Origin of the sequence: Sorangium sp. So ce204 (assembly GCF_051526795.1) — a bacterium.
Lineage (GTDB): Bacteria > Myxococcota_A > Polyangia > Polyangiales > Polyangiaceae > Sorangium > Sorangium cellulosum_B.
Genome location: NZ_CP150317.1, coordinates 3892843 through 4354215, shown reverse-complemented (window position 1 = coordinate 4354215; position 461373 = coordinate 3892843). Strand labels below are relative to the sequence as shown.

The window sequence follows — 461373 nt, the reverse complement described above, 5'->3', positions numbered from 1 at the left end:
GCCTTCCAGAACCAGAAGAGCCTCACGCCCGATAACTTCGAGAAGTGGGCCGTCGACGCCGGCGTCGACAGGGCGAAGTTCAAGGCGGCGTTCGATCGGCAGGAGTACATGGCCAAGATCGACGCCGACATGGCGGTCGGCAAGACGTCGGGCGTCACCGGCACGCCCGCCTCGATCATCAACGGCGTGTTCCTGAGCGGCGCTCAGCCGATCGACAAGTTCACCGCCGTCATCGACGAGCAGCTCAAGGCCGCGCAGGCGGCGGTCGCCGCCGGGACCAAGCCCGACAAGGTGTACGCGAAGCTCGCCGCGGAGAACAAGGCGAAGGCGCCGCCCCAGAAGGACCGCGAGCGCCCGCAGGAGGACGACAAGACCGTCTGGAAGGTGCCCGTCGGCGACGCGCCGGCGAAGGGCCCGGCCACCGCGCTGGTCACCATCGTCGAGTGGTCCGACTTCCAGTGCCCGTTCTGCAGCAAGGTCGTCCCGACCATCGACGAGCTCCTCACGACCTACGGCGACAAGGTCCGGTTCGTCTGGAAGAACAACCCGCTCCCGTTCCACCAGCGCGCCGAGCCGGCGGCTGAGCTCGCCATGGAGGCCCGCGCGCAGAAGGGCGAGAAGGGCTTCTGGGACGCGTACTACCTGCTCTGGAAGAACCAGCAGAAGCTCAACGACGACGACCTGCTCGGCTACGCCAAGGAGCTGGGGCTCGACGTCGAGAAGGTGAAGGCCGCGATCGCCACCAAGAAGTTCGGCGCGTCCATCGCCGCCGATCAGGAGCTCGCGGACGACCTGCAGGCGTCCGGGACCCCGCACTTCTTCATCAACGGCCGCCGGCTCGTCGGCGCGCAGCCGATCGACAAGTTCAAGACGATCATCGACGAGGAGATCAAGAAGTCGGAGGCGCTGCTCGCCAAGGGCGTCGCCGCCAAGGACCTCTACGCCGAGATCATCAAGAACGGCAAGGAGCCGCCGCCGCCCGAGCGCAAGGAGGTCTCCGCGCCGGCGCCGAACAGCCCGTGGAAGGGCGGCGAGCGGGCCAAGGTCGTGATGCAGGTCTTCTCGGACTTCGAGTGCCCGTTCTGCAAGCGCGTCGAGGACACGGTCTCCCAGATCTCGAAGACCTACGGCGACAAGCTGAAGATCGTGTGGCGCCACCGGCCGCTGCCGATGCACAAGAACGCGCCGCTCGCGTCCGAGGCCTCGCAGGAGGCCTACACGCAGAAGGGCAACGCCGGGTTCTGGGCGTACCACGAGGTGCTCTTCAAGAATCAGGGGCAGCCGGACGCCTTCTCGCGCGCCTCGCTCGAGAAGTACGCCGAGGAGCAGGGCCTCGATATGACGAAGTTCAAGAAGGCGCTCGACGCGAACACCCACAAGGCGTTCGTGGACTCCGAGAACTCCGTCGCGGACAAGGCGGGCATCAGCGGGACGCCGGCGTTCGTCGTGAACGGCTACTTCATCAGCGGCGCGCAGCCGTTCTCGAAGTTCAAGAAGCTCATCGACAAGGCCATGAAGGAGGCCGGCGAGACCGCGCCCGCCGGGCTGCCCGCCAAGAGGCCGGCGCCCGCCACGCAGCCGGCCGCCGCCCCCGCCGCGCCGAAGTGAACCGCCGCTGCGCGGTTCGCTCTCTCCCCTTCCCCTGACCCTCCCTCAAGCCCACCCGACGGGCGGCTCCCGCTGAGCGGCCGAGCCGCCCACCTCCCCGCGCGACGCGGGCTCAAGCTCCTTCTGCGCGCGTCGCCCGTGAGGCGTCGGCGCGCCGCTCCCACGGGAGGCGGCGCCGCGAGCCGCCCCCCGCTCCATGGTTGCGGCGTCAGCCGGTGGTGCGGAACCGCGAGCGCCCCTCGGAGATCCACCACGCGCGGTAGCGCTCCTGGGCTGCCTCCCGCTCCTGCCGCGGCAGGTCCTCGTAGTACCCGAAGTACTCCTTGGTGACGCCCTTCAGCTCGTCGATCGCCGCGCGGCGGATGGCAGGCTTCTCGTGCGTGAGCGCGTCGATGATCCACTCGATGCGATGGCGCTCGCCGTTCCTCGACCACCACGACAGCCACCTGCGCGCGTCCCGGCCGAGATCGTCCCGCGTGACGACGACAAGCGCCCGCGCCGCCGCCTCGGCGATCGCCTCGTGAGGATCGGTGAGCGCGCTGATGAGCGCCGGCACGCTGGCTCCCGAGCGGATCTCGGTCATCGTCTCGATGGCCGCGAGCCGCCGCGCGGACGCCTCCTCGCGGTCGCGCGCGATGTGGTCGAGCCCCTGCAGGATCGGGGCGCCCGCAGGCGGCGCCGCGATCAGCGAGGCGGCCGACTGGATCGCGATCCGCCGCACGGCGATGCTGTCGTCGAAGAGCCGTGGGAGCAGCGCGTTGGCGGCCTCCGGGTACGTCAGCTCGCCGAGCACGTGCGTGGCCCACAGGCGCACCTCGGGATCGGGCGAGGCGCTCCGCACGGTCATGAAGGGCAGCGCCGGGCGCCGGATCGCGACGATCAGCTCGAGCAGCGGCCCGCACTGGGAGGCGGGGGGCGCGGTGGCGACGATCGCGGCGCCCTCCGGGCCGGCGAGCTGCTCGCGGAAGCGCTGACGATCGACCCGGAGCGGACCGGGAAACCGTGCGGCGACGACCGAGATCGCCGTGTCGCCGTTGCGCACGAGCTCGGCGAACGCCCTCGCGCCGGCCTCGCCGCCCGCGAGGACGTGCTGAAGCAGCGAGGTGTATTCCGCGCGCAAGTCGCCGGCCGGCGACGGCGAGACCGCGGCGCGCCGCTCGGACGGGGGCCTCGCGTAGGCCGTGGCGGTCTCGACGGCAACAGGCGTACGGCGGCGCCACGAGGGCCGCCCCGCGGCCGGCGCCGGTCCGAGCTCCCGGTGCTCTTCTGCGCCCGGCGTGATCGAGCTGTCGAGCATCCACGGAGGCCGTGAGTACCGCTTCGTCCGCGCCTCTTCCGGCTCGCCGAGATCGAGGTCCTCCGACGCCGAGGGGACCGGCGCCGCGGGGATCTCGAGGTCGGGGATCTCGTCGATGATCGCCGGCGCCGACGACGCCGCGGCGCGCGGCGCAGGCAGCGGCGTGATCGCCGGCATCATCGGCGCTGTGACCGCCGGCATCATCGGCGGCGTGACCGCCGGCATCATCGGCGCCGTGACGGCCGTGCCGGACACGACGTCCGCGTCCACCTCGAGGCCCGATCGGAGCTGCGGCTCGGAGCCCATGCGCTGCGCGTGCGGCGTCGGGGCCGGCGGGATCGTCGAGCTGAAGGCCATCGCGTGCGCGACACCTTCGTCCGGCCGCACGGCCTCGGTCTCCACGCCGGTGCCGCGAAGGCCGAAGGCCCGCGCGACGGCGTCGATCCCGGAAGCGCCGTCCTCCGTGGTCCAGCTGCCCTGCCGCCGCACGGCCTGCGGCGCGACGTCGGAGGCGTCGGCGGGCAGGGGCTCTCCCGCGTCGCGGTCTGCATCCGCCGCAGGCAGCTGCGCGCCCGCGGCGGCGACGTGCGCGCCGTGCGCGTCCGCGCGGACCATGCTGCTCAGCTCCATGAGCGCGGCGCGGGTGCGCAGGGAGAGCGGTCCCTCGGTTGCCTGCTCGTCCATCGGCGCAGCGGCGTCCTCCGAACGCGCGGCGGCGTCCTCCGGAGGCACGGGCGCCTTCTGCTGAGGCGCGGGCGCCTTCTGCTGAGGCGCGGGCGCCTTCTGCTGAGGCGCGGGCGCCTTCTGCTGAGGCGTGGCGGCCTCGTGGGGCGCCGGGCCGTCGCTTGGCTGGGCTCCGCCGCTGCGGTTCTGCTTCTTCCGCAGGATGAGCCGCTCCAGCACCGTCGCCGCGATGCCGGCGAGCGCGATGAGGTCTCCGATGCTCGAGAGCTCGACCGAGGTGGCGCCGTCGTCGCCGTAGACGAGCGCGACGACGCGGCCGCGCACGACGATCGGGACGACCGCCACGGCGGCCGCATGGACCTTCCTGCCGAGCTCGCGCTGGAGCTCGGCGTCAGGCGCGCTGCCGGCGACGGCGGTGACGACCGGCGCGCGGAGCGCGCGCGCCCTGGCGAGGGCGCTCGGACGTTCGAAGGGCACGGCGATCTTCGTGATGCGCTCGCGCTCGGCGCCTGGACCCGAAGCGTTGCGGCCCTCGGCGCGCTCGCCGTGCACCGTGAACAGGACCGTGTACTCGAAGTACTGTTGAGCGAAGTCGAAGAGGACCCCGAGCACCTCTTCGCTCGATCCGACGGCGGCGAGCGCCTGTTCGGCCATGGCCAGCGTGAAGGGGCCCTTCCGCCTCTGCGCAGCGGACGCAGACCGTCCCGCCTCGCGCATGGAGACCTTCGCCGCCGGTGCGCTCGAGGAGAGCTCGCGCCGCTCCGCCGGAGTCGCCGCAGGTGCCGGCACCGCAGGCGCTGACGGCACGGGGACCGGCGCCTCAGGTGTCGAACCTGCGGGTACCGATGCCGCCGTTGTCGACGCCGTGGATGCGGATCCGTGGGCCTGCTGCTGGAGCGCCGCAGCGGCTGGCGGCAGCGGCTCCTGCTGAGGCCGGTGTGCAGCAGAGGCCCGCTTCAGCCAGCCCGTCAGGAGCTGAGTGCCTGGCGCTGGCGAGCGCACGCCGGACAGCGCCGACGCCGGCGAGGCCGCTGCTTTCGGCGCCGGCTCCGTGATCTCGACGGGCGGCCCCGGGGCTTCCGCGGGCGGCGACGTGCGCACGGCCTCCGATGGCGCCAGCGGCGAAAGGTGCGGCGCGAGCTGCTCGGAGCGCGGCGTCGGCACGGCCGGCTCGATCGCCGGCTCTGCCTGCAGCGCGGCCGCCTGGCCGGTATGCGCGGCCGCCTCACCAGGAGCTGGCGTGACGCGCGGTGAAGCGACCGCCTCGACCCGAGGAATGTGCGCCTCGGGATAGCGGAGCAAGGAGAGATCGAGCGGATACGCAGCGACGACCGTCGGCTCGTCATCCATCTCGTGGAGCGGCGGCTTCCTCGGCGTGGGCACCGCCTCGTTGAGCGCCACGTCCGCGACGACCGTGTCCTCGTCGTAGATCGAGGTCAGCGATTCGACCGTCGGAGCATCCTCGATGCTGGGTCGCCTTTGCTGGGTCTCGGCGGCGTCCTCGGGCTCATCGACGCTGGCCAGCGAAGCCGCCTCGACTCCTGGAGGCGACGTGGGGCGGACGCCTGCCGGTGAATCCGCATCGGCGCCACGGGGCGAGGCCGCAGCGAGCTCAGCTGATGGATCCGCGACGACCTCGGCAGGCGAACCCGTGTCGATCTGCGCGGACGAGCTGGCGTCGACGGCCGCGTGGGGAGCCGCGTCGATGCCCGCAGGTGAGGCGGGCGCCGGCGCCGGCGGGACCGCAGCGGCGACCGGAGGGCCAGGCTCGTGCGCCAGGTTCGGCTCGTTCGGGCTCGGCTCGGCGCGCGCGTCGAGCTGCTTCACCAGCCGCGACAACCGCCGCTCCAGGGCCACGCCGTAGTGCTCGGCGAGCGCCTGGCGGATGCGCACCAGCGGCGCGGCGAGCTGCCGCAGGCTGACCCCCAGCGCGAAGCTCAGCTCTTCCGCCACGGGCAACGCGAGGGGCTCTGCCGTGGCGATGACGAGCGTCGCCTCGCGCTGCAGGGCTCCTGTCGCCGCCACGTCGAGGCCCGCGCGTACGTCGAGGGGGAACACGCGGTGCTGGACCGCAAGATCGACGGGGATCGTCCGCAGCACCTCGGGCGACGCGGGTCGCAGCCGGCCCACGGCGGGCGGGAGCCCGAGGCTCTCCGCGAGCAGCGCCGTGAGCTCTCGCTCACGCACCGCACCCAGCTCCAGCACATTCGTGGCGAGATCGCCGCCGTGGAGCACTTGGCGGGCGATCGCCTCCTCGACCACCCGCATCGAGGTAACCCCATGCTGCACGAGGAGAGAGCTCAGCGTCGGCATCGAGGCGCATTCATCGGTGGGCGGTGGAAGTTGGAGCACGCTCGCGACGTGCGACCCCGTCCATCCTAGACGAAGTCTTCATCGGACACGATCCGCGCGTTGCGAGCCCAGGGCGGGATCTCATCCGTCATCGCCGCTCGCGCTCGCCGCACGGCCGCGATCCGTCGTTTCGGGCGAGCCGGAGGGAGAGCCCCGCCGAACGCCGCCGAGAGAGCACGTGAATCGCAGCCCCGTCGTGGAGAGCCCCGAGGCCGGCTCCGTCGAGCCGCCTTCCGCGCGACCGGACGACGGCTCCACGGTCAGCCCGCCCCCGTGCGCACCGAGGATGCCACGCGCGATCGCGAGCCCGAGGCCCAGCCGCTCTCGACGGCGCGGCGCGACAGGGTCGGCGGGGATCGCCGCCCGCTCGCCGAACGGATCGAGCAGCCGGGCGAGCGGCTCGGGCGCGACGGGGCCGGCCTCGTCGATGACGGTCACCACCGCCTCTCCGCCGGAGATCGAGACACACATCTGCACGGGGCGATCGCGCGAGCGCAGGATGGCGAAGCCGAGCACGTACTCGATCGCCACCCGGAGCAGCTCCGGATCCCCCTCCACGGGGGCGCCCCCGTCGGGCTCGGCAACGAACGAGATGCGCACGCCACGCGCGGTGGCCGCTTCTTCGAGATGCCCCGCCGCGCGGCGGGCGAGCTCGCCTGCATCGTACGAGGCGATCGCCATGGGACGGCTCGGGTCCGCGCGGAGCCAGATGGAGTTGTCGAACTCGTCGAGCAGCCGCTTCAGCCGCTCGCCCGCGCCGCGCACGCGCTCCAGCATGTCCCGCGGCGCCGCCCCGAGGTCCTTCTGGTAACGCAGGAGATAGTGGACCCCCGCCAGCATGGTCGCCAGCTCGCCCCGAAGATCGTGGCCCACACGCGCGAAGAACTCGTCATCCATCCACATAAACGCCTGCTCCGAATATGCAGCAGCGCGGACCGCGAGCATCAGACGAGCAAGCCAACTGTCGTCGGGGCTGCCCCGAAACAGCGGTCGCCGGAGGCTGGGGGTGAACCGCGCAGAGACCCCCCATCTGCGCTGGACAGTTGATGGTTGCGGATAAGCGACCTGGGCACAAGGTGTACCTGGGGTTCAGGTTCCGCCTCCACCAGCGCGGGGGGGCCTTTCCAGAAACGCCGGCGGGAGGCCGTTGCTCTTCGTTGCTCTCCTTCCATGTTCCATGGGCCATGTTCCATGGGTCGATGGTCATGCTTCCGCGCATCAGCGCATCGAAGCCCGAGCACCTGGGGAGCGCTGTCAGCCGAGCCGCGAGCGGGGGAGCATGTCCGAGGCAGAGCGCAGAGAGTTCACCGAGCATCACGACGAGCAGGGAGACGAGGATACCCTGGTGATCGAGCGGCGGCGCCGGGTCCTCATCGTCGATGATGATCCCGATTTCCTCGTTATGGCGGAGGCGGCGCTCGCTGCGCACGGCTTCCTGGTAGAGCGAGCAGCCGGCGGGCTGCGTGGCGTGTTCCTCGCGACGCAGGACGTCCCGGATGTGATCCTGTGTGACCTGAGGATGCCCGGCATCGACGGCTTCGTCGTCGCCGAGGCGCTGCGCGCCGATCCGGCGACCCAGCACGTCGCCATCTTCGCGTGCACTGGCCGGCGCGATCTCGAGGCCCGCGCCGCGCTCAACGCCTCGGCGTTCGACGGTGTCCTCGTGAAGCCGGTCGACTGGGACAGCGCCGCTCGTTTGCTCCACGAGATCGTCGGCGTCCGCCGCCCCTACGGACCTACCTAGGCCACGTCAGGAGCAACCTGAAACCCCTTCAGGGCAAATGCAGGATAACCCCTGCGCGGGAGGGGAAATGCCCGGCATCGTGCCCGCAATCAGGTATACAAACATGACGTGACCCGAGCGGATCGCCCCCCTACATGACCCTGCGTGAGAGGCCGGCCGAGCGATGCCGGAGCCCCTTGCGATCGGGCGGCGCGGTGCGCCGAGGAATGGAAAGGTTCACTGGGATGGAAGTGAAGTCTGATGACAACGCGGTCTCGCCGCTCGTCCTGGTCGTGGACGACTTCCAGGACAACCGGGAGATGTTCGCGGAGTACCTGTCTTTCTCCGGGTTCCGCGTGGCCGAGGCGGCGACGGGGCGCGAGGCGCTCGACCGCGCGTTCGAGCTGATCCCGGACCTCATCCTGATGGACCTCTCGCTCCCCGAGATCGACGGCTGGGAGGCGACGCGCCACCTCAAGAGCGATCCTCGCACCATGAGGATCCCCATCGTCGCCCTCACGGGTCACACGCTCGCGGGGCACTCGCGCGAGGCGAAGGACGCGGGGTGCGACGCCTTCCTGACGAAGCCGTGCCTGCCGGACACGCTCGTGCTCGAGATTCGCCGCCTCCTGTCGCGCGGCAGCGCGTCATCGCAGCCGGAAAGCGCGCCCTGACGCGCCGCGAATCCCCCGCCACAAGACCAGCGAAACCTACACAGCACGCTCGAGCTCGCGAGATCCGCGAGGCGCGTGCCCTCCGCGGGACCGCAGCGAGGCCGCAGCGACACCGCAGCGGGACCGCAGCGGGACCGCAGCGGGACCGCAGCGGGACCGCAGCGGGACCGCAAATAGCGCACCTGCGCTCCCGCGCTGCCAGGACTTGACTGCGGCACCACCTGACTATTCTCGGTGCGGTCTTTCTGGCTAACTGAGGGCTTGAGAGGCACGAGGGGACAAGAATGGCGGGGGTGACGAGAAAAAAAGCCGGGAAGAACGCGGCGGACGGCGCGGACGCAGCGCACGGCCGCACGCTCCGCGGGCGCACGACGGCGGCGCCCCTGCGCGCTCCGAAGCGGGGCTCGACGTCGGCCGCGGCGAGCGGGCCTCGATCCGCGGGACCGGCGACCCTGCGCGCCAGGGCGCCCCGGCGATCGAAGGCGGACGCGGAGCGGCTCGCCCCGCGGGGCGACGCGGCCAAGCGCGAGCGGATCATCGAGGAGCAGCGCCAGCTCCTCGAGCGCCGCGCGGAGGCGGCAGAGCGCATCCTGCGCGAGACCGTCTCCACCATCTCTCACGACCTCAGGAACTCGCTGAGCGTGATCGTCGTGAGCGCCCGCATGCTGATGCGATCCGTCCCTCAGGAGGGCCCGGGTAGGCGGCAGCTCGAGGCGATCACCCGCGCAGCGGACGAGATCAACCAGCTCGCGCAGGATCTTGTCGACGCCATGAGCATCGAGAACGGCTCGCTGAAGGTCGGCAAAGGCGCGCACGAGGTCGAGCCGATCCTCGACAAGGCGATCGAGCTCGTGGCGCCCACGGTCGCGCTGAAGCCGCTCGAGATCGCGAAGGAGCTGCCGCACGAGCTGCCGCCCATCGCGTGCGATCGGGAGCGCATCGTCCAGGTCATCGCCACCCTGCTCGGCAACGCCATGCGCTTCACGCCGAAGGGCGGACGCATCACGGTGCGCGCCGAGCCGTCGGGCACCGACGCGCGATTCTCGATCTCCGATACAGGACCTGGCATCTCCCCGGAGCAACAACTGCTGCTCTTCGCTCGCCACGCGCCCCCTCGAAGGCCCATGGGACAGGGGATGGGGCTCGCGGCGTTCGTCACCAAGGGCATCGTGGAGGCCCACGGCGGCACGATCTGGGTCGAGAGCTCGCCCGGCCAGGGCAGCACGTTCTTCTTCACCATCCCCGCCGCCGGGCTCTCGGTGCGCACGGCCACCTGAAGCGCACGAGGGTCACCGGGGCGCGCCCGAACGCTGCGCGCGATCAGGCGGGCTTCCCCCTGACACGGAGCGCGCGCAGCGGGTGCGCGCGCGGCGTCAGGCCGGTCCGAGCGCCGAGAGCCAGCGGCGGAGGATCGTGCGACCCTCGGACAGCTTTCGAAGCGACGACCACTCGTTGCGCTGGTGCGCCTGGGCGTTCTCGCCGGGGCCGAAGTTGACCGCGGGCACCCCGAGCTCCGCGAAGCGGGCCACGTCGGTCCACGCCTGCTTCGGCTCGACCGCGGCGACGCCCGCCTCGCGCAGCGCGACGACGAGCGGGTGCGACGCGTGCGGCGGCGCCGAAGGGCTGAGGTCGCGCCAGGCGATCTCGGCGCGCCCGTCCACGAGCGCCTCGATGGTCCGCTGCGCCTCCTGGATCGACGTCCCGGGCGGGAAGCGGTGGTTCAGGTTCATCGTGAACTCGTCCGGAACGACGTTCCTCCCGCGCCCGCCCTGCGCCATCGTCGCCGTCGTCACGGCGCGGTAGACGAAGCCGTCGATCTCGACCTCGCGCGGCGCGAGCGCGGCGAGCTCGCACAGGAGCGGGCCCGCCTTGTAGATGGCGTTCTCCCCTTGCCACGGCCGCGCGCTGTGCGCCGTCCGCCCGCGGAACGTCAGCCCCGCGTGGAGCGACCCGCTCGCGCCGAGGCTCAGCCGGTTGTCGCTCGGCTCGAGGCACACCGCGAGATCGAGCGCGCGGAGGTCGGGCTCGCGCTCGATGACCAGCGCGAGCTCGTTCTCCAGGTACGGGCCCTCCTCCCGCGCGTAGAACACGAGCGTCAGATCGACGCCCGCGATCGCCTCCCGCTCGCCCTCGACGAGGTCGAGCATCAGCGCGAGCCCCGACTTCATGTCGCTCGCGCCGGGGCCGTAGAGGCGATCCCCCTCGATCCGCGGCGGCCCGTCGTGCGAGGTGCGCACCACGTCGAGGTGCCCGGCCAGCGCGATCTTCGGGCCGCCCGTGCCCTGCGTCACCTGCACGACGAGCGAGTCGCCGTGGCGGCGCACCGGCGCGGCGAGCCGAGCCCGACCGAGCCGCTCCGCCACCGCGCAGCACAGCTCCTGCTCCTCGCCCGTGGGCGACGGGACGGAGCAGAGCCAGAGCAGCGTGCCCGCGAGATCGGCCGCGGCCGCCGCGTCCGCGTCGGAGCGCGCGCTCACACCGGCACCGCGAAATCTCGCAGCGCCGCGTTCAGCGACACCTTGCGATCCGTCGCCTCGCTCCGCTTGCCGATGATGAGCGCGCAGGGGATCGAGAACTCCCCTGCGGGGAAGCGCTTCGGCCGCGTCCCCGGGATCACCACGCTGCGCGCGGGCACCCGGCCGCGGTGCTCGACGACCTCCGGCCCCGTGACGTCCAGGATCGCCGTCGACGCGGTGAGCACCACGCCGGCGCCGAGCACCGCCTCCTCCTCGACCACGACGCCCTCCACCACGATCACGCGGGAGCCCACGAAGACGCCGTCCTCGATGATCACCGGCCGCGCCCCCGGCGGCTCGAGCACCCCGCCGATGCCGACGCCCCCGGCGAGGTGCACCCCTCGCCCGATCTGCGCGCAGCTGCCGACCGTCGCCCAGGTGTCGACCATCGACCCCGAGCCGACCCACGCGCCGATGTTCACGTAGCCGGGCATCACGATCGCGCCCTGCTCGAGGAACGCGCCGTAGCGCACCGTCCCCGGCGGGACGACGCGCACGCCCGCCTTGTCGAGGCCGCGCTTGAGCGGGATCTTGTCGTGGAACTCGAAGGGGCCGACCTCCATCACGCTCATGCCGCGGAGCGAGAAGTAGAGAAGGATCGCCTCCTTGATCCACGCGTGCGTCACCCACCTGTGCGGAGCGCCCTCGCCGGTGGACGCCGCGCCTTCGCCGCCCGCCTGCGCGGTCTTGTCGGGCTCGGCGACGCGGAGCAGGCCTTGATCGAGGCATTCGATCGTGCGGAGGACCGCGGCCTCGTGCGCGGGCGAGCGGAGGAGCTCGCGGTCGCGGAACGCCGCCTCAACGAGGGACTTCATGGATTCTTCGGTGGCCATGGCGCCGCCTTTAGCACGGCCGAGCCAGCACCGGCACCGGGGTCAGAACGTCATGGTGACGACGCGCCCGTCCGTCCCCTCGACGAGCTCGATGCGCGCGCGGCGCGCGACGACGCGGGCCACGGCGGCCGCCCGCTCGCCGCCGTCGCGCAGCACCACGTCGAGGGCGACCGCCGGCGCGCCCTCGCGCGGGCCGCGCTCGGCGATGCGCACCATCGAGCGCCCGTCCGAGAGGCGGGACACCGTGAGGTGCGGGCTCGCCACGCCCGCCGCGCTGACCATGCCGACCGCGAGCTCCATGAGCCCGCTCACGGCGCGCACGTCGCCCTCCACCTCGTTGGCGCGGCCATCGGAGGAGGCGACCGAGATGCCGAGCACGGGCCGCCCCTCGGCCGGGGCGGCGCTCCAGTTGCGGAGCACGTCGATGAGATCGAGCGGCGTCGGGCGCAGCTCGAGGGTCGCGATCACGAGCTCGGACAGGCGGAGCGCGCCGCTCAGCTCCCGGGCCGTCCTGCGCACCGACGCCTCGAGCCCGAGGCGCTGCCGCGCGTCGATGCCGCGCTCGGAGCCGCCGCGATCCGCGCGGCCGCGGCCAGCGCCGCGCGCCGGCGAGGCGCCCGCCGCCGCGCGGGACAGCTCGTCCGTGAGGCGCGCGACCTCGACGCCCGCGTGGCCCAGGACCGCGCAGGCGGCGTCGGCCGCCGCGGCGTCGGCCGCCGCGGCGGAGCCTGTCTCGACGAAGCCGTCGCGGACCGCCGCGGACAGGCTGTCGAGGGCGACGACGAGCGCCGCGCACCCCTCGCACACCTCCGGCAGCGCGAGCGCGACCCCGCGCGGCCCGACGCGGCGCGAGCCGAGCAGGTGCGCGAAGCTCTCGATGCCAGCCGCGCCGTCCCGCGCCGCGCCGAGCGCAGCCGCGAGCCGCTCGCCGAGCATCAGGCCGTCGCGCTCGGGGCGACCTCGTAACCCGCGAAGAAGTAGCTGATCTCCCGCGCGGCGGTCGCCGGCTTGTCGGACCCGTGGACCGCGTTCTCGCCCACGTTCGCCCCGTAGAGCTTGCGGATCGTCCCGTCCGCCGCCTTGGCCGGGTCCGTCGCGCCGATGACCTCGCGGTACTTGGCCACCGCGTCCTCGCGCTCGAGCGCCATCACCAGGATGGGGCTGCGCGACATGAACGTCACGAGCTCGTCGAAGAAGCCGCGCCCCCGGTGCTCCGCGTAGAAGCCCTCGGCCTCCGCGCGGGTAAGGTGGATGCGCTTCATCGCTTTGACCGTGAAGCCCTCCTTCTCGAGGCGGGCGACGATCGCGCCGGCCGTGTTCTTTTCCATCGCATCAGGCTTGATGATTGAGAGAGTTCGCTCGAGGGCCATGGGCGGCCCAGTTAGGCGAAAACGCCGAGCGTTGCAAGCGCCACGCATTCCGTCCTGGGAGTCCGCCGCCCGCCTCGCTGCACGATCCGCCGCCCGGCCGCGCTTCCGTCATCGCTGTCCATCCCGCCGCACCGCTCCAGGCTGCTCTCCCGGCCGCGCCCCCGGTCGCGGCCGCGTCCGATCACCCGGCGTCTGTCTCGCCTCTCCGCGCTCTCCTCGCGCTCGCGCTCGCGCTCCACCTCGTCCTTGTCGCAATTCCGTCTCGCGAGGGCGACGCGCGACACGCGGGATCGCCATCAAGCTGTCACAATGCGCTGCTACATACATCCGCCATGCCGAGCCATGTGCTCATCGTGGAGGACGAGCGCGACCTGCAGCGCGTTCTCACCTACAACTTCCGTCAGGCCGGGTTCGATGTGGTGTCCGCCGGGAGCGGAGAGACAGCGCTCCGGGCGGTCAAGGAGGAGCGGTTCGATCTCGTCCTGCTCGACCTGATGCTCCCGGACATGTCGGGCACGGAGATCTGCCGCCGCCTCAAGCAGAACCCGCAGACCTCGGCGGTGCCCGTCATCATGGTCACGGCCAAGGGCGAGGAGATCGACCGGATCGTCGGCTTCGAGCTCGGGGCCGACGACTACGTCGTCAAGCCGTTCAGCGTGCGCGAGCTCATCCTGCGCGCCCGGGCGATCCTCAAGCGCTCGGAGAGCCCGGCGTCGGCGCCGGAGAAGTTCGACTTCGGCATCCTGCGGGTCGACCGCGCCGCGCACCGGGCCTGGGTGCAGGAGGCCGAGATCGCGCTGACCGCGCTCGAGTTCCGCCTGCTCATGATGCTCCACGATCGCCGCGGGCGCGTGCTGTCGCGCGATCTCCTGCTCGACGAGGTGTGGGGCTCGCACGTCGACGTCACCGCGCGCAACGTCGACACCCACGTGAAGCGCGTCCGCGAGAAGCTCGGGGCGGCGGGCGATTACATCGAGACCGTGCGCGGCGTCGGCTACCGGTTCCGCGCCGAGCCCGAGGTCGCCTAGAGGGCCCATGCGCTTGCCGAGGGGGCTGGGCATCGGTGCGAAGCTCGCGGCGGGGACGGTGCTCGCCCTCCTCGTCGCTGGCGTCCCGATCGAGCGCCTCGCCGCGCGCGACATGGAAGCGGCGCTGGTCGCGGAGCACAGCCCGCGCGCCGCCGCCGACGCCGCCCTCTTTCGCTCGCGGCGCACCCTGCTGCTCGGCATGGGCACCGTGATCGTCGCCGCCGTCTCGGTCGGCGCCGCCACGGCCTTCTTCGTCGCGCGCCCCGTCCGGAGGCTGACCCGCTTCGCGCAGGCGATGTCCGAGGGCGACCTGTCGACGCGCGCCCCGCTGCGCGGCTCGGGCGAGCTCCGCCAGCTCGCGCGCGCGCTGAACCACCTCACGAGCGAGCTCTCCCGCTCGACCGCCGAGGTCCGGACGGAGCGCGCCCTGCTCGCGGGCATCCTCGACGGGATGAGCGAGGGCGTCCTCGTGCTCGATCGCGACGGGAGGATCCTCCGCGCCAACCGGGCGCTCCGCGCGATGGCCTCCCTCGGCGAGGACGCGCTCGGTCGATCGGTCATCGACTCGATTCGCAACGCGCGGCTCACCGAGGCGATCCAGCTCGCCGGCATGCGGGACGAGCCGGTCGACGTCGAGGTCGAGCTCGGGCGGACGCTGCCGAGGCGGCTGCTCGTGCGCGTGTCGCGCCGGAAGGGCCCGGAGCGGGTCGGGCACGATGAGCGCGAGGCCCTCGCCGCGTGGGGCGCGGATCACGACGGCGCGTCCGCCGAGCCGGGGCTCATCGCGGTGTTCCACGACGTCACCGACCTCCGCCGGCTGGAGACGATCCGGACCGACTTCGTCGCCAACGTGTCCCACGAGCTGCGCACCCCGGTCACCGCGATCAGCACCGCCGCCGAGACGCTGCAGCTCGGCGCGCTGAAGGACCCTCACGAGGCCGCCGAGTTCGTCGACGTGATCGATCGGCACGCGAAGCGCCTCCGCCACCTCGTCGACGACCTGCTCGACCTCTCGAAGATCGAGGCGAAGAGCTTCCGCCTCGCGCTGTCGGAGCTCGACATCGCCCCCGCCATCGAGCACGTCACGCAGCTGCTCGCCGAGGCGGCGCGCCGGCGCAGGGTCACGCTGACGGTCGACGCCTCCGCGCTCCCGCCCGTCCGGTGCGATCGCCGCGCGCTCGAGCAGGTGCTCATGAACCTGCTCGACAACGCCATCAAGTACGCGGGCGAGGGAGCTCACGTCACGGTGAAGGCGCGCTCGGCCGATCAGCAGGTGACGCTCGCCGTCGCCGACGACGGCCCCGGTATCCCGCCTCACCACCTGGGCCGCATCTTCGAGCGGTTCTACCGGGTCGACGCCGGCCGCTCACGCGATCTGGGCGGCACCGGTCTCGGCCTCGCCATCGTGAAGCACCTGGTCGAGCTGATGAACGGCTCGATCGAGGTCGAGAGCGCCATCGGCCGCGGCACCCAGTTCACCGTCCGCCTGGCGCGCGCCGGGTGATCCACGCGAACCACGCAAAGCCAGGAAAGCGAGGTACTCGCTGTTCCACCTTGCCGTCACGGAGCTGTCACAAACCTCGATTACGCCTTGCTGCGCATGGCTCGAACTCTGCTCACCCTGGCGATGTTCCTCCTGACCGCGGCGTGCGGTCGCTCCGATGCCCCCCAGGAAACCGGCTCGCTCCCCGGCGCGAAGAAGGACGCCGCGCCGCAGCCGACCGCGGGCGGGGACCTCGCCTTGACGGGCGCGGGAGCGACGTTCCCTTACCCTCTCTACACGAAGTGGATCGCTGAGTTTCAGAAGGCCAACTCCAAGGTCAAGATCAACTACCAGTCCATCGGCTCCGGGGGTGGGATCCGGCAGATCACCGAGCGGACCGTCGACTTCGGCGCCTCCGATGCGCCGATGAACGAGGAGCAGCTCGCGAAGGCCGCGGGCATCCTTCACCTGCCGACGTGCCTGGGCGCGGTCGTGCTGACGTACAACCTCGAGGGCGTCCCGTCTGGCCTGAAGCTCACGCCGGAGGCGGCCGCGCACATCTTCCTGGGCAAGATCAAGAAGTGGAACGACCCGGCCCTCCAGCAGGAGAACCCGGACGTGAAGCTCCCCGACAAGGAGATCGCGACGGTCCACCGCTCGGACGGCAGCGGGACGACCAAGATCTTCGTCGACTACCTGAGCGCGGTCAGCCCGGAGTGGAAGAGCGGACCGGGGACCGGGACGAGCGTCAACTGGCCTGGCGGCCTCGGCGCCAAGGGCAACGACGGCGTCTCCGCCCTCATCACGAGCACGCCCGCCTCGATCGGCTACATCGAGCTCGCGTACGCGATGCAGAACAAGCTCACGTTCGCCTCGCTCAAGAACAGGAGCGGGAAGTTCATCACCCCGTCGCTCGAGAGCACGACCGCCGCGGGCGCGGGCGCCGCCGCCAGGATGCCGGACGACCTCCGGATCTCGCTCGTGGATGCCGAGGGCGAGGACGCATACCCCATCGCCGGCTTCACGTATCTCCTCGTGTACCAGGAGCAGAAGGACCTCGCGAAGGGCAAGGCGCTCTCCAGCTTCATCAAGTGGGCGATGCAAGACGGCCAGAGGTTCACGAACGACCTCCATTACGCCCCGCTGCCCGCGGCTGTCGTCGAGAAGGTCAACAAGAAGCTCGCCGCGCTGATCGGCCCTGACGGCAAGCCCCTTCTCGCCCCATGACCCCAGGAATGCGCGTCAGCCGCGCGACCGGCGCCCCGCCGCGCGCGGCTGGCGTGCGCGCTGGAGCGCAGGATAGGTCCATGAGCACCGTAGAAGTCCCGATGCAACGAGCCGCCTCGCCCGCGCCGCACAGCGACGCGCCACAGGGCACGCGCGGAGCCGATCGAGCGTTCCGCGCCATCCTGACGATGTTCGGCCTCACGGTGCTCGCGGTGCCAGCGCTGATGGTGCTGGAGCTCCTCCGATCGTCGCGCCTCGCGATCGACAAGTTCGGGCTGGGGTTCCTCGGCGGGAGCGTGTGGGACCCTGCGCGCGAGGAGTTCGGCGCGCTCCCGTTCGTCTACGGCACGGTCGTCACGTCGCTGATCGCCATCGCGATCGCCGTCCCCGTCTCGCTCGGTCTCGCGATCTTCCTGTCGGATCTGGCCCCCCACCGGATCCGCAAGCCGCTCGGGTTCATGGTCGAGCTCCTCGCGGCGATCCCGAGCGTCGTCTACGGCTTCTGGGGCATCGCCGTGCTCCGCCCCTGGCTCCGGGACACCGTCGAGCCGGTCATCATCAAGTACTTCGGCTACATCCCCCTCTTCGAGGGCCCGCCGCTCGGCTTCGGCATGTTCGCCGCGGGCGTCATCCTCGCCATCATGATCGTCCCGACGATCACGTCGGTGTCGCGGGAGGTGATGCAGGCGGTGCCCCAGCTGCACCGCGAGGCAGCGGTCGGCCTCGGCGCGTGCGCGTGGGACACGATCCGCTACGCGGTCCTCCCGTCGGCGCGCTCGGGCATCATCGGGGCCGTCATCCTCGGGCTGAACCGGGCGCTCGGCGAGACGATGGCCGTCACGATGATGATCGGCAACGTCCCGAAGGTGAGCGCGTCGATCTTCCACCCCGGCTATTCGATGGCGAGCGTCATCGCCAACGAGTTCGTCGAGGCGACGAGCGACATGTACGTGTCGGCGCTGTCCAAGATCGCGCTGCTCCTCTTCGGGGTCGCCCTCCTCCTCAACCTCTTCGCCCGGTGGCTCGTGAGCTCGACCAAGAGCAAGCTGGAGAAGCGCGCATGAACAGCGACACCCCTGTCCCCGTGGCGAGCCCCGCGAGCGCCCCCCGGCGCACGCTGCTCGAGCCCGCGCCCGGCGAGACGCTGCGCCGCGTACGCAGCTACTTCTTCGAGGGGCTCTGCGTGTCGAGCGCCGTCGTCGTCCTGGTCCCGCTGCTTCTGATCCTCATCTACGTCGTCAGCAAAGGCCTCAGCGGGCTGTCCCTCGACTTCTTCACCCAGCTGCCGAAGCCCGTCGGCGACGAGCGGAGCGGCATGGGCAACGCGGTCGTCGGCACGCTCATCCTCGTCGCCATCGGCTGCGGCATCGGGTTGCCGACGGGCATCCTCGCCGGCATCTACCTGGCCGAGATCGGGCGCGGCAAGCTCGCCGCCGCCATCCGGTTCATCGCCGACGTGCTCGGCGGCGTCCCCTCGATCACCATCGGCGTGTTCGTCTACGCCCTCGTCGTGGTCACGATGAAGCGCTTCTCCGCGCTCGCGGGCGGCATCGCGCTCGCGATCGTGATGCTCCCGACGGTGACCCGCACGACGGAGGAGCTGCTCAAGCTGGTGCCCGCCCACCTCCGCGAGGCGTCGCTCGCCCTCGGCGTGCCGGAGTGGCGCACCAGCCTCCTCGTCGTGCTCCGGACGGCCTCGCCCGGGATCGGCACCGGCGTGATGCTCGCCGTGGCCCGCATCGCCGGCGAGACAGCGCCGGTGCTCCTCACCGCGCTCGGCTCATCGTACTGGAGCTTCGCCATCGACCGCCCCATCGCCTCGCTGCCGGTGCAAATCTGGCGGAACGCGACTTCGCCCTACCCGAAGTGGCAGCAGGAGGCGTGGACAGGCGCCCTCGTGCTGATCGTCATCGTCTTCCTCCTCAACCTGCTCGCGCGCATCGCCACGTCGCGGAGCGTCAAGGCGCGCTAAGGGCACTCGATGAGCTCGTTCGACTCACTGCACCACAAAGTACGGTCCGGGGAACGCCGCAGCGGGCTCGACGCCGATGGCATCGACAGCCGCTCCATGGAGCCAGAGGACGAGGCGCCGCCAGCCAAGATCAGCGTCACCCGGCTCAACGCCTATTTTCACAAGTTCCACGCCATCCACGACATCACGCTGAACATCCCCGACGGCCAGGTCACAGCGGTCATCGGCCCGTCCGGGTGCGGGAAGTCGACGTTCCTGCGCTGTCTCAACCGGATGCACGAGCAGGTGCCCGGGGCCTCGGCGAAGGGCTCCGTCATGATCGACGGCGTGAACATCTATGACAGAGCCGTCGACCCGGTGCGGCTGCGGCGCCGCGTCGGCATGGTGTTCCAGAAACCCAACCCGTTTCCAACGATGTCCATCCGCGAGAACGTCCTCGCCGGGCACAAGCTGAACGGCATCTCCGTCAAGGATCCCACAGGCCTCGTCGAGAAGTGCCTGCGCCAGGTGGCGCTCTGGGACGAGGTGAAGGACAAGCTCGATCAGTCCGGGCTCTCCCTCTCGGGCGGGCAGCAGCAGCGGCTCTGCATCGCCCGCGTCCTCGCGGTGGAGCCCGAGGTGATCCTGCTCGACGAGCCGTGCTCTGCGCTCGATCCCATCGCGACCGCGCGCGTCGAGGAGCTCATCGACGAGCTGAAAGAGCGATATACTTGCGTGCTCGTAACACACAACATGCAGCAGGCCGCCCGGTGCTCTGACTATACCGCTTTCTTCTACATGGGAGACTTGGTGGAGTTCGACAGGACCCAGACGATCTTCACCAACCCCAAGGAGAGCAAGACGGAAGACTACGTCACCGGGAAGTTCGGCTGATGGAAGCGGGGGAGAGAGTCATGCCGACGTCGCACACGAGCAAGGTCTACGAGCACGAGCTGCGCACGCTTCGCGAGAAGCTGCTGCTCATGGGCAGCCTCGTCGAGGAGATGATCCAGAAAGGCTCGACCGCGCTCATGACGCGCGACACGGGCCTCGCCAAGGCGACGATCCGGCTCGATCGCCGGATCAACCGCCTCGAGTGCGAGGTAGATGAGCTCTGCATGAGGATCCTCGCGACGCGCCAGCCCGTCGCGTCCGACCTGCGCTTCGTCACCACGGCGCTCAAGATCGTCACCGATCTGGAGCGGGTCGGCGACCTCGTGGTGAACGTCTGCGAGCGCGTGCAGGAGCTCAACGAGGAGCCGCCGCTCGCGCCGGTCGCGGAGCTGCAAGGCCTCGCGGACGAGGCCATCGAGGTGGTGCACGAGGCGCTGGACGCGCTGGTCGCCCGCGACTGCGAGCGAGCGAACCAGCTGCTCACGCGCGATGACGTCATCGACGAGCACTACGCCCGCATCTTCCAGGAGGTGCTCCTCGTCATGAGCCGCGACCCGAGCACGGTGTACAGGGCCACGCGCATCCAGTCGATCGCCAAGTACCTGGAGCGCATCGCCGATCACGCGATGAACATCGCCGAGTCGGTCGTCTTCCTCGTCAAGGGGACGGACATCCGGCACCACAACCGCCTGAAGGAGAACGACCCGCTCTCCTCGCCTCCGCCGGCCGGGCTTCGCCTGCGCTAGGCGCCGGCGCCGCCCGGAGGCGCCGTCCCACCGTGGCCGTGGGGCTCCTCGTCGCCGTGCGTGTGCGCGTGCCCGTGACGCGCCTCGTGCCCGTGCTCGCCGGCGCAGCGGGCGTCCTCCCATCCGACCCAGTAGGGGCCGTCGGGCCCATGCTCGCGCTTCCAGATCGGCAGGCGCTCCTTGATGCGATCGATGAGCAGGCGGCACCCGCGGAACGCCTCTCCCCGGTGCGGCGCGCTCGCGGCGCAGGCGACGGCCACATCGCCGACGTGGAGCGCGCCCACCCGGTGCGTCGCGGCGACGCGCACGCCAGGGATCTCCGCGGCGAGCTCCGAGAGGATCCGCTCTAGCTCGGCCTCGGCCATCGTCCCGTAGGCCTCGTACTCCAGCAGCGTGACCGAACGGCCCTCGTTGACGTCGCGCACCACGCCCAGGAACGTGGCGATGCCGCCCGCGCCAGGGTGAGACACAGCGGCGATGAGCTCGTCGAGGCCGAGCGGCTCGGCGCGGATCCGGCTCACGGCGCGCTCCGCTGGAAATGGCCGGAGCGGCCGCCGCTCTTCTCGAGGAGCTTGATGTCCGAGATCACCATCTCGCGATCGATCCCCTTCAGCATGTCGTAGATCGTCAAGCACGCGGCGCTCACCGCGACCATGGCCTCCATCTCGACCCCCGTGCGATCCACCGCCTCCGCGGCGGCGGTCACCCGGATCGTCGCGGAGGGCTCGTCCACGTCGAGCGAGACCGAGACGTGCGTGAGCGCGATGCCGTGGCAGAGCGGGATGAGCTCCGGCGTGCGCTTCGCCGCCATGATCCCGGCGATCCGCGCCGCGGCCAGCACGTCGCCCTTCGGGGCGTCGTCGCGCGCGACCCGGGCGATCGTCTCGGGGCGCATCATGACGGCGCCGGACGCGACAGCGCGGCGGTGCGTGACGGGCTTGCCTTCGACAGGCACCATGCGGGCCTCGCCGCTCGGAGAGAGGTGAGTCGAGAGCGCTTCGCCCTCGCCAGGTCGATCAGGGGTTCGCGGCATCGCCCCGGAATCTGACACGGCAGCCGTGAGGACCGGAAGCCGAACGTGATCCGGCCCCGCGCGGATCCGCCCGCTCCGTCAGCCGCCGATCGCGCGGATCGACACAGCGGAGGCCGTCTCTTCGGTGCAGCCCTTCCATACCTTGCCGTCCGGCTTGAGACGCCACGCCTCGTCCAGGCGCAGGCGGATCGCCGCCCGATCGCCGATCTTCGCCTCGCGCGAGGCGTCGACGCCGTCGTCGGTGGCGAGGCACGGCCGGAGCACGCCCGTCGAGGAGACGCGCAGGCGATCACAGCTCTCGCAGAACGTGTCGCTGGTGCCCGTGATGAAGCCCACGCGGAGCGACGGGTCGCGGCGAGCGCGGACGTACCTGGCCGGGCCGAGGCCGGGCTCGGCGGCCGCCTCCTCCGGGAGGAGGTGCTCGGCGAGGCGCGCCCTCATCTCGGCCGCGGTGACGAGGTGCTTGCCGACGAGCCGAGCGCCCTCGGCGATCGGCATCACCTCGAGGAAGCGCGGCACCATCCGGCGCTCCCACGCCCACAGCGCGAGCCGCTCGATCTCGTCGTCGTTCACGCCGCGGAGGACCACCGTGTTCAGCTTGATCGGCGAGAAGCCCGCCGCGATCGCGGCGTCGATGCCGTCGAGCACCCGGGCGAGCTCGCCGCCCCGGGTCATCTCGCCGAAGCGCGCGGGATCGAGGGTGTCGATCGAGACGTTCAGCCGGTGCAGCCCGGCGGCGCGCAGCGCCCCGGCGAGCCGCGCGAGCTGCGACGCGTTCGTCGTGAGGGCCAGATCCTCGAAGCCGAGCGCGGCGAGGCACCCGACGATCGACACGATCTCGGGGTGGAGCAGCGGCTCGCCGCCGGTCAGGCGCACCCGCCGGACGCCGGCGTCGCGCAGCGCCTCGAACATGGTGCGCCAGGCGGCCGTCATGAGCTTGCCGTCGGCATAACCGTCATGCCGCGACGGGCGGCAGTAGGTGCACGCGAAGTCGCACCGATCCGTGACCGAGATGCGCGCGCTCCGCGGCGCGGGCCCCGCGTGCTCGCCGGCTGCCTCGCGGGCGCCGTCGCGGTACGGGATCACGGCGGCGCGCCGGCCAGCGTCTCCGCCGCCGACGAGCGGCAGCGACCGCCGCCGCTGCGCCGACGCGTCGCCCGCATCGCGCGCAGGATCGAGGCCGCCGATAGAAAAAGGCATGGGCGCGTCCCTCTCGGGTCCTCTCGCTAGCCGCCCGCCACCGGCGGGATCAGCGCGACCTCGTCACCGAAACCTACAGGATCGCTCGGCGTCGCATAGACGCCGTTCACCGCCACCCGGATGGATCCCTTGTAGGGGCCGAGCCCCGGATAACGAGCACAGACGTGCTCCAGGAGCTCCGCTGCGGTGCAGGGGCCAGCCAGCGGCAGCGCCACTTCTCCGGCACCCAGCACATCCCTCGCGCCAGCGAATGCAAGCACGCGTACCGCTGCATCCATCACCGCAACCTAGCATCGCTCCGCGGACCCGACACGACGAACTGCCGGCAAGCGACCTCGGGCCGCCCTGGCGACCTGGCGAGATTCGAGTCTACCGGGCCCGGCCGGCACGGCTATCATCGGGCGGCTCACCGTCATGTCGGAAGAAGGCTTTTTACCGGGCACGATCCTGGCCGGTCGCTATCAGGTCCGCCGAGAGCTGGGCCGCGGCGGCATGGGGGTCGTCTATCTCTGCCGCGATCTGGTGATCGACGAGCGCGTGGCCGTGAAGCTGCTCGACCGGCCAGGCGCGGCGGCCCGCCCCGAGGACGCCTGGTGGTTCCAGGAGGAAGCCCGGGCGCTCGCCGGTCTCTCCCATCCGGCGCTCGTCAAGGCCCGCGACTTCGGGGCGCTCAGCAACGGGACGCCGTACCTCGTGATGGACGCCGTCCCGGGTCGATCGCTCCACGAGTGGCTCTACCTCGCGCGGCTCGAGGACCCGCTGCCCTGGCCGATCATCTGGAGCGTCATCGACCAGGTGCTCGGCGCGCTGGCGCACGCGCACGCGCGCGGCGTCATCCACGGGGACCTGAAGCCGTCCAACGTCCTCGTCGATCTGCAGCACGGGGGCGAGCCGCCGCTCGTGCACGTGCTCGACCTCGGGCTGGCCTGGCTCATCCAGGACCGGGTCGATCACCGGCTCGACGGCTCCAGGGAGAGCGAACCCACGGTGCGCTGGGGCGCGGGCACCCCGGGCTGGATGGCGCCCGAGCAGATCCGCTTCGCGGCGCCCCACGTCGGACCGCCGACGGACCTCTACGCGCTCGGCTGCATCCTCTACGCCCTGCTCGCCGGCGGCGAGGTCTACGACGGCAACAACGACGAGCTCCTCCAGCAGCACCGGAGCGCGCCGATCCCCGACCTGCCGCTCCCCCCGCCGGTGCCGGGCGACGTCGCGAAGTTCGCGAAGCGCCTGCTCGCGAAGCGGCCCTGGCACCGCTTCGACTTCGCGGGCGACGCGCGGCGGGTGTGGAAGCGGTTCGAGCCGCGCAACAACGCGAACGTGACAGCGACGCCGCTGCCGATCGCCCTCTTGACGAGCGGCCGCCTGCCCCCGAGCCGCAAGGAGCTGCTCACGCCCGAGCTCATCGAGCCTCCAGACGACGACCCGCCGCCGTCCGTGACGACCACCGGGCTGCTCGCGCTCCGGCCGAGCCCGTTCGTCGCGCGGACCGGGGAGCGGGCGCGGCTCATGGAGGTCGTGGCCGAGATGGTCGACGCGCCGAAGGCGATGCACCGGTTCGTCCTGCTCGCGGGCGAGGCCGGCGTCGGCAAGAGCCGGCTGGCCGAGTGGCTCTGCGAGGAGGTCCACGAGCGGGCGCTCATGGTGCCGCTCCGCGCGCGCTACCGGCGCATCGCGGCGCCGCTCGACGGCGTGCTCGGCGCGGTGACCCAGCACTACCGGCTGGAGCGGGCCGAGCGCGAGATCGTCGAGAAGGTGCTGATGAACCTCTGGGAGGTCCCGCCCGAGGACGAGGTCGGCAAGACGTGGGTCGCGGCGACCGCCGAGTGGATCAAGCCGTCGCCCCCGGGCAGCGAGGCGGTCGGCCCGACGGGGAAGCGCTTCCGCCTGGATCGCCCCGAGCTCCGCTGGCTGATCATCCGCAAGACGCTGGAGAGGATCGGCCGGGACAGGCCGGTGCTGCTCTGGCTCGACGACCTGCACTACGCCTCGTCGACGACGTTCGAGGGGCTCCTCACGCTCCACCGCGACGCGCCGAACCTGGGCCTGCTCGTCGTGGCGACCGTCAGGAGCGAGGCGGTCGAGTGCGATCCGGTGGCGGCGCGGCGGATCGAGGGGGCGCTCGCGGCCTACGTCGGGGAGCGGCTCGACGTCGCCCCGCTGAACCCCACGCAGACGCACGCGCTGCTCCGGGAGACGCTTCCACTCGACGACGCGGCGGCCGAGGCGGCGACGGCCCGCAGCAAGGGGAACCCGCTCTTCGCGCTGCAGCTGCTGCACGCGTGGGCGGGCGGCGGGCACCTCCAGCTCCGCGCGGGCAAGTACTTCGTGCCGAGGGCGTCGATGGCGGTGCAGGCGGCGACGACCGCCGACCTCTGGGAAGAGCGCCTCGCGGCGCTGCCCGAGGAGCTCCGCACCGGCGCGCGCGCCGCCGCCGCGCTCGGCGGCGACATCCGGCGCGAGATCCTGCGCGCGCTGCTCACCTCGCTCGATATCTCCGCGGACCGGGCGCTCGCGTCCATGCAGCGCGCCCAGATCCTCCTCGCCGTGGGCGATCGCCTGCGCTGGCCGCACGCGCTGCTCCAGGAGCACCTCCTCTCGCAGCTCTTCCTCGAGCCGGACGCGGCCCGCGTGTTCCGCGCCGCCGCCGACGCGCTCGGGGCGCACCCGGCCGCGTCGAGCCGCCGCATCCTCCGGCACCGGGTCGTCAGCCTCCTGCGCGCCGGCGACACCGACGAGGCCGCGGCGCTCATGCACGCGCACGTGGCGGCGCACTGGCAGAGCTCGCGCGACATCGCCGCGACGCTCCGCGATCTCGCCGTGCTCGACGGCAAGCTGCCCGGGGGGAGCGACTCGCGCCCGGGCCTCCGGGGCGGGGTGGACGCGCGGCCCGTGCTGACGGGGACGCGCCTCGGGACGCAGCTGCGCTTCCGCGCCGAGGCGCTGCGGCTGGCGGGGAGGCTCGACGAGGCGCGGCGCGACGCGGACGACGCGCGGCGCATCTTCGAGCAGGCCGGCGACCGCGAGAACCAGGCGCATTGCCTGCGCCTGCTCGGGCACATCGCGTCGGACCTCGGCGCGGAGGCGCAGGGCCGGCGGCTCGTGGCGCGGGCGCACGCGATCTTCGACGAGATCGGCCACGGCCACGGGCAGGCGCAGTGCGAGGTGCTGCTCGGCGAGATCGACTACCTGCTCGGCGAGCACGCGCGGGCGCGGGCGGTGCTCGCGTCGGGGGCGTCGCGGTTCATGGAGGTCGGCGATCGGCTCGGCCGGGCGCAGTGCCTGCTGCTGCAGAGCATGGTCGAGCAGGCCGGGGCGACCTCGGACGCGGCGCGCGCGCTGCTCACGACCGCGCACGCCGATTTCGACGCCATCGGCTACCGGCTCGGGCTCGCGCAGTGCGATCTCGCGCTGTCGCACTCGGACCACCGCGCCGGCAACTTCGAGGCGGCGCGCTCGGGCGCGCTCGCGGCGCGGCAGAGCTTCCGCGACGTCGCGAACCCGCGCGGCGAGGCCGGGTGCGAGCGCCTGCTCTCGATGGTGGCCCTCGACGCGGGCGCGCCGGAGCTCGCCGAGGAGCACGCGCTCGCCGCCGGCAGGCTCTTCGAGCGGCTCGGGGATCCGTGGGGCCTTGTGGAGGCGCGGCTGCTCTTCGCGCAGATCGCGCTCCACCGCGGGGAGGCGGAGCTCGCTCGCGAGCACCTGATGGCGTGCGAGGCGGTGGCGCTCGCGGAGGCGGAGCCCCGGCAGCACCGGCACCTGACGCTGGCCTGGCTCGCGTACCACGAGGGGCGCTTCCACGAGGCGGCGCGCGAGCTCGACGCGGCGCGCGCGGCCTTCAAGGACAGCCGCACCGGGGACCACACGCCGCAGCTCCTCGAGCGCTTCGCGCGGATGGGCTGGCCCAAGCCGGCGGGGACGCGGATCAGCGGCTGGATGCGCACCCTGGAGAACACCTGAGCCGGAGTCCGGACACGGGGGCGCCCGCGCCCGGCAACTCCCCTCCACGAGCGCTCTCCAGGGGATCAGCGGCCGTCGATAGCTGACGTTCTCACGATCTGCGTCGCCGAGCGGGGCTCACCCGCACAGGAGACGGGTCCAGATCGGCGTTTTCGGCGCGCAGGCGCACTCCCGTGCGCTGAGCACCGAAAACGCCGAGATGGGCCCGTATCCGAAGCGGGTGAGCCCCGCTCCGGGTGAGCCCCGCTCAAAGAGGGAGCCAGAAGTCCGGCCCGAAGAGGCGGCGCGCGTCCTCGATGGTGCGGAGGGCACGCGGCAGATCGAGCCTCGCCTGGTGCTCGGCCAGCTGCACGACGTAGGGGATCCAGAGCGGCCTGCAGACGACGAGCGCGGCGAGGTGGAACTCCGCCTCCTCGGTCTGGCCGAGATCCATCGCCACACGCGCCAGGAGGCTGTGCACCGGGACGGGCGACCCGAGCGGCGCGATGGCCGTGGCGCAGCGCCGCACGCTCTCCGCGGCCTCCTCGCTGGGGTGCCGCCGGAACTCCTGGAACGTCTCCTCGAGCTCGTGCTCGTCGCTCACCTGCTCCGGCAAGTGCTGCGCGACGAGCGCCTTCCAGTGTTCGACGAACGGCAGACCGGCGAGGGCGCTCGAGCTGTCGGCGTGGGCAAGGAGCATATCGGCCTCCTTCCAGTCGCCAGCCTCCCGGGCGAACTCGAGCCCCGAGACGACCCGAGCCTCCTCGTGGAGCCCAGGCTCCTTCGTCAGGAGCCAGCGCTGCCAGTAGAGCGCGCCCCGGAAGGCCACGCGCGCGAGCGGCTCTCTGTCGTCCGCACGCATCTGCAGCGCCATGTCCAGGAGCGCCCCCTTGTGCCGCTGCACGTCGTCGACGACGAGGCTCGCTGGCCAAGCACAGAGCCCGCACGCCTCCGAGATCATCACACCCCCCTCGCACCGCGCGAGAGCTGCCTGCCGACAGGCAGCGCAGAAGAACCCCCCCGCGATACAGACCAACGCTACCACGGCGCCCGCAGCACGCGAGAGGTCGTCGCCAGCGGATGGGTGGAAGACAACATCGACGAAGGCAACAGCGCTCGAATGCCACCGCGCGAGCGGCCTGCACCGGGACGGATCCCGGACCAGGGCGCGCGGGCTCATGGACCTCGATCTCCACCAAGGCTTCCTGCACAATGCGCCGCTGGCGGCGGCGGCAGAGAGGGGGTGTCCGCGGCCGCTCGAGGTGCTGATTGGCGATCGAGATCGAGAGGACAACGCGGCGGCACGGCGCTCCTGACCCCCTGCGGCGCCCACGATGAGCCAGCCTGATCTCCACCGCGCCGCATTCGAGGCGGCCGAAGACGCGATCCTCCTCCTGGAGAACGGCCGCGTGATCGACGCCAACCCGAGCGCGATCCGGCTGCTCGCCGGATCCGCCGACGGCCTCGTCGGACGGGAGCTCGCGGACCTCGCGCCGCTCCTGCAGCCCGACGGACAGGCCTCCGCCGAACGCCTCGCGCGGCGGCTCGACGCGGCGGGCCGGGGCGAGCCGCAGCGGTTTCGGTGGCTCTACCGGCGCCCGGGCGGGGACTTCGTCCAGGCCGACACGCAGATCGCGCGCCTCGCCCTCCCCGACCGCGCAGGGCCGATCCTGCGCGCGGTCGTGCGCGAAGAGGACAAGGAGCAGCGGCGGCTCTACGCGCTCGCCGTCGACATGCTCGGCGCCGCGACGCTCGACGGGCGGTTCAAGGAGCTCAGCCCCTCGTGGGAGCGCACGCTCGGCTTCAGCCGCCAGGAGCTGATGGCGCGGCCCTACCTCGAGTTCATCCACCCCGAGGACAAGGCGCGCACCCTCTCGGAGACAGACACGTTCTCGACGGGCGCGCAGACGATCACCTACGAGAACCGCTTCCTCTGCAAGGACGGCTCGTACCGGTGGCTCGAGTGGAACGCGATGCTCGCGCTCGACGAGGGGCTCGTCTACTTCGTCGCGCGCGACGTCACGCGGCGCAAGACCGCCGAGATCTCGCTCCGTGAGTCCGAGGAGAAGCTGCGGGCGCTGTACGACGGCATCCCGCACTACCTGGTCGTCGTCGACAAAGACGCGCGCATCGTCTCGGTGAACCGGCCGTATCCCGGGATCCGGGAGGAGAGCGTCGTCGGCCGGAGCCTCTACGATTTCACGTCGCCGGAGTACCACGACACGGTGAGGGAGGCGCTCCAGAGGGTGCTCCGGGAGGGAGGCCGCGCGAGCTACGAGGTGGTCGGCCTCGGGGTGAACGGCGGGCGGGCGTGGTACGCGAACCACGTCAGCGCGATCCGGGGGGCGGACGAGGTCACGAACGCGCTCATCGTGGGGGAGAACATCACCGAGCGCCGGCGCGCCGAGGAGCAGCGCCGGGAGAGCGAGGCGCGCTTCCACGCGGCCGTCGAGGCCAGCATGGACGCGTTCCTCACGCTTGCCTCCCGCCGCGACGACAGCGAGGAGATCGCCGACTTCGTGATCACGGGGCTCAACGCCCGCGCCGCGACCATGCTGTCGTCGATGCCGCGCGAGCAGCTCCTCGGTCAGCGCCTCTCGGAGCTCGTCCACTCGGTCGAGGCCGGCGTCCTCCTCGAGAGGTGCCTGCGCGGCCTCCGGAAGGGGGCGCCGATCGAGGAGGAGATCCGCCTGCCCGCGCCGGACGCCCGCGCGTCGCGCCCGAGCGTCTGGGTGCACCACCAGATCGTGCCGATCCAGGGCGGCGTCGCCGTGACGATGCGGGACACCACCGACCGCAAGCGGCTCGAAGATCAGCTGCGCCAGTCGATCGAGCGCCTCGAGGTGTACGCCGAGGAGCTGGAAGGCAAGAACCGGATGCTCGCCGCGGAGAACGCCGAACGCGAGCGGACCGCGAGCGTCCTGCGCCAGCAGCAGGAGGCGATCCGCGCGCTGTCGACGCCGATCATCCAGGCATGGGAGGGCGTCCTCGTGCTGCCGATCATCGGCGCGCTCGACCGCGCCCGGGCCACGGACGTCATGGAGAAGCTGCTCGGGGAGATCGTCCGCACGCAGGCCCACTTCGCCGTGCTCGATCTGACCGGCGTGGAGGGCGTGGACACGCCGACGGTCGACCACCTGTTCCAGGTGGCCCGGGCCGCGAGCCTGCTCGGCAGCCGCTGCCTCGTCTCCGGCATCTCCCCCGGGGTCGCGCAGGCCATCGTGACGCTCGGCAGCGACGCGCGGACGCTCGAGACCTTCGGCGCGCTGGAGGACGCCCTGCGCCACGCGCTCGTCGTGTCGGGCGCCCGGCTGCCGAGCGCGCGCGGCAAGGCGCGGTAGCGGCGGCCCCCTACGCGTCGTCGGCCGCGAGCTCGTCGTGGAGCTCCCGGGCGCGCGCCGCGTGGCGCAGCGCCGCGGCGCCCTCGCCCATCGCGGCGGCGTGCGTCGCGGCGCGGTCGTACGCCGCCGCGGCCGCCCGCAGATCGCCGCCCCGCTCGTAGTGGTGGGCGAGGAGGGCGGCCCCCTCGTCGCGCGCCTCCACGTTCGGCGCGCGGTGCTCGATCCAGTCGGCGACGAGCAGGTGGATCCGCCGGCGGATCTTGAGGCTCAGCATCTCGTAGGCGACCTCGCACGTCGCCTGCTCCACAAACACGTACTCGCGCTCGCCGGGGAACGACGCGGGGGAGCGGAGCCGGATCAGCTGGCGCTCGCAGAGGCGCGCGAGCAGCTCGGCGGTGGACGCGCCCCCCCCGTGGCGCACCGAGAACGGCGGATCGAGATCCTGGAGCTCCGCGAGGATGCGCTCGCTCGACATCGGCGAGCGCGCCTGCGGGGCGTCGTTCCGGAGCCGCTCGACCGCGCCCTCCCAGAAGGTCCGGCCGACGACCGCCGCCTGCGCGAGGAGGCCGCGCGCGCCCTCGTCCAGGCGGTCGAGGCGCGCCTGGACCACGCCGTGCACCGCCGGCGGCAGGCTCAGCGCGCCGAGCGCGTCGTCGCGGACGTGCCACGCGCCGTCCTGGGCCTCGATGGCGCCGGCGTCCACGAGGAGGTGGAGGGTCTCCTCCACGGTTCGCGGGTTGCCCTCGGAGCGCTCGGCGATCGCGCGCACGAGCTCGTGGTCGAGCGCGGAGGCGCCGCGGAGCCGATCCCGGATCATCTCCTCCGCGTGCCGCCGCGCGAGCGGCGACGCGTCGACGCGGACGTACGCTTCCTTCCCGACGCCCCAGTCCGGGCGGCGCTCGTAGAGCTCGGGGCGCGCGGTGCACACCATGCAGAGCGGCAGCCCCTCCGCGTTCGCCACGAGCTCCTCGACGAGGTCGAGCGTCGCGTCGTCGGCCCACTGCAGGTCGTCGCACACGATCACCATCGGCGTCCGCTCGAGCGCGAAGGCGACGAGCAGCGCGAGCGCGGAGGCGATCCGGCGCCTCGCCAGCACGCTGCCGCGCGCCGCGGCCTCGAGGAGCCCGGCGGGCGCAGGCCGCGCGCCCAGGATCGCCGCCAGCCGGGCGAGGATCTCCTCGAGGTCGCTCCCCCCGCTCGGCCTCGACAGCGATGGGGACGGATCGAGCTCGTCGTCGTCCTCGTACCGCGCCGCCCCGGCTCCCCTGCGCCCGCTGACGGTCGAGCTGATCGGCCCTCGGAGCGGGACGGACGACGCGCGGGTCACGATGGGCGACGCGCCCCCGAGCGCGGCGGCCCTGGCCCCCGCGCCGGCGGCCTCCCGCTCGGCGCGGACGCGGGCGCGCGCGGCGCGCAGCCGGATCCAGCGCAGACCGCGGCGCAGCTTGCGCAGGATGACCTGGGCCGGATCGGCCTCGTGGATCCCGAACCAGCGGCGGAGCAGCGCGCCGGCGAGGCCATAGCTCGAATCCTGCGCGAGCGCCGAGCACTGCGCCGACAGGACGAGCAGCCCCCCGGGCGGCGCGAGCGCGTACCCGCGCTCCGAGGAGGGCGCGCCGCCCCCGGCGCCGCCGTCGCGGAGGCCCGCGAAGAGCTCCGAGAGCATCCGCGTCCGTCCCACGCCGGGCGCGCCGACCAGCGTGACGAGGCGCGGCCGCCGCTCGTGGAAGGCGGTCTCGACGAGATCACACAGGCGCTGCATCTCCGCGCCGCGCCCGACGAGGCGCGTCGAGAGCCCGTGGAAATCGGGCGGCACGAGCGCGTGGTGCGGCGGCGCCTCGCCGAGCACGCGGTAGATCGGCGGCGCCGCGCCGTGCGCGGTGGACGCCGGCGGCGCCGCCGGCGCCCGGACCGCGCCGGCGCTCGCGCCCGCGTCGAGCGCCTCGACGTGGAAGCGCCCGAGGACGAGGCGGCGGGTGTCGCGGCCGATCACGATCGCGCCGCGCGGCGCGAGCTGCTGCAGGTGCCCCGCGCCGTCGACCGCGTCGCCGATGACGGCGAGATCTTGCCGCGCCGAGCCCCCGGCGCCGACGAAGGCCCGCCCCGTCGCGATCCCGAACCGCACCGAGAGGCGGACCGATCGCGCGGCGCGCGGCAGCGTGAGGCGCGGGATCGCGGCCTGCGCCCCGAGCGCCGCGACGATCGCTCGCTCGGCGTCGCTGTCGGTCGAGCGAGGGACGCCGAAGACCGCCATGACGCGCCCGCCGATCGGCCGCTCGACGATCCCGTGCATCTGCTCGACGTGCTCCGCGAGCACCTGATAACAGCGGTCGACGACGTCCTTGACGTCCTCGGGATCGAGCCGCGACGAGAGCGCGGTCGCCTCGGACAGATCGGCGAACAGGACGGTGCAGATCCGGTGCTCACCGCCCTCGAACGGCAGCGCGGCCCGGGTCCGCGGCGAGCCGCGATCGGAGCTCACGCTCCCCCTCATCCCGCTGCTGTCCGGCGCCCGCCACGGCGTCGACGACGGCGGCAGCGACGGCGGCGGGACGGACATCGCCGGCGGCGGCGGCAGCGGCGGCAGGTGGACGGCGGCGAGGTCGAGCAGCCCGTCATCCGCGTCGTCGTTCGCGTCGCCCGGGCCGAAGGCGGGCGCGCGCAGGGTGTCGCGCGCCACGACGACGACGCTGGAGCGGTGGGCGGCCTCCAGGGCGGCCCACATCTCGCCGAGGTTGTGGAACCGCTGCGAGGGGTTGATCGCGAGCGCGCGGCCGAGGACCGCCTCGACGTCGGCGTTCGCGTTCACCCCGCGGGCGCGGAAGCTCGGACGGATCGCCTCGTCGCTCGAAGCGACGAAGAGCTGGATGACGTCGCTGCCCGAGAGGGCGGGCTGACCGCTCGCGACCTCGACGAGGATGAGGGCCATCGCATAGACGTCGGTCCAGGGCCCCGTCGCGCCGAACCGCGGGCTGAACTGCTCCGGCGCGCCGTACTGCGGCGTGAAGGCGCGGAACGTTCGTCCCGTCTGGACGAGCGCCTCTGCGAACGTCGGCGTCTCGGAGAAGACCTTGGCGAGCCCGAAGTCGAGCACCTTCATGCGATCGCCGAGCAGGAACAGGTTGGCCGGCTTGACGTCGCGGTGAGACACGTTCTCGTCGTGGGCGACGGCGAGGGCGGAGGCGACGGGCGCGAGGAGCCGGATCGCCTCGCCGAGGCTCCTCGGCGGGAGCTTCTCGGCGCTGCGGCGCTTGAGATCCTGCTCGAGCGTCTCGCCCTCCAGCCACTCCATGACGATGTACGGCGTCCACGGCCCCTTCGGAGCGGCGGCGGCGCCGATGTCGAGCGCCTGGACGATGCCCATCGTCCGGCGTGAGAGCTGGTGGAGCAGGCGCGCCTCCTCGCGGAACTTGGCGAGGAAGCCGTCCTGCTGGTCAGGGCTTAGACCCGCGGGGATCTTGAGACATTTGACGGCGACCGGCGAATCGAAGCCGAGGTGCCGGGCCCGGTAGACGACGCCGAACGCTCCCTCGCCCGCCAGCGCCTCGACGGCGAACTGGCCGTCGATGATCGACCCCACCCAGCCGAACGGGTCGCTGGCCTGCATCGTTGCCTAGGCTACCTGTTGCGCCGAACGCCGAGCAAGAGATGCAACGGCCACGGGCGAGGGGATGTGCGAGGCGGGGCGCGCGTGGGGCCCCGCCGAACTCGCGGCTCCAAGGAGGAAAAGGGGCCATGACGGCCGCAGCGGGCGACTGGCATGGAGCCATCTCCGCTGGCCGGGTATCGGAGGCAGGAGATGCGAGCTCGACAGCGCCGCTCCCCCTACATGCTTCGCCGTCGACCGCCGCGGACGGCGGCGCCATCCTGAACACATGAACTTCCTGCTTCATCGCCACCTCGCCGCGCGCGACCTCGGCTCGGCCGCCGCGGGCGCGGCGGCGATGCTCCCGGACCTCTGGCGCATGGCCGACCGGCGCGTCAGGCCCTCCCGCGCGCCCGATCGCCCCGCCGCCCCGCCGCCCCGCCTCGCCGAGGTGCTGGCCGGCATCGACCACCACGTCGCCGCCGACCGCTGGTTCCACGCCGCCCCCGTCTTTGTGGAGGGCGAACGCCGCCTCGCCGCCGCCTTGCGCGCCGCCTCGCTCGGCGCGCCGCGGCTCGCGCTCTTCGCCCACGTGCTCTGGGAGATGTGCCTCGACGGCGCGCTCGTCCGCAGGACCGGCCTCGCGCCCCTCCTCGACGACCTCCGCGCCGGCCTCGAGGCCATCGACGGCGCCCCGACCGAAACCGCCGCCTCGATCCACCACTTCCAGCAGCGCGCCCCCTCCCCCGCCGGCGCTCTCGCCGATCGCGCGGCCTTCGAGTCGCGGCTCCGCCGCATCTGCGACGAGCTCACCCGCGGCCCCTGGATCGCCGGCTACCAGGACGGCGCCGGCCTCGTTCTTCGCCTCTCAGGCGTGCGCGCGCGCTTCGGCATGCCCCCCTTCACCCCGGACCAGCACGTCCGCCTGGCCGCGCTCCTCGACGCCCTCGCCGCCTCCGCAGACGACGCGCTGACCGACCTCATCCGCACCGCGCCGAAGCACTGACGCGCCCGCCGCTCGCCTTCATCCAGACGGCGATCGCCTCCCCTATTTATTCATGCACGATGATCGTCGTGCCCTCGCCCAGCTCCTCGCCTGTGTTGATCGCGTGCCATCCGGGCGGCACCGGGGGATCGGTCCACAGGAATACCCGGTGGGCGTCGATGGGCGCCAGGTTGATGCAGCCGTGGCTGCGCGGCGTGCCGAAGACGTCGTGCCAGTACGCTGCGTGGAGCGCGTAGCCGCTCGCGAAGTACTGGATGTACGGCACGTCCTTGAGGGCGTAGGTCCCCTCGCCTCGGCGCCGCGTCACGCCGTACTCCCCGTCGCCCTTCCGGGGGACCGCCTTCTCGCCTGCCGCGGGCTTCGCCGCCGCGCTCGCGCCGGGCTTCTTCGAGGCGCGCTCCTTCGACGAGCCGCCCTTGTCCGGCTTCGCGCCGCGCGAGGCCGACGGCGCGTCGGCGGTCGTCTCTGCGCGGCCGCCGACGCTCGACGACTCGTTCGAGTCCATCGTCGCCGTGATGTGCTTGTTGCGGATGCGGAAGACGCCGCGCACCGTCGCGGTCGTGGTCTTGGGATCGGCCACCCCTGCCTGGCCGGTCGAGACGAGCGTGGCGTAGACCGGGCGCTTGCCCTCCCAGAGGACCAGCGTCTGGTGCGTGATCGACACCTCGATCCACTTCTCGCCCTTCTCGGCGACCTCCGGCCACGCGGACGGCGCGACAGCGAGCCCGACGTCCAGCTGGCTCACGTACCGCTGGTCCCGGGTGCGGTAGTACTTCACGCCCTCGATCCGGCGCATCCTGCCGGTCAGCGGGACGATGTCCCGGAACGGCAGCTCCTTGCCCGGCGTCGCCTTGTCGCCCTGGATCTGGACGTCGCGAGCGCTCCGCGCGCGGACGAAGGCGAGCGGCAGCGTGAGCGCGTCGGTCAGCTCGACGCCGTGCCAGGGAGAGCCGGTGTCGGGCTTGATCTTCGTCGCAGGCGCGAGCCGCAGATCGGTCGTGATCGCGAACCGCCGGCTCAGCGACTCCGGTCCGGTCGGGAACGATCCGATCAGCGACAGCCCGGTGAAGCGCCGCGCGCGATCGGCGAAGACCGCGTAGTCCGGGACCTTGAAGTCGCTGATGTTGCGGATGAGGCGCTTGCCGCCCTCGAGCCAGAACGGGATCGGGTCGCCGTCCCCTTCCCCGCCGAGCAGCGCGCCCTCGCCGAGCTCGAGCGAGTTCTTCCCCAGGCCGAGCTCGCCGATCTGCTTGCCCGGGAGCGGCACGCCGCGCGCGTCGATCGCCACGTCGTTCGCGCCGAGGATGACCCGCTGCACGGTCGCCTTGTTCTCCTCGAACCACGACAGGTGCTCGTCGAGCTTGAACTCCGATTTGCGCTGCTCCTCGGCGGTGGGCACGCGCAGGTAGAGCGGCAGCACCGCGCGGACGAAGGCGTACCGGTACGGGAGCGCTGTCCTCAGGTTCGGCCCGGGGCCGGCGGCCTTGAGGATGGGGTCGTCCAGGTCGAGCGTCGCGTCCTCGCCCACGCAGAGGTAGCCGCGGGGCTCGATCGCGTACCAGCCGCCCGGGCAGCCCGCGGTGCCGGCGGGCTCGGCGGAGCGGGGCACCCTGGAGCCGACGCGCAGGTACCCGAGCTTCTTCGACGTGTCGCGCGGCTCGTTGTAGACGGTCGCCACGAAGGCCGTCACGCCGAGCAGCGGCTTGTCGCTCGGCGGCCACGCGGGCGCCGCGAGCTCCGCGGGCGCGGCCTGCCCCTCGGTCGCCGTGAGCGCCGCGGAGGCCGCGTCGGCGCCGACAGCGCCCGCGGCCCCCGCGTCCGCCGGGACGTCCGCGGGCTTGCGACAGCCGCACGCCGCCGCCGTGAGCGCCGCGAGGTGCGCGAGACAGAGAGCGAGGCGCGCCGCGCGCCGCGCGCCGTGAGGCTTCCCGGAGGACAGCAGGGCGCCCATGCGGGCGTACTTGCCAAAATCGGCGCGCGACGAAAAGCCCAAAACACGCGGCGCGCGCGGCTAGGCCAGGAGGCCCGGCAACACCCCCGTGCAGTAGGCGGGGTTGCCGAACGTCGACACGTCCACGCCCATCGCGTTGCACAGCGCGACGAGCAGGTTGTTGTGGGGATCGCCGGCATAGCGCAAAAATCTTCCAGTCCTGAGCGCCCCGCCGGCGCCCCCCGCGATCACGTACGGCATGTCGCGCCGCGAGTGGCTCTGCCCCTCCGAGATGTCCGTGCACCAGAGGACGAGCGTGTTGTCGAGGAGCGTGCCCGTGCCCTCCTGGACGGCGTCGAGCCTCTCGAGCAGGTACGCGAGCTGCTCTGCCTGCCAGCGCCCGATGTCGACGAGCTGCTGCTGCTTCTCCGCGTCGCCGATGTTCGAGTGCGAGAGCGCGTGGTGCGTCTCCGACTGGCCGAGCCACGTGAACACCTTGCCCGCCTGGGTCGCGCTCCACTGGATGGACGCGACCCGCGTGAGATCGCAGGCGAGCGCCATCGCGAGCAGGTCGGTCTGCAGCCTCCCGATCGCGGGGAAGTTGTCGTTCGCGTACACGTCGAGCGGCTCGCCCAGCGCCGGCAGGGCGCACGCGCCGCCGAGGAGCGCCGGCACGTCGAGCCGCTGCTCGATGTCGTTCAGCGCGTCGAGGTGCTGCTCCAGCTTTCGCCGGTCCTCGCCCCCCAGCTCGCGCGCGAGGGCGCCGTAGTCCTCCATGACGCCGCCGAGCACCCGGCGGCGCAGCACGCGCCGCCGCGCGAGCTCCGCCGGATCGGCGCTGAGGTCCAGGAACAGCCGGTCGAACGCCGCGCGCGGATCGTCCTCGGGCGGGACCGGCTGGCCCGGGCCGAGGTAGGAGAGGCGCGACGAGACGTTCGCGTACTGGACCTGGACGCCGAGCTCGAGCGACGAGAGCTTCGTGCGATCCCCGAGCCTCGCGGCGAGGAACTGGTCGACCGAGATGCCCCCGCCCCAGCCGACCCGCGCGGCCGGGTTGCAGGCGTACGGGAAGAGGGTCCCCTCCTGCAGCTCCGTGCCCGTGAGCGCCTGGCCGATGCCCTGCTGGTGAGAGTCGCCCGGCCCGTGGTGGGCGGACTCCATGTCGATGCCCTCGACGACGAGCAGCTTGTCCCGGTAGGGAGCGAGCGGCGCGAGGATCTCTCCGAGCTCGAACGACGTCTCGGTCCCGGTCGGCTGCCAGGCCTCCTTCACCGTGCCGAGGCCGGTGAAGAAGACGACGAAGCGCTTCGGGAAATCGACGGCGCTCGCCGATCCCGCCATGGCGTCGAGGAAGGGCAGCGCGAGGGCGAGCCCGCCGGCCCCGCGCAGGAAGGCGCGGCGATCGAGGCGCCCCCTCGACGCCCGGCGCTGTGCGGCGCGGCTCACGGCGCGCCCCCTGCGTCCGGCGCCGCGCGGCGGTAGCGGAACGCGTCCGTCTGGGTCAGCGCCACGAGCAGCGCCTTGATGTTGTACCCGCTCTCGGCGAAAGCCGCCTGGATCTGGCGCATGCTGCACTCGTCCTCCGCCTGCTCGGCGCGGCCGTAGCCGAAGCGGAACCACTGCGTCGCGACGCACTGGCGCACCTCGTCGCTCTCCGCGAGGCGGTGCGCGAGCTCCACCGCCCCGTCGAAGGGCCCATCGACATCCCGGCTCGCCACGATCTCGCCGCTCGCGTCGACCGGGACGCCCTGATCGACCTCGCGGTAGAGGCCGATCCCGTCGTAGCGCTCGAACCCGAAGCCGATCGGATCCATGAGCCGGTGGCAGCCGGCGCAGCCCGGGTCCTCCGCGTGCCGCTCGAACTGCCGGCGGGTCGGGATCCCTTCCCGCACCGGCGGCGGCTGGATGTCCACGTCGGGCGGCGGCGGCGGCAGGATCTGGCAGAGCAGCCGCTCCCGGACGAACTTGCCGCGGTGGACGGGCGAGGGCTGATCCGGCTTCGCGAGCACCGCGAGCACGCTGGCGTGGGTGAGGAAGCCGGCGCGCTGCGCTGGGTCGAGCGGCACGACCGAGAGCTCGCCGGGCGCCCCCGCGCCGCCCGCCGCTCCCAGCCCGTAGAACGCGCGGAGCTCGTCGTTCATCAGCGAGTAGGGCGCCGTCAGCAGCGTCGCCACGTCGCCGGCGCCGTCCTCGAACACGACGTGATCGAGGAACGCCTCGGTCTCCGCCCGGAGGAGCGCCGGGAGCCCGGCGTGGAAGCCGGGGTAGACCGCCGGATCCTTGGTGAGGGTGTCGATGTTCGACAGCTGCAGCCATTGCGCGTGGAAGTTCGCGACGGCGGCGCGGGCGCGCGGATCCTCGAGCATGCGGCGGGCCTGCGCGGCGATCTGCTCCGCGGAGCGGAGCTCCCCCGCGTCGGCCGCCGCGAACAGCGCGTCGTCGGGCATCGAGCTCCAGAGCAGGTACGAGAGCCGCGAGGCGATCTCGTGGTCCGAGAGCGCCACCACGCCCTCGCCGGCCGGATCCGGCATGCCGTGCTCGACGCGGTAAAGGAAGTGCGGCGACTGGAGCATCGCCTGGATCACGAGCTCGACGCCGGTCGAGAAGCCGTGCTCGTCGTTCCCGAAGGCGAAGAGCCGCGCGAGCCGCTCGCTCTCCGCGGGCGCGAGGGGCCGGCGGAACGCGCGCTTGCCGAGGCGCTCGATGAGCTCGGCGGCGCACGCGTCGGGCCCCTGCACCGCCGGGTCGCACCCCGGAAGGAGCTTCCCGAGATCCTTCGCGGCCCGCGCCGCGATCGCCTCGGAGGCCTTCATCAGCTGCTCGGCGAGGAGCTGCGTGACCCCGAGCGCCGCCGCCTGGTTGTTGAACCCGAGCGCCTCTTCCTCGACCACGAAGGCGTCGGCCGGCGCGCTGTCGTCGCCGAGGAGATCGCGGATCGTGTTGTTGTACTCGAAGCGCGTCATCCGCCGGAGCGGCGACGCGCCCGGCCGGATCTCCGCGCAGCGCGGCGCCTCGCCTTCCGCTCCCCCCGCGGCCCCGCCGCCGCGCCCGCTGTGCCCGCCGGAGCAGGCGGCGGCCGCCGCCACGACGATCGCCAGCCCGAGAGAGCCCCCGGGGCCGCGCGCCGCGCGGCGGTGCCGTCCTCTTGACCGATCCATCTGCCCTCTCCCCTGGGGGACGCGCTGGCCTGCGATGCGGTGCGTTGCGGCGCTGCGCATCGAGCTAACGACATGTCTCACGTCGCGGGGGCCCGTCAAGACGCCAGGGAAGACGAGGGCCGGTGAGCCCCGCGAGTCCGGTTGTAGCGGAGTCTCCTAGCTACACTGCGCGTCATCGGAAATGTCGCGGAGCCCCCTCGAAAGACGCTGGATCCAGCCGCGACATCACCTGTAGGCTCGCGCGCGTGCAAGCTTCGTTTGACGCCGCTGCCGGCAAAAGGCCCGCGCGGAAGCCGACCAGGTTCACAACGCTGTCCCTCTCTTTGAGCCTCTGCGGGAGGATCCTCCTCGGGCTCTCCGCCGCGACGGTCACGACGTTCGCGCTCTCGCCCATCGCGCTCGCCGCCCCCAACGAGTCGAAGTCGATCGCGATCCACATCGAGGGGCCGAACGCGGACGCCATCCGCGAAGACATCGTGTCCCTCGTCCCGGAGACGCTGAAGGTCGTGGACGAGGACGCCTTCTCGAAGTCGCTGCGCAGCGCCGGCCAGACCAAGCCGGTGGGCGACGCGCTGGTGATGAAGGCCCAGCGGAAGAAGGCCCTCGACCGCATCCGCAAGGCGGGCAAGGCCGCGAAGGCCGAGGGGGTGATCTACGGCGTCTCGCGGACGAACAAGAAGAAGAAGAAAGAGGTCTACCTCGTCTTCGTCGACGAGAACGCCGGCGACCTCGCGGTGGACAGCGCGGTGCCGCTGAGCGGCTCGCGGGACGCCCGCAAGAAGGCGCTGGAAGACCTGCTCGGCCCGACGCTCTCGCAGATCGCGCCGGCGGCCGCGGCCGACGAGGACCAGCCGAAGGACGGCGGCGACGAGGGCGACGGCGACGAGAAGAGCAGCGACGGCGACGAGAAGAGCAGCGACGGCGACGGCGACGGCGACGAGAAGAGCAGCGACGGCGGCGACAAGGGCGGGAAGCGCAAGCCCCACGACCCCCGCTCGGCGCTCTTCTCGATCGAGGCCGGCGTCGAGTTCACTGGCCGCTGGTTCGAGTACTCCGATCCGGTCACGCAGAACCTCCGGCCCTACGACGTCTTCGGTCAGCCCGCGCTGTCGGTCTCGGGCGAGGTGTACCCGCTCGCGTCGACGGACATCCCGGTGCTCAAGGGCCTCGGCATCACCGCGGGGTACATGATGGCGATCGGCCTCAACTCGGCGGTTGGCGACGGCGACCCGATCAGCACGACCTACCAGCGCATCAACCTGGGCCTGCGAGAGCGGCTGTCGATCGGCGAGTCGTCCGTGCTCGGCATCTCCGCCGGGCTCCGGCTCCTGACCTTCGAGGTCGACGCGGCGGAGGCCCTGGCCAGCACGGTGCCGAACGTCTCCTACACGCTGATCCGGGCCGGGCTCGACGCGCGCGTGCCGGTCGGCCCGGTCGCGCTGGCGCTCGGCGCCGACTACCTCTTCCCGCTCTCGTCAGGCCCGGTTTACGATCGGTTCGCCGGGGCGAGCGTGCAGGGCATCGGCGCGATGGCCGGGGTGCTCGTGCCCGTCACGACCGGCGTCGAGGCGAGGCTCCTCGTCGAGTACGCGCGGTTCTTCTCGTCGTTCGACCCCGCGATCGGCGACCGGTACGTCGCCGGCGGGGCGATCGACCAATACCTTGGGGTGCGGCTCGCCGGAGCCTACGTTTACTGAGCGAGAGAGAGAGGTAGCACGTGACGTACATCGCTTTCCTTGGCGGGCGCACCGCGCTCGCCGCCGCCGTGATGAGCGGCGCCGCGTTCATCATCAGCTGCGCGGGGACCCTCGAGGACAAGGAGCAGTACCTCGCCGGCGGCGACGGGCCTGGCGGCGGAAACGGCCAGGGCAACGGCGCGGCGACCGGCGGCGGCGGCGACCCCACGACCACAAGCAGCGGCGACCCCACGACCACAAGCAGCGGCGATCCTACGACCACAAGCAGCGGCGACCCCACGACCACCAGCGCGGGCAGCGGCGCCGGGGCCGGATGCGCTGAAGCGCAGGCGCTGGTGATGGCGAGGTGCGCCACCTCGGGCTGCCACGACGCGGAGTCGAAGCAGGCGGGCCTCTCGCTCGCAGCGGGGTGGGAAACCACGGTAGCGGCCCAGAATGCCTCGGCGCCGTGCGGCTCGGGCCCGCTGCTCGTGCCGGGTGACCCGGACGCCAGCTTGATGTACGTGAAGGTCACGGACGACCCGACGTGCAACAACCGGATGCCGCTCGGCCCGTTGCTCAGCGACGACGAGATGAAGTGTCTCTACGACTACATCGCGGCGCTCCCGCAGTGAGGTAGCAAGGGAGCCTCTGGCCGCGGCAGCGGCGCGGGCGGCGCGGTCGTCCCCTTGATGAGACCGCCTCGTTGGCGCCCCCGTGGCCAGACGCTACGCTCGCCGCGATGCTGCGCCGGCGCTCGTTCTGGATCGCCGCGGCCGCCGTCGCCTACACCGCCTTCGCCGCGCTCCGGGCGTCCGGCGGCCACGGGCCCGCGTGGCTCGCCCTGCTCGGGCTGCCGGTGCTGCTCGCGCTTGGCCTCCGCTGGGTAGAGCGGCCGCCGCGGGGAGAGGACCGGATCGAGCCGGCGGCCCGCCGCGCGGCCGCCGTCTGCCTCACCGGCGCCGCGATGCTCGCCGCCTCGCGGAGCGGCCCCGCCGGGCTCGCGCTGATCGCGCTCGGCAACCTCGGCGCGGCGGCCGCGGCGATGGCCGCCCTGGTCGGGCTCGCGCGCATCGCGGGCCTCGGCGGTCTCCTCGAGCCTCCGCCGAGCACGCGGCGCCTCGACGCGGCGGCGTTCGCCTCGCTCTTCTGGACCGTGGCGGTCGCCCTGCCCGCCGTCTCCGCGGTGGCGCCCGAGCGCGCGGCGGATCTCGATCCGCTGCTCGTCCACTACGCCACGTCCGCCGCGTCGCTCGGCTCGCTCACGGTGACGCTCGTGGCGATCGCGCGCGTCCGCATCGCGCGGCGGCTCGAGCTCGGCGTGGCCGACCGGGTCGAGGCCGCGCTGCTGCTCACGGCGACCGCGCTTTCGGTCGGCCTCGCGGCGGCCTTCGTCGGCGTCGCGCCCCCCGAGTCGATCCTGCCGGTCACGAGCGCCGTCGCGGCGGTCTGCGTCGCGCTCTGCACCGTGGCCGCGGACGCGGCGCAGGTCTCGCGCGCGCTCCGCGGCACGCTCGCCGTCGCGACGCTCGCGACCCCGCCGGCGCTGCTCGCGGTCTACGCCGTGCACCAGGCGCCGCGCGGCGATCTCGGGCTCCGCGGCGCGCCGCAGTCCTCCGTCGGCGTCGCCGTGTTCGGCGCGTGCGCGCTCTGCGCGCTCGCGGGGCTCGCGGCGCCGGTGCTCGCGCGCCGGTTCGCGCCGGAGGGGGCGCGCTGGCTCGGGGCCTTCGACGCCGCGACGCGCGCGGCGATGAACCCGGAGCCGGAGGCGGCGCTCGAGGCGGCGCTCTCCGCGCTGCGCGAGGCGTCGGACGCCGGCCTCGCCGGGCAGGCCCCGCCGGCGCTCTACCTGCTCTCGCCGCCGGAGCAGGTGACCGTCGATCGCGCCGGTTACAAGCACACCGAGCCGGCGGAGGTGCCGGCGCGCCTCATCGAGCTCGCCCAGCTCGAGCCGGAGCGCGTCCTGCGCGTCGAGGCCGCCGAGGCCGTCGAGGTCCGGCGGCCGGAGGTGCGCCCGCTGCTCGCCTGGCTCGCGGAGCGCGACGTCGGCGTGGTCGCCCTCGTGAACGACGCGGAGGGCCCGATCGGGGCCCTCGCCATCCCCCGGGCCCGGCGCGCGTCGCCGATGACGCTGGAGGAGGTGAGCGGCCTGCGCGCGGTCGCCGACCGGCTCGGGGCGGTGATCGCGGTGTCGGCGATGCTGTCGGGGTCGCGCGGCCGCGAGGTCGCCGCCCGCCGCGAGGCCGAGGAGCGCGCGCGCGAGGTGAGCCGGCTCGAGCGCGCGGTGGCGCAGGGCGCGGGGCGGTTCCGCGCGATCGCGGCGCTGCTCGCGCGGCCGGCGCGGGCCGCCGCCTACAGCCCCGCCGCCCGCGCGGCGCTCGAGCAGCTGGAGCGGCTCGGCGTGGCCGGCGGCCCGGTCACGCTGCTGACGGCGCCCGGGATCGACGCGGTGGCGTGGGGCGCGGTCGTCCACCTGACCTCACCGCGCGCGGGCGGCCCGCTGGCGATCGTCGACGGCGCGGCGCCCGTCCCCGAGGGGTTCGCGCAGGCGTTCGCGCAGGCGCGGGCCGCCGCGCCGGCGCGCGACGAGGCGGCCGCGATCGAGGGCTCCGCGGGGGCGCCGAGCGCGCTCGCGCTGTGGCGTGATCCGGACAGCTCGCCCATCGAGGCGGCGCGGGGGGGCACGCTGCTCGTGCTCGACGCCCAGGCCTTGCCGTCCGAGGTGCAGAGCTACCTCGGCGCGGCGCTGCCGGACGACGTCGGGCTCGTCGTGGCGGTGCCTCAGACCGTGGACGCGCTCGCGGCGACCGGCCAGCTGAGCGAGCGGCTCGCGGACCGGCTCGGCGACCGGGCCGTCGCGCTCCCCTCGCTGTCGTCGCGCGCCGAGGATCTCCGCGCGCTCGCGCTGGATCACCTCGCGCGCATCGGCGTCCGCCTGCGGGGCCGGCCGTTCGGCCTGGATCTGCGCGCGCTGCAGGCGGTGCTCGACCACCCGTGGCCCGGCAACGACGCCGAGATGGGCGCGGTCCTGCTCCGCGCGGCGCTCGTGGCCAAGGGCGACGTCATCGGCGAGAAGGATCTCGCGGCGATCGGCTTCGCCCCGCCGCCCGAGCCCGCCAGCGGGGCGGACAGCGCCCGCGGCGAGCCGCGCCGCGCCCGGCGGCGGCGCGCGGACCCGAGGGGGTAGGCTACGCCTCGCGCGGGGCCCGCCGCGCTGCCCTGGGGGGCACGCCGGGGCGGAGCTGCGCGGGCTGCAGCATGCCCTTCCGGAGGAAGTGATCGACCATGTGCTGGCAGCTGGGACAGGGGTCCACGGGATCGCCGGCGTCGAAGTACCTGGACGCCGCTGCCTGGATCGCGATGCCGGCGTCCGGGATCTCGCGCAGCGCCCGTCGCGTTCCTGCTTCGTCCAGGGTGCCGGGGCGGAGCGCGTGCTGCCGCTCCCATGAAGCGAGGTAATCGCTGAGCGCCGCGGGCGCCGAGCAGCGACCTGGCTCCACGGGGATCCGCGCCGGCTCTCCCCTGGAGAGCGCGTCGATCCATCCGCGGTACCACGCGGTGAAGCTGTCGTGGGTCGGGACGACGCCGAGGCCTGCCGCGCGCAGATCCGCCCAGACGCTGCCGGCGCGCGGGCCGCGGATCACGAGCACGGAGAAGTAGCCGCAGCCCATGTGCGCGAGCGCGACGGTCCCGCGGACGACTTCGTCGGACTGGAGCGCGGCGCGCTGGGTGGCGGTCAGCGTCCGTGGGTCGGGCCGGTACGCCCTCGTGTGGGGGAACTCGCCGGTGAGGCTCTCGATCTGTCCAGGGCCGTCGAGCGGCAGGAGCCCGTGGTACGGGCCGGCGCCGGAGCTGCCGACGCGGGTCAGGAAGGCGGCGTAGTCGGCGGGGATGCGGGCGCCGCACGACGCCTCGATGCGCTCGATGTCTCGCCGGGTGAGCGGCGGATGGAGCCGGTATCCATGCTCGCGGGCGCCGAAGCGGTTCAGCCACGGATCGTGATCGCGGTGGAGGTGGTCGAGCGCCTCGGCGGCGCCCGCGACGAAGCCCTCGACGACCGCGACGGGCGCGGGATGGTGGAGCCCCTCGGCGCGCAGGCGCTCGAGCGACCACGCGGCGGCGGCGCTCTCCGGGTGCGCCCTGGCGTAGGCCGCGAGCCTGTCGTACGCGGAGGCGTCGCCGTCGCGCGCGGCGCGGTGGTAGGCGTGGATCGGGAAGGCGGTCGGGTGCGCCGGCTGCGTCTCGAGGACGGCCTCGAGGTGGCGCAGGCCCTCGTCGGTGCGGCCGGCCTCGCAGAGCATGGCGCCGAGGTCGCAGCGGGCCGATACGTCTGCGGCATCGAGGCGAGCGGCGGCCTCGAACGCGTCGCGGGCGGCGTCGATCTCGCCGCGCTCGCGGAGGGCGTAGGCCAGGCTCACGGCGGTCGCGAACGTCGGATCGAGCTCGAACGCCCGGCGGGCGAGCTGCACGGCGTCGTCGAGGCGGCCGAGCTTGCGGAGGATCATCCCGGAGGCCCAGGCGACCTGCGGGTGGTCCGGGTGGCTCGCGCGGAGCGCGTCGAGGACGGGCAGCGTCTTTTCCAGAGCGCCGCGGGCCTTCGTGTCGAGGCGTTCGTCCGGGTAGCGGGCGAGGAGCTTCACGAGGCGGTAGACCGCGGCGTCGACCTCCATGCGCGACACGTTCTTCGGCGTGAGCTCCGGGGCGCCCTGTCGCGGCGTGGGTTTCTGCTTGCGCCGCCCGGTCCTGGACATGGCGGGACGGTAGCCTGCCCCCGCGGGGGCACCAAGGAGCGGCGGAGGCCTGGCCGACGCCGCGTGGGGGGACGCCCGCCGGCGTGCTCCGCCGCGTGGGGGGACGCCCGCCGGCGTGCTCCGCCGCGTGGGGGGACGCCCGCCGGCGTGCTCCGCCGCGTGGGGGGACGCCCGCCGGCGTGGACGTACGACTGGAGCGGCGGCGGGCGGCTCATGGCACGCGAACCCCGGAAGGAAGTACGAGCTCGTTGCTGCGCCGAACCGCAAGCCCTCTCCGACCACATCAGGGACTGGGAACGCCGGACCGGCCGCTCATGCGCCCCTGGAGATCGCAACTGGCAAAGGAATCTCAAGAGCGCGCTCGGCGAGGTCGACACCATCCGCTCGGAAACGGGATCGAACGACGCTGTGCCGGCGTGCCCGAACTGCTCTCAGCTCATTCCGCGACTCTGGACGATGGCTGGACGACCACCGCCGAGCGGACGCGTGATCGGTGGAGGCACAAACGCGAGCCAGGGCTATGCATCCCATCCGACCAGCCACCTCAGCCGGCCAAACGCGCACGGTGCCATGAATCTGGGAACCTGGAACGTAGACAACGGCCAGTTTTCGAGGCGACGATGACCTCCCGCAAGGCGTTCCTCCGTGGCTTCGACACCATCGAGCTGCCGGCGAGCCTCGCGCTGCGGCTCGACCGCCGCGACGAACACACCGAGCTGCGCATCGACGGCGTCCGCGTCACAGAGCGCCCGGTCGGGCGGGGTAGCCGGGTGTCGTTCGATCGGAGCTTCACCAGGGCGCACATCGCAGAAATCGTATTCGAGCACCGCCTCGCCAAGCTCCGCGCCGAGGGGTTCGCCGCTGGCGGTCAAGCCGCCACGAGCGCGCCCCCCGACGAAGATATGCTCGCCGCAGCTCACCAGATCGGCGCACAGCTCGAGCGACGCGGCGATCCGATAGGAACGCTGATCGCATTCCAGGTCGAGCAGTTGCGTCACGATGGAGACGACGCACGCGCCCTGGTGCACGAGCTCCTCGACTCGACAAAGGAGATGACCTTCGGCCCGATCCCTGAGTTCGGCGAGCCATGTGCGTGCGTCGACGACGGCCAAGGTGGCCTCATCGGCTGGGTCCATGACGAGGACGCCGCCACCATCGATGAGGAGCTCCGACCGGAGCTCGAGCTCATCAGCCGCGACGCACTCGGCTTCTCACCGGATGCCCCCGACGTCTCGCTCGGCGTTGTCGGCCTGCACCGCTTGCGTCGACTTCTGGCAAGCCCTGCCGGGCGCTCACTCCGGTCTCTTCGCCTCATGACCTTCGGCGCGCTCGGCCCCTTCCTCGATCTGCTCAACGCGCACGGGCGCGCGTCGCTGGTCGCGTCGCTCGTCGCTCGCGGGTCCGGTCCAGCCATCGGCGCCGCGCTGCCCGGCCTCCTGGGGCTGGGCGCGCCGGAGCGGACCCTCGCGACGTTGCTCTCTCAGCCCGCGCCGACGCTGCGCTACCTGACGGTATTTCGCGGAGACGACGACGTGCGAGGAGCCCTCGCGCCGCTCGGCCCCGGGAAGCTCCCGGCGCTCCAACACCTCGGGCTCTGGTATCGCCCCACGCGCCCCGAAGGGCTCCGTGTGCTCGCAGCACACCCCCTCGTCCAACGACTTCAGTCGCTCGAGATCTGGTCGACGGATGACGCCAGGAAGCTTCCGCTCGAGGAGCTCCTCGCACTGCGCCCGGCCCTCTCTCACCTCGCACGGCTCCTCCTCGGAGGACACCTCGTCCCTTCTCAAATCCGGGAACGGTTCGCCAGTTGGCCCGCCGTCGAATTTGTGAGTCACGACCGCCGTGAGGTGATCGCGCTCGACATCGCCACCCTGGGCTGGGCGCGGGCGCTCCGGTGATTCCATGCCGGGCTCTTCAGAGGTGAAAGCGCACGCGCCTCACGCCGGCCCCGCACGGTGCCCTCACCCGGGCGCCCGGCGAGATCAGGATGGGTCGCGGATCCGCTCAGTAGAAGCGGTAACCGAGGCTCGCCGGCGCCGCGAACACCCAGCCGTCGAGGCCCTTCATGACCGTCGGCGAGACGCTCAGCAGGAGCGCGCCCGACGTCCAGCCCGCGCTCGGAAGGTCCGCGAGCACCAGGGACACGTCGACGCTCCCGCCGAACGCGAGCGTCTCCACGAGCGCGCTCTCGGGCAGGCTGCCCTCGCGCGCATTCACGGCGACCTCGCTCCGACCGTAGTTGAGGTGGACCACCTCGGAGGGGATCTCCCCCTTGATCCCGGTGACCTTCGCCTGCTGCCCCACCGGGCCCACGAGCCCCGAAAGGCCGAGCCAGAGACGCCCGAGGCGCATCGAGACGGAGGGGCCGCCGACAGCGAGATAGCCGCCGCCGAACCGGTAGCCGCCCAGCACACGCGCGCCAAGGTGCAGATCCTCGGAGAGCGCAACCCCGATGAACGCCTCCCCGCCGGCAAACGGCCCGATCGCCGGATCGAAGCTCGCATGGCAGACCTCATCGTCGCAGGGCGCGATGAGCTCCCCCTCCGGGATGTTGTAGCTGTACGAGTACGCGCTCAGATCGCCGAAGCTGCCGGCGTCCATCAGGCCGATCAACGCGCCGCCGGCCACCCCGGCCTGGATCACGAAGCTGCCTGTGTGCCTCGGCGAGGATCCAGCGCTCGGCTCCGGCTCCTCGGCTGCAGGAGGTGCCGCAGGCGGCGCATCGGTCTCCGGCCCCGCAGCAGCCTTCCCCGGCCCCGCAGCGCCCTTCCCTGGCCCAGCAGCGCCCTTCTCAGGCGCCGCGGCACCCCTCCCGGCCCCCGCGGCGCCCTTCCCCGGCCCCGCGGCGCCCTTCCCCGGCCCCGCAGCGCCCTTCCCCGGCTCCGCGGCGCCGTCCCCGGCGGACCCCGCGCTCCCCTTCTCCGGCGCCGCCGCCGCCGGCGCGGGCGCTTCCGCCGCGGGCGCAGGCTGCGCAGCGGCCGAGGCGTCCTTGGCGAGCGCCGGCACCGCCACCGTCTTCCGCTCGCCCCGCTTGATCGTGACCGACTTCTCCCAGGGCTTTCTGCCAGGGGCGCTCGCGCTCACCTTGTGCTGGCCAGGATCGATCGGCCTCGCCTGGCCCCAGAGCGCGCCGTCGACCGGCGCCCCATCCAGCGTCACCTCGAGCCCCTCGACCGCGGCCGCCCGCGGCACGCTCAGCGTCAGCCGCGGGAGCGACAGCTCCAGCTTCGCTCCCCTCGCCTTCGCGTCGGCCTCCAGGCGCTTGTTGCCCTCCTTGCGGGCCGCCGCGCCGAGATCGATGTACTCGGACCACGCCGTCGCGATCTTGCCCTGCTTCTCGTGGCACATCGCCAGCGCGAGGAGCGTCGCCGACCTCGGGCTCAGCCGGTAACTCTCCTCGATCTTCGGGCAGGCCTCCGCGACCTTGCCCTTCTTCATCAGGCTCTTGCCCTCGTCGAGCAGCGCCTCCGCCTGCGCGAACGCGACGCCCGGGCTCACCGCGAGCGCGAGCGCAAACGCGACGCCGGCGAGGCGCGCGCGGGAGCGCCGGGCGCGCGGCAACGCCTCGAGGCAGGAGCCGCGGCGCCGCGCGCGGAAGGGGGAAGCAAGCAACTTGTCGGAAGTCTCAGCGTCTTGCCGGTTCAAACGGTTCGTCGCTCCCAGGGCCATGCCCGTGAGGTGATGTCGAAGGCGCGGGCGCGAGGACGGCGCGCCTCTCCAAGGAGGACGGAGCGTACCACGCCCCGTTTGAACCGAGCAAAGCCGCGCGCGGCGCGGCGCGCCGCGACGACAGGAGGGGCGCGTGGCGAGGCGCGGGTCAGCCGGCCGCAGAGCGCTCGTCGAGCAGCTTGATGCCGGCAGCGACCTCGCTGGCGAACGACTCGGCGAGCGCCCGGGCCTGGCCGAACCGCGGCGGGACCTCCCGGGCGGCGCGGGCGAGCGCCGCGACGGCGAGGTCGTGGGGCTGGCGCACGAGGACGCGGTACGCGAGGCTCCGGCCAGGAGGCGTGGCGACGACAGCGAGCGTCGAGGCCGACCACGCGAACGGCGGGTCCTTCCGCGCGGCGGTCGCGAGATCCGTGAGCGGCGTGCGCGTCATCCAGAGGGAGAGCGCCTCGGCGAAGTCCGGCGGGGCGAGCCCCGGGACGCCGTGGCCCATGTCCGCGAGGCCGACGCGCCGGGTCTCGACCTGGACGCCGCGCAGCTGCCGCCACCGGAGCAGCCGCGGGGGCGGGCGCTGGCCGCGGAAGCTCGCGCGGCCCGTCCACCAGGCGACGAGCGCGTCCGTGCGGAAGCAGTCGAGCACCCGCGCGAACGTCGCGTGCCGCGAGAGCGCGGACCCGACGTCCGCCGGCGCGGGCACGAGCTCGCAGAGGTCGCGCACGCTCGCGAGCAGGCGGGGATAGCGGCTGCGCGTGAGCACGCCGGCGAGCTCGTGGTTCGTGAGCTGGAGCAGGTCGTTCAGCGCGGCCAGGAGCGCCCACTCGGCCGCGCCGAGCTCCGGGAGCACGTCGATCGGGGCGATGAGGCGGGCGACGCGGACGCGGACCAGATCGATGCGCGAGCCGAGGTCGCGATCGATCGCCGGCGCGCCGTCGCCGAGGAGGAGCGCGAGCCGGACGCCGAAGGGGCGCACCAGGCGCAGCGGACCGCCGAGGACGAGCGGGGCGAGCACGTTCGCCTGAAGCTCGGAGAGCCGCTCGGCGATCGCTTCAGGCTGGGTCATTGGGGCGTCCGGCCAGGGCCCGGCGGCAGCGCCCTCGGCTCGGCCAGCGCCTCGGACGGCGCGAGGTCGCGCAGCGGCCGGATGCCGACGCCGCCGAGCACGACCTCGGGCAGCTCGGTGGCCAGCGCCGCCGTGAGGCCCGCGGACGACACGGCCACCGCCGACCATTGCTGGGCCTCGAGCAGCGCCGTCTCGAGGGGGACGAACGCCTCCTCCGGCACGCCGATCGCCCCCCCGTCGCGCCCGATGAACAGCGCCTGCCCGGCGGGGGCGCCCAGCGCGCGGAACAGCACGCCGGGCGCGACCGCAGGGACCGCGTCGTACCCGGCAGGGATGTAGAGGCCCGGATGGACCTCCCGGAAGAACTCGCCGACCGGGATCCCCTCGATACCCGTGGGGTGCCGGAGGAACGCGCCTGCCGCGGTGAAGGCGATGCGGGCGCGGCGCAGGGTCTCGGGGCCGAGCGCGTAGGCGACGTGCCGCAGGAGCGGCATCTCCTGCGGCCGGATCCACGACGCCGTGACCGACCGCCACGGCTCGGAGCTCGGGACAAGGCGGAGCGAGAGCACGACCGACGCGGGGCGCTGCGCGTCGCCCTCCGCCGCCACCTTCGCCGCGACGGGCTCGCGGCCGAGCTCCACCCGGGCGAACGCCGCGACGTCGCCCATCGCCGGGAGCTTCGCGATCTCCAGCGCCTCGCGGCCCCCGCCCCGGAAGAGCACGAGGCCCGCCTCGCCGAACACCGGGCAGGCGCGGAGGTTGACCGGGTGCCGGAACCCCACCTCCACCGCCGCGCCCGGCGCGACCGGGACGAAATACCCGAGCCCCGGCGTGCTCGTGAGCAGCGGGACCATCCGGGCAGGGATGGCCGGCACGCGGAAGAGGTACCGGAGCACCGGGGCGTCATCGAAGCTCGACTCCGGCGGCCACTCGCACAGGCCGACCTCGGCCTCGACGCTGCTCCGGGAGAAGTAGCGGATCAGCGCCGGGCCGAGCCCCGACTCCGCGAGCAGCCAGCGCGGGCCCGGGTCCTGCCCGGCGGACGGATCGAGGTGCGGCTCGAGCCGGAGCAGCAGCGTGCGCACGTCGACGCGCCGCTCGACCTCGTACGTCTGCGAGAAGGCGTTGTGATAGAGCGAGAGCGCCGCGTCGCTGGGCAGGATCTGCGGGACGTCGTACCCGAACGGCGCGGCCGCGTCGCGGTACTGGACGAAGTGCCGGCTCGTGCCGGTGAAGCTGTAGCCGCCCGCGAGCCGCGCGATCTCGGCGACACGGTCGAGCCGATCGCTGCTCTCGGCCGCGAACAGGAGGGTGACCTCCCGCGCCCCCAGCTTCGAGCGCACGATCTCGACGACGAGCGAGCGGAGGATGTCCGCGAGCGAGCCCTGCCGCGTGTAGAGCGCCAGGAAGGCGACGAGCCGATCGATCGACGGCAGGAGGACGAGCCCCTTGGCGCCGAGCGCGACCCCCTTGGCGTCGAGCCCGAGGCCGGGCGTGCGCAGCCGGGTCTGGTGAACGGCGACGCGATCGAGCATCGAAATGGCTCCCGCCGCTCGAACGTCACGTAACGGTGAACGTAACGTAATGTTACGCTGAATGTTACGCTGAAGGAGCAGCGGAGCCGACGACCGTAGGAGGAGCCGCCGGATCCGTCAAGAGAGGCCCGCCGCGCGCGCTGCGCGCCGCGCACTCCACGGCGCCTCCGGCCCGATCGCCGCGTCCGCGGCGCTGCCGGGTTCCCGTGACCGCGACACTGGAACTGCCATGAGCGACGGCGTAGTCTCTTTCGCGAATGCGCCCTGTCGGAACACCGCAGGCCCACGCGGCCCGGCGCCATGAGATCGCCTCTCCGCTGCGCCGGAGCCGCCCGGCGCCCATCCCACGGACCACGTCGGCCAGCGCATGAGCTCCGCGCGCATCGAGTCCGCACGGCCGCTCGTCGCGGGCCGCTTCCACATCGAGCACGAGGTCGGCCGCGGCGGGATCGGCACCGTGCACCGCGCCTTCGACGTGCAGACGGAGCGGTACGTCGCGCTGAAGATCATCACGGCGGTCGGCGTCGACGCCGAGGGCCAGGCCCGGCTCTCCCGCGAGGGTCAGGTCCTCTCCGAGCTCGATCACCCGGGGATCGTGAGGGTCGTTGCGTTCGGGACGCTCGAAACGAGCGCTGTCGACGCGGAGGGGCGGCGGATCGAGGAGGGCGCGACCTTCATCGCGATGGAGTGGCTCGACGGCGAGGACCTGGCGGCGCGCCAGAAGCGCTCCCCGCTCTCGCTGCGCGAGGGGATCGAGGTCGGGCGGCAGGTCGCGAGCGCGCTCGCGGCCGCGCACGCCGCGGGCGTCGTCCACCGCGACATCAAGCCGTCCAACATCCTCCTCCTGCGCGGCTCGCCGGACGCCCCGCTCCGCACCAAGCTCGTGGACTTCGGCGTCGCGGCGTCGAAGGAGCTCGTGCTCACGACGGACGCGGGCGGCCTCGTCGGCACGCCGGCGTACATCTCGCCGGAGCAGGCGCGCGGCGACGCGACGGTGGACGCGCGCAGCGACCTCTACTCGCTCGGCGCGACGCTGTTCGAGCTGGTCGCCGGCCGGCCCCCGCACATGGGGCCGACCTCGATCGCGACCCTCGTCCGCCTGGCGACGACGCCCGCGCCGCGCCTCTCGGAGTTCCTGCTCGACGTGCCGCCGGCGCTCGACGACCTGATCCACGCGCTCCTGCTCGCCGACAGGGAGCTCCGGCCGAGCTCGGCGCGCGAGGTGGCGGACAGGCTCGCGGCGCTCGCCGACGAGCCGTACCTGCCCACCCCGTCGCCGCTGCGCGTGAGCGACAACCCGCCGGGCGCGATGGGGACGCGCCTCGTGACCACGATCGTGGCGCTGCACGTGGCCACCGGCGAGGAGCGCCAGCGGGAGCTCGAGGCGCTGCGCCGCCGCGGGGCCGACGCGCTGCCGCTCGGCACGGACTCGATCGCCGCCCACCTCGGCGTGCGGCAGGCCCACGGCGACGAGGCGTCCCGCGCCCTGGAGCTCGGGCTCGCGCTCGGCGGCCGCGGCGGCCGCGTCGGCGTCGCCTCCGGCCGCATGCGCGTCGACAGGACGCGCGCGGCCGGCGAGGTCGTCGACCGCGCTGTCGCGCTCGCGCGCGAGGCGGGCCTCGGCAGGGTCCTCGCCGACGCCACCACGGTGGAGCTGTCCCGCGGGCGCTTCATGGGCGAGCCCCTGGAGAGCGGCGCCGTGCGGGTGCTCGCGCGCGCGCCGAAGCGGCCCGACGCGCAGACGCCGTTCGTGGGGCGGGACGCCGAGCTCATCACGACCGTCGCGGCGTTCGAGCGCTGCGTGGAGGACGGGACGCCGGTCGTGATGAGCATCTCGGGGCCGCCGGGGATCGGCAAGAGCCGGCTCGCGCGCGAGTTCGTCGCCCGCATCGTGGATCGACCGGATCCGCCGCGGCTCATCCAGCTGCGCTGCGAGTCGTTCGGCCGCGCGCAGGCGCTCGGCGTCGCCACGGACGCGCTGCGGGTCCTCATGGGCCTTCCGAAGGGCGCGTCGCTGGAGCAGGCCGAGGACGCGGTGCGCGCGCGGCGGCCGCTCCACGGCGACGGCGGGCTCCTCGCGCGCCTGCTGGCGAACCAGCCGTTCCCCGACGGCGTCGACCTGCGCGGCGCGCGCGACGCGCTCTACCTCTCGATGACCGACATCGCCGTCGACGCGGCGTCGAGCGAGCCGTGCGCGCTGCTCGTCGAGGACGCGCAGTGGGCCGACCCGGAGAGCGTCGCGTGGCTCGACCACCTCCTCGGGCGGTCGACAGGGAGGGCGCTGTTCATCCTGCTCATGGTGCGCCCGGCGTTCTGGCGCGACCAGGGCCAGCGCTTCGCCGGCCGCGACCACGTGCGCGTGGAGCTGCGCCCCATCGCGCGCCGGGCCACGCGCGAGATCGCGCGGGCGGTCTTCAGCGCGGCCGCTTCCACGCGGCCGTTCGAGGAGGCCACGCTCGACCGCGTCGCGCAGCAGGCGGCCGGCTCGCCGCTCTTCGCCGAGGAGCTCGCGCGGGTCATCGCCTCGGGCAAGGACGCCGCCACGGCGCCCACCATCGAGGCGGCCATCCAGGTGAGCCTCGACGCGCTCGACGAGCCCACCCGGGAGGCGGTGGTGCGCATGAGCGTCTTCGGCCTGTCGGTCTGGGACGTGGGCCTCGCCGAGGTCGGGGTGGCCGAGCCCGCGACGGCGCTGAAGAAGCTCATCGCCGCGGAGCTCCTCGTCGCGCAGCCCGCGTCGCGCTTCCCGGCCGCGCGCGAGTTCCTGTTCAAGCACGCGCTCGTCCGCGACGTCGCGTACGCCTCCGTCGGCGACGAGCTCCGCCAGAGGCTGCACGCCGCGGCGGCGCGCTGGCTCGATCGGCTCGGCGAGGACAGCGCGACGGTGGCGCAGCACTTCGACCTCGGCGGCGAGCACGAGGAGGCCGCGATCCGCTGGGAGGCCGCCGCGCGGCGCGCCCTGGCGACGAACTCGCTCCGCGACGCGGTCACCATGGCCGATCGCGCGCTCGTGTTCTCCCCCGACAAGCCGACGGCGTTCGCGCGCGCGGTCCTCCTCGAGGAGGCGTACTCGCGGCTCGACGCGCGCTCGCCCGAGCGCGACTCGGCGATCCGGGCGATGTGGGAGAACGTCTTCGACGAGGCGAGCGAGCTGCGCACGCTGACGGCCCGCGCGCGCTACGACCACGCGTGCGGCTCGGGGATCGACCTGGAGGGTCGGCTGACGGCGCTGCGCGACCGCGCCCGGTCGATCGATCTCGTCGAGGAGGAGGCGCAGTGCTCGGCGACGCTGGCGCAGGTCCACGCGTTCGCCGGGCAGCTGGCGATGGCCGAGCAGGAGGCCGCGCACCTGCTCGACCTCGCGGCGCGGCGGAACCTCGTCTGGGCGGCGGTCGACGCCTGGCAGACGCGCGCGGTCGCCCACCAGACCCGCGGCGAGCCGGCCGCCGCGCTGGGGGCGCGCCGGAACGCGGCGCGGGCCGCGCGCCGCGCCGGGCTGCAGGAGCGCGAGGCGATGCTGACGATGAACGTCGGCTTCGCGCTGACGACCATCGGCGCCCGGGAAGAGGCGCTCCAGGAGATCGAGGGGGGCATCGCCCGGGCGCAGGCGATCGGCAGCTCCGGGGCGGCGCGGCACGGGCAGATGATCCTGCTCTGCTGGGCGGCGACGTTCGGCCCCGAGCCCCGGCTCGACGCCGTGCTCGCGGAGCCGCGCGCGAGCGCGGACGAGGCCGCGGGGAGCATGTGGGTCGTGCGCGACCGCGTGACGCTCGGCATCCTGTTCTACCGGGGCTGCGAGCTCCTGCGCCTCGAGTCGTCGGGCCTTTCGCGGGCGCGCTCGCTGCTGAAGAAGGCCACCGACGCGTACCGCGTCACGGACAACCGCGACGTCCTGCCCGTGGCGCTCGGGTTCTGCGCCGAGGCGGAGCGCCGCTTCGGCAACGCCGAGCAGGCCCGCGAGATCGCGCGGGAGGCGGCGGCCCTGGTCGAGGCGGGCGCGCCGAGCCTGCTCAACGAGGCGCCGATCTACCTCGCGCTCCACGACGCCTGCGTGGACATGGGCGATCTGGAGGGCGCGCGGGCCGCGATGGAGCGCGCGATGCCCCCGCTCCTGCGCCGGCTGAAGGGCCTCGAGGGGACGCCCTACGCCAGCTCGTTCCTGCTCAACCTGCCGCAGAACTCGGCGCTGCTCGCGGCCGCCGAGGCCTACGGCTGCGTGCCGCCGGAGCTCGAGGTGATGCTGAGCGGCCGGCCGTAACGCCCCGCGCGGCGCTCCGGCGCCCCCGCGCGCGGCCTCTTGGCGGTCAAGCCGAGCCCGCGGCCCTGCCGGTCACTTCCGAGGCGCGGTGCCGCCGCCCGCCTTGGGCGACGTCGTCGGCACCTGGCGGAGGTTGATGGTCAGCACCTCGTCGCGCGTGAACACCACGAAGCGCGCCTCCGGGGTGTACCCGTCGGCCGTGACCCGGATGCGGTGCCCGGTGCCATCCCGGCTGAACCTCGCGAAGAACGGGTTGCTGGGGAGCTCCACGTCGTCGAGGTAGATCTTCGCGTCCAGCGGCGTGGCGATGATCCGGAGCTCGACGAGGTTGGCGACCGGGGGCGCGTAGGTCGGAGGAGAAGGGGTCGCGGCCTCGCCCCCCCTGGTCTCCGCAGGGACATCGCCCTCCGCCGTGGTCGTCGTGGGTCGGAGCGCGAGGACCGCCCACGCGCCGCCGATCAGCAGCACCGAGAGCACGGCGATCCCGGCGCTCCAGAGCGCCTTCCGCCGGGTCGACTTGGTGTTGGCGACCATGATCGTGGGGATCGTCTGGCGGTTCGAGATGCTGTCCTCGCGCGACGGGTCGTCGCCCAGCATCTGGTCTCCCCCCGGCGCGGCGAACTGCTGCGACATCTGCGAGAGCGGCATGCGCTGAGACCACGGCACGGCGCCGCGCTCCTCGAGCACCGGCAGGATCTCGAACTCCTCCCCGCCCTCGGCCGCGCTGGCGTGGAGCCGCCCCAGCTGGTCGCTGATCGCGGACCTCACCTCGGCGCGGCGGTGCGCGAAGGTCTCACCGATGAGGCGGCCGATCTCGGCCGAGGAGGGGCGGCGGCCCATCGTCGCCAGGTACGCCTCGACGTCGTCACGCATCTGGGCCGCCGTCGCGTACCGCTCCTCGGGCGCCATCGCGAGCGCGCGCGAGCAGATCCGCTCGAGGGCGTCAGGCGCCGCGGGCCACCGCTCGCGCAGCTTCGGGATCTCGCCGAACGTGAGCCGCTGGAGGATCTGCACGTCGGAGAGATCCCCCCAGAAGCGCTCGCCCACGACGAGCTCCCAGAAGATGAGGCCCATCGAGAAGATGTCCGCGCGGCGGTCGACCATCGTCGCGAGGGCCTGCTCCGGCGCCATGTACCGGATCTTCCCCTTCACGACGCCGGTGCTGGTGTCCGCGTCGCGCGTCGCCCACTTCGCGATCCCGAAGTCGACGACCTTCGCCTGCCCGTCGTAGGTGACGAAGATGTTGTGCGGGCTGATGTCGCGGTGGACCACCTGGAGCGGCTGGCCGTTGAAGTCCATGAGGTCGTGCGCGTAGTGGAGCCCGGCGAGCGCATCGGCGAGGATCGCCAGGTAGACCGCGCGGTGACGCGACGGGTCGATCTTCCTGCAGATCCGATCGAGGGAGTGCCCTTCCAGGTACTCCATCACGATGTAGTACTGGTCGTCGATCTGGCCGCACTCGTACGTCTGCACGACGTTCGGGTGGTTCAGCCGCGCGGCGAGCCTCGCCTCGTCGAGGAACATCGCGTTGACCTCGGGCTCGGTCGCGATCCCCGGCTTGAGCCGCTTGATCACGACCAGCTTCTCGAACCCGAGCGGGCCGCGATGCGCAGCGAGGAAGACCTCGGCCATCCCTCCCTGCCCAAGCTTTGCGATCAGCCTGTATCTCCCGAAGCCTCTCGCGGACTGCACGGGGAGCCGGACGATCATCGATGACGAGGTCACAGCACCTGATCGTTCGTAAGGATTGCTGACTCGTCAAGCAGACTCATGGAGATGTGCATCCCTCCGGCAAAGCGGAGCCCCGGGGCGAGGAGCGCACGCGCGCTCCCCCGAGTGCCCCGGGTGCTCCGGTTAATGAGGTGAATTCCGCTACTTAGGCCCTGCTGCCGCGCGGGATCACCCCTCGCCGATGGCGATCCCGAGCGCCTGACGCAGCGCGAAATACTGATCGCTTGTCGAGAAGACGATCAGCTCCTTGAGCCTGTCCTGGGGCGGGAGATCCCCGGGCTGCTGCGGCTCGGCGGCGATGATCTTCTTCGCGATCTCGAGATCGCCCGAGAGGAGCAGGCCGGTGCGCGCCGCGGTGATGTCGACGCACTGGACCCACCGCTTGATGTTGGCCTTCGCGCCCTCCGCAAGGAACTTCTTGACCACCATGCGGAGCCCCTCGAGCTGCATCGGCTGCATGAACCCGCGGAGCGTCTGCGCGGTCGCCGTGATCTGCTTCTCGATGTCCGGCGGGACCGACGTGTCGGGCGCGACCAGCTTGATCCCGGCGAAGAGGAGCACCGTCAGCTCGGTGACCGTCGGGAACAGCGTCTTGATGTAGTGCTCGCCGCGGTACATCGCGAGGTGCTTGCCGACGATGAACGTGAGCTCCTGCGGCGAGAACCCGGTCAGCACGGTCTGACCCGCGACGGACGCCGGCTGCTCGTTCGCCACCGCGACGAGCGCGCCGGGCACGTCGCTCCGCACGTAGAGCCGCGGCGCCGGCAGGCCGAGGACGTTGGCCGCCCACCCGAAGGTCCGGGCGAACGTCACCGTCGAGGTCGCCGGATCCTGCAGGAAGCGCTGATCGAGGACCGGCAGCTCACGGCGCTGCTTGAGCGTCTCGATCTTCGCCCTGAGCGCGGCCCCCGCGATCATCTCGAAGATCTTTCCGACGTAGAGGTTCTCCTCCTCGTGGAACAGGTTCCTGATCCACTGTTCGTTGTCGAGCCGGCTCTTCGCCTGGATGAGCCCCTGCGGGCGGTAGTCCTCGAAGTACTGCTGCTCGTCGGGATCGGCCTTGCGGAGGAACGACAGCGCCGCCGCGACGCACCAGGCCTGGTCGTAGCGCTTGCTGTCCACGTACAGGCGGTAGAGCCGCTTGTACGGGTCGATCTTCATCGGATCGATCTTGACCATCGCCTGGAACTCGCCGGTCGCCAGATCGAACTGCTCCGACTGCTCGTAGAGCTCCGCGAGGATCAGGTGCTCCGTCGCGTCCTCGGGCTTGAGCCGCGAGGCCATGCGGAACGTCTCGAGGGCGGCCGTCCTGTCGCCGAGCCGATCGCGGTAGATGAGCCCGAGCGCGTGCCAGAGGCTGTACTCGAGGTCCGTGTTCCCCTTGCCGGCGACCCGGTGCAGCATCTTGCGGTACGCCCGCTCGAGCTGCTTCCACTCCTTCTGCGCCGTGAGGATCTTGTTGATGCGCTCGAAGGCCTCGAGGGAGTGCGGGTTCAGGTCCAGCGTGTCGTTGAACAGCTCCACCGCGCGCGCCGGGTCGTCCAGCTTGTCGCGGTAGATCTGCGCCATCGTGTAGAGGTAACGGCTCTTCCGATCCGGCTGCGGCTCCAGCTCCGCGATGCGCTGGAGGCAGTCCACCATCCGCTCCCACTGCCCCGTGCGCTGGTAGAGCTGGAGCAGCTTGTGGAGCAGCACGTGGTTCTGCGGCTCCAGGTCGAGCGCCTCCTCCAGGGCCTCCACGCCCTTCGGGATGTTGTTCTCCTTGTCGACCCAGATGTCGCCGATGTCGTTCAACATCTTGAACCGCTCGGCGCCGTCCATGATGTTGTCGAGGATCAGCCGCTTGTAGTGGCAGACCTGCTTCCAGTCCTTGAGCGCGTCGTAGACGGCGACCATCGCCTCGAGCGTCGGCCGGTGCGCGGGCTCGGCCCCGAGCGCCTTCTCGAAGTTGTTGACCGCCTGCTTCGACTGCCCCTGCGCCTGCTTGATGCAGCCGAGCTTGTAGTAGACGGTCGCGCGCTCCTCGGTCTCGGCCTCGTCGAGGCTGGTGAGCACCTTCTGGTAGTTCGTCAGCGCGCTCGCCCAGTCGCCGAGCTTGAAGCTGACGTCCGCCAGGCCCCGGATCGTCTCCTGGTCGGTCAGATCGAGGTTGTGCGCGGCCGTGTACGCCTTGAGCGAGGCGTCGTCCTTGCCGAGTCGATCGAGGACCCGCCCGAAGGTCCGCTGCAGCCGGTGCTGCTCTGACCTGTCGCGCTTGCCGCTCTTCCTGACGAGCATCTCCGCGAGCGGCTCGGCCTGGGCCCACCGCTCCGTGGAGACGTACTCGCCGAGGAGCGGCATCGCGGCGTCCTCGTTGTCGGGATCGCTCTGGAGCGCCATCTCGTACGCCTGCACCGCGAGCGCGTGCTCGCCGAGCATGTCGTCCCGGAGCTTGCCGAGCTCGACGAGCAGCCGCGCCTTGGCGCGGGGCGCGTCGGTGTTCATCTGCTCCTGATCGAGGTAACGCGCCGCCCGGTCCCAGTCGGCCGCGTCGATCGCGATCACCCGCAGCGCCCCCAGCGTCGGCACGTGCGACGGATCGAGATCGAGCGCCATCTCGAAGCGCTCCTGGGCCTGGACCCGCTCGCCGAGCTTCTCGTCGAGCTGCCGGCCGATGCGGAAGTACATCTCGACGCGCTGCTTGCCGTCGGCCGTCAGGTCGGCGACGCGCGTCATGTACTCGATGGCCTTCGCCGAGTTGTCCTGCTTCTCGTAGAGCTTCGCCAGCGCCTCCAGGGCCGGGATGTGCGTGTCCTGGATGTCGACGATGTTCAGGTACGCGTCGATCGCGCGGTCGAGGTCCTCGATCTCCTCCGCGTAGACCTTGGCCGTGTGGGACCAGAGCTCGATCTTCTTCTGCCGGTCCTCCGCCGCGTTGATGTGGCGATCGTAGGTGTTGATGAGATCGTGCCACTGGCGGAGCCGGCGATAGCAGCGCTCCAGGGCCTCGAGCGCGGGCTCGTGGCTCGGGTCGATCTCGACCACCTGCTCGAGGCGCGCGGCCGACAGATCGGGCTTCAGGAACTGCTCCTCCTGGAGGGTCGCGATCTTCATCAGCACGTCGATGCGCTCGCGCTCCGTGGTGACCACGTCGAGCTGCATCTCGAGGACGCGCACGAGATCGGGCCACTGGTGCGTCGCCGTGTAGACGCGCTCGAGCCCCCGCATCGCGAGGAGGTTCGAGGCGTCGATGTCCAGCACCTCGCGGTAGACCGCGCCGGCCTTCTCGATCAGGCCGAGCTTGGACTCGTAGAGGCCGGCGGTGCGCAGCTTCACGGCCGCGACGACGTCGGGCTCGTTCACGGCCCGCGCCTTGCGGAGCAGGACGTCGACGAGATCGTTCGACTGATCGCGATCCGTGTAGATCCGCTCCAGCGCCTCGAGGGCCGGCAGGTGCAGCGGATCCACGTCGAGGGCGCGCCGGTAGAAGCTGAGCCCCTGCTCGACCTCGCCCATGTGCCGCTCGAGGACCTCGCCGAGCTCGGTCAGGACCTCCTTCCGATCGACGTCGGTCACCGCGACGTTGAGGGCGCTCGTCAGCATCTGCCCCTGCTGCTGCCACTGGCCGGTCTTCTTGAAGAAGTTCGCCATCTGGCGCAGCACGGCGACGTTGTTCGGGTCGTGCGCGAGGATCTGCTGGTAGTACGGCTGGGCGTACTCGGGGTGGCCGAGGTCCTCCGCGTACCACTTGGCGAGGCGCAGGCAGAGCGTGATCTTCTGGAGCGGGGCCGTCTGCTGCTGCAGCCACCCGTTCACCGTCTGCACGAGCTCCGGCCAGCGGTTCGTCGCCTGCGCCATGCGCTCGAGGTAGCGGACCGTGTCCATGTCGGAGAAGTCCATCTCGAACGCCGTGAGCAGCGCGTCGAAGGCCTGCGGCTTGTCCTCGAGCTGCTCCTCGAAGACCCGGGCCACCTTGCGGAGGATGTCGGTCTTGTCGGAGACCTCCTCGCGCGACTCGAGCCGCGCGAGGTAGAGCTCGATGAGCGGCTCGCTCCGCCGGGCCGCGTCGTGGAGCTGCTCGAGCGCCGCGAAGGCCTGGTCGTGCGTCGGCTCGAGCTCCAGGACCTTCTCGTACGCGAGCGTGCCCCGGTCCTTCTCCTCGACCTGGTGCTCCCAGATCTGCGCCACCTCGAGGTACTCGCGCACCTTGTCCGCCGGCGACTCGTAGGCCGCCGCCCGGCCCATCTTCACGTCGATGACCTCGACCCAGCGCCCCTCGGCCCGGAGCAGGTTCTCCAGGGCGGCCATCGCCTCGAAGTCCTTCGGGTCGACCTCGAGCAGCTTCCTCCAGGCGTCGATGGCGTCGTACGCCTGCCCGAGGACGTGCTGGTAGGTCGTCCCGAGCTCGCGGTACAGCGCGATCACGTTCTCGGCCGGCAGCACGTCCCGCGCCCGATCCACCGTCTGGTGGAGCGAGCCCACGATCTGCTCAGGCTCGTTGCGCAGCCGCCAGATCGCCGCGATGGCGTAGAGCGCCTCGAGGTTCGCGTAGTCGATGTCGAGGACGCGCTGGTAGTCGTCGAGCGACGAGTCGTCGCGGCCGAGCTGCTCGTGGAACAGCTTGGCGCGGCGGAGCAGCACCGCGACGCGCGACTCGTCGTCGATCGCGATGTCGTAGTGCCGCTCGAGGACGTCGCAGAGCTCGGACCACTGCCCCACGCGCTCATAGAGGTTGGACAGCGCCCCGAGCGCCTCCGGGTCCTCGCCCCGGAGGTCGAGGACGCGCTTCCAGGTCTCGACCGCGCCCTGGACGTCGTTCAGCCGATCGGCGAGCAGGTGCGCCATCTTGGCGCGGATGTCGGCCTCCTGGCTGTCGCCCATCGCGTTCTCGAGCTCCCGCTCCAGCACGACCTTGAGCTGGGTCCAGGCCCCCTTGGCCGTGTAGATGCGCTCGAGGGCGCTGATCGCCTGCTCGTTCGTCGTCTCGAGCTCGTCGAAGATGCGCCGGAACGCGCGGATGGCGTCGTCGAGCTGACCGAGCCGCTCCTCGTACGTCTGACCGAGCCGCAGATACAGGTCGACGAGCTCCGGGCGATCCTCGGTCGCGCGCACCCGCTGCTCGAGCACGCTCGCGAGCTCCGGGTACTGCTCGAGCTGCGTGTAGATCCGATCGAGGTTCGAGAGCGCCTCGGCCTCGAGCGGCTCGATGCCGAGCACGTACCGGTACGTCTCCTCGGCCTTGGCGACGTCGCTGAGGTCGGTCTCGAAGACCCGCGCGAGCCGCTTGCCGATGCCGGTCTGGACGTCCTTGTCGCTGTGGATGCCCAGCACGTCGGCGTACGCGTTGGCGAGCATCTCCCAGCCGCCGTCGACCGAGCCGGCGAGCCGCTCGACCTCCTCGAGCGTCTTCTCGTCGCCCGGGTACTCCTTCAACGCCCGCATGAAGACGGCGAGGGCCCCGTCCGGCGAGATGAGGCGCTCCTCCTGGAGCTCCCCCAGCCGGTAGTACATCGCCTGCCGCTCCTGCGCCTCGGTGAGGTGGGTGAGCTCCGCCTCGAGCACCCCGCCGAGCTTCTCCCACTCCGCCGCCGCCTGGTAGAGCGGCTCCAGGATGGCGCCGATCTCGATCTGCTTGATCCCGGCCGCGAAGAGCCCCTCGAGGGCCTCGAGCGTTGGCGAGTGCTCGGGGGCCGCCGTGAGCACCTCGCGGTACGCCCCGATGGCCGCGGGCAGGTCGTTGAGCCGCGTTTGATAGATCACGCCGAGCCGGTACTTGAACTCCAGGATCTCGTCCGGCGACTGCGCGATCTCCGACTCGCGCGACAGGATGGTGACGAGATCGCCCCACCGCTCGGTCGCGGTGAACAGGCGATCGAGCGACGCGATCGCGGTCTGGTTCTCCGGCTCGACCTCGAGCACGCGCCGGTAGCGCGCGACGGCGCTGTCGATGTCGTCGAGCTGCGTCTCGAAGATCTGCGCGAGCCGGAGCCCGAGCTCCACGAAGCGCCCCGGCTCCTCGCCGAGCCGGCCGAGCTCCGTGTCGTACAGCGCGGCGACCTGCGGCCAGCGGTTCACCATCATCGCGAGCCGCTCCAGGTTCGAGAGCGACTCCTCGTTGCCGATGTCGCACGTCACCGCCCGCGCGTACGTCTCGAACGCGGTGACGTGGTCGCTCAGCATCTCCTCCGAGAGGCGCGCGACGCGGTGGAGCAGATCCACCTTCTCGTACGGGTCCTCGGCCACCTTGACCCGGACCTCGAGCACGCTGATCAGCTTCTGCCACTCGCCGGACGCGTCGTAGATCGGCTCGAGCACCAGCGCGGCGCCGAGCGGCTCGCGGCTGCCGTCCTTGATCTGCTCGAGCGCCCGCAGCGTCGGCTCGTGATCGGGCATCTGCTGCAGGAGATCGCGGTAGAGCTCGATCGCGCGGGACACGTCGTCGAGGTGCTTCTCGTAGAGCTCCGCGATCCGGTACTGATAGCTGATGCCCTCCGCCGGGTCCGCGGTGATCTCCGCCTCGTGCTGGAGCACGCTGAGCAGCTCGAGCCAGTTCTGCGACGTCTGGTAGAGCACGTCGAGCCGCCCGAGCGCCTGGAGATCGTCCGGATCGATCTCGAGCACGCGCTGGTACGTGTCGATCGCGCTCGCGACGTTGCCGAGCTCGCGCTCGTACACCGCGCCGATCTGGTAGTAGATGCGCTTCTTCTCGTTCGAATCGAGGACGAGATCGGCCTTCTTTGCGTAGACCGAGAGGAGCTCCTGCCAGCGTGAGAGGCTGAGGTAGAGCTTCGTCAGCGCGTCGATCGCCCGCAGATCCTCGGCGTCGAGCTCGAGCACCTTGCCGTAGACGGCGATGGCCTGATCGTGCCGCTCGAGCACCTCCTCCTCGAGGCTCGCGGCCTGGAAGAGGGCGAGCTTCTTCTCGCTCAGGTCGTCGAGGATGTCCGCCTTCTGCTGGAGGATCTGCGACAGCTCGTTGTAGCGCTCCGAGGTCCTGAACAGCCGCTCGAGCGACTCGGCCGCGTGCAGGTTGCGCGGATCGATCTCGAGCACGCGCCGGTAGTGCCCGACGGCGCTGTCCATGTCGCCGAGGTCTCCCTCGTAGATCCGCGCGCTCATCGTGTAGAGCGAGCTCGCGAGCTCCGCGTCGGTCTGCTCCGCCGCCAGCGTCTCGAACACGCGCGCCAGGTCGGCGAAGCGACCGGTCGCGCGCGCGAGCCGGTCGAGCCCCTCCTGGGTCGACTCCGAGGCCGGATCCTGGCTCAGCGCCCGCGCGTAGGTGTCGAAGGCCGAGCTGAGGTCGCCGCCCGCGTCCTCGTAGAGCACGGCGATCTGGTGGAGCAGCTCGACGCGACGGGTCACGTCGTCGCTGCGCCGCACCTGCACCTCGTGCACCCCGATGAGCTTCTGGAAGTCGCCCGACTGGCGGTACAGCGGCTCGAGGATCTCCGCGATCGCGAGCTCGTGCTCGGCGACCTTCCCGAGGCGCTCGAGCGCCCCGAGCGCCTCGACGTTGGTCGGCTCGCGCTCGAGCACCTGCCGGTAGATGTCGATCGCCGAGTCGACGAGCCGCATCCGCGACTCCCGCAGCGCGGCGAGCCGGAGCATCAGCCGGATCTGCGCCTCCTCCTCGACCGCGATGCCGAGCTGCGCCTCGAGGTTGTCCGCCAGCTCTTCCCACATGCCCTGGCGGCTGAAGAGCCCGTCGAGCGCCGTCAGCGCCACCAGGCTCGTGTTGTCGATGGAGAGGACCTCGCGGTACGCGGCGATCGCCTCCTCCGGCTGCCCGAGCCGCTGCTCGTAGACCTCGGCCATCTGCGCGTAGAGGCCCTCGCGCTCGGTCGGCTCGTGCACGAGCTCGATGCGGCGCCGGTAGACGCCGATGAGGTCGCCCCAGCGCTCGGTGCGCCGGTAGAGCTCGTCCATCGCCTCCAGCGCCTCCGAGTCGGCGGGATCGATCGAGAGCACGCGGAGGTAGCCGTTCGCCGCCTCCTCGACCTTGCCGAGCCGCTCGTGGATGCTCCCGAGGCGCATCCAGTATTCGCGGCTCAGCCGCGCGTCGCTCAGCGAGTCGGCGATCTCGCTGAAGATGACGTCGAGCCTGTCCCAGGCGCCCGCCTGCGCGGCGAGCGACTCGAGCTCCGCCCGCGTCTCGGCGTGCGACGGGTCGTCCTTGAGCGCCCGCGACTGCGCGTCGAACGCGCGGCCCAGGTCGCTCAGGCTCTCGGCCGCCGTCCGCGCCACCTTCCGGAGCAGCGCGACGCGGGTCGCCGTGTCGCCCTCGGCCGCGGCGAGGATCTCGAGCGCCTGGATCAGCTTCTCCCAGTCGCCGCGCCCCTCGTAGATCTCCTGCAGGATGGCCGCCGCCTCGGCCCGCAGGGACTCGTTCGAGAGCAGCGCCTCGAGCGCGAGGCGCGCCGCGTCGTTGCCCGGATCGAGGATCAGGATTTCCTTGTAGTTCTCGAGCGCTCCGGCCGCATCGTTCAGGTGCTTCTCGAGGGTGCTCCCGAGCCGGAACTTGAGGTCGATGAGCGCCTGCTCGTCGAGCGGAGAGTCGATCCGCTTGCGGAGCACGTCGACGTAGGACTCCCAGTCCTGCTGCTCGCGGTAGAGCTTGTCGAGCGCCGCGAGCGCCTGCGGGTCCGTCGGCTCGTCGTCGAGCACCTGGCGGTACGTCCCGATCGCCTGCGCCGCGTCGCGCAGCTCCCCTTCGTAGAGCTCCGCGATCGCGTAGAGGATCTGCTTGCGCTCCTCCGGCTCGGTGACGATGCCGAGCTTCTTCTCGTAGATGCCGAGCAGCTCGCCGAACCGGCCCGTCTCGCGGTAGAGCCGCTCCAGCGCGCCGATCGCGGCCTGGTTCTCGCCGTCCGCCTCGTACACGGCGCGGAACTGCGAGAGCGCCTCGTCGATGCGCTTCACCTCGTCGAGCAACACCCGCCCGAGCCGGAGCCGGAGATCGACCCCGAGCGCGATGTCCCCCTCGCCCTCCGCGCGCGAGATCGCCGACGAGTAGGCCTGGATCAGGGCGTCCCACCCCTCCGTCGAGCGCGCGGCGCGCTCGACGTCATCGATGCACTGCTCGTCCTGCGGGGCGATCTGGAAGGCCGAGAGGTAACGCTCGAACGCCCGCTGCGGCTCCTTGAGGCGCGTCTCGTAGAGCGCCGCGACCTGCCGGTAGAGGTCGAGCCGAGAGACGTCGTCCTGGTCGTGCGAGAGCTTCACCTCGATGGCGCCGGCGAGCCCCTTCGGGTTGTTCGCCTGCGTGTAGATCGGGATGAGCGCCTCGGCCGCGGCGAGGTGCGAGCCGTCGATCGAGAGCACCTTCTCGTAGGCGCGCGCGGCGCGATCCGCCTTCTGCTTCTGGACCATCCAGAGCTCGGCGATCTTGACCAGCAGGCTGATCTTGGCCGCGTCGTCGGTCTCCTTGGCCTCCTGCGACTCGAGGACCCGGATGAACTCGTCCCACTTGCCGCTCTCGGCGTAGAACACCTCGAGGTCGTCCCAGCGCTGCAGCTGGAGGTACGCCTTCTTGAGCGCCTCCTGGGCCTTGCGGTCCTGGGGGTTCAGCGCGATCACCTCTTGCCAGGCCTTGACGGCCGCCTCGTCGTCCTTGAGGCGCTCGCCGTAGAGCTGCGCGAGCTTGCTGAGGAGCGCGAGCTTCTGGGTGCTGTCGAAGGTCGTGTCGACCTGCTTCTGCAGCACCCTCGCGAACGCCTGGTAGTCCTTGTTCTTCTCGTAGAGCCCGGCCAGCGCGTTCAGCGCCTCGGGGTTCTCCGGGTCGTTCGCGAGGACCTCGTCCCAGAGCTCGATGCAGAAGTCGACCTTCTTCACCCGCTCCGACGCGAGCTTCGCGATCTCGAGGTACTTCGCGGCGCGATCGCCGCCCTCCGGGAGCGCCGCGGCCTCGCGGCGGAGCAGCCCGATGAGCTTCTCCCAGTCGCGCCGCTTCTCGTAGCTCTGGCGGAGGAAGTCGATCGCCTGCGCGTGCTCGCCGTCGATCGCGAGGATCGACTCGTAGCACTTCACCGCCTCGGCAGCGTTCGAGAACTTGCCCGAGTAGAGCTCCGCCGCCTTCGCGTAGTTGTCGATCTTCTCGGCAGGATCCGAGACCGCCTCGGCGATCTCGATCAGCGTCTTGACGTACTCGTTGTACCGCTTGGCCTGCTCCTGCTTCTGGGCCTTGGCCTTGAGCTCCTCGACGCGGCCCGCGGCCTCCGCGGCCGGAGGCGGCGGCGCTGTCGGCCGCCGACCGACCTCCGAATCCGCAGGCCTGCTCTCGGCAGGAGCCCGCGCGGGAGGCGGCGGCTCGATGTCGGCCACCGAGGACCTCGCGTCGCGCTCGTCCACCGACGAGGCGCCCACAGGAGCGCTCGCGGGCGCGCTCGCCCTGCCGCTCACCGGGGCCGACGCGCTCACCGGGGCCGGCGTGCTGAGCGGGGCCGGCGCGCTGACGGGCGCAGGCGCGCTCGTGGGAAGCGGCGTGGCGTCCGCAGGCGCGACGGCCACGGGCGCAGACGCGGCCGGCGCGACGACGACGGGCGCGGGCGCGACGACGACGGGCGCGGGCGCGGCAGCGGCCGGCGGAGGCGCGGACGGCGCGACTGGCGCGGCCGCGAGGCGCTCGCCGATCTGCGCTTCGAACGCGCTCACGCTCGGGTGCGTCGGGGCGACCGCCGAGAGCCTCTCGAACCAGCTCCTGGCCCGGATCAGGTTGCCGAGCTGGCGCCAGGCGATGCCGCCCGCTTGCGCGATCATGTACGGGGAGCTGCCGTTCTGGTTGGCAGCGCTCTCCGCCAGCGACGCGACGCGCTCCCAGTTGCCCTCTTTCGTCCCCCAGAGCTCGCGCAGGTAGGCGAACGCAGCCTCGTTCGAGGGATCGAACCGGAGCGATTCCTCGAGGAGCTTCGATCCGATCTCGACGTTCTGGTGCCGCGTGGCCCAGCGGACGCCGAACTTGAACGCCGCCTCTCCGCGCGCCGCGCCGGCGCGCGCGTCGAGGATGCGCCGCTGCGTCTCCACGATCGCCTGCGGCCGCTCCGCCTCGACGAGGAGCCCCTCGAACATCGCCGCGGCCTGCTTGTCGGAAGGCGCCGTCTCGTACGCCCTCCGGAGCAGGTCCTCGAGCTGACCGCGATCGAAGCGCTTCGCGAGGCGCGCCGCGCGGAGCAGCAGCCGCTTGCGCTCGTCGGCGCTCGCGGCCGCGTCGGCCGCGTCCACCAGCTCCGCCATGCGCGACGACCAGGACGACTGATCGACCTGCATGTCGAAGAGGCAGGCCCGCGCCTCCTCGCTCGTCCCGCCGGACGCGGCGAGGCCCTTCGCGTACATCTCCGTCGCGCGCTCGAAATCGCCCGCGTCGCAGAGCACGTCGCCGAGCTCCACGCGGAGCTCGGCGGCCGCGGTGCCCTCGGGGGCGTTCCTCAGCTCGAGCTCCAGGAGCTTCTGGACCATGTTGGTCTTGCCGAGGTCCCAGTAGATGGAACGAGCCGACTCCAGCGCCTCGAGCAGCGCTGGATTCAGCTTGTAGGCGTCCTGGAAGTGCTTCAGCGCCTTGACGGCCTGAAGGAACTTCTCCTCGAGCAGCCGCCCGAGCTTCAGGTGATATGCCGCCTTCCGGGTCGCGTCCCCTTCGGCCGCAATCCCCTTCTCGAGCTCCTCGACGAGCCCTTGCCAGTCATGAACCGACTCGAGATGATTGAGACGCTGCGCAAGATCCATTGATTATCGACCCTCGGCCCCGACCTTCGAACGAATTGAAACGCTTAGGTGCCCCGTGCCGCGCGCGGCATCACGGCTATTGACCGCCGAGCCGCGCGACGAGCGTGTTCGCCGTCTCGCACTCGGTCTTGAAGCTCGCCGCCTTCGATCCCTTGCAGGCGCGCGTGGTGAACCCCTTGAGCATCTGGATTGCCTCCTGCTTGCGCGGCGGATCCAGGGTCGCGTAGGTGCTCCCGAGACTCCAGAGAATCTGCACCGACTCGGGACCATCCGAGGGCGCCACCGCCTTGGCGGCCTCGAGCTCGGACACCATCTCCGCCGTGGACCCCCGGTCCTGGTAGACCGACGCGAGCAGGCTGTGGACGCCGAAGAGGTACTTGTCCCCCGGCTTCGCGAACGACTTCGCCTCCTTGAGCACCTGCTCGGCCTCCTTCGTGTACCCGAGACGGGTGTACAGGTCGGCGAGCGCCGCGTAGTAGCGGATCTCGCTCGGATTGTGCTCGATCGCCTTGGTGAGGTTCTCGAGCGCCTTCTGCTCGTCGTCCGTCCAGAGGTAGACGTTCCCGAGCTGGGAGTAGCAATCCGCGAAGTTGGGGTCGTTCTCGATACACTTCTGGTACGGCTCTTTGGCCTCTTCGTACGAGATCGTCTTCTTCTTCGCCTGCTGCTCGAGCGCCCACCCCCGTTCGAACCAGTAGTTGGCGAACTTCGGGGCGATCTGCGTGGCGCGAGCCAGCGTCGATGCGACCTTGTCCCACGACTCCGACTTCTTGTGTGCCATCGCCAGCTTGAAGAAGATGCGGTGGTTGTTCGGGTCGAGCTTGGTCGCCTGCTCGTACTTGTTGGCCGCACCGTCGGGGTTGACGGCGACCTCCTTGTCGGCCTGATTCGCCAGGATGACGGCCTCCTGGCGATGGCGGCTGCAGCCCAGGCCTGCCGCGCTCGCCGCGACCAGGCCAACCATCAAGAATGCCCCAAGCTTCATCTCGCTCACCTTTCGAATGGCCCCGGCATCGCCGGCCTCTGAGTGACCTGGGCGTCGCGTCGCCCCTCTTCAACGTCCCGGAGTCGGCTGCGCCGCTCCTTCACAGCGTCCCGGAGTCGGCTGCGCCGCTCCGTCCCCAATCCCGGAGACGGCTGCGCCGCTCCGTCCCCAATCCCGGAGACGGCTGCGCCGCTCCGTCAGCAATCTAGGAGACAGGCTGCCCCGCTCCGTGTGGCACCGTCACAAGCGTCCCGAGGTGGCGCGCGTCGAACCTCGCGCGGCGACGCGAGAATAGGCGGAGGCAACCGCGGAAGTCCAGGGCTTCAGACCCCGCGCATGCGCCTCGCTGCAGCGCCTCCACGCGGAGCCCCCGCCCTCCCCCGCGCGGCGGACGCCGAGCTGCCCACCCCACGGCGCTCGCCGCAGACCCCTGGCCGCGCCTGGCGCCGGCCGCATCCAGCGCTGAAACGGAAAACGCCCCGCACTTCGCGTGCGGGGCGTTCGCTCGAACCGAGCGGCGAGGCGGGCTCAGCCGCCGGGGCTGAGCATGATCGGGTAGACGACGGTGACGATACCGCCCTCGGGCTGCGGGAACGACAGGCCGTAGAACGCCCGAACGACGCAGGAAACCACGCCGTTATCGGGCAGATCCGAACCGCCGTTACCCACGTTGGAGACCGCGCCGTCGCGCCCGATGACGAAGCGCACCGCGACACGGCCCTGCAGATTCGGGTTGTTCCTGAGCCCGTTCTCGTAGCAGAGCCGGAATCGACCGAAGTTCTGGCGGACGATACGCTGGATGACCTCGGGGGGCAGACGGCCGCTCACGCTGGTCGCACCCATACGCACCTGCGGCGGCTTGGTGCGATGCGACCCGCCGAGGCGGCCATGGCCGGAGCCGAAGCCCTGGCCGGTGCCGGTGCCGGCGCCGTGCCCGATGGTGCCGATCGAGCCGAGGCCGATGCCCTCGCCGCGCCCGCCACCGCCCTCGCCGATGCCGGAGAGGCCGAGGCCGCCAGCGCCGAACGAGTCGCCGATCTGATCGCCCCACATGTTGCCGCGAGCGCTCAGCGGATCGTTCCCGAGCGAATCGTCGCGTCCCCACGGCGCGGTCGGCGCGTTCGGATCGCCGCCGGCGCCGGCGTTCAGCAGCCCGATCATGCCGAACTCCGCGGCGTCGCGGAGCGCAGCCTGGCGGGCGATGTGCGGATCCGGGTTGTCGGCGGGCCCCTGGACGCCGTAGCGGTTGCCGGTGGCCTTGGTGTTCGGGTTACCCATCGAACCCTCTTCACCCTTGGCGCGGGTACCGGTGCCACCCTCCTTGTTGTCCGCCGCGTTCTCGGCGACCTGCTCGGTCTCCTTCTCCTCCATTTCCTTCTCGGCGGCCGCCGCGAGGTACTGCTGGATGAGGAACTGCTGGTCAGCGGAGATCCCGTCCTCGCCGGTATCACCGAGGGGCGGCATGAAGAAGGCCATCGCCGCGAGCAGCCCGAGGTGAACCGCCATCGAGAGGCCCGTGTACAGCAGGCTCTGCGTGTCCAGCTGGAGGTGGCCGGCCACGACCTTGCCCGCGTTCACGGCGGAGACCTGGAAGACGATGCCGTCGAGCTCGACCTTCGCCTTCCCGCCCGACGGAAGCGCCATCTGATAGGCGCCAGAGAGCTCGGAGCACGGCTGCGTGAGGCCCTGATCGATCGCCTGCTGCACCGTCATCTTCGGCCTACCCGGGATCTCGATGGTGCCGGTCGCGCGGGGCAGGAGCACCACGGAGACCGAGCCGGAGCGATCCGCGAGGATGATGGGCGCCCGCGTCGTACCGAGCTTCTCCGAGGGGATGAAGTAGTCGCACTTGAAGTTCTTCCCCGCCTCCTCCCCCACGTAGAAGGAGCGCGGCGGCGTGAGGTGCGCGACGTGGAGCACGGCGGCATCCCACAGAATCATGATCTCGACGGAGGCCGCCGGGACCTCGGTCTCGTCGCTCGGCACGTCCGGCCCGTTCTTCACGAGCGTGTACGTGTAGGAGCCCTCGGGCGCGTCCGGGGGCACCTCGTCGACGGCCGGCGCCGACTGCGCGAACGGGTTGTTGTAGGAGAACGGGTCCGCCCCGCCCGCGGCGGCCGCGGCGAACGGGTTCCCTGGCGGAGCGGCCGCGAACGGATTCCCGGGCGCCGCAGCGCCGAACGGGTTCCCACCAGGCGCCGCCGCAAACGGGTTGGCGGGAACCGGCTTCGCAGGGCCCGCGGCCGCGGCGACCGCCACCGGCTCCGCGCGCTCCAGCATGATCTTCGTGCCGCCGATCTGGAGCTGATCGCCTGGGCTGATCTTGCACTTGTTGACACGCGCCCCGTTCACCATCGTGCCCGGCTCGTTGCCGAGATCGATGAGCGTGATGTCCTGCGGGGAGGCGACCTCGATGACCGCGTGCATGCGCGAGGCAAGCTCGTCATCGACACGCAGATGGCTCTTCGCGTCCTTGCCTACCTTGACGATATCCTGGGTGATCGTCTCCCTGCGGACGAGCGCCTCGTTCTGGTAGAGCGCAAATGTGAGAGCGACCCTTTGCTTGCCTTCCATCTCCGCCAGCCTTCCCTATGCGCCGCGCGGCGCACGCCCCCAGCACCGGGGGGTAAATCGATAGGGCAGGTGCCAAACCTGCCCGTCACATCAGAGGTTCTCGACCGACTTGAGCATCTCCGGAACGAACGAGGTGCGGGGCCTGATCAGCGTCGTCCGGACAGGGCCGGGCCGCACACGGATGGTGGCGTCGTTGGGGCCGAACCCGCCGGCGTTCAGCGGATCGTCCGAGAACTCGTACCCGTACCCCTCGTCCTTCTTCCCACCGCCAGGAGCCGCTCCCTGCGCGAACGCCGATGAGGCGACCACGCTCGTAAGAACGGCAGCCACGACTCCCGCACCCAATCGGGTCAACCCTCTCATTCCAGCCTCCTCACAATGTTTCGACTCGGTTACAGTGCCATTGTACCGCCTTCCGCGGCGGCCGGTCAACCAGCTTCGCATGCTATCGAGGCAACGGAGAGCACGACCCACACACGCCTCGACAACCGATTCCACCCAAGGTTCCCAGAGAGCTGCGACGAAGACGAAAAAGAGCGAACCCCCTTCTCCTTGATGCAGCTTCGTGCAGCGAGAGAAGGGGGCTCCAGGTGCCGTTGTCTGTCGCACCGCCACGCGGTCCGCCCCGCCCGTCGAGCTCGCCCGGAATACTACCGTATCCCTCGCTCACCCTCCTTGCGACCCGGACCGATCGAGACGTCCGCAGTGGCGGGGCGCATCTTCGTGCGCGACGGGCTCATCCGCAGAGTGAAGCTCGCTGCGGCGTACCTTTGTACGCCTCACTCGCCTGCCCAGCGGCTGAGCCCGCGCCACACGAACCTGCACCCCGCCATCGACAGCGCGCAGGACGAGGCTCCGCTACTGGGCAGGAGCCGGGGCCGGGGTCGTCGCTTCGCCCCCTTCGCCCTCGCTCCCGGCAGCTGCCTCCTGCTCGGCTTCCTTCGTCTTCATGTCGGCCTCGGCCGCCTTCCGCTCGGCCTCGGTCTGCTTGTTGAAGGCGATGATCTGGTCGATCTCGCTCATCCGCTCCTTCGACCGCTTCACCGCGTCGGCGAACTCGGCGCTGGCGCCCGCCTTCTGGATGAATTGACCGAACAGCCCCTTCGCCGACATGAGGGCGCCCTCGGCCCCCTTGCCGCCCGACTTCGCCTTGTACTCCTGGGTCAGGATCGCCTCGTTGTAGTAGGTCTCGGCGCGCTCGGGGGCGACCTTCTTGGCGGCTTCGAGCTCAGCGCTGGCGGCGGCCACCATGCTGTCGAAGTTCGCGTCGTCGATCTGACCGCGCAGGGCGAGCGCGAGGCCCAGATGAGCGTCGTAGTCGTTCGGACGCATCTTCAGGGCCGCGCGGTACGCCTCGTCCGCCTGCTGGAACCCGCGGAACTGGAGGTTCACCGCCGCGTAGTTCATCTGCGCCTCGTAGAAGCTCGGATCGAGCCTCCTCGCGAGGTTGAACTCCTGCACGGCGCCGTTCAGGTTCGCGAGCTCGACCTGGATCATCCCCGCGGTGTTGTGGATCGGCGCGTAGTTGGGGTTCTTGCGGATGGCCTGGGAGCAGACGAGCGCCGCGAGCTCCAGCGCCTGGGTGTCGACCTTCTTCTGCTTGCTGACGTTGGTCGCGACCGCCTTGCCCGTCTTCCTGCCCGCCTTCTGCTTCGCCGTCTCCAGGTAGTAGATCGCGAGCTGGTTGAACGCGGGCATGAAGGCGTCATCGACGGCCAGCGCGCTCTGGATGTACCGCTTCGCGCGCTGGAAGTCGTTGGGCCCATCGTTGTCCGCGACCTGGTTGCCGCGCTTCATGTACAGGAGCGCGAGGTGCACGAGCGCCTCGACGTTCTTGTACTGAGCATCGACGACGGCGGCCTGGCGCATCTCGCTGATCGCCGCGTCGAGGTTCCTCTCGCCCGACTCCGCGAGATTGTAGAGCGCCACCTGGACCCGCGCGGGGTGGAACTTCGGGTTCTTCTGAAGCGCTTGCGTGAAGTGCTTCTTCGCCTCCGAGTCCTTCTTGCAACGCTGGTACGCGAGCCCCGCGTTGTAGATGGCCTCGGCGAACGTCGTGTCCCCTTGCTCGTCCGCCGCGTCCAGGAACAGCTGGGCCGTCGAGCTGCAAGTCGCCTCGGACCAGTCCCCAGCCTTGTCGTGCTGGACCATCGTGTCCATGGCGGTCTTGAACTTGTTGGCCGCCGCGACCGACACGGCCTGACCCTTGCTGTCCGTGATCGTCTTGCCCGTCGTCGGGTCCTTCGCCCCCTGGGCCGAACCGCCGGTGCTGCCGCCGCCACAACCCGTCGCGGCCAGAAGGAGCACCGCAACCGCTGCCAATGAGGTGATGCTTCTCATGTTTCGCTCCATCACTTCCTGGGTCGGGTCGTGGCCCGATCGAGCGCCGAGCCTTCCTTGGACGCGCCACCCGCCGGCGCCGCCTTCTTGTCCTCGCCCGCCTTCTTGTCCTCGCCCTCTTCCTTGTCCTTGCTCGCAGCCGGCTTGTCGATTGCGGTCAGCGCTTCACGGAAGGGGGTCCCGTCGAGGTTCAGCGGCGCAGGGCGTTCGCTCATGCCGGAGTTGACCCGCGACGGCGAGCCACGGAATTCGTCGATGAGGTGGTACTCGGCGCCGTAGTTCTTCGACAGCCACACCTCGCAGGTACGCGAGTAGTCGTCGAAGTACTGGTACTTCACGGACAGGTCGAGGCAGGTCTTGAACGCGCCCTTCGCCATCTGCTTCTGCGGCTCGCTCGCCTCGTCGAGGCGCGAGTAGTACTCACCCCGGATCTCGTCGTACGAGACGTCGGTGCCCGGGACCATGCCGTGCCCCTTCCATTCCTTCGGGATGGGCGCGGCCCGGAACTCGGCGACGAACTTGCCCCACATCTGACCGACGCGCGCACCGGCCGCGATGACCCACTTCGGCGGAGGCGTCGGCTCCAGCTTGAGGATCTTCTGGTACTCGACGTCGGCCGCCTCGATCGCCGGGCGCTTCTTCTTCACCCAGTCGGCGACCTTGGTGTTGATGTGCTTGAGGACGTCCTCGCGGTTCCCGGAGCCCTTGTACTCGGGGAACTTGATCTTATCGACGTCCTTCCGCTTCTGCTCGGCGAAGTGGAAGTAGGCCTCGCCGACCGCGGTCAGCACCTTGCCGAGCCGGCGCAGCTTCTCCGGCTCCTCGCCGCCGATCGCGTCGAGCTTCTTGAGCGCGGCCGCGGGGTCCTTCCAGTAGCCGCGGACCTTGTTGTACTCGCCGTTCGCCGGGGTCACGCTCTTCGTCTGCAGCAGGACGCGCGCGTACATCGCGTGCGCCTGCACCTGGACGTCGAACGTCGCGTTGCGATCGATCTGCGGCATCGCCGTCGACAGCCGCCGGCGCGCCTGATCCCAGTCCTCGCGATCGATGTAGTGCGCGCCGATCGCGAACGCGATCTGCGCGGTCTGCGCCGGCTTCGCCTTGCCGTAGTTCTTGTTGAAGAGGTCGGCGTCCTTGATCGCCTGGTCCTCCTGACCGAGGCCGAGCCGAAGCACGACCGCGTCCTGGAGCGCCTCGGCGGCCTTCTCCCCCTTCGGGTTCTCGCGGGCGTAGCGCTCGTACCAGTTCGCCGCCTCGTCGTAGACCGCGATCGCCTGGTAGTTGCCGCCGATCTCGTAGATCGACGTCTTCGCCAGCTCGGTGTTGTGGAGGTTGTAGCGCGGGTCGAGCAGGATCTTGCGGGCCGAGATCGACTTGGCGATGAGGCGGGCGGCCTGGAACGCCTTGGCCGCGTTGTAGAGGATCTCCTCGCTCTTCTCGCACGCGGACTGCTTCGCCTCGCAGGCGGCCTCGCCGTACTTCTTCCACATGTCCATGTAGGCGACGGCGGCCTTCTCGTAATTCTTGAGGGCCTCGACGCCGCCGGCCGCGTCAGCAGCCTCGACGAGCTTCTGCGCGCGCAGGCGCTCGATGTCGCGCTGGATGCGGATCAGGATGCCGCACTGCTCGGCGTTCTCCTTCTCCTTGCCGCCCTTGCAGTAGAGATCGATGAACTTGGGCACATCCGCGGCCATGTCGTCGTAACAAGACGGACGCGGCGGGTCCATGTTCGCGCCGAGGACGTTGAGCGACTCGAGGTAAAGCTGAGACGCGTAGATGCCGACTTCCTTGTCGGCGTGGTTCAGCGCCACGTCGCGGAACGCGAGCGCGGCCTCCTCCCAGTGCTGCGCCTCGAAGTACGTGCGGCCGCGCGCGTACTTCACCTCGACGTACTGCTCCTGGGCCTCCTTGTCGTTGGCCGCGGGCTTGATGTAGCAGACGTACCGGTTGAAGGCGGTGATCATGCCCTTCTGGCTGTCACTGAAGTCCTTCGGCTGGAACTTCGCCTTCTCCGCCTTCTTGTCGCCCTTCTTGCCCGTCCCCCCGTCGGGGAGGTTGCCGGACCCCTTCAAGTGGGAGCCGTCCTTGTGGGTCTCGGTGTAGATGTTCTGGTAGCAGAGCACCGAGGCGTACGCGGCCTCAGCCGCCTGCGGCCCGTTCGGGTCCTCGGCCACGACCGAGTCGAACGCGGGACCGCACTTGGCCCAGTCCTTCTGGAAGTACAGAAGGTCGGCCATCGCGTACTTGATCTTGAAGATGTTCGGCCAGTCCTCCTTCAGGATGCGGGGGAACTCGAACTTGGCGAACTGCTCCTGCTTGAAGTTGTTGACGACCTTGTCGTAGAGCTGCGCGGCGAGCTGCATCGTCTTCTTGTCGCCGGTGCCGCGCACGCCGCCCGAGCCCACCGCCTCGAGGTGCCAGGCCATCGCCGTCTCGGTCAGCAGACCGGCGGTGATGTTCGAGCACTTCAGCTTGGCGTCCGCCGGGTGCCCCTCGCCCTGGAACTTGTTGTGGACGTCGAGCTGGCGCCCGAGCTCGCCGATGATCTGGTCCTTGTTGCCAGACTTCATGGCGAGCGTCGCCTCCGCGATGTGCCCCTGGTAGACGCAGTACCTCGGGCCCCGATCGCGGGTCATCAGGTCGGTGTAGAGCTCGATGCCCTCCTTGTAGTGACCGGTGTCGAGGTAGTTCTGCCCGAGGTCGTCCATCATCTTGAACGTCTTCTCGGAGCTGCCGCTCGCGTCGCCGCTGAGCGGACGCAGGAAGTCGTGGGACTTCCGCGGGTCGCCCGCGAGCGCGTAGACGGGGATGATGTCGCGCCGCGCCGAGACCGCGAGCTGCGCCGCGTTCGGCATCTGCTGGAACTGCTGCCCGTACTCGATCGTCTTCTTGAACTCGCTGATGGCGCGGGCGAAGTCGCCCTTGTTCCAGTAGACGTACCCGAGCTTGTAGTGGGCGTAGCCCCAGACCTTGTTCTCGGGCGGCGGGTACTGGGTGACCTTGACGTACGACTGCTCCGCCAGGTCCCACTTGGACGGGTCGCCCTGCGCCTCGTTGAAGAAGAGCTCACCGAAGGCGAGGTACGCGTTCGGGATGTACTTCGAGTTCGGCCAGTTCTTGATGAGCTCGAAGTAGACCTTGCGAGCGTTCTCGAGCTGCTGGGCCTGCTCGTACTCGTAGGCGAGGTAGTAGAGGACCTCGTCCGTGCAGCCCGTGCTCTTCGCGGGGTCGGCCGCGTTGGTGCTCTGGCAGTACTTCGGATACTGCGTCTTCAGGTCCGTGTAGTACTTGATCGCCTGCTTCCGCGCGAGGACGAGGATCTTGTCGGCCTTGGCGATCTCGGCCCGGAGCCCGGCGACCGCCTTCGGCTTCTTCCGCTTGGCCTCGTCCGCCTTGATCTGCCCCTCGGTCTTGTCGCGGAACGCCGCCGACTCGAGCTCGACGTAGCCCTCGGCGAGGCGCCGCATCAGCTTCGGCCGGTCCGGCGCGTTCTTCGGCGTCGAGGAGTACAGCCCCTCGAGCCCCTGGATCTCCGTAACGAGCAGGCTCCTCACCTTCGGGGCGAGGCGATTTCGCCGCTCGTCGCGCTGCGCCGAGGCCTGTGAAGCCGTCGGATTGGTCGGCTTCGTCAAGTCCTCGCGCTTCTTCAGCTGGATCCCCTGCGGGGCAGACTTGAAGCTGACCTGCGGCTTCTTGCCCGCCGACACCTGGAGCTTGCCGCCCGGACAGGCGGCGATCGCATCCTTCGCCGGCTGCGTGATGCACGCGTCGGCCGCCGACGCGGGGCTCGTTGTGACCGCGCACGCCGCCACGGCCAACGTACCCGCCGCCGCGCGGAGCGCATGCAGTACACCGAACTTCGACTGCTTCATCTCCATCTCCGTCCCTCCGCCACGGACCCCCGTGAGGAAGCGCTGCCTGCCCCGCGACCTCGGGCCGCGGGGCCAACCATGATGAAATCGCTCACTTGCTGCACTTCGACGTCACGACCTGCCGGTAGAAGCCGAGCTCGTCGCGCCAGTACTCGCCGTCGAACGGCCAGAGCACGTGCTCGTCGTCGGGCTTGACGACGCCGTACGTGAGCGCGTCCTCCTTCGACAGCTGGCCGCTGACGACCTGCTGATCGAGCTTGTTCCTCTCGGCCGCGGTGATGTCGATGAGGATCTTCGACGAGTCGCGGAGGTGCTCGTTGAGCTCGTCGAGGTTGCGCTGGTAGCGCTCCCGGCCGAGCGTGCCGGCGTTCCGGATCGCGAGGCTCCTCGCGAACTCGAGCGCGTCGGTCACGTCGCTGCCGACCGGAGAGTTGCGGAAGTTGGCGGGCGCCTTCTTGAACCGATCCGCCTCCTCATCGAGGATGCGCACGTACTCCATGTTGCGGCGGAGCTGGCGGTCGGAGAGCGCGTTCTCGACGATCGGCCGGACCCTCGGCGGGATGTCGCCCTTGCCGGCGCCCACGTCCTTCAGGAACTGGAAGAAGCGCTCCTCGTTCCCCTCCCCCTGGTACCGCACCAGGATCGACTCGAGGTCCTTCTTGATCGGCTCGTACTTCTTCTTCATCTTCGCGACGATCGTGGTCGCGTCGCCGTACTGGCAGATCGTGAACGAGACGACGGCCTTCAGGATGTCGGCCTCGGGATAGAACGAGTTCGGGAAGTAGGGCGACTCGATCGTGTGGATGTTGCCGAGCGCCTGCGGGTACAGCCCGGCCATGAAGTACGCCCAGGACTGCTCGAAGAGGCTGTCCAGCCAGTACTCGCTCGCGACGTCGACGCGGTTCCAGTACTTGACGGCGGCCGAGAGCTTCGCGGCGTCGATCGTCGGAACGTTGTTGTCGTCGAGGCGGACGGAGGCCGAGTAGTAGGTGCGCGCCATCGAGAGGAACGCGAGGTCGCGCATGCGCGCCTCGTCCTCGAGGCCCTCGACGCCCTCGTCGATCGCCTGGACGATGCGCTGGAACGACTTGACAGCCGGCACCGACTTGCGCAGCTGCACGTACGAGATGCCGCTGAAGAACTGGGCCTGGACGTAGTACTTGCTGTTCGGATCGACCTTGGCGAAGAGGCTGATGGCCTCCTCGTAGTTCCGGTTCCGGTACTTGTAGCGGCCGAGCAGGTAGTTGAGCTGCCAGTAGAGGTCGCGCTGCTGGGGGTTGTTGAACCGCGCGATCTGCTCGGTCTTGTACTTGCCGACGCGCTCGATGATGTCCGCCGGCTCCGGGAGCTGCGTCGCGAGCTTGGACAGCCAGAGCAGCGTCTCGTTGAACTTGAGGTGGTTCGGCTTGTCGGCGATCTGCGAGAAGATCGCGTAGCTCGCCTGGTAGAACTGGAGGCGGTAGAGCGCGATCGCGAGGTGGTACTGGGCGATCTGCTTGTTGCCGTCGTCATCGCCGGTGTCGCCGTCGACGACGCGCTTCAGCTGCCGCGCGGCGTCGCTCCACCGCTCGCTGTCGAAGAGCCGCTTGCCCTGCGCCGCCTCCTCCGTCATCTGGCCCGCGGTCACGGGGCCCGCATCCTCGTCGGCGCTGACCTCTTTGCTGGGCATCTTGTCGCCCTTGGCGTCCGCCTTTTCAGCCGCGACGGGCTTACCTTTGCCGGGCTGCGCATGCCCCACGGCGGGGGATAGCAACAGGGCAGAAGCTACAAGGCAGATACTCGCCACCCGGTTCCGCATCGTCGTTCCTCGCTTTCGGCGACGTAAAGATCGTGGCCCCTTCGCCCCGTTCGCGGCTCCACACACGGAGAACGCGCGCCGTAGACCCCCGAGGCAGCTCGGTCAGGAACCAAAAAGTTCAATGAGAATCAACGGATACTTGCGTGTGGCCGGGGATGGTAGGATTGTGGCGCGCAGCTTGTCAAGCGATGCCGGGCGAGGGGCCCCCTCTTGCATTCCCGTCCTGAGACACCGGGCGCCGGGTCGACCTTGGGGTTGCGCACTGCGTAGGAGTCGACGGTGGAATTATCGAACGGAGGCGCGCTCGCTTCCTTAAACGAGATCGTCGCGCCGTGGCCGCACTGTTGCCGCCCAGGCGGCAGCCTGACCGTCCGCTGCCAAGGGACCAGCGCGCTCAGGGTCGAACGCCTCGCACCGGCGGCGCCCGCCCACCTCGGCGACGTGGACGGGCGCGGCCCATCCGGCTGTTGACGCTCGAGGCGCGCTTCGTCTAGGGTCCAACCGCTGACGTTGTGCCTTTGAGCACCTCGACTTGAGCGTTTTCTTGCCTCCCGTCCGCGCGCCTCTGCAGAAGCGGTGGCGCGCACCGCCGCCGAAGGAGCACGTTCTGATGACCCGTTCCATTCTGTCCGGCCTGCTCGGCCTGCTCAGCGTCGTCGCAATGGCGAGCCTGCCCTCCGCGTGCGAGAGCGGCGGCGTCGGCGACCCGTGTCTGCCCGAAGACGAGTACGATCCGCAGTTCGCTGGCTTCAAGGTGACGGAAGAGAACATCGAATCGCGATCCTTCCAGTGCCAGACGCGGATCTGCCTGGTGAACCACTTCCAGGGGCGCGTGAGCTGCCCGCTCGGCCAGGAGGCGCCCGCGACGTGTACGCCCGGGCAGGGCGGGTGCACCAACTGCGTGCTGTCGGAGTCGTACTACGCGCCCGACTGCGATCCGACGAAGCCGGATGGCGGCAACAGCCAGTGCCTCAGCGGCATGTGCGACAGCGCGGGCGCGTTCTGCCGCTGCGATGGCAACGAGGACTGCCCCAGCGGTGGGTGGACCTGCAACACGGACAAGGGGGTCTGCGAGCTGTACATCTGCCGCGACAACCTCGGCACTGACTGCCAGGACCCGACCAAGTCGGCTGCGGAGAACGAAGGCAAGCCTTGCTGCGTGCCGGGGACCAAGGATCCGGTCGCGGCGCCTGTCTGCGGCCAGTGCGCCGGCACCTCGAACCGGAACGCGCAGCAGGCGGTGTACTGCTCGTGCCGGTGCGGCGTGGCCGATGGCGAGCCGGACGACCCGAACTTCAACTTCTGCGAGTGCCCGCAGGGCTTCACCTGCTCGGAGATCCGGCCGAACGTCGGCCTCGGGGACCCGAACATCACCGGCAAGTACTGCATCAAGCAGAACACCCAGTTCGAGAACGAGGGGGCCTGCGGCGACGTGCAGGGCCGCGCCAACTCGGACCAGTGCGAAGGCTTCTAGGCGTCGGGTGACCGGCCGTCGCGGCTCGCGAAGCCCTCGCCCGACGACGGCCGATCTGGCCGGCACCTTCCTCTCCCTCCCTCCCAGCGACGATCCAGGCTCACGCGACGGGCGCGCCGCCACGCGCAGCGCGCCGGCGGCTTCGGCGACGAGCCGGACCGCTATCGGGCCCGCCGGCGCTCCGGCGGCCGACGCGCGGCGAGCGCTCGGCGCGCGCGCGGAGGACGCGGTGGTCGCTCACCTCGCCGCGCAGGGCGTGGAGATCGTCGCGCGCAACGCGCGGGTCGGGCGGCTGGAGATCGACGTGGTCGCGCGCGACGGCCCCGTCATCGTGATCATCGAGGTGCGGACGCGCGGCGCCGGCTCGTACGTCCGCGCCCTCGACAGCATCGACGCGCGCAAGCGCGCCCGCGTGCGGCGAGCGGGTGAGCGGCTCTGGCGCGCCACGTTCTCGCGCGTGCGCGGCGTGGAGCGGATGCGCTTCGACGCCGCGTCCGTGACGTTCCTCCCGAGCGGCGAAGCGACGGTCGAGATCGTCAAGGCCGCCTTCTAGCGCGGTGCTCGCGCGCTGCGGATACGGGCCCATCTCGACGTTTTCGGTACTCGGCGTACTGAAGTACGCCTCCGTGCCGACAACGCCGATCTGGACCCGTCTCCTGTGCGCGCGAGCACCGCGCGGCGACGGTACGGCCGGAGGGATCCGGGCGAGGCCGTGCGGGAGCGCGCGGCCTGAATTCTCTTATTTTTGGCTTGATTTTAGGCTGGATTCGGGCAGCGCGATCGTCGACCGACCGCGCGCGGGCTCGATCACGCGTCGAGCTGCTCCTGCATCTCGCTGCGGAGGCGCTTCAGCTGGGAGAGGCCCTCGGGGTCGATCTCCATCGTCCCCTTCTGGGCGCGCGCCCCCGCCTCGAGCTTCTCGAGGATCGCATCCATCTTGGCGATCTTGCCCTGCTGGCGCGCCCTCAGGTCCTCGACCATCTTCTCGAACGCCTCGAAGAAGTGCTGGAGCTCGTCGCCCTTCCGGAGCTTCTCGCGCACGATCAGCTTGCCCTCGCCGACCTGACGGAGCAGCCGCTTCATCTTGAAGATCGGCCCGGCAATCTTGTGCGTGAAGACGATGCCCGCGACACCGACGCCGAGGACGAGCAACGACAGGAGCGCGACGATGAGGCGGAGCAGCATCTGCTGGTTGTTCGCCACGTCGGCGGCCTGCCGCTCGAGCGCCTCCGCCCGCTGCTGCAGCGTGGCCGCGTCGCGCTCGAGCCGCGCCTGCTCGTCCTTGAGCTTGCTCTCGTCGCGCTGCGCCGCCTCGCCGAACGTCTTCGCGAGCTCGGGGTCGTCCTTGTACTCCTTCGCGATGTTCATCGCGACGACCTCGCTGACCCGACGGCTCTGGACGAGCACCTCCTGGCCGCGCTTGACGGTCTCCTGCCCCTGACGGACGGTCTCCTGTCCCTGCTGCACGGCGCTGCGGCTCTGCTCGATGATCTTCGAGCTCGCGTTCCAGAGGAGGATCCCGAGCGCCACGGAGAGCGCAAGGCTGATCCCCACGAGGAACCCCGTGTATTTCAGCTGGAAGTTCTGGTCGAGCAGGTAGTTCCGCGCGCTCCGCTGGTAGCGCGCTCTGACCTCCGGCGCGGAGGTCTGCGGGGCCGTGCTGGAAGCGTCGCTCATGGGATCCTCGAAGCTGGCTGGAGATGACAAGGGTCGTGAGGCACTGGAAAAGCCAATATCGAGCAGCGAAGGTGCGTCACAGCGAGGCGACGACCTTGTGGAAGGTGTCGACCGCGTTCTCGACGCACATCTTCATCAGGGTGTTCTCGCTCTGGACGTCTTTCTTCGGGGTGCCGCTCTGCGTGAGCTTCGGCGCGAACTCACCCTGGAGCGACTTGGCCGGATAGGTCCACATGCTGACGCGGACCACCTGGGTGAGGTTGCCGCCCTGGTACACGGCGGGCTCGACCGTGGCGAGGAGATAGAAGCCCTTCAGCTTCTTGCCGTTCAGAATCTTCTTGCCTTGCGCCACCGTCTCGCCCTTGGGGGCGACCGCGTAGCCGGCCTTCGCGAGGAGCTTCGACTGTATCGCGGCGCGCACGAGCGGCTCGATCTCGGACTCGGGGCGGCCGCTCTTGTTCGTGATCTCGATGGCGACGTAGTACTTCGTGTCCGCGCCCGGAGGCGGCGGCGCCGCGGAGCCGCCCCCGCCGCCGGCGGACAGCGCCGCGATCGACTTCTGCATCTGCGACTTGACGGCCGGCGTCTGCTCGCGGCCCTCGGCGCGCTCCAGGCACGCGAGCCCCGCGGGCTTGCCGAGCTTGCCGAGCGCCGCGGCCGCCGCGACCTTGACGGACGCGTTGCTGTCCGTGAGCGCGTCGCAGAGCGGCCTCGTGGCGGCGTCGTCTCCCGACGCGCCGAGCGCGAGCGCCGCCTGCGTGCGGACGCGATAGTCCTCGTTGGTCCTGAGCTGGTCGGCGAGGTAGCTCGTGCGCTGATCCGCGTAGAGCCTCGTGGGTATCAGCGAGAGTACAAGCGTCACAACCAGCAACACGAGCACTGAAAAGGGCCGACGCATTCCACGTCCGACGATACACGAGCGCATCGCCGCCGTGGCGATCGGATCAGCGGGTCTACACCCGAAAATTGGCGCGCACACGCTCGCACTTTTGCCTTGCATTCGCTCGCTCCTCGCTGCGACCAGACTGGACGGTTTGACGCGGCCTGCCCGCGGCGCTTCAACGCGTGAACCATGCTGGGCTCACGGCGAACACGGCTTCACCATCCGCTTATCTACCCACCGCTGCCGCCATCGACCCGACGCGCTGCCGCGAGCTCGCGTGCACGTCCGCTCACGTCCGCTTACGTCCACACGCCGCTTGCTCGCTCGCTCGCTCGCTCGCGCCGCGGGCGCCGGTCGCCGGGCGAGCGCGAGCTCGGCGCGGCTTCGGATCGGCTTCCCCTTGCCCGTGCCGCGTCGGCGTGACGGATAATGCGCGACCATGACGAGGAGCTCGCCGGAGGCCTTCGGGAGATGCGCGGACTGAGACGATGCCTGCCATGGGCGCTCCTCGCGGCCACGGCGCTCGCGGCGGCGCCCGCGGCGCACGCGCAGACGCAAGGTGCGCCGCTCCGCATCCATGTGCGCGGAAGCGCGCAGATCGAGGCGGTCGCATGGACCGAGCCCGACGGGTTCGTCGTGCGCGGAAGCGTGGTCGACGACGCGCGGAGCGCGATCGCGGAGGCGCCGCTCTCCATCGACGCCCTCACGAGCGCCGGCGCCCCCGCGGTCCTGCCGGCGGCCTTCGGGTGCGCGGCCGACGGCGCGGCGCGCGCCCGCGAGCCCCGCCCCTCGCAAGGCGGCTACGTGATCGCGACAGACGAGCGCGGCGGGTTCTGCCTCCGCGGGCGCGCGCCGCTCGCGGACGCGACGCTGCGCATCCGGTTCGCAGGGGGAAAGCTCTACGACGCGGTCGAGGCGAAGATCCCGATCGAGGCGCACGCGGCCCCGCTCGCGCCGGTGATCCTCCGGTTCGACCCGCCGGTCGACGCGGTCGATCTCGATCGCCCGACGGTGAACGTCACCGTGGCGCTCCGGCTCGATCGCAGCGGCGCGCGCGGCGTCGGGAGCGGCGCGCCGTTCGAGCGCGAGCGCCTCCCGATCGCGCTCGAGGACGAGCGCGGCGCGCGGCTCGCCGAGGCCCCGACCGGCGGCGACGGCCGCGCGCGCTTCGAGCTCCCGACCGAGCGCCTCGACGGCGCCGGCCAGGGCGTGCTGCGCGCGCGCTTCGATGGAACCACCACGCTCGCGAAGGCGAGCGTCAGCCAGAGCGTCGTGCGGTACGCGCAGGTCACGCTCGATCTGTCGCATCCCGTCGAGCCGGCACGCGCGGAGGACGGCGTGCCGATCGACGTCGAGGTGCGCTCGTCCCGCGGCCCTGTCGAGGGCGGCGTGGTCGAGGCGCTGCGCGCGGGCGAGCCCGTCGGGGCGGCCACCGTGACCGGCGGCAAGGCGCGGGTGATCGCCGCGTTCACCGCCGAGCGAGCGGGGACGGTCCCGATCTCGCTCCGCTATGTGCCCGCCGCTCCGTGGTGGATCCCCGGCGCGGAGCTCGCGATCGACGTGCCCGTCGCGGGCCCAGGGGCGTGGCGGCAGATCGCGCTCGGCGCCGCCGTCCTCGCCATCGCGGGCTGGGTGCTCGGCGGCTGGCGGCGGGCGCCGAAGCGCGCCGCGACGACGCGCGCGGGCGACGAGCGGCCCGTCGCGCCGCCCGGCCGCGCCGGCGTGCGCGTCGTGGGACCGCTCGAGGGCGCGACCGGCTGGCGCGGCGCCGTCGCCGACGCGCATGACGGAACGCCCATCGCGCGCGCCGAGCTCGTGATCGTCGTCCCCGCCTTCGACGGCAGCGGCGTCATCGCCCGCGCGCTGACCGACGACGTCGGCGAGTTCTCGATCGAGGCGCCGTACCGGAGCGACGCGAGGCTCGTGGTCCGCGCGCCGATGCACAGCAGCCATGAGCAGGCGCTCCCGTCGCCGAGCAAGCTGGGCATCGCGCTGGTCACGCGGCGCCGCGCCGTCCTCGATCGCCTCGTGCGCTGGGCGCGGCGCCAGGGAGCGCCCTTCGAGGGGCCGCCGGAGCCGACGCCCGGGCACGTGCGCCGGGCGGCGAGCAGGGTTCAGCAGCGCGAGGTCGAGCTCTGGGCGAGCCGGATCGAGCACGCCGCCTTCGGTCCCGATCCCGTGGACGAGCGGATCGAGCAGGACCTCGGGGCCTCGGAGCCCAAGCCGGGCGCCTCGCCGCTAGCCCCGTGAGCCAGGCGACGGGGCCCGCGGAGCGCCGGCCCCGTCGCCGCGCCGATCTGCCGTTTCGCTGGTCGGATCGCGCCCCCGCGCGACCGCACGTTGACGTATGGGGTGCGTCCCATATAGTCGGCTCCCTCGCCGGAGAACGCCAACGTGGAAATCGCCCTAATTATCGTCGGCCTCGTCGTGGTGGCGGCGATCGTCTACTTCGTCACGAAGAAGGCGCCGCCACCGGAGATCGCAGCGCCCCCCGAACCGAAGAAGCTCCAGGAGAAGGCGAAGCAGCCCTCCGAGAAGCCGGCGGACAAGCCGACCGAGAAGCCGCGCGCCCAGAAGAAGCCTCCGGCGGAGGAAGCTCCTCCGGCGAAGGCGAAGGAGCCCGCGCCGCAGGAGGAGCCGCCCGCGGCGGCGCCCGCCCCCGTCGCGCCCCCGACCGCCGTCGCGCCGGCGGCGCCCGAGGCCGCGGTCGCGGAGGCGCCCATCGCGCCCGCGATCGAGGCGCCGGCCGTCAAGCCGGCCGCCAGGCCAGCGCGGGAGACCGCGCCTCCGGCCGCGCGCAAGCGAGACATCGAGGGGCTCCGCAAAGGCCTCACGAAGGTGCGGGAGAGCGAGGGGTTCTTCGGCCGGCTGAAGGCGCTGTTCGCCGGCAAGAAGGAGATCGATCCCAACGTCGTCGAGCAGATCGAAGAGGTGCTGCTCACCTCGGACGTCGGCGTGAAGACGACAGAGCTCCTCCTCGACGAGATCCGATCGGCGCTCAGCAGGAACGAGCTCGCCGACACCGACAAGGTCTGGGACGCGCTGCGCGAGCACGCGAAGCGGATCCTGCGCGTCGGCGCCGGCGGCGGGCTGCCGCTGAAGGCGCAGCCCACCGTCGTGATGGTGGTCGGCGTGAACGGCGTGGGAAAGACGACCACGATCGGCAAGCTCGCGACGCAGCTCAAGGCCGAGGGCCGGACGGTGGTGCTCGCGGCGGGCGACACGTTCCGCGCGGCGGCGGTGCAGCAGCTCAACGTCTGGGGCAAGCGCGTCGGCTGCGAGGTCGTGCGCGGCAAGGACGGCGCGAACCCCGGCGCGGTGATCTTCGACGCGATCCAGAAGGCCAAGGACACCGGCGCCGACGTGGTGCTCGCCGACACCGCCGGCAGGCTGCACACGAAGACGAACCTCATGGAGGAGCTGTCCCGGGTCGCGCGCACCATGAACAAGGCGCTCGAGGGCGCGCCTCACGAGACGCTGCTCGTGCTCGACGCGACGAACGGCCAGAACGCCATGCAGCAGGCCGCGCTCTTCAAGGAGGCGCTGCCGATCACCGGCATCGTGCTGACGAAGCTCGACGGCACCGCCAAGGGCGGCGTCATCCTCGGCATCTGCGCCGAGCATGGGCTGCCCGTCCGGTACGTCGGCATCGGCGAGCGCGCGGAAGACCTCCGCGAGTTCGAGCCCGACGAGTTCGTCGAGGCGATGCTCGGCCGCGCCAGCGGCTCCGAAGACGCGGCCGCCTGAAGCGCGGTCGCGGCGTGAGCGCCGGCGGCGCTCGATCTCTCCTCACCACCCAATCGCGCGGCTCGACAGCGGTCCAACCAACGGGCGATGGCTCCGATGTCTCAGCACGCCGCGCCTCTGCCGCTGAACCCGTCAGGCGCCACCATCGTCGCGCCCTCGGCGCAAGCACACCGGCGATCCGAGCCCGCGGTGATTGTGCAGCGAGTCTGCCGCTCGCCGCGTGTCCACCCGGCGGGTCCCCTCTGCGACGCCGCCGGTCGTCCGTGGCAAAAGGATTTGGTTGTTGATCCTTTTATTTTCGACGTGATATAGTCCGTCGGGCTTGGCGGTTGACCGAATTATTTAATGAATTCGAGTAGTTAGGAAGCTGTACTACCTGGGCGATCGATCGCTCGCATCGCACGGACTTCGGAAGGGATGGCGATGAACCAGGCTCGCGTGGGGCTTCTCGTTGCGGCTGCGCTGGTCGCGATGCCGCTTACGGCATCAGCTCAGCCAAAAGGGCAACCCAAGGAAATCAACCTCGACGAGCCAGAGACTCCTGCCGAAGGCACGGAGCCGGTGGAGGCGCCCGCGGCCCCTGCCGAGGGCGGCGAGACGACGGGGCTTGGGGACATCTGTGCGATCGACCCGACGGCGTGTCCCACGATCAATTTGGAGAAGGAGGCCGCGAAGGATCTCAAGAACGAGACCTACGCGGTGCAGCAGATCTACGCGCTGCGCTACCACCGCTTCGAGGTGAACCCGTACTTCGGGCTGACGATGAACGATCAGTTCGTCGGCCACAACGGGCCGGGGCTCGCGGTCAACTGGTACCTCACCAACGTCCTCGCGATCGGGGTCAACGGCAACTGGTACGGTGGCCTCAACACGCCGTCGGACTTCAACTTCCAGACGAGCAGGGCGGCGCGTGTCGGCGAGCCGATCACCGAGTATCAGTGGAACGCGAATGCGAACTTCACGTACGTCCCCGCGTACGGCAAGTTCGCCGGGTTCAGCGACTTCATCTTCCACTACGACTTCTTCGTGCTGGGCGGTGTCGGCGCGATCTCGACGAGGCCCATGGCCGTCGTCGATCCCGACAACCGCACCTTCGACTGGAAGCCGAAGCTCTCGTTCCACGTCGGCGGTGGCCTCCGCATCTTCTTCAACCGCTGGTTCGCGGCGATGTTCGAGGTCAGCGACTACATCTTCTTCGACGAGCTCGAGAACCCCAGCGTCGACCCGAACAACCCTCAGGACAAGAGCACCTGGCTCGCCGAGGGGAAGAGCTTCACCAACAACGTACAGGCGCAGGTCGGGCTGTCGGTCTTCCTGCCGTTCTCCTGGGAATACCGGCTGCCGAAGTGAGGACTTTGGACGCGGGGACGCGCAGACGCTGAGCGCGAGACATAGGATGATTCAGCCAAAGACGGGGACAGGCATGATGCGTCGATTCGTCCAGAGCCTCTGCACCGTGGTGGCAGGGCTTACCGGCTGTGCACTTCTGATGACGGCTGCGCCCGCGGAGGCGCAGGAGATCCAGCTCACGGGCCCTCTGGCCGGCGCGCCGGCCGTGCGGAAGCTCCGGCTCCACCGTGACGGGCGGTTCGAGGTGGCTCCAGGCGCATCGTTCACGCTGCTGGACGAGTACCGGCGGACGATCATGCCGGGCCTGCGGCTCACCTACCACTTCACGGACTGGCTCGGCTTCGGCGCCTGGGGCGGGTACGGGTTTCAGTACAACACCGGGTTGACGGACGAGCTCCAGCGCGTCGCGATCGACGGGCGTAACTGCGACACCCAGCCCTTCACGAAGGCGTGCCAGCTGACCAGGGTCAACCTGACCAAGGGCGACCTGACGAAGGATCAGCTCGGACAGATCCAGTGGGTCGCAGCGCCCCAGGTCACGGTCGTTCCCTTCCGCGGAAAGCTGGCGCTGTTCGCCGAGCTCTTCGTCGACACCGACGTGAGCTTCTTCGCGGGAGCCGCGGCGATCGGCGTGAAGGAGCGCAAGGAGTGCGGCACGAACAACCAGAACTCCTGCTCGGACACCTTCGGGCTCGAGAGCCGCATGGCCTTCGCGCCGACGTTCGGCCTCGGCTGGAACTTCTACCCGTCGGAGTTCATCGGCTTCGGCGCGGAGTGGCGTGCCCTGCCGTTCGCATGGAATACGTCGGGCTTCGACAACCACGGGCTCGGAACGGACGAGGCGTTCCCTGACCGCAAGGTGGACGACAAGGACCGCGAATTCCACTTCACGAGCATGGTCACGGTGAGCCTGAGCATTCAGTTCCCCACCGGCATCAAGACGACGGAGTAGACGGCTGCGCCGGCTCGCGGTAACGGAGCCGGTTCGCCCGGGGTAGCTCGGGCGGGAAGCCCCCTCTGCAGGGAGTCACTCTAGCGGGGTGCAGGTTCGTGTGATACGGGCTCAGCCGCTAGGCAGGCGCGTGAGGCGTACGAGAGTACGCCGCAGCGAGCCGAACGACGCGGATGAGCCCGTAGCGCATGAAGATGCGCCCCGCTATAGATCTGACGACGGTCGCCGGGTAGCTCGGACCGGGCGTCGGAGACAGCCACCAGAGGTCAGCGTTGGGTATTTTCGATTTTCTCCGCAAAAGCAATCCCCCTGCCGGGGGCGCCCCCTCCGACAAGAAGGTGGCTGGGCCTGCGAAGGTCGTCGCGGACAAGCGCGCTCAGACGTACGACCGCCTCGACGCCATCCAGTCGCTCGCCGCGATGAAGAGCGCGGATGCGGCGGCGGCGCTCCTCAGGCGCTTCACGTTCTCGATCGACCCCTCCATCACCGATCAAGAGGAGAAGGATCTGGCGTTCCGGGGGATCGTCGATGCGGGCAAGGACGCGGTGCCGGCCGTTGTCGAGTTCTGCATCAAGGCCGAGGCGCTCACCTGGCCGCTCAAGATCCTGCGGGCGCTGCTCGACGACACCGGGTACCGGACCGAGCTCGTCCAGCTGCTCGACCGCTTCGACACGGAGTATGCGCGCAACGTCGAGCCGAAGCAGCAGCTCATCATGGCGCTGGGCGACATCAGGGGCGACGACGTGCGGGTGGCGGTCGAGCGGTTCCTCGACGACGTCAACGAGACGGTCCGTTTCCACGCCGTGCAGACCATCTTTTCCCAGGGTGATGAGGCGAGCGTGCCAGCGCTGGTGAAGATGCTCGCGGCCGAGGAGTCGGTCCGGGTGAAGAACAAGGTCGCCGAGGGGCTGATGACCCGGGGCTGGACGGTGCCGGCCGAGCTGCGGAGCAGCGCGAGCCAGGCGCTCCAGGACTCGAACGGCTTCAGCGTGGGCTCGGACGGCAAGCTCCGGAAGGGCGCTGGATACAGCTGACCCGGCGCGCATCGTGACAAGTCCGTTCGCCCTGCGATCGGGTTGACAGCATCACCGCGCGTGGACGAAACTCCACGCCATGCTTGTTCAGCCCTCGGCGGTAGCTGAGAGCGAAGCCGCGCAGAACGGCCCGCACAAGACGAAAGCGAGCGCAGTCCGTGATTGAGCACCGCTCATCGATGGCGGAGCTTCCGTCACGACCTCGTCCCCGGCGCTCCAGCGACGCGCGCCCAGGCACGCTCGTGGGGAGCGCCCGTCGCGTCCCCCTCCGTCGCCTCCCCCTGTCACGCGCGCTGGCCGTGGCGTGCCTGCTGCCTTGCGCGCTCGCCGCGCGCAGCGCGGCCGCAGCCGACTTCGAGGTCGAGTCGACGACCGGCGTCCAGGCCTACGAGGTCGCGGGCCCCTGGGGCGACACGAACATCGAGCGGCGTCGGCTCCTTCAGACGCTGGGGCTCGCCGTCTACAACCTCCAGGGTGACTCCGCCCCAGGCGAGGCCGACTACTCGGCGACCGTGCGGCTCCGGCTCGACGCGGACTTCGGGATGAATGGCCACCTCGACGGCGCGCAGCGGGGCGGCGAGACCGACTACAGCATCGATGGCGGCTCGCGCTACATCCCGGGGCTGCGCGAGGCGCCCCTCGATCTGATGTACGCGTACGTCGAAGGGCGGAACGTCGCCAGCGGGTGGCTCGGCTTCCGGGTCGGCCGCCAGTACGTGAGCGACGTGCTCGGGTGGTGGTCGTTCGACGGCGCGCTCGTCCGGCTGACGACGCCCTACTACGTTCAACTCGAGGCGTACGGCGGGCTCGAGCAGCGCGGCGGCCTGCCGCTCTCCACATCGCGCTTCGAGCGGCAGGGGATCTGGCGCGGCAGCCACCGGGGATTCGGCGACGACCGGACGCAGCCTGGGAGCGCAGCCGATTTCCCGTCGTATCAGGAGGCCGATCTGGCGCCGGCGTTCGGCGTCGCGCTCGAGAGCGCCGGCCCGAACTACATCCACGGTCGCCTGACCTACCGCCGCGTTTACAACCTGGGGACCTCTGTCACCCAGCAGTTCCCGGATCCGGACGGAGGCGTCCGGACGTCCGATGGGTCGCGCATCTCGCAGGATCGCCTCGGGTACGCCGCCAACCTCAACAAGCCGGATCTCGGCGGCATCAAGGGCGGAGTGACCTACGACTTCTACAACCAGCTCGTCGGCTCGTTCTACGGCGGCCTGGAGGTGTACGCCGGGAGCCGCGTCACGCTGGGAGCGGACGTCGACTACTTCGTTCCCACGTTCGACGCTGACTCGATCTGGAACTGGTTCACCCACGATCCCATCACCACGATCACCGGACGGGCGGCGGTGGACATCACCCGCGAGCTCGACGTCGCGGCCTGGGGCGGCACGCGGATGTGGATCGCCGAAGGCAACCCGGAGGAGTTCGGCGCTGGCCAGTGCGAGGCGGTGAGGCGACCGGGCTGCGTCGGCGCGACGTCGCTCGATCCGAATGACGGCGATCTCCGCGACTACGCGCGCGACGAGAAGAACCGCGCCGCGACGATCTCGACCGACGTGCTCGCGAACCTCGCGGGCCGCTACCGCACCCGCACGACGTCGGTCGAGCTCCGCGGGATGCTGCAGACAGGGGAGCGCGGGCGGCGGACGGGGGCCGATCTCTCGGGAGAGAAGCGGCTGAGCGGGCAGCGCTACGCGCTCGGAGCGCGGATGTCGCTGTACGACTGGGAGGATCCGCTCAGGCCGGACCGGGGCGCGACGTCGTTCGGATACGTCCTCGGGGCCGGGTACCGGCCGGGCGAGGCCGCGGATTTCAAGATCGAGTGGGAGCACGACATGAACCGGCTTGTGGGCCAGCGCTTCCGCGTCGTCGGCCTCGTGAACCTGCGGGTGGCGCCGTGAGCGAGGATCGCATGGACGCAAGACAGGACGAACGCCGCCGCGCTCGGCGAGACGAGGCGAGGTTCGTCCCTGGGTGGGTCGCGATCGTCGCGTGCCTGGGCGCGCTGGCGCTCGCGATCGTGGGCCCCGAGGCGGCTGCCCAGCCGAAGCCGCCGGCGGCAGCGGGAGACGACGGCGCCGAGGCGGCGGAGGATGACGCGGAGGAAGGCGACGCCGAGGGAGAGGCGCCCGCCAAGGCGCCGCGCGGCGGGTACACGTCGGGCCTCCACCCGATGCCCGCCGACGCGGAGGTGCCGCTGGCGTGGATGCCGCCCGGGACGAGCGCGACCCCGGTCCCGAGCGACGAGATCTACCCCCCGCAGACGCTGACGATCCGCTTCAACCACAAGAAGCACGTCAAGGGGCTCAAGCAGACGTGCAAATCGTGCCACGGCGCGGCCTACACGAGCGGCGCGGTGACGGACCGGCTGCTGCCGAAGCCGAGCGAGACGTGCGACAACTGTCATGATGTCGATCACTCCGACCTCACCCAGGTGAAGGCGGGGACGAACGAGAACGGACAGTGTGTGTACTGCCATATCGGGGAGAACGCTGGCAGCGACGGAAAGGTGGCGCCGCTCGTGCTGCCGCACGCGAACCTCCGCTTCCCTCACGCGAAGCACGTGAGCCGGAACATCAAGTGCAGCCAGTGCCACGGCCGCGTCGACCAGATCGAGCTCGCTACCCGAGATCAGCTGCCGCGCATGGCCGGCTGCTTCACGTGCCACAACATGAGCGGCGCGGCCCAGGGTGAGGCGAAGAGCGACTGCGACGTCTGCCACCTGACGCGCCCCGACGGGCGGCTCGTGACCGCGTTCGCCACGGGCGATCTGCTGCCGCCCGCGTGGCTGCACGGCGCGGGGCACACGCCCGACTGGCTCGAGCGGCACAAGCAGATCGCGGCGAACGACAGCGCCTTCTGCGGGTCATGCCACAGCGCGAACTACTGCACCGACTGCCACGACGGGAAGATCCGTCCGCGCAACGTCCACCCGAACGACTTCCTCTCAATGCACCCGCAAGCGGCCCGGCAGGACAATCCTCGCTGCGTGAGCTGCCATCAGGAGCAGACGTTCTGTGCGGACTGTCACCGGCGGACGGGCGTGGCGCGCGAGGCGCCGAGCGCAGCGCGGCCCGCGGGGCGCCGCTTCCATCCCCCGCCGGCGGAGTGGACCACGGCGCCGCGGAGCGCGAAGCACCACGCCTGGGAAGCAGAGCGAAACCTGAATGCGTGCGTTTCCTGCCACACCGAGCGGGACTGCGCGACCTGCCACGCGACGCGCGGGGCGTCAGGCGGGCAAGGGCTGAACCCGCACCCGCTCGGGTTCGAGAGCAAGTGCAAGACGGCGTTCTCCAGGAACCCGCGTCCGTGCCTGGTGTGCCATCAGTCGAGCGACAGGTTCGTGCAGCGGTGCCAATGAAAAGTCAAAATCCGTCAGTATATTCCTTGCCCTGGCCTTCCGGCGACGGGTATAGCGAAGTGCGCGCGGCTTCCCTAACGATCGCCGCGAACGCCAAGGAGAACGGGCGTGAAGGAGCTGATCAAGTACCTGATCGACAACCTCTATCTCGATTTCCAGGGGGAAATCACGCTGGAGACAGTGCGGGGCTTCCTCCGCGAGGACGACGGACGGGAGGCACGCCAACTTTTGTCGAAGCTCATCGAGGAGAAAGGGGTAGACGACATGCTGATCACGCTGGCCGACTGTCTCAAGGAGCACATCCAGTCCGGGGTGAACGAGAAGGTCGTCCGCGAGCAGCTCTCGCTCTACTCCGAGAGCTGAGCACGCTGGCTCGCGCGACGCGCCTTGCCCCCCTCCCCCTCTGCCTGCAGGCGGCCCTCGCGACGGCCGGCTGCGACGTGGGGGAGGCCACGCTCCAGCCGATCGACGCCCCTCCTGTCCAGCTGATCGAGGCGCGCGCCACGACCAGCCTCGACCAGAACTACCAGCCCGTCCGCACCGCGCTCGATCCCGCCGGCACGACCGAGGTCCTGTCGACCGCGAGCTTCGTGCTGAAGTTCGATCGCTACCTGCTGCCGAGCTCGGTGAGCGCCACGGTCGGCGCCGAATCCGTGTGCGTCTCGGGCGATCTGGCCACGGTCCAGTCCTACGCGGACTGCGTCAATCCGATCGCCCTGGCGCCCACGTACAACCCCGTCCAGCGGGAGGTCATCTTCCGCCAGATCGAGGGCATGCCGGGCCTGGTTCCCGGGACCCGGTATGCGCTGACGGTCTTCAAGCCGGCGGACGAGGCTGCGCCGTCCGGCATCCGCGCGTTCGACGGCGCGCCCCTCGGCGGCAACACGCGCATCGAGTTCTCCGTCGCGGCGACGAACCCGCCTCAGGCGATGCCGGAGCGCCCGCCGAGCGGCGACTTCTTCTGCCAGCGAGATCTCGAGTGCGTCGCGGACACGGCAGCTTGCCAGGGCGACGCGCCCACGGATCCGACGTGCGTCGCCTGCGTGAGGGGCGCCGCGTACTACCTCTTCTACGGCTGCTTCGGGTGCCACAACGGCGCGAGCGCCGCCGCAGGGCTGGACCTGAACCTGGGCACGGCGTTCAACCAGCTCGATCCGCTGTTCGAGACCGCGATCGGGCGCACCGCGCACCAGACCCAGATGGGCGAGAAGGCGCACGTGGGGGAGGCTTCCCCGGAGCGCTTCGGCAGGGCCATGCCGCTCATCGACCCGGGAAACCCGGGGAACAGCTACCTGCTCTACAAGCTCCTCATCGGGCAGAGCGCGGTCGACCCCTCCTTGCCCGCCGATGCGGCGGAGAAGCTCCGCCAGGAGAACGAGCGGCTGCAGGCGTCGTTCGTGGTGGGGATGCCGATGCCGCCCCCGCCTGCAAACCCCATCTTCTGGTTCCACCCCCAGGAGCCGGAGGATCAGTACACAACGCCCTACGTGGACGGCATGGACATCCTGTCCGCGTGGATCCTCGACGGCGCCGCGCCGCGAGACTGCTCCGCCCCGGCTGCCTCGCCCTGACGGCGCTCGCGCAGCGTCACATCACGCGATTCCGCCCGGCCTTCTTCGCATGATAGAGCCGCTCGTCGGCGCGGCGGTAGAGCTCCATCGGCGAGACCGGCGCGTCCGGCGTGACGCCGGAGACCCCGAAGCTCGCGGTGACGGCGACCTCGCCGTCCTCGAAGCGGAACGGCGTGCGCTCCACGAGCGCGCGCAGCTTCTCGGCCACCAGGCGGGCGCCGTCGACGGCGATCTCCGGCACGAGCAGGGCGAACTCCTCCCCGCCGACGCGCGCGAGGATGTCGTCGCGGCGGACGTTCGCGGCGGCGAGCGCGGCCATCTGGCGGAGCACGGCGTCGCCCGTGAGGTGCCCGCGGGTGTCGTTGATGTTCTTGAAGTGATCGATGTCGAACATGATGAGCGCGAGGTGGCGATGGTAGCGACAGGCCCGTGACACCTCGCGCTCCAGCGCGACCTCGAAGGAGCGCTTGTTGTGGACCTGCGTCAGACCGTCGAAGGTCATCAGCCGGTAGATCTCCTCGTGATACGACAGCTCGACGTTCCCACCCTGGATGAACTTGAAGATCGTCCGGCCGATCTTCACCTGGTCACCGTCCTTGAGGGCGCGCTCGTCGACGGAGACGTCGTTCACGTAGGTGCCATTGGTCGAGCCGAGATCGCGGACAACGTAGCTCATCCCCGTCCAGGAGATGCGCGCATGACGCCGGCTCACCGCGTCGTCGTCGAGCGGGATATCGGTCTGTATCGCGCGCCCACACTCGATCGCCCCGGTCCCTAGCGCGATGCGGCGCCCGAGCTCGGTGCCGTAGATCACCACCAGGCACGCGGTGCCCGGCGCCACCGGCGGCACCGGCGGGGCGATCGCGGTGCAGGTGACGAGCGTCTGCCGATGATCGTTCTCTTGCTTCGCCACGCTAGGGGACCCAAGTACACCAGAGCCGACGTGCCAGGGCAACGCGCGTCGCGCGTCGGACATGGTAGGCTTCGGCCATGAAACACTGCGGTTTCGCGCAGATGTGTGTCGCTGCCACGATGGTCGCAGGGCTCGCCGTTTCTCTGAGCGGGTGTGGCACGAGCTCGCCCCCGATCGACGAGGGCGACGCCGCGCCCGCGCCGCACCAACCCGAGACCGTCACGACCTTTCCGGACGCGCCGCCGCTCCCGGGCGAGACCGAATGCAAGGTCGTCGTCAAGACGGGGATCCCCGTTACGTCGGCGCAACACGTGGCCACGTGCGCGCCTGTCCAGTACGCGACCAACCCGCCGAGCGGCGGAGATCACTGGGGCCTGTGGGCCGCGTACAAGCGCTTCGAGTCCGAGGTCCCGCGCGAGATGTACGTCCACAACCTCGAGCACGGCGCGATCGTCCTCGCGTACCGGTGCGCCGCGTCCGGCTGCGCAGAGGTGAAGGCGGTGCTCGACGAGGTGCGGGCCGAGGCCGCCTCCGATCCGAAGTGCCTCATGGTGCCGGGAGGACCGGAGGCGCGGCTCGTGATGACGCCCGACAGCGCGCTGGACACCCCGGTCGCGGCCGCGGCCTGGGGCGCGACGTACACCGCGACGTGCCTCGACAAGGCGTCGCTCGCGCGCTTCGTGGCGGACCACTACGGCAAGGGCCCGGAAGACACGTGCAGCGACGCGGGGGCCGTCGATATCGATCTGCCAGACGGCGGCGCGCCGATCTGCGGCGAGGGAGCTGGCGGCGGAGGAGGAGGCGGCGGCGGCGGCGGAAGCGGCGGCGGCGGCGCGGGCGCGGCGGGGGGCGCTTCACCGGACCCGTAACCGGGTTGACAGGTGGCTCCTCGCCCGGGAGCATTCCGGGGATGAGCGAGCCGTCGACCGTGACACCTCGGTTGGCAGAGCGCTTCCGGCTGCTGGACGTCGCGGGGTCCGGCGGGTCGGCCGAGGTCTGGAGGGCCGTCGATCAGGAGCGCGGCGGCCTGGTGGCGCTCAAGATCGAGCCGCGCGAGCGCGGAGCGTCCGCGGCGCAGCGCGCCTCCGTGCGGCGGGTGCTCGGCCGCGAGGCGCTGCACGCGGCGCTGGCGCTCTCGCCGCGGCTGCCGGAGCTCGTCGACGTCGGCTGGCTCGCGGCGTCGTCTGACATCACGCGCGTCGCGCGCGTCGCGCACGTCGCGCGCGCCCCCGGCGAGGACGGGCGCGCGTTCGTCGCGATGCGCTGGATCGAAGGGAGGGCCGTCGCCGACGCCCTGCGCGGGCTGCCCCCTGGCGAGCGCGCGGCGCTCGCGCTCGCCGCCGCGCGCGACGCGGGCGAGGCGCTCGCCGACCTGCACGGCATCGGCCTGGCGCACGGAGATCTCAAGCCGGAGAACCTGATCCTGACGCCGGAGGGGCGGATCGCGGTGATCGACCTGGGGCTCGCCTGCTCGATCCACGAAACGTCCGTGGACGGGGCGACGCTGCGGTACATCGCGCGCGGGGACGCCGAGCTCGGAGACGCGCGGGCGAGGGATCTGCTCGCGCTGGGGACGCTGCTCGCCGAGATCGCCTTCCCCGGCGTGGCGGACGCGGACGATCCCATCGGAGCGGCGCGGGCCGCGGCGGCCGCGGAGAGCGCGGCCGGGCCGCCGCTCGACGCGATCTGCCGGGCGCTCCTCTCACCCTCCCCCGCGGCGCGCCCGTCGTCCGCGTGGGTCACCGAGTCGGCCCGCGCCGCGATCGCCGGCGCGCGGCGCGCGCGGCCCCCGTTCGCCGCGCCCCCCGCGGGGCGCGCCGGCCGCGATGCGGGGGCGCCCGGCGCAGAGCGCGATCGACAGGACCGCGACGCGCGCCGCGTGCGCGCCGCCTACCTGCGCCTGCGGCGACACGAGCTCGAGGCGGCGCTCGGGGTGCGCGACGATGTCGCCCCCTGGCTCGTGGACGCGTTCGCGGTGGTCGAGCGGGTGCGCGCGCTCTCCGGCGCGTCGCTCCGCGCGGGCGACGGCGCGGCGCGCGTGGGTCCGCCGCAGAGCGACGCGGCGTGGCTGGGGCGGCTCGGGCCGGACCGCGTCGCGCGGTGGCTCACCGCGCTCGCGGGGACGAGCGCGACGGCGTGGCCGATGGGGCCGATCGCGTCTGCGCCGGAGAGGGCGCTCGCGGACGCGCTCGTCGCGCTCGCGCGGCAGATCCCGCCGCGCGCCTGGACGTTCGCGGACGTCGAGGCGGCCGTGCTGGGAACCCCGGGGAGCGGCGCGCGGCAGCGGGCGAGCGCGGCGCCGAGGGACCGCGGATCGGCCGAGGGCGTCGCCGAAGCGCAGGCCATCGGCGCGGCGGAGGCGGCGGCGCTGGCGCTCGCGATCGCGCGTGTGCCGCCGGATCCGCTCGCGCTCGAGGCGATCGAGCAGCGCGACGACGCGCCGGCCAGCCTGGTCGTCGCGGCGGCCAACGCGCTCCGGCTGCACGGCGACGCCGGGCGCGCGCGGAGCCTGGTGCTGCGCTCGTGCGTTCGAGGCGCGACGGAGGCCGCGGCGCTCGCGGCCGAGGTGCTGCGGCGCGCCGGCGATCGCGCCCTCGCGGAGGAGCGCGCGCGCGCCGCGATCGACGCCGGCGCGGACCCGGAGGGGCGCGCGCGCGCGGTGCTCGCGCGCGTCGCGATCGACGCGGGGGCGCTGGAGGCGGCCGACGCGCTCGCCGGGGATGCGGTCACGGCGCCGCTCTGCGAGGTGCGCGCGCTGCTCGCCGTGCTGCGCGGCGACACCGCGCGGGCGCTGTCGGAGGTGGCGCGCGGCGAGGCGCTCGCGAGCTCCGTGGAGGAGCTGGCGCGGATGGCCGCCGTGCGCGGCTACGCGTGGCACGCGAGCGATCCGGAGCGCGCGCACGCGTCGTTCAGCGCCGCGGTCGACTACGCCGTCCGCGCCGGCGCGGTGGTCGAGGAGGCGACCTACCGGACCGGTGAGGCGGCGGCGGCGGTGGATCTCGGCGATCTCGACGGCGCGATCGCGACCTCGACCCGCGCGGCGCTGCTCTGGGAGCACCTCGGCCGGCCGGCGCAGGGCGCCCGGGCGCTGCTCGCCTGCGCCGCCGCCTACGCCACCGCGGGCCTTTTGCACGAGACCTGCCGGACCGCCGAGGACGCCATCGCGCGGGCCCGCGACGCGGGCGACGCGAAGGCGGAGGCCTACGCGCTCTGGGCCATCGCCGACGTGGTCGCCGCGCGGGGCGACGGCGTCGTCAGCGCGGACGTCGGATCACACGTCGACCCGCGCGCGGCGGCGGCGCGCGCGGCGGCGCTCCTCGCCGGAGGCTCCGCGGACGACACGCTCCGGGCGGCAGCGCGGCTCCTCCGCCACGGCGCGGGCGAGCTCGATGGAGCCCGCGTCGAGGAGCTCGACGAGCTCGCGAACGGCCCGGAGCCCGCGGCGGCCTCGCGGCTCGACTGGTGGGGAGCGCGCGCCGCGATCGCGCTCGCCGCGGACGACGTCGGCGCCGCGGACGACGTCGGCGCCACGATCGCCGCGGACGACGCGCCGCGCGGCCCGGCCGGCGCGTCGGCGTGGCGCGGCCGCAGCGACCGCGTCCTCGCCGCGATCGCCGCGCTCGCGGGCGCCCGCGCCCCGATCGCGGCGCGCGGCCCGGCGCTGGCCGCGGCGCACGCGCTGGCCGTCAGGGCCGGGCAGACGGACGTCGCGCACCGGGTGCTCGCGGCGCTCGCCGACGCCGCGCGCGAGCTCTGCGGGCGCACCGCGGGCGCAGGCTCGGCGGGCGCCTCCGCTGCCTCGCCAGGGGCGTCGGCGCTCTCCGGCGCGGTCCGGTCGCTCCCGTGGGTCGTCCGCGCGCGGGCGATGCCGGAGAGCGGGCTTCGACCCGAGCAGGCGCGCGATCTGGAGGTCCTCGTGGGCGCGCTCGGCGAGCGCGAGCGGCTCGCGCCGCTGCTCGACCGGGTCGTCGACGCGCTCGTGCTCTGGACGGGGGTCGAGCGGGGGCTCCTGCTCCTGCGCGCCCCGAACGGGCGCCTCGTCCCGCGGGCCGCGCGCAACCTGGCGCGCTCGCGCCTCGGCGCGGAGCAGCTCGCGCTGTCGGAGACGCTCGCGCGCCGCGCCCTGGAGGCGCGCGAGCCGGTGGTCGCGGTCGACGCGGCGGGGGAGCTGCCGAGCGTGCACCACAGCGTGCACGCGCTGAAGCTGCGGAGCGTGCTGGCCGTCCCGCTCGTGGCGCGCGGCGAGGCGCTCGGCGTCGTCTACCTCGACGACCGCGTGCGCCGCGGCGCGTTCGGCGCGCAGGAGCTGCGGTGGGCGCGCGCCATCGCGTCGGTCGCGGCGCTGGCGATCTCCGACGCGCGCGCGCAGGTCGAGCTGCGCCGCGCCGCGCGCCGCGCGGAGCGCGCCTCGTCGCGCCTCGCCGAGGAGCTCGCGCGGCGCGAGGCGGAGCTCGACGCCGCGGCGCTCGAGCTCGCCAGGGCGCGCGGCGGCCGCGACACGCGCTACCGGTACGACGCCATCATCGGCGAGAGCGAGCCGCTGCGCGCGATGCTGCGCCTCGTCGATCGGGTGACCGCCTCCGAGGTGCCGGTGCTCGTGTGCGGCGAGTCCGGCAGCGGCAAGGAGCTCGTGGCGCGGGCCATCCACCACAACGGCCCGCGCGCCGCGCACGCGTTCGTGAGCGAGAACTGCGGCGCGATCCCCGAAGGGCTCCTCGAGTCGGCGCTCTTCGGGCACGTGCGCGGCGCGTTCACGGGCGCGGATCGCCCGCGCGCCGGGCTCTTCGAGGTGGCCGATCGGGGCACGCTGTTCCTCGACGAGATCGGCGAGATGAGCCTCGCGATGCAGACGAAGCTGCTGCGGGTCATCGAGGACGGCCTCGTGAGGCCGATCGGCTCGGAGCGGGCGCGCAAGGTCGACGTGCGGGTCATCGCCGCGACCCACCGGGATCTGGAGGCGCTCGTCCGGGCCCGCGCATTCCGGGAGGATCTGCTCTACAGGCTGAACATCATCACGATCCGGGTGCCGCCGCTGCGCGAGCGCGCGACGGACGTGCCGCTCATCGTCCAGCACCTCGTCGAGAAGCATAGCCGCGGCCCGGTCCGGGTCACGCGCGGGGCGATGGAGCGGCTCTCGGCCTTCGCGTGGCCGGGCAACGTGCGTCAGCTGGAGAACGAGATCCGGCGGGCGATCGTGCTCTGCGACGGGACCATCGATCGGGAGCACCTCTCACCGGAGATCGCGCACGGCGGCAACGCGGCGCCCCGCGAGCTCGGCCTCAACGTCCGAGCGAGGATCGACGCGCTGGAGACGGAGCTCGTGCGCGACGCGCTCGAGCGCACGCGCGGGAACCAGACGCAGGCCGCCAAGCTGCTGGGCCTGTCCAGGTTCGGCCTTCAGAAGATGATCAAGCGGCTCTCCATCGAGGCGTGAGGAGGGCCCGAGCGGGTCACCTCGACTTCACGAGGGCGCCCGCGTCGCGCAGGATCGCGTCGAGCCCGTCGTCGTTCGCCTCGTAGTAGCCGCGGATCACGCCCTGCTGGTCGACCAGCACGAGGCGCTCGCCATGGAAGATGCTGAAGAGGCCAGGGCTCGACTCCTTCTTGCCCATGGCGATCTTGAAGCCGTCGAGGACCGTCGACTCTATCTGATCGAGGGGGCCTGTCAGGAACGTCCAGCGCTCGAGCGGGAGCCGCTGCGACGCGGCGTAGGCCGCGAGCACCGCCGGGGTGTCGTTCTCGGGATCGACGGTGAATGTCACGAGGTGGAGCGCGTCACCGAGATCGCGGCCTCGGCGCTCGATCTCGCTCATGCGCTGCGTGAGCTTGGGACAGACGGTCGGGCAGGTCGTGAAGATGAAGTTTGCGATCCACACCCGGCCCCGGAGCTGCTCCAGCCCGAACCGCGCGCCCCGCTGATCCGTGAGCTCGAAGGCGGGCAGAGGGATGCGGATCGCGGGCGTCTCCGCGGCCCGGCCGTGGAGCGCGCGCCCCGCGACCCCGATGGTGACGAGCGCCACGAGCCCGATCAGCGCGAGGAGCGCGGCCCAGAACACCGGCGTGCCCACGAGCCCGCCGCGCCGGGGCCTCCCCGTGTCACCGCGGTCGGACGGAAAGGATTGGCCGGTCGGCTCCGCAGGCGGCAGAGCGCCGCTCGCGTGGCGCGTGGGCTCCGTTGAGACCATCCGGTGACGCTTAAGGGCCTGTCGCCGGTGAGTCAAGGCGACGAGGCGCCGCTCAGGCGCCGATCATCAGCGCAGCGAAGAGGAGCACCAGGTAAACCATGGAGGCGAAGAAGACCTGACGCGCCCAGCGAGCGCCGGTGCCCGCGCGGAGACCGTAGACGCCGAGCCCGAAGAACGCGCCGCCGAGGAGGACCGCGGCGCCGAGGTAGACAGGGCCCGCCACGCCGAACGGGACGAACAGCACCGAGGACAGCACGAGCAGCGCGAGGTAGCCGACGATGTGGCGCCGTGTCGTGAGATCGCCCTTCTCGAGCGGCAGCACCTTGAGCCCCGCGCGCTGGTACTCGTCCTGACGGAAGAGCGATATCGCGAGGAAATGCGGGATCTGCCAGAGGAACATGACAGCGAAGAGCAGGAAGCCGGGCGCATCGATCTGCCCTGTGACGCTCGTCCACCCGAGCAGCGGCGGGATGGCGCCGGGGATCGCGCCGATCGGCAGCGACAGCGTCGTCCTGCGCTTGAGCGGGGTATAGACGAGGACGTAGCTGAGCAGCGCCGCCGCGGCGAGCACGCCCGTGGTCGCGTTCACCCCGACGAACAGCACCGGAATCGAGGCGGCCGAGAGCGCGATCCCGAACCAGAGCGCCAGCTCCGGCGAGAGCCGCCGCGCCGGCAAGGGGCGGCTCCGCGTCCGCTCCATCAGCAGATCGGTGTCGCGCTCGATGTACATGTTGAGCGCGTTGGCGCCGGACACGACGAGCACCGTCCCCAGCAGCGCCAGCGCGAGCTGCGCCGGCGGCACCGCCGCGCGCTCGATCGCGGCCTCTCCCGCGAGGCCGGCGCGGAGATAGCGGCTCGCGACCCACATGCCGCCGAGCATCGTCGCGACCACCATCCTCGTGATGCGCGGCTTGGTGAGGCTCACGAGATCGGCCGCTCCCTTGAGCAGCGGGCGCGTGCTCGTGGGGACCGCACAGCCGCCGCCCTCGGACGGCTCGGCCTGGCGAACGTAAGGGACCGGGGCGCGCTCGGCGGCCTGCTCGACGCTCATGGTCACGCGCGCACCTCGCTGCTGTGCCCGGCGCCCGCGCCGCGCGCTCGCGCGACATCCCCGAAGATCCCTGGTCTCGGGACAGCCACACTGAAAATCGACGTCGTCACCGGAGCGCGGGAGGCGGGAGAAAACAGCATCGGGGCCGGGAGACTAGCGCGCACAACACGTCTCGGGGAGTCGAGTTCGTCAGTTGTCGCCCGCCTTCCTTTAGGGCACGAGTCGCCTTGGGGCAACCGTCGTGGCGTGCTCATCCGTTCTTTGCGCGTCGAGCGAGCCTGGAGAGGTCGCTCCACCACGCCGCTCGCCGCCAGCCGGGCGGCCCGGGGTGGGGCGACGCCTGCTGCAAGCGCTGCCATGGAGCTCACCAAAGGCCCTTGAGCTCGTCCTTGTTTTCCGCCGGCTCAGGCTCGGTGCCGGCGTACGTGAACGTGACCTGGGCGGGCTTGTCGTCCGCGACCGTGACGTCGGCCGTCTTCAGGCCGTAGTGGGGGTGCCACGCCTCGAGCTTGTACTTGCCGGCAGGGACCTTCTCGATCGTGAACGAGCCGTCATCACCGCTCACGGCGAAGAACGGGTGATCCGTCACCACGACAAAGCCGCGCATCCACGGGTGGACGTCGCAGGTGAGCTTGATGATGCCGTCCTTCCATGCCTTCGTGAGCGGCGCGGCGCCCCCCGGCTGCGCCTGGTTGAACAGCGTCTCAGAGCCCTTGTAGGTGTGCACGTTGTGCAGCGTCCGGTCGCTGTTCTTGATGTCGACCTGCTGCTCGGAGACCACGCCCTGGATGCGCGGCACATACATGCAGTCCTGCTGGTCGACCACCGCGTGCGCGTCGGGCGCCTTCCAGCTGCCCGGCACGCCTCCGACCGCGATGCGGACGAAGGTGTCCTTGAGCTTGCCATCGTTGACGACAACAGCGTTGTACAGGACGTCTTTGTCCTGGCAGACCGGGGCGTCCTTGCGCGCGGTGGGGATCTTCATCTCGACCGGCTTGCCGGTGAGCTTGACGACCCCCTTGATGATCCCCTTGCCCGCGGGGGCAGCCGGGGCGGCCTCCTGCGCCGCGGCCTTCGGCGCTTCGGCCCCCTGCGGGGCCGCGGCGGGCTTCTCGACCGAGGCCGCCGGGGGCGCCGCCGTTGTGGCGGTCGCGGCCGTGCCGCCGCTGGGCCTCGAGGGCTCCTCGGGGCACCCTGCGAGCGCCAGCGCGGTGAGCGCGAGAGCAGAGAGCGAGGCGAGATCGCGACGATGCATGAGGACTCTCCCGCGCCCGCGGCGCGCCACGCGAGCCTGATTCGCGCCCCTCCGAGCCTGACCTGGCCTTTTCTAAGGAGGGACCGTCTGGACCGGGCGGCGGCTCCCCCCGCGTCCTTCTGGCGAGCAGCGGGTGGAATGCCGCGCGCTGTCCTTCCGCACAGCGAGGGCGTGCTTAACGAGTGTCGTCGCTCGCGTCAACCTGACGCGCCGCCGGTGGTGTCCGGTTTCCCGGCGCCCGGGAGCGAGCTCGAGGTGCGCTCGCGCTCGTTCGCGAGCATGGCCGCCCAGAAGCCGCGCTCGTCGCGGGCAGCGAGTGCGATGCAGAGCGCGGCGATCACCAGCGACAGCGCGCCGAGCGGCACCTCCGGGGCGCTGCCCGCGACGAGCAGCAACGCGAGCGCGCCGCCCAGCGCCGGCAGCCGCGGCGGGGCGACGAGCGCGAGCGCGACGACCACCACCGAGAGGGCGGCGACGAAGAGCTGAATCGAGAGCGGCACGACCGGAGCGGGGCGGGTGAGCAGCCGGTCGAGCGCGCGGCGGAAGAGCGCCTCGACCATGGATGCGTCGTCGGCGGCGCCCGCGAGCGCCGCCCGCGTGGCGAACAGCGCCGACGCGAGCGCCACGAGCGAGAGCGGGCTCACGAGGCGCGGCCGCGGCGGCTCGGCGTCGCGCGGCCGCGCCTCGCGGCCCGCGCCGAGCGCGACCGTCGCCGCGAGGACGGCCAGCGCATCGAGCGCGAACGCCGCGGTCGCGACGGAGCTCGTCGCGCCGGCGAGCGCCTTCGAGCCGCGGTCGTTCGCCCAGACGGCCAGGAGCACGCCGGCGAGCCGCACGAGCGCGGAGGCGCCGATGAGCCCGAGCGCGGCCGCGACAGGCCGCACGAACGGCACGCGGAGCGCCTCCCACGCGCTGCCGAGCGCGAGGATCGCGGCGCTCACGCCGATGAGCGCGGCGGACAGATCGGGCACGCGCTGCACGGTCGCGTGCAGCACGACCAGGATGACGAAGCTGCCCGCGACGATCGCGCCGATCCGCAGCGCGTACGGGACGCGGCTCCGCACGACAGCGCTGATCAGCGCCATCGCGACGACGATGGCGCCGATCGCGAAGAGCTGCGAGGCGCCGGCGCCGGCGAGCTCGATCGTGTGGACGGCGCGCTCGATGCCCACCGCCAGGCCGACCATCGCCGGCGCGACCATGCGGCCGAGGATCATCGCGAGCAGGGCGAGGACGGCGAGCGGCCGGATGAGCGCGAGCACGGGCAGGCCGGCGAGCGGAGGCCGCCCGGCGGCGGAGGACCGGCGCTCGGCGGGCGGAGGCTCGCCGCCCTCCTCGCGACGGGGCGAGGCAGCCGTGTCCGGCGCGGCGGAGGGAGGAGGGCCTTCGGGTGGGAGATCGATGGTGAGGAGCATTGAAGAACAGCGCCCGTCGCTCAGCCCTTGTCCCAGGCGCGGGGGGCTTCGAGATCCGTGAAGACCGCGGCGGTCGCCGAGGCGTCGATCAGGTCCTGCATCCGCTGGCCGCCGGCCTCCTCGACGATGCGATCGTCGTACTCGTCCGCGAGCACCGACAGATCCCGGAGGGCGACGAGGATCTCGTCGGCGTCGAGCGTCTCGCCGCCGAGGAGCGTGTGGACGATGACCACACACGAGCCCTGCGCGACGTAACCGAAGGCGCCGAAGCGGATGCGCGCGTTCAGGCGGAGCAGCTTCATCGCGAGGTCCGGCGTCATCTCGACGCCGCGGGCGAGCTGCGCGACGAGCCGCACGAGCGCGCGATCGGGCGCCCAGGGAAGGACATGAAGGTAGACGTACGCTGTCCCCTGGCGAACGACGTAAAACTGCGGCTCGACTCGGGTGAACGCCGGGGAATCCGCGAGCGCCGCCTCGATGCGCGCGTTGGTCACTCGAACGGCCTCGTCGGAATCCTTCGGCATGACGCGGAGGATACATCGCCGCGGTCCCGGTGCAGAGCCGGGACCTAACGCCTGAGCGGAAGCAGCGGACCTGGCGGCGCCGGCGCCCCCTCGTCGCCCGGGACGGGCCGCGGCCCCTTGCGCACAGGCGCCGGCTCGATCGGGGCGGCGCCGGAGGGCGCCTTCAGCAGGAACGGGCGGGCGTTGCGGGTCGAGCACGCATCGTACGGATCCCGGTGGAACTCCCAGTGAAGGTACACATTGCCGTCCGGCGAGACGATCGCGTCCGGCGCCTTGCCGAACGGCGACGCGCGGTGCACCGAGTTCAGCGCGACGATGTCGAAGGCCGTCATCCCGCTCGGCCTCGTGACCCCGAGGCGCACGACGCTGCCGCTGTCCTTGTTCAGGACGATCTCCACGTGCGTGACCCGGTTCTGGTTGAACGCGTGTCCGGAGGGCAAGCTCTCGAGCGACGCCAGGAACTCCTCCGCGAAGATCGGGTGGAGCCGGTTGTGGATCATGTTGATGTACGTCGCGAACGGCACCCGCGCGGCGTTGAGCGAGGTCTGGTTGCCGGGCTTGACCGAGGGGTCGTAGTTCTCGATCGCGGCACGCCATTTCTTCCACTTGTCCGTCGTCTCCCACGAACCCCGGTGCGCGCTCCTGCGGGAGGCGCCGTCCGAGGCCCGCTCCGCCCTGAGCTTCTCGTTGCCGACGGCCGCCTGCACGCCGGTCATGTCCAGGTTGAGGTTGGGTCCGCCGGGGAGCCCCGGCGCGCCGAGGCCGATCGAGCCGACACGGACCGGGCTCTGGTAGGGCTGCGGCGTCGCCTTCTTGCCGGCCACGCGGCTCTTGCCGTCGCCGCCGGGGTTCGCCGGATTGAGGGTATAGCCACCGCGCGCGCCGTCGATCACCTCGGGAGACGCCGGGCCGGAGCCGCCCGCGGCGCCCTTCTCCGGCGGCGGAAGCGCCGGAGAGACCTGCGCGACGCGAGCGCCGCCGCTCGCGCCCGGCACGCTCGGGGGGGACGCCGCCCGGGAGGCCTGCGCTGCCTGCGCCGGCGACGCCGGGCTGTGGTGCTCCGCGCTCTCGCTCTCGGGGTTCCCCTCGCCGGGCGCGTGCTTCTCGTTGCCGGCGCGCTCCTCGCTGTGGCCGCTGTGATCGTGGTCGCTGTCGCCGACCGTGTCCGTGGGCGCCTTCGGCCCCGACGGCGTCCCGGGCGTCGGCTCGGGATCGTCCTGATCCTTCGAGCGGATCTGCGCCATGGTCTCCTCGTCGACCTTGTTGGCGTCGTCCGCGATCCGGTTCGCCTCGGGGTTGTCCTGCTGGTCCTTCTGGACGTGCTGGCGGACGGCGATCCGTCGATCCGCCGGCGGTAGCGGCGGCGGCGGCGCCGGCTGGACCGGTACGATCTTGGTTTCCTTGGGCGGCTCGGGCTTTGCCGGCGCGGGCGGAGGCGCTTTCGCCTGGCGCGGCGGCTCTGCCTTCGGCGGCTTCGGCGGCGGGATCGTCGCCGCCTTGGTCGGCTCGGGCTCCGGCTGCTGCGGATCGGGCGTCGCGTCCTCGTCCGGCTCGCTGTCCGACGGTCGCTCGGGCGGCGCGAGCGGGGCGAGGGGCGGCGTGAGCGCCGCGCCGTCGGTCAGGATCTCGAACGTCGTGTCGCCCGGCCGGAGGCCATCCCTCACCGCGTGGACCATCTGGCGGAGCTGGGCGCGATCCTCGATGACCTGCGCCACCTCGACGGCGCCGCCGCCGCCCGCCATGTGCGCCACGATCGCCGCGCAGATCCACAGGGCGAGCGGGATGTGGGCGTCACGCGACACGGCGCTCAACGCCTCCGCGCTGCAGAGGCCGCACCGCGCGACATGGCGCAGGCGTAACAGCAGCGAAAGACGGTCACCGGTGGCACCTCCAGACTCCGCGTGAACGACCTGCTCGAACAGTGCGCCGATGCGCCAAACGTACCCCGGAAGCGGTTCGAACCTAGCATCCAGGGATCAGCGCAGCAACGGTCGGCTCGCGCTCCCGCGCTCCCCGCGCCCCGGCGCCCCCGCGCCCGCCCTCGGCGAGGCGCCCTGCGCCGTCGCCAGGATCAGAGCTTGATGATCGCGTCCCAGTGATCCGCGATCTCCTGCGCCGTCCAGACGCCGCCCTCGTCCTTGAACTTCCCGGGGCTCTGGACGACCTTGTAAATGTACATCTGTGCACCGGCGACGGCGAGGACGTTGCCGGTCTTGTCGGCGCACAGGTCGGACGCGAGGAACAGCGCCGCAGGCGCCACGTGCGCCGGCGTGAGCGTGTCGCCCGCCGATTGGAACATGGGCAGATCCTCCGTCATGCGGGTCTTGGCGATGGGCGCGATCGCGTTGACGGTGATCCGTTGCTTCTGCAGCTCGATCGCGGCGGTGCGGGTCAGGCCGTAGATGCCGGCCTTGGCCGCCGCGTAGTTGGCCTGCCCGAAGTTGCCGAGCATCCCGGAGACGCTCGTGGTGTTGACGATCCGCCCTCCCCCGCCCTGCGCGACCATCTGCTTCGCGGCGGCCTGCGTGCAAAGGAACGTCCCCTTCAGGTGAACGGCGATGACGGCGTCCCACATGCCCTCATCCATCTTGAGGAGCGTCTTGTCGCGGACGATTCCCGCGTTGTTCACCAGGATGTCGACCCGGCCGAACGCATCGACGGCGGTCTTCACGATCTTCGCCGCGCCCTCGGGGGTCGCCACGCTGTCGAAGCTCGGCGCGGCCTGCCCGCCCGCGGCCTTGATCTCCTCCGCGACCTGCGCCGCCATCGCGTCGCTCGAGCCCGACCCGTCGCGCGTCCCGCCGAGGTCGTTGACGACGACCTTCGCGCCCTCCCGGGCGAACAGCAGCGCTTCCTCGCGGCCGATCCCGCCGCCGGCTCCCGTGATGATCGCGACCTTCCCGTCGAGCAAGCCCATCGCAGATTCCTCCTGATCCGCGCGCCGGCGCGGTGCGCCGTGCCGTTTTCGCGCGGAGCTTCGCACGGCGGGCCCCGGCCCGGGCACACATTCGTGCGCGCAGGCGCGCGCAACGCAATCGAGCGAGGACCGAGCGAGGGCCGAGCGAGGGACGAGCGAGCGCCGAGCGACGGTGCGCGCGAGCGGGCCCGTCCGGCCAGAGCGACAGCCGCGCGCCCGGGCGCCCGCGCCGCTTCTTTGGCCGATCGAGCGCGGCAGTGATAACGCCGCCTTCGATGCAACTGCCCAGCCGCCTTTCCACGTCGACCCTGGGAGACCTGCTCGGCGCGCTGCACCGCGAGAAGACCACCGGGCTCCTGGAGCTCTGCGAGCTCCGGACGCCGAGCGGCTCGACGGTGCCGGGCCGCCAGCACCGGATCCAGCTCTTCTCCGGCCTCGTCACGGCCGTCGAGACGCCGCTCCGGGTGCCCCGCCTCGGCGAGATCCTCGCGAAGGAGGGCTCCGCGCCCGAGCCGTCGATCCAGCGGCTCGCCGCGCTCGTCGCCGCGCACCGGGGGCGCCGGACGGGCGAGGTGCTCGTGGCGGCGGGGCTCATCCCGGCGAGCGCGGTCGACCGCGCGCTCCGGATCCAGCTCCGCGCGCGCCTCGAGGCGCTCTTCAGCATCGAGGAGGCGACCATCTGCTTCCACACGGCGAGGCCCCTCGCCGGGTCGCTGCGGCAGACCGGCCCGCTCCCGCCGAGCGATTTCCTCCACGGCCGCCCGCGCGCGCGGGATCGGCAGCGGCGCGCCGGCTCGTCGGCGCGCGCCGCGCACGGCGGGCCGGCGGGCGCGCCGCCGCGCGCCGCTCGGGCGGACGAGCCGCGCCGCCGGGCGCTCGACGTGCTGGGTCTGCGCGAGGGCGCGACCGAGGCCGAGATCCGCCGCGCATTCCGCCGCCTGGCCGCGTCCCTGCACCCCGACCGCGCCGCCGCGCACGCCGGCGACGGCGCCCAGCGCACCGCGCGGTTCGCCGAGCTCTCGGCCGCCTACCACCTGCTCGTCGCCTGACCGCCTACGCCCGGCCCACGAGGCGCTCGATCAGGAACGACGCCACGGTGATCGGCTTGGTGCCCGGGCCGAAGCCAGCGTCGAAGCCGAGCTCGACGGCCAGGTTGTGATCGATGCGCGGGCCGCCGAGCAGCAGGATCACCTTGTCCCGGAAGCCCTGGCGCGTCGCCAGGTCGACGAGCGCCGCCGCGTTCTCCTTGTGGCAGTTCCGCTGCGTGATCACCTGCGAGACCAGGATCGCGTCCGCGCCGAGCGCCTTGGCCTTCTCGCAGAGCTCGGCGTTCTCGACCTGCGCGCCGAGGTTGTGGGCGTCGAAGCACTTGAAGCTCTCGAGCCCCTTCTCGCCAGCGAACCCCTTGTAGTTCAGGATCGCGTCGATGCCGACCGTGTGCGCGTCGCTGCCGGTGCACGCCCCCACGACCACGATCTTCCGGCCGAGCTTCTTCGCCTGCGCCTCGATGTCGTCCCGGGTGAGCGGCTGGGCGGCGAGCTCCTGGACCTCGATGTCCGAGAGGTCGACCCCGTGCTGGGAGTGCCCGTAAACGACGAAATACGTGTGCTCCCGGCTGGCCTGCTCCATCGCCGTGACCAGCGGCTCGCGCAGGCCGTGCGACTCGGCAAAGCGCTTCGCCGCCTCGCGCGCGCGGTCACCCGGCAGGACGCGGAGCGTGAACGACATCTGGACCATCCCGTCCCCCTCTCGGTCGCCATACGCACGCAGGATGTTTCGCTGTGTCATGCTCACCTCCGTCTACAGGCTACAGGGGGCGGACTGCGCCGATCCCTCGTTGACAGTAGCGCCAGGCGGCCTCGCGCGGCTAGGGCGTTCGCGCCGCAGAGAGCGAGCGAAAACGACACGAAAGCTCAGAGAGCATGCGGTTTGAAGACTCCAGTGACGTCGCTTCCCGGAGCGGTTCGAGCCCGACTCTGGCGCTGTGCTGGGACGAGAAGGGAGTGAGACGCCAGGATGTAAGGAATAGAGATCCAGGGGTTCCTGGCGTCCATGGCGCCTCGGCGGTCCCTTTTCCGATCGTCTCGTCCCGTTCCCCTCGATCGGCGCGTCAGCGCTGGAAGGAGAGGGGCTCGTTGCAGCGCGGGCATCGACCCGACCAGTACCGCTCGTGGCGGGCCGGCTCGCTGGGGTCCGGGCGTCGGATCCGCCGCGCGCAGCGGGCGCAGCGGACCCGATCGACGAGCTCCTCGATGAAGCCGTGCGACGGGTGGGCGTCGACCAGCTTGCGCAGCTCGGCGAACACGTCGGACGAGGGAATGCGACCCGCGCGGCGCAGGAGATCCTCGGCCGCGCGGCGGACGCCGTCCCCCTTCGGCGGCTTCGCCTTCGCAGGGGGCGCGGGCGCCGGGAGGTGAGCGAGCTGAGCGCGCATCCGCTCGATCTCCTCCCTGAGCTCGTCGATCGCGCGCTGCTGTCGGTCGAGCGCCTGCCGCTGCTCCGCGACCCGATCCTCGAGGATCTCGAGCCGCACCGCGTCGGTCGCGTCGCTCCGGTAAGGCGAACCGCCGCGCCGTGTCCCCTCGGGCATCCTTCCGCTCATGCGCCCATGCTCGCAGATTCCGGTCGTCTTATGGCCGCTCGAGCACGTCGAGGATCGGGTTCAGGTACTCCGGGTGGCGCGCGACGACCCCCGAGTACCCCTTCCCCCCGGTGCGCGTGCGCCTGACGTCGCCGAACGCGCCGCGCCCGATGGCGTCCCAGACGGTCTCCCACTCGACCTCCTGCAGCAGCTCGTGCGCCTTGTCGAGGACCTCGCGGGCGCGCCGCTCGACGATGCCGCCCGGCTTCCACTGGATTTCGTCGCCGAGGTGCCGCGCCGCCGTGAAGATGTAGCGAGCGCTCTTCAGCGAGAGATACCGGTCCATGAGGAGCGGTGTGTGGACCGCCTCGCTGAACATCCCGAGCAGCTCGATCGACTGGCCGGTCGTGATCCCGACCAGGTTGAACATCGCGTCGTGGACGTGGCTGTGGAAGATGTCGCCTGTCTTGAACTTGGTGGGCGGCATCCACTTGATCGGGTGCCTGTCGAAGATCTGCCGGACGAGCTGCGCCTGGGCGAGCTCGAAGAGGAGGCTGTCCTCGAGCCAGGGGTCGATCTCGAAGGCGTGGCCGAGGCCCATCTGCTCCTCGCGGAGGCCCGCGCGCCGCGCGAACGCCTCGTTGATGAACTGCGACGCGAGCACCGTATGGGCCTTCTCGACCGCGTCGGCGGTCGTGAGGTAGTTGTCCTCTCCCGTGTTGATGACGATGCCGCTCCTCGCGATGATCCTGCGGGAGAAATACTGATCGATGAACGTCCGCTGCATGTTGATGTCGCGGAACAGGATCCCGTACATCGCGTCGTTGAGCAGCATGTCGAGGCGCTCCACCGCCGCCATCCAGGCGATCTCGCTCATGCAGAGGCCGGACGAGTAGTTCGTCTGCGCGAGGTAGGTGCCTGTGTCGCGGGTCGCCTCGTCGGTGGCGCGGCGGATGATCCTGAAGTTCTCCTGGGTCGCGTACGTGCCGCCGTATCCCTCGGTGGTCGGCCCCTCCGGGACGTAGTCGAGGAGCGACTGGGCGGTCGCGCGGATCACGGCGACGACGTCGGCGCCGGCGAACCCGGCGGCCTTGGCCTGCACGGCGTCGTCGTAAATGTTGCCCGTCGCGACGATGACGTACTTGAGCGGCGCGACGCCGACCCGGTGCGCCGCCTTGGTGGCCTCGCGCTCATCGCGGGCCCTGTCGATCCGGGCGATCGCCTCCCGCGTCGCGGCCTCGAGCGCGCCGCGCGCCTCGGCCGCGGAGGGCCCCGCGCCGAGGTCGGCCGCCTCGCTGAACGCCAGCATCTCCGCGGCCTCCTGCACCGAGCCGGCGCCCTCGCAGAGCGCCCGGCCGAGGTGGTACGCGACACCGCGGCCGGCTTGCCCCGCCCTGTGGATGCGATCGACGAGCGCGTTCACGAGCGGCGTCCCCTCGGCGTCGGCGCCGACCACGCCGTAGGCGCGGGCGACCGTGCGCTCGACGCCGACCGTTGTGTGGCGGTCGATGAAGCGCTGCACCTCGTCGGCGATGTCGGCGGCAAACGCGCGGCACGCCTCCACCTTTTCCTGCTCCACGGGGACAGTCGTCATGGATTTCTCCGGGGCAAGCGCTCTTAGCGCACTCTCCCCGCGGCCGGTACTCCGGCGCAGAATCCATGGCGGAGCATGGAACAGCCGGCCTCGCGGGACTCAGCGGCGGCCGATGACGGCGCGCGGCGCGTGATGACGGCGCACGGCGCCCGGCAGCGACGCCGGCGGCGGGCGGCCTCACGCGTGCGCGGCGCGGCGAGCGGCGCTAGACGACGGGGGTCATGGGCAAGCTCATCCTGCTCTTCACGGCGCTCCCGTTCCTGGAGCTCTGGCTCCTCCTGTCGATCGGCGACGTCATCGGCTTCTGGCCTACCGTGGCGATCGCGCTCGGGACGGCGGTCCTCGGCGCGGCGCTCGCGAAGCGCGAGGGGCTCAAGGTGCTCGCCTCGTGGCGCGGCGCGATGGCCGCGGGGCGCGTCCCGGACGAGGGGCTCACGGGAGGGCTCCTTGTGCTCCTCGGGGCGGCCCTGCTCGTCACGCCGGGGGTGCTGACCGACGTGGCAGGGCTCCTGCTCCTGCTCCCGCCGGTGCGCCGTCGCATCGCGGCGGTGGTGCGGGAGCGGTTCGAGCGGCGGGTGGCCGCGGCGAGCGCCGCCGGCATCGGCGTCGGCGGCCCGGGCAACGGCGCGTTCTTCAGCATGAAGGTCATCGACCTGAGCGGCGGGCCGTTCGGCGAGCGCGCCGGCGCGTCCCGCGGGCAACCGGCGTCATGGCAGGTCATCGACGTCGATGCGGAGGTGACCGAGAGCGCCGAGGAGGATGAAGCCGGCGGGCCAGCGCGGACGACGCGACGACTGCCCGGCTGACACCCAGGTGTCATCGATGCCCCGGCGAACGCAGGCGCGCTCGCGCTGCCCGGAGCACCAGCGACTCTCACGCACGACCCCCGAACACCGGCGTCAGGAGCTCGGCGGTACACGCGAGCAACGACGCAGGACAACGATTCACGTCCGAGCTGCACGACTGAAACGACAAAGAAACAGAGCGCATTGTACGCTCCTCAACGTCGTCGGCGCAGCCCGACATCCCAGGAGAAACGACATGAAGATCTGAACCTGCGCAACATCATGCAACAACGCACAACGACACCAACGCAGCAACCTCTATGAAAGATCCAACTCGAACCTCTATCCCATCGACCCGGCCGCGCCGCCCCGGCAGCAGCGCGAAGAACGACCCTGGCACGACGTCCAGGCCTGAGCAGCGCCGGCGCGCTCGCCTGAACGCCCGGCGGGCGGTGCTCCAGCGGCCCCGCCGCGCGCCCTCGCGGAGGATGCCGAGATGAGGCTCATCAAGTCGATGGCCGGCTGGCTCCTCGGGTACGTCGATCCACGGGAGCCGCTCGGCAGCTCGCTCATCAACGCTCTTTCCCGGCTCCCCATCCACCTCGCCGCGGACGCCGTATGCCTCCGGAGGAACGCGGACTCCGGCGCCATCGAGGTGCTCCTGACACAGCGCGGAGCGTCGGCGGCAGGCCCTGGAGAGTGGTGCTGCCCCGGCAGCGTCCTCTCGCCGGGCGAGCAGCCCGAGCACGTCCTCCACCGGGTCGGGATGACGATCTCCGACTTCACGTTCGTCGGCGACTACTTCTCGGCCGCCGCGCGCGGCTGGATGCTCTCCCGGGTCCATCAGGCGAAGCTCGCCGAGGTCCCGGCGACGGGCGCCTGGTGGCCAGTCGAGCAGCTGCCGAACAACCTGGTACCCAAGCACCGGGAGCTGGTCATCCCGATGGCGGTCAAGGCCTTCCACGCCCAGCGCGCGAAGCGCTCGCAGAAGGTCGCCAGCGCGCCGCTCACCTGAGGACAGCGGTCGTCCGTCTATGCTGCTCCGGGCGAGCGCGGCGCGTGGCTGGCGCGTGACTGACCAAGACTGAGCATGTAGCGCCCGGACACACCAGGAAAGGAAGCGTGGGGAGGCCGCGCCGTCGGTCCGCTCGCGCCGCGCGCGGCCGGCCGCTATGGTTCGCGCGCCGCTTGCGTTACGCTGCGTGGTACGGCTGTGGATCCCCGCGGCGGCGCTCTCCGCGGGTGATTCCGCACGGACATGGAAGACATGACGGTCGACAAGACAGCTCTCATCGTGGGAGGAACGGGCCTCGTCGGCGGCCACTGCCTGCGCCTCCTCGTGCAACAGCCAGCGTACACGAAGGTCGTCGCCCTGCTCCGCCGCCCGGCCCCGATCGAGGACGCGCGGCTCTCGCAGCGCATCGTCGACTTCGACCGGCTCGAAGGCGCGGACTTCGCCGGCGTGAGCGACGTGTTCTGTGCGCTCGGGACGACGATCGCCAAGGCCGGCTCCGAAGAGGCCTTCTACGAGATCGATTATCGCTACCCCATCACCGTCGCCAGGCTCGCCGAGAAGGCCGGGGTGAAGCAGTTCGTCCTGGTCTCCTCCGTGGGCGCCGATCCGCGCTCGACCAGCTTCTACCTGCGCGTGAAGGGCGAGCTCGAGCAGGAGCTCTCGGCGGCGAGCTTCGCGGCGGTCCACGTCCTCAGGCCGAGCCTGCTCCTCGGCGAGCGGGGCGAGGTCAGGAAGGGCGAGGCCATCGGCGTCGCGGCGGCGCAGACGCTCCGGTTCACGATGAAGGGCGGCCTGCGCAGGTACCGGCCCATCGACGCGAGGACCGTCGCCGGCGCGATGGTCGCCGCCGCGCTCGACGGGCGCAGCGGTCGCCACGTCTATCACTTCGACGACATGGAAGCGCTCGCCAAGGGCATCGGCGTCGTCCAGGCCTGATCACCGCCATGGCGCCGCCACCCACCTGGCGACGCAAGCGCGCGAAAATGCTAGGGCTCTCGGCAGGCACGGCGCTCGCTCGATGACGCCGCCATGGTCCTCGCTGAACGCCCCTCGCCGATCGTGACCGAGCGCCTCGCCCCCTCCCCGCTGCGCCCGCCGGAGAGCCCGCCGCCGTCGCTCGACGCCGTGCTCGCGGAGCGGTTCGGCATCGCCGCGTTCCGGCCGTGGCAGCGCGAGGCGATCGAGGCCCTGCTCGGGGGCGCGGGGCGCGTCCTCGTGGTCGCCCCGACCGGCGGCGGCAAATCGCTCTGCTACCAGCTCCCGGCCGTCGCCCTGCCCGGCACGGCGCTCGTCCTGAGCCCGCTCATCTCCCTGATGGAAGATCAGGTCCGCGCCCTCGAGGCGCGCGGCATCCCGGCGACGTTCATCGCGTCCAGCCTCGCGCGCGAGGAGAACGGCCGCCGCCTCGCCGCCCTCCGCCGCGGCGAGTACAAGCTCGTCTACGCCGCGCCCGAGCGCCTCGCCCTCGACGGGTTCCTCGAGGCGCTCGCCGCGTGCCGCCTCTCGCTCGTCGCCGTCGACGAGGCGCACTGCATCGTCCAGTGGGGGCACGACTTCCGGCCCGACTACCTGCGCATCGGCGCCGCGCTCGCGCGGCTCCGGCCGCCCCGGGTCCTCGCCTGCACCGCGACGGCGACCCCCGACGCGCGCGACGAGATCATCCGCCGGCTCGGCTGGCCGCTGCCCGCGCTCGACGGCGCGGGCGACGGCGGCGGCGATGCGGTGAGCGGGCGCGGCCCCGAGGAGCCGCCGCCCAAGGTGATCCTGCGCGGCTTCGCCCGGCCCAACCTCCACCTGCAGGTCTCCGCCGTCGACGGCCCGCGCGAGGCCGGGCGCCGCACGGCGCGCGCGCTGATGGAGGCCCTCGGCGATCCCGGGCGGCCCCGCGGGGCGGGCATCGTCTACGCGGCCACCCGCAAGGGAGCCGAGCGCCTCGCCGAGGCGCTCCGCGACGCCGGCTGGAACGCGGAAGCGTATCACGCCGGGCTCGCCCCCGAGTCCCGCGCGCGCATCTCGGCGGGCTTCGCCGATCGCAGCCTCTCCGTGGTCGTGGCCACGAACGCCTTCGGCATGGGGATCGATCGCCCCGACGTCCGCCTCGTCGTGCACGCCCAGCCGCCGTCGTCGATCGAGGCGTATTACCAGGAGGTCGGCCGCGCCGGGCGGGACGGCGCCCCGGCCCGCGGCCTCCTCTTGTTCGCGCCCGCGGACATCGCGCTGCGCCGCCGGCTCTGCCAGCTCGGCGAGGGGGGCGTCGAGGCGAGCGCCGACGACGCCGCGCGCGCCTGGGGGCTGTTCCGCGAGCTGCTCCGCTACGTCGACGCCGCGACGTGCCGGCACGACTTCATCCTCCGCTACTTCGGCGACGAGGCCGAGTCGCTCGGCGGCTGCGGCCACTGCGACGTCTGCCTCGAGGTCGACGCCCTCGAGGCGAGCGACCCGGCCGCGCTCGCCCGCGACAACGACCTCGTGCGCCGCGCGCTCGCCGGCGTCGCGCGGGTGAAGGGCGGCGCCGGGATGCAGGCGGTCGCGTCGATGCTGATCGGCGAGTCGAACGAGCGCGTCCGCCGCATGGGGCTCGACCGGCTCTCGACGTTCGGCGTCCTCGAGAAAAAGAGCCACGACGAGGCGATGTCGATCCTCCGCGCGCTGCTCGCCAACGCCTGGATCGATCTCACGACCGGCGAGTTCCCCGTCCCCCTCATCACGCCGGCGGGCTGGCGCGTGATGCGCGGAGACGTGCCCGCGCGGGTGCGGCTCCCGGTCCCCGCCGCGCGGCGCCGGGCCCATCGCCCGCTCCGCGCGGCGCCGGGCCCATCGCCCGCTCCGCGCTCGCCGGCGGCCGCGCCCCCCCCGCGGGCGCGCGCGCAGCCGGCCCCGCAGGCGTTCACGTCCGCAGCGACCACCGACGACGCGGCGCGCCCCGCGCCGGGCGCCCCCCTCCCCGCCTCGCGCGCGCAAGCGGAGCCCGGCGTCGAGCTCGAGGAGCGCGACGTGCCGCTGTTCGAGGCGCTCCGGGCCCACAGGGCCGCGCTCGCGAAGGAGAAGTCGCTGCCCGCCTACGTCATCGCGCACGACCGGACGCTCCGGGAGATCGCGCGGATCCGGCCCGCGTCGCTCGACGACCTCGCGCTCGCGCGCGGCATGGGGCAGGCGAAGATCTCGAGCTACGGGGAGGGCATCCTCCGCGTCGTCCGGGAGTTCTCGGGCCCCTGATCGGCCCGGGACCTCAGGCGAGACCCGCGACGCGGAGCTCCGCGATGAGCTGGCCATCCAGGCTGACGAACGTCGTCAGGCGCCCCTCGACGTTGATGAACACGTCGAGCATCAGGCCCGCACCGAGCTCCAGGACATGGAGGTCCCCCTTGAGGACCACCGTCGGGGGCTCGCCTCCCCTCGGCAGCCGCCTGGGTTCCCTCTCCATGGCCTTCTTCGAGTTCATGCCCACCTCCGCCCACCGGCCCATCCGCGCCCAGGGCCGCCGCCGCACGCCGCGCGGTCGACCCGGATGCGACCGCACGCGCGAGGCAGCCCGCCCGCCGGCCACCACCTCAAGCGCGTTCCATGCCGTGCTCGCACGGCTGGAGTGATCCTTCCCTTCACGCAGCCCCCTTTCTCGCCCGCTCCTCACCCGCTCCTTACCCGACCGGCGCTGCCTTCATTTCATGGGATCGGCTTCACAGGAAGGCACGAAGTTCAGCCAGGATCGGACTTTTCTTCCCGGCTTCCCATCCTCCCGATGGATCCGGGCAACGCCGGTCGAGCGGGGCAACCACGGTCCATCACCTCTCCCTGGCCCAGGACGAGAGCGACGCTGCTGCGCCCACCGAGACCCGGCCCGAGGCGAGCACCGGCCCCAGCGCTGGCTGCTCCACGAGCAGCGCCTCGACCCGCAGCAGCGCCGGCAGATAGACGACCTCCCGCGCGAGGCCGCCGCCCCGGTGGACACGCGCCGCGATGCGCAGGGCGTCCCCCGTGGAGCGCGCGCCGCGCGCCTCGAGAAGCCGCGCGGTCTCGACGAAGCCCGCGCCGCGCTCGACGCTCCGCGCGGCGAGGTGGCGCAGCCCGAGCTCGATCCGGCGGGCGCCGACCAGGTACCCCGCGGCGCGCTCGCGCGCGAGCGCCCAGCCCTCCTGATCGTCGCCCCCGTTCGCGGTCCCGATCGCGAAGATCCCGAGCGGGAGCGCCGCGGCGCGCACGCTGGGCGCCGCGTGCCCCTCGATCTCGTGGAGCACCGTGCGCTCGACGTCGTCGCGCGTGAGCATGCGCCCCCGCGCGACCTGGATCACCCCGTCGCCCGTCGCGGCGAGCGGCGCGATGTCGGCGATCACGACCCGGAGGGGGAGGCGCCGCGCCCCGATCTCGCGGCGCATCCGCGACACGAGCGACCGGGGCGAGCGCGCGTCATCGCTCCGCACCCGCACCTCGTCGCCGGGCGCGGCGCCCGCCTCCTGCTCGACCCAGGCCGCGGCGAGCGCGTCCGCCTGCTCGTCGAACGCGTCGCGCGCGGCGTAGCGGCGGCGCGCGGCGGCCCAGCACCCGGCCCCGCCCGCGGCCTCGCAGATGGCGGCCTCCGCGGCGAGCTCGCTCGCGCGGCCGGCGTAGACCGCGCCGAGCTCCCCTTGCCCCGCGAGCCGCTCGGCCGCCGCCTCCATCGCCTTCCGGAGATCGCCGTGGTCCTGCGCGGGCGCGTAGGTGAACCGCGGCAGCTCCCCGCCGCTCCGAGCCCAGGAGGCGGCGAGCCGCGCGAGCTCCTCGACGAGGTTCACCGGCGTGCTCGACCCGACGACGCGGATCCGCCGCGCCGCGGCGCCGAGGAGCCGATCCGCGTCCGGCACCCACGCCGGAGGCGCCGGCCGCTCGGCCGACCTAGCTCGATGACGCCGCGCCACGGCCCGCCGCTCCTTCCAAGTACGCCCCCGCCCCGTGTGCCCCTGCCCCGTGAGAGCGCCGCGCGCCCGGTGCCGCCCGCCTCAGAGCAGGTTCGCCGCGAGCTCCGCGAGCTCGCTGCGCTCGCCCTTGGCGAGCACCACGTGACCCGCGATGCGCTCGTGCCTGAACCGCTCCGCCACCACGAGCAGGCCGTTCGACGCGTGGTCCACGTACGGGTTGTCGATCTGCTGAGGGTCGCCGGTCAGCACGATCTTGGTCCCCTCGCCGCACCGCGTGATGATCGTCTTCACCTCGTGCGGGGTGAGGTTCTGGGCCTCGTCCACGATGAGGTACTGGTGCGGCAGGCTGCGCCCCCGGATGTAGGTCAGCGGCTCGACCTGGATCTGCCCGCTCTCCAGGAGCTCCACGAAGCCGCGCGCGTCGCGCCCCGGCCTCGTGCCGCCGTTCGAGAAAAGGAACTCGAGGTTGTCGAAGATCGGCTGCATCCACGGGTTCAGCTTCTCGTCCACGTCGCCCGGAAGGAAGCCCAGATCGCGCCCGAGCGGCATGATCGGCCGGCTCACGAGCAGCCGGCTGTAGGCGTTGTCCTCGGTCGTCCGCTTGAGCGCCGCCGCGAGCGCGAGGAGCGTCTTGCCCGTCCCGGCCTTGCCGATCAGCGTGATCAGCCGGACCGAATCGTCGAGCAGGAGGTCCAGCGCGAACGCCTGCTCCTTGTTGCGCGGCCGGACCCCCATCACCCCCTCCCGCCCGACGCGGAGCGCGACGATCTGCCCGCGCGCGGCGTCGAACCGGCCGAGCGCCGTGTGGCTCGGCGCCCCCGCGTCGCGCAGCAAGACCGCAGAATTCGGCAACAGATCCGCGAGGTTGGCGCCGGAGAGAGAGCCGTTCTGGAAGAACGCGTCGACCTCGGCGCCGGGCACCTCGAGCTCCACCACCGACTGCTCGATGGCCGGGTCGTGCACCCGCTGGTTCTCGTACGTCTCCGCCGGGATCCCGAGCGCGTCGGCGCGGATCCGGAGGTTCGTGTCCATCGTCACGAAGATGGTCGGCCGATCCTTGTGCCGATCGCGGATGTCGATCGCCGTCTGCAGGATGGCGTTGTCCTGCGATCCGGACTCCAGCCCCACGAGCAGCTCCGGCCGCCGCTCCGGGATCGCGATCCGCAGCGTCCCGCCGCTCTCGAGCAGCACCCCGGTCGCGAGCGTCCCGGCGCCGCGGACCTCGTCGAGCAGCCGGGCGATCGTCCTCGCGTTGCGCCCGCGCTCGGAGCCCTCCCGCTTGAACTGATCGATCTCCTCGATCGCGTAGATCGGGATGATGACGTCGTTGTCCTCGAACCTGAAGATCGCGTGCGGATCGTGGAGGAGGACGTTCGCGTCGAGAACGTAATTCTTCTTCATGGGGGAGCGGGACGACGTAGCCGCCTGAAGCGACGGGCGCAAGAGAGCTCTTGTGCCGCCCGCGCTCGGTTGTGGTCCCAGCCGGCCCGTCGTCGTCAGAGATCGATCCGGTAGTCCTTGATCTTGTAGAGCAGCGCCCGGTGGCTGATCTCCAGCACCTCGGCCGCCTTGGTCCGGTTGCCCTTCGTCTTCTGGAGCGCGCGCCGGATGAGGATCTCCTCGATGACGCGGGACGTCTTCTTGATCGACAGCTCGCCGCTCGTCAGCTGCATCTGGATCGGATCGCGCGCCTCGCGGATCCGCTCGGGCAGGTCGGCCTCGCCGATGCGCTCGCCTTCGCAGAGCACCATGGCGCGCTCGACGGTGTTCTCCAGCTCCCGCACGTTGCCCGGCCAGCGGTACTCCAGGAGCAGCCGCCTCGCCTCGGGCTCGAAGCCGCGGATGTTGATGCCGAACCGCGCGTTGTTCCTCGCGAGGAAGTGATCCATGAGGATCGGGATGTCCTCCCGCCGCTCGCGGAGCGGAGGGATCGCGATCGGGAGCACGTTGATCCGGTAGAAGAGGTCCTCGCGGAACCGGCCGGCCTGGGTCTCGGCCAAGAGGTCGCGGTGGGTCGCCGCGAGGATGCGGACGTCGACCTTGATGTCCTTGCTGTCCCCCAGCCGGCGGAGCGTCTCCTCCTGGAGCACCCGGAGCAGCTTCACCTGCAGCGGGAGCGGCAGCTCGCCGATCTCGTCGAGCAGCAGCGTGCCGTGGTTCGCCTGCTCGAACAGCCCCGCCCTGTCGTTCACCGCGTCGGTGAACGCGCCCCGCTTGTACCCGAAGAGCTCGCTCTCCAGCAGGTTCTCCGGGATGGCCCCGCAGTTGACCGCGACGAACGGCCCGCCGCGGCGGCTCGACCGCCGGTGGATCGCCCGGGCCACGAGCTCCTTGCCGACGCCGCTCTCGCCCGTGATGAGCGCCGTGGTCTTGTAGTCGGCGACCTTCGCGATCGTCTTGAAGATCACCTGCATCGGCGGGCTCTTCGCGAGGATCTCCTCGAAGAGGTTCTCCCGCCGGATCTCCTGGCGCAGGACGCGGTTCTCGCGGCGGAGCGCCTCCCGCTCCTCGGCCTTGCGGAGCGTGAGCAGCACCTCCTCGGCCTTGAACGGCTTCTGGAGGTAATCGTAAGCGCCCGCCTTCATCGCCTCGATCGCCAGGTCGACGTTGCCGTAGGCGCTCATCACGATGACCGTGGCCTCGTTGCCCTTGGCCTTCAGCGTCGCCAGCAGATCGAGCCCGCCCATCCTGGGCATCCGGACGTCGGTCAGGATGACGTCGGGCCCGAACGTCTCGACCATCGCGAGCGCCTCCTCGCCGCTCGAGACCGCCTCGACCTCGTAGCCGTCCCGCTTGAGGAACGTGCGCACCACGAGGCGCAGGTTTTCTTCGTCGTCAACGACTAGGACACGGCGCATACACCCTGAAAACTTTTCCTACACCGGCGCGCACCACTCCGCAACGAGTTGCGTCTTTGCCCCTGCCGCAGCCTGTCCTCCGCGGTGTTTGGGAGTCGGGCGCGGCGCGCGCGGGCCCACAGCGGGCGAGCTCTGCGAACGTCGCCGCGCACCACGCGAACGCCCCTGCGCGACGCGGAATGCGCGTGCGCGGCGACGGCGCTTCGCGGCGCGCGCGGCGCGCCGGGACGACGCGGTGGTGGCAGTTGACGCGGCCCGCGCAGGCTGCTTTAGCGGCGACACGCGCAGGGAACCAGCAGGGGCTCGAGAGGCCTCGATCCTGCACGCCGGAGCGGCTTTCGCGGACAGGACCGCGCCCCTTAATTCGATCGCGTGAGGAGCCAGGGCATGAGGATGAAGGATCGTCTGGTCGACCAAGCAAAGAAGCTCACCTCGTCGGGCGTGGTCGTCCGTGTCGTCAGCAACGATCGCGTGATGCGGCTCGCCACGGGGGTCATGGACGCGAAGAACCGCCTGCGCGCCGCCCGGGAGCGGGCCGCGGAGGCCTGGGACATCCTGCTCAACGGGCACGCGCTCCCGAACATCGATCCCGCGCTCGACGACGAGGCCGGCGTCCACGTGGCGACGCCGTCCCGCTCGGCGGCCCGCCAGCCCGCCGCGGGCGGCGCGGGGCTGTCGGTCGTGGAGGAGACGGCGAGCGGCGACGCGCCGCGCGAGCGCGCCGCCCGCACGCACGTGAACGGCGTCGGCGCGAACGGCGCGGGCGCGAACGGCGCCGGCACCTACGTGGCCGCGGCGGCCGAGCAGCAGCTCGCGACCCAGATGGCGGCGCGGACGTCGCTGTCGCGGATCGGCGGGCGCGACGTGTTCGAGAAGGCGTACAAGTTCATGACCGCGGACAACGCCCGCGCCATGGGCGTCTACCCCTTCTTCCGCCCGCTCGACTTCAACAACGGCCCCGAGGCGCAGCTCGAGGGCCGGACCGTGATCATGCTCGGCTCGAACAACTACCTCGGGCTGACGACCCACCCGAAGGTGCGGGAAGCCGCGCGGAACGCCATCGACAAATACGGCACCAGCATGACCGGCTCCCGGCTCGTGAACGGGTCGATGCGCCTCCACAACGAGCTCGAGCAGAAGCTCGCCGCCTACCACGGCAAGGAGGCGGGGCTCGTGTTCACGACGGGCTATCAGGTGAACATCGCGACCATCTCGGCGCTGCTCAGCAACAAGCGGAGCGTCGCGATGATCGACAAGGACGATCACGCATCCATCTACGACGGCGTGCGGCTCGCGCAGGCGGCCGGCGCCCGGATGGTGCGCTACAAGCACAGCGATCCCGCCGCGCTCGACAGCGCGCTCTCCGAGATCGCCGACACCGAGGGCGCCCTCGTGATCACCGACGGCGTCTTCAGCGCCCAGGGCGAGATCGCGAGTCTGCCCGGGATCGTCGAGGTGGTGAAGAAGCACAAGGCGCGGCTCCTCGTCGACGACGCGCACGCGCTCGGCGTCATCGGCCCCGGGGGCCGCGGCACCGCCGCGCACTTCGGCCTCGAGAAGGAGGTCGACCTCATCGGCGGCACCTTCTCGAAGTCGCTCGCCTCGATCGGCGGCTGGCTCGTCGGTGAGCGAAAGGTGCTCGATTATATTCAGCATTTCGCCTACAGCTTCCTCTTCGCGGCGAGCGCCGCGCCGCCCTGCGTGGCCGCCGCCATGGCCTCGCTCGAGGTCATGCAGGAGGAGCCCTGGCGCCAGGAGAAGCTCCGCGAGAACTTCACGTACATGCGCACGGAGCTGCAGCGGCTCGGCTTCGAGCTCGGCAAGACCGAGACGGCCGTCATCCCCATCTACATCCGCGACGATCTCAAGACCGTGATGATGTGGAAGTCGCTCCTCGACGACTACTCGCTCTACGTGAATCCGTTCATCACACCCGGCGTCCCGCCCAAGCAACAGGTCCTGCGCACGAGCTACATGGCGACCCATGAGCGCAAGCACCTCGATCACGCGCTCGAGGCGTTCGAGAAGGTCGGCAAGAAGTTCGGCGTCATCTGAGCCGGTGAGCCGGTGAGCCGGTGAACCAGGAGGAGCGCCGAGGGGCGCCCTCCGGGCCCGCTCCCCGCGCTCGACGTGATCGACGTGATCGACGGGATCGACGGGATCGACGGGATCGACGCGCGCCCGTCAGGTTCGGCATTTTCGCCGCGTGGCGGGCGTGGTCAGCTGAGCGGTCATGGATCTTCGACCGTTCGTGCAAGGCGTCGCCGGGGCGCTGGGACCTGCGCTCCGCTCTTTCTTCCTGACCGCCGCGGCCATGTCGTTCCTGGCCCTCGTCCTCGCGGCCTCGTCGTATGCCATCGCGGCCGACGGCTCGGCGCTGCGCGGGGGGCTGGCGGCCGTCGCGGCGCTCGCGCTCTCCGCCGTGATCGGCTTCACGCTGTCGTGGAAGCGGGCGCTCGGCACGGGCATCCTTCAGATCGTGCGGGCGAAGCGCCTCGGCGGGATGCTCGTGACCGCCGTGTTCGAGCGGCTGCTCGGCGTCTCCGAGCAGGCCGAGGCGGGCGCCCGCGGCGGGCGGATGGCGCAGGCGGTGGAGCGGGTCCCGCTCAACGAGGCGGTGAAGCGCCTGCGCCTCGCCGTGATCCACAGGGTGCAGGCCGCGCCGACAGGGGGCGGCGTGCGGGGGTTCCTGCGGCGCAGGATCGAGGCGCAGCTGCTCGGGACCATCGAGAAGCTGACGCTGGCGCGCTTCCGCAACGAGGCCAACCAGGGAGGCGGCATCGACCTGCTGAAGGTGCGGGACGAGCTCGCCCAGGGCGTCGACGGCCTCGTCACCGACCAGATCGAGGGGACGCTGCTGAAGATGACGCTGCTCCTCGTCGGGGCCGCCGCGCTGGCGTCGCTCGGGGCGGCCGCGGGCATCCAGCACATCCCCGTGTGATCCTCCTCTCAGACCACGCGCAGGCCCTCTCCCCCCTGCGCGCCCCCGGCGAACGGCGCCGCGCCCGCGATCGAGCGCCGCCAACGGCTCAAGCCGCTCCCCTGCCCGATCGACGCCTGTCGCTAGCGAGCTGCGCCAGCGCAGGCAGGCCACGCCGCCGCGCGCCGCTCGGAGGCTCTCCGTGCACATGGGCTTTGCCTAATTGCTCTCCATTACGTTAGTGTCAGCCGACTGCCGTTACGTTTCATGTTGCTCTCATGTTTCATGTTGCTCTCATGTTTCATGTTGCTTTCACCTCATGCTGCGCAGAGGAGGCAATTCGATGATGGAGAACGATATGGGGAGATGTTGCTCGGCGCTCGCTTGCGTCGTGGGATTGCTCGCGTCGCCGGCCGCCTGGGCTCAGGATCCCGCGCCGCCCCCGGCTGATCCGGGCGCAGCGGCCGCGGCGGCGCCGACGCCCGCGGCGGAGCCCGCCGCGCCGGCGCCGATCCCGAGCTGGTTCCGCTTCGACGCAGACAGCCTCGGTCTCCAGCTCTGGGCCGGCGCCTCGCACCAGGTCGGCCCCATCAGCCTCTCGAGCGACATCTACCTCACCACGCTGGGAACCGCGGAGTTCGACATCGGCCCCGCCTTCACGATGGGCCCTGTCACCATCAACCCGATGGTGGGCTTCTCGTTCAACTTCATGACGATGGAGCCGGCGGCGCTGGTCGCCCCGCAGCTGTTCACCTTCGTCGACGCGAAGCCCGTTTACTTCGAGTCGTGGATCCTGGGGTCGTTCTCCAGCATGTTCAACGAGAGCGTCCAGAACTACGTCTACACGCGGGACTTCCTGCTCTATTACCCCATCGACGACTTCGGCATCGGCCCGCACCTCGAGGCCACGATCGACCTCAACGAGGTCGCGCTCGAGGACGACCCGTTGACCGCCGGTGCGGACGTCGACGAGAGCGGCCTCGCCAGCCTGCAGGTCGGCGGCGTGATCGGGCTGAACTACGGCACGGGAAACAAGCTGCTCCTTTACCTCGGCTACGAGACGCAGGAGGAGAGCCAGATCGGCGGGAACAAGCTCGCTGGCCGGTTCACGTTCGTCCACAACTTCTGACGGCGCGCGCCGCGCGGCGACGCCCGCCGGCGCGGTAGGAGCTCGCGCCCTCGCCGCGTTCCGTCTTCCGGTCGAGCTTCCCGCCGGCCGGGCGCGCTGGTACCGCAGCGCCATGGCCAGACCGATCTCGTTCTTCACGACCGCGCTGTGCACGTTGCTGGGGCTCGGGTGTCAGGCCCGGGATAACGTCCCGCCGGCCGCGCCGGCCCCGAGCGCGTCCGCGTGCCAGCCCGCCGACTGCGGCCCCCTCGCGATGATCGCCCGCGTCTGCGACGACGGCTCCACCGGCACCCCGCAGTGCGCGCGCGCCGAGGGCGGGGCGTGCCGGTGGGAGCACGTCTGTCCCGGCGCGAAGCCGGCCTCCGAGGCGGCGGCCCCTGGGCCGAGCGAGCCCGCCTCGCCGGACGCAACGCCGCCGGCCCCGCCGCCGGCCACGGCGCTCGCCGACGCGAACGCGGCGTTCGCGCAGCGCCTCTACGGCAAGCTCGCCGCCACGAAAGACAAGCTCTTCTTCTCGCCGGCGAGCATCTCGACCGCGCTGGCCATGACCTACGCCGGCGCCCGCGGCGAGACCGCGGCCCAGATGGCGAAGACGCTCGAGTTCACCCTCCCGCCCGAGGCGCTCCACCCCGCGTTCGCCGGGCTCCTCAAGGAGCTGGCGCTGGCGACCGGGCCCAAGGGGCCCGAGCTCCGGATCGCCAACCGGCTGTGGGGCCAGGCCGGGCTGCCGATCGAGCCCGCGTTCCAGAGCACCACCCAGCAGCACTACGGGGCCGGGATCGAGCTCGTCGACTTCAAGGGCGGGAGCGAGCCGGCGCGGGGGCGCATCAATCAATGGGTCGAGCAACAGACGAACGGGAAGATCAAGGACCTGATGCCCGCCGGCAGCATCACCGGTCTCACCCGGCTCGTGCTCACGAACGCCGTGTACTTCAAGGGGAAGTGGGCGACGCCGTTCGACAAGCGGGCCACCAAGAACGAGCCGTTCACGGTCAAGCCCGGGACGGCGCCGGCCGTGCCGATGATGCGCAAGACGCTGCTGGCGGGCTTCGGAAAGGCCGCTGACGCGTCGGTGCTGGAGCTCGCGTACGAGGCGCAGAGCCCCGAGCGCCGGCTGGCCATGGTCGTCGTCCTGCCCGAGCAGGTGGACGGGCTGGCGAAGGTGGAGCAGCGCCTTTCGGCGGGGGAGCTCAAGGCGTACGTGGAGGCGCTCCATCCGGCGCGGGTCGACGTGGCGCTCCCGCGCTTCAAGATGACCGCCGAGCTCGAGCTGTCGGCGACCCTGAGCGCGCTGGGCATGCCGCTCGCGTTCGACGACAAGAAGGCCGACTTCACCGGGATCACGAGGGCGGAGCCGCTCTTCATCTCCCAGGTCCGCCACAAGGCGTTCGTCGAGGTCAACGAGGAAGGGACCGAGGCCGCCGCGGCCACGGGCGTGGTCATGACGACACGGTCGGCCCCGGCGCAGCCCCAGGTGTTCCGCGCGGATCACCCGTTCGTTTTCCTGATCCGCGACGTCGCGACAGGCGCCGTGCTGTTCATGGGCCGCGTGACCGACCCGCGATGACGTTCCTCCCGGCGGAGGGGTACCGAAAGTCCGCGCGGAGCGCCAGAACCGCCGTACGATGAGCCGTTTTGCCGGGCCTTCACGGGCTCTGCCACCCCCCCGATTTCAAGGAGCGAGCGATGAAGAACGAAGACGCCGCGAAGGTGCTGCATGCCGTCCGTGACCTGACCCCCGCGATCGCGTCACGGAGCGCCGAGATCGAGGAGGCGCGGCGCCTCCCCGCGGATCTCCTCGGCCAGCTCAAGGCGGCGGGTTGCTTCCGGATGTTCGTGCCGAGGAGCCACGGCGGCCACGAGGTCGATCTGCGCACGGGGATGGACGTCCTCGAGGCGCTCGCCCGGGCGGACGGGGCCACCGGCTGGACCGTGATGATCGGCTCGGAGAGCCCGAACCTCTTCGCGCTCCTGCCGCGCGAGCGCTTCGACGCCATCTACGCCGGCGGGCCGGACGTGATCATCGGCGGCGGCTTCAACGCGCAGGGGGAAGCCCACGCGACGGACGGCGGCTACCGGGTCACCGGGCGCTGGAGCTTCGCGAGCGGCTGCGAGCACGCCAGCTGGCTGTTCGGAAACTGCGTGATCATGGACGGCGGCCGCCCGCGGATGGGCCCGGCGGGCGAGGCGGGCGAGGTGCGCGAGACGCCAGAGATGCGGGGCATGCTGTTCCCGGCGGGCGAGGCGCGCATCATCGACACCTGGTCCGTGCTCGGCCTGCGCGGCACGGGGAGCCACGATATCGCGCTGGAAGGGGCCTTCTGCCCCGAGGTGAACACCTTCGATATCTTCGGGGGCCAGCCGTCGGTGGCCGGGCCGGGCTTCGTCGCGCCGGTCCTGCACTTCGTGCTCCACATGGGGGCCGTGGCCGTGGGGATCGCCCAGGGGGCGCTCGACGACGTCGTGACGCTCGCGAGCTCGGGCAAGAAGCGGCTGTATGCGCGCGCCCAGCTGGCGGACTCCCCGCTGTTCCAGGTGAACCTCGGCCGCGCCGAGACGAGCGTCCGCGCGGCGCGCGCCCTGCTGCGCGACATGGGGGACGAGCTCTGGGACGCGTGCGTGAACAACCCTGGCGCCGCCCTCGCGATGGCGCCGAGGATCTCGGGCGCCCTGGCCTGGGTGACGGAGGTGACCGCCCGGGCCGTGGACGCCTGCTATCAGGCGGGCGGAGGCGGAGTCGCCCGGAATGCCTCGCCGGTGCAACGGCGGTTCCGGGACATTCACACCTTCTCGCAGCACGCCGCCGCCGCAGAGGGCTGGTTCGGCCAGGCCGGCGCCGCGCTCCTGGGGCAGCCGACCGGCTTCTGGACCTGAACGCTGGCGACCACGACCACGTTCACGGCCACGACCAACGCGGTATACGTGGACATGGTGCGCCCCGCCCCGCTCGCCCCGCTGGTCCTCGCCGCCGTCTCGTTCGTCGCCTGCGCCGGTGCCCCGCGTCAGGCTGACGCTCCCGCGCCGCCGCGGCCCCGGGCGGGCGCCTGCCCGGCCCGTCCGGCGTGCGACGCGCCGCCCCCGGCCGCCCTGCCGCGCGGGTTCAGGCACACGCGCTCGCGCCTGGTCGCGGCCGGGTGGCCGCGCCACCGCGGGCGCGACCTCTTCGCCCGCGCCGACGGGCCGCAGTGGGCCATCGCGAAGCTCGCTTACGGGCCGCAGGACGACGATCTCGAGGACGAGGACGTCGAGGCCTACCTGCTCCGCGGCTGCAGCGGCGCCTGGGAGCGGCTCGGCACCTTCCGGACGAGCGACGACGACCACCCGCACCCGACCACGGAGGGGATCCCGGACACCGGCGGGCGTGTCTACATCGACCTCGCCGCGGGCCGGCGCCTCGAGGTCGGCCGCCACCGCGTCCACCTCGCCGTCGCCGGCGACGCCACGAGCGCGGATCTGTTCATCGAGGTCCTCCCGCCCGGCGCGCAGGTGGCCGTGACCGACGTCGACGGGACGCTCACGTCGAGCGAGGTGGCGGTCGTCAGCGAGCTCGTCGGCGGCGGCCCGCCGGCCGCCCACCCCGGCGCGGCGGAGGCGATGCGCGCCCTCGCCGAGAGCGGGATCTACCTTTTCTATGTGACAGCGCGCCCCGAGTGGCTCGTGGGCAGCACGAGGGTCTGGCTGCGAGAGCAGGGCTTCCCGCCGGGCATCCTCCACACCACCATCGGCGTCACCGGCGCGTTCGGCGGCGCGGCGGCCAGGTACAAGACCATCGAGCTCGGATGGCTCAAGGCGCGCACGGGCATCGTGCCCTCCTTCGGCTTCGGCAACATGCCGAGCGACGTGGCGACGTACACGGCCGCCGGGATCCCCGCCTCGCGGTGCTTTTATTACAAGCTCGGCGGCGATCTCCGCGGCGGCGTGCCCCACGAGGACTACCGGGGCCTCGCCCCGGCGCTCTTCAGCCCACAGGCCGCCTGCGCGCCCTGAGGGAAGCGCTCGCGACGCGCACCCACGCGCCATGCGAGCGGCGGGCGCGCCCGGATCAGGGAGCGCGCCCGCCGCCGATCACTGCGGGATGTCGATCACGTCCTCGCAGGTGAAGTCGACGCCCAGGGACGCCTGGGGATCGGACTGTATCGCGCCGCACACGCTCTCGCAGAGCTCGATCTGCGTCGGGTTCGATGGATTGTCGTAGCGCCAGGCGTCGGCGCTCGCGCACTCCTGATCGTACGCGACGGCCTTCGGCTGGCCCCCTCCGCTCGTGTACGTCACGCGCACCCGCTGCTTGTCGAACGTCCGCCCGTCGGGAGCGGCCGGGATCGCGACCGTGCACGACACCGCGGCGCCGCGGATCTCGTCGATCGCCGCCCTGAACGCGGTCGCGGTCGCGTCGGGGTTGCCGGTCTCGATGATGAACGCCTTCCCCGTGCCGCCCGCCACCGCGATGTCGCGCAGGTTGTCGACGTTCCCCGGCTCGTCCTCCGGCGGGTTGGCCACCCCGATCACGTAGGTCGGGACGTTGTCCTGGCGCGCCCCCTCGACGCGCTCGACGACGGCCTCGATGCTGTCCGCGTCTCGGCTGCAGCGCTGCGGGTAGCCGTCGGTCACGAGCACGAGCGCGTACTTCCCGGGGTTCTCCTGGCGCTGCGCCTTGATGAAGGTGACCGTCCCGTCGACAACGAACGCCGTCGGCGTGCTCATGCCCCAGTCGTCGTCGTTCGCGGGCGTGACATCGTCGATCGCCTCGCCGAACGCCTCGGAGGGCAGCGGCGTCATCTCGACGTCCGGCGTGCGGTAGGTGCTGGCGTCGCACATCCGCCGCTCGCCGGGGAAGAACGTGAGCGAGGCGGTGAGCCCCGCGGACGCCGGATCCTTGAAGAACTGCTTGGTCGCGGCGACGACGGGATCCCACTTGAGCTCCTTGCTGTGCGAGGGCCTGTCGTTCATCCCCATGCTGCCCGACACGTCGAACGCGACAGCCAGGTACACGGGCTGGAGCCCGGCCTGGGCCGATTGCGTGGCGCACGCCTCGCCGGCCCCGGTCGAAGGGCCTGCGCCGCTGCTGGGGTTGCCCGAGCCGGCGCCGCTGCCCGAGGTCACCCCCCCTGAACCGAAGCCGCCGTCGTCTCCTCCGGTCCCATTGCCCGAGCTGTTCCCGGCGCCCGAGCCGCTCGGATTGACATTCTGGTCGTCACCACCGCCGCCGCACGCCGCGCTGGCCACGACGACCGTGAACAAGGCAATGCTCATCGCAGGCAATCTCATGGCCTGACTCCTTTTTAAGCAAGTACCGGCGCCGCGCGCCGGTAGATAAAGCAGACCACCACACGAGACCTCAGGAGCCGGCGCACCGCCGGACCACGCTCCTGAGAACTCGCCACCCATACCCAGTATAAGCCATCGCGCAGCGCATTGCGAGATGCGCTTTCTCAAAGTTCGTAGTTCGTATCCGTTTCGTGTTCGTGACATCGGGCTGGCTCGCGCTGGCTCGCGCGCCCTCAGCGCAACTCACCCGTGTGGCCGCACGCCTGTGCGCCTGTGTGACCTGTGTGCGCACACAGGCGCGCGCCGGTGCTACGGTTCGCGCCTGATGGTCCGCGCAGTGTGCTTCGATCTGATGGACACCGTCCTCTACGACCCGTACCGGGAGGCGCTCGCCGCGGCGATCCGGTCCGCCGCGCCCGGCGCGCCCGCCGCGCCTTCCGAGATGGCAAAGCACCGCGACCCCACGTGCTGGCCTGCGTTCGAGATCGGCGAGATCGATGAGGCCGAGTTCGCTCGCCGGTTCTTTCGTGAAGGCGCCGCGGGGTTCTCGTTCGACCTCGACGCGTTCAACCGGGTGCGCCGCGCGGGATACCGCTTCTTGCCCGGCGTGCGCGAGATCGTCGCGTCGCTCGAGGGCCGCGCGCTCAGGTTCGTGGCGAGCAATTACCCCGTGTGGGTCGAGGAGGTGCGCGAGGCGTTCGCGCTCGACGTCCTGTTCGAGGGGGTCTATTCGAGCCATCACCTGGGCGTGCGCAAGCCGGCGCGCGAGTTCTTCGATCGGCTCATGACGCGCATCGGGGTCGGCGCCGGCGAGTGCCTGTTCGTCGACGATCGCGCCGAGAACTGCGAGGCGGCGGCCGCGATCGGGATGCGCGCGCACCTGTTCGACGGGGCCGCGGGGCTGCGCGCGCGGCTGGTCGGCGAGGGGCTGCTCGGCGAGGGGTTGCTCGGCGCGTGACGGGCTCGCCCCGCGCCGCCCCGCGCGTCAGAGCGCCGCGCAGAGCGGGCACGACGCGCCCGCGTGCGGCGCGTCGCCGCGATGGAGATCGAGGATGGCGCGGGAGATCTGCGCGAGCTCGCGCCGCACCTCGCGGCGCATCCCCTTCACGCGCGGGATGGCCATCGCGTCGTAGGCCGTGGTCTGGTGCCGCATCCAGGCGATCACGGCCGACTCCGCGCGCTGCGCGACCGGGATCCGCTCGGTGCGGGCGACGGTGCCGCTGCCGACCGGCGTGGCGTGCAGCGTCACCTTGGTCGCGACCGCCCGCGCGAGCGCCGCGTAGCGCGGCGAGAACCGGAGGAACGCGGCCACCGCCGCCTCGAACTCGCGCACGTACTCCTCCTGGTCGCGCTCCCTCCGCCGGGCGTCCGCCTCCCGCTTCTTTGCGTACGCGGGCGTGCTGCGCTCGGCCTCGAGCGCCGCGCGGGCGGCCTCGATGGTGGCGGCCGGCGCCCAGAGGCCCCGGGAGAACGTCTTCCTCCCGCGCTTCTCGACGACCATCCAGGAAGGGCCCGCGAGCTTCACCCGGCGGGTGAGCCCGGCGTCGCCCGGGGGCAGGCACACCCAGCCTTCGGGCGGCGAGAGCAGCGCGCCGTCGGGCGCGCGGAAGCGGCGGGGATCCGGGGTCGGGGCCAGGGTCAGGCACTCGGGCATGGCGAACCGCCGGCGTGCTAGGCCAGGTCATGCCGCGCGTCCAGAAGACGCCGGCCGGCGCCGTCGCTCCGCGCCGGAGCGGCCCGCTGGAGGGCCGTCGCTCTGCGCCGGAGCGGCCCGCTGGGATGGTACGCTCCGCGCCGGCGAGGGGCGCTCGCCGGTGTTCGCCCCGGTGCGGCCAGCAGGACAGGAGGACAGCGTGTCGGACGACGATCGCACGAGGTGGGATGCCCGCTACCGCGAGGGCGGCGGCGATCCGGGGGAGCCGTCCGCCGTGCTCACGGCGCTCGATCCGCTCCTGCCCCGGCGCGGGCGCGCGCTCGACCTGGCGGGCGGCGCGGGTCGTCACGCCCTGTGGCTCGCGCGGCGCGGGCTCGACGTGACGCTCGCCGACATCTCCGAGGTCGGGCTCGGCGTCGCGCGGACCGCCGCGGCGAGAGAGGGGCTCGCGCTGCGCACGGTGGCGCTCGACGTGGAGCGCGACCCGCTCCCCGCCGGGCCGTGGGACCTCCTCCTGATCTTCTACTTCCTCGAGCGCAGGCTCGCAGCCTGCGCGGCGGAGCTCGCCCCGGGCGGCCACCTCGTCGTCGTGCACCCGACGCGGTCGAACCTGCTGCGGCACGCGCACCCGAGCGCGCGCTGGCTGCTCGATGACGGCGAGCTGCCGGGGCTCCTCGGCGAGGCGCTCGAGGTGGTCCGTTACGAGGAAGGGTGGCTCGAGGAAGGGCATCACGAGGCTCGCCTCGTCGCGCGACGTCGGGGTGTCGCGGCGCCTCCTCGGTGACGGCGGCCCGCCGCCGACGTCGCGCGACGACCATGACGCACGAGCTCCGCGCTGGCGGGCGCCCGGCGCTCGCACGTCGCGGCGCGCGGGTCTCCGAGGCTTGCCGCGACGCGAAGATCGCGCTTTGCTCGCGCCATGCGCTTCGCTCGCCTCGCGCCTCCCGATCAGGATCGCCCAGCCTTCTTCGCCCGCCTCGACGGCGCAGCCGCGCTCGTCCTGGACGCCCCGCCCTGGCTCGGCGGCAAGACAACGGGGGAGGCCGTGGCGTGGACCGACATCGATCTCGCCTGCCCCGTGGCCCCCACGAAGATCGTGTGTGTGGGGCGCAATTACGCCGCGCACGCGCAGGAGCTGGGCAACGACGTCCCGGTCGAGCCGCTCCTCTTCCTCAAGCCGCCCTCGGCGCTCATCGGTCCTGGCCAGTCCATCGTGCTCCCTCCGGAGAGCCAGCGGGTCGAGCACGAGGCGGAGCTCGGCGTGATCATCGGCCGCCGCGCCCGGGCCGTGCGGCCGGAGGAGGCGCTGGATCACGTGCTCGGGTACACCTGCCTGGGCGACATCACCGCGCGGGATCTGCAGCGGAAGGACGTGCAATTCACGCGGGGCAAGGGGTTCGACACGTTCTGCCCCGTGGGGCCGTGGATCGAGACGGCGCTCGACCCCGCGGCGCTCCGCGTGCGGGCGGTCGTGAACTCCCAGGTGCGGCAGGACGGGATGACGTCGCAGATGATCTGGGGAGTGGCCGAGCTGGTCGCGTACATCAGCCGGGTGATGACCCTGGAGCCTGGCGACGTCATCGCGACCGGGACGCCCCAGGGCGTGGGGCCGCTCGTGTCCGGCGACGAGCTCGTCATCGACATCGCCGGCGCCACGGCCGAGGCGCGCGGGATCGGCGCGCTGCGGCTGTCCGTGGCCGCGCGGGGAGACGGCGCGAGCGGGCGCTAGCTCGGCGAGCGGCCCGGGGGCGGGCCGGAGCGACGCTCCGACCCCGGCGCTCATCTCATGGAGAAGCTCACCTCAGCCCTTCCGCTGCTCTGATATCCTTCCACGAACATCGAGACCTCGCTCAAGGTCCCCATGTTCATCCCCAGACTCTGCCATGCGTCGAAGTGGTTGGCGACGGTGATGGTTCCGCTCGTGCGCTTCTGCGTGCGAACGCTCCAGAACTGGGGAGGGGCATTGACGCCATCGATCCCAATCACATCGGATCGATCGACTCTGTAGATGTCATAGACGCCTCCGTCGCTCGTGACGGTGCCCATGGTTCTTGTTCCGCCAGGGGGGCGCCAGGTGCCCCAGCCATCGACGATATAGTATTCGACGTCCGGCTTCTTCGTCCATCCATAGACACCCAGGTAGGAATTGCCCCCTGGCTGAAAGTCGGCCTCGTAGGTCACGATCTGGTTCGCCGACCCGGGCCTCAGGCCTTTGCAGCCCAGCAAACTGTTGATATCGCTCCATTCCACGCTGAAGCCATCCGCGGTGCTGGTCAGGCAGCCGGTCCCCCGGTCCTTCCAGAGTTGATAGGTGAAGCCGCAGTGGTCGCCGGTTTGATTGCTGCAGACCGACGGTTCGGAGGTCGTGCGCGCGTCGGGCGCGCCGCCGGCCCCGCCGGCCCCGCCCTCCCCGCCGCCGCCCGTCCCCGAGCTGCTCGTCGACGACGAGGCCCCACCGGCGCCGGCCCCGCCGCCGCCCGGCCCCGAGCTGCTGCTCGACGAGGAGGCCCCGCCGGCCCCATCGCCGCCCGTCCCCGAGCTGCTGCTCGACGAGGAGCCCCCGCCAGTCCCGCCGGCCCCGCCGCCGCCCGTCCCCGAGCTGCTGCTCGTCGACGAGATCGAGCCGCTGCTCGACGAGGGGTCCAGGACTTCGAGGTCCTCGCCCACGATGCGCTCGGCGTTGCACGCCAGCAGGCCGCATGCCATCGAAGCGGATAAGTAGCCGAGCAAGGGAGCGATGCGCATTGAAGGGTTCTCCATGATGGACCGGCGAAGCCGCAGGCTTCTGCTCGAGATGAATTACTGAACCATCGAGACGCCTGCGTACCCTCGAACCATTGGTTTAAATTCAAGATTTCCGGCCAGCGCGCTCAGGATCCCGGCGATCATGAATGCACCTGCGAGCCTGCGCCGACCACATGCCTCGCGTTCACGACGTTCATCAAACAGACGCTCACGCACGAATACGCCGTACGATTGTGCCGGGCATCCGACGGAGAAAGCAAGAACAAGGGGGTTTGAAATACTCTTACAACCATGAGGCGAAAGTCAAGGGTCCTTTCTTCGATGGGGTCTGCTCCGCCTCGAAGTGTTCGTGGATCCGATGGGTTAGCCCGAGGCGAGTCGCCTTCCGGCGCCTCCAGTGTGGAGTCACGGGGTGAGCGCTGGTTGACACGACGTCTGACTCGCCTGTTAGCCTGCGCAGCATGGACGCTCGTAGTTTGCTTTTCACGGCGAGCGTGCTCGCGCTCGGAGTCGCGCTGGTCGGGTGCGGCGGCGACGACGGGCCGACGCTCGGCATCGGCGGGGCCGCGTACCATCGGGCTCGAGCCGCACGTCACTCATTCGAAGCGTGATGGTCCGCCGCGGACTACCGTCCGTTGGGGCAAATGGAGTGGTCAACTCAAACATTGGACCTCACCTGCATTCAGCCTCGCCGTCGCGAAGACACTTGAATACTCGGCATTTCACCTCTCGCGACACGTTCCGTGGGGTCGCGTCTTGTGCAGTCCTCATGGCAGCCGTCCTGAATCTTGTCACACTTGACAGTCATTTTCGCATGCCTCCGCCACATCGACGCAATGCTGCCGACAAGAGCTGCTAAACGAGCCGTGAGCCGCCGCTGCATGGGTCCTCGTCGTAGCCGGTGTGGTTTTGCGGCTGTAGCGGGACATACCCGAAGCCTCCGACGCCGCCGATAGACCCCGACGCCTGCCCCTGGAGCGACGGATTGTTCCTGGTGGGATCTGGGCGTCAAATAGAAAATCGGCGAGTGTTCCGAAGAGACAGGAGTCGACCCGTCCTGGGCGTACGCTGGTGTGCTGATGGTGATGTGATTGGCAGTCTTCGTCAGCCGAGTGGTCGGCGAACAGCACGCGTCCGGAGATCCACGGCGCCGCGGCGATCTCGTTGGACGCTGGCGGCAGCACCGTGCTCGCCGCGCGGTCGAAGCGGGCGAGAGGGGTCGCGCCCACGCTGGCGCACGTGCCCCTCGTCGCGGGCGCCGCGCTCGATCACGGAAGAGGTCAGCAAGCTCGATGCAGACGGGACGCGAATCCTGGGAGTGGATCGCGTCGATGAGATCTCTCCGCGAGCGGCGCTCGTCGGTTGGGTCGGCTCGGGGCCATTCCCGGTAGGGATTCGTGACGGGCGAGATCAGGGCGACTCTTGGTCGTCCCCGTCCTCACCCGGCTCGTCGTCTTCCGGCTCGCCCTCCTCGGACGCGCGGTCCTCCGGCTCGGCCTCCTCCGAGGCGCCGTCTTCCTCGCCCTCCTCGTCTCCTCCGGCGGAGGCGCCGCGGACGACGGGGAAGGGCGCATCGTCCTTCAGCTTCTCAGTGCCCACGTACCAGTACTCCGCCGCGGGGCGCCTTTTGAAGGGCCTCCGCGTGCTCGCAGCAGAGATCGATCGACCGAAACGCTGACGAGAAGAGACTGCGCACGAGACGGCCAGAGTCGCGCAGGAGAGCCGCCGGCGCTGCGCAGGAGGCCGCCGTGGCTGCGAAGGAGAGCCGCCGGCGCTGCGCAGGAGGCCGCCGTGGCTGCGCAGGAGAGCCGCCGGCGCTGCGCAGGAGGCCGCCGTGGCCGCGAAGGAGAGCCGCCGGCGCTGCGCAGGAGGCCGCCGTGGCTGCGAAGGAGAGCCGCCGGCGCTGCGCAGGAGGCCGCCGTGGCTGCGCAAGAGAGCCGCCGGCGCTGCGCAGGAGGCCGCCGTGGCTGCGCAAGAGAGCCGCCGGCGCTGCGCAGGAGGCCGCCGTGGCTGCGCAAGAGAGCCGCCGGCGCTGCGCAGGAGGCCGGCTGAGCTGCGCAGGAGGCGGCATTCAGTGATAAAGGACACAAAATCGACGTACAGGAGGCCGGCTGAGCTGCGCAGGAGCCGTGCCCGAGCGCGTTCAGGGCATCAAGCCCGCCCCCCGGCAGTCCCCAACGTGGACGTGGACGTGGACGTCTGAGGATCCCGCACATTTCTTGATCCGTTTCGGACCCGCCAAGCGTCTGAAATATCATGGGAAATCCCGATGTGCCGGAAGCGATGCCGTCGATCGTGCGCGAGTTCGAGACGGTGCAGCTGGGCGATGCGCGCCTGCATCAGCGGGTCCGGGCTGTGGTGGCACGGCTGAGCGTCGCGCCGGGCGAGAGCTTCCCGGACTCGCTGAAGACCGAGGCCGAGCTGGAGGGCTTCTACCGGCTCCTTGGCAACAAGCGCGTGTCGTATGGTGCGCTGGTGCAAGCCCACAGCCAGCAGACCCTCGAGCGGATGGCCGGTCACGGCACGGTTCGCGCGGTGCATGACACCACCGCGGTCGCCTTCGACGGCGACGGAGCACGCAAGGGGCTCGGTCCGCTCAACGGCAAGGACACGCAGGGCTTTTTGGCGCACGCAACGCTCGCCGTGGCCACCGACGCGATCAACCAGCCGCTCGGAGTGCTGGGCCTTGCCTGCTGGGCCCGCAAAGCCTCCACCCTCTCCAAGAGCTCACGCAAGAAGAACAGGACCGGCAGCGACTATGCGCGCGTGACCGACAAGGAGTCGACGCGCTGGCTGCGGCAGGTAGAAGCGGCCGAGCAGGCCGTGGGCGACCGCACGTCGCTGCTGCACATCATGGACCGCGAGGCCGACGCCTACCCGCTTCTGTGCGCCATGGTCGAGCAGGGCCACCGCTTCGTCGTGCGCATAGCGCGCGATCGAAACGTGTCGGAGCTGGCCGAGGACGAGGAAGAAACGCTCGACGACAGCGCACGGCTACGGCTGAGCGAGGCGCTGGTCGAGCTGCCGATCCAGCTCAGTCGCGAGGTCGTGCTCACCCAACGCCGCGCCGGCCCTGTCCCGGCGAGCAAGCGCGCGCACCCCGAGCGCTCGGAGCGGAGCGCCACGCTGGGCGTCGGCGCCCGGCGCCTGGCGCTGCGCCGTCCGTACTACCTGCCCGAGCTGGCCGAAGAGCTCGCGGTCAACGTCGTGCTGGTACAGGAGATCGACACGCCAGCGGGCGAGGAGCCGGTCGCATGGGTGCTGGCGACCAACGAGCCCATCGACACGCCCGACCAGATCGCAGCGATCGTCGACCATTACCGGGCACGGTGGCTCATCGAGGAGTTCTTCAAGGCCCTGAAGACCGGCTGCGCCCTCGAGACGCGCCAGCTCGAGAGCTTCCGGAGCCTGACCAACGCGCTGGCGCTGTTCGCCCCGATCGCGTGGCAGATGCTGCTGCTGCGCTCTCTGTCACGCCTTGAGCCCAACGCGCCCGCGGAACGAGCCCTGAACCCGACGCAGCTGAAGCTGCTGCACCAGCACCAGCCCAAGAAGTTGCCGGCTCAGGGGGCGACCGTAGTCGATGCGCTCTACGCCGTTGCCGGTCTTGGTGGACACCTCAAGCGCAACGGCGCCCCCGGCTGGCTGACGCTTGCGCGCGGAATGCAGACCTTGCTCATGCTGGAGACGGGCTGGAACGCCGCCGTTGCCAACACCGCGAAAACTAAGGGGGAAATGTGATCAATCCTCAGACGTCCACGTCCACGTTGGGGACTGCCGGGGGCGATGACGCGGCGCGACCTGCCGAGAGGGCGCTCCCTCAGACCCCTGCGCCCTCCCGGAGCACGATCGTCACGTGCGACAGCCCTGTCCCTCCGAGGAGCATCGCCTTCACGAGGAACTCGACCATCGTGTCGAGACACTCGGCGGGCGAGAAGCCGGCCCTCCCCGCCCCGAGCAGCGGCAGCGCCATGCTCCGGAGCTTCATCGTGTCCGCTTGATAAAAGCACCCCTCCAGGAGCCGCAGGATGAGGTCGCGCGTCGGCCTGTAGGTCGCCACGTGATCCCAGTCGAGCGTGATCGCGTGGAACACGAACCGCGCGTTCAACCTGCCAGCGGAGCTGACCACCACCCCGCCGTGCCGCACGGGAATGTACTTGCGCGTCTCCATGTGGCACACGCCGCCGCTCGCGTGGTTCAGGGCGAGCGCCACGCCGCCCGCCATGGTGAGCTGCCCGTCGTCCGCGCTCACGAGCGCGTCGGCCGACACGCCCGCGATGTTCGCGCGCACGATCGAGAGCGTCCTGTCCCCGTGGAACTGGAAGGCCGTCACCGGCCCCGCAGGGCCGCCCGCCAGGAGCGCGGGCCGGAAGCGCTTGTACTGCTCCATGTACACACGGAGCGTCAGATCGTGCGGATCCCCCCAGCGGGTGCTCTGGGCGCCCACGAGGGCGGTGTCGATCTCGTCGAAGGACTGGAAGCGGTCCTTCGGGTCCTTGGCCAGGCAGCGCTCCAGGACGGTCTGCACGTCCTCGTCGAGCTCGGGACGGAGCGCCCGCGGCCGGGCCGGGATGTCCTGCCGGTGCGCGAGCAGGAGCGGCAGGAGCTCCTGCTCCTCGAACGGCCGCTGGCCCGTGGCCGCGTGGTAGAACGACGCGCCATAGCTGTAGATGTCCGCGCGCGTGTCGCTCTCCTGCGGGCTCCACGCCTGCTCGGGCGCCATGTAGAACGGCGTCCCCAGCACGGTGCCCATCGCGGTGAGGGGCTGCTCCCGGAGCGCCGAGGGCCCCGTCGTGGCGGTCAGGCGCGCGAGGCCGAAGTCGGCGACCTTCAGCTCCCCCGACGGCGCGATCAGCATGTTCGACGGCTTCAGGTCGCGGTGCATCACCCCGAGCTCGGTCGCGGCGGCCATCCCCCGCGCCGCATGGAGCATGTAGCGCCGCAGATCGTCGAGCGGCAGCGGCCCGTCCTGGAGCCGCGCGGCCAGCGACGGGCCGCCCACGTACTCCATCACCATGAACGGCGAGCGGCTCGAGAGGAAGCCGAAGTCGTAGCAGCCCACCACGTGCGGCGACTTGATGAGCGCCGAGATGCGCGCCTCGCGCAGCATCCGCTCCCCGGCGTTCGGATCCGTGTGCCCGGTGAGCACCTTGATCGCCACGACCCGCGCGAGCGCGAGGTGGCGCGCGCGGAAGACGGCGCCCATCGAGCCCACGCCGAGCAGCCCCTCCACGCTGTACCGGCCCGCGAGCTCCTTGCCCAGCGTCGACGCGTCGATCATGAACGGACCATCGCTTGCACCAGCGATGATGTTCGGAACCCCGGGCGCCGCGGTCAAGGGGCACGGCGCGCGACGCGCATCAGACGGCGTACGCCGCGGGAGCGCCGGCCTGCGCGCGCTGGCGCGGCGCCTCGCGCAGCCTCGCGATCTCGGCCTCGACGCGGGCCCTGAGGCGCGGATCGTCGGCGAGGCGCCTGACCCAGAGGCGCTTCATGCGCACCCACACGGTGCGCCGGATCGCACGGTCGCCGAGCGCCGCGGCGCCCCCGCTGCGCTCGGTCGCGACGATCAGCCGGGCATAGTCGGCCGCATGCAGCGGGCCACAGACGGCTTCCCACGCGCCGACGTAGGCCGCGTCGAACCTGTCGCGGAGCGCCCGCTCGCGGCGCCTGGCCTCCTCCGCCATCGCGTCCCGCCACCGCCGCTCGGCCTCTGCCCAGCGCGCCTCCGACAGGCCGTGCGCCCTGAGCACGTCGGCGCGGGGGACCGGCTTCTCGGCGAGCTCCGCCGTGACGATCGCGCACCGCTCGAGGCTCACCTCGTCGCCGTCGCCGAGCGGCGGGAGCGACGCGGAGGGCGGCTCGTCCTCGCGCCGGAGGACGTGAAAGAAGCGGGACGCCGCCGGTCGCTCGGGCTCGCGCGCGAGGACGCCCGAGGTCGGCGCGGCGTGGGGCGAAGACTCGACGGGCGGCGGCAACACCTCGGCGGGCGGCGGCGGAGCCTCCTCCAGCGCGAGGGTCGCGAGCCCCATGGACGGGCCCGGCGCCGCTGAAGCGAGCGCGCCAGACCAGGGCGCGCCGGGGATCGGCGCCCTGGGCTCGACGCGCGGCGCCGGCCTCGGGTCGAAGAAGAACGGGATCGCGGGCCGCTCGCCGACGCGCACCCCCTCCTCGCTCGACAGCACGAGCGTCGCGCTCGCGACGGCATCGCTCTGCGGTCGCGCTGGCTCGGGCCGACCCCGCCGCGCCGATCCCGGAGGGGGCGCGAACGGAAGCGCCGGCGCGCGCTCCGCCGCCTCGCCCTGCTCGTCGGAGAGCGCGACCGTCTGCAGCGGCGACGGGCGCTGGATCAGGTCGATGAGCTCGATCTCGTCGCCCGAGAGGTGGATCGTGCGCCCCGGATCCCCGTCCCGCTGGCGCGCCTGGCCGGGCGCGTCCTCGATGTGCACGGTCCCTCGCGGGCCGATCGCGAGCGCATCCGGCGCCGCTCCCGCGGCGCCCGAGGCCCGCCCGGGGCGCAGGTCGGGCCACGCGAGCTCCTCGCCGTCGACCGCGACGCCAGCCGCGATCCGCACGGCCGCGAGGGCGAGGTCGTCGGGGACGGGGACGATCTGACGCCACACGACCGTGCAGCGCTGCTCGGCGCCGTCGATCCGGAGCGTGTCCGCGTTGAGCTCGATGACGTCGCCCCCCGTCGCGGGAGGCGCGGCGAGCCCCTGGATCCGCGCAACGCCGCGCGCTCGGGGCAGGCGCATCTCCAGCCGGCGCGCGGCCGGGTGCAGGTTCTCGAGCACGATCCACTCGTCGCCGCGCAGGTACTCGGTCCGCTGGTCCGGAGGCGCCGCCTGGAAGTACGACCAGTCGAAGCCAGCGGGGATCTCCGCGTTCGGACCCTCGAGCGTCTCGCGCCGGGTCTTGCCGAGCAGCCGCTTGCGCACGGGCCAGGCGCGCGCGATCGGGCCGAGCCCCGCGGGCCGCCCGGGGTCCAGGGGATCGAGGACTTTGGCCTCGCCGTCGCCCGCGTCGATGCCGAAGGGGTTCTCCCACCCGTTCGGGCCGCGCGCTGCCTTCTCGTACACGAGGGGCATCCGCTGGAACGGCTTTTGGTCGCGGACGAGGAGGCGTTTGTCGAGCGCGCAGCCGCCCGCGCCGAAGACGGCGAGCCGCACCGGCAAACGCTCGACATGCGCCCCGTCAGGCGCGTGCGCGTCGCCCGTGAAGAGCACGTCCGCGCGGCCCAGGTAGGGCGCGAGATCGCCGGTGAACCGCACGCTCCGCGCGGGGTTCTTGCCGTGATGGACCTCGGCGCGGAGGATCTCCTGCGGCTCCGTCCGCCACATGGCCGCGCCGGGCGTGAACGCGAAGCTCGCCTTGACGATGATCGTGATGTAGCGCTGGCCCTGCGTGCGCCACGAGACGGCGGCGGCCTCGGCGCCCGGGAGCGACGCCACGGCGTCGGGCGGCAGCGCGCTCACGCCCGCGTCCTCCTGCAGAAGCACCTCGCCACGGCTCGCATCGCGTCACGCATCGCTCAGCGGCCATTGAACCCGCTCGACGTGAACATCGCGTTGCAATCGCGTGATCTGCGTGTGGCGCCGGCGCGGCGGCGAGGGCGTGAGCGGGCGTGGACCGGAGCCGCCGCTCACGCGCCGCACGGGTTCGCCCGGCATGCCCGGACGAAGGCGATCTCGCTCTGCCCCGCCTCGATCCGCTCGATCCACCAGGCGAGCCCCGGGTAGGTGGCCCGGATGAACGCCGCCGCCTCCGCGAAGCGCGCCGTGTCTCCCCGCGCGGCGTAGATCTCGGCGCGGAGCGCGTGGGCCTCCGGCTCGTAGACGCCGCGGAGCACGTCGAGCAGGGCCGGATCCACGTCGCCGAGCGGCTGCGGCCCGTACATCAGATAACGCAGGATGCGGTCGAAGCGGAGCGGGTCGCCCGGCTCCACGCGGCTCGTGACCGCCGCGCCGCTGTCCGGAGGGAGGCTCGTCCAGCGGCCCCAGGAGCCCGCGCGGGCGGCCTCGGGCGCGAGGCGCCCGAGCTCGCGCTGCTCCTCGGGGCTCGGCGCCGCGAGCTCGATCGGCGCCGGCGCGCTCTCCGCGCGGTCCGGCGGCCCGACGTAGACGATCGCCAGCGTGTACTGCCCGGGATCGAGCCCCGCCGGCAGGTACGACGAGACGTCGATGAGCATGCGCCTGCACTCGCCCGGGCACAGGCGGAACACCGGCGTGCCGTGCTCGGGGAGCACGACCGGCTCGGGCTCGGTCCTCACGACCTCCTCGCCGGTGCCCGCCCGCGCGAGGCGGACGCCGATCGCGCCGGCGTTGCCCGCCCAGCTCGGGCGCGGGAGCCGCAGGATGCAGGCCCGAGGGCGGTCGGCGCACAGCGTGATGGCCACGTGCAGGGGAAAGCCGAGCACATAGCGGCGATCGTGATCGAGCGAACGGAGCACCAGCCCAGGCGGGCCGACCGGGTCCCCGGCGCTCCGCGCGTGTTCATCGGACATGACAGCCCCTCATCTCCATCGAAGTCCCCTGTTGTCCTCGAGGCGCACGCGCCGGGTCTCCTTCACGTGGCGCCCGCACAGGTCGTTGCCGACCCGCCCCTCGGTTCCAGGGATGAGCTCCTGGTCGGCGTCCACCATCCAGTGGGACCGATAGTTCATGCAACACGTCGTCTGGCGCGGCGTCCGGTAATCGAAGTAGCCGCACTTGTGCGGCATTCCGAACGCGTGCGTGAGCTCGTGGACGATGGTGTGGAGCGTGGCTTGCTCATAGCCGCGCCGGGGCCGCGCCCCCTCGGGGTCCCACCACGCCCTGTGATGGGTGAACAGGATGGTCCTGCCGGCGAAGTACCTCGCCGACCCGATGTCGATCGTGGGGCTCATGCCGGCGGTGTAGGAGGCCCCTGGACCCCTCACGTCGGCCTCGACGCGCGCGGGGATGCCGTAGCCCGGGGGCTCCCACGCCCCGTCCCTGCGGCGGGCCCGAGGGAAGAAGAAGAGGCGCCGCTCGTACGCGTGCGCCAGGGACCCGTCGCCCGCGGTGAACTGGCTCTGGATGTCGTGCGGCGCGAGCCAGAGGCGGGTCCGCGGCGGGTCGTCGAGGACTGCCGCGCTCGCGACCGAGAAGCTCATCCGCCAGCCATCCCAGCGGAACGTGACGTGGCTCGCGTCCGGGTGGGCGCCAGGGATCTCCACGTACTCGCCGCGCCGCTCGCCCTCGCCGCCGTCCAGGATCGTGACGCTGCCGGAGAACAGCGGCTCGCCCCGGACCTCGGGCACGGGGTGCGGCTCGAGCGCGGCGATCAGGCAGAACCAGCCAGGTTCCCCGGCGTGCTCGAACTGCTCGCTCACGAAGCGCGAGGCCATCTCGCCGAGCGTGCCCGCGTCGAGCGCCATGTGCTGCAGGTCCTGGATCACGCGCGCCTCGGTGAAGTCGAGCTGGGTGAAGACCGGCTCGAAGTGCTCCGGCGCCTGCTCCACGGGCACCCGGGGCGCGCTCTCCATCCGGATGTACTCGACGTCGATCCGGCGCCAGAGCGTCATGATCCCGGTCTCGTCGCCGGCCGCCTCGGCGACGCCATCGGCGTCGAGCTCGGCGCTCACGATCAGGTTGTCTCCGGCGATATCGGTCATGTGGCGCCGGATCGTGCTCCGCCCCCCCACGATCGCCGTGCTCGCGCTGGTCTCCGTCGCGTCGGACAGCGCATAGCCCTCCACCTCTTCCCAGCCAGGCGCCCTGTCCTGCGATCCCTCGTTGTCGTCTTCGGCCGGGGCCGCATAGCCCCCCGCGGCGTCGTAATCGTTCTCGTCGAGGGTGGCAGCCCAGTCCGGGTGCACCTCCGGCCGCTCATTCGATGGATCGTCTGGATCGCGCGCGCTCCAGCGAATCCGGGCTCCTTCTGGCAGCTCGCCCTCGGAGCCCGTCACCTCGACGGTGATCTCGACGAGCTGCGTATTCTTTGCCCACTGCCCGTCGAGATCTCGGTTGATGTAGACGCGTCCCCGGTTATCGAGGCTCTTGTAACCGGGCTTATATCCGGCCGCCCGCGTCGTCCCCGGCGGCGCCGTGCTGTCGGGAAAGCCCGGCAGATACAGGCCCTTGATGTCGACAATCCGGACCGCGATCATCGCGGCAGAGCATTGCAAATGCCGCGCTCAGCCCGGCCGCCTCCGGGCGTCTCATCTCCCCGCGCGTCCCCGCGCGCGCGCCTTCCGGTTGTCGCTTTCTCCCGGCGCGCGTTCGTGCGTAGACTCCGCGCCCTCATGAGCTTCGAGCCAGTTGCAGGGTTTCGCTTCGGCGCCGTCAGCGCCGGGATCCGGAAAGACGGGCGCATCGACGTCGCGCTCGCGGTGGCCGATCAGCCGGCGATCGTGGCCGGCATGTTCACGCGGAACGTGGTGCGCGCGGCGCCCGTGGACATCGCGATGCAGCGCGTCCGGTCGGGGCGCGCTCGCGCCGTCGTCGCCAACAGCGGGTGCGCGAACGCGTGCACGGGCGAGGCAGGCTGGAAGGCGACGCTCGACACGACGCGCGCCGTCGCCGAGTCCATCGGCGCCTCGGAGGACGAGGTGCTCCCCGCCTCGACCGGCGTGATCGGCGCCGTCCTGCCCGCGCACCGGATCATCGAGCGTGTCCCGGAGCTGTCGGCGCGCCTGTCGCCGAAGGGCTACCTCGATTTCGCCCAGGCGATCTGCACGACCGACCGCTGGCCGAAGCTCGCGCAGCGCAAGCTCGGCGCCGGCGCGACGCTGCTCGGCATCGGCAAGGGCGCCGGGATGATCCACCCCGACGTGGGCCCGCCCCACGCGACGATGCTCGTCTTCCTGTTCACCGACGCCGTGATCGACGCCGGCGAGGCGAGCGACGCGCTGGCGGCCTCGTGCGACGTGACGTTCAACGCGTGCAGCGTCGATGGGGACACCAGCACCAACGACACGGTGCTCCTCCTGTCCTCCGGCGCGTCGCAGCGCCGCGTCTCGCGCGACGAGCTCTCGGCGGGCCTCACCGAGGTGTGCGGCGAGCTCGCGCGCTCGATGGTGGCCGACGGCGAGGGCAGCACGCACGTCGCCGAGATCCGCGTCCGCGGGCTCGCGACCCGCGACGGTGCGCGCGCCGTCGCGCGCACGGTGGCCACGTCGATGCTCGTGAAGACCGCGCTGTTCGGCAAGGACGCGAACTGGGGGCGGCTGCTCGCCGCCGCGGGCCGCGCAGGGGTCCCCTTCGACCCGCGCGAGGCCCAGGTCCTCGTCGGCGGGATCCCGATCGTGCGGAACGGCGCGCCGGTCGGGGCGGAAGCCGAGCTCAAGGCGAACGAGGTGCTCGCGCGCGACACCTATGTCATCGAGATCGTGCTCGGCGGCGGCCCCGGCGACTTCGCGTACCTCACGAGCGATCTCGGGCACGGCTACGTCGACGTGAACGCGGGGTACCGCTCCTGATCCTCACGGGGTGACCGGCCGGGCTGCTCGCAGGGAGCGCCCCCGCGCCTTCGCCCTGACCGGAAGCGCCGGCGCTCCGAGCGCCGGCCGTCCCCCGCCTCACGCCGCGCGACCCCCACGGATCAGTGAACCTCGCGCGACGAGCGCAGGTGAACGCAGGTTCACAAGCGGGTTCACAAAATGAGCGCCTCGTCGGGCTTCCCGGCGCTCCTCTCCTGCCGCCCCGTGGCACGCTGCGTGTTAGCGCGCGTCATGGTAGTCGTGCGGGAAGGCCGCGCTGGTGCCGGCCGCCGCTGGAGGACTTCGATGCTTCTTCATTCCCCCCTTGCGAAGATCCTGGGTCGAGGCGCGCTGTTCCTGATGATCGCCGCGACCGCGACGGGCTGCGGCGGCTGCGGCGATGCGTCGCTCCAGTGCGACCCCGATGGCGAGAACTGTTTCCTCTGCGACGGCTACGGGTGTCGCCCCGTGGAGCCGGACATCGACACCACCAGCAGCGGGGGCTGGGGCGGCGCGGGTCCGGTAGACCCGGGTCAGGGCGGCGCGGGTCAGGGCGGCGCGGGCCAGGGCGGCGCGGGGGGCGCGGAGGTCGAGTGCGACGCGGAGCTCACCACGTGTCCCTGCGACGGTGACAGCGCGTGCGAGGACGGCACGCGGTGCGTCGACGGGCTCTGCATCGCGGCGTGCGAGTTCAGCTACGAGTGCGGCGACGGCAGGGTGTGCGTGAACGGCGAGTGCGCTGATGGCTGCTCCAGCGCCGCGCCCTGCGCGGAGCCCGGCACGCGCTGCGACCGCGGGGTCTGCGTCCCCGACCCCGCGAACCCCGAGTGCGGCGACGCGGCCCCGTGCGAGGGCGGCGCGATCTGCGTCGACGGCGCCTGCTCCACCGGCTGCGCGTCGCACGCGGACTGCGCGCCCGGCGAGGTGTGCAACGCGGCCACCGGCGCGTGCATGGACGACCCCTCGCCTCAGCCCGGCTGCGGTGCCAAGGCCTGCGCGGCGCAGGGCCAGGAGTGCATGGAGGACGGCTACTGCCACTACCCGTGCGAGAACACCCGGGCCTGCCAGCTCATCGACAGCCGCTTCGTCGGCTGCGAGGACGGGTTCTGCAAGACGCGGGAGGAGGTCGCCCCGGAGTGCTCGCTCGACGAGCCTTGCCCCGACGGCGAGAGCTGCATCTCGGGCAAGTGCCTCTGATCCCCCGCACACCTTGACCGTCCGTCACGCGGCGGGTAATCGCCTCCAATGGTCTCCCGCTCTCCCGTCCATCGGCCCGCGCCGCTCTTCGCTCGGATCGCCTGCGCCGCCGCCGTCTCGCTCGCCCTCGCCGTGCCGAGCGTCGCCGCCGCCGAGACCCGGATCGCCGTCGTCGACGTGCAGCACGCCGTCATGCAGACGGAGGACGGCATCCGAGCGCAGGCCACGCTGAAGAAGCTCTTCGACCGGCGGCAGCAGGAGCTCGACGCGAAGCAGACCGAGCTCCAGCGGGCGCGCGAGGACATCGAGAAGCAGTCGCGCGTGCTCTCGCGCGAGTCGCTCCAGAAGCGGATGGAGGACTGGCAGCGCCAGATGGTCGAGCTCCAGACCGTGTTCGTCGACTACAACAAGGAGCTCCAGAAGAAGCAGGGCGAGCTCACCGGGCCCATCCTCAAGAAGATGATGCTCATCGTCGGCAGGATCGCGAAGAAGTCGGGCTACGAGATCATCTTCGACAAGCAAGCGGCCCCGTACGTCCGCGCCGATCTCGATCTGACGGAGCAGATCATCCAGCTCTACAACACCGGCGGCGGCGAGGACGACGCGGGCGGCGACAAGGCAGAGAAGAAGGACGACGCGAAGTAGCGCGCCGCCCGCGCGCTCCACGCTCCACACCGCGGAAAGGAGCCGGCCTTGCCCGAGCGAACCCAAGCGCCCGTCACGCTCGACATCCACCAGATCCTGTCGATCCTGCCGCACCGTTACCCCCTCGTGATGGTCGACCGGGTGACGGAGATCACCGCCAACAAGTGCATCCGCGGCTACAAGTGCGTCGCTTACAACGAGCCCTGGTTCCAGGGGCACTTCCCCCAGCGGCCGATCATGCCCGGGGTGCTGATCCTGGAGTCGCTCACGCAGCTCGGCGGCATCCTCGCCTATGCGTCGGATCCGTTCGACGCCACGTCGAACCTCATGTTCTTCCTCGGCATCGACAAGGCGAAGTTCCGCCACACCGTGACGCCCGGCGACCGGCTCGATCTCTACGCCGAGGTGCTGCACCACCGCTCGAACGTCTGGAAGCTGCGCGGCGAGGCGAGCGTCGACGGGACGCTCTGCGCCGAGGGAGAGATGCTCGCTTCCATCGTCGATCGCGAGCCCTGATCGGGGAGGGAGATCTCGTCATGAGGCCCAGTCCATCGCCGTCGTTCGCCCGAGTCCTCGCGGCCCTCTGCGCCTCGCTCGCGCTCTCGCTCGCAGGCGGCTGCGGCGGCGCCGCGCCCGTCGCTCCGCCGGCGCCCGAGGCGGGCGGCGGCCTGATCGGCTCCGCGGCGCCCGAGCTCGCGGCGGAGGTCGTGAGCGGCGAGGGGCCCGCCACGCTCAACGACGCGCGCGGCAAGGTGGTGATCGTCGATTTCTGGGCGACCTACTGCCGCCCCTGCAGAAGATCGTTCCCCAGGTACCAGGAGCTCGTCGACCGCTTCGGCGGCAATCTCGCCGTGCTCGCCGTCTCCCTCGACGCCCCCGAGGACGTCTCGACGGAGCAGATCGCGGGGTTCGCGGACGAGGCGGGGGTCAGGTTCAAGATCCTCTGGGACAAGGACCAGAGCGCGGAGAAGGCGTACAAGCCGCGGCGGATGCCGACCGCGTTCGTCGTCGATCGGGACGGCGTCGTGCGCCATGTCCACGCGGGCTACGAGGACGGCGAGACGGACAAGATCTCCCGGGAGATCGAGGCGCTGCTCGGCCCGGCGGCGGCTCCGCCGCCTGCCGGCGGCGGCCGCCGATCCCCTTGACGCTGCCGAGGAGGCGACGCTCGTCTTGACGACCCCCACCCTGATCCGACGCGTCTCGGTCGAGGCGCTCGACATCCCCCTGCACGAGCCGTTCGGCATCGCCGGCGGCGCGCAGGAGCGCGCGGCGAACCTCCTCGTCACCGTGGAGCTCGCCGACGGGACGCTCGGCTTCGGCGAGGCGGCGCCGCTGCCCGCGTTCAACGGCGAGACGCAGGACGGGTCGCGCGCCGCCGCCGTCTCCCTGCGCGAGGCGGTGGTAGGCTCGGACGCGCGCGCGTGGCGCGCCGTCGCGCGCGCGCTCCGCGAGGCGTCCGGGGGCGGCGCGGGCGCGGCGCGCTGCGCGATCGAGACAGCGATCCTCGACGCGCTCACGAAGCGCGCGGGCATGCCGCTCTGGGCCTTCTTCGGCGGCTCCGGGACGGCGCTCACGACCGACATCACCATCACCACCGGCTCGCCGGAGCGCGCGGAGGAGGCCGCGCGGCGCGCATCGGCCATGGGCTTCCGCGCGCTCAAGGTGAAGGTCGGCGGCCGCCTCGCCGCGTCGGACCCGGCGCGCATCGAGGCGATTTACGCGGCCGCGCCCGGGGCGTCGCTGATCCTCGACGGCAACGGCGGGCTCACGGCGGGCGAGGCGCTCGCGCTCGTCGCGCACGCGCGCCGGCTCGGCGCGGACGTCGCGCTGCTGGAGCAGCCGGTGCCGCGGGACGACTGGGACGGCATGAAGGAGGTCACGCGGCGCGCCGGCGTCGACGTGGCCGCCGACGAGAGCGCCGCCTCCGCGGAGGACGTCCTGCGCGTCGCGGCGGAGCGCGCGGCGACCGTGGTGAACATCAAGCTGATGAAGGGCGGCATCGCCGAGGCGCTCGACATCGCGGCGGTCGCCCGCGCCGCGGGGCTCGGGCTCATGATCGGCGGGATGGTCGAGTCGGTGCTCGCGATGACGGCGTCGGCGTGCCTGGCCGCCGGCCTCGGCGGGTTCTCGTTCGTCGATCTCGACACGCCCCTGTTCCTCGCCGAGAACCCGTTCGACGGCGGCTTCGTCCAGCGAGGCCCGGCGCTCTCCCTCGAGGAGATCCGCGCCGGCCACGGCGTCACCCCGGAGCGCCGCTCTCCAGGGGCGGGCTAGCGGCCGTGTCGTCGACGGCGCCGATCCACGCCGGCACGCCCAGCTGATCGAACGGGCCCCGCAGGTCGTCGGGTAGCGGGGCGGCGAGGCGCAGCGGCGCGCCCGTCTCGGGGTGGGCGACGGCGAGCTCGGCCGCGTGGAGCGCGAGGCGGTGCAGCGCGTACCGCTCGCGGAACAGGCGGTTGTGCTCGCCCTTGCCGTAGTTCACGTCGCCGATGATCGGGTGGCTGATGTGCTTGAGGTGCCTCCGCACCTGGTGCAGGCGGCCCGTGCGCGGGCGCGCCTCGACGACGGCGTAGCGCTCGAGCGCGTGGAGGCGCTCGAAGTCGGTGACGGCCGGCACGCGCGGGCCCCTCTCGCGCCGCGGGATCGGGTGATCGACGCACCCGCGCTCGGGGGGCACGCCGCGCACGAGCGCCAGGTAGCGCTTCCGCGCGAGGCCCTGCTCGAACTGCGCGCAGAGCAGCGCCGCGGCGGCGGAGTCGAGCGCGACGAGCAGGACGCCGCTCGTCGCCCGGTCCAGGCGGTGGACCGGGTAGACCTTCCGGCCCAGCGCGCGCTCGGCGAGGTCGACGAACACGACCGGCGCGTCACCCCAGCCGCGGTGCACGAGCAGCCCGGACGGCTTCGCGAAGGCCGCGACGCGATCGTCCAGGTGGAGCAGGGAGAGCTGCGTCGCGGCCGCGCTCATCCGGTCCCGAGCGCGAGGTACCGCGCGAGCCGCTGGTACAGGGCGGCCGCGAGCTCCGCGTCGTGCTCGCAGACCTCGGCGAAATCGTCCTTGCGGATCCGGATGAGCCGCGTGCGCGCCGCGGCGACGGGCAGATCGCCCTTGCGCCGCGCGCCCACGAGCGACTCCGGGAAGAGCAGCCCGGAGGACCCGACGCGCCGCCCGTCCGGCAGGTTCACGGCGCCGTCGAGCACCAGGTAAGCGACCAGATCGCTGGCGACGTCGCGCGGGATCCGATCCCCCGCGCCGAGCTCCACCTCGACGCCGGCCGCGAGCGCCCCGAGCACCGCCGCGGGGCTCATGCCGGCGAGGAGCGGGCACGCGGAGAGCACCGACAGATCGCGCGAGGACGGGCCGGCGTCGTCCGCGCGCTTGACGAAGCGCTCCTTGATGTCGATGACGATCGCGCTCGCGTTGTCGTGGCCCCCGCGCTCGCGCGCGTGGCCGAGGAGGCCGGCGGCGACCTCCTCGGGCCCGCCCTTCGAGCAGAAGCGGGAGAGCGACGCCTCGCTGTCGATCGCGTTGTGCACCCCGTCGGTGCAGAGGACGATGCGGTCGCCGCGCGAGAGATCGACGAACACGGTGTCGACCGCGACGGTGCCCGCGAGCCCGATCGCGTTCACGAGCGGGTTCCGTTGCGGCTTCCTGGCCGGGGTCGGGTTGCCGGCCGCGCGGAGCGTATCGTAGAGAGCATGGTCCTGGGTGAGCTGGACGGTGGTCGTCGGGCGAACCAGGTACGCGCGGCTGTCGCCCGCGTGGGCGAAGAACGCCCGGCTGTGCGCGAGCACGACGAAATCGAGCGTCGTGCCCATCCCCTGGTAGCTCGGCTCCGCGCGGCGCGCCTCCAGGATGGCCGCGTGCGCGGCCTCGCCCACGCGCCGGAGCAGCGCGAACACCTCGCGCCGCGCCTCGATGTTCGGGTCGGCCACGTACGCGTCGAGGATGGCGGCGGCGGGCGGGCGGAGCACCTCGACGCGCACCGTGTCGACGGCGATCTGAGCCGCGACCTCGCCCGCGGCGTGGCCGCCCATGCCGTCGGCGATGCCGAAGAGGGCGAGCTCGGGGCAACAGAGGATCCGGTCCTCATTGCTCGGGCGGACGAGGCCTACATCGGTCGATGCGGCGAACTCGATGCGATAGTCGAAGCGTGGGAGGATCCGGGACACCGCGACCAGGATAGACACCGTGCGGGCGGCGTCAAAATGGCGCGTCCGTCGACGACCGCGCGGCGGCTCCACGCCCGCTCGCCTGCGCCGGCCGGCGGTCGGCAACGTGACGCGCGCTCGCCCCTGTCCCCGCCGCGAGCGCGCGCCACGGTGCCGCCCCGCTGCCCCCCTCGCGGCGGCGCGCGGCGGGCCTCGCCCTGGCCCCCGCTGACGCGGGCCGGCGCGCCCTGCGCACCGGCCGAGGCGAGGCCGTGCCTCCGGCGGACACACCAGCGTGCAACGCGCACGGATCCACGGTTGGCCCGACTCTCGCGTCTTCGGGGAGCATGCAACTCATCGAGGTGGACGTCGGGCGCTTTCGGCTCGAATTCGGCGGAGGGCTCGGGCTGGAGGTCATCGTCCTGTTCAGCCGCTCGGTGGCCTTCTGGCGCTGGGGCGGCGAGCTCGTTGCGGAGGTCAGCGTCGGCGTGAGCTGAACCGGACAGCCGTCGTCTCGACCCGAGCCCCGCCGGCCACAGCAGATTCGGGGCGCGCAGCGAAAGAGCCCCAGACAAAAAATTCCGGTAGGATTCGGCTCGACCGCATGAGGCCTCGCCGCTGTCTGACATCCACCACGCTCGCTCCTGCCGCGGCTCTGCCGGAGGCCTGCGCAGCGACTCCGCCGTTCACGCTCGAGCTCGGCGGTCCGACGCGGACTGCGGGGCGCGCGATCTCGCGCCGCTCGTGGAGCGCGCGATGACGGTAGAACCGCGGATCGACGTCGCCACGATGCGGCGCGCGCTGTCCACCGCCGAGGCGGTGATGGCGCTGAACCCACCCGAGTCGCCGATGACCGAGGGGTACCGGCTGTTCCGGGTGTCGGGCGGTGACGTCGCGTGGCTGGACCTGCCCGCGAACAGCGGCGCCTATGCCGTCTTCGGCTCGCACCCGCGCTGCGACATGAAGTTCGCGTCGGGCGACGATGTCTGCGTGCGCCACCTGGTCGCGACCTGCTGCAACCTCCCCGACGGCGGCTTCGGGCTGCGGCTCATGGATCTGCAGACCTCGATCCCGTTCTTCGTGGACGACGACGTGCCGCGGCGGTCGATCGTCGTCAGCGGCCCGCTGCTCGTGCGCATCGGCAAGCACGTGGTCGGCGGGCTCCCGGTCGGGCCGCGCGCCTCGTCGAGGGTGCTCGAGGTGAGCTCGTGCGGGATGAGCGAGCCGCCGCGCGGCCTCGAGAGCGTCGCGAGCAAGGCCGTCAGCGAGGGCGCCGCGCCGCCCGCGGCGACCGAGGGCATCACGACCAGCCACCGCTTCGCCCGCGGAGAGATCTCGCACATCACGTCGGTGCGCCCCGTCGCGCACATCGAGGAGATGGTGGCGCCGCGCGCGAAGAGCGGGTACGTGCGGCTCACGCTGCAATCGAGCGAGCGCAGCGCCGCGGTCGAGCTGCCCCAGCAAGCGCTCGACGACGGCGTGCTGCTCGGGCGCGCCGACAACTGCCTGGACCGCGGCCTGCGCGCCGTCCTGAGCACGCACATCTCGCGGACCCACCTGCTGCTCCTGCGGGACGGCGCGGAGATCATGGCCCTCGATCTCTGCTCGACGAACGGGACGAGGTTCGCAGGCCAGAAGGTCCGCCGCGTGATGGTGCCCGCCGAGGGCCTCGCGCTCACGCTCGGCCCCGAGCTCACGCTGATCTGGCACCCGCAGACCTGACGCGGGTCGCCCTCGCGGCGCGGCGGCGCGGCGGCGCGGCGGCGCGCTACGCGAGGAGCTGGCGCGCGATGACGAGGCGCTGGATCTGGCTCGTGCCTTCGTAGATCTGGAGGACCTTCGCGTCGCGCATCATCTTCTCGACGGGGTACTCCTTCACGTAGCCGTTGCCGCCGAACACCTGCACGGCGTCCACGGCGGTCTGCATGGCGCTGTCGGCGCCGTAGGCCTTCGCGAAGCTCGAGACGATCGGGTCGCGCACCCCGTGATCGAGGTTCCACGCGGCCTTCTGGTAGAGCAGGCGCGTCCCCTCGACGCGGATCGCCATCTCCGCGAGCATCCACTGGATGAGCTGGTGGTTGCCGATCGGCTGGCCGAAGGTCTTGCGCTCCTTGGCGTAGGCCACGCACTCGTCGACGCAGCGCCGCATGAGGCCCGTCGCGGCCGCGCCGATGTCGGGGCGGGTCTGGTTGAAGGTCTCCATGGCGAGCTTGAAGCCCTGCCCCTCGGGCGCGAGCAGGTTCTCCTTCGGCACCTTCACGTCGTCGAGGAACACCTGGGCGGTGTCGCTCGCCCGCTGGCCGAGCTTGTCCTCCTTCTTGCCGACGCGGAGGCCGGGCGTGTCGCGGTCGACGATGAACGCCGCGATCCCCTTGTGCCGCAGCTCCGGGTTCGACGTCGCGAAGATCACGTAGTAGCGCGCGTAGCTCGCGTTCGTGATCCAGCACTTCTGCCCGTTCAGCACGTAGTCGTCCCCGTGCTTCGTGAAGCGCGTCTTGAGGCCCGCGACGTCGCTGCCCGCGTCCGGCTCGCTCGTGCAGTAGCTCGCCATGATCGGCTCGGCGGTGAGCATGCCGAGGTACTTCTTCTTCTGATCCTCGCTGCCGGCGAGCTTGATGGGGGTGAGCGCGAGGCCGTTCGCGAGGAAGCTCGTCTGGATCCCGGTGCACCCGTACGAGAGCTCCTCGGCGAGGAGGGCGTTCTCGAGCTCGCCCATCCCCGGGCCGCCGTACTCGGCCGGGCAGGTCGGGTTGACGAGGCCGATGTTCCAGCCCTCCACGAAGACATCCATCGGGAAGTACGATTTCTGATCGCACTCGGCCGCGATCGGGAGGATGCGCTCCTTCGTGAAGCGACGCGCCGTATCGATGAGAGCCTTGTGCTCTTCGCTCACAGAGAAATCGACCACCTTGTGACCTCCGGCTAGTGGGGGCGGGGACGGCGCTCACCGGGCCCGCCAGCTCCGCGGGACGAGGGCTTGCGCCCCCGTCACTCCTTCATTCTGCGCCTGCGTCGCTCGAGCTCGGCGCGCACGGCGCGGCTGCCCAGAATGTAGCCGACGATCAGCCCAAGCATCAGCACCACGGGGATGTAGAGCGCGTGCTGCGGGGTCATCTCCCCCAGGTTCGGCATCAGCTCGCCCCCTGGCCCGCTCCAGCCCGCGCCTTCTGCACGGCGGCCTCGAGCGCGTCGATGCGCCGGTCGATCTGCTTCTGCCGGCGCCAGGAGACGAAGACCAGCGCGAAGAGGATGAGCCAGATCGCGGCGTACGCCTCGACCAGCAGCTTCTCTCCGCTCTGCATGTCGTTGCCCCCCTGGACGGGGCGGAACGCCTGCGCTCGGTCGTCCGTCGTGGTGCTCGTCGGCTGCTGCAACGCCGCATGGGAGAACAGGGAATGATTGGTTTTCATGTTGTCAGTCCTCTCCGATGCCGGCTTCGAGGGCCTCTTGCTCGAGCTCCGCGAGCCGCGCGGACGCGAGATCGACGCGGTAACGCGCCCAGACGAGCGCGAGGGTGAGCAGGGTGAACGAGAGGAAGCCGAAGCCGAGCGCCATCTTCATGTCGGGGTGCCCGAGGCCGCCGCCTTTGCCCGTGATGACCGTGGGGTGGTTACCGCCCCACATCTTCACCGAATAATGGATGATCGGCAGGTTGGCCGCGCCGAGGACGCCGAGGGCCGCCGCGAACTTGCGCTCGGCGTCGCTGTCGCCGGTGAAGGCGCGGAGCACGACGTAAGCGATGTAGATAAGCACGCTGAGCAGCGACGTCGTGAGGCGCGGATCCCACGTCCAGTACACGCCCCACGCCTTGGCGGCCCACAGCGGACCGGTGACGAGGACGATCAGCCCCATCGCCACGGCGACCTCGGCGCCGGCCTTCGCCAGCGAGTCCCAGCGCTGGGTGCCGCGCGCGAGGTAGCCGGCGGAGCCGATGAAGCAGACGGTCGCGCCGATGTACATCGCGTACCCGGCGGGGGCGTGGAAGTAGAAGATCTTCTGCACGATCCCCATCGAGGCCTCGGTCGGCACGACGTACGCCACGAAGTGGAGAGTGCCGATGACGGCGAGGGCCGACGCCGCGAGCAGGACGTAAAACGCGATGCTGGCGCCCGCGGATGCGCCGCTCGTCGCGCGCCGCGCCGCATCACCGTTCGCTGCCAAAGCCACCTTGTGCGGCGCCCGCTCGACGTTGACGTTGGCTCCCATGCTGTCGCGCACCGTACTGCCAAGGACGGTCGCGTTCAAGCCGGGGTGACGCGGAGTCGAGCGGCGCCCGAGCGGCGCCCGAGCGGCGCCCGAGCGGCGCAGCGCGTGCCTCAGCGCGGCCGCCCCCTCGCTCAGGTGCCGTCCGGCGCGATGGCGTCCCAGCCGGTCGCCTTCGCGAGCCGTGACATCGCCATGTCGAGATCCATCGTCGCGTTCAGCTGGTTAAATCGGTTCGTGGCATATGCCTTGGCTGGATCGATGAGATCCTTGTCCGCCATCGTCCCGACGTCGATTCCTTGCTGCACCATCACGAGCCAGCGCTTCCCGTACTTGGCCGCCTTGGTGTACGCGTCGAGCCGCTTCTGGGCCTCCACGACCTCGGCATAGGCGGTCTCGACCTCGGTCGCGACCCCGCCCATGGCGAAGCGCTGCGTCGCGGCCATCTCCTCGAGCTGCGCCTCGGCGGCGCGGATGCGCGCCGATTGCGGCAAGACGTCGAGCTTCCACTGCAGCGCGAGCGCCGCGCTGTAGTGGAAGAAGTTGCCGGGGTCGCTGGTGAACGGGTTCAGCTGATCCGCGACCTCCGGGGCGGCGCTCACCCCGACCTGCAGGGCGATGCCGATGTCGGGGAACAGCTGCGCGCGCGCGAGCCGCACCTGCGCGGACCGCGCGTCGAAGCCGGCGCGCGCCTGCGCGAGCTCCGGCCGGTAAAGGCGCGCGGCGGTCAGGTAACGGGTGACGTGGCCGAGCCGGTGGTTCGGCGGGCGGATCGGGACGTCGGGGATGTCGAGATCCGCGACGCCCGTGTAGAAGCGCAGCCCCGCCAGCGCGACCGAGATGTACTTGTCGACCTCGGCCCCGCGCGCCTCGAGCTCGGCCCCGAAGGTCTGCAGCTTGAGCAGCTCGATGGGATCCCCCTCCTCGCGCTCGACCTGCTCCTCGAGGCGCCGGAGGGCCCTGTCCATCTCGGCCCTCACGTCGACGAGCAGGCTCCGCGAGTCGCGCGCGAGCTGGAGGCCGAAATAGGCCTTGCGGACGTCGAGCCGGACCGCGTCGCGCTCCTTCTCGACGCTCGCCTGGTTCACCCGGACGTTCGCCTCGGCGGCGTCCCAGAGGTTCGTGATCTTCCCGAACGTCCAGAGCGGGACGACGCCGTCGATGGTCACGCGCCAGCCGACCCCGAGGCTCGAGGTGAGCGAGACGTCGGTGTTCGGGCTGAAGACGTTGTTCCCGCGGACGGTCGGCGCGAGCGCGACGCCGCCCGTCAGCTTGAACTGCGAGAACGGGGCGTACCGGGCCTCGTCGAGCTGCGCGCGGACCTGGTCGAGCTTCGCGCGCGCGGCGGCGACGTTCGGGTGATTGCGGTCGGCGAGCGCGAGCACGCCGGGGAGATCGTGGACCACCGCCGCTCGCCGCGCGGGCGCCCCGCCGGTGTCGGCGGCGGCAGCGGGGAGCGGCGCGAGCCGGATCGCGAGGGAAACGGCGGCGGCAGCAAGGGCAGCTCGTGCAGCGCGTCGGGCCATTTTCGGCGCAACGTAGCACGAGCCGGCCGCGCGCCTCTGCGACGTGCGCGCGCGACGCGCCCGCGCGTCAGCCCGCGCCGCCCTTGCTCGGCCCCGCCCCGTCGCTCTCCCCCTGCGCCGGCTCGTCTCCGCGCGACGCGACCTTTTTCTTCAGCCTCCGGAAGTTCGAGCGATCCATCCCCGCCTGCCGCGCCGCCTCGCTGAGGTTGTTGCCCGTGCGCTCCAGCAGGCGCCCGACGTAGATCTGATCGAACGCGTCGACGGCGCGCTCCTTGGCCTCCGCGTAGGGGAGCTCGCAGAGCTCGGCCGGCAAGACCAGCGCGTCCCTCGGAGGGCGAAGGGGCGGCCCGGGGCGCCCCGACACCGAGGGCGGCAGATCCGCGGGCAAGATCGCCTCGCCGCGCGCGGAGATCACGGCGTGCTCGATGGCGCTCTCGAGCTCGCGCGCGTTGCCCGGCCACGCGTGCTCGCGGAGCAGGCGCGCCGCCTCGGGGCCGATCCGCTTGACGTCGCGCCCGTGCCTGCGCGCGCACCGGTTCAGGAAATGGCTCGCGAGCAGCGCGACGTCCTCCTTGCGCCGCCGGAGCGGCGGCAGCTCGACGACGATGACGCCGAGCCGGTACGCGAGATCCTCCCGGAGCTGGCCGGCGGAGGCGAGCTCGCGGAGGCCTTCGCACGTCGACGCGATCACGCGCACGTCGACGCGGCGCGGCTCACCCCCCGCCCTCGCGATCTCGCCGTGCGTGAGGACCCGGAGCAGCCTGGCCTGGGCCGCGGGCGGCAGCGCCGAGACCTCGTCGAGGAAGAGCGTTCCCTTGTCCGCCGCCTCGATCAGGCCCCCGCGGGCGCGCGCGTCCGGCGAGGCGTCGCCGCCTTCGCCGAAGAGCTCGTCCTCGGCCCGCGACCCCGGCAGCGCGCTGCAGTCGACGGCGACGAACGGCCGCGCGGCGCGCGGGCCGCGCCGGTGGACGGCGCGCGCGACGAGCTCCTTGCCCGTCCCGCGCTCGCCGATCAACAGGAGGGGCGCGGCGACGGCCGCCACGCCGAGCGCCTTCCTGTAGGCGTCCTGCATCGCGGCCGAGCTCGTGATCACCTCGCCGAGCTGCTCGTGCTCGTCGACCCGCTCCTCGAGGGCCCGCGCGCGGCCCTCGAGCCGCCGGCGCTCGATCGCGCGCTCGATCGCGATCGAGACCGCGGCCTCCGCGTCGACGGGCTTCGTCACGAACCCGTACGCGCCGGCGCGCACGGCCGCGATCGCGGCGTCGAGGTCGGCGTGGCCGGCCATCACCACGACCTCGACGTCGGGGTACGTGGCCCTGATCCGATCGAGCACCTCGGCGCCGCTCATGCGCGGCATGGCGAGGTCGAGCAGCACCGCCTCGACGCGGGTCGTCGCGAGCAGCCCGAGCGCCGCGGGGCCGTCCTCCGCGGTGAGGACGTCGAAGTCGCGCACGAGCGCGCGCGCCAGGCCGCGGCGCAGGGCCGGCTCGTCGTCGACGAGGAGGATACGGGCGCGATCTGCAGCGTTCACGAGGCGGAGCGGCGGGGCGGGGCTACAGCGGCTTGCGTGAGGCGAAGGGCGGGAGGTCGGTGCCCCGGCGCGTCTGCGGCTCCCTCGGCTCGTCCGTAGCCGTGTGCGCCGCGTGCGTCGCGGCGAAGGCGGGATCGCTGGAGCGGCGGAGCTTGCCCGGCGGCGGCGAGGACTGCGGCTCGCCGCTCGCCGCCGGCGTGTAGATGTGGCCGTGCTGCTGGAAGACGCAGATCCGGTTGCCGCCCTCGCGCTTCGCCTGGTTGAGCGCGCTCTCGGCGGCGCGGATCAGCCCGTCCTTGGAGCGGACGTCGCGCGAGGGGTAGAGCGCGACGCCGATCGATACGCTGCACGGCCTCGCCTCTCCGCCGAACTCGACCGGGTTGCCGGCGGCCTCGCGCCAGATCCGCTCGGCCACCGTCAGCGACCCGGCGAAGTGGGTGCTCGGCAGGACGATGAGGAACTCCTCGCCGCCGTAGCGCGCGACCACGTCCACCTCCCGGACGGAGCGGCGGATCCCGTCGGCCACGCGCCGGATCACGGCGTCGCCGAGCGTGCGCCCCCCGGTCTCGTTCATCACCTTCAGCCGATCGATGTCGACGAGCACGCAGGCGAACGGCTCGTGGTAGCGCTCCGCGCGCTTGAACTCCTCGTTGAGCCGCGTGAAGAGGTAACGGTAGTTGTAGAGCCCCGTCATCTCGTCGTGGATGGAGAGCTGCTCCAGGTAGGCGCGCTGCGCCGCGACCTGGTCGTGCAGCCGCTTGATCCGGAGCATCGCGCCGACCCGCGCGAGGAGCTCCTCCTCCTCGAACGGCTTGCAGACGTAGTCGTCGGCGCCGATCTTGAGCCCCTCGACCCGGTTCGCCGTGTCGCTCTTCACGGTGACCAGCACGACGGGGAGGAACGACTCGGAGGTCATGCTCTTGAGCAGCCTGCACGCCTCGAGGCCGGTGAGCCGGGGCATCACGATGTCGAGGAGCACGAGATCGACCCCTCCCCGCCCGATCAGCTCGATCGCCTCCTGACCGTCGTCGACCGCCTCGACCTGGAAGCCCGCCTTCTGGAGGATGCTCACCAGCATCTGGCGCGCGAGGCGGTCGTCGTCCGCGACGACGATCCTGGCCGGTCGACCGCTCGGGAGCTCGATCGGCGCGGAGAGCGGAGCGCTTCGGAGTTCGTCGCTGTTCGGCACCGGCACATCCTCCCTTCAGCCGGGGCCGGGCGCAACGAGATCGCGCTGCGGCGGACGCCGCCTCGCCGGAGGTCGCGCGCGGTCGCGCGCAATCACGAAGGCAATCGCGGGAGTTGCCCGGGCAAGTCGCCCCCGCCTCGCCGATCTCGCGCGGGCTGCCGTCGCGCTGGTTTCGCGGTAAGGACCCGGCATGACTCAGGCGCGGTTCTGGAAGCTCGCGGCGCTCGCGCTGGCCTTCACGCTCGGCGTGATCCTGTGGGGCGCGTTCGTGCGCGCGACCGGCTCGGGGGCCGGCTGCGGCAGCCACTGGCCGACGTGCAACGGCGACGTCATCCCACGCTCTCCGAGCGCGGCGACCTTCATCGAGTTCACGCACCGCGCCACCTCGGGCGTCGCGTTCCTGCTCGTCGCGCTGCAGCTCGTCTGGGCCTTCGTCGCGTATCCGTCGGGCCACCCCGTGCGCGGCGGCGCGGCCGCGTCGATGCTGTTCATGATCACCGAGGCGGCGGTCGGCGCCGGGATCGTCCTGCTCGAGTACGTCGCGCACGACGCGTCGGCGGCCCGCGCGCTCTGGATGGCCGTGCACCTCATCAACACGTTCCTGCTGGTGGGCGCCATGACCTGCACCCTCTACTGGGCGCGCGGGGGCCGGCGCGTGCGCTTGCGCGGCCAGGGGGTGACGGGCGCGCTGCTCGGCGCCGGGCTCGCTGGGGTCCTGGCGGTGGGCGTGACCGGGGCCATCGCCGCGCTCGGCGACACGCTCTTCGCCGCGGCGTCGCTCCGCGAGGGCCTGGCGCAGGATTTCTCGCCCGCGGCGCACTTCCTGCTGCAGCTGCGCGTGCTGCACCCGACCGTGGCGGCGGCCGTGAGCGTCTACCTCCTCTTCGCCCGCGGCGCCGTCGCTGCCCGGCGCCCCTCGCCCGAGGTCGCGCGGCTCTCGGCGGCGATCGGAGCGCTCGTGCTGCTGCAGATCGGCGCGGGGTTCCTCAACCTCTTCTTGCTCGCGCCGGTGTGGATGCAGCTCGTCCACCTCCTGCTCGCCGATCTCCTGTGGATGGTCCTCGTCACGTTCGCCGCGGCGGCGATGTGCGAGTCGACCTCGGCGGTGGACGCGGGCCCGCCCGGGGAGAAGGCCCGGCGGGAGGCGGTCGCCATCTAGTCGCCCTCCTCGTCGCTCCCGGGGTCCTGCGAGATCGTGCGGCGCTCCGAGCGCTTGCGCGCTCCCTCGGCCGGCGCCGCGGAGCGCTGCTCGGGGACGGACGGGGGGAAGTCGACCTGGAGCACCATCCCTTGATCGGTCTCGATCACGCGGTAGGTCGCGTCGGCCTGGGTGCGCAGGTCGATCACCATGTCGAGATCGTTGCCCTGGCCGACGAGCTGCACCTGGGTCACGGGGGTCGCGAAGAACGACGTCACGAGCGGGAAGCGGTTCGTCTGGATCGCCCCCGCGCCCTTCAGCTGGTAGACGAGGCGCCCGGCGGCCTTCGACTCGGCGACGTCGACCTTGCCGCCGTGGATCTGCACGAACACGCGCGAGCCGCCGGTCGGGAGCATGCGGAAGCCGGGGAAGGTGGCGACCGGCCGCCCGGCGAGGCTCGCCTGCGCGTCCTTCTTGGGCTTGCGCGCGCGCCCGGGGCGCTGCGGCGCGCCGGCGCTGCCGCCGCGCGGCTTGTTGACCGCCGGCTGCTGCGGGGCCGCGGCCTTCTCCGGCGCCGCGGGGGCCTTCGGGGCCGGCTGGGCGGTGGCGCCCTGCGCGAGGGCCAGCGACGAGGCGAGGCCGAGGGCCAGCAAGAGGCTCAGCGAGAGGTGCCTGGAAGGTCGCATCCTAGCAGTACAGCACGACCGCCTGGCCCGGCAAAGGCGGCAGCACGGTAAGCTCTGCGTGTGCCGGCCCGCGCTCCACGCTTCTCGCACGTCATCGGCGTCGACGACGCGCCGTTCGCCCGCGACCACCGCGGCGACGTGCAGGTCGTCGGGACCGTTTTTTCGGGGTTGCGCCTCGAGGGCGTCCTCTCCACCCGCGCGAGGCGCGACGGGCGGAACGCCACGCCCGCGATCGCCGCGATGATCCGCGGCTCGCGCTTCTACGCCCAGGCGCAGGTGGTCATGCTCCAGGGCATCGCGGTGGCGGGCTTCAACGTCGTCGATCTCGCGGCGCTGCACGACACCCTCGCCCTGCCGGTCGTGGTGGTGGCGCGGCGCCGCCCGGACCTCGACGCGATCCGCGACGCGCTGCTTTCGCGCGTCCGGGGAGGGCGCCGCAAGTGGGCGCTCATCCAGCGCGCCGGCCCGATGGAGCCGGTCGCGGGCGTGTACGTGCAGCGCGCCGGCATCTCGCTGAACGACGCGAGCGCGCTCATCGCGCGGCTCTCGGTGAACGGCCACCTCCCCGAGCCCCTGCGCGCCGCGCACCTCATCGCCGGCGGGCTGACCACCGGCGAGAGCCGCGGGCGCGCGTAATTTGACGCTGACGAGACGCTGACGAGCCGCTGACGAGCCGCTGACGAGCCGCCGGTGGGCCGCGACGGCTCGCGCGCGTCAGAGCGCCTGTCGGCGCGGAGCGCTGGCCGCGCCCGCCTTCTCGGGCTTCTCCCCGCGGCCGGTCACCTTCGAGTAGATGACGTCGAGGTTGGCGGTGATGTCGAGATAGAACTGAGCGTCAGGACTGTGGAAGAAATTCCTGCGCTGGCCGTCGAGGCCGAGCTGCATGTTGCTGTTGTTGTACCCGAGCGTGAGGCCAACGACCTCGTAGACCGGGTAGCTCACGCTGACATCGAAGGCCGTCTGGACGGCGTAGGTGGGGCCCTGGGAGCCCTCGTACGGGGCGCAGCCGGTCCCGATGTTGGCGCATCCCCCTTCGAACTCGTGCTTGAACTGGCTGATGAGCCTGAAGCTCGTCGCCAGGGAGAGGTCCTTGTAGAGCGGCAGGTCGACCTCGAGGCTCGTGGTCAGGCTATCCGTGGTCTGAGACACCCCGCTCAGCTGGTCGTCGAACGTCGGGTCACCGCTTACGGCCGTCCGGGGCCGCCGGAGGCCAGCTTTCACCGGCGTGTACGAGTCCGCGAACAGATGGGCGTAGGTCACGCCGAGCGTCGCCGTCACGTCGTTCAGCCCGTCTGCCTTCGAACCGAGCAGCTTGATCTTCTGGGTGATCTGCGGGCCAACCGACAGGAGGAAGTACTTGCCGGAGTTCCAGCTGTTCGGCGAGGTCGGCAGGAGCACCCGCAGCCGCATGGCCCCGTCCGTCTTGTACTCGCCTTCGTTCGCGCCACCGCTCTCCCAGAGCTCGCGGCTGTACCGGGCGCTGAGCCCGGTGTCCTTGAACTGCGGCTCACGGTAATCCGTCGTGGTGTCGCTGTTCGTGAGCTCGGTGACCCAGCCGATCTCGGCGGCCACCGACACCTTGTCCTTGGGCAGGTCGAGCACATAGAAGTTGGGCCGGAACGTGAAGTCCCAGCCGTAGACCTGGATGGCGGGGATATACTCCCCGCCAACACCGAACAGGGTCGTGCTACCGCCCTGGTTCCAGGTGAACGTCGTCCCTCGCCAGGGCAGGGTCGTCTCTTCGTCCTCCTCCTGGACGGTGTCGGCCGCAGTGGCCTGAGTCCACTGCACCGTCGGGGAGGCCGCTGCGTCGGGCCGCGGTGACACAGGGGCGGGCGGCGGCGCTGCTGGGGGCTCCGGCTGCGCGGGCGGCGCTGGCACCGCGGGCGGAGCAGCAGCGGGCGCAGCAGCCATGCCCGGCGCAGCGGCAGGAGCGCCGGGAGCCGCGGCAGGAGCGCCGGGAGCAGCGGGAGCGGCACCACCCGGCGCCGCCGGCGCCGGGGCGGCCGGTTGCTCGGTCGGCTGGAGCGGCGTGGGGTCGACCGGCGGAGCTGTCGGCGGCGCGGGCGGCGTCTGCGCGGACGCTACCGAGATGCTGCCCAGGACACCGGCAGCCACAAGCAACGATCGGAACGTCATCTCCACTCCCTCTCCTGGTCGCCTCGGACCCTCACGCTCCACGCGCGCTCGGACCAGACGTCGGCCACGCGCCGCGCGCCCCCGGCGATCAGCACGCCGGGACACCTGCTCGGTCCGCCCCCTCTGCAGAAAACGTACCCTGCCGCAAATCGAGCCCAAGCATCTGAAATCATTCAACATACACGGCCACCGCAGCGCGCCCGTTACGCGACTGACGCGCACCCCCGTTGCGAATGTGACGATGCCTGAAGTAAGCCAGCGGGCGATGGAGCCGATGTCCTTTCCGGGCGACAGGGATTCGCCCCTCTCGCCGCGATCCCCAGGAAGCCCCCGCGGCGACGACGGCGGGGGCCACCGGCCCACCGAGATCAACGCCCTCCTGGGCCGCGGTACGCACTTCGAAGGCAAGCTCTTCTTCGAGGGCCGCGTGCGCATCGACGGCAGCTTCCGCGGCGAGATCCGCGGCGAGGACGTGCTCGTGATCGGCGAAGGGGCGCTCGTGATCGGGGAGATCCACGTCGTGACGTGCATCGTCACGGGCGGCGAGGTCCAGGCGAGCATCCGCGCCCGCGACGCCATCGAGCTCTACGCTCCATCCAAGGTGACCGGCGCCCTGCACGCGCCCGCCATCATGATCGACCGCGGCGTGCAGTTCGACGGCTCCTGCAAGATGGCCCCGCTCGACGAGGAGCCAGGCGAGCGGCCCCTGCGGCCGCCTGCGGCGTCGTCCGAGCCCGACGCCGACGCTGCCGGACAGGCCGCGAGCGCCGCGCCGACGCCCACGACGCCTACGACCGACGACAGCGGCGGCAGCGCGCAACGCGCGCGGTGAGCGTTGAGCGCGCCGACGCCGACCGCTGAATTCCGACCTCGTCCGAAGAAAGCATGTTTTCTGTAGTGCGCAGGCGTGCAGCCGCGTGCTGACGGGGCTACATCTAGCGAGGGGCTGCGGTCTCGCCGCCCGAGGCGCATGTCCGCGATGTGGGGGGGAACCCGCGCTGACGGACGTCGCTCGAACAGGAGAGTCCATGAAGAAACTGTGGTCCCTGTCCTTGATCGCCTTCTCGCTCGCCGTCCTCGCCCTCTCCCTCTCGCCGCGCGCGGCCCGCGCCGCCGACGCCGAGTCGGAGAAGCTCGCGTCGCTCGGGAAGGCGCTCCGGTACACGCTGAAGACCACCGGGCCCGTCGCCGCGATCGACACCGGGGGCGCGGCGATCCTCGTGAAAGCGCCCCTGCCGACGGTCCGGAAGATCGTCACCTCCTACGGCAACTACAAGACGTTCATCGGCCCCTTCGACCAGAGCCGCGTGCTCACGAAGCGCAAGGGCACGAGCGAGGTCTACCTTCAGGTGCCGATCTTGAACGGCGCCGCGCACATCTGGACGGTCGCCGACATGTCGCCGCCCACGAAGGACGGCGCCGATGAGGTGATCTCCGGCCGCCACAAGCGCGGCAACGTCGCGGACTTCCGCGCTCGCTGGCGGCTCCGCGCCGTCGACGAGCACCACACGATCCTGAAGCTCGAGCTCTTCGTCGCCCCGAAGCTCCCTTTCCCGCCCTCGGTCGTGACGACACAGCTCGTCAAGGCGGCCGACAAGGCGGTGACCGCCGTGCGGAATCGCGCACAGTCCGAGGCGCCCCCCGGCGCCGGGGCGACAACCGCCGCCGCCACCGACGTTCCGCCGGGCGCCGCAGCGAGCACGCCCGCCGCCGCGTCCGCTGGCGCCGCTCCCGCCGCGCGAGGCGACGATCAGCGCAGCGTGACGGCGGCGCCCGCCGTGCTGCCAGCGAGCGTGGCCGATCTGCCGCCGGCCGACGACACGAGCGTCCGCCGCGACAAGGACGTGGCGCGCCGCTAGCTCTCCCCGCGACCGACGCAACCGACCCGACCGACAGGGCGCCTCGCGACAGAGCGCCCAGACCCCCTCCTCCCCTTCTCTCCTTCCGTCCGCCCTTCCCCGCTCGGTCGACCGAGGCGGCTCACGCCCCCGTCGTGACGCCCGGTCGCCTCCGGCCGCCGCCGCCCACCGCTGAGCCTGTTGAAAACTCCGGAGCGCCCCGGGCGTGCTCCGGCGCGCGCTCGCCGGGTGCAATTCCGCAGATCTACGGAGGCTACGGCCCGGACCGTCCAGGGTTCCCAACAGGTTTTTCAACACGCATTCCGATTTCCCCACAAGAATTCCCACATTCCGCGGGACTTTTTCAACAAGGCGCGCCCCCGGCGGAGGTTGCGAGGGGACGGATGCATGAAGTAAAGCGTCTGCCGTGAGGTACCCCTTGCTGGACGTGCATTCAGATGCGCCGGCGCCCTCTCAGCCTCCCGCCGCGGCGGGCGCCTGCGCTTCCCGGGAGCGGTGCTCGGCCGTCTCGCGGTGGTGAGCAGAACATCGCTCCTCCTTGTCCCGACCGAGCGGCACGTTGAACGCGAGCTCGCCTCTCTCGATCTGCGCGACCCGCGCACCGCGGACCAGGAAATCCGCTCACGGTGGAGCTTCGTCTCCGAGGCGCTCGCCCTGCTGGCGCCGGACGACGCCATAGCGAGCCCCCACACAACCCGCCTCGCCACCCGGCTCGCCCTCGACGCCCTGCCGCCGGATCGGCTGCGGCAGCCGGGCGAGCCCGCCGCGCGCGTCGCGCTCGCGCACGCCCTCGACCGCGCCCTCGGGGCGTTCCGGCGCGCCGGGACCTCCCCGGCGGAGCTGCGGGCGCTCGGGACCCCGTACGCGATCGCCATCGCCGAGGTCCTCGATCGGGCGGACGCCGCCCTGCGGGCAGCGCGCCTCGTCGACCCGCGCTGCGCGGGGTTCCTGCTCGCGCGGGCGCTCCGCTCGGCCGGCGCGTCCGCCGCGCTCCCGCTCCCGCGCAAGGTCACGATCCGCGGCGCCGTGGCCTGGGAGCCCGACGATCTCGCCTGGGTCGAGGCGCTCCACGCCGCGGTCCGCGCCCGCGGCGGCGCGGGCGTCACCGTCGAGCTGCCCGCGCTGCCGGACGACGGCGCTGCGCCGGTCGCCGACGCCCTGGAGCGGCGCTGGGCCTCGCTCGAGGACGCGCCGGAGATCGCGTGGGTGCCCGACGGCGGAGCGGAGCCGCTCGCCGCCATCGCGGCGAGGACCCCGGAAGGCGAGGCGCGCGCCGCGGCCGCCGAGGTGGCCGCCGCGCTCGGCCGCGGGATCCCGCCCGAGCGGATCGCCGTCATCGTGCCGGCGCTCGACGACGCCGCGCTCGAGCCCCTCCGCGCCGCCCTCGCCGACGCGGGCGTCCGCTCGTCGGAGCCGCGCGGCCGCGCCGCCGCGAGCTGCCCCGACGGGCGCGTCGCGCTCGCCCTCCTGCGCCTCGCCGTCGGGCCGGTGCGCCGCGAGCAGGCGATCGAGATCCTCCGCGCCCCCGGGGTCCACGCCGGCGCCTGGATGGACCGCACGTCCGCCGCCGAGGCGGAGCGGCGCTCGACCGACCTCGCCCACCGGCTGCGCGACGTGCCGGTCGAGGTGGATCGCACGGGCCGGCTGCTGATCGACGGCCTCATCTCGGTCGTGGCGGCCCGCCGCGCGGACCGCCGCGCAGGGACGGCGCGGACGCCGCCGGCGACCGCGGAGGAGGCGCTGAGCGACGCGGAGCTCGCCCTGGGCTTCTCGGTGCTGGGCGGCGCGCACGGCGACGAGGACGGCGACGACGAGGCGTGGATGCCGCACGCGCTGGAGCGGCTGCTCGCCAGCGCCCGCTGGATCGGCGAGGCGACGACGCGGCCCGAGATCGTGCGGCGCTTCCTTTCGCTGCTCGACAAGCTGGGCTTCGGCGAGCCCGGGATCGAGGAGCTCCGCGCCGCGCTGCGCGGCGAGCGGCGGAGCGGCGGCGCGCTCGCGCCCGAGGCGATGGGTGCGATGGGTGCGATGGGCCAAGGAGCGCGGGCCGCGCGCGCGATCCGCGAGCAGGCCGAGGCGCTCGCGCGGGCCGCGTACGACCTCGGCTGCGAGGAGCGCCCCGCCACCGCGGCCGAGATCTACGCGGAGCTCGAGCGGGCCGCGGCCGAGCAGGGCGCCGGGCCGCGCGGCGACGCCGGCCGCGCCGGCGCGGTGCGCATCGACGTCGCCGCGGGGTTCACGGCGCTCGAGCACGACGTGGTGGTGGTGACCGGGCTCGACGCGCGCGCCTACGGCGGCAGCCCGGGCGCGGACGAGACGCTGCTCGGCGAGGCGCTCCGCGGGAGGCTGCCGGCGCCGAGCCGCCCCGCGACGGGGCGCGAGCGCCAGGCGGCCCAGCGCGCGGAGCTCGGCTGGGCGCTCGCCGGCGCCCGGCGCGTCGCCCTCTGCTTCACGCGCGGGGACGACAGCGAGCCGAACGAGCCGCACCCGCTCTTCACCGCGGCCGCGGCGGCCGGCGCGCACCAGCGGACGGAGCCCGCCTCGCGCGTCGCCCCGGACGCGGCGCCCCTCGGCCCGCGCGACGCGGAGCTCATCGCCCTCGCGGGCGGCGGGCGGCCGGCGGCGGACCTCGCGGAGCAGATCCGGATCGAGCGCGCCCGCGCGGACTTCTTCCTCGATCCACGCGCGCCGATCGACCTCCACACGGGCCGCGTCCTCGTCGACCGCGACCCCGCGCTCGCCGCGCAGCTCAGGGCCGCGATCGGCGGGGCGCACCCCGGCAGGCCGATCGCCGTCACCCACATCGAGCGCGCCGTGGGCTGCGCCTTCGCGGCGTTCGCCCGGCGCGTCCTGCACGTGCGCCGCGCCGAGGATCTCGCCGAGTCCGCCGACGCGCGCGAGCGCGGCACGCTGATCCACCGCGCGCTGCAGGCCTCGTTCGAGGCGCTGCGCGAGCTCGGCCCGGAGCGCGATCCGGCCGAGCAGCTCGCCGCGGCGCGCGCCGCGGCCGAGGCGGCGCTCGGCGCCTCGACGCCCATGGCCCCGCTCCGCCGCGAGGCGGTCGAGAAGGCGATCGCGGACGTGATGGAGGTCGTGGCCCGCACGCTCGACGGAGACGGGGAGGACGCGTCGCCGGAGCTCCGCTTCTTCCTGGCCGAGCGGCGCTTCGGCGCCGGAGAGCCGCCCCCCTGGCAGCCGCTCGAGCTCCCCCCGCTGTCCGACGAGGAGGGCGGCCCGAGCCTGTGGGTCGACGGCCAGATCGACAGGCTCGATCGATCGACCGACCAGCGCGTCGTGCGGGTCGTCGACTACAAGACAGGCAAGCTCCCCGACGCCAAGGAGCGGCGGAGGGCGCTCCAGCTGCCGCTGTACAGCGCCATCGCGGCGCGCGCGCTGGGCGCGGAGGAGGTGCGGGCCGTCTACATCGGCGTGCGCCAGCGCGGGCTCATCGAGCTGTGGCCGCGCACGGCCGAGGACCAGCGCGCGCTCGCCGAGGGCTGGGCCGAGGCCGCGCGCACGGCGCGGGCCGCGGTCGTCGCGCTCTGGGAGGGCAAGGCCGCGCCGCGGCCGGCGCTCTCGACGATGTGCGCGCGGTGCGACGCGCGCGACGTGTGCCGCCGCCCCGCCGTCGTGCCGAGCGACGAGGCCGCGGAGGAGGTCGCGTGAGCTCCGCGCCGCGCGGCGCGGAGCTCGCCGAGGGCGACGCGCTCATCTACGCCTTCCGCCGCAACGTCGTGGTCGCCGCGAGCGCCGGCACCGGCAAGACCCACCGCCTCACGGCGCTCTACGTGCTGCTCACGCTCGGCCTCACCTCCCTCGGCCTGCCCGACGCCGCGTCCGCCGCGCCGCCCGTGCCGCCGGACCGCATCGTCGCGACGACGTTCTCGCGCGCCGCGGCGCGGGAGATCGCCCACCGCGTCGAGCGATCGCTCCGCGAGATCGCCCGCTGGAACGGCGAGGCGGACATCCCCTTCGCCGACATCCTCCGGGCGCGGCGGGCGGCCGTCGCCGGCCTCGCCGGCGCGGGCGGCGGCGCGTCGCTGCCCGTCGCCGAGCTGCGCAAGCGCGCGGAGGAGGCGCTCGCCCGCCTCCCCGCCGCGCGCATCGACACGCTCCACGGCGTCGCCAAGCAGATCGTGGACCGCCACGCGATCGCGATGGGGCTCTCGCCCTCGGCCCGGATCCTCGACGAGGAGGAGGCGCAGGCGCTCAGCGACCTCGCGGTCGACGAGGCGCTGAGCCGCGCGCTCGCCGAGGGGGGCGAGCGCGCCGAGGCCGCGCGCGCGCTCATCGCCGCGACGGGCGGCGTCGAGGCCGCGCGGAGCGAGGTCACGCGGCTGCTCGACCGGCTCGACGAGGACGGCCTCGCGCCGCGCCGGCTCGCCGTGTCCGACCACGCCGCCGAGGCCGGCGCGCTCGCGCGGGAGCTCCGCCGCCTCGCCGCCGAGAGCGCCGCGCTCGGCAGCGCCGCCTTCCGCGCGCCGGCGGCGGCGCTCGTGGCGGCGCTCGGCCGCGAGGACGGCGGCGCGCCCTTCGCCGCGAGCGCGGCGAGCGCCCCGCTCATCGAGCTTCTCACGCAGCGCAAGCCGCACAAGAGCAAGTCCACGCCGGCCGACGAGGCGCTCATCGCCTTCCGCGAGGCGCTGCCGGGCGAGACCCACCGCGACAAGGCGCAGCAGCTGCTCGGCTTCCTCCGCGAGGCCCCGGCGCTGTCGCGCCGCGAGGCGCGGATCGTCGAGCTGCTGGAGGAGATCCGCGAGCGGCTCTCGGCGATCCGCCGCACCGAGGGCGGCCTCGGGTTCGGGGATCTCCTGCGCGCCGCCCGCGACGGCCTGCGGGACGATCCGGCGATCGGCGCGGCGGTCCGCGGCTCGGTCGACGTGCTGCTCGTCGACGAGTTCCAGGACACGAGCGCGGTGCAGCGCGATCTCGTGTACCTCCTGCGCGAGCGGGGCGACGCCGCCCTCTCGCGCCCGGCCGGCGCGGCCCCGACGGCGGCCGGCCTGTCCGGTCACGGCCTGTTCCTCGTCGGCGATCGCAAGCAATCCATCTACGGGTTCCGCGGGGCCGACGTCTCCATCTTCTGCCGCGTCTGCGCGGAGCTCGCCGGCGCCGCCGCGGGCCGCGCGCTCGAGCTCGCGCCCGCGCTCTGGTCGCCGGACCCGAGCGCCGATTTCGTGGCGCTCCGCGAGAGCCGCCGGTCGACGCCCGAGCTGCTCGCGTTCATCAACGCCTTCTCCGCGCGCGATTTCGCCCAGGATCGCGGCGCGGGCGACGGCGACGCGGGCGCGCCGCGCGAGTTCGAGATCGCCTACAGCGCGGCCGAGCACCTCGTCGCGGCGCCGGGCAGGGCCGCGGAGGGCCCGACGGACGTCGTGCTCGTCAGCGACGGCGGCGGCGCTCCCGACGGGGTCGACGCCCTCGTCCGGGACGCGCGCGGACAGCTGCGCGAGGCGCTGATCGCGGCCGCGTACATCGCGCGGCGCGTCCGCGGCGCGGGCGGCGACGGCGCCGCGACCGGCGATCTGCGCTTCCGCGACGTCGCCGTGCTCACCCGCCGGAGGAGCACGATCCCGCTCGTCGAGCTCGCGCTCGCGCGCCTCGAGATCCCGTACGTGGTGGCCGGCCGCGCGCTCTTCGACGCGGCCGAGGTCCGCGATCTGGCCGCGATCCTCCGCCTCCTGCTCGATCCGCGCGATCGCCTGGCCCTGGCGACCGTCCTCCGCGGCCCGGTGGTGGCGCTCTCCGACACGTCGCTCGCGCTCCTCGCGCCTCCTGGCCGCGGCCTCGCGGTCCCGTTGCTCGGCCGCTGGCCCGCCGCCGCGCAGGCGCAGGGGGCCTGGTCGCCCTCCCCGGACGACGCCGAGCTCGACGACGGGCGCCCGCTCCCCGTCCTCGCGCGCCTGCCCGCGGGCGATCGCGAGCGCCTCGAGGCGTTCCGCGCCCGCTACGCCGGCCTGCGCCGCGCGGCGCTCCGCTCGACGCCGGGCGAGGCGATCCGCGCCGCGGTCACCGCCTTCGATCTCGACCGCGTCATCGCGGCGCTCCCTCGCGCCCAGGCCCGCCTCGGCAACGTCGACCGCCTCGTCTCCATCGCCCGCCGCCGGGGCGGCTCGCTCGCGAGCTTCGTCCGCTGGCTCGACCGCCGCATCCGCGACGAGGCGGACGAGCCCGAGGCCGCTGTCTTCTCGCCCGAGGACGACGCCGTGCGGCTCACGACGATCCACGCCAGCAAGGGGCTCGATTTCCCGGCCGTCGTGCTGCTGGATCTCAACGCGGAGCCCCGCGCGGCCCAGCCTGGCCTGAGCTACGTCCCCGCCGCGGGGGACCGGCCTGCCGCCCTGCTCGTGCGCCACTACGCGCGGGTCGTCGACGGGCGGTCGCGGACCGGCTCGCTCCATGACGCCGAGGCGGCGGCGCGCGGGCCGTCGTTGCCCGTCAGCACGCCCGCGCTCCAGGCGGCGCGCGCCGAGGTGCGGGCGCGGGAGCGCGCCGAGCGGCAGCGGCTCACGTACGTCGCGATCACGCGCGCCCGCCGCGAGCTCGTGCTCGTCGGCGCCGAGGCGAAGCCGCGGAGCGGCTCGGCGTGGCTCACGCTGAAGGCGGCGGTCGACGCCGAGCCCCGGGCCGCGGCCGCGGCCGACGCCGAGCCCCGCAGCGCCGCGGCGGATCTCGGCGTCGAGGCCCCCACGCTCGCCGGCACCCTCCGCGCGACGCTCGACGCCAGCGCGCTGCTCGCCGGGGCGAAGGCGCCCGCGCCCGGCACCGACGCGTACGCGCGCGCCGCGCCGGCCCCCCGGGCGCCGCCGGCGACGGGGCCTGCCCGCGCGCAGACCGTGCTTGTCGCGGCGGCGTCCCTCGCGGCGTTCCAGGCGTGCCCGCGCCGCTTCCGGCTGCGCCACCTCCTCGGGATCGGCGAGCCTGCCGGCGAGGGCCAGCTCGGCCTGTTCGACGTCGAGGGCCCGCCCGAGCTCCCGGGCGAGGAGCGCGTCGAGCTCGAGGACGGCGCGGACCCTCGCCCTCCCGGCCGCGCCGTGCACCGGGTGCTCCAGCGCTGGCCGCGCGCGCGCTGGGGTGAGCCGACCGAGCCCCAGGACGTCGCCGCCCGCCTCACCTTCGAGGGGTTCCCGCCGCACGGCCCGGACGTGCTGCGCACCGCGGAGCGCGTCGCGCGCTTCCTGGACGGCCCCTACGCGCGGCAGGTGCGCGGCGAGGAGGCGTCGCTCCTCCGGGAGGAGGCGCTCGTGCTCGACGTCGAGCCCCAGCGCGCCGGACGACGGCGCGGCGCGAGGCTCGCGCTCTCGCTCGCCATCGATCTCGCCGTCCTGCACCCGGGCGGCCTCATCGACGTCGTCGAGTACAAGCGCGCGCGCCCCCGGGCGGATCTCTCGCCGTACGAGCTCCGCCTGCGCGCGTGTGCGCTCGCGCTCAGGAGGCGCCACCCCGACCGCCCCGTCCGCGCAGGCGTGCTCTTCGTCGGCGCCGAGGTCGAGCCCGTGTGGCTCGCGGCCTCGGGCCCCATGGGGACCTTCACCGACGACGAGCACGCGCGGTTCGAGCGCGAGCTCGCCCGGCTCGCCGAGCGCTTCGCCGAGGCGAGGGCCGAGGATCGCTTCGACGGCGTCCCCGCCGAGGCGTGCCGCAAGCTGCGCTGCGGCTTCGTGCGCGCCTGCCACGGCTAGCGTCGCCGCGGCCCCCCGGAACGCGCTCGAGATCGAGCGAAGGCGGTACGGCGCTCGTGGAGCGCCCCCCCGCTACACCCCCGCCTGCTCCTCGAGCTCCTCCGGCGACGCGCTCTGCGCCGGAGCGCGCCGCGGCGGCTCCAGCACGAGCGGCAGGATCTCCTCCATCGACGACACCATCGTGATCTTGATCTGATCCTTGACGTCCTGCGGCACGTCCTCGAGGTCGCGCCGGTTCTTCGCCGGGATGAGCACGTGCCGGATCCCGGCGCGGTGGGCCGCGAGCAGCTTCTCCTTGACGCCGCCGACCGGCATCACCCGCCCGCGCAGCGAGATCTCCCCCGTCATCGCGACGTCGCTGCGCACCGACGCCCCGAGCAGCAGCGACGCCACCGCGGCGAACATCGTCACGCCCGCGCTCGGCCCGTCCTTCGGCGTCCCGTGCTGCGGGATGTGCACGTGCAGATCGATCTCCTTGAGCCACTCCGGATCGAGGTGCAGCCGATCGGCCTTGCTGCGCACGAAGCTCACCGCCGTGCTCGCCGACTCCTGCATCACGTTCCGCATGTTGCCGGTGAGCACCACGTTGCCCTTGCCCGGCATCTTCGTCGCCTCGATGAAGAGGATCTCGCCGCCCGCCGGCGTCCACGCGAGGCCGGTCGCGACCCCGGGCTGGAGCGTCCGCTCGGCGATCTCGGGGCGGTGCTTGTGCGGGCCGAGCACCTGCTCCACGTGCTCGGGCGTCGCCACCTCGCGCACGTCGTGGCCCTCGGCGACCTTCACCGCCGTCGCGCGGCACACCGCCGCGATCTGCCGCTCCAGGCCGCGCACGCCCGCCTCGCGCGTGTAGTGGTCGACGACCGCCTCGATGCCCGGCTCCGTGAACTCCAGGCGCTCGTCCGTGAGCCCGTGCGCCGACAGCTGCTTCGGCACAAGGAACTCCCGCGCGATCCCCAGCTTGTCCGTCCGCGTGTAGCCGGGCACCTCGATGACCTCCATGCGGTCGACGAGCGGCCCCGGGATCCCGTCCCAGTTGTTCGCGGTCGCGAGGAACATCACCTGCGACAGATCGAACGGCAGGTCGAGGTAGTGGTCCTGGAACGTCGAGTTCTGCTCCGGATCGAGCACCTCGAGGAGCGCCGCCGCCGGATCGCCCCGCAGGTCGACGCCCATCTTGTCGACCTCGTCGAGCACGAGCACCGGGTTCTTGGTCCCCGCCTTCTTCAGCGCCTGCAGGATGCGCCCGGGCAGCGCGCCCACGTAGGTGCGCCGGTGCCCGCGGATCTCCGCCTCGTCGCGCACGCCGCCGAGCGCGATCCGCTCGTAGCGGCGCCCCATGCTGCGCGCGATCGACTTGCCGAGCGACGTCTTGCCGACGCCGGGCGGCCCGATGAAGAGCAGGATCGGCCCCTTCTTGTCCGTGCGGAGCTGCCGGATCGCCGAGTACTCGACGATCCGCTTCTTCACCTTCTCCAGCCCGAGGTGATCCTCGTCGAGGCAGCGCCGAACGCTCTCGACGCTCAGCTTGTCCACCGTCGTCTTGGACCACGGCAGATCCGCGATCCACTCGAGGTACGTCTTGGTCACGTTGAACTCGGCCGACTGCTGCGCCATCGAGCGCAGCCGGCTGAGCTGCTTGCGGACCACCTTGTCGACCTCCGCCGGCACCTTGGCGCGCCGGATGCGCTCGCGGAGCTCCTCGATCTCGTCGTCGTCGCCGCCCTCGCCGAGCTCCTCCTTGATCGACTTCATCTGCTGCCGGAGGATGTACTCGCGCTGCGACTTGCCCATCTCCTCCTGCACCATGGAGGAGATCTCCTTCTTGACCCGCAGCACCTCGAGCTGGCGGCCGACCATCGCGAGCACGAGGCGGACGCGCGCCTTCACGTCGAACGCCTCGAGGATCTCCTGCTTGTCGCCGACCGAGGCCTGCGCCTGCGGGAAGTTCGAGGCGATCAGATCGGCGAGCGCGCCCGGCTCGCGCACGTTGTCGAGGATGCCCGCCGTGTCGCGCGGCAGGTTCGGCATCAGGCCGAGCACCTCGCGCGTCGCCTCGCGCAGGCCCGCGCCGAGCGCCTCGAGCTCCACGTCGCGCACGAGCGACTCCGGGATGCGCTCGATCCGCGCGCGCATGTACGGCTCCAGCGAGAACGCCGACTTCACCCGGAAGCGGCCGAGCCCGTTCAGCACGACCGAGTAGTTGTTCGGGCCGAGCCGGATGACCTTCACCACGCGCGCGACCGTCCCGACGGAGTAGAGCTCCTTGAACGTCGGCTCGTCCACGTCGGGCGACCTCTGGCTGATCACGCCGACCAGCGCGCGCTCGCGGCCGAGGAGATCCTCGACGAGGCGCACGCTCCGCGGCCGGCCGACGTTGATCGGCACGACCGACATCGGGAACAGCACCGAGTTGCGCAGCGGGAGGATCGGGACGCTATCCGCGTCGGGCGAGGGAGGCGTTCGCGAAGAAGGATCGCCGGTCGGCATGCAGACAACCCTAGTACAGCGCTCTTCTCGAAGCCATGACGCGGGCGCGCCGCTAGAAGTCCTTGATCTTCCAGACCCCGTGCTCGCGCGTGAAAGCGACCGTGCCGCCGGCGCCATAGGCCATCGACGCGCTGTCCCCGGTCTCCTCGATGGTCGCGGTCGGCAGCGCCGCCTTGATCGCCTGGACGACCCGGTTGATCTGCTCCTTCTGCGGCCCCTCCCAGGCGCTCTTCAGCTTCTCGGGCGTGAGCTGCCCCGCGTCGGCCGCGGCCTTGACCGTCCCGGGCCGACCGCCCGGCTTCTGCGCCGCGTCAGCTCCCGCGCCGGGCGGCGCGGCTCCAGGTCCGGCTCCCGCGCCGGGCGGCGCGGCGCCAGGTCCGGCGGGCTGCGCCGGGCCCTCGCCGGCGCGCGCGGAGCCCGCCTCGCCGGGGGGGCCTGCCTCCTCGGGCGCGGCGCCCGCGGGCTCGACGAGGCCTTCCCTCTCGGCGTCGGGAACGTAGCGCATGATCACGTCATAGCGCCGCCGCTCGAAGGCCCGCAGGAACCCCACCAGCGCCTGCCGGGGCGTCGCCTGACCGTAGAGATCGACCGCCGCCGCGTCGAGCCGCCAGCGGCCGCCCTCGAAGACGAGCAGGAGCTCCTCGCCGTTCGGCATGGTGACCGTCGCGGTCACCACCGGATCGGCCGCGGGCCGCGCGATGGCGCGGGCGATCTCGAGCGCGTCGTCCGGGTTGTCCCGCACCGCGCGCCGGAAGGCCTCGAGCGACATCGACCGCTTGGCCTCGTCCGAGAGCAGCCGGTAGGCCGCGTCGACGCGCCCCTCCTGGAGCGCCTGCGCGTAGGCCCGGAGCGTGTCGCTCGGGCCCTGCTGAGCGTAGCTCGAGCCGCACGCCGGGAGCGCGAGGACGAGCAGGAGAAGCGCCGTGCGTTTCACGGATCGGCCCATAGCACACGCGGCGGCGAGCGCGCAGACGGCGCGGCGCCTGGGTGCGACTTGCCGGCGATCGCCAGGAGGCGCTACCCCTTGAGTAGATGGATAGCCGCCGCCTTGAACGCCGCCCAGAAGCCAGAGCGCTCAGCGTCGAGCGTCTGCTGTTGGACATCCGGGACGGCAAGCTTCGGATCCCCGAGTTTCAGCGCCCGCTCCGCTGGCGCTCCGCGCATGTCCTCGACTTCTTCGACAGCGTGTACCGCGGGTTCCCCGTCGGTGTGCTCATCCTGTCCAAGCTGTCAGCTGAGCCGCGGCTCTTGCACTTCGGCCCGCTCCGCGTGGACGCCCCCGCCATGCCCGACGCGATCTTCGTCGTCGATGGCCAGCAACGCATCAACGCGCTCGCCGGCGCCCTGCTGCACCCCGACAAGCGGCCCCGCGGCGACATCCACGCGGTGTGGTTCGATCTCGAGGAGGAGCGCTTCGTCCGCCTGCGCTCGGCAGAGCCTCCGCCGCACTGGATCCCGCTGAACGTCGTCTCGGATTCAGTTCTGCTGCTCGACTGGCTGCACGAGTGGCCGTTCGGAAAGCAGCGGCGCGATCTGGTCGAGCGCGCCATCGCGCTCAGCAAGGCAATCCGAGAGTACCAGATCCCGGCGTACGTCGTGGAAGAGGCCTCGAACGAGTTTCTCCGGCTGATCTTCAAGCGGGCGAACACGTCCGGCGTTCCGATGAAAGAGAGCGAGGTGTTCGATGCGCTCTTCAACGGCACAGCGCTGCGCCCGCTCGAGAGCGCCTGCGCACGTCTCCAGGAACAGACCGGGTTCGGGGTCATGGCCCCAGATGTGTTCCTGCGCTGCCTCAAGGCCGTCGAAGGGCGGGATCCGCGGCACACCTACACGGAACGCGAGGGCGATGCGGCGGACGTGAGGGCGGCCGCCGTCGAGGACACGGAGACCGCATTACGGCGCGCGCTCGCGTTCCTCGCCGACGACGCCGGGATCATTCACCTACAGCTCCTGCCCTACCAGCTCCCGCTCATCCTCCTCGCCCGGTTCTTCCACCTGCACCCGAGCCCACACTCGCGCACGCGGACGCTCCTGGTCCGCTGGATCTGGCGCGGTGCGCTCGCTGGCATCCACGCGGACAGCGGCCACCCGACCGTCAACCAACTTCAGTCCAAGATCGACCGCGACGAGTTCGCCTCCGTGGAACGCCTGCTCCTCACGGCCCCGAAGCAGGCGGCATCACCGACCGCCTCCACGGTCTGGTCGGGACACAGCGCGGCCACGCGGCTCTGCGCGGTCGCCATGCTCCACATGGATCCCCGGAACGTCGATACGGGCGAGGTCTACACGCTGCAGGAGATTCAGAGGCTGCTCGACAGGCGGGATCTGGCCAAGATCTTTCGCGACGTGGACAGTCACGCGCCGTCGACGGTCGCACGGCGCATCCTGCTCCCAGGCAGCCGGCAGCTCGCCCGGCTCCCACCCGCGCCGGATGAGGTGTTGCGAAGCCATGGGCTGGACCGAGACGCAGCAAATGCGCTTCAGCGCGGGGACATCGCCGGGTTCGTTGAGCGCCGACAGCGAGAGCTGGATCGATGGTTTCAGCGCTTCTTCTCGGAGCGAAGCGCTCCGGGCGAAACCGACCGGCTCCCCATCGCTGAGCTGGTCCGGCGCGTCGAGGCGCAGGCTGCCACGACATGAGCGCCCTCGAGGTCCGTCTCGGCTCGGTGCGGGTCGGCATCCTGGAGTGCTTCAACGACTGGGACTACCGCTTCTCGTTCGACGATTCCTGGCTCCGCACGACCGATGCCCCGGTGCTCGGTCAGCTCTTCGAGGACCGCAAGCCGGGTGACATCGAGAGCACCGGCAACCTGATTTGCTGGTTCGATCACCTCCTCCCTCAGGGACCGCTTCGCCGCGCCGTCGCCAAGCAAGCCCGCTGCGATGAGGACGACGAGTTCGACTTGCTGCAAATCCTCGGCGAGGATCTTCCGGGCGCTGTGGTCCTGGTTCCCTGCCTGCCACGGCTCTCGCGCGATTCCAGTGTGAGCCGCGTCCAGGCTCCGCCCACGGCGGAGGGGCTGCTCCATTCGTCGCTGGCGGGAGCGCAGTACAAGCTGTCGGTTCGCGAGGGCGAGCGTGGCCTGACCCTCCCGGTGCAAGGGCAGACGGGATCCTACATCGCGAAGTTTCATGATCCGCTCCACAAGGAGCTACCTCGGGTCGAGCTCGCCACGATGCTCTGGGCACGAGCGTCGGGCATCTCGGTGCCGCCGTGCCGACAGGCGCGCATCGAAGAGTTCATCGAGCTTCCGGACGGCACGCCGATCGGCGACGGAACGGTCTTCCTCATCGAGCGCTTCGATCGCCTGCCCGGCGGCGAGCGCGTCCACATCGAGGATCTGGGCCAGGTGCTCGACCGCCCGCCTGGCGACCCACAGTACACAGGGCGCTACGAGCACATCGCGGCCGTCCTCGCGCAGCTCGCCCCGGATGATCTGCGACCCTACTGCGAGCGCCTCGTGTTCTGCGTGCTCTGCGGGAACACGGACGCCCACCTCAAGAACTGGTCCTTGATCTAACCGGACAAGCGTCACCCCCGCCTACGATCTGGTAGCGTCCATCCTCTACGTACCGCCGCTCGCCGACAGGCTCGCGCTCGACCTCGGCGGTTCGCGGCGGTTCGAGGACGTGCGGGTCGAATCGTTCCGCCTGCTGGCAGAGGTCACCGATCGCCCGTTCGACGAGGTAGCGGGCTGGGTCCGGCAGGCGGCGGAGCGCGTGCGCGAGGCATGGCAGCAGCATGCGGCGGAGCTGCCTTACCTTGCAAAGGAGCGCACGCGCATCGACGAGCACATGTCGCGCGTCCCGCTGGCGACCGCCACGCCGTCCAGCTGACGGATTACCGCCCGTCACTTCGCGCGCTTCAGCACCGCCCCGTCCTTCACCGGCGCGCCGTCGCTGCCGTCCGGCGATCCCTCGTTGATCCAGTAGACGGTCGTCTCGTCCACCGCGATGTCGCCCGGCCGCGCCTGCCCCGAGGCCAGCACCTCCTGCTCCCCGCCGCCCTTCGGCATGCGCACGACCGTCCCCGCGTCGCGCCGCGTCCAGTACACGTGCCCCTCGTCCACCGCGAGGCCGTTCAGCTGGCCCTGATCCGACGCGATCTCCTCGGGCGCGCCGACCTCCGCCCCGCTCAGATCCGCCCGGAAGACGCTGCCGCCCTCGAAGCTCGCCCAGTAGACCGCCGCCGCGTTCCCTTCCCCGTCCACGTCGAGCGCGATCTCCCGCGGGGTGAGCTGCTCCGCGGCGACCGTCACCGAGGCCTCTCCCACGCGGCACGCCACCGCCCCGTCGGTCCTGCCCAGCGTGCCCTGGTACGTCCAGCACACGGTGTCCCCCGCGCTGGCCACGCGGTAGGGCGACGAGAACGCCGCGCCGGTCGGCGTCAGCTCCTCCGGCGCGCCGAGCTCGACCTCCGCGCCGCTGCCGTTCAGCTGCGCCCGGAACACGCCGCCCCCCCAGAGCTCGGTCCACGCGAGCGCGCCACCCGAGAGCGCGAGCCCCTCGGGCTGCTCCAGATCCGCGAGCAGCACGCGCGGCTCGCCGCCCGCGAGCGGGACCACCCTCAGCGTGCCGTCCTCCGCGTTCGTCCAGAAGGCCACCTGCCGCGCCTCGTCGATCGCGAGATCCCGCGGCGAGGCCTGCGTCGCGCCGAGGATCAGCGGATCGCCGCCGCCGACGGGCGCCGTCTTCAGCTCCCCGTCCTGCTGGGCCATCCCCTCCCCGTCGAACGTGGCGCCCGCGATCCACGTCACGCCGCCCGCCGCCACCCGCAGCGACACCGGGTGGACCTGCGCCACCGCCACGGGGACGGGCGCCGACGCGTCGGGCACCGTGGACTCGCCGCCCATCAGCGCCGACCAAGGGCCGCACGTCGGCAGATCCGTGCCCTTCCTGCGGCACTGCCCCTCGCCCGCCGCCGCGATCGCGAGCCCCGCGAGCTTGCCGCTCTGCGCCCGCCGGCACACCTCGACAGGCAGCCGGAGCACGTTGCCCTCCTCCACCCGGAAGCCCGCGTCGCTCTCCGCGTCGAGCGGCACGAAACACGCGCTCTCGCCGCAGATGCCGCCGCCCTGCGTGAGCAGCGCGACGTTCACGTCGCCGCTCGGCGCGGCGGCCCGGCAGACGGTGCCGTCCGCCGCGAACGCCTCGAGATCGACCGGCGCCGACGCGGCGCCGGCGAAGCACTTCAGCGTGTCGAAGCAGATCCCGTCGCCGTCGCCTGCCCCGCCGCCGAACACGGCCACGGCCTCGTAATCGGGCAGCGCGCGCGAGTCGACCTCGCGCGGCACGCACGAGCCCGCGACGCAGCTCTGGCCCTCGGGGCAGCTGTTCTTGACGAGCACGTTGCCCTCCGCGTCGCGCAGCGCGTTGCCCTGCTCGTCGCGCTCGACTTCGGCCGAGCCGTCGCACAGGAACTGGATGGGCATGTGCAGCGTCGCCGTGCGCCCCTCGGGCACGGTCGTCAGCACCTCGCGGAGCAGGCGCACCCCGTCCTTCCCGCCGCGGCTCGCGATGACGCGCACCCGGAGCGACTGCGAGGGGTCGTCGGGCGTGAGGAAGCCCAGCGTCGCCGGCAGGCGGATCGACCCGTCGGTCCCGAGCCGCTCGAACGTCTCGTCGTAGACGACGGACCCGTCGAGCGTCGCCTCGATCCGGACCGTATCGATGTCCTTCGGCAGCGACATGTCCGTCTGGAAGACGACCATGAGCTGCCCCTTCTCCCCGCCGCAGGCCGACCCCGCCGCCGCCGCCGCCGCGAGCGCGAGCAACGCCGCCGCCGGCACCGACCTGGTCCGCTTCGCCCGCTTCGTCCGATTCATCCGCATCAACGTCTCCCTCCGAAGCCGAGCGGGACCGTGCCCAGGCTGCCCTGCTCCGCCGGCGTCCCCGGCTCGAAGAGCAGCGAGCCCGCGACGAGCGCGCCCGCGAAGATCGCCGCGCCGCCGCCGATCCAGAGCCACTTGCTCGCGCCGCCCCGCGGCGCGGCGCGCTCCAGCGACACGTCGATCCGGCGGCGCTCGTCGTCGCGGACCAGGATCTGCGCCTCGTGCGGCGTCATCCCCGGCGCCGTCACCCGCAGCGCGTGGGTCCCGCTCTGCACCGAGCCCTCCCAGCGGCCCTTGCCCACCACCTTGCCGTCGATCGCGATGAGATCGTCCTGCCCCGCCGCGATGGCGAGCCGCCCCCGGTGCACCGCCCGGTCGAGCCGCGCCACGAGCGCGACGCTGTCGCCGCCCACGACCTTCACCTGCCGTACGAAATCGACGAAGCCCGGCTTCGAGACGCGGATGCGGCGCTCGCCGATGTCGATCGGCACCGGCGCGGCGAGCGGCGTCGTCCCGACCGGCTCGTCGTCCACGAGCACCGCGGCCCCCGGCTCGCTCGCCGTGACATCGAGGAGGGACACGAAGCTCCCGGCGGCCTTGATGAGATCGGCGACGTCCTGCCTGTCGCGCGCCGACAGAGCGGCGCCCGCCTCGGCCTCCATCCGGCGCAGCGTCGCGATCATCGTCGCGTAGCGCCGCAGGTTCTTCTGGCAGAGCGCGACCTTCCAGAGCAGCCGGTGATCGCGCGACAGCTCGTAGGCGCGCTCGTACCGCGCGAGCGCGCCCGCGTAGTCGCCGTCGTCGAACAGCGCCGCGCCCGCCCCGTGCTCTGCCCTGGCCATCCCGGTCAGCGACTCCGCGAGCGGCGTCTCCGCGGGCGGCGTCGCGGCGGGCGGCGTCGCGGCGGGCGGCGTCGCGGCGGGCGGTGTCGCGGCGGGCGGTGTCGCGGCGGGCGCGGAGCGCGCCGGCTGGGCCGCGGCGACGCCCGCCGCGAGCCCCACGCCGAGCGCGGCCGCGGTGGCGCGCCCCCAATGGCCCAGGTGCTTCCCTCGCATCGATGCTCCTTGCTGGCGGAGGCGCGCCGCGATGGCCGCGCTCCGGCTCTCCGACGCTCCACCTCGGATTACCGCGATGGTACCCGATGCACGCGCCGCACGAGCAACTGTTGGAAACGTCTCGGACAAATCGTCTTTGCTCCGCTTGCGCTCGCGGGGATACCATCCGGCGCCCATGAGAGGCTTCATCACGGTGGGCGCGGCGCTCGCGGGCGCGCTGATCGGCATCGCCCTCGGCCCGTCCTCCGCGCGCGCGGAGGGGCCTGGCGCCGTCGCGCTCAGCCGGTTCGAGCCGACACCCGCGGGTGATCCGCTCTTCGGTGTGCCGTCGCCGTTCATCGGAGGGCACCTGGTCCCGCGCGGGCTCGCCCTGTTCGACCACGCCGAGGATCCGCTCACGCTCGGAGGCGGCGCCTCGCCCGAGCGGGCGATCGTCGGCAGCCAGTCGCTCCTCCACGTCGGCGGCTCCCTCTCGCTGTGGGATCGGCTGCTCGTCTCGGCCTCGCTGCCGCTCGCGCTCGCCCAGAGCGGCGACGGCGCCGCGGCGGCGGCCGGCGCGGGCGCGCCCGAGGCGCCCTCGTCCCCGGCGCTCGGCGATCTGCGCCTCGGCGTGCGCGTGCGGCTGCTCGGCGACGACGGCGACCCCTTCCAGCTCGGCACGAGCGCGTCGCTGCACCTGCCCACGGGCAGCTCGGACGCGTACGTCGGCGATGGGGCGGTCCGCGTCACGCCGCAGCTCCTGCTCGGCGGGCGCATCGCGCGCGTCGTGTGGAGCGTCGCGGCCGGCGCGGTGATGCGGAGCTCCGAGAGCCCCTCGACGCTCGCTTATGGCGGCGGCGCGGGCGTGCTCCTCTGGGACGAGCGGCTGCAGCTCGGCCCGGAGGTGCTGGCCGAGACGATGCTCCAGGGCGGCTCCCTGTCGCTCACCGCGCGCGAGCGGGTCGAGGTGGAGAGGACGACGAGCGCCGAGCTCCTGCTCGGCGCTCGGTTCCGCCCGTTCCGCCCGTCCCGCCCCCTCGCTGGCCTCGTCGTCGGGGCGGCCGCCGGTCCGGGCATCGGCGACGCGATCGGCACGCCGTCGTTCCGCGCGATGGGGACGGTGGCGTGGGCTCCCCCGGCGCCGCCCGCCGGCGCGGCGGCGGACGCCGGCGCGAGCGCGGATCCGGACATGGACGGCATCCCCGGCGCGCGGGACGCGTGCCCGTACGCGCACGGCCCGGCCAGCGCCGACGCGAAGAGGAACGGCTGCCCCGTCGAGGACGAGGACGAGGACGGCGTCGCCGATCAGGACGACCTCTGCCCCCATGCGGCCGCGGGCTCCGGGGGCGGCGACCCGTCGCGGCGCGGCTGCCCGGAGCCGGCGCAAGGCGAGCAGGGGCCGGCCGCGGGCGGCGCGGGGCGATGACGGTGACGAGCGCGATCGGGCCATGGGACGCGGCCCCGCGTGGCGAGAGAGGGTGAAGAGGATGAAGCGAACCGCCATGATCACCGCGCTCGGCGCCACGCTGGCGCTCGCCGCGGCGCCGCGGAGCGCGGCCGCGCAGTGCTCCGCCGCGGCCCCGTTGCAGGACCTCATCGATGGCCTCGCCTTCCGGTGGGACATCGGGATGGACGGGGTGATCGGCGACGGGACGAACGACGCCTTCGACACCGGCATGGCGCTGCGGGTGGACGGGATCAGCTTCCCCTCCTCGCCCCGGGCCGAGGAGATGGACGGGCGGCAGCTCGTCCATGGGCCGGCGCTGATGGGCGAGCTCGAGGTCACCCGGAAGATCTACGTGCCGACGGACGAGGGCTGGGCGCGCTTCCTGGAGATCCTCCGCAACCCCACCGCCGGCGAGCGGACGGCGGTCGTGCGGATCGAGACCAACGTCGGATCCGACAACAGCACCACCATCACGCAGTCGTACACGGGCGATCTGGAGTTCACGCCGGCGGATCGATGGCTCGCCACGGACGACGCCGACGACATGGCGGGGGATCCGAGCCTCCATTTCAATTTCTTCGGGCCTTCCGCGGCGCTCGTGCCGGGGAGCGTCGGGATGACCACCTTCGACTGCGCGGCGACGCAGGGGCCCGTCGTCGAGTTCACCCTGAAGCTGCCGCCCGGGGCGACGCGGATCGTCATGCACTTCGGCGGACAGCGCGCGAGCCGGGCCGATTCCCACGCGGGAGCGGCCCACCTCGACGCGCTCCCGGCGCCGGCGCTCGCCGGGATGTCGGTGCGCGAGCGGTCCTACGTCGTCAACTGGGACGCGGACGGCGACGGGGACGACGACGACGACGGCGTGAAGGACCTCGACGACAACTGCCCGTCCGCGCCGAACCCGGCTCAGGCCGACGCCGACAGCGACGGCGCGGGCGACGCCTGCGATCCCGACGACGACGGCGACGGCGTCCTTGACGGCGACGACAACTGCCCGCTCACGCCGAACGCCGATCAGTCGGACCTCGAGGGCGACGGCGCGGGCGACGCCTGCGATCCCGACGACGACGGCGACGGCGTGCCCGACGGCGTCGACAGCTGCCCGTCGGCGCCCAACCCGGGGCAGGAGAACAACAAGGACGAGTCGCCGCCGGACGAGCGCGGCGACGCGTGCGACGACGACGACGACAACGACGGCCTGGGCGACGAGGTCGACAACTGTCCGGTCGTCCCCAACCCCGATCAGGCCGACGCCGACACGGACGGCCGGGGCGACGCGTGCGACCTGAACGCGCTGGACAGGGACGACGACGGCGTGGAGGACGGCGTGGACAACTGCCTCTCCATCCCGAACCCCGACCAGTCCGATCTGGACCGCGACGGCGAGGGCGACGCGTGCGACGGCGACGGCGACGGCGACGGCGCGCCCGACGACGGCGACAACTGCCCGCTCACGGCGAACCCGAGCCAGCGCGACGTCGACGGCGACGGCTACGGCGACCGGTGCGACGACGACGACGACGGCGACGGCGTACCCGACGCCGGCGACAACTGCCCGTTCCTCTCGAACGAAGGGCAGGAGGACGCGAACGGCGACAACGCCGGCGACGCGTGCGACTGCAGCGCGCCGGCGAAGCCCGACGGCACGCCCTGCGACGACGGCGACCCCTGCACCCGGACCGACGCCTGCGACGGCGGCGTCTGCAAGGGCGCCGATCCGGTCGTGTGCGCGCCCTCCGGGGACGTCTGCACCTCCGCGCGGTGCCACCCGAGGCACGGCGAGTGCGCGCTCTTCCCCAACGAGGGCGCCCGCTGCCCCGGCGGCACCTGCGTGGCCGGCGGCTGCGTGCCCGATCACGCCGGCAGCGGCGGCGGCGGCGCGGGCGGCGAGGACGGCGCGGGCGGCGGCGACGCCGGGGCGGGCGGCGGCGGCGGCGACGCCGGGGCGGGCGGCGGCGACGCGGGCCCGGGCGGCGGCGACCCCGGGGCGGGCGGCGGCGGAGGCGACGGCGGCGAAGACGGCTCGGGCGGCGAGGGCGCCACCCCCAGGCCGCTGCGCGGCGATCCCCGGGCGCACGGCAACGGCTGCGGGCTCGCGGCGGGCGCCGACGGGGCGGCGGGCTCGGCAGCGGCGTGGCTCGCCGCCGCGTCGCTCCTCGCGCGGTGGCGGCGGCGGCGCGGGTGACGCGCGCCGCCGGCCGCGTCACTCCACAGGCGGGCTGACCCCGGGCGCGCCTCCGGCGGCGGCGCCCCCCTCCCCCGCTGCCGCCGGCTGGCGAGGCCCTTCGGCGCCGGCGCTCCCGGCCTTGCCGCCGGCGTAGCGCCTGCCGGCTCGCTCGGACGCCTTCAGGACGGGGCCGCGGATCGTCTCGATGGCTTCCGCCGGAGCGCTGGAGATCTCCAGGTTGGAGAGCACCGCGGAGACGACGCGGAGCCATTGATTGCGCGCCGCCAGGATCGTCGCGTTCACGACCGGCGCGGTCTTCTCCTTGGCGGCGAGCGCGTCCCGCCGGTGCTCGATCGTCGAGAGCTCCTTGCCCGACGCGATCCACCGCTGCACGGTGTGGAGCAGCGTCGTCTTGCCCGGCGCCGGGATCACCTTGAGGAACGCGGCGGTCGAGGGCTCCTCGTCGAGGAGCCGGGCGATCCGCGCCGTGTTGCCCGACTCCGCGGTGGGCGACGCCTTGATGATGGCGAGCCCGGTCGGGAACAGGCTGGCCTGGGCCCGATCACATGCCTCCGCCCCCCCGACGTCCGGCGGCTCCTCCGCCAGACAGTGCTCGCGGTGCGCGTCGATGCCGTACGAGACCGCCTTGGCCAGGTGATCGTGGCGCTCGTCGACCTTCGAGAGCTCGTCGTTCAAGGCCGTCATCCCGGCCGACGCGCCCGTCCTGCTCGGGCGAACCGCCAGCACGGCGCCGTGGACCTCGGCCACCTTGTCGTGCAGCCCGGCGATCTCCGGGATCGACAGGAACAGCCGCTTCCGCTGGGCATCCTCGATCCACGGAGCGACGAGGGCGACCATCTCTTCAATCATCAGGTGTTTCAACATGGGACAGACCTCCACGTGGGGGACAGCGCGTCGAGCCCAGGGAAGCGCCTGTCTCGTGTCCTGTCGATGACACCCGATTACAGGAGCAACCGCGGAGCGCGCAGGGCGGCCCCGAGGCGCGCCTCGGGGTGACCGACGCGACGTGACGGCCCTCACCGGCGCCCGTCATGGGCCGAGGCTCACAAGAGCCGGAGGGAGGCGGCCCCGATCTGGCGCGGAGCGTAATTTTGAAGGGAAGCCCAGGTGTGGACCTGGGCTCCGCGGTCCCGGCAAGGTCCTGGGGAGATCGCGATCTTGGCGACGCGTCGAAATCCGGCGCTCGGCCTGATCGCAATCTGGGCGAGCGCCTGACGACAGGCGTCAGCTCAGGTCACGTTCTCGACGGGACACCCGAGTTCGAGCGTCCTCCCGGATCGCGACCTGCCGGAACACCGGACAACGAGCGTCAGCCCAGGTCACGTCCTTGACGGCAGGTCGCTATCGACCGCTTTCCCGGATCGCGACCTTCCGGAACGCCGGACGACGAGCGTCACGTCAGGTCACGCTCTCGACGGCACGTCGATATCGAGCCCTAGCCCAGATCGCGACCTTCCGGAACGCCGGACGGCGCGCGCGCGAGTGGGTGGAGGGGGACTTTGGCCAAGGGTAGGGCTTTTGAAGCGTCGAGTCGCCCAAAGACGCCAAAAGACGCCAAGAACCGCCAGAAGACGCCAGAATTTTTATGTTTTTCTTGGCGTCTCTTGGCGTTTCCTGGCGTCTTTTGGCGTCCTCTGGCGGTTCCGTCATCACGGCTTCGCGGAGCCCGACGCCGACCACGGCCCGCACGTCGGCAGGCCCATGGTCTTCTGGACGCACGTGGCCGTCACCGGCGACGTCACGACGGCCGCGATCTTGCCGGCGGCCACCTGATCACAGACGGCGGTCGGCAGCTGGATCCGCCCGTCGTCCGCCACCCGGAAGCCATCGGCGCTGCCCGCGTCGAGCGCCACCAGGCAACGCTCGTCATCATCGCAGATCCCATCGCCCGCGGCGGTCTCCAGCGCCACGTTCAGCGGGACGCCGGCCTCGCCCGCGATCGAGCACGCCGCGTCGACCTTCGCAGGCGTCGTGCCCTGGAAGCAGGCCGTCACGTCGAAGCAATCGCCGTCGCCGTCACCGTCGCCGCCGCCATAGACGTCCGCCGGCGCGTAGTCGGGGAGCGCGCCCGCGTCGACCTCGCTCGACGCACACGTCCCCGCGACGCAGGTCTGCCCTTCCGAGCAGTGCTTGTTCACAACGCCGCCGCTCCCGTCGCTCTCGCCCGAGTCGTCGCAGAGGAAGTTGAGCGGCAGCGTCAGCAGCGCGACGCGGTCCTTCGGGATCCTCGTGACCGCCTCGCGCAGGACGCGCGGCGCGCCGAGCTCGTCCCCGAGGAGGGCGCTGACCTTGATCCGGATCGAGTCGCCGCCGCCGCTCGAGGAGTAGAAGCCGATCGTCGCCGGCATGCGCGCGGCGGCGTCGGACTTGCCGAGCCGCTCATAGGTCGCCGAGAACTTGGGGGTGCCGCCCTCGAACACCTGCACCTGGAGGGCGCCGAAGTCCTTGGGCATCTCGAGATCCGTCGAGACGGCGAGCATGATCTCGTCCGGCGGAGAGCACCCTCCGGCCGCGACAGCGACGAGCGCGGCGAGCGCCGCCCGGTCGACGGCGCTCATCGGCCACCCCCGAAGGGGATCGTGAACGTGGCGCCGCCCTTCCGGGACAGGGAGACCGAGCCGGGCGACGTGCGGCCGTCGACCGGCGGCTCCGGGCCGAAGACCCCCGTGGCGACCAGGACCGCGCCCGCGAGCACCAGCGCTCCGCCGCCGATCCAGAGCCAGGTCTCGACGTTCCCCTGCTTGGGCTGCGCCACCAGCGTGACCTGCACGCGGCGCGTCTGGTTGTCCTGGATCATCACCTCGGACTGGTGCGTCACCATGCCGGACGCCGTGACGCGGAGCGCGTGACCGCCGCTCGGCACAGGACCGTCGTAGCCGCCGCGGCCGACCACGCGACCGTCGATGGAGATGACGGCGTCCGGCGCCGCCGTGACGATGAGCCGCCCTTGATGAACCTCTTTCTCCAGCGTGGCCGTGAGCGTGACCTCGCCGCCGCCCGTCACCTGCTGGGAGACCTCGACGTCCTTGAAGCCCTTCTTGGTCACCCGGATCTTCCGGGTGCCGACGTCGAGCAGCACGGGCTCGCTCAGCGGCGTCCGGCCGACCTCCTCGCCGTCGACGAAGACCGTGGCCCCCGCCTCGCTGGCCTTCAGATCGAGCCGGCTCACGTAGGCCTTCGTCGCCTCGATGAGCGCAGCAGCGTCCTTGCGATCCTGCTCCCCGAGCTGCGGGCCGGCGTCCCTGAGGAGCTTCTCGACCGTCCCGAGCAGGCGCGCATAGCGCTTCAGGTTCTTCTGGCAGAGGGCGATGTTCCAGAGCAGCCGCGGGTCGCCGGAGAGCTCGAAGGAACGCTCGAACTTGATGATGGCGTTGCGGTAGTCGCCGTCGTTGAAGAGGATCCGCGCGGCCTCGTACTCGGCCTTGGCCTCGCCGGTGAGCGTCGCGGACAGCGGCCCCTGTGCGGCAGGCGCGCCCGCGGCGGGCGCTGGCTGCGCCCCCGCGGGCGCTGGCTGCGCTGCCGCGGGCGCCGGCTGCGCCCCCGCGGGCGCCGGCTGCGCTGCCGCGGGCGCCGGCTGCGCTGCCGCGGGCGCCGGCTGCGCCCCCGCAGGCGCCGGCTGCGCTGCCGCGGGCGCGAGGGCCGCCAGCACGGCGCCGCCGAGCGCGACCGCGGCGCTGGCGCGCAGGCTCCTGCTGCTCCACAGCGGGAGCCGTTCGCTTCCTGGCCAACTCATCTGGGCTTACCTTTGTCGTTCAGCACATCGAAGATGCTCCCCGGCTGCGCGGCGGTCGCGGTCGCGGTCGGCGCGGCGGTCGCGGCCGGTGGGGCCGAGGGCGCGGCGGCGGGCTTCGGCCGGGGCGCCGTGGCGACCGGCGTCGCGCTCGCCGGCGCCTTCGGCCCGGCGGTCGACAGCGGCGCCGCGGTGACCACCGGCGCGGCGGTCGCCACCGGGGACACGGTCGCCGACGGCGCCGCGGTCGCCGGCGGCTGCGGCTCCGCGGTCACCTCCAGAGGTGCGACCGGCGGGGGTGGGGCCGGCGTCGCGGGCGCCGAGGGCTCGGCGGAGGCGGTCGCCGAAACGGCCGACGGGTCGGCGGAAGGAGCGTCCGCGCCGCCATGGAACGTGACGAAGCGCAGGATCCCGCCGATCACCACGGCGGCGCCCACCACGGCCAGCGCGAGCACGACGCCGCTCCGCGAGCGCGCCCCGGGCGCGGCGCCCGCCGGGCCGGCGGTGTGGCCGACCGCGCCGCCCGCGCCGCCCGCGCCGCCCGCGCCGCCCGCCGTCGCGGCGGCAGGCGGCGCCGCGCTGTGCCGCGCTGTCGCCGCGGGGACGCCGCTCACGCGCTCCTGCGACGTCTGCCAGGCGGGCGGCGTGCTCATGCGCTCGCGCACGGAGCTCGCCCGGTCCCGGAAGGAGACCGCGGGGACGAGCCCCAGCGTCCGCTCGATCCGCTCCAGCGAGGCCAGCGCGAGCGGAGGCCCGAAATCGACGATGGCGCCCGCGAGCTCGGCGACCGACTTGAAGCGCTTCGCGACGTCCCTCTCGAGGCAGCGCAGGATCGCCGCCTCGAGGCCCGGCGGCAGGTCGCGCCGGAACGTGGTCGGGGGCGGCGGCGGCTCGGTGTTGATCATCAGGATGAGCTCGGACAGCGAGCTCGCGTCGAAGGGGACACGCGCGGTGAGCAGCTGGTAGAGGATGGCGCCGAGCGACCAGATGTCCGCGCGCGCGTCGACCGAGCGCGCCGAGCGCATCTGCTCGGGCGCCATGTAGAGCGGCGAGCCGAGCACCATCGCCGTCTTCGTCAGCCCGAGCTCCGGCTCGGCCCCGGCCGTCGACGGGTCCGCGAGCGCCTTCGAGATGCCGAAGTCGAGCACCTTCACCATGCCGCTGCCGTCCGCCGCGCGCGTGAGGAAGAGGTTCGCCGGCTTGAGATCGCGGTGGATGATGCCTGCCGCGTGCGCCTCGGCGATCGCCTCGCAGGCCTCGAGCACGTAGCCCACGGCCTCCTCCAGCTCGAGCGGGCCGCGCCGCCGCAGCGTCTCCTGGAGGTCGCTGCCCTCCAGGTACTCCATCACCATGAACGGCGCGCCCGTCTCGAGCGTGCCGACGTCGAGCACGCGCGCGACGTGCTCGCTCTTCAGGCGCACCGCCGCGCGCGCCTCGCGCACGAAGCGCTCCACCATCTCGTCGTTGGCGCCGGGATGGAGCAGCTTGATGGCGACCCGCTGGTGGAGCTGCTCGTGCACCGCGGCGACGACGACGCCCATGCCGCCTTGCCCGAGGATGCGCTCGACCCGGTATTTCCCCGATAGAATTTGACCTTCGGTGACCGGTGCGCTCACGGACGCTCCCGCGCTGGGGCTGCCTGGAGGGCGCCACCACCGCCACGTTATCCAGGGGGCCACCTTATGCGATCCGGCGCTCGCGTCCAAGGCCATTGCCGGGTCACCCCGTCACGTCATCGGGATCACGCCGCTTCCCTTGCGGCGAAGGGCGACTACCCTACGCGCCATGCCCCGCATCGCCAGAGTCGAGCGCAAGACGCGCGAGACCGACATCCGCATCGAGATCGATCTCGACGGCCAGGGCCGCTCGGAGATCAAGACGCCGCTCCCCTTCCTCACGCACATGCTCGATCAGATCGCCCGCCACGGCCTGTTCGATCTCGCCATCCACGCCGAGGGCGACGTCGAGATCGACGGCCACCACACGACCGAGGACTGCGGCATCACCCTGGGCACGGCCGTGCAGAAGGCGCTCGGCGACAAGGCGGGCATCGCCCGCTACGGCGAGGCGACGCTCCCCATGGATGAGGCGCTCGCGCAGTGCGCGCTGGACCTCTCCGGCAGGCCGTACTTCGTCTGGCGCGTGCCGCTGCCCAAGGCGAAGCTCGGCACCTGGGACGTCGAGCTCGCCCCCGTGTTCTTCGAGGGCTTCGCGCGCGGCGTCGGCGCGAACCTCCACGTCCGCCTCATCGAGGGGGACAACCTGCACCACATCGTCGAGATCTGCTTCAAGTCGTTCGCCAAGGCGCTGATGAAGGCGACCCGGATCGAGCCGCGCGTCGCCGGCATCCCGTCCACCAAGGGGAGCCTCTGAGCCATGCAAGCCATCGCGCTCGTCGATTTCGGGATGGGCAACCTGCGCTCCGTGGAGCGGGCGCTCCAGAAGGCCGCCGAGGACGCCGGCGCGCCGTGCGCTGTGACGCGCACGGGCGACCCGGAGATCATCGGCCGGGCCGACAAGGTGGTGGTGCCCGGCCAGGGCGCCTTCCGCGACTGCGCCGCCGCGCTTCAGAGCGGCATCGGCGAGGCGCTGCGCGCGCAGATCCGGAAGGGGACGCCCTACCTCGGCATCTGCCTCGGCATGCAGGCGCTCTTCGACGGGAGCGAGGAGGCCGAGGGCGCGCGCGGGCTCGGCGTGTTCCCCGGCACCGTCAAGCGCCTCACCCCACAGCCGAGCGCGGCCGAGGCGGACGCGGCTCCCGGCGAGCCCTGGGTCGGGATCAAGATCCCCCACATGGGCTGGAACCGCATCGCGTTCGCGCGCGAGGTGGAGGGCCCGCTCGCTGTGTTCGCCGGCGAGCGCCCCTTCGTCTACTTCGTCCACAGCTACCACGCCGTCCCGCTCGACCCCGCGCTCGTCGCGGCGACGACGGAGCACGGCCCGCACCGCGTCACCGCCGCGATCGAGCGGGACAACGTCACCGCGACGCAGTTCCACCCCGAGAAGAGCCAGGCCGCCGGCCTGCGCCTGCTCGCCCGCTTCCTGACCGGCTGACCCGCCCGCGCGCGCGTCAGTGCGCGCGCAGCAGGCGCTGGTGCACCTGCTTGACCTGCGCGAGCTTGAGGTGCGCGCCCAGGGGAAGCTCGGTCGGGCGCGCCCCGCCCGCGCCGCGCCCGCGCCGGGCGTGAGGGGGGACCAGCGAGGAGCGCCGCGCCGCCCTCACCCGCTGCGGCCGCCGCGGGGCGAGCGGGAGATCGACGATGAACGCCGCGCCGCAGCCGAGCTCGCTCTCGACGCGGATCGCGCCGCCGTGCGCGCGCGCCGCGACGTGCGCGATGTACAGGCCGAGCCCCAGGCCGCCGAAGCGCTCCACCGGGACGGCCCGCTCGAAGCGCGCGAAGATGCGCTCCTGGTCCTCCCGCGCGATCCCCATGCCGCGGTCGCGCACGATGAGCCGCGCCCGCGCGCGCGTCGCGCGCACCTCGATCGAGATCGGCTTGCCCTCGCCGAAGGTGAGCGCGTTCTTGATCAGGTGGAACGCCATGCGCTCGAGGTGAGACCGGTCCCACCAGCCGATCACCGGGCCCTCGGCCGCGACCGAGATGGCGCCGCACACGGCCGGCCGGTGCGCGACCGCCGTCGCGACCACCTCGCGGATGAGCGCGACGAGCTCCACAGGCTCACGGGTCGGGGCGCCGTGGGCCAGGCTGCCGTGCCTCGCCTGGAACATGTCGTCGCAGAGCCGGGCGAGGCGGCCGAGCTGGCGGTCGAAGACGGCCAGCATCGCCGCCGCCCACGCCGGGGTCTTCTCCGGCTCCTGCTGGCTCATCCGCTTGGTCAGCTGGAGCTGCAGGAGGAGCGAGGTCACGGGCGTCCTGATCTCGTGCGCGGCGAGCACGAGGAAATCCTCCCGGATCCGGGCGGTGTCGTCCCGGATCGGGACAGCGGGGATACGAGGGTCGACGTCGTCCGAAAACGCGGTCATGGCAGAGCCTGCTGGGCGGAGTTGTGGTGTGCCCCCGCGGCCGCGAACGCATGGAGTGTGCCACCCAGGAGGGTTCTCAGATTGGCACTTCTGGCGGCAGGAGAGCGCCCCATCTGCCGAGCGGACGCGCGTCGAGGCGTCGCATCGCGCCGTCCACTGCGCAAAAAACCAGCGAAGGTGAGCCGAGCTGCCTGGGCCGTTCTGCGGCGCGCGGCGCCTCGGGTCACGCCGGAGCGCCGCCAGGCTGCTGCGGTACACGGGTCAGGGCGCGCCCCTGCTTGCGGGCCAGGGTCCGCGGAGCAGCTTTGTCCGCATGCAACACCAGAGTGGAGAGCAACACCGGAGTATGGAGCCGGGGGCCAGGGCTCAGGTCCGCGGATCCATGAGCGAGCTGCACGCGCTCCTCAGGGAGTTCGACACCGCCATGCTCGTCACGATGACCCCCGAGGGGCTGATGCGGGGGCGGCCGATGGAGATCCAGGAGCCGGCCGAGCTGATGGACTGCGATCTCTGGTTCGTGACGGAGGACGAGGCGGCGAAGACAGGCGAGATCGCCCGCGAGCACCAGGTGGCGGTCTGCTGCTACAGGCCGCGGGACCGGGCGTACATCTCGATCTCGGCGCGCGCGACGATCGAGAGGAACGAGGAGAAGATCCGGAGCCTCTGGAAGCCCTCGTGGAAGGTGTGGCTGCCGGCCGGCCCCAGCCACCCTCACGCCGCCCTCCTGAAGCTCTATGTCGAGCGCGCCGAGTACTGGGAGCCCGAGGGCGGGCGGCTGCGGGTCCTCTACGAGAAGGCCAAGGCGCTCGTCCAGCGGAGGTCGGCGGAGGACAAGCTGAACCCGCCGAAGCACATCTGAGCCGCGCCGCGCCTGCGGCGGCGATCGAGCAGGCGTGACCCGAAGCGAGACGGTCCTCGGGCTGGATGAGCCTCGGATGGATCAGCCAGGGGTCGGCGTGGCGCCGGCCGCGCGCCGCGCGCGCTCCGCGTCAGGGGTGCCGCTGCCCTCGAGCGCCGCGCAGATCTCGGCAAAGCCGTCGAAGGGTGTGCACGGTATCCCGTCGCGGGAGCAGAGCACGTCGAGGGCGCTGTCCCGCACGGCGAACACGCGATCGCAGCGCCGCGCCGCGGGGTAGTCCAGCCGGCCGTCGCCGATGTAGACCGTGGAGGTCTCGCCGGTGGCCGCCTTCAGCTGGTCGAGCACGCGGATCTTGAAGTCCTCGCCGGGACCGAGCGGCACCGTCCCCGGCACGGTCACGCGCCAGCGCCCATCGAAGACGGCATCGAAGCAAGAGAACGCGGTGCCCGGCGGCAGGAACTCGCGGATGTAGAACGGCAGGCCGTGGCTGATCACGTGGAACACCCACGACCGGCGGGCGCACAGGGCCAGGAGATCCTCGAAGCCCGACCGCAGCCCGGCGTGCGGGCGCAGCTCGGCCAGCAGCTCGGCGGCCGGGCGATCCACGTCGGCGTAGCCGCGGCGGAGGAGCTCGAACGGCGTGAGCTCGCCGGAGGCGGCAGGCGCGAGCAGCGCCTGCCGCCAGTCATAGCGAAGGTGGGCGTCCCAGATCCGGTTCGTCAGGTCGTCGCAGGTGATGGTCCCGTCGAAGTCGCAAAGAATGAGCACGACCGCTGATTTGCACGCCGCCACGCCGGACGCCACCGCCGTGCCACGCGGACCGGCCCTCGCCACGGGATCGCCTTCCACGGCGAGGGCGCGGTGCGCGCCCCGGAGCCGGGCCTCCGCGCAGGATCAGCCGACGGTCGCGGCCAGGCCGCGACCGTCAGAGCGCGACAGGGAACGGATTGCGCTCGCTGAACCCGGTCTGGTGAAAGTAGGGATAGGGCAGCTTCGTCTTGCTCGCGGCATCCAGCTTCGCGATGTGCTCCGGCGCGAGGTTCCAGCCGACGGCCCCGAGGTTCTGTCGAAGCTGCTCCTCGGTACGAGCGCCGATGATCACGTTCGCGACGCTCGGCCGCTGCAGCAGCCAGTTGAGCGCGATCTGCGGGACGGTCTTGCCCGTCTCCTTCGCCACCGCGTCGAGCGCGTCGACCACACCATAGAGGTACTCGTCGTCGATCTGCGGCCCCCCCTCGACAGACAGCTTGTTCCGGAGCCGGCTGACCTCCGGCAACGGCTGCCCGCGCCGGATCTTCCCCGTGAGCCGCCCCCAGCCCAGCGGGCTCCAGACGACCGCGCCGACCTTCTGATCGAGCGCCAGCGGCATCAGCTCCCACTCGTAGTCGCGCGCCACCAGCGAATAATAGGCCTGGTGCGCCACGTACCGAGAGAGACCGTATTTCTCCGACACCGCGAGCGACTTCATCAGGTGCCAGCCGGAGAAATTCGAACATCCGAGGTAGCGGATCTTCCCCGCGCGCACGAGATCGTCCAGCGTGCCGAGCGTCTCCTCGACCGGCGTGGCCGCGTCGAAGCCGTGCAGCTGAAAGAGATCGATATAATCCGTCTGCAGCCGGCGCAGGCTCCCCTCGATCGACCGGATCAGGTGGTACCGCGACGAGCCGACGTCGTTGGGGCCCTTGCCGCTCCGGAAGGTCGCCTTGGTGGAAATGATGACCTTGTCGCGCCTGCCCTTGATCGCGTGGCCGAGGATCTCCTCGGCGAGCCCGTCGGAGTAGATGTCGGCCGAATCGAACATGTTCATCCCGGCCTCGAGCGAGACGTCGACCAGCCGGGTCGCCTCGGCCACGTCGCTCGATCCCCACCCCCGGAAGAACTCGTTGGAGCCACCGAACGTCCCCGTCCCGAGGCTCAGCACCGGTACCTTGAACCCTGACCCGCCGAGCTGTCTGAACTCCATGAATCGCCTCCGCGCCAAATGGGGACAACCTCTGAGCGCAGGGGGGAGCGCCGGACATCAGGCTCTCGCCCCCTTGCCGCGGTCGTGGACGGTTAGGAACTCCAAAGCGATCCGGAAGTCAAGCGCCACCGTGGCCAGCCGAGCGCAGCGCGAGCGCCGCGCTCCGCGATCACAGGCCGAGATCGAACCGGAACGCCCGCAGCGCCTCCGCGCTCGCGGAGCACCGGAGGCGCTCGTCACGCGGCATCTGCCCGAGCGTGCGCGTGTGCCCGGCCGGGATGAACATCGGCTCCCAGTGGATGCCCTCGTCTCCCCGCCGCTCGACGGCGATCTCGCCGGCGACGCTGCCCGTGTAGACACGCAGCGTCCGGCCGTCGCAATAACACACCTTCTGGACCACGTGCGCCGCGCGCGACTGCCCCGGAGGGATGAGGGAGCAAATCCGGTCCTGCAGCCGCTCCCAGAACGGCATCACGAGCGGTCCCGGGAAGCCGTTCAGGTGCTCGATGAAGAGGCCGCCGTGCTCGACGAAGAGCGGCACGAGGGAGAGCCGGTAGGCGGCGAGGGCCTCCTCGCGTACGACGGTATCGAGATCCGAGGAGAGGATCTGGGGCACGTCGAGCCGGAGGACGCGGAGCGGCGTCGGGGCGTCCTTCCATACATGGGTCATGTCCGCGAGCTTGCGGTGGTTCGAGGAGACGAAATAGACCATGACCATCGCCCTCCCCCGTCCCCTCACCCGTCCAGCGCGTCGAGCAGGTCCACGACGCTCTTCGTCTTGTCGTTCGGGTCGAGCTCGATCACGTCGATGTGCCAGTCCTCGAGCAGCGCCGGCTGGACGAGCCCGGCGCCGAAGGTCGCCCAGTAACCGCGGCGGTTCGAGGCGCGCCTCGCGAGCTCGGGGCTGCCCTCGATGCGCATCTGCTCCATGCGGTACCAGATGTACCGGATGTCGACGTCGCCGAAGCTGTAGCCGAGGAAGAGGAAGCTGTTGCTGAGCAGATCGGCCCGCAGGCGCTGATCGGGCGCCGCCTCGAGCCGGAGGCGGCCGAAGTACTGCGACTCGGTGAGCACCACCGTCTCGGGCCAGTCGAGATCTCCATGAAACTTGATGACGTGGCACGCCCCCTGCGCCGGGCACCACGCGAAGTCGTCGAACCTGGCGAGCGCCACGGCCTCTTTTCCCGCGTCCCGCAGCGCCTCCTCGATGTGGTGCTCGAAGTTGGTCGTGTAGATGGTCGAGAAGTCGCGGCGCGCCAGGGCCTTGTGCTGGCACGAGCTCCTGCGCCGCTCGTCGACCTCGCGCGCGTGGAAGCGCGCGCGCATCTCGGCGATGAAGCTGTCGAGGCCGCCCGCGCACTCGCGGGCGAAGAAGCCCGCGAGCTGCGGGGGCAGGCCGTGCAGCTCGAAGAGCGCCGGCTCGAAGCCGAGCGCGGCGCCCATCCACCCCATCAGCTCCTTCCACATCGGCAGCCGGAGCGGGGCGGAGAAGCCCGCGCCCAGAAAGGGAATGAGGCGACCTTCCCGGTACGCCTGCCGGAGCGGGATCGCCGCTTGCTCGAGCGTGAGTACAGCCATCTTCAGCGAGCGATGGTATCTGCCCGACGACCTCGCGCAACCAGCGCCCGCCGGGCCGGAACGCCTCGCCCCGAGCGGATGTCGGCGCCGATGTCGGCCGGCGCGCAAGGACAGAAGCCGCGGCGCATCAGGACACACGCGGCAGAGCCCGGCGCCGCGGAGGAGGGCGCCGGTCGCGCCTCCCTCTCCACGGCGGCAGAGCGGCGTCGAGCGCGCCCGCTCGCGAGCCGAAGGAGGCGCCCCTGTGTGACGATGGGCGCTGCACCGTCCCTCGGAGCTGCGCCAAGATGGACGCGATCTGCGGGCCGCGCGGAGACGAGCGCTGCTGCGGGAGCCTGGTGGTGCCCGGAGGCACGTTCGATCGGGGCAGCGCCGAGCCGCGCCTGGCGACGGTGAGCGACTTCCGGCTGGATCGATTCGAGGTGACGGTGGGGCGGTTCCGGGCGTTCCTGTCGGAGTACCCGGCGAGCTGGCCAGCGGCGGGGGCAGGAGCGCACCCGAAGATCCCGGACAGCGGGCGGCGCGCCGCGTGGGACGCCAACTTGCCCGTGGACCGGGCGGCGCTGTCGGCGTCGCTGCACTGCGAGAAGCCCTATTTTTCGTGGACCGACGAGGTGGCGGACCTCCAGCCGGGTGGGTCGAGGTCGCCGCGGGGAGACGGGCGGTGGGGACACGCGGATCTGGGGGGAAACGTGTGGGAGTGGGTGCTGGATTCGTTCGCGGCGGACGACCCGATCGCGTGTGATGACTGCGCCGTCCTCACCCCCGACACGAACCACATGATCTGGGGCGGGGGCTGGCGCAGCGGGAAGGAGACATTGCTCACCTCCGCCTTCCAGGAGCGCTCGCCGAAGGGCCACTTCGCCGGCGCGGGGCTGCGGTGCGCGCGGGCGCGGTGATGCGCGCAGCTGGGCATCGCGGCGTCGCGGCGTCGCGGCGTCGCGGGGTCTCGGCGTCGCTGCCGCCGCTCCGCAGAGCGCGCGCCGCCCTTCGGGGTCCCTGGAACCTTGACGCGACAGCCGCCGCGCGCGACCCTCCCGCCGTGTCGGGCACGCTCGCGGACGGAACGGTCTTCGCGCACCGCTATCGCGTGGCGCGCCTCCTCGCCGTGGGCGCGATGGGGTCCGTCTACGAGGTGGTGCACATCGAGACGAACCGCCGCCGGGCGCTGAAGGTGATGCACGCGTACCTCTTCCAGAGCGAGGAGATGCGCAGCCGCTTCAAGCGCGAAGCGCAGATCACGGCGGACATCGAGAGCGAGTACATCGTCGACGTCTTCGACGCGGGCATCGACGAGGCGACGGGCATGCCGTTCCTCGTGATGGAGCTGCTCCGCGGCGAGGAGCTCGGCCTGCGCCTCAAGCGCCTCGGCAGGCTGCCTCCCGGCGAGGTCGCGACGTACCTCCAGCAGACAGCGTCGGCCCTCGACCGGACCCACGCGGCGTCCATCATCCACCGGGATCTCAAGCCGGAGAACCTGTTCGTCACCCAGCGGGACGACGGGACGCCCCGCATGAAGATCCTCGACTTCGGCGTGGCGAAGCTGCTCGCCGAGGGCGGGACGGCGGCCGGCATCACGCGGAGCCTCGGGACGCCCATCTACATGGCGCCCGAGCAGTTCCGCACCGACACGAAGCTCACCAGCGCCGTGGACATCTACGCGCTCGGGATGATCGCGTACACGCTGCTCGTGGGGACGCCGTACTGGAGCCCGGAGGCGCTCAGCGCGAACGACGTGATCGCGTTCGCGCTCGTGGCCGTCCACGGGCCGCAGGAGCCGCCGGTCCACCGGGCGATGTCGCAGCGGGTGGTGCTGCCGCAGGGCTTCGACGGCTGGTTCGCTCGGGCCACGGCCGTCGATCCAGCGGCGCGGTTCCGCCTCGCGAGCGAGGCGGCGCAGGCGCTCTCCGAGCTGCTCGGCCTCGCCCCGGCCAGCAGCGGGCGTTCGCCCCGCCCGACCACGCCGCCCTGGGCCCAGGCGAGCCCCTCGGCGCACGCGCTCGCCACGCCGCCGCCCGCGATCACCGCGCCCGCGATCACCGCGATCACGGCGCCCTCGATGATGCCGCCGGTGGCGACGAGCGTCGGCCCGATGGGGCCGGAGCACCCGTCTCGCTCCCCTGTCGCGCCCCTCGCGGCGACCATGGAGACGTCGGTGACGTCCGTCCCTTCGGGGAACATCCCGCCGATCGCGCCAAACCGAGCCCCGCTCGTCGCCGCCGCCGTCGTCCTCGGGCTCGGGGTGCTCGGCGCAGGGACCTGGCTCCTGATCCGCGCCGGGACCGAGGCCGATCCGGCGGTGGCCGCGCCGCCTCCGGCCGCTGCGCCGGACGCCGGCTCGGCGAGCGCCGCCGCCACCGCTGCGCCGAGCGCCGCCGCCACCGCTGCGCCGAGCGCCGCCGCCACCGCTGCGCCGAGCGCCGCCGCCACCGCTGCGCCGAGCGCCGCCGCCACCGCTGCGCCGAGCGCGACGCCGTCGGCGCCGGCGCCCAGCGCCTCCGCGACGGCGCTCGGCGCGGAGCCCGCCCAGCCCGCGACGAGCGCGAGCGCCAGCGCGAGGCCGGCCGCGCGCGGGGCGGCGGGCGCTCCCCCGAAGGCGACGCCGAGGCCCGCTTCGACCGGGCGGACAGGCGCCGCCGCTCGCCCCAAAGTCCCTTTGCTCGGACGAGATTGAGACCGATGTCCGCCGCGCTGCCGGTCCGACCCTCGCCGGAAGCGGTTGACACCTTCGCCCGTGGATGCCCCAGAACATGACACGTCGCCTGCGCCGGATGGCTCCTCTCGCTCTCGTCCTCTGGCCGCTCGCCGCCGCGACGCCCGCCGCGGCGCAGGACAGCGCGGCCGCGGAGGCCCTCTTCGACCGGGGCCTCGCCGACATGGAGGCGGGCCGGTACGAGGCGGGCTGCGGCGCGATCGCCGAGAGCCATCGGATCGAGCCCAAGCCGGGGGCGCTCTTCACGCTGGCCATCTGCGAGTCGAGGTGGGGCCGCGTCGCGAGCGCGTTCGCGCACTTCGGGGAGTACCTCGCGCTCCACGAGCAGCTGACGCCGGAGCAGAAGCGCCGGCAAGGAGAGCGGCCCAAGGTCGCCCGGGAGGAGCGCGAGAAGCTCGCCCCGCTCGTGCCGGAGCTCGCGCTCTCCCTCCCGCCCGGGGCCCCCGCGGGGACGGTGGTGAAGCGCGACGGCCGCGCGGTGGACAGCGCCGCGCTGGGCGCGAGCGTGCCGGTGGATCCGGGAGAGCACGTCGTGTCGACGCAGGCGCCGGGAGGGCCTGCCCACGAGACGCGGATCCACCTCGCTCACGGCGAGAAGAAGCGCGTCGAGCTTGTGGTGAGCGGCGCCCCGCCGCCGCCCGCCGACGGCCTCTCAGGCCGGCGGGCGGCCGTGTACACGGCCGGCGGCGTCGGCGTCGCGGGGCTCGTGATCGGCGGGGTGACGGGCGCGCTCACGCTCGGCAAGAAGAGCGTCGTCCGCGAGCACTGCGGCAGCAGGATCGGCCTGAGCGACCCGACGGCCTGCGACAAGACGGGCCTGGACGCGGCGGAGAGCGCGAGCACCACCGGGCTCGTGAGCACGATCGGCTTCGGCGTGGGGCTCGCCGGGCTCGGGGCGGCGGCGATCCTCTACCTGACCGAGCCGCAGCAGAGCGACATGACCGCCGGCGCGCCGTCAAGGCGGATCCGCGCAGGGGTGCTCGCGGCAGGCCCGGAGGGGGTCGTGCTCGGGGCGAGCGGGTCGTGGTGACGCGGCGGGGCCGTTCACCTTCGCGACCTTCGCCGCCTCCGCCGCCTCTACCCGCCGGCGCGGAGGCGCGCTAGACCCGCCGCGTGCAGCTCATCCCCGCCATCGATCTCCTCGGAGGCCAGGCCGTGCGCCTCCATCAAGGGCGCTACGATCAGGTCACCGTCTACGACAAGGACCCGGCGGCGCTCGCCGCTCGCCTCCGCCGTGCCTGCGATCGGCTGCACGTGGTCGACCTGGAGGGGGCCCGCGCCGGCCTGCCCGTCCAGGCCGACGCCGTCCGCGCCGTCATCGCGGCCTTCGGCGTGGAGGGCGGCAGCGTGCAGGTGGGCGGCGGCATCCGCTCCGCCGCCGCGGCCGAGAGCTACCTCGCCCTGGGCGCCGATCGCATCGTGCTGGGGACCGCCGCGGTGAACGATCCCGCGCTCGTGCGCGACCTCGCCGGCCGCTTCCCGGGGCGCGTCGTGGTCGCCGTGGACGCCAAGGACGGGCGCGTGGCCGTGCAGGGCTGGGAGCAGGTCTCCTCCGTCACCGCCCTCGACGTCGCCCGCGCGCTCGCCGGCGCCCCCGTCGCGGCGCTCCTCTACACCGACGTCTCCCGCGACGGCACGCAGGTCGGCCCCAACCTGGAAGCCACCCGCGAGCTCGCCGCCTCGTGCGGCTTCCCCGTCCTGGCCTCCGGCGGAGTCGGATCGCTCGCTCACCTGCGCGCGCTCGCGCAGATCCCCGGCGTCAGCGGCGTCATCGTGGGCCGCGCGCTCTACGAGGGGGCCTTCACGCTCGCCGAGGCGATCGAGGCGGCGAGCGCCTGACGGCGTGTGTGCGTTTTCGTGTACGATCCCCCCGACAATGCACGAGCGCGACGACCCACGGCCCTCCACACGCGAAGTCGCGGCGGAGGAGTTCCTGTTCCACCTGCACCGGGGCAGCGAGCTCCTGCAGGACAACCGGGTCCACGCCGCGAAGGCGGAGCTCGAGCGCGCGCTGTCGCTCCAGCCGAGCGATCCCAAGGGGCAAGACCTGCTCGGGATCGTCTACTTCCGGCTGGGGCTCTACCCGCGGGCGATCGCGATCTATGAGCGGCTGATCCAGGCCCACCCGGAGGCGGTCGAGCCGCGCATCAACCTCGCGCTCTCGTACCTCAAGACCGGGCAGCCGGCGCAGGCGCGGTCCGAGCTCGAGAAGGCGCTCGAGCAGAACCCGAAGCACCAGCGCGCGTGGGGCTACCTGGGGCTCGCGTTCCAGCGCATGGGCGACTACGAGCGCGCGAGCCACGCGTTCGCGGCGGGCGGCCACGACGCGATGGCGCGCCGCCTGCTCGACATGACGGGCGGCGGCGCCACGGGCCGCTACCCGATGGAGCCGCCCGACACCGAGGATCAGCCGCCGGTCGAGGCCAAGGCCGAGGTGCAGCGCGCCGCAGGCGAGGCGGTGCAGGCGCTCGATCGCGCCGGCGCGGGCTTCCGGCACGACTCGGATCTGCCGCGCATCCCGTCAGGGACATGGTCGGCCATCGAGCCTGGCCGCGAGATGATGCCGACCATCCCGGCGCCGCCGTCGTTCAAGAGCCTCGGGGCGGACGGCCGCGCGGGGGGCGCGTCGAACCCGCCCGGCCCGGGCAAGGCTCCCGGCCCGAGGGTCGGCGCGGCGCCGACGGTGCCGTCGATGCCGGCCGTGCAGGCGCCGCCGGGAGGGAGCGTGGCCCCGACCGTGCGCCGCAGCACGGTGGCGCCCGAGGAGCCCTCCGCGACGGGCCGCTTCGCGATCGCCGTCGCGGCCGGCGGCGGCGCGCCGGACGCGGCGGCGGCGAGCAAGAAGGCGGCGGGGCGGCCGTCGTCGTCCTCGCTGCCGCCTCCCACGGCGGCGCCCGCCGCGCCGCCGCCGGCCGCGGCGCCGCCGCTGGAGACGCTCTCGGCGCTCGCGCGCGAGCGGCTGCTGGTCTTCCCGCGCGAGGCCGCGGTCACGCGGCACCCGACCGGCGTCGTGCTCGTGCAGTCGACGAAGGGCTTCGTCGCCCGGCTCGACGCGCTGCGCACCATGAGCGTGCACTCCGGGACGGCCACGCACGTGCTGAAGCGGCAGGCGCGCGGGCGCATCTTCGACGAGCCGCTCGGCGGGCCGAGCACGCCCTTCATCGAGATCGGCGGGCGCTGCGAGCTCGTGCTCGGCGCGCCCGAGGGGCGGCGGCTCCACCCGGTGACGCTCGGGGAAGAGTCCATCTACCTGCGCGAGGACGTCCTCGTCGGCTTCGATCTGCCGATCGGCTACGAGAACGGCCGCCTGCCGGCCGGCGAGGGCGAGGCGGTCGCGATGGTGCAGCTCCGCGGCCGCGGCCACATGGTCCTGTCGGTGCCCGAGCGCGCCGCCGCGCTGGAGATCACCCCGTCGCGGCCGACGTCGACGCGCGCGACCGCGGTGCTCGGGTGGATGGGCCGGCTCCTGCCGCGCACGCTGCCCGCCTCCGAGGCGCCTGGAGGGATGCAGGGCTTCGTGACGTTCGGCGGAGAGGGGATGGTCCTCGTCGATGGTCGCTAGCGCGGGCACGTCCCTGCGGGGCATCAAGGCGCAGCGGCGGCGCACGCTCTGGGAAGACGCGCGGAACCTCCCGAACCTGCTCACGTTCGCCCGGATCCTCATGATCCCGGCCGTCCTCTTGCTCCTGTCGAGGGGCGCGCCGCGGGACTGCTTCTGGGCCGCGGGCGTCTACTCGCTCGCGGCGATCACCGACATGCTCGACGGCTACCTGGCGCGGCGGCAGGGCCTCGTGAGCGTGCTCGGCAAGTTCCTCGATCCGCTCGCCGACAAGCTCATCGTCGCCGCCACGCTCGTGTGGCTCGTGCCGATGGGCCGGATCCCGGCGTGGGCGGTGGTGCTGCTCATCTCGCGCGAGATCACGATCACGGCGCTCCGCTCCATCGCCTCGACCGAGGGGCTCGTCATCGCGGCCGGCGACGGCGGGAAGATCAAGACAGCGCTGCAGATGATCGGGATCGTCTGCCTGATCCTCGGCTACCCGTACCACATCCACCTCGGCGTCGACTTCGGAGAGGTCGACGTGGTGCACGTCGGACGGCTGCTCATCTATCTATCGCTCGTCTTCTCGATCACGAGCGCCGCGCAGTACATGGGCCTGTTCATCGACGCCATCGACGCCAAGAACCGGCCTACCCCTCCGCAGTAGATGGGCAATAGGCAAGCCCGGCTGGTTCTGCTAGACCAGCGCGCGTGAAAGCCCCGAAGACATCGCGCAACGCGTTGCGCCCCGCGCTCCTCCTGGCCGCGCTCGCCGCGGCGATCGTCGCCTCCGCCGCGAGCTGCAGCCAGCAGCGAGAGGGCGAGCCCTGCGAGATCACGAACGGCAACGATGACTGCGCCGATGGCCTCGTGTGCATGGGCATCGGTCAGCAGCAGCAACAACATCGTTGCTGCAGACCGAATGTGATCACGCAGGTCTGCGATCCCAACCAGAATCCGACGACGAGCAGCGCGAGCGGCACGGGCGGCGGCGGTGGGACTGGCGGCAACGGGACTGCCGGGGGCGGCGGTACAGGCGAGGGCGGAAGCGGCGGTGGTACGGGCGGCGCCGGTGGTACGGGCGGCGCCGGTGGTACGGGCGGCGCCGGTGGTACGGGCGGCGCCGGCGGCGCCGGTGGCGGCACCGGCGGCGCGGGCGGCACCGGCGGCGCAGGCGGGCGCTAGAACAGCGATCATGTTGAAACCCGGAGAATTTTCACAGGGAGGCGAGGAGGCGGGGAGGAAGAAAAAAAATGAATTTCTCCCTCTTGCCGTCTCTCGCTCCCCGCCTCCCCGCCTCCCTGTGAAATTTCTGCTTTTTCTCGGGGTTTCAACCCGTTTGTCGTTCTAGCGCAGCGAAGGCAGCCCTCGCGCATCACCCCCAGAGAAGCGACAGGCGCGAGCGCTCCAGGCCTCGCGCTTGCGTGGAGGGCAGGCGCCACGGCGGCGCGCGCCGATGCGCCGCCCGCCGCGTGACGCCAGCGGCCTCAGGCCGTCACTTCAGCCCAGCGCGCGACGCGCCCGCGCACGCCGCCTGAGCACGGCAGCTCCGGCGAGCGCGACCCCGGCGAGCGCCGTCCACGGCGCGACGGGCGCGCTCGGCTCGCCGGCGCGGCAAGCGCACCCCACGACCGTCTCCGGTTCGGGATCCTCGACCGGATCCGTCGGATCCGGCGTCGCGCCGCCCGCGGAGCCGGCGGGCTCCGGCTCGACGGGCTCCGTCGGATCGACCGGCGGCTCCACCCCGAGATCTTCGCTCTCCACCGTCACGGACGAGGACGGGCAGTTCTTGTGACCGATCACCAGGTAGTACGTCTGCGCGGGATCGAACGGCGGATCGGAGGTCTCGTCGATGACGATCTCACCGCTCGTCTCCGTGATCCCATCGACGCTGTAATCGTATTTCGTGGCCTCCGGCAGGAGCTCGCCCAGCGTGAAGCCGACGTGCCGGCCGGCCCTCACGTAGATGCTCCACTCGACGTCGTTGCCGCGGTCGGGATCGAGATCCACGGTGAAGCGGACGCCCTTCGCGGCCCCATCCGGCTTGCTCTTGAAGTGGAAGAGGCTCTGCAGGCTGAGCTGCGAGCGATAATCCGCGCACGACGCCCCCGAGCCGAAGACCAGCGAGTCGATCCCGAACATGTTCGTCGTCTGCGACTTGCCCCCGCTCAGATCGAGCACCTCCTCGCAGTCGTCGAGGCCCCGGCTCTCGATCAGCGCGTCGACGGCGCCGGCGTCCGCCTCCGTGAGCTCGCCGGCGGTCACCAGCTTGCCGGTCGCCCGCTTCAGCGCCTTGGCGAAATCGCCGAACGAGGCGTTGGGGGTCAGCAGCGTCACCGTGCCCCAGACGAGCTTGTCGCCCACCTTGGCCCCGAATTTCTCGCGCAAGGACCACGCGAGGCTGCCGATCAGCTCGCCATCCTCGTGCACCTCGCCCACCAGATCGCCGGGGCACGTCTTGGTGTCCTTCGCGAGGTCGCGCGCCATGCCGAAGGGCGCCAGCGTCGCCTCGCCGAGCGTGGAGTCGCCGTTCACGGTGCAGGCGAAATAGTCCGCGATGCCCTCATCGATGCTGCCGGCCCAGGGGGAGAGCCCATATTCGTTGATCGCGAACTGCCCCCCATTGTAGCCGACCGCGTTGGCGGAGACATAATGGGTGAACTCGTGGAGGAACACGTCGGAGTCGTCCGAGAAGTCGAAGAACGACCCCTGGCCGATGGCGATGAGGTTCGGCGCGCGGAACGGCTCGCCCACGCCCTCTCCCGAGAAGAAGGCGTTGTCCATCGGCCGGCCCGCCTCCAGCATGTTGGCGACCGCGACGAGCTTCCAGCCAGGCGCCCCCATGTCGATCTGGTGGGTCGACACGAAGTAATCGCGCATCCGGGTGAGGTGGTAATAGATGCCGACCTGCGCGAACTGGTCGTGCGCATCGTCCGCGCTCGTGGGCGGATCGTAGAGGAAGTCCTCCCCTGCGTTCGGCTCGACGCTCTGCTCCACGGTGAGCGGGACGCCGGCGGCGAGGTCGCCATCCACGTAATTCACCACCTTGAAGTTGCCGTTCCAGCCGCTCAAGGTCTGGGGATCCGCCGCGTCGAGGCCGCTGAGCTCGAGATCCTGGACCTCGGGCGTGACCGCCGAGCTGATGGGGTAAACGCGCCCTCGCGCGTGCACGGCCAGCGAGCGCCTGTGGACGAGCTTGCCTGTGTGCGCGTCGACGAGGTAGCGCTCCCCGCCGCGATCCGACCGGACATCGACGACCCAGACGAGCTTGCCGCCCGTCTCCGCCTCGGGAAACACCGCGAGCGCCGCGTTCGGCCGCTCCGCGAGCGTCATCCCGTAGGCCGCCTCGACCGCGCGCCGCGCGGCCTCCTCCCCGTGAGTCGGCGTCGTCGCGACCGACAGGTCCCGCGCCACGTCGAGCACCACGACCTCCGCGCGGTTCTCCCGGGTGAGATCGATCGCCACCGCGGCGCCGAGCACCGGCAGTCCGGCGTGGACCTGCCCGAACCGGACGGTGCGGTGATCGCCATCCACGAGCTCGCTCTGGTAACGCAGCGAGACACCCTCGAGGCGGAGGTCTGAAGCGGCGTGCTTCAGCGCCGCCTCCGCCGCGCCCCGCGCGCCATCCGTGCCGCGGAAGGACAGCGCCGCTCCTGGCGAGCCCTGCCGAAGCGTGTGCCACTCCGACGCGGCGGCGGGCCCCGCAGCGGCCAAGGCTGCGAGTGCGGTCAACGGAAGAAAGAGCGGCAGTCGTCTCATGGGTTCATCTCTCCGGCTGGATTTCTGCTGGCTTTCTGCAAGCAGCGCTCGCGTGAGGCGCGGCAGGGCCGGACCGACGAGCGCGACCAACGTAACGAGTTGCGTTGGCTCATCAAGGAGAAGCGACGCGACGTCCTCGCGGAAAATCAAGGAGTTGTGGCCGTGATTGCCTCGTTACGTGACCTCCCTGGTCAACCTGCGTGGTATGTCTCCGGCACCTTCAACGCAGGCTCCCGTGGCTCTCTCTGAAACAAACACCTCCATTGGATTCCCGGCGACGTTCGCCCCGAGCGACATCGTCTCCGCCTGTCCCCCGTGCCCCGCCGGTCCCTCCGGTGCGCCGCTGCCCGGCAGGGTTCGCGTCGGCGGCCGCGTGCTCGAGGTCGCGGAGGGCGCGGTCGTCCTCGGCGACGCGTTCGGCGCGCTGCGCGTCGCGCTCGAGGGCGCGCTCGCGCCGCCGCTCGAGGTCGGTGATCTCGCGATCGTCGAGGGCGCGCCGGCGCCGACCGACTGCGCGCTCGCGTCCGCGCGGCTCGTCGAGCGGATCGCGCCCCGGAGGCCGCCGCGGGCGCGCGCGGGCGCCGCGGCGCCGCCGTCGAGCGAGACGGAGCGCGCGATCCATCGCGGGCGCGGCGCGGCGCTCGCCCGGCGCGCGGCGGCGCTCGGCGCGGTGCGGGCGCTGTTCGCCGAGCGCGGCTTCCTCGAGGTGGAGACGCCGAGCATGGTCCCCTCCCCCGGGCTCGACCTGCACCTCGACGCGTTCGCGGTGCAGGCGGCGCGCCCGACGTTCCTGATCACGAGCCCGGAGTACCAGATGAAGCGGCTGCTCTCGGGGGGCGTCCCGCGCTGCTTCCAGCTCGCGCGCTGCTTCCGGCGCGGGGAGCTCGGGGACAGGCACAACCCGGAGTTCACGATGCTCGAATGGTACCGCGCCTTCGCCGGCGTGGACGAGGTGATGGCCGACACCGAGGCGATCGTGCAGCGCGTCGCGGGCGCGCTCGGCGCGGAGGGCACGATCTCGACGTCCGGCAAGCAGGTACGTTTGGAGCGGCCGTTCCCGCGGATCTCGATCGGCGAGGCGTTCGCGCGCTGGGCGGGCGTGCCCGCGGACGACGCGATCGCGCTCGCGTCGAGCGACGAGGAGCGGTTCTTCCGCCTGCTCGTGGACGCGGTGGAGCCGGCGATCGCCGCGCTGCCCCACCCGGTGTTCCTCGTCGATTTCCCCGCGCCGTTCGCGTCGCTCGCGCGGCTCAAGCCGGGCGATCCGCGGATCTGCGAGCGGTTCGAGCTGTATGTCGCGGGCGTCGAGCTCTGCAACGGCTTCGGCGAGCTCACCGACCCGGTCGAGCAGCGCGCGCGGCTCCTCGCCGATCAGGCGGCGCGGGCCGCCCAGGGCAAGCCGGTCTATCCGATCGACGAGCGCTTCCTCGACGCGCTCGAGGAGGGGATGCCGCCCGCGGCGGGCAACGCGCTCGGGGTCGATCGCCTCGTCGCGCTGTGCCTCGGCGCCCCGTCGATCGGCGACGTCCTCGCGTTCCCTCACGGCTGGCTGTGACCGGCGCGGGGGTCCCCGACGGCGACGCGCGCCTCTCCCCGGAGGTCCTGTCGCAGCTCGCCCGCAAGTACCTCACCCTCGCGGAGCTCCGGCGCGCGCGGGCGGCCGGGGAGCCGATCCCGGGCAAGGAGGTGTTCCGCGCGCTCGCGGGGGAGTTTCCCGGCGCGCTGAACGAGCTCGACAACCTGCCCCTCGACGAGATCGAGCGGCGCCGCGACGCGCTCTCACGGGCCCTCGCCGGGGGCCCGGAGGAGCGCTGGATGGCGTGGATGCACGGCTATCACACGCTGATGCGGGCGGCGCTCTACGTGAAGATCCGCGTCGCGCGTCGTGAGGAGCTGTCCGACGTCGCCGCGGCGGCGCTCGCGGAGCGGGCGGCGAGGCACGCCGGCACCGCCGTCGACGTCGCGTTCGTGATCGCCGTCAGGGCGCCGCCGGACGGCCGGCTGAACCGCCTCGTCCTCGGCCGGCTCGCGACGACGTTCGGCGCGTCGATGGCGGAGATCCGGGGGACGATCTTCCCGCGGCGGCGGGCGGCGGGTGGCTGAAGCGCCGCGCGCTCGGGTGGGCGCGCGGCGCTGGCCGGCCGAGTGCGCGGTGGGTGGCCCGCTGGACGGTCAAGAGGCCGTGGCTGTGAGCCACATCGAAAGATCGGCTGCGGAGAGGTCGAGCACCACGTCGCCCACCTTCTCCGGGCCTTCTGCGTGCAGGCGCTCGTGGAGCCGGCTTCGCTCCGCTGCGGAGAGCGGGCGCCCCAGTCGCCGCTCGACCTGGTGCGCGAGCAGCGCGAGGCCCTTCTCCAGCCCCTTTTCTAGGCCCTTCTCCAGCCCTTCCTTGAGCCCGGCCGCCTTGCCTTCCCTGTAAATCGAGTTCTGCATCACGACCTCCCGCGGCAGCAGCGACTTTACCACGTCGGCGAGACCCCGCTCACGCGTGTCTGCTTCGGCCAGGGCCACCATCGCTGCTCCGAGCTCCCCGAACTGACGCTCGCCGGAGCAGGCCCGGAGCTCCTCGATTACCTGGTTCAGCTTGCTGCGATCCGCATCCGCTGCCAGCGGCGTAAAGATCAGCCAGAACGGGCTTCCCCGCGCCGCCAGCTCGGCCACCGTCCGCTGATAGACTGCCTCGATACGGAGCTGCACGCCGGAGAACGGCTCGTCCGGTGACGATGTCCGATACGCGCCGTGCGTCGGCCACGGCGCTTCCCGGCCAGAAAGGACCACCACCACGCTGTCGATCGGCGTGGGTTGCCGAGCCGGGGCGCCCTCGCTCGCCCGCGCCTCGTCCGCCACCGCCAGCGCCGTCAGGCAATGGTACTCGAACACGCGGAACGGAATTTCCTCGCTCATCGCCAGCGTCCACTCGGCGTGGAGCAGCCGCCGCTCGCCGCCCACCTTCACGGCGAGCGCCCGATCGAGCCGCCGCTGGCGGCCGGTGACCTGCGTGTCGACCCAGCCCAGCGGCTCGATGGGCCCGGCCGCGCCGAGCAGAGCGCGCGCGACGTCGTGCGGGAATTGCCGCGATACGTGGCGGAGGATCAGATCGACGTCGTCCTGCTCGTCGTCCTGTCTCGTGTTCTCCTTTCGACGCCTGCGGCCTCGCTTGCCCATGTCGACGGACCGTCCTCCTGCACCTCGAACATCGGCGCGAGCCCGCCGCAGTTGCGCGGGCGCCTAGCGCCCCCGTGACGGGCTCCGGCCATCGGCTAAGCTCCGCGCCCGATGGAACGTCTCTTCTTCCTGCTCTCGGGCGTTTACGGGTTCCTCGCGGTGGCGCTCGGCGCCTTCGGCGCCCACGGGCTCAAGGCGACGCTCGACGCGGACGCGGACGGCGCGCTGCGCCTCTCCTGGTGGCAAACGGGCGCCCAGTACCACCTCGCCCACGCGCTCGCGCTGGCGCTCGCCGCCCACCTCGCCGCGCGCACCGGCGGCGTCGCGGCGACCGTCGCCGGCTTCTGCTTCGCGGGCGGCGTGCTCCTCTTCTCCGGCAGCCTCTACGTGATGACCGTGACCGGCGTCCGCGTCCTCGGCATGGTCACGCCGCTCGGCGGGCTGCTCCTGCTCGCGGGCTGGGGCGCGGTGGCCGTGGCCGCGCTCGGGATGGCGAAGGGCTGAGGCGCCCGGCGGCGGGCGCCGCCGCGCCTACGTCGTCCTGCGCGCGAAGAGCCGGCCGAACCGCGCCGACGCGCGCTCGCGGAGGGATGCCACGCGGGACCGGACCCGCCCCCAGCGCTCGCTGCGCGCGAGATCGTCGAGCAGCGAGTACGAGACCGGCGTGACGATCAGGGTGAGCAGCAGGCTCAGGGACTGGCCGCCGATGACCACGACGGCGATCGTCTGGCGCTCCTCGGCCCCGGGCCCCGTGCCCAGCCAGAGCGGGAGCATGCCCGCGACCAGGGCCAGCGTGGTCATCAGGATGGGCCGCAGCCGATCGCGGTTCGCCTGGAGGATCGCCTCCTCGCGCGGCACGCCCTCGCTCCGCAGCTTGTTCATGTGGTCGACCTGGAGGATCGAGTTCTTCTTCACCACGCCGAACAGCACGAGGAAGCCGAGCGCAGAGTACAGGTTCAGCGTGTTCCCGGTCGCCCACAGGCTGAGCAGCGCGAACGGCACCGACAGCGGCAGCGAGAGCAGGATCGTCACCGGGTGCACGAGGCTCTCGAACTGCGACGCCAGGATCATGTACATGAGCACGATCGAGAGGAGGAACGCCCAGATGAACTCGCCGAACGTGCGCTCGAGCTCCGCGCCGCGGCCGCGCACGCTCGTCGTGTACGCCGCGGGCATGTCCATCTCCCGGGCGGCGCCGCGCAGCGCCTCCAGCCGGTCGGCCAGCGCGTAGCCGGGGGCGACGCCGGCGCGCAGGCTCGACACCCGCTGGCGATCGAGCCGGTCGATGCGCGACGGGCTCCTCGCCTCCTCGATGCGCACCAGGTTGTCGAGGCGCACAAGGTCGCCCCGGAGCAACGGCGTCCCGGCCGAGGGCGCCGCCGCGCCGCCGGCGCCGCCGGCGCCGCCCGGCTGCGGCGCGGCCTGCGCGCGCGCCGTCCGGGGCACGTACAGGCGGCGGACGGCCGCCACCCGATCGCGATCCTCCTCCATGAGGCGCAGCTGCACGTCGTAGTTCTCGTTCTCGGCCTCGTCCCGGAAGCGCGAGACCGCCTGATCTCCGCCCACCATCAGGCGCAGCGCGGTCGCGATGTCCTGCGTCCGGACCCCGAGCTGCGCCGCGCGATCGCGCTCGATGAGCACCCGGAGCTCCGGCCGGTCGATCTTCAGCGTCACGTCGGCGTCCACGATGCCGCCGAGCTGCGCGGAGCGCTCGCGGAGCTCGTTCGCATAACGCTCGAGCTGCTCGATGTCGGGGCCCTGGATCGCGAAGTCGATCTCGAAGTTCCCGCCGCCGATGTTGAACGACGGCACGTTGCGCACCGAGATCCGGAGATCGGAGTACTTGCGCAGCTTGCGCCGCACCTCCTGCATCACGTCCTTCTGCGAGTAGTTGTCCTTGAAGGCGCGCCACGGATGGCCGGAGAACGTCTCCCGGAGCAGCCGTGTCAGGGAGAACGTGCGCTCGTCGTGCGGGGCGATCCGCACGAAGGCCTCGCCCGCGCTGACGCCGCCCACGAAGCCGCCGCCCGCGGTGGCGAGCACGCTCCGCACCCCGCGCACCCCGCGGACGTCGTCGCTGATCTGCCGCATCACGTCGTCCATCGCGCCGATGCTCGCGCTGAGCGGGGCCGTGACGCGGATCTCGAACTGCGCGTCGTCCGCGCCCGAGGGGATGTACTCCTGCTTCACGAGGCCGTAGAGCGGCACGGCCGACGCCATCACCAGCGCGCCCGAGACGGCGACGAGCGCCCGGTGCCGCATCGCGAACGCGAGGGCGCGCGTGTACCTGGCCTCGAGCCTCCCGTAGAAGCCCTCCCGCGTCACCGCCCCGCCCCCGCCGCCGTGCGCTCCCGCCTCCCCCGCCCCGTGCGCGCGGGCGCCCTCCTCGCGGAGCAGGCGCGCGCTCATCATCGGGGTCAGCGTGAAGCTGACGAGCAGGCTCACGAGGATCGCGACCGTGGCCGTGATCCCGAACTGGAACAGGAACCGCCCCGAGATCGACGACATGAACGAGACGGGGACGAAGATGACGACGAGCGACAGCGTCGTCGCGAGCACGGCGAGCCCGATCTCCTGCGTCGCGGCCCTGGCCGCCTCGAAGGAGTCCATCTTCTTCTCCTCGACGAAGCGGAAGATGTTCTCGAGGACGACGATGGCGTCGTCGATGACGATGCCCACCATCAGCACGAGCGCCAGCATCGTCACGCTGTTCAGCGTGAAGTCGAGCAGCCACATCATGCCGAACGTCGCGACGACCGACGTCGGGATCGCGACGCCCGCGATGATCGTGGACCGCCACGACCGCATGAAGAGCAGGACCACCGCGCACGCCAGGATGCTGCCGAGGACGAGGTGCACGTTGATCTCGTGCAGCGCCGTGTAGATGTAGCCCGACTGATCGCGGATCACCTCTAGTCGCACGTCCTCGGGCATCTGCTCGGACAGCTTCGCCAGGTTCGCCTTCACGGCCTCGATCACCGCGACGGTGTTGGCGCCCGACTGCCGCACGACGTCGAGGACGACGGTGGGCTTGCCGTCGAGGCGGGCCAGCGACCGCTGCTCGTAGGTGCCGTCCTCGGCGCGGCCGATGTCGCGCACCCGGACGGGCCGCCCGTCGACGGTGGCGACGACCAGGTCGTTGAACGCGCCCGCGTCCTCGATGCGGCCCATCGTGCGCAGCGTCCGCTCCTCCTCCTTCCCCGTGACGTTGCCCGCGGGGATGTTCGCGTTCTGCTGCACGATCGCGTCGCGGACGGCGGTGATCGGCAGGCCGTACGCGGCGAGGCGATCGGCGTTCAGCCAGATCTTGATGGCGCGCTGCTGCCCGCCCACGACGCGCACCTCGCCGACGCCCGACGACCGCTCGAGCTGCACCCGCACGAGCTTGTCGGCCACCTCGGTGAGCTCCCGGATCGAGCGATCGGCCGAGAGGGCGATCGACATGACAGGGGTCGAGTCGTTGTCCTGCTTCGCGATGACGGGCGGATCGGTGCCCACCGGGAGGCGGCGCAGCGCCGCCTGCACGCGATCGCGGACGTCCTGCGCCGCCGAGTCGATGTCCCGGTCGAGGTTGAAGGTGGCGACGACGACGGAGGTGCCGCCCGTCGAGATCGAGCGGAGCTCGGCGATCCCCTCGACGGTGTTGACCGCCGCCTCGATCTCCTCGGAGATCTCCGACTCGACGTCCTCGGGCGCGCCGCCGGGGAGCGTGGTGCGGACCGAGACCGTCGGCAGGTCCACGGCGGGGAAGCGATCCACGCCCAGCTTGAAGTAGGCCACGGCGCCGACCACCACGAGGGCGAGCGTCAGCATGGCGGCGAAGACGGGCCGCTGGATGCAGATCCTGGCGAGCGCTTGCACCCTAGCCCCCCTCCACCACGCGCACCGGCTGCCCCTGCTGGAGCGACCCGGGCTTTGCGACGACGGACTCCCCCACCGCGACGCCGGACACGATCTCGACCCGATCCCCCGACGTCTTTCCGGTGGTGACCTGCTTCTCCTTCGCCTTGCCTTCCTCGACCGTGATGACCTTCGCGAGGCCGGCGAACCGGACGACGGCGGTCGCCGGCACGGTCGGCACCGGCCTCGAGCTCACGACGATCTGCGCGCTGACGAGGCTCCCCGGCCGCAGGTGGCCGGGGTTCTTGATGTCGCTCTCCACGAGCAGGGTGCGGCTCTGCGGGTCGAGCGCGGGCGCGAGGCGCGCGACCGTCCCCGGATAGGCGGCGCTGTCTCCCGGGAGGGTCACGCGCACGGGCTGGCCCGCGCGCACGCCGGCCGCCTCGAGCTCGGGGATGGCCACGCGCAGCCGCAGCGGGTCGATCCGGACGACGTCCACGATCGGCGCCCCCGCGGCGAGGTACTGGCCGACGTTCGCTCTCCGCACCTGGACGACGCCATCGAGCGGCGACCGCACCAGGGTGTCGGCGAGCTGCTGCCGCGCCATGCGCAGCTCGGAGCGCCGCTGGCGGACGGCGGCCTCGCGGATGCGCACCTCCTCCCGCGCCGACTGCACGGCGGTCTCCGCGCGGACCGCCGCCGCCTCGGCCGCGTCGAGGTCCATGCCCGACATCAGCCCTTCCCTGGCGAGCCCCCGCGCCCGGACCTGGTTGGCCTGCGCTTCCTTGAGCGTCGCGAGGGCCTGCCTCACGACCGCCGTGCCCTCGATGTCGAGCTCGCTGTCGGGCCCGTCCGGGGGCAAGCCGAGCTGGGCGCGGCTCTGCGCCAGCGCGGCCGTGGCCTGCTCGATGCGCAGCTCGTAGTCCCGCGCCTCCAGCTGAGCGATGACCTGATCCCGCTGGACCGGGCTCGCCAGGTCGACCGAGATCGAGGCGAGGCGCCCGGCCACCTTGGCCCCGAGCGTCACCTGCTCGTCGGCGTCGAGGGTCCCCGAGATGTCGACGGCCTGCTCCATGACGAGCTCCGTCACGGGGGCGAGCGTCACCTCCTTGACGCTGGCCGCAGGCTTCTCCGCCTTCGCGCCGCCGGGCTGGGACGCTCCCTGATTGCACGCGAGGCACTGCAGAGCGGCCGCGAACGCGACCGCCGATGTCCAGAGCACCCTTGGCGGGCCGGAGGCGCGGTGACGGGAGTTTTCGGGCTGGCGAAGCTCGGAAAGGACAGTCCACATGGCGGCGGCCTCAGATGACCAGGAACGCCCCCCCGAGCGCGTGTTCGCCGCAGGATATTGACGGCATCAGGGTTGGAGCGCAACGTGCGCGTGGGCACGCTGCAGCGGTGTCCGCTTCGCATGAGCGACTACGGGGTGGTCGATCGGCGCCGCAGGAGTCCGGCCAGAGATCCGGAGAGAGAATTCAACGCCAAGACGCCAAGGCGCAAAGGCGCAAACGAAAGAACGATCGTCGTGCATTCTTGCGCCTCGGCGTCTTGGCGCCTTGGCGTTGAATTCTCTCCGCTGGCGAGGCGAGAAGGCTGGGTCGTCGCCCTCACATCGCTGCTCCCGCGGCAGCGGACATCGCCTGTCCCGGCGCGGCCGCGGCCACGGGCAGGAGCGGCACGCCGTCGCGGTAGATGACCACGTTCCCGAGCGTGGCCGGCACCCGCGGCCCCGGCGTGACGATGCCGACCAGGTTCAGCGGGTCGCACGCCGAGAGCTGTACGATCTCGCCGGACAGGGGCTCTCGCCGGACGGCGCGGAGCGCGTCGAGCGCCTCGGGCAGCGCGAAATGCTCGCCCGCGAAGCCGGCGACGAGGTGCCCTCCCCGGAGCTGACCCGCCATCTCGAGCCGCCGGTAGACCCGGAGGAGGTCGCGCCACGCGGGCGGCCGCGGCTCGCGCGCGAGCAGCTCGCGACAGACCACGCCGTAGCGGCGGAGGTACTGGTGCGCGAGCGCCTCGACAGCATCAGGGCCCTCGCCGGCGTCGTCGGCAGCGGGCGCGAACGCGTCCGGGCGCGATCGCAGGAGCGACCACCTGCCCGACGCGACGGGGCCACCCCGCCGCGCCCCGCCGCGCAGGCGGCCCGCGCCCAGCGCGACGGCCGCGCCGCCGCCGAGCAGCGAGCGCAGCGCCGCGAAGCCGTCGCCGGTCACGAGCCCCGCGGCGACGAGCTCCCAGAGCGCCTCCTCGACCTCGTCCCGGGAGCGGCCCGCGCCTGCAGCGAGGTCGTCGAAGAACGACGCGCCAGCGCGCGTCAGGAACGACAGCACGCCCTGCGCCGCCTCGGAGAGCGACGCCGGCGGCGGCGCGCCCTCGGCCTCCCGAGGCGCGAGGAGCCACGGGAGATCGCGGCGCAGCGCCAGCGTGATCGGCGCCGCGCGCGTGGGCGCCGCCGCGTCGCGCGGGACCACGCGGCCCCACGCCACCTCGCCGGACAGGCAGAGCGCGTCGAGCAGCCCCTCGCCGTAGCCAGCCACGCGCGCGGGCAGCACCGCCTGCTCCCACGCGCCGGCGGCGAGCTCGAAGCCCTGCAGCTGCTCGATCACCCGCCCGAGGCCCCCCGGCCCGCGCGCCTGGGTGCCCGGCCGCACGCCCTGCCACGCCAGGAGGAACCGGAGGAGCTCCGCCGCGGTCGCGGGCTCGATCGCCTTGCGCAGGCCGGAGACGGTGCGGCGGTGGATGCGGGCGAGGAGATGGCGATCGCACCACTCGATCGACAGATGGCCGCCACCCGCGGCGGCCTGCGACAGATCGCCGCCGCCTGCGGCGGCCTGCGACGGCCGCGGCGGCGCGCCCGGCAGGAAGCGCCCGCGCAGCGCGCCGCCGGCGAGCTCGATCCGCGCGAGCGCGGACTGCGCCTCGTAGGCGGGCACGTCGAGCCGCGACGCGAGATCCTCGGTCGAGATCGGCCCCGCGGCGCTCAGGAAGCCGCGGACGAGCGCCGTGATCGCGGCGCCCCGATCGACCGCCCCGGCGGCCCCGCGCACGGCGGGCGGCACCGCGACGTCGGGCGCGAACACCGCCCCCGGCCAGATCACCTCGACAAGCGGCCGCCGCTCGGTCGCCACCCAGCGCGGCGCGCGCGGCACGGCCGCGCCGGGAGCAGCGCCCACCTCGGCCGCGCGCCCCGCGGCGCAGAGCGCCTCGAAGTGCCTCGCGAGGCCGCTCCGGACCCCCTCCTCCGCGGGGAGCGCGACCCGGTCGAGCAGGAGCTCGTGCAGCTCGTCCGCGTCGCGCACGTCCGGCCGCGCCTCGGCGACCACCTCGGCGACGACCGCCGGATCGAGCCCGCCCAGCCGCTCGGCGACCTCCGCCGGGAGCCCGCGCCGCACCCGGACCGCCCTCGCGCGGCGCTCCTCCAGCGGGGCGTCGTCGAGGAACGCATACGGGTTCGCGTTCAGGATCTCGTGCGAGAAGACGCTCGGCTCCGGCGTGTCGAGCGCGACGACGCGGATCGCGCCGCTGCGCAGGCCGACGAGCAGCGCGCGCAGCCCCTCGACATCCATCAGCTCGGTCAGGCAGTCGCGCAGCGCCTCGCGGACGAGCGGGTGATCCGGCGGATCGACGTGCGCGAAGAGCCCGTGGTTGTCCTGGCAGCCCTGCTGCTCGGGGAAGATCGAGAGCAGGAGGTCGTCGGCGCGCATGCGCTGGAGCGCCGGCGGCACCCGCCGGCCCCCGCGGAACCGGAGCAGCGCGAGCGCGCGGGACGCGGCCCAGCGGAAGCGCGTGCGGAACATCGGGCCCTGGAGAGCTGCCTGGACGAGCACCTCCTCGAGGCCCTCGGGGCGGACCAGATCGAGCACCTCGTCGATCGGGATCCCGTGCTCCGCCGAAAGCGAGAGCAGCACGCCGTCGTCGGTCGCCGCCGCCTGGAGCTCGAAGTCGAACGAGCGGCAGAAGCGCTTGCGCAGCGCGAGCCCGAGCGCGCGGTTCACGCGGCCGCCGAGCGGCGTATGGACGACGATCTGCTGCCCCCCGGCCTCGTCGAAGAAGCGCTCGACCACGACGGTCGCGCCGCCCGGGACCGCGCCGAGCGCCGCGCGCCCCGCCTCGATGTAGTCGCGCACGAGCAGCGCCCCGCGCGCGTCGAGCGCGCACGCCTCCATGAGCCAGCGCGCCGCCCGGGACCACGCCGCCCGCGCCTCCTCGCCGCCCTGACCCCGCTCGGCCGCCGGCCGCGCCCCATCGGCCCGCTCCTCGTCGAGGCGCGCGGCGACCTCGGCGCGGAGCGCGGCGACCTCGGCCGAGAGCTCCGGCGTGCGCGCCGGCGCCTCCCCGAGCCAGAACGGCACCGTCGGCGCGGCGCCGTGGGCGTCCTCGACCCACATCTGGCCGCCCTCCAGCCGGAGCACCCGCCAGGAGGTGTTGCCCAGCAGGAAGACGTCGCCCCCGGACGACTCGATCGCGAAATCCTCGTCGAGCGTGCCGACCTTGGTGCCATCGGGCTGCACCACCACGTCGACGGCCGCGATGTCGGGGATCGCCCCGCCCGAGGTGAGCGCCGCGAGCCGCGCGCCGCGCCGCCCGCGCAGCCGGCCGCCGATCGCGTCGCGGTAGACGAGCGACCCGGCCCGCTGCCGCGCGCCGCGGGCCGCGGACGCGCCGTCGTCCGCCGCGGCGGCGCCGCCGGAGACCATGGCGACCACCGCGTCGAAGTCGCGGCGCGAGAGGCCTTCGTAAGGCGCGGCCCTTCGGACGAGCGCGTAGAGCCCCTCCTGGTCCCGTTCCTCGCACGCGCACGCGGCGATGATCTGCTGCGCGAGCACGTCGAGCGGCCCCTCGCGCGACGTCATCCGATCGAGCTCGCCGCGGCGCGCCGCGCGCACGATCGCCGCGCACTCGACGAGCTGGTCGCGCGTCAGCGGGAAGAGCCGCCCGCGCGGCGTCGCGGCGAGCGCGTGGCCCGAGCGGCCGATGCGCTGGAGGGCGACGTTGATCGACCGCGGCGAGCCGACGAGGCAGGCGAGGTCGACCGCGCCGACGTCGATGCCGAGCTCGAGCGACGCTGTCGCGACGACGACCCGGAGCTCCCCGGCCTTGAGGCGCCGCTCCGCCGAGAGCCGCCGGGCCCGCGAGAGGCTCCCGTGGTGGGCCGCCACGACGTCCTCGCCGAGCCGCGCGCCGAGCGCGTGCGCGACCCGCTCGACGAGGCGGCGCGTGTTCACGAACACCAGGGTCGACCGCGCTCCCTCGGCGAGCGCCGCGATGCGGTCGTAGATCTCGGTCCACTGCTCGTGCGTACAGACCGCGCCGAGCTCGTCGCGGGGCACCTCGATGGCGAGATCGAGATCCCGCCGCTGCCCTACATCGACGATCTGGGGCAGCGCGCGCGCACCAGAGACGAGCCGGGCGGCGATCTCGATGGGGCGGACCGTGGCGCTGAGCCCCACGCGCTGCGGCCGGGCGCCGCCCTGGCCGACCACGAGGTCCTCGAGCCGCTCGAGCGAGAGCGCGAGGTGGGCGCCGCGCTTGTCGCCGGCGATCGCGTGGACCTCGTCGAGGATCACGGTGCGCACCCCGGAGAGCGCCCGCCGCCCCGACGCGCTGGTCAGCAGGATGAACGCGGACTCCGGCGTCGTGACGAGCACGTGCGGCGGCCGGGCCGCCATGGCGCGCCGCTCCTGCGCGGGGCTGTCGCCGGTCCGCACGAGGGCCCGGATGCCCGGCGCGGGCAGGCCCGCCGCCTCCATGGCCGCCGAGATCTCGGCGATCGGCTGCTCGAGGTTGCGGTGGACGTCGTGGGAGAGCGCCTTCAGCGGCGAGATGTAAAGGACGTCGGTGCGGTCCTCGAGCGCGCCACGCGCCGCGTCGCGGACGAGCCGGTCGAGGCAGAAGAGGAAGGCCGCGAGCGTCTTGCCGGCGCCGGTCGGCGCGCTGATCAGCGCGTCGCGGCCGGCCGCGATGACCGGCCAGGCGCGCTCCTGGGCGGGGGCGGGGGCGCCGAAGCGGTCACGAAACCACCGGTCGACGACGGGGTGAAACATCCCGTCGAGGGTAGCCGGCCGGGGGGTGAGGCGGAAGCGAGAGGGGCGGCGGTCGGCGTGGGGGAGCGGCGCTGGGCGAAGGCCCGCCGCGACCTGGGCGAGCGCTCGACGAAAGAAATCGACAGATGCCTGTCGGGTTCTCCGGGTGGCGCGCTTCGCCTCCAGCATCCCTGCGCAGCTCCGCGCCCCTCCAATGCAGCCCCGCCGCCTCTCCTATGCAGCCCCGCCGCCCCTCCTGCGCAGCTCCGCACCCCTCCAATGCAGCCCCGCCGCCTCCCCTATGCAACCCCGCCGCCCCTCCTGCGCAGCTCCGCGCCCCTCCAATGCAGCCCCGCCGCCCCTCCTGCACACGCATTTCAGTGTCCCGCATCAGGATTGTGCGGCTCCAGCGCAGCCCCGCCGCCCTCCTGCGCCCCCATGCTTGTGTCCTGCGCAACCATGAATCAGCGCCTGCGCCGTCCCGACACCCTCCTGCGCGCCTCTCAGCGCCCGCCGCGGCCTCTCCGGGCCGCGCGATCCGCCCCTTCCTCGCCGAGATCCTCCGACTCGGCCTCGTCCGCGTCGAGCGGCTCGATCCGCCGCCTCCGCGGCGCCTCTTCGACCGGCGCCGGCGCCGGCGGCGGAGCGCTCCCGCGGATCTCCTGCGCGATCCGCGAGAGCACCGTCGCGACGCCCTCCTCGACGGCGTGCCCGAAGTCCTCCGCGCTCTGCTCGAGGCGCTGCTTGCGCTCGAGGCGCTCGACCCGGCGCTGCTCCTTCAGCCGCCGGTGCTGCTCTTTCCGCGCCTGCGCGGCGCTGCGCTCGACCTCCCGGCGGATCTGCCGCGGGGACACGTCGCTGGAGAGCGCGCCGAGCGCGTGGAAGGCGAGCCCCAGGCCGCACCCGAGCAGCGGCCAGAAGAACCACCACGGCCCGTCCGTGAGCGCGTTCACCGCGAAGAGGAACGCGTTCACGAGGAGGAACGAGAACAGGTGCGCGCGGAACCCCTTGCGCCGGCGCGCGAGGAGGGCCTCGCGCGCCGCCTCCTCGCCCCGGACATGCTCGATGTCGCGCGACGCGGCCTCGATCGCGCCCCGGGAGATGCCGATCTCCTCGGCCGCCGCGACCAGCTCGTCGTGGCTCACGTCGCGCGCCTGCGCGCCCCGGAGGGCGCGCTCCAAAATGGCCCGCACCTCGGCCTCGGTGTACCGCCGCCCGCTCTGCTTGCCCGGTTTCACCATCGCTCTCCTCGCGACCGCGCGGAGCATACGCTTGACCGCGTGCGGCCGCGCCGCTTCCATGAAGGCAAGGACCCCATGAGCAGCGAAACCGCCTCACAACGCGTGGGGACCACGATCCGCAACAAGTGGACGCTGGAGCGGCTGCTCGGCGCGGGCGGCATGGCCGCCGTCTACGTCGGCGTCCACCGGATCGGCCGCCGGGACGCGCTCAAGATCCTGCACCCGCAGGCCGCGAAATCGAAGGAGATCTGCGACCGGTTCGAGCGCGAGGCCCAGGCCGCGAACCGCTTCCGCCACCCGGGCGCCGTCGAGATCCGCGACATCGACGTCGCCGAGGACGGGGCGCCGTTCCTGGTGATGGAGCTCCTCGAGGGCGAGTCGCTCGCCGAGCGCGAGCGCCGCCTCGGCGGCCTCCCGCTGGCCGAGGTGCTCCGCTTCACCGCGCAGGTGCTCGACACGCTCGCCGCGGCGCACGCGCAGGGGATCATCCACCGCGACATCAAGCCGCCCAACCTGTACGTCGTCGGCGACGGCCCAGCGGACTCGCCCGCGCACGGCGGCGGCCCGCGCATCAAGGTCCTCGATTTCGGGCTCGCGCGGATCCGCCAGGACTCCAGCCTCCAGGGCGAGCTCACGCGGATGGGCCTGGTGCTCGGCACGACGCCCTACATGCCGCCGGAGCAGGCGAAGGGCCGCGACATCGACACCCGCGCCGACCTCTTCGCGGTCGGCGCCACCATGTTCCGGCTGATCGCCGGCCGCCACGTCCACGAGGCGAGCACCGACTTCGACCTCCTGCTGAAGATGGGCAGGGAGCCGGCGCCGCCGCTCGCGCAGCGCGCGCCGCACGCGCCGCGCGACGTGTGCCTCGTCGTCGATCGCGCGCTCGCCTTCGACCGCGATCAGCGCTACCCCGACGCGCGCCAGATGCTCGAGGACGTGCGCGCCCTCCTGCGCAGCGAGACGCCGCCGCGCGCGTCGCGGTTCGCGCACGCGCTCGCTCCGGACGCGATCACGCTGCGGGAGCAGCCGTCGCCGCGGGGCGCCGCGGACGACGGGGGGCCCGCCACGATCGCGATGCACCCCGCGAGCGTCTCGACCTCCATCGCCGTCGACTGGAGCGACGAGCCTCCGGTGAGCGGCGGATCCATCACCAAGGAGTGGGTGCGCCCCGAGGCCGCGAAGGAGGACTCGATCGCCGTCGACTGGAGCGACGAGCCGCTCGACGCGGCCTCACCCGCCTCGCGCCCGGCGCGGCGCTGACCGCGCGGCGGGCCGGTCCATCGACCGGGTCGAAAGCGCCGCCGCCGCCCGAGCAAGACGGGAGCCGCTCGGCTAGGATGCGCCGGCCATGCTCGGCGAAGCGAAGCGGATCTACCTGGCCACGCGGAAGAAGCACGATCAGCTCTTCAACACCTACCTGATGCGCCCGCTCGCCGGCGGCGTGGTCGCGCTCCTCGCGCGGACCGCGATCACGCCGAACCAGGTGACGCTGCTCAACCTCGCCGTGTTCGTCGTCGCGGCGGCGCTGCTCGTCGCGCTGCCCACGGCGGCGGGGGGCCTCGTGGCCGTCGCCGTGCTCGAGCTGAGCTACCTGCTCGACTGCGCCGACGGGATGCTGGCGCGCCACAAGCAGCTCGCGTCGAAGGAGGGCCACCTCTTCGACTTCTTCACGGACGAGCTCAAGGCGGTGCTCCTCTCGGGCGCCCTCTCGATGCGCCTCTTCAGCGCCGGCGGCCTCGGGCTGGACGGCGGCCGCTGGCCCGGCGGAGACCCGCGCTTCCTGCTCGCCGGCGTCGTCGGGGTCGCGGTGATCGCCTCGGCGATCTCGCTCACCAACTTCGTCCGCCGCCCGGAGATCAGCGGCAAGGAGACCTCGGTCTCCGCCTATTACGAGACCGCCACGGAGGAGCGGCCCCGGTCGCCCGCCGCCCGGGCGGCGGCGCTCGTGATGACGTTCCTGCGCTTCCTGAACCACTACCCGAGCCACATCTGGGCGTTCGCGCTCGCGGACCGGCTCGACGTGTTCTTCTGGATGTATGTGCTGATCAACCTCCTCTACCTGGCGAAGGGCTGGCTCGGGCTCCTGCTCAGGTTCGGACGGTCGTAGCGCCACATCGCCCCCGCCATGGGGCCATGTCCCAGGACGAGCGCGTCGAGACGACCCACCCTGCGTTCATGTGTGCGATGAAAGAGCAGCGTGATCCGCCTCGACGGACTGGTGGAGATCCTGAGCCCGGATGAGGTATGAACGCGCGATGGAGATCCAAGATCTTTCCGACTTCATGCGCGCCGACCCTCGCTTCGCCACCCGCCGCAAATGGCTGATCCTGAGCGAGACCGTGTACACACCCACGGGTGAGAAGGTGGAAGAAGGGTTCCGCTACTTCACCTGCCCGATCGGAGCGCTCACTGCCGCCCTGGAGAGGCGGGACTTCGCCGCCATCGCGAAGCTCCCCTTCGCCCTGGATGGGGAGGGCGAGCCGGACACCTCCGCGGTGCGCCTGGATCTCGCCTATACCGCGTCCGGTGCGCTCGCCGCCTTCCAGCCCGTGGAGTATCGCGACCACGCGCCCACGTGCGTGTCGGCGCCCCTGGTCCTCGAGCGCGCCGAGGCCCAGGCGCTCCGCGACATCCTGCGAGAGCTCGACCAGTCCGCCTAGCACGACTGCCGCGGTGAGAGGGCAGCACCCTTGCCACACACGTAGCCGGGTGCTGCTCCGCTGCGCGCGCCGCGCGGCCATGCCGGCGGCCGCTCCTTGCGAGCTCCCCGGAGGCTCGGTTAAAGCGCCTCGATGCGGAGATCCCTTCCCTGGCTGGCTTGCTTCACCCTCGGCCTCGGGTCCGTCGGCTGCGGCACAGAGGGCGATGACATGACCCCGGCCACGCCGTCGGAGTACAAGCACCCTTTGCCGGAAGGCGAGAGCATCTGTGGGCGAGCCGACTTCGAGGAGATGTTCCCTTTCTCCCTTCGATCCTCGACCCTTCCCGTGCTCGTGCACCATTACAAGGCGGAAGAGCGCGACGTTGCGCGCCAGGTCCTCGCGTTCGTCGAGGAGGGCTGGGATTATCATGTGCGCCAGATCGGCATGCGCCCGCCCCTCGGCGATGGTGGAGAGTGCGGGCCGGACGACGCGCTCGACGTGTTCGTGTGGAGAGGCCACCGCAGCTGCCTCGTCGACGTCCTCGGAGGCGAGCGGTCGACCTCATGGGACGACCGGCACCCGTACATGATCGTCGATCCGTGGGGGCCTTACGGCGGCTCCGCGCTCGAGGAGACCGTGGTGCACGAGATGGCGCACGCCTCGCAGGCCGCGGACGACTGGAGCGAGAGCCCCGTCGTCTTCGAGATGTCGGCGACGTTCCTCGACCAGGTCCGCGCGGATCGCTACGCGGGCGAGGGCCTGGCCGATTTTCAGAGGCACCCGGAATGGGCGATCGACCACAACGACCATTACGAGACATGGTTCATGTACGGCGCCTCCATGGTGCTGCTCTACCTCAAAGATAGGTTCTTCGACGGCGATCCGCGGTTCGTCTCGCGCATGTGGCTCGGATCGCGCGACGCCCCCGCCGCAGGCGACGGCGCGCGGCCCAACGAGCCTGACTTCGTCGATGCGCTCGATGCGATGCTCCGAGAGGCGGCGGGCGTCAGCTATGTCGAGGCCGTCCCCGAGCTCGCGCGCTGGCGCTGGTACACCGGCGATCACATCGACGACCGCCATTTCCGGCACTTCGCGGGCGGCCTTCAGAACCTCGCGGCGGCCAGGATCTCGCTGGCGGCCCAGGTCGAGGCCAGGCCGGGCAGGATCGACGTCCGCGAGCGCGCGCCGATGTTGCTCGGCACCAGCTATATCGAGCTCTCGGCAGGAGCGGACACGCCACGAGCGCTCCGGGTGTCGCTCGAGGCGCCCGACGACGCGAGGCGCCGCTTCGTCGTCCAGGCCGTCCCCGGTCTGACGCCCGACTCGGACGGCGAGTTCCTGGACCTGTCGTCCGGCTCCGCGGCGCTGGAGCTCGCGGCGGACGGGAAACGAACGCTCGTGGTGACCGCGCTGCCCACCGCGGCCTACGATCCCGACGCGAGAGGGGAAGAGCGGTATCCGTTCACCCTGATCGTGCGCGACGGCGCTGCGCCGCGCCCCGCGTGGAGGCGCGGCGCAGCACCTCGGCCAAGGGAGCCGGGGAAGGACGGTGGTCAGCGCTTCGCGACCGGGGCGAACAGAGGCACGAGGCGCTCTTCGATCTCCGTGAGGTAGTCCATGAGCCCGGTCGCGGCGCCTCGCTGCTTCAGGGTGGTCAAGGGAGGGTCTTTCATGCATGCTTCCTCCCGCTCTGGATCCCCTCCCGTGAGCGCATGGAGCACCCGCTTCGCATCGCGCTTCGCGCCTTCCTCGCTCGCCGTGAGCCGCTCGGCGCCCAAGCGGGGGTCGAAACCGAGATCCTTGCGCTCGCGCTCGAGGAGCGCTCTCTCGGCGTCGTCGCGAGGCTCGTAGCCAGCGAGGATCCAGCACTCGCGCTTGGTATTGGCGACGCCGATGACGACCGCGAAGGGCCACGGCTGTGAATCCCGCGCCTGCTCGAAGCCCTCGCGACGTCGGCTCAGCTTGTCCGCGTCACGCGTGAGGATCACAACGTCTGGAGGAGAGCCGAGCGTGGCGAGGAGCTTCAGGGCCTGCTCGGCCATCGCTGCGTCTGGTTCGCGCGGTCTTCCGCCGGAGAACCCGTGCGCGACGACATGTCGCGCTCTCGCCATCCCCTTCATGCTCGTCCACTTCAGGTGGGAATCCTGACGGAAGATACCATGATAACGGCGAAAGAACTCGATCGTCTCCGAGCCAATCCAGTCGACGTTTTCGCAGAGCGCTCGATCGGACAGCACGCAGGCCGTGCGCCGGTCGGCGTCCGCTTCACATACGATCGCTATCGAGCAGGCCACCTGCTCAGGCATGGGGCTGCGGGCCTCGATCGCGGACCCATTCCTCGCCGACCATGCTCCAGATCTCCCCTGGGCGCATGAACTCTTTCCAGCGCTCAAACTGCGGATGATCGTTCAACCGGGCCCACCTCACGGCGCCGGTCTCGTCGGCGCTCATCAGTCGAACCTCCTCAGGCTCGAGATGATCGATGAGGTAGGGGGAGTGGCTCGTCGCGACGATCTGCAGGTCAGGAAGCGCGTCGAGCAGCTTGCGGATCTGCGCGACCAGATCGGCGATGGCCCTCGGGTGGATCGCACGCTCAAGGTCGTCGATGAGGAGCAAGTGCGCGCTCCTACGACCGATGATCGCCGTCAAGATACCCAGCACGATGAGCGTCCCCTCGCTCGCGGCATGGGCTGGTAAATTGGCCGCACCGCGCATGTCCAGCACGACACGATGGCCAACGTACTCGCGCTCTACGGTGCTCGTCGTCGTCTGGCCGTTGATGGTCACCCGCTGGATCTCGGGCCGCCTCACCGCTGACCGCTCCAGGCGGATCCTCTCCACAGACGGAATGACTGCGCGCAGCGCCTCCTCCACGCGTCGGAAGTCGTCCGCGCGCGAGATGAGCATCTCGGCGAGCACGGCGGCCAGGCCATCGCCGTCCGGCTCGATTCGCGGCACGAGCGAGGCGCTGTAGGACGGCTGGGCAAGCTTGGCCGCGTCGAGCCTGAGCAAGTCCGCCGGAGTGCGAACAGCAGCTACCGCATCTCGAGCTTCATCTGACCAATGAGAGGGATCCTCCCGATCCGTGATCACGTGATCACCATGGTGAACAGTCACGGACCTTCCCCAGTGCGTGACGTCGTATTCTTCTGCAAGAAGCTCGATCGAGCCCGCCTTGCCACTCCAGGTGCCCGTGCATCGAATCTCGATCGGCTCGCTGGTGCCATGAGAGCGGACCACGGACGGATGTCGCTCACCTTCCAGGGTTGACCACGGGTCTTCCGCGTGGAGAGCTGCCAGCCCTTGAAGCACGCTCGTCTTCCCGGAGGCGTTCGGCCCTACCAGCACCGTCAACCGCTCGAGCGGGAAACGGATGTCCCGCAGCGCTTTGAAATTCTTGAAGCTGACGGTCTCGATCATGGGCGTGCACCGAAGCCTTCCGCGGGCCCCGGGAGCCTAGACGACCCCGTCCATCCCGGCTACCTCGCCCGCCTGACCTGCTCGCCCTCCGGCTTCCTCCAGCAACGAGATCGCCCGGCTTCTCGCTGCGCGGAGGAGCGAGATCGAGCTCGCTCCCGCCGCGGCGTGTCGCCCTGAAACGCAGCTCTCTTCCGCTGCGCGGCGCTGGCTCGTCGCGCGGCGCCCTGCTCGGCGTCAGTCCGTCATCGTGCACACGTGCCGCGCGTCTCAGCGCCACGGTCCGCGGTGTGGCGCCGCCATTCCTCCAGGACCGGGAGAGAGGCGCGCGCCAACCGCCCACAGAACACGCGCCGCCAAAAACTGGTCCTCCTCCCCCTCCCGTGCATTACCGTCGCCGCGCCATGGACACGCCGCCCCGACCGCGCGCCGCAGCTTCACCCGCGGCGCGCCGCCCTGCGTTCGCGTTCCTCGCCCTCGGTGCGCTCCTCTCGGGCTGCGGCCAGCCCCGGTCCGGGAGCACCCCCGACTCGCCACTCGAGGCCCCCAGCAGCGCGAGCGCCAAGGAAGCCGCCGCGCAGGGCCCTGCCTCCGCCTCCTCTCCCGCCTCCCCCGCCCCGGCCGAGGACGAGCCGCCGCCCGGCCTGCCCGAGGGCCCGCCCATCGTCTCGCTCGGCGGCGTCGCCACCCTGCCAGCGCCGATCCCCGAGGGCCGCCCGCGGCTCGCCAGCACCTCGATGCTCACCCGGGTCTACGCGCGGCCCAGCGCCGACGCGAAGCCCGTCGGCTTCCTGCGCGCCGGCGCGGTCGTGGAGATGGATCCCGAGCCCGCCGGCACGTCCGGCTGCCCCGGAGGCTTCCGCAAGATCAAGCCGTTCGGCTACGTGTGCGTCGGCCCCGACGCGACGCTCGACCTCGACGACGAGATCGTCCGCGCCACGGCCCGCCGCCCCGACGTCACCCACAAGCTCCCGTACATGTACGGGACCGTCACGCGCGGCGGCCCGGCCTACGCGCGCATCCCGACCGCGGACGATGTCGCGCGCTTCGAGCCGAGCCTCAAGAAGCACCTCGATCGCTGGGCCAAGGACGAGGAGAGCGGCGCCACCTACGGCCTCGACGTCTGGCTCAAATGGAGCACCGAGCCCGCCCCGCCCGCGCTCGACGCGCTCGCGCAGCGCATCACCGATCGCGAGATCCCCTGGTACCTGCGCGACGGCCGGCGCGCCCCCAACCTCTCCGGCCTCATCAAGACGAGCGACGCCGTGAAGATCGACGAGGTCTCGCGGCGCAACGGGATGGCCTTCCTCGAGTCGTTCCTCCACGAGGGCCGGCGCTACAACGTCACCACCGATCTGCGCGTCGTCCCGGCCGACAGGTTCCGCCCCATCCGCGGCTCCGAGTTCCACGGCGTCGAGATCGGCAAGGACATCGACTTCCCGTTCGCGCTCGTGCGCCGCGCCGGGGGCAAGCGATGGCGCGTCGCGGGCAAGAAGCTCGTCGACGGCGGAGAGCTCGAGTGGCGCTCCGCCGTGCCCCTCACCGGCAAACAGCAGTTCTTCGGCGGCAAGCTGCACTACGAGACGAAGGACGGCGACTGGGTCGACGACCGCCACGCCGGCCGCATCGACCCCGCCAAGAAGATGCCTGCCTGGGGCAAGAACGGCGAGAAGTGGCTCGACGTCAACATCACGAAGCAGGTGCTCGTCGCCTACGAGGGCACGAAGCCCGTCTACGCGACGCTGATCTCGAGCGGCGAGGCGGGGCTCGATGACCACGAGTCCAGCACCGCGACCAAGCGCGGGATCTTCCGTATCCACACGAAGTTCGTCACGAGCACCATGGACTCGGACGCCGTCGGTGAGGAGTTCGAGCTGCGCGACGTGCCTTACGTGCAGTACTTCGAGGAGGGGTATGCGCTGCACGGCGCGTACTGGCACGACAAGTTCGGCCGGCCCAAGAGCCACGGCTGCATCAACCTGTCTCCAGAGGACGCCCGCCGCCTGTTCTTCTGGACCGAGCCGTCCGTCCCGCCGGGATGGCACGGCGCAGCGCGCTCGCTGACCGGCACCGTGGTGTTCGTCCACCCCTGAGCCGCGCGGCGCCACGGCGCCACGACCACCACGCGCCCGGCAGCCCCTCGGCGCAGCGAGGGCAAGGACAGCACGAACGCTCGGCGCGCGCCCGCGCGCGAGATGAGCGGGACAGATCGATCGGAGGTCACACTCCATGCGACTGCCGGCTCGAACCGCGCCGGGGTCGTGGTAGCGTCCCGCCCATGCAGCTTGCCGTCGTGGGAACAGGGTATGTCGGCCTCGTCGCCGGCGCGGGGTTCGCGGATTTCGGGAATGACGTGGCGTGCGTCGACGTGTCCGCTGCCAAGATCGAGATGCTGAAGCGCGGAGAGGTGCCGATCTACGAGCCCGGCCTCGACGTGCTGATCGCGAAGAACACCCGCGACGGCAGGCTCCGGTTCTCCACCGACGTCGCCGGCGCCATCCGCGACGCCGAGATCGTCTTCATCGCCGTCGGTACGCCCCAGGCGGACGACGGCTCCGCCGACCTCTCCGCCGTCGAGGCCGTCGGCGAGACGATCGGCAAGAATCTGAACAATTTCAAGGTGATCGCCACGAAGAGCACCGTCCCCGTCGGCACGGCGGACCGGCTCCGGCAGATCATCGGCGCGAACGCCACCCAGCCGTTCGCTGTCGCGTCGAACCCGGAGTTTCTCAAGGAGGGTGACGCGGTCAACGACTTCATGAAGCCCGACCGCGTGATCATCGGCTCGGACGACCCGAAGGCGCGCGAGATCCTGCGCCACCTCTACAACCCGTTCGTGCGGGCGAGCGACCGCATCCAGCTCATGGATGCGCGCTCGGCCGAGCTCACCAAGTACGCCGCCAACGCGCTGCTCGCGTCGCGCATCTCGTTCATGAACGACCTGGCCGTGCTCGCGGAGAAGCTGGGCGCGGACATCGAGCTCGTGCGCAAGGGGGTCGGGGCCGACCCGCGCATCGGCACGAAGTTCCTGTTCGCCGGCCCGGGGTTCGGCGGGTCGTGCTTCCCCAAGGACCTCTCGGCCATCCTCTACACCGCGGGCTCTGTCGGGCACGATCTGGAGATCGTCCGGGCGACCGAGCGGATCAACGCGCGGCAGAAGCAGCTGCTCGCCAGCAAGGTGAGCGCCCACTTCGACGGCGCGCTGAAGGGGAAGACGATCGCGGTCTGGGGGCTCGCGTTCAAGCCGCAGACGGACGACATCCGCGAGGCGCCGGCGCTCACGCTCATCGACGCGCTGCTCGAGGCGGGCGCGACGGTCCAGGCGCACGACCCGCAGGCGATGCCGAACGTGCGCGCCATCTACGGGAGCCGCATCCTCCTGAGCGACGGCATGTACGGCGCGGCCGAGGGCGCGGACGCGCTGGTCGTCGTCACCGAGTGGCACGAGTACCGGCGCCCGGACTTCCACCGGCTGAAGCGCATCCTGAGCTCCCCGACGCTCTTCGACGGGCGCAACATCTGGGAGCCGGACGAGCTCCGCGGCATGGGGTTCGCTTACACGGGCATCGGCAGGAAGTAGCGCGCCACCGGCGTGGCGTGGCGCGGCACGCCGCCGACGTGGCGCGCCGCGCCCTCAGGCGTCGTCGTGGCCCGGCGGCGGCGCCTGGCGGCGGGTGCTGGGCGCTTCCTCGCCGACATACCGCGGCAAGCTCACGGGCGTGTGGTTGCGGTTGCCCGGCAGCTCCTCGCCGAGGTGCCGCGTCCCGTTCGCGGGCGTGTGCCGCCGGCTGCTCGGCGGCTCCTCGCCGAGGTGGCGCGCGGCCATCGGCGTCGGCATCGACATCCGCCGGCTGCTCGGCGGCTCCTCGCCTGTATGCCGGTCCCAGCGCCGCTCGAGCATCTTCCGATCGACGCCGATGAGCCGCGCCGCGGCCGCCTTGTTGCCGCCGCAGCTCTCGATCGCGTGGTGCAGGACGGCGCGCTCGATCACGCGGAGCTTCGATCCAAGCCGCTCGGGCAGCGCGAGCAGGGCGCGCGCCAGCCGGTCGATCTCCGCGGTGGCGTCCACGACCGGCCGCTCGCGCGCGAGCTCCTCGAGCGTGGGGACGTCGATGAGATCGTCGTCCGCGAGCAGCCCCAGCCGCTCGACGACGTTCCGGAGCTCGCGCACGTTGCCGGGCCAGGGCCGCCGGACCAGCCACGCGATCGCGTCGTCGGTGTAACGCAGCTTGCGCGGGAGCTCCGCGCTGAACGCGAGCAGGAGCTCGATGAGATCGGCGTCGCGCTCGGCCAGCGACGGGACGTGCACCGTGACGACGTTGAGCCTGTAGAAGAGGTCCTCCCGGAAGCGCCCCTCGCTGATGCGCTTCTCCAGGTCGACGTGGGTCGCGGCGAGGAGGCGGGCGCGCAGCGGGATCTCCGACTCGGCGCCGAGGGGGCGGAAGCGGCGATCCTCGACGACGCGGAGGAGCTTCGCCTGGAGCTCGCCGGGCATCTCGGCGATCTCGTCGAGCAGGATGGTGCCCGCGCCCGCGAGCTCGAGCTGGCCGCGCATGCGCTTCTCGGCGCCGGTGAAGGCGCCGCGCTCGTGCCCGAAGATGAGCGACTCGATGAGCGTCCCCGGCAACGCCGAGCAGTTGACCGCGATGAACGGCTCGCCGCGGCGCGAGCTCATCTCGTGCAGCGCGCGGGCGACCATCTCCTTGCCGCTGCCGGTCTCGCCGCGGATGAGCACCGTCTTGCTCGACTCGGCGACCCGCTCGATGATGCGGCGGACGCGCTCCATCCCCGCGGACGAGCCGAGGAGCGCCTTCGTGCCGAACGTGCGGTCGACCCGCTCGCGGAGCCGCACCACCTCGCCCTTCAGGAGCAGCCGCTCGCGCTGCCCCTCGATGATCGGCAGGAGCATCTCCGGGCAGAGCTCGTCCTTCAGCACGTAGTCCTGCGCGCCGAGCCGCATGGCCTCCCGGATCTCGGAGAGCTCGCTGACCGACGTGACCATCAGCGCCGGCGTGCTCCGCCCCGAGGCCCGCACGCGCCGCAGGATCTCCAGGCCGCCGCGGTCGCGCGGATCGTCCGACAGGCGCACGTCGAGGAGCAGGAGGTCCGGCGCGCTCCGCTCCACGACCGCCATCGCGTCGTCCAGGCCGACCGCCTCCAGCACCTCGACCTCGTCGAGCGCGGCCAGGATCTGCCGCAGCGTGCGGCGGCCGCTCCGCTGATCATCGACGATCAGGATCTTCACGCGACCTCGTCCTCCGCGGTCATGGAGACGTCGGCGGCGGGGATCGAGATAACGAACCGCGTCGTGCCGTCGCGCCGCTCCGGCTCGATCAACCACCCGTGGGCCCGGACGATGCGGTGCGTGATGGCGAGCCCGAGCCCGGTCCCGCGGGGCTTCGTCGTGTACCAGGGCGCGAAGAGGCGCGACGCGTCCCCGGAGATGCCGGGCCCCGTGTCCCACACGACGAGCTCGGCGCCGCTCTCGGTGGTCTCCCAGACGACCCCGATCGTCCCCTTGTCGCCGGCCGCGTCGAGGCCGTTCGAGAGGAGGTTGACGAGCACCTGCGTGGCCTGATCGGGATCGCAGCGGAGCCTCGATCCAGCGCTCACGCGCGCCTCGATCCGCCGCTTGCCGAGCTGATCGCGCAGGAGCATCTCCGCCCGGCTGACGAGCTCCTCGACCGCGAGGCGGCGGCGCTCGAGCTTCCTGTGCGTCACCCGGCGCAGCCCCATCACGAGGCGCTCGAGGCGCTCGACCTCCTCGCAGCCGATGTCGACCTCCTCGGCGTCCAGGCTCTGGTTCTTCGATCCGCGCTTGAACACGGAGCGGAAGAAGTTGATCGGGTAGCGCACCTCGTGGGTGATCTCGGCCGCGAGCGTCTCGATGAGCGCCGCGCGCTCGTCGCGCCACGCGGCGGCCTGCTCCCGCCGCCGCCGCTCCAGCTCCGCGTAGCTGTGGGCGTGCGCCATGGCGAGCGCGGCCTGGTTGCCGATCGTGCGGAGCAGGTCGAGATCCTCGCTGGTGAACAGGGCGCCGCCGCGCTTCTTGCCCACCTCGAGGACGCCGAGCAGCCGGCCGCGGAACATGACGGTCAGCGAGAGCTCGCTTGCGCTCGCGCTCGCGCTCGCGCTCGCCTGGGAGGGCTCGACCTCGATGATCCGCTCGCCGCTCGACTCGTCCGCCCCCGGCGCCGGCTCGCCGGGCGCGGCGCCGGCGCTGCCCGCGCCCGCGCCGTCGGCCGCGTCGACCGCGATGCGGCGGAAGGTGACCCGCTCGCAGGAGAGCCAGCGCGCCACCGTGCGCTCGACCGCGAAGGCGACCTCGTCGGGATCGGCGACGAGCGTCAGCTCCTCGCTGAGCTGCTCGACGGTGGGCTTGTACTCCGCGCGCGCCGGGAAGAGCTTCCGATCGCCGGCGCCGAGCGCGAACACGACGAGCGCCGCGCTGACGACGGCGGCCGGCGCCGCGACCTTGATCGCGCCGAGCAGCGGGAGGCCCGCGTACCCCGCGCACGCGGAGCAGAGGATCACCGTGAGCGCGACCATCATGCAGGCGATGATGAGGCGCGTGAGCGGGCGCGACAGGAGCGCGCGGCTCCCCCAGAGGTCGTAGCGGATGAACGCGACGACGCTCGAGACGGGCGTGAGGGCGAGCGCGGGGATCGCGAACCACGCGAGCGTCGACGCCGGGGCGCCGAGCATGGCGAGCATGAAGCCGAGGGCGATCACCACGTGCGGCGGCGCCATCGCGACGAGCAGCGCGCGCAGCGTGCGGCGGCGATCGCCCTCCGCCGCGGCGAAGCGGAGGATCAGCGTGGTCGCGAAGAAGAAGAACGACGCCACGAACAGGATCGCGCAGACGCTCCGGAGCGCGACGGTGGTCCAGCCCATGGCGTGCGAGGCGAGCAGGGCGGCGGCGAGCAGGCCGCCGAGCCCGTGCGCGATCCGCGCGAAGACGGGGTAGCGCGCGATGAGCGGGGCGTCGTCCGGCAGCCGCAGCGCCAGCGTGAAGAAGCTCATCGGGACGAGCGCGTAGGCGACGTGGAAGAACGGGACGAGGTGGCGCGAGCTGTGGTAGTCGAACAGCGCGAACTGGAAGAGCGCGGCGAACAGCGCGGCGCCCGCGAAGGCGCGGGCGAGCTTGCCGTGGGGGCTCGCGCTGAGGGCGATGAGCGCGGCGCCCACGTAGAGCGAGGCGACGACCATCAGCCCGCCGGCGTAGAACCACCAGGCGAGCGCGTCGAAGGGGACGAGGGAGAGCTCGACGTCGCGCAGCCCCTCCGCCGTCTCGACGCGGGCGTGCACCGAGCGGCGCCCCTCGCGCGCCGCCCGCTCGACCGCGGCGTCCCAGGCGCCGGCGCGGTAGCGCCCCTCGGTGCTCTCGAGGCGCCAGCCGTCGACCTCGACGACGCGATCCGGGTACCGGAGGCCCTTCTGGAAGCCCTCCCAGGACGGCAGGCCCACGCTCGAGACAACGCCGTCCGGATCGACGAGCACGCCGGGGAACGGGCGCTCGTACCAGCCCAGAGCGCTCCTCATCCCCGAGCCGCCCAGCACGAGCGCCGCGAGGACGACCACCGCGAGGAGCCAACGGCGATTCTCGATAGCTGGCATCGGGAGAGCCGACGGCGCGCAAATTGCGCCGCCAGCCACCCACGATACGCTGGAACTCCGGGTGAACCAACGGGGCTCGCGCGCCGGACGGGGCGCAACAGGCCCGTCACCCGCGATCCCGGCGCCCCGGCGGCGCTACTACGCAATTATCATTACGTTTTCCCTTGGAGATGAGAGCGGGATCACCCCGCGGCCGGACGGCAGCGCGCTCAGGCGGCGCCCTCGTGCGCGTCGCCGTCCGAGGCGTCCGCGAACACGACGTCCGCCAGCGCTCCGAAGCGCGACTCGACGTCGGCGACGGCGGCGGCGTCGGTCGCCGATCGCTCGAGCCGGTCGAGCAGGGCGGTGAGCTCGTCCCGCACGCGCGGCGAGGGCGGCGGCGCCGCGCGGCTCGCGGCGAGGGCGCGGACGAGGAGCGAGAGCTGCCGCAGCACGGCGCCAGCGCCGTGGGCGCGCAGGCGCCGCGGGTCGCCCGCGGTGAGGCGGGCGTGGCGCACGAGCGCGCAGACGCCGTGGCAGAGGCTCGGGTCGGCGAGCAGCGCCCGGACCGCCCAGCGCGCGAGGCGGCGCGAGTACAGGCGGCGGGCGAGCGGGCCCTTGGCGCGGGCGTCGTGCCAGATGCGCGCGGCGCCGTCCTCGCCGACGGACACCAGCGCGAGCGCGATGGGATCTCCGGCGGCGAGGCAGGCTCGACCGGCGTCGATGCGGCCGTAGCCGTGCTTGGCGTTGTGGCCGTCGCGATCGCGCCCGTCGGGGAGCACGTCCCACGCGTCGGCGATCGGCTCGGCCGACGCGGGCGCCGCGGGGGGCACCGGGGCGAGCGTGCGCATCACGAGGGCGTCGAGCTCGGGCAGGCGGAGCGACGGGTTCTGCGACAGGACGAGGAGCAGCGAGCCCGCGGCGATGGCCGAGGCCCCGCTCGACTCGGCGTGGCAGAGCCGCTCGAGCGCGGGGGTCGCGCCGGACGCGGACGGCAGCGGGCAGGTGATGTCGTCGCCCGGCGCGAGCCACCGCACCGCCGGGCCGCGGTTGGCGAAGGGGCGGCTGCGCCCCCGCCGGTCCCGCCAGAGGAACCACCCGTCGCCGCGGGCGGCCGGGCCGACGCAGAACACGCGCGGGTCGCTCGCGGGCTCGCCGAACCCGAGCGAGAAGCTCGCGTGCAGCGACTCGGGAGGGCTCGAGGCCTCGCGGCCCGTGGGGAACACGACAGGGCAGCCCCGGCCGCGGCGCCCGAGGCGGGCGGCGAACTCGAGCGCGTCGTCCAGCATGGGCGTCGTCGAGCCCTCGACGTACGCGGCGCACACCACGACGTCGGCGCCGTCGCTGACCGCCCGGACGATCGCGACCGGCAGGGCGAGGACGCACGATCCAGGCTTCGGGATCAGGTAGAGCCGGGGCGACGCGTCCGGCGCGACGCCGCGGAACCCGCCGGGGCGACGGCCCCCCACGGCCCACGCGACCATGAACGCGCCGTGCGCCTGGCTGCGCGGCGGCTGCTCCATCATGACGAGCACCTCGCGCTCGAGGCCGAGCTCGTCGGCCGTCCACGCGTCGTCGTCGATGACCCCGAGGCGCGTCCCGGCGCCGCCCCCGCAGCGGCGGCGATCGACCCTGATCCCGCCGCCCTCGTCGCGCAGGAACCAGCGGCCGGGGGTGACGGGCTCATCCTCGACCGACGCGCGGCGCGCGGTCCACCCTTCCGGGCGCGCCGCGGCGCCGGCGGCGGCGTCGAAGCGCGGGGCGACGGCGGCGCTCGGGCGACGGGCCGACGCGACGTAGCGCACCGGCAGCGCCGCGGCCGAGAGCGCCGCGGCGACGTCGGCGCGCCGCCCGGGGTCGGGGGACCGGACGCGGAGCCAGAAGATGGGCGTCCGTTCGATGACGCGCTCGACCACGACGCCGGACCAGCGCGCCCCGAGCGCGGCGGCGACCGCGTCGGGCGCGACGGGGCACCGCGAGGCGACGACGACGTCGAGGGGACCATCGTCGTCGTCGCCGGCGGCGGTGGGGACCGGGGCGTAGCCGAAGTCCCACGGCGGGCGCCGCGGGCGCGCCCTGGGCGTCGCGGACGACGCGGGGGGCGGCGCGCTCTTGCGACCGGGCGCCGGACGCGCGCGCGCGGACCCCTCCTCCGGAGGGCCCGCCCCCCCTCGCGCGGCCGCGCCGCGGCCGCGGCTCATGCCAGCACGGCCTTGGCCCAGGCGTTGAGCGCGTGGGCGCGGTTGGCGAAGCCGGGGCTCTCGGCCTCGCACCGCGCGAGCTCCTGCGCTTGCCCCTCCCTCCCCTCCGCCCAGGCCGCGACGCGGCGAGCGCCGAGCACCGCGGCGCGCCGCCGCGCGGCGCGGAAGCACCGGCGCTCGCCGTCGAGCATCGCCGCGAGGACGCCGGACTCGAGGACCATCCGGCGGACGGGGAGCAAGGACGAGGGCGCGTCCGGGATCGGCGGCTCGCCCTGCGCCTTCGGCGTCACCGCGATCCCCCAGGGCGGCGTGCCGAGCGGTCCGTACGCGACCGCGCCGCGGTGGCGCGGCTCCGAGGCGCGCTCCCGATCGCGCTCCTCGGCCCGGGGCTCTCCGTGCGCGCGCGATCGCAGCTCCGAGGCCAGGACGACGGCCCAGGCGCCGCCTCGCTGGTAGTCGTCCTGCCAGTCCATGACGTCGTCGTGGAGCTGCAGCCCGAGCCACACCGACGACAGCAGCCGCGCGAGCACCTCGCGCCGCTCGGCCGTCCAGCCGGCGGCGTGCGCGAGGGCGATCGACGCCGGGAAGCCGACGCTCTGCTTGCCGAGGGAGAGCGCGTAATAGCGGCTGAAGCCGGCGGGCCCGCCGCTCGCGAGGAGGCTGCGCTCGGTCTCGATGGCGAACAGCGTCGCGTCGTCCGCGCGCGCGAAGTCGATGGCCGGGTCGTCGACCCCTGGCGCGACGCGGCGGAGCGCCTCGTCGCGCGCCCGCCGAGCGTGCGCCAGGATGGCCTCGAGCTGCCAGGTCGGGCGGACCTGCTTGTCCTTGATGCGATCGGTGCCGAACGCCTCGATGACGGCGAGCAGGTGCGCGAGGAGCGCGTCCTGCACCGTGGCCCCGCGCACGCCCGGCATGGCCTCCGCGAGCAGCGCGGGCGCGGCCAGCGTGATCTCGTTGCTGAACACGGCGCTCCAGGGCACGTCGCGCGACGGCGACAGGCCGAGCGTGTAGGCCAGCCCCTGCGCGTCGGCGTGCAGCATCCCGGGGAGCGTCCGCCAGAACGCCTTGTAGAGCTCGTCCACCCACAGGGCGTCATCCATGCGCGGGCACCTCCCTCGCCCGGCGCGGCGCGCCGGGCTCGGCGCTCGCGGTGCGCGGCGCGCTCCGGGCGCCGGTAGATGGCAACGGGGCAGAGCCGCGCCGGTGAGACGTACGCCGATGGCGGGATAGCCCCGCCTGTCGCCTGCGCCGCAGCATCAATAGACGTTCGACTCCTTCCAGGGCGACAGGCACACGTTGAAGCGCTCCTCGACCACGATCGCGCGCCACTGGAGCACCTGGGAGGCGCTCAGCCCATCGAAGAAGCCGCCGATCCAGGAGCGGATGCGGCCGTTGAGCTGCGCGCGGATCCTGGCCGCGTCCACCGGCTCCTCATCTGCCTCGGGCGCGACGACGTAGAGGGCGAGCAGCTGCTTGAACTCGTCGAAGTGCTCCTGGTTTCGGAGCAGGGAGATGTAGAGCGCGCGCAGCTGTGCGTGCGGGTCGATCGAATTCACCGTTTGCATGGGCCTCCGCCGCCGGTCCACCGCCGGCGTCGGACGGCCCATTGCACGTCACGGGCCGCTGTGAGCCAGCGTGTAAGCCATTGAAATTACTCGATCGCCAGCGGCGGCCGGAGCGGGTCGATACCCGAAACCGACCATCATCTGCCCGAATCCGACCGCTCCGCTCGACGCGATGTCGCCTTTCCACGGAGGTGGACATAGACGTGTCCAGCGCTGCACGTGCCCGACTCGACACAAGCCGGGATCGCAAAAGACGCACCGGCACAGGCCGTTCATTTCATGCGTAGCCGAATCGAGCCGTGAAGCTGGATCATTTCCCGCCGCCGAAGCTCGGGCTGCCGCCCCCGCTCGGAATGAAAATGATGCCGCCGCCGCCGCCCCCACCGCAGTCGCTGAGCGCGATGAGGATGAGGAGGACGACGATCAGGACGACGACGATGACGACGACCCTGCCGGCTCCGGCGCCCGTCCCATCGCCGAACGAGGGGCTCGGCGGGGGTGGCAGGTGGAAGGCGGCGGCGAGCTCCTTCCCTGGCAGCGGTGAGCAGAACGACACGCTCACCTCGGTCGGGGCCTGCTCGATGCTGACCTTGCCGCCCTCGCCCTGGTACTCCGTGGCCTGCACGGCCTCGCCGATCTCGACCTTCCAGTAGAACTCGCCGATGACGTATTCCACCTCGGCGTGGACGCTCTGCTTGAGCGCATACGTCCGCCCTTGATAGCTCGCCGTCGAGCCCATCGGCTGGACCTCGCCGGGCGAGAGAGGCGTCACGAGCTGCCACGCGCCGTCCTCTTCCATGAGCCACAGGTAGCCAACGCTCGGTCCGCCGTAGAGCAGGTACTCGCGCCAGCGGTAACGCTCGCCCTCCACGGTGCAGCCCCGGATGACGAAGCCGATGCAGAGCACGCGCATGCCGCGGAGCTGGCCCTCGGCGCCGAGCGGGACGTACGGCTCCATGGGCGGCCTGGGGACCTGGCCGAGCGCGACGAGCGCGCCCTTCGTGAGGTCGCTCGCAGTACCGCAGTACCGGCAGACGATGCGCTCCGTGGTGCCGGGCGCGGCGAGCGGCAGGTTGCCGCCGCAGTTCGGGCACACGACGGCCGACACCTGCGCCGTGGGCTGGTCCACAGGGGCCCCGGTGTCGAGCTTCAGGATGGCCGGGTCGATCTGCCGGCCCAGGTAGAGCTTGGGCGGGATCGTCCGCCCGTCGCCGTAGTCGAGCGTCCCGAACTCGCCCCTCGGCCCCGCGATGTCGACGAAGCCCGTCACCACGCCGGGCGCGGCGACGTAGGGCATCTCTCCTTCGGCCGAGATCACGCGCCGGCGGCCGACCTCGACGACGGTGAACATGCCGTGCCCATCGAGGTGGACACGGCCGCCCGGCTGGAGGGAGCTCCACGGCGGCAGCCCGTTCAGCGGGAGCGGCGCCTCGGTGGTGGCGTACCAGCGCCCCTGGGCGAACGCGACCCACGTCCAGCGGCCGCTGGCCGGGAACGCGATGAAGATCTCCTGCCAGGGCGCGCCCGGCGCGCTGGCCCGATCGAGCTGGACGCGGCCGTCGACCACGAACGGCTCGTTGCCCCAGCGCCCGGTGACGCCGAGCTGGAGGGGCGTGGGAATCTCGACCAGGTCGGCGACGCGCCCGACGGCGCGGAGGTCCCGATCGGTGCGCGCGACGACGAATTTGCAGTGCTTGCACACCTGCGCCATCGCGCCCGCGAAGCGAAACGTGATCGGCGCGCCGCAGGAGGGGCACGCGGCTGCTCGGTCGAAGGGCGTGCTCACGCGAGCACCATACTAGAAGCCCCGACGACGAAAGAGGAAGCGTTTCAGGTGCGCCGGCGAGCCCGAACAGGCTGTGGTCCAGCGCGAGCGGTGCTAGGACCGCGCCGATGCCGGCCACCGAGGAGAGCCCTGCGGGAGCTCGGGGCGCCCCTCCCGGGGACGCCCTGGCGCCCTTCGCCGCGGCGCAGCCGCTGCCCCGGCTCGTGCACCCGGCGCTCCTCGCGAGCGTGTTCGTCATCGCCACGTCGGGGCTGGTCTACGAGCTCATCACCGGCACGCTCGCGAGCTACGTCCTCGGCGACTCGGTGACGCAGTTCAGCTTCGTCATCGGTCTTTACCTGTTCGCGATGGGGATCGGCTCGTACCTCTCCCAGTACATCGAGAGCCGGCTCCTCGAGCGCTTCGTCGAGATCGAGCTCGGCCTGGCGCTCGTCGGGGGGCTCTCCGCGCCGATGCTCTTCCGGGTCTACACCGCGCTCGGGTCGTTCCGCGCGCTGCTCTACTCGCTCGTGCTGCTCATCGGGATGCTCGTGGGGCTCGAGATCCCGCTGCTCATCCGGCTGCTCAACTTCTCGCTGGATCTCAAGCGGCTCGTCGCGCGCGTGCTCACGCTCGACTACATCGGCGCGCTGGCCGCGAGCCTGCTCTTCCCCTCGCTCCTGCTGCCGCGCCTCGGGATCCACCAGACGAGCCTGTTCTTCGGCGTGCTCAACGCGGCCGTCGCGCTCACGAGCACGTTCCTGTTCCCGCTCGATCGCGCCGTCGTCGTCCGGCTGCGGGCGCTCTGCCTGATCGTGATCGCCGCGCTCGGGGTCGCCTTCGCGCTCGTCTCGCGGTTCGTCGAGCGCTCGGAGGCGCTCTATTTCGGGGCGCCCATCGTCTACGCGGCGCAGTCGCCGTACCAGCGCCTCGTCATCACGAGGAGCCCGCGCACGACGCGCCTCTTCCTCAACGGCAACCTCCAGTTCTCGTCGGACGACGAGCACCGGTACCACGAGGTGCTCGTGCACCCGGCCGTCGCCGCGCTGGGGCGGGAGCCGCGGCGCGCGCTGATCCTCGGCGGCGGCGACGGGCTCGCCGCGCGCGAGCTGCTCCGTTACCCGTCGGTCGAGCAGATCCTGCTCGTCGACCTCGACGGCGCGGTCACCGGCGCCTTCCGCGATCTGCCGCTCGCCGCGGACCTGAACCAGGGCTCGCTGCGCGACCCGCGCGTGGCCGTCCGCAACGAGGACGCGTTCAAGTACCTCGAGGAGTCGACCGAGTCGTTCGATCTCGCGATCGTCGACTTCCCCGATCCCGGCAACTACGCCGTCGGCAAGCTGTACACGGACGCCTTCTATCACCTGCTCCGGCAGCGGCTCTCCGTGCGCGGGCTCGCCGTCGTCCAGGCGACGTCGCCCCACTACGCGCGCGAGTCGTTCTGGAGCGTCGTGACGACGCTCGAGGCGGCCGGCTTCAAGACCGCGCCGCTCCACGTCTACGTGCCGAGCTTCGGCGAGTGGGGCTTCATCCTGGCGGGCGGCGAGGGGCTCGCCGCGCCGGGCGCCCTCCGGATCGATCCGTCGAGGCTCCGCTACCTCGACTCGAGCGGCCTGCCGGAGCTCTTCCGGTTCCCCCGCGATCTCGGCCGCGTCGAGGCGCCGATCAACCGGCTGAACGACCAGAAGCTCGTCTCCGTGTACACGCGCGAGTGGGCCGAGTGGACCCGGTGATCCGGTGAACCGCCGCGGCTTCCTGAGCTCCGTGGCCGCGGGCTGGGTCGTGCACGCGGCCTCGCCGGGGCGCGCGCCGCTCGCCGGCGAGATCGTCGGCGCGGCCCACGGCGCGGGCCACCTGCTCCGCGGCGGCCCGCGGCGAGCGGCGAGCGGCCCCGCCGAGCGCGCGGACGTCGTGATCGTCGGCGGCGGGGTGAGCGGGCTCTCGGCCGCGTGGCGGCTCGCCGGCGCCGGGCTCGATCTGCGCGTCCTCGAGCTCGAGCCGAGGCCGGGCGGCACGAGCGCGTGGGGCGACGACGGCGTCGTGCCGTACCCGTGGGGCGCGCACTACCTCGCCGCGCCGAACGTCGAGGCGCGCGCGACGCTGCGGCTGCTCGAGCAGATGGGCGTCGTCACCGGGTGGGACGCGGCGGGGCGCCCCGCGTTCGATCCGCGGCGGCTGTGCCACGCGCCGGGCGAGCGGCTGTTCTACGAGGGCGCTTGGCACACCGGCCTCGCGCCGGTCGACGCGCTCTCGAGCGAGGCGCTGGACGAGCTCGAGAGGTTCCACGCGCTCGAGGAGGAGCTCACGGAGCTCACCGGCAGCGACGGGCGCCCGGCGTTCCAGATCCCGCTCGATCGCTCCTCGCGCGACCCCGGGCTCCTCCGGCTCGACCGGATGAGCATGGCGGCGTGGCTCGATCGCGAGGGGTACCGCACGCCGTTCGTGCGCTGGTACGTGCGCTACGCGATGCTCGACGACTTCGGCGGCGAGCCCGAGGAGATCTCGGCCTGGGCGGGGCTTCACTACTTCGCGGGGCGCAAGGCGCGCGCGCCCGAGCTCGCGGGCAGCCGCTACCTCGTCTGGCCCGAGGGCAACGGCCGGCTCGTGAAGGCGCTGATCGAGCGCGCGGCGCCGCGCGTGTCGCTCGGCGCGCTCGTCACGTCGGTGCGCCCGCAGCCGAGCGGCCGCGTCGAGGTCGACTACATCGACGTGCAGCGCGGCGAGGCGCGCCGCGTCGAGGCCCGCGCGGCGATCCTCGCGGCGCCGGCGTTCGTCGTGCGCCGGATCTTCGCGGGGAGCGCGGCGGGCGAGCTGCCGGAGCGGGTCGCGTCGGCGTGGCTCGTGGCGAACCTCCACGTCGAGCGGCCCGTCGATCCCAACCACGCGTGGGATTCCGTCCTCTACGGCGCGGAGGGGCTCGGCTACGTCGACGCGCGCCACCAGCTCACCGATCTCGCGGTGGCGACGACGCAGCGGTCGCGCCTCGCGACGCCGCTGCAGCGCACCGTGCTGACGTACTACCGCGCCTTCGGCGGGCCGGACGTCGCCGCCGCGCGCGCGGCGCTGCTCCGCGCGCCGTGGGCGTCGCTCGCCGACGGCGTGCTGCGCGATCTCGCGCCGGCGCACCCGCACCTGCGCGACGACGTCGAGCGGATGGACGTCATGATCTGGGGGCACGCGATGCCGCGCCCGCGCCCCGGCTTCCTCGGCCCGCGGCCGTTCGAGCCGCGCTGCGCGCTGTCCGAGCGCGTCGCCTGGGCCCACGTCGATCAGCCGGGGATGGCGCTCTTCGAGGAGGCGCACGCGTGCGGCGTGCGCGCCGCCGAGGCGATCGCGGCCTCGGCGGGGATCGCGATCGGCGAGAGCTGGCTCTGAGCTCGAGCGCCCGTCGCCTCGCCGCGCGCCGCGCGGCGGGGAGCCCCACGTCCTCCCCCATCTTTCAAGAGCAAAGTGCTTCCGGCGAGCGAGCACCTCCGGAAGGGTCCTCTACCCCTGCCGCCGGCCGCTTCCAGCGGCCATGGAGCGGCCGCTGTGGGAGATCCAGCCCAGGATTTCAGCTTTGCCCTCGCCTTGAACTTGCGCTGCCCCCCTGCTCCGCGTCTACTCTCTGCCCATGTTGCGGACCCGGTTTGCCGGGATGACGGATACCGGGCTCCTCCGGGACCACAATGAGGACAACCTCCTCGTCAGCGAGGAGTACCGTGTCGTGGCCGTGGCGGATGGAATGGGCGGACACCGCTCGGGCGACGTTGCGAGCCAGCTTGCCGTGAGCACCCTCTCGGACTTCTTGTCCGTGACGGTCGGGAGGGACGCCACCTGGCCCTTCCCAGCCGATCCGAACCTGACCGAGGAGGAGAACTACGTCGTCACCGGCCTCAGGCTGGCGAACCGGCGCATCTTCGATCGCTCGCTGAAGACGCTCGCCGACTTCGGCATGGGCACGACGATCGTGGCGGCGATGTTCTCCAAGGACGCCGAGCACGTGACGGTGGGTCACGTCGGGGACAGCCGCTGCTATCGCCTGCGCGACAGCCAGATCACGCAGCTCACCCGTGACCACTCGCTCGTCAGCGACGCGGCGCACATGGCGCCGTGGATGACCGAGGAGGAGGTCCGGCAGCTGCCGGCCAACGTCATCACGCGCGCGCTCGGCATCCGCGAGGACGTCCTCGTCGATCTCGTGACGGACGAGACGCGGCACGGTGACGTGTACCTCCTCTGCTCGGACGGCCTGTCCGGGCTGGTGAGCGACGATCAGATCCTCGAGCTCGTGATGTCCAGCGGCTCGCTGGACGCCGCGTGCAAGGCGCTCATCGATCGGGCGAACTACTTCGGCGGCACCGACAACATCACGGTCGTCCTCGCCCGCGTCGAAGAGGTGCCCGACGGCAAGCGCCCCTTCAACGACGAGCCCACCCAGGAAAGCCGCTAGCCCGCGCGACGCGCCGCTCGGTCGCGTCGCGCGCGAGCTCCCGACGCCGCCGCCGCGCAGGCCTCCCCTCCTGCGCCGTTCGCTCTCGCCCGGGGCAGCGAGCGCTCCCCCTCGGGCCGGGCAGCTCGGCGCCACGATCCCGTCGAGCGCAGCGCCACCATCACCCGCGCACGCACGACGCCCCGGGCGCCCCGCGCCGATGCGTCGGCGATGCGTCGGCGATGCGGCGGCTACAGGACGAAGTGATCCATGAGCTGAAGGACCTCCAGGTTCAGCCCCTTCAGCGCGGCGCACTCCCGCTCCACCTCGGCCTGGAAGACCGGCTTGATGTGGTAGAGCATCGTCGGCAGATCCCTCGGCGCGCGGAACTTCTGGAGCTCGAGGGCGAGCGTCTGCGGCGTGTGGTGGCCGCTCACCGTCGCGAGGCGCTGCTCCCGGTTGGGGAAGCTGACCTCCATCAGCAGGGCGCGGAGGTCCTGCTGCTGGTTCAGCACCTCCCACAGCCGCTCCGTGGGCCCGGTGTCGCCGCTGTACGCGATCGCGCCGCCGTCGCCTTCGATCACGAACGCCGACGCGTCGATCGTGTGCGTGACGTGGACCGCGCGCACGAGCCTCCCGGCGACCGGCGTGGGGCGCTCCGGCTTGAGCTCGAGGTACTGGATGGTCGGCTGCCCGGCGCTCGGGATCACCGCGAAATCGGGCCAGAGCACGTTGTTGAAGAAGTGCTTCTTGAGCGTGCGCAGCGTCTCGCGCGTGCCCGCGATCACGAGCGGCGGGCACCCGAGCTGACAACGGTTGTCCGCGATCGTGGCCAGGTCGCGGATGTGATCGAGGTGCGCGTGGCTCACCAGGCACGCCTCGAGCCGCGCCTGGTCCTTCACCTCGAGCCCGCTGGTCAGCGAGCCGGCGTCGATCGCGAGGATGTCGTCCACGACGAACGCGCACGTGCGATGCCTGGGGGTCTCCCCGCCGTGGCAGCCGATGACACGCAGCTCCACTGGTTCAGCTCTCTCCGCCGAACTTCTGCGGCATGTCCAGGAACTCGATGAACTCCCGGAACCTGCGCATGTCGGTCACCATGATCGCCGCGGGTGCAGGCGGCCCGTACGAGAGGAGCTTCAGCCGGCGGAGCCGCTTCATCACCTCGTCCACCGTCTCTTGCTCGACGTCGACCTCACGCGCGATGTCCTCGGGGGACGAGCGGACGCGTATGCCTTCGGGCGTCTCCTCCCCGAAGGCCTCGGCGTGGCGCGCGAGCGCCAGCATCACGCGCGCCTTCGGGTCACGGTGCATGAGGATCTCGACGAGCGAGTTCGCCGCGTCGAGCCGCTTCGCCAGCTTCTTGAGGAGGCGGAGCGCTATCTCGACGTCGCGCTGCAGCATGACCCCGAGCTTCCGCGCGTCGATCACGAGGCAGCGGGACGGCTCGCTCACGGTGGCCGTCGCGTTCCGGGGCTTGCCGTTCAAGATCGCCATCTCGCCGACGAACTCGCCGGGCCCGAGCACCGCGAGCACCTTGTCCTCGCCGGCGACCGACTTCGTGATCCGCACGGCGCCCGACTGGATGACGAACATGACGTCGCCGGAGTCCCCCTCACGAAAGAGCACGTCGCCCGGCACGTACTCGCGGCCATAGCGGGCGAACGACGACTCCGACATTGCCCTGGAGTCTAGCGCCCCACGTGACCGCGGGTCAAAAACCCGGGCAAGAGCGCTGGCGCTCACAAAACGCGAAGGGCCCCCCAAGCCAGCATGCTTTGGAGGACCCCTCGGCCCGCTTCGTCGGGGCAGCGCGCTCGGCGGGCCGGCGCCGCGCGGAGGCGGCGGCAGCCCGAGAGCGGCGCGGACAGGCGATCAACCCATGTCGAAGTCGCCCATGCCGCCCATGCCGCCCATGCCGCCCATGCCGCCCATACCCCCCATGCCGCCCATGCCGCCGGGAGCCCCGCCGGCCGCCGCCTTCTCCTTCTTGGGCTTCTCGGCGACGAGGGCCTCGGTCGTGAGCATCAGCGCGGCGACGCTGGCCGCGTTGGAGATCGCGTGCCGCACGACCTTGGCCGGATCGATGACGCCGCCGGCGAGCAGGTCCTCGTACGAGTCGGTCGCGGCGTTGTAGCCGAAGGTCGGCGCGCCCGACCGGACCTTCTCCGCGACCACCGTCCCGTCGACCCCCGCGTTCTGGGCGATCTGGCGGAGCGGCGCCTCCACGGCGCGGCGCACGAGCCGCACGCCGACGTCGCGCTCGTCGTTGAACTTGAGCGACTCCAGCGAGGCGGCCGCCCGGAAGAGGGCCACGCCGCCGCCGACCACGATGCCTTCCTCGACGGCCGCGCGGGTCGCGTGCAGGGCGTCCTCGACGCGCGCCTTCTTCTCCTTCATCTCGACCTCGGTCGCCGCGCCGACCTTCACCACCGCGACGCCGCCGGCGAGCTTCGCGAGCCGCTCCTGGAGCTTCTCGCGATCGTAGTCGCTCGTCGTGTCCGCGATCTGCTTGCGGATCGCCTCGATGCGGCCCTTGATGGCGGTCTTGTCGCCCTGGCCGTCGACGATGACCGTGTTGTCCTTGTCGATCTCGACCCGCTTGGCCGTCCCGAGGTCGCGCAGCGTGGCGCTCTCGAGCTTCTGGCCGAGATCCTCCATGAACGGCGTCGCGCCCGTGAGGATGGCGATGTCCTTCAGCATGTCCTTGCGGCGATCGCCGAAGCCGGGCGCCTTCACGGCGGCGACCTTGATCGTGCCGCGCAGCTTGTTCACGACGAGCGTGGCGAGCGCCTCACCCTCGACGTCCTCGGAGAGGATGAGCAGCTCGCGCCCCTGCTTCACCACCTGCTCGAGCAGCGGCAGGAGGTCGGCCATGGCCGAGATCTTCTTCTCGTGCACGAGGATGAGCGGGTTCGTGAGCACCGCGGTCATCTTCTCGGGGTCGGTCACGAAGTAGGGCGAGAGGTAGCCGCGGTCGAACTGCATGCCGTCGACGGTCTCGAGCTCCGTCGTCATGCGCTTGTTCTCCTCGACCGTGATCACGCCCTCCTTGCCGACCTTCTCCATGGCGTCGGCGAGGATCTGGCCGATCTCCTTGTCGCCGTTGGCGCTGACCGTGGCGACCTGGGCGATCTGGTCCTTGTCCTTGGTCGGCTTGGCGGCCTTCTGCACGGCCTCGATGACCTTCGCGACCGCCGCGTCGATGCCGCGCTTCAGATCCATCGGGTTGTGGCCGGCCTCGACGAGCTTGAGGCCCTCGCCGAAGATCGCCTGCGCCAGCACCGTCGCCGTCGTCGTGCCGTCGCCGGCCTTGTCGCTGGTCTTCGAGGCGACCTCGCGCACCATCTGGGCGCCCATGTTCTCGAGCTTGCCGGCGAGCTCGACCTCCTTGGCGACCGTGACGCCGTCCTTCGTCACGACCGGGGAGCCCCAGCTCTTCTCGATGACGACGTTCCGCCCCTTCGGCCCGAGGGTCACCTTGACCGCATCGGCGAGCGTGTTCACGCCCTTCAGGATCGCGGCGCGGGCGCCGCGGCTAAAAACGATCTGCTTCGCAGCCATCTCTCAATCCCCTCGCGGCCGCGCGGCCGCGTGTACTAACGCTTGCGTTCGGTTGCCTCGGACCTGGTTCAGGAGGCGGACTCGGTCACGGCGAGCACGTCGTCCTCGCGGATGAGCACGTGCTCCTCGCCGTCGAGCTTCACCTCGGTGCCGCTGTACTTGCCGAACAGCACCTTGTCCCCGACCTTCACATCGAGCGGGCGAACCTTGCCGTCCTTCAGGACCTTGCCGTTGCCCACCGCGACGACGCGCCCCTCGATCGGCTTCTCCTTCGCGGCGTCGGGGATGATGATGCCCCCCTTGGTCTTCGTCTCGCTCTCGACGCGCTTGACGACAATCCGATCCTGCAGCGGCCTGATTTTCATGCTGGCTCCCTCGTCCTCGGCTTGTTGACTGACCATCGGCTCGCCGGAGGTCCCGTTCGCCCCCCGCTGGGGCGTTCCGCCCGCGCGACACGAGCTAAGTGCCCGAGATCGCAGTCTCTTGGCACTCTCCTAGGCCGGTGGCTAAACCGCGGCCGAAAGTAAATCAGTCACCCGGCGCGTCAAGGGCACGCAGCAGGGAGCGGCGACTTTTCCGGGGCTCAGGGGCCAAAAGTCCCGAACGGCAAAGCTGAGATGTCTGGAAAAACGACGGCGAGCGTCGCGACATCGTGGAGGCTCCTCAGGGATGAGCCCCCTCTGACAGCGCGGAGACAACCTGGACGGATCATGGAGAGAGCGCGAACGACAGCAGCGCGACGAGCGACGAGCGACGAGCGACGAGAACGGACGGCATGCAACGAGGGCGGAGCGGGTTGAGCGAGGAGTTGGGCAGGGCGAGGCGCCTCGCTCCCCCGCGGAGCGCTCGAAACACGCGAAAGTTGGGCGATTTTTGGCGGCGAGCATTTTTGTTCGGCGGGCCCGATTTTGATCGCTTGACAATCCAGGTAGCCCGAGTAGATTCCGCGGCCCGTGGCGCTGATGAACACGGCGCTGACCCCTTGGGGGATCGTCTAACGGCAGGACGCAAGATTCTGGCTCTTGCTATCAAGGTTCGAATCCTTGTCCCCCAGCCAGGCCGCTCAGCTCTGCTGTCGGTCTTTTCCACAGAACAAGGTCCCATCGTCTAGCGGTTAGGACATCGGCCTCTCACGCCGGTAACGCGGGTTCGATTCCCGCTGGGATCGCCACTTCACCCCAGTCGCCTCGTTTCCTGCTGCTTCCGTCCCATGTCGTGCGTCGAGCACGACGCGAAGCGCAGCGTCATCGACGAGCGCGAGCGCGCAGATTCCGCCGGCGCCTCGCGGGCGAGGCGTCGCCCTGTGTCCTGTGGCTCCTCGGCCAGGACGGCGGCGCTTTCTCCTCGCGCCCGTGCTGTCAGCCTGAGCCGCGGCGGCCGTCCGCCGGCCGCCGGGGCTTCTCGGGGGGCACCGCCGACGCGACGAGGAACCCTTCGGCGCGGTGCGGGGCGAGCCCGCAACGCGCGTTCATGCGCTTGGCGATCTCGTCGCCGGCCCTGACGAGCGCGTAGAACCACCGGATCCCGAAGCGATCGTGCCCTTCCCGGAGCGCCGCCGCCTGCAGGGGGGCCCCGAGCCCCCGCCCGCGGTGGTCCTCGCGCAGCGAGGTGCAGATCGGCATGGCCGTCCACGAGGGCGCCTCGCCCACGTCGGAGATCCAGAGCGGCGGGGCGCCCAGCAGCCCGAGCTGCGCGAGCGCCTCGCGCCCGCCGATCTCGGCAGGCTGCGGCCGCGTCATGACACACAGGGTGGCGCAGCCGATCAGCGCCCCCGCGCCGTCGCGCAGCGCGAGCGTCAAGGAGCGCCCCTCGCCGCCGCGCAGGGTCCACCCCGGGAGCGGCGCGTGGCCGCTCTCGGCCTGAAGCTCCTGGATCGCGCGGATCGACGCCTCGTCGTCGTCCGGCGACACCCTGGACAGGCGCAGGCCCGGGGGGAATGTGCGAAACCGGCTGAGCCCCTGCACGGCGGCGCGCACCTCGCCGGCCGGGGCGCCCATCACCGAGAGGTCCTCGTCCACGGAGAGCCCCGCCTGGCGCAGCGACGCGGAGAGCGCAGCGAGCTCCGGCCGGGGGGCGTGCAGGATCACGCGCTCGAAGCAGCGCACGAGCGCCTCGCGCCGCTCCGGCGGCGTCCGCTGGGCGTGCAGCAGGATCAGCGAGCGACCGTCGGTGGTGATGCCGTCCTGCTCGCCGATCCAGTCGCGGGCGGCGTACAGGATCCGCTGAGCACGGTAGTCCGCGGCTTCACCGAAACAACCCGGTCCGTCCGCAGGACCGGGGCCGCGCTGCTGCGGGGCGTCGTCGCGATCGAGGTCGAAGGCAAGCATCATGGCGGCATCCCTCCTGTCGAGAAGCAACGGCGGCTTCCACGCATGGCGGCCCCTCGAGGAGCCACCACCCGGCGCGGGACGCCCGCGCCCAGCGCACGAGCGAGCCCCTGCCGCGCCGCGCAGGTCCACCGGCGAGATGGCCTGACGCGACGGTGCGCGAATGCGGGAGGACTCCGCTCCACCAGCGGCTGTCCAGCCCGCGTGTCGAGACTTCAACTTATCCCTGCTCGGCGATCGCGCAAGCGGCGACATGCCATGATCCGGGCAGCGCCAGAGCCGGGACACGCACGCTCATGCATGCTTACAAGCAACCGGAATCACTGATGAATCAGGCCAACATCCACCGTCGACCTCAAGGCACATCGCCGCCCGACGGGGCCGCGACATGGACATAGAACGACCTAGCCTGGAGAGACCCATCGCCCCGGGCACCCGGGCGTCGGGGGCGGACCGGCGAGACGCGTCGGACGCGTCGGACGCGTCGGACGAGCGCGCTCGCTCGCGGCGGCCTTCGGCGGTTGAGGACGATCGCGCGCCCTGGTAGGTTGGCGTCCAGTATTGCGCGATGACCACCGCCCTTGTCACCGACCCCGACGACGACGCGCCCGTGACGCCCCGCCCGTTCCTCAAATGGGCGGGCGGCAAGGGGCAGCTTCTCCGACAGTTCCAGCCGCTCCTCCCCGCGTCCTACGGGCGCTACTTCGAGCCCTTCATGGGAGGGGCCGCGCTCTTCTTCTGCCTGCAGCCGAAGCGCGCGACGCTGACGGACGTCAACGCCGAGCTCATCGACTGCTACCGGGCGGTGCGCGATCGGGTCGACGAGGTGATCGCCGCGCTGGGCAGCCACACCTACGAGGAGGCGCACTACTACAAGGTTCGTGACGTCGATCCCGCCTCGCTCACGCTGCCCGAGCGCGCCGCGCGGACCATCTTCCTGAACAAGACGGGGTTCAACGGGCTCTACCGGGTCAACAGCGCCGGCCGCTTCAACGTGCCTTTCGGCCGCTACGTCAAGCCGGCCATCTGCAACCCGCCCCAGCTGCGGGCCTGCTCGGCGGCGCTGCAGGGCGTCGAGATCGAGGTCCGCGACTTCGAGCGCGTGCTCGACCACGCCCAGGAAGGCGACTTCGTGTACCTGGACCCGCCGTACTCGCCGGTCTCGTCGACCGCGAACTTCACGTCCTACAGCGCGCGCGGCTTCGGCTTCCACGACCAGGAGCGCCTCGCCGCCCTCTTCGCGGAGCTCGACGGGCGAGGCGTCCAGGTGATGCTCTCGAACTCCGATGTTCCGGAGATCCCGCCGCTCTACAAGCGGTTCAAGATCGACCGCGTCGCGGCGCTCCGGAGCATCAACGCGAAGAGCGACGCCAGAGGCCGCGTGGGGGAGATCGTGATCCGGAACTACGGGGCCAGGCGGAGCCGCAAGGCGGCGCCCGCAGACAAGGCGGGCTGAGCCCGGCGCCGCCGCGCGGCGCGCGGCTCAATCGACGGTCTTCCCCTCGCGCTTCCCCGGATCGGGGGCCGCGCGCTCCTCGGCGTACGCCATCGCCACCTCGATCTCCTCGTGGATCTCGCGCGAGGTGACCTTGTTCCCCGAGGGATCGACGGCCTCCCACACGAAGCCGCGGACCTCACCCGGGCGCTCGGGTATCCAGCGGACCCGCAAGGTCCAGCCGTGCAACTCGGCCGTATAACCACCTTCCTCGTGATCCCGCTGCCATGCAGAGACGGTCGGGTGCTTCACCATCGCGATGTCTCCGCCGCAGAAGGCCGAGAGGACAGAAGAACTGTTCCCGAATGGCCGCGCTCCCCCCCCGAGCAACGCCGCCGTCCGGGAACACGGGGAAGATAGCAGGCGCCCGGCGCGCGGCGATCAGGCAGGCGTGTGTTCCTCATGCGGGTGCACCTTACCCGAATCCCAGCGCGCGCCGAAAGGTCCTCCCCTTCCGATGGGGCCGTCGGCGCGAGCAGCGTGAACAGCACAGGCATCGTCGCGCGGACGGGCGGCGCCTGCGACGCGCACCCCATGCTACGAAGCATGTATGGGGGCAGGCATCGTCGTTTTCTTCGGGCTCGCGCTCGTCGCCTATCTCCTGGTTGCCCCGCTCGTCGCCTTCGTGTTCGCCGTCCGGGCCAACCGGCGCAACGAGGACCTGCTGCTTCGGATCCACGCGCTGGAGCACCGGGTGGCCGAGCTCTCCGGGCAGCGCGGCCGCGCAGCGCTCACCGCAGCGGCGGAGAGCCCACGAAGCACACACGGCCTGGAGCAAGAGCGGATTGCCCTGGGCGCGATCCCGCCCCCAGCGGCGGCGCAACCCGCGCTCGACGCCGAGGGCGCAGGTGCGCCGCCCGCGCTCGACATCGCGACCGCCGGCGCGCCGCCCGCGCTCGACATCGCGACCGCCGGCGCGCCGCCCGAGATCGCGCATCCGACAGCCACCGCGCCCCCGGCGGTCGCGTCCATGGCGGCCGCCGACGCGGCGGCCGCGGCGCCCCCCGCGGTCGGGTTCCCGGATCCCGCTGCTTTTCCGGTGCCTCGCGCGCCTCGCCCCGCGGCGACGCTCGACGCGAGCGCCTTCGGCGCCGGCTCGCCCGCGCGCCGCGAGGCCCCGGAGCGACCCTCCATCGAGGAGCGGCTCGGCCTCACCTGGCTCACCCGCGCAGGCGCGACCACCTTCCTGCTCGGCGCGCTCTTCTTCTTCAAATATGCCTCGGACAACGCCTGGATCGGGCCGCTCGGGCGCGTCGCGATCGGCGCCGCGACCGGCGCCGCGCTCCTCGCCATCGCCGAGGTGCTCCGCGGGCGCGCGCAGCGTCGCTTCGTCCACACGCTCATCGGCCTCGGCCTCTCGGTCCTGATCGCGTCGGTGTGGGCGAGCGCCGCGCTGTACGAGCTCGTCCCGATCCCCGCGGCATTCGCGGCGGACACGGCGCTCCTCCTGCTCGGCGCCGGCCTCGCGCTCCGTCACCGCGGCGAGGCCATCCTGATCCTCAGCCTCGTCGCCGGCTTCCTCAACCCCGTCGTGCTGTCGACGGGGCAGGACCGGCCGCTCGTCCTGTTCGGCTACCTCCTGCTCATGACGAGCGTCACCCACGCCGTCGCAGCGAGGCTCGGCTTCCGCGTCGCGCCGTGGCTCGCGATCGCAGGCCACGCGGCGCTGTTCTGGGGCTGGTACGCCGCGCACTTCGACGCCAGCGCCGCCCCGGCCGGCGGAGACCCGGACGCGGCGCCCTGGCTCGACTCGCCCGCGCAGGCGCTCCCGGGGCCCTACTTCCCGCTCGCCGCGCGCGCGGCGCCCCTCGCGTTCGTCGCGCTCGCCGCGGCGCAGGGCGTCCTGCGCGCGCTGTGGCTGCGCCGCGCGCCCGCCTCGATCCCCGATCGAAGCGCCGCACCGACCGGCGCGGCAGCGACCGGCGCGGCAGCGACCGGCGCGGCAGCGACCGGCGTCCTCCGCGTCGCGGCGCGCGCGGACGCCACGGCGACCAGCATCGCCGCGCTCGTGCTCGCCCACGCGGGCGCGGCCGCGCTGCTCTTCGACGCGCCGCGCGCGCTCACGGCCACCGCCATCGCGCTCGCGCTCGCGGCGCTGGTCGCCCTGCGCGCGCCGGAGGAGAGCGCCTGGCTGCTGGCGCCGATGGGCGCCGCCTTCCTCGCCTTCGCCGCGACGTTCGCGGACGCGCCCGCCGCGCACCGGACGACGCTCGTCGCGCTGGTCGCGGCCTGGACGCTCGTCTACCTCGCGGGGTGGCTCCGCGGCGCCGGGCTCGCGCGCCAGCTCGATCGGAAGACCGCCGTCGCGTGCTCCGCCGGCGCGGCGCTCTTCGCCTGCACCGCGGGCATGCTGCTGGTCGAGGCCGACGCGGCGCTCTTCGCGCTCGCGCTCGCGGGCGCGGCCGCCCTCGCGGCGTGGACGGCCGCGCGCGCCGCGCTCCCCGCCCTGCTCCTCGCCGCGGCGATCGTCTCGGCAGGCGCGCTCGCGGCGGCCGCGCATTTCGCGAGCGCGCCTGCGGACGCGGGCGCCTCGGCGGCCGCCGATGCCGTCGACGCCGTGAGCGCCGTCAACGCCGTCAACGCCGTCAACGCAGGGTTCCTCGGCGCATCAGCGCTCGTCATGCTGGTGTTCCTCGGCGCCGCGGGCGCCTCGGCGCGGCGCGCGCGCGAGCCCGGCGCGCCGGCGCTCTCGTGGTCCGACGCGCTCGCCGCGTGCGTGGCCACGCTCGGGTTCGTCGCGGCCGCGCTCGGCGCCACGCCGGAGGACACGCCGACGCTCCGCGCGCTGCTCACCGCGGGCGCCGGCGCCCTGGACCTTTCGCTCGGCGCCGCGCTCCTCCGCGCCGGCGTGACCCGCCCCGGCGCCGCGCCCCCCGCCGATCGCGTCGCCCTGCTCCTCGGACAGGCGCTCGCCCTGTTCGCCGCGGCCGTCGCGTTCGGGCTCGGCGGCGCGACGGTCACCGTGGTCTGGAGCATCCTCGCGGCCGTGGCGGCCGCGATCGCGGCGCGCACCGGCGAGCGCGCCTGGCTCGCCGTCACCCTGCTGCTCTTCGCCGCCACCCTCGGGCGGGCGCTCGTCGTCGATCGGGCCGAGGCCGAGGCGCTCGTGACGACCTGGTTCGCCACGCACGGCCGCGACGGGACCATGGCGGTCCCCGTCCTGCTCAACGCGAGGACCTATGCGTTCGCGGGCGTGAGCGCCGCCCTGCTCGCCGCGGGGCGGCTGCTGTCGCGCGCGGCGTTCGCCCGCCCCCCGGACGCCGCGCGCGCCGAGCTGCGCGGCGCCGCGGCGGCGGCGCTGGCCGCAGGGTATGCGCTGCTCATCACGACCGTCGTCCTCGAGGTGCGGAGCGCGATCACCGCGCTCCCCGCCGCCCCTCCTGCCCCGCTCGACGCGGCCGAGTTCGCCGAGCTCACCGTGCAGCACCGCGCCGCCCTCGAGGGCCAGCAAGGCGGCCTCGCGATGGCGACGACGCTCGTGCTCGCCCTCGCGGCGATCGCGCTGCTCACCGCGGGGTTCGCGGCGCGCGACGCCTTCCATCGCTACGCCGGGCTCTCCCTGTTCGCCGTCACCATCGCGAAGCTCGTGACCTGGGACGTCTGGCACGTCGAGCGCATCTACCAGATCGCCCTCTTCACGGGCGTCGGGGCGCTGCTCGTCGGCGGAGGGTTCCTCTACGCGCGGTTCGGCCGGCGCCTCGTGACGCTCCTGCGCGCCGGATCGCGGGGCGCGGCCGGGCCGCTCGCGCTGCTCGCGGCGATGGGCCTCGCGCGGCCCGCCGAGGCGCAGACCGGCGCGGCGCTCCCGACCGAGAGGCATGCGCTCGTCCGTCCCATCGAGGGCGTGGACGCCGCCGGCGACCGCCGCGTCGACGTCGATCTCGACCTCTACCGCGAGAGCCGCGCGGAAGAGCTGCTCGCCGACGTCCGCATCGCAGGCCCCGACGGCGCCGAGGTGCCCTACGTGATCCGCGAGCCGGGCGCCGCGCACGCGTCCGGGCGGATCGCGGCCACGATGCTCGATCCTGGGGTCGACGCCGCCGGCGTGGCGCACGCGACCTGGGCGCTCGACGCGCCCGGCACGCGCCACTGCCGCGTCGAGCTCAGCGTCACCGGCGGCAGCTTCCTCCGCGAGGCGCGGGTCGAGACCGGCGCGGATCCGAGGGCGCTCAGCGAGGTCGCGCGCGGCGCCCACGTGTACCGCATCCCCCAGGGCTCGGAGACGGTCGAGCACCTGTCGGTCCGCTATCCCCTCTCGCGCGCCGCCCTGGTCCGGATCCGCCTTGTCCCCGAGGGCGCCCCGGCGCGCGACGCGGCCGCGGACGTCCGGATCACGGGCGGCGCCGTCTCGTGCGAGCCGCAGGCCCCCGCCGAGTCCCCCGCGCTGCTGCCGCTCGCGATCGTCGAGACGCAGCGGGACAGCGAGGCGAAGACGACGCTCGTCACGCTCGACGCCGGCGCCGACGGCGCGCCGCTGGAGGCCGTCCTCCTCGACGTCGCCACGCCGGAGTTCAGCCGCCGCGTCGACGTCGCCTCGACCACGTACCGCGCCGTCTGGCCGGCCGTGGGGAGCGGCATGATCCACCGCATCCGGCCGCACGGCGGGTCAGGGCCCTCGCTCGCGTCGACGCGGATCCCCCTGAGCCCCACCCGGAAGCGCTTCCTCCGGCTCACGATCCACGACGGTGACTCCGCGCCGCTCTCCCTCTCGGGCGCGCAAGGCGAGGTGCGGGCGCGCGAGATCGTGCTCCGCGCCGCGCGGCCGGGCCCGCACTGGCTCTACGTCGGCGACGCGCTCGGCAAGCGCCCGAGCTACGATCTGGCCGACCTGCTCGACCCCACCGTGCGCGAGCGTCCCCCCGCCGCGAGGCTCGGCGCCGCGGCGGCGAACCCGGAGCTCGGCGCCGCCCCGGTCGCGCGCGACCTTCCGTTCACCGAGCGGCACCGCGCGCCGATCGGGGGCGCGCTGGCCGTCGGGCTGCTCGCGCTCTCGCTGTGGGCCGCGCGGCTCCTCAGGCGAGGGGAACGGGAGCAGGAGCGGCAGGAGCGAGGCGCGCCGCCCGACGACCCCGCGCCGCCGCCGCAGCAGCGAACAGAAGACAGCGAGCCCAGGCCGTGATGTGCTCGCATGTTGCCGTGGGTCGCCGGGGACGCGGCGCTCCGGCGGTCCGGACCAACCATCGAGGTGGATGCACCATGAGCGGCGGGCGCTTCGTCTACTTGGGTCTCTGCGCGAGCGTCGGGGCGGCGCTCTGGGCCTCGGGCGCGTGCTCCGCGACGCCGCGCGACAAGCAGGCGCCTGGCGAGGGCGGCGGCGGGGGCGCGACAAGCGCCACGACGGCGGAGACGGGCGCCGGCGGACGGGTGGAGTCGACGGGCTCCTGGGCTGATTTCGGCGGCGGCACGCCGGCGGAGGAGGGCCCGTCGCCCGACGAGGACGGCGACGGGTTCACCATCGAGGACGGCGACTGCAATGACGGCGACACGAACGTCAACCCAGGCGCCGTCGAGGTCGTGATCACGGAGCCCGACCCGAGCGGCGCGGTGCCGGAGCCGGCCGACGAGGATTGCGATGGCGTGATCGACAACGCGCCGCCGGCCTGCGACAGGAACATCGCTCCTGCCGATTTCGACGCCATCCACGGCGCCCACGCGATCGACCTCTGCGCCAAGGCGTCGCCCGGCGACAGGAAGTGGGGCGTGCTGAGCGCGCAGTACGTACGCGGCGACGGCTCGCCCGCGGAGCCCTCGCCCGCGGTGGGCGTGCTCGATTCCTTCGGCCCCAACGTGCGCCCTCAGGGCGGGACCCGCCTGCTCGTCCTGTCCTCGGGTCGCGCCCGGATCGCCGGGTGGCCGGGCGCGTGCAACGCGGATAGCTGCACGAACTACGGGCTGGGCGTGGCGCCGCCCGGCTTCCCGCAAAGCGCCCCCGGGTGCCCTCCCTCGGTAAACATCCACGACGACATCGCCCTCGAGCTCGTCATCCGCGCGCCGACGAACGCGACAGGCTACGAGTTCGCGTTCAAGTTCTACACCTTCGAATACCCCGAGTTCACCGTCGAAAATTGCTTCAACGACCAGTTCGTCGCACTGGCGACGCCCGCCCCGCCAGGGTCGCTCAACGGCAATCTCTCGTTCGATAGCCTTGGCAACCCCGTCAGCGTCAAACTCAGCTTCTTCGAGGTCTGCGAGGAGTGCCCGCTCGGGACGGACGAGCTCGAGGGCACCGGCTTCGGGCTCTGGGACGACGCCGGCGCGACTGGCTGGCTGCGCACGCGGGCCCCGGTGACCGGCGGCGAGGAGCTCAAGCTGCGGTTCATGATCTTCGACACCGGCGACGAAATCCGCGACTCGACCGCGCTCGTCGACGGCTTCAAGTGGGTCGCGAACGGCGGCACCGTCCCGCTCGAGACCGCGCCCGTCGAGGATCCCCGGTAGCGCCCCGGGGCCCGGACGACCCGAGCCCTCCGGATCACGCGCGCCGGCCGCGGCGCGGCGCGGCGCGGCGCGGCGCGAGGTGAACCGCGCGCCGTGGCCGGCGCGATCCCGTATTTTGCGGCCGGGATTGTTGCGCAGAACGATACGATGCCGCGATGCTGCTCCCTTCCTTGGAGAACCTCGCCTGCTTCGAGGCCGCGGCGCGGACGCTGAACTTCCGGACCGCGGCGCGCGCCGTCGCGCTCAGCCCCGCCGCGTTCGGCCAGCGCATCCGGCAGATCGAGGAGCAGGTCGGCGCTCCGCTGTTCGAGCGCACCACGCGCCGGGTGCAGCTGACGCCGCGCGGGCTCGCCTTGCTGCCGCGCGCCCGCCAGTGCCTGGCGCTCGCCGAGGACTGCCTCCGCAGCGCGATGGGCCCCGCGCCCGCGCCGGTCGAGCTGACGCTCGGCACGCGGTTCGAGCTCGGGATGTCGTGGATCGTCCCCCAGCTCGGCGCGCTGACGCGGCGGCGCCCCGAGCTGACGCTCCACCTCTATTTCGGCGCCTCCGACGACCTGCTGAGGCGCCTCTACGACCGCAGCGTCGATTGCGTCGTCACCAGCGCGCGCTGGAGCGCCACGACCCTGGCGGCGGAGACGCTGCACGAGGAGCGCTACGCGTTCGTCGCCTCCCCCAAGCTGCTCCGGCGCGAGGCGTTCGCCCGCCCGGAGCACGCGTCTCGGCATTGCCTGCTCGACATCGACCCGACCATGCCGCTGTTCCGGTACCTCGCGGATCAGGCGGGCGGCGCCGGCTGCTTCGCGTTCGCGCGGCACCGCTGGGTGGGGCTCGGCGCCGCCATCAAGGCGCTTGTGCTCGCCGGCGAGGGCGTCGCCGTGCTGCCGCGCCACATGGTCGCCGCCGAGCTCCGCGGCGGCAAGCTGAAGCGGCTCCTGCCGTCCGCGCCCCTCGCGCGCGATCATTTCCGGCTCATCTACCGGCGCGACGACCCGCGGAGCTCGCTCTACGCGAAGCTCGCCGAGTCGCTGCGCGCGGTGCCGATCCAGTGAGGCGCGCGCTCGCCGGCGCGGCGCGGAGCGGGCTGAACGGCGTAGACTCGCGCCCGAGGACCATGAGCGAGCTCCCCGGCGCCAGCGCGCGCCTCCACGCGACGCCGATCACGGCGCAGGACATCAACGGCGGACCGGACCCGGAGCGCCGCGTCCCCTTCGTCATCACGGCGCCCGGCGTGTACACCCTCGTGGAAGACGTCGACTGGGTGGCGCAGGACGCGAACGCCCGGGCCATCACGATCGCGAGCGACGACGTCACGCTCGACCTGCGCGGCAGGACGCTGCGGCAGATCGACCCCCCGGCGCCCGTCGTCGCCCCCGACCCGGGCGCGAGGCCTTGCCGGGGCGAGGTCGTCTCCGGGAACGTGGGCGTGTTCGCCGAGGGGAGGACGCGGCTCGTCATCAGGAACGGCAGCGTGCTCGGGATCCAGGGGGTGGGGATCGCCGCCAGGGCGTGCAGCCAGCTGGATCTGCTCGATCTGTCCGTCCGGCGGTGCGGCGGCGACGGCGCGCTCGACACGGGCTTCCTGCGCCGCAACGGCGGGATCTTCGTGATGGGCGCCCGGGACGCGGCCGGCGGCGTCGCCTTCGCCGGAGGGATCCGGATGATCAACTGCGTGTGCTCGGAGAACACGAGCCGGCTCGACTTCGTCGTGACGCTGGGCGCGCTCGTCCTGTTCTGCGACGACGTGCAGGTCAAGCGGTGCGTGTTCCACCGCACGGCGAACACGAGCGCCCAGCCGAGCGGCGTGCAGTTCAACGTCGTCGGCGCCGACTTCGTCATCTGCCGCAACGTGCTCGTGGAGGACTGCGAGGCGCACGACAACACGTCGGGCGGAGAGCCGGCCGGCTTCTTCGGGTGGGGAGAGAACTACAAATTCCTGCGCTGCAGGGCGAACCGGAACTTCACGCTCACCGGGAACCGCGCGTGCGGGTTCAACATCTCGACGACGAGCAACCTGGAGATGGTCGAGTGCGAGGCCGACGGGAACTACAACGCGAACCCGGCCGCCTCCGCCGATGCGGTCAAGGACTTCTCCGCGCTCGGCTTTCGCATCGGCAGGGCGGTGTACCGCGGGCTTCTCGAGGGGTGCCGCGCGATCGGCAACCACGGCGCGAGCGCGAGCGCGCCCGCTGGCGGCTTCGCGCTGCACGCGACCCGCCACGTGGTGCTGAGGCGCTGCGTGGCGGTGGGGAACAGGAACGCGAGCGGGACCGCCGAGGACGACGGGCTCGCGGCCGGGTTCATCGCCTCGACGCCGCTCGCGGATCCGCAGGGCGGCCTCGTGGGCGGCGAGGGCAACGCGTTCATCGACTGCATCGCCGACGGCAACACGGTGCACCGCGCGCCCCTGTTCGTGCAGCCGCCGGCCCCCCCGGTCGACGCCGGTCCGTCGCGCGGCGACCCGCAGAAGGGCGCGGGGTTCCTGCTCGAGAGGCAGAGCGACGCGAGGATCATCGGCTGCCAGTCCGCGAACAACGACGGCAAAGGGATCTGGCTGAGGGCCTGCGCGCGCGCGCTGGTCGAGGGAAACACGCTGTCGAGGAACACGCTTTACGGCATCCAGAACGAGGATCCCGCGGGGCTCAGCGCCTTCACGGGCAACCGGGCGCACCTCAACGGGTCTCGCCACCGCCACAACTACGTAGGGCTGCCGCCGGGCACGCCGGTCCGCAAATGGACGCTCGGCTCCCCTCCCCTCGACGGCCCTTCGGACGGGATAGACAACCTCAGCATCCGGCTGCCCTGAGCGCCGCGAGCGCCTCGCGCCGCCGGGCGGCGATCACCGGGCACGGGCGAGCGCGCCCGGGGTGATCCCGAACCGCCGCTTGAAGAGCCGTGTCAGGTGGCTCTGGTCGGCGAAGCCGAGCGCGCGCGCGAGCTCCCCGATCGGGCGGTCGCCGGCGAGCAGCGCCTCGCGCGCGCGATCGAGCCGCCGCCGCGTCACGTAGGCGAGCGGCGGCTCCCCCAGCGCTCGCTTGAACTCCCGCGCCATGTGCGCGGGGCTCAGCCCGGCCACGCCGGAGAGCGCATCCAGCCCGAAATCGTCGCCGAGGTGCGCCTCGATGTAGTCGAGCAAGCGCCGCAGCGTCGCAGGGGAGAGCCCGCCCCGGGCCGGCCGCTCCGCCCGGACCGCATGGCGGGCGCCGAGGCGCGCCGCGAGCCCGGAGAGCATCGCGTCTGCGAAGAGCGCGCCCGTGGCGCCGCCGCGCGAGACCTCGACCAGGAGCGCGCGGAGCACATGCTCGATCTGGGCGTCCACGAGCCCCACGCAGGGCTCGATCAGCAGCTCCCTCACCCCTGCGAGCCGCGCGAGCCGCGCGGGGTCGAGCACGAGCGCGCCATAGATCGTGGGCTCGCTCACGCGATGGGAGAAAGGCACCTCCGCGGGCTGGAGCCAGAGGCTGCCGGGCGGCATCTCCACGCGCTCGAAGCCGCGCTGGCCCTTTCGCTCGAAGCGCAGCGGCGCGTCCGCGAGGTTGATGGCGATGTAATGGCCGGCGACGGCGAGGTGGTCTGTCTCCCAGGACGGGTTCACGCCGAGCTCGGCCACCATGCCGGTCCAGCGCAGCGAGCGGCTCGACGCGCGGATCTCGGCCTGCCGGAGCGCCTCGATGGGCTCGCGGGTGCCGGCGCGGACGAACGGGATGGCGCTGCGGGAGACGCGGGAGATCATCGGAGAGCCGGCCTCAGCATGCGCCCGCGGCGCGGGGCCGGTCAACGCAGCAGCCCGGTTCCAGGGAGCGCAGCGGCGTTCTATAGCGCCCTTCCCGCCCGCCCTAGGCTGCCGGTCGCCGGGCGACGACTGCGCCCGAGGAGGACGACCATGGACATGCGTTACAAGCTGCTCGGCGGCAGCGGGCTCAAGGTCTCGGAGATCTGCCTTGGCACCATGACCTTCGGCGAGGACTGGGGCTTCGGCGCCTCGGCCGAGGCGTGCCGCGGCATCCTCGAGGCGTACCGCGCCCGCGGCGGCAACTTCATCGACACCGCCAACAAGTACACGAACGGCAGCGCCGAGCGGATCGTCGGTGAGCTCGTCCGCGGAGACCGCGGCGCGTGGGTCATCGCGACCAAGTACTCGCTCTCCATGAACGACGCCGATCCGAGCGCGAGCGGCAACGGCAGGAAGAACCTTGTCCAGTCCGTCGAGGCGAGCCTCAAGCGCCTGGGGACGGACTACATCGATCTGCTCTGGGTCCATGCGTGGGACTGGACGACGCCGGAGGCCGAGCTCATGCGCGCGCTCGACGACGTGGTGCGCGCGGGCAAGGTGCTCTATGTCGGCATGTCCGACGCGCCTGCGTGGGTCGTCTCCCGGGCGAACGCGATCGCCGAGCTCCGGGGCTGGTCGCAGTTCGTCGGCATCGAGATCGAGTACAGCCTGATCGAGCGCACGGTGGAGCGGGAGCTCGTCCCGATGGCGTCCCGGCTCGGCCTGGGCGTGCTCGCGTGGGCGCCCATGGCCGGCGGCGTGCTGACGGGCAAGTACACGCGGGGTGGCGGCAACGACGCCGCGCGCGCGGCGATGAACCAGGGGCGCCTGGACGAGCGGGGCCTGCGCGTCGCGCGCGCGGTCGACGCGGTGGCCGAGGAGCTCGGCTGCTCCTCGGCGCAGGTGGCCCTCGCGTGGCTCAGGTCGCGCCCGGCGCAGGTGATCCCCATCCTCGGCGCCCGGAAGCCCGAGCAGATGCAGGACTGCCTGGGCTGCCTCGACGTCGTCTTGCCCGCCCCGGCGCTCGAGAGGCTCGACGCGGCGAGCCGCGTGCCGCTCGGCTTTCCCTACGAGTTCCTGGGCGATCCCGGCACCGAGCGGGTCGTCTACGGCGCTACGGCGGCGCGGCTCGACGTGCCCAACCCCGTCCGGAGGCTCGCCTCGGGCAGGTGACGCCGGCCGCTCCGCCTCGCTCCGACGCGCGTCAGCGGTTCCCGTCCTGCGCCTGCTCGACGCGCGCCCGGATGGCCGCGACGGCGCGCGCCGAGCCGTCCAGGTTCTCCGCGTTGAGGAGGCTCTTCGGGAGCGGGAGCTTCGGCCGGAGGAACACCTCGAGGGACAGGCGCGTCGACTGGGCGTCGATCTTCTCGAGCCGCCAGGTGGCCTGGAGATCTTGCACATTGCCGGAGATGAAGCGGGACGAGTACGTCTCGACGCCATCCTCGACGACCGGCTTCTGGATCTCGATGCGCGCCCACATCGTGACCGCGCCCGAGAGGGCCGAGACCTCCATGTAGAGATCCCACCCGCCCGCGGGCGTGCGCCCGAGCAGGCGGCACTTCTTGTAGTGCGGCATGAACTCCGGATAACGCTCGAACGAGAGCACCGCGGCGCGCACGCGCTCCAGCGAGCCCTTCACGACCACCGTCGACCGTCCACGCGCAAATCCGGTGCTTCCGATCGGGACTGCCATGCTCGTGATCCCGGTCGTATCGGGCGCCGGCTGCGCGCGCTCGGCCTGCTCGCCGTCGCTCGCCGGCAGGACATCGCCTCTGTCGCGGTGTGCCGGCAGGCGCGGTACATCCAGGTTGATCCCCCGTTCCCCCGTGCTGCAGGCGGTGGCCGCGAGGGCGAGTCCCCCGGCGAGCGCGCGCGGGATCGGTGCGCGATGGCCGGTCGTTGTCGAGCGAGTTCTCCGCATGACGGCCCAGCTTGCCAGCGACGTGCCGGCCGCCCCCATCGCCCCGATGGTACCGCGCAACACATCCGCTCGGGCCGCCCCCACCCCGGCCACCAAGAACGGATCACCCGCCCATCGAGCGCTCCCGATTCTCCACGAGAGCGCGGATCCCCCATCTGGTCCTTCCCGTCCTCCCGCCTCTCGCCTCCTTCCCCCCGACCCAAACGCCGGCGGGGCTCACCCGCACAGGAGACGGGCCCAGATCGGCGTTTTCGGCGCGGAAGCGTACTCTTGTACGCTGAGCACCGAAAACGTCGAGGTGGGCCCGTATCCGAAGCGGGTGAGCTCCTAGGACTCGCCAGAGAGATAAGCTGTCAGACTCGGAATGGGGATGCCTGTCGGGCGGCCGAACTGCCAGTCCGCCGACTCGACCCCGACGCCGCCGATGTCGAGGTGGATGAACGGCAGCGCCCCCCCCTTCAGCCCCGAGGCGATGTCGAGGAACGCGAAGGGGAACTGGTGCCCGCGCGGCGTGTGCACCGAGGCGAGGCGGTTCGAGGAGACAACGTCCTCGGCGCTCGACCGGGGCGCGACGAACGCGTAGTCCTCGCGCCGCGGCCGGGCGCGCTCCATCGGCTCGCCCCAGCGCTCCGCGAGGACGTCGAGCCTGTCGAGCTCCGGCCGCGCGGCGGAGTTGCCGATCGCGCCGGTATAAGGCCCGTGGGCGCGGTAGACGTGCCCGGTCAGCGTCGCGACGGAGAACACGATAGGATCCGGCGCGCCGCTCATGGCGAGCTCCCGCCCGAGCGCGAGCAGATCCGCCAGGATGAGGCGCCCCTCGGCGTCGGTGTTGCCGATCCGGACGCGGACGCCGGCGCGGCTGCGGATGATCTCGTCGCTCACATAGGACTCCTCGCCGATGCTGTTGCGCACGAGCCCGAGGAGCCCGACGATGCGCACGCCCTCCAGGCCGAGCGCCGCGGCCGCGCGCACGAGGCCGGCGACCGCGCCGGCGCCGCCCTTGTCCCGGGACATCCCGGCCATGAGCCCGTCGGTCTTCAGATCGACGCCGCCCGTGTCGTAGGTGACGCCCTTGCCCGCGAGCAGCACCGTTCGCCGGATCTCCCCGCGAGGCCTGTAGTCGAGCCGAACGACGCACGGCCGGTGCCGCTCGACGACCCGCGACGCCCGCGAGACCGCGCTGATGAGCGGATAGTCATCGACGTTGCGCTCGATCTTGACGAGCACCCCCGTCCTGGCGAACGCCGCCTCGCACATCTCGGCGACGCGGCGGGGCGCCATCCGCTCCGGCTCGGTGCCCGTGATGTCGCGGCAGAGCGCCCGGCCGACCTCGATGGCCGCGATCTCGCGGGCGCGCGCCTCCGACAGCCCGAGCACCGCGACCGACTCGGCCGAGCGCGGGGCCATCTCCGCCTCCCGCGCCTCGAGCGGCGTCCACTGGCTCCCGAGCGCGGCGAGCGCGCCCACCTCGACGGCCCGCGCGAACCGCGGCGCGGCGCCCACCGGAGCGCGCACGACGAGCAGCGGCCGGCTCGCCCCCGCGTCCACCGCCCGCGCGAAGCCGGCCGCCGCGGCCTCCGCGACGGAGCGGACGTCATCGACGTCCTCCGAGAGCGGCCCCATCGGCGCGAGCACCAGTCGCCCGCCAGGCACCCCCGGCGCCGGCAGGACGAGCGGAGCACTCTTGCCCTCGAGCGCGGAGTCGACGCGCGCCGCAGCCTCGACCACCGCGCCCACGGCGGCCCCGAGCCCCCCCGCGTACTTCGCGATGGGCGATGGCGCGACGAGGACGACAGCATCGCAAGCCGCGATCGCCGCGTTCGACTCCGCGAGGGCGTTGGCGGGCAGCCCCGCAAGGGAGGTGACATGGACCATGGCGGCGAATGATGTCACATGGGTCAGCATTTTTGCAGCACCCGTCGCCGCCGATAGGGCACCGACACGGCACCGACATGCGCCCCGAAGAGCAGGCTGTCGCGCAGGCATGGCGCGCAGGCATGCCGCACGCGCCGCACGCGCCGCGCTCGGCGCGCGCCATGCCCGCGCGCGCGGAGCGGCCTGGCGCGCTCGTCCGCCCCTGCGGTCACGCGCGAGGCGGCCGGCGTCGAGCGCCGCGCCGCTTCAGGAGAAGAGCACGACGCTGCGGATCGACTCGCCTTCGTGCATGAGGTCGAAGGAGTGATTGATGTCGTCGAGCGGCATCGTGTGGGTGATCAGCTCGTCGATCTTGATCTTGCCCTCCATGTACCAGTCGACGATCTTGGGAACGTCGGTGCGCCCCCTGGCGCCGCCGAACGCTGTGCCCTTCCAGACGCGCCCGGTGACGAGCTGGAAGGGGCGCGTGGCGATCTCCTCGCCGGCCCCCGCGACGCCGATGATGATGCTCGTCCCCCAGCCCTTGTGGCAGCACTCGAGCGCCTGGCGCATCACCTTGACGTTGCCGATGCACTCGAAGCTGAAATCAGCGCCGCCCCGGGTCAGATCGACGAGGTAGGGCACGAGATCCCCCGCCACCTCGCTCGGGTTGACGAAGTGGGTCATGCCGAACCTCTCGGCCAGCTCGCGGCGCTTCGGGTTGATGTCGACGCCGACGATGATGTCGGCGCCGGCCATCCGGGCGCCCTGGATCACGTTCAGCCCGATGCCGCCGAGGCCGAAGACCACGACGTTGTCGCCGGGCCTCACCTGCGCGGTGTTGATGACGGCGCCGATACCCGTCGTCACGCCGCAGCCGATATAACAGACCTTGTCGAACGGCGCGTCCTCGCGGATCCTGGCGACGGCGATCTCGGGCAGGACGGTGAAGCTCGAGAAGGTCGACGTGCCCATGTAATGGTGAATCCGCTCCTTGCCGATCGAGAATCGGCTCGTTCCGTCCGGCATGAGCCCGCGCCCCTGCGTGGCGCGGATGGCCTGGCAGAGGTTGGTTTTTCCGCTCGTGCAATAAGAGCACTGCCGGCACTCGGGCGTGTAGAGGGGAATCACGTGATCGCCTTTCTTGAGGCTCTTCACGGACGGCCCGACGTCGACGACGACGCCCGCGCCCTCATGGCCGAGGATCGCGGGGAAGAGCCCCTCCGGATCCTTGCCTGAGAGCGTGTAAGCGTCGGTGTGACAGACGCCCGTCGCCTTGATCTCGATGAGGACCTCGCCCTCGCGAGGGCCCTCCACCTGGACGTCCTCGACCGTCAGCTTCTCGCCGGCCTTGTGGGCCACGGCTGCGCGCGCTTTCATGATCGGTGGTTCTCCTCCCGCAAGCGGGGCGTTCGGGGCCCGAGCGGCGCCCGAGCCCCTCCCATAGCCGGGCGGGGAAGCAGGTTTCAAGGGGAACCCCGCCGGCGCCGCGCCGCCTCGCCCGCCGTCCAGCCTGCCCGCATTGCGCCGCCCTGCCTGGCCGCATCGCGCAGCCCGCTCGCTGCCCGCGCCGCCACCCGAGGATGGCGTTCGCGTGACAGCACGCGTACGATCACCCCGCTGTCCTCATGAACACACTCCGTTGCCCACCGGGTCTCCGCGCGCTCATCGCAACAGCCGCGCTGGTCCTCGTCGCCTGCACCGGCAAGAGCCCGCCAGCTGGCGGGGCGGCCGGCAAGGGCGCTGGCGGCGACGGCGGCGGCGGCAGCGAGAGCGCTTCCTCCGAGGGGGGCCACGGTGGACAGGGAGGCGCGCCGATCGACACCATGGAGTGTGTCGACGAGTGCCCCGCCGAGAGCGCCGGTATCACGATCGGCTGCAAGAAGCGCTTCATGTTCGGAATGAACTACGCGTGGCACAACTTCGCCGGCGACTTCGGCGGCATCGCCGCGTGGGACAAGCGCGGCGTCGCGGCCGAGGCGGAGACGCACGCGAAGAACCTCGCCGACATCCGTGCTCACGGGGCGAGCGTCGTGCGGTGGTGGATGCTGCCGGAGATCCGGGGCGAGAGCGTCGTCTTCGACACGAGCGAGAACCCGACCGGCCTCGGCGGGACGACGCGGCGCGACGTCCAGAAGGCGCTCGAGCTCGCCGAGCAGGCGGACGTCAACCTGGTGTTCTGCCTGTTCTCCTTCGACAACTTCCACCCGACGCGGCTCGACGCCGACGTGAAGACCGTCGGTATCACCCCCATCGTGAAGGACGCAAAGCGGCGCGCGAAGCTGATCGACAAGGTCGTCCGGCCGATCGCCAGGGCCGTGGCGCAGAGCCCCCACCGGCACCGGATGGTCGCGTGGGACGTGATCAACGAGCCCGAGCTGGCCATGACCGGATCGAGCCCGGACGACGGCCCTCGCTACGAGCCCGACGCCCAGGTGGATCCGATCGAGCACGCGCAGATGGCGGCGTTCCTCGACGAGGCCATCCGAGCGCTGCGCGCGGAGAGCACGGCGCTCGTCACGATCGGCTCGGCGTCGATGAAGTGGGCGCGGTCCTGGCGCAACACCGACGTCGATTTCTACACCTTTCATATCAACGACCGGGTCAACCTGTACTGGCCCTACAACCAGTCGCCCGAGGACTACGGCATCACCGACAAGCCCGTCATCATGGGGGATTTCCCGATCGCCGGCCTGGCGACGGCCGCTTTGCCGACGCTCCTGGAGAGCTGGTACAGCCGGGGATACGCGGGCGCGATCAGCTGGGCCTACAGCGACGCGACAACGGCCGAGCTCCAGACGATCAAGGCCTTCGCCGACGCGAAGGGCTGCGGCGTGACGTACTGAGAGCCCCTCTCACGACAGCCAGTAGTCGACGAGGGACGCGCCCGTCACGTCGTGGGCGACCCCGGCCGCGATCGCCCACTGGGCCAGCGCGCGGCCGAGCGCCGCCATGGTCGTGAAGCGCCCGTCAGGGTCCTTGGCCAGGCCGCGCTCGATGATCTCCCAGAGCCGCGGGTGCAGCTCGAGGGCCTCCGGGCGCGGCGGGGCGACGCGCAGCACGTCGTGCACGATGGAGATGCTGCTCGGGCCGCCGAACGGGCGGCGGCTGCTCACGAGCTCGTAGAGCACGACGCACGCGCTCCACACGTCGGCGCGCGCGTCCGACTCCTGCCCGCCGCGGACCTGCTCGGGCGCCATGTAGGCCGGGCTCCCGACCAGCGTTTGCCTCCGCTCGTCGCCCGCCGCGGTGAACGCGATCCCGAAGTCGATCAGCTTGGGGACCGTGCGGCGGCCCTCGCGCACGAGGACGATGTTCGCCGGCTTCACGTCCCGGTGCACGACCCCCGCGCCGTGCGCCGCGCCGAGCGCGCCGATCACGGGAAGGAGCAGCTGGACCGCGGAGATGGGCGACATCGCGCCCGACTCGGCGAGCGCCTGGGCGAGCGACCGGCCCTGGAGGAGCTCCATCACCGCGAACGGCTCTCCCTCCTCCGTGAAGCAGAGATCGAAGATCCGCACCGCGGCGCGATGCGACACCCGCGCCGTCGCCTGCGCCTCCCGGATCAGCCGCGAGGCGGCCTCGGGGACGGCGCAGTCGCGACGGATGAGCTTCAGCGCGACATCGAGGCTCAGGGAGAGATTCCGCGCCTTCCACACGGCGCCCATGCTGCCCTCTCCGAGGAGCTCTGTGAGGCGATAGCGCCCCCCGAGGACGTCGCCTGGGGCGTAGCGCCGCAGCGCGGCGGAGCACGGGTCGTTCGCGGGAACCGCCAGGGCGGCGGCGGGGGGCGCTCCGGCAAGCCCGGTCCGCAGCGTGGCGGGCGGTACGCTGGCCGGGGTGGCCGGAGCGTCGCTCGGCGTCTCCAGCGGCGCGACGTCCCCGCCGTGACGGAAGGTCGAGCCGGACGGCCGCGACAGGCGGCCCGACGTCCGGAGGTCGACGGGCTCGAACGGAGGGCGGTGAGACGAGGGCCAGCGCGGAGACCGCGGCGAGCGGTACGCACGCTGAGAGGCTCGGCCCCCGCTCGGGGGGCGGGATCGATTCGACGCGGGATCCATCGAGCCGCCATGTGGCGTCGTGGAGCTGTCAGTTCGGTGGCTGTCCATGTCCTTGCCCACGTGTGCTGCAAGGAGCAGGCCGATGCAAATCGCCGCAGATCCGCCTCTTTCCCGCCCGCCGCGGCGCCGGGATTGCGGTGTGGAGACATCAGATCCGGGGCCCGCGGCCATCGGCTCGCCCCGGGGCCGCGCGCCGTCCGCCGCGACCGGCGCGCGCGTCTTCCGCGGCCGCGGCGCGTCGTCCGCCGGCGCGGTCCCGGGACGAGCGCGCGACCGATCCGTCGGCGCAACGGTCGTCGCACGACGCATTCCCTGCGCGCCACACAGGCGCTCGACGGGTACATCGACAGCGGATGTCGGTCAGGATCACCCGATAGGCAGCGAGGCCCCCACGGGGCCGCGCGCCGGGATCGCCGCGGCCCGGTTCGCCCCTCGCGCCGCTCAGCGGGCGGAGCCGGGCACGACGCGCCCCTTGAACGCGATAGGCACCTCGAGGGCCCTGGCCGCCTCGACGAGCAGCGCGTGCTCGCTCTCGTGGATCACGCCGTCGGCGGCCACGAGGCGGACGGCCAGCTCGATCGCGGCCTCGCGCATCCGCACGTCGGGCAGGCGGACGCGCAGCGCCGCGAAGCGGCCGCTCCTGCCCTCGTCGCGCACCGAGCGCTCGATGATGGAGATGAGCGACTCGACGACGTCGGCCCCGACACGACCGTCGCTCATGGCCGCCACGTGCCGCGCGAGCTCGGCGCGCTCGGCGTCGTTGATGGATCCGTCAGCGTATGCTGCGAGGAACATGATCTCGACCATCGCCTCGAGCCTGCTGATCTCGAGGTGACGAAACGAAAGCTGCGTTTCTTCCATCATGAGGTCCTCAGGATAGCGTACCACGGCCGCGCTTGACACAACGCCCCTGAGCCCGCTCAGTAAAGGCGCTCGCCGCGCGTAACGGCGCTCGCCGCGCGTAACGGCGCTCGCCGCGCGGGCGAGGACTTCCAGGAGCGCGCGGCGAAAGTTCTCGTCGAGCGCGACGCCGGTCGGTGCTCAACTCTCCCCACCATGAGCACCACCACCCCGACCGACCTCTTCCTGTCGCTGACGCCGCACAAGGTGATCGAGGCCGTCGAGGCCGCGGGCGTCCACTGCAACCGCGTCTGCTACCCGCTGAACTCGTTCGAGAACCGCGTCTACGAGGTCGAGCGCGAGGATCGCACCCGCGTCATCGCCAAGTTCTACCGGCCGGGGCGCTGGACGCGGGAGCAGATCCTCGAGGAGCACCGGTTCCTCGCGGAGCTCGCGGACGCCGAGATCCCCGTCTGCCCGACGCGCCCGTTCCCCGACGGCGAGACGCTCAAGCAGATCGACCACATCCCGTACTGCCTCTTCGAGCGCATGGGCGGCCGCGCCCCCGACGAGCTCGGCGACGAGCTGTTCGTGCGCCTCGGCAGGCTCGCCGCCCGCATCCACAACGTGGGCGCGGCCAGCGCCGCCGAGCACCGCGTCCGGCTCTCCGCCGACACCTACGCGCGCGAGGACCTCGGCTGGCTCGTCGAGCGCAAGCTCATCCCCGCGGCCGTCGAGCGGCGGTACCTCGCGGCCGCGCGCGCCGTCGCGGACGCGGCCGAGGAGCGCCTGCGCGGCGTCGACGTGCACCGCATCCACGGCGATCTGCACCCGGGCAACCTGCTCCTGCGCGACGGCGCGCTCCGCGTGCTCGACTTCGACGACATGGTCGTCGGCCCCGCCGTGCAGGACCTGTGGCTCCTCCTCCCCGGCCGCGACGAGGCCGCCCGGCAGCAGCGCGAGCTCTTCATCGAGGGCTACGAGGAGCTCCGCCGCTTCGACCGCTCGACCCTCGGGCTGATCGAGCCGCTCCGAGGGCTCCGCATGATCCACTACGCGGCGTGGATCGCGCGGCGATGGCACGACCCCATCTTCCCGAGGACCTTTCCGCACTTCGGCACGGAGGCGTACTGGCGCGAGGAGGCGAGCTCGCTCGAGGAGGTGCTCCAGCTGACGCGCGCCGGAGACACGGGCGGCCCCGGCGGCGGCGCGGACGAGCCGCCGCCGAGCGGGGGCAAGTACTTCTGGGACATGAATTGAACCCGCTGTAGGCGCCCGCCGCGGGCGCGCGCGCGGCGTCGATCGATCAGCGGCGCTTCAGCACCAGGATCAGCCGCCACGCCGCGGCGTGCTCGAACGGCACGTCGACGTTGAAGTCGCCGAGCGTCGCCACCAGCGAGAGCTCCGGCACCCGCTCCGCGACGCGCCGCCACCCGGCGAGGTCCGGGACGTACCACGTCGCCTCCTGCCGGATCGACGAGAGCTCCCTCGGCGCGCCGCCGTTGCGCCGGGCCGAGCGCACCACCTCGAGGGTCACGGGCACGACGCGATCGGGCGTCGACCGCTCGATGTGGATGCGGAACCGCGCGTCGATCGACTGCTCGCCGCGCAGCTCGGTCCACTCCGTCCTGTTCACGCCGGACGGCGTGAGATCGGCGGGGTGGGTCGCCTCGATGACGTGGACGCCGCCCGGCAGGAGCAGCGAGGCGGCGAGCCGGAGGTGGCGCTCGAGCGCCGCCGGCGTGGCCAGCTGGTGGATCGCCGAGAGCGGCACGAACGAGAGATCGACCGGCGCGACGTCCGGGCGCTCGTCGAGCTCCGCGCACGAGAAGCGGATGCACGCCCCGGCGCCGCGGGCGCCCGCGGCGCGCTCCGCAAAGGCGATCATCGCCGCCGAGCCGTCCGCGCCGGAGCAGCCGACGCCGAGCTCCGCGAAGGCCTCCAGGTGCCGCGCGGGCCCGCAGGCCCACGAGAGGACGCGCTGCACCGGGCGGCCGCCGAAGCGGCGCGCGCACGCGAGCAGGAAGTCGCGCTCGGCGGCGTAGTCGCGGTAGCCGAACGCCGCGTCGTAGAGCGCAAGCTCGGCCGGCGGCGTATGGCCGCGCGCGGGCGCGTCGCCGCGCGCGGGCCCCTCGCCGCGCGCCGGCGCCTCGCCGGCCGAGGGCGCCGCCGAGGCGCGCGCCGGGGCGACCCGCTTCGTGTAGATCATGAGATCGTCGCCCGGCGCGTAGAAGTCGGCGAGGACCGCCGCCCGCGTGAACTGCACCGCGTCGTAGAAGCGCACCGCCGCGCCGTGCCCCTCCCGGCTGCCCGTCTCCACGCGCACGAGGCCGCCGCCCTCGCGCGCGATCTCGCTCTCCATCGTGGCCACGAGCCCCCGCGCCACCCCCGACCGGGCGAAATCGGGCGAGGTCGCGATCCAGTACAGGTCGTACGTGGACTGCGTCATCGGCGTGCGGCCGTAGCAGAGGTACCCGAGGAGCCGCGGCGCCCCGTCCCCGCCCGGGGCGCCCTGGAAGCTCAGCACGAACCGGTAGCCATTACCGTCCGTCGAAGGCTGGCCGAGCGTCACGTCGACGAGCTCCAGCGCCACCGCGCGCTCGTCGTCGGTGAACGCCGGGACCGACTCGAGCAGCGCGGCGATGAGCGGCCGGTCTTCCGCGCGGAGGCCGCGCTGGGTGATCACGGCGCCTCGGGCGCGGCGGCGAGGGCGCCGCGGGCAGCGGAGCGCGCCGCGGCGCGGCCGCGCGCCGGCGCGCGGCCCCGCGCGCGGAGCAGATCGTCGTGGCGCGCGCCGCGGGCGAGCGCCGCGCGGAGGATCTCCCAGACGACGTCGGCGTACGTCAGGCCGGCGCGCGCCGCCGCCCGCGCGAAGCCGGCGTCCGGCGAGAGATCGCAGTTCGGGTTGACGTCGATGACGTGCGGCGTGCCGCGCTCGTCGAGCCGCACGTCCACGCGGCCGTAGTCGCGCAGGCCGAGCACCTCGAACGCGCGGCGGCCCACGGCGACGACCCGGCGCAGATCGAGCGGCCGCAGCACCGCCGCCGAGGAGGGCGTCCCGGCCGACGCGGCGGTCTCCGGGCGCCACTTCGACTCGTACGTGACCACGTGCGGGTGCCCCTCTGGCAGGCCCTGAAACGTGACCTCGCCGGGCGGCAGCACGCGCGGCGTCGGCCACCCGAGCAGCGAGACCGAGATCTCCCGCCCGTGCACGTAACGCTGCACCACCACCGGCTGGCGGCACTGCGCGACGACCGCGGCGACCTGGTCGCGGAGCGCCCGGCGATCGTGGACGACCGAGCCACGATCGATGCCCATCGAGCCGTCCTCGCGCTCCGGCTTGACGATGACCGGGAACGCGACCTCCGGGATGCGATCCGGGCCTTCGACCCGCACCGTCGCCGGCACGCGCACGCCGGCGCGCGCGAGGATCCGGTTCGCCTCGGCCTTGTGCAGGCAGCTCCGGAGCGCGACGTGATCGCTGCCCGTGAAGCGGAGATCGAGCCCCGCGAGCAGCCACGCGCACATGACCTCGTGGCGGCTGTCGCCGTCGAGCGCCTCGCACAGGTTGAAGATCACGTCCGGGCGATGGTCACCGATGGCCGCGAGCACCTCGCTCGGCCGGAGCACGGGCCGGTGCGCCACGCGCACGCCCGGGGCCGCGGCGAGGGCCGCGAGCACGCTCTCCGCGACCACCGCGCTGCCGTCCTCGCGACCGAGCCGGAGCCGCCCGCTCCCCACCCGCTGCGCAAGTGGCGGCTCGTCGACGGCTTCCTCCGGATCTCTGTTGGACAGGATCAGTATCCGAGGCTCAGGCACCGCACGCCTCCGAGCCTGCGCGGAGCAGGGGAGCCCGCGACGGCCGCGCCGGGCTCAGGGAGCGGCCGGAGAGAGGCCTGGCCATCGGCGAACGCGGAGACGTTACCCTGTCGAGAGACACGCGAACGAAACGGAATCCATGCATGCAAGTGGCCACACTTCACCAGCTTGCCCGGCAATCGCAAGGGGAGATTTGCCTGTCTGGACGGAAAGGAAGGCGCGACGCAGCGCGGCTCAAAGCCCCGCGCCGGATCGGATCCGGCGCGCGCGGCCGGGAAGCGAGCTTTCCGAGCACAACGTATCTCGGACAACAGGCTCTTCACACGCCAGCCACACGCGCGGGAGCGTCGGAGACGAGAGGAGACGGCTGGGCTGCAGGGGGAAGGGTCGAGTCCGGCGGCGAGAGGGGAGAGCGCCGGACGCGCTCGCGGCGAGCGGGCGGCCTGCCGCCGAGGACGCCTGAAAAGGACTTCCCTTTCCGGCGCCCTCGAGCCTCTGTCGGTCAGGCGGCCTGGCCTTCGGGGCGCGGCCTGCGATCGGCCGGGAAACAGGCCTGGATCTCGTCCATGCCGAGCGTCTCCTTCTCGAGGAGCGCCCTGACGAGCGCCTCGATCTCGCCGCGCCGGGACCTCACGATCTCGATGGCGCGCGAGAGCTGCGCTTCCGTGAGCGCCCGCGCCGTCTCGTCGACCCGGTCGAGCAGGGCCGGGCTCCGCGAGGGGTGCCCGTCGCCGACGCAGATGGGGCCGAGGTGGCTCATGCCGAGCTCCGCGACCATCTTCCACGCGATCGTCGAGGCGCGCTGGATGTCGTCCGAGGCGCCCGCCGTCATCGTCCCGAGGACGACCATCTCGGCGGCGCGGCCGCCCATCAGCATGCAGATCTGATCCTCGAGGTACTCTTTCCGGTACATCAGCCGATCCTTCTCGGGCAGCGCCTGGGTCACGCCGAGCGCGCGGCCCCGCGGCAGGATCGACACCTTGTGCACCGGATCGCAGCTCGGCGCGAGGAGCCCGACAGCGACGTGCCCGGCCTCGTGGACGGCGGTCGCATAACGCTCGTCCTCGTCGACGAGCACCCCCTTGCGCTCGAGCCCCATGAGCACCCGGTCGCGCGCGCGGTCGATGTGCGTCGGGTCCACCGCGTCGGCGCCCTCGCGGGCCGCGAGGATGGCCGCCTCGTTCAGGAGGTTGGCCAGGTCGGCGCCCGAGAAGCCCGGCGTGCCGCGGGCGATGTAGCCGAGATCGACCTCCCCCTGGAGCGGGATCGGCCCGGCGTGGACGTTGAGGATCTCCTCGCGGCCGCGCACGTCGGGGAGCGGCACGGTGACCTTGCGGTCGAAGCGCCCCGGCCGGAGCAGCGCCGGATCGAGCATGTCGGCGCGGTTGGTCGACGCGATGACCACGATGCCGGTCTCGTGGTCGAACCCATCCATCTCGACGAGCAGCTGGTTCAGCGTCTGGTCGTGCTCCGCGGAGGCGGAGTCGCCGTGCCCCTTCGCGCGAGCCCGCCCCACGGCGTCGATCTCGTCGATGAAGACGATGCACGGCGCGGACTTGCGCGCCTCGGCGAAGAGCGCGCGGACGCGGGAGGCGCCCACGCCGACGAACATCTCCTGGAAGCTCGACCCCGACGCCGAGAGGAACCGCACGCCCGCCTCGCACGCGACGGCGCGCGCGAGCAGCGTCTTGCCGGTCCCGGGCTCGCCCGTCAGCAGCACGCCGCGCGGCGGGCGGCCGCCCAGGCGCGCGAAGCGATCGGGGCTCTTCAGGAACTCGACCGTCTCGGCGAGCTCCTGCTTGACCTCGTGCATCCCCGCGACGTCGGCGAAGCGCACCGCCGCCCGCGCCGCCCCGGCCTTCACGTCGGAGAAGACCTTCGGGCTGCGCCGCCGGCTCACCGTGAAGAGCGCGAAGCCGACCGCGGCCAGCACGACCACCGGGAGCACCGCGGACGCGGCGTGCGACGGATCCTCCCGGGAGGCGAAGTCGACCGAGGCGCCGGCGCCCGCGAACCGGGAGACCAGCTCCTGCCGGAGCGTCGGCTCGTCGACGACGGCCGTCACCACGGCGCCGCCCGCCTGACGCACGAGGAAGCGATCCCCGCTCACCTCGACCGCGGTCGCCTGCCCCGCCTGCGCGATCTGGAGGAGCTCGGTGTAGGTCGCCGTACGCTGCGTGGACGACTCGCGCGCCGCGCGAAGCGCGAGCCCGAGCGTGACCGCAAGCACCACCCCCATGAACCCAAGCAACCAAAGCCGGCGCCCCGCGGGCCCCAGCCGCTTACTCACCTGCAAGAACCAGGAATTCACTGCTGCGCCACCTCACTGCTCCGGCGTCGGGCCGGAGCGGATCTCAGGTGTAGCAAGGATACGAACCTCAGGAAGTTCCTTCTGCCATCATTCTGACGATCTGAGCCGTAGAAACCTGCGAAAGGATGGCAGCACCGCAAAACGGAATACGGAGAACGGACAGCGGCAGGACAATCATCTCTGCGATCTTGGGAGGACTGGGAAGACCGATTGACGAGCTCGCCGACCGCGGATTGACGAGCTCGCCTGAGAGCCCCCCCTTCTCGGGATGGGGTCGCCGGCGGAGCAGGAAGCAGGAGAGAGGGGCAGAGAGGGGCTGCCTGCGCGCGCTACGCCCCGGCGGCTCGCGCGGTGTCGGGCGCGAACGGCAGCGAGAAGCGGAATGTCGTCGCGCCGCGAGGGGTGCTCTCGACGGAGATGGTGCCCCCGTGGGCCTCCACGAGGCCCTTCGTGATGTAGAGGCCGAGACCGACGCCGCGGACGCTGCGCAAGGCGGCGTCGGGCGCGCGCGAGAAGCGCTTGAACAGGTACGGGAGCGACGCCTCCGGGATCCCATCGCCCCAGTTGATCACCGCGATGTGCGCGCAGGCCCGCTCGGCGCTGACCGTGACCGCGATGTCGCCCTCCGGTCGACCGTACTTGGCCGCGTTGGAGAGCAGGTTGGTGACGATCTGCTCCAGCCGCCCGGGGTCTGCCAGGACGGCGGGCACATCGCCCTGCACCTCCAGGCGCAGCGCGTGGCCCGCGGTCACCTCGGCCGACTTCTCGAGGATCTCGCCGAGCTGCGCGCGCAGATCGACCGGCGAACGATCCAGCGTGAGCTGCCGCGCCTCGATCCGCGAGGCGTCGAGGAGGTCGTCGATCATGCGGCGCAGCCGCTCGATGGACGAGGTGATCCTGCCGAGCTGTTTTCGGCCGTCGGCGACGGCCTGCTCGCCGGCCGCGCGACCGAGGAGATGGCTCGCGGTCGCGATGACCTGGATGGGCTGGCGGAGATCGTGAGCGATGACGCCGATCCACTCCTGGCGCTGCCGCTCCATCTCCTTGAGCGCCGAGATGTCCTGAAAGACGGCGACGGCGCCCTGGAGCTCCCCGTCGTCCGAGCGCACCGGCGCGGCGTTGACCAGCACCGGGACGAGGCCCCGGTCGGCGCGCCGCAAGAGCCCTTCGGCGCCCGCCACGACCTCCCCGCGCTCAAGGGCCCGGATCAGCGGGCGCTCGTCCCAGACGAGGGGCTCTCCCGCCGGCGTCCTGTGCTCGAAACATAGCCGGTTGCCCCAGGGATCGGGATCGTCCTCGACGCGCAACGCGTACTGGACGAAGAGGCGCTCCGCCGCGGGGTTCCAGCTCAGGACGGTCCCGTCGAGGGAGGTGCCTATCACGGCGTCGTCCGAGGACTGCGTGACGGTCGCGAGGAAGGCGCGCGCCTCCTCGGCGCGCTCCCGCGCCTCATCGAGGAGGTTCATGCGCGCCGCGCTGATCCAGAGCATGACCCCGAGCAGGATCGTCGTGATGGCGGAGGCGAACGAGAACGAGGCCGCGATGGGGTAAGCCCCGCGATCCGCGCCGACCAGGAAGAGACGACCGATCACGAGCGGGAGGATGACGATGTAGGGCAGGAGGCGCTGCAGCAGCATGCCTCCCGGCCGGCTGGCCGTCAGCGTGGCGAGCGCCTTGCACTCGGGCCGCGCCATGAGGAGTCCAGCGCAGAGGGCGAGAGAGGCGATCGCTGTGTGGAGCGCCATGCCCGTGAACGGGAACAGCAGCGGAAGCCCGTAGAAGTAGCCGACGCCGAACACGTAGCCGGTCAGCGCGGTGAGCGCGAGCGCCGCGGCCAGGAGCGCGCTCCATTCCGAGAGCAGGCACGCTCGCCGCGTCGTCGAGGGCAGCGAGAGGAGCCCCAGGCCGATCAGGAGGAAGCAGAGCGCGGTGTTCGGCGAGGGCCTGCCGGGGAACTTGCCCGGGAAATCCACGCGCTCCGCGAGCAGCAGGCGATCGATGCCGAGATCGCACGCGAAGGCGTACTGCACGAGGATCGCCACGCCGAGCGCGACAACGACGGCGGCGCACGCCTGTCCCAGCCGGCGGACCGGCGCCGGACGCTCGCGCGCGCCCAGCACCCAGAGCGACACGCTCGACAGGACGAGCGCCACGGCGGTGTTGGGCACCATGCGCGGCAGGCCGTCTGCGATGGCGACGAGGGCGGTCGACCCGATCCACCATCCTATCAGGGTCAGGCACCCGATGGCGAACGAGCAAGCTGCCGCGATCGCGATACCACGCCGCGCACCGCGCGAAGGCGCCATGGCCCCGGCGTGTCTCATCGGGTCCTCCCGGCCGAACCATAGTGCCGAGCCAACGGGACGGCGGGCGCCACACGCGCAATTTCAATGTGCGAACCGGCCCGTGCGCTCGCTGTCCGACCCAGATGGAGCCGGGCGCTCCAGCCTGCGCCGACCTCATCCGCCCGGCCGGACGCAGCAGGGCAGCGCGGCTCGGATCGGCCGCGCGAGCCCGAACGGCGGCGCCCTCGCGCGGACCGCGCGAGGGCGCGCGCGAGCGCTCAGCGCTTCGTCCCGAAGACCGCCGCGTCGACGGAGAGCCTCCCCGGCCCGACGAGGAGCAGCGCGAGGGAGATGCCGAGGTAGACCGCCGCCGCCTCCCAGGAGGGTCCGCCCATCGCAACGAACGGATCGCCGCTCGAGACGTGAAACGCGACAGCGACGGCCATGGTGACGGCGAGGCCCAGCGACGCGAGCGGCGTCAGGAGGCCGAGGATCCAGGCAAGGCCGCCCCCGAACTCCGAGAGCGCCGCCAGCGCCTGCAGGAACCCCGGAATGGGCGCGCCGGCGGGCATCCAGCTGAAGGGGGCCTGGATCTTCCCCCAGCCATGAAACATGAACGCGGCGCCGATAACGACGCGCAGCGCGAGCAACCCGACCGAGGCCGAGAACGGCACGTCGGTCACCCGCAGGAATCTCTTGAGCATCGGGATCACTCCTCTCGGCTCGGTAGTAAGGAGGAACGCCCGGGACATCAAGCGCGTACGCGAGGGCCGGCGCCGCCGGCCCCGAGGCGCCGCGCCCCCGCGGCCCGGGCACGGCGCGCCGGCCCGCGCCTCACGCGCTGGTCCGGACCTCCAGGTCGTGGCGGTGCGCGGCGGCCGCGCGCTCGTCGCGGAGCGCCTCGAGGCACCGCCGCTTGATCGCCGCGAACTCGCCCGAGCCCACGATCGCCGCGGTCCTCGGCCTCCCGAACGGCACCGCGATCTCCGCGCCGACGCGGCAGGGGCGGCGGGTCATCAGGGCGATGCGGTCGGACAGGAAGATGGCCTCGTCGATGTCGTGCGTGACGAACAGCACCGTCGTGCTGACCTGGCGGAAGACGTCGAGCAAGAGCTCCTGCATCGAGAGCCTGGTCTGGGCGTCCAGCGCGCTGAACGGCTCGTCCATCAGCACCACGCGCGGCTCGGTGATCAGCACGCGCGCGATCTCCACGCGCTGCTGCATGCCGCCGGAGAGCTGCGCCGGATAGGCGTCCTCGAACCCCGACAGCCCGACCAGCGACAGCAGGCGCCGGGACGCCTCCCGGCGCTCGCGCTCGGGGACGCCGCGCATCTTGAGGCCGAAGCCGACGTTGTTCAGCACCGTCTTCCAGGGGAGCAGGGAGCTCTGCTGGAAGACCATGCCGCGCGACGGCCCCGGCCCCTCGACCCGCTCGCCGCCGACGACGATGCTGCCGCGCTCCGGCGCCACGTACCCGGCGACGGCGTTCAGGATCGTCGACTTCCCGCACCCGGACGGGCCGAGCAGGCTCACGAGCTCGCCGCCCTCGACGCTGCCAGAGCTTCGGCGAGGCGAAGAGCTCCCGCGCCGCGGCGAGGACGTCGGTCGGCGCGGGCACGTTGAGGAACGTGACGACGCCGAGATCCGCGCGGGTCATCGACGCCCACTGCCAGAGGCCGACGCACGCCGCCACGGACAGGGCGCGCAGGAAGGCGCGGCGGAGGTCGCGCCGCGGGCGCCCCTCGCGGGGCGCGCGGCCCGGCGCGGGGGACGGCGCGCTCCGCCGGGCCGCGCTCGCCGGGGCGGGCGCGAAGGCCGCGCCCCCGGCGAGCTCCGCCCCGGCCGGCGCGCTGCGCTCGGAGATCATCGTCATGGCGCCGCCGCCGTGAGCTTCGCGCGCTCGGCCCGCAGGGTCGCGAAGTCGACGACCACAGCGCCGTTCTCCGCGGCCCACCGCTCCGCGTCCTCCTTCGCCAGGAACGCCGACAGGCCGCCGTCCGGGCGCCTCGCGTACCACGCGCGATCGGCGAGGAGCTTCACCCCGCTCGCGCGATCGTGCACGAACACAGCGCGGATCTCCTTGCCCTCGATCGTCAGCTGCCCGAGCGCGGCGAGCGCCGTGCCCGGGCTTTCGTACGCGCGCACCTTCGGCTCGCCCGCGACCCAGATCTGCGCGACGAGCGTCGGCTCGGCGATCGGCTCGCCGGACAGCGCGTCCTTCCCGGACAGCGGGAGCTTCGCGTAGCTCGCGAGCCGCGCCTCGTAGTCGAGCCCGAGCTCCGCCGCCGCGCGCCGGATGTACCGGTCGTCCACGAACGCGCCGACATCGAGGGTCGTGTCCGTGCGCTTCAGCAGCGTGAGCGTGTCGACCGCCACCTGGAGGGCGCGTCGGACCTCGGGCTTGATCGTGAAGTCCCGCGTCTGGATGCCGAGCGGGCCGTGGAACATGTAGGCGACCTCGGCGTCCACCCCGGTCACCTTCTCGATGAGCTCGCTGTACTTCTCGGGCTCCTCCGCGAACAGGCGGTCGGCCTCGAGCGCCGCCTTGAGGAAGGCCACGACGATCTCCGGGTATTTCTCCGCGTACGCCTCGCGCACCAGGACGCCGTGCGCCGTCGGCACCTTCACGCTGGAGCCGTCGTAGATCTTCCTGGCGAAGCCGCGGAAGGGGAACAGCTCGGCGAACGGGACGAAATCGGCGTGCGCGTCGATCTTGTTCGCCTTGAGCGACGAGCCGCCCACCTCCGGCGACTGCGAGACGAGCGTCACGTCCTTGTCCGGGTCCCAGCCGAGATCGCGGATCGCCCGGAGCAGCATGCCGTGGGCCGACGACCCGAACGGCACCGAGATCTGCTTGCCCCTGAGGTCCTTCAGGCCCTGGGCCGGGGAGCCGCTCGGCACGACGATCCCGTTGCCGCTCCCCAGCGCGCTGCCGGAGAGCGTGGCGATGAAGCGGCTGCGGCTCCCCTGCTTCTGGAACGCCACGCCGTTCAGCACGCCGGGGAAGTCGGCCATCGCGCCGATATCGAGCTTCTCGGCCACCATCTCGGTCGTCAGCGGCGGCCCCGAGGTGAAGTCCTTCCACTCGATCTCGTAGGTGACGTCCTTGTACTTGCCGTCCCTCGGCAGGTGCTTCTCGAGCAGCTCGAGCTCCCGGATGAGCAGCCCGCCGGTGGCGCAATTGATGGTCGTGTCCTGCGTCCCGATCGCGATCCGGATCGTCTGCTTCGCCTCGGGCTTGCACGACAGCCCGGCGACGACCGCAGCGAGCAACGTGAGGACGACGAGCGCGCGAAGTGCCCTGGTCATCGGATCAATCCCTCGCAAAGGTCTCATGTCGTCCTGTCCCCGCCCGGATGGCCTCGAGCGCGCGGCCGGCCGCCTTCCGCACCTCGACGTCGGCGTCGCCGAGCAGCCGGCGGAGCGGCGCCTCCGCGGCCGCCGCCTCGATCTCGCCGAGCGCCTGCGCGGCCGCCTTGCGCAGATCCGCGAGGTCGCTCCCGAGCAGCCCGACGAGGTCCTCCGTGGCCGAGGCGGCCCGGAGCCGCCCGAGCGCGAGCGCCGCCTCCTTCCGGACCTGCCAGGCGCCGTCGTCGAGCGCGCTCCGGAGGTACGGCGCCGCGAGGCCGTGCGCCGAGCGGCCGAGCACGATGGCGGCCTCGACCCGCACCCGCCAGTCCGGATCGGAGAGCAGCCGCACGAGGTCCTGGACGAGCGCGGGTTCGCCCGGCGCGCCGAGCGACTCGAGCGCGCCGATCGCCACCTGCCGCACCCGCGCGTCGGGATCGCGCAGGCTCGGGCGGAGCGCCGGCGCGGACTCGGGCCGTCGCAGGTAGGCCAGGGAGAGGACCGCCTCGCGCCGCACCTCGGGATCCGGGTCGCCGAGCGCGCCTTCGAGGGGCGCGAGCGCCCGCGGGTCGCGGATCTCGCGGAGCGCCACGATCACCGAGGTGCGGACGAACGGGCTCGCGTGCCCCAGCGCGTCGATGAGGTGCGTGGCGGCGTCTGCCCCGCGGATCTCGCGGAGCGCCGTGGCGGCCGCCTCCCGCACGTTGGCGTCCTCGTCGTCGAGCGCCCCGACGACGGCGGGCACCGCGCGGGCGTCGCCGAGATCCTCGAGGTGCCCGAGCGCGAGCGCCCGCACCGTCGGATCCTCGTCGCGGACGGCCGCGATCAGGGGGTGGATGATCTCCGGATCCGAGAGATCCTCTATCTGCGTCAGCGCCAGCTGGCGCGCGCCGGGGTCGGGATCCCCGAGGATGCCCTCGAGTTCCTGCGCGAGCGAAGGCTGTGTCATGTCGTCTCTGCCGTGGGGTCGTTATCGGATGAGAAAGGGGATCTTCACGGTGATGGCCTCTTTGGGGCAATCGATCTCGCACGCGAGGCAATACCAGCACTCGTCGTAGGCCATGCGGGCCTTCTTCGTCTCGGGATCGATGGCGAGGCAATCGACCGGGCACGAGTCGATGCAGATGCGGCAGCCCTTGATGCACGACGCCTCGTCGATGACGACGGGCAGATCGAGCCGCAGGGCGGCCTCGGCGTGGCCCACGGACCTGGCGCTCTGCGCCTTGACGGGTTCGCGGTTGAGCAGGTGACCCATCGCTTGATTGACCTCGTATTCTCGCGTTCTCGCGCGCTCGTCAGGCCGACGCGCGCTGCTCCTCGGCCGGGATGCGCAGCCGGTGGTAGGCATTGCGCTCGCCGTCGTCGATCGGGAAGAGATAAGGCTCCACCGGCCTCTTGAAGGCGACCATCTCGCCGCGCTCGTCCTTCTTCAGCTGCACGTGCGTGAACCAGCTGCGGTCGTCCATCTCGGGGTAATCGAGCCGGTAGTGGTAGAGGCCCCAGCGGCTCTCGGTCCGGTACAGCGACGCGCGCGCCGCCATCTCCGCGCAGTCGCGGATGAAATGGCACTCCATCACCCGCATGAGCTCGTGGGGGCTCTCCGCGGTGACCTCCTCGAGCTCCTCCTTCGCGCGCAGGAAGTACTCGAGCCCGAGCGTCATCTTGTTCCCCGTCTTGGGCGGCTGGAGATAATCGTTCACCAGGCGCCGCACCTTGTATTCGTACTGGTGCGGCGCCACCCCGCTCCGCCGCGAGAGGGGCGCGAGGATGCGCTCCCGCTCGGCGTCGACCGCGGCGGCGAGCGGCTCGACCGCGGGCGCGCGCTCGAGGTAGTCGAGCGCGCTCTTCGCGCAGATCTTCCCGTGGGTGAGCGCGCCGAGCAGGTAGTTGTGCGGCACGCACGCCATGTCGCCGGCGGCGTAGAGCCCGGGCACCGTGGTCTCGCCCTTCTCGTTGACCCAGACCCCCGACGCGCTGTGCCCGCTGCACAGGCCGATCTCGGAGATGTGCATCTCGACGAGATCGTTCGCGTAGCTGTGCCCCCTCCCCTCGTGGAAGCGCCCGCGGCTCGGGCGCTCCGTCTGGTGAAGGACCCGCTCGACCTCGGTGATCGTCTCCGGGGCGAGGTGGGTGAGCTGCAGGTACACGGGGCCGTTCGCGGAGTGGAGCTCCCGGTAGAACTCGAGCATCATCTGCCCGCTCCAGTAATCGCTCTCGATGAAGCGGTTCCCCCGCGCGTTGACCGTGTGCCCGCCGAGCGGGCCTGTCACGTACGCGCACGCCGGACCGTTGTAGTCCTTGATGAGCGGGTTCACCTGGAAGCACTCGATGCCCGAGAGCTCGGCGCCCGCGTGGTACGCCATCGAGTAGCCGTCTCCCGCGTTCGACGGGTTCTCGTACGTCCCGTGGAGGTAGCCCGACGCCGGCAGCCCGAGCCGCCCCGAGGCGCCGCAGCACAGGATGACCGCCCTCGCCTTGATGATCTCGAGTTGTCCTTCCCGGGTGTCGAAGCCGATCACCCCGGCGACGTGGCCGTCGGTGACGAGGATCCGCGTCGCCATCACGCGGTTGACGACCTTCACGCCGGCGCGCTTGACCATGCGCGTCAGGATCTTCTTGAGATCGTAGCCCTCGGGCATCGGGAGCACGTAGCTCCCGTTGTGGTGGACCTTCTTGACGTCGAAATCGCCCGATCGCGTCTTCTGGAACTTCACGCCCCAGGAGTCGAGCTCCCGGATCATCGCGAAGCTGTTGCGCGCATATTCATAGACGGCGCGCTGGTTCACGATGCCGTCGTTGGCCACCGTGATCTCCTTCACGTACTGCTCCGGCGTCGCGTGCCCTGGGATGATGGCGTTGTTCAGCCCATCCATGCCTATCGCGATGGCGCCGCTCCGCTTGATATGCGCCTTCTCGAGGAGGACGACCCTCCCCCGGGGCAACCGCTGTTGCGCCTCCACCGCTGCAGTGGAGCCTGCGCTGCCGCCGCCCACGACGACGACGTCCGCCTCTGTCACGCGAATGTCCATGACAAGCCCTCAAGGTTTCGGGCGCGCGCACACGACGACCCCACCGCCTCTCGGCCCAATGGCCAAGGGCCAGCGGCCGGGGTCGGACGCCCGGCGTCTCTCATCACAGACGCGGCATCCGTTTTAACAGACGACCTGTGCTTCGGCAACGGCTTTGTTGTTGCTGGCGCAGCAACGGCCGGATGTCGGGCGCCGTGGGAGGGCGCCTTGCAAGCGAAGCGTCAGGGCCGGGGTCTGGCGGCGCCGCCATCGCGGATGTGCGGCGCGCGGGCAGGCTCACCCCCGGCGGGGATCCCCGAGCCACCCAGAAAGATTCGCCTTTCCACCCTGGTTGTCTCCCCGGAGACGCGGGCGGGACGCTACCATGCGGGTCAACCCGTAGTCCTCCCATGGATCGGGGGAACCGAGCGCGGACCTCGTTCATCACCGGTCACCCGATTCACCGCGCTCGGCGCCTCCCAGCCAGGGCGCCCGCGCGCCGCTTCGCTGCATGGCCAAGCACCCGTCCCAGCTCGCCGACCTAGAGATCCAGCGCCGCCTCGGCGCTGGCGGCATGGCGGAGGTCTTCCTCGCCAAGAAGCGGGGCGCCGAGGGGACGTACAAGCTCCTCGTCGTCAAGCGCATCCTCCCCGCGCACGGGGCCTCGCGGCGCTTCCGCGCGATGTTCGTGGAGGAGGCCCACCTCGCCACGCGCCTGAACCACCCGAACATCGTCCAGGTCTACGAGTTCTCCGACCACGGCGAGGACGGGCTGCTGCTCTCGATGGAGTACGTCGAGGGCTTCGACCTCGGCAAGCTGATGCGGGCCGCCCAGCAGAAGGAGTCGCGGATCCCGCCGCTCGTGTCGGCGTTCATCGTCTCCGAGGCGGCGAAGGGGCTGCACTACGCCCACGAGCGCAAGGACGAGGGCGGCATGCCGCTCGCCATCGTCCACCGCGACGTCTCGCCGCAGAACATCCTGCTCTCGCTCGAGGGCGTCGTGAAGATCGCCGACTTCGGCATCGCCAGCGCCAACCTGTTCCGCGAGGAGCCCGGCGTGCTGAAGGGCAAGTTCGGGTACATGTCGCCCGAGCAGGCGCGCGGCGAGCGCGTCGACCGGCGCAGCGACATCTACGCCCTCGGCGTCGTGCTCTACGAGCTGCTCGCCATGCGCTCGCCGTACGGCAAGCTCGACGACGAGGCGCTGCTCCAGGCCGTGAAGGAGGGCCGGTTCGACCCGCCGTCGTCGCACGCGCGCGACATCCCCGCGGAGCTCGAGGCGATCGTGATGCGCGCCATGGAGCGCGAGCCCGAGGCCCGCTTCCAGACCGCGCGCGACCTGGCCGGGGCGGTCGCGCGCGCGCTGCTCGCGCGGCAGGAGCTCGTCGACAACGCCTCGGTCGAGCAGACCGTGGCCCACCTGCTCGGCCGCGACCGCGCGGAGGAGGCGCGCGAGGGCGCCGCGCGGCGCATGGAGGGCGCGGACGGCGCGGAGGAGCAGCCCGCGGACGACGGCTCGGTGGCGCAGCCGCAGACGCTCGCGGCGGTGCCGGCCGCGCGCACGGGCGGCGACGCCGAGGGCACGGGCGCGCCGCGCGCCGTGCGCGAGGTGCGCCACGTCGCCGTGGTCACGCTGCGCATCGAGGGCGTCGACGCGCTGCTCGGGGCGCAGGGCCGGCTCGCCGGCAAGCGCAGCGGGCGCTCGATCCGCACGACCCTCGACGCCATCGCCTTCAAGCACGGGGCGATCTGGTCGTGGGAGTCGCACGCGAGCGCGCGCGCGGTGGTCGGGCTGCTCGCGAACCCCTCGCGCGCCGCGGCCGACGCGGCCTCGCTGGCGGTCGACGTGCACGAGGCGCTCGCGGGCGCGTCGGAGGACCTGCCCGTCGAGCTCCGCGCCGCGATCGGCATCGTCCGCGGCATCGCGTACGGCGAGCGCGACGAGCAGGGGCACCTCATCAACCACGCGCTCAAGGAGCCCGCGAACTTCCTCGCCGAGCGCATCGGCAGCCGCACCCCGTTCGGCAAGACGTGGGTCGCGGGCGGCGTCTACCGCCTCGTCCGCCGCGACTTCCGCTGGGGCGACGCGCCCTCGCTCGACCTCGACGACGCCCGCGGCTACCCGGTCCCGCACCAGATGCGGCTCTACGCGCTGCAGCGCCCGCTCACCCGCGAGGAGCGCATGGCGGAGATCGCGCTCTCCCCGAACGACCTCGTGGGGCGCGACGCGGAGCGGGCCGACCTGCACGCGGCCTACCACCGGGCGATCTCGCCGCCCGTGAAGGGCAACGTCGAGCCGCCCGCGCGCTTCGGCGAGAGCGAGCCGCCGGGGAGCCGGAAGAGCAGGCCCCCGAGCATCTCGAGCAGGCCCTCGAGCCCGCCGGTCGGCGCGCTCCGCGGCCAGTCCGTGGCGCGCGTCATCGTCGGCGAGATGGGCATCGGCAAGAGCGCGCTCATCTCCACGTTCCTCTCGGAGCTCCCCGGCGACGCGCGCGTGCTCCACGTCGAGTGCTCGCCCGTGAAGAGCGAGCTGCCGCTCGCCACGGTCTGCGACGTGCTCCGCGACGTCACCGGGATGGGGCTCGACCACGCGATCGACGACGCCTCCCACGTGATCCGCGCCCTGCTCGGGCCCATCGCGCGCTCGCCGCTCGGCGCGCGCATCGTCACGCGGCTCGCCGAGCTCGTCACCGGCAAGCAGCTCGAGCACCCCGAGGAGGAGGCGGCCGCCTACGGCCGCGACGTGGTGGTGCGGGGCGTGAAGTACTTGCTCGGCTCGCTGGCGCGCCACCAGCCGCTCGTCGTCGTCATCGACGGCCTCCAGTGGGCCGACCGGCCGAGCCTGGAGCTGCTCTCGGAGCTCCTGAAGCAGCGCGCGGAGCGGCTCCCGGTGCTCGTGCTGCTCCTCACGCGCCCCGAGGAGCGCGTGACCCCGTTCATCGAGGGGCTCGTGCGGATCGAGCTCCGCGGGCTCGGCGCCGAGGAGCAGATGCGCCTCGTCGAGGCCCGCCTCGGCGTGCGCGACGGGGTGGCGGCCGTCTGCGGCGAGCTCGTGCCGCGCGTCGCCGGCAACCCGTTCTTCCTGCTCGAGATGATCGACGCGCTCCTCGAGCGGGGCACGCTGGAGATCGTCGAGCACCCGGGCGGGCGGCACGAGCTCGTGCGCCACGACCGGACGGGGGATCGCGGCGAGCCGCTGCCCTCGACGCTGGAGCAGCTCATCGGCGACCGCCTGCGCGAGCTGCCGCCGGCGGAGCACGACGTCGTGAACTGGCTGGCGGTCGCGGGGGGGCCGCTGCTCAAGGACGACATCCTGAACCTGACGCGGCTCGCCGACGACGAGGCGGTGACGCGCCTCTGCGCCCGCGGCCTGTGCGATCGCCGCGCCGGGGCGGTGGACTTCCGGCACCCGCTCGTGCGCGACGTGGCCTACCTCGCGCTCGACGGCGCGAGCCGCGTGCGCATGCACCGGCGGCTCGGCGAGCACCTCTCGACGACGCCGCTCTCGCAGGGGCTCTCGGCGGCGATCGTGGCGCAGCACCTCGCGCGGGGCGAGGCGCCCGGGCCGGCGGCGGAGCTCTACCTCGACGCCGCGCGGGCCGCGCGCGCGGGGCACCAGGCGCAGCTGTCGCGGCGGTACTACGAGCGCGCGCTGTCGCTCCTGCCGAACGGCGACACGCGGCGGATGATCGCGCACGAGGCGCTGGAGGCGATCTTCCGCCACCTCGGCCGCCGCCGCGACCGGCGGCGGCACCTCGCGGCGCTGCGCCAGCTCGCGAAGGAGAGCGGCCACGCCCGCTGGGCGGCGCTCGCCCTCGTGCGCACCGCGCGGTTCGACCTCGACGACGGCTACCTCGCCCGCGGCCTGCCGGTGGCGCAGCGCGCGGCCGAGATCGCGCGCATCGCGCGCCGTCCCGCGCTCGAGGTCGAGGCGCTCACGATCCTGTCGGAGGTGCTGCGCGAGCTCGGCGACGTCCAGGGCGCGATCAGCGCGTCGGATCGCGCGCTCCGGGTGACGCAGGCGGGCGGGCTGACGCCGCGGGCGCGCGCGGAGGTGCTGCGCACGAAGGGGGTGCTCCTGCGCCGGGTCGGCCGCGTGCAGGAGGCGGTGGAGGCCTACGCCGAGGCGATCGCGGTGTTCCGCGCGGTGGGGGCGCGCCGCAGCGAGGCGCGCGCGAAGAACTCGCTCGCGGTGGCGATGTTCGTGCTCGAGCGCTTCGAGGACGCGATCGCGGTCGGGCTCTCGTCGATCTCCATCGATCTCGCGATCGGCGGCCGGTTCCAGATCGCCAAAACGTTGAGCAACATCGGCCACGCCTACGCGAAGCTCGGGGACGTACCGCGGAGCCTGGCGTACATGAAGCGGGCGCGCGAGGCCCACGAGCGCTATGACGATCAGGATGCGCGGGCCGACACGCTCCTCTGCTCGGCAGGGATCCTCCTCGAGGCGGGCGATGTCGACGCCGCGCGCACGCTCTGCGCCGATGCGGGCGCGCTCATCGCGGTGACCGGCAGCGTCTACGACATGATCCACGAGCGCAACGTCCGCGGCCTTTTGGCCAGGGCGCGAGGCGATATCCAGGGCGCGATCGCGAACGCCTCCGAGGCGCGGCAGCTCGCCGAGTCGCAGGGGCTGATGAGCTACCACGCCCACGCGACGGCGATCGAGGCGGCGTCGCGGGTGGACGCGGGGGAGGTCCACTCCGGGGTGCTGCTCGCGCGGACGGCGCTCGGCGCTGTCGAGGCGGGCAGCTCGGAGTACGGCATCGAGGTGCGCGATCTCTGCTGCGAGGCGCTGCAGAAGGGCGCGCCGGCGAGCTCGACGGACGCGTACCACCGCGCGGCGGCGCACGTGCGGAGGGTGGCGGGCTACATCCGCGACGCGCGGCTCAGGGCGCTGTTCCTGGAGCGCACCGTGGTGCGGCGGGTCCTCGCCGCGGAGGCGGACGGACCGGCGGCGGCGCACGACCCGCTCCGCCGCGGGGAGATGGCATGACGGGAACGGGCGCGAGGACCGGGGCGAAGCCGCGGCGCAAGGTGGCGGTGATCCTCTCGGGCGGAGGCGCGCGGGGCGCGTACGAGGTCGGCGTGCTGTCGTACGTCCTCGACGCGTTCGCCCGCCTCCGCGGGGCGCCGCCGCGCATCGACATCCTGTGCGGGACGTCGGTGGGCGCGGTGAACGCGTGTTACCTCGCCGCGCACCTCGACGATCCGACGCTGGGGGTGCGGCGGCTCGTCAACCTGTGGACGCAGCTGAAGCTGGAGACGGTGCTCGGCTTCGGGGTCCGGCAGGCGATCTCGATGCCGAAGCTGCTGTTCGGGGGCGGGTCGGAGGGGGTGGGCCTGTTCGACGTGTCGCCGATGCAGCGGCTCGTCGAGCGGGAGATCCCGTGGCGCGCGATCGCGCGGACGCTGCGCCACGGCTACCTCTCGGCGGTGAGCGTGTCGGCGACGGAGATCGGGACGGGCCGCACGGTGATCTTCATGCAGACGGGCCCGGACGGGGCGCTGCCGACGACGGCGCCGCCGCGGACGATCATCCGGGGGGCGCTGATCGGCCCGCAGCACGCGCTCGCGTCCGCGGCGATCCCGATCCTGTTCCCGCCGGTGCGGATCGGCCGCGACCTGTTCATGGACGGGGGCGTGCGGCAGAACACGCCGATCGCGCCGGCGCTGCGGCTGGGGGCGACGCACGTCCTGGCGATCGGGCTGTCGCGCGAGGTGAGGAGCATCGACGCGGGGGACAGCGGCAAGCCGCCGGGGATGGCGCTCGTGCTCGGCAAGGTGCTGAACGCGTTCCTGCTCGACCACATCCAGACCGATTTCGAGGTGCTGACGCGGGTGAACCACATGATCGAGGACGGGGAGCAGGCGTTCGGCCCGGATTTCCTGCAATCGATCAACGGGGCCGCGGCGCTGCGCGGGGCGCTGCCGTACCGGCGGGTGGAGACGCTGGTGGTGCGGCCGAGCGTGGATCTCGGGCGCCTGGCGGCGGAGCACGTGAGGGCGGGCAAGCTGCAGGGCGGGCCGGCGATGATGCGGAGGCTGCTCTCGCTGGTGGACGTCGGCGCGGAGAACGACGCGGATCTCGCGAGCTATCTCCTGTTCGACGGCTCGTTCACGCGGAAGCTCATCGAGCTCGGGCGCGCGGACGCGGAGGCGAGGCGGCACGACGTCGTGGACTTCTTCGGGAGCGCGGCGGAGGAGGCGGAGCCCCGGTTGTCGGACAGCGCGGAGTGGTCGATCCCGCCGCCTGTGGGGCCGGGGAGATCGGTGTAGGGCCGCGGCAGCGGAGGTCGTTCGGTCGCGCTCAGGGCCCCAAGCGCGACCCCCCCCAGCGTTCACCAACGTGAACGTGAACGTGAACGTGAACGTGAACGTGAACGTGAACGTGGTCGTGGTCGTGGTCGTGGTCGTGGTCGTGGTCGTGGTCGTGGTCGTCGACGACATGATCGTAGACGTGAACATTCCGCCGGTACCTTGGTCGACGATTGACGGGACGAGACGTTCACGTTCACGCCTGAGCCGTTAACGACCACGTTCACGACCACGACCACGACCACGACCACGTTCACGACCACGACCACGACCACGACCACGTTCACGACCACGACCACGACCACGTTCACGACCACGACCACGACCACGTTCACGACCACGACCACGACCACGTTCACGACGGCAGTGGTCGCTGCTGGGGGCTGGCTTGGGGCCCTGAACGCGCATGGTTAACACCTATGCCACGGGGGCCTACCGCGGCTGCCGTGGATGGGGAATCAAGCAGGACCTTCGGCGACGTGGGCCCAGGGCGCGGACAGTCAGCGCGCGTCGCGGCCCCGGCGGCCCCCTCAACGGCCCAGACCCATTGCGACCCCCTGGCGACGCCCCTCCCAACGGACTCGATCCGTTGCGCCCCCCCTGGCGACGGTAGTGGTCAGTTTTGCCCGCGAGTGGTCAAAATAGCCTGATTCGCGTGGCGAACAGCGATCTCGGTCCGTAGCGTTCGGCGCAAGGAAGTGCAGCCCGCGACGACGGCAATCGTCCGGGCTGCGTGGCCGAACCCCGACAGAACCGAGGTCCGACATGCTGACCGTAGTCCGTTCGCCTTCGGGCGAGCAAGAAGGCGAACGTGCGCCCAAGCGCCGCCGTCGCCAAACCGCCCCCAGCGTCTCCCTTACCCCGACCCAGCGCATGCGGCTTCGTGCCGCGCTGCGCCACCTTCGCAAGGCGTACGGTTCGTGGCCGTGCCTCGCCGCGGTGATGGGCGTGTCCGTCAACTGCATCGAGGGCATCGCCAACGGGCGCGACAACGGGTCGCTCGCGACCGCGCAGTGCGCCGCCAGGGCGGCCGGCGTCTCCGTCGCGCAGCTCCTCGGCGGGCTGAGCGCTGCGACCGACCGCTGCCCGTACTGCGGCCGGGGTGCCCCATGAGCCCGTGGGGCCCGAACGCTGGCCCCGCTCGCGTCCTGACCATCACCGAGATCGCCGCGCAGGAACCGCTGATCCGCAGCGCTCTGCGTGGTCTCGGTGTGCGCGCCGTCGATCTCGACGACGTGTGCCAGGACGTCGTGCTCGGGGCTTGGATGAGCTCCCAGGCCGGGCGCTACAGACCCGACCGAACGCGCGAACCGCAGGACGCGCTGAAGCGCTGGCTCTTCGGCGTGTGCCGGTTCCACTGCACGCACTACCACGAGCGCGCCTTCCGACGTCGCGAGGTGCCCGTCTTCGACCCATGGGCGACCACGGGCGAGGAGCGCGTAGACCCCGGGCACGTCGGCGAGCGCATCGACGCCGGCACCGCCCTCATGGCGATCGCTGCGATGCCGCTCTGGGCCCGCGAGGTGCTCGTCCTCGCAGCACTCGGCCACGGCGGCACCGAGATCGCCAGCATCCTCCGCATCCCGCTCGGCACGGCGGGAAGCCGCCTGCGGCTCGCGCGGGCGCGCCTCGCTCGGAAGCTCCGGAGGCGCCGATGAGCGGCCCCGACTACAGGAAGCGCGTCCTGAGCGCCGACGACCTCTCCCTCATCGCCAGCGAGGTCCCGGCGCTCTGCGACTTCCCGGGCGTGCGCCCGTGGAACCGCGACAAGCTCTGGGCCGATGTCCTCGACGCCCTCATCGAGGCTCGAACCAAGGACCAGCGCGCAGCGGCGCAGCAAGCGATCGGCGCGATCCAGGCGCTCGACGCCATCGACCAGCTCTTCGTGCGGCACGACAGGTAGGCGCGCGCCGGGCGAGGTCCTGCGCGAGAACGCCGTGATGGCGCAGATGGCCGACGGCGGGCGGGGTGGTTCAAGGCGCGCCGGCCTAGCTCCCGGTAGGGCTGGCGCGCAGGATCCTGCGCGCCAGCCCTACCGTCCGAGACTGTTCATCAGCGCCTTGATTTGGCCAGCTAGTCAAGCGAAAATTCGGTCGGCGTCACCCACGACCGCGCACGACCTCATGGATACAGGAACGTTTGCAAAACGGCTCGCGCCTGCGGCGCTCCTCTTCCGATCGCCGTTCTTGGAACGCGCGGTGGCTGGGAAGCACCTGGGGACGCTGCGGGAGGCTACGGCCAACGCCGGGCTCTCACCGGACGCGCTCAAGCGTCCGCTATGCTCTGTGCTTGACGACATCCACGCACTGATGGCCGAGCACTACAGGTGCGAATACGTATTTAAGAACGCGATCGCGAACGAGATCCACCTAAAACTGCACTCGCCAGAAACGTCGGCAATGGTCGGCGAGTTCAGAAGCGGAGACTGCCGCGCAGATGTCGTCATCGCAAACGGCACCTCATCGGCATACGAGATCAAAACGGACCTGGACTCGTTAGCGAAACTGCCAGAGCAGATCAGCGCATACAAAAGGATCTTTGACAAGATCTACATAGTCGCATCCGTCGATGTATGCGAGCGTCTCATGGCGACCATCGACGCTGACATCGGCCTGCTTTGCGTCGCCGAGCAGTTGACGCTCAGGACAGTCAGGAAGAGCGCGTCACATAAGAATGAAACGTCCCCTGCGAGCATCTTCGACTGTCTGCGCCGTCAGGAGTACGTAGACGCAATAAAGTCCCACTTTGGGCGCGTCCCGGATGTTCCGAATACTAGAATATACACAGAGTGCAAGGAGCTATTCTGCAAGCTATCGCCATCGATTGCGCACTCCGTTCTGCTATCGGCGCTGAGACGCCGGACCGACTATTATGCCGGGTGGCATCTTCTCGGGAAGGTGCCCCGTTCGCTGAACTACCTGTGTATGACCATTTCCGGATCGTCGAGGTATATTTCGCGAGTCGAATCGACCCTGTTGAGTCCTTGTGTAACATAAGGGGGCGTTATGTATTTTCCGCTTTTGAGGGGAAAGCTCAATGAGTTGCTCGCGCTTCGTGAACTTGCGCCACAGCTGGCGCGCCACAGGCGCATACTCCCGATTATAGAGCCAGTCAACGCCAATGCCACCGCTCGCCTAAGCCTAGATAGATTCGCTCAGGAGAGCATGCGGTTCATGCTGCTCCTAAATCCACGACGTGGTGAATTGGCCAATGACACTAGTGCCGTGCAGAATGGCTTAATCAGGCAGTCGCTGTCCGAGTACGACAACTACATCCCGGCGATGTACGTGGATGCATCGTTTGCCGCCAAGCAGCTAGACTGGCTGAACGCCGCGTTCGGCGACGTTGGGTTCGCGTTGGTGTATGACGGACAGCCAGCGGATCCGCAACTGCTTGAGCGCCTTGCTAAGCACCGGTCCGCCGTGTACCACGTGTTTCTGGACGGGAATCTGCCGTTGGACGTCTGCCGTAGATTCCCCGCGGAGAAACGTGTTCTGGTTAAGGATCGATTCAAGCGAGCCGAGAAGAACGCCAAGTACCCTGCTGACGACTTCTTTACTGACATGCACCTGCTGTACCCAGACGATACGTACGCCGGCTTTGGCGACTACTCGATCGTCGGCGCGGAGTATTTGGAAGATGGGGGGCCGGCGCACGCCGTCGCCCTGCATCACGTGTACCGCAACGACAACAATGGCGGGAACCTGCACGTTAGACACTTTGTGTCTGATCGTACTGACTCGCCAGCTGACATCGAGGGCAAGTTCTTGGAAGCACTGACGAAGTTGGTCGGCGCGCTCCCGTTACTTGGTGAGTTCAATCACACGCCAACTTGTGATGAGTATCTAGGAATCCATTCATCGCAACAGTTCAAGAGCCTCGGATACGCGAAGAGGATGGCCATCAAGCATCACCTTGAAGTGATGCTGAAAGTCATGTGACCATAGCCTTCATAGGCGAGGGTGGTGGCGGTCTGCGGTCATTGCGCGACGTATCGCGTTGGTCGATGCGTGCGGAAGTGTCGCCTACTCACCGTTGAACAAGCTCAACTGCACCATCCTGCGCGGCTCCGGAGCGGGCGGTGGCCCTGACGGCGGAGGCTCCGGAGCGGGCGTCGGTGCCACAGGCGTAGCCGGTGCCGACCCAACCAGCCGCAGGAACCCGCGCCCGTTCGGCAAGGCCCGTGCGGGCGCCGTAGGCGCTCCCGGGGGCGGCTCCGGCAGTTTGAGCGCCTTGGGCTGCGGCGGCTCCCCCGGCGCTTCGGCAAGCGCCACCGCGACGAGTTCCTCCACGCTCCAGACGTGATCGGTCAGCCCGGCCTCCATGGCGGGCGTCACGCGGTGCGCCTCGTGCGGGCGGCAGAAGTTGTAGAACGCCATGTGCAGCGCGACGGCCGCCTTGTGGTGCGGGAGGCGCTTACTGAACCCGTTGCAGAGCCGCGTGAACCTCCGGATGTGCATGCGGATCGTGAGGTTCTGGCGCTCCACGTGCGACGTGCTGGCGCGCTTCATGTCGGGCACGCCGAAGACGGGCGTCTTCGTGATGAAGGGGTCGCGCGGTGGCTCGTACCTGTGATCGTCGTCCTTGCGGCCCTTGCGGCGGTAGTTCTTCACCACCTGGGCGTAGTCGGCCGAGCCGGCGAACGACGAGCCGACCGCGGCGACGTAGGGCGCCCACCCGTCGCTGTAGAGCTGCGGGACGCTCACCAGCCGCGCGCGGAGATCCTTGATGAAGGCGGCGGTGTTCACCTCGTCGCGCTTCCCCACGCGGTAGCTGATGACGAGCTTCGACGCGCTCGCCATGCCGACGAACACGTACGCCTCGCCGACCTCGGCAGAGTCGCCCGGCTGCACGCGCGCCTGCTTCTTCTGCACGTAGCTCCAGATCTCGTCGACCTGGACCGTCACGCAGTCGACGCCGCGCACGAGCCGGTTGTGCAGCCGCTCGCAGCCTTCGCCGACGCGCAGCAGCAGCGACAGGACCGCCGGCTTGCTCACGTCCGTGAGCCGCGTCGTGGGGCGGATGCCAGCCCCTTCGACGAGATGTGACACGACCTCGACGCGCTTCGCCATGGGCAGCACGTGTGCCATGCAGGGCCTTGCCTCTCTCCGAGCGGGGGCCCATGCTGCACGTGCGAGGTGCGCTGGACGGGCCACCGTCCGGTGTTCGCAGCCCTGCTTCCGGGGACCAGCCGGGGGCAGGGCGCTTTGCTAAGTACCCTGCAAGATAGCAACGAAACGCCTTGTTTCCCGCGGTTTTCGCGCACCTAGGACACGGGTTGTCCTAGCTATCATGCGCGTTTACAGCCTGTTTGTCGGCGTTTTCGCGTCGTCGGTCGCGAGCGCCAACGAGCAGCGCGGCGCGCGTGGTAGGGTCGCCGCATGCGAGCGAGGCTCATCCTGGAGAACGGCGGGCACGCCATCACGAAGCGCGTGGAGGTCGACGAGGCGCCCGCGGTCGGCTCGATCGTCCTTGCGGACCGCGAGCGGTGCGTGGCGAGGGTCGAGCATGTCGCCGAACGCGGCGAGGCGGACGTCTACCTACGCGAGGACGTGCTTGACCTGAAGATGCAGACGCTCCCGGAGGCGCACCTCGCCTACATCGACCTGATGAAGCGGGACGGGTGGGAGGTGGAGGACGAGGTCGCGCTGACGACCTTGCTGCGGCATCAGGTCGACCGGCAGGGCGAGGACGAGCCGGTCGAGCTGAACTGAGGGGTCACGCCGTCAAGCGGCGTAAGGTGTCGCCTGTCATAAACAGGATGCCACCGGCAATTGACGCACTACGGACGGTAGAGGTGCCAGACTCGAACCACGCCTTCCTCGCGGTTGACCGTCATCACCGCATGGTAGGTCTCGGTTGCGAGCCGGATTTTGATGCCGGCATCTTCGTCGTAACTGTACAGGTTGCCTTCGCCGGTCGCGGCGAAGCGGTGTACGGCCGCGCCTACGTCAGACGCAACGAGATAGTGAATCCGCAGAAGCGTGGCGCCGGCCTGCGGAGACCAATCAACACGCAACCTCATCGAGGGCAGCGCGCTTCGATCTCCGCCATGAGCTCTTCGTGCGGGATCCAGGGGCCATTGGCGGCGGTCGCGAACACCTCGCGCTCCTCATCTGAGGCGCGACCCGGGACCACCGGCGCGCGGCGGAAAGCCTGGAGGACCGGGTGGTCATCCGGGATGCCGCGCTGAACGCTCGGCACGCTGTCTCGACGCTGGTTTGTATCCGCGGACCCAGTTGTGCCGTCCATGATCCACCTCTTGCCTGGTGTCTACGACTGCATATACGCCATGGCGTATCAGAAATCCATTTGCCTTGACTGTCTTCCCACAGACGGGCTCCCGGGCTCGGCCTTCGGGGGCGAGTGTACGACGCGTCGTACACTCTCACTGTACAGACCGCCCGCGAGGCAGTCGGACGAACCGCTCCGGTCGTACGACGCCATGCGTTGACTGGTAGGACAGTCACGCCATGGATCATGGTTTGACCACCCCGTCCCCGAACCGGGAGTCAAGGTCGCGCTGGGCCGGTTGGTCAATTTTGACCATTACCCTGGCGACGCCCCTCCCCGCGGACTCGATCCGTTGCGACCTCCCTGGCGACGCCCCTCCCAACGGACTCGATCCGCTGCGCCCCCCCTGGCGACGCCCCCTTCCAACGGATCCGGTCCGCCACAACCCCCTGGCGACGCCCCCCTCCAACGGATCCGGTCCGCCGCAACCCCCTGGCGACGCCCCCTTCCAACGGATCCGGTCCGCCGCAACCCCCTGGCGACGCCCCCTTCCAACGGATCCGGTCCGCCACAACCCCCTGGCGGCGCCCCCTCCCAACGGATCCAATCCGTTGCGCCCCCCCGGCGGCGCCCTCAGCGCCGAAGGCAAAGTATCTCGGAGACAACGATCTCAACGAGATCGTCGACGATATCGCCCTTATGATTGACATGCTTGTCGAGGAACATGGCCTCGACGTGCAAGCGCTGGCCGACAGCCCGCATCGTCACGGCGTCGAGGCCGGCCTCATCGGCGAAGCGAAGCACCACCCGCAACACCCGATCCCGCGACAGAGGCATGCGCGGGTCGGCCCCACCGCGACGCTCCTGCGCATCCATCGACCGAGCCTTGCGCGGCGTCCGTGGCGAGCGCTCCCGGGAGTTCGACCCAAGCCTGCTGGGTATGCCGCCATGACGCCATGACCCCTCCCTGCTTCGCCGTTGACAAGATTACGCAACAAACACATTGTCTATCGCCTCGTCACTCGAAGGCTCACACAACGCCAGCGTGCCTGTCCTTCACCAAGGCTGACGCCGCACCGATCGCCGGCATGACGGCGTTCAGAGGCCGCGCGACGTCGGGAAGAGCCGCGCTGGCAAACGCGTACTCGTCGGCGTGCGCGACAACATCGTCGTCACCGGCTGACAGCTCGGATTGGAGCGAGAACCATGACCATCAACTCGAAGATCCTGATCACGGCGCTGGGGGTGGGAATACTGGGTTGGGCTTCCGTGGCGCGCGCCGAGGCTCCCTCCGCAGCACCCGAGGCGGATGCCGCTCCGAACGAGTTCGCCCCGGCCCTGCGCCGCGGGGAATGGCTCTCGTCTCTGGGGCTGCACGCTTCGCTCGGCCTCGCCTTCGGCGGCGATGAGCTCGCCGAGCTCACGTACTCGGACGGCTCCACGACCGCCGTCCACGCCGGAGAAGGGGTCTCCCTCTCCGGTGGACTGACCTGGACGCCTCTCTGGCTCGGAGATCGCGTGGGACTCGGTCTCGGGCTGGACGCCGGGTGGAAGTACAAGAGCACCCTCGTCGACGCCGATGGCTCGATCAAGCTGGAGCGCATCCCATTGATGGCCTCCGTCCGAAGCCTGGTGGCAATCGACAGCTCGTGGCACGGCGTCGTGGCCGCGGGCGGGATCCTGGAGCTCAACCCGCACCTCTATGGCGACGGCGTCCTCGGCGGCGCCGATGCTCGGTTCGACGACGCCTTGGGCGGCATGCTGGAGCTGGGCGTTCTGTGGGGTCGTCCGAAGGGCTTCGGGTTCGAGATGACCGGGCGCTGGACGATCCTGAGCTACGAGTACATGGGCGAGAGCAGCAACGCCAGCAGCGGGTCCGTCAACCTGACGGTCCACTACTTCCTCTGAGGAGAGGAAGGAGCCGAGCCGTGATTCGACGCCAGGCGGGCGGCGCTCCGCGCGGATCGGCGATCGTCGAGCGATTCGGTACCAGCGGCGGACCCGGTTCGTTGCGAGCCGCCGGCCCTGCTCGGCCGACCGCCCCTCAGCGCTCCTTGTCCTTCTTGGCGCTCCCCTTCTCGCTCTTCTTCTTGGCGTCGCCGCCCTTCTTCTTCTCGGGCTTCTCGCTCTTCTCGGGCTTCGTTTTCGACGCCACCTTCTTCGACTCGCCGCGGCCGAGCGAGATCTCCAGGCGATCGCCGCGCGCCTTCGCCTTGTAGGCGGGCACGCCGTCCTTGAACTGCAGGGTGACCTCCGCGCCGTGCGCGGTGTTGACCACGCGCACCGACGCGATGCGCTTGTCTTTGCGGGCGAGGCCGCTGCCCGACGACAGCGCCCGCCGATCGGGCAGCGATACCGTGAAGCCCATCGCGCCAGCCGCGCCGTTCAGCTCCTCGATCGGACCGTCCATCTTGAGCTTCAGGACGATGGGGTTCCTCACCGACCCCTGCCCCCACTCCCGCGGCCCCTCCCGGTCGCCGTCGTCCGCCGCTTCCACCTCGTCGTCCTCGCCCGGCCCGCCCGGGACCGCCGCGCCCGGCGCGAGCGCGCCGCCGGCCAGCGCGCTCGGATCCGCCGGCGGCGTCGGCGGCACAGGCTCCGTCGTCGACAGCGGCGTCGCACCGAACAGCGGGACGTTCGCCGTGAGCGCGCCGCCCGGCCCCGCGGCCGCCGCGAGGGCAGGCGCGCCGGAGGACGCCGACGCTGGCAGCGCCGGCGCGCCCGCGGCCGACTCGGCCCCGGCCGCGGGCGCGTCGCCGCCCCGCAGGCCCAAGAGGCGCGCCGCCCCGAACACGACGAGCACCGCCGCCAGCCCAAGGAAGCTGCCGACCGCGGCCGCCTTCTTGTTGAAGCGCGGCGGCTCCCCGTCCTCGCCCGCCGCCTCCTCGGGCTCCTCGCGCACCAGCCGGCGCCCGCCGGACTTCAGCGCGCCAGCCGGCGGCGGCGCCGTCTTGCGGCGCGGGCCGCCGTCCTTGCCCGACCCGTCGCCGTCGCCGTCGCCTGCCCGCGCGGCGCGCCGCGCCTTGATCCTCGCCACGAGGCCCGCCATCGCCGTGGCCGCGCGCGCCCCGGCGCCGGCGAGCGCCGGCGCGAGCTTGCCCGCCACCGCCTTGCCCGCCATCGCGGCCTTCTCGCCGACCTCGCGCAGCCGGCCCGGCTGCGCGTCGGCAGCCGCCTCGGCGCCCGCGTCCTCGGCCGCGCTCCCCGTGGAGGACGGCGCTCCGTCGTCCGCGGAGGACGGGGCCGCCTCGGCGCCCGCGCGCGCTTCCCGGGCCGAGAGCGCCGGCGACACGTCGCTGTCGTGGTCGTCGTCCGCGTGGGCCGCCGCGCCGCCGCTCGCGCCGCCGCTCACGCCCGATGAGGCGCGCTCGCCCCGAGGCTCGGCCGCCGGCGCCGAGGAAGGCCGCGCCGTCGCGCGCTCGCCCTGAGGATCGCGCGCCGGAACCGTCGGCGCCGAGGAAGGCCGCGCAGCCGCGCGCTCGCTCTGATGATCGCGCGCCGGGACGGTCGGCGCCGACGACGGTCGCGAAGCGGCGCGCTCGCCCTGCGGCGGCGGCGACGACTGCGCCCGCGCCGGCGCGCCGGCGTCATGGGAAGATCGCGCCGGGGCCGGGGGGAGCGCCTCGGGCGACGAGGGCCGCGGCCGCGGCGCCCTGGCCGCGCGGGGCGCCTCGTAGGCCAGCGTGACCACGAGCTGCGGCACGCTCGTCGCCGGGTCGACCTCGACCTTCACGTGATCGATGTACGCCTCGCGGCGCGTGCCCTGATCGACCTCCTCCAGCTCGAGGGAGCGGCCCACCTTGAGGAACTCCAGGTTGGAGCCGACCTCGAGGTCGTCGAGCCCGCCGCCGCGCACGCGCGCCTTCATCGGCGAGCCCAGACCCTCGATGTGGAGCCGCACGCGGGAGCCCCGCTGCGCGGCCCCGGGCGACGCGGCCGCGGCCTGGACGGCGAGCGCCGGCGCAGGGCCCGCGGCGCCCGCGTCGATCGACGAGCACATCGCGCGCACCGCCTCCTCCGACCCGGCGTCGAGGCCGGTGAAGCGCAGGCCGAACTCGCCGCCGCGCGCCTGCTCGGCGCGCCAGCAGACCTCGCCCTCGACGACCAGCTCCTTGCCGAGCCCGTCGAACCGACAGATCAGGGCGTCGCCGACCCGCGGCAGGTACGCCGTGCGCAGGCGCATCCCCTCGGGTGACATGTCGATCGACTCGGCCTCGAAGCCGCCGCCCGACGTCTCGCCGACCGCGACGAGCGCCTCGACGCGGACCCGCTGCCCGGCGCCAGCGCGCCGCTCGCCGCCGCCCTCGCGCTCCCTGTCCAAGGATTCCGGCGCCTTGCGAACGCCCTCTCCCTCTGCGCCTCGACCGTTCATACGCCCATACCTCCGCCGCGAAGCCGCGTCCGCCGTCGCGGGCCCTCCGCGGTGCAGAGCGCCCATTGGCCGGCAGTACGGCGTAAGCCCCGCGCTGGCCAAGTTTTGGAGGCCCTGGCCATGCGCCACGTGCCACGTGAACACGCGCCGCCGTGATGCGCAGCGTTGTGGCGCGGGGAGCAACGGAGCCACCGAGCAACGGGGGCGGAGGCGGTGAGCGATGGGCGGCAGGCGGTGACTGGCGGTGACAGCTGGTGATCGCGCGCTCGCTTCACCTGGCGCTCCGGGGGGCAAACGTGGGAAACTCTCGCGATGGGCAAGGACGAGCCCCCGCAGAACCAGGACACGCCCGCGCCCGCCGCGAATCAGGATGTCGTCTTCATCCATGGCCCCGTCGAGCAGGGGGAAGGCTTCCGGGTGATCCGGAGCCGGGAGGACCGGCTCGAGATCGGCGAGCTGCGGCCCACCGAGCACGGGCGCCCGCTGAACGGGGAGCTCGTGAAGCTGACGCAGCGGTCCGAGCACGCGCGGCTCTTCGACGTGGAGGTGCTCCTCCCGGCGGCGCGCGAGTCGCCCCGGTCAGGCCCCGCTCAGGTCGCGACCGACGCCTACCGCTCGAACTGGGAGGCGATCTTCGGCCCGCGAGAGGCGAGCAAGCTCGCCAACTGAGCGCCCGCGACCGCGGGCCGTCAGCGAGGGGCCATGGCGGCGAGCTGCCGCGCCTGGCCGGTCTTCCGGAGCGCGTACGCGATCCCGCGCTGGAGCGTCCCCTGGACGACGGTCTCGCTGAGATCGATCCCGAGGCTGACCAGCGTCTGCGACACGTGGCCTCGGATCCCGGTGATCACCGCCTCGGCGCCGAGCAGCCGCAGCGCGGTCGCGGCCCGGACGAGCGTCGCGGCGACGCTGCTGTCCACGCCCTTCACGCCCGTGATGTCCAGGATGACGACCTGCGCCGACGTGTCCGCCACGCCGTGCAGCGCCGTCTCGAGCGCCTCGTCCGCCCGCTCCGCGTCCAGGGTCCCGATGAGCGGCATGACCATGATCTGGTCGGTGATCGGGATGAGCGGCGTCGACAGCTCGGCGAGCCGCTCGCGCTGCACGCGGATGAGGTCCTCCTGGAGGGCGGCGCGCGCCCGCTCGGCGCTCTCCCGCTCGACGAGCTCCGCCTCCAGCTGCGCCTTCGCCGCGGAGAGCTCCGCTGTGCGGGCGGCGACGGCCGCCTCGAGCGCGTCGTTGGCCCTGCGGAGCTCGTCGCTCGCCGCCTGGAGGCGCGCGTAGAGCAGCGCGTTCTTCACGGCGATGGCGGCCTGCGCGGCGACCAGCTCGAGCACGTCGAGGCGGGCGGGCGAGAACACCTCGGGCGCGGCGTTGTTCTCCAGATACAGGACGCCCGAGATCTCCCCCTGGCTCACCATGGGCAGCGCGAGCACCGATCGCGGCTTGCGCGCCGCGACGTAGGGGTCGCCGTCGAACCGCCCGTCCTGCGCGGCGTCGGCCACGACGACGGCGCTCCCGGTGCGCATCGCGAGCTCGATCACCCGCGCTGCGGCGGCGCCGCTCTCGCGCACGGGCGTCGACGGGCCGACGCGCACCTCGCCCTCGTCCTCGGCGACGGCCTCCACGCGCGGCCCGCCCTCGTGGTCCAGGATCAGCGCGCCCCGCTGGGCGCCGACGCTCTCGACGGCGAGCCGGAGCAGCCGCGTCATCACGCGGCCGAGGTCGATCTCGCGCGCCACCGCCTGCGCGGCGCGGATGAGCGCCGCCGCGTCGAGCAGCGCCACGCGCCGCGCCACCGTGTCGGTCGTCGACGAGCCGACCGAGGTCAGGCTCGACAGGACGCTCGCGGACGCGGGCTGGCCCGCCGCCGCGCGGGGGAGCAGCTCGACGTACGCCTCCTCCATCTGCCGCAGCTTGGCCGTGGCGCCCCAGCGCGCGTAGGCCTGGTACGCCTCGACGAGGCACGAGCGCGCGAGCCACGGCACGCGCCTCGCCGCGAGGAACCTGCCGAAGAGCTCGCTGACGAGCGCGCGGTAGCGCACGTACCCCGCCTTCTCCGCCGCGTCGCTCGCCTGCTGGTAGAGCTCGAGGATCGGCTCCAGCGCCTCCCCGGCGACGCGCGCGCGCTCCGCCCGGACGAGCAGCTCCAGGTGCCGGAGCTCGGGGCAGTCCCGCGCGAGGACGGCGAGCTTGTCGTGGTTCGACGCGAGCATCTCGGCCAGCGCGCCGCCCTCTTCCCCGCTCGCCCGAGGGCCGAGCGCCAGGAGGGTGAGGCAGGTGTAGAGCGGCAGATCGACGATGCCGATGTACTGGCCCGTCACGGCGCGGGCCCGCTCGTGCGCGCGGCGCGCCATCCGCAGCGCGCCCTCGTAATCGCCGTAGAGGTACGCGAGCGCGAGCTTGTTCGTGTAGTAGAAGCCAGCGACGATCGCGAAGGCCATCACGTCGAGCTTCGGCACGAAGGCGTCCTCGTCGAAGCCGGCGTCGCTCAGCGTGCCGCGGTCCAGCGTGCGCCCCTCGAGGTTCTGGATCACCTGCAGCGCGACGGTCTGGACCGCCGTCGACAGCGGGTCCTTCGTGCGGGAGGTGAAGCGCAGGAACCCGCCGACGTCCTCGCGCACGCGCCGGAGCTCGCCTTCCAGGCTGAGCTTCATCTGGGCGACGAGGTTGGAGGCCGCCGACGCGAACATGAAGTCGCCGGTCTCCATCCCGGCGACCCGCGCCCGCTGGAGGACCTCGAGCGCCTCTCGCTGCGGCCTCGAGTGGCTCATGACGACCCCGAGGTTGAAGTCGACCTTCGCCCTGATGGCGTCGACCCGGTACCTCTCGTTCAGGGCGACGCCCATCCGCACGATCCTGTAGCCCTCGTGCGGCTGGCCCCAGAACGCGGCCAGGTAGAAGCCGTGGAGCGCGTACGCCACGCTGGCCATCGGCGAGATCCCGTGCCGGAGCGACAGGTTCGTCATCCTGACGGCGAGGAGCTGGGCCAGCGGCAGGTTGACGATGTACGCCGAGGGCGAGCCGTAGCCGAGCATCTCCACCACGATCCTGACGCGCGGATCGGCGAGCTCCGGGCCCGCGACGATGTCCTCGCTCCGCCGGGCGGCGAAGCCGCGCTCGGCCTCGGCGAGCTCCGCGCGGAGCGCGGCGGCGAGCGCCTCGCCCTCGGTGGGCACCTCCACGCCGAAGAGGCGCAGGCCCTTGAGCGCCACACCGAGCGAGTCCCCCCAGCGGTGCTGCGCGTTGTAGAGGACCATCCGCAGGCAGTAAACGCGCGCGCGCTGGACATCCGACGTGGCGCGCTCGAGGAGGGCGTCGAAGAGCGCCTCCGCCTCGTCGCAGCGGCCGCTCAGGTACGCGCACTCGGCCTTCGCGGCATAAATGTCGAAGATGTCGAAGACGTCGAAGGCGAGGCCCGCCTCGCCGGCCCACGGATCCGGGCCGAGCGCGGACGCCGCGGCGCTCAGGTAGCCGAACGCGGCGTCGTACGCGGTCGCCGCCTGCGCGCGCCGCCCCGCGGCCAGGTTGAGCCGCACGAGCTCGCCGCGCTCCGCCGGATCGTCGATCGGGGCCGGGGCCAGGTTCAGGTGGCCGACGACGACGAACAGATCCTCGTCGCTCGGGTCCTCGCCGAGGGTCGCCGCGAGCAGCCGGCCGATGCGGCGGTGCAGCCGCTTCCGCTCCGGCTCGTCGATGAGCGCGTGCGCCGCCTGCTGGACGCGATCGTGCAGGAACCGGTACGAGACGCGGAACGAGGGGTCCTCGAGCAGCCTGCCCGCGACCGCCGCGTCGCCGGCGTGGACGAGGCGGTACTCGGGATCGAGGGGCACGACGAGGCCCGCCCGCAGGGCCTCCCAGAGCGCCGCGGCCACCTCGCCCGGGGGCTGCTCGGCGGCGAGCGCGAGCGTCCGGAGGTCGAAGCGGTGGCCCACGCAGGCGGCGAGCCGGAGGGCGCGCTGCGCGCCGGGCGCGAGCCGCCGGATCTTCGCGGCCATCAGCTCGACGACGCCCTCGGCGCCCTCCGCGCTCCGGGCGCGCTCGAGGCTCCACGCCCACGCCCCCGCGGCCGGATCGAAGCGCACGATCCCCTCGCCGGCGAGGGCGTGCAGGAGCTGGTGGATGAAGAACGGGTTGCCCGCGGTCCGCTCCAGGATGAGCGCCGCGAAGGCGTCCGTGTCCTCGAGGCGGCAGCGCAGGGCGTCGGCGAGGAGCCGGCGGATGTCCTCGATCTCGAGCGGCCCGAGCCACACCTCGGAGGCGGACGCGCCCGCCGCCCGCAGGCCGCCGACGAGCCTCGCCAGCGGGTGGGCGTCGTCGACTTCCTGGTCGCGGTAGGCGCCGATCACGAGCATCCCGCGGACGTCGGGATCGGTCATCAGGAGCTCGAGGAGCTTCAGCGAGGCCGGGTCGGCCCACTGGAGGTCGTCGATGAAGAGCACGAGGAGGTGCTCCTCCGTGACGGCGCGGACGAAGGTCTGAAACGCCAGGCTGAAGCGGTTCTTCGACTCGCTCGGCCCGAGCGGCTGCACGGCGGGCTGGGGTCCGACGACGCGCTCGAGCTCGGGGATCACGTCGACGACGACCTGCCCGATCGAGCCGAGCGCGGCGCTCAGCCGGGCCTTCCAGCGCGCCACGGACTCCTCGCCCTCCGACAGGATGCGCTCGCACAGCTCGCCGAACGCCCGCGCGATGGCCGCGTAGGGGGTGCGCTGCCTGAGCTGGCCGAACTTCCCCGAGACGAAGTACCCGGGCCGCCGCGCGAGCACCTTGTAGACCTCGCGGACGAGGGCGGACTTGCCGACACCGGCGTGGCCGGAGATGAGGAACAGCTCGACGGCGCCGGCGCCGGCCGAAGCGCGCTCGCACGCGGCCACGATCGCCTGCGCCTCGGCCTCGCGCCCGTAGAGCTTCTCCGGCAGCCAGAGCCGGCCGCCCGCGTCGCGCTCGCCGAGCGGGAAAGGATCGACGCGGCCGTCGGCCTCGTACCTCCGGAGGCACTCCTCGAGATCGGCGCGCAGCGCCTCGGCGCACGGGTACCGATCGTCGGCGGCCTTGGAGAGGAGCTTCATGACGAGATCGGAGACGACGCGCGGGATCTCGGGCGACGCGGCGTGCGGCGGCGCCGGCGTCCTGGCCAGGTGGCAATGCACGAGCTCCATGGCGCTCGGCGCCGTGAACGGAGGCGCGCCCGTGAGCAGCTCGTAGAGGGTGACGCCCAGGGAGTAGAGGTCCGTCCGGCAGTCGAGGCTGCGGTTCATCCAGCCCGTCTGCTCGGGTGACATGTACGGAAGGGTCCCCTCCGCGGCGCCCGGGTTCTCGGCCCTCGGCGCCTCCTGCGACAGGCGCGTTGCGATCCCGAAGTCGGAGAGCTTGACCACCAGCGGATCGAGGCGGACGAGGATGTTGTGCGGCTTGACGTCCTTGTGGATGATGCCCGCGTGGTGGAGCGCCGCGAGGGCGTCCGCGACGTGAATGCCGATCCGAAGGGTCGTGCCCAGGCCGAGCCGCTCGCTCCGCGAGACGATATCGAGCGACGCGCCGCCGAAGTCCTCCAGGACGAGCACGGGCCCCCCGTCGCTCTCCTCGACGTCCAGGACGCGAAGGACGCCCGGGTGCGCGATCTCGCGCGTGATCACCAGCTCGTGGCGGAGCCTCGCGATCGCGCGCGGCGACGCCCGCCCGGCGCTCGGCCCCTTCAGCACGACCGGCTGCCCGTCCGACGCGCGGCGCGCGCGGCACACGGTGATCATCGTCCCCTCGTGGAGGGTGGCCTCCGCGGCGTAGCCCTGCGGTGAGCTCGCCGATCCGATGACATGAACCGCCCCGGGTGTCGTCATGCGTACAGGTTACAACCGATACGGAACGTGCCGTGAGAACGTTCACACAACGTCGGGAGCCGCCGCGGCCGCAATCAGTAGCCCAGCGCACATGGTATCGATATTCCTCAATCGTTACCTTGTCTCGATCTCCTCCGGTGCGCGGGCGTGCCGAATCTTGAGCCGCGGTGGACCTCTGGAGAACACTGCTGGGCGTGTTCCCGACGCGCCGGTCGACCGTCCCGCCCTTGACAGCGGTCGCGCCCTTCACGCAAAGGCGAGGCGTGCAGGCGCTACCGCTGACGGCGACCGACGACGAGGCGCTCGCGCGCGCCGCCGCGCAGGGGCACCCGGGCGCCGCGCCGATCCTCTGGCAGCGGTTCGCGCCGCTCGTGCGCCGGATCCTGACGCGCACCCTCGGGCCGGGCGACGAGGTCGACGATCATGTGCAGGACACGTTCCTGCGCTTCTTCCGCGTGGCGAAGGACCTCAGGGACCCTTCGCTGCTCTCGAGCTTCATCGTCGGCATCGCGGTGCGCGTCGCGCGCGCCGAGCTGCGGCGCAGGCGCGTGCGGCGCTGGCTCCAGCTGTCGCCCTCGGGCGAGCTCCCGGACATGGGGGGCGCGCAGCAGGATCCGCAGGGGCGCGCGGCGCTCACGCGGCTCTACCGCATCCTCGACCAGGTCGACGACAGGTCCCGGACGCTCTTCGTGCTGCGGTTCATCGAGGGGCTCGAGCTCACCGAGATCGCCGCCGCGCTCGGCTGCTCGCTGGCCACGACGAAGCGCCACCTCGCGCGCGCGTCCCACCGGATCCTCACCGCCGCGGAGCGCGATCCAGCGCTCTCGGCCTACCTCACCAAGGCCCCGCAGGACCTCGATCGGCCCGGGGCCCTCCCCGCCGACGGAGGAGATCGCGATGAATGAAGCGGAGAAGCTGAGCCGGCTCGCGGACCTCGTGCGGAGCGGCGTCCCCGCGGACGCCGGCGCGGCGCACGACGCCGCCGAGCGCGCCCGCTTCGTGGAGGCGGTGAGCCGCGGCGCGGGCCGCGCGGGAGCCCTGGGCCGCGTGGGCTCGTGGCTGCGCGCCTCGCCGCTGTGGAGCGCGCTCTCGGGGCGGCCGCGGTGGAGCTTCGCGCTCGCCGGCGCGGCGGCGTTCGCGCTCGCGCTCGTCGCGCTCTGGCCGACGCGGCCGCTCGACTACGCCGTCGAGGGCGCGCCTTCCGCCGCGGGCCGGTACATCGCCGCGACGGCCGGCGGAGAGGCGCGGCTCCGCTTCACGGACGGCACCTCCGTCGCGCTCTCGCCGGGCAGCGCGATGCGCGTTGTCGACGTCGACGCGGCCGGGGCGCGCATGCTGCTCGAGGACGGCCGCGCGTCGCTGCGCGTCACGCGGCGGCCGGAGGCGCGCTGGTCCGTCGAGGCGGGGCCGTTCGCGGTGCTGGTCACCGGCACGGAGTTCGACGTGTCCTGGAGCCGCGGCGACGGCACGCTGCGCGTCGATCTGCGCGAGGGGAGCGTGACCGTACGCGGGCCGCTCGCGCCCGACGGGCTGCCGCTCCGCGCCGGGCAGCGGCTCGTGGCGCGGATGCGCGAGGGCGACGTGCAGATCTCGAGCGGCGACGCCGCGAGCGCGGCGGACCCGGCGCCGAAGGCGCTGCCGCCCGCGGGCACGGCGGCGCAGCCCCGGGAGGAGAAGACGACCATCGGACCTGGCGACGCTGGGGGCGGCGACGCCGGGGCCGTACGGCCGGAGGGCTCGCGGGCAGAGGGGGCGCCCGCGAGCTCTCCGACGGACGGTGCGGGGCCGGCGGCGCCGGCCGGCGCGGCGGCGGCGCCGAGCTGGGCCCAGCGCGTGGCGGCGGGGGATTTCCGGGCGGTCCTGGCCGAGGCGGAGCAGCGCGGCCTCGGGGGGGTGCTCGAGCGGGGCTCGCTGGACGACCTTGTCGCCCTCGGGGACGCGGCGCGGTACGCGCGGCGCGGCGACGTGGCGCAGCGCGCGCTCTCGGCGACGCGCAAGCGGTTCCCGGGGACGAGCCAGGGCAAGGCGGCGGCCTTCCTGCTCGGCCGCCTGATCCACGACGGCGGCTCGCCCGGGGCGGCCGTCGCCTGGTACGACACGTACCTTGCCGAGTCGCCTGGCGGCCCGTTCGCGGCCGAGGCGCTCGGCCGCAAGATGGTGGCGGTCGAGCGCACGGCCGGCCGGGCGGCGGCGCGCCCCGTCGCGGAGCTCTACCTGAAGCGCCACCCTCGCGGCGCGCACGAGCCCGTGGCGCGCGATCTCCTCACGCCGTGACGCCCGGCGGGTGATTCACCCGTTCTGGCATCCATCGTTTGAGCCGATCGGGAGCTGGGAAGGCGGAGGCCCGAGGGAGGCAATCCGGCACGCCCTCTCGCGCGCCGCGCTGCCCACCTCGGACCGGTGAGCTCGGAAGTGAAGGTGCTAGTTCGAGCGGGTCAGCGGGTACTTGTAGAAGTTCTGCGCCCACTCGATGGTCCAGATCGTCGGCTCCACGTACACGTTCTTGTCCGCGCCGAGGATCATGCCCCGCTTCATCTTCGCCATCGCCGTCAGGAAGACCTTGCGATCGTCCTCCATGCGCGGCCGCATCACGGTCGACGGGGGATACAGCTCCTTGACCTGAGCCACCGTCGCCGCGTCGTTGATCCACCCGTCGACCCCGTGCTCGCCCTTCGGGAGGCGCGAGCCGCCGGCGTCCAGCCAGTCGCGCAGGTCGTTGTTGCCTCGGTTCATGCCGTCGGCATGGCAACCGATGCAGGAGCTGCCGGTGTTCAGGCGGCGATCCTGGGTGGCGAAGCCCAGCGTGCTGTTGATCTGCGCGTCCGAGGCGTTCCGGAGGAGGCGTGGATCGCGCACGATGTTGCCGAAGGCGTCGACGCGGCGCTGGTTGATGCCGCCCCAGAGGGAGTACCCCTGAAGGCCGTTCGGCAGATCCCAGATCACCTCCTCCGCCGACTGCTGGAGCCCGTCGGTCCCGGTGTAATAGCGGCAGTTCAGGTAGCTGCCGCCCGCGTAGCTCGGCGCCCCGTCGCACCCCGGCGGCTCCGTGCCGTTCGGCTGAGCCAGCGTCGCGATGAAGCTGTAGTTGCTCGCCGAGCCGCCGGCCCCGCTGATGAACTTGGGGATCGGGTGCGCCCAGAAGGGGAACCGGATCTGGCCTGTGTCGTACGCCTGCTCGATGGTGGTCACGCCGTCGAGCTGCCCGGAGAAGACGTCCCACGTCTTCCAGTAGTACCCGCCGCTCTTCGTCCTGGCCCTGTAGTACATGCGGGAATCGACGGTGATGGCCTGCTTCGTGAGCATGTACTCGTACGACTTGATCCCCGCGTCCTTGATGACGCCGAGCTCGGCCTCGAGATCCTGCGCGTACCAGGGGATCGCCATGATGGCGTTGTAGACGTCCGGGCGTGTCAGCGTGTAGACGAGCTGGCTCGCCTCGATGTAATCGGTCTTGAAGCCGTTGACGTTCGGCGGCAGCACCTGGCTGTCCGTGGCGCCCTCCACGTTGCCGGCGAGGACGCGCCCCCAGACGAGCCTGGCGAAGCTCGGATCCACCTGGACCGTCGAGGTGTATCTGTACCGCTCCCTGAACGTGACGTCGGAGCCGACGGGCTCACCCAGGTAGTTGACCGAGGTCCTCCCGAAGAAGACGTCGTCGTCCGATCCGCCGAAGTGGAGCTTCGTGACCCCCTTGTTGTAGCCCCAGTAGTTGCGGGTATCGAAGCGGTAGACCATGCCCTTGCCGTTGATGTCCACCGGGTTGACGATCGTGGGGGCCCAGCGCGCGGTCGAGTTCAGGGCCTTCGACAGCCCCACGCGGGCCACGTTGAGCTCCTCTGCGCTGACGCCCGCGTTGTGGAGCTCGTGCAGCGAGGCGTACTTGATGAACTCCGCGTCCGCCGCGGCGACCGTGGCCTTGTCCGTCGCGATCCACGCCTTCACCTGGTCCTCGGTGACCTTCTCGCCGGCCGCGACGGGGCGCGGGGTGGCCGGCAGGGTCGGCGCGACGGCGTTCGCCCACGCCGTGACGGCGTTGAGCATCTGCGTGTTCGCGTCTCTGCAGCTCGTTCCGAAGCAGTTGTGCCGGTCGATGCCCATCCGGACCACGAGCTTGGAGTCCGCCGGCTTCTTGAAGTTGACGCGCGTGAGCGCGTACTCGTGGGCCAGCGCCGGATCGACGTCGGCGTGCATGGGCGCCTGGGCCTTGCCCGTCGAGCTGTGGCAGCCAGAGCAGTTGGCGGTCAAGAGCGGGTAGACCGTCGTCTTGAAGGCCTCCAGCGACGCGGCCATGTTGAAGTTCATCTCCTTCGGAAGGCAGACGGCCTCGACGTTCTTGCCGCCCTTCCCGTCCGGGATCTGGCTGTAGCCGAGCGTGCAGCCCGACGCCGGGTTGACCCCCGTGTCGGCGTCGCTGCCGCCGGAGCCGCCCGAGCCGCCAGCACCGCCGGAGCCGCCAGCACCGCCGGAGCCGCCCGCACCGCCCGAACCACCGACGCCGGTGCTCGCGCTGCTGGAGCTGGTCGCGCTGCTGGAGCTGGTCGAGCCGCCAGCGCCGCCAGCCCCGCCCGAACCACCTCCGCCGGTGCTCGCGCTGCTCGAGCTGCTGCTCGCGCTTGAGCTGCTGCTTGAGCTGCTTGAGCTGCTGCTCGCGCTGCTTGAGCTGCCCCCCACGACCTTGAACGTGAACTTCTGGTTGTCGCCGTTCGCCCAGCTGTACTGCTGGAGGCCGGCGCCTTCCGCCGTCGATCGCCCGATGACGTCGAGCGCCTTGTTGCTGTTTCGGGCCATGATCCGCTGGGCGTTGTTGCCGACGTCCACGAACGAAAATTGCTGGCTCGTGGCGTTACCGCAGCTGGATTGGACCACGGAGGCACCGTTCGCCGTCGATCCCCCGTTGATCCCGAGGCAGAGGCCGCTGTTCACGTTCCGCAGCCGGAAGTATCCGCTCCCCGCGGACTCCGCCCGGAACTGCTGTCGCGTGGCGCCGTTGCACGTGGCGATCTGCGCGGCCGCCGAGCTCGCCGTGCTGCCCCCGCGTATCTCGACGCACTTGTTGCTCTGCACGCCGACGAGCGTGTAGGCCGCGTTCGGGTCGATCGTGAGGCTCTCCCCGAGCGCGTCGCCTTGCTCGCTGCCGGTGTCGTCCAGACCAGCGATGCATGAGACGGCGAGAAGGCTCGTCGCGGAGGCAAGCAAGGCGCCCCTTGATGCGAATCTCATGTTGTTCTCCTCTGTCAAGTAAGAAGTACGGTCTATCTACAGCTCGACGCTGCCCTTGCGCTGGTCAGGGGCTCTCGACACGCAATGCGCGATGGAGGCTCCGGAGGGACGGCCGCGGGCTTCATCGGTCATCACCCCCCCAGGGGATCTCGATCACGAGGTGCGGAGCTGGAGGACTCGTTCAACAGGCGGTCAGGCACCGCTAAGAGGATTACTCTTGTCCCGTATCGTGTTGCGAGTCAAGCCCATCATGCGTCCCACCGCGTCATTTGTGTGGTCGTTTGCATGGGCTTGCATGGGCTTTTGCATGGGCTTTTGCAAGATCGTTTACGTGAACGTTCACATGGCCGTTCACATGACTGAACGCAGGATCGTTTGCGCGATCGTTTATAAATCCGCGCAAACACGCACAATTTTGCGCATCTCCGCGCCGGTCCCCCGCCCCCGATCGTCGTCACTTTGCCGCGCACCTGTCCGTCTCGTTCACTTTACCGGCATTTATGAACGACTATTTACGAAGCCACGACCACGACAGTTGATGACCAATGACCTGTGCCGCAATGTCCCACATTGACCGAGACATTTGGCTTCTCGCGCCCTCTTCGCCCGTGTCACTGAACCGGTCGAGTCTCGCCTGAACGAGAGTTGCCGCGGCACCCCTGGATCGTCGGATGACCAGGGATTCGCCGTGCGTTGATTCCTGCACAAATCCAGGCAGGTCGCTCCCCGAGGCGGTACCCGAGGGGCACGGGGCGGATCGCCGAGGCGCCAGGGCACGGAGCGAGCGTCAGGCGATGGTCAATATTGACAAGTCGAGAACAATTTGTCAAGCTCAGGCCTTGACGGTCGGCGCGCCGATCCCAAAGCTCGTCCGGTGCGTGAGCGAGCCACCCTGGCCGAGCGCGCGCTCCACCCGGAGGAGCCCACGCCTCCTCCGGCGACCAGGCCGCGGAATGGTCGCCTTCAAGGTCGTGTTCTGTCTCGCCAGACACCGCGCCTGGCAGGAGGTCGTCCCCTCATGAACGATTCACGGCGTCGCAAAGGGCTGCGGCTCGAGCGGGCGCGCGCTTCAGCCCAGTTCAAGGACGGCAAGTTCGAGAACCCGTCGGGCGCCGGGCCCACCATGACCAAGGGCTCGACGCTGCCCGTGCTCGGCGAGTTCTTCTTCCGCCGCGGCCGGCGGGAGCCGCCCGCGCCGCTGCCCGTCGTGCGGCCCCACGAGACCTGGGCCCGGCAGAGCGACACCGGCCTGCGGGTCACCTGGCTCGGCCACAGCACCGTCCTCCTCGAGCTCGATGGCCGCCGGGTGCTCACCGATCCTGTGTTCGGCGAGCGCGCCTCGCCGGTCTCCTTCGCCGGCCCGCTGCGCTTCCACCCGGTCCCGGCCGCGCTCGACGAGCTGCCGCCGCTCGACGCGGTCCTGCTCTCCCACGACCACTTCGATCACCTCTGCGCGCCGACGATCGAGGCGCTGGCCCGCACGCGCGTCCCCATCGTCACGCCCCTCGGCGTGGGCGCGCTCCTCGAGGCGCTCGGCGTCGACCCGGCGCGGATCACCGAGCTCGACTGGCACGAACGCGCGGAGATCGGCGGCGTCCGCTTCACCGCGACGCCCTCACAGCACTTCTCGGGCCGCGGGCCGACGAGCCGCAACGCGACGCTCTGGGCTTCCTGGGTCATCGAGACAGAGCGGCGCAAGGTCTTCTTCTCCGGCGACACCGGGCTGTTCCCCGGGTTCGAGGACATCGGCAAGCAACACGGCCCCTTCGACCTGGTGATGCTCGAGGTCGGCGCGTATCACCCCGCATGGGGGACGATCCACCTCGGCCCCGAGAACGCGCTGACCGCGTTCGAGATGCTCGGCGGCGGCACGCTCCTGCCCGTCCACTGGGGCACCTTCAACCTGGCCCTCCACGACTGGGACGAGCCGGCCGAGACGCTGCTCTCCCTGGCGACCGAGCGCGGCGCGCGCGTCGTGACCCCCGGGATCGGCGCCGCGTTCGAGCCCGAGCGCGTCGGCGCGCCGACCCCGTGGTGGCGCGCGGTCGCGGGCCCGCGGTGACGGACGGCGGCCAGCCCCGTTCCGCCGGAAGGCCGCGCCACGCCTCGCGCTGTCACGCCGCCCGGGGCCTCGTCTCGGGCGAGGGCGGCGTGAGCTGCTCGACGGTGTAGGCGTATTCGTAGGTCTTGCGGAACTCGCGCCAGCTCCGGAGTTGCGGCATCCACTCGTCGTCCCGCAGCGCGCTGAGCAGGAGCAGGATGCGCGACTCGGAGGACAGCCGTATCACGGCGTCGCGCGTCTCCTGCGCCGCCATGCAGAGCTCGAGATCGGTCGCGGTGCGGATCCCATGCGCCTTCAGCCTCGAAAGGATGCTCGACGGCGCGCTCCGGGCCGGCTCGGCCTCGTCTCGCGCGTGGAGATACAGGATGGCCTGATCCACGAGGTCGACCAGGCGCGGGGCCGGGATGCGCGTGCGCAGGATCAGCTCGATCAGGTTGTGGTGCGCGAGGTTCTCGATGTTCTCGATGCCCTCCTCGAGCAGGCGCGCCTTGTCGTAGAGCGTGATGCCCTCGAGATGGGTCAGCGGGTCGCGGTCCTTCAGGGTCGGGACGAAGAAGGTGACCATGCGCGTCTTGAGCAGGTCATGGAGCACGGCGAGCCCGGTGTCCGGGACGATGCCGATGAAGAAGGCGAGCAGAAGCAGGTGCCAGGGCGCGCTGTCGATGGGCGCCGCGCCGCCCGAGGGCGAGGCGCCCTCGAACGTCTTGCTCATGACCCAGGCCAGGATCGTGGCGATGATGATGCGCACGGAGATGTGGCTGTACGCCTTGGGCCCGAGATCCGCCCGCACATAGCGGCGGAATACCATGTTGAGCGCGAAGAAATACGTGCCGAGGAACGCGAACGTGAAGGCGGTCCGGTTGGGGATGAACAGGGAGTGAAGCTCGACCGGCTCGTCCCCAAGCGTCTCCCCCACGGACGCCACCGTCGGCAGCGCCGAGATCACCCAGCCGACCGAGAGGAGGAACGTGCTGAGGATGATCGGGACGAAGAACAGCGGACCGCGCCGGGTGTCGAGCGCGTCCTTCATCAGCGGAGAATAGGCCCGCTCCGCCTCGTCGATCGTGCGGAGCGCGGGATCGAGCCGCAGCACGTCGCGGTGAAACTGCTCCTTCACCACGTTCCGGCGCTGCTCGGCGAACAGGAAGAACAGGAGCGCGGGCAACGTCGCCGCGGCGCCGATGAACAGCGCAAAGAGGAGCAGAAGCGCCATGCTGCGCATCGATAACGTGAAGATCTCGTGAAGGCGCTTCTCGGCCTGCAAGAGGACCGTGGCGGCGGGGATGCCGAACCCGACGAGGCACACCGCCAGCATGCCGATCGCGCGCCAGAACTGGTCGCGCAGCATCAACGCGGTGCTGCGATGGCGATGCCGGGCCCAGCGCTCCAGCGACGGGAACACGGTGAACGCGATCATCCCGACGCCGACCGTGCCGAAGGCCAGGCGGGCCCAGCCGTCCAGGGTGACCACGAACAGCGACGTGAGCCCGCCGAGGACCAGCACCCCCGCGATGGCGGCGGCGTCGAGGCTCGGCTCTTCGGCCTGGACCGGGGCGCGCTTCTCCACATAACCACGCTCGAGCCAGACGCTCAGATCCAGCCCCTGCGCCGCCGTCTCCGTCGTGCGCACCACGTCGAAAGGCGCCACGACGAGATCGCTGCCATCGCGCCTGATGCAGATCCGGCGAGCCGTCTTGTTGACGAGCTCGATCTCCTCGGCGGGCGGCGCCTGCCGCTGCAGATCCTCGAGCTCCCCATCTGCCATGGCGTTTCCCCTCGATCGGCGCGGTCGCCCCTGATCCCTGCGGCGGCGCCTCGACGGCAGGTTGGGACCCAGTCGAGCTTGGAGCTTATGCCCATCGACGCTCCGCCGCGAGAGCGCGCCGCATCGTGGAGGTCCTCCCGGTCCTGGCCCGTCCGGACGGACGCTGCGGGATCGCCGTGGCTCGGCTCCTCGGGTACGCCGCTGGGCCCCGTGGCCCCTCCCCTGGCCCCTCCCCCTGGCCCGCTGCGATGCGCCTCCACCCCCGCCTGCGATCTGATAGAGCCCTGGCGCGTGCGCTCCCTCACTCTCCTGCTCTGGCTCCTCCTCGCGTCGGCGCCGGCCGCGGCGCGGGCCGACGCGGCGCCGCCCGGCGCGCCCTCACGGAAGGCGGAGGCGGCCGCGTCACGGGTGGTGATCGTCGAGGCCGGCGTGGACGACCCGCTCGTGCTCGAGGCGGCGACGCGGCTGCGGGCCGAGCTCGGCGCGGCGGGGTTCGAGGTGGTGCGCGTCACGCGAGCGCCCGAGAGTGATCTGCGCGCAGGGCTGGAGCGCGCCGCGAAGGAGGCGGACGCGTTCGCGGCCGCGACGATCGTGCGCTCGCGGACGGGCGCGACCGCCGACCTCTGGATCGTCGATCGCGTGACACAGAAGACGGTGGTGCGCGCCGTGGAGGCGGCCGGCGCGGCGGCGCCGTCGGTGATGGCCGTGCGCGCGGTCGAGCTCCTGCAGGCGAGCTTGCTGGAGGCGAGCCTTCAGGAGCCGCACGGGCGCGCCGCGGAGGACGGCGGCGCCGCCGTTCCCGACGACGTGCGGCGGTGGATGGCGCCCGTCCGGCGGCGGGCCGGGATGCCCCCTGCGCCGGAGCGGGCCGGGATGCTCGCGGGCGTGGGCGTGGAGGCCGGCTTCGTGGCGCTCCTGAGCGCGGACGGCGTCGGGCCGGCGCTGGGGCCCGCGCTGCGGCTGTCGTACGGGGTCGGCGCGGACGGCCGCGGCGGCGCGCTGCCCGCGGGGCTCGCGGCGCGGCTGACGTTCGCCGGGCCGACGCTCGGGGCCGCGCTCGAGGGCGAGCTCGGCACGGTGTCCGTCCGTCAGGAGATGGCCTTTCTGGAGGCGGTATGGGCGCTGGACACGGGCGGCGCGATCTCGCCTGTGCTCTCGGCCGGTGTGGGCGGAATTCACCTGTTCGTCAGCGGTGATCCCCTGCCGCCGCTGCGGAGCGCGACGGGCGATGTCTTGTCGGTCGCCGCGGCCCTGGGCGGGGGCGCCGGGCTGCGCCTGACCGACCGCGCGACCCTCCTGGTGGATGCACACGCGATCTTCGCGGAGCCCCGCGCCGTCGTGACGCTCGGCGGCGAGCGGCTCGGCACCGCGGGGAGACCGACGTTCGCCGGGTTTCTCGGGCTGCTCGTGCGGCTCTGAGCGGGGCCGCGCCCGGATGGCCCGGCGGGGGCAGCGAACGCCGGCACAAGGTGGTTTGCCGATGTTGGAGAGGCGCCGATTCCGGTACCGTCTGTGAATCAGTCGACGGCGCGCCCGATGGGGGCGCGGCCTCCTGGTTCGGGTGACAGCGATGAGAGTGCGAAGAATTGCGGCGGCTTTGCTCAGCACGGTCGCCTTTTCGACGGGATTTCTCGGCTGCTCTGACGATTCCGAAGACGTCGCGGGAGGCACATCGACGAGCGACGGCGCGGGCGCCGGCAGCAGCGGCGCTGGCGCGGCGGGCCAAGGCGGCTCCGGCGGCGGCGGCTCGGGCGACGGTGGCTCGGGCGACGGCGGCTCCGACGGCAACGACGGCGGCTCCAGCGCCCAGAGCGGCGCCGGAGGCGGAGACGGCGGCTCGGGCGCCGGAGGCGGAGACGGCGGCTCAGGCGAGGCGCGGGGGCTCGGCGCCCGGTGCGAGAAGGACGCGGACTGCGGCCGGCGTGGCCTCTGCTTCACGGAGTCGGGCGACGAGTTCATCGGCGGAGGCCCGGCGGGCGGGTACTGCACGACCACGTGCACGGGAGACAGCGATTGTGAGGGCGAAGGCAGCGCGTGCTTCGACGGCCTCTGCCTCCTCGGCTGTACCCCGGGCGAGCCCCCGCTCGAGACCATCCTCGACGAGCTCGATCCGACGAAGTGCCGCGGCCGCGAGGAGCTGCGCTGCGAGGAGATCGAGGATGTGGCCGTGTGCATGCCGAACTGCGGTTCGGACAGCCAGTGCGGCGGCCGGGTGTGCGATCCCCGCATGAACATCTGCGTCGACAAGCCCACGCAAGGGCTGCCGGCAGGCGCCGCGTGCGCGCTCGGAGCCAACGGCACGGATCCCTGCGCGGCGTGGTGCATCGACATCGGCGCTGACGTCGGCGTGTGCGCCGGTGTGTGTGGGCTCGGCGGGGACGTCGCCAACGAGGACTGCGGAGGGCTGGAGAACGGCGTCTGCATGTATCCGCTGGTAGCCGAGCCCGGGGTGGGTGACCTCGGAATGTGCGCGCCCGCGTGCAACAGCCACAGCGACTGCCTGCTGCCGCACGCCTCGTGTGTGTTCCTCGGCGTGGAGACCAACGGATTCTGCCTCCTCGACGTGACGAAGTGCCCGAGGGGCCAGAGGAACTGCGCGAACGGAGAGATCTGCACCGTGACGCCCGAAGGCCGTTTGTGCCTCGACGAGAATTACCCCCTGGAGGACCCGGGCACAGGCGGTGCGGGTGGTGGTGGCGGCGCCGGTGGAACGGGCGGCGCGGATGGCACCGGCGGCGCCGATGCAACGGGCGGCGCCGATGCCGCGGGTGGTGCAGGCGGCACGAATGGCGCAGGCGGCTCGGATGCCGCAGGTGGCGCGGGCAGCACGAGTGGCGCGGGTGGCGCTGGCGGCACGGATGCCGCAGGCGGCACCAATGGCGCTGGCGGCACGGATGCCGCAGGCGGCGCAGGCAGCACCAATGGCGCTGGCGGCACGGATGCCGCAGGCGGCGCAGGCGGCACCAATGGCGCTGGCGGCACGGATGCCGCAGGCGGCGCAGGCGGCACCAATGGCGCAGGCGGCACGGATGCCGCAGGCGGCGCAGGCGGCTCGAATGGCGCAGGCGGCACCAATGGCGCAGGCGGCACCAATGGCGCAGGCGGCTCCCTCGATGGGTCGTCGGTGTCTGCCGGGGGCGCCGAGTAGCGGGAAGCGCGATCAGGGCGCTGGCCGCTCCTGTCCAAGCAGCAGCGCTGTCGCTTCGGGCGCTCGCCAGTCCCTCGCGCCCGTGAAGCGGAGGGACATCCTGCCGTCCGCGTCCACCAGGAAGGTGTCGGGCAACGTCGAGACCCCGAACCGCTGCTGCACCGCAGGGGATCCAGCCCGCACGACGCCGGGAGGGATCTCGCCCCCGAAGAAGGCGCGCACGACTTCCCAGTTCTCGTCGACGCTCACGGCCACGACCTGGAGCCTCCCGGCCTTCTCCAGCTCCTGGCCGAGCTCCAGCAAGCGCGGGAGCTCGGCGCGGCAGGGGCCGCACCAGGTGGCCCAGAAGTGGAGCAGCACAGGCCGGCCGCGCAAGGCGGCGGCGCGGAGCGAGGTCCCGTCCGGCTGCTCGAAAGCAGCGTCGGGCATGCGCTGGCCCTCGTGGAGCCGCTCGACAGCGAAAGGGCGACCTGGCCGCTCGGCGCTGCGGCGGCGCTCCACGGCCCAGTAGAGCCCCACCGCGAGCGCCTGGACGAGGATCAGGACGCCCGCGGCAGCGGCGATCGCGCGGAGGCGGGAGCGCACACGCATCGCCTACTCCGCGGCGGGCGACAGGGCCGCGCCGGCGCGCCGCGGAGGCTCGGAGGCGCCCGCCTCGCCGGCGGCGTCCGCGCGGAGCCTCCCGCCGACCACGCTGTAGAGCGCCGGCAGGACGAGCAGCGTGAGCAGCGTGGAGGAGATCACGCCGCCGATCACGACGGTCGCGAGCGGGCGCTGGACCTCGGCGCCGACGCCCGTGTTCAGCGCCATCGGCACGAAGCCCAGGGAGGCGACGAGCGCCGTCATGAGGACCGGGCGGAGGCGCCGCTCGGCCGCGAGCTCGATGGCGTCCCGCGCCGGCATCCCGGCCGCGGTGAGCTGCCGGATGGTCGAGACGAGCACCATGTCCCCGAGCACCGCGACGCCCGACAGCGCCACGAACCCGACGCCCGCGGAGATGCTGAACGGCAGATCGCGAAGCCAGAGCGCGACGACGCCGCCGATCGCGGCGAACGGGACGCCCGTGAAGACGCGGACCGCATCCAGGAGCCGCCCGTACGTGAAGTAGAGCAGCAGCAGGATCAGCCCGAGCGCGATGGGCACGACGACGAGCAGGCGCGCCTGCGCCCGCTCGAGGTGCTCGAACTGCCCGCCGAAGCGGACGTAATAGCCGGGCGGGAGCTCGACCTCCCGATCGAGCCCCGCCCTCGCCTCCTCGACGAAGGTGCCCACGTCGCGGCCCCGGACGTTCGCCTGCACGACGATCCGGCGCTTGGCCCACTCGCGGTTGATCGCGGCCGGCCCCTCGGTCGTGCGGATCTTCGCGAGCCGCGCGAGCGGGATGCGCTCCCCGCCGGCCGCGGTGACCAGGATGCGGCCGATGGAGGCCGGGTCCTCCCGGTAGCGATCGTCGATGCGCAGCACCACGGGGAAGCGGCGCTCGCCCTCCTGGAGCTGCCCCACCTCCCGCGCGCCGAGCGCCTCGACGACATCCAGGACGTCGGCGGCCGCGATGCCGTGGCGGGCGATGGCGGCGCGGTCGACCTCGATCTCGAGCACGGGCTGGCCTGTCACCTGCTCGGTCACGACGTCCGCGGCGCCGGGGATCGTCTTGAGGGCGGCCTCGATCTCGCGCGCCTTCCGCTTGAGCGTGTCGAAGTCGTCGCCAAACAGCTTCACCCCGAGATCGGCCCGGATCCCCGCGACCATCTCGTTGACCCGCATCTCGATGGGCTGCGTGTAGATGACGCGCATGCCCGGCATCCCCGCGAGCTCGGACTCCATCGCCTCGACGAGCTCGTCCTGCGTGGCGGCGCGCTTCCACGCCTCCCGCGGCTTGAGCGTGATGAACATGTCGGACAGCTCGAGCCCCATCGGGTCCGTCGCCACCTCCGCGGTGCCCGTGCGCGTCCAGACGCGCTCGATCTCGTCCGGAAACCTGTCGAGGAGGACCCGCTCGAGCCGGGTGCCGTAGCGGATCGACTCGCCCGCCGAGACCCCCGAGAGCCGCACGGTGTTGGCGACGAGGGTGCCCTCACGGAGCCGCGGCACGAACTCGGCGCCGAGCCGCGTCGCGAGGAAGGCCGCGTTGCCGAGGAGCAGCGCGGCCCCGGCGAGCACCGCCCAGCGCCACCTCAGCGCGAGCTGCAGCGCGGGCCGGTAGGCCCGCTTGAGGAGGCGCACGAGCACGTTCTCGCGCTCCTTCACGCGGCGCGGCAGGAGCAGGCTCGCGAGCGCCGGCATGAGCGTGAGCGACAGGATCATCGAGCCGATGAGCGCGAAGATCACGGTGAGCGCCATCGGCCGGAACAGCTTCCCCTCCGCCCCCTCGAGCGCGAGGATCGGCAGGTAGACGATCATGATGATGAGCTCGCCGAACATCGTCGGCTTGCGGACCTCGATCGAGGCGTCGCGCACGACGTCCGTCGTGCTCCGGTCGCTCGCGTCCTCCGAGAGCCGCCGGACCGAGTTCTCGACCATGATCACCGAGCTGTCGACGACGAGGCCGAAGTCGATCGCGCCGAGGCTCATCAGGCTCCCCGCGACGCCCGCGCGCAGCATGAGGTCGAAGGCGAAGAGCATCGACAGGGGGATGGCCGAGGCCACGATGAGCCCGGCGCGGAGGTTGCCGAGGAAGGCGAAGAGCACCGCGACGACGAGGAGCGCGCCCTCGAGCAGGTTCTTCTCCACGGTGCCGAGCACCCTGTCGATGAGCTCGGTGCGGTCGTACACGACGGCGACGTCGACCCCTGGCGGCAGGCTCTTCTCGACCTCCGAAAGGCGCGCCTTGAGCCGCGTCGTGACGTCGTGGCTGTTCTCGCCCATCAGCATGAAGCCGAGGCCGAGCACGACCTCGCCCTGGCCGTCGGCGGTGACGGCGCCCCGCCGGATCTCGCGCCCCTCGACCACGCGCGCGACGTCGCGCACCCGGATGGGCGCCCCGCCCTTGGCGGCGACCACGATGTCCTCGATGTCGCTCACGCGCGTGGCGATGCCGATGCCCTGGATCAGGCTGGATTCACCGGCCTGGTCCAGGTTGCCCCCGCCCACGTTGGCGTTGTTGCGCTCCAGGGCCTCGGAGAGGTCGTGGAGCGAGAGCCCCCGCGCGGTGAGCTCCGCCGGGTCGACGAGCACCTGGATCTGCCGCTCATCGCCGCCCCACGCGTTCACCTCGGCCACGCCGCGCACCGAGCGGAGCTGCGGCGCGATGACCCAGTCGTGGACCGTCCGCAGCTCGCTCAGCGACTTGCCCTTGCCCGTGACCACGTAGTGGAACACCTCGCCGAGCCCTGTGGCGACGGGGCCGAGCTCCGGGCGATGGATCCCCGGCGGCAGCGTCACGGTCTGGAGCCGCTCCATGACGACCTGGCGGGCCAGGTAGATGTCCGTGTCGTCCTCGAAGCGCGCCGTGACCTGCGAGAGGCCGAAGCGGGAGAGCGAGCGGACCTCCTCGAGCCTGGGCAGCCCAGAGATCGCCTGCTCGACGGGGGCCGTGATCTGGCGCTCGATCTCGACGGGGGAGAGAGCAGGCGCGACGGTGTTGATCTGCACCTGCACCGGCGTCGTGTCCGGGAAGGCGTCGATCGGCAGGCGGCGGAAGGCGAGGAGGCCCGCCAGGGAGAGGCCGATCGAGGCCAGGATCACGAGGAAACGGTGGCGGAGCGACCACGTGATGACGGCGTTCAGCATGGCCCGCGGCTCAGTCCTCGCCGCAGCAGCCGGCGCCGATGCTCTCCTTGAGGGTCTCGGTCTTGAGCAGGAAGCTCCCTTCGGTCGCGACCTCCTCGCCCGGGCGCACGCCCCTCGTCACCTCGACAAGGTCGCCCTCGGTCGCGCCGACCTCGACCCGCCGCGCCTCGAACTGGTCGTCCGCGAGCCGCACGAACACGAGCTTCACCGTCCTCGCGCGCTGCACCGCGGCGCGGGGCACCACGACCGCCGCGCGGGATGGGGCGAGGATGCGCGCCCTGCCGAACATGTTGGCCCGCAGCGCGCCGCCCGGGTTCGCGAGCGGGACGCGCGCCTTGGCCGTGCGCGAGGCCGGGTCGATGGCCGGCGCCACGTACGTGATCTCCCCTCGGAGCTCGCGCCCCTCGATGCCGTCGACCTCGATGACCACCGGCTGCTTCAGCGTGACGGCGGCAAGCTCGGTCTCGGGCACGTCGAGCTCGGCCCACATGCTCGAGACGTCGACCACCTCGAACAGCGTCTCCTCGACGCCGACGAGCCTGCCCACGGTGGCCTTCCGCTGCGTCACGACGCCCGCGAGCGGGGTCGTGAGCGTATAGCCCCCGCTCCCGCCCGCGCTCGCGCCCACGACGGCCAGGGAGGCCGCGAAGGAGGCGCGCTCGGCGCGGGCGGCGTCGAGCTCCTGCTGCGCGGCGAGGACGCTCCGGCGCGACGAGATCCCCTCCTTTTCGAGCTGCTCCTCGCGCTTCAGGTTCTCCTCGGCGATCTTGAGGCGCGACTGCGCGCCGGCGAGCCGCGAGCGATCCGCCCCCACGTCGGCGCTGTCGATGATCGCGAGCGGCGCGCCCTTCTTGACCTCCGCGCCCACGTCCACGTGCAGCTGCCGGACGACCCCCGCGGCGCGGGCGTTGATCTCCGCCACCTTGAGCGCGTCGTAGACGATCCTGGCGGTCACGGGGATGCCGCCGCCGCCCTGGCGCTCGACGGCCTTCGCGGTGAGGATCCCGGCGAGCCGGGCCGTGTCCCTGGTCTTGAGCTTGACCTTCGTCCCGTCGGCAGGCGCGCCGTCGCTCGCCACGTCGGCCGCCGGCTTGCCTCCGCGCTCGGGGTGGCAGATGGGGCAGATGGACTCCGGGAGCTCGTGCTCCTTGCACCAGTCTCCCTTGGCCTGGAAGACGGGGACGAGCCTCGGGTTGCACTTCGTGCAGAGGGCTTCCAGCACGCCGTGCTCCTTGCACATCGAGCCCTCGACGGCCGACGCCGCGCTCCGCTTCCCCCCGGCCTTCTCCGCCGCGGAGCTGTCGGTCCCCTTGCCCCCGCAGGCCGGGAGCGCGGCGAGGAGCAGGAGCACCGCGATGCCAGCGCGGCCTGGCACGTCAGCTCCCCTTCGGCGGCCGGACGATCTTCAGATCAGGATTGCACTTGAGGCACTGCGACTCGGGCAGCCCGTGCTCGGCGCACCAGTCCCCCGTCGCCTTGAAGGCCGGGATCAGATCCGCGTTGCAGCGGGTGCACTGCGACTCGGGCACCTGGTGCTCTCCGCACCAGTCCTCGTGGGAGCCGGGTTTCACGTCGGCCGGCGCGTGCGCCGCCTTCGCCTGCTCCGGCTCGGGCGCGGTCTTGCCGGCGCTCGGCGCCTCCTTCGAGCACGACGCAGCGCCGAGGGCGAAGGCGCAGATCAGGACCGAGATGGAACGAAGCTTCATGGGCCTTTTCTCTTGATTGTTCGCGGCGTCACGCGACGGGAGCGCCTCGGACGCGCGCCATCGCACCGCCACCACCGTTACCGCCGCTGACCCTGGCCGCAAGCGTAGAGCGCGAGCCGGGGACGAGGTCCGGCCATGGCCCTCCCTGGGCGGACCTCTGGCGGGCAGAGCCATCGCCGGCGGGCGGCGCCCCACCGCCCGCCGTCTTCACACCGCTGCGCGCTTGTCCGAGAGCGACTGGATGCACATGCGCAGCCCCTCCCGGAGGTTCCGCTGCGTGGTCACGGCGGACAGCTCCAGGCCGAGCGACGTGATCAGCGCGGCCACCGCGGGGCGCACGCCGGTGATGACCCCCTTCGCGCCGAGCAGCTCGACCGCGCGGATGATCCGGATCACGTGATCGGCCGTCTCGCCGTCGATGCTGTCCACGCCGGTCATGTCGAGGATCGCATAGCGGGAGCCCGTCCTGACGATGGCGTCGAGCAGCTCTTCGGTGATCACGCCTGCCCTCACGCCGTCGAGCGTGCCGATCAACGGGAGCGTCAGCACGCCGTCCCACACCTGGATGATCGGGGTGGCGAGCGCGCGGAGCTCGTGCTGCTGCCGCTCGATCAACGACAGCTTGTCGCGGAGCTCCTGCTCGGTCCGCTGGAGCTCCTCGGCGATGCGGGCGCGCTCATCGACCTCGCGCTTGAGCTTGTGCAGCGCGATGGCCAGATCCGTCTTCGTCGCCCGCTCCTCGTCGAGCAGGCGCTGCAGCCGGTCCTCCAGGCTGGTCGTGGCGGGGCGCACCGTGAACTCGTCGCAGGCGTCGCCCCGGGCGGCGAACGACGTCTGCTCGACGTCGCACTCCTCCCCGAAGAGCCGGGTGCAGTATCCGGCCAGCTTGCCCGCGATCATGCTGCTGCCCCAGCAGACGTCGAGCTCCTTCTGGTAGACGGACTCCCACCCGTTCACCACGCGGAAGCGGGCCTCCTTCCGCTCCCGGTCCAGGGAGAGCACGTGCCACACGCCCCAGCCCGCCGTGGCCGCGCCGACGCCGAGCGCCTTGAAGCCCTCCTCGAACGTCGGATAACCGGAGATGTAGTCCCAGTCGTCGTCGATGCTGAGCCGCCCCCCGCTCTCCACGGCGAGGTTGAAGCGCTCGGTCCCCGCCATCCGCTGGAAGCCGGACATCAGCCCAACCACGCTGCTCGGCAGGAACATCGACACCGAGGGGACGCCGGCCCAGGTGCACTGCCCGTTCTCGAGATCCCACTCGACCGCCATTCCCCCGACGACGACGCGGATCCTCTTGTCCAGAAGCTCAGAGATTGTGCTCATAAATTCCCCGAGTCCACGAGCGCCCCCGCCCGCCTGCCGCAGTGTACCGGCTCGACCCGGCGCGCGTCGCCCTCGACGGGCGAGCCACGACTGGCCTCGATCCGGCCAAGACGGCGCTCTGGGGCTCGCGCGGGAGCGCACGTCCGTGACGGCCCCTCGGGAGGCGGGGCCAGAGCCGCGGCGACGGCGAACAGGCCAGAGAGAGAGAGCAAAGCGCTGCTCGTCCCGCGGAATCCCCCGCTCGTGGCCGAGAACCTGGCGCTCGTCGGTTCGTCCCTGATCTTCGCGAGCTCGGCTGGCAGTCTGGCGCGACATGAAACCGATATTGCAATGGCTGATGGCAGCCGGCCTGGTCACGCTGGCTGTCCCACAATTTGCGTGCAGCGGGGAGTCGCCCGCACTCCCCGAGCGGGACGAGCTCCGCGAGGAGCTCGAGCGTCGCCTCTCGGACGCGGCGGCGGCCGGGTTCTCCGGGTCGGTGCTGGTCACGGTCGACGGGGCCGAGGTGCTCGCGAGCGGCTACGGCTTGGCGGATCGAGACAACAACATCCCCAACGTCGCCGGCACGGCGTACGACTTCGGCTCCGTGATGAAGGACCTGACCGCGACGGCCATCTTCAAGCTCGAAGGCGACGGCGCGCTCGCGGTCACCGACTCGCTCGCGACCCTCTTCGATGACGTGCCGGCCGACAAGGCCGAGATCACGCTCGTCCAGATCCTCCAGCACCGCGCCGGGTTCGATGAGTACCATGACACGGAGGGTGACTTCGAGCCGATGACGCGGCTCGAAGCGCGCCAGCGGATCTTCGCGCAGGAGCTGCTGTTCGAGCCGGGGAGCGACGAGCAATACTCGAACTCCGGCTACACGCTGCTCGCCGACGTCGTGGAGACCGTCTCGGGGCGAGCGTTCACGGACTACGTGCGTGACGAGCTCTTCGCTCCCGCCCACATGCGACAGAGCGGGTTCTTCGGTGACCCGATCTGGGAGCAGGTCGACACCGCGATCGGATACGACGCCTCGACGTTCGGTGAGAACGACCCCGCCGGATGGCCGTACACCTGGTCGCTCGTCGGCAATGGCGGGCTTGTGACGACCGTCTCCGACCTCGAGCGCTGGCTGGTCGCCGTCTGGAAGGGGGAGGTGCTCGGTCCGGCCGCATTCGCGTCGTACGAGACGCATTACCTCTCGGGCGGCGCCCACGACCTCGAGGGCAAGACGGTCTACGCCGCGGCCGGCGCCGGGGACTATGGCCTCGGAGGGGTCGCGGTCGACTGCCCGGCGGCGAACACGCGCGTGATCCTCGGGACGAACACCTACGATGTGTTTGACATCGAGGGCTTCGGGGTCGAGCTCGGGAAGCTGGTCCTCTCGGCCGAGAGAGGCGAGCTCAGTCGGGCAGAGTGATGCCGACGGTGTTCTCCAGGAGCCGCTGGCGGACCTCGCGCGCGCGATCGCGCGAGACGGGCACGCGGAGACTTGGACCGACCTCGAGGATCAGCTCCCCGTCGAGCCGGCCGAGCCCGCGCACGTACGCCGGGGCGACGAGCCAGTTGCGGTGCACGCGAAGGACACGGTCGCCCAGCGTGGCCCCGAGCGCGTTGAGCGAGAGGTCCACCGAGAACACGCCGTCCACGTGGTGGAGATAGGTGAGCCGCTCCGCCGCCTGAAATGCCAGCATGCCGTCGAGGTCCAGGAAGACCAGGCGGTCGTCTCTTCGCGCGACCAGTCGCGGCTTTCCCGCGCTCGGGGACGGCGCCCGGCGTCGCTCGAGGAGCCGCGCCACACACGTGGTGACGCGGTCGAGCGTGAACGGCTTGAGGAGATAGTCGACCGCACCCATCTCGAACCCATCGAGCGCGTGGTGCGCCAGAGCGGTGGCGAGCACCACCGCCGGCGGGCTCGCGCGATCCGAGAGGGAGCGGGCGAAGTCGAGGCCCGACGTGTCTCCAGGGCGATCGACGAGCCGGATATCGACGAAGACGGCGTCGATGCCGAGGTCGATGCGATCGAGCGCCTCTCGAGCCGCCTCGACGTTCGTCACCGCGGCGATGTACCCGAAGCTCCCTGTATCGCGCAGCAGCTCGACGAGGAAGTTGCGCGCCGGCCACTCGTCCTCGACGACGAGAGCGGAGAGCTGCTTCATGCGGTCCTCCTGGGCAGCGTGACCTCCAGGCGCGTCCGGCCGGGCCTCGAGTCGATGCGCAGCGACGCGTCGGCCGACTCCAGCGCGACGCGGCGCCGCACCAGCGCGAGCCCCCGCCCCTCCGGCGGGACAGCGCCCAGGTCGAAGCCGGGGCCCTCGTCCTCGACGGCGCAGCGCAGGTGTCCTGCCTCCCCGGTGATCTGCAGGACGACGCGGCCGCGCTCCCGCCGGCGCAGCGCGCCGTGGTGCACCGCGTTCTCCAGCAGGGGCTGGAGCAGCAGCACCGGGAGCACGCAGTCGTCCACCGAGGCGTCGACGTCCCATTCGAAGGCGAGCCGCCCGAAGTGCCGGGACTCCAGGATGCGCGCGAAGCCCCGCAGCCAGCTCACCTCCTCGCGGACCGTGTGATGGGATCGCCGCGATCCCTGCATGATGTCCCGCAGCAGGTCGCCGAGCGTCGCGATCAGGGCGCGAGCCTCGGCCGGCTCTTCGGTCACCAGGCCGGCGATCGTGTTGAGCGTGTTCAGCACGAAGTGAGGCTCGAGCGCGGCGCGGATGTGCGCGAGCTCGACCTCCTGGCGCAGCGCGCGCCGCTCGCTCTCGAGCCTCCGCTCGGCGCCGATCTGTCGAGGCAGCTCGATCAGGAGCGCCCAGAAGCCGAACAAGGCGTCGCCGTCGAAGAAGCCCACGACGGCGGTGGCCACGAGCGGCCGCCGCGGTCCCTCTGGAAACACCTCGGGCAGCGCCGTGGCGACCAGGAAGAAGGAGGTGGTGGCGATGGAGCTGGCGATCCCGGCGGTGAACGCGAGCACGACGAGCTGACGCCAGATCGGCGCGCGCCGCGGTTCGATGCGGCGCGCCACCAGCGTGAGCGCGCCGAGGACCGCGGCGACCCACGCCGCCGTGCCCAGCCCGCGCCAGGGCTCGAAGCTTCCATGGTCGATCCAGTCGAGGAGCCAGAGCACGGCCGTGGTGATCACCACGGCCTCGCCGACGTGGGCCTTTCCCTGGCTTGCGGGCTCCTGCGTCACCCGTTCAAAATTAGCAGCGCCGGGCCCCCGTGTCGGTGAAGCCGCCTCCGCGCGGTCGCGCCGAGCGTGTCGCGCGTCGTCCCTCTCGCGTAGACTCGGGCCCCCGATGCTCCTCACGCTCACCACCACGCACCGGCCGGCGACCGACCTCGGTTACCTGCTCGTCAAGAACCCTGCGAACACGCAGTCGTTCCCGCTGTCGTTCGGCAAGGCGCACGTGTTCTATCCGGAGGCGACCGAGGAGCGGTGCACCGCCGCGCTGCTGCTCGACGTCGACCCCGTGGACCTCGTGCGCGGGCGCGGCGCGGGCGAGCCCGGGACGCTCGCGCAGTACGTGAACGACCGGCCCTACGTCGCCTCGTCGTTCCTCTCCGTGGCGATCGCGCAGGTCTTCGGCTCGGCGCTCGGCGGCAAGTGCCGCGACCGCCCGGAGCTCGCGGACGCGCCGATCCCCCTCTCCGCCACCATCGAGGCCCTGCCGTGCCGCGGCGGAGAGGCGCTGCTCCGGCGGCTCTTCGAGCCGCTCGGCTACGAGATCGCGGCCGAGCGCCTCCCGCTCGACGAGGCGTTCCCGGAGTGGGGCCAGAGCGCCTACCTGCGCGTCTCGCTCGCGAGGACGTGCCGGCTCAGGGAGCTGCTCGCGCACCTCTACGTGCTCGTGCCCGTGCTCGACGACAAGAAGCACTACTACGTGGGCGACGCCGAGGTCGACAACCTCCTCGCCAAGGGCAAGGGGTGGCTCTCGGAGCACCCGGAGCGCGAGGCGATCGCGCTCCGCTACCTGAAGCACAGCCGGCCGCTCTTCCGGGCCGCGCTCGCGCGGCTCGTGGCCGACGACGAGGCGAGCCCCGAGGAGGCCGAGGACGAGAAGGCCGCGCCCGAGCACCGGGGCGAGGCGCGGATGAGCCTCGACGAGGCGCGGCGCGAGGCCGTCGTCGCGGCGCTCCGCCGCGCCGAGGCGAGGAGCGTGCTCGACCTCGGCTGCGGCGAGGGCAAGCTGCTGAAGCGCCTCGTCGACGAGCGCGTCTTCGAGCGCGTCGCGGGCGCGGACGTCTCCATGCGCAGCCTCGAGATCGCGAAGAACCGGCTGCGCCTCGACGACCTGCCCGACAAGCAGCGGCGGCGCATCCAGCTCTTCCAGGCGTCGGTCACCTACCGCGACGCGCGCTTCTCGGGCTACGACGCCGCGACGCTCGTCGAGGTCATCGAGCACGTCGACCTCTCGCGGCTCGGCGCGCTCACGCGCAGCGTCTTCGAGCACGCGCGGCCGCGCGTCGTCCTCGTGACCACCCCGAACGCCGAGTACAACGCGCTGTTCGAGGGGCTGCCGCGCGGCGCGCTCCGCCACGGCGACCACCGCTTCGAGTGGACGCGGGCCGAGTTCCACGCCTTCTGCGAGGGGGTCGCGGCCGCGCACGGCTACGCCGTCGAGCACCTGCCCATCGGCCCGATGGATCCCTCGCTCGGCGCGCCGACGCAGATGGCGATCTTCACGCGCGAGGGCGGCGCGAACGGCGCCGGCGGTACAACCAGCACCAACGGCGCGGGCAGCGCAGAGGCGCCGTCCGGCGGCGGCGCGGGCGGCGCCCTCGCGCAGGCGACGGAGGTGGCGTCGTGAGCGAGCAGGCCCCCCTCATCGTCCCTTCCCTCTCGCTCGTCGTGCTCGTCGGCGCGTCCGGCTCCGGCAAGAGCACGTTCGCGAGGGCGCATTTCAAGCCGACCGAGATCCTCTCGTCCGATCACTACCGCGGCGTCGTGTCCGACGACGAGAACGACCAGGCCGCCAGCGCGGCCGCCTTCGAGGTCCTGCACTTCATCGCGGGCAAGCGGCTCGCGTCGGGGCGGCTCGCAGTGGTCGACGCGACCAACGTGCAGGCGGACGCGCGCAGGCCGCTCGTCGCGCTCGCGCGCGAGCACCACGTGCTGCCGGTGGCCATCGTGCTCGACATGCCGGAGAAGCTCTGCCACGCGCGCAACGCCGGCCGGCCGGACCGGCAGTTCGGCCCGCACGTCGTGCGGGGCCAGAGCCGCGAGCTGCGCCGCTCGCTCAAGGAGCTCCGGCGCGAGGGCTTCCGCTACGTGCACGTGCTCTCCTCGCCCGAGGAGGTCGCGGCGGCCACGATCGAGCGGCAGCGCCTGTGGACCGATCGCCGCGACGAGCGCGGGCCGTTCGACATCATCGGCGACGTCCACGGCTGCTTCGACGAGCTGGTCGAGCTGCTCGAGGCGCTCGGCTACAAGCTGGAGGGGCTGCCGGACGCGCCGCGCGTGTCGCCCCCCGAGGGCCGGCGCGCCATCTTCCTCGGCGACCTCGTGGACCGCGGGCCGCGCTCGCCGGACGTGCTGCGCCTCGCGATGGCGATGGTCGCGTCGGGCGCCGCGCTCTGCGTGCCCGGCAACCACGACGTGAAGCTGCTGAAGAAGCTGCGCGGGCGCGACGTGAAGCCGACGCACGGGCTCGAGCGGACGCTCGAGCAGCTCGAGGCGGAGACGGACGCGTTCAAGGCGAAGGCGGCGGACTTCATCGACGGGCTCGTCAGCCACTACGTGCTCGACGACGGCAACCTCGCTGTCGCGCACGCGGGGGTGAAGGAGGCGTTCCAGGGCCGGGGCTCGGGCGCGGTGCGCGAGTTCTGCCTGTACGGCGAGACGACGGGCGAGACCGACGAGTACGGCCTGCCCGTGCGGTACAACTGGGCCTCGGAGTACCGCGGCAAGGCGATGGTGGTCTACGGCCACACGCCGACGACGGTGGCCGAGTGGGAGAACCGCACGATCTGCATCGACACGGGCTGCGTGTTCGGCGGCGCGCTCACGGCGCTGCGCTACCCGGAGCGCGAGCTCGTCGAGGTCAAGGCGCGCCGCGTGTACTACGAGCCCGCGAAGCCGCTCGCGCCGCTCGCGGGCGAGCCGAAGGCCGAGCCGCGCGGGCAGGCCTACGACGTGCTCGACATCGACGACGTGCGCGGCCGGCGCGCGATCCGGACGCGGGTGCACGGCATGGTGACGATCCGCGAGGAGAACGCGGCGGCGGCGCTCGAGGCGATGAGCCGCTTCGCCGTGGATCCCCGGTGGCTCATCTACCTGCCGCCGACGATGTCGCCGAGCGAGACGGCGAAGGACGGGGGCCTTCTCGAGCACCCGCGCGAGGCGTTCGCGTACTTCCGGCAGAACGGCGTGGGCCGCGTCGTCTGCGAGGAGAAGCACATGGGGTCGCGCGCGGTGCTCACCGTGTGCCGCGACGAGGCCGCGCGGCGGCGGAGGTTCCGCCTCGACGAGGGGCCGCTCGGCGTGTGCACGACGCGCACGGGCAGGCCGTTCTTCTCGGACGAGGCGCGGAGCCGGGAGCTCATCGACCGGGTGCGGGCGGCGATGGATCGGGCGGATCTGTGGGCCGAGCTGCGCACGGACTGGGTCTGCCTCGACGCGGAGCTCCTGCCCTGGTCGGCGAAGGCGCAGGATCTCCTGCGCGGCCAGTACGCCGCCGTGGGCTCGTCGGGCCGCGCGTCGCTCGACGCGGCGGTGCGGGCGCTCACGATGACCGCCGCGCGCGACCAGAGCGCGCGGGAGCTGCTCGAGCGGCACGCGGCCCGGAAGGCGGCGATGGACGGGTACGTGGCGGCCTACCGGCGTTACTGCTGGCCGGTGCGGTCGCTCTCGGACCTCCGGCTGGCGCCGTTCCACCTGCTCGCGAGCGAGGGCGCGGTGCACGCGGCGCGGGACCACGGCTTCCACCTGCGGCAGCTCGCGCGGCTCGCCGAGGTCGATCCGGCGTTCTTCGTGGAGACCCCGCATCGCGTGGTCGACCTCTCGGACCCGCAGAGCGAGGCGCAGGCGGTGGCCTTCTGGACGGAGATGGTCGAGCGCGGCGGCGAGGGCATGGTGGTCAAGTCATGGGAGTGGGTGGTCCGCGGCCCGCGCGGGCTCGTCCAGCCGGCGATCAAGTGCCGCGGGCCGGAGTACCTGCGCATCATCTACGGGCCGGAGTACCTGGCGCCGCAGCACCTCGCGCGGCTGCGGAGCCGCAGCGTGTCGTCGAAGCGCGCGCTCGCGCTGCGGGAGTACGCGCTCGGCCTGGAGGCGCTCCACCGCTTCGTGGAGGGGGAGCCGCTGCATCGCGTGCACGAGTGTGTGTTCGGGGTGCTGGCGCTGGAGAGCGAGCCGGTCGATCCGCGGCTGTGACGGGCGGCTGAGCGTCGCCGTGGCCAGACGTCTGGCCGTCCATGGACAGACGTCTGGCCGTCGAGCTAGGCGGCGCCAACCCGCGAGACGCAGCGAGCAATCGAGACTGAGCCCCAGCTCAGCAAGCTAGCAAAGCGCTTACATTCTCTCCTGAAAACGGCGGGACGGGCCGCAAGCAACCCACGCAAGTGCACGTTGGAACCGCAGAGGAGACAGAGCTCTTTTGCGGAAGCTTGTGGGAAGTCCCTACCCTGCCGGCACAATGAAACCGCCAAGGCGCCACGAGACGCCAAGATGATTGTTGTTTTCTTGGCGTCTCGTGGTGTCTTGGCGGTTCAAAAACTCACCGCGCGCGCCGCGGCGGGATAGGGCCCGCGGGGCGCGGGCCCGCTTCGTCACGGCGACAGCGTCACGGACTTCGCGTCGAGCGCGACCTCGTAGTAGCCGTGCGGATCCCAGCTCAGCGGAACGCCGTTCTGCTTGAGCGTGCCGCCGGTGACCGTCACGCGCAGGTACTTGCCCGGCGGGAAGTTGGCGGGGAGCTGCCACGTGTAGGTCGTCGCGCCGCCTGACGTCGAGGTGGCGGCGGAGGAGACCGCCTTCTGGCCGCGCCAGTAAGCGCCGACGTTGACCACGCTGTCGAGCCACATGTCGCCGAGCGCCTTCGAGTGCTTGACGTGATCGACGAAGGCCTGCAGCCCTATGGGCTGATAAGCGCCGTCGGAGCCGCCGGTGAAGCCGTGCACAAGGACGGTGCGCCACTTCCTGGCGTCCCGCGCGCTCGTTACCTGCTGGTCCAGCACCGTCGTGGAGGCGCCGGTCGGCGGGATGTAGCAGGGCAGCGTGAACGGATCGGTCGAGTCGTTCGGGCCGATGAGGTTGTTGGCCACCCCCCGGTTGATGAGGAAGCGCGTCCTGGCGATGTTCGAGTACACGGACGAGCCGTTCGGAGCCGCCATCGTCCACACCTTGGTGCCGAACCTGCTCTCGATGAACTGCGTCGCGGCGTCCGTATCGGCGCCGCTGTCGTTGCTCGAGTGGCTCTTCGTGTGGTTGCCGAGCTCGTGCCCGTCGCGCAGCGCCCTTTGCCACACCGAATTGGTCGATTCGCTCTTGCCGGTCTGGAGGTAGAAGGTGAACGGAACGTCGAGCGCGTTCAGCGTGTCGTAGTTCTGGATCTGGCTCGAGTTCGAGTCGTCGAACGTGTACGACACGGCGCCCGTGAAGCCGGCCCAGTTGATGACCCTGAACCCGCCGGCCGCGCCGGACGGCTTCGCCACATTGCTGGGTCCGGGCGGCGTCGGAAGGCCGGAATTGACCACTGGGCCTCCACCGCTGCCGCCCGCGCCTCCGCCGCCCGAGCCCCCGCTGCCGCCCGCGCCGCCTCCGCCAGAGCTGGCCGAGGAGCTGCTGCTGGAGCTGCTCGTAGCGCTGCTAGAGCTGCTCGAAGCGCTGCTGCTGGAGCTCACCGACGTCGAACCTCCGTTCCCGTTGCCGTTGACCGATGTGATCGAGGGCTTCCCTGTGCCGTTCGCGCAGAACCCCCAGGTCGTCGACGCTCCGGCTCCCGTCGACGCTCCTGCGCCCGTCGACGCTCCTGCTGCCAGCGAGCCGTTGTAGCTCTCGTTGGTGGCGTTCAGCTGCCCGTTCGACTGCGTGATCCGCGCGTTCCACGAGTTGGCCAGCGTCGCTCCGTTGAGCCCGATCGAGAGGCCCCAGGACGTGCTCGGCCTGGAGCTCGTGTTCTTCACGGTCACGTTCGCGCAGTACCCCGTCGGCCACTGCGACTGGTACGACAGCTCCGCAGACATCGTCGAGTCCGGGCTGAGCAGCTCGCCCTCCAGAGACAGGATCTCTTCTTCGTCCGGAGACGCGGCGATGCAGGCAGCAAGGCAGCAAGCGACCGAAACCGAGCCGAAGCTCAGCAAGCTAGCAAAGCGCATGATTTTTCTCCCGAAAGCGGCCGAAAGGCCGCAAGCAAGTTCCGTAAGATGCCACGCCGACGCGCCGCGCGCAAAGCATATGACACGGCGCGCTCAACCTACCTTTGTCGTGGCCCGTTTCATGGTCCCCCAGATTCCAACTTCCGGTTTCCCATTCACGACGCCCGACCAGCGACCCTTCGATCACACCACGCACCGAGTCAAGAACAACTGCTCTCTCAGGCCCGCGACGAATCAATACCATGTTGTGGTTCAATGTAACGAAGCAGTATGGGCCACACCGGCGAGCCCACGGCCATCAGTGGCAACAAAACTATTCATCGACGCGATCTGCCGACATCGCGTCTCCCATGGACGCCCGGGCTCCATGAAGAGAAGTTATTTGAACCACAGGTGCAGATGGCCGTGTTGAACGGCTCGGCGGTCTCGCCCCCGTTCGCCATCATCGTCGGGAGGTTCCACGGGTCCGAGTTGTCGTTCGGGCCGACCGTCCCGCCCTGGACGCCGCGGTTCAGGAAGAACCGCGACTTCGCCGGCTCGTTCCAGCCCGCGTCGCCGAGGGGAGAGGCCATCGTCCAGACGTCGCTCTGCCCCTCATTGTATTGGCATTTTCGAGCAGAAAAAAAGTTGAACAGGGAGGCGGGGAGACGGGGAGGTTGGTGGGATTTCACTCCCCTCCTCCCCGCCTCCCTGTTCAATTTTCCGGAAATTCGAGGGAGGTTTCAGTTCTACGGGCTCATTTGCCTGACGGCTGAGCCCGTATCCCGCGAATCTGCGAGGAGCGGGAGGCGGCGGACGGCGCGCGAGCAGCGCTCCGTCCGCCGGGAGATCGCCGTCAAGCCGCGCGATCGAGCTCGTCCCAGAGGCGCACGTCGCTGCGCTCTTTCAGGAAGATCCCGCCGACGACGACGGTGATGAGCGCCACCGCGATCGGGTAGAGGAGCCCCGCGTAGATGTTGCCCGTCGCGACCGTCACCGACGAGGCGATGAGCGGCAAGAGCCCGCCGAACACGCCGTTGCCGACGTGGTACGGGATCGAGAGCGACGTGTAACGCACCTTCGCCGGGAAGGCCTCGACGAGGTAGGCCGCGATCGGGCCGTAGACCATCGTGACGAACAGCACGAGCACGAACACGAGCGCGGTGAGCACGACCGGGTTGTCCGCGTTCTGCTTCATCGCCCAGAACACGGGGAAGAAGCCGATCGCGCCGCACAGGTTGCCCGCGAGCATGATCTTCTTCCGGCCGATGCGATCGGAGAGCGCGCCGAAGAACACGAAGAACGGCATGCCGAGGGCGAGCGCGGTGGCGATCACGATCGTGGCCGTGATGAACGGGACCTTGAGCGTGTTCTGCAGGAAGTAGAGGGCATAGAACTGCCCCGTGTACCAGACCACGCCCTGGCCGGCCGTGGCGCCGAAGAGGGCGATCAGGATGACCTTCCAGTTGCGCTTGTTGCCGAGGCTGTCCTTGATGGGAGCGGTCGACGTCTTCCCCTCGGCCTTGAGCTTGCTGAAGATCGGCGACTCCTTGAGGCGGGAACGCACGTAGAAGGACACGCCGACGAGGAGGACCGACAGGAGGAACGGGATGCGCCAGCCCCAGTCCTTGAATGCCTCCTCGCCCACGAGGAGGCGGGTGCTGAGGATGACCGCCAGCGAGACGAACAGACCGAGCGTCGCCGTGATCTGGATGAACGAGGTGTAGAAGCCGCGCTTCTCGTCGGGTGAGTGCTCGGCGACGTACACCGCCGCGCCGCCGTACTCGCCGCCGAGCGCGAGGCCCTGGACGAGGCGGATCAGGACGAGCGCGATCGGGGCGAGGAGCCCGATCTTCTCGTACGTCGGCAAGAAGCCGATGAGCGCCGTCGCGCCGCCCATGAGCAGCAGGGTCACGAGGAACGCGTACTTCCGACCAACGATATCGCCGATGCGCCCGAACACGAGCGCGCCGAACGGGCGGACGACGAAGCCCGTGGCGAACGTGCCGAGCGTCAAGAGGAAGCTCGCCGTCGGGTTGTCCTTCGGGAAGAAGTGGGTCGAGATGATCGCGGCGAGACTCCCGAAGATATAGAAGTCGTACCACTCGATCATCGTACCGCCAGCGGACGCGAAGATGACCTTCCAGAGCGTGGAGCTGCTGACCACCTCACGCTCGGCCGCGGGGGCCGGGGTCGTGGGCGTCACGGCGAAGGTTTGGGGAGACGTCTGTGCCATGAGAACGGTTCCTCGGAGGAGTTCCAGCGCTCGTCGAGAGGGCCGGAGACGGGCTTGGAGGCGCGCCGAGCGGAAAGAGGCAGCCAGGGTGTTCTTCATGGCTCCTCCTCCCCCGCACGCGAGGGAGGAGGAGGGGCCGGGCAGCGCGTGGGTCGATGCCCTGTCACCCCCGGCTCGCAGAATGCTGCTCTCTTTGATCTCAATACCACGCAAGCAGACTTGAGAATACCTGTTCGTCCACGGGGCAAGCACGTTGGCGGGCTCGTTCGGCCACGTCTCGTTACGATCGGTAACACCCGACGTCCCGCGCCGACCGCTTCACCCCGCGCCCGCGAGCGGAAGCCGGACGACGACCGTCGTCCCCCGCCCCACCGCGCTCCGCAGCGAGAGGGTCCCGCCGTGGTCCTCGACGATCGAGCGCGAGAGCGGCAAGCCGAGCCCCGTGCCGCTCGGGTCGCGCTTCGTCGTCACGAACGGCTCCAGGACAGCGGCGAGCAGCTCCTCGGGGATGCCGCTGCCGTGGTCCTCGACCTCAACGACGATCTGGCCCGCCTCGATCCACCCTCGGACGGCGATGAGCGCGCCGGCCTCGGACGCGTCGCGAGCGTTCGCGAGCAGGTTGACGAAGACCTGGACGAGCTCGCGCCGGTCGCCGATGACGACGAGCGCCTCTGGGCAGGCCTGATCCACCCGGACGAGGGGCGCCGCTCGGTCGAGCCGGATGAGCCGCACGGCCTCGGCGACCACCTCGGCGAGCGCCACGCGCCCGACCCGCGCGCGCGCGCCCTCGCCGGGCTTCGGCACGGCGCCGGTGCGGCTGTGGTCGAGCAGGGAGCGCAGGATGGCCTCGATGCGCGCCGCCTCACCGAGGATGAGGCCCGCCCGCGCGCGGATCTCGTCGCTGTCGGACTCGGCGCGGAGGTTCTGCGCGAGGCAGGCGATGCCGGTGAGCGGGTTGCCGACCTCGTGAGCCACGCCGGCGGCGAGGCGGCCGAGCTGGGCGAGGCGGTCGCGGTGGGCGAGCTGCGCCTCGAGCGCGCGCTGCTCGGTGCGGTCCTCCACGAGGAGGACCACGCCCCCCGAGGCGGCGCGCGCGTCGAGCGGGTCGAGCGCGGCGCGGTGGACGCGCAGCGAGCGCGCGCGGCCGGCCACGTGCGCCTCGATCTCGTCCGCGCCGGCCTCGCCCGCGGAGGCGGCGCGGGCGGCGCGCGCGAACAGCTCCGCGAACGGGGCCGGCAGCCGGTCGAGCGGCGCCCCGACGAGGTCGCGCTCCTCGGCGCCGACGAGCGCCTCGAGGCGCCGGTTCACGAGGCTGATCGCGCCGTCGGAGCCCACGGCGCAGACGCCGAGGGGGAGCTGCGCGAGCACCGAGCGGAGCCAGCGCCGCAGGAGGTCGAGCTCCTTCGCCGCGCCGACGAACGTCGTCGTGGCCTCCCCGCGCGCGAGGCGCCGCTCCAGCCAGCGGAGCTCCTCGGTGAGCGCGCCGCTCGCCGCTCTGCCGCCGAGCGCCCCGGGGGCGGCCTGCGCGTCCGCCTCCGCGACGGTCCTCGCGAGCACCGGGCCGACGAGCGGCGACAGGTTGCGGTGCAGGCGCTCCTGCAGCGCGTGGAGCTCCGTGGCCCGCGTCTCGTCGCGCGGGATGTCGAGCTCGATCCGGGCGCGCGTGACCTCGAGCGCGGCCGCCTCGCGGCCGAGCAGCCGCGCGAGCCGCTCCTCCAGCGCGCCGACGCTCGAGGCCACGGTCGCGCGCTCGACCGACGGGCCGATCTCGCGGCGGGTGCACAGGCGCGCCGCCTCGCGCTCCTCCTCGGCCGGGGGGCGCAGGAGCGAGACGAGCCCGAGCGTGGCGCCGTTGACGGCGAGCGACACGAACGTGGGCAGCGACCACGTGTCCATGGCCGCCGCGGTCGCCCCGGGGTCGGCCTGGCCCGCGCCCTCGCGCAGGAGATCGAGCCACCCCGGGTCGAGGCCGGAGAGCTCGGGCAGGAAGGGCGCGAGGCAGGTGGCGGTCCACGTGCCGATGCCGGCGAGGAGCCCGGCGAGGAACCCGGCGCGCGTCGCGCGCTCCCAGAAGAGCGCGGCGAGCAGCCCCGGCAGGAACTGCGCGAAGGCGACGAACGACACGATGCCGCTCTCGACGAGCAGCCCGCGGTGCGGCTGCGCGCGGTGGAAGAGCCACCCGCCGGCGAGGATGACGATGAGGAGCCCGCGGCGGAGCCACAACACGCGCGCGTAGACGTTGCGGCGCAGCGTCCTCCGGGCGAGCGGCAGGAGCAGGTGCGAGGCGCTGGCGCTCGCGAGGGCGACGGCCGTGACCATGACCATGGCGCTCGCCGCGGAGATGCCGCCGATGAACGCGGCGAGCGCGAGCCAGCCCTGGCCGAGCAGCTGCGGCACGAGCAGCACGTAGCTGTCGGCGGGCTCGGCCGGCGCGAGGCGGGTCCCGGCCCAGAGCACAGGAAGGACGGGCAGGTTGAGCGCGAGCAGGAAGAGCGGGAAGGCCCAGGCCGCCCTGGCGAGCGCGCGGTCGCCGGTGCCGCCCGCGAACGCCATGTGCCACTGCCTCGGCAGCAGGAAGGCGGCGGCGAAGCTGATGACGAGCATCGACGTCCAGCCGCTGTCCTCGCGCACGGGGCGGCCGAGCGCCTCGACCTCGGCGGCGTGATCGCCGAGCCAGTCCGCGAGCCCGCCCGCCCCGCCGAAGACCCCGAGCACGGCGACGAGGCCCACGGCCGCGAGCACGGCGAGCTTCGCCGCCGACTCGAACGCGACCGCCGCCGCGAGGCCGTCCTCCCGCCCCTGCTCGGCGGCCGGGCGGGCGCCGAAGAACGCCGTGAAGAGCGTGAGCAGCGCCCAGAAGACGGCGCCCACGGCCTCCTCGTGTCCGGGCCCGGAGAGCACGCGGACCGACTGCTCGGTCGCGCGGAACTGCTGCGCGATGTAGGGCACGCTGGCGACGACGGAGAAGGCGGCGACGACCGCCCCCGCCGCGGGGCTCTGGAAGCGGAAGGCGAAGAGGTCGGCGAGCGAGGAGAGGCGCTGCTCGCGCGTGATGCGCAGGACGCGCGACCAGAGGAGCGGGGTGGCGATGCACGCGAGCGTCGGGCCGAGGTAGACCGCGAGGAAGACGAGGCCGTGGCGCTGCGCGAAGCCGACGCCGCCGTAGTAGGTCCACGACGAGGCGTAGACGCCGAGCGACAGGGCGAGGACGAGCGGGTGGCGCGCGAGCGCGCGGGGGATCCGCTCGCGCTGCGCGGCGAGCGCGATCGCGGCGAGCACGGCGAGCCAGGCCACCGTGGCGAAGAGGAGGACACCGACGTCGATCACGGCGGCCCTCGATCACCGGCGCCGGGCGCCGGGTCGCCGCGCTCGCGCTCGCGCTCGCCGCGGGCGAGATCGCCGCTCGGCAGGTCGCCGCGGTCGCCACGGTCGGAGCGCGTCGCGAGCACGGCGAGCGCGATCAGCGCGGCCCAGACCGCGAAGACCGCGGCCACCGCGAGCAGGCCTCGAGCCCAGAGCAGCCGCGCCGGCGACACGAGCAGCACCGTGCCCAGCAGCATGAGCACGAGCGCGCGATCCGCCGCGCCGGCATCCGCGCCGTGTCCTCCGGTCATGCGAAGAGGCTACTCAGGGCTGCCGCTGCTGAACATGCGCGGGCTCACAACGCAACGCATCATGACGATGGCTGATGGGTGTGACGAGCCGGCGCTCACCCGCTCTCGGCCACGATCCCTGCGAGCAGGTTGCGCGCGTGGGCGATCACGCCCTCGTCGCCGGACTCGACGCCCCACTTCGCCGCGATCGCGGGGAACGCCGCCCAGCGCTCGCAGGCGTGGGCCGCGAGGCCCGGCCACGTCGCGCCGCCGGCCGCCTCGAAGCGCGCGATGCACGCGTCGAGCGCGGCCTTGCCGAAGGCGCCGACGAAGAGCGCGAAGTCGACCGAGGGATCGCCGATGTGGGCCTCGGTCCAGTCCAGGATCCCCGTGAGCCGGCCGCCCTCGTCGAGGAGCATGTGGCCGGGGTGGAGATCGCCGTGCACGAGGGCGAGGTGGCGCGGCCAGATCGCGTCGTTCTCGAGCCAGCGCTGCCACCGGGCCCACAGCGCGTCCGGCGGCGCCAGCGCGGCGCGCGTCGCGTCCATGGCCCGCGCGTGCAGCTGGCGCGCGTCGTCGATGGACTTCACGGGCACGCCGGCCGAGCGGGCCGCCCCCGCGTCGATGCGCTGGAGCGCCGCGAGGGCCTCTGCCATCGACGCGATGAACACCTCGGACGGCGCCGCCGGATCGACGCGGCTCCAGCGCGGGCCCGCCTCGGGATCGAAGGAGACGGCGGGCACGTCGCCGAGGCGCGGATAGGCGATCACGTGCTCGGTGTGCACGCGCCAGTCCGGCACGGCCACCGGCAAGCGCGGGCCTACCAGGGCCAGCACGCGGGCCTCGACGCGGGCCGACGCGACCTCCGCGAGGCGGCGCGGCGTGCGCACGACCCACGGCACGCCCTCCTCATCGTGGGCGTGCACGACGAGAAAGGCGAGCCCGCTCCGATCGAAGTCGGCGTGGGACGTGGCGAGACGGAGCCCCTCGCGGCGCGCCGCATCGAGGAGCGCGCCGACGGAGTCGATGGGCGCAAAGGAGGAAGAAGCGGTGGGAGAACCGGTGGAGGTGTCTTGGCGTTCGGTCATGATCGCGAGCCTCTGGGCGCGCCGCCGGCAGGGCGGCGCGCGTGAAGGGGGGAAGACTCGCGGCGCGAGCTCACGACCGATGCGCGTGGCGTGCTCCATCCAGGCTCCCGGGCGTGAGTCGACGCGCCCCGGTCTTCCACGTTTCGAGCGAACTCGGAGGAAGACAGGGCACGGACTGGCACCCACGCGCTCGCCGCGTGCCCCGGCGGCGCCGGGGCCAGCGGGAGGACGAGGATGCCAGACTCAGCGGAACCGGATGGAATGCACGGACGGAGAATCTCATGCGGCGCCCCGCGCGGCAACGTCGTCTTCGCCCGCGAGGTCGAGGAGGCGCGCGAGGACGACCTCGAGCCACCCCACCGTGCGCCCGGCGCGCCCGCTGCCGCGCGCCGCGGGCTCCCCGGCCAGGAGCGCCCGCGCGCCGTTGGCGATGCCGCCGGGCCGGCGGCGCAGGTGCCGCGCGCAGAGGTCGCGCAGGTCGAGGGAGGGCGGGCGCCCGAGGCCCTCCTGCGCGAGCAGGTCCAGGGTGAAGGTGCCCCAGGCGCCCAGCACGCCGCCCGGGCCGACGAACGCGCGGAACCGGGTCAGGGCGGCGCTCGCGTCCTCGCCGCCCCGCAGGCGGTCCTCGGGCACCTCGAGCTGGTGCGCGACGCTCGGGCCCAGCGGCCGCCGCGGGCGGAGGAACGCCTCGAAGCGCTCGCCCGGCGCGCGGCAGGCCACGAGGTGCACGAGCTCGGACGTCGGCTCGGCCGCGCCCGCGCCCGCCGGCCACCCGGAGCTGGCCCCGCCGTCGACGAGCACCACCCTCGCCGGCTCGGCGAGGTAGGGGCGCAGCGGCGCGAGCGGCGAGGCCGGCGGCGCGCGCCGCCGTCGCGGGGCGTTGTTCCTCGCCTGGTGCTCGATCTGCCGGTCGACCATGAACGTGAAGGCCCGGAGCATCTCGTCGAAGCGCGCGGCCTCGCCCTCGAGCGCGCCGAGCGCGCTGGCCACCGCCTCGACCGTGGCGAGGCACTCGGGCCGGGGCTCCTTGCGGATGCGGTAGTTGCCCGGCGCGCGGGGCGTCACGCCGATGCGCCGCACCGAGGCCAGGCGCGGGTTCAGCGCGAGCATCTTCCTCGCCTGCCACCACGTGCCGTCGACCACGATGAGCGAGCGCACCGGCGCCCCGCCCGCCGCGGGCGCGTCGCCCCCGGGGAAGAGCAAGGCCGTGGTCGGATCGCTCGCGAGGGCGGCGATCCGGGCGTCGTCCTCGAAGACCACCCCCTCGTGCAGCTCGGAGTTGGGCAGCGCCAGGTGGGCCATGCGCGCCGTGCCGATGCCAACCTTCCGCTCGCGCGGGTGCTGGAGGAGCACGACCCGGGTCCTCGTCGGCAAGGAGGGCAGGAGCGCGCAATAGCAGACCGGACGGGGGCGCCGGCAGCGCCAGCAGACGTCGCGCATGGGAGGCACCCTAGTACGACAGCCGCACCTCGATATAGGTCAGATGGGACCCAGGATCCGCCCATGGATCCGGGAGCAAGCGAGCTGCCGGCCGCGCTCGCGTGGGACACGCTGGCAATACCCTGATGGGTTCGCCAAGACCGTGAAGGGCTGGATGGCTCTGAGCGCCGCGACGGTGTGTCCCGCGCGCGTGCGGCGAGCCGCAGCGCACGCTCCCCTCCCAGCTCATCGCGCACTCCCCTCTCCGGCTGGTTCACGGTGAGATTGAATCGTCTTCGAGCGGGTGCCCGGGCGGGAGGGTGGCGCTCGAGGACGCGGCCTACCAGGACCGGCTGCGCTGCGCGGCTTCTGGTGCGCGTGACACAACCGCCCGTCGTGGCGTAGCGTCGGCGCATGGGCCAGATTTGGGTCGAAGCACCGGACGACCGCGTGCTGATCTTGACGGACGAGGTGGCCCCGACGCACGGAGGGCGACACGTCACGATCACGATCAACCAGGGAGGTGCGCACGTCGCAACGTTGCGCGGGGTGCGCTCCGAGCAGGGTGGAATGCCGACCATCTACCTCCCAGGGGGGCAGCTCGGGGCGCTGGATCAGATCCTCCGGGGGCCTCTCGACAATCTGGTAATGCAGGTGAGCTCGGGCGAGGGGCATACGCCGTCCGCCGCCGCGGACCCGTTCCGGGTGGTCGAGGTGGTCTTCCGGAGCGACGACCTCGACGAGCCCTCCGTCAAGGCCGGGGGCGAGAGCGCGATCGACGGCGATTCGGACTTACCGAGCGCCCTGCTCGACGCGCTCTCCGAGATGGAAGTCGGCCCCTCGGGGAGCGGCTTGCCCGTCGATCTGGGGTTCATCAACGAGCTGAACCCGTTGATGCTCCCGACCAGCGACGCCCCCCCTTTCCTCGAGAGCTGGGGTGTCGGCGCTCCTGTGACGACGATCACGACGACGACGACCACCACCACCACGATCACCCTCACGGACCACGCATCGGACGCTCCGGCGGACGACGCACCGCCCGGCGAAACAAGCGCCGAACAGGTAGAAACGATCCTGGTCGTCGATCTCGGGGGCGAGGCCCTGCCCGAGCAGGACGACATGAAGATCGGCGTCGAGATTGAGGGGATCGGCAACCTGAACATCACCTGGAGCCCCGAAAGCGAGCGGCCCAAAGTCGGCAGCATGAGCTCCGCGGAGTTCAAGGCGTTCATCGCGAGGCTCAAGCGGATGAAGCTCATTCGGTCGAGCGACCTCACCGAGACGAGGGGGGTTTATCTGAGCCCGGAGGAGGTGAGCAGCCGCTCCTCCGCCGGGAGGAATCACCCCGCGGAGCTGGTCTCGTCGCCGCACCCGCTGAACGCCGAGGATCTCCTCGCCCTCTGGAAGTCCGTGAGGACGGCGCTCTTCAGCGCGTCCCCGCCACCGGGTTTCTGGGACCGGAGGACCCGGTTCGACAATGCGACCCTGAGCACCCGATGGGGAAAGAACCGGACGTTCACCCAGGTGGCCGGCAGCCTCCAGACGACGATCGGCGTCAGCGTGGCGAAGCTGCTCGGGGACGACCAGGCGGCGAGGGACGCGGTCGTCGATCTGCTGATCGCGCCGGGACCGGAGCGGGAACACACAAAGGCGCTGCTGAGCGCCGCGGTGACGGGGCAGCAGTTCCTGTCCCAGAAACATGCGCCGATGGCCAGCGGCGGCGATCCCACGAAGGTGCAGGGCCTCCGCCTCGCGCTGTTCATGTCCCTCATCGATCAGGCCGTGTCGTCGCGGGCCATCCTCGTCGCAAACTGGGAGAAGGAGGCGCTCGGCGCTCATTTCAAAGGGTATTCGTCGTTCGCGGCGTGCGGCCTGGGGCAGGGGGACCTCTGGGCCAGCGCCCCGGCAACGCTCCGGGCCGGTTTGATCGAGGAGATGACGCGCGAAGGGCCCGACTGGCTGAGTGTGGCCCTCGCGAGCCTGCGCCTCGCCGACATCGGGAGGCCGGGCCTGTCGATGCAGGTCAAATACGAGAACGCGCCCGCGATACCGTGCTTCTTCAACAGCGAGGGCGAGCTGTGCACCGTCGTGGAGAGCCGCCAGAAAGAAGCGCCGTTGAACCAGCGCATGGCGGCGCTGCTGAACACGAAAGAAGAGGGGAACAGCAAGACCGCGGTGCGCGGGTTCCTGGCGGACGTCGGAAGAATCGTCGGCGCTACGACGCAGGCCACGACGTCATCGAACCAGGCCACGACGTCGTCGAGCCGGACCACGACGACCTCCGCGAGCCGGACCACGACGACCTCCGCGAGCCGGACCACGACGACCTCCGCGAGCCGGACCACGACGGGTGGGGTGACGCGAACCTCGTCGACTGCCTCGACCACCGGCCGCACCCCGCCGGCAGGCCGCGGCGCGACAACAGCGCCCCGTGGGTCGTCCCACGTGCCTTCGAGCGGCGGCGGGCGCGCCATCGGCATTCCCGGAGGTCGCTCGAGCGGCGTCTCCGGCCCGCAGGGGCGAGGGCGTGGGGCCTCCCGGAGCTCGTCCCTCCGAGGCGGTCCGCGTGGGTCGAAGAAGTAGGGACGCGCCCTGGGTCGCTACGCCCCCGTCTCACCCTCCAGCGCCACCGCGACGTCAGGGACGAGCCCGCTCGCGCCGATCCCTCGCCCGTTCGGCAATACCACGCCCGCGAGCTCGGCCCGGAGCCCGTCTTGCCCCGCGATGAGCGTTTGCCCGGAGCCTTTGCCATAGGTCGCCTCCCCGACGAGCAGCGCGCGCCCGTGCGCCTGGAGGCACCCCGCGAACAGCTCGCTCGCGGACGCCGTACCGCGATCCACGAGCACGACGAGCGAATGCCGGTGCGGCGCGCCGGGACGCGCGCGGCGGACGACCTCGTCGCCGTCCTCGTCACGAAGGGTGCAGAGCGGCGTCCCGGGCTCGAGAAAATCCCCCGCGAGCTCCAGCGCCGCGCCCGCGTCGCCCCCCGGGTTGCCCCGGAGATCGAGGAGGAGCGCCGCCGCCCCTCGCCCGGTGAGATCACGCAGAAGGGTATGGACGCGCGCCGGGACGTCGCGCGTGAAGAGGCGGATATCGAGATAGCCAGTCCGCTCGTCCAGCAGTTGGCCGCTCACCGGCCCCTCGCCGCGCGCGGCCGGCGCGAGCGCCCGCGCGAGGCGCGCGGCCTCCTCCACGGGAGAGCCCCTTCCGGCGCCACCCGGCGCGCGCATGGCGAAGACGTTGGTGGCGCTGGGGACGGCGATCAGCCCCGCCGGGGCGTTGAAGTTGTTCCCCGCGGTGAGCGACGAGAGCGTGGCCGCGGGCAGGAAGTTGAAGAACACGTTGACGAACGACGTCGTGACCACCGCCGCGCCCTTGATCGTCGGGTGCATGACCCCGGGCTCGTCGCCGGTCGTCACCGGGATGACGGAGCTCACGGTCAGCGTCGGCATCATCGCCGTGAGCACGTTCGCCGCGAACACCGAGGCCATGGCGTTGAAGCCCAGGTTCACGTAGGGGATCGGCGCGCCGACCGGCGGGGTGGCGCAGACGTCGGGCGCGGCGATGAACACGCCGGCGCCGCGGTTCGCGATGGGGAGCATGGCGGCTTGACCCAGGTATACCCGCCTGGCTCAACCCAGGTGGACCTCTCTGCCGTTGATCGTCACGGTCTCCTCCGTGACGATCGACGCGCGCTTCGCCTGCGTCACCGTCCCCTCGTCCACGACGGTGTGCGCCTGCCCGGCCCGCACGCTGAGCAGCTCGCTCACGCGCTGGTACAACGAAGTGAACTTCTGGACGGCGGCGCCCGCGATCACCTGGAGCTTGCCGGCGTGGATGGCCAGCTCCGGCGCGTGGAGCTCCACCCCGCGATCCCCGACGATGCGGACCGCCCCGCCCTCGGCGCGCACCTCGAGGTCCCCCTGGACGCGGAGCGCCGTCTTCCCGCTGCCGCGGAGCACCCCGATCGCGTAATGCTCGCCGTCCTTGCCGATCACCAGCAGCACGTCGCCGGCCGCGGGCTCGTAGGGGGCGGCGAGCGCGAGCGCCGCGCGCGCGGGCTCGCCGCCTCGGAGCTCGACGACGACCTCGTCGCCCTGGACCTCGACCACCTCCGCTGGACCCAGGAAATCTGCGGCCGCGGGCTCGATTCGGCGCTTCGCAACGGGGTTCATTCAGGCTCCTCCTTCGCAACGGGGTTCACTCAGGCTCCTCGTTCGGCGGCGACCACACCTCCGCCTCCAGCCGATCGAGATCGGTGCGGCGGGCGCCCCGGAGGCGCGCGCCCTTCCAGCTCGCCTCGGCGTCCCGGAGGCCGTGCAGGTTCGCGCCATCGAGGTCCGCGCCCTGGAAATCCGCGCCCGAGACGTCGGCGTGGGAGAGATCGGCCCTCGCGAGCCGCGCCTCGCGGAAGGACGCGCGGGCCGCGCGGGCGCGGCGCATCACCACGTCCCCGAGATCGGCGCCCGAGAGATCTGCGTGATCGAGGTCGGCCCGGGTGAACGTGGCCCGCCGGAGCCGCGCGTCCCGCGCCCGCGCGCCGGCCAGCGCGGCGTCGCCGAAGAACGCCTCCTTCGCGGTCGCGCCCGAGAGATCCGCGCGCGCGAGATCGGCTTCCATCAGGGTCGCGCGGGTCAGGACGGAGCTCCGGAGATCCGCGCCCCGCAGGTCGGCGCGGGTGAAGTTGCTCCCGGTGAAATCGGCCTCGCGCAGATCCATCCCGGCGAGCTTCGCCTCGATGAAGCAACATTGCGTCATGGTCATGCCCGCGAGGCGCACGCCCTGGAGATCGGTCCCGGTGAGATCGACCCGATCGAAGACGGCCTTGTCGAGGATCACGCCGTCGAGCGCGGCGCCGCGCAGCAGCGTCTGGAGGAGGAGCGCGCGGGTGAGATCCGCACCGCGGAGGTTCGCGCCGTCGAGGATGGCCCGCTCGAGCCGGGCGCCCTGGAGGTCGGCGCCTTCGAGGTCGGCGTCCACGAGGAGGGTCATCTCGAGATCGGCCCCGGCGAGGCGCTGGCCGCGCAAGATGGCCCCCTGGAGGAGCGCGCGCCGGAGGTTCGCGCCCGTGAGCTCGGCGCCGGTGAGATCACACCCGGCGAGCATCGCCTGCTCCAGGTCGGCGCCGCGCAGGTTCGCGTTCCGCAGGTTGGTCCCGCGGAGCGAGGAGCCGGCGAGGTTCGCTCCGGCGAGCTCCACCCCGGCGAGGTCGTGCCCGTCGAGCTCGGAGGCCGCGAGGTCCGCGCCGGAGAGATCCGGGCGATCGAGCCGGGCCTCGTCGAGCACAGACCGCGTCATGCTCTTCGGGAGGATCGCGCCCCGGAGATCGGCCCGGACCAGGACGACCTTCTCGAGCGTCGCGCCCCCGAGATCCGCGCCGCCGAGCCGCGCGTCGTAGAACGTCGAGCCGGTGATCCGGGCGTCGCGGAGCAGGGCGCGGGTGAGATCGGCCTTGTTGAGCGACGCGCCCTGGATCACGGCGCCCGCGAGCTCCGCGCCCGGGAGCTTCGCGAAATCGAGGCGGATCCTGTCGAGCTTCGCGCCGGTGAGGCGCGCGCCGGTCAGATCGGCGCCGAGGAGCAGCGTGGCGGTGAGATCGGCGCCCGCGAGATCGGCGCCCGCGAGGTTCGCCCGGAGGAGCTTCGCGCCGGAGAGGTTCGCGCCCCGGAGGCGGGCGCCGCGCAGGTCGGAGCCGGTGAACGTCGCGCCGCGCAGATCGCACCGATCGAGGCTCGCGCCGCGGAGCGGGCAGCGGAGCCATTGCGTGTCCTGCAGATCGCTGCCCGCGAGGTCCGCCTCGTCGAGGTGGATGTCCTTGAGCTTCGCGCCGCGGAGCCGCGCGCCCCCGAGCTGCTTCCCGCGGAGATCGAAGCGGGTGATCGTCTTGCCCGCGAACGGCTCGCCCGCGCGCAGCCGCCGCGCGAGGTCTTCCGGCGTCACGCGTCCTCCAGCGTGGAGCGCTTGAGGTTGGCGCCCTCGAAATCGCAGCCTGCCCCGGCGGCCTGCAGGAACTTCGATTCGTAGAGGTTCGCTCCCCGGAACGTCGCGCCGGTGAGCACCGCCTTGCCGAAATCGGCGCCGAAGAGGTCGCTCCGCGAGAGATCGGCGCCCTCGAGCGAGGCGCGCCGGAAGCGGGCCTCCGCGAGGCTCGCGCCGGAGAAGCGCGCCCGCGGCGCGCTCGCCCCGGTGAAATGGGCGCCGGGCAGGGCGGCGCGGCGCACGTCCGCGTCCGCGAGCGAGGCGCCGAGCCACACGGTGAGCTCACCGCGCGCGCGAACGAGGCGCGCGCCGCGCAGGTCCGCCCCGGCCAGGCTCGACCGCGTGAGCTCCGCGCCCGACAGGTCGACGCCCTCTGCGCTCGCCTTCGAGAGCTGACACCGGAGGAGGCGCGCGCCGCGCAGGCTCGCGCGGCGGAGCACGGCGCCCTCCAGGATGCACCGCTCGAAATGGGCCGTGTCGGCCTCGGCGCCGGAGAGATCGACGCCCGGCCAGACGCACCGCTCCCCCTTCGCGCCGGAGAGGACGGCGCGCTCCAGACAGGCGCCGTCGAAGACCGATTGATGGAGCGTCGCACCCGCGAAAATCGCGCCCTTCGCGTTTGCGCCGCTCGCATTCGCGCCGGTGAGATCCGCGCCCGTGAGGTCCGCGCCCGTGAGGTCCGCCTGCGCGAGGGTCGCGTGCGCGAGGCGCGCCCCGGCGAGGCGAGCGCCCGCGAGGTTCGCCCTCGTGAGGAGGGCCCCCGTGAAATTCGCGCCGGTGAGATCGGCGCCGCGCAGATCCTTCCCGGAGAGATCTTGCCCCGAGAGATCCCGGCCGGGCCCCGGCTCCTCCGGCGCCGCCGGCTCGCCGCCGAGGGCGAGCGCGGCGAAGCGGGGATCGGCGAGGATCTCGTCGATCACGTCGAGCCCCGGGAGCGCGGTCGCCCCCTTCGCCTTCTCCTTTTCGCGCAGCGCGACGAGCTTGCCGAGCCGGGACCTCAGCGCACCGAGGATCCGCGCGTCGCGCAGCGGCGCTTCGGGCGACGGCGGAGCGATCGGAGGGCGGGGAGCCTGGAGCGCGGCCTCGATCGCGCCCACCGCGTCGACGCCGCGCCTCGCCGCGGCGGCGTCGATGCGCGCGACGGCCTCGGCCACCCACCGCTGCTGCTCCGCCGCGAAGCCGCCCAGCCTCTCGCGCAGGAGCTCGGAGAGCGGATCGGCGGCCTCGGGCTCGGGCGCGCCCTCGCCGTCCAAGAAGGGCAGCCGCGCCTCTTCACGGAGCCCGTCGGGCAGGCTGCCCGCGACGGGATCGCGCTCGAACGCGCCGACGATCGACCGGTAATGCGCCTCGGGGAGCGGCGGCTCGCCGAGCGGCTCCGAGGCGAGGAGCACCGTGCGGACGTCGTCGAGGTCGTCCTCCGCGACCGGATCGACGCCGCGCCAGGTGAGCACGAGGCGCCCGGCGTCGAGATCCGCGAAGAGGGTATCGAGGCTCATCTTCACCTCGCGGAAGCGCGACGACGTGTCGTTGACGAAGGCGCGGATTCGCAGGCACGGCAGCCGGGCTCCGAACACCGGCGCCTCCGGGTGGAGGTTCTGAAACACGAGCTCTTCGTCGCCGCGCAGGTAGGGGACCTGCTGGTCCGGCGGCGCCGCATTGAAATGAGCCCAGTCGAAATCTTCAGAATGGTAAGGGAACCGCGCCGCGCGGTACGACCGGCCGTAGGCGGTCCCGAGCTTCCCGCTGCGCTGCGGCCATGCGGGCGCGATCGGCCCGAACCCCGCGGGCGCCGGCCGATCGCCGCGAGAGCGCACCGGCTCGCCGGGCGCCTCGACGTTGGGGAGCTCCTCGGCCCCGAGCCCCGCGCCCACCGGGTTCGGCGCATGGCCGGGGCCGCCGAAGGCGTGCGCATAATCGATCGGCATCTGAGAAAAAGGCACCGGGGCGGACGGGAACGCGCCGAGCAGATCGTCCACCCAGACGCGCCGGCCGACGATACGCAGGTGTTTGGACCAGCTTCCGACCGCGAAGCGCACCGGGCACTCGGGGACGGGCTTCCCGCCGGGAGGGTGGCAGGTCGCGCGCAGGAGCAGGTCCGCCTTCGGCTTGAAATCGGCGAAATCGCCTGGATACAGGCACTCGCCGGCGCGCGCCTCGTCCTCTGCGCGGTAGACCTCCGCGGAGAGCGCGCCCTGCGCGAGCGCCGGCACCCCTTCGAGGAGCTGAAGGGGCCTGCCCGGCGCGAGCGTGAACGTCCCCCGCACGATCAGCGTCAGCTCCGGCCGCGGGGGGCGCCGCGAGGTGACCTTGAACCCGAAAGGGAGCGGGGTGAGGTTCTTGATCTTCATGTGTCGGCGGGGCGGACGGGCGGCGTGGCGCTCCTCTCGGGCGCTCAGAAGAAGCTGTGGGTCGCGGCCACGGCGGCGTTGGTCACGAGCGTCTCCACCTTACTCACGCACTGCTTCACCGCCTTCGGGGTGATGTCGAACTCCGCCTCCGCGTTGAATTTGACCGCCGCACCGAGGCTGACCTCCAGCTTGCCCGCGACGCACACGTCGAGCATCAGCGCGAGGGTGATATCCATCACGGTGCCGATCGTGATCGAGTCCTCCCCGCCGATCGTGAGCTCGCCTGTCTGACCGGTGACGATCTCGACCTCCGAGCCGACGATGGTGGAGACGGTGTCGCCGACGGTCGTGTCGAGGATGATGGGGCACACCGTCGTGCTCGTCATCATGCCGGCCGTGGTGGTGTCCGTGATCGTCCCCGCGGTCGTGCTGCTCGTGATGGCGCCGCTGCACGTCGTCGTGTCGCTCATCGTCGCCGCCGTCGTCTTCGACGTGATGCGGTCGGCCCACGTCTCGTCCGAGATCGACGGCACCGGCCGCGCCGCCGACCCCGTGTACGACGCGATCTCCTCGGCCCAGGTGCGGTCGAGGATCCTCGGGTTTTCCTTGAGATTCGCCGGGCTCTCGGAGCCGGTCGTGCTCTCCTTCAGCCTGCCGTAATAGGTGTCCCTCGTGTCGCCGTGGAACGTGGTGATGACGTCGCCCTTGACGCTCTCCTCGATCACCCTCCAGGTGCCGTCGTAGCTCTGGACCCAGCGGATCTCGCTGCTCCCCTCGAAGGTAATGCCCGCCTCCGACACGTGGCCGCCCGACACGTCCCACCCGGAGTCGTGCTCCTGCCGGCCGAGGACGAGCATTCGATAGTTGCCCTGGATGACCTCGACCTTGTCGCCGCGGGTGGTGGTGATGCGGTTACCGTCGGAGTGGTCGCGCCAGCCGCCCTTGGTGTGGAGCTTGGCCGTCTCGGCCTTGCGGTCCGCGACGGGGATGAAATCGGGGCAGCCGTCGCGCGCGCGCTCGTCGTCGATAAAGGTGGTCACCCGCGCCGCGAGGTCCTCCCCCGAGGCCCTTGGCGCCAAGGGGGAGGCGGCGATGCTCGGGTCCTTGACCGCGCCGAGCCGCAGGTACGTGCTCATCTGCTCGGACTCGTTCGCGGCGTCGCTCCAATTCGGCACTTCGAGGAGGAGGTATTTGCCCGACGCGCTCCGACCTTCGGCCTGGCTCATGGACGGCGGAGCTTAACCGGACGCCCCGGCGGGGTCCAGGCAGACGGGCGGCGGCGAAGTCCATGTTCTGCGGCTCGGAGCGCCCGCGCCACGTCAGCGCTTTCCGGCCGGATTCCAGGCGTCCAGCAGCTGCCGCGCGGCGCGCAGCGGGCTGAGCGCGCCGGTCTCCACGAGTGCCTCCACCTCGGGCATCCGGTCGCGCACGGAGGCGCTCTGCAGGAACGCCTCCCGCAGGTGCCCCTCGATGAGCTCGAACAGCCAGCGACGCGCCTGCCCCGCGCGGCGGCGCAGGAGCCAGCCGCTCTGCTGCATGTGCGCGCGGTGGCGCAGCACGCTCTCCCACGCCTCGCGGACGCCGCGGCCCTCCTGGGCCGAGCAGACGGAGGCGACGGGCGCCCAGCCGTGAGGCGCCGGCGGGAACAGGTGCAATGCGCTCTCGTAATCGCGGCGCGCTCGCGCGGCCCTGTCGACGTTCCCGCCGTCGGCCTTGTTGATGATCACGAGATCGACGAGCTCCATGATGCCCCGCTTCACGCCTTGCAGCTCGTCGCCGGCCCCGGGCAGCATGAGGAGCAGGAAACAATCCGTCATGTCGGCGACGGCGACCTCGGATTGCCCGACACCGACCGTCTCGACAAGGATGTTGCGGTATCCGGCCGCCTCGCAGAGCAGGATCGCCTGGCGCGTGGCCCGCGCGACGCCGCCGAGCGAGCCGCCCGACGGCGAGGGGCGGATGAAGGCCCGCGGATCGCTCGCCAGCCGCGGCATCCGCGTCTTGTCGCCGAGGATGCTCCCGCCATGGACAGGGCTGCTCGGGTCGACCGCGAGCACGGCGACCGCCTCCTCGCGATCGCGCACGAGGTGAACGCCGAGGGCGTCGACGAACGTGCTCTTGCCGACCCCGGGCACGCCGGTGATGCCGAGGCGCGTCGCGCCGCCGGCGTGCGGCAGGCAGCGCTCCAGGACCTCCTCGGCGAGCTCCTGGTGGCGGGGGAGCGAGCTCTCGGCCAGCGTGATCGCGCGCGCGAGCGCCGCCCGGTCGCCCGCGAGGAGACCGTCGGCGAGCTGCCTCGGGCTCGCCTTCAACCTAGCGCGCCTCCTGCGACGAGAGGCTCCCGAGCAGCGTCCGGACGATGCGCGCCGCGGCCTCGGGGATGACCGTCCCGGGCCCGAAGATCCCCGCCACGCCGCGCTCCTCCAGATACCGGTAGTCCTGCGGCGGGATCACGCCGCCCGCCACCACGAGGATGTCCCCGCGGCCCGCCTGCCCGAGCACGTCGATGAGCTGCGGCACCAGCGTCTTGTGGCCGCCGGCGAGCGAGGAGACCCCGACCACGTGCACGTCGTTCTCGACGGCGTGGCGCGCCACCTCGTCCGGGGTCTGGAAGAGCGGGCCGATATCGACGTCGAACCCGAGATCCGCAAAGGCGGTGGCGATGACCTTCATCCCCCGGTCGTGCCCGTCTTGACCCATCTTGGCGACCAGGATGCGCGGGCGCCGGCCCTCGAGGGCCGCGAACTCGCGGACGAGCGCCTCCACCTCGCGGCCAGCGCCCGCATCGCGGATCTCCGCGCCGTACACGCCGCTCACCGTGCGCACCGGGGCCTCGTAGCGGCCGAAGACGCGCTCGAGCGCGCCGGAGATCTCGCCGAGCGTCGCGCGGCGGCGCGCGGCGTCGACGGCGAGCGCAAGCAGGTTCCCCTCGCCCGTCTCGGCAGCGCGGGTGAGCGCTGCGAGCGACTCGCCGACAGCAGCCTCCGCGCGGGCGGCCTTCACCTCGCGCAGCCGCGCGAGCTGGCTCTCGCGAACCGCGGTGTTGTCCACCTCGCGGAGCGCGATCGGCGCCTCTCTCTCCAGCCTGAACGCGTTGACCCCGACGATGATGTCGCGGCCCGCGTCGATCCGGGCCTGCTTGCGGGCCGCGGCCTCCTCGATGCGCAGCTTGGGCAGGCCGTTCTCGATGGCCTTGACCATGCCGCCCAGCGACTCCACCTCCTGGATGAACTGCCACGCTCTCCGCGCAAGCCGGTCCGTCAGGCGCTCGACGTGGTAGGAGCCGCCCCACGGGTCGATGACCCGGCAGACATCGGTCTCCCGCTGCAAGAAGAGCTGGGTGTCGCGCGCGATCTTCGCCGAGAAGTCCGAGGGGAGCGCCAGCGCCTCGTCCAGGGCGTTCGTGTGCAGCGACTGCGTGCCGCCGAGCACGGCCGCGAGCGCCTCGATGGCCGTGCGCGTGACGTTGTTGAACGGGTCCTGCTCGGTGAGGCTCCAGCCCGACGTCTGGCAGTGGGTCCTGAGCGCCATCGTCTTCGGGTTCTTCGGGTGGAACCCCTTCACGATCTTCGCCCACAGGAGCCGCGCGGCCCGCAGCTTGGCGATCTCGGTGAAATGGTCCATGCCGATGCCGAAGAAGAACGAGAACCGCCCGGCGAAATCGTCGATATCCATGCCCGACGCGATCCCGGTGCGCAGGTACTCGAGGCCATCGGCGAGCGTGTACGCGAGCTCCAGCTCGGCGGTCGCGCCGGCCTCCTGCATGTGATAGCCGCTGATGCTGATCGAGTTGAACCTGGGTGTCTTCTCGGCGGTGTAACGGAAGATGTCGGCGACGATCCTCATCGACGGCGCCGGAGGGTAGATATAGGTGTTCCGGACCATGAACTCCTTGAGGATGTCGTTCTGGATGGTCCCGGAGAGCAGCTCGGGGCGCACGCCCTGCTCCTCGGCGGCGACGATGTAGAACGCCATGACGGGGAGCACGGCGCCGTTCATGGTCATCGACACGCTCATCGTATCGAGCGGTATCTGGTCGAAGAGGATCTTCATGTCCTCGACGGTGTCGATGGCCACGCCGGCCTTCCCCACGTCGCCGACCACGCGCGGGTGATCCGAGTCGTAGCCGCGGTGGGTCGCGAGGTCGAAGGCCACCGAGAGCCCGGTCTGCCCGGCGGCCAGGTTGCGGCGGTAGAACGCGTTCGACTCCTCGGCCGTGGAGTACCCGGCGTACTGGCGGACGGTCCACGGGCGGACCACGTACATGCTGGTATACGGCCCGCGCAGGAACGGCGGCGCGCCGGCGGAGAAGCCGAGGTGCTCGAGCGACGCGACGTCCGACGGGGCCGCGGCCGGCTCCGGGATCTCCGTCGTGTCGCCGAGCTGCCGCAGCGCCGCGCGCGCGAGGCTCCGCGCGAGCTGCTCGATGGTCCAGCAGCCGGCCGCAGGGCTGTCTCGCGCGTCGAAGCGGGCCTCCTCGCGGAGGATGACCCGGGCGTTGCCGAGCAAGCGCTCGGGCGGCGTGACGACGATGTCGTCCGCGCCGCCCGCGATGGCCGCCATCATCCCGACGATGCCGCGGAGGAGGTTCTTGTGCTCCTCGTCGCCAGGGACCGCGGCCGACGGGATGACGGCGGTGATCGTGGCGCCCGGCCGCAGGCGCTCGGCCAGGAGGCGCGCGGCAGAGAGGCGGGCGATCTCCAGGAAGTAGCTGCATCCCATCGTGAAGCGCAGCTCCGGCGCGCCGCTCCGGAGCTCGGCGACAAGCGACGCCACGAGCGGGCCGCCCGTGGCCGGCGGGAGCGGGGGGCTGTCCGGCGCGAAGATCGGCGGCACGAGGAGCCCCTCGGCGCTCGCCCAGGACAGGTCGTCCGCGGTCTTGCCCTTGAGATCCCGGTGGAGCGCCTGCTTCCACGTCGCGAGCGCGACCGGCGCGAAGTCGGCGAAGAGCCTGTCATCCATGGGACTGCACGACCTCGATGAGGTGACCGAACGGCGCGTCATCGCGCGATCGGGGGTGCACGAAGAAGATCGTCGTGCCCCGGGAGCCCGGCCGCGGCGCCGCGTCGATGATGCGGAAGCCGCGCGCCTTGAGCTCGTCGAATGCGGCCTGGACGTCGCTGACCCGGTAGGCGACGTGGGCGAAGCCCCCGCGACCGCCGTTCTTCTCGATGAGCTTCTGGACGGGAGACTCGGGAGAGAGCGGCTCGAGGAGCTGGACGTGGTTGTCGCTGTCGCCGATGCGGAGCATCACCTCGCGGACCAGATCCGTGCCCCGCACCTCCTCCCGGTGCACCTCGCGGAAGCCGAGCATCTCGTACGCCTTCACCTGCGCGTCGAGCTGCCCGGCGGGCACCGCCATGGCGATGTGGTCGATGAACAGAAACCCGGGAATCTGGTCCTTCATGGGCTCTCGCAGGATCGGAAGGCCGGTCGAGGCTGCAGGGGCCGGCGGTGTCGAGGGGGGCGCCATGCGCGCAGCTTGCGCCGCGAAGCGGGGCGGCGGCAAGAGCTGCGCCGCGCGACGCCGCAGACGCGCGACACAGGCTGCGGGCGTGGGCCGGTGTTGTTATACACTCGCGACGACGCGCGAGAGCGCCAGCGCGCCAGCGCGCCCGGGGCAACACAGGGGGGGAGCGTGCGACATGCAGGGACGGGATCACGACGAGCTCGTCGCGGAACTCGAGCGGCTGCGCCTGCGCGTGAGCGAGCTCGAGAAGGACAGGATCCGTCGCGACGCGGGGGTGGAACGGCTCGAAGACTACGTGCGACTCCTGACGAGCTACATGCCGGCGGCGGTCGCGCTGTTCGACCGCGACATGCGTTACCTGCTGACGAGCAGGCGCTGGCTCGATGACTATGGCCTCTCGCCGCGCGAGATCATCGGCCTCTCGCACTACGAGGTCTTCCCCGAGATCCCGCAGCGATGGAAGGACATCCATGCGCGCTGCCTCGCAGGGGCGAGCGAGCGCCACGAGGAAGACCCGTTCCAGCGGACCGACGGGCGCATCGAGTGGGTGCGCTGGCAGGTCTTCCCGTGGCACGACGAGCGCGGCCAGATCGGCGGGATCATGATGTTCACCGAGGTCATCACCAGGCAGAAGGAGCTCCAGGAGCGGCTGCGCGTGCAGTCTGCCGCCCTTCGCGAGCTCTCGACGCCGATCATCCCGATCTGCGACGATGTGCTGGTCCTGCCGCTCATCGGCACGCTGGACGAGCGCCGCTCGCAGCAGCTGGCGGAGACGCTCCTCAACAAGATCGCCGACAAGGGAGCGCAGATTTGCATCGTCGACCTCACGGGCGTCTCCGCGTTCGACACGCGGGCAGCGAGCGCGCTCGCGCGGATCGCCCAGGCGGTGCGGCTGCTCGGCGCCGAGGTGGTGTTGACGGGCATCCGGCCCGAGGTCGCTCAGGCGCTGATCGGCCTGGAGGTGGAGCTCAGCAGCATCGTCACGCGCCGCGACCTCTCGCACGGGATCGCGTTCGCGATGGCGGCCAGGAAGCCCTGACCGCCCTACCCCTCCGGGCTCACCGGACCCGCCACGCCGGGTGCTCGTCCCCGAGGGCGGGCGCCTCCACAAGGCCGTTCTCGACCGCCCCGTCGTCGCTCTCCGGCTCGCACAGGTACACGGCGATCGCGCCCAGCGGCTGCTCGGTGTCGACCCGGAACCAGCCTTCGGGGGCCCGCCGGGCCTCCTCGCGCCACCGCACCGACACCTCGCCGACCCGGGCTGCCTCCAGGATCGCCCGTCCCCCCTCGGCGCCGAGCGACGCCACCCGGGCGACCTCGACGTCGTGGACGCCCCCGGCCGGCTCGACGCGGAGCCCGTGCCGGCGCAGGGCGTCGGCGATCGCCGGCGGCACGAGGTAGGCCCGCGGCCGATCCACCACCGTGGTCCCGACGAACCGCGCGTGGTGCGGGATCCGCAGGGTGACCGGCTCGCCGTCGAACGCCCGCGGGCTGCGCGTCAGGATGTCGATCGGGGCCCCGGTCGGCTCGAGGCGGTACCGGACCGCGACGCGCTCCGGCGGCCGGGCGCTCGCGGCCACGACCTCGCGGACCGCGTCGGCGTGGGCGGCGACCCAGGAGAGGGCCTCGATCTGCCACGCCGAGGCGGTCTGGACGCGCTCCTCGAACGGGAGATAGCTGTAACACTCGAGCAGCAGGTCGAGCCGCCCCGTGAGCCCGCGGTAGTTCGAGCCGAACCGCGGGTGATGCGGGTAGGTCATCCAGCCGAGGCCGACGGGCGACGCCGGGTCGACCTCGCCGTCCGCGTCGAGGACCCGCTCGTCCTCGACGAAGTTGCCGTACCAGCCGCTCTCGAAGCCGCGCCGCCGGACCGCGGCGATCACGTCGGGGACCAGGCGGTCGCGCACCATCGCGATCGGCTCCGCGCGGCCGGACTCGATGGTGTGCGGCACGTCGACCGTCATGTGGAACCGGTGCACCGACCCGTTGGTCGCGTGGTTGTCGATCGTGAGATCGGGCGCCCAGGGGATGCACACGCGCTGCTGGAGCAGGCGCATCTCGGGCGCGGCCTGGCGGAGGTAGTCGCGGTTCAGGTTGATGCCCTGGCTCTGGGTGCGGGTGCCCACGACGGGACCTGGCTGGCCGGCGAGCTTCCTGAGGTCGAGGCGGCGGTTGCGCGGGTCGAGCGCGTCGTTGCCATCCGCGTTGAACAGCGGAACGACGAGGAGCACGAGCGCGTCGAGCCAGTCGGGGTGTCGGCCGTCGAGCAGATCGCGGACGAGCGCGAGGCTCGCCTCCTTGCCCTCCACCTCGCCGGGGTGGATCCCGTCGAGCATCAGCACCACGGGGCGCCCGGCGCGGCGGGCCTCGTCCGGGGATCGCACGCCGTCCCTGGACAGCACGAGCAGCGGCAGCACCCGCCCGCCCGGGCTGGTCCCGAAGGTGGTCACGTGCAAGCGCGGGTCGTTGCGGCCTTCGAGCGCGCGGACGAACCGCATGACGTCGGCGTGCAGGGAGGTCTCCCGGAATCCGGTGGCTTCGGCGCGGGTGAGCAGCATGGGCCCGATCTCTACCCCGCCGCCCGCGGGAGGGGGCAGCGATCGGCGACGACGGCGCGACGACGGCGCGATGACGGCCCGCCCCGCCGGAAGAGCCCGCACGTGTGGTGGTGTGGCGGGTGTGGTGGACGAAGCGACGGAGTCCGCGTCCAGGCTGGTCAGATCGACAGGACAGGATGCAACCCGAAAGCGTGGAAGGCGCGGCAGGCACGTCAGACACGCATGTCTTCCCGTCGCCACGGTCGCCGGCGCGCGCGGTCGGCGCTCGGTGCGCAACGCGGCGCATGCGGCAACGCGGCGACGCGGCACCAGACGCGCAAAGAACGGATTGTCATTTTGGCAGGATGAGCCATTGTACAGGTGGCGGACGTGTCAGCTTTGGCAGAGCGGCGCCAGAAGCACCGCGATCCATGCGCTGTTTCCAGCGGATGGCTGCTGGCACGACGCTCGCATTCGCAGGAGTGTCACAGGGACGCTGGCAGCGAGCGGGCGCTCGCGAACGAGGCAGGTAGCACGATGTTGAAGATCCTCCGGAAGTTGAATGAAGGGAGCCTCCTCCAGCGCACAATGATGCATATCGCGGTGCTCGTCGCCGGTTCTGCGAGCGTCGTCGCGCTGACCAGCGTTCTGCTCGTGTCGACCGCGAGGACCGTGCTGCCGCGCCACGATGCGACCGAGGCCGACGCCGACAAGGCGGATGAGGAGGAGAGCGCCGACTCGGACGCTGATCCGGGCTCGCCGGAAGCGGCGGCGAGCCCCGCCGGCCCGAGAGGCGCGCCGAAGGCGCTGGCGCAGGCGCGCGTGGCGAATCGACGCGAGAGCGCGCTCCCGCGGTGATCACCGGATCACCGCATCACGGCATCTCCCTCGCGCGAACGCGCGGTTGTCGTCGCCTCGCCCCGAGGGCGTGAGCGCCGGCCAAGGGAACGCCGCGCCAGGACGCCTGCGCTGGATCCGCTCGGCGCACACGTGGTAGCACCGTCGCCGATGACCCAGCCCCCGAGCCCCCTCGCCACCCCTGTCGCGTGGAACATGGTCGCCGACGACTACGCGGCCGACATCGTCCCTCACTTCGAGAAGTATGCCGCAGACGCGCTCCGGCTCGCCGGCGTCGGCCCGGGCGCCCGCGTGCTCGACGTGGCCGCCGGACCAGGCACCCTGTCCCTCCTCGCCGCCGGGGAGGCGCGCGTGACCGCGATCGATTTCGCGCCCGCGATGGTCGAGCAGCTGCGCGAGCGCGCCGCGCGCGCGGGGCTCGCGGTAGACGCCCGCGTGGGCGACGGCATGGCGCTGCCCTTCGAGGACGGCTCCTTCGATGCGGCCTTCTCGATGTTCGGGCTGATGTTTTTCCCCGACCGCGACCGCGGCTTCCGCGAGCTGCTCCGGGTGCTGCGCCCCGGCGGCCGCGCCATCGTCGGGAGCTGGGCGCCGATGGACAGGACGCCCATCCTGGCCGAGCTCTTCTCGGGGATCGGCGCCGAGCTGCCCGGGCTGCCCTTCGGCGAGGGCAAGGCGCCGCTCGGGGATCCAGACGAGTTCCGCGCCGAGATGGAAGCTGCCGGGTTCCGGGACGTCTCGGTGCGCGAGGTGGAGCACTCCCGCGAGTCGCCCTCGACCGAGGAGTTCTGGCGCTCCGTGAGCCGGACGAACGCGCCGCTCGTGCTGCTGCGGGACAAGCTGGGCGAGGAGCGCTGGGAAGCGTTCGGCAAGGCGATCCTCGGCAGGCTGCGGGCGCGGTTCGGCGACGGTCCTCAGCTGCTCTCGATGACCGCCCTCCTGGGCGTGGGCACGCGGTAGCGACGGTCGCAGCGCGGCCGCACCGGCTACGGGGCGACGCGGAGCGTCCGTGACGCCACGAGCGCCCGGCAGAGGGCGATCCGGTCGTCCATGTCGAGCCCGGGCAGCTCGCGCACGTAGAAGATGCCGTGCCGGGCGATGAAGCGCAGCGCGGGCTCGCCCCAGGCGTCGACACGGACGAGCAGCGCGTCGCCGTCGACGAGCTCCGCCTTGCCGTCGCTCAGCCGGACCGACACCTCGCGATCGCGGATCACGCGGCGCGGGCCGCAGACGGAAGCAGCGTCGTTCCATAGCTCGTGCGGCGGCTCACCGTAATGCGCGCTGTACGCGGCCGCGAACTCGTCCCACGTCGCCTCGCGGCAGGCGTGCGTGACGGGCGCGTTGCTCGGCGCGTGGTGCAGGAAGCGCCCGAAGAAGCGCTGGCAGAAGTCGGCATATTCGATTGTAAAGAGAGCAAACTGGTGCCAGGCCTCGTCGACGCGCAGCGAGAACATCGGGTAAGCGCGGGAGCGGTCGGAGTCGACGAGCCAGAGATAACGCACGAGCTCCCGGAACAGCGCCTCTGCCTCGCGTTCGCTGGCCACGGTCTTGTTCATGAGCAGCTTGCTGATGACGAACGGCGCCCGGTAGGCAACGAGATCAGGCCGCCTGGGCGCGCCCGGCGTCACGACGTCTGTTTGCACGGGCTGCGCGGGCTGGGTGAGCTGCGTGGATTGCATGGGTCAGTTCTCCTGGGCTTCGAAGGGCTGAAAGGTCCCCCAGTCGACGAGGGCGCGGGCGAGCGCGAGCTGCTCCGCCTCCGCGAGGCCGGGGATGTCGCCGGGGCGGAGCTCCCGGGCGGCCGACACCGCGCGGAGGGCGGGCCCGGCCCACGCGTCGACGCGGAGCAGGACCTGGGCGCGCCCGCTGCACCGCGCGACGAGCTCGGCGCGGCCCGCGCGGGGCGCCACGTCGAGATCCACGCCCGGCCAGCGGCGCGCGAGGACGGTGTGCGCGCCGAGGGCCTCGATCCGGCCGAGCGACCGGGCGGCGCGCCGCCGGGTCCCCGCGTCGCCGCGGGCGTGAAGGCGCGCGAGGAGCGCGGCGGCCCGCGGGCCCCGGCGCTCGAGGGCGTCGATCTGCGCCCGGCGAACGCACTCCCGCTCATGCGCGAGGAGCGCCGTCGAGAGCGCGTCGTCCGGCTCGGCCCGGGGCGCCATGGGGGTCAGGCCCTCGATGGGGCCCACCTGCGCCTCGATGACCGGACCGTCGTGAGGGCCGAACAGGTGCAGCGAGATGGACCAGCTCCCCGTCGGGTTCCGCGGATCGTGGATGCACGGCCCGTAGATGTGACCGACCCGCCCGGCCTCCGCGGAGAACAGCCGCTTCGGCACGAGCCGCCGCGCGCGGGCCGTCGCGTCCCAGTCGAAGGTCGCGACATCGAGCGTGTTGTGGACGACCGCCGTGACCGTCCAGTCCGAGTGCTCGTGAGCGCCGGCCGCGCGCCCGGGCCGCCAGTACGCGAACGCGAGGCGCACGCCGAGCTCGGGGAGGACGTGGAACGGCGCGAGATCCGGCGCGCCGTCGCGACGGTCGATCTCGAGCGCGAAGAGGTCGAGCAGGAGCTCGTCGTCCGAGAGCCCGGCCCGGACCGCGCCCTCGACCGCGCGGACGTGATCGCGCGGCGGACGGCCGCGGCCCTCGGGGCCCGGGAAATCGAGCCGCCCGAAGAGGGCGGTGAGCTCGGCGAGCCTCATGGCGCGACCCGGAGGTAGTCGCCCTTCACGAGCGGACGGCAGAGCGCCACGCGCTCGCTGTCCTCGAGGCCGGGGAGCTCGCGGACATAGAAGTGGTCGCAGTCGACGATGAACTGCAGCGCGTCCTTCGCCCACGCGTCGACGCGCAGGAGGACGCGCGGCGGCTCCAGCGACCACACGAGCTCCGCCCTCCCCTGCTCGATCCGCACGAAGATGGGGCGCCCGAACGTGACGCGGATGAGCCGGGTGTCGGGCGTCACGGCGAGCTCGTCGCTCCACGCCGCGGAGACGGGCCCGAAGAGCGCCTCGTACGCGGCGCGAAACTCGGCGCGGGTCAACTCGGGGCGCGATCCGGGGCCGCCGCGAGGAGCCGTGTTGGCGGTGTGGTGGACGAACTCGCCGAAAAAGCGGTGTCCGAAGGCCGCGTACTCCTCGGTGAAGAGGACGAACTGGTGCCAGACCTCGTCGATCCTCCGGGAGAACATGGGGACTTGCCGGGTCCGGTTCGCCTCGCAGAGGAAGAGGTATTTCTTTACCTCGTCGAGGAGCCGCGCCGCCTCCTCGCAGGAAGGGACCACCCGGTCCTTGACGAGCTTCTCTTCGAGCCACGGCGCACGGAAGGAGAGCAGTTCGGGGATGATTGACGTGTCCATCACCGCGGACGCGTTGCGAACCTCGTGCCGAGCGGCGCTCACCCGCTCAGGGGACGGGCTCAGATCGGCGTTTTCGGTGCTCGGCGCACCGGAAGCTGGCTGGAAGGGAAGGGCGATGCCAGACGGATTTCCCCAATTGGGAAACGGGTTGCTCAAGCGCCGCCGATACCGCGCCAAAGCGGCCGATACGCCGGCAAAAACGGCGTGGCACGGCCACTGCAATAACCCTCCTCGCGGGACGTCGAGTCCCCGAATGAAATAACCAACCCATCCACGGAGCAATCGCCATGAACGAGCAGATCAAGGTCGAGGTCGAGGTCGAGTCGAAGCAGGAGACCGTCGAGGAGCGCCCTGCGCGCCTGACGGTGGAGGTCCCCACGGAGCTCCAGGCGGGCCTTGCCTCGCCGGTTTGCACCTGTCCGCCCGGCTGCTGCGGCTGCTGAGCCGCCGTCGAGGCGCGGGGGACCGCGGCCCGCGGCGACCGGCACCTCGAACCTGACGACACGACCGCGGAGGCCCGCGCTGCGATGAGCAGCGTCGGGCCTTTCGCGTTCAGGACGCACGATGCGCCGGCGAGGCCGGCCGCTCGCGCCGAAGGCTCACAGATCGAAGCGACCCGACGCCTCGGGCTGATAGACGATGCGCTCGATCCGGAGCCGCCGGGTGCGGCTCGGCGTGGGCCACTCCACCTCTTCGGCCTCTCGACAGCCGAGCAGCGCGAGCCCCATCGGCGCGAGCACCGAGATGCGGCCGCTCTTCACGTCGGCGATCCCGGGAAACACGACGGTCACGCAGAGCCGCTCCTCCGTGTCGAGATCGAAGAGCTCGACCCTGGAGTTCATGGTGACCACGTTCGGCGGGATGTCCGCTGGCTTCACGACGTCGGCGCGCTCGATCTCGATCTCGAGCGCCTCCAGGTTCGGGGAGTCTCCCCCGGGCCGCGCGCGCAGCGCCTCGAGCAGCCGCGCGAGGCGATCGCGGTCAAATTCGGTGAGGACGATGGGGTTCGTGTGAGGTGCCATGAGCTGGGATCTCCTTGTGTCGTCGGTGCGATCCGGGCCTGGCCGAAGGTCCGCGCCAGCGAGCTGGACGGCGTGAGTGCTCGCCCAGGTCGCCCGCGCTGGCGCCCTCGACGCCAGGCCCGCTTCCTTCCGGGAGCGGCCAGCGAAAAACGCCGGAAGGCCGCTCCCCTACGAGCGTGCGGGCGACCTCCGGCAGAGGAGCCGGGATCGCAGGGGAACGAGCGCGCTACGCGCGCCGCGGCAAGGCCACGAACGCGACGCGACAGGGTGCAGGCAGGCGCTCATTCCATGGCATCGTAACACGACGGTGCCCCCCAGAGCCATGACAAGGGGAAGCGGTCCTCATTTCCGTTGTCGTCCCCCCCGACCTTTCATCAACCCCAGGCGGGCTCGGCCATCGACCGGGCTGGTGCCCTGCGAGGTCGACGGCCTCGGCGCCCCAGCCCTAGAATAGCGATCACGTCGATCGAGCGAGAAATAAACCGCCAAGACACCAAGGACGCCAAGATAAGATTCTCTTCTTGGCGCTCTTGGGGTCTTGGCGGCTCGAAATTCTGCGCTTTTCAGGCAATTTCAACCCGTCTATCGCTCCAGTGGACTGTTCGATAAGCTTGTTCGCCATCATTACGCGGCATCCCGCTCAACCCAGCGGTGCGTCTTCTGCCGCGCCCAGGACCACCTGGACGGGTGAGCGTGGAGCTGGTCGTACTCCCGGCAGCGACGGCAGGATCTCTCGGGTTACGTCTTGCTCGGGGACCCGGCGGTGCGGCTGCCGGCGAGGCGCAGGCGCCTGAAGAAGGACGCGGTGAGCGCGGGGTACACGGCGCGGGGCGCTGGAGCGGTGAGCGCCGAGCCCGATCTGTAGCCGGCATCACTCATAGCGACATGCCGGGGGCGTGCGAAGCAGGGCGCCGGGCATGTGGGACATGGCCTGGTGCCTGCTCGACCAGACACCTGCCTATGTCCGACATACCCGGGGGCGTCACCGAGCAGGCGCCCGCCCATGTCCGACATGCCCGGGGGCGTCACCGAGCAGGCGCCCGCCCATGGCCGACATGCCCGGGGGCGTCACCGAGCAGGCGCCCGCCCATGGCCGACATGCCCGCCGCTTGCTCGTCGAAGGCACCGGCCCATGTCTGACCTGCCTACCGCCGGCCGCCCAACCACGTGATCGACGCTCCCGCGAAGCCGGGTCGCGTTGGGCGAGCTCTCGCAGGCTGTGCGGGCGGAGCAAGGATTGAGGCAGGGGCAGGCGCCGTCGGGCACGGGGAGGCTCACGCGCGCAGGGCTCCCGGAAGTGAAGCCGAGGCCGAGACGCACGCGGGGCAGCCCGCAGGCTGTGAAGTGAAGGCGACCCGCTAGACTGGCTCTCACGCCAGCGACGACAACCGCCATGCCGAGGCCGTCCTCCGCTCCCTCGCGCTCACGGGTGCGCGATGACGATCAGCGCCGGCGCCCGCTCCAGCACAGCCCCCACGCACTCGCGGGCCGTCAGCGGATCCAGCGCGCCGAAGCTCTCGTCGAGGATCACGGCGTCCGAGCGCTGGAGCAGCGCGCGCGCCAGGAACAGCCGGCTCCGCTCGCCGTGCGAGAGCTGCCACCCTGTCTCGCCCACGACCTGATCGAGCCCCGAGGGCATCCTGTCCAGCAGCGGCCCGAGCCCCAGCTTGCGGCAGACGACCTCCGCCTCCCGCCGGTCCTCGGGCGACGCGGGCCACGCGCGGCCCATCAGCAGGTTGAACGCGAGCGTCCCGGAGAGCACGTGGTTGTCGTGGAACTGCGGCGCGCTCGCCACGCGGCTGCGCCACGCCGCGCCGCCCAGCGTCCGCCGGTCGAGGCCGCGCAGGAGCACGAGCCCCGACGACGGCGCGTGAAGGCCGCTGAGCACGGCCGCGAGCGTCGACTTGCCGCCGCCGGAGCGCCCCTCCAGCAGCAGCCGGTCGCCCTTCGAGAGGACCAGGTCGCAGCCGCGGAGGACGGGCTCGCCGCGCTCCCCGTCGTAGCGGAACGACACGCCCCGCGCCTCGATCACGACGTCCGACGCCGCGGGGCGCCCGAGCACGGCCTGCGGGATCCCCGCCGGCTCGCGCCCCTCGGCCGCCACAAAAAGCCGGGCGATCGAGCGCCACGACACCGCAGCCGAGAGCAGCGCGCCGAGGCTCGTCGCCAGCGTCGCGAACGCGGCCTGCGCCTGGAGGATGCCGCCTGTCGCGACGACGAGCGGGCCCGCGCCCACCCCGCCCAGGACCGCCGGGACCAGGCCGAGCAGCCCGAGCGCGAGCCACCCGCGCGCCGGGAGCGACGCAAGGAGATCCCCCACGCTATCCATCCCGCGCGCGGCGCGGTGGTAGCGCTCGAGCGCCGCGTCCTCCTCCAGGTGGTGAAGGTGCGAGGCCTGCTGGGCGACGCGCGTCCGGTGCCCGACGACGTGCTCCACGAAGCCGCTCGTGATCGCGAACCGCTCCCCCGTCCACGCCGCCCGCTCCCGGGCGAAGCGGCGCCCGAGCAGCGCCACGGCGAGCGTCCACCCGAGGAGCAGCGCGACGTGCAGGCCGCCTCCGGCGCCGGCGGCGAGGACCGCCGCGGCGCTCGCGAGCTGCACGAGCGCGACGATCGCCCCGAGCGCGCCGCCGAGCCCGGCCGTCTCGACCGCCTCGGACTCGGAGACCATCGCCAGCAGCTCGCCCGAGCCGCGCGCCCGGATCGTCGCCGGATCCAGGCGGAGCGCGCCGCACAGCAGGCGCTGCTTGAGGAGCGCGGCGACGTCGATCGTGAGCATGCCCCCCGTGAACGAGGCGAACAGCTGCACGAAGAGCGCCGAGAGCGACAGGAGCACCCACGCGAGCAGCCACCCCGGCTGCACGTCGCCGTCGAGGGCGCCCGCGCCGATCAGCCACCAGGCGAAGACGCCGAGCGCGATCTGCAAGGCGGCGGCCGCGAGGAAGATCGCGCCCCGGCGGAGCACCCCGCGCCTCGAGAGCAGGCGCCGGAAGCTCGACCCTGGATCGGGGCGCAGCAGCCACACGCCGTCGATGGGGCGATCCGCGACGAGCTGGGCGAGCAGCTCGTCGCGCGCCCGCGCGGCGCGCCGCGGCGGGACGCGCGCCGCGGCGAGCCACTTGTCGACGTGCGACGCGGGGCGATCCTCGAGGTGGGCGGTGAGCGCCCGGCGCACGGTCTCCAGCGGGATCCGCGCCGGCGTGAGCGCCGGCGTCAGCACCGAGAGCCCCCGCCGGCCCGCGGACATCACCGCGAGGTAGCCCTGCTCGACGCGGACGATCGAGGGGCCGAGGGACGGGAGCGCGCGCGCGAGCTCGGCGAAGCTGCACTGGACGGCCTCCGCCTCGACGCCCATGCACCCCGCGTACGCCTCGATCCACGCGGTGGGGTCGCCCTCCGGCGGCGCGCCGGGCGACGGCGCCGCGCCGCTCGCGAGCCCGCACGCGGCCGTCAGCGCGCTCATCGCGTGGCCGAGCGCGGACGGCTGCCACGCGAGCCCGCCCAACGTTGCGGCCTGTCCGGCCTCGCCCGCCCTCACGGCGCCCCCTGGAGGCCCTGGAGGAGCCGGCCGCCCTCCATCGTCGCGCTCCGGAAGCGCTCCTTCGACCACACCTCGTCGCGCGCCCGCGCGTCCGCCTCGGCGAGCGCGCGGTAGCGGCTCCGCGGGTCGTCCATGAGCTCGCGCGGCGCGCCGTCCTCGACGACCCTGCCCCCCTCGACGACAAGCACGCGGTCGAAGCCGAGCGTGTCCATGACGTCGTGGCTGACGAGGACGAGCGTCGAGCGCCCCCAGTGCTCCCGCGCGCGCGCGAGCAGCTCCCGGCGCCGCTCGCGCTCGAGCCCGCGGAACGGCTCGTCGAGGAGCACGAGGCGCGCGTCGCCCTTCATGAGCGCCCGCGCGAGGCGGACGCGCTGCCCCTGCCCGCCCGACAGGCGCGCGCCCCCCTCGCCGATCGCCGCCTGCAAGCCGTCGGGCAGGCTCTCCAGGACGCCGGTGAGCTCGGCCTGGCTCATGGACAGGGGCACGCGCGCGAGGGCGTCGCCGGCGTGGCCAAAGGTGATGTTCTCGAGGAGCGTGCGGTTCCATAGCTGGATCGCCGGGTCCACCCACGCTGTCGCGCGGCGCAGGCGCAGGGCCGCCGCGTCGTCGAAGGGGCGCCCGTCCACGAGCACCTCCCCCCCGGACGCCCGCAGCCACCCGAGGAGCAGCGAGAGCAGCGACGATTTCCCCGCGCCCGACGCCCCCACGATCGCGAGGTGCGCCCCCGCCGGGACGCTCAGCGAGACATCGGACAGGAGCGTGTGCCCTCCGGCCTTCACGCTCACGCCCCGGAGGTCGATCGACGCGGCGCACGCGGCGGCCGACGCGGCGCCCTGCGCGGCGCGCGCCGCGTCGGCGGCGTCCTCGGCGGGCGCGCGGGGCAGGTCCATCTCCGGCGCCGCGAGCGGCGCGAAGAGGCGCACGGACGCGTTGCGCACGTTCTTCCAGCCGAGCAGCGCCGCGACGAGCTCCTGGGCCGCCGCGGGGAGGCGGAGCGACCAGAACACGAGCAGGAGCAGCGCCGCCGCCGGGCCGCCGGAGGCGACGTAGCCGCCGACGATCGCGACCGCCACGGCCGTGCTCGCGATCCCCTGGGCGGCCTGCATGGCGGTGGACTGCGCGTGCACGAGCCGGCCCGTCCGCGCCCACTCGACGAGCAGCGCCTCGTGCTCGCGCCGCACCGCCCGCTCCGCGCCGTGGACGCGGATGGGCACGACGCCGAGCAGGGCGTCGAGGTAGAACCGCTCGAGCGACGCCGCGTGCGTGCGCAGGCGCATGAGGCTCTCCACGAGCGGCCTCCGCGCGAGGTACGGCGCGGCGAGCGCGACCGCCGCCGCCACCAGCGACAGCCAAGCGCCGCCCGGGTAGAGCCAGACGACCCCGAGGAGCGTCGCGGCGAACGAAAGCGCCGCGCGCGCGATGCGGGCGAAGAGCGCCGGGGCCTCGCGCATCAGGTGCATCGCGTGGCCCCGCGCTGTCATGTCCGAGGTCGGCCGGCTGCGCAGGTAGCGATCCTCGAGCCGCGGCAGCTTCTCCAGGAACGCGGCGCGGAAGCGCACCTCGAGGGCGCGCCCGAGGCGCGAGACGGCGTGGGCCACGAAGATCTCGAGCGCCAGGCCCCCGGCGGCGAACGCGACGAGGGCGAGGAGCCCGAGCGCGCGCTGGTACGCGACGGTGACGCTCTTCACCGCGTCGAACAGCCCGCGGAGGACGACCACGTCGATCGCCGCGATCGCCGCGCTCGCCGCGAGCGCCACCCCGACGAGCGCGAGCGCCCCGCCCGCGTCGGCGCGCAGCATCCAGAAGAACAGGCGCGAGGGGGACGGCGTCGGCAGCTCCAGCTCCCGGCGAACGGACGCCGGCAGCGCCGCGGTCGCGCTCGCGCGCGGCGCGGGCCGGTCCGGCGCGGCCGCGCGCGCGGCCTCGGGCGCGGCGCTGCCACGGTAGCTCGGCGGCGGCGCGACAGCCGAGGACGCAGGCGCGCCCGCGGGCGCGGCCGCGCTGGCCTCGCCCACGCCGCGCTGGCGCGGGCCGACGTGGACGATGACCGCGCCATGCACGAGGAGCTTCCCCGGCGCCTTGCCCTCCGTGGCCCAGAAGAACCCCTTCGGAATGGCGCCCGCCTCCCCGGCGAGCGCGCGCTCGAAGACGCCCTCGAGCACGCGCTGCGCCTCGCCCCCGCGCGCGATCGCGCCGCCGCGGACGAGGCGCGCCACCATCCGCACCGCGGCGTCGAGCGCCGCGAAGGGCCGCCACCCCGGGTCCGCATCGGCCCGGACGATCAGCGCCTCCCCGTCCGCTCGCAGCGCGCGCAGCTTCGCGCGGAGCGGGCCGAGCGAGTCCGCGGACGACGCCCACCGCCGCCACCGCTCGATCGAGATCGGGATCGGGAAGTGCGGCATGTCCTCCATGAAGCGCTCCGCGTGCACCCAGCGGCGCCCGCTGCCGGGGTCGAGGATCTGCACGAACGGCCCGAGCCGGCGCCAGACCACCACGAAGTGGAGCGCGCCGCCCGCGCCGCGCTTGACCACGATCGCGGGCAGGCAGTCGGCCTCTGGCAGGAGGAAGCTGTCGTGGGGGACCACCACCTCGGCCGTCGCGAGCCCGAGCTCCTGCCCGAGCGCGGCGAGCGCGTCGATCGACGTCCCGTCCACGTCCGTCTGGCAGCGGTCGCGGAGCCACTCGTAGTGCACGTCGACGCCGAACCCCTGCAGCACCGCCTTGAGCGCGGCGGGGCCGCAGTCCATGAGCGACGCCTGCAGCACCTCGGGGACGAGGAACGCGCGCTTCATCGCGCGCCTCCCGGCGCCACGGCGCGCAGGAGGAGCGCCCACGGAGAGACCCGCTCCACCTCGACCTCGGCGGTCCCAGGCATCCCGTGCTGCACCGGGATCGACGCCGCGCTCTCCGGCCGCACGAGCAGCTCGACGCGGATCGCGCCGTCGTACGGCTCGCTCGCGACGTGGGAGACCTCCCCCTCGATCATGCCGAACTGCGTCCACGCGAACCCGTCGAGGCGCATCCGCGCCCTCTGCCCGGGGACGACGCGCCCCACCGCGTCGGACGGCGCGAAGAGCGCGACGGCGTGGAGGTCGTCGCCCGGGACGACCGTCGCCACGAGGTCGCCCGGCTTGAGCACGTCCCCCACCTGGAGCGCCGCGATGTTCCCGAGCTTCCCCGCGATGGGCGCGCGGACCTTGCGCCGCTCGATCTGCGCGAGCGCCGTGTGCACCGCCGCGTCGGCCGCCTGCTGCTCGGCCACCAGATCCCCGAGCGCGCGGGCCAGCTCGGCGAGGCGGGCCGCCGTCTGCCGCTCGTCGTGGCGCCCCGCGACAGAGAGCCGCCGGAGATCGGCGCGCGCCCCCTCCGCCTCGAGGCGCTCGCCGGCGGCGCGGCTCTTCGCCTCGAGGTGGTCGGCCGTCGACGCGAGCCGCTCGTCGTGCAGGCGCTCGGAGATCGCGCGGAGCTCCTCGCCGTGCGCGGCGGAGAGATCCCGCTGGCGCAGGCCGATCCTGGCGCGCGCGACCGAGGCGTCGGACAGCTTCACCTGCCACGCGCGCACCTCCTCCTCGACCGCGATCTGGTGCCGCAGCGCCTCGATCTTCGGCGCGAGCGCGGCCGCCCTCGTGCGCTCCTCCTCCAGGCGCCGCTCCTCGACGCCGGCGTCCAGCTCGACGAGCACCTCCCCTTGCTCCACGTGGCGGCCGAGCGAGACCTGCACCACCGACACGCGCCCGGGCTCGGCGGCGGCCACGCGGTGGGCCATCCGGCTGACCTCCAGGCGCGCCTTCCCGGTCGTCGCGTAGACGGAGACGCGCGCCGCGCGCATCCAGCCCGCCCAGGCGCCGAGCACGGCGAGGATCACGGCGAGGCGGATCCAGGTCCTCGGACCGCGCTCGATCTCGAGCGACCGCATCGTGCGGAAGAACGGCGAGGCCACGTCAGCACTCCTCCAGCGCGACCTTCTTGCGGGGCCGCGCGATGCCGTACGCGTTGAGCTTGTTGGTGAGCGTGCGCCGCGACACGCCGAGGAGCTCGGCGGCCCGCGTCTGGTTCTGGCGGGCCTGCGCGAGCGCGGCGACGATGCGGTCGCGCTCGAAGGAGCGCAGATCCCCCTTGATCCCGGCCTCGACCGGCGCGCGCGGCGCCTCCAGCATCAGGTGGTCCGCGCCGATCGGCCCGCCCTTCGACATCACGACCGCGCGCTCGACCACGTGGCGCAGCTCCCGGACGTTCCCCGGCCAGGCGTGCGAGAGGAGCGCGGCCGTCGCCTCCTTGGCGAGCGGCGGCGCCGGGCGCGCGAGCCGCCGCGAGAGGCGCGCCGCGAAGAGCTCCGCGAGCGGCAGGATCTCGGCGGTGCGGGCCCGGAGCGGCGGGATCCGCAGGGTGATCGCGTTGAGGCGGAAGTAGAGGTCCTGGCGGAAGCTCCCCTCCCGCACCATCTGCTCGAGATCGCGGTGCGTCGCCGCGATCACCCGGACGTCCACGCGCCGCGGGCGCGTGCTCCCGACGCGGACGATCTCGCCGTACTCCAGCGTGCGGAGCAGCTTCGCCTGCGTGCGCGGGGACAGCTCCCCCACCTCGTCGAGGAAGAGCGTGCCCTCGTGGGCGGCCTCGAACAGCCCTTCGCGCGGCGCCACCGCCCCGGTGAACGCGCCGCGCTCGTGGCCGAAGAGCTCGCTCTCGACGAGCGACTCCGACAGGCTCGCGCAGTTGACCTTCACGAAGCGCTCGCGCGGGTGCCGCGACATGCCGGCGATCCACTCCGCCACCACCTCTTTCCCCGTCCCTGTCTCGCCGAGGATCAGGACCGGCAGCGGCGTGGGCGCCACGGTCTCGAGGGCCTCGCGCAGGCGCCTCATCTCCGGATCGAGCGCGAGAAAACCGCTGGAACAGCCATCCATCATGTAAGCTCCCCCTCGCGCCGAAGGCGCGGGACGGCGTGTCGCAAGTGCGACCGAGTTCAGGCGCGAGCCGAAGCAAGTCGGTGGCCAACACGCCGATCCATCGATGAACGGACTGGCCTGATGCCCGCGTGCTCCGTGGCGGCGCGAGGCACCGCCGAGGAGAGCGAGCAGGACGCGCGGGATGTCCCGCGCGGAGGCTGCGCGTCGAGGCTCGCCGCGCCGCCTGGAGGCCGGAGCCTCCATCCGATGGCGGGAGCCGCCACCAGGGAGGAGCGAGACGCTCACGGCGCGGGCGCGCCGCTGTCATGGACTGTCATTGCGTCGCGCGTCGATCTGGCCGGCCGGCCAGCGCGGGCGCCGACGTCGAGGGCGGCCGCGCCACGTCGGCGCGACTTGGGCAACATCGGCACGTCGTGCGCCACGCCAACGCGGGCACCGCGGCGCGTGGTCCTCGCCGGAGACCGAGCGCGTGTTCGTCCGCGCGGGGGCGCCCCGCTGGCCGCTGGCGTGCAGCCAGCAGGATCCGGGCGCGGCGGGTGTTATCGCAGGATGCCGAGGGCGGTCTCGATCTGGTTGCGGGCGACGACGCCGTGATCGTCGACCGAGTAATCGTCGGCCTCGAGCCGGAAGGTGCGCGTCGCGGTGACGTCCGCCCGGCCGCTGAAGCGGTACGGGATGACGGGCGACGTGAGCGTCTCCCGGAGCAGCTGGAGGCCGAGATCGACGGGGACGCTGACGGGGACGCGGACCTGGGTCGTGCGGTCGGAAGCGAGCCATACGCCGTCGCCGTCGGCCCGGAAGTCGACCGGCAGCGGGTAGCGGCCGGCGAGCACGACCTGACCGCGCACCGCGCGGACAGCGACGTCGTACGAGTTCGGGTTGTGGACGTTGACGACGATCGTCATGAGGATGCCGAGGCTCGGCGGGAAGCCGATGCGGATCCCTGTGATCTCGGCGTGGTCGAGCTGCATCGTCGGCTTGCTGACGCACGCGGCGCCGGCGATCGCCGTCAGCGCTGCGAGCGCGAGCGCGAGCGCGGGCAGGCGGCGCTGGGGGTTGGTCTTCCGGGGAAACGGCACGAGCGCGAGCTTAACCGCGCAGGGCCACGCCGTCACCTCGCGGCGTGGCGTGGCGGGGCGGGCGCGGCGAACGGCGGCGCGCGGAGAGCTCGGATCACGACGGGAGGTCGCATGCAGTGTGGCTGTCGCGCGATGCGCGCTCAGCAGTCAAGGCCACGCCACGCATCCACGACCGGCCGGTGTCCATCGCGGCCAGAGACGATCTCTGGCTCCACCCCTCGAAGGCTCCCGCCGCCGAAGGCCTTTATCATCTCGTCGTGTCGCGTCGTTTCGCGTCGTTTCGCGCACCTCGGAGAGGCCCTCGGCGGCGTCGACGGGCCGGCGGATGGGGCCGCTCGCGCGCCCGGCGAGCTCGACATCATCGAAGGACCAACTGGTCCGGAAGTTGCTTTAACGGTGCATGTGATGCCTCTACCCAAGATCTGCGCCGCCGAGCTCATGACCGAGAACCCCCGGACCGTGCGGGTCGACGACCCCATCGGCGAGGCGGTGAACGTGCTCCAGACGATGGACTTCCGCCACGTGCCGGTCGTCGACGAGCAGGGTGAGCTGGTCGGGATGCTCAGCGATCGCGACCTGCGCGCGCTCCAGTCGCCCTACGCCGAGGACACCGCGGCGGTCGGGGCAGCGCCGCGGAAGGCCAGCGCGCCGGTGTCCACGATCATGAGCGGCAATGTCGTGAGCGCCAGTCCGGACGCGGACGTGACCGAGCTCATGGAGCTCATGCTCGACAACAAGATCGGCGCGCTCCCTGTCGTCGACGGAGAAGGTGCGCTGGTCGGCATCGTCAGCTACGTGGACATCTTTCGCGGGCTCCTCGGGGAGGAGTGACCGCCGCTTCAGGGAGGTGGGCTCGGCTACCGTGGCTGACCTACCAGCAGGCCGATGACGGGGAGCGACAGCAGGACCGAGAAGGCAATTCCCATCATCCAGCGCAACCATCTCTTCTCCGGATGATGGACCCAGGTTGACAGCAGCAGCGACAGAGACAGGGACTGCAGGAGAACCTCTGGAAGGCCCCTGAGGTGGACCCATGTCGGCAACGTTGTATAGAGCATCCCCTCGATGGATCCCGGAGCCGGTCCGAACGTGCCAAGGATGCCTATCACCGCCAGGGCGATCCACATCACCAGCCACCCGCTCCTCTTCCCGAAGAGCGGCTCGCGCAGCAGATGGAAGACCCCTCCGAACATCGCTCCCCGGAGGGGCTGAAAGAGCGGTCCCGCCATCACCCAGGGATCGCTCGTCGGCCGCATCAGGAGGTTCAGGCTGGACTCTGCGAAGAACCGTGTATAATCGAGCAGCGAAGACGCCAGAAGGCCCACGATGGTGTAGGTGACAGCGTGGGTCACGGCCGTCTTGACCACGATCTCGAGAAGCGTTGGTCGCACTGGACTCACGACGTGCAACCCGCGCGCCGACGTCCCGCCGGGCTTCATCGCGGGCTGGCAAGGTGGCGTTGCCGAGGATCCGCAGCGGGGATCGTGGGCAGCGACCTGCAGTTCTTGCGTCGACGCGAACGACACGCGCACGGAGCAACGGGGCCGCGCTCCGGATTCACGCCGGCGCGGCCGCGCGGAGGTCGACGACGGAGCGCGCGAGCTCGGGCCCGGCGCGCCGGAACACGACGAGCTCCCCGGCGTCTTCGCCCTCGACCGCGTAGCGGAGGACAGGACCGAACACCTCGCCGAGCTCGCCGGCGTTGCACGTGGGCAGGTAGGTGCGCAATACCCGCGGGTCGTAGTAGCGAAAGAACACGGCCGCTCCGTCCGGACCCAGGACGCGGAGCAGCCGGCGCAGGTGCCGCCGCACCGTCTCGAGGGGAGACGGCGTGGCGAGGAAGATACCCCAGCTCTTCCCCCACCCGAGCCGGAGCAGGCGTCGCGTGAGCTCGCCCGATCGCTGGAGCCTCACCAGGTAAGGCGCCACCTGGGCCAGCTCCGGGCCCAGGTCGCCCGCGAGGAGGCAGCAGTGCGGCAGGTCCGAGGAGCGCACCGAGGCGGAGATCGCCGTGTCGCGCGCGCCGTCGAGGACGGCGTAGACCAGATCCGCCTCCGCGCCCCAGAGGTGCTGAACGATTCGATCGAGCGCGGCGTCATCCATCCATCACCTCGCGGCGAGGCCGCCCGGCGCGGCCCCGGGCATGATAACCTGCCTCCGTGCTGCGGCTGCGGTTGAACGAGCGTTTTCTCGACCTTGTCTCGCCGGAGGGCGGCGGGCCCGCGAGGCCGGGCGAGGAGCGGTGGATCGCTCTCTTCTGGTCGTGGGAAGAGCCGCCCCCGGGTGATCGCGTGCCGCTTCGCGGAGATCGGCTCGCGGCGCGGCGCACCATCGCCTCGCTCGGCGCGCGCGCCGAGATCCTGCACGAGCTGCGGCGGTTCCTCCGCGAGGATCGGCCCTGGCTCTCGATATCGCCGGACGATCGCGAGGTGATCGACCACCTCGCGGCCGCGCTCGCGGCGGGACGGGCGCACGTCGCGGAGGCCCCTGACCAGGGCGGCTCCGGGAACGACCTGGGCCAGCCCGCGCCCTCTCCCGCCGCGGCGGTCCCGGCCCAGCGCCCGCGCGCCGCGGCAGCGCCGGTGGAGGAGCCCGACGACGCGCAGGCGGAGCCGTGCTGGCCGTGCATGCAGCGGGCCGCCGCCTCGGCCCAGGCGTTCCGGGACGCCGCCGCGGCGGGGCTCCCGTTCATCGCGGACAGCCCGCGCGCCCCCTGACGGCGCGGAGCGCCGCGCCTGACCGAATCCAATCGGCCGGAGTGGTGGTACCGTCGGCCCACCTATGGATGTCGTCTCCGACGGGCCGCTCCCCGTCGCCTCGCTCCTCTGGCAGGTGCGCTCCTTGACCTGGGTGCTCACCGTCGTCTGCAAGGCGACGTTCACGCTCGCGCCGGGCGAGTCGCCGCTCGCGCCCGCGCAGGAGCCGATCCGCGAGCGCGACGCGCACCTGGACGGCGACCCCGCGCGCAGCCTCATCGAGGCGAGCGATCTCGCGCCGCTGAAGCAGGGCGCCGATGTCGTCCTCGTCGGCCACGCCCACGCGCCCGGCGGCAGCCCCGCGCGGTCGCTGGTCGCGCGGATGGCGGTGGGCGAGATCGACAAACCCATTCAGGTGTCCTGCGATCGCCTGTTCACCCAGGAGGGCGAGCTCCAGGAAGGAGCGCACTTCACGGCGATGCCGCTCGCCTACGAGCGCGCCGCGGGCGGGCCGGACACGGACAACCCTGCGGGAATCCATCGCGAGGCGCGCGACGCCCGCGGCAGGGCCGCCGTCCCGAACCTCCTCCCCGTGGATCGGGTCGTGTCCAGCCCGGACGACCCCATCGCGGCGGTGGGCTTCGGGCCCATCGCCCCCACCTGGCCTTTGCGGCACCGCAGGCTCGGCAGACACGCGGCGGCCTGGTCGTCGGGAGCGCTCCTCTCCAGCCCGCTGCCGGAGGATCTCGATCGCACCTTCTTCAACATCGCTCCGCTCGATCAGCGCCTGCTGCAGCTCCGCGAGGACGAGCAGATCGTGCTCGAGAACCTCCATCCCCGCCACCCGCGCCTCGTCACGAGCCTTCCCGGCGTGCGCCCGCGGGCGACCGTCACCGGCCGCGCCGGCGGGCCGCGCGATCTCGCCATGCGCTGCGACACGCTCGTGATCGACACCGATCGCCTCCTCTGCACGCTGACCTGGCGAGGCCAGCTCCCGCTCGCGAGCCCCAAGGAGTCAGGGCAGATCCGCGTCTCGCTGGAGCGGCCCGCGCGGCAGGCGCCGGCCGAGGCGCCCACCCCCTCGGCGCCGGGGCCCCAGCCGCCGCCGCGGGTGGCCCCGGCTGCGCCCAGGGTGAAGCCTCCCTCCCTCGCCCCGTCGAAGCAGACCGTCGACATGCCGGCGAAGTCGCTCGACGTCGTGCAGGCGTCGATCATGCCCTTTCGCGCGGGACCGCCCGCGCCGCCTCCTCCCGAGGCGCCCGCTCCGCGGCCGGCCGAGCCGCCCGGTGTCCGGCCGAAGCCGAGCTCGACCGAGGGCCAGACGAGCGATCTCACCGAGGAGGCGACGAAGGTGCCTCTCCCCTTCGTCGCCCCGTCCTCGGCGCCGCCCCCCGCCGCCGCATCGAACACCCCTCCTCCGAACACCCCTTCTCCGATCCCTGCCCCGCCGATCGTGAAGGCGTCGCCCGGCGAGCCGGTGAGCCCCTGGGCGGCCGGCGCTCCGCAGCCGGGGTCGAGCGCCATGGGCATGATCCCGCACGCGCCGGCGGCGCCGCAGACCATCGGCGCGATGCTCGCGGGCACAGGCGGGGCAGCGGACGCCGGCGCCGCGCTCGCGCCGGCGCAGCGGGACGCGCTGACGCTCGTCTGGTTCGATCGGAAGAGCGTGCCGCGCATCGTCCGCAAGCCGGCCTGGCAGCGCCTGCTCGACGCGATGGAGGCCGAGCCCCTCGACCCGGAGGTCGACGATCCGGCCCTCTCCGACGAGCCCGCCGAGATCGAGGATCGGGCGCAGGTCTTCGAGATCCTCGATCGCGGCGCGGCCGCCGATGTCGCGGGCGTGCACGGGGCGCTCGAGCGCGCCGCCGGCAAGCGCGGCATGCCGGTGCCGCCCCTCGAGCTGATCGAGGGCGAGCTCTCGCTGTCCTTCGACGAAGTGGAGACGCTGAAGGCGCTTGTCTCCACGGCGACGCCGCTCGCGACAGGCGACGACGCGCTCGCGGCGGCGCTCGGGGCCGCCGAGAAATTCCTCGCCACGCCGGGCGTCTCGACGGCGCCCGCCGTCGCCGAGGCGCTGTGCGGGAAGATCCGCGAGGCGCTCGGCCACGGCAAGAAGGGCCGGGTGGAGCTCGCGAACGAGCAGGTGGAGCGCGCGCTGCTGGAGCAGCGGCACTACCAGAAGCGCAAGGTGCTGGGCGGGCCGCACCTTCGCGGGCTGCTGCGCGTCGCGGGAGAGACGCAGCCGCTCGTCATCTACCTGCCGGCCTCGATCGCCGAGGCGCTGCCGCTCTCGGCGCGCTTCCGGGCGCGGGTGATCGCGGCGGTGCACCCGGCGATGGACGAGCGGGAGGCGGAGCCGGTGGCGCTCCAGGCGGCGGCGCTCGGGCGGGTGGTGCAGGTCAGGCAGCGGCGCGCGTCATGAGGATCCGGACAGGCGCCGTCACGCCCCCCCGAGGCGCAGCACCTCGCCCATCTCGCCCTCGATGAAGAACCCGCCGATCTCCGTCCCCAGGATCTCGCTCCGCTGCCGCGCCGAGCACGACGGCAGGAACAACCGGAGCACCCGCGGATCGTAGAACCGGAAATAGAGCCCCTTCCCCGTCTCCTCGTCCCTCACGATCAGCGACCGCCGCAATCTCTGCCGCACCTCTCGAAGAGGCCTCCGCCCGGTCAGGTAGACTCCCCAGCTCTCGCCCCACCCCTCGTTCACGAGCACCGGCAGGAGCGCCGACCCCTTCTCGATCCGCACCAGGTGCGGCGCCGCCCGGGCCATCGCCTCGCCCGCGACGCCCTCGAAGAGCGAGCGATTCTCGTCCTCGCAGGCGCGCAGCAGCGTGAGGATGCGCCGTTCGCGGGCGGCGTCGAGGAGGGCGAAGAGCGGCTCCGGCTCGCTCTGCAGCGCCTCCAGCGCGGCCGCCCGCGCGGCGAGCAGCTCCCGTGACGGCGGCGGGCGCGGCAGCGCAGGCGGGAGATCGGCGCCCAGATCGTCCGGCACGAGCCGCAGCAGGAAGCGGGTTTGCCCCGCGACGACGAGGGCGCCGTCGCCGATCGTGGCCTCGGCGACCGCCTTGCCGCCGACCTGCGTCCCCCGGCGGCTCCGATCGACGAGCCGGCACGCGGCGCCGTCCCACGCGATCTCGAAGTGCACCGGCGCCATCTGCTCGTCCTGTGAGATCACGATATCGGCCCGCCCGAGGCGCCCCACGCGCAGCGCCTCGCCGGCCTGGAGGCGCACGCGCCGCCCGGCGAGCAGCCCTGATGTCACGTGGAGCAGCGCCTTCACCCGGCGCCGTCCATCCGGCAGCTCTCGCAATCGAGGAACGGAGTCCCCGACTCGGACGCGGCGAGCAGCGCGTCGATGGCGGGGGTCGAGCCGATGTTCACCGTCGGACACCCCGTCACGACCGCGCCCTTCGGCGCCGTCTCATCGCCGAGACGCGCGGCCATGGCGCCCTCGATGAACACGGTCGCCGAGCCCTCGACGATCGCGGCGCTGGCCGGGCACGCGGCGCGATCGCCGACCCGCGCCGCGGGCAGGAAGCCGATGTTCACCGTCCTGGCCGACGAGACGATCGGCGTGGGCCCAGGGTGGGTCGGGCAGGTGTGCAGATCGGTGAGGCGCGCGGCTGCAGGCATGATCTCGCTCCTCCTCGTCTCAGGGAGACGGCGTGTCCTTGGGGTGCGCCTCTTCGGCCTCGAGCGGCGCCGCCGGGTTCGCGCCCTGGCCGGCGCCCGGCGCGCCGCCGCTGTTGATGTTGACGATGGATCCCACGATGTCGACGCCCCCCGGGTGGATGTCGATGAAGCCTCCAGGCCCCTTGATGGTGAGCCGCTGCCCGGCCTCGAGCACCAGGGTCGCGCCCGCCTTGATGTGGATCTGCTTGCCGGCCTCGAGCGCGTGGTTCCCGCCCGCGCGCTCGTCCCGGTTCACCGCGACCGTGAGCGACACCGAGCCGTCGACGGCCGTTCGCTGGTCCAGCTTCACGTGCACGTGGTCGCCCCCGTGGACGAGCTGCTTTCGCGCGCCCTTCACGACCACGTGCTCGTCGCCTCCCACGGTGCTCCGCTTGTGGCGCGCGGTGCGCTCGACGTCATCGCGCTTGACGAGCTGGTTCCTGTCGCGCTGCGCCTGCATGTAGACGAGCTCCTGGCCCGCCTGGTCCTCGAACTTGATCTCGTTGTAACCCGCGCCGCCGGGCGACGAGCTGCTCTTCCAGGTGCTCACCGTCTTGTGATCCGGCAGCTTGTACGGCACGAGCTCGCGGCCGTTGAAGGCGCGCCCGGCCACGATCGGGAGATCTGGATCGCCGTCGAGGAAGGCCACCAGCACCTCCTGGCCGACGCGGGGGAGCATGAACATCCCGAACCCGGCCCCCGCCCAGCCCTGGCTCACGCGCATCCAGCACGAGCTGTTGTCGTCGAGCTTGCCCTCGCGATCCCACGGGAACTGCACGCGCACCCGCCCGAGCTCGTCGGTGTGGATCTCGGCGCCCGGCGGCCCCACCACGGTCGCGCTCTGCAGCCCGGGCGCGACCGGCCTGGGCGTCTTGCGCGCCGGCCGGTACGGGGCCTTGGGATCAGCGAAGAGCGCGCGCCCGCGCACGCTCCACGGCTCGCCGAGCGAGGCCACGATCTCGAGCTCGGCCACCAGGAGCGGCCCTCCTCCGAGCTCCGGGTGCGGGTGCTGATCGACGGCGAAGACCCGGCCGGGGTAGAGGTCGATCACGTTGGCCTCGAAGAGCACGCCGCGCTTGTCGGCGCGCATCGCCGCGAGGACCCGAGTCGAGAGATCGGCGCCGTGCTTCGGGTCGTGGCGGTAAACGCCCTTGGCGTCGCCGACGGGCGCGCCGCCTCCTGCGCTCGCGGCCAGGAACGCGCCGGGCTCGTAGCGGTACTGCTCGTACTTCGCCTCGGGCGCGGGCGCCGGGGGCGCCTCGCCGGTGAGCGCGAACGAGGGCTTGCGGAAGTCGTGGCCGCGGATCGTGCTCGCCCCGGGCCGGACCTCGTGGCCGAGCCGCACCCTGGTGACGAACTCGCGCTCGGCGGTCTCGAGGGGGTTGTCGACGAACGGCAGCGGCGGCCCCGGCCTCAGCGGCTCCGCCTCGAGCTTGTCGCTCAGCGTGAGCTTGGTGTCCGCCCCGCGGTCGGGGAAGGTGTAGGCGATGCCCGCCTCCTCGAGGAGGCGGGAGAGAAAGGCATGATCACTCTCGCCGTGCTGGACCTTGTACTCGAGCCTGGGGTACGCGCCGCGATCGATCTTCCACGCCGGCTCGATCGCCCACTCGCCGAGGAGCGCGTCGACGATGTCGGGGATGGAGAGGTGCTGGTAGATGCGGTGGCCGCGGCGCTGGGTGAGCAGCCAGAGGCGCGGCACGATGCGGAGGTAGTACGTCGAGAGCCCCGTCGGCTCGGCCTGCACCTGCTCCACGTGGCTGCACACGCCCTGCCAGAGCCTGCTGCTCAGCCAGTGGAGGTGCGCGGCGTCGGGCTGGATCTGGAGCGCCGCGCTCTGGCCGACGAGCGACTCCAGCTCGAGATCCGAGAGCCTGGACCGGGCCCATACCGAGACGGCGAAGGGCTCGGAGACAGCCTCCTGGACCACGACACGGCGCACGGAGAGCGAGGCCTCCCCGGACTGGAACGAGAGCTCGAAGATCGCCATTCGGATCGGTCCTGGGTGCGAGCGCCGCCGCGGGAGGCTGCGGAGAGCGGAGGATAGCCCACCTCGGAAAAGAACGGGGGCGTGGCAACCAGGAGCATCGCGTCGTCCTGGCCCCGGGACCAGACAAACGTCGACGCAATCCAGAAAAAATCATCGAGATTCAGGGGGTCGGCCTTCGCGTCCCCACGAGTGCGCCGGCGCGAGCCGCGCCTCGAACCAGCAGAACGTCTCGCGCACCCGGAACACGCCGCCGTCGCCGTGCTGCTCGGCGAACCGAGAGAGCGCCGCGGGCTCGACGGCCCGCGGGTCGAACCGCTCGTGGGTCGTCGCCTGCCACCACCGCAGCAATGCGTCCAGCGTCGGGTACACGTGAGTTCCATGCTGCTCCTCCAGGCGGAGCAGCTGGAGCCCGGCGCCCTCGACGTGGTGCCCGAGCGCCGCGGCGTCCTCGAAGGCGAAATCCCGCAGGATCTTCTCCCCCGAAGGGTCGGCGAGCCGCGAGAGCTCCCCGACGAGCACGGGGAGCGACGAGACGCACTGGACGAGGATGCGCCCCGCGGGGCGGAGCAGGTCGCGCATCCGGCGGAGGACCGCGCGCTTGTCGCGGATCCAGTGAAACACGAAGTTCGAGAAGACGAGATCGAAGGGGCGGTCCCGGACGACCTCGCCGAGGGTCTCGGCCGCCGCCACCTGGAACTCCAGGTTGGGCGCGCCTGCGGTGCGCCGGGCGAGCGCGATCCGCGCCTCGTCCGGATCGATCCCAAGGACGCGCCCGTCGGGGCCCACGAGCTCTGCGAGCTGCCGCGTGAGGCCGCCGGTGCCGCAGCCGAGGTCGAGCACGAGCTCGCCCCGCCTCACGCCGGCGAACGCGATGAGGCGCTCGCCGCGCCCCCGCTGCCAGAGGCTCCCTCTCCGGTAGGCCTGCGCGGCGCTCGACGCGGCCACGGCGGGCCTCCTGACGCCCGCGTCCTCGTCGAGGCTCCGACGAAGGTCACGGCTCACCTCGCACCCCCGTGGTCGAAGCGCGCGGTAATGAAGTAGCCAGAGCCCCGGACCACGTTCGCCGAGTGCGGGACGCCCGGCGGGATCCAGATGCTCGTGCTCTCGGTGACGTGGTGGACGCGGGAGCCGAGCTCGACGCGGTACTCGAGGCCCGCGGGATCCGGGAGGATCAGGTTGATCTCCGGGCCGTCGTGGGTGTGCAGCGCCGTGTAATCCCGGCGCGCCGCCTCGGCGCTGTCCACCCGATGAACCGCCAGGTGAACCGGGAACCCCGCGGCGAAGAACCTGCGGATGCACTCGACGTCCTCGTGGAAGGCGACCGAGGACAGCGGGCTCGGCACGTTGGCGCAGAGGACCGCCTCGTCGATCCGCTCTTCGACGGAGAGGGACCTCGTGAGGAGATTCATTGTCGTCATCGGTATCGGCGCAGACATCATGGCGCTCAGCTCCGTGTGATGGCGCGGCGGCGCCGCGCGCCCGTGGACGGGTGTCGCGAGCGAGCGATCACGCAACGCGCATGCCGCCTGGCGCGCCCTCCCCGGCGTGACGTTCATGGGCGCAGCGCGAGCGCACCGACGCGGCAAATTCGACCCCGAGGGGCGAGCCGCGGCGCGCGCCGGGCCGACGGCTCGACCTCTGCGCCGGACGAGCCGCCGTGACATGTCACACCCGACAGCGTGACATGTCACGGCCGACAGCGTGACATGTCACGCCCGCCGTCACCCTCCGACCGTACCATCGCGCGCCGCCGGGGCGGCCTGTGACCCGTGGCGAGCACCGCGCCGCCGTCGTCAGTCGGTGATCGTCTCGTATTGCAGCATCGTCCCGCACGCCGCCGCGAAGTACCCGAGGAGCAACATCATGTCCACGCCTGGCCCGAACGCGGTCACCTTCGCCGAGGAGAAGAAAGCGAACAGGATGTCTCCCACGGCCATGAGCGCGCAGCCCGCGAGCAGCGATCCCCAGATCGCCCACACCTTGCCGCCGCGGAAGGCGCGCGCGATCCTCAGCATCACCAGCGCGGGGACGAGCGCGATCAGATCGAGGATGGGATAGGCGATGTTGATGAGCCGCTCGCCGAGCGGCACCGGCGCGCGCGCGATCGGGGCGAGCAGGGGATACCCGACGATCGCCATCGCCGCCGCCGCGCCCGCGGCGATGCCGAGGTGCTCGCGCGCGCTGCCGACGGGGAAGCCGGACGCGCGGTACACAAAGACGAAGCGCGCCGACGCGACGATCAGCAGCGCGTATCCCAGGAGGAACGCGGCGTCCGCGATCGACGGCAGCGGCGTCGGCGCGCGCGCGACGAGCGGATAGTACACGAGCCCGACCTGGCCCAGGGTGAAGAGCGCGAGCCACGCGCCGAGCAGGAACCACGGGCCGCGCGCCGGGTTGTCGCGCTCGAGGCGCGCGGCGCTGCGCAGCCCGAACACGGCGGCGACCGCGAGGCACGCGAGCCGCACGACCGGACCCACGGCGTCGACGACCGGCGTCGGGAGCAGCCGCTCGGAGAGCTCGGCGGTCTGCGGCAGCAGGCGCGGGACGTACACCGCGCACACGATCGTCACCACCACCGGCGCCACGCGGCGAACGGGGACGCGCGTCATCGAGCTCCTCCCTGCGCCCCGATCGCGGCGCGCGCCTCGTCGAGGATCCGCTGGGCCTTGTCGCGCCCGACGAACACGCCGAGCCCCGGCGCGACCGCGGCGAGCAAGCGCTCCACGTCGGCCGGGGAGAGGCGCCCGTGCTTGAACCCCAGCTTGTCCGCCTGGCTGCGCACGGCCGCGCGCGCCATGTTCTCGCCGAGGTACGGCGCGAGCACGTCCACCAGCTTCTGGATGACCTCGTCCGCCGGAAGCATCGCCCTCAGCAGCGACGCGCCATGGCGGCCGGGAGCTCGCCCTGGCGGACGACGTGGAGGGTCATGGGGGCGCTCGCAAGGTAGATCGCGCCCCGCGAGAGGGTCAACGAGGCAGAGGACGCGCCCGCGGGTCGCTTCACATGCGCCGTGACGATCTCCGAGAGCTCATCGAGAGCTGCCTGGCCGCGCGCGAGCCGGCGCTCGAGAGCCGCGGTGTTCGCCCCGCAGCGCATCGGCATTGCGCCGCCGGCGCACCTCCAGCTCCGCGCCCGCCGCAACACCACCCTTCACATGGCTCTCGTTCATGGTCCCGTGGTCCCCCGGAGCGCCGGTAACCAGCAGCTCCCCGCTCGGCCAGGCAATCAAGGGCGCAGCCGTCCCAGGTCGACTCCGGACGAGGTCGCTCGCCCCCTCCAGACTCGCTGGCCTGCGGAGCTCGCCTTCCCATGGCGCCCCCCCTCGATACTCGCAGGCCAGCGGAACGGTTGAGCAGAAACGGGCATTTATGGTCTCACTGAACGGGATCAACCATCGATGCAGCTTCACTTTTCCAAGAGGAAGGCGGATAGGGCACGGACCCCTCGGTCACCTGGGGTGAGCGGCGATCACCCTTGACTTATTAAAAGCTCTTTACTTTCCCCTTCCCCACGGCTCATCCAACGTCGGCAATGATCGTTTTGCAGCAAATTTACACCCGCTTCTCCGCTCGGAGACCTCGTGCTACGCCAATGGCACCGGCGGTTGGCCGATGCTCCATCTGGCGTCTGGCTCAGCGGCTGCGCGGAAGCATGCGCCCGGCACCCAGCGGTCCGGCATCCAGCGGTAACGAGGAGCACCATGCGAATCAACGATCAGGCAGGTCCGTCCACCGTGTCATTGGGCAAGATGTCTCAACGCACGTTGGGTTTCCTCTCGTGCGTTACGGCCTTGCTGCTGGGCGCCTGTAGCGGCGAAGATCCCGACACCGGGGGCTCGGGTGGAGCAGGCGGCGGCGGCGTGTCGTCCACCTCCACCACGACCTCGACGTTGACCGGCAGCAGCGCCGGCCCCAGCACGAGCGGCGCCGGCGCCGGCGACGCCTCCACCTCCGCCGCGACGGCGGGCTCCTCCTCGTCGACCGGAGATCCCGCCGGCGGCACCGGCGGCTCGAGCGGGACGGGCGACACGCACCCGAAGGATCATTGCGTGGATGGCTACGATCCCCATCCCAGCGACGCGACGATGAAGGACGGCGCGGCGGAGTTCGTGAAGAACAACCAGATCGATCTCACGGTTCAGCCGGAGGTCATCTCCTGGATGCAGGAGAATGAATGGCAAGCCGCCCACTTCGAGTGGCACAGCATCCGGCGCTGCAATGGCGGCATGGGCATGAGCAGGGTCAATATCTGCAGGTCGGCGGTCCCGGTCCCGTCGGACCAGGAGTGCAGGACGACGGGCGACGGCTACCAGTTCCTCGCCATGCACCGGCACATGATCCAGTCGCTGAAGCAGCTCTGGCCGAAGCACTCGGAGCAGTTCGAGGGCTTCAAGAAGTTCCCCACGACGGCGGAGGAGCTGCCCCAGCAGTGGAGATCGGACTTCAGGCCCTGGAGCTCCACGACGCTCGCCAACGCGAAGATCGGCGACGAGATCGACAAGCCGGAGAACCTGAGCCGCTTCCCGGACGAGGGCGCGCTCGGTATGTGGCTCCAGTGTTTCGCCGGCCAGGCCATCCCCGGTACCAACCTGCAGGCCAGCGGCCTGCACGGGGATCTCCACTTCAAGTGGGTGCGCCCCCAGAACACCGATCACGGCCTCGGCAACCAGTTCACGAACATCGACAACTACATGTTCTGGAAGCTGCACGGCTGGATCGACAACGTCTGGGAGAAGTACCGCGTCGCCAAGGGCATGTCGCCCACCGACCAGAAGCTGAAGGACGCGGTGGCCGCCCAGTGCTACGAGATGGATGCGATCGCTCAGGTCATCAATCCCGACCTGAAGCCGGATCCGGATCCGGGAAATCCCCTGCCCGGCGAGTCCGGCGTGTTCCAGGACACCATCCGTCCGATCTTCGAGAGCGCGATCCACAAGTGCAGCGGTTGCCACGCTGCGCCGTCGACCGGTCCCGCAGCAGGTCTGTCGCTCGGCGGCGACATCAGCTCGACGGACATCGTCGCGGGCCTCGTCAACAAGACCGCCAAGGGCGGTGGGCAGTTCAAGCTCGTGGTCCCGGGGAATCCGGACCAGAGCTGGCTCTACCTCAAGGTCGCAGGGACGGCCGGGAGCGCCGGGTGCAGGCCTTCCGCCGGCGGCACCTGCCAGACGGGCGTCATGCCGCAGGCCGCGGACGGCAAGCCGACGGTGACGAGCGCTGAGCTCGCTGCCCTCCGCCAGTGGATCCAGAGCGGCGCGCCCGCGCCGACGAAGAACTAGAACACCAATCACGTTGAAACCCGGAGAATTTTCACAGGGAGGCGGGGAGGCGGGGAGGAAGAAAAAAATGAATTTTTCCCTCTTGCCGTCTCTCGCTCCCCGCCTCCCCGCCTCCCTGTGAAATTCCTGTTTTTTCTCGTGGTTTCAACCCGTTTGTCGCTCTAGACCCGCCCCGGATCTCGCTCTCGGCCACGCGGATGACCCTGCAGGCTGCCGGCTCGCATCTTACGGCTTGGTGACCTCGAAGGACGCGACCTTCACCGAGCCGCCCAGGGACTGTGTGGCGTAGTTGAAGATGCCGAACCGGTAACCGAGGAAGTACTGCCAGTTCTTGTTCATGCCGAGCGTGTTGCCCAGGCTGGTGAACCGGGCGCCGTCCGTGCTGTAGGAGAAGCGCGCTTGCGCCCCGCCGTTGTCCGTGCGGACGTTGGCCTCCACGCGCAGCCAGATCGTGTTGCCCGACACGTCGGCAGAAGCCACCTCGGTGCCCGTGCTCGTCGTGGCCCAGGAGGTGTTCATGTTGACCCCATTGGTCATCACGACGCGCGTCGCCCCGTTTGCCTTCTTGACCCCGATCCACGCCGACATGTCGCGCAGGGCAGCGAGGCCGGCGACATCGCCGTTCTGCATCTTGCTATGATCGAGCTCGATCGTCGCGATCGACACGGGCCCTTCGATGCGGCGCGTCAGCGTGTTTCGCGCGGCGTACAGATCGCTCGTCACCGTCGCGGTCTGTAGGGTCAGCCCGGCCCCGGACGACCACTTGGTGCCGTCGGGGTTGTGGTTCCACTCCCACTCGGGGCGCAGGGTCGCCTCCGCGAAGGTGTCCTTGGTCACGGGCGGCTTCACCCGGTTCGAGCCGCAAGGCAGGTTCGGGAAGGGGTACGTACCTCCCCACTTGCCGTCCACCAGGGTGAGCGAGGGCCAGCCGTCGGTCCAGGTCATCGGGGCCATCACCGGGATGCGGCCCGCCGGGTACGAGTCGTTGAACCCGAGGTAGTACCAGTCGCCGTTCTGCGTCTGGACGACGCCGCCCTGGTGCGGGGCGCCGCCGGAGCCCGGGGCGCCGGCGTAGGGCAGCTTGACCGCGAAGGGCCGCAGCTCGTAGGGACCAAAGGGCCCGCTCGTCGAGCGCAGCACGTACTCACCGTTAGCGTACTGCGTGGTGAAGATGTAGTAGTCCCCATCCTTCTTGATGATGCGAGAGCCCTCCAGCGGTCCGGAGATGTTGCCCGGCGTCTGGAACACGACCTGATTCTTGACCTGGCTGAAGCCGTCCGCGCTCAGCTGGGCCACGCTGATCGTGTTGTTTCCGTAGGCCACGTACATGGTGTCGTCGTCGTCGATCAACAGCCCCATGTCGTAGTAGCAGCCGCCCTTGTGCTTCTCCCACGGGCCTTCGGGGGACTTGGCCGTGAAGACCCAGCCGCCGCCCTTGTTGTGCATGCAGCCCATCCAGTAGAAGGTCTTGTTGCTCTTCCGGTACTGGAGCGTGGAAGCCCAGATGCCGTTCACATAGGACCTATCCCGGCCGAGGTCGTACGACGGGTCGACGTCGAGAAGGGGAACGGAGTGGGAGACGTATTCCCAGTGAACCAGATCGTAGGAGCGGAGCAGGGGCGCTCCAGGCGCATGGTGGAAGGTGGACGCCGTGTAGTAGTAGGCGTCGTCCACGCGAATGACCTCCAGATCGGGGAGGTCTTGCCAGATCAGAGGATTGGAGTAGGTCTCGGGGCAGACGGCGGGGGCGCCGCCGCCGTCACCGCCGCCGCCGCCGTCGCCGCCGCCGGCGCCGGGGTCACCGCCCCCGGACGCGGCCGAGCTTCCGCTGGCGCTCGTCGAGCCGCCGCTCGTCGTTTGCCCGTCGCTCCCGCCCGAGCCGCTGCTGCTCGAGACGCCCGTTCCAGGGCCGGTCGTCGCGCCCGTGGCGCCGCCGCCGCCATCACCGTCGCCCACCTGCGACTCCCCACTACAACTTGCGACGAGAGCGAGGAGACAGACAGCAGACGTCGCACCGCCTGCGCGTCGGTTGAGAGAGCGGGTGTTGGTAGGTTGGGAAGGAAGGTGCATGGTGATGGCCCGATAAGAGGTGTCAGCGAGAGCGCGCGGCGCGCGGCTGTCAGAAAAAGAAAAAACGAACGCGTCGAGGCGACGCGGCTCCCTGGTCGGGACGACCCGGCGTGGTCGCGCGGTCGCCGCCCAGGAGCATTCGCCCGAATTTTCTGGACAATTCACAGGGATGCAGGGAGACGGGGAGTAAAATTCCACCGATCTCCCCGTCTCCCCGCCTCCCTGTTCAATTTTCCGCGAACAATGCCAGCCCAGGGGAGGCTTCGTCAGGTCAACGCCCTGCCCGAGCGCGCCTGAGTCAATTGTGAACGTTCACATTCTGCCAGTCAACCAAAATTGACGAGGGCGCGCCGCCGTCGACGGAGGCTCAGGAGCGCGGCCGGGGGATCCCGAGCCGCTGCCGCCGCTCCCACAGCGCCTTGCGGCTGATGCCGAGGCGGCGGGCGATCTCGGTCTCCGTCAGCTCGTGCTGGTGCTCGAGGACGAAGCGGCGGAAATACCCCTCGAGAGAGTCGGACGGGGGCTCTCCCTCGTGCGCGTCCGCGGCGGGCGCGGACGAAGGTGGTTGAAGGGGCGCGTCGAGCCCGAGCAGCTCCAGCCCGATCTCGCTCGCATCGGCGAGCACCATCGCGCGGTGAACGGCGTTCTCCAGCTCCCGGATGTTGCCCGGCCAGGGGGCCGCCGCGATGGCGGCGCGCGCCTCCGGCGTCAGCGTGAGCGGCGCGCGGCCCATCGCCCACGCGCGCCGCCGGAGCAGCGACTCCGCGAGGCGCACCGCATCGCCCGGCCGCTCGCGCAGCGGCGGGAGGCGGATCTCGAGGACCCGCAGCCGGAAGTAGAGGTCGCTCATGAACGATCCGTCGCGCACCATCGCCACGAGATCTCGGCGCGTCGCCGCGATGAGGCGCACGTCGACGCGCCGGGCGCGGGTCGCGCCCACGCGCCGCACCTCGCCCGTCTGGAGGAAGCGGAGGAGCCGCGCCTGGACCTTGGGCGGCAGCTCGGCGACCTCGTCGAGCAGCAGCGTCCCGCCCTCCGCGGCCTCGCAGAGCCCCGCGCGCGCCGAGATCGCGCCGGGGACGGCGCCGCGCTCGTATCCGAAGAGCTCCCCCTCGATCTGCCCCTCGGGGATGGCCGCGCAGTGGACCGGGACGAACGCCAGCTGCCGGCGCGGGCTCAACCGGTGCACGGCGCGGGCGAGCGTCTCCTTGCCCGTGCCGCTCTCGCCGAGGACGAGCAGCGTCGCCTCGCTCGGGGCGACCTTGCGCACCCGCGCGAACACCTCGCGCATGACCGCAGAGCCGCCGACCATGCCCTCGAGCTCGTCGTCCTCGGATGTAGGCGGCACGGGCGGCGCAGACGGCGCGGGCGGCGCAGACGGCGCGGGCACCGAGGCGCCTTGCGCGCCGTCGGGGAGCGCGCTCCGCGCGGGCCGCGCGCCGGGGAGATGATGGTCGAGGAGGGCGACGAGCTCGGCATGATCGAACGGCTTCGACAGGTAATCCGCGGCGCCGCGCTTCACGGCGTCCACGGCCGCCTTCACCGTGGCGTAGCTCGTCATGAGCACGACCGGCGCGCCGCCGCACTGCCCGACGAGCGCGGTGCCCGGCGCGCCCGGCAAGCGCACGTCGGCCAGCACCAGATCGAACGCGCGCAGATCGTGATCCGCCGAGGCATCCTCGACCGACCCCGCCTCGATGACGTCGTGCCCATGACGAACGAGCAGCCGCCGGAGCTCCGTCCGGATGACGACCTCGTCCTCGACCAGCAGGATCCGGCTCACGGCGCCACCTCGAGCCCGCGCATGAGACAAGGCTACTCAGGACCGTTGCGGCTGAATACGCGAGGACGCACAGCGCAACGCGTCAACGCTGGCGGCTCAGTTGTCCAGGTCACCGGTCATAGCGCCCCACGAGGGCCGGGGCGCTTCTCCGCCGGGGGAGCGGTGGTCTTCGTCGGGCGCGCGGCGGCGCGGAGCTCCGCGCGCCCGATCGGGCGCCCCCCACGAGCGGCCTCCGCTCTACTTGGGCTGGGGGACGAACAGCAAGAGGTCGACGGCGTTCGCCAGCGCCTCCAGGCCGGTCGGGTTGAAGTGCAGCCCGTCATCCTGGAAGTCAAGGTCAGCCTTCAGCTTGGTAGGATCGCTGGGGTCCACGACCGCCGGCTCGAAATCGATGACCTCGTCGAACTTGCCGCTCGTGCGGATCCAGGTGTTGACCGTCTGGCGGGTCGTCTCGCGGGCCGCGGAGAAGTACCCGGTGCCGAGCGGCGTGATGGGCGCTCCATAAACGAGCAACCCTTTCTCCTTCGCCTTGGTGATGAACTCTTCATAGGCCGCGATCAGGTTCTCGGCGACGGGCGGCTGGCTGTCGGTGCCGATGTCATTCACGCCGATGAACGTGATCAGCCATTTCGCGCCGCGCTGGTCCAGGACGTCACGCTGGAAGCGGGCCTTGGCGGTCGGCCCGAGCCCGCCGGCGAGCACGTTGCCCCCGCCGATGCCGAGGTTGAGCACGGCGACCTGCTGGGTGCCCTGATTGGACCGCAGCCGGCGAGACAGGAAGTCCGGCCAGCGGGTGTTCCCGTCCGTGTCCGAGCCGCGGCCATCGGTGATCGAGTCACCCAGGATGACGACCGCCGCCGCCTCGGGGGCCGCATCGACGTCGAGGCCCGTGATGTAGTACCAGTGAGCGGTGGACACAGGGGAGGTCAGGTTCGCCGCCGAGACCCCGTTGCCGGTCTGGATATACGAGTTGGTCCGCGAGCCCGGGTGCCCGGTGATCCCGGCCGGCACGGCGCCGAACTTGATGGTCACCGCCATCTTGGTGTTGGGCTTGATGGTGTACTCGATCGGATCGGAGAAGATGGTCTTGCCCACCGCGAGGGTCACCGAATCGGCGCCCGCGAACTTCAGGGCCTGATCGGTGGCCACGTTGATGCCGTCGGCGGTCGTCGACTCCGCGATGTGGACCGACTCCATGGTCACCGGCCCGTCGCCGAACTCGTTCGAGAGCAGCAGCCGCACGCCCTTGCCGCCGATCGAGGTGTAGATCACCTGGCGCAGCGTGTTGTTGGTCAGGCCCGGCTCGGGCGGGTTGTTGTTGGGCTCGGTCAGCTGCGGACCGGTCGTCCACGTCCCGACCCAGTGCGCCTCCGCCGCGCCGCCGGCGCCGCCACCGCCGCCTTCGCCGCCTTCGCCGCCACCACCCGTGGCCCCGCCGCCCCCGGTGTCGCCAGCGCCGCCACCGCCGGTGTCGCCGCCGCCACCGCCGCCGCCGCCAGAGGCATCACCCCCGCCGGAGCTCGCCGCGCTGCTCGAGCTGGACGTCGAGCTCGACGTGCTGCTGGATGTCGTGGTGTCCGTGTCATCGCCGCAGCCGGTGACAGCCAAAAACAGAAGAGCACAAAGTATTCTTCGCATGGTCCTCGACGCTCGAAAGATTGCTGTGTACGTGATCGTTCGAATTGCCCCTCGGCGCACCGCCCCCGCCGACCAGCAGCACCTTCAGCGCATTCGAACGTTCGATTTTTTTATTTTCAGCCGATAGCGCGCCGGTTCGCTCGTGCGCGCAGCGTCGCCCGGATCGAGCCCGGATCGATCGAACAGCTCATCTGGATGGCTGCGCTGCCCACCGTCGATGTCCGGAGGCGCGCGGGAGAGCGCGGGCCGATGCCATGCCCCTCACACGCGCCATCGAGTGTGTCACACGAGGACCCGATATACTACTCGGTTCATCGCCGGGAGAACGCCCGGGGCGCGCCGTCCGGCCACGTGGCGTTACGTTCGGTAACGCTTCGATGCGCTCGCGTTACGTTCGGTAACACCCGGCGCAACGCGTCGTCGAGGCGCTTCGACCCACGGCCCGAGGCCGCCGTGGGGCGCGCGGGCGGCGCTCCGGCCGGCGCCGGCGGCGCGCCGCCGGGCGGTTGGCGGCGGGGGTCAGGACGAGCGCTCGGAGGGACCGGCGGCGAGGGCCTCGTGCACGGCCTCGCGCGTCCCGGTGCCGGCGAGGAGGTGCCACGCTCGGAGCGTCGGCAGATCGCGCATGGCCTCCACGGCCAACCGCAGCGGCGGCGGCATGGGGCCGAACCGAGCTTCGTAGAGCTCGATCGTCGCCTGCGCCATCCCTTGCGCCATCCCTTGCGCGACCCCCTGCGTGCGTCCCTGCTCGATGAATTGCTCGACGAGTTCCTGCGTGGTCATCACGAACTCCTCTTCTTCCGGTGTCGCGGGCCCGCGCTGGGCGACCTCCGCTCGGAAGCGTAGCAGAGGACCGAGCGCGATGTCGCGCTCCGACGCGTCCTCCGGCAGCCGCCGGAAATCTTCGATCGCCTCTCGCAGTACGCGTCCTCCGCCCATCAGCCGCATCAGCAGGGTCGAGCGCACGCGCGGCAGCTCGCCGAGGACGATCAGCGCGGTTCGCAGCAGTCCGGGGCCTTCGTACACCCCCGCGGGCCACCCGGCCATCGGCTCCATGCGCAGACCGGCGATCACGGCGGTTGGGCGACCGGTCGACAACATCCACAGAAACGGGGGTTCGGAAGCGCGGTTGCGGGCCACGTAGCTTCGCCACACGGCGAGGTGCTTGTGCACGCATGCGCGCACCTCGTCCGCGCTCGGCGTGTCGCTGTAGGCCTCGATGGTGCACGCCGTCTCCGCGAGGCGGCCGAGGAGCCCGAGCCGCTCTCGCCCCGACGCGCGCGCGGGGTCGGGCTCATACCATAGGTCCGCATGCTGCGCCTCTCCGGCGACCTCGGCGTCGGTCACGACCTTGCCGATCGGTGTCATCCCCTCCTGAGCGATGTCCTTCGCCAGCCGATCGAATCGGTTCCGCATGGCGGGCGCAGGCTGGCACGCCGTGCGGACGAGACGAAGAAAAATGCAGGCTCGTCCGCGCGGCTGGCATCGCAAACCGCTTACGCGCGATCGGCCCGATGCATTTTCATTTCCTCATACCAACTGCCACCAACGGCCTGCTCACAAGGTGCGATCGCAGCCGGCGGACCTCGCCAATCGCCGCGTTTTCCTTTCGTGGCCCCCGGAGCCAGGGCGGGCTCTCCGAGCTCGCGGACGCCGACCCCGCCCTCGGTGACACGGCCCTCGACGTCCCCCGGTCTCGGAGAAATTCGGCCGTACCCGAGGAGCGCCGCTCCGATGGTAGGATGCGGCGCATGCCCCTGCCGCACCTCGATCCCGGAGCCCTCGAGGCCATCGTCGAACCGACGGGCGGGCCGCACCCGACCGGAGCGGTCCGCGCGTGCCGGCGCTCCTTGGGCCTCCACGGGGGATGAGCGCTCCCATGGACCGAGAGTGGCCGCTCGACGCGGACGACTTCTCCGCCTACTACGCCTTCGCGCCCGCGGCGCTCGCCATCCGCGAGTGCGTGCGGCTGCGCGCCGTGCGCGAGCTCGACCTGCCGGAGCCGCTGCTCGACGTCGGCTGCGGCGACGGCCTGTTCGCGCGCCTCGCCTACCCGGACAAGCAGGCGTGGGGCATCGACATCAACCCGACCGAGGTGCAGCGCGCGCAGCGGACCGCGTCGTACCGCACGCTCATCTGCGGCAACATCGTCAACGTCCACCTGCCCGCGGGGTTCTTCGGCAGCGCCATCGCCAACTGCAGCCTCGAGCACGTGCCCGATCTCCACGGCGCCCTCGTGAACATCCGGCGCGCGCTCAGGCCCGGAGCGCGGTTCGTGCTCATCGTGCCCACGCCCGACTGGACGTACCAGCTCGCCCTGCCCGAGGCGCTCCGCTCCGTGGGCCTGGTCGGCCTCTCGCGGGCGTACGGCGACGCGCTCGATCGGGTCTTTTCGCACGTCCACCTCTACGACGAGGCGGGCTGGCGCGATCACCTCGCGCGCGCGGGCTTCGACCTCGTGGAGACGCGCCCCATCGCGGGCCGGCCGACCTCGTGGGCGTTCGATTTCATGCTGTACCCGAGCTTGCTCGGCTACGTGATGCGCAAGCTCACCGGCCGCTGGATCGCCATGCCAGCGCTCCGCCCGCTCACCGTCGACGTCGCGCGCGCCCTTGTCAACGCGCTCGGGCGCCTCGCCCCGGGCGGCGACGCGGCCGCCGAGTACCTGCTCGTGGCGCAGGCGGGGCCCGATGGCTGAAACGGCGGCGCCGCCCGGCGACTACTTCTCGAACCACCGCCGCCGCGAGCGGTTCCCGTGGTCGCTCTACCACGGCGCGCTCACCCGCCCCCTCGCCCGCGCCATCGCCGCGCGCGGCCCGCGCCCGCGCGTGCTCCTCGTCGGCTGCGGCCTCGAAGGGGAGATCCCCGGCGCGCCGCCCGCGACCGAGCTCTACGGCTGCGATCTCGACGCGCGCGCCATCGAGGCGTGCCGGCGCCTCTACCCGGCGCGCGCAGCGCGCTTCGCCGTCTGTCCGGGGCCCTACGAGCTCCCGACGGGCGGCGGGTTCGACGGCCCGTTCGACGTCGTGCTCGCGAAGGAGGTCGTCGAGCACACCCTCGATCCGTCGCGCTGGGCGCGCGGGCTCTCGGCGCGCCTCGCGCCGGGCGGCGCGCTGCTGCTCACGACCCCGAACTACGGCCGCCTGTCGACGCTGCCGCTCCTCGAGGCCACGGTGCTCGAGTGGATCGCGCGCCGCGACGGCTTCTCGCGCAAGCACATCCACCCGAGCAAGTTCGACGAGCGCAGCCTCGCGGCGCTCGACGTCGGGGAGCGGATGCGGCTCGTGTCGGTGCGGCGCACGCTCACCGGCTGGTCGCTCCTCGGCACGTGGCAACGCGCCCCGGGCTGACCCGGGCGACGGCGAGCTCCGCTGATGCTCTACCTCCTGCTCGCGCTCGGCGTCCTCGTCCTCCGGCTGGCCGAGCTCCGCGCCGGCGCGGCCGCCGGCCCCGCCGCGCCCGCGCCGGCCGCAGCCGCCGCGCCCGCGCCGGCCGCAGCCGCCGCGCCCGCGCCCGCGCCGCGCCTCGCCTGGCTCGCCGCCGCCGCGGCGGTGGCGGTGGCGCTCCTGCCCGCGCTGCGCGACGCGCCCGCGCTCGCCGGGCCCGGCGCCGCGCTGCCGAAGGACACGATCTCGCACCTCGCCATCGCCTACGACATCGCGACGAGCGGCCTGCCGCACGGGTGGATCGCCACGAACAACGGCGGCTTCCCGATCGCGCTGCACTACCCGCCGGTCGGCTGGCTGCTCGTGGCGGCGCTGATCCGCCTCGGCGTCGCGCCGGTGGTCGCGGTGAAGGGGCTCGGCTTCGCGGCCTTCGTCGGGGCCCCGCTGGTCGTCCTCGCCGCGGCCCGCGCGGTCGGCGCGCGGCCCGCGTCGGCCGCCGCCGGCGCGGTGGCGCTCGCGTGGGTCGCGCCGTACGTGCAGTTCGCCGGCGGGTGGCCGTCGTTCTTCCTCCTCGGGCTGCTCTCGCAGATCCTGGTCATCCCCGTCGTCATCGCGTGGGCCGCCGCGGTGATCCGCCCCGCCCGCTTCGAGCTCGGGCCGGCGCTCGCCGCCGCCTGCGCGGCGACGCACCCGCAGGTCTTCACGGTGAGCGCCGCCGTCCTGGGCGCGGCGGCGATCGCCGCGTGGGATCGGCGGCTGTGCGCGCGCGTGCTCCGCTCGCTCGCCGGCGGCGGCCTGGTCGCGGCCGCGCTCTACGGCCCCGGCATCGCGTCGATGGCCGCGCCCTTCGGCTGGCCCGCCGGCCTCGGCTGGCGGCACATCGGCTTCGGACCCGAGCGCGTGCTGCCGTGGATGCTCGAGGGCGACCTGCTGGACTACGAGCACGCCCCGGTGATCGGCTCCGCGTGGATCGCCGCCTGTCTCCTGCACGTCCTGCACGCGACGCGCCTCCGCGCCCCGGCGTCGCGGGCCGTCCTCGCGGCGTCGGCGGTCGCGCTGCTCCTGTCGATGAGCGGCGGCTGGATCGTCGGCGCAGGCCCGCTCGGCCGCGCGCTGCTCTCGCTGTTCCAGCCGATGCGCGCCCTCGCCCTCCTGCCGCTCGTCGCGGCCGCGGCCATCATCACCGCGCTCGACCTCGCGGCGGCGGCGCTCGCGCGCATCGGCGCCGCGCTGGCAGCGCGGGGCGCGCGCCGCTCGCGCCCCGCGCTCGCCGGGCTCCTGCCGGCCGCGCTCGCCGCGGCCCTGCCGGCCGCGCTCGCGCTCGTCGCGGCCCTCGAGATCCCCGCCCGCGCGGCCGAGCTCCACGTCCTTGCAGAGAAGCAGGCCGCGCTCGTCGCGTCGCGCCGCTGCCCGCCGCCCGCCGAGGGCTTCGACCCTGATCTCATCGCCCGCTGGCTCGCCGAGGCGCCGCACGGCCGCGCGAGCTACGCCGACGAGGACGAGTTCGCGACCTGCTCGATGATGCACGCCGCCGATCTCCGCCGCGCGGTCCCGATGGCCTTCTCGACCGGCGCCGGCGCGCATGTGGGCGTTCACGCCGCGGCCTTCCTCGAGGTGGCGCCCGAGCGCCCCGGGAGCGCCGCGCGCGCGGAGGCGCTCGGCATCCGCACGCTCATCCACCTGACAACGCAGCGGCCGGGGCCGCCCGAGGCGTGGGCGCTCGTGGACAGGCGCGGCGGGGTCGAGCTGTCCCGGCGGGTGGGCGGCACGGACTACGTGGGGCTCGGGTGCGTGCGCGAGGTGTGGCGCGGCCGGGAGGCCGATCTGCTCGCGGCGCTCTTCGAGCACCTGAAGCAGCCGCGCACCGTGCTCGACACGCCGGGTGAGCTCGTGGCGCTGGAGGCGACCCGCGGCCCGATCGAGCGCGTGGCCGTGGCCGACGACGGCTGCGACGCGGCCCGCGCCAGCGTGCGCGAGGCGCCGCGCGAGCCGGGCGCGTACGAGGCGATCGTCGACGCCGAGGCGCCGGTCGACGTGGTCTTCCGCGCCACGGCGTACAGCGGCTGGCGCGTGCGCGACGGCGGCGCCGAGCTGGCCCCGCGGCGCGTCGCCCCGGGCTTCTTCGCGGTGCGCGTCGGGCCCGGCCGGCACCACCTGGAGGCGGTGGTGGCGCTGCCGCGGTTTTACCTGCCGGCGCTCGCGCTCGCGTGCGGGGCAGCGCTCGCGCTGGGGGCGCCGCGGCTCCGGCGGCCGATCTTCCGCCGGGGCCGGGTCACTGTCACCGGGCGCTGGTGACTGGATGGCTTCGCCGGCGCCGGAGCAATGGTAAAAGCGAACGCGCCGGGCAGCAGGGAGCAAGCGAGTGCAGAAGGCGGCGGAGGGGTCGACGTACACGCGGGTTGCTGTCGTGCAGCTCGCCTATCATCCGGCGATCGTCGTGGATCGGCGATCGCCGCTCGAGGATCCGCTCTTCGATCCCAGGGTGGCGTCGGACTCGCTCGTGCCGTCGCGGGGCGAGGTGCCGGAGGCGATCAAGCCGAAGCTGGACGCGCTCCGCCGGCGCATCCGGGAGGCGTACGATGCGCAGCTGCTCGCGCGGATAAAGGCGGTGCTCGCCGCGTGCCGCGAGTACGGCGCGAGGATCGTGGTGCTCCCCGAGTACAGCGTTCCGTGGGAGATCCTCGAGGGCGTCGCCGAGGCGGCGGGCGACATGGTCGTCGTGGCCGGGACGCACACGGTCGATCAAGCGGCGCGGCGGTCCGGGGTGTACGCGCGGCTCGGCGCGGCCGTGCTCCCGGCGATAGGACAGTCGGTGTGCCCGGTGCTCCATGGCGGGAGGTTGCTCGGCCTGCAACCGAAGCTGAGTCCGGCGATCCCGGAGCGGAGCTCGATGAAGTCTGGCGCGACTTGGGCGCCCGTCGAGATGCCAGACGGCCTCCCGGGGCCCATGGGCGTGCTGGTCTGTCTCGACTTCCTGTTTCGAGAGGGCGAACCGCACCGGAAGCTCGTGGCGGAGCGCCTCGGGGCGTGCCGGTTCCTCGCCGTGCCGAGCCTGACGCCGCACCACACGCTGCCGGAGTTCGCCGGCAAGGCGTGGGAGGAGGCGCGCCGGTATGGGCGGCCGGTGCTCTATTGCGACGGCGCGGAGGGCGGCGGCACGTCGGTGTATGTCGACGAGGGGCAGGCGCATGACCTGCGGCGGTTCCCGGATCGCGCCGGGTACCTCGATCCGGGCGACGAAGGGGTGATCGTCGCTGACGTCGACCTCGGATACGAGCGGGCCGGGAGGTCGACGCGCTACGAGGCGCCGAGGCCGGTGGTGCCGGTCGCCGAGGCGACATTCGTGTACCGCGGGCACCCGGCCGGGGAGGCGTACGCGCGGTGGCTCGACGAGGCGCGGGAGCTGCTCGCGCGGGATGACGACGACGCGCTGGTGGCGGTCGTCGCGCGGCTCGCTCAGGCGCGCGACGTGCTGCTGAACGCGGGCGCGCTCTCCGGGGCCGCGGCGCGGGGGAGGCGGCTCAGGCGGCTGTACGGCGAGCTCGACAAGGTGACCAGCGTCGAGCAGCTACGACAGTTCACGCGGGAGGTGGTGCTCCCGGCGCAGGTGCTGCCGCTCGATGCGCTGCGGTCGGCGATGGCCGGCGCGGCCGCCGACGTGGTGTTCGGGTGGATAACGCAGCGGGACGCGCGGGAGGCCGGGTTCACCGAGGTCGAGGCGCGGCTCCGGAAGGCGGTGGACGCGACGCGGGGAGCCGGCGAGTGGACGAGCGACGGGGCGGCGGCGCTCGGGGCCGTGGCGCAGGCGGTGCGCGGCCCACGCGAGGTCGACGAGAGCAGGCAGGCCGAGAGGCCGTTCCCAGAGGTGCGGGTGGTGCTGCCGGGAGGGCTCGACCCGGCTGCGCTCGGGACGAAGCGGGTCGGGGGGTGGATCCTCGCGTTTCAGAGGCGACCCGCTGACCTGATGGAGGTCGTGAAGGATCGCCTCCGGCGCGCGGCGGCTGACCCAGAAGTGCGGGTTTCCGCCAAGGAGCTCGACGAGCACGGGCGCGTCACGCGGTTTTCCGAGCATCAGATCAATGCGGCAGAGGACCTTCGCCTGCTCGCGATGGCGGAGGGGAGACAGCGCATCGCGACCGTCGGCGTCTCGTCCGAGGACCGGAGCGTTCCGCCCACGATCCTGATCGTCACTTCTCGAGACGAGGGGTGGGCCCTGTGGACCGACGGTGGCGAGGGATCCCTCGATGGTCGCTCGGAAGGGCTGCTCGCCGCGCTCGCCGAGACCGGGCTTGCGGGCGCCGCCTGCGACGAGGTCCCGCCGGATGTGCGGCGGGACCGGATCGCGGGTCTATTGCCCCGCTTCGGCGACGCGCGCGCCGTGATCGAGGCGCTCCGCGACCAGCGGCTGCGCGAGGTCGACGGCAGGTTCGTGGAGCCCGACGCCCGTGTCGACGGCGGGGAGCCCACACCGATGCTCGGCGCCCTCGATACATGGTTGTCGTCGGGTGAGCCGACAGCCCTCGTCCTCGGCGAGTTCGGGCTGGGGAAATCGACAGCGCTCGCCGTGTGGGCCGGCAGGCGCTGGGAATCCGGGGCGACGCCGCTGCCGCTCCTCGTGAACCTCGCCGGCGCGTCCGCATCGGCGAGCGCAGAGCAGCTCCTGCTCCAGGCCGCCCGGCTTGACGATGTTCCCGAGAACCGCGCCGCCGTGCGCCTCCTCACGCGGCATCGCCTGCTCGTCCCGTGCTTCGACGGCTTCGACGAGATGGCGACGCGCCTCGAGGCCGCGGAGCTCGCAGGCCGGCTCTCCGGGCTGATCGAGATCGCGGCGGGCGGAGGAAAGGTGATCGTCTCCTCGCGGGACAACTACTTTCCCAGCCAGGCGCACCTCACGACGACGACCGAGAGCGCGCTCTCGCAGGCGCTCGGCGGGCCGGCGGGGATCCGGCGCGTCGTGGTCCAGCCGTTCACCGACGATCACGTGCGCGATCTCGTGCGGCAGATCCGCGGCGAGGGCGGCGCCACGGCGGCGCTCTCGCGCATCGCCGGGATCTACGACCTCAAGGACCTGGTGCACCGGCCGCTGCTGCTCGGGATGGTGCTGGCCACGCTGGATGACCTCTCTCCCGGCGCGCAGGTCGGCCGGGCGGACCTCTACGAGGTGTACCTGAAGCGATGGCTCGACAACACGCGGAAGGACGACCCGGAGTGCTTTACCGACGAGCAGAAGAAGGAGTTCGCGGAGGCGCTGGCCGAGCAGCTCTGGCGGTCTGGAAAGGCGACCTGCACGTGGCAGGAGCTCCAGCGCTCCGTCCGCGCTCGCCTCTTCCCGCTCCTGCCCGAGGGCATGCCGCCGGGAGCGGCGTTCCTGGAGATCCAGGGAGGAGCGTTCTTCGTCCACGAGGGCGAGGACGGGTATCGCTTCGCGCACAAGTCGTTCCTCGAGTACTTCCTCGCCCGCGCGCTGGCGGCGACGCTGCCTGAACGGCCGGAGGAGGCGCTCCGGACAAGGCCGATCACGCAGGAGGTCGCGGCGTTCGTCGGAGAGATCCTGAGGGCAGACGGGGAGCCGAGGCGCGCGAGTGCTGTCCGCGCGGTCCAGTCGTTCCTCGCGAAGGATCGGCGGCCGCTCCAGCGACCCGTTGAGGCCGCCGAGAACGCCCTGCGGCTGCTGCTCGGCCTCTCTCGATGGGCGGGCGATGCGGCGGACTGGATCCCGGGCGGCGCGGATCTCCGCGGGGCGCAGCTCGACGGCGAGGATCTTCGCGGGGCGCGCCTCCCCGGCGCGAAGCTGGAGGGCGCGAACCTCGCCGGCGCCGATTTCTCCGAAGCGGATCTGACGGGCGCCGTGCTGAGCGGAGCCACGCTGTCGGGCGCGAAGCTCGACGGAGCGCTCCTCCGAGGCGTGATCGCGCATCGCGCAGACTTCACCCAGGCCGAGGCGAACGGTGCCGTGGTCGAGGCGGCGGACCTCACGCGCGCGGTCCTCCGGCAGTCGACCTGGACAGGAGGCCGCTGGAATGACGTGCGAGCCGAGGGCGCGGACGTGACCGCATGGCTGGCTGCGGGAGAGAACGAGCGCCCCGAGCGCGGGCAGAGCCTTGCTCCGGTACCACCGCAGGTGCAGGCGGAGCTCGTCTCGGGACACACCGCAGCCATCCAGGCGATTGCCTGGGCGCCTGACGGCAAGCGCCTGGCGAGCGCAGGAGACGACGGGACGGTGCGTCTCTGGGACCCGGACACCGGAAACGAGCTTGCTCGCCTCGAAGGACATTCGAATTTGGTCATGGCCGTTGCCTGGCGCCCCGACGGAAAGCGGGTGGCGAGCGCAGGAGTCGACGACACGGTGCGCCTGTGGGACCCGGACACCGGAAACGAGCTCGCTCCCCTCGTGGGACACTCAACTGCGGTCAGGGCCGTTGCCTGGCACCCCGACGGAAAGCGCCTGGCGAGCGCAGGAGACGACGGGACGGTGCGTCTCTGGGACCCGGACACCGGAAACGAGCTCGCTCCCCTCGTGGGACACTCAACTGCGGTCAGGGCCGTTGCCTGGCACCCCGACGGAAAGCGCCTGGCGAGCGCAGGAGTCGACGGGACAGTGCGCCTCTGGGACCTGGACACCGGCAACGAGCTCGTTCGCCTCGAAGGACATTCTATTTTGGTCATGGCCGTTGCCTGGCGCCCCGACGGAAAGCGCCTGGCAAGTGCAGGAGTCGACGACACGGTGCGTCTCTGGGACCCGGACACCGGAAACGAGCTCGTTCGCCTCGCAGGACATTCTAATCTGGTCATGGCCGTTGCCTGGCACCCCGACGGAAAGCGCCTGGCGAGCGCAGGAGTCGACGGGACGGTGCGCATCTGGGACCTGGACACCGGAAATGAGCTCGCTCCCCTCGTGGGACACTCAGCTGCGGTCAGGGCCGTTGCCTGGCACCCCGACGGAAAGCGCCTGGCAAGCGCAGGATTCGACGACACGGTGCGCCTCTGGGACCCGGACACCGGAAACGAGCTCGCTCGCCTCGTGGGTCATTCGGATTCGGTCAGGGCCGTTGCCTGGTACCCCGACGGAAAGCGCCTGGCGAGCGCAGGAGACGACAATACGGTGCGCCTCTGGGACCTGGACACCGGCAACAAGCTCGCTCGCCTCGTGGGACACTCAGCTGCGGTCAGGGCCGTTGCCTGGCATCCCGACGGAAAGCGCCTGGCGAGCGCAGGAGACGACGGGATGGTGCTCCTCTGGGACCTGGACACCGGAAACGAGCTCGCTCGCCTCGAAGAACATTCGATTTTGGTCATCGCCCTTGCCTGGCACCCCGACGGAAAGCGCCTGGCGAGTGCAGGAGACGACGGGACGGTGCTCCTCTGGGACCTGGACGCCGGCAACAAGCTCGCTCGCCTCGCAGGACATTCTAATTTCGTCATGGCCGTTGCCTGGCACCCCGACGGAAAGCGCCTGGCGAGCGCAGGGGACGACGGGACGGTGCTCCTCTGGGACTCGGACACTGGCAACAAGCTCGCTCGCCTCGTGGGACACTCAGCTGCGATCAGGGCCGTTGCCTGGCACCCCGCCGGAAAGCGCCTGGTGAGCGCAGGAGACGACAACACGGTGCGCCTCTGGGACCCGGACACCGGAAACGAGCTCGCTCGCCTCGTGGGTCATTCGGATTCGGTCATGGCCGTTGCCTGGCACCCCGCCGGAAAGCGCCTGGCGAGCGCAGGAGACGACAACACGGTGCGCCTCTGGGACCCGGACACCGGAAACGAGCTCGCTCGCCTTGTGGGTCATTCCTCCCGGATCCGGGCGATTGCATGGCACCCCGACGGAAAGCGCCTGGCGAGCGTCGGGGACGACTCGGTACGGATCTGGGACGCCTTCGACGGCAAGCTCCTCGCCTCGTTCGAATTCGCGGGTCTCGCCACACTCACCCGCACCGCCGGTGGCTTCTGCTCGTTCGGTGACCTCGACCCCGACCGCGCCCGCCTCGCCCTCCGGCGCCCCAACGCGACGACCACGCTTTACCTTCCCCTCGCCGGCTTCCGCGAGATCCTCCACCGCCCCGACAAGGTGAAGGCTGCGCTCTCCGGAGATCTCAGCGGCGACGACCTCGGCAAGGAGCTCGCCAGGCACGGCTACGCGGGCGGCGTCCCCTGGGATGGCAAAGCGCACGTCATCAAGGCTGGCCCCGCGGCCCCCCCCCCCACCGCTGCCGCCCCTGCGCCAGCGCTCGCCGCCGCTGCCCCCGCAGCCGCCGCCCCCGCCCCCGCGCCCGCCATCCTCGAGATCGCTCTCGAATCGCTCTCCGTCCCCGCCGACGCCCTCCCCAACCCCTTCCGCCCCGGCCCCGCCCTCACCGACGCCTCTGCCCTCCCCGGCCGCGCCCCCATCCTCGCGGAGCTCCTCGCCCTCATCGACAGCCGCAGCCCCGCGGTGCTCCGCGGCCCGCGCCGCTCGGGCAAGACCTCCATCCTCCACCACCTCGCCGCGCGCCTCTCCCCTTCCCGCACGGTCCACCACCGCTCTCTCGAGGGCCGCGCCTCTCCCCTCCGCACCGCCGACGATCTCGCCGTCTTCCTCGACCCCTCTCTCCAGTCCGACGCCACCCCCGCCCTCACCCTCCGCGACCGCCTCTCCAGCGCCGGCAACGCCGTCCTGCTCCTCGACGAGGTCGCCAATCTCCACCAGGCCGACGCCACCGTCTTCGCCTGGCTCCGCGCCGTCGGCCAGGAGAGGACCAGCGTCGTGCTCGTCGGCTCGCACTGGGACTGGGTCACCATCGTCGAGCACGCCTTCGCCGCCGCCCCGGGCTCCTCGTTCGGCAACGACGTCACCCCCATCAACCTCGGTCCGCTCCCCGAGGCGGACGCGATCCGCTTCCTCGTCGACACCACCCCTCCCGACGTCGCCGTGGAGGCCGAGCGCACCGCCCGCTGGATCGTCGAGCTCTGCGGCCCGTGGCCCTTCTATCTCCAGGTGATGGGGTATGCCCTCGTCCAGGCCGTCCGCGCAGGCCAGCGCCGCGCCCTGGTCGAGCGCGCCGGCGTGCGCGAGCTCTACGAGCAACGCCTCCTCCTCGACCGCGACGCGGCCTTCTTCCGCCCGCGCTGGGCCGAGCTGCCCCAGCGCGCGCGCGCCGTGCTCGGCGCCCTCCGCGGCGCCCCCGACGCGGCGCTGCCCGAGGTGCGCAGGCTGCCTTCCGAGGACGTCGCCGTCCTCTGCGACGCGGGCCTCTGCGATGCGCTCGGCGCATGGCTTTCGGATCCGCCGTTCTTCGACTGGATTCGCCGGGTGGCCAGGGAGCCGAGGAGAGAGCCGTGACGCGCGCGTTCGACGTGAGGAGAGCCTACGCACCGGAGCGCGATGTCCGCGATCATGCGCAGCTCCTGGATCTCTTGCAGTCCTTGCCGGTGAACGGCGTGATATGGCCGCTCGTCGGCGCGCGCAGGGCCGGGAAGACGTGGACGCTCAAGGCGCTCGAGCACCACCTCGGCCTCGCCGACAAGACGAGCGTGCGGTACATCGACCTCCGCAAGTTCGGCCGGGCGCTCCCCAGCGTGCCGCCGGGGACAACGCTCCTCCTGGATGAGCCGCAGCTCGCGGGTCAAGGCGGCAGCCCGCGCGACGCGAGCGCCTTCCTGCGGTGGTGCGTCGACCTCTACACCAACAACACAAGGATCTTCCTGGCGATGAGCCCCGCCGAGTGGATCGCGCTCGAGCGCGCGGCCTCCGGCGACGCCGGGCTCGTCTGCTCGCGGGACATGCGCTTCCTCGATCCCCTCACGCACAGCGAGGCGCTCAAGCTCGCCCGCACCGCGGTGTCGAGGGCGCTCCTCCCCGAGCTGCCCGCCACCTGGCGCCGGAATCCCTTCCTGCTCGAGCTCGTCTTCGAGCTCGCCGAGCAATCTCCCGCTCTGGCGAACACCCCATGGGCGCTCCTGCGAACGGCGCGCGTGAGCAGCGAGCGCATGGAGTTCGCCTATCACCGCGCCGTGTTCGAGGACGGGCTGACCGACGCGCAGCGGGGCGTGCTCCGCGAGATCGCGCGCGGCGCGTCTCCCCGCGACGAGAACGTCGATCTGCTCGAGCGCTGCGGCCTCGTCCAGCAGCGGGACGGGCGCCCCGTGCTCGCCGATCCGATCCTCGAAGCGAACCTGTGCCCGCTGCGGATCCACCATGTCTCCGACATCCATTTCGGCCCGAAATCCGCCGAGCGCATCGACGTGAAGGAGAGGAACCAGCACGGCGACACCATGACGGGCGGGCTGGGCCCCCTACGCGTCTGCGATCATTACGTCGAGCACGTCGCCGAGCTCGCCGCGTCCGGCCGCGCGCCGCACCTGCTCGTCGTGTCGGGCGACGTCGCCGAGTGGGCCGACGACGCCCAGTACGCCGAGGCCCGCCTCTGGCTCGATCAGGTCTCCAGGCACCTCGCGGATCACCCTCGCCTGCCGCCCGACGAGCCCAACGTGCTGCTCGTGGGCGGCAATCACGACGTCGACTGGCGGCAGGCGGCGGGGCCCGCCCAGGCCGACACGCAGGCGCGCCACGCGCCTTTCGCGCGGGCGTTCGGCGATCACCCGCGCTGCGCGCGGCCGCCGCTCGAGGAGCCGCCGGCGACGCGGGCGCTCGCGGTGGCGCGGTATGCGGATCTCGGGGTGGAGTTCGCGCTCCTCGGATCGGCGGAGTTCGGCGGCCAGGAGGAGAAGGATCCGGTCCGGGACGAGCTCCTCTCGCTCATCGGCCGCCTGCGGCAAGGCGCCATGGACGAGCCGGACGCCGAGCGCGCCGCGGCGCTGCGCGACCACGTCGCGCGCATCGATCCCGGCCTGGTCCACAACGCGGATCTCCAGCGCCTGCGCAGGGCGCAGTGGCACGCGCCGATCCGGATCGCGGTCCTGCATCACCCGGTGTCGCCGCTGCCGTCCACCGAGCTCGCCCGCTTCGGCGGCCTGATCAACGCAGGTGAGGTGAAGGACGCGCTGGCCCACAAGGAGTTCTGCCTGGTGCTCCACGGCCACAGCCACACGGGATGGTTCGGCAAGGAGCAGTGGCCGGAGCGGCACGAGGACTGGACGATCCGTATCGCCGCGGCGCCGTCGCTCTCCAGCCGGGAGGTGCAGGAGTACAACGGCTACAACGAGATCGAGATAGCGCGCGACGGCGTGGGCGGCGAGGTTGGCTATCACATCCACGTGAGGCGCGTGGTGAGACAGGGCGCGACCTGGACGCGGCTGGCGTCGATGGGACCGTTCGCGCCGGGGAAGTAGCGCCGCTGCGGAGGCGCGCGCTCATAGCGGGGAGCGCGCGTCGTGGGTCGCCAGGGTTCAAGGGGGCTTCCAGCGCGTCGAAGCGCGGCGGTTGCCGCGCTTTCCCGTCCTTGGCGGCCACCTGCGCGGCCTCGGCGGTCTTGCTGCGCAGCCCCGGCTCCCGCCTGCGCGTCCCACGGCCCCTCCTGCGCGGCCCCGGCGCTCCTGCTGCGCGGCCTCGCCGCTCTTGCTGCGCAGCCCCGGCTGCCGCCTGCGCGTCCCACTGCCCCTCCTGTGCGGCCCCGGCAGTCCTGCTGCGCGGCCTCGGCGGTCTTGCTGCGCAGCCCCGGCTGCCGCCTGCGCGTCCCACTGCCCCTCCTGCGCGGCCCCGGCGGTCCTGCTGCGCGGCCTCGGCGCTCTTGCTGCGCAGCCCCGGCTCCCGCCTGCGCACCTATCATGGTATGCTACCGTACAATCAATCGGCTCCTGAGCCGTCCCAGCCCTCTCCTGCATCCCCACTTGGTGTCCTATCACACATTCCCGTGGCCCCTGCGCAGCTCCGGTGTCGTCTTGCGCGGCGCTGCTCTCCTATCGCGACCTGGGCTTCGTGCTCTCCTCTGAGCAGAGCTTCGGTGTCACCGAGTTCCTTGATCGAGCGAACGCCCCTCGGCTGCTCGGGTTGCCGGCGGCACCCTGGCTGCATTCAGCGCGGAGATCGCGACGGCGATGGAGAGAATCTCCATCGCGGAGATCACGCAGGTCCAGGACGACATCGCGCATGCTAGATCTTCTCCGCGGGGCAGAACATGCTCGACCTCCCTCTCCTCGGCGCCGTGGACATGGAACGGACGCTCAGAAATGCGCGCTCGATCGCGGTGCTGGGGATCAAGCCGGAGAGCCGCCGGGACCTCGATGCGCACCAGATCCCGCTTTACCTCCAGAAGGTCGGCTACCACATCCTCCCCGTCCCGACCCGCTATCCCGAGGCGACCCAGATCCTCGGCGTGCCCGTCCACCGCCGCCTGATCGAGCTTCCCGCGCCCATCGACGTGCTGAACGTCTTCTGCAAGCCCGAGGAATTCATGCCCCACGTCGAGGATGCGCTCGTGTTGCGTCCGCCTCTGGTGTGGTTCCAATCGGGGTTGCTCGAGCTCTCGGCGGCGCGCAGGCTGCTCGACGCCGGGATTCCGGTCGCGGAGGATTGTATCGGCTGCCGGCGCGCGTCGATGTGGCCTTCCATCGAGCCATTCGAAGCACAGCGCGCGGCGGCGGGCTCGCGGACGCCATGAAAACGGGCCCGCGCTCGACGCCTCCCGGCCTCGTGTGGATCCCTGGCGGCACCTTCACGATGGGCCACGAGCCGATCTTCGAATCCGAGGCGCCCAACCCACCTCATCGCGTCGAGCTGTCGCCCTTCTGGATCGGCGCTCACCCGGTCACCCGCGCCGAATACAGCACCTTCGTCGAGGCGACGGGCGCCGCGGCGCCGCCCTCCGCGGGCCGGCCAGAGCTCGACGCGCCCGATCGGCCCGTGGTGAACGTGAGTTACATCGAAGCCCTGCGGTATTGCGCCTGGGCCGGGGGGACCTTGCCCACCGAGGCGCAATGGGAGCTCGCCGCGCGCGGGTTCGATGGGCGGCGATATCCCTGGGGAGACGACCCCCCGGACGAACGGCGCGCCTGCTTCGCCGAGGACTGGAATCGCGGCGGGCCGAGCCCGACAGGCGCGCACCCGGCCGGCGCGAGCCCTTTTGGTTGTCACGACATGGCCGGCAATGTCTGGAGCTGGTGCCTGGACGCGTTCCGCGCGGACGCGCACCTCGAACGAACGCGCCTCGGCCGCGATCCGCGCGTGGGCGGCGCGACGCGGGTGCGCCCGCTGCGAGGCGGGTGCTGGCGCAGCATCGAGAGCAGGCTCCAGTCGGCGTACCGCAACTGGAGCCACGAGGTCGCGCGACATACAACGATCGGCTTTCGCCTCTGTGTCTCGACGGTTTGACGCGAACGCCGTCAAGGCGAAGGCAGATCGCGTGAAGTCGGCGGGGGCGAGGATGTCGAGGGGCGCGGGACGCCGGGCAGGGCCGCGGCGTCGGGCGCGATCCTCCGCGGGTCCACGGCCGCTCGTGCCGTCCGCGCGGCAACGCCCTCATCCTGCCGTGGACCCCGGCTGGCGGCTGGCATGCCCTGGGTCAGGTCGTATCCTTCATCCCCGCCTCTCCCGGCCGCGGCCGTACCATGCACGGCGGGGAGGGGGAACGTTGATGACGATCCTGAGGACTGCATTGCTTCTCGGTGGGGCGCTCGGCCTCTCGTCCTGCGATCACGCGATGAAAGGACGCATGGACGGCCACGCGCCCGCCGCTCCGGACGACAGCGCGGCCGGGTCGCAGGCCACGCTGGTCGAGCCTGCGCTCCATTTCATCGAGAGCCGAGGGGCGGCGGAGTCCGCCTCGGGCTATCACGTCCAGGGGCGAGACAAGGCCGTTCACCTCGGACCCGACGGCATCACCTTCGTCCTGGCCGGCGCCCCGGAGGCCTCGCTTCCCCGCTGGGCGGTGAGGCTCGAGTTCGAGGGCCATCGCGCCGGCGTCGCGCCCGAGGGGAAGGATCCCACCGGCGCGGTGGTCAGCTATTTCACGGGCCCTCGCGCGCAGTGGAGGACCGGCCTCCCGACCTATGCCGCGGTGGTTTACGAGGACCTCTGGCCCGGCGTCGATCTCGAGATCTCCGGCACGGCCCGCGCGCTGAAGTACCAGCTCGTGGTCGCGCCGGGGGTCGATCCGGCGCAGATCCGGCTCACCTACCGGGGCGCGAGCGCGGTGCGCCTGACCGACGGCGGGCAGATCGAGATCTCCACGCCGGCGGGCAGCTTCACCGACGACGCGCCGCTGTCCTTCCAGGACACCCCCGAGGGCCGCGTGGCGGTGCCGAGCGCGTACGCCCTCGAGGCACCCGCGCCGGACGGGGCGCAGACTTATGGGCTCCGCCTGGGCGCGTACGACCCGACCCTGCCGCTGGTGATCGATCCGGCCGTGCTGATCACCTGCGGCTTCATCGGTGGATCCGGCTCGGACGACGGCGAGGACATCGCGGTGGACCTGGCCGGCAACGCCTATATCACGGGCTCGACGACCTCCACCCGGACGACCTTCCCGGACATCGTCGGTCCCGATCCCAAATACAACGGTGGCCAGGACGCCTTCGTCGCCAAGGTGGACCCGCGGGGCGCCCTCGTCTACGCGGGCTATATCGGCGGATCCGGGTTCGAGCTCGGCAGGGGCATCGCGGTGGATTGGACCGGCCAGGCCCACGTGACAGGCCTCACGCACTCCGATGATTTCCCCGTCGAGATCGGCCCGGACCTGACCTACAACGGCCAGGGCGACGCGTTCATCGTGAAGATCGACACCTCCGGCAAGGACATCGCCTATGCCGGCTACATCGGCGGCGCCGGGACCGATCTCGGGTTCGACGTCGCCGTGGACAGCTGCGGCGACGCCTACGTGACCGGGAGGGCTGACTCCGACGCATCGACGTTCCCCGCTCAGGTGGGCCCCGATCTCACGCAGAACGGCGGCGCCGACGCCTTCGTCGCCAAGGTCGACGCCTCCGGCGCAGGCCTCGTCTATGCCGGTTATATCGGCGGCAGCGCGCAGGACGAGGCCTTCTCCATCGCGGTGGACTGGGCCGGCGCCGCCTATGTCACCGGCTGGACCTTCTCGGGCGCGGACAGCTTCCCCGTCCAGGTCGGCCCGGATCTCTCCCGGAACGACGGAGGCGCCGCCAGCGACGCGTTCGTCGCCAAGGTGAGCCCCGCGGGCACCGGGCTCGAGTACGCCGGCTACATCGGCGGCGCCGGCTCCGACGTCGGCCAGGGCATCGACGTGGACCTCGCTGGCAACGCCTATGTCTCCGGGAACACGGCCTCCGACGAGCTGACCTTTCCCGTCAAGATCGGCCCCGACCTGACCTACAACGGCGCCGAGGACGCGTTCGTGGCGAAGGTCAGCCGGTCGGGCGCCGAGCTCGTCTACGCCGGCTATGTCGGCGGCACGAGCCTGGACGGCAGCACGGGGCTCGCGGTCGACCTCGCCGGCCGTGCCTACCTGACGGGCGCGACATCGTCCGCTGATTTTCCCGCCGTCGGGGGGCCCGATCTCACGCACAACGGGGGCTACGACGCGTTCGTGACCAAGGTCGGCGCCTCCGGCGCGAGCCTCGTCTATTCCGGGTTCATCGGCGGATCGAGCACGGACACCGGCAGAGATATCGCGGTGCACTGGCACGGCGACGCGTTCGTCGCCGGGATCGCCCATTCGACGGAGGCGACCTTCCCGACCGTGAGCGGCCCCGATCTCACCCACAACGGAGACGCCGACGCCTTCGTCGCGAGGATCAGGCAGACGCGCTTGCTCGCCTCGCCCTGAAGCGCGCTTCCGATCGGCGCTCTACCAGCAGGCGCTCTGAGCGCGCCTCGCGTGCCGTGATGGCCGCGGCGCAGACATCGAACGGAAACATACGGTCGACAACCCATCTGGGGTCCGACATCGAACGGAAACATACGGTCGACAACCCATCTGGGGTCCGACATCGAACGGAAACATCCGATCTACGACCCATCCAGGGTCCGACATCGACCGGAAACATACGATCTACAACCTATTTTGGGCTCGACATCGACCGGAAACATACGATTTACGATTCATTCACGGTCCTTGTTTTATGGATCCGTCCTGAGGCCTCGAGCGCCGCACCGCGAGGTCCTTCAGAACTTGCAACTTACGAGGACCCATGACCCAGGCTACCAAGGCGACCAAGATCGAGCTATTTTCGCTGTCGACTCCAGCGATGCGCGCATTCCACCTGACCTGGCTGGCGTTCTTCGCCTGCTTCTTCGCGTGGTTCGCGGTGGCACCGCTGATGCCGGTCATCAAGGGCGAGTTCGGGCTGACCAAGGAGCAGATCGCCAACATCAACATCGCCGCGGTGGGGATCACGGTGGCGGGGCGTCTGGTGATCGGGCCGCTCTGCGACAAGTACGGCCCGCGGGCGACCTACACGTGCTTGCTCGCGCTCGGCGCCATCCCCGTGCTCGGGATCGCGCTCGCGCAGAGCTATGAGGTCTTCCTGTTCTTCAGGCTGCTGATCGGCATGATCGGCGCGAGCTTCGTCATCACGCAGTACCACACGTCCGTCATGTTCGCTCCCAACGTGGTCGGCACCGCGAACGCCGCGAGCGCGGGCTGGGGCAACGCCGGAGGGGGCGTCACGCAGTCGGTGATGCCCTGGGTGCTCGCGGCCGTGCTCAGCCTGGGTGTCAGCTCGTCGCTCGGCTGGCGCCTCGCGATGGTGGTGCCGGGCGCGCTCATGCTCGTCGTCGCGGTCCTCTACTGGAAGTACACCCAGGACTGCCCGCAAGGGAACTACAAGGACCTCCGCGCGGCGGGCGTCGAGATCGAGGGCGGGAAGAAGGGCGGATGGGCGGTCTTCAAGGCGGCGATGGGCAACTACCGGTCCTGGATGCTGTTCGTCACCTACGGGGCCTGCTTCGGGATCGAGCTCTTCGTGCACAACGTGGCCGCCAGCTACTTCGTGGACCGGTTCAAGCTGGATCTCCAGACCGCAGGCATGGCCGCGGGCAGCTTCGGGCTCCTGGCGCTGTTCGCGCGCGCCGTGGGCGGCATGCTCTCCGATCGGCTGGCGCACCGGAAGGGCCTGGACGCCCGCACGACCCTCCTGTTCGCGCTGATGGTCGGCGAGGGGCTCGGCCTTCTCTGGTTCTCCCGGATGCAGACCGCGGGGATGGCGGTGCTCGCGATGATCGTCTTCGGGCTCTTCACACACATGGCTTGCGGCGCCACCTACGCGCTCGTGCCCTTCATCGATCGCAAGGCGCTCGGCGGCGTCGCGGGCATCGTGGGCGCGGGCGGCAACGTCGGCGCGGTCGCGGCGGGCTTCCTGCTCAAGGCCGTCGGCGACATCCAGGACTGCTTTGCGGTGCTGGGCTTCGCCGCGCTCGTCTCGTCGGTGTGCGCGATCCTCGTGCGCTTCACCGCCGCCCACAAGGCCAACGAACAGGCCCTCTACGACAAGGCCCTCGCCGAGCGCCTCGCCCAGAGCGGCGCCTCGGCCCCGGACGGCCTCGCGCGCGCGAGCTGAGCACGCCAGAGGTTCGCCTCAGCGTCGCTGTGCCTACGATGCCACCTTCACGCGGTCGACGCCAAACCCAGGCGCCCTCGCAACCGGGGGCGCGAGCGCGCGGCCGCAGGTCAGCGCGAGAGCGGGCTCGCCGTGCTGCGCAGCTCGCGGCGCCCCGCCGACAGGGCCTCCATCAGCGCGGTGTCCTCGGCTGGCTTGACGAGGTGCCTGTCGAAGCCCGCCTCTCGCGATCTCCTCCGGTCCTCGTCCTGACCGTAGCCGCTCAGGGCGACGAGGCGCGTCGACGCGAGCGACGGCTCGGCGCGGATGGCGCGGGCCACGTCGTAGCCGTCCATTCCGCCCGGCAACCCGAGGTCGCACAGGACCACATCCGGAGGGCGCGTCCGGGCCGCCGTCAGGCCGGTCGGGCCGTCGAACGCCGTCTCCACGTCGTAGCCGCTCAGGGTCAAGAGCATCTCCAGGCTCTCGGCCGCGTCGTGGTTGTCCTCGATCACGAGGACGCGAACCCCCTGGCGACTGGCCTCCTCCCCGTCGGAGGCGGACGACAGGTCCCGGGCGACCGGCGCCGCGAGCGGCAGCCGCAGCGTGAAGACCGAGCCGCGGCCGGGCCCCTCGCTGTGGGCCGCCACCGTCCCGCCGTGGAGCTCGACGAGCCCCTTCACCAGCGCAAGGCCGAGCCCGAGCCCCCCCTTGCTCCGGGCCAGCCCCTGATCCGCCTGGCTGAACGGATCGAAGATGCGCGATAGCAGCCCCGGATCCATCCCGACGCCGTTGTCCTCGACCGTGATGACGGCCTGTCCAGACATGCCCCCTTCGCGCCCGGACGCCCGAGGACGAGGGCCCGCCTCGACGCGCACGCCCACGCGCCCTCCCCCGCTCGCGCCCGCGTCGGTGAACTTGCCGGCGTTCTGCAGCAGATTGCCCAGCATCTGCGCCAGCCGGGTGTCGTCGCCCTCGACCCAGAGCGGCTCGTCCGGCACGCTCACGCGGAGCGCCACGCCGTCGGCCTCGAGGTTCGCCCGGTAATCCTCGGCGGTCTGGCGGACGATGCCGGCGATATCGCAGCGCGCCTTGCGGAGCTGGATCCGGCCGCGGGCGATGCGAGAGATGTCGAGCAGGTCGTCGATCAGCCGGACCATGTGCGTGACCTGGCGGTCGATCACGTCCCGGGCTCGCCGCTGCACGGGATCCGCCGCTCCGACCCTCCGGAGCATCGCGACGGCCGTGCGGACGGGCGCGAGGGGGTTGCGCAGCTCGTGGGCGAGCATGGCCAGGAACTCGTCCTTCCGCCGGTCCGCGTCCCGCAGCGCCTGCTCTGCCAGCTTGAGATCATGGATGTTGATCGCGATCCCGAACCAGCGGACGATCCGGCCCGAGGCGTCGCGGATGGGCCGCCCGCGCACCTTGAACCACTGGTATCCGCCGTCGCGCCACCGGACGCGGTACTCCAGGTCATACGGGGCGAGCCCCCCGACCGCCGCGCGCCAGGAGGCGAAGACCCGCTCCCGATCGTCCGGGTGCAGGACCTCGAGCCACCGGTCGCCGAACTGCCGCTCGGCGGGCACGCCGGTGAACTCGATCCATTGCTCGCTGAAGAACTCGCAGTAGCCGTCGGGCCGGGTCGCCCACACCATGCCCGGGATCGACTCGAGGGTCTGACGGTGAAAGAGCTCGCTCTCGCGCAGGGCGGCCTCGGCCCGGTGGCGCTCGGTCAGATCCAGCATCGAGCCGATCATGCGGGTGGGCGCGCCGCTCGCGCTCCGGCCGATGTAGCCGCGGTCGAGGAAGGGCGCGTACGAGCCGTCGCCCTTGCGAAAGCGGTACTCGTCGGTCCAGCTCTCCCCGTTGCCGTCGATCGCCGCGCGGATCCCCTCGGACACCCGCGCCCTGTCCTCCGGGTGGATGCGCTCGTACCAGCCCTCGGGGCCGTCGCCGAGCTCCTCCGGCGTGCAGCCGAAGTGCTGGACGACCGCTCCGTTCCAGAAGACCCGGTTCGTCTCCAGATCCCAGTCCCAGATCACGTCGTTCGTGGCGCGGTTGACGAGGCGATACTGCTCCTCGCTCCGCCGGACGGCCGCCTCGGCCTCCAGCCGGGCGGCTTCGGCGCTGGCCGCGCGTTCGCGGGCCTCGCTCTCCCGCGGCGCCACCTCGGCCTGCCCGGCCTCGGTGGCGCCCTCGGCGCGCTGGCGGCCAGCCCCGTCCACCCGTGTGCTCCGCATCGTCCTCGCCCGGAGGTCTGCGTAGTGGCGCGCTCGGCGTTTGGCCACTCGCCGCGCCGAGAAACGATGCTGGAGACCTCGGCGACGCGATCCCCCGCGCCGGCCCCGTCCGCCGGCTCGGCGACGTGGTCCCCCGCGCGGGCCCCGTCCGCCGGCGCGAGCTCGCCTGCGCGGTTGCGGCCGCGGCCTCTGGCAACAATGCATAGAGCGTGGCCGCGCTGGGGAAATCCGCGGAAGAGGGCGCCGCCGGCGCGCTCAAGCGACAGCTGGCCGAGCTCGGCGGCGCCGAGGCGTTGCTGCAGGCGATCCTGGACAGCGCGTCCGAGTGCATCCTGGTGATCTCCCCGGACGGCACGGTCCTGCTGTCCGGCCGCGCGCTGCCGAGGGCGAGCTCGACGAGCCTGCTGCGGACGAGCATCTACGAGCACATCGCCCCGGAGACGCGAGAGGCGGCCCGCTCCTGCGTCGAGCGCGTCGTGCGGTCGGGGGCGTCCGACAGGACGGCGGCGCCGATGACGGTGGCGCCAGAGGAGGTCGACCTCAGCGCGCTCCTCCGGGACCTCCTGCATGAACGCGCGGCGCTGCTCCGGCGCGCGGCGTGCCCGGTCGCGCGGCGGCACGCGAGCACCTGATCAGCTCGCGTCCGGGGGCATGATCCCGCGCAGGAGCTTCTGCGCGCTCGCCATGCTGGAGACCAGGCTGTGATGCTGGACGGCCTTCTCGACGGCCGCGATGAGCCCCGACACGTCGCCATTCTTGTCGAAATAGCCGAACGCCTTGTGGGTCGAGAGCAGGTCTTGCTTCTCCAGGATGTCCTGGAACGCGGTGTAGAAGATGATCGGCACCTTCGGGAACAGCGCCTTGATCCTCAGGTACGCAGTGAGGCCGTCGATGCCCGGCATGCGGATATCCAGGATGACCAGGCTGACCATCGCCGTCATGGCGGCGATACCCTCCTGCGCGCTCGCGTACAGGCGCACGTCGTAATCACGCCGCAGCGTGAACTCGAGCGCAGACCGCATCCGCGGGTCGTCGTCGATCACGACAACGATCGCCCGCTCCTTGTCGGGCTCCTCCGGCGCCTCGCCCGAAGCTTCGCGGAAGCGCCTGGTGAATTTCGCCGATGTCATCTTGGCGCCTCCTTTCAATTCCCGGAGAGGTTGAGATCGTTCCGGCCGACGGGCGCGCCGGCCGGCTGCAGCCGTTGCGGCGGCTGCGGCTGCTCATGAAGCGCCGCGCGCGGGAGCCGGACGACGAACGTCGTTCCGCGATCCGCGGCGCTCTCGACGTCGATCGTCCCGTGGTACATCGCGACGAGGCGGGAGACGAAGCTGAGCCCCAGGCCCACGCCCGTCGTCGGCTTCGTCGAGAAGAACGGCTGGAAGATCTTCGAGAGGTCGTCAGACGCGATCCCGTCGGCGTTATCGCTGATGGTGACGACCTGGAGCTCCCCCTCGTCGACCGTCTCGACCCGCATCCGCCGGCCGCGGCCGTCGCCGACCTGGAGCAGCGCGTCGCGCGCGTTCAGGACGATGTTGCTCACGATGGAGTCGAAGTGCGACTCGTACCCGATGACCGCCGAGCCGCCCTGGAGATCGAGCTCGACCGACACGCCCTGGCGCGCGAACTCGTCGCGATGCCGCGCCGCGACGGACTCGATGACGCGGCGGAGGCTCACGACCTCGTTGCCGGCGAGCGCGACGCCGAGCTTCGAGTACTCCAGGATCCTGTTCGTGACGCTCAGCGCGCGCGACGTGCAGTCGCCCACCATCCGGAGCACGCTGTCGAGCGTCTCCTCCGCCTCCTCGATGTCGCCCAGACGGGCGATAACCGCCTTGATCTTGCCCTCCGGGATATCACCCTTGAGCAAGTCGAAGAGCTCGCCGAGCCGGGCCGCGTTCTTCACGCACAGCGTCTCGCCGCCCTGGGTCACGGACTCGAGCACCATGGCGGCCCCCGAGAGGGCGTTGCGCATCTCGTGCGCGAAGCCGCCCGCCATCTGGTTCTCGACCGCCTCCCGCTCCAGGCGGACGATCGTCGCGTGGGCCTGCTCGAGCTCCGCCGTGCGCTCGCGGACCTTCTGCTCCACGCCCGTGTAGAGCTTCGCGTTCTCGATGGAGATCGCCATCTGCGAGGACAGCATCGAGAGCAGCTCCAGCCGATCCTGGGTGAACGTCCCGGTCGCCGTGTTGTTCTCGAGGTAGATGGCCCCGTAAAGGCCGTTATGGTGGGTGATGGGCGTGCACAGGACGGACCTCGGACAGCGCTGCGCGACGTAGTCGTCGCGCTGGAACTGCCTGTCCGTCGAGGCGTCGGAGAGGACGACGCACTGGCCCGTCCGCGCGACGTACTGCACGATCGCGGCCCAGAGGAGCGGGCGCTCGTGCGCCGCGGCCTCGTCGAGGGGCAGCCCCGGGAAGCGCGGTTCGTCGCGGCCGTCGGTCCAGTCGACCTCGGCCTCGATCCGCAGGCCGTCGCTGTCCCGGAGGACGAGGCAGCCGCGCTGGGCGCCGGCGTTCTCCATGGCGACCGACATGAGCTTGGCGAGGAGCCTGTCGAGCACGATCTCCCCGGAGATCGCCTGCGCCGCCTTCAGGACCGTCCTGAGATCGAGGCGAGATGCGCCGAGCGAGGTCGTCGTGACGAACCTCCGTGAGGGCGCGATCTCCGAGGATTGCGGAGGGGGCGCCTCGCGCACGGCGAGCTGCGGATACCGCTCCTCCAGGTCCTGCGCCTTGCGGGCGGCGCCCCAGAGCTCGTAGTGGTACCTCGCGTCCGCGAGGTAGACGCGCGCGAGCTTCTCTCTCCCCTGCGCGAGCCAGAACCGCCCCGCCAGCTCGCAGGCCACCGCGGCCTCGTTCACGTAGTCGTGCTCCGAGGCGGACGCGATGGCGCGGTCGTACAGGTCCAGCGCCTCGGCCGAGCGGCCGTCGATCCGCGCGAGCTCGGCCTCCACGAGCAGGTACCTGTGCAGGAAGTTGCTGGCGCACGTCGCGGACAGCGCCTTGAGCTTCGCCTGGTTCTCCGACAGCTTCGCGCGGTAGCGCGCCCTGTCCTCCGGCGAGGCCGCCGGGTAGAGCGCTGTCATGGCGAGGGAGTAATAGAAGGTGTGCATCGGCGTGAACACCTTGCCCGTGCTCGCGCCGAGGGTCGGCTCCGTCTCGGCGGCGTGTTTGTAGGCGAGCTCGTATTCGCCGAAGACGAAATAGAGCATGGCCTGCGCCGTATGGATATAATTGACGGTGTTGAAGTTCTTCGTCGCGTAGAGGCCGGGGAGCGCCTGCTCGGCGTCGAAGAACTCTCCCTTGATCTTCGCCGCGTGCTCGGACCTGCCGGTGAGGTTCCGGATGACCTGCCGCCACACGCGGAGCTGGTTGATGACCTGCTCCTGCTTGAACCTGAACACCTCCTCGATGTGCCTGTCGAACATCGCCTCGAGGTCGAGGAGGTTCTGCCCGGAGATGGCGCCGCAGACGAAGGCGTTGATCAGGCAGTACGCGGCGCTCTCGGCGTCGCCGTTCTCGGCGTAGCTCAGGTACCCTTCGATGAGCGGCGCCTGGCTCTCGCGGGCCGGACGGTAGAAGTGCCGGGAGAGCCCGTAATAGAAGTTGTAGGTGCTCGCCTTGTAGAACGGCTCGTCCCGGCGCCGGTGCACCGCGATGGCCAGCTCGCCGAACCGGGATCCCGTCGCGATGTCGCCCACGCCGGCGTTGACGAGCACGCTGAACGCCGCGAACGCATAGGGCGAGAGCGGCGACTCGCCGTGATCCATCGTCAGGTCGAGCGCGCGGCAGATGAAGAGCCCGAGCATCTCCGGCGCGGCGAAATACGACGCATGGATCGCGCGCCGGAGGATCACGAGCGCGGCTTGCTTCGGGGCCTCCGTCATCGGGGCGAGCCGGCCGAGGCGCTCGAAGCCGATCTCGGCGACCTGCTTCGTCGTCTTCGTGTAGGCGTCGAGGAAATCCTGCGTGCCGGGGCTCGCCGGGAACGTCTCGCCGAGCTGCGCGAGCGCCTCCACGGCGATGTCCACGGCCCTCCGGAACTCCGCCTGGGTGTGGTGATAGAGGATCAGGAGCTGGTAGAGCTTGCTCCTGTTCATGACGTCGTGGATCTCGCACAGGGCGGCGTCCACGAGCGCCTTCATCGCGCCCCAGTCGGCGTTCATGCACGCCGCCTCGGCCGCGCCGATGTGGAGCGCGCTCATCAGCGCAGGATCGCTCTGCCAGGCGCTCGCGGGCAGCAGCGAGAGGCCTCGGGCGAAGTAGCCGCGCGCCGCGTCGAAGGCGGCGGAGAGCAGCGCGCGCCGGCCCGCGAGCAGGTTCAGCTCCGCGAGGCGCCGCTGCTCCGCGGCGTCGCTCAGCAGGTCGGCGCCGCGGTTCAGGTGGTAGACGACGTCGAAGACCTTCTCCTCGGGGGCGCGCCCGCCCAGGCTCCGCAGGAGCAGCCGGCCGATGTCGGCGTGGAGGCCGCTGCGCTCGCCGTCCTCGATCATCGCGTACGCGGCCTGCTGGACGCGATCGTGGAGGAACCTGTAGTCCGGGAAGACGAGCGGCGCGGCGAGATCGTCGGGCGCCGCGGGCTCCATCGGGGAGAGCGGGACGAGGAGGCCCTCCTGCAGCGCGGGCGCGAGGTGCCGGTAGGCATCGGCGCGGGTCTCCTCGCGGATGACCGCGAGCCTGCCCAGGTCGAAGCGGTTGCCGAGGCAGGACGCCGACATGAGCGCTCGCTGCGTGTCCTCGGGGAGCTCCCGCAGCTTGCCGATCATCAGGTCGACGACGTTGTCCGTGATGTTCCTGGACTCGATGTGCTCGACGTCCCACGTCCACGCCGCGAGCCCGGCGTCGTACCGCAGACACCCGGTGTGGTGCAGCGTGCGGAGGAACTCGTTGACGAAGAACGGGTTGCCGCCCGTCTTCCGCGTGACCAGCGCGGCCAGCGGCGTGACCGCCGCGGCGTCCGCGCGCAGCGCGTCGGCGAGCATCCGGCAGACCGTCTCGGCGCCGAGCGGCCCCGGGGAGATCTCGCTCACCCGGCCGACCGCCCCTTCCCGTCGCAGCGCGGCGATCGCGGCCGAGAGCGGGTGCGCGGCCCCCACCTCGTTGTCGCGGTAGGCGCCGATGACGAGCAGGCCGCGCAGCTTCGCGTCGGTCATCAAGAGCTCGATGACCCTGAGGGACGCGGCGTCGGCCCACTGCAGGTCGTCGAGGAAGATGGCCAGCGGGCGCTCGGCGTCGCAGAACACGCGGACGAAGTTCTGGAGGACGCGCACGAAGCGGTTCTGGGACTCGGCGGGCCCCAGCGCCTGGACGGCCGGCTGGTCGCCCACGATGCGCTCGATCTCGGGGATCACGTCGACGAGGACCTGCGCGTTCGCCCCGAGCGCGGCCTTGATCTTCGAGCGCCAGAGCGCGAACTGCGCCTCGGGCTCGGCGACGATCTGCCGCACCAGGTCGCGGAACGCGCTGGTGATCGCGGTGTACGGGGTGCTTCGCTGGAGCTGGTCGTACTTGCCCGCGACGAAGTACCCGCGCGCCTCGGTGATGGGCTTGTACAGCTCGTGCGCCAGCGCGGACTTGCCGATCCCCGAGTACCCGGCGATGAGCATCAGCTCGGCGCTGCCCCGCGCCGCGCGATCGAACGCCTCGAGCAGCGCCTGCACCTCGCGCTCGCGCCCGTAGAGCTGCTGCGGGATGCGGAGCTCGCCGGAGGCGTCGGCGCGGCCCAGCGGGAACGGGGCGATCTCGCCCGTGGCCGCGAGGCGCCGCTCGCACTCCTCCAGGTCGTGGAGGAGGCCCGCCGCGCTCTGGTAACGGCCCTCGGCCGCCTTCGCCATGAGCTTCATCACGAGGTCCGACAGGACCTCCGGCACGCCCGGACAGCGCGCGCGCGGCGGGGCGGGATCGCGCGCGACGTGGCAGTGGACGAGCTCCATGGCGTCCGTCGCGCTGAAGGGCGGCGCGCCCGTGAGGAGCTCGTAGAAGGTGGCGCCGAGCGAGTAGAAATCGGTGCGATGGTCGAGCGACCGGTTCATGCGGCCGGTCTGCTCGGGAGAGATGTAGGCGAGCGTCCCCTCGAGCACCGCGGGGCTCTTCATCGAGAGCTCTTCCCGGGAGAGCCGCGTCGAGATGCCAAAGTCGATGATCTTGGCAACACCCGTCTCACGGTTGACCACGATGTTGGACGGATTGATATCCTTGTGTATAATTCCGCTTCCGTGGACTTCGCGAAGGGCGCTCGTGATCTGGATCGCAAGCCGGATGAAGTCCGCGGCGTCGAGCGGGCGGTGCTGGAGGTGGTGGAGGTGGTGCGCCAGCGAGCGGCCGCCGAAATCCTCGAGGACGAGGAGGAGCCCGTTCTCGTGCCTGCACAGGTCGAGCGCCCGGACGACGCCCGGCGCATCCAGGTTGCGGAGCACCGCGTACTCATGCCTGTAGCGCGTGAGCTCCGTCTGGCTGGGATAGTCCGAGCGCAGCAGCTTGAGGATCACGGCGCGCCCGTCTCCGGCGCGCTGGCCCCGGTAGACGCGCGAGCTGCCGCTCTCGTAGATCGTGTCGGTCGCTTGATACCCCGAGATCGTCAGCATCACTCCCCTTGACGTCAGAGTGCTCTGGCGCGGTCAGGCCCGGTCGACAGCCCACGGCATGGCATGCCCCCGCCACGAATGTGTCCTGGATGGTAACACGAAGCCGCTTCGCGGCTGGACGAATCTCGCGGGACGGCGTGGGTGGATATCCGCCGTTGATACCTGTTCTGGTTCAAGGTGCCACCTAGGGAGCCGGGCCTGCGAGGTCTCCGGACAGGCAGCAGGGGACAGAGGGCGCGTCGGTGATCCGAATTTCCGGCTCGCGGGGGCTCAGCGGCGTAGCTCCTTGAGGCCGCACCAAACAGGTTCGTCGGCGCGCCAATCAGCGCGAGCGCGCCGCTCGATCTCAGATCCCTCGCCTGCGCGCGCGAAACGTGCTCGGGGCCTCCCCGCGGCGGCGGCGGAACAGATCGCTGAAGTGCTGGGACGACGCGCAGCCCACCTCAGATGCCGCTCGCGGCGACGATCGCGAGGCGCAGGGCCTCGGCGGACTCCCCCGGGCGTGGGTGCTCGAGGTGGGAGAACGCCGAGATGGGATCGCTGTAGAACGAGACCGGGAACGGGGAGCCGACGATATCGAAGAAGCCACGCGCGTCGCTTTAAGAGCCGATTAAGGAGCGGTCCTGCGGCGGGGACCTAGCCTGTTCGGCGGAGGTCACGCCATGCGCATCATCGCTTCTGCTCTGCTGATCCTTGTCCCTGTCATCCCCCTCGCCGGATGCGGTGAGAACCGTGAGCCCGATCCGGCCGCCGCATCGAGCAGCGCTAGCAGCGCGGGATCCGGAGGATCCGGCGGCGACAGTGTGGCAGGCGGAGCATCGAACGGGAGCTCGGGCGGCTCGGGCGGCTCAGGCGGCTCGGGCGGCTCAGACGGCTCGGGCGGCTCAGGCGGCTCAGGCGGCTCGGGCGGCTCAGGCGGCTCAGGCGGCTCGGGCGGCTCAGGCGGCTCGGGCGGCTCGGGCGGCTCAGGCGGCTCGGGCGGCTTGGGGGGCGGCGGTGAGCCGGGTTGGGGAGGAGACTCGAGTGGCGGCGGAGGATCGCTGCCAGCGGAAGCCTGGCACCGGCAGATCTCGATCTCCGATATGGATTCGGCCCGCGCCGTCGCGATCGATAGCGAGGCAAACATCGTCTTGGCCGGCGCCGCGGGGCGAACGACAGACCCGGGCACCATCGTCTCGCCGCTCTTCGGCTCCCTGGACATCTTCGTCGCCACGTACGCAGACGACGGCGCCCCACGCTGGGTCCGGCAATTCGGTGGCCACTGGGCGACGGTCACGGGGGTCGCGATCGACGGAAACGACGGCATCGCTGTCGTCGGCGAGTACTCGAGAGGTCCGCTCCAAGCCGGTGATTTCGTCCTGCCAGAGCCGGAAAGAGACGACCCGGAGGTCGCCTCGTCCGACACCTTCGTCCTCGCGCTCGATCGGGACGGCGCCCCGCGCTGGATGCACCGCCTGGGCGGCGGCGGCGTCGACTTCGGAGGCCGCGTGGCCATCGGTCCCGGAAACGACGTCATCGTCGCCGCCGAGTCCGCGGGCCGCCTTACCCTCACCAGGTTCGCCGCCGATGGGACGACCCGCTTCGCGAAGGACGTGGGAAGCCTGCGCGGAATCAACGCGTACTTCGACCCGATCGTGGGGGTGGCCGTGGACCTCCACGGCGACATCCTCGTCGCCGGAGACTTCTACGACGACGCCGACCTCGGCGGCGGCGCCACCTCCGGGCTGAAAGGCAATCAGGCCTGGGTGGCGAAGTACTCGGGGGAGGACGGCGCGCACCTCTGGTCGAGGCACTTCGGCCAACCGGCAGACCCCATTTTTAGCGGCGGCGACTCGGCGGCTGCGCTGCTCGTGGACGAGCGCGGCGACGTGCTGCTCGCCGGCCGGTTCGCGCAGGGCGCCGACCTGGGCGAGGGGCCAATCGACGACATCTCACGCGGCGCGTTCCTCATGAAGCTCGCCGGGGAGGACGGCGCGATCCAGTGGACGAAGGCGTTCCCGGCCGTACAGGTCAGGTCGACCAGCCTCTCGTTCGCGCCCGACGGCCGGCTCGCGCTCATCTCCTGGCTCGGCGCCGCGCCCTCGTTGCCCATCGATCTCGGCGGCGGCTCGGTGGTCGAGGGGGGAACGTACGTTGCCACCTACGAGCCAGACACCGGGGCGTTCGTCGCGCAGCGGCGGCTCGTCGAGCTCGGCGGCACTGTCGAGCCCGCCGCCTCCACGCTCGACGCGAAAGGACACGTGTTGTTCGTGGTGAACTTCATCGAAGAGCTACGGACCGGCTTCGGCGCTCTGAAGAGCGAAGGCTGGAGCGACTTCCTCCTCGCGCACGTGCCGCTCTGAGACGGAAAGCCACGCAAGCAGCTCGACAGGCGTCATGATCCGATGCGTCGAGCGTCACCCCACACGTCGGGTACTTCATCCGGTAGGCCACCTCGCCGCTCCTCAGCACGCTGAACCGCTCCACGGCAAAGCAGGGGCGGTTACGTACCTGACGAGCCACTTCCTCTCCCCACTTGCGCCTGGCACGGACGTGCACACGTGCGTCGCCGTCGACCTCGCGCGTGAGCTGGCGGGGATCTGCTCTCCAGCCCCTCGCTACGGGCGCCGCCGCAGCTTCCGACCCCTCACCCCGTGAGCGCGTCGAGCGCCGCGAGCAGCGGCGCGGCCCTCTCGCGGTCGATCATCTGTACATAGGCGATCCTGCCGCGCACGTGCGCCTCGAAGTCCGGCACACCCTGCCGGTTCTGGGCGGCGAGGCCGGTCTTCTTCGCCTCGTGGAGGATCGCGCGCAGGCGGCGCACCTCCTCGCGCGGGGCAGAGGGCTTGTCGTTGACCACGACGCCCGTCACCACCTGCCGCCCGCCGGCGCGCTGGATACGGCCCTTGTCCGGGTTGATGGCGAAGCCCTCCTCCTCGACGATGTGGCGGACGCGGGCCAGCAGCATCGCGATGTCGCCGCGCTTTCCCGGGGGTGCCGAGAAGGTGAGGTCGTCCGCGTACCGCGTATACGTGAAGCCCGCGCGGGCGCACATGCCGGCGAGGCGGCGATCGAGCTTCCGCGCGACCTGGTTCGAAATGGCCGGGCTCGTGCAGGCGCCCTGCGGCAGCGCGCGATCGCCGACAGCGACCCAGTAGCGCTGCCCGTCGTACTCGACCGGACGCCGCGGCGGCTCGGTGCAGAGCAGGGCGAGGAGCGTGGCCACCGCCGGGGAGTAGCCGAGCCGATGGAAGACGCCGCGCACCCGCGGGAACGTGATGGTCGGGAAGAAATCCGACAGGTCGAGGTTCACGACAACGTCGCGGCGCGTGTGCGGGCGCGCGTTGGTGACCGTGGAGCGGCCCTTCACGAAGCCGTGCGCGGGCGCCTCGACGGGCAGCTTCTCCAGGATCTCGCGCAGCACCCAGGCCTGCGCCGCGGCCAGCGAGGCGTGGGGCGCCGCGAGCTGCCTCGTGCCGCCCGAGCGCTTCGGGACGTCGAAGTACACGTAGTGCGGGCGCTCGACGGCCTCGCCGTGAAAGCAGAGCCAGCGCAGGCGCGGGACGGCGACGCCGAGGGCCGCGGCCAGGTCGGCCGGGGTGGACAGCACGGGCAGCCCGCGCTGGGCGAGCGACTCGACGTGCGAGCGCCGGTCCGCGAGGCCCGCCGAGACGTCGGTGCCCAGGAAGATGATGTCCTCGGCCCGGCGGCGCGCGACCGCCTCGGCGCGCTGCCGCTTGCGCTCGGCGCTCTGGCGCCGCTTCTCCTCCTTGCGGGCGAGCTTCTCGCGCTTGAGCCGCTCGATCGCCTCGTCGGCCGAGCGCGCCGCGACGGTGCCGGCGAGCGACGCGGCGTCCTTGTGCCTGAGCCAGAGATCACCGACGCGGTGGATCTCGGCGAGCTGCGCCTCGGTGAGCAGGCCGCGCAGGACGAGGCCCCGATCGATGAGGGCGGTGCGCTCGTCGCTCTGCGGCGGGATCGTGTCCACGCGGCCGATCCAGGCCGTCTGGTACGGGTTGATCTTGAGCGCGCGCCTGCGCAGCTCGTCTGCGGAGAGGCCGAGGATCCCGCCGGCGTCGTAGGGGTCCGCGGGGCGCGGCTTCGCGCCCGCCGCCGCGGCGCGGGGCTGCCCCGCTCGGGCGGCCGGCTGCGCGGCGGCCGCGGGCCCGGTCTGCGCCGACCGGGCCTGCGCCCCCTGGGCCTGCTCGGCCTCGGCCCCGCCCGGCGCTCGCTCGCCCAGCTCGGCCCCGCCCAGGCCGAGCATCGACTTCAGCTTGTCCCAGAAGCCCATTCGACCGTTCCTCTGGGCAGCACCCGGTCCAGGGTGGTGGGGTGCTTAGCCCACCCTGCCCGAATGATGGAATTGCCAGGACGCCATGAGACGCCATGAGACGCCATGAGGCGCCAAAAGACGCCAAAAGACGTCAAAATTTTTGTGTTTTTCTTGGCGTCTTTTGGCGCCTCATGGCGTCTTTTGGCGTCCTGACGGTTCAAAAGACCCCACCTTCGGCCAAAGTACCCCATCACCCGGTCCAGCCCTCCAAGGAGGCCCGCCCGCCCGACTACTTGCTCGTGACCACGCCCGATCACCCAGGCGCCGGGCAGCTGTGCGGGTCCAGGACCGTCAGGTCCCTCTGAGTGGACCCGCACAGCTGCTAAAGGCGCCCAAAGAACATCGGGGGTGGGGATGCATGGAAGAACAACCTCCACCACGGCGGAGCGCCGCAGCGTGTTGGGCTCGAGCGGACGGATCTCCTTGCAGGGCTGGACTCTCAGGTCTCTGGTGAACCTCACTTCGTCGATCGCCTGGCGACGAGCCACGCGAGGCCCACCACCGCGGCGGGGCTCGCCTTGAACTGGTCAGCGACGCGCCGGATCTCGACCAGCACGTCCGCGTGGACCGGGAGCGTCCTGACGACCGGCGCGCGGAGCTCGCGCGCGCCGAGCGCCCGCTCCGCCTCCGGACCGCCGAGCGCGAGGGCCTCGACCCAGGAGCGGCAGCCCTGGATGCGCTCGAACGCGAGATCCCACGACGCCTCGACGACCTCCGCGAGCCCCGCCCGCTGGGCGGCCGCGGCGCGCTCGATCTCGACGAGGAGCTCCGCGGGGAACGGCACGGCCTCGCCTCGCGGGGCGGCCGTCGCTGCGCGCGAGCCGGCCTCCGCCTGCTCCGGCGGCTGCAGCGACGGCGCCGCGTCACCGCGGCCGGACAGGTGGAGCTTGACCGCGAGCAGGTGCCGGCACGGGCCCGCGCGCAGCCGGTTCTTGTAGAAGTACGAGCAGCTGCACTTCGCCTTCTTGATCGCGCCGTCGGTGTCGAGGAGCAGCTCGCAGCTCGTCGCCTTGGCCCTGGCCATGACGACGCGGCGGCCGCCAGAAAGGCTCTCTTCCCGCGCGATCTCCACCCCGCCCTGGGCGATGCGCCGGCCCTCCGCGAGCTCCGGGGGCTCGGGGCCGAGCAGCGCGTCGGAGAGGGCGACCGGCATCACCGGGCGGCAGCGATAACACTCCGCGGCGTGGTCGTAAACCACCTGCCCCTGCTTCGCGGCGAGGTGCAGCGCGCTGCGGAGCGCGCCGTCCGGCGCCCCCATCGACACGGCGAGCTCGCCGTAGGACGCGCGCCGGACCATCTCGAGGTGGCGCGCGACGCGGTCCGCCAGCTGCGCGTCCGGGGTGAAGGCGTCCGCCATGACGTCGAGGTGGGAGCCCGAGGTCCAGTCGTTCGCCGTCCAGCCCGAGAGCGCGAGGGTGAAGCGCATCTCGCCCATGAAGACGATCCACAGGCTCGGCAGCCCGGAGCCGAGCAGCCGCACCTCGATGCGATCGGCGAGCGGCAAGAGCCGCGCGAGCACCGAGAGGCGGCGCCTCCCCCACACCTTGATCTCCTCGGTCGCCTCCGCCGCCGGCGCGCCCCTCGGCGCCCCGGAGCGGTACGGGCCGAGCCCACCCGCGCCCGCCGCGGGCCCCACGGCCACGGGGATGTCGTCGCAGGTGACGCCGCGGCACGGGATGGAGACGCCCCAGGGGTCGAGCACCAGGATCGGCGCCTTGCCCGGCGTGAGCTGGAAGCGCAGGCTGCGCGGGCCCGCGCGCTCGCGGTGCCGATCGAGGTGCGCGAGCAGCGAGTAGACCGCCTCCACGGGGACGTCGACCCTCCGGCACGGCAGGCACATCGCCGCCTGGAGCTGGCCGAAGCCGCGCAGCCACGAGGGCGGGAGATCGATCTTCTCCTCGCGGTAGTCGCCGCGGCCCTCCACCGCGACCTCGAAGCCGGTCGGATCGACGAGGAGCCGCGTCGGCCGGTAGCTGCGGAGCGTCTGGAAGTGCTCGTGGAGCGCGAGCGAGTAGTCGACGTTCGTCGTGCCGAGGCCGGCGTCCTGCGCGCCCCGGAAGGCGTCGCGATCGACCGAGAGGCAGCCGTAGCTCGACTCGTCCTTGGAGAAACACTCGAAGAAGACGACATCGGGCGCGACGGTCACGACCGGATCGCACGGGACGAGGTGGCGGAAGAGCTGCGGGTCGCTCCGCGCGAGCTCGCTCGCCCAGCGCACGCGCGCCCCCCAGTAGAGCTTGTGCATCTTCCGGAAGTCGGCCTCTAGGTTCGGCGGCCGCGGCGCGCTCCCGAGGCGCGCGAGCTCGGCCTTCATGGCCTCGCCGTGGAGCTCCCGGCGGAGCCGGGCCTCGCGCTCGGCCTCCTGCTGCTTCCACGCCTCGTGGGCGGAGCGATCCTTCGGCAGGCGCCGCAGGTCCCCCACGACGACGTCGTGGAGCGCGCTGATCGCCTCGCGGAAGCGCACCGGCCGCGCGAGCTCGCCGTCGAAGAAGACCCGGGGGCGCGCGAGGTTGGGCGCGAAGCTGAGGGCGGCGCCGCCGCCGAGGTCCTTGACGCCGCTCGTGCCGAGGTAGCGGAGATCGAAGCTCACGCCGCGTCCTCCCCCTCGAACAGCCGGAGCTCGGGGAGCCTGCGCGCGATGGCGTCGCGCAGCGCAGGGGCGCGGAACGCGGCGCGGGCGAGCGCCCCGAGGGCAGCGCGCCGCTCGGGCGCGCGCACGCTGCGGAGCGCGACGCCGAGCAGCGGCAGGAGCGCGTCGGCCTCGCCGGGCCGGGCGACAACGCGGTCCGCGATCTGCCGGACGACCGCGCGCTTGTCGCGCGCGCCGCCGTGGACGGCGAGCAGCGCCGCCGCCCAGACGTGCCGCAGCGCCTCGGGCGAGAAGGCCGCCTTGCGCGCGGCGAGGTGCCGGATCAGGAACGCGCGGGCGCCTTCGTGGGGCGTCTCGGCCAGCGCGGCCCACAGGCCTGTGTCGTCGCGGAAGCGGGCGTCGGCCTCGAAGAGCTCGAGCGCGCGGGCGCGGACGTCCTCGTGGCGGGAGTCCAGGAGATCGCGCACGTGCTCGGCCCGGCCGTGGGGCGAGCGCCCGAGCACCTCGACGAGCCACGCGACCGCGTCCTCCCGCACGCGCGGCGCGACCGCTGTCGCGAGGCGCGCGATCGTGCCGAGATCGGCGGCGGTCTCGACGGGCTTCGTCCTCGCCCAGCGGAGGCCGAGCTCCGCGACAGGCGCGGCGCGCGCGCAGGCGAGGGCCACGCACTCGGCGAGCGAGAGCCGCGAAGGCGAGACGTGCTCGACTACGGCCTCGCAGATGAAGGCGAGCGCCGCCGCGTTCTCGGTCTGGAGCAGCGAGAGCCAGTCCGCGATCGGCAGGCTCCCGAGGCCCGGGATCTGCCGGAGCAGGCCGGCGGCGAGGGTCTGCACCTCGTCGTGCGGGCTCTCGAGGAGCGCGCGCACGCGGGCGAGCGGCAGGCCGCGGAGCTCGGCGGCGTAGCCGCGCTCGAGCAGCCCGACGGCGAACGCCCGGACGGTGCGGCTCCTCGCGGCCGTGACCAGGCCGAGCACGTCGTCGAAGGCGCCCTGCCACGCCTCGGGGTAGATCGGCGCTGGCTCGAGCTCGGCGAGGGCGGCGCCCTCCGCGAGGCGGACGCCGCGCGGGAGGCGCTCGAGGGCGGGCGAGCCCCAGTAGAGCGCGTGGAGCAGCCCCCAGGCGTCGAGCAGGCGCTCGGGCCTGTCGAGGTGCTCGTCGCGGTAGAGCGCGAGCGCGGCGCGGATCGCGCGGCCGTAGCGGGCGGCGTCGCGCCGGCCGAGCCGCCGGAAGTAGCGGAACGCGCGGCGCCGCAGGTAGTGGCGCGTCCGCATCGAGAAGCGCGGCGACGCGACGTCGCCCTGCGGGAGGCTGGCCGGCACGCCGGTGTCGCTGACGAGGCAGGGCTCGTCGCTGGAGGTCCTGGTCACCCAGTCGTAGCGGGTCACCTTGACGAGCTTGCGGCGGACGAGGCGATCGAAGGCGACCATGAAGCGGCCGACGATCTCGTCGTCTCCCGCCTGCTCGGCGAGCTTGTAAAGGACCTTGACGAGGCCGCGGTGGTGCGGCCGGTCGCAGCCGTCGTCGATGTAGCGGAGCAGCGCGCGCCGCGCGAACGGGCGCCGGTCCTCGTACCAGCGCGGGGCGAGCGCCTTCAGCTTCCGGCCCGCCTCCGAGGCGAGCACCTCGTCCACGAACCGGTCGTCGCCGGCCTCGAAGCGCTCGTCGAGGAGGAGCGTCGACGCTGTCTGGGATCGAGCGGCGCTCATGCGCGGCAGGATGCTACGGAACCGGCGAGGAGCCGGTCAAGGGCGGCGCCGCCGCGCCGCGCGTCGCGCGATGGGGGTGTCACGCGACGCGCGGCGCGGACGGCGCCTACGATACCGCCTTACCGCCTCACCGGCGTCTTAGCGCACTCGCCGCGCGACACGACCGACACGCCCGCCGCGTGCGCGAAGCACGCGTTGGGGTACGTGGTGTCGTCGCAGCCGCAGACCGGGTCGTACTGCTCCGTGCACGCCTCCGGGATGGTCTCGCAGGTGCCCGTCTGATCGGCCGCGCCGCACATGGCCTCGATGCTGTAGTTGCAGAACTCACCCTTCTCGCACGCGAAGCCCGCGATGCCGCCGCAGATCTTCCCGGGAGCAGGCGCGCACTCGCCCTTCGACGCGACCGACACGCCCGCCGAGGCGGCGGCGCAGGCGTTGCCGTACGTCTGGCCGTCGCAGCCGCAGACCGGGTTGTACTCGAACGTGCACGCCTCCGGGATGGGCGTGCAGACCCCCGGCCCGTCCCACGCGCCGCACTCGACCTCGGGCGGGAAGTTGCAGAACTCGCCCTTCTCGCACGTCCAGCCGCCGCGGGTGCCGCACGCCTTGCCTTCCGACGGCGGCGGCGCGCACTCGCCCTTCGACGCGACCGAGACGCCCGCCGCGTTCGCCGTGCACGCGTTGCCGTACGTGTTCCCGTCACAGCCGCAGACCGGGTTGTACTCCTTGGTGCACCCGCCCGGCGTGGGCAGGCAGGTGCCCGTCATGTCGCCCGCGCCGCACTGGGCGTCCGGCGCGAAGTCGCAGAACTCACCCTCCTTGCAGGAGAGGCCGAGGAGGCCGCCGCAGACGTCGCCCGGAGGAGGCGAGCACTGGCCGATCGACGACACCGACGTGCCCGCCGCGTTCGCCATGCACTCGTTGCTGTACGTGTTGCCGTCACAGCCGCAGACCTCCCTGAGCTCCTTCGTGCACACCTCGGGGATGGGCTGGCAGGTGCCCGTCTGATCGGCCGCGCCGCACATGGCGTCGAGCTCGTAGTCGCAGAAGAGGCCCTTCTTGCAGGTGAGGCCGAGGAGGCCGCCGCAGGCCTTGCCTTGCCCGCCGCCGCCCCTCACCTCCTCCGCGTTGGATGCGGTGTCGTCGTCGGCGATCTGCACCTGACAGCCCACGGCGAGCGGGAGCATCGACAGCGCGAGCCAGAGGAAGGATCCGATACGGCTGCTGCTCTTGATACGATTCTGGACGTTCATGGGTTCCTCCAAAAGAGCCCCGCCGTCACCGGCGAGGCGATAGACATCCACGAGCCCCTCCCCTCCAGAGGAAGGGCGCCTCGCGCCGCGCGCAGTACGGCGAGCGCGGCGCGCGAGTTCGATGTTCGTCTCCCCGACAGCTCAGTCGGGGAGCGTCAGCGTCAGGACGCGGCGCCCGGGCTCGGGCGCCGTGACCTCGAGGAAGAGCACGTCCTCGCGCTCCACCCCTTCACCGTCCGCGCGCACCGTGACGACGGCGGACTCGCCCGCCGGCACCACGAACGCCTCCGCCGGGCTGACCCCGAACGGCCCCGCGCCGCGGCGCAGGCGCGGCGCGCCGATGGACACGCCCTCGGCGCACGTGTTGCGGACGACCACATAGCTCTCGCCGGCCTCGAGCGAGACCCACGCGGCGGGCTCGATCGTGAGGCAAGGCAGGTGCGCCAGCATCGTCTGCGCCACGCTGATGGGCTCCCCCGTGAGCTGCAGATCCACCGGCTCCGACCGGCGCTCGCCCTGCTTCACCTGGATCCGCAGGACCTGATCCGTCGACGCGTCCACCGCGGCCACGAAGCTGCCGTCGCGGTTGATCTCCGCGATGACGGGCGCGTCCGCGCTGTCGAGGTTCGTCACCACGACCACGCCCTCCGCCGGCTCGACCGCGCCAGGCTCGCCCTTGAGGAAGACCTGTTGCCGCAAGACCTTGGGGTCGTCCGACACGCCGACGAGCCCTGTGTCCAGGATCGGCTCGTGGACCGGCGGGCTCGGCTGCGGGCTCACGACACAGCCGCCAACGAGCGCTCCGAGGAGCGTCGCGACGCGCGCGCCCCGCCGTCCTCGGTGTCCGTATGTCGTCCGCATCGCCATGCCGGGCATTAGAGCAAACCTGGTGCCGAATGAAAAACGGCGGAAATCGTCGTGAAACGCGAGGCACAGGTGTCTCATCGAGTGTCTCACTGTCTCAGATGGCACATCCATGAGACACTGCGCGGGTGAGCCAAGCCGAAGGGACCCTGCTCGCCCGCCGCTACCGCCTGCTCCGCCCCCTGGGACGGGGGAGCCTGGCCACGGCGTGGCTCGCGCGGGACGAGGCGCTCGGGCGGGACCTGTGCCTCAAGCTGCTCGGCCACGCGCGCACGGCGGAGCGGGCGGCGTTCCGCGGCGAGTTCAGGATGCTGGCGGGGCTCTTCCATCCGCACCTCGTCCGGGTCCTCGACTTCGGCATGCTCCGGGAGACCGGCGAGCCGCGCTTCTACTTCACGTCGGAGGCGGTGCTGGGCGCGCCGCTCGACGAGTACGTGACAGGCCGGCGCTTCGAGGAGGCGCGGGCCGCGATCGTGGACGTGCTCGACGCGCTGCGGTTCCTCCACCGCGCGCGCATCCGCCACGGCGACGTGAAGCCGGCCAACATCCTCGTCGGGGCCTCGGGGCGCGCGGTCCTGATCGACCTGTCCTGCGCTGCGCGGCTCGGGGGGAGGCCCGACGACGGCGTCTCCGGCACCCGGGGCTACCTCGCGCCCGAGGTGATCCGCGGCGAGCCGGCCGACGGGCGCGCGGACCTGTTCTCGCTCGGCCGCACGCTCGAGGCGATCGCGCCGCTGCTCGCGGAGCCGCTGCCGGAGGCGATCGGCGCGCTCGTCGAGCGCCTCGTGCGGTCCGAGCCGCGCGACCGCCCGGCCGACGCGGGCGAGGTGCTCGACTGGGTGGGCGCCGCGCCGCGCGCCGTGGCCCCGCCGCCGCCGGAGCCGCCCCACCTCGTCGGGCGCGATGGGGAGATGCGCGCGGTCGCCGAGGCGCTCGCCGCGCTCGAGCGAGGCGAGCGCGGCCCGCGCGTCTGCGTGATCGCCGGGGAGCCGGGCTGCGGGAAGAGCCGCCTCCTGCGCGAGGCGACGTGGAGCGCCGAGCTCCGGATGGAGGCGGTGGAGGGCTTCGCCAGGGCCAGCGCGCCGGTGGCCTCGATGCTGCGCCGCGCGACCGGCGAGGAGGCGCTCCCCGCCGGCGCGCTGGGCGCCCTGCGCGCGCACGAGCGCCTGACGCGGGCGCGGGGAGGCCACGCGGGGGCGGGGGCCGGGCCGCTGGTGCTCGTGCTCGACGACGCCGACGAGGTGAGCGGGGCGGACCGGGAGATGCTCGAGGCGCTCGCCCGCCTGCTCGGCCCCGAGGATCCGGTCCTGCTCCTCGCCGCCGAGCGCGTCCCGCACGGCGGCGGCCGGGCGCCGCTCGCCGCGGTGGCCGCCGAGGCGGGGCGGAGCGCGCGCGAGGTCGCGCTGCCGCCGCTCGGGCGCGAGGCGGTGCAGCGCTGGATGGACGACATCGGCCTGGGCGACGCGACGGAGGTCGTGCTGCGCGCGAGCGCGGGGTGGCCCGCCGATCTCGTGGTGATCGCGGGGCGGCTCGCCGAGAGCGGGGACGTGGCCGGGCTCGACGCGACGACGCCCGGGGCGAGCGCGCGCTACGCGCTGCGGCTGCGAGGGCTCGGGCGGCCGCTGCGGGACGCCGTGGCGACGCTGGCCGTGCAGGGGGGCGCGGTCGCCGACGAGGAGCTGCCGCCGCTCGGGCTGCCTGTCGCGCACCTGGCCGAGCTCGCCGCCCGCGGCGTCGCCGCGCGCACCGCCGGGGGGTGGACGCTGACGCGCGCCGGGCCGATCGCCGCCCTCCTCTGCGCCCTCGGCGGCGAGGCGGTCCGCGCGGCGCACGCGCGGGCGGCGGCCGCCCTGCCGGCGCACGCCGAGCAGCGGGTGCTGCACCTCGCGCTGTCGGGCGACACGGCCGCCGCCGAGCGCCTGTTCCTCGAGCGCCGCGCGGAGCGCGAGGCGGATCCGAGGCCGTGGGGCGCAAGCGCGGAGGCGCTGCTCGAGGTGGCGACGTCGGCGGAGGCGCGGCTCGAGATCGCGTCCACCCTCCAGCGCGTCGGCCGCGCGGCGCGGGCGCGCGAGGTGCTGGAGCACCTGCTCGCGAGCGACGAGGCCGGAGGGCTCGGCGCGCGGCGCGCGCAGGCGCTCGTCCGGCTCGGCGCGTGCCTGCTGGAGCTGGGCGACCCCACGGCGGCGCTCGCGCGGCTCGACGAGGCCGAGCGGAGCGAGGTGGCCGGCGGGGAGGGCTCGGCGCTATCGGCCACGCCGCGCGAGCGCGCCGCCCTCGCCGATCTCGCGAGCCGGGCGCTCTTGCGGCTCGGATCCCACGCGGAGGCGCGGGCCCGCGCCGAGCCGGCGCTCGCGTGGTGCGACGAGCCGGAGGTGCTGGCGAGCCTCCACGAGGACGTCGGCGTCGCGGCGAGCTACCTCGGGGAGCGCCGGCTCGCGGGGCTGCACCTCGGGCTCGCCGCCGGGCTGCACCGCGATCGGCGGGCGCCGAGGGCGCTGGTGCGGGCGCTGTCGTACCAGGCGATCGACGCCTTCCGGGCCGGGGAGGTCGAGGCGGCGCTCGTCGGGTACCGGCAGGCGCTGGCGACCGCGGAGGAGCACGGGCTCGGCGACCTGGTGGCGCGCTGCAGCCTCAACGTGGGTACGGCGTGCCACCAGTCGGGCGAGCTCGGGGAAGCGCTCGCCGCCTACGAGCGCGGGGCGCGGCTCGCCTCCGCCCTGGGGCAGGCGGACCTGGTCCTCGTCCTCGACTTCGATCTGGCGAAGCTCTGGGCGGACGTGGGGGCGTTCGAGCGGGCCGCCCGCGTGGCCTCCCGGGTGGAGGCGGAGGCCGCGCGGCGGGGGGCGCCTTTCTTCGCGGCGGCGGCGGCCTCGGTCCTCGGGGACTGCGCGCTCGCGGGCGGCGACGCCGAGGAGGCGGCGCGCTGCTTCGAGCGGTCGCGGCGCGGCTTCGAGGCGCAAGGGGCGCAACGGGAGGTGGTGGAGGAGGAGCTGGAGCTCTGCCGGGCCCACCTCGCGCGGGGCGCGGTGGGGGACGCGCGGGCCGCGCTGGGCCGGGCGCGGGAGCACGGCGCCGCCCGGGAGGCGCCCGACCTCGGGGCGCGCGCGGCGCTGCTGGAGGGGCGGCTCGCGCTGCTCGACGGCGAGGGCGACGGCAACCTGGGTCAGGGAGATTCCGACCAGGGCGGTTTCGACCTCGGTCAGCCCAACCTCGCTCACAACCTCGCTCAGGGTGGCCTCAACCTCGGTCAGCCCAACCTCAACCTCGGTCAGGGTGGCCCCAACCTCAACCTCGGTCAGGGTGGCCCCAACCTCAACCTCGGTCAGCCCAACCTCGGTCAGGGTAGCCCCAACCTCGGTCAGCCCAACCTCGGTCAGGGTGGCCCCAACCTCGGTCAGCCCAACCTCGGTCAGGACCTCACCGCCGCCCGGGAGCGCCTCGAGCGCGCCCTGGGCCTCGCCGAGCGCGCGGCGCAGCCCGACCTCGCCGCGGACGTCCGCCTGGCGCTGGCCGAAGCCCACGAGCTCGCGGGCGAGCCAGAGGCCGCCGCGGCGCAGCGGGAGCGCGCGGCCGCCGCCTGGACCGCCATGGCGCGCTCGCTGCCGGAGGCGCTGCAGCACGCCTTCTGGACCCACCCCCGGCGCCGCGCGGCGCAGCCGGCGCGCACCCCCGCGGCGGCCGAGGCCGCGGCGCCGCCAGCGGCAGAGCGCACGGCCAAGCTCGAGCGGCTCCTCGCGGTGTTCCGCAGGCTCAACTCCTCCGTCGAGATCGCCGACATCCTCGCGATGGCCATGGACGCCGCGATCGACCTCACGGCCGCGGAGCGCGGGTTCCTGCTGATCGAGCAGCCGGGCGGCGAGCTGCGCGTGGCGGTCGCGCGCAACGTCGACCGGGAGAAGGTCGGCAGGAGCCACCTCAAGTTCAGCTACGGCATCGCCGAGCGCGCGATCGCGACGCAGGAGCCCGTGGTCACCGTGGACGCCCAGGAGGACCCGCGCTTCCACGAGCACGCGTCGGTGCACGCGATGCGGCTCAGGTCCGTGATCGCCGTGCCGATCCGCTCGCCGGACGGCGTGCTCGGCGCGCTCTACCTCGACAACCGCTTCCGGCGCGCGCGGTTCGCGCCGGAGGACGTCGACCTGCTCCTCGCCTTCGCCGACCAGGTCGCGCTCGCGCTGCGCAACGCGCGGCTCGTCGACGACCTGCGCCGCCGCACCGTGGAGCTCGAGGCCGAGCGCCGCCGCGTCGAGGAGCTCCTGCGCGGGCAGGCCGCGGAGATCGACCGGCTGCAGGAGCAGGTGCTCGTCCGCCAGCAGGCCCTGGAGCACCGCTACGATTACGGCGCCATCGTGGGGCGCGGCCCCGCGCTCCGCGCGGTGTTCGCGACGCTCGACCGCGTCGTCGACGCGCCGGTCAACGTGCTCGTGACGGGCGAGAGCGGCACCGGCAAGGAGCTCGTCGCGCGCGCCATCCACTTCGCCGGCCCGCGGAAGAGCGGCCCGTTCATGGGGATCAACTGCGCCGCGCTCCCCGCCGCGCTGCTCGAGTCGGAGCTCTTCGGGCACGTCCGCGGCGCGTTCACGGGGGCCGACCGGGACCGGACCGGCCTCGTTGTCGCGGCGCGCGGCGGCACGCTCTTCCTCGACGAGCTGGGCGAGATGCCGCTCGAGGTGCAGGCGAAGCTGCTGCGGGTGCTCCAGGAGCGGGAGGTGCGCCCGGTGGGCAGCGCCGAGGCCGTGCGCGTGGACTTCCGCCTCGTCTGCGCGACGAACCGCGATCTCCTGGCCGAGGCCGCGCGCGGGCGCTTCCGGGAGGACCTCTACTACCGCGTCGCGGTGGTGCAGATCCGGCTGCCCGCGCTGCGCGATCGCCTGGAGGACCTGCCGGAGCTCGCGCTCCACTTCGTGCGCCGCGCCGCCGAGCAGCTGGGACGCCCGGCGCCGCAGCTGTCCCACGAGGCGCTGCGGCGGCTCGGCCAGCACGGCTGGCCCGGCAACGTGCGCGAGCTGGAGAACGTGATCACGAAGGCGGTCGTGCTGTGCGACGGCCGCAGGATCGGCCCCGACGACGTGGACCTGCCCCGCGCGCAGGAAGGCGGCGGCCGCGGCGCGCCGCGACCTCCGCGCGACGAGCGCGCCGCGCTGCTCGCCGCGCTCGAGCGGACCGGCTGGAACGCGCTCCAGGCCGCGCGCGAGGCGGGCATGTCGAGGGCGACGTTCTACCGGAAGCTGCGGCGGCTCGGAATCGAACGGCCGATCGAACGGCCGATCGAACGGCCGATCGAACGGCCGATCGAACCGCCCGCCCCACGCACGACCGAACGGCCGAAAGGCGCCCGCGACGACTGAGCCCTTCCTCCAGCGCCTCGAGCGCGAGCGCGGGCCCGATCGGACGCTGGCGACTGGCGCTCTGGACGGCGTCCGTCACAGGCGTACACACCCACCGTCCTCCGCGCGATAGCGTTGGTTCTCCTCTTCTGACATCGCCGGCACGGGGCAGTTCGCCCCACTTGGGGCAGTCCGGCCTCTATCCAGCCATGAGCTTGCCAGCCGCGCGGCGCCGCGCACCGACGCGATGGAAGAGCCGCCCACGACACGGCGTGGAGAAAGGGATCTCATCCATCGGCGTGACGGGGATCATGCGCCACCCTGGCCACGACCGCGCACCGACAGGCGCTCTCCGCCAGGGGATGGCCCGGGCCTTGCGAGGGTGCCGGGCATGAACACAGCAAAATTCGTCCTGCTGCTGCCTCTCTCGATCGCCGCTGCGGCCGGCTGCGATCGCGCGGAAGGCACGACTCGCTCGGACGGCAATCCCGCGGTTCCGGGCGAGATCGCCCAGCGGGCGAACAACCCCACGCCGACGGCCGCCGACAACACAGGCAAGAACGATCGCGATCGCGATCCCGCCGCGCTGACCCCCGGGGACCAGGGCGAGAACGAGGCCGATCGCACGATCACCCAGAAGATCCGGCAGGCGGTGATCGCGAACGACACGCTCTCGATGAGCGCGAAGAACGTCAAGATCATCACGACGGGGCAGGTGGTGACGCTGCGCGGCCCGGTGAAGAGCGACAAGGAGAAGGCCGACATCGCCGCGATCGCCCTCGGGATCCCGGGTGTGCAGAGGGTCGATAACCAGCTCGAAGTCGACGTCGATTGAACCGACACGAACGGTCCGAAAGGAAGACACCATGGCAACGAAGAAAGCGGTCCTTGGCCTCGTGAGCACGCTCGCTCAGGCAGACATCATCGTCGGCGATCTCCAGCGCGCCGGCTTCATGACCGGCGACATCTCGGCGCTCTTCCCCGACAAGCACGGGACGCGGGACTTCGCGCACGAGAAGAACACGAAGGCGCCCGAGGGCGCGACGGCGGGCGCCAGCGCGGGCGGCGCGGTCGGCGGGACCATCGGGCTGCTCGCCGGCATCGGCGCCCTCGCCATCCCGGGGCTCGGGCCGTTCATCGCGGCCGGCCCCATCATGGCCGCGCTGAGCGGCGCCGCGGCCGGCGCCGCGCTCGGCGGCGTGACCGGCGCCCTGATCGGGCTCGGCATCCCCGAGGTCGAGGCCAAGCAGTACGAGGGCAAGATCAAGGGCGGCAACATCCTCATCTCCGTCCACGTCGAGGACAGCAACGAGCGCGCGCTCGCCAAGCAGATCCTCGAGCGCGGCGGCGCGACCGACGTCGCGGTCCTCACCGAAGAGGGGATCTCGTCGAAGCACAGGGCCGTCGCCTGAGCGTGACGCGCCGTCATCCCACGTGATCTCGGGCAGCTGCCCGCCTGACGCCGCGCATCGGCCGGTGTCAGGCGGGCAGCCGCTCGAGGTCGAGCTCGTCCGACGGCGTGATGTCGGCCTTGAGGAAGCGCTGCATCTGCCGGAGCGCGTGGCCGTTGTCCTCCTCTGTCTCGGAGGCCACGCAGTCTGACGGGACGAGCAGCCGGTAATCGCGCATGTAGGCGTCGTTCGCCGTGAACAGGACGCAGATGTTCCCCGCCATGCCGGTGAGGAGGAGCGTCTGCGCGCCGAGCGACTCGAGCAAGATCTCCAGCGTGGTGCCGTAGAAGCCGGAGTGCTTGGGCTTGAGCACGAAATAATCGTCCTCTGCAGGCCGCAGCAGCGCCGCGATCTCGCGGCCGCGCACGCCCTCTTCCAGGCAGTGCTCGATCTGACGGTGGAAGTTGGATTGCCAGCGGCCGAAATTGTCGTTCACGTAGACCGCCGGAATGCCGGCGTCGCGACACCGCTGCTTCAGCGCCCGGATGCGGTGCGCCATCGGGAGCGCGTGGGCGAGCAGCCGGTCGCCTCCCGGGAAGTCCAGATCGTTGATCACGTCGATGAGGAGCAGCGCTGTCCGGCTCTCGTCCGGCGCGGCGCCGTGAAGGTCGTGGGAACGCCGAGGCATGGGGTGCGTGGGTTATACTGCGGGCGAGGGCGCGTGGGGCAGCGATCACCGCCGATCACCGCCGCGCCCGGTCCGCCGTGGCGAAACGCGACCTCGGCCGTGGCGGCGCGCGGCAGGGGGCGCAGGATCCGCGATGGCCCCCAGGCGGCCAGGACGGGCGCGCGGCGCAGGATGCGCGAGGACGCGTCGTCGGCCGCCGGCTTGCATTGCTCGCCATGACGGACCTGGCGCGGGCCCCTCGGGTCGCCCTCCGGGTCGAAGGAGCGCACATGCCTCGCAGCATCTGGAAAGGGAGTATCAGCTTCGGGCTCGTGCAGATCCCGGTGGCCCTCTACCCCGCCGAGCAGCCCGATGAGCTCCACTTCACGCAGCTCGACAGGCGCACCATGGCGCCGATCCGCTACGAGCGCGTGAACCGGGAGACGGGCGAGCCGGTGAGCTGGGACGATATCGTCCGCGGCTATCCCTACGAGAAGGGCGAGTATGTCGTCCTGTCCGACGAGGACCTGCGCCGCGCGAACGTGGAGGCGACGCAGACCGTGGACATCCTCGACTTCGTCGACGCCTCGGAGATCGACCCGATCTACTACGACAAACCGTATTTCCTCGCTCCCGCGTCCCAGAACGGCAAGAAGCGATCGCCGGTGACGGCGTATGTCCTCCTGCGCGAGGCGCTGCGGAAGACGGGCAAGGTCGGTATCGCGAAGGTCGTGATCCGGACGCGCGAGCACATCGCCGCGGTGAGGCCGCACGGCAGAGGGCTCGTGCTGAACCTGCTCCGGTTCGCGCACGAGCTCCGCTCCGATGAGGAGCTCGACCTGCCCGAGATGGACGCCCAGGGAAAGGGGCTCGGCAAGCGGGAGCTGGAGATGGCGGAGCGGCTGGTGGCCGAGATGGCCACCGCGTGGCAGCCGGAAAAATACAAGGACGAGTACCGCGACGACGTGATGAAGCTCATCGAGAAGAAGGTGAAATCCGGCCGCACGACGGCGCCCACGGAGCCCGTGGAGGAAGAGCGCCACCGCCGCGCCACCGGCACGGTGGACCTCATCGCGCTGCTCAAGAAGAGCCTCGGACAGAAGGGCGAGAAGGCCGCGAACGACGAAGCGAAAGACGGCGCGAAGAACGGCGCGAAGAACGGCAGAAAAGCGCCGGAAGAAGGCGGCAAATCCAGGGTGCGAAAGGCGGAGGCCCCGAAGCGGAAGGGCGGCAGCTCGCGTCGGGCCGCGTAGCCCGCACGGAGAAGCGGCCCGCGCGCCGGTCTGACCGGGGGCGCAGAGGAGGGTAGAGCGAGCTCATGCGCCCCAAGTATCCGGCGGACGTCACGGCGGCTTTCCTCGAGCTGCAGGGGCAGCCCCCGCTCGCCGCGCAGAAGCTGGCTCCGGGCGCCCGCGTCGCCGCCGACGAGGCGCCGCCCTCCTTCGCCGCGATCCTGACGCAGCTGATCGAGACGCTGTTCTTCGCGTCCATGGCGACGGAGGAGGGGCGGCTCAACCCGATCGGCGTCGTGTTCGCCGAGCGCCTCGCCGAGCTCGAGTCCGGAGAGCCCGCGTGGGATCTCGTGCGGTTCGGGTCCCCGGTGGCGTTCGACGCGGAGCACCTGGCCAACCTGGGCCCGGCGAGCGCGTGGCCGCGCGCCTTCCTGGCCGTGGTGCCGCTCGACGGGTCGCTCGCCGTCGCCGGCATCGCGGTGCCGCACGGCCGGCCGTCGTTCGCGCTCGATCAGCTCGTGCGCGTCGTCGCCCCGAAGCCCGGCGTCGTGGCCGTGTACCGCGGCGAATGGGAGGTCGTCCGTTACGAGCGCGGCGCCGTGCGGACGTGGATGCCCAAGAACCGGCCGCTGCTCGACTCCATCGAGCGGACCGTCGCGCGGGACCAGGCGAGCGCGCTCGCCCGCAACGTGCGCGGCTATCTGCTGCGCATCGTCGAGGGAATGGTCGAGCTCGGTCGCGGCGGGCTCCTCGTCGTCCTGGGGCCGGGCGAGGGCCTGCCGCACCTCTTCGGGGAAGAGGGCAATCTACTCGACACCGAGGTCAAGCGGCTGGCCCCTGCCCTGTGCCTCGGCTCGGCCATCCTCGACCTCGCGGGCGCGCACGAGACCCACCTGCCGGACGGGCCATGCCCGCCGTCCGGGGCGAGGCCAGCGCCGCGCGACTCGGAGCACGCGCTGCAGCGGTCCGAGCGCGTCAGCCGGCTGCTCGAGCTCATCGTGCGGCTGACGACCGTCGACGGCGCGGTCGTGATGAGCCACGCCCTCGACGTGCTCGCGTTCGGCGCGAAGCTGCCGCCTCCGAGGGCGATCATCTCCGAGGTCTTCGCCGCCACCCCCGATCAGCGGATGGACGCGAGCCTGAGCCTCGACGCGCGCGGCACCCGCCACCGCGCGGCCGCGGCGTTCGTCGCGGGGTACCCGGAGCGGATCGCCTTCATCGTCTCCCAGGACGGCAACGCGGCGACGTTCCAGGAGATCGAGGGGAAGGTCGTTTACTGGCCGCTTTGACGAGGCGCGGCGCGCGAGGTGCGACGTGCGAACTCAAAGATGCCGCAGGATGGCCGCAGGCATCTGATCGAGAGGCACCGCCGCCGCGGCGAGCCCGGCCTCCAGCACGCGGCGGGGCATGCCGTAAACGACGCAGGACGACTCGGCCTCCGCGAGGACCCTCCCGCCCGCCGCGCGGATCGCCCGGGAGCCCTCCAGGCCGTCGTCCCCCATGCCCGTCAGCACGACCCCGAGCACGGCCGGCCCGAACTCGGCCGCGGCGCTCGCGAAGAGCAGATCCACCGACGGGCAATAGACGGACGCGCCGGCCGTCGCCGGGAAGCCGACGCTGGCGCGCGTCAGGTTGCGCCGGACCTCGATGTGCGTCCCCCCGCGCGCGATGACCACGAGCCCGGGCCGGAGCTGGAGATCGTCCGACGCCTCGACGATCGAGAGCGCGCTCCCGTCGTCGAGGCGGCGCGCCAGCGATTCCGTGTAGCCAGGAGGGATGTGCAGCGCGACGACGATGGGGACCGGGAACCCGGCGGGCATCGCCGCGAGGAGCCGCGTCAGCGCCAGCGGGCCGCCGGTCGAGGCGCCGATCACGACGAGCCGCGTGCGCGACAGCGCCGGGATCGCGAAAGGCGCGGGCGGCGGCGCGGACGGCGGCTCCGCGCGGTGGACCTTCGCCTCGGCGGCGGCGAGCACCTTGCGGACCAGCTCGTCCGCGAGGCCGAAGAGGCGATCGGTCGCGAGCGCCGTCGGCTTCTCGACGAGGTCGGTCGCGCCTTCCTGGAGCGCCCTCACGCCGAGCTCGCTGTCCGCGTCGGCGCTGCTGACGACGATCACCCGCGGCGCGCCCTCGCGCGGCAACGACGCGAGCACGCCGAGGCCATCGAGGTTCGGCATCACGAGATCCAGCGTGACGACATCCGGCTTGTAGCGCGCGATCTTCTCCAGCGCGTCGAAGCCGTCCATGGCCGTGTCGACGACCTCGATCGAGGAGCTCGCGCCGAGGACCTGCCGCAGCACCTTGCGCACGAAGGCGGAGTCGTCGACAACGAGCACGCGGACCGCGGGGCGCCTCATGGCTCCGCGTTCCGATACAGGAACACGCCGCCCCGCTCCTCGCAGGCGAGCGCGGTGCCGAGCCTGAAGAGCGACTCGGAGACCCCGACCAGGAGGATCCCGCCCGCGGCGAGCGCCCCCGAGAGGTTCTTGAGCACCCACCGCGCCGTGTTGTCGTGGAAGTAGATGAGCACGTTGCGGCAGATCACGACGTCGAGCTGCCCGAGCGACGCGACCTGCGACGCGTCGAGCAGGTTGATCCGCCGCCAGTCGATCGCCCGCCTCAGCTCGGCGCTCACGACGACGCGATCGGGCGTCACCTGCAGCCACCGCTCGGCGAACGGAGGCGGCGGGGCGTTGCTCCGGAGCGAGCGCGGCCCGAGCACGCCGGCCTGGGCCCGCGAGAGCGCCCGCGCGCTGATGTCGCTCGCGATGATCTCGACCTTGTCGAGCAGGCCCCGCTCGGCCAGGAGCATCGCGAGCGTGAACGGCTCCTCGCCGCTCGAGCAGGCCGCCGACCAGATCCGCGGCCGGCCGCCCGCCGCCACGCGCGGCGCGACGAACTCCGAGACCGCGAGCTCGAGCTGCGCGAGCTCGCGGAAGAAGTACGTCTCGCCCACGACCAGCCCGTCGATCAGCGCGTCCATCTCGGCCTCGCCCCCCGGGTCGTAGCGGAGGAAGTAGTAGTAATCGAGCAGCGAGTCGAAGCCGGCGTCGAGGGCGCGCGCCGACAGCTTGTCGCCGAGCAGCTCGCGATCGGCCGCGTCGTAGTGGAAGCCGATCTTCTCGGCGACGAGCGCGCTGAAGATGGCGAAGACCTGCGGGGAGATGGGGAGGCGGCTCGTCATGCCCACGGGATCAGGCCCACTGCGCGAGGACGGACGCGGACACGCGCCGCACCTCGGGATCTGGATCGGTCCGCGCGGCGCGCTCGACCGCCGCGAAGCCCTCGCGGGTGGCCACCGCGGCGAGCGTCGTGGCGGCCGCCTTCCGCGCCGGCGCGCGCGGCAGCCGGAGCGCCTCGAGGAGCGCGGCGTCCGCCCCGGGGAGCCGCATCCGCGCGAGCGCCGCGGTCAGGAGCGGCGAGAGCTCGTCGTCCGCCGTCGCCAGCGCGTCGAGGATGCCCTCGATGCGGCCCGGCACGGGCGTCGAGAGCGCGGCGAGCAGAGGGCCCTGCGCCCGCGACGTGACGAGCAGCGCGACGAGGGCCCTCGTCGCCTCGGCGCCGGGCCGCCCCGCGATGAAGCTGGTCGCGGCCGCCCGCACGCTCTCGTCGGGGTCGCTCGCCGCCCGCACGAGGGCAGGCAGGACCTCGGGCGACGAGAAGCCGGAGACGGCCGAGACCGCGACCAGCCGGGTCGCCACGTCCGGGGACGAGAGCGCGTCGAGCAACGTCGGCAGCGACGCCTCCCGCCCCGCGATGCCGAGCCCGATCAGCGCCGACCGCCGCATGTCCGTGTCGCCGTCCCGGGCCGCCTGCTCCAGCGCCGCGAGCGCGAGATCGCCCTTGATCCCCGACAGCGCCTCGATCGCCGCCACGCGCACCTGGCCGCTCTCGTCCCGGAGCCGCTCGGCGATGACCCCTGCCGCCGCCTCCCACCCGAGCTTCCCCAGCGACTGGCAGGCGTAGTACCGGACCCACGCGTCGCCGTCGCCGAGCCCCGCGAGGAGCGCGTCGATCACGCGGGGATCCCGGCGCGACTGCCCGAGCGCCCGCATCGCCACGGCCCGGATCCGCGCCGCGGGATCGGCCGCGACCTCGACGAGCGCGTCGAGCGCCGCAGGCGCCGCGAGGGACGCGAGGCCATGGATCGCCTGCTCGCGCGCCCGCGCGTCGGGGTCACCGAGGCTGGCGAGGAAGACCGGCAGCGCCGAAGGAGGCGCGAGGTGCCCGAGGATCCGGAGGGCCGTCCTCCGCGCGGCCGGGGCCCCGTCGCGGGCCGCGGCGAGCGCGAGCGCCTCGACCTCCGGGCCGCCGAGGCCCTGGATCGCGGTCGTCGCGGCGTGGACCACGCGGGGGCTCGGGTCGTCGAGGACCTGGAACAGCGCGCGCGCCGAGCCGGGCTCCGCGATGCGCGCGAGCGCGTCGCACGCCGCGGCGCGGACCTCCGCGTCCGGATCGGCGAGGCAGCGCTCCACCTCGCCCGCGGCCGCGACGCCCCGGACGAGCGGCAGGAGCAGGAGCCTGCGCGCGCTGTCGCCGTCGCGCAGCGCCGCGAGCACCCGGGGATCCGCGCTCCGCGAGAGCTGGCCGAGCGCCTCCGCGGCGGCGCTCGCGACGGGAGGATCGGCGTCGAGCAGCCGCGTCAGCTCGAGCAGCGCATCGTCGCCCCCGATCGCGCCGAGCACGCTGCAGAGGGCGGCCTGCTCGGCCGGATCCGCGCCCGCGAGGCTCTGGGAGAGCCGCCGCGTCACGCCGGGCGCCGGCGCCTCGCTCCGGAGCGCCTCGTCGATCGGCGCGGCCGTCCCGTAGCGCTCGCGGTACCGCTCGCGCAGCTCGGCGAGCGCCGCCGCGGCGACACGCACGACGCCGTCGCTCGGCCGCCCGAGGAGGCGCACCAGCGGCGCCACGGCGCCGCGGCTGCCGGTGCGGCCGAGCGCCCGCGCCGCCTCGAGCAGGTAGCGCGGATCCTCGAGGAGGACCGCCAGCGGGCCGGTCGCGCGCGGGTCGCCGCTCCGGCCCAGCACGTCGATCGCCGGGAAGACACGGAAGAAATTTCCGCTCGAGACGGCATCCACGAGCGAGTCGACAGCGGACCTGCCGCCGACCCGGCCGAGCGCCTCGATCGCGGCGACCGCGACGTTGTCGTCGGGGTGCGACGTGAGCTCCGCGAGCCGGGGGACGGCCCTCGTGCTGCCGCGGCGGCCGAGGATCTGCGCCGCGTCGGCGACGAGCGCGGGGCGAGCATCCAGGGTCAGCGCGAGCACGGCGGCGTCGACGTCGCCCAGCGACGCGACGAGCGCGTCGACCGCGGCGGCGATGCGCGCCTCGCTGTCGCGCCGGGCGGCGAGGCACGCGCAGAGGGGGTCGACCGCCGCGTCGCCGAGCGCGGCGAGCGACGCGACGACGGCCCGCCGCACGGTCCAGCTCGGATCCGCGAGCATCTCGATGAGCTCAGGCACCCCCGGAGGCCCCGAGGCGGCGAGCCACTCGACCTGCTCGACGCGCCGCCGCTCCGCGTCCGAGACGGCGAGCGCGGGCGCGTGTGCGTGTCGACGAGCGATCATGCCGTCTCCGGCGGCGTGTGCTGCGTCCCGTTCACCTTGATGTGGGCGACGGCGTGGGCGACCGTCGCGACGACGCCCGCGACCGCGTCCGCGTGCTCCGCGCTCGCCTGCCGGATCCTGCCGAGCTGCTCGAGCACCTGGCCTGCGTCGCTCGCGATCGCGCCGGTGTCCCTCGCGTGCCTGGCCGTGGAGGCGAGCAGGTCCCGGACCGGGTCGCGCAGCCGCGCGAGCGAGGCGGCGTGCTGCTCGCTCCGGGTCGAGAGCTCACCGATCCCCTTCTCGGCGGCCTGGAGCGACGACGTGTGCCGGTTCGCGCCCGACGCGAGGGCCGCGACCGCCTCCGCCTGGTCGGCCACGGCCCGCGCCGTCTGCCTGGCGATCCGGCGCACGGAATCCCCCTCCTTCGCGAGGGACGCCGTCGCCTTGCCCTGGTCGGCCGTGGCGGCGGTCACCGCCGCCGCGAGCCGCGCGACCTGGCGGGCGGACGCCTCCAGCTGCTTCGCCGCCCGCGCCTGCTCGCCGGTGCCCCGCGCCGACTGGACCGACAGCCGCCGGATGTCGTCCATGGCGCGCGAGATCTCGTTCGCGCCGCCCGCCTGCTCCGCGAGGCCGGCGACCATGCGCTGCGACGCGCCCGAGACCTCCTGCGTGAGCGCGGTGATCCCGGCCAGGGCGCGGGTCTGCTCGATCATCGCGGCGCTTGTCTGCTGGGTCAGCGCGCGCATCTGCGCGGCGACCTTGGCGAGCTGCAACGCCCCCGTCGCCTGCTCGTCCATCGCCCGCGACACCCGCTCGGCGGTGGACGTGAGCTGCGCGTTGGCCCTCACGGCGTCCCGCAGCGCGCGCGCCTGCTCGGCGGTCGCGTCCTTCGTCTGCCGGGCCATGCGCCGCATCTCCGCGCTGCCCTGCGCGAGCGACTGGATCGCCTTGGTCTGCTCGGCCGCGGAGCGCGCGACCGCCCTGCCCTCGTCGCTCATGCGCGACGCCGTCTGGGTCAGGGAGGCCACCGCCTGCACCTGCTCCGCGTTCGCCCGGTCGATGTCGCGGATCGACCGGCCGAGCTCCTCGACCCCTTGAAGGATGGACGCGAGCGCCCGATCGGCGTCGCCCGCGAGCCGGGTCCCCTCGTCCGCGACCTTCACGCCCTCGCTCGAGGCGGCCACCGCCTCCCGGGCGCTCGCCTGGAGCGCGCGGACGATCTTGGCGATCTCGGCGCTCGAGACGGCGGCCCGATCGGCGAGGTTGCGGATCTCCTCGGCGACGACGGCGAAGCCGCGGCCGTGCTCCCCCGCGCGCGCGGCCTCGATGCTGGCGTTGAGCGAGAGGAGGTTCGTGCGGTCGGCGATCAGGTTGATCGTCTGGACGATGTCGCCGATCTCCTCCGCCCGCTTGCCCATCTCCTTCATGACCGACGCGGAGTCGGCCATCGCCTGCCGGATGCTCCCGAGCCCGGCGATGGACCTGCCGACCGTCGCGGCGCCCTGGCGCGCGGTCGCGACCCCCTGCTCGGCGGTCGCGCGCGCGGTATCGACGATGGCGACGATCCGCCGCGTCGAGGCCTCGACCTGCGACGACGTGGCGGCGTTGCCGGCCGCGAGCCCGCTGATCTGCTCGGCGCTCTGCGCGACCTGCTGCGCGGTCCGCGCGAGCTGCTCGGCGGCGACCGCGTTCGCCTCGATGGTCGCGGCGTTCTTCTCGGCGGTGGCCGCGACCTCCTCGACCGAGCTCGCGATCTCCGTGATCGTGCTCGCGGTCGTCGACGCGCTCGAGTCGAGCGCCTTCGCGCTCTCGGCCACCCCGCGGATCGACCGCGCCATCTGCTCGGCGGTCGCCGCGGTCTCCTCGACCGCGCTCGCCATCTCGGTCGCGTCCTTCGCGACGCGATCGAGGGAGCCGCTCACGCCCACGACGGTCCCGGCCATCGTCGAGATCTGCGCCCCGACCCCCTTGGCGTCGGTCGAGAGGCGCGCGACGCCCTTCGACATCTCCTCGATGGTGGCCCCGATCTCCTCGATGGCCGCGGCGTTGCTCTCGCTGCGGGCCGCCGCCTCGTCGGCGGATCCGCTCGTCACGGAGACCGCCCCGAGGAGCTCCTCGCTCGAGGAAGCGAGCTCCTCGGCGCTGGCGCTCACGGCCTTCACCGAGCGGGCGATCTCCTCGAGCGCCGCCGCGGTCGTGTCCGCCGAGGCGGCGAGCGTCTCGGCGTCGCCCTTCACGCTGGTGAGCGCGGGGGCGAGCGCGCCGATGCCGCTCGCCATGCCCTCGGTCGCCCTCACGACCTCGATGACGGCGTCGCCCACCCGCTGCCCGGTGCGGGCGAGCGCCTGCGCGGCCGCACCGGCCTCCTCGAGCTCGCCCGCGAGCGCCCCCGCCATGGCCCCCTGCTCCCTGCCGGCCGCGGCCTGCTCGGCGCCGAGGGCGGCGAGCCGCGCGGCCGCCTGCTCGACGCCGGCGACGGTCGAGACCGCCTGACGGAGCGCGCGCTCGGTCTGCTCCGCCCGCGCGAGCGCGCCGTCGATGTCCGCGATTGCATCAGATGCCATGATCCTGCTCCTCACCGATGATCCTGCCGACGTCGACGAGCATGACGAGGCGCTCCCCGAGCTTCGCGACGGCCCTGACGAACCCGGCGCTCTCCTCCGCCATGACCTCGGGGGGCGGCCTCAGCTCGCCCTCGGCGATGTTGACGACCTCGCGCGCGCTGTCCACGAGGAGGCCCACGGTGCGGCCGCCGCGCTGAACGACGATGACGCGCGAGTCCAGCGTCGGCTCCGCGCTCGGGAGCCCGAAGCGGACGCGCAGATCCACGACCGGGACCACGCGGCCCCGGATCTGCACCAGGCCGCCGACGTACGATCGCGCCCCCGGCACCCGGGTCGCCCCGGCGAACGACTCCATGTGGAGCACGTCCGCCGCCGAGATGACGTACTCGGTGTCCGCCACCTTCAGGACCACGTGTAGATCGCTCACGAGGCCACCCGGGCGAGCGCGCCGCGGCCGCCGCGGCCAGCGGAGAGCCTGCCGCTGAGGGTCACGAGGTCGAGCACGAGCGTGGGGCGCCCGTCGCCGAGATCCGTCGAGCCAGACACGCCCGGCACCCGGACGAGCGGGTCCTCGAGCGGCCGCACGACCACCTCCTGCTGGCCGATCACGCGGGTCACGCCGAACGCGAAGGGCGCGCCGTGGCGGCGGACGACGAGCGCCCTGCGCGCCGGCGAGGCCCCGAGCTCGAAGAGGGCGCCGAGATCGACGAGGGGCACGACCTCGCCGCGGCGCTCGATCAACATGGTCCCGCCCCGCGCTTCGCCCGGCGCTGGCAACATGGTCCCGCCCCGCGCTTCGCCCGGCGCTGGCAACATGGTCCCGCCCCGCGCTTCGCCCGGCGCTGGCAACATCGCCCCGCCCCGCGCTTCGCCCGGCGCTGGCAGCATCGCCCCGCCCCGCGCTTCGCCCGGCGCTGGCAGCATCGCCCCGCCCCGCGCTTCGCCCGGCGCTGGGCCGCGGAGGACGCGCGCGGCGTCGATCTCCACGACCTCCTCGACGCCCGCGACGGGCGTCACGAACAGTTGGTCACCACACAGGAAGGAGAAGGCGTCCACGATGGTCAACGTGAGCGGGATCCGGAGGGTGAAGGTGGTGCCGGCGCGGGGCGACGTGCTCACCGAGAGCTCCCCGCTGAGCTGCTCCACGGCGATGCGGCGCACGATGTCCATCCCGAGCCCGCGGCCGCTGGTCTTCGTCGCCTGGTCGAGCGTCGACAGCCCGGGGAGCGTGATGAGGTCGAGCAGCGCCGCGTCGCTCTCGGGCGCGGGGCGGCCGGCCCGCCTCGCGACAAGCGCGCGATCGATGCCGCGGCCGTCGTCGGCGACGCTGAGCTCGAGCTGATTGCTGGAGCGCTCGAAGCAGGAGACCCGGACGACGCCCTCCTCGGTCTTGCCGAGGCGCCGCCGCTCGGCGGGCGGCTCGATCGCGTGATCGACGGCGTTGCGGAGCAGGTGCACGATCGCAGGGAAGACGCGCTCCGCGACCGCCTTGTCGAGCTCGGCCTTGCCGGCGTCGATCTCGAGCCGGACCTGCTTGCCGGTGGCGCGACCGAGGCCGCGGACGACGAGCGGCACGCGCTCGAGGAGCTCCGCCACGGAGATCATGCGCGCGCGCATGATGGCGCCGCGGAGGTCGCGCAGCGTCCGGTCGTGCTCGCGCAGGATCTCCGACAGATCGCGGGTGTCGACGCCGCGGGAGCGCAGATCGGCGGCCGCCCGAGCGAGCCGGAACCGCGTCACGACCAGAGCCGACAGCTTGTCGAGCGCGTCGTCGAGGCGCGCCACCTCGACGCGGACGACGCCTCGGAGCTGGGGTTCCCGGTCCGCCGGCTCGTCCGGCTCGCGCTCCGCCAGCGCCGCGACGACCGGCGGGACGGGGAGCTCCACGGTGAGCGCGCGGACGCCATCCGCCGCCGCCGCGCGCGCGACCTCCTCGTCGGGCGCGCTCGTGAGGACGAGGAGCGCGAAGGCGATGCCGCCCGGCGCGCCCTCGCTGGCCGGCACCGAGAGCGGGATGACCTTGACGATCTCGGCGAGCTTGCCGACGCGCTCGCGGACGGTCGTGATGTTCACCCCCTCGGCGGTGCGCGCCGGCGAGGGG

323 protein-coding genes and 2 tRNA genes (2 of these 325 cut by a window edge) are annotated in these 461373 nt (G+C 72.2%); 145 read left to right on the top strand and 180 right to left on the bottom strand.

The window, feature by feature from the left end; translation table 11 throughout:
- Nucleotides 1-1608 carry the 3' portion of a DsbA family protein gene (locus WMF22_RS16250; RefSeq protein ID WP_437299979.1) on the top strand. Its footprint begins 420 nt before the window's first position, so only the last 1608 of its 2028 coding nucleotides appear in the window; its start codon lies beyond the left edge, outside the window; it ends in the stop codon at nt 1606-1608.
- A 208-nt stretch (nt 1609-1816) separates the two neighbouring features.
- On the opposite strand, the gene WMF22_RS16245 is transcribed toward WMF22_RS16250, so the two are convergent.
- Nucleotides 1817-5902: a HEAT repeat domain-containing protein gene (locus WMF22_RS16245; RefSeq protein WP_438036302.1), complete on the bottom strand. Its 4086-nt coding sequence runs from the start codon at nt 5900-5902 to the stop codon at nt 1817-1819.
- 120 nt (nt 5903-6022) lie between these two features.
- Nucleotides 6023-6844, bottom strand: coding sequence for a sensor histidine kinase (locus WMF22_RS16240; protein WP_437299977.1), 822 nt, complete (start codon nt 6842-6844; stop codon nt 6023-6025).
- Between the two features lie 376 nt (nt 6845-7220).
- Here WMF22_RS16240 and WMF22_RS16235 point away from each other — a divergent pair, with 376 nt between their 5' ends.
- From WMF22_RS16235 to WMF22_RS16225, 3 genes are all read left to right on the top strand, one after another.
- Entirely contained in the window at nt 7221-7685 is a 465-nt protein-coding gene (locus WMF22_RS16235; RefSeq protein ID WP_012235586.1) for a response regulator, read from the top strand.
- A 224-nt stretch (nt 7686-7909) separates the two neighbouring features.
- Nucleotides 7910-8338 carry a response regulator gene (locus tag WMF22_RS16230; RefSeq protein ID WP_012235585.1) on the top strand — a complete coding sequence of 143 codons (429 nt, stop codon included), beginning with the start codon at nt 7910-7912 and terminating at the stop codon, nt 8336-8338.
- 284 nt (nt 8339-8622) lie between these two features.
- Nucleotides 8623-9615 (top strand): sensor histidine kinase, encoded by a 993-nt coding sequence (locus tag WMF22_RS16225; protein WP_437299976.1) that lies wholly within the window; start codon nt 8623-8625, stop codon nt 9613-9615.
- 96 nt (nt 9616-9711) lie between these two features.
- Here WMF22_RS16225 and dapE read toward each other — a convergent pair whose 3' ends face one another.
- From dapE to ndk, 4 genes are read right to left on the bottom strand one after another with little or no spacing between them, the layout of a single operon-like run.
- Nucleotides 9712-10815: a succinyl-diaminopimelate desuccinylase gene (gene dapE / locus WMF22_RS16220; RefSeq protein ID WP_438036301.1), complete on the bottom strand. Its 1104-nt coding sequence runs from the start codon at nt 10813-10815 to the stop codon at nt 9712-9714.
- A complete protein-coding gene (locus tag WMF22_RS16215; RefSeq protein WP_012235582.1) occupies nt 10812-11687 on the bottom strand; it encodes a 2,3,4,5-tetrahydropyridine-2,6-dicarboxylate N-succinyltransferase in 876 nt (291 codons plus the stop codon). The genes dapE and WMF22_RS16215 overlap by 4 nt, the downstream gene beginning before the upstream one ends.
- Before the next feature lie 42 nt (nt 11688-11729).
- Entirely contained in the window at nt 11730-12623 is an 894-nt protein-coding gene (locus WMF22_RS16210) for a hypothetical protein (protein ID WP_438036300.1), read from the bottom strand.
- Nucleotides 12623-13057, bottom strand: coding sequence for a nucleoside-diphosphate kinase (gene ndk / locus WMF22_RS16205; RefSeq protein WP_437299973.1), 435 nt, complete (start codon nt 13055-13057; stop codon nt 12623-12625). The genes WMF22_RS16210 and ndk overlap by 1 nt, the downstream gene beginning before the upstream one ends.
- A gap of 332 nt (nt 13058-13389) precedes the next feature.
- Between ndk and WMF22_RS16200 the strand changes: the two genes are divergently transcribed.
- The 7 genes from WMF22_RS16200 to phoU all read left to right on the top strand — a co-directional run bounded on the left by WMF22_RS16200 (nt 13390) and on the right by phoU (nt 20386).
- A complete protein-coding gene (locus WMF22_RS16200) occupies nt 13390-14085 on the top strand; it encodes a response regulator (RefSeq protein ID WP_437299972.1) in 696 nt (231 codons plus the stop codon).
- A 7-nt stretch (nt 14086-14092) separates the two neighbouring features.
- Complete coding sequence (locus WMF22_RS16195) at nt 14093-15589, top strand: ATP-binding protein (protein WP_437299971.1); 1497 nt, start codon at nt 14093-14095, stop codon at nt 15587-15589.
- Nucleotides 15590-15685: 96 nt separating this feature from the next.
- Nucleotides 15686-16795: a phosphate ABC transporter substrate-binding protein PstS gene (pstS, locus tag WMF22_RS16190; RefSeq protein WP_437299970.1), complete on the top strand. Its 1110-nt coding sequence runs from the start codon at nt 15686-15688 to the stop codon at nt 16793-16795.
- Between the two features lie 80 nt (nt 16796-16875).
- Nucleotides 16876-17859 carry a phosphate ABC transporter permease subunit PstC gene (gene pstC, locus WMF22_RS16185; RefSeq protein ID WP_437299969.1) on the top strand — a complete coding sequence of 328 codons (984 nt, stop codon included), beginning with the start codon at nt 16876-16878 and terminating at the stop codon, nt 17857-17859.
- A complete protein-coding gene (gene pstA / locus WMF22_RS16180; protein ID WP_437299968.1) occupies nt 17856-18767 on the top strand; it encodes a phosphate ABC transporter permease PstA in 912 nt (303 codons plus the stop codon). Before pstC ends, pstA begins: the two co-directional genes overlap by 4 nt.
- Nucleotides 18768-18776: 9 nt before the next feature.
- A complete protein-coding gene (gene pstB / locus WMF22_RS16175) occupies nt 18777-19640 on the top strand; it encodes a phosphate ABC transporter ATP-binding protein PstB (protein WP_437299967.1) in 864 nt (287 codons plus the stop codon).
- A 20-nt stretch (nt 19641-19660) separates the two neighbouring features.
- Nucleotides 19661-20386 carry a phosphate signaling complex protein PhoU gene (gene phoU / locus WMF22_RS16170; RefSeq protein WP_437299966.1) on the top strand — a complete coding sequence of 242 codons (726 nt, stop codon included), beginning with the start codon at nt 19661-19663 and terminating at the stop codon, nt 20384-20386.
- Here phoU and WMF22_RS16165 read toward each other — a convergent pair.
- The 4 genes from WMF22_RS16165 to WMF22_RS16150 all read right to left on the bottom strand — a co-directional run bounded on the left by WMF22_RS16165 (nt 20383) and on the right by WMF22_RS16150 (nt 22879).
- Nucleotides 20383-20907 carry a molybdenum cofactor biosynthesis protein MoaE gene (locus WMF22_RS16165; RefSeq protein ID WP_437299965.1) on the bottom strand — a complete coding sequence of 175 codons (525 nt, stop codon included), beginning with the start codon at nt 20905-20907 and terminating at the stop codon, nt 20383-20385. The genes phoU and WMF22_RS16165 overlap by 4 nt on opposite strands.
- On the bottom strand, nt 20904-21419 hold the full coding sequence (gene moaC / locus WMF22_RS16160; protein ID WP_044964956.1) for a cyclic pyranopterin monophosphate synthase MoaC: 516 nt from the start codon (nt 21417-21419) through the stop codon (nt 20904-20906). Before moaC ends, WMF22_RS16165 begins: the two co-directional genes overlap by 4 nt.
- A 78-nt stretch (nt 21420-21497) precedes the next feature.
- Nucleotides 21498-22619, bottom strand: a complete 1122-nt coding sequence (gene moaA, locus WMF22_RS16155) for a GTP 3',8-cyclase MoaA (RefSeq protein WP_437299964.1) — start codon at nt 22617-22619, stop codon at nt 21498-21500.
- A gap of 26 nt (nt 22620-22645) precedes the next feature.
- Entirely contained in the window at nt 22646-22879 is a 234-nt protein-coding gene (locus tag WMF22_RS16150; protein WP_157906688.1) for a MoaD/ThiS family protein, read from the bottom strand.
- 154 nt (nt 22880-23033) lie between these two features.
- Between WMF22_RS16150 and WMF22_RS16145 the strand changes: the two genes are divergently transcribed.
- The gene (locus tag WMF22_RS16145; RefSeq protein ID WP_438036299.1) at nt 23034-26579 is read left to right on the top strand and encodes a protein kinase domain-containing protein; all 3546 of its coding nucleotides are present in this window, start codon (nt 23034-23036) and stop codon (nt 26577-26579) included.
- 247 nt (nt 26580-26826) lie between these two features.
- Here WMF22_RS16145 and WMF22_RS16140 read toward each other — a convergent pair whose 3' ends face one another.
- The gene (locus tag WMF22_RS16140; RefSeq protein ID WP_438036298.1) at nt 26827-27519 is read right to left on the bottom strand and encodes a hypothetical protein; all 693 of its coding nucleotides are present in this window, start codon (nt 27517-27519) and stop codon (nt 26827-26829) included.
- 373 nt (nt 27520-27892) lie between these two features.
- Between WMF22_RS16140 and WMF22_RS16135 the strand changes: the two genes are divergently transcribed.
- Complete coding sequence (locus WMF22_RS16135) at nt 27893-29899, top strand: PAS domain S-box protein (RefSeq protein ID WP_438036297.1); 2007 nt, start codon at nt 27893-27895, stop codon at nt 29897-29899.
- Between the two features lie 10 nt (nt 29900-29909).
- On the opposite strand, the gene WMF22_RS16130 is transcribed toward WMF22_RS16135, so the two are convergent.
- Nucleotides 29910-33506 (bottom strand): protein kinase domain-containing protein, encoded by a 3597-nt coding sequence (locus tag WMF22_RS16130; RefSeq protein ID WP_438036296.1) that lies wholly within the window; start codon nt 33504-33506, stop codon nt 29910-29912.
- A gap of 268 nt (nt 33507-33774) precedes the next feature.
- Between WMF22_RS16130 and WMF22_RS16125 the strand changes: the two genes are divergently transcribed.
- Nucleotides 33775-34491 (top strand): hypothetical protein, encoded by a 717-nt coding sequence (locus WMF22_RS16125; RefSeq protein ID WP_437299959.1) that lies wholly within the window; start codon nt 33775-33777, stop codon nt 34489-34491.
- A 46-nt stretch (nt 34492-34537) separates the two neighbouring features.
- Here WMF22_RS16125 and WMF22_RS16120 read toward each other — a convergent pair whose 3' ends face one another.
- The 3 genes from WMF22_RS16120 to WMF22_RS16110 are packed head-to-tail and all read right to left on the bottom strand — an operon-like array spanning nt 34538 to nt 39579.
- Complete coding sequence (locus WMF22_RS16120) at nt 34538-36442, bottom strand: L,D-transpeptidase (RefSeq protein ID WP_438036295.1); 1905 nt, start codon at nt 36440-36442, stop codon at nt 34538-34540.
- A gap of 60 nt (nt 36443-36502) precedes the next feature.
- Nucleotides 36503-37867, bottom strand: a complete 1365-nt coding sequence (locus tag WMF22_RS16115) for a DUF1552 domain-containing protein (RefSeq protein ID WP_438036294.1) — start codon at nt 37865-37867, stop codon at nt 36503-36505.
- Entirely contained in the window at nt 37864-39579 is a 1716-nt protein-coding gene (locus WMF22_RS16110) for a DUF1592 domain-containing protein (protein WP_438036293.1), read from the bottom strand. Before WMF22_RS16110 ends, WMF22_RS16115 begins: the two co-directional genes overlap by 4 nt.
- 323 nt (nt 39580-39902) lie before the next feature.
- On the opposite strand from WMF22_RS16110, the gene WMF22_RS16105 reads away from it, so the two are divergent.
- From WMF22_RS16105 to WMF22_RS16095, 3 genes are all read left to right on the top strand, one after another.
- On the top strand, nt 39903-41276 hold the full coding sequence (locus tag WMF22_RS16105; protein ID WP_437299955.1) for a hypothetical protein: 1374 nt from the start codon (nt 39903-39905) through the stop codon (nt 41274-41276).
- A 20-nt stretch (nt 41277-41296) separates the two neighbouring features.
- Nucleotides 41297-41890 carry a c-type cytochrome domain-containing protein gene (locus WMF22_RS16100; RefSeq protein ID WP_437299954.1) on the top strand — a complete coding sequence of 198 codons (594 nt, stop codon included), beginning with the start codon at nt 41297-41299 and terminating at the stop codon, nt 41888-41890.
- Nucleotides 41891-41997: 107 nt separating this feature from the next.
- A complete protein-coding gene (locus WMF22_RS16095) occupies nt 41998-44442 on the top strand; it encodes a hypothetical protein (protein ID WP_437299953.1) in 2445 nt (814 codons plus the stop codon).
- A 1-nt stretch (nt 44443) separates the two neighbouring features.
- Here WMF22_RS16095 and WMF22_RS16090 read toward each other — a convergent pair whose 3' ends face one another.
- On the bottom strand, nt 44444-46006 hold the full coding sequence (locus tag WMF22_RS16090; RefSeq protein WP_437299952.1) for a tetratricopeptide repeat protein: 1563 nt from the start codon (nt 46004-46006) through the stop codon (nt 44444-44446).
- 213 nt (nt 46007-46219) lie between these two features.
- Between WMF22_RS16090 and WMF22_RS16085 the strand changes: the two genes are divergently transcribed.
- Both WMF22_RS16085 and WMF22_RS16080 read left to right on the top strand, forming a co-directional pair.
- On the top strand, nt 46220-46630 hold the full coding sequence (locus WMF22_RS16085) for a YwqJ-related putative deaminase (RefSeq protein WP_438036292.1): 411 nt from the start codon (nt 46220-46222) through the stop codon (nt 46628-46630).
- Nucleotides 46627-47904, top strand: a complete 1278-nt coding sequence (locus WMF22_RS16080) for a hypothetical protein (RefSeq protein WP_438036291.1) — start codon at nt 46627-46629, stop codon at nt 47902-47904. Before WMF22_RS16085 ends, WMF22_RS16080 begins: the two co-directional genes overlap by 4 nt.
- Before the next feature lie 106 nt (nt 47905-48010).
- Here the strand turns inward: WMF22_RS16080 and WMF22_RS16075 are convergent, their stop codons facing one another.
- The 3 genes from WMF22_RS16075 to WMF22_RS16065 form a co-directional block, all read right to left on the bottom strand.
- Complete coding sequence (locus WMF22_RS16075; RefSeq protein WP_437299950.1) at nt 48011-49618, bottom strand: hypothetical protein; 1608 nt, start codon at nt 49616-49618, stop codon at nt 48011-48013.
- A gap of 205 nt (nt 49619-49823) precedes the next feature.
- On the bottom strand, nt 49824-50732 hold the full coding sequence (locus WMF22_RS16070) for a hypothetical protein (RefSeq protein ID WP_437299949.1): 909 nt from the start codon (nt 50730-50732) through the stop codon (nt 49824-49826).
- Entirely contained in the window at nt 50729-52267 is a 1539-nt protein-coding gene (locus WMF22_RS16065) for a hypothetical protein (RefSeq protein WP_437299948.1), read from the bottom strand. Before WMF22_RS16065 ends, WMF22_RS16070 begins: the two co-directional genes overlap by 4 nt.
- A gap of 367 nt (nt 52268-52634) precedes the next feature.
- On the opposite strand from WMF22_RS16065, the gene WMF22_RS16060 reads away from it, so the two are divergent.
- The gene (locus WMF22_RS16060; protein ID WP_437299947.1) at nt 52635-56525 is read left to right on the top strand and encodes a serine/threonine-protein kinase; all 3891 of its coding nucleotides are present in this window, start codon (nt 52635-52637) and stop codon (nt 56523-56525) included.
- Between the two features lie 72 nt (nt 56526-56597).
- Here WMF22_RS16060 and WMF22_RS16055 read toward each other — a convergent pair whose 3' ends face one another.
- From WMF22_RS16055 to WMF22_RS16020, 8 genes are all read right to left on the bottom strand, one after another.
- Nucleotides 56598-58157: a protein kinase domain-containing protein gene (locus WMF22_RS16055; protein ID WP_437299946.1), complete on the bottom strand. Its 1560-nt coding sequence runs from the start codon at nt 58155-58157 to the stop codon at nt 56598-56600.
- Between the two features lie 267 nt (nt 58158-58424).
- Nucleotides 58425-69953, bottom strand: coding sequence for a tetratricopeptide repeat protein (locus WMF22_RS16050; RefSeq protein ID WP_438036290.1), 11529 nt, complete (start codon nt 69951-69953; stop codon nt 58425-58427).
- A 76-nt stretch (nt 69954-70029) separates the two neighbouring features.
- The gene (locus tag WMF22_RS16045; protein ID WP_437299944.1) at nt 70030-70938 is read right to left on the bottom strand and encodes a tetratricopeptide repeat protein; all 909 of its coding nucleotides are present in this window, start codon (nt 70936-70938) and stop codon (nt 70030-70032) included.
- 528 nt (nt 70939-71466) lie between these two features.
- Nucleotides 71467-73512, bottom strand: coding sequence for an AgmX/PglI C-terminal domain-containing protein (locus tag WMF22_RS16040; protein ID WP_437299943.1), 2046 nt, complete (start codon nt 73510-73512; stop codon nt 71467-71469).
- 90 nt (nt 73513-73602) lie between these two features.
- Nucleotides 73603-73842, bottom strand: a complete 240-nt coding sequence (locus WMF22_RS16035; RefSeq protein WP_157906686.1) for a hypothetical protein — start codon at nt 73840-73842, stop codon at nt 73603-73605.
- Nucleotides 73843-74370: 528 nt separating this feature from the next.
- On the bottom strand, nt 74371-75852 hold the full coding sequence (locus WMF22_RS16030; RefSeq protein WP_437299942.1) for a tetratricopeptide repeat protein: 1482 nt from the start codon (nt 75850-75852) through the stop codon (nt 74371-74373).
- Between the two features lie 11 nt (nt 75853-75863).
- A complete protein-coding gene (locus tag WMF22_RS16025; protein WP_437299941.1) occupies nt 75864-79724 on the bottom strand; it encodes a tetratricopeptide repeat protein in 3861 nt (1286 codons plus the stop codon).
- Between the two features lie 91 nt (nt 79725-79815).
- Nucleotides 79816-81393, bottom strand: a complete 1578-nt coding sequence (locus WMF22_RS16020; protein WP_438036289.1) for a tetratricopeptide repeat protein — start codon at nt 81391-81393, stop codon at nt 79816-79818.
- A 739-nt stretch (nt 81394-82132) separates the two neighbouring features.
- Between WMF22_RS16020 and WMF22_RS16015 the strand changes: the two genes are divergently transcribed.
- Complete coding sequence (locus tag WMF22_RS16015; RefSeq protein WP_437299939.1) at nt 82133-82996, top strand: hypothetical protein; 864 nt, start codon at nt 82133-82135, stop codon at nt 82994-82996.
- Nucleotides 82997-83003: 7 nt separating this feature from the next.
- The gene (locus WMF22_RS16010) at nt 83004-83549 is read left to right on the top strand and encodes a YraN family protein (protein WP_437299938.1); all 546 of its coding nucleotides are present in this window, start codon (nt 83004-83006) and stop codon (nt 83547-83549) included.
- A 254-nt stretch (nt 83550-83803) separates the two neighbouring features.
- On the opposite strand, the gene WMF22_RS16005 is transcribed toward WMF22_RS16010, so the two are convergent.
- Both WMF22_RS16005 and WMF22_RS16000 read right to left on the bottom strand, forming a co-directional pair.
- Complete coding sequence (locus WMF22_RS16005) at nt 83804-84673, bottom strand: HAMP domain-containing protein (RefSeq protein ID WP_437299937.1); 870 nt, start codon at nt 84671-84673, stop codon at nt 83804-83806.
- 76 nt (nt 84674-84749) lie between these two features.
- Nucleotides 84750-85535: a HEAT repeat domain-containing protein gene (locus WMF22_RS16000; RefSeq protein ID WP_437299936.1), complete on the bottom strand. Its 786-nt coding sequence runs from the start codon at nt 85533-85535 to the stop codon at nt 84750-84752.
- 492 nt (nt 85536-86027) lie between these two features.
- On the opposite strand from WMF22_RS16000, the gene WMF22_RS15995 reads away from it, so the two are divergent.
- From WMF22_RS15995 to WMF22_RS15955, 9 genes are all read left to right on the top strand, one after another.
- Entirely contained in the window at nt 86028-87806 is a 1779-nt protein-coding gene (locus tag WMF22_RS15995; protein ID WP_438036288.1) for a carboxypeptidase regulatory-like domain-containing protein, read from the top strand.
- 144 nt (nt 87807-87950) lie between these two features.
- Nucleotides 87951-89303: a signal recognition particle-docking protein FtsY gene (gene ftsY / locus WMF22_RS15990; protein WP_437299934.1), complete on the top strand. Its 1353-nt coding sequence runs from the start codon at nt 87951-87953 to the stop codon at nt 89301-89303.
- 561 nt (nt 89304-89864) lie between these two features.
- On the top strand, nt 89865-90653 hold the full coding sequence (locus tag WMF22_RS15985; RefSeq protein ID WP_437299933.1) for an outer membrane beta-barrel domain-containing protein: 789 nt from the start codon (nt 89865-89867) through the stop codon (nt 90651-90653).
- Between the two features lie 73 nt (nt 90654-90726).
- Nucleotides 90727-91605 (top strand): hypothetical protein, encoded by an 879-nt coding sequence (locus WMF22_RS15980; protein WP_438036287.1) that lies wholly within the window; start codon nt 90727-90729, stop codon nt 91603-91605.
- Nucleotides 91606-91943: 338 nt separating this feature from the next.
- Entirely contained in the window at nt 91944-92639 is a 696-nt protein-coding gene (locus WMF22_RS15975) for a HEAT repeat domain-containing protein (RefSeq protein ID WP_437299931.1), read from the top strand.
- 299 nt (nt 92640-92938) lie between these two features.
- Complete coding sequence (locus WMF22_RS15970; protein WP_438036286.1) at nt 92939-94543, top strand: hypothetical protein; 1605 nt, start codon at nt 92939-92941, stop codon at nt 94541-94543.
- A gap of 11 nt (nt 94544-94554) precedes the next feature.
- Complete coding sequence (locus WMF22_RS15965; protein WP_438036285.1) at nt 94555-96003, top strand: cytochrome c3 family protein; 1449 nt, start codon at nt 94555-94557, stop codon at nt 96001-96003.
- A gap of 108 nt (nt 96004-96111) precedes the next feature.
- Nucleotides 96112-96366, top strand: coding sequence for a hypothetical protein (locus tag WMF22_RS15960; RefSeq protein ID WP_044964942.1), 255 nt, complete (start codon nt 96112-96114; stop codon nt 96364-96366).
- A 77-nt stretch (nt 96367-96443) separates the two neighbouring features.
- Nucleotides 96444-97574, top strand: coding sequence for a hypothetical protein (locus WMF22_RS15955; RefSeq protein ID WP_437299928.1), 1131 nt, complete (start codon nt 96444-96446; stop codon nt 97572-97574).
- A 16-nt stretch (nt 97575-97590) separates the two neighbouring features.
- Here the strand turns inward: WMF22_RS15955 and WMF22_RS15950 are convergent, their stop codons facing one another.
- A complete protein-coding gene (locus tag WMF22_RS15950) occupies nt 97591-98487 on the bottom strand; it encodes a diguanylate cyclase (RefSeq protein WP_437299927.1) in 897 nt (298 codons plus the stop codon).
- A 77-nt stretch (nt 98488-98564) separates the two neighbouring features.
- Here WMF22_RS15950 and WMF22_RS15945 point away from each other — a divergent pair, with 77 nt between their 5' ends.
- Nucleotides 98565-99356 (top strand): DUF3105 domain-containing protein, encoded by a 792-nt coding sequence (locus tag WMF22_RS15945; RefSeq protein ID WP_438036284.1) that lies wholly within the window; start codon nt 98565-98567, stop codon nt 99354-99356.
- A gap of 41 nt (nt 99357-99397) precedes the next feature.
- On the top strand, nt 99398-103921 hold the full coding sequence (locus WMF22_RS15940) for a sigma 54-interacting transcriptional regulator (RefSeq protein WP_438036283.1): 4524 nt from the start codon (nt 99398-99400) through the stop codon (nt 103919-103921).
- Between the two features lie 16 nt (nt 103922-103937).
- Here WMF22_RS15940 and WMF22_RS15935 read toward each other — a convergent pair whose 3' ends face one another.
- The 7 genes from WMF22_RS15935 to WMF22_RS15905 all read right to left on the bottom strand — a co-directional run bounded on the left by WMF22_RS15935 (nt 103938) and on the right by WMF22_RS15905 (nt 111834).
- Entirely contained in the window at nt 103938-104672 is a 735-nt protein-coding gene (locus WMF22_RS15935) for an SCO family protein (protein WP_437299924.1), read from the bottom strand.
- Between the two features lie 52 nt (nt 104673-104724).
- Nucleotides 104725-105723 (bottom strand): heme o synthase, encoded by a 999-nt coding sequence (gene cyoE / locus WMF22_RS15930; protein ID WP_437299923.1) that lies wholly within the window; start codon nt 105721-105723, stop codon nt 104725-104727.
- Between the two features lie 364 nt (nt 105724-106087).
- Nucleotides 106088-106978 (bottom strand): carboxypeptidase regulatory-like domain-containing protein, encoded by an 891-nt coding sequence (locus WMF22_RS15925; protein WP_438036282.1) that lies wholly within the window; start codon nt 106976-106978, stop codon nt 106088-106090.
- A 197-nt stretch (nt 106979-107175) separates the two neighbouring features.
- Nucleotides 107176-108393 carry a hypothetical protein gene (locus tag WMF22_RS15920; RefSeq protein WP_437299921.1) on the bottom strand — a complete coding sequence of 406 codons (1218 nt, stop codon included), beginning with the start codon at nt 108391-108393 and terminating at the stop codon, nt 107176-107178.
- Nucleotides 108394-108413: 20 nt separating this feature from the next.
- Nucleotides 108414-108917 carry a T3SS (YopN, CesT) and YbjN peptide-binding chaperone 1 gene (locus tag WMF22_RS15915; RefSeq protein WP_012235526.1) on the bottom strand — a complete coding sequence of 168 codons (504 nt, stop codon included), beginning with the start codon at nt 108915-108917 and terminating at the stop codon, nt 108414-108416.
- Between the two features lie 44 nt (nt 108918-108961).
- A complete protein-coding gene (locus WMF22_RS15910; RefSeq protein ID WP_437299920.1) occupies nt 108962-110719 on the bottom strand; it encodes a hypothetical protein in 1758 nt (585 codons plus the stop codon).
- Between the two features lie 269 nt (nt 110720-110988).
- Nucleotides 110989-111834: an SDR family NAD(P)-dependent oxidoreductase gene (locus tag WMF22_RS15905; RefSeq protein WP_437299919.1), complete on the bottom strand. Its 846-nt coding sequence runs from the start codon at nt 111832-111834 to the stop codon at nt 110989-110991.
- Between the two features lie 275 nt (nt 111835-112109).
- Here WMF22_RS15905 and WMF22_RS15900 point away from each other — a divergent pair, with 275 nt between their 5' ends.
- On the top strand, nt 112110-112883 hold the full coding sequence (locus WMF22_RS15900; protein ID WP_437299918.1) for a J domain-containing protein: 774 nt from the start codon (nt 112110-112112) through the stop codon (nt 112881-112883).
- Between the two features lie 4 nt (nt 112884-112887).
- Here the strand turns inward: WMF22_RS15900 and WMF22_RS15895 are convergent, their stop codons facing one another.
- The 3 genes from WMF22_RS15895 to WMF22_RS15885 form a co-directional block, all read right to left on the bottom strand.
- Nucleotides 112888-113622 carry an OAM dimerization domain-containing protein gene (locus tag WMF22_RS15895; protein ID WP_437299917.1) on the bottom strand — a complete coding sequence of 245 codons (735 nt, stop codon included), beginning with the start codon at nt 113620-113622 and terminating at the stop codon, nt 112888-112890.
- Between the two features lie 322 nt (nt 113623-113944).
- Nucleotides 113945-114436 carry a hypothetical protein gene (locus WMF22_RS15890; RefSeq protein WP_438036281.1) on the bottom strand — a complete coding sequence of 164 codons (492 nt, stop codon included), beginning with the start codon at nt 114434-114436 and terminating at the stop codon, nt 113945-113947.
- Between the two features lie 28 nt (nt 114437-114464).
- Complete coding sequence (locus WMF22_RS15885) at nt 114465-116009, bottom strand: lysine 5,6-aminomutase subunit alpha (protein WP_438036280.1); 1545 nt, start codon at nt 116007-116009, stop codon at nt 114465-114467.
- Between the two features lie 221 nt (nt 116010-116230).
- On the opposite strand from WMF22_RS15885, the gene WMF22_RS15880 reads away from it, so the two are divergent.
- The 4 genes from WMF22_RS15880 (at nt 116231) to WMF22_RS15865 (ending at nt 121025) form a co-directional block, all read left to right on the top strand.
- Entirely contained in the window at nt 116231-116815 is a 585-nt protein-coding gene (locus tag WMF22_RS15880) for an FxsA family protein (protein WP_437299914.1), read from the top strand.
- Between the two features lie 475 nt (nt 116816-117290).
- A complete protein-coding gene (locus tag WMF22_RS15875) occupies nt 117291-117809 on the top strand; it encodes an NUDIX hydrolase (RefSeq protein WP_437299913.1) in 519 nt (172 codons plus the stop codon).
- 243 nt (nt 117810-118052) lie between these two features.
- Nucleotides 118053-118745 carry an oxidoreductase gene (locus WMF22_RS15870; RefSeq protein WP_437299912.1) on the top strand — a complete coding sequence of 231 codons (693 nt, stop codon included), beginning with the start codon at nt 118053-118055 and terminating at the stop codon, nt 118743-118745.
- A gap of 93 nt (nt 118746-118838) precedes the next feature.
- Entirely contained in the window at nt 118839-121025 is a 2187-nt protein-coding gene (locus WMF22_RS15865) for a RecQ family ATP-dependent DNA helicase (protein WP_438036279.1), read from the top strand.
- Nucleotides 121026-121038: 13 nt separating this feature from the next.
- On the opposite strand, the gene WMF22_RS15860 is transcribed toward WMF22_RS15865, so the two are convergent.
- The 4 genes from WMF22_RS15860 to WMF22_RS15845 form a co-directional block, all read right to left on the bottom strand.
- Entirely contained in the window at nt 121039-121251 is a 213-nt protein-coding gene (locus WMF22_RS15860; RefSeq protein ID WP_438036278.1) for a hypothetical protein, read from the bottom strand.
- Between the two features lie 340 nt (nt 121252-121591).
- Nucleotides 121592-122701 (bottom strand): tyrosine/phenylalanine carboxypeptidase domain-containing protein, encoded by a 1110-nt coding sequence (locus WMF22_RS15855; RefSeq protein ID WP_438036277.1) that lies wholly within the window; start codon nt 122699-122701, stop codon nt 121592-121594.
- An 81-nt stretch (nt 122702-122782) separates the two neighbouring features.
- Nucleotides 122783-124102: a PhoH family protein gene (locus WMF22_RS15850; protein ID WP_437299909.1), complete on the bottom strand. Its 1320-nt coding sequence runs from the start codon at nt 124100-124102 to the stop codon at nt 122783-122785.
- Between the two features lie 95 nt (nt 124103-124197).
- Nucleotides 124198-125559, bottom strand: coding sequence for a sigma-54-dependent transcriptional regulator (locus tag WMF22_RS15845; RefSeq protein WP_437299908.1), 1362 nt, complete (start codon nt 125557-125559; stop codon nt 124198-124200).
- 393 nt (nt 125560-125952) lie between these two features.
- Here WMF22_RS15845 and WMF22_RS15840 point away from each other — a divergent pair, with 393 nt between their 5' ends.
- From WMF22_RS15840 to WMF22_RS15815, 6 genes are all read left to right on the top strand, one after another.
- A complete protein-coding gene (locus WMF22_RS15840) occupies nt 125953-127614 on the top strand; it encodes an aminotransferase class I/II-fold pyridoxal phosphate-dependent enzyme (protein WP_438036276.1) in 1662 nt (553 codons plus the stop codon).
- 178 nt (nt 127615-127792) lie between these two features.
- Complete coding sequence (locus WMF22_RS15835) at nt 127793-128500, top strand: hypothetical protein (RefSeq protein ID WP_437299906.1); 708 nt, start codon at nt 127793-127795, stop codon at nt 128498-128500.
- A 322-nt stretch (nt 128501-128822) separates the two neighbouring features.
- Nucleotides 128823-129608, top strand: coding sequence for a hypothetical protein (locus tag WMF22_RS15830; protein ID WP_437299905.1), 786 nt, complete (start codon nt 128823-128825; stop codon nt 129606-129608).
- A gap of 112 nt (nt 129609-129720) precedes the next feature.
- Nucleotides 129721-131175, top strand: coding sequence for a serpin family protein (locus WMF22_RS15825; protein WP_438036275.1), 1455 nt, complete (start codon nt 129721-129723; stop codon nt 131173-131175).
- 119 nt (nt 131176-131294) lie between these two features.
- Nucleotides 131295-132482 carry an acyl-CoA dehydrogenase family protein gene (locus WMF22_RS15820; RefSeq protein ID WP_437299903.1) on the top strand — a complete coding sequence of 396 codons (1188 nt, stop codon included), beginning with the start codon at nt 131295-131297 and terminating at the stop codon, nt 132480-132482.
- Between the two features lie 54 nt (nt 132483-132536).
- A complete protein-coding gene (locus WMF22_RS15815) occupies nt 132537-133595 on the top strand; it encodes an LNS2 domain-containing protein (protein WP_437299902.1) in 1059 nt (352 codons plus the stop codon).
- 78 nt (nt 133596-133673) lie between these two features.
- Here WMF22_RS15815 and WMF22_RS15810 read toward each other — a convergent pair whose 3' ends face one another.
- Nucleotides 133674-134873 (bottom strand): vWA domain-containing protein, encoded by a 1200-nt coding sequence (locus tag WMF22_RS15810; RefSeq protein WP_437299901.1) that lies wholly within the window; start codon nt 134871-134873, stop codon nt 133674-133676.
- Between the two features lie 325 nt (nt 134874-135198).
- Between WMF22_RS15810 and WMF22_RS15805 the strand changes: the two genes are divergently transcribed.
- A complete protein-coding gene (locus tag WMF22_RS15805; RefSeq protein ID WP_438036274.1) occupies nt 135199-135831 on the top strand; it encodes an HAD family hydrolase in 633 nt (210 codons plus the stop codon).
- A gap of 27 nt (nt 135832-135858) precedes the next feature.
- On the opposite strand, the gene WMF22_RS15800 is transcribed toward WMF22_RS15805, so the two are convergent.
- A complete protein-coding gene (locus tag WMF22_RS15800) occupies nt 135859-136527 on the bottom strand; it encodes a DUF2293 domain-containing protein (RefSeq protein ID WP_437299899.1) in 669 nt (222 codons plus the stop codon).
- A 199-nt stretch (nt 136528-136726) separates the two neighbouring features.
- On the opposite strand from WMF22_RS15800, the gene WMF22_RS15795 reads away from it, so the two are divergent.
- Together WMF22_RS15795 and WMF22_RS15790 are read left to right on the top strand one after the other, a co-directional pair.
- Nucleotides 136727-137311: a class I SAM-dependent methyltransferase gene (locus WMF22_RS15795; protein WP_044968501.1), complete on the top strand. Its 585-nt coding sequence runs from the start codon at nt 136727-136729 to the stop codon at nt 137309-137311.
- A gap of 135 nt (nt 137312-137446) precedes the next feature.
- Nucleotides 137447-138256, top strand: a complete 810-nt coding sequence (locus WMF22_RS15790) for a fumarylacetoacetate hydrolase family protein (protein WP_437299897.1) — start codon at nt 137447-137449, stop codon at nt 138254-138256.
- Nucleotides 138257-138306: 50 nt separating this feature from the next.
- On the opposite strand, the gene WMF22_RS15785 is transcribed toward WMF22_RS15790, so the two are convergent.
- Together WMF22_RS15785 and WMF22_RS15780 are read right to left on the bottom strand one after the other, a co-directional pair.
- A complete protein-coding gene (locus WMF22_RS15785) occupies nt 138307-139272 on the bottom strand; it encodes a glycoside hydrolase family 11 protein (RefSeq protein ID WP_438036273.1) in 966 nt (321 codons plus the stop codon).
- A 1410-nt stretch (nt 139273-140682) separates the two neighbouring features.
- The gene (locus tag WMF22_RS15780; protein ID WP_437299895.1) at nt 140683-140871 is read right to left on the bottom strand and encodes a hypothetical protein; all 189 of its coding nucleotides are present in this window, start codon (nt 140869-140871) and stop codon (nt 140683-140685) included.
- Between the two features lie 657 nt (nt 140872-141528).
- On the opposite strand from WMF22_RS15780, the gene WMF22_RS15775 reads away from it, so the two are divergent.
- Complete coding sequence (locus WMF22_RS15775) at nt 141529-143013, top strand: IS4 family transposase (RefSeq protein WP_438032847.1); 1485 nt, start codon at nt 141529-141531, stop codon at nt 143011-143013.
- 79 nt (nt 143014-143092) lie between these two features.
- On the opposite strand, the gene WMF22_RS15770 is transcribed toward WMF22_RS15775, so the two are convergent.
- The 4 genes from WMF22_RS15770 to WMF22_RS15755 form a co-directional block, all read right to left on the bottom strand.
- The gene (locus tag WMF22_RS15770) at nt 143093-144553 is read right to left on the bottom strand and encodes a serine/threonine-protein kinase (RefSeq protein ID WP_437299894.1); all 1461 of its coding nucleotides are present in this window, start codon (nt 144551-144553) and stop codon (nt 143093-143095) included.
- A gap of 79 nt (nt 144554-144632) precedes the next feature.
- On the bottom strand, nt 144633-146771 hold the full coding sequence (locus WMF22_RS15765) for a DUF2169 family type VI secretion system accessory protein (protein WP_438036272.1): 2139 nt from the start codon (nt 146769-146771) through the stop codon (nt 144633-144635).
- Nucleotides 146772-146914: 143 nt separating this feature from the next.
- A complete protein-coding gene (locus tag WMF22_RS15760; RefSeq protein ID WP_437299892.1) occupies nt 146915-147775 on the bottom strand; it encodes a hypothetical protein in 861 nt (286 codons plus the stop codon).
- Nucleotides 147776-147784: 9 nt separating this feature from the next.
- Nucleotides 147785-149401 (bottom strand): hypothetical protein, encoded by a 1617-nt coding sequence (locus WMF22_RS15755; RefSeq protein WP_437299891.1) that lies wholly within the window; start codon nt 149399-149401, stop codon nt 147785-147787.
- Between the two features lie 135 nt (nt 149402-149536).
- Between WMF22_RS15755 and argJ the strand changes: the two genes are divergently transcribed.
- The 6 genes from argJ to WMF22_RS15725 all read left to right on the top strand — a co-directional run bounded on the left by argJ (nt 149537) and on the right by WMF22_RS15725 (nt 154831).
- Nucleotides 149537-150712 (top strand): bifunctional glutamate N-acetyltransferase/amino-acid acetyltransferase ArgJ, encoded by a 1176-nt coding sequence (argJ, locus tag WMF22_RS15750; RefSeq protein WP_438036271.1) that lies wholly within the window; start codon nt 149537-149539, stop codon nt 150710-150712.
- Between the two features lie 306 nt (nt 150713-151018).
- Nucleotides 151019-151909, top strand: coding sequence for a hypothetical protein (locus WMF22_RS15745; protein WP_438036270.1), 891 nt, complete (start codon nt 151019-151021; stop codon nt 151907-151909).
- A gap of 48 nt (nt 151910-151957) precedes the next feature.
- Nucleotides 151958-152554 carry an OmpH family outer membrane protein gene (locus WMF22_RS15740; RefSeq protein ID WP_438036269.1) on the top strand — a complete coding sequence of 199 codons (597 nt, stop codon included), beginning with the start codon at nt 151958-151960 and terminating at the stop codon, nt 152552-152554.
- Between the two features lie 48 nt (nt 152555-152602).
- Nucleotides 152603-153070 (top strand): 3-hydroxyacyl-ACP dehydratase FabZ, encoded by a 468-nt coding sequence (fabZ, locus tag WMF22_RS15735; RefSeq protein WP_012235490.1) that lies wholly within the window; start codon nt 152603-152605, stop codon nt 153068-153070.
- A 20-nt stretch (nt 153071-153090) separates the two neighbouring features.
- Nucleotides 153091-153702 carry a TlpA family protein disulfide reductase gene (locus tag WMF22_RS15730; protein WP_438036268.1) on the top strand — a complete coding sequence of 204 codons (612 nt, stop codon included), beginning with the start codon at nt 153091-153093 and terminating at the stop codon, nt 153700-153702.
- 25 nt (nt 153703-153727) lie between these two features.
- Nucleotides 153728-154831 carry a dipeptide epimerase gene (locus WMF22_RS15725; RefSeq protein WP_437299886.1) on the top strand — a complete coding sequence of 368 codons (1104 nt, stop codon included), beginning with the start codon at nt 153728-153730 and terminating at the stop codon, nt 154829-154831.
- Here the strand turns inward: WMF22_RS15725 and WMF22_RS15720 are convergent.
- Together WMF22_RS15720 and WMF22_RS15715 are read right to left on the bottom strand one after the other, a co-directional pair.
- Nucleotides 154797-155522, bottom strand: a complete 726-nt coding sequence (locus tag WMF22_RS15720; protein WP_438036267.1) for a pseudouridine synthase — start codon at nt 155520-155522, stop codon at nt 154797-154799. The genes WMF22_RS15725 and WMF22_RS15720 overlap by 35 nt on opposite strands.
- On the bottom strand, nt 155519-156745 hold the full coding sequence (locus tag WMF22_RS15715) for a protein phosphatase 2C domain-containing protein (protein WP_438036266.1): 1227 nt from the start codon (nt 156743-156745) through the stop codon (nt 155519-155521). The genes WMF22_RS15720 and WMF22_RS15715 overlap by 4 nt, the downstream gene beginning before the upstream one ends.
- 308 nt (nt 156746-157053) lie before the next feature.
- Here WMF22_RS15715 and WMF22_RS15710 point away from each other — a divergent pair, with 308 nt between their 5' ends.
- Complete coding sequence (locus WMF22_RS15710; protein ID WP_157906681.1) at nt 157054-157203, top strand: hypothetical protein; 150 nt, start codon at nt 157054-157056, stop codon at nt 157201-157203.
- Nucleotides 157204-157462: 259 nt separating this feature from the next.
- Nucleotides 157463-158428 (top strand): FHA domain-containing protein, encoded by a 966-nt coding sequence (locus tag WMF22_RS15705; RefSeq protein ID WP_437299883.1) that lies wholly within the window; start codon nt 157463-157465, stop codon nt 158426-158428.
- Between the two features lie 46 nt (nt 158429-158474).
- Here WMF22_RS15705 and WMF22_RS15700 read toward each other — a convergent pair whose 3' ends face one another.
- The 7 genes from WMF22_RS15700 to WMF22_RS15670 all read right to left on the bottom strand — a co-directional run bounded on the left by WMF22_RS15700 (nt 158475) and on the right by WMF22_RS15670 (nt 165155).
- Nucleotides 158475-159614 (bottom strand): acyl-CoA dehydrogenase family protein, encoded by a 1140-nt coding sequence (locus tag WMF22_RS15700; RefSeq protein WP_437299882.1) that lies wholly within the window; start codon nt 159612-159614, stop codon nt 158475-158477.
- 80 nt (nt 159615-159694) lie between these two features.
- On the bottom strand, nt 159695-159838 hold the full coding sequence (locus WMF22_RS15695; RefSeq protein WP_012235483.1) for a hypothetical protein: 144 nt from the start codon (nt 159836-159838) through the stop codon (nt 159695-159697).
- Nucleotides 159838-160116, bottom strand: a complete 279-nt coding sequence (locus WMF22_RS15690; RefSeq protein WP_437299881.1) for a CcmD family protein — start codon at nt 160114-160116, stop codon at nt 159838-159840. Before WMF22_RS15690 ends, WMF22_RS15695 begins: the two co-directional genes overlap by 1 nt.
- A 4-nt stretch (nt 160117-160120) precedes the next feature.
- Nucleotides 160121-160912, bottom strand: coding sequence for a cytochrome c biogenesis protein (locus tag WMF22_RS15685; protein WP_012235481.1), 792 nt, complete (start codon nt 160910-160912; stop codon nt 160121-160123).
- A 131-nt stretch (nt 160913-161043) separates the two neighbouring features.
- Complete coding sequence (locus tag WMF22_RS15680) at nt 161044-162435, bottom strand: TolC family protein (protein ID WP_438036265.1); 1392 nt, start codon at nt 162433-162435, stop codon at nt 161044-161046.
- Nucleotides 162436-162502: 67 nt separating this feature from the next.
- Nucleotides 162503-163966, bottom strand: a complete 1464-nt coding sequence (locus WMF22_RS15675; RefSeq protein ID WP_437299879.1) for a sigma-54-dependent transcriptional regulator — start codon at nt 163964-163966, stop codon at nt 162503-162505.
- Nucleotides 163967-163988: 22 nt separating this feature from the next.
- Nucleotides 163989-165155, bottom strand: coding sequence for a diguanylate cyclase (locus WMF22_RS15670; protein ID WP_438036264.1), 1167 nt, complete (start codon nt 165153-165155; stop codon nt 163989-163991).
- Between the two features lie 190 nt (nt 165156-165345).
- Between WMF22_RS15670 and WMF22_RS15665 the strand changes: the two genes are divergently transcribed.
- Nucleotides 165346-166314 carry a COX15/CtaA family protein gene (locus WMF22_RS15665; RefSeq protein WP_438036263.1) on the top strand — a complete coding sequence of 323 codons (969 nt, stop codon included), beginning with the start codon at nt 165346-165348 and terminating at the stop codon, nt 166312-166314.
- On the opposite strand, the gene WMF22_RS15660 is transcribed toward WMF22_RS15665, so the two are convergent.
- The gene (locus WMF22_RS15660) at nt 166311-166979 is read right to left on the bottom strand and encodes an AMIN domain-containing protein (RefSeq protein WP_438036262.1); all 669 of its coding nucleotides are present in this window, start codon (nt 166977-166979) and stop codon (nt 166311-166313) included. The genes WMF22_RS15665 and WMF22_RS15660 overlap by 4 nt on opposite strands.
- A gap of 60 nt (nt 166980-167039) precedes the next feature.
- Between WMF22_RS15660 and WMF22_RS15655 the strand changes: the two genes are divergently transcribed.
- The gene (locus WMF22_RS15655; RefSeq protein WP_438036261.1) at nt 167040-167615 is read left to right on the top strand and encodes a DUF99 family protein; all 576 of its coding nucleotides are present in this window, start codon (nt 167040-167042) and stop codon (nt 167613-167615) included.
- 78 nt (nt 167616-167693) lie between these two features.
- On the opposite strand, the gene WMF22_RS15650 is transcribed toward WMF22_RS15655, so the two are convergent.
- On the bottom strand, nt 167694-169118 hold the full coding sequence (locus WMF22_RS15650; RefSeq protein WP_438036260.1) for a hypothetical protein: 1425 nt from the start codon (nt 169116-169118) through the stop codon (nt 167694-167696).
- Between the two features lie 241 nt (nt 169119-169359).
- Between WMF22_RS15650 and WMF22_RS15645 the strand changes: the two genes are divergently transcribed.
- The 4 genes from WMF22_RS15645 (at nt 169360) to WMF22_RS15630 (ending at nt 178659) form a co-directional block, all read left to right on the top strand.
- The gene (locus tag WMF22_RS15645; protein ID WP_438036259.1) at nt 169360-169950 is read left to right on the top strand and encodes a bactofilin family protein; all 591 of its coding nucleotides are present in this window, start codon (nt 169360-169362) and stop codon (nt 169948-169950) included.
- A 196-nt stretch (nt 169951-170146) separates the two neighbouring features.
- Nucleotides 170147-170977 (top strand): SRPBCC family protein, encoded by an 831-nt coding sequence (locus tag WMF22_RS15640; protein ID WP_438036258.1) that lies wholly within the window; start codon nt 170147-170149, stop codon nt 170975-170977.
- Nucleotides 170978-171493: 516 nt separating this feature from the next.
- A complete protein-coding gene (locus tag WMF22_RS15635; RefSeq protein WP_438036257.1) occupies nt 171494-174643 on the top strand; it encodes a PD-(D/E)XK nuclease family protein in 3150 nt (1049 codons plus the stop codon).
- Nucleotides 174640-178659, top strand: a complete 4020-nt coding sequence (locus tag WMF22_RS15630) for a UvrD-helicase domain-containing protein (RefSeq protein WP_438036256.1) — start codon at nt 174640-174642, stop codon at nt 178657-178659. The genes WMF22_RS15635 and WMF22_RS15630 overlap by 4 nt, the downstream gene beginning before the upstream one ends.
- Nucleotides 178660-178731: 72 nt before the next feature.
- Here the strand turns inward: WMF22_RS15630 and lon are convergent, their stop codons facing one another.
- Both lon and WMF22_RS15620 read right to left on the bottom strand, forming a co-directional pair.
- Nucleotides 178732-181146: an endopeptidase La gene (gene lon, locus WMF22_RS15625; RefSeq protein WP_437536277.1), complete on the bottom strand. Its 2415-nt coding sequence runs from the start codon at nt 181144-181146 to the stop codon at nt 178732-178734.
- Between the two features lie 52 nt (nt 181147-181198).
- Nucleotides 181199-182080, bottom strand: coding sequence for a hypothetical protein (locus WMF22_RS15620; protein ID WP_437299868.1), 882 nt, complete (start codon nt 182078-182080; stop codon nt 181199-181201).
- Nucleotides 182081-182241: 161 nt separating this feature from the next.
- On the opposite strand from WMF22_RS15620, the gene WMF22_RS15615 reads away from it, so the two are divergent.
- The 3 genes from WMF22_RS15615 to WMF22_RS15605 all read left to right on the top strand — a co-directional run bounded on the left by WMF22_RS15615 (nt 182242) and on the right by WMF22_RS15605 (nt 184983).
- Nucleotides 182242-183786, top strand: a complete 1545-nt coding sequence (locus tag WMF22_RS15615; RefSeq protein ID WP_438036255.1) for a DUF262 domain-containing protein — start codon at nt 182242-182244, stop codon at nt 183784-183786.
- A complete protein-coding gene (locus WMF22_RS15610; protein ID WP_438036254.1) occupies nt 183783-184667 on the top strand; it encodes a type II toxin-antitoxin system HipA family toxin in 885 nt (294 codons plus the stop codon). Before WMF22_RS15615 ends, WMF22_RS15610 begins: the two co-directional genes overlap by 4 nt.
- A gap of 109 nt (nt 184668-184776) precedes the next feature.
- Nucleotides 184777-184983: a hypothetical protein gene (locus WMF22_RS15605; protein WP_438036253.1), complete on the top strand. Its 207-nt coding sequence runs from the start codon at nt 184777-184779 to the stop codon at nt 184981-184983.
- Nucleotides 184984-184997: 14 nt separating this feature from the next.
- On the opposite strand, the gene WMF22_RS15600 is transcribed toward WMF22_RS15605, so the two are convergent.
- Together WMF22_RS15600 and WMF22_RS15595 are read right to left on the bottom strand one after the other, a co-directional pair.
- Nucleotides 184998-186971, bottom strand: coding sequence for a hypothetical protein (locus WMF22_RS15600; RefSeq protein ID WP_438036252.1), 1974 nt, complete (start codon nt 186969-186971; stop codon nt 184998-185000).
- Between the two features lie 5 nt (nt 186972-186976).
- Nucleotides 186977-188032: a PEGA domain-containing protein gene (locus WMF22_RS15595; RefSeq protein WP_438036251.1), complete on the bottom strand. Its 1056-nt coding sequence runs from the start codon at nt 188030-188032 to the stop codon at nt 186977-186979.
- Between the two features lie 175 nt (nt 188033-188207).
- Here WMF22_RS15595 and WMF22_RS15590 point away from each other — a divergent pair, with 175 nt between their 5' ends.
- Nucleotides 188208-189437 (top strand): hypothetical protein, encoded by a 1230-nt coding sequence (locus WMF22_RS15590; protein WP_438036250.1) that lies wholly within the window; start codon nt 188208-188210, stop codon nt 189435-189437.
- A 61-nt stretch (nt 189438-189498) separates the two neighbouring features.
- Nucleotides 189499-191643, top strand: a complete 2145-nt coding sequence (locus WMF22_RS15585) for a thrombospondin type 3 repeat-containing protein (RefSeq protein ID WP_438036249.1) — start codon at nt 189499-189501, stop codon at nt 191641-191643.
- An 18-nt stretch (nt 191644-191661) separates the two neighbouring features.
- On the opposite strand, the gene WMF22_RS15580 is transcribed toward WMF22_RS15585, so the two are convergent.
- The 4 genes from WMF22_RS15580 to WMF22_RS15565 all read right to left on the bottom strand — a co-directional run bounded on the left by WMF22_RS15580 (nt 191662) and on the right by WMF22_RS15565 (nt 196992).
- Entirely contained in the window at nt 191662-192510 is an 849-nt protein-coding gene (locus WMF22_RS15580) for a hypothetical protein (protein WP_437299861.1), read from the bottom strand.
- 785 nt (nt 192511-193295) lie between these two features.
- The gene (locus tag WMF22_RS15575; protein ID WP_438036248.1) at nt 193296-194204 is read right to left on the bottom strand and encodes a hypothetical protein; all 909 of its coding nucleotides are present in this window, start codon (nt 194202-194204) and stop codon (nt 193296-193298) included.
- Nucleotides 194201-195379 (bottom strand): PEGA domain-containing protein, encoded by a 1179-nt coding sequence (locus WMF22_RS15570; protein WP_438036247.1) that lies wholly within the window; start codon nt 195377-195379, stop codon nt 194201-194203. The genes WMF22_RS15575 and WMF22_RS15570 overlap by 4 nt, the downstream gene beginning before the upstream one ends.
- Nucleotides 195376-196992, bottom strand: a complete 1617-nt coding sequence (locus WMF22_RS15565) for a serine/threonine-protein kinase (RefSeq protein ID WP_438036246.1) — start codon at nt 196990-196992, stop codon at nt 195376-195378. The genes WMF22_RS15570 and WMF22_RS15565 overlap by 4 nt, the downstream gene beginning before the upstream one ends.
- 169 nt (nt 196993-197161) lie before the next feature.
- Here WMF22_RS15565 and hisB point away from each other — a divergent pair, with 169 nt between their 5' ends.
- Both hisB and hisH read left to right on the top strand, forming a co-directional pair.
- A complete protein-coding gene (gene hisB / locus WMF22_RS15560; RefSeq protein ID WP_437299857.1) occupies nt 197162-197749 on the top strand; it encodes an imidazoleglycerol-phosphate dehydratase HisB in 588 nt (195 codons plus the stop codon).
- A 3-nt stretch (nt 197750-197752) separates the two neighbouring features.
- A complete protein-coding gene (gene hisH / locus WMF22_RS15555) occupies nt 197753-198430 on the top strand; it encodes an imidazole glycerol phosphate synthase subunit HisH (RefSeq protein WP_438036245.1) in 678 nt (225 codons plus the stop codon).
- A 16-nt stretch (nt 198431-198446) separates the two neighbouring features.
- On the opposite strand, the gene WMF22_RS15550 is transcribed toward hisH, so the two are convergent.
- A complete protein-coding gene (locus WMF22_RS15550; RefSeq protein WP_438036244.1) occupies nt 198447-199361 on the bottom strand; it encodes a sensor histidine kinase in 915 nt (304 codons plus the stop codon).
- A 382-nt stretch (nt 199362-199743) separates the two neighbouring features.
- Between WMF22_RS15550 and WMF22_RS15545 the strand changes: the two genes are divergently transcribed.
- Nucleotides 199744-200220 carry a pyridoxamine 5'-phosphate oxidase family protein gene (locus WMF22_RS15545; protein ID WP_438036243.1) on the top strand — a complete coding sequence of 159 codons (477 nt, stop codon included), beginning with the start codon at nt 199744-199746 and terminating at the stop codon, nt 200218-200220.
- A gap of 81 nt (nt 200221-200301) precedes the next feature.
- On the opposite strand, the gene WMF22_RS15540 is transcribed toward WMF22_RS15545, so the two are convergent.
- The 4 genes from WMF22_RS15540 to WMF22_RS15525 form a co-directional block, all read right to left on the bottom strand.
- Nucleotides 200302-200988: an HAD-IB family phosphatase gene (locus WMF22_RS15540; protein ID WP_438036242.1), complete on the bottom strand. Its 687-nt coding sequence runs from the start codon at nt 200986-200988 to the stop codon at nt 200302-200304.
- Between the two features lie 157 nt (nt 200989-201145).
- Nucleotides 201146-202183, bottom strand: coding sequence for an aldo/keto reductase (locus WMF22_RS15535; RefSeq protein ID WP_438036241.1), 1038 nt, complete (start codon nt 202181-202183; stop codon nt 201146-201148).
- 169 nt (nt 202184-202352) lie between these two features.
- Entirely contained in the window at nt 202353-202901 is a 549-nt protein-coding gene (locus WMF22_RS15530; protein ID WP_438036240.1) for a non-canonical purine NTP pyrophosphatase, read from the bottom strand.
- Between the two features lie 17 nt (nt 202902-202918).
- The gene (locus tag WMF22_RS15525) at nt 202919-203761 is read right to left on the bottom strand and encodes an SIR2 family NAD-dependent protein deacylase (protein ID WP_438036239.1); all 843 of its coding nucleotides are present in this window, start codon (nt 203759-203761) and stop codon (nt 202919-202921) included.
- A 287-nt stretch (nt 203762-204048) separates the two neighbouring features.
- On the opposite strand from WMF22_RS15525, the gene WMF22_RS15520 reads away from it, so the two are divergent.
- From WMF22_RS15520 to WMF22_RS15490, 7 genes are all read left to right on the top strand, one after another.
- Nucleotides 204049-204660, top strand: coding sequence for a formylglycine-generating enzyme family protein (locus tag WMF22_RS15520; RefSeq protein WP_438036238.1), 612 nt, complete (start codon nt 204049-204051; stop codon nt 204658-204660).
- Between the two features lie 143 nt (nt 204661-204803).
- The gene (locus WMF22_RS15515) at nt 204804-206435 is read left to right on the top strand and encodes a protein kinase domain-containing protein (RefSeq protein ID WP_438036237.1); all 1632 of its coding nucleotides are present in this window, start codon (nt 204804-204806) and stop codon (nt 206433-206435) included.
- Between the two features lie 97 nt (nt 206436-206532).
- On the top strand, nt 206533-207504 hold the full coding sequence (locus WMF22_RS15510; RefSeq protein WP_438036236.1) for a hypothetical protein: 972 nt from the start codon (nt 206533-206535) through the stop codon (nt 207502-207504).
- Nucleotides 207505-207587: 83 nt separating this feature from the next.
- Complete coding sequence (gene hisA / locus WMF22_RS15505) at nt 207588-208313, top strand: 1-(5-phosphoribosyl)-5-[(5-phosphoribosylamino)methylideneamino]imidazole-4-carboxamide isomerase (protein WP_438036235.1); 726 nt, start codon at nt 207588-207590, stop codon at nt 208311-208313.
- A gap of 37 nt (nt 208314-208350) precedes the next feature.
- Nucleotides 208351-210036, top strand: a complete 1686-nt coding sequence (locus tag WMF22_RS15500) for a tetratricopeptide repeat protein (protein WP_438036234.1) — start codon at nt 208351-208353, stop codon at nt 210034-210036.
- Nucleotides 210026-210682 (top strand): CDP-diacylglycerol--glycerol-3-phosphate 3-phosphatidyltransferase, encoded by a 657-nt coding sequence (gene pgsA / locus WMF22_RS15495; protein WP_437299845.1) that lies wholly within the window; start codon nt 210026-210028, stop codon nt 210680-210682. The genes WMF22_RS15500 and pgsA overlap by 11 nt, the downstream gene beginning before the upstream one ends.
- A 44-nt stretch (nt 210683-210726) precedes the next feature.
- Nucleotides 210727-211200 (top strand): hypothetical protein, encoded by a 474-nt coding sequence (locus tag WMF22_RS15490; protein WP_438036233.1) that lies wholly within the window; start codon nt 210727-210729, stop codon nt 211198-211200.
- Between the two features lie 315 nt (nt 211201-211515).
- On the opposite strand, the gene WMF22_RS15485 is transcribed toward WMF22_RS15490, so the two are convergent.
- Nucleotides 211516-213774: an MYXO-CTERM sorting domain-containing protein gene (locus WMF22_RS15485; protein ID WP_438036232.1), complete on the bottom strand. Its 2259-nt coding sequence runs from the start codon at nt 213772-213774 to the stop codon at nt 211516-211518.
- A 373-nt stretch (nt 213775-214147) separates the two neighbouring features.
- Between WMF22_RS15485 and epmA the strand changes: the two genes are divergently transcribed.
- Nucleotides 214148-215329 (top strand): EF-P lysine aminoacylase EpmA, encoded by a 1182-nt coding sequence (gene epmA / locus WMF22_RS15480; protein WP_438036231.1) that lies wholly within the window; start codon nt 214148-214150, stop codon nt 215327-215329.
- Nucleotides 215326-215877, top strand: a complete 552-nt coding sequence (locus WMF22_RS15475) for a hypothetical protein (protein ID WP_437299841.1) — start codon at nt 215326-215328, stop codon at nt 215875-215877. Before epmA ends, WMF22_RS15475 begins: the two co-directional genes overlap by 4 nt.
- Nucleotides 215878-215946: 69 nt before the next feature.
- On the opposite strand, the gene WMF22_RS15470 is transcribed toward WMF22_RS15475, so the two are convergent.
- Nucleotides 215947-216729, bottom strand: a complete 783-nt coding sequence (locus tag WMF22_RS15470) for a hypothetical protein (protein WP_438036230.1) — start codon at nt 216727-216729, stop codon at nt 215947-215949.
- On the opposite strand from WMF22_RS15470, the gene WMF22_RS15465 reads away from it, so the two are divergent.
- Both WMF22_RS15465 and WMF22_RS15460 read left to right on the top strand, forming a co-directional pair.
- On the top strand, nt 216697-217017 hold the full coding sequence (locus WMF22_RS15465) for a hypothetical protein (protein ID WP_438036229.1): 321 nt from the start codon (nt 216697-216699) through the stop codon (nt 217015-217017). The two genes, WMF22_RS15470 and WMF22_RS15465, sit on opposite strands and share 33 nt — an antisense overlap.
- A gap of 33 nt (nt 217018-217050) precedes the next feature.
- Nucleotides 217051-217443 carry a DUF423 domain-containing protein gene (locus WMF22_RS15460; protein WP_438036228.1) on the top strand — a complete coding sequence of 131 codons (393 nt, stop codon included), beginning with the start codon at nt 217051-217053 and terminating at the stop codon, nt 217441-217443.
- Nucleotides 217444-217470: 27 nt separating this feature from the next.
- On the opposite strand, the gene WMF22_RS15455 is transcribed toward WMF22_RS15460, so the two are convergent.
- The 4 genes from WMF22_RS15455 to WMF22_RS15440 all read right to left on the bottom strand — a co-directional run bounded on the left by WMF22_RS15455 (nt 217471) and on the right by WMF22_RS15440 (nt 228043).
- Nucleotides 217471-220800 carry an efflux RND transporter permease subunit gene (locus WMF22_RS15455; RefSeq protein WP_437299838.1) on the bottom strand — a complete coding sequence of 1110 codons (3330 nt, stop codon included), beginning with the start codon at nt 220798-220800 and terminating at the stop codon, nt 217471-217473.
- A 1-nt stretch (nt 220801) separates the two neighbouring features.
- On the bottom strand, nt 220802-222001 hold the full coding sequence (locus WMF22_RS15450) for an efflux RND transporter periplasmic adaptor subunit (RefSeq protein WP_437299837.1): 1200 nt from the start codon (nt 221999-222001) through the stop codon (nt 220802-220804).
- Between the two features lie 385 nt (nt 222002-222386).
- Nucleotides 222387-226823 (bottom strand): DEAD/DEAH box helicase, encoded by a 4437-nt coding sequence (locus tag WMF22_RS15445; protein ID WP_438036227.1) that lies wholly within the window; start codon nt 226821-226823, stop codon nt 222387-222389.
- Between the two features lie 482 nt (nt 226824-227305).
- On the bottom strand, nt 227306-228043 hold the full coding sequence (locus WMF22_RS15440) for a 2TM domain-containing protein (RefSeq protein ID WP_438036226.1): 738 nt from the start codon (nt 228041-228043) through the stop codon (nt 227306-227308).
- 75 nt (nt 228044-228118) lie between these two features.
- Between WMF22_RS15440 and WMF22_RS15435 the strand changes: the two genes are divergently transcribed.
- From WMF22_RS15435 to WMF22_RS15420, 4 genes are all read left to right on the top strand, one after another.
- On the top strand, nt 228119-229306 hold the full coding sequence (locus WMF22_RS15435; RefSeq protein ID WP_437299834.1) for a serine/threonine-protein kinase: 1188 nt from the start codon (nt 228119-228121) through the stop codon (nt 229304-229306).
- Between the two features lie 88 nt (nt 229307-229394).
- The gene (locus WMF22_RS15430) at nt 229395-230153 is read left to right on the top strand and encodes a CDP-alcohol phosphatidyltransferase family protein (RefSeq protein WP_437299833.1); all 759 of its coding nucleotides are present in this window, start codon (nt 229395-229397) and stop codon (nt 230151-230153) included.
- Between the two features lie 148 nt (nt 230154-230301).
- A complete protein-coding gene (locus tag WMF22_RS15425) occupies nt 230302-230706 on the top strand; it encodes a hypothetical protein (RefSeq protein ID WP_437299832.1) in 405 nt (134 codons plus the stop codon).
- 132 nt (nt 230707-230838) lie between these two features.
- On the top strand, nt 230839-232302 hold the full coding sequence (locus WMF22_RS15420; RefSeq protein WP_438036225.1) for a hypothetical protein: 1464 nt from the start codon (nt 230839-230841) through the stop codon (nt 232300-232302).
- Here WMF22_RS15420 and WMF22_RS15415 read toward each other — a convergent pair.
- Together WMF22_RS15415 and WMF22_RS15410 are read right to left on the bottom strand one after the other, a co-directional pair.
- Entirely contained in the window at nt 232242-232994 is a 753-nt protein-coding gene (locus tag WMF22_RS15415; protein ID WP_437299830.1) for a hypothetical protein, read from the bottom strand. The two genes, WMF22_RS15420 and WMF22_RS15415, sit on opposite strands and share 61 nt — an antisense overlap.
- The gene (locus tag WMF22_RS15410) at nt 232987-234108 is read right to left on the bottom strand and encodes an AAA family ATPase (protein ID WP_438036224.1); all 1122 of its coding nucleotides are present in this window, start codon (nt 234106-234108) and stop codon (nt 232987-232989) included. Before WMF22_RS15410 ends, WMF22_RS15415 begins: the two co-directional genes overlap by 8 nt.
- Nucleotides 234109-234509: 401 nt before the next feature.
- On the opposite strand from WMF22_RS15410, the gene WMF22_RS15405 reads away from it, so the two are divergent.
- On the top strand, nt 234510-236198 hold the full coding sequence (locus WMF22_RS15405; RefSeq protein WP_438036223.1) for a L,D-transpeptidase: 1689 nt from the start codon (nt 234510-234512) through the stop codon (nt 236196-236198).
- Nucleotides 236199-236383: 185 nt separating this feature from the next.
- Nucleotides 236384-237685: a UDP-glucose dehydrogenase family protein gene (locus tag WMF22_RS15400; protein WP_437299827.1), complete on the top strand. Its 1302-nt coding sequence runs from the start codon at nt 236384-236386 to the stop codon at nt 237683-237685.
- A gap of 54 nt (nt 237686-237739) precedes the next feature.
- On the opposite strand, the gene WMF22_RS15395 is transcribed toward WMF22_RS15400, so the two are convergent.
- The 6 genes from WMF22_RS15395 to WMF22_RS15370 form a co-directional block, all read right to left on the bottom strand.
- Entirely contained in the window at nt 237740-239350 is a 1611-nt protein-coding gene (locus WMF22_RS15395) for a sigma-54-dependent transcriptional regulator (protein ID WP_437299826.1), read from the bottom strand.
- The gene (locus WMF22_RS15390) at nt 239347-241722 is read right to left on the bottom strand and encodes an ATP-binding protein (RefSeq protein ID WP_437299825.1); all 2376 of its coding nucleotides are present in this window, start codon (nt 241720-241722) and stop codon (nt 239347-239349) included. The genes WMF22_RS15395 and WMF22_RS15390 overlap by 4 nt, the downstream gene beginning before the upstream one ends.
- A 209-nt stretch (nt 241723-241931) precedes the next feature.
- Nucleotides 241932-243902 carry a S8/S53 family peptidase gene (locus WMF22_RS15385; RefSeq protein ID WP_437299824.1) on the bottom strand — a complete coding sequence of 657 codons (1971 nt, stop codon included), beginning with the start codon at nt 243900-243902 and terminating at the stop codon, nt 241932-241934.
- A complete protein-coding gene (locus WMF22_RS15380) occupies nt 243899-245002 on the bottom strand; it encodes a hypothetical protein (RefSeq protein WP_438036222.1) in 1104 nt (367 codons plus the stop codon). Before WMF22_RS15380 ends, WMF22_RS15385 begins: the two co-directional genes overlap by 4 nt.
- 156 nt (nt 245003-245158) lie before the next feature.
- On the bottom strand, nt 245159-245467 hold the full coding sequence (locus tag WMF22_RS15375) for a hypothetical protein (protein WP_157906673.1): 309 nt from the start codon (nt 245465-245467) through the stop codon (nt 245159-245161).
- A gap of 310 nt (nt 245468-245777) precedes the next feature.
- On the bottom strand, nt 245778-247253 hold the full coding sequence (locus WMF22_RS15370; RefSeq protein ID WP_437299822.1) for a DUF4178 domain-containing protein: 1476 nt from the start codon (nt 247251-247253) through the stop codon (nt 245778-245780).
- 107 nt (nt 247254-247360) lie between these two features.
- Between WMF22_RS15370 and WMF22_RS15365 the strand changes: the two genes are divergently transcribed.
- The 3 genes from WMF22_RS15365 (at nt 247361) to WMF22_RS15355 (ending at nt 251664) form a co-directional block, all read left to right on the top strand.
- A complete protein-coding gene (locus WMF22_RS15365; RefSeq protein ID WP_437299821.1) occupies nt 247361-248965 on the top strand; it encodes a polyamine aminopropyltransferase in 1605 nt (534 codons plus the stop codon).
- A 4-nt stretch (nt 248966-248969) separates the two neighbouring features.
- The gene (locus WMF22_RS15360) at nt 248970-250607 is read left to right on the top strand and encodes an FAD-dependent oxidoreductase (protein WP_438036221.1); all 1638 of its coding nucleotides are present in this window, start codon (nt 248970-248972) and stop codon (nt 250605-250607) included.
- Between the two features lie 238 nt (nt 250608-250845).
- Nucleotides 250846-251664 carry a PP2C family protein-serine/threonine phosphatase gene (locus WMF22_RS15355; protein WP_012235416.1) on the top strand — a complete coding sequence of 273 codons (819 nt, stop codon included), beginning with the start codon at nt 250846-250848 and terminating at the stop codon, nt 251662-251664.
- A 230-nt stretch (nt 251665-251894) separates the two neighbouring features.
- Here WMF22_RS15355 and WMF22_RS15350 read toward each other — a convergent pair whose 3' ends face one another.
- The 4 genes from WMF22_RS15350 to groES all read right to left on the bottom strand — a co-directional run bounded on the left by WMF22_RS15350 (nt 251895) and on the right by groES (nt 255572).
- Nucleotides 251895-252662, bottom strand: coding sequence for an MBL fold metallo-hydrolase (locus tag WMF22_RS15350; RefSeq protein ID WP_012235415.1), 768 nt, complete (start codon nt 252660-252662; stop codon nt 251895-251897).
- A 4-nt stretch (nt 252663-252666) separates the two neighbouring features.
- Nucleotides 252667-253323 (bottom strand): Crp/Fnr family transcriptional regulator, encoded by a 657-nt coding sequence (locus WMF22_RS15345; RefSeq protein WP_437299818.1) that lies wholly within the window; start codon nt 253321-253323, stop codon nt 252667-252669.
- A gap of 195 nt (nt 253324-253518) precedes the next feature.
- Nucleotides 253519-255207 (bottom strand): chaperonin GroEL, encoded by a 1689-nt coding sequence (gene groL, locus WMF22_RS15340; RefSeq protein ID WP_437299817.1) that lies wholly within the window; start codon nt 255205-255207, stop codon nt 253519-253521.
- Between the two features lie 68 nt (nt 255208-255275).
- Complete coding sequence (groES, locus tag WMF22_RS15335) at nt 255276-255572, bottom strand: co-chaperone GroES (protein ID WP_012235412.1); 297 nt, start codon at nt 255570-255572, stop codon at nt 255276-255278.
- Between the two features lie 618 nt (nt 255573-256190).
- Between groES and WMF22_RS15330 the strand changes: the two genes are divergently transcribed.
- Both WMF22_RS15330 and WMF22_RS15325 read left to right on the top strand, forming a co-directional pair.
- Nucleotides 256191-256264 (top strand) — tRNA-Gln (locus WMF22_RS15330).
- A 39-nt stretch (nt 256265-256303) separates the two neighbouring features.
- Nucleotides 256304-256378, top strand: a tRNA-Glu gene (locus WMF22_RS15325).
- A 187-nt stretch (nt 256379-256565) separates the two neighbouring features.
- Here WMF22_RS15325 and WMF22_RS15320 read toward each other — a convergent pair.
- Nucleotides 256566-257537 (bottom strand): hypothetical protein, encoded by a 972-nt coding sequence (locus WMF22_RS15320; RefSeq protein ID WP_437299816.1) that lies wholly within the window; start codon nt 257535-257537, stop codon nt 256566-256568.
- A gap of 565 nt (nt 257538-258102) precedes the next feature.
- Here WMF22_RS15320 and WMF22_RS15315 point away from each other — a divergent pair.
- Nucleotides 258103-258990 carry a DNA adenine methylase gene (locus WMF22_RS15315; RefSeq protein WP_437299815.1) on the top strand — a complete coding sequence of 296 codons (888 nt, stop codon included), beginning with the start codon at nt 258103-258105 and terminating at the stop codon, nt 258988-258990.
- 27 nt (nt 258991-259017) lie between these two features.
- Here the strand turns inward: WMF22_RS15315 and WMF22_RS15310 are convergent, their stop codons facing one another.
- Nucleotides 259018-259284, bottom strand: coding sequence for a hypothetical protein (locus tag WMF22_RS15310; protein WP_437299814.1), 267 nt, complete (start codon nt 259282-259284; stop codon nt 259018-259020).
- Between the two features lie 295 nt (nt 259285-259579).
- Here WMF22_RS15310 and WMF22_RS15305 point away from each other — a divergent pair, with 295 nt between their 5' ends.
- The 4 genes from WMF22_RS15305 (at nt 259580) to WMF22_RS15290 (ending at nt 268270) form a co-directional block, all read left to right on the top strand.
- On the top strand, nt 259580-264148 hold the full coding sequence (locus WMF22_RS15305) for a DUF2339 domain-containing protein (protein WP_438036220.1): 4569 nt from the start codon (nt 259580-259582) through the stop codon (nt 264146-264148).
- Nucleotides 264149-264225: 77 nt separating this feature from the next.
- Nucleotides 264226-265467 (top strand): putative metal-binding motif-containing protein, encoded by a 1242-nt coding sequence (locus tag WMF22_RS15300; protein ID WP_437299812.1) that lies wholly within the window; start codon nt 264226-264228, stop codon nt 265465-265467.
- 155 nt (nt 265468-265622) lie between these two features.
- Complete coding sequence (locus WMF22_RS15295) at nt 265623-266516, top strand: LysR family transcriptional regulator (RefSeq protein WP_437299811.1); 894 nt, start codon at nt 265623-265625, stop codon at nt 266514-266516.
- 62 nt (nt 266517-266578) lie between these two features.
- On the top strand, nt 266579-268270 hold the full coding sequence (locus WMF22_RS15290) for a right-handed parallel beta-helix repeat-containing protein (protein WP_438036219.1): 1692 nt from the start codon (nt 266579-266581) through the stop codon (nt 268268-268270).
- Nucleotides 268271-268303: 33 nt separating this feature from the next.
- Here the strand turns inward: WMF22_RS15290 and WMF22_RS15285 are convergent, their stop codons facing one another.
- Nucleotides 268304-269197, bottom strand: coding sequence for a helix-turn-helix domain-containing protein (locus WMF22_RS15285; protein WP_438036218.1), 894 nt, complete (start codon nt 269195-269197; stop codon nt 268304-268306).
- A 156-nt stretch (nt 269198-269353) separates the two neighbouring features.
- On the opposite strand from WMF22_RS15285, the gene WMF22_RS15280 reads away from it, so the two are divergent.
- Complete coding sequence (locus WMF22_RS15280; RefSeq protein WP_437301566.1) at nt 269354-270409, top strand: aldo/keto reductase; 1056 nt, start codon at nt 269354-269356, stop codon at nt 270407-270409.
- A gap of 31 nt (nt 270410-270440) precedes the next feature.
- Here WMF22_RS15280 and WMF22_RS15275 read toward each other — a convergent pair whose 3' ends face one another.
- From WMF22_RS15275 to WMF22_RS15265, 3 genes are all read right to left on the bottom strand, one after another.
- A complete protein-coding gene (locus tag WMF22_RS15275) occupies nt 270441-271157 on the bottom strand; it encodes a type II toxin-antitoxin system RatA family toxin (RefSeq protein WP_437299808.1) in 717 nt (238 codons plus the stop codon).
- 327 nt (nt 271158-271484) lie between these two features.
- Nucleotides 271485-273050 (bottom strand): aminopeptidase, encoded by a 1566-nt coding sequence (locus WMF22_RS15270; RefSeq protein WP_438036217.1) that lies wholly within the window; start codon nt 273048-273050, stop codon nt 271485-271487.
- Nucleotides 273051-273278: 228 nt separating this feature from the next.
- The gene (locus tag WMF22_RS15265) at nt 273279-274391 is read right to left on the bottom strand and encodes an S-(hydroxymethyl)glutathione dehydrogenase/class III alcohol dehydrogenase (RefSeq protein WP_437299806.1); all 1113 of its coding nucleotides are present in this window, start codon (nt 274389-274391) and stop codon (nt 273279-273281) included.
- 248 nt (nt 274392-274639) lie between these two features.
- Between WMF22_RS15265 and WMF22_RS15260 the strand changes: the two genes are divergently transcribed.
- Nucleotides 274640-275857, top strand: a complete 1218-nt coding sequence (locus tag WMF22_RS15260) for a hypothetical protein (RefSeq protein ID WP_438036216.1) — start codon at nt 274640-274642, stop codon at nt 275855-275857.
- Nucleotides 275858-275866: 9 nt separating this feature from the next.
- Here the strand turns inward: WMF22_RS15260 and WMF22_RS15255 are convergent, their stop codons facing one another.
- Nucleotides 275867-276751, bottom strand: coding sequence for a serine/threonine-protein kinase (locus WMF22_RS15255; protein ID WP_438037259.1), 885 nt, complete (start codon nt 276749-276751; stop codon nt 275867-275869).
- A 762-nt stretch (nt 276752-277513) separates the two neighbouring features.
- On the bottom strand, nt 277514-277960 hold the full coding sequence (locus WMF22_RS15250; protein WP_438036215.1) for a tellurite resistance TerB family protein: 447 nt from the start codon (nt 277958-277960) through the stop codon (nt 277514-277516).
- Nucleotides 277961-278128: 168 nt separating this feature from the next.
- Between WMF22_RS15250 and WMF22_RS15245 the strand changes: the two genes are divergently transcribed.
- Nucleotides 278129-279172 (top strand): serine/threonine protein kinase, encoded by a 1044-nt coding sequence (locus WMF22_RS15245; protein ID WP_437299803.1) that lies wholly within the window; start codon nt 278129-278131, stop codon nt 279170-279172.
- Nucleotides 279173-279218: 46 nt separating this feature from the next.
- Here the strand turns inward: WMF22_RS15245 and WMF22_RS15240 are convergent, their stop codons facing one another.
- The 6 genes from WMF22_RS15240 to WMF22_RS15215 all read right to left on the bottom strand — a co-directional run bounded on the left by WMF22_RS15240 (nt 279219) and on the right by WMF22_RS15215 (nt 287971).
- A complete protein-coding gene (locus WMF22_RS15240) occupies nt 279219-280598 on the bottom strand; it encodes a GNAT family N-acetyltransferase (RefSeq protein WP_437299802.1) in 1380 nt (459 codons plus the stop codon).
- The gene (locus WMF22_RS15235; protein ID WP_438036214.1) at nt 280595-281731 is read right to left on the bottom strand and encodes a D-alanine--D-alanine ligase family protein; all 1137 of its coding nucleotides are present in this window, start codon (nt 281729-281731) and stop codon (nt 280595-280597) included. Before WMF22_RS15235 ends, WMF22_RS15240 begins: the two co-directional genes overlap by 4 nt.
- A 502-nt stretch (nt 281732-282233) precedes the next feature.
- A complete protein-coding gene (gene ftsH / locus WMF22_RS15230; RefSeq protein WP_437299800.1) occupies nt 282234-283970 on the bottom strand; it encodes an ATP-dependent zinc metalloprotease FtsH in 1737 nt (578 codons plus the stop codon).
- 401 nt (nt 283971-284371) lie between these two features.
- Nucleotides 284372-286348, bottom strand: coding sequence for a sensor histidine kinase (locus WMF22_RS15225; RefSeq protein WP_438036213.1), 1977 nt, complete (start codon nt 286346-286348; stop codon nt 284372-284374).
- A 257-nt stretch (nt 286349-286605) separates the two neighbouring features.
- On the bottom strand, nt 286606-287031 hold the full coding sequence (locus WMF22_RS15220) for a DoxX family protein (RefSeq protein ID WP_438036212.1): 426 nt from the start codon (nt 287029-287031) through the stop codon (nt 286606-286608).
- 130 nt (nt 287032-287161) lie between these two features.
- Entirely contained in the window at nt 287162-287971 is an 810-nt protein-coding gene (locus WMF22_RS15215) for an ABC transporter ATP-binding protein (protein ID WP_438037258.1), read from the bottom strand.
- Here WMF22_RS15215 and WMF22_RS15210 point away from each other — a divergent pair.
- Nucleotides 287956-288216: a hypothetical protein gene (locus WMF22_RS15210; RefSeq protein ID WP_438036211.1), complete on the top strand. Its 261-nt coding sequence runs from the start codon at nt 287956-287958 to the stop codon at nt 288214-288216. The genes WMF22_RS15215 and WMF22_RS15210 overlap by 16 nt on opposite strands.
- Here WMF22_RS15210 and WMF22_RS15205 read toward each other — a convergent pair.
- Genes WMF22_RS15205 through WMF22_RS15190 form a run of 4 tightly spaced genes read right to left on the bottom strand, consistent with a single transcriptional unit; the run spans nt 288197 to nt 292704 of the window.
- Nucleotides 288197-289636, bottom strand: coding sequence for an ABC transporter substrate-binding protein (locus WMF22_RS15205; protein ID WP_438036210.1), 1440 nt, complete (start codon nt 289634-289636; stop codon nt 288197-288199). The genes WMF22_RS15210 and WMF22_RS15205 overlap by 20 nt on opposite strands.
- A 4-nt stretch (nt 289637-289640) precedes the next feature.
- The gene (locus WMF22_RS15200; protein WP_438036209.1) at nt 289641-290624 is read right to left on the bottom strand and encodes a HEAT repeat domain-containing protein; all 984 of its coding nucleotides are present in this window, start codon (nt 290622-290624) and stop codon (nt 289641-289643) included.
- Between the two features lie 21 nt (nt 290625-290645).
- Nucleotides 290646-290930 (bottom strand): 4Fe-4S dicluster domain-containing protein, encoded by a 285-nt coding sequence (locus WMF22_RS15195; protein ID WP_438036208.1) that lies wholly within the window; start codon nt 290928-290930, stop codon nt 290646-290648.
- Nucleotides 290931-290970: 40 nt separating this feature from the next.
- Nucleotides 290971-292704: a fumarate reductase/succinate dehydrogenase flavoprotein subunit gene (locus WMF22_RS15190; RefSeq protein WP_438036207.1), complete on the bottom strand. Its 1734-nt coding sequence runs from the start codon at nt 292702-292704 to the stop codon at nt 290971-290973.
- 490 nt (nt 292705-293194) lie between these two features.
- On the opposite strand from WMF22_RS15190, the gene WMF22_RS15185 reads away from it, so the two are divergent.
- The 8 genes from WMF22_RS15185 (at nt 293195) to WMF22_RS15150 (ending at nt 302942) form a co-directional block, all read left to right on the top strand.
- Complete coding sequence (locus tag WMF22_RS15185; RefSeq protein ID WP_437299794.1) at nt 293195-297679, top strand: serine/threonine-protein kinase; 4485 nt, start codon at nt 293195-293197, stop codon at nt 297677-297679.
- Nucleotides 297676-298962 (top strand): patatin-like phospholipase family protein, encoded by a 1287-nt coding sequence (locus WMF22_RS15180; protein ID WP_437299793.1) that lies wholly within the window; start codon nt 297676-297678, stop codon nt 298960-298962. The genes WMF22_RS15185 and WMF22_RS15180 overlap by 4 nt, the downstream gene beginning before the upstream one ends.
- Nucleotides 298963-299044: 82 nt before the next feature.
- Nucleotides 299045-299215, top strand: coding sequence for a hypothetical protein (locus WMF22_RS15175; protein WP_438036206.1), 171 nt, complete (start codon nt 299045-299047; stop codon nt 299213-299215).
- A 659-nt stretch (nt 299216-299874) separates the two neighbouring features.
- Complete coding sequence (locus WMF22_RS15170) at nt 299875-300114, top strand: transcriptional regulator (RefSeq protein ID WP_438036205.1); 240 nt, start codon at nt 299875-299877, stop codon at nt 300112-300114.
- A complete protein-coding gene (locus tag WMF22_RS15165; protein ID WP_438036204.1) occupies nt 300111-300659 on the top strand; it encodes an RNA polymerase sigma factor in 549 nt (182 codons plus the stop codon). The genes WMF22_RS15170 and WMF22_RS15165 overlap by 4 nt, the downstream gene beginning before the upstream one ends.
- On the top strand, nt 300656-300904 hold the full coding sequence (locus WMF22_RS15160) for a hypothetical protein (protein WP_438036203.1): 249 nt from the start codon (nt 300656-300658) through the stop codon (nt 300902-300904). The genes WMF22_RS15165 and WMF22_RS15160 overlap by 4 nt, the downstream gene beginning before the upstream one ends.
- Nucleotides 300905-301124: 220 nt before the next feature.
- Nucleotides 301125-301997, top strand: a complete 873-nt coding sequence (locus WMF22_RS15155) for a sce7726 family protein (protein WP_438036202.1) — start codon at nt 301125-301127, stop codon at nt 301995-301997.
- A gap of 9 nt (nt 301998-302006) precedes the next feature.
- A complete protein-coding gene (locus WMF22_RS15150; RefSeq protein ID WP_438036201.1) occupies nt 302007-302942 on the top strand; it encodes a sce7725 family protein in 936 nt (311 codons plus the stop codon).
- An 84-nt stretch (nt 302943-303026) separates the two neighbouring features.
- Here the strand turns inward: WMF22_RS15150 and WMF22_RS15145 are convergent, their stop codons facing one another.
- Nucleotides 303027-304091 carry an IS1 family transposase gene (locus WMF22_RS15145; RefSeq protein WP_438036200.1) on the bottom strand — a complete coding sequence of 355 codons (1065 nt, stop codon included), beginning with the start codon at nt 304089-304091 and terminating at the stop codon, nt 303027-303029.
- Between the two features lie 291 nt (nt 304092-304382).
- Here WMF22_RS15145 and WMF22_RS15140 point away from each other — a divergent pair, with 291 nt between their 5' ends.
- Complete coding sequence (locus WMF22_RS15140; RefSeq protein ID WP_438036199.1) at nt 304383-304715, top strand: hypothetical protein; 333 nt, start codon at nt 304383-304385, stop codon at nt 304713-304715.
- 68 nt (nt 304716-304783) lie between these two features.
- On the opposite strand, the gene WMF22_RS15135 is transcribed toward WMF22_RS15140, so the two are convergent.
- Both WMF22_RS15135 and WMF22_RS15130 read right to left on the bottom strand, forming a co-directional pair.
- Nucleotides 304784-305026 carry a hypothetical protein gene (locus tag WMF22_RS15135; protein WP_438036198.1) on the bottom strand — a complete coding sequence of 81 codons (243 nt, stop codon included), beginning with the start codon at nt 305024-305026 and terminating at the stop codon, nt 304784-304786.
- Between the two features lie 842 nt (nt 305027-305868).
- The gene (locus tag WMF22_RS15130; RefSeq protein ID WP_437299792.1) at nt 305869-306111 is read right to left on the bottom strand and encodes a hypothetical protein; all 243 of its coding nucleotides are present in this window, start codon (nt 306109-306111) and stop codon (nt 305869-305871) included.
- Between the two features lie 330 nt (nt 306112-306441).
- On the opposite strand from WMF22_RS15130, the gene WMF22_RS15125 reads away from it, so the two are divergent.
- Nucleotides 306442-307143 carry a hypothetical protein gene (locus WMF22_RS15125; RefSeq protein WP_438036197.1) on the top strand — a complete coding sequence of 234 codons (702 nt, stop codon included), beginning with the start codon at nt 306442-306444 and terminating at the stop codon, nt 307141-307143.
- 136 nt (nt 307144-307279) lie between these two features.
- Here the strand turns inward: WMF22_RS15125 and WMF22_RS15120 are convergent, their stop codons facing one another.
- Nucleotides 307280-309556: a PilZ domain-containing protein gene (locus tag WMF22_RS15120; RefSeq protein ID WP_438036196.1), complete on the bottom strand. Its 2277-nt coding sequence runs from the start codon at nt 309554-309556 to the stop codon at nt 307280-307282.
- 363 nt (nt 309557-309919) lie between these two features.
- Between WMF22_RS15120 and WMF22_RS15115 the strand changes: the two genes are divergently transcribed.
- Nucleotides 309920-310276: a hypothetical protein gene (locus tag WMF22_RS15115; RefSeq protein WP_437299789.1), complete on the top strand. Its 357-nt coding sequence runs from the start codon at nt 309920-309922 to the stop codon at nt 310274-310276.
- 20 nt (nt 310277-310296) lie between these two features.
- On the opposite strand, the gene WMF22_RS15110 is transcribed toward WMF22_RS15115, so the two are convergent.
- Nucleotides 310297-315444, bottom strand: coding sequence for an AAA family ATPase (locus WMF22_RS15110; RefSeq protein ID WP_438036195.1), 5148 nt, complete (start codon nt 315442-315444; stop codon nt 310297-310299).
- Between the two features lie 263 nt (nt 315445-315707).
- On the opposite strand from WMF22_RS15110, the gene WMF22_RS15105 reads away from it, so the two are divergent.
- Complete coding sequence (locus WMF22_RS15105) at nt 315708-316349, top strand: RNA polymerase sigma factor (RefSeq protein ID WP_437299787.1); 642 nt, start codon at nt 315708-315710, stop codon at nt 316347-316349.
- Nucleotides 316342-317718 carry a FecR domain-containing protein gene (locus WMF22_RS15100; protein WP_438036194.1) on the top strand — a complete coding sequence of 459 codons (1377 nt, stop codon included), beginning with the start codon at nt 316342-316344 and terminating at the stop codon, nt 317716-317718. Before WMF22_RS15105 ends, WMF22_RS15100 begins: the two co-directional genes overlap by 8 nt.
- A 147-nt stretch (nt 317719-317865) precedes the next feature.
- On the opposite strand, the gene WMF22_RS15095 is transcribed toward WMF22_RS15100, so the two are convergent.
- Nucleotides 317866-320664, bottom strand: coding sequence for an RICIN domain-containing protein (locus WMF22_RS15095; RefSeq protein ID WP_438036193.1), 2799 nt, complete (start codon nt 320662-320664; stop codon nt 317866-317868).
- A gap of 1018 nt (nt 320665-321682) precedes the next feature.
- Between WMF22_RS15095 and WMF22_RS15090 the strand changes: the two genes are divergently transcribed.
- On the top strand, nt 321683-322726 hold the full coding sequence (locus WMF22_RS15090) for an MBL fold metallo-hydrolase (protein WP_437299784.1): 1044 nt from the start codon (nt 321683-321685) through the stop codon (nt 322724-322726).
- A 52-nt stretch (nt 322727-322778) separates the two neighbouring features.
- Here the strand turns inward: WMF22_RS15090 and WMF22_RS15085 are convergent, their stop codons facing one another.
- The gene (locus WMF22_RS15085) at nt 322779-324491 is read right to left on the bottom strand and encodes a hypothetical protein (RefSeq protein WP_438036192.1); all 1713 of its coding nucleotides are present in this window, start codon (nt 324489-324491) and stop codon (nt 322779-322781) included.
- 291 nt (nt 324492-324782) lie between these two features.
- Between WMF22_RS15085 and WMF22_RS15080 the strand changes: the two genes are divergently transcribed.
- Nucleotides 324783-325910, top strand: a complete 1128-nt coding sequence (locus WMF22_RS15080) for a hypothetical protein (RefSeq protein ID WP_437299782.1) — start codon at nt 324783-324785, stop codon at nt 325908-325910.
- Between the two features lie 178 nt (nt 325911-326088).
- The gene (locus WMF22_RS15075) at nt 326089-327639 is read left to right on the top strand and encodes a hypothetical protein (protein ID WP_438036191.1); all 1551 of its coding nucleotides are present in this window, start codon (nt 326089-326091) and stop codon (nt 327637-327639) included.
- A gap of 12 nt (nt 327640-327651) precedes the next feature.
- On the opposite strand, the gene WMF22_RS15070 is transcribed toward WMF22_RS15075, so the two are convergent.
- The 5 genes from WMF22_RS15070 to WMF22_RS15050 all read right to left on the bottom strand — a co-directional run bounded on the left by WMF22_RS15070 (nt 327652) and on the right by WMF22_RS15050 (nt 334397).
- Nucleotides 327652-328230, bottom strand: coding sequence for a TlpA family protein disulfide reductase (locus WMF22_RS15070; protein ID WP_437299780.1), 579 nt, complete (start codon nt 328228-328230; stop codon nt 327652-327654).
- A gap of 3 nt (nt 328231-328233) precedes the next feature.
- Nucleotides 328234-331368: an efflux RND transporter permease subunit gene (locus WMF22_RS15065; RefSeq protein WP_438036190.1), complete on the bottom strand. Its 3135-nt coding sequence runs from the start codon at nt 331366-331368 to the stop codon at nt 328234-328236.
- A 10-nt stretch (nt 331369-331378) separates the two neighbouring features.
- Nucleotides 331379-332743 (bottom strand): efflux RND transporter periplasmic adaptor subunit, encoded by a 1365-nt coding sequence (locus tag WMF22_RS15060; RefSeq protein WP_438036189.1) that lies wholly within the window; start codon nt 332741-332743, stop codon nt 331379-331381.
- Nucleotide 332744: 1 nt separating this feature from the next.
- Entirely contained in the window at nt 332745-333074 is a 330-nt protein-coding gene (locus WMF22_RS15055) for a hypothetical protein (RefSeq protein WP_438036188.1), read from the bottom strand.
- Nucleotides 333075-333281: 207 nt separating this feature from the next.
- Nucleotides 333282-334397 (bottom strand): STAS domain-containing protein, encoded by a 1116-nt coding sequence (locus tag WMF22_RS15050; RefSeq protein WP_438036187.1) that lies wholly within the window; start codon nt 334395-334397, stop codon nt 333282-333284.
- A gap of 337 nt (nt 334398-334734) precedes the next feature.
- Here WMF22_RS15050 and WMF22_RS15045 point away from each other — a divergent pair, with 337 nt between their 5' ends.
- On the top strand, nt 334735-335802 hold the full coding sequence (locus WMF22_RS15045; RefSeq protein WP_438036186.1) for a serine hydrolase domain-containing protein: 1068 nt from the start codon (nt 334735-334737) through the stop codon (nt 335800-335802).
- Here the strand turns inward: WMF22_RS15045 and WMF22_RS15040 are convergent.
- Together WMF22_RS15040 and WMF22_RS15035 are read right to left on the bottom strand one after the other, a co-directional pair.
- Complete coding sequence (locus WMF22_RS15040) at nt 335786-336541, bottom strand: LytR/AlgR family response regulator transcription factor (protein WP_438036185.1); 756 nt, start codon at nt 336539-336541, stop codon at nt 335786-335788. The two genes, WMF22_RS15045 and WMF22_RS15040, sit on opposite strands and share 17 nt — an antisense overlap.
- Nucleotides 336538-337572 carry a sensor histidine kinase gene (locus tag WMF22_RS15035; protein ID WP_438036184.1) on the bottom strand — a complete coding sequence of 345 codons (1035 nt, stop codon included), beginning with the start codon at nt 337570-337572 and terminating at the stop codon, nt 336538-336540. Before WMF22_RS15035 ends, WMF22_RS15040 begins: the two co-directional genes overlap by 4 nt.
- 106 nt (nt 337573-337678) lie before the next feature.
- On the opposite strand from WMF22_RS15035, the gene WMF22_RS15030 reads away from it, so the two are divergent.
- Nucleotides 337679-339190 (top strand): 3' terminal RNA ribose 2'-O-methyltransferase Hen1, encoded by a 1512-nt coding sequence (locus tag WMF22_RS15030; protein WP_438036183.1) that lies wholly within the window; start codon nt 337679-337681, stop codon nt 339188-339190.
- Entirely contained in the window at nt 339187-341754 is a 2568-nt protein-coding gene (locus WMF22_RS15025) for a polynucleotide kinase-phosphatase (RefSeq protein WP_438036182.1), read from the top strand. Before WMF22_RS15030 ends, WMF22_RS15025 begins: the two co-directional genes overlap by 4 nt.
- Nucleotides 341755-342149: 395 nt before the next feature.
- Here the strand turns inward: WMF22_RS15025 and WMF22_RS15020 are convergent, their stop codons facing one another.
- The 7 genes from WMF22_RS15020 to WMF22_RS14990 all read right to left on the bottom strand — a co-directional run bounded on the left by WMF22_RS15020 (nt 342150) and on the right by WMF22_RS14990 (nt 352033).
- Nucleotides 342150-343697, bottom strand: a complete 1548-nt coding sequence (locus tag WMF22_RS15020; protein WP_438036181.1) for a cellulose binding domain-containing protein — start codon at nt 343695-343697, stop codon at nt 342150-342152.
- Nucleotides 343698-344014: 317 nt separating this feature from the next.
- On the bottom strand, nt 344015-344269 hold the full coding sequence (locus tag WMF22_RS15015; protein ID WP_438036180.1) for a hypothetical protein: 255 nt from the start codon (nt 344267-344269) through the stop codon (nt 344015-344017).
- A gap of 263 nt (nt 344270-344532) precedes the next feature.
- Nucleotides 344533-345912 carry an MFS transporter gene (locus tag WMF22_RS15010; RefSeq protein ID WP_437299768.1) on the bottom strand — a complete coding sequence of 460 codons (1380 nt, stop codon included), beginning with the start codon at nt 345910-345912 and terminating at the stop codon, nt 344533-344535.
- Between the two features lie 318 nt (nt 345913-346230).
- Nucleotides 346231-349239 carry an ATP-binding protein gene (locus tag WMF22_RS15005; protein WP_438036179.1) on the bottom strand — a complete coding sequence of 1003 codons (3009 nt, stop codon included), beginning with the start codon at nt 349237-349239 and terminating at the stop codon, nt 346231-346233.
- On the bottom strand, nt 349236-349526 hold the full coding sequence (locus WMF22_RS15000; RefSeq protein ID WP_437299766.1) for a hypothetical protein: 291 nt from the start codon (nt 349524-349526) through the stop codon (nt 349236-349238). The genes WMF22_RS15005 and WMF22_RS15000 overlap by 4 nt, the downstream gene beginning before the upstream one ends.
- Before the next feature lie 95 nt (nt 349527-349621).
- Nucleotides 349622-350593, bottom strand: a complete 972-nt coding sequence (locus WMF22_RS14995; RefSeq protein WP_438036178.1) for a macrolide 2'-phosphotransferase — start codon at nt 350591-350593, stop codon at nt 349622-349624.
- 279 nt (nt 350594-350872) lie between these two features.
- Entirely contained in the window at nt 350873-352033 is a 1161-nt protein-coding gene (locus WMF22_RS14990; RefSeq protein ID WP_438036177.1) for a DTW domain-containing protein, read from the bottom strand.
- A 393-nt stretch (nt 352034-352426) separates the two neighbouring features.
- Between WMF22_RS14990 and WMF22_RS14985 the strand changes: the two genes are divergently transcribed.
- Nucleotides 352427-354595 (top strand): hypothetical protein, encoded by a 2169-nt coding sequence (locus tag WMF22_RS14985; protein WP_438036176.1) that lies wholly within the window; start codon nt 352427-352429, stop codon nt 354593-354595.
- Nucleotides 354596-354612: 17 nt separating this feature from the next.
- Here WMF22_RS14985 and WMF22_RS14980 read toward each other — a convergent pair whose 3' ends face one another.
- From WMF22_RS14980 to WMF22_RS14945, 8 genes are all read right to left on the bottom strand, one after another.
- The gene (locus WMF22_RS14980) at nt 354613-355614 is read right to left on the bottom strand and encodes a S41 family peptidase (RefSeq protein ID WP_438036175.1); all 1002 of its coding nucleotides are present in this window, start codon (nt 355612-355614) and stop codon (nt 354613-354615) included.
- A gap of 30 nt (nt 355615-355644) precedes the next feature.
- Nucleotides 355645-356187 (bottom strand): DUF3540 domain-containing protein, encoded by a 543-nt coding sequence (locus WMF22_RS14975; protein WP_012235353.1) that lies wholly within the window; start codon nt 356185-356187, stop codon nt 355645-355647.
- Nucleotides 356188-356212: 25 nt separating this feature from the next.
- The gene (locus WMF22_RS14970; RefSeq protein ID WP_438036174.1) at nt 356213-357952 is read right to left on the bottom strand and encodes a pentapeptide repeat-containing protein; all 1740 of its coding nucleotides are present in this window, start codon (nt 357950-357952) and stop codon (nt 356213-356215) included.
- Nucleotides 357949-360339: a DUF2169 family type VI secretion system accessory protein gene (locus tag WMF22_RS14965; protein WP_438036173.1), complete on the bottom strand. Its 2391-nt coding sequence runs from the start codon at nt 360337-360339 to the stop codon at nt 357949-357951. The genes WMF22_RS14970 and WMF22_RS14965 overlap by 4 nt, the downstream gene beginning before the upstream one ends.
- A gap of 44 nt (nt 360340-360383) precedes the next feature.
- Nucleotides 360384-361565, bottom strand: a complete 1182-nt coding sequence (locus WMF22_RS14960) for a hypothetical protein (RefSeq protein ID WP_438036172.1) — start codon at nt 361563-361565, stop codon at nt 360384-360386.
- Nucleotides 361566-361658: 93 nt separating this feature from the next.
- On the bottom strand, nt 361659-362651 hold the full coding sequence (gene meaB, locus WMF22_RS14955; RefSeq protein WP_438036171.1) for a methylmalonyl Co-A mutase-associated GTPase MeaB: 993 nt from the start codon (nt 362649-362651) through the stop codon (nt 361659-361661).
- A gap of 1 nt (nt 362652) precedes the next feature.
- A complete protein-coding gene (gene scpA, locus WMF22_RS14950) occupies nt 362653-365301 on the bottom strand; it encodes a methylmalonyl-CoA mutase (protein WP_438036170.1) in 2649 nt (882 codons plus the stop codon).
- Nucleotides 365294-365746: a VOC family protein gene (locus WMF22_RS14945; RefSeq protein ID WP_437299758.1), complete on the bottom strand. Its 453-nt coding sequence runs from the start codon at nt 365744-365746 to the stop codon at nt 365294-365296. Before WMF22_RS14945 ends, scpA begins: the two co-directional genes overlap by 8 nt.
- Before the next feature lie 238 nt (nt 365747-365984).
- On the opposite strand from WMF22_RS14945, the gene WMF22_RS14940 reads away from it, so the two are divergent.
- Entirely contained in the window at nt 365985-366848 is an 864-nt protein-coding gene (locus tag WMF22_RS14940) for a PAS domain-containing protein (protein ID WP_438036169.1), read from the top strand.
- Between the two features lie 19 nt (nt 366849-366867).
- Here WMF22_RS14940 and WMF22_RS14935 read toward each other — a convergent pair whose 3' ends face one another.
- A complete protein-coding gene (locus WMF22_RS14935; protein ID WP_438036168.1) occupies nt 366868-368367 on the bottom strand; it encodes a M14 family metallopeptidase in 1500 nt (499 codons plus the stop codon).
- A gap of 516 nt (nt 368368-368883) precedes the next feature.
- On the opposite strand from WMF22_RS14935, the gene WMF22_RS14930 reads away from it, so the two are divergent.
- Both WMF22_RS14930 and WMF22_RS14925 read left to right on the top strand, forming a co-directional pair.
- Complete coding sequence (locus WMF22_RS14930; protein ID WP_438036167.1) at nt 368884-369204, top strand: hypothetical protein; 321 nt, start codon at nt 368884-368886, stop codon at nt 369202-369204.
- Between the two features lie 150 nt (nt 369205-369354).
- Complete coding sequence (locus WMF22_RS14925; protein WP_438036166.1) at nt 369355-370164, top strand: class I SAM-dependent methyltransferase; 810 nt, start codon at nt 369355-369357, stop codon at nt 370162-370164.
- Between the two features lie 26 nt (nt 370165-370190).
- Here WMF22_RS14925 and WMF22_RS14920 read toward each other — a convergent pair whose 3' ends face one another.
- From WMF22_RS14920 to WMF22_RS14910, 3 genes are read right to left on the bottom strand one after another with little or no spacing between them, the layout of a single operon-like run.
- Nucleotides 370191-370883, bottom strand: coding sequence for a glycine-rich domain-containing protein (locus tag WMF22_RS14920; protein ID WP_438036165.1), 693 nt, complete (start codon nt 370881-370883; stop codon nt 370191-370193).
- Nucleotides 370884-370886: 3 nt separating this feature from the next.
- The gene (locus WMF22_RS14915) at nt 370887-371900 is read right to left on the bottom strand and encodes a hypothetical protein (RefSeq protein ID WP_438036164.1); all 1014 of its coding nucleotides are present in this window, start codon (nt 371898-371900) and stop codon (nt 370887-370889) included.
- A complete protein-coding gene (locus tag WMF22_RS14910; RefSeq protein WP_438036163.1) occupies nt 371897-372553 on the bottom strand; it encodes a hypothetical protein in 657 nt (218 codons plus the stop codon). The genes WMF22_RS14915 and WMF22_RS14910 overlap by 4 nt, the downstream gene beginning before the upstream one ends.
- Nucleotides 372554-372840: 287 nt before the next feature.
- On the opposite strand from WMF22_RS14910, the gene WMF22_RS14905 reads away from it, so the two are divergent.
- On the top strand, nt 372841-372996 hold the full coding sequence (locus tag WMF22_RS14905; protein ID WP_437299750.1) for a hypothetical protein: 156 nt from the start codon (nt 372841-372843) through the stop codon (nt 372994-372996).
- Nucleotides 372997-373152: 156 nt separating this feature from the next.
- Here the strand turns inward: WMF22_RS14905 and rnk are convergent, their stop codons facing one another.
- The 6 genes from rnk to WMF22_RS14875 all read right to left on the bottom strand — a co-directional run bounded on the left by rnk (nt 373153) and on the right by WMF22_RS14875 (nt 383102).
- Nucleotides 373153-373575: a nucleoside diphosphate kinase regulator gene (gene rnk / locus WMF22_RS14900; RefSeq protein WP_438036162.1), complete on the bottom strand. Its 423-nt coding sequence runs from the start codon at nt 373573-373575 to the stop codon at nt 373153-373155.
- Nucleotides 373576-374998: 1423 nt separating this feature from the next.
- Nucleotides 374999-377113, bottom strand: coding sequence for an ATP-binding cassette domain-containing protein (locus WMF22_RS14895; protein WP_438036161.1), 2115 nt, complete (start codon nt 377111-377113; stop codon nt 374999-375001).
- A complete protein-coding gene (locus tag WMF22_RS14890) occupies nt 377110-379908 on the bottom strand; it encodes an ATP-binding cassette domain-containing protein (RefSeq protein WP_438036160.1) in 2799 nt (932 codons plus the stop codon). The genes WMF22_RS14895 and WMF22_RS14890 overlap by 4 nt, the downstream gene beginning before the upstream one ends.
- Nucleotides 379905-381056, bottom strand: coding sequence for an HlyD family secretion protein (locus tag WMF22_RS14885; RefSeq protein WP_438036159.1), 1152 nt, complete (start codon nt 381054-381056; stop codon nt 379905-379907). The genes WMF22_RS14890 and WMF22_RS14885 overlap by 4 nt, the downstream gene beginning before the upstream one ends.
- 1 nt (nt 381057) lies before the next feature.
- Nucleotides 381058-382023 (bottom strand): sigma-54 interaction domain-containing protein, encoded by a 966-nt coding sequence (locus tag WMF22_RS14880; protein ID WP_437299745.1) that lies wholly within the window; start codon nt 382021-382023, stop codon nt 381058-381060.
- A 539-nt stretch (nt 382024-382562) separates the two neighbouring features.
- Nucleotides 382563-383102 (bottom strand): LEA type 2 family protein, encoded by a 540-nt coding sequence (locus WMF22_RS14875; RefSeq protein WP_438036158.1) that lies wholly within the window; start codon nt 383100-383102, stop codon nt 382563-382565.
- 405 nt (nt 383103-383507) lie between these two features.
- Here WMF22_RS14875 and WMF22_RS14870 point away from each other — a divergent pair, with 405 nt between their 5' ends.
- Entirely contained in the window at nt 383508-383933 is a 426-nt protein-coding gene (locus WMF22_RS14870) for a CBS domain-containing protein (protein WP_438036157.1), read from the top strand.
- A 26-nt stretch (nt 383934-383959) separates the two neighbouring features.
- Here WMF22_RS14870 and WMF22_RS14865 read toward each other — a convergent pair whose 3' ends face one another.
- Nucleotides 383960-384469, bottom strand: a complete 510-nt coding sequence (locus WMF22_RS14865; protein WP_438036156.1) for a hypothetical protein — start codon at nt 384467-384469, stop codon at nt 383960-383962.
- Nucleotides 384470-384659: 190 nt separating this feature from the next.
- The gene (locus WMF22_RS14860) at nt 384660-385205 is read right to left on the bottom strand and encodes a DUF4123 domain-containing protein (RefSeq protein WP_438036155.1); all 546 of its coding nucleotides are present in this window, start codon (nt 385203-385205) and stop codon (nt 384660-384662) included.
- Nucleotides 385206-385276: 71 nt separating this feature from the next.
- Here WMF22_RS14860 and WMF22_RS14855 point away from each other — a divergent pair, with 71 nt between their 5' ends.
- Nucleotides 385277-385819, top strand: coding sequence for a hypothetical protein (locus tag WMF22_RS14855; RefSeq protein WP_438036154.1), 543 nt, complete (start codon nt 385277-385279; stop codon nt 385817-385819).
- 64 nt (nt 385820-385883) lie between these two features.
- Complete coding sequence (locus tag WMF22_RS14850; protein ID WP_438036153.1) at nt 385884-388220, top strand: DUF2169 family type VI secretion system accessory protein; 2337 nt, start codon at nt 385884-385886, stop codon at nt 388218-388220.
- An 18-nt stretch (nt 388221-388238) separates the two neighbouring features.
- Here the strand turns inward: WMF22_RS14850 and WMF22_RS14845 are convergent, their stop codons facing one another.
- The 8 genes from WMF22_RS14845 to WMF22_RS14810 all read right to left on the bottom strand — a co-directional run bounded on the left by WMF22_RS14845 (nt 388239) and on the right by WMF22_RS14810 (nt 395489).
- Entirely contained in the window at nt 388239-389081 is an 843-nt protein-coding gene (locus tag WMF22_RS14845; RefSeq protein WP_438036152.1) for a DUF4123 domain-containing protein, read from the bottom strand.
- Nucleotides 389078-389434 (bottom strand): PAAR domain-containing protein, encoded by a 357-nt coding sequence (locus tag WMF22_RS14840; protein ID WP_438036151.1) that lies wholly within the window; start codon nt 389432-389434, stop codon nt 389078-389080. Before WMF22_RS14840 ends, WMF22_RS14845 begins: the two co-directional genes overlap by 4 nt.
- A 19-nt stretch (nt 389435-389453) precedes the next feature.
- Nucleotides 389454-391460 carry a type VI secretion system Vgr family protein gene (locus WMF22_RS14835; protein WP_438036150.1) on the bottom strand — a complete coding sequence of 669 codons (2007 nt, stop codon included), beginning with the start codon at nt 391458-391460 and terminating at the stop codon, nt 389454-389456.
- A gap of 150 nt (nt 391461-391610) precedes the next feature.
- On the bottom strand, nt 391611-392405 hold the full coding sequence (locus WMF22_RS14830; protein WP_438036149.1) for a class I SAM-dependent methyltransferase: 795 nt from the start codon (nt 392403-392405) through the stop codon (nt 391611-391613).
- Between the two features lie 53 nt (nt 392406-392458).
- Nucleotides 392459-392869, bottom strand: coding sequence for a hypothetical protein (locus WMF22_RS14825; RefSeq protein ID WP_437299734.1), 411 nt, complete (start codon nt 392867-392869; stop codon nt 392459-392461).
- A 384-nt stretch (nt 392870-393253) separates the two neighbouring features.
- Complete coding sequence (locus WMF22_RS14820) at nt 393254-394069, bottom strand: hypothetical protein (protein ID WP_438036148.1); 816 nt, start codon at nt 394067-394069, stop codon at nt 393254-393256.
- Complete coding sequence (locus tag WMF22_RS14815; RefSeq protein ID WP_437299732.1) at nt 394066-394323, bottom strand: hypothetical protein; 258 nt, start codon at nt 394321-394323, stop codon at nt 394066-394068. The genes WMF22_RS14820 and WMF22_RS14815 overlap by 4 nt, the downstream gene beginning before the upstream one ends.
- Before the next feature lie 890 nt (nt 394324-395213).
- Complete coding sequence (locus tag WMF22_RS14810) at nt 395214-395489, bottom strand: hypothetical protein (protein WP_438036147.1); 276 nt, start codon at nt 395487-395489, stop codon at nt 395214-395216.
- Between the two features lie 19 nt (nt 395490-395508).
- Between WMF22_RS14810 and WMF22_RS14805 the strand changes: the two genes are divergently transcribed.
- The gene (locus WMF22_RS14805; RefSeq protein WP_437299729.1) at nt 395509-396738 is read left to right on the top strand and encodes a hypothetical protein; all 1230 of its coding nucleotides are present in this window, start codon (nt 395509-395511) and stop codon (nt 396736-396738) included.
- A gap of 225 nt (nt 396739-396963) precedes the next feature.
- On the opposite strand, the gene WMF22_RS14800 is transcribed toward WMF22_RS14805, so the two are convergent.
- From WMF22_RS14800 to WMF22_RS14785, 4 genes are all read right to left on the bottom strand, one after another.
- Nucleotides 396964-398808: a glycoside hydrolase family 43 protein gene (locus tag WMF22_RS14800; RefSeq protein WP_438036146.1), complete on the bottom strand. Its 1845-nt coding sequence runs from the start codon at nt 398806-398808 to the stop codon at nt 396964-396966.
- 367 nt (nt 398809-399175) lie between these two features.
- Entirely contained in the window at nt 399176-400591 is a 1416-nt protein-coding gene (locus WMF22_RS14795; protein WP_438036145.1) for a sigma-54-dependent transcriptional regulator, read from the bottom strand.
- A 237-nt stretch (nt 400592-400828) separates the two neighbouring features.
- Nucleotides 400829-402229 (bottom strand): SGNH/GDSL hydrolase family protein, encoded by a 1401-nt coding sequence (locus tag WMF22_RS14790; protein WP_438036144.1) that lies wholly within the window; start codon nt 402227-402229, stop codon nt 400829-400831.
- A gap of 519 nt (nt 402230-402748) precedes the next feature.
- A complete protein-coding gene (locus WMF22_RS14785) occupies nt 402749-403402 on the bottom strand; it encodes a hypothetical protein (RefSeq protein WP_437299725.1) in 654 nt (217 codons plus the stop codon).
- Nucleotides 403403-404108: 706 nt separating this feature from the next.
- Between WMF22_RS14785 and WMF22_RS14780 the strand changes: the two genes are divergently transcribed.
- From WMF22_RS14780 to WMF22_RS14740, 9 genes are all read left to right on the top strand, one after another.
- Complete coding sequence (locus WMF22_RS14780; RefSeq protein ID WP_438036143.1) at nt 404109-404927, top strand: class I SAM-dependent methyltransferase; 819 nt, start codon at nt 404109-404111, stop codon at nt 404925-404927.
- Nucleotides 404920-405579 carry a class I SAM-dependent methyltransferase gene (locus tag WMF22_RS14775; RefSeq protein ID WP_438036142.1) on the top strand — a complete coding sequence of 220 codons (660 nt, stop codon included), beginning with the start codon at nt 404920-404922 and terminating at the stop codon, nt 405577-405579. The genes WMF22_RS14780 and WMF22_RS14775 overlap by 8 nt, the downstream gene beginning before the upstream one ends.
- 24 nt (nt 405580-405603) lie before the next feature.
- The gene (locus tag WMF22_RS14770; protein ID WP_438036141.1) at nt 405604-407910 is read left to right on the top strand and encodes a hypothetical protein; all 2307 of its coding nucleotides are present in this window, start codon (nt 405604-405606) and stop codon (nt 407908-407910) included.
- Between the two features lie 67 nt (nt 407911-407977).
- Nucleotides 407978-414931, top strand: a complete 6954-nt coding sequence (locus WMF22_RS14765) for a pentapeptide repeat-containing protein (RefSeq protein WP_438036140.1) — start codon at nt 407978-407980, stop codon at nt 414929-414931.
- Complete coding sequence (locus tag WMF22_RS14760) at nt 414928-416880, top strand: metallophosphoesterase (RefSeq protein ID WP_438036139.1); 1953 nt, start codon at nt 414928-414930, stop codon at nt 416878-416880. The genes WMF22_RS14765 and WMF22_RS14760 overlap by 4 nt, the downstream gene beginning before the upstream one ends.
- Nucleotides 416881-417665: 785 nt before the next feature.
- Entirely contained in the window at nt 417666-418148 is a 483-nt protein-coding gene (locus WMF22_RS14755; RefSeq protein ID WP_438036138.1) for a CoA-binding protein, read from the top strand.
- Nucleotides 418145-418858 (top strand): formylglycine-generating enzyme family protein, encoded by a 714-nt coding sequence (locus WMF22_RS14750; RefSeq protein WP_438036137.1) that lies wholly within the window; start codon nt 418145-418147, stop codon nt 418856-418858. Before WMF22_RS14755 ends, WMF22_RS14750 begins: the two co-directional genes overlap by 4 nt.
- A gap of 328 nt (nt 418859-419186) precedes the next feature.
- Nucleotides 419187-421286 carry an SBBP repeat-containing protein gene (locus WMF22_RS14745; RefSeq protein WP_438036136.1) on the top strand — a complete coding sequence of 700 codons (2100 nt, stop codon included), beginning with the start codon at nt 419187-419189 and terminating at the stop codon, nt 421284-421286.
- A 364-nt stretch (nt 421287-421650) separates the two neighbouring features.
- Nucleotides 421651-423018 carry an MFS transporter gene (locus WMF22_RS14740; RefSeq protein WP_438036135.1) on the top strand — a complete coding sequence of 456 codons (1368 nt, stop codon included), beginning with the start codon at nt 421651-421653 and terminating at the stop codon, nt 423016-423018.
- Nucleotides 423019-423128: 110 nt separating this feature from the next.
- On the opposite strand, the gene WMF22_RS14735 is transcribed toward WMF22_RS14740, so the two are convergent.
- Nucleotides 423129-425285: a hybrid sensor histidine kinase/response regulator gene (locus tag WMF22_RS14735; RefSeq protein ID WP_438036134.1), complete on the bottom strand. Its 2157-nt coding sequence runs from the start codon at nt 425283-425285 to the stop codon at nt 423129-423131.
- Between the two features lie 161 nt (nt 425286-425446).
- On the opposite strand from WMF22_RS14735, the gene WMF22_RS14730 reads away from it, so the two are divergent.
- Nucleotides 425447-425869 (top strand): hypothetical protein, encoded by a 423-nt coding sequence (locus WMF22_RS14730; RefSeq protein WP_438036133.1) that lies wholly within the window; start codon nt 425447-425449, stop codon nt 425867-425869.
- Here the strand turns inward: WMF22_RS14730 and WMF22_RS14725 are convergent, their stop codons facing one another.
- Together WMF22_RS14725 and WMF22_RS14720 are read right to left on the bottom strand one after the other, a co-directional pair.
- Nucleotides 425870-426367, bottom strand: coding sequence for a response regulator (locus tag WMF22_RS14725; RefSeq protein ID WP_437299713.1), 498 nt, complete (start codon nt 426365-426367; stop codon nt 425870-425872). It lies immediately after the preceding gene.
- A 14-nt stretch (nt 426368-426381) separates the two neighbouring features.
- Nucleotides 426382-431823 (bottom strand): trifunctional serine/threonine-protein kinase/ATP-binding protein/sensor histidine kinase, encoded by a 5442-nt coding sequence (locus tag WMF22_RS14720; protein ID WP_438036132.1) that lies wholly within the window; start codon nt 431821-431823, stop codon nt 426382-426384.
- Between the two features lie 1082 nt (nt 431824-432905).
- On the opposite strand from WMF22_RS14720, the gene WMF22_RS14715 reads away from it, so the two are divergent.
- Nucleotides 432906-434165, top strand: a complete 1260-nt coding sequence (locus WMF22_RS14715; RefSeq protein WP_438036131.1) for a hypothetical protein — start codon at nt 432906-432908, stop codon at nt 434163-434165.
- Between the two features lie 284 nt (nt 434166-434449).
- Here the strand turns inward: WMF22_RS14715 and WMF22_RS14710 are convergent, their stop codons facing one another.
- From WMF22_RS14710 to WMF22_RS14690, 5 genes are all read right to left on the bottom strand, one after another.
- The gene (locus WMF22_RS14710; RefSeq protein WP_438036130.1) at nt 434450-436093 is read right to left on the bottom strand and encodes a reverse transcriptase family protein; all 1644 of its coding nucleotides are present in this window, start codon (nt 436091-436093) and stop codon (nt 434450-434452) included.
- A 499-nt stretch (nt 436094-436592) separates the two neighbouring features.
- Nucleotides 436593-438725 (bottom strand): SWIM zinc finger family protein, encoded by a 2133-nt coding sequence (locus tag WMF22_RS14705; protein WP_438036129.1) that lies wholly within the window; start codon nt 438723-438725, stop codon nt 436593-436595.
- Nucleotides 438722-440431, bottom strand: a complete 1710-nt coding sequence (locus WMF22_RS14700; RefSeq protein WP_438036128.1) for a hypothetical protein — start codon at nt 440429-440431, stop codon at nt 438722-438724. The genes WMF22_RS14705 and WMF22_RS14700 overlap by 4 nt, the downstream gene beginning before the upstream one ends.
- A gap of 119 nt (nt 440432-440550) precedes the next feature.
- Nucleotides 440551-441684 carry a Kazal-type serine protease inhibitor family protein gene (locus WMF22_RS14695; RefSeq protein ID WP_438036127.1) on the bottom strand — a complete coding sequence of 378 codons (1134 nt, stop codon included), beginning with the start codon at nt 441682-441684 and terminating at the stop codon, nt 440551-440553.
- A gap of 141 nt (nt 441685-441825) precedes the next feature.
- A complete protein-coding gene (locus WMF22_RS14690; RefSeq protein WP_437299706.1) occupies nt 441826-442464 on the bottom strand; it encodes a hypothetical protein in 639 nt (212 codons plus the stop codon).
- A gap of 212 nt (nt 442465-442676) precedes the next feature.
- On the opposite strand from WMF22_RS14690, the gene WMF22_RS14685 reads away from it, so the two are divergent.
- The 3 genes from WMF22_RS14685 (at nt 442677) to WMF22_RS14675 (ending at nt 449287) form a co-directional block, all read left to right on the top strand.
- Entirely contained in the window at nt 442677-447896 is a 5220-nt protein-coding gene (locus WMF22_RS14685) for a sigma 54-interacting transcriptional regulator (protein ID WP_438036126.1), read from the top strand.
- Nucleotides 447897-448266: 370 nt separating this feature from the next.
- Entirely contained in the window at nt 448267-448710 is a 444-nt protein-coding gene (locus tag WMF22_RS14680) for a BON domain-containing protein (RefSeq protein ID WP_012235299.1), read from the top strand.
- 31 nt (nt 448711-448741) lie between these two features.
- Nucleotides 448742-449287 carry a DUF3341 domain-containing protein gene (locus tag WMF22_RS14675; protein WP_437299704.1) on the top strand — a complete coding sequence of 182 codons (546 nt, stop codon included), beginning with the start codon at nt 448742-448744 and terminating at the stop codon, nt 449285-449287.
- Nucleotides 449288-449354: 67 nt separating this feature from the next.
- Here the strand turns inward: WMF22_RS14675 and WMF22_RS14670 are convergent, their stop codons facing one another.
- Complete coding sequence (locus tag WMF22_RS14670; protein ID WP_438036125.1) at nt 449355-449954, bottom strand: cysteine hydrolase family protein; 600 nt, start codon at nt 449952-449954, stop codon at nt 449355-449357.
- Between the two features lie 269 nt (nt 449955-450223).
- Here WMF22_RS14670 and WMF22_RS14665 point away from each other — a divergent pair, with 269 nt between their 5' ends.
- Both WMF22_RS14665 and WMF22_RS14660 read left to right on the top strand, forming a co-directional pair.
- Complete coding sequence (locus WMF22_RS14665) at nt 450224-451186, top strand: Ku protein (protein WP_438036124.1); 963 nt, start codon at nt 450224-450226, stop codon at nt 451184-451186.
- Nucleotides 451187-451251: 65 nt separating this feature from the next.
- Nucleotides 451252-452454, top strand: coding sequence for a putative sensor domain DACNV-containing protein (locus WMF22_RS14660; RefSeq protein ID WP_437299701.1), 1203 nt, complete (start codon nt 451252-451254; stop codon nt 452452-452454).
- A 33-nt stretch (nt 452455-452487) separates the two neighbouring features.
- On the opposite strand, the gene cheB is transcribed toward WMF22_RS14660, so the two are convergent.
- The 6 genes in view from cheB to WMF22_RS14630 are tightly spaced (at most 10 nt apart) and all read right to left on the bottom strand, a layout consistent with a single transcriptional unit that may run on beyond the window.
- Nucleotides 452488-453522, bottom strand: coding sequence for a chemotaxis-specific protein-glutamate methyltransferase CheB (gene cheB, locus WMF22_RS14655; protein WP_438036123.1), 1035 nt, complete (start codon nt 453520-453522; stop codon nt 452488-452490).
- Nucleotides 453519-454349, bottom strand: a complete 831-nt coding sequence (locus WMF22_RS14650) for a CheR family methyltransferase (RefSeq protein WP_438036122.1) — start codon at nt 454347-454349, stop codon at nt 453519-453521. Before WMF22_RS14650 ends, cheB begins: the two co-directional genes overlap by 4 nt.
- A gap of 10 nt (nt 454350-454359) precedes the next feature.
- Entirely contained in the window at nt 454360-456729 is a 2370-nt protein-coding gene (locus WMF22_RS14645) for a HEAT repeat domain-containing protein (RefSeq protein ID WP_438036121.1), read from the bottom strand.
- Nucleotides 456726-459272 (bottom strand): methyl-accepting chemotaxis protein, encoded by a 2547-nt coding sequence (locus WMF22_RS14640; RefSeq protein WP_438036120.1) that lies wholly within the window; start codon nt 459270-459272, stop codon nt 456726-456728. Before WMF22_RS14640 ends, WMF22_RS14645 begins: the two co-directional genes overlap by 4 nt.
- Nucleotides 459262-459699, bottom strand: coding sequence for a chemotaxis protein CheW (locus tag WMF22_RS14635; RefSeq protein WP_012235290.1), 438 nt, complete (start codon nt 459697-459699; stop codon nt 459262-459264). Before WMF22_RS14635 ends, WMF22_RS14640 begins: the two co-directional genes overlap by 11 nt.
- Nucleotides 459696-461373, bottom strand: the 3' portion of a protein-coding gene (locus tag WMF22_RS14630) for a chemotaxis protein CheA (RefSeq protein WP_438036119.1). The gene runs 533 nt beyond the window's last position; 1678 of the gene's 2211 nt are visible here — the last part of the coding sequence; the start codon falls outside the window, past its right edge; its stop codon occupies nt 459696-459698. The genes WMF22_RS14635 and WMF22_RS14630 overlap by 4 nt, the downstream gene beginning before the upstream one ends.

Coding starts and splice junctions, on each gene's coding strand:
- WMF22_RS14780 (WP_438036143.1), top strand. CDS start 404,109: ATGGACCGAGAGTGGCCGCTCGACGCGGACGACTTCTCCGCCTACTAC.
- WMF22_RS15205 (WP_438036210.1), bottom strand. CDS start 289,636: ATGACCAGGGCACTTCGCGCGCTCGTCGTCCTCACGTTGCTCGCTGCG.
- WMF22_RS14675 (WP_437299704.1), top strand. CDS start 448,742: ATGGCAACGAAGAAAGCGGTCCTTGGCCTCGTGAGCACGCTCGCTCAG.
- WMF22_RS15415 (WP_437299830.1), bottom strand. CDS start 232,994: ATGCCTGAGCAGGTGGCCTGCTCGATAGCGATCGTATGTGAAGCGGAC.
- WMF22_RS14980 (WP_438036175.1), bottom strand. CDS start 355,614: ATGCTCCCCATCGCGAACCGCGGCGCCGGCGTGTTCATCGCCGCGCCC.
- WMF22_RS14835 (WP_438036150.1), bottom strand. CDS start 391,460: ATGGCGATCTTCGAGCTCTCGTTCCAGTCCGGGGAGGCCTCGCTCTCC.
- WMF22_RS15705 (WP_437299883.1), top strand. CDS start 157,463: ATGACGGTAGAACCGCGGATCGACGTCGCCACGATGCGGCGCGCGCTG.
- WMF22_RS14650 (WP_438036122.1), bottom strand. CDS start 454,349: ATGACGAGCCGCCTCCCCATCTCCCCGCAGGTCTTCGCCATCTTCAGC.
- WMF22_RS15740 (WP_438036269.1), top strand. CDS start 151,958: ATGGTCTCCCGCTCTCCCGTCCATCGGCCCGCGCCGCTCTTCGCTCGG.
- WMF22_RS15265 (WP_437299806.1), bottom strand. CDS start 274,391: ATGAAAGCGCGCGCAGCCGTGGCCCACAAGGCCGGCGAGAAGCTGACG.
- WMF22_RS15130 (WP_437299792.1), bottom strand. CDS start 306,111: ATGGATGCGCAGGAGCGTCGCGGTGGGGCCGACCCGCGCATGCCTCTG.
- WMF22_RS14740 (WP_438036135.1), top strand. CDS start 421,651: ATGACCCAGGCTACCAAGGCGACCAAGATCGAGCTATTTTCGCTGTCG.
- WMF22_RS16245 (WP_438036302.1), bottom strand. CDS start 5,902: ATGCCGACGCTGAGCTCTCTCCTCGTGCAGCATGGGGTTACCTCGATG.
- WMF22_RS15530 (WP_438036240.1), bottom strand. CDS start 202,901: ATGGTCATGGTCTATTTCGTCTCCTCGAACCACCGCAAGCTCGCGGAC.
- WMF22_RS15180 (WP_437299793.1), top strand. CDS start 297,676: ATGACGGGAACGGGCGCGAGGACCGGGGCGAAGCCGCGGCGCAAGGTG.
- WMF22_RS15315 (WP_437299815.1), top strand. CDS start 258,103: ATGACCACCGCCCTTGTCACCGACCCCGACGACGACGCGCCCGTGACG.
- WMF22_RS14775 (WP_438036142.1), top strand. CDS start 404,920: ATGGCTGAAACGGCGGCGCCGCCCGGCGACTACTTCTCGAACCACCGC.
- cyoE (WP_437299923.1), bottom strand. CDS start 105,723: ATGAGCGTCGAGCAGGCCGCCGAGCGCGCCCCGGTCCCTTACGTTCGC.
- WMF22_RS14745 (WP_438036136.1), top strand. CDS start 419,187: ATGAAAGGACGCATGGACGGCCACGCGCCCGCCGCTCCGGACGACAGC.
- WMF22_RS15685 (WP_012235481.1), bottom strand. CDS start 160,912: ATGGGAGCCAACGTCAACGTCGAGCGGGCGCCGCACAAGGTGGCTTTG.
- WMF22_RS15300 (WP_437299812.1), top strand. CDS start 264,226: ATGAGCGGCGGGCGCTTCGTCTACTTGGGTCTCTGCGCGAGCGTCGGG.
- WMF22_RS15835 (WP_437299906.1), top strand. CDS start 127,793: ATGGATCTTCGACCGTTCGTGCAAGGCGTCGCCGGGGCGCTGGGACCT.
- WMF22_RS15295 (WP_437299811.1), top strand. CDS start 265,623: ATGCTGCTCCCTTCCTTGGAGAACCTCGCCTGCTTCGAGGCCGCGGCG.
- WMF22_RS14920 (WP_438036165.1), bottom strand. CDS start 370,883: ATGCAATCCACGCAGCTCACCCAGCCCGCGCAGCCCGTGCAAACAGAC.
- WMF22_RS15020 (WP_438036181.1), bottom strand. CDS start 343,697: ATGCGCTTTGCTAGCTTGCTGAGCTTCGGCTCGGTTTCGGTCGCTTGC.
- WMF22_RS15435 (WP_437299834.1), top strand. CDS start 228,119: ATGAGCAGCGAAACCGCCTCACAACGCGTGGGGACCACGATCCGCAAC.
- WMF22_RS15115 (WP_437299789.1), top strand. CDS start 309,920: ATGGGCAAGGACGAGCCCCCGCAGAACCAGGACACGCCCGCGCCCGCC.
- WMF22_RS15830 (WP_437299905.1), top strand. CDS start 128,823: ATGATGGAGAACGATATGGGGAGATGTTGCTCGGCGCTCGCTTGCGTC.
- WMF22_RS16070 (WP_437299949.1), bottom strand. CDS start 50,732: ATGACCCAGCCTGAAGCGATCGCCGAGCGGCTCTCCGAGCTTCAGGCG.
- WMF22_RS16140 (WP_438036298.1), bottom strand. CDS start 27,519: ATGATCTCGGAGGCGTGCGGGCTCTGTGCTTGGCCAGCGAGCCTCGTC.
- WMF22_RS15995 (WP_438036288.1), top strand. CDS start 86,028: ATGCGCGGACTGAGACGATGCCTGCCATGGGCGCTCCTCGCGGCCACG.
- WMF22_RS15815 (WP_437299902.1), top strand. CDS start 132,537: ATGGTGCGCCCCGCCCCGCTCGCCCCGCTGGTCCTCGCCGCCGTCTCG.
- WMF22_RS15485 (WP_438036232.1), bottom strand. CDS start 213,774: ATGAGACGACTGCCGCTCTTTCTTCCGTTGACCGCACTCGCAGCCTTG.
- WMF22_RS15280 (WP_437301566.1), top strand. CDS start 269,354: ATGCGTTACAAGCTGCTCGGCGGCAGCGGGCTCAAGGTCTCGGAGATC.
- WMF22_RS15920 (WP_437299921.1), bottom strand. CDS start 108,393: ATGCTCCTCACCATCGATCTCCCACCCGAAGGCCCTCCTCCCTCCGCC.
- WMF22_RS15165 (WP_438036204.1), top strand. CDS start 300,111: ATGAGCCCGTGGGGCCCGAACGCTGGCCCCGCTCGCGTCCTGACCATC.
- WMF22_RS15880 (WP_437299914.1), top strand. CDS start 116,231: ATGGGCAAGCTCATCCTGCTCTTCACGGCGCTCCCGTTCCTGGAGCTC.
- WMF22_RS14930 (WP_438036167.1), top strand. CDS start 368,884: ATGTTGAAGATCCTCCGGAAGTTGAATGAAGGGAGCCTCCTCCAGCGC.
- WMF22_RS15940 (WP_438036283.1), top strand. CDS start 99,398: ATGAGCGAGCCGTCGACCGTGACACCTCGGTTGGCAGAGCGCTTCCGG.
- WMF22_RS14935 (WP_438036168.1), bottom strand. CDS start 368,367: ATGCTGCTCACCCGCGCCGAAGCCACCGGATTCCGGGAGACCTCCCTG.
- WMF22_RS15055 (WP_438036188.1), bottom strand. CDS start 333,074: ATGAAGCTTCGTTCCATCTCGGTCCTGATCTGCGCCTTCGCCCTCGGC.
- WMF22_RS15570 (WP_438036247.1), bottom strand. CDS start 195,379: ATGAGTTGGCCAGGAAGCGAACGGCTCCCGCTGTGGAGCAGCAGGAGC.
- WMF22_RS16050 (WP_438036290.1), bottom strand. CDS start 69,953: ATGGATCTTGCGCAGCGTCTCAATCATCTCGAGTCGGTTCATGACTGG.
- WMF22_RS16195 (WP_437299971.1), top strand. CDS start 14,093: ATGCGCTTGCCGAGGGGGCTGGGCATCGGTGCGAAGCTCGCGGCGGGG.
- WMF22_RS16240 (WP_437299977.1), bottom strand. CDS start 6,844: ATGTGGATGGATGACGAGTTCTTCGCGCGTGTGGGCCACGATCTTCGG.
- WMF22_RS14860 (WP_438036155.1), bottom strand. CDS start 385,205: ATGGATGACGCCGCGCTCGATCGAATCGTTCAGCACCTCTGGGGCGCG.
- WMF22_RS15185 (WP_437299794.1), top strand. CDS start 293,195: ATGGCCAAGCACCCGTCCCAGCTCGCCGACCTAGAGATCCAGCGCCGC.
- phoU (WP_437299966.1), top strand. CDS start 19,661: ATGCCGACGTCGCACACGAGCAAGGTCTACGAGCACGAGCTGCGCACG.
- WMF22_RS14710 (WP_438036130.1), bottom strand. CDS start 436,093: ATGGGCTTCTGGGACAAGCTGAAGTCGATGCTCGGCCTGGGCGGGGCC.
- WMF22_RS15810 (WP_437299901.1), bottom strand. CDS start 134,873: ATGAGATTGCCTGCGATGAGCATTGCCTTGTTCACGGTCGTCGTGGCC.
- WMF22_RS15070 (WP_437299780.1), bottom strand. CDS start 328,230: ATGCGTGTGCGCTCCCGCCTCCGCGCGATCGCCGCTGCCGCGGGCGTC.
- WMF22_RS15225 (WP_438036213.1), bottom strand. CDS start 286,348: ATGGCGCCTTCGCGCGGTGCGCGGCGTGGTATCGCGATCGCGGCAGCT.
- WMF22_RS16225 (WP_437299976.1), top strand. CDS start 8,623: ATGGCGGGGGTGACGAGAAAAAAAGCCGGGAAGAACGCGGCGGACGGC.
- groL (WP_437299817.1), bottom strand. CDS start 255,207: ATGGCTGCGAAGCAGATCGTTTTTAGCCGCGGCGCCCGCGCCGCGATC.
- WMF22_RS15915 (WP_012235526.1), bottom strand. CDS start 108,917: ATGCCGAAGGATTCCGACGAGGCCGTTCGAGTGACCAACGCGCGCATC.
- WMF22_RS15900 (WP_437299918.1), top strand. CDS start 112,110: ATGCAACTGCCCAGCCGCCTTTCCACGTCGACCCTGGGAGACCTGCTC.
- scpA (WP_438036170.1), bottom strand. CDS start 365,301: ATGGATGACAGGCTCTTCGCCGACTTCGCGCCGGTCGCGCTCGCGACG.
- WMF22_RS16230 (WP_012235585.1), top strand. CDS start 7,910: ATGGAAGTGAAGTCTGATGACAACGCGGTCTCGCCGCTCGTCCTGGTC.
- WMF22_RS15980 (WP_438036287.1), top strand. CDS start 90,727: ATGATGCGTCGATTCGTCCAGAGCCTCTGCACCGTGGTGGCAGGGCTT.
- WMF22_RS15245 (WP_437299803.1), top strand. CDS start 278,129: ATGAGCACCACCACCCCGACCGACCTCTTCCTGTCGCTGACGCCGCAC.
- WMF22_RS15440 (WP_438036226.1), bottom strand. CDS start 228,043: ATGGTGAAACCGGGCAAGCAGAGCGGGCGGCGGTACACCGAGGCCGAG.
- WMF22_RS15365 (WP_437299821.1), top strand. CDS start 247,361: ATGCCGGCCACCGAGGAGAGCCCTGCGGGAGCTCGGGGCGCCCCTCCC.
- WMF22_RS15430 (WP_437299833.1), top strand. CDS start 229,395: ATGCTCGGCGAAGCGAAGCGGATCTACCTGGCCACGCGGAAGAAGCAC.
- WMF22_RS15600 (WP_438036252.1), bottom strand. CDS start 186,971: ATGAATCGGACGAAGCGGGCGAAGCGGACCAGGTCGGTGCCGGCGGCG.
- ndk (WP_437299973.1), bottom strand. CDS start 13,057: ATGGCCCTCGAGCGAACTCTCTCAATCATCAAGCCTGATGCGATGGAA.
- WMF22_RS16045 (WP_437299944.1), bottom strand. CDS start 70,938: ATGAAGCTTGGGGCATTCTTGATGGTTGGCCTGGTCGCGGCGAGCGCG.
- WMF22_RS15040 (WP_438036185.1), bottom strand. CDS start 336,541: ATGAAGCAGCTCTCCGCTCTCGTCGTCGAGGACGAGTGGCCGGCGCGC.
- WMF22_RS15710 (WP_157906681.1), top strand. CDS start 157,054: ATGCAACTCATCGAGGTGGACGTCGGGCGCTTTCGGCTCGAATTCGGC.
- WMF22_RS16025 (WP_437299941.1), bottom strand. CDS start 79,724: ATGAAGCAGTCGAAGTTCGGTGTACTGCATGCGCTCCGCGCGGCGGCG.
- WMF22_RS14725 (WP_437299713.1), bottom strand. CDS start 426,367: ATGACATCGGCGAAATTCACCAGGCGCTTCCGCGAAGCTTCGGGCGAG.
- WMF22_RS15000 (WP_437299766.1), bottom strand. CDS start 349,526: ATGACCGGAGGACACGGCGCGGATGCCGGCGCGGCGGATCGCGCGCTC.
- WMF22_RS16015 (WP_437299939.1), top strand. CDS start 82,133: ATGACCCGTTCCATTCTGTCCGGCCTGCTCGGCCTGCTCAGCGTCGTC.
- ftsH (WP_437299800.1), bottom strand. CDS start 283,970: ATGGGGGTGGTGCTTGCGGTCACGCTCGGGCTCGCGCTTCGCGCGGCG.
- WMF22_RS15385 (WP_437299824.1), bottom strand. CDS start 243,902: ATGAGCCGCGGCCGCGGCGCGGCCGCGCGAGGGGGGGCGGGCCCTCCG.
- WMF22_RS15155 (WP_438036202.1), top strand. CDS start 301,125: ATGGATACAGGAACGTTTGCAAAACGGCTCGCGCCTGCGGCGCTCCTC.
- WMF22_RS15500 (WP_438036234.1), top strand. CDS start 208,351: ATGCACGAGCGCGACGACCCACGGCCCTCCACACGCGAAGTCGCGGCG.
- WMF22_RS15820 (WP_437299903.1), top strand. CDS start 131,295: ATGAAGAACGAAGACGCCGCGAAGGTGCTGCATGCCGTCCGTGACCTG.
- hisB (WP_437299857.1), top strand. CDS start 197,162: ATGCCCCGCATCGCCAGAGTCGAGCGCAAGACGCGCGAGACCGACATC.
- WMF22_RS15665 (WP_438036263.1), top strand. CDS start 165,346: ATGACTCAGGCGCGGTTCTGGAAGCTCGCGGCGCTCGCGCTGGCCTTC.
- WMF22_RS15135 (WP_438036198.1), bottom strand. CDS start 305,026: ATGAGGTTGCGTGTTGATTGGTCTCCGCAGGCCGGCGCCACGCTTCTG.
- WMF22_RS16110 (WP_438036293.1), bottom strand. CDS start 39,579: ATGGATCGGTCAAGAGGACGGCACCGCCGCGCGGCGCGCGGCCCCGGG.
- WMF22_RS15090 (WP_437299784.1), top strand. CDS start 321,683: ATGAACGATTCACGGCGTCGCAAAGGGCTGCGGCTCGAGCGGGCGCGC.
- WMF22_RS14670 (WP_438036125.1), bottom strand. CDS start 449,954: ATGCCTCGGCGTTCCCACGACCTTCACGGCGCCGCGCCGGACGAGAGC.
- WMF22_RS15770 (WP_437299894.1), bottom strand. CDS start 144,553: ATGATCGACGCGTCGACGCTGGGCAAGGAGCTCGCGGGCCGGTACAGC.
- WMF22_RS15355 (WP_012235416.1), top strand. CDS start 250,846: ATGTTGCGGACCCGGTTTGCCGGGATGACGGATACCGGGCTCCTCCGG.
- WMF22_RS15695 (WP_012235483.1), bottom strand. CDS start 159,838: ATGCCGAACCTGGGGGAGATGACCCCGCAGCACGCGCTCTACATCCCC.
- cheB (WP_438036123.1), bottom strand. CDS start 453,522: ATGAGGCGCCCCGCGGTCCGCGTGCTCGTTGTCGACGACTCCGCCTTC.
- WMF22_RS14640 (WP_438036120.1), bottom strand. CDS start 459,272: ATGGCATCTGATGCAATCGCGGACATCGACGGCGCGCTCGCGCGGGCG.
- pgsA (WP_437299845.1), top strand. CDS start 210,026: ATGGTCGCTAGCGCGGGCACGTCCCTGCGGGGCATCAAGGCGCAGCGG.
- WMF22_RS16095 (WP_437299953.1), top strand. CDS start 41,998: ATGCTGCGCCGGCGCTCGTTCTGGATCGCCGCGGCCGCCGTCGCCTAC.
- WMF22_RS15190 (WP_438036207.1), bottom strand. CDS start 292,704: ATGGACATTCGCGTGACAGAGGCGGACGTCGTCGTCGTGGGCGGCGGC.
- pstA (WP_437299968.1), top strand. CDS start 17,856: ATGAACAGCGACACCCCTGTCCCCGTGGCGAGCCCCGCGAGCGCCCCC.
- WMF22_RS15680 (WP_438036265.1), bottom strand. CDS start 162,435: ATGGCCCGACGCGCTGCACGAGCTGCCCTTGCTGCCGCCGCCGTTTCC.
- WMF22_RS14840 (WP_438036151.1), bottom strand. CDS start 389,434: ATGCCTGCAGCCGCGCGCCTCACCGATCTGCACACCTGCCCGACCCAC.
- WMF22_RS15575 (WP_438036248.1), bottom strand. CDS start 194,204: ATGAGCGCCGTCGACCGGGCGGCGCTCGCCGCGCTCGTCGCTGTCGCG.
- pstC (WP_437299969.1), top strand. CDS start 16,876: ATGAGCACCGTAGAAGTCCCGATGCAACGAGCCGCCTCGCCCGCGCCG.
- WMF22_RS16120 (WP_438036295.1), bottom strand. CDS start 36,442: ATGGGCGCCCTGCTGTCCTCCGGGAAGCCTCACGGCGCGCGGCGCGCG.
- WMF22_RS15785 (WP_438036273.1), bottom strand. CDS start 139,272: ATGCGCATCGCTCCCTTGCTCGGCTACTTATCCGCTTCGATGGCATGC.
- WMF22_RS14770 (WP_438036141.1), top strand. CDS start 405,604: ATGCTCTACCTCCTGCTCGCGCTCGGCGTCCTCGTCCTCCGGCTGGCC.
- WMF22_RS14815 (WP_437299732.1), bottom strand. CDS start 394,323: ATGCTTCCGGCGGACGAGGTCATCCAGAAGCTGGTGGACGTGCTCGCG.
- WMF22_RS15220 (WP_438036212.1), bottom strand. CDS start 287,031: ATGCTCAAGAGATTCCTGCGGGTGACCGACGTGCCGTTCTCGGCCTCG.
- WMF22_RS16055 (WP_437299946.1), bottom strand. CDS start 58,157: ATGGCCGAGGTCTTCCTCGCTGCGCATCGCGGCCCGCTCGGGTTCGAG.
- WMF22_RS15445 (WP_438036227.1), bottom strand. CDS start 226,823: ATGTTTCACCCCGTCGTCGACCGGTGGTTTCGTGACCGCTTCGGCGCC.
- WMF22_RS15690 (WP_437299881.1), bottom strand. CDS start 160,116: ATGAAAACCAATCATTCCCTGTTCTCCCATGCGGCGTTGCAGCAGCCG.
- WMF22_RS15305 (WP_438036220.1), top strand. CDS start 259,580: ATGGGGGCAGGCATCGTCGTTTTCTTCGGGCTCGCGCTCGTCGCCTAT.
- WMF22_RS14715 (WP_438036131.1), top strand. CDS start 432,906: ATGGATTCGGCCCGCGCCGTCGCGATCGATAGCGAGGCAAACATCGTC.
- WMF22_RS15590 (WP_438036250.1), top strand. CDS start 188,208: ATGAGAGGCTTCATCACGGTGGGCGCGGCGCTCGCGGGCGCGCTGATC.
- WMF22_RS15460 (WP_438036228.1), top strand. CDS start 217,051: ATGGAACGTCTCTTCTTCCTGCTCTCGGGCGTTTACGGGTTCCTCGCG.
- WMF22_RS14960 (WP_438036172.1), bottom strand. CDS start 361,565: ATGAGCCAGGCCGAAGGTCGGAGCGCGTCGGGCAAATACCTCCTCCTC.
- WMF22_RS15260 (WP_438036216.1), top strand. CDS start 274,640: ATGAACACACTCCGTTGCCCACCGGGTCTCCGCGCGCTCATCGCAACA.
- argJ (WP_438036271.1), top strand. CDS start 149,537: ATGAGCTTCGAGCCAGTTGCAGGGTTTCGCTTCGGCGCCGTCAGCGCC.
- WMF22_RS15085 (WP_438036192.1), bottom strand. CDS start 324,491: ATGGCAGATGGGGAGCTCGAGGATCTGCAGCGGCAGGCGCCGCCCGCC.
- WMF22_RS16135 (WP_438036297.1), top strand. CDS start 27,893: ATGAGCCAGCCTGATCTCCACCGCGCCGCATTCGAGGCGGCCGAAGAC.
- WMF22_RS15965 (WP_438036285.1), top strand. CDS start 94,555: ATGGACGCAAGACAGGACGAACGCCGCCGCGCTCGGCGAGACGAGGCG.
- WMF22_RS15045 (WP_438036186.1), top strand. CDS start 334,735: ATGGCAGCCGGCCTGGTCACGCTGGCTGTCCCACAATTTGCGTGCAGC.
- WMF22_RS15840 (WP_438036276.1), top strand. CDS start 125,953: ATGAAGGATCGTCTGGTCGACCAAGCAAAGAAGCTCACCTCGTCGGGC.
- WMF22_RS16030 (WP_437299942.1), bottom strand. CDS start 75,852: ATGAGAAGCATCACCTCATTGGCAGCGGTTGCGGTGCTCCTTCTGGCC.
- WMF22_RS15400 (WP_437299827.1), top strand. CDS start 236,384: ATGCAGCTTGCCGTCGTGGGAACAGGGTATGTCGGCCTCGTCGCCGGC.
- WMF22_RS15550 (WP_438036244.1), bottom strand. CDS start 199,361: ATGACCGCGTTTTCGGACGACGTCGACCCTCGTATCCCCGCTGTCCCG.
- WMF22_RS15375 (WP_157906673.1), bottom strand. CDS start 245,467: ATGCAAACGGTGAATTCGATCGACCCGCACGCACAGCTGCGCGCGCTC.
- WMF22_RS15150 (WP_438036201.1), top strand. CDS start 302,007: ATGTATTTTCCGCTTTTGAGGGGAAAGCTCAATGAGTTGCTCGCGCTT.
- WMF22_RS16080 (WP_438036291.1), top strand. CDS start 46,627: ATGACCTCCCGCAAGGCGTTCCTCCGTGGCTTCGACACCATCGAGCTG.
- WMF22_RS15145 (WP_438036200.1), bottom strand. CDS start 304,091: ATGGCACACGTGCTGCCCATGGCGAAGCGCGTCGAGGTCGTGTCACAT.
- WMF22_RS15170 (WP_438036205.1), top strand. CDS start 299,875: ATGCGGCTTCGTGCCGCGCTGCGCCACCTTCGCAAGGCGTACGGTTCG.
- WMF22_RS15945 (WP_438036284.1), top strand. CDS start 98,565: ATGAAACACTGCGGTTTCGCGCAGATGTGTGTCGCTGCCACGATGGTC.
- WMF22_RS14880 (WP_437299745.1), bottom strand. CDS start 382,023: ATGATGGATGGCTGTTCCAGCGGTTTTCTCGCGCTCGATCCGGAGATG.
- WMF22_RS15850 (WP_437299909.1), bottom strand. CDS start 124,102: ATGAAGAAGAATTACGTTCTCGACGCGAACGTCCTCCTCCACGATCCG.
- WMF22_RS14975 (WP_012235353.1), bottom strand. CDS start 356,187: ATGAACCCCGTTGCGAAGCGCCGAATCGAGCCCGCGGCCGCAGATTTC.
- WMF22_RS15645 (WP_438036259.1), top strand. CDS start 169,360: ATGCCTGAAGTAAGCCAGCGGGCGATGGAGCCGATGTCCTTTCCGGGC.
- WMF22_RS14800 (WP_438036146.1), bottom strand. CDS start 398,808: ATGCACCTTCCTTCCCAACCTACCAACACCCGCTCTCTCAACCGACGC.
- WMF22_RS14870 (WP_438036157.1), top strand. CDS start 383,508: ATGCCTCTACCCAAGATCTGCGCCGCCGAGCTCATGACCGAGAACCCC.
- WMF22_RS15420 (WP_438036225.1), top strand. CDS start 230,839: ATGCGGAGATCCCTTCCCTGGCTGGCTTGCTTCACCCTCGGCCTCGGG.
- WMF22_RS14915 (WP_438036164.1), bottom strand. CDS start 371,900: ATGAGGCTCGCCGAGCTCACCGCCCTCTTCGGGCGGCTCGATTTCCCG.
- WMF22_RS15935 (WP_437299924.1), bottom strand. CDS start 104,672: ATGGTCTCAACGGAGCCCACGCGCCACGCGAGCGGCGCTCTGCCGCCT.
- WMF22_RS15310 (WP_437299814.1), bottom strand. CDS start 259,284: ATGGTGAAGCACCCGACCGTCTCTGCATGGCAGCGGGATCACGAGGAA.
- WMF22_RS14820 (WP_438036148.1), bottom strand. CDS start 394,069: ATGACGCGCGTCCCCGTTCGCCGCGTGGCGCCGGTGGTGGTGACGATC.
- WMF22_RS15525 (WP_438036239.1), bottom strand. CDS start 203,761: ATGGCTGTACTCACGCTCGAGCAAGCGGCGATCCCGCTCCGGCAGGCG.
- moaA (WP_437299964.1), bottom strand. CDS start 22,619: ATGCCTTTTTCTATCGGCGGCCTCGATCCTGCGCGCGATGCGGGCGAC.
- WMF22_RS14940 (WP_438036169.1), top strand. CDS start 365,985: ATGCAGGGACGGGATCACGACGAGCTCGTCGCGGAACTCGAGCGGCTG.
- WMF22_RS15580 (WP_437299861.1), bottom strand. CDS start 192,510: ATGTTGAAACACCTGATGATTGAAGAGATGGTCGCCCTCGTCGCTCCG.
- WMF22_RS14750 (WP_438036137.1), top strand. CDS start 418,145: ATGAAAACGGGCCCGCGCTCGACGCCTCCCGGCCTCGTGTGGATCCCT.
- WMF22_RS15760 (WP_437299892.1), bottom strand. CDS start 147,775: ATGTCCGATGAACACGCGCGGAGCGCCGGGGACCCGGTCGGCCCGCCT.
- WMF22_RS14720 (WP_438036132.1), bottom strand. CDS start 431,823: ATGCTGACGATCTCGGGGTATCAAGCGACCGACACGATCTACGAGAGC.
- WMF22_RS15275 (WP_437299808.1), bottom strand. CDS start 271,157: ATGCGGAGAACTCGCTCGACAACGACCGGCCATCGCGCACCGATCCCG.
- WMF22_RS15755 (WP_437299891.1), bottom strand. CDS start 149,401: ATGATCGCGGTCCGGATTGTCGACATCAAGGGCCTGTATCTGCCGGGC.
- WMF22_RS15195 (WP_438036208.1), bottom strand. CDS start 290,930: ATGGGTCACCTGCTCAACCGCGAACCCGTCAAGGCGCAGAGCGCCAGG.
- WMF22_RS14645 (WP_438036121.1), bottom strand. CDS start 456,729: ATGATCGCTCGTCGACACGCACACGCGCCCGCGCTCGCCGTCTCGGAC.
- WMF22_RS15050 (WP_438036187.1), bottom strand. CDS start 334,397: ATGAGCACAATCTCTGAGCTTCTGGACAAGAGGATCCGCGTCGTCGTC.
- groES (WP_012235412.1), bottom strand. CDS start 255,572: ATGAAAATCAGGCCGCTGCAGGATCGGATTGTCGTCAAGCGCGTCGAG.
- WMF22_RS15095 (WP_438036193.1), bottom strand. CDS start 320,664: ATGAGATTCGCATCAAGGGGCGCCTTGCTTGCCTCCGCGACGAGCCTT.
- WMF22_RS15285 (WP_438036218.1), bottom strand. CDS start 269,197: ATGATCTCCCGCGTCTCCCGCAGCGCCATCCCGTTCGTCCGCGCCGGC.
- WMF22_RS14905 (WP_437299750.1), top strand. CDS start 372,841: ATGAACGAGCAGATCAAGGTCGAGGTCGAGGTCGAGTCGAAGCAGGAG.
- WMF22_RS16235 (WP_012235586.1), top strand. CDS start 7,221: ATGTCCGAGGCAGAGCGCAGAGAGTTCACCGAGCATCACGACGAGCAG.
- rnk (WP_438036162.1), bottom strand. CDS start 373,575: ATGGCACCTCACACGAACCCCATCGTCCTCACCGAATTTGACCGCGAT.
- pstS (WP_437299970.1), top strand. CDS start 15,686: ATGGCTCGAACTCTGCTCACCCTGGCGATGTTCCTCCTGACCGCGGCG.
- pstB (WP_437299967.1), top strand. CDS start 18,777: ATGAGCTCGTTCGACTCACTGCACCACAAAGTACGGTCCGGGGAACGC.
- WMF22_RS16085 (WP_438036292.1), top strand. CDS start 46,220: ATGGCACGCGAACCCCGGAAGGAAGTACGAGCTCGTTGCTGCGCCGAA.
- WMF22_RS15585 (WP_438036249.1), top strand. CDS start 189,499: ATGAAGCGAACCGCCATGATCACCGCGCTCGGCGCCACGCTGGCGCTC.
- WMF22_RS15320 (WP_437299816.1), bottom strand. CDS start 257,537: ATGATGCTTGCCTTCGACCTCGATCGCGACGACGCCCCGCAGCAGCGC.
- WMF22_RS15380 (WP_438036222.1), bottom strand. CDS start 245,002: ATGGATGACGCCCTGTGGGTGGACGAGCTCTACAAGGCGTTCTGGCGG.
- WMF22_RS15345 (WP_437299818.1), bottom strand. CDS start 253,323: ATGTCGGAGTCGTCGTTCGCCCGCTATGGCCGCGAGTACGTGCCGGGC.
- moaC (WP_044964956.1), bottom strand. CDS start 21,419: ATGCCGCGAACCCCTGATCGACCTGGCGAGGGCGAAGCGCTCTCGACT.
- WMF22_RS14790 (WP_438036144.1), bottom strand. CDS start 402,229: ATGCGAAGAATACTTTGTGCTCTTCTGTTTTTGGCTGTCACCGGCTGC.
- WMF22_RS15160 (WP_438036203.1), top strand. CDS start 300,656: ATGAGCGGCCCCGACTACAGGAAGCGCGTCCTGAGCGCCGACGACCTC.
- WMF22_RS15545 (WP_438036243.1), top strand. CDS start 199,744: ATGAGCGAGCTGCACGCGCTCCTCAGGGAGTTCGACACCGCCATGCTC.
- WMF22_RS14890 (WP_438036160.1), bottom strand. CDS start 379,908: ATGAAGCGCGCGTTCCTCGTCCCCGAGGTGCTGCAGGCGTCGCTCATG.
- WMF22_RS15800 (WP_437299899.1), bottom strand. CDS start 136,527: ATGCCCGAGTGCCTGACCCTGGCCCCGACCCCGGATCCCCGCCGCTTC.
- WMF22_RS15845 (WP_437299908.1), bottom strand. CDS start 125,559: ATGCGCCGTGTCCTAGTCGTTGACGACGAAGAAAACCTGCGCCTCGTG.
- WMF22_RS14910 (WP_438036163.1), bottom strand. CDS start 372,553: ATGGACACGTCAATCATCCCCGAACTGCTCTCCTTCCGTGCGCCGTGG.
- WMF22_RS15885 (WP_438036280.1), bottom strand. CDS start 116,009: ATGACGACTGTCCCCGTGGAGCAGGAAAAGGTGGAGGCGTGCCGCGCG.
- WMF22_RS15640 (WP_438036258.1), top strand. CDS start 170,147: ATGAAGAAACTGTGGTCCCTGTCCTTGATCGCCTTCTCGCTCGCCGTC.
- WMF22_RS15890 (WP_438036281.1), bottom strand. CDS start 114,436: ATGAGCGGAAGGATGCCCGAGGGGACACGGCGCGGCGGTTCGCCTTAC.
- WMF22_RS16210 (WP_438036300.1), bottom strand. CDS start 12,623: ATGCTCGGCGAGCGGCTCGCGGCTGCGCTCGGCGCGGCGCGGGACGGC.
- WMF22_RS15860 (WP_438036278.1), bottom strand. CDS start 121,251: ATGAACTCGAAGAAGGCCATGGAGAGGGAACCCAGGCGGCTGCCGAGG.
- WMF22_RS15595 (WP_438036251.1), bottom strand. CDS start 188,032: ATGCGAGGGAAGCACCTGGGCCATTGGGGGCGCGCCACCGCGGCCGCG.
- WMF22_RS15125 (WP_438036197.1), top strand. CDS start 306,442: ATGACCATCAACTCGAAGATCCTGATCACGGCGCTGGGGGTGGGAATA.
- WMF22_RS14665 (WP_438036124.1), top strand. CDS start 450,224: ATGCCTCGCAGCATCTGGAAAGGGAGTATCAGCTTCGGGCTCGTGCAG.
- WMF22_RS16060 (WP_437299947.1), top strand. CDS start 52,635: ATGAGCTCCGCGCGCATCGAGTCCGCACGGCCGCTCGTCGCGGGCCGC.
- WMF22_RS16200 (WP_437299972.1), top strand. CDS start 13,390: ATGCCGAGCCATGTGCTCATCGTGGAGGACGAGCGCGACCTGCAGCGC.
- WMF22_RS14945 (WP_437299758.1), bottom strand. CDS start 365,746: ATGAAGGACCAGATTCCCGGGTTTCTGTTCATCGACCACATCGCCATG.
- WMF22_RS14755 (WP_438036138.1), top strand. CDS start 417,666: ATGCTCGACCTCCCTCTCCTCGGCGCCGTGGACATGGAACGGACGCTC.
- WMF22_RS14825 (WP_437299734.1), bottom strand. CDS start 392,869: ATGAATCTCCTCACGAGGTCCCTCTCCGTCGAAGAGCGGATCGACGAG.
- WMF22_RS14700 (WP_438036128.1), bottom strand. CDS start 440,431: ATGAGCGCCGCTCGATCCCAGACAGCGTCGACGCTCCTCCTCGACGAG.
- WMF22_RS15100 (WP_438036194.1), top strand. CDS start 316,342: ATGAATGAAGCGGAGAAGCTGAGCCGGCTCGCGGACCTCGTGCGGAGC.
- WMF22_RS15390 (WP_437299825.1), bottom strand. CDS start 241,722: ATGCCAGCTATCGAGAATCGCCGTTGGCTCCTCGCGGTGGTCGTCCTC.
- WMF22_RS15065 (WP_438036190.1), bottom strand. CDS start 331,368: ATGCTGAACGCCGTCATCACGTGGTCGCTCCGCCACCGTTTCCTCGTG.
- WMF22_RS15875 (WP_437299913.1), top strand. CDS start 117,291: ATGAGGCTCATCAAGTCGATGGCCGGCTGGCTCCTCGGGTACGTCGAT.
- WMF22_RS15535 (WP_438036241.1), bottom strand. CDS start 202,183: ATGGAGTTCAGACAGCTCGGCGGGTCAGGGTTCAAGGTACCGGTGCTG.
- WMF22_RS16215 (WP_012235582.1), bottom strand. CDS start 11,687: ATGGCCACCGAAGAATCCATGAAGTCCCTCGTTGAGGCGGCGTTCCGC.
- WMF22_RS15825 (WP_438036275.1), top strand. CDS start 129,721: ATGGCCAGACCGATCTCGTTCTTCACGACCGCGCTGTGCACGTTGCTG.
- WMF22_RS15200 (WP_438036209.1), bottom strand. CDS start 290,624: ATGACACAGCCTTCGCTCGCGCAGGAACTCGAGGGCATCCTCGGGGAT.
- WMF22_RS14925 (WP_438036166.1), top strand. CDS start 369,355: ATGACCCAGCCCCCGAGCCCCCTCGCCACCCCTGTCGCGTGGAACATG.
- WMF22_RS16020 (WP_438036289.1), bottom strand. CDS start 81,393: ATGCCCAGCAAAGAGGTCAGCGCCGACGAGGATGCGGGCCCCGTGACC.
- WMF22_RS15805 (WP_438036274.1), top strand. CDS start 135,199: ATGGTCCGCGCAGTGTGCTTCGATCTGATGGACACCGTCCTCTACGAC.
- WMF22_RS16065 (WP_437299948.1), bottom strand. CDS start 52,267: ATGCTCGATCGCGTCGCCGTTCACCAGACCCGGCTGCGCACGCCCGGC.
- WMF22_RS15905 (WP_437299919.1), bottom strand. CDS start 111,834: ATGGGCTTGCTCGACGGGAAGGTCGCGATCATCACGGGAGCCGGCGGC.
- WMF22_RS15775 (WP_438032847.1), top strand. CDS start 141,529: ATGGGAAATCCCGATGTGCCGGAAGCGATGCCGTCGATCGTGCGCGAG.
- WMF22_RS16145 (WP_438036299.1), top strand. CDS start 23,034: ATGTCGGAAGAAGGCTTTTTACCGGGCACGATCCTGGCCGGTCGCTAT.
- WMF22_RS15870 (WP_437299912.1), top strand. CDS start 118,053: ATGGAAGACATGACGGTCGACAAGACAGCTCTCATCGTGGGAGGAACG.
- WMF22_RS15510 (WP_438036236.1), top strand. CDS start 206,533: ATGGCTCCTCTCGCTCTCGTCCTCTGGCCGCTCGCCGCCGCGACGCCC.
- WMF22_RS14660 (WP_437299701.1), top strand. CDS start 451,252: ATGCGCCCCAAGTATCCGGCGGACGTCACGGCGGCTTTCCTCGAGCTG.
- WMF22_RS15015 (WP_438036180.1), bottom strand. CDS start 344,269: ATGGCCTCTCCCCTCGGCGACGCGGGCTGGAACGAGCCGGCGAAGTCG.
- WMF22_RS15865 (WP_438036279.1), top strand. CDS start 118,839: ATGGTCCTCGCTGAACGCCCCTCGCCGATCGTGACCGAGCGCCTCGCC.
- WMF22_RS15110 (WP_438036195.1), bottom strand. CDS start 315,444: ATGACGACACCCGGGGCGGTTCATGTCATCGGATCGGCGAGCTCACCG.
- WMF22_RS15410 (WP_438036224.1), bottom strand. CDS start 234,108: ATGATCGAGACCGTCAGCTTCAAGAATTTCAAAGCGCTGCGGGACATC.
- WMF22_RS15010 (WP_437299768.1), bottom strand. CDS start 345,912: ATGGCACAGACGTCTCCCCAAACCTTCGCCGTGACGCCCACGACCCCG.
- WMF22_RS14680 (WP_012235299.1), top strand. CDS start 448,267: ATGAACACAGCAAAATTCGTCCTGCTGCTGCCTCTCTCGATCGCCGCT.
- WMF22_RS15730 (WP_438036268.1), top strand. CDS start 153,091: ATGAGGCCCAGTCCATCGCCGTCGTTCGCCCGAGTCCTCGCGGCCCTC.
- WMF22_RS15425 (WP_437299832.1), top strand. CDS start 230,302: ATGGAGATCCAAGATCTTTCCGACTTCATGCGCGCCGACCCTCGCTTC.
- WMF22_RS16130 (WP_438036296.1), bottom strand. CDS start 33,506: ATGCAGGCCAGCGACCCGTTCGGCTGGGTGGGGTCGATCATCGACGGC.
- WMF22_RS15650 (WP_438036260.1), bottom strand. CDS start 169,118: ATGACGTTCCGATCGTTGCTTGTGGCTGCCGGTGTCCTGGGCAGCATC.
- WMF22_RS15925 (WP_438036282.1), bottom strand. CDS start 106,978: ATGCATCGTCGCGATCTCGCCTCGCTCTCTGCTCTCGCGCTCACCGCG.
- WMF22_RS14695 (WP_438036127.1), bottom strand. CDS start 441,684: ATGAACGTCCAGAATCGTATCAAGAGCAGCAGCCGTATCGGATCCTTC.
- WMF22_RS14965 (WP_438036173.1), bottom strand. CDS start 360,339: ATGAAGATCAAGAACCTCACCCCGCTCCCTTTCGGGTTCAAGGTCACC.
- hisH (WP_438036245.1), top strand. CDS start 197,753: ATGCAAGCCATCGCGCTCGTCGATTTCGGGATGGGCAACCTGCGCTCC.
- WMF22_RS15405 (WP_438036223.1), top strand. CDS start 234,510: ATGGACACGCCGCCCCGACCGCGCGCCGCAGCTTCACCCGCGGCGCGC.
- WMF22_RS15660 (WP_438036262.1), bottom strand. CDS start 166,979: ATGCGACCTTCCAGGCACCTCTCGCTGAGCCTCTTGCTGGCCCTCGGC.
- WMF22_RS15745 (WP_438036270.1), top strand. CDS start 151,019: ATGCTTCTTCATTCCCCCCTTGCGAAGATCCTGGGTCGAGGCGCGCTG.
- WMF22_RS14990 (WP_438036177.1), bottom strand. CDS start 352,033: ATGCGCGACGTCTGCTGGCGCTGCCGGCGCCCCCGTCCGGTCTGCTAT.
- WMF22_RS14995 (WP_438036178.1), bottom strand. CDS start 350,593: ATGACCGAACGCCAAGACACCTCCACCGGTTCTCCCACCGCTTCTTCC.
- WMF22_RS16090 (WP_437299952.1), bottom strand. CDS start 46,006: ATGTCCAGGACCGGGCGGCGCAAGCAGAAACCCACGCCGCGACAGGGC.
- lon (WP_437536277.1), bottom strand. CDS start 181,146: ATGCCGACCGGCGATCCTTCTTCGCGAACGCCTCCCTCGCCCGACGCG.
- WMF22_RS15030 (WP_438036183.1), top strand. CDS start 337,679: ATGCTCCTCACGCTCACCACCACGCACCGGCCGGCGACCGACCTCGGT.
- WMF22_RS16005 (WP_437299937.1), bottom strand. CDS start 84,673: ATGAGCGACGCTTCCAGCACGGCCCCGCAGACCTCCGCGCCGGAGGTC.
- WMF22_RS15610 (WP_438036254.1), top strand. CDS start 183,783: ATGAGCGCCCTCGAGGTCCGTCTCGGCTCGGTGCGGGTCGGCATCCTG.
- WMF22_RS16040 (WP_437299943.1), bottom strand. CDS start 73,512: ATGGAAGGCAAGCAAAGGGTCGCTCTCACATTTGCGCTCTACCAGAAC.
- WMF22_RS16125 (WP_437299959.1), top strand. CDS start 33,775: ATGAACTTCCTGCTTCATCGCCACCTCGCCGCGCGCGACCTCGGCTCG.
- WMF22_RS15290 (WP_438036219.1), top strand. CDS start 266,579: ATGAGCGAGCTCCCCGGCGCCAGCGCGCGCCTCCACGCGACGCCGATC.
- WMF22_RS14850 (WP_438036153.1), top strand. CDS start 385,884: ATGGATGTCGTCTCCGACGGGCCGCTCCCCGTCGCCTCGCTCCTCTGG.
- WMF22_RS14985 (WP_438036176.1), top strand. CDS start 352,427: ATGGGCCAGATTTGGGTCGAAGCACCGGACGACCGCGTGCTGATCTTG.
- WMF22_RS15720 (WP_438036267.1), bottom strand. CDS start 155,522: ATGAGCGCGGCCGCGACGCAGCTCTCCCTGCTCCACCTGGACGATCGC.
- WMF22_RS15140 (WP_438036199.1), top strand. CDS start 304,383: ATGCGAGCGAGGCTCATCCTGGAGAACGGCGGGCACGCCATCACGAAG.
- WMF22_RS15520 (WP_438036238.1), top strand. CDS start 204,049: ATGGACGCGATCTGCGGGCCGCGCGGAGACGAGCGCTGCTGCGGGAGC.
- WMF22_RS15895 (WP_437299917.1), bottom strand. CDS start 113,622: ATGACACAGCGAAACATCCTGCGTGCGTATGGCGACCGAGAGGGGGAC.
- WMF22_RS15790 (WP_437299897.1), top strand. CDS start 137,447: ATGCGCTTCGCTCGCCTCGCGCCTCCCGATCAGGATCGCCCAGCCTTC.